Source organism: Acinetobacter sp. PK01 (assembly GCF_022819285.1).
GTDB classification, from domain to species: domain Bacteria; phylum Pseudomonadota; class Gammaproteobacteria; order Pseudomonadales; family Moraxellaceae; genus Acinetobacter; species Acinetobacter tandoii.
Genome location: NZ_CP094643.1, coordinates 1,038,085 through 1,499,457, shown reverse-complemented (window position 1 = coordinate 1,499,457; position 461,373 = coordinate 1,038,085). Strand labels below are relative to the sequence as shown.

The following is a 461,373-nucleotide window of genomic DNA, read 5'->3' as shown; positions in this document are numbered from 1 at the left end:
ATGATTATTTGCATTCAGAACACCGACTCATTGAGAAATCTGCCAAAGATTTTAACGAATAAGCAAAAAACGCCATGAATTGGCGTTTTTTTATGGGTGAAAGTATTGTATGTTAAATCAACATTTTTTCTTGTATAGGGAAATGTGAATACCTTAAAACAAGTAAAAATTCAAGAAATGAGGCAGGTTTGAATTAACGCTGAACTTAAGTCTAATTTCGACATTTCAAAAACTTAATACACTGTAAAAAGAGTATTCATGAGCGTGATAATACAAACTAAATAGGATTTTATTTGATAATGTCAATATTTATTGCACAGAAAATGCTTACTATTTAGGAATGTGATATTCGTATTCAGAAAAGTATAAATAGGTATACTGGAATCTCTTGTTATAAAAAGTAGCAATATCAGGAAAGACAATGACTGTACGTATTCAAAAGGGTAAGTTAGCGATTGCTAAAGAACTTTACGATTTTATCGAGAATGAAGCTTTACCAGGTTCTGGTTTGGACAGCGAAACATACTGGAAAAACTTTGAGCAAGTCGTTGTTGATCTTAGCCCAAAAAATAAAGCGCTTTTGGCAAAGCGTGAAGATCTTCAGGCTAAAATTGATGAATGGCACCGCAACAACACATTTGAATTAGAAGCTTACAAAGCTTTCCTTAAAGAAATTGGCTACTTGGTACCAGAAGTAGAAGATTTCCAGATCAGCACAGAAAATGTTGATGAAGAAATTGCATTATTGGCAGGACCACAATTGGTTGTGCCTGTGCGTAATGCGCGTTATTGCTTAAATGCGGCAAACGCACGTTGGGGTTCACTCTACGATGCACTTTACGGTTTTGATGTGATCTCTGAAGAAGGTGGCGCTGAAAAAGGTAAAGGTTATAACCCTGTTCGTGGCGATAAAGTTATTGCATTTGCTAAAAATTTCTTAAATGAAACTTTCCCGCTTGCACAAGGTTCACATGCTGACGTAACACGTTATGCAGTGGAAAATAACAAATTAGTTGTAACACTTAAAGATGGTTCTACAACTGGTTTAGCACATGAAGCACAATTCGTTGGCTTTAATGGTGAAGAAGCAAACCCTTCTGAAGTTGTTCTATTGAACAATGGTTTACATGTCATTATTGAAGTTGATGCAACAAGCCCAGTAGGTAAAACTGATGCGGCAGGTGTGAAAGATTTAGTTCTTGAAGCAGCAATTACAACCATTCAGGATTTAGAAGACTCTGTTGCAGCAGTTGATGCTGAAGAGAAAGTAGAAGGCTACCGTAACTGGTTAGGCCTAATGAAAGGTGATTTACAAGAATCAATCGAGAAAAATGGCAAGACCATTACTCGTACATTAAATAAAGACCGAACAATTAAAAACTTGATTGGTGGTACGACAACTTTACATGGTCGCTCGTTAATGCTTCTACGTAACGTCGGGCATTTAATGACGAACCCTGCAATTTTGGTTGATGGTGAGGAAATCTTTGAAGGCATTATGGATGCCTTAGTAACGCCATTACTCAGTGTTGCTGATATTCGTGGTCAAAATGAGAACAAAAACTCTCGTAAAGGCTCAATGTATATCGTTAAACCAAAAATGCATGGTCCAGAAGAAGTTGCATTTGCAGTTGAATTGTTTGAACGTGCAGAACAAGCAATTGGCTTACCAGCGAAGTCTTTAAAAATCGGTATTATGGATGAAGAGCGTCGTACATCAGTTAACTTGAAAAACTGTATTGCGGCTGCAAAAGACCGTACGATCTTTATTAACACTGGCTTTATGGACCGTACAGGTGATGAAATCCATACTTCTATGGAAGCAGCACCAGTTGTTCGTAAAGAAGCAGTAAAAACACAAAAATGGATTGCAGCTTACGAAAATCGTAACGTAGCAATTGGTTTAGAGTGTGGCTTACAAGGTAAAGCGCAAATTGGTAAAGGTATGTGGCCTAAACCAGACAGCATGAAAGATATGTTGGCAACTAAAGCTGCACATCCAAATGCAGGTGCATCATGTGCTTGGGTGCCATCTCCAACAGGTGCGGCACTCCATGCAATGCATTACCATCAAGTGAATGTAAAAGCACGCCAAGATCAATTGAAAGCAGAAGAAATGCTTTCTCTAGATGATTTGTTAACGCCTCCGTTTGCTCCAGAGACTAACTGGTCAGCTGAAGAAATTAACAATGAACTTGAAAATAACTGTCAAGGTATCTTGGGTTATGTAGTTCGTTGGGTCGACTTGGGTGTAGGTTGTTCTAAAGTTCCAGATATCAATAACGTTGGTTTAATGGAAGACCGTGCAACATTGCGTATTTCTTCACAACACGTTGCAAACTGGTTGCGTCACGGTATCGTTACACGCGAGCAAGTTGAAGAAGTGTTGAAGTGCATGGCTAAAATTGTAGATGGTCAAAATGCTGATGATCCGTTGTATACGCCAATGGCAACAGACTTTGATAATAATATCGCTTTCCAAGCTGCTTCTGATTTAATCTTCAAGGGTGGTGTTCAGCCTTCAGGTTACACTGAGCCATTGTTACATGCTGCACGTTTGAAACTTAAAGGTTATACAGGTGATTAATTTCGATTAGTTGCGTGAATTTGACAAAGACCTTTCAATTTTGAAAGGTCTTTGTTTTTATAAGAGAAAAAATTTAACAACAAAAAGAATAAGGTTGTATTTAGATAAGTATAAGAATTGAGATTCAATAGAATGATTTATTCCGTATGACGGTGATGAAGCCCGCTATGATTATGTCTATAATATTGAAGTTGCAGATTCTAATAGTTATTTTGTGACTGAAATGAGAATTCTAGTTCATTGTGATATGAAAGAAAGCATCTATCGGATTCAATAAATGTGTGCCAATTTTAAACCTCTAACCTTGTCGCAACTACAGCAATTGGGCTTGCCACAAATTCCATTTGAATATCTGGAAGAGGTTTATCCTAGTTATAAAACTCCGTTATTGTTTAAATCTGAACATGGATTGGAATGGCGAGAAGTGTTATTTGGTTTAGTGCCGAAATGGGCTGAAGATGCCAGTGCCTCTAAGCGTACTTATAATGCTAGACATGAGACTATTTTTGAAAAGCCAAGCTTTCAAGATGCGGTTTATAAATGTAAGTTTGGTGTTATTCCAGTCACTGAGTTTTATGAAAGTAAATATATTGAAAATAAACCGCAACGATGGGGTGTGAGGCGTAAAGATGGTAAAGCCTTCTTTATTGCTGCAATTTATGAAATTTGTAAAATCAATAACGAATTCATTCGTTCTGCAGCAATGCTGACGATGAATGCAATAGACCACCCTATGATGAAAGAGTTTCATGAACCTGGTGATGTAAAACGATCAGTTGTCATCATTCCACATGAGTATCTTGATCATTGGCTAAGCTTAAAACAGCCACATCAAATGACTCAATTTATGCAGGGATTCCCAGTTGAGGAGTTTGAATGTTCACATGTGCCTAAAGCAAAAATAGAGAAAATAACAGCTCAGTTGAACATGTTTGATCTTTTCTAAATATAAAAAAAGGGTTTCATTTGGAAACCCTTTTTTATGGTTTATAAATTAACGGTTAAGATTGTTAAAAATATGTTTTAAGCTGTCCATCATTTTTTCAATCTGTAAGGGTGTTAAACCTTCAAAGGATTGTTCGAGTACAGCACTAGTCAAATCATTGATTTTATGTGTCATTTCATTGCCCTTTTCGGTAAGAACAACACGTGTTATACGAGCATCATCTTCACATGAATAGGTGTTAACGAGCCCTTCGTCTTTAAGACGATAAACAATCTTTGTCGTTGTAGACATTTTCGATACGACCATATCGGAAAGATCGGATACGCTAGCATTTGGTTTAGATTTTAAAGCAAGTAAAATGCGACGACGAGAATTATCTAATCCGTATTTTTTTAGGACTTGATCGACCTTTTGCACATGTTGCGAATAAACCTGAGTGATCCAAAAAAAAGGAAAATTCTCTAGAGTAAAGTCGTCAGCGGTAGGTAAAAACTTCGCATACTTTTTAGTCATATGGGATTCCAAATATTTATTTTTATATTGCTTAATATTATGTGAAATATGACACGTTAAGCAATATAATTGTGATGAAATGTTCAAAATTCGATTTGTGTATTTGCAGTGACTTGATGGCGAGTCTATACCCGAGGAAATTTAAATGACTGCTCTAGTGCTAAATGAGCATCGTTTTGATGCAAATTAAGAATGCGCATTAAGGGGAGATAAAAGGTCAATCCTGTTCCTTCTGTCATAGCAACCAATCCTGTAAATAAATCTGAGTTAAGTAGGTAATTCATTTACCATACATATTGAGTAATAAATAATTTGATAGATATTCCATTTAATTTTTTCATTTTAGTATAAAAACTTCTTTTGAAAACTGGCTTTGTTTACAAAACATTTCTGTTATTTGAAGCATTAATTTAAGAAAAATTAATATTTAAATACTAAATAATCAATAAAAAGAATAATTTAATTCATTAGAAATCCTTACACAAGCAGTATGAGACTATTTGTGACTACTCAGTTTTCTTTTTTTGTTACAATCAACTCTGTCAATGTATTTGAATTGTATCTGATGATAATATTTTAATCTTTCTTGACAATAATATCTAGTAAGTTGATTTTGTAAAAAAATTAAAAAAAATAATTACAATGTAAGAAGAGTATGCATAATAAAACTATCTATTGTTAAAAAGAGGTTTTACATGGATCCGTCGCCGTGCAGGTCTAGCTTATTAAAATTTTGCCTTGAGTTAATCGAGGTGCGTCAATAATGGAATTCTTATTAGATCCAGGAATTTGGGTTGGCTTACTTACCCTAATTGTCTTAGAAATTGTTTTAGGTATTGATAACCTAGTCTTTATTGCCATTTTGGCAGATAAACTTCCACCAGAACAGCGTGATAAAGCGCGTATTATTGGTCTTTCACTCGCATTGATTATGCGATTGGGGTTGTTATCCGTTATCTCTTGGTTGGTTACTTTAACCAAACCGCTCATTCAAATTGCTGATTTATCTTTCTCGGGGCGTGATTTAATCTTGCTCTTCGGTGGTCTGTTCTTGGTCTATAAAGCCGTGACCGAGTTACACGAGAAAATGGAAGGTAAACCCGAAATTAAATCAATATCTTCAGTGGTGTATGCAAGTTTCTGGGCAGTCGTTGCTCAAATTATTGTGCTTGACGCGGTCTTTTCTCTGGATTCTGTCATTACAGCCATTGGTATGGTAGATAATATCTACGTGATGATGGCGGCAGTAACAATTGCAGTTATTGTAATGTTGTTTGCCTCTAAACCACTCACTAGCTTTGTAAACCGTCACCCTACAGTCGTCATTCTGTGTTTAAGTTTCCTATTGTTGATTGGTATTAGCTTAATTGCGGAAGGATTTGGTTTCCATATTCCGAAAGGTTATATTTATTCGGGTATTGGTGTGGCTATTTTAATTGAGGCCTTCAATCAATATTCAAAACGCAATGTGGCGAAACATGAATCTAAGATTCCATTGCGTCATCGTACTGCTGATTCCATCTTGAAATTAATGGGTGGAAAAGTAGAACCTTCTCATATGGATGCTGAGCAAATTGAAGCTCAGGAAGCCTTTGCAGATGAAGAGCGTTACATGATTGGCGGGGTCTTAACTCTGGCAGAACGTTCTGTTGCTTCTATTATGACACCTCGAAATCAGATTTCATGGGTCGATTTAAATGATACTCCTGAAAAAATTCGAGAGCAGGTACTTGCAGTACCGCACAGTTTATTTCCAGTCTGTCGTGGTAGCTTGGATAAAGTTATCAGTGTAGTGCGTGCGAAAGAACTGCTTGATGTGCTAGATGATGGTGAAGAGGCGTTAAAATCATTGATTAAACGTCAACGTCCAATTTTTATCTTTGAAAAGATGAAAGTGATTGATGCCATTAATACCTTAAGGACATCGAAAGGTTCATTGGTTCTGGTCACTGATGAATTTGCTAATGTTAAAGGGTTAATATCTCCACTGGATGTTTTTGAAGCAATTGCAGGTGAATTCCCTGATGCTGATGAACAGTTGGACTTGGTCAAAATTAATGATCAAACATGGAAGGCTTCGGGCATGTTGGATTTATATCAGCTTGAGCTTGAACTTGGTGTTTTTGATTTAGTCGAAGATGATGCAGGCTACATGAGTGTGGCTGGTCTGATTCTGGATAAGACGCAAGGCGAAGTTCGAGTTGGAACTCAGCTTGATTATCAAGGTGTCCATTTTGAAGTTACTGAATTAGATGAAAATCGCATAAAATTCGTGACAATCATTTATCGCCATTAAGTTATGTAATGATGAAAACGCCCGAATAATCGGGCGTTTTTTTGAAATAAAAAGCCATCAAGCTGGATTGGAGATGAAATACAACTTGATGGGAAAAACTAGATGTAAAGTTGTTGTTCGATTAAATCCCAAATATTGCGATGTGATTTACGGAACATTTGCATATGACCAATGCTTTTGTGTTGAAATTGTTTTGGCTTAAGTTCAATCATATTTGTTTCAGCATTCGGATAAAGATTGAGAAGGGCTTGAACATTCGCCTGAGTTGCAATTTCATCGTCTGATGCCCAAATTGCAGTAATTGGGCAGGTAATTTTGCTGTGATAATCAGGGAGCAGTTGTTTCTTGACAGCATGCATTACATAGCTTTGTGTCCCACAAAACTGAGCCCATTGTTTTGCGACATTTTTAGGTAAATTTTCGCCCATTCCAATCATTTTAGTAGCACCATATCCTTTGAATTTACTCGAAATTGGGAAAATGACATGGAACATAATCGGTGCAAGGAACTTGGTTTTACCTTTTAAGCCGCGAACATGACCTGTTGATCCTGCAACAGCAATAATTTTTGCGACTTTATTATAATTTGGTGAAATACCTAGAAGCTGACCACCAGCGCTATGGCCAAGTAGAATAATTTTTTCGGCTTGTGTTTGTTCTAGTAGACAATCAATCGCTGCTGTAATATCTAATTGCCCCCAATCGACAATGTCTGCTTCAGATTGGTGCAGTGGGCCGTATAATGAAGCGCCAATTCCTCTAAAGTCAAAGCACATGACTGTATGCCCAAGCTTATTTAACCATTCAGCATAAGAGTGGTAGAACTCTTTCACAATGCCAGTTGCTGGGCAAATGAGAATAGGGAAAGGTTTGTCGGAATTTATTTGATTTTGATAGAGTTTGGCACTTAATTTATAGCCATCGGCACATTGTATTTGAATAGATAGTGGTTGAGTATTCATGAGCGTCTTGTCGTTGCTGTTTTAAACATACTTTATCTAAGTTCTAAAAAGAAACTTGCTAAAAGTATGACTTTGAAGTCAGAAAATTCATATTTAAGAAGGATAAGGAGGAGTGGTGTTTGATCATTTTTCAATTGCTATGAAATTGGCAATTCTTTTTAGTGGTGTGTATTTGTGGTTGGGTATGTTAACAGGGGTTTGGAAGTATTGGCAGATTAGACGTTCGATTCAAGCAAGAGCACATTATTATGTGGATATCGCGCATAGAAGTAGTTTGTTATATGCATCTGCAACTTTGATTTTAGCTGTGCTTGCTGAATTTTCAATTTGGTCTGAAACGTGGAATCTGATTTTTGTAATGATCAATTTGGTTTTCTTTAGTGCATCAATATTGAGTTATGCATTGCATGGTTATTTAAAAGACACAACCAATCAATTTAAAGTACCACATCAATTGGGTAATAAGGTTTTACCAAGAACGATGATGACTTTGGCAATGGTTTTACTGGTGGTAGGTGAGCTGTTTGCGACGGGAATGTTGATAATAGGTACTGGGCTTAATTTATTTTAATTATTTATATATTTTTTAAAGATGGATGAATAATCATCCATCTGTTCAATCAAAATTCTTAGATTTTTTCTGGGCACGGACTTTTTGATCAATTACAGCCCAACTATAGAATGCTGCAGAGACGAACAGAGCGTACGCGAAATATTCAGCTTTCAGGTGACCTTGAATCAGTCCATGAAAAAGCAAAGTAAGCATAAGGGCCACGGTCGTACTTAAGTACGTGACCATATTCTTGTTTGCCTTTAGAGCGTTAATGAAGACTTGCTTGTTGAAATGTAATGATAACATCTCCATCCCTCCTAATGAATTTGACCTAAACCTAGCGTTTCGGTCGGATTGGTTACTAATGTTGTACTGTGAATTAAAGGGTATTTCAATAGCTAATACCGTTATTTTTTCATAAAATTTTTACTAGTATTGCAATTTGGATGGTGGATTGTTTAATTTATGAATAGTTCATATTTTGTTGAGTAATAATTACCTGTACATATTGTTTTGATCAAATATGTTATCAATATGATATTGATAACCTTAACACTTAGCCTACTTCTATATTTGAAAAAGCTTAATAGTGCTTAAGTCGTATAAAGCAAAAATTAGACCAAAAAGTTCAATTTGGCAAAAGAGATTAACTCGAAGGGATATTTAGGCATGCAGGGCATGGTATTGCATGACTGCGAAAAGTAAACAATAAAAGTTGATTTGGGTAAAACCGACGTTTATTGGTCACATATAAAATCTAATTTGGGTAAAATTGGATTTTAATTACAAATTGAAAACTTATTTTCTAAATTTGTCGCAGATTAGAGCAATAACCAAGACCAGCAAAGATGGGATTAACCATGCAAGATTTTGTTCATTTAGGGGTAAGTGTTGAACAAACTCTGGTAAAAACGAATTGAGTTCAGCTGCTTTTAGACCTTCTAAAATTCCAAAGACAAAAGCAATTGCCGTTACTGGTGCAATTACTGCTGGAGGATTTTTCCAGAATTTTGCAAAGAAACTGAGCATGATCACTACAATTGCAGGGGGATAAATTGCACATAGCACAGGCACAGATACCGCAATGAGTTTGGTTAAACCTAAATTAGAGATCAGAAGCGAAAAACCAACCAAAACAAATACAAAAATCTTATAAGGAATTTGAGTCAGTTCTGAAAAGTATTCAGCACATGCACAGGTTAGGCCAATTGCAGTAACCATACATGCAAGGAAAATCATCCCTGTAAGGAAGATGGAACCTAAATCGCCAAAAGCATGTTGCACATATGCATGCAAAATAACAGCGCCATTTGCTGCATTTGGTGCGACTTCATGACTTCCAAGTCCAAGTTTAAACAAACTGAGATAAACCAGCGTTAAGCCAATACCAGAAATAATACCTGCGATAACCGCGTATTTTGTCACTAACTTTTTGTCAGTCACACCACGTGAGTGAATCGCATGAATAATGACGATACCAAATACTAAGGCACCTAGCGTATCCATAGTGAGATAGCCATTGACAAAACCTTCAGATACAGGGCTGCTTGCATAATTGTTGATAGCAGGAGGGATGTAACCCGCTGGAATTAAGAATGCTGCGATACCAAGTACGGCTAATGAAACGATTTTGATCGGTGCAAGGAAGTGACCTACAGTATCCAATAATTTGTTTGGATAAAGTGAAACCAGCGTCACAATTGCAAAATAGATAATGCTGTAAATTAGCAAACTATTTGGCGAAGTACCAAAATATGAAGAAAAACCAATTTCATAAGAAACTGTTGCTGTGCGTGGTGTAGCAAAGAGTGGACCTACAGCCAAATAACAGACAACAGTTAAGATTAAACTGGCAACTTTACCTAGAGGTGAGCTAAGTAGTTGAATTGAACCTTCAACACGTGAAAGTGCAATGATGGTAATAACAGGTAAACCCACTGCAGTAACTAAAAATCCGGCAGCGGCTAACCAAACATGTTCACCCGCTTGTTGGGCAACAATAGGAGGAAAGATAATATTGCCTGCCCCAATGAACAGAGCAAAGGTCATGAAACCCAAGGCAATAATATCTCTAGTACGAAGATTCGTCATGTTGAGAGATGCATTGACTAAAAACAGGCGATTCTAGTAGAAAAATAAGGACTTGGGAAAATTTTTTATATGTAATATGAATTTTTTTTATACAATATTTCTGTAGTTTAACTAATGGTTGAATTATATGGCTGAAAATTGATAAAAAATTATTAAAGAGTCTATTTAGAAATTTATAAAAAATTTAGCGGGTAGAAACATTGTCTGTTATTTTTCTGCGGTTATTTTAAGATCGTTGCAGTTGTTGTGGTTGCTTAGATTACTCGCAACATTTTTAAATGAAAAGGATTATAATGCCTGCATCATTTAAGAGGGTGAGAATATGCTAGCTTCTTCAGTCGTGATTAAAACTGAGCAAGATATTGAAAAACTGCGCGTGTCAGGGCGTTTAGCGGCACAAGTTTTGGCAATGATTGGCGAGCATGTTAAGCCTGGGGTCAGTACTGAATATCTGGATGATATTTGTCACGACTACATTGTAAATACCTTAAATGTGATTCCTGCAAATATTGGTTATTACGGTTATACCAAAACCACGTGTATTTCACCAAATGAAGTGGTTTGTCATGGTATTCCTTCGGCTACTCGTATTCTACAAGATGGGGATATTATTAATATTGACGTTGCGATTATCAAAGATGGTTACTTTGGTGACACCAGTCGTATGTATTACGTGGGCAGTATCAAGCCAGAAGCAAAAAAATTGGTCGATACGACTTATGAAGCCATGCTAGCAGGAATTCAAGCAGTTAAACCTGATGCAACATTAGGTGATATTGGCTTTGCGATTCAGTCTGTTGCACAGCGGGAAGGTTTTAGCGTTGTTAAAGATTATTGTGGTCATGGTATTGGCAAAGTTTATCATGAGCAGCCAAGCGTCTTACATTATGGGAAACCAGGCCTAGGCTTGAAGCTTAAAACAGGCATGGTATTTACTATTGAACCAATGATAAATATTGGTCGTGGTAGCGTAAAAGAGCTTCAAGATGGTTGGACTGTTGTGACGACTGATAAGTCGCTGTCCGCCCAATGGGAACATATGGTAGTAGTCACAGATACAGGGTTTGAATTATTGACACCTTGGCCAGAAGGGACAGGGGATTATCCAGAAATTAAGTGTCAATCAAATTAAATCGAATTTAGACTTAAGTCTAAGTTGCTCATTTATTCATCTTTATTAATAGCTAATTTCGATCAAAACTTACATTGAGCTAGATCTTTTCAGCTTTGTGTGATTATTAAGTAAAAATATTAATCGTTTTTTTGTCTTTGATTGAATAAGGGGCTGTATATAAAATGCATCCCAAGATTCTCGCTATAGTTTCTTATTTCAAGCTTATCCTCCTCGGATAAGCTTTTTTTTATCCTTACTTATGTTTATGTGCTAAATGTTCAACTAGGTAATCAATAAAAACCCGAACCGCAGGAAGTTGTCCTCTGCGAGATGGGTAGACGGCATGGAAAATACCATGAGGTGCTTTCCAGTCAGGTAAGACGCGGACCAATTCACCTGTTTTGATATAGTCCTGAGCAATCGAGTCTGGCAATAAGGCAATACCGCAGTTCTGCCGAGCTAGCTGTGCCAGCATCATTAAATCAGAACCCATGACAACAGGATTTACCTTAATTTTTTTCTGATGATTTTGATTGTCATGAACAATAATCTGTTGATCAAGATGTTCATCAACCATACTTAGTATATGGTGATGAGCCAAATCTTCAGGTTGTTTCAGTTCACCAAATTCATTTAAATAGGCTTGACTGGCAAAGAGATGTTGTTCGATTAATTCAAATTTTCTTAAAATTAGGCTTGGATCATCATCAAGATTTGATCGGACACGTAGAGCTAAGTCGATCCCTTCATTAATCACATCCACACGACGATTACTCACCAAAAGTTGAACTTTAATCTCAGGGTATTTTTTTAAAAAACCAGGAAGAATTTTGGTCATTTCGTTTTGGGCAATCGAAACAGGTAAGCTGACTTTAATGACACCACGTGGTTCAACGCTTAAATGATCGACTAAATCATGAGCAGCTTGTGCGGCATTCATCATGACTTGGGCATGGCGATAGACATTCATGCCAATTTCAGTTACTGCAAAATGACGTGAGCTGCGTTGAATAAGGCGTACACCAAGACGTTCTTCTAAATTATAGACACGACGGCTCAGTTTGGACTTGGGGATGTCGGTCGCCCGTTCTGCTGCACTAAAGCCCCCATGTTCTACAACTAAAGCAAAGCAATAAAAATCATCAAGGTCGGATAACATTTATAATTCCATTTATGCAACAATTTCTAAAATTTAGTGTGAATGTTGCATATTGTCAATTTTAAATCCTGTGTCTTTTCATGTAATTTTGCTGTTGAATCTATTAGACTGCACAGAATAGATTACAGTTGATAAAAGATGTACCAGCAAATTATTGAAATACATTCAGCAGAAGAGAATATTCGTTGCCCTATATGCCAACATGCTGTTGTAGATTGGACGGAAGAACAATATATCCAGCCATGTGAACATACATTATTTATTGCAATGGATTTGGGCTTTGAATTTGTCTCGGATCGTTTTGAAGAAAAAATGTCACGTTCTGTAGATCAAATTCATGATGATGAAGCGGCAAATGTATTTCAAGAAATCCTCAATGTTGAGTTTAATGATGCCATTTTGGTGCGTTCAGAATTGGGGGTAGAGAATATGTATCGTTATACTGGTTTTGCAACATAGTGATAAAATAAAAACAGCTCCTAATGGAGCTGTTTTTATTTAAGGATTAGCCTTCAATTTCTTCTTCAATGTCATCATCGGCTGTATCCATACCAAGTTCTTTCAGTTTACGCGTCAGAGTATTTCGTCCCCAACCTAAAAGCTCAGCAGCATGGCGTTTGCGACCACGCGTTTGCTGTAGTGCAGCATTGATGAGTGTGCGTTCAAACATCGGTGTAGCAATGTCAAGAATCTTCATTTCGCCATTTTTGAGTTTCTGAATAGCCCATTGACCGAGTAACTCATCCCAGTGGTGTAATGAGATACGGTCAAAATGTAGAGTTGCCGCATGTTCTGATGCTTTCTCAATTGGAATTTGTTTTAGCTCAGATGGAAGATCTTCTGGATAAACTTCACGACCTGTAATCATGACCGTAAGCCAGCGGCAGGTATTTTCCAATTGGCGTACATTACCTGGCCAAGGAAGTTGCTGCATATATTCCTGTGTCTCAGGACGTAGAATTTTTGGACTAACGCCAAGTTCTTTGCCTGCACGTGCAAGGAAATGCTGTGCCAGCATAGGAATATCTTCGCTACGATGCGCCAGTTTAGGAATATGAATGCGGATCACGTTAAGACGGTGATACAAGTCTTCACGGAAGCGGCCTTCATTGACTAATTTTTCAAGGTCTTGGTGGGTTGCGGCCACAATACGGACATCGACCTTAACAGGGATATGGCCGCCAACGCGATAGAACTCACCATCCGCCAAGACGCGTAATAGACGAGTTTGAGTTTCAAAAGGCATGTCCCCAATTTCATCGAGGAACAATGTACCGCCATTGGCTTGTTCAAAACGACCTTGACGTTGCGTATTGGCGCCAGTAAACGCGCCTTTTTCATGGCCAAAAAGTTCAGTTTCGATTAAATCTTTTGGAATTGCAGCCATATTTAAGGCAATAAATGGCTTACTACTACGCGGTGAGTGGCGATGTAGCGCATGTGCAACTAATTCTTTACCTGTGCCAGATTCACCATTAATCAATACAGTGATGTGTGATTGTGATAAACGACCAATCGCACGGAAGACTTCCTGCATGGCAGGAGATTCGCCAATAATTTCTGTAGATTGAATAGGTGATGCTATTTTTGCAGATTCTTGTTGTTGTAACTTGGTGATATGCAAGATTGCTCGATTGACCAGTGCTAATGCTTCGTCAATATCAAAAGGTTTTGGTAAATATTCAAAAGCACCAGTCTGATAACTAGACACTGCCGATTCAAGATCGGAGTGCGCGGTCATAATAATGACGGGTAGGTCTGGGTAATTGTTCTTAACTTTAGCTAAAAAAGTCAGACCATCAATTCCCGGCATGCGAATGTCGGTAAGAATTACATCAGGTGCATCAGTCGCCAGTTGATCTAAAGCAGATTGTGCTTCTTCAAAGCTAGTAACATCAAAACCTTCTTCTTTGAATGTTTTTTCAAGTACCCATCGCATGGCGCGATCATCATCAATTACCCATATTTTATTTCGCGACATGGTTAGACTCCCAAGGTAAATATAAGCTAAATACTGTTTTTCCAGGAATAGATTGGCATTCAATCATTCCGTTATGTTGGTGCATAATGTTTTGTGCAATGCTTAGGCCGAGACCAGTACCTTTGGCACGACCGGTCACAAGTGGGTAGAACACAGATTCCAAAATTTCCTCAGGAACGCCTGGTCCATTATCTTCAATATCAACACGAACCGCAGAGCGATTCAGTACACCATTAATGGTGACAAGACGTTGAATTCGAGTTCTTAAGACCAGTTCTGGTTGATGTTCGGTAAAGAAATCTTTGTTTTCCATCATGGCTTGTACTGCGTTCACGCTAATGTTTAGCATGACTTGAATCAATTGATCACGATCTGCTTTAACTTCAGGTAAGGATAAATCGTAATCACGTGTGATCTTGATTTTTTTCTTGGTCTGGTTGGCAATCAGAGATCGAACGCGTTCTAAAGGCTCATGTACATTGACTGGTTCATAGCTTGGTAATTGGCGAGAACCCAACATGGTGTCGGCAAGATTGCGCAAACGATCAACTTCACTGATGATAATGTCAGTGAACTCTGAGTATTCTGGATTATTTAAACTGCGAGCTAAAAGCTGTGTAGCACCGCGAATCCCACCTAAAGGGTTTTTAATTTCATGGGCTACCCCACGAATTAATTGACGAGCTACTTGATGTTGTTGAATCAGATTTTCTTCTTTGGAGATTTTCAGCATCCGATCAATCGGATTAAGTTCAATGAGCAGTAAAGGGTGGTAGGGTTTACCTGCATTGAGTTGTGAAACGGTATAATCTACATGAATGTCTTTAAAGTTGACGTTAATTGTAGCTTCACGACGAGTATAAGGCTGACCAGTTGCTAAAGTGTTAAATAATGCTTCTTCTGTATTAAATTCATCATTTGGCATATGGAGCAAATTTAGGACAGGTTGCCCATTTGCTCGTAATAAACTCATATCAAACAAAGATTCACATGATGAGTTTAAGTAAAAAATATTAAGTTTACTGTCGACAAGCAAAATCGCGGTGGTCAAATTGTCCACCAAAACGCGATAGTCGATAGTATGTGGTTGATCCATTAGCGAAGGTATCCTGTGTTAAAATGGCGCAATGGCATCTTCAAAAAGCAATTAATAGTCCAATATTGGAACGCAATTGATGCAGATTAAGCAAAATGCACGCCAACTTTAAATTCAGGGTGTCAAAGTTGAGCCTTTATTAAAAAAATGCGCCGAAATTGGACTTTATTAAAATTGTAGGCCGAAGATATTAAGTAATTAACTTTTAAAATGTATCAAAATGGTGCAAATGTAAATATATAAGACAAACAGTGGATTAATTTTGGTGCATTACATAAAGAGTCGGCTTCCCACCTATTTTTATCAATCGAAAAGTCTTACAATACGCGCATTCTAGTGGAGCGCAGATTCATGAAGTCCCCCAAAGTCGGTTTTGTTTCTTTAGGTTGTCCTAAGGCATTGGTAGATTCTGAACGAATTTTAACTCAGTTAAAGACTGAAGGTTATGATGTGGCATCAGATTATGATGGTGCCGATTTGGTTGTTGTTAATACCTGTGGTTTTATTGAATCTGCAGTACAAGAATCATTGGATGCGATTGGCGAAGCAATGAGTGCCAATGGTAAAGTTATTGTGACAGGCTGTTTAGGCAAAGACGAAGATAAAATTCGTGAAATGCACCCAAATGTCTTAAAAGTCACAGGCGCGGCAGCTTATCAGGATGTCATGGAAGCAGTACATGAATATGTACCAGCACCGCCAAAGCACAATCCATTTATTGATTTAGTGCCAGAGCAAGGCATTCGTTTAACCCCGAAACATTATGCTTATTTAAAAATATCGGAAGGATGTAACCATCGTTGTACCTTCTGTATCATTCCAAGTATGCGCGGTGATTTGGTATCACGCCCAGTTGGTTCTGTACTTGACGAAGCGGCTGCATTAAAACGTGCAGGCGTAAAAGAAGTATTGGTGATTTCTCAAGACACCTCTGCTTATGGTGTAGATACCAAATATAAACTGGATTTCTGGAATGGTCAGCCAGTTAAAACCAAATTTTATGACATGTGTGAAGCCTTAGGTCAATTAGGGATCTGGGTTCGTTTGCACTATGTTTACCCATATCCGCATGTAGATGCTGTTATTGATTTAATGGCTCAGGGTAAAATCTTACCGTACTTAGATATTCCTTTTCAGCATGCCAGTCCGCGCATCTTAAAATTGATGAAGCGACCAGCCCATAGTGAAAACACATTAGAGCGCCTGAAATTGTGGCGTGAAAAATGTCCTGAATTGGTGATTCGTTCAACATTTGTGGTCGGTTTCCCAGGCGAAACTGAAGAAGATTTCCAAATGTTGCTGGATTGGTTGAAAGAAGCGAAGTTAGACCGTGTGGGTTGCTTTACTTATTCACCAGTCGAAGGTGCTACGGCTAACGATTTGCCAGATCACGTACCTGAAGAAATTAAGCAAGAGCGTTATGAACGTTTTATGGAAGTTCAGCAGGAAATTTCAGCAGCTAAGCTACAAAAGCGTATTGGTCAGGTCATGATGGTCTTGGTTGATGATCTTGAAGAAGAATTTCCTGTTGCAGTAGCTCGTTCATATGCGGATGCACCTGAAATTGATGGGAATGTCTTTGTTGAAGATATCGACAAGAATCTGATTAAAGCAGGCGATTTGCTTGAAGTAGAAATTACTGATGCAGATGAATACGATTTGTTTGCGAAGTTGATTCGAGTGAAATCGGCTTAAGTAAATCCATATATAGAAAAATAGAAATTAAGTTAATTTGGAGTTTGGAATGTCAGATTCAAAGAATCCACGCTATTCACGCATCTTGCTAAAGCTTTCAGGTGAGGCGCTTGCGGGCAACAAGGACATGGGTATTGATGCGCAAGTATTAGACCAAATGTCTTTATCTATTGCACATTTGGTTGGCCTTGGTGTGCAGGTGGGTATTGTTGTTGGTGGTGGTAACTTATACCGTGGTAGTCAACTACAGAAAGATGGTTTGGTTGGCCGAGTAACGGGTGACCAAATGGGTATGTTGGCAACTGTTATGAATGGTTTGGCTATGCGCGATGCATTGGTACGCCGTAACATTAAAACACGTTTAATGTCAGCATTGCCAATTGGTACTGTGGTGGAATCATATTCTAGCCGTGATGCAATTCGTCACCTGACTCAAGGTGAGGTATGTGTATTCGTTGCAGGTACTGGTAACCCATTCTTTACAACAGATACTGCAGCATGTTTGCGTGGTATTGAAATTGAAGCTAGCCTCATCTTAAAAGCCACTAAAGTTGATGGTGTTTATAATAAAGACCCAAGCAAATTTGATGATGCAGTGAAATACGACAATTTAACATTCGATCAAGTGTTGGATGAAAAGTTGGGTGTCATGGATTTAACTGCAATCTGTTTGTGTCGTGACCATCATGTACCGCTTCAAGTATTTGATATGAACAAGTCTGGTGCGTTGCTTTCAGTGGTTATGGGTGAAAAAGAAGGGACTCACGTTACGAACTAATGTACGTGAGCCTGAAAGCTCTTTATACTACACGCTATTTTAGTAATGACATCTTTTAGAATTAAGTAAGGAAGATCATATGATTAACGATCTTAAAAAAGACGCAGAAGACCGTATGAACAAGTCACTTGACTCGTTGGAACATGGTTTTGCAAAGGTTCGTACTGGACGAGCGCATCCATCCATTCTGAACGGTGTAATGGTTCCTTACTATGGCTCTGATGTGCCTTTAAATCAGGTTGCCAACGTTGGTGTTGAGGATTCTCGTACACTTTTAGTTCAACCTTTTGAACGTTCAATGGTTGCGGCAATTGATAAAGCAATTCGCGAATCAGATTTAGGTTTGAATCCTATTACAGCAGATGCGATTCGTGTGCCAATGGCAGCATTGACAGAAGAAACACGTCGTGACATGCAGAAAGTTGCACGTAATGAAGCTGAAAATGCAAAAGTAGCAATTCGTAACATTCGTCGTGATGTGTTGGGTGATATCAAAGCATTGTTGAAAGAAAAAGAAATTTCTGAAGATGATGAGCGCCGTGCGGGTGAAGATATCCAAAAAATCACTGATAAGTTCGTTGCTGAAGTTGAAAAGCGTTTGGCTGCAAAAGAAGCTGAATTGATGAAGGTCTAAAATTAATGACCACATCTGAAGACACTACACATCTTCCAAAACATGTTGCCATCATTATGGATGGCAACAATCGTTTTGCCAAAAAAATGCAGATGCAAAAGGGTGCGGGACACCGTAAAGGTAAAAATGTCCTTGATCCAATTGTTGAGCATTGTCGAAAAAGAAAGATTCAAGCATTAACCGTTTTTGCATTTTCAAGCGAAAATTGGAACAGACCTCAGTATGAGGTGGATTTGCTGATGAATTTGTTGGAAGAAACAATTCATGAGCAAATCCCGCGCATGGAAAAATTTGAAATCGCTTTAAGATTTATCGGTGACCGTTCTCGTTTGTCTCCGCATTTACGTGAGTTAATGTTGCATGCTGAGCAAAGGACTGCTAAGTTCACTCAAATGACTTTAACCATTGCGGTAAGTTATGGTGGCATGTGGGATATGGCACAAGCTGCGCAACAAATTGCTCAGGAAGTCAAAGCTGGTAAGCTGGAAGTGAATCAAATTAATGCCGAGCTTATGGGGCAGTATATTAGTTTGTCGGATTTACCAGCTGTTGATTTACTGATTCGTACAGGCGGTGATTATCGACTGTCGAATTTCTTGCTTTGGCAAGCCGCGTATGCAGAATTATATTTTACTGAAACTTTGTGGCCTGAATTTGGTGTGCAAGAGTTTGATCATGCACTTGAGGTTTTTGCAGGGCGTGAACGTCGTTTTGGTAAAACATCTGAGCAAATTCAACAAGATAAATTTGAGAATTAATAAATGTTAGAGCGGATTATTACCGCCTTGGTATTGGTGGCAGTTGTACTTAGTTGTATGTTTGCTACTCAATCTCAGTATCCAATGTTGATGCTGATGATTGTTGCCGCTGGGGTTGCTGGTTATGAGTGGTTTAAGCTCATGCCGAGAAAAACAAATCATATTATTAAGCCTTTTGCATGGTGCTACGGTATTGTTACTGCTGCATTGGCAACTTTGGCTTTGTATTTTAAAGATATTGCACTTTTATTATGGTGTGCATCCATTTTATCTTGGTTAGTCAGTGTTTATTGGGTAAAAAATTATCCAGAATACGATGGTTGGTATAATAACAGTCTCTATTTTTCAGGATTTATTTTAGTTTCTGCTGCCGTAACAGCAATTTTCGCGCTATGGGTGAGTTCTCCATGGTGGTTAATGTATCTGTTCTTGTTGGTTTGGGGAGCAGACAGTGGTGCATACTTTGTTGGGCGTAAATTGGGTAAGAAAAAACTTGCGCCAGATGTAAGTCCAAATAAATCCGTTGAAGGGTTGTATGGTGGCATTTTAACCTCAATGTTGATTGTAATTGTTGTTGAAGTTTTATATCTAGACTTAACGTTAGCGCAACATATTTTGTTCCTGATTCTCTCTATAGTCACTGTGTTTAGTTCAGTCTTGGGAGACTTGTTTGAGTCCATGATTAAACGCCGAGCGGGAATTAAGGATTCTGGTCGAATCTTACCTGGGCATGGCGGTGTATTAGACCGTATTGATTCTTTGCTTTCTGCAGCGCCAATATTTGCTGCGGGGATGTATGTGTTAAAACTAATTGGCGTAGATTTGTAAATGTCACAAGCAGTTTGTATCTTAGGTGTAACGGGTTCTATTGGGCAAAGTACCTTAAAAATACTGCAACAGCATCCTGAAGATTATTCTGTTTTTGCAATAACGGCATACAGTCGAATTCAAGAATTGGTGCAGATTTGCAAACAGTATCGCCCCAAAATTGTGGTTATTCCATCTGCCAAAGAGCGAGAGTTACGACAAAGCTTTGCGCAAGAAAATATTAATGATATCGAAATTTTATTTGATGAAGCGGGCTTAGAAGCAGTTGCTCGTCATCCCGATGTCGATGTGGTGATGGCTGCAATTGTCGGAGCGGCGGGCCTATTGCCAACTTTGGCCGCGGTTAAAGCGGGTAAGCGAGTACTGCTTGCCAATAAAGAAGCCTTGGTCATGTCTGGTGATTTGATGATGCAGGCTGCTCGGGAGCATCAAGCCTTATTATTGCCCGTAGACTCTGAGCACAATGCAATTTTCCAATGTCTACCTGAACAATATTTGAATGTAGAACGTAATGGTCAGCCTAAACTGGGTGTTTCGCGTGTTTTATTAACAGCATCTGGTGGGCCATTTCTTCATCATTCTCTAGAAGAGTTGAAAAGTGTTACACCTGAACAGGCCTGTAAGCACCCTAACTGGTCTATGGGGCAGAAGATTTCTGTTGATTCTGCGACTTTGATGAATAAGGGGCTTGAATTAATCGAAGCGTGTCATCTTTTTGCAATTTCAGAACATTTTGTAACAATTGTTGTTCATCCACAGAGTATTATTCACTCCATGGTGCAATATGTTGATGGTTCAACTTTGGCGCAAATGGGGAATCCGGATATGTGTACTCCAATTGCTCATGCTTTAGCTTGGCCTAAGCGTATTAATACCCATGTTCCAGCTTTGGATTTATTCGTAAACCATCAGCTTGATTTTCAAGAGCCAGATACAACGCGCTTTCCTGCTTTAACCTTGGCTCGCCAATCTATCCAAGCGGGTGGCTTGGCTCCTACAGTTTTAAATGCAGCAAATGAAATAGCGGTGGCATCTTTCTTGCAAAAACAGATTGGTTTTACCGATATTCCTGTGGTGGTTGAACATACGTTGAATCAAGTTGAAAATGGTTCTGCGGATTCAATAGATTTAATCTTACAAGTGGACTCAACTGCCAGATCTATTGCTCAGCAGTTTGTAAGCAGTAAAGGAAGCTAAAATGAATGCCTTGTTTATTATTGTTGCAGCAATTTTATTGCTCGGGCCTCTTATCGCGATTCATGAGTTCGGACATTATTTTGTAGCACGTAAACTCGGCGTTAAAGTTTTGGTTTATTCGATTGGCTTTGGGCCAACTGTGTTGAAATGGACATCTAAGAAGTCAGGTATTCAATATCAATTGTCTGCTTTGCCTTTAGGTGGCTATGTCAAAATGTTGGATGAGCGTGAAGGTAATGTGGCGGAAGCTGATTTACCTTATGCATTTAACCGTCAACATCCATGGAAGCGTATTGCGATTGTAGCCGCAGGACCGCTGATCAATCTTATTTTTGCAGTGTTATTATTTTGGGTGCTATTTTTACCTGCACAAGAACAATTAAATACACGTGTGGGTAAGGTCTTGGTGAATTCACCTGCCGCAACTGCCCAAATGCAGGTCGGTGACAAGATTACAGCTGTTGATGGCGCTAAAACCTCAACTTGGGAGCAATTGAATTTTGCTTTGGTTGATCGTGCTGGCGAATCGGGGGTCATTCAGATTGAAGCAGATCGAAATGGTCAAGCAAAGTCTTTTGAGCTTCCTATTCAGAATTTCTTAAAAGATCAAAATCAATCGCCATTGGATAGTTTGGGCTTTATTCCATATCGCCCGTATATTCCTGCAACCGTCATGAAGTTAAGTGAAGATGGTGCAGCGATTCGACAGGGAATGAAAGCGGGTGATCAGATAGTTGCAATTGATGGCGTAAAAATGAAAGATTGGTTTGATGTTGTTGAGGTAGTTCAAGCCTCACCTGAAAAACTACTCAAAATTGATGTATTAAGACAAAATCAGTTGGTGCATTTAGAAGTGATGCCTCAAGGTAAGCGAGACAACATGGGTAACGTGTCTGGTGTGCTTGGTGTGCAAAACAATCCTGGTCAAGTGGTCATTCCTGAGGAATATAAGCAAACGATTCAATATGGCCCTGTAGAAGCATTTGGAAAAGCGCTTGATAAGACAGGGCAAATCAGTACCATGATTTTGAACTCTATCGTTAAGATGGTTCGTGGTTTAATTGGTTTGGAAAACTTATCGGGTCCAATTACGATTGCAAAAGTCGCTGGACAAAGTGCTGAAATGGGATGGCAAACGTTTATTTCTTTTATGGCATTGATGAGTGTTAGTTTAGGAATATTAAACTTATTGCCGATTCCTATGTTGGATGGTGGGCATTTAGTGTACTACTTTGTGGAATTGATTCGTGGTAAACCTGTTTCTGAACAAATACAATTGGTTGGTTTAAAAATTGGTATGGTACTGCTGGGTAGCATGATGCTCCTTGCATTATTTAATGACTTTATGCGTTTATAACAACGTCGCTTTGAAATTAACATCGGAAAAGACTGGCATGCAGCACACACATTTATTTATGCCTTTGGCACTGGTTAGTGCTATGGCAGCAGTACAACAAGTATATGCAGCGGATGAATTTATTGTCCGTGATATAAAAATTGATGGACTCGTTCGTTTAACTCCTGCCAATGTGTATACCATGTTGCCAGTACATAGTGGTGATCGTGTTGATGATCAGGCTATTTCGAATTCAATTCGTGCATTGTATGCTTCAGGCATGTTTGATGACATTAAGGCATCGAAAGAAGGCGATACGCTTGTATTTAAAGTGATTGAGCGTCCGCTTATATCTAAAGTTGAGCTGAAAGGCAATAAACTTATTCCCAAAGAAGCTTTGGAAGAAGGCTTGAAAAAAATGGGTTTGGCTGAAGGTGAAGTGTTAAAAAAATCAACACTTCAAACAGTTGAGTCTGAATTAGAGCAACAATATGTTCAGCAAGGTCGTTATGATGCTGATGTAAAAGTGACAACTACAGCAAAACCCAATAACCGTGTAGATTTATTACTCGAGTTTAATGAGGGTAAGGCTGCTAAAGTTGTCGATATTAATGTTATTGGAAACACCGTTTTCAGCGATAGTGATATTCAACAAGCTTTTGCTGTAAAAGAAAGCAGTTGGAGTTCAATTGTTTCACGTAATGACCGTTATGCACGTGAAAAAATGGCTGCAAGCTTAGAGGCGTTACGTGCTTTATATTTAAATGCAGGTTATATCAACTTTGATATTACTAATTCTAGCTTGAACTTAAGTGAAGACAAAAAGCGAATTTTTATTGAGGTTTCTGTCAATGAAGGTCAGCAATTTAAGTTTGGTGAATCTAAATTCTTAGGAGATGCATTATATAAGCCTGAAGAATTGAAGGCGATGCAGATTTATAAGGATGGCTCGACTTATTCACAAGAAAAAGTAAATGCTGTAAAGCAATTGTTGTTACGTAAATACGGTAATGCAGGTTATTACTATGCGGAAGTGAATGTTGTTCCGCAAATTAATAATGAAACACGACAAGTCGATCTAAATTACTATATCAATCCAGGTCAGCAAGTGACTGTACGTCGTATTAATTTCACAGGTAATACCAAAACTTCTGATGAGGTATTACGTCGTGAAATGCGTCAAATGGAAGGTGCTTTAGCAAGTAACGAAAAAATTGATTTGTCTAAAGTGCGTTTAGAGCGTACTGGCTATTTTAAAACGGTTGATATTAAACCGACGCGTATTCCAAGTATGCCTGATCAGGTCGATTTGAATGTGAGTGTTGAAGAACAACATTCAGGTACAAGTACCTTGGCAGTGGGTTATTCACAAAGTGGTGGTGTTACATTCCAAGCTGGATTAAGCCAAACCAACTTTATGGGGACGGGTAATAGTGTTGCAATCGATTTGTCTCGTTCAGAAACTCAAGACTACTACAATCTCAGTGTAACCGACCCATACTTCACCATTGATGGTGTGCGTCGTGGCTACAACATGTACTACCGTAAAACCAAATTAAATAGTGACTATAACGTTAACAACTATGTGACGGATAGTTTTGGTGGGGGTATCAATTTTGGTTATCCAATTGATGAAAACCAAAGCGTTAGTGCGGGTTTAAATATTGATCAAACTGATGTAACGACAGGTCCTTATGTGTCGACTTATGTGCGTGACTATTTAAAAGCACATGGTGGTAAAGTCAAAAATACAGCAACTTACTGTACTGTTGATCAGGTATTAGATCCAGATACAAACACTTATGTTTGTCCTGATGGTAAAACCTCTGATCCATATGAATCTGAATTTACAGGTGATTTCCTTACATACAACCTAACACTCGGTTGGTCATACAATACACTGAACCGTCCAGTGTTCCCTACAACGGGTCAGTCTCACCGCGTCAATGCTGAAATTGCATTACCGGGTAGTGATGTTGAGTACCAAAAAATTACTTACGATGCACAGGCATTTTTGCCGTTAGGTAAGGACTTTGTTCTGCGTGGTTATGGTAAGTTGGGTTACGGTAATGACTTACCTTTCTATAAAAACTTTTATGCAGGTGGCTATGGATCGGTACGTGGTTATGACAACAGTACTCTAGGGCCAAAGTATGATGGTGTTTACTATAGTGAAACGAAGCAAAAAGACCCATCACCAGAAGAAGTGGGTGGTAATGCTCTAGTTCAATTTGGTACTGAGTTGGCTTTACCTTTACCATTTAAAGGTGATTGGACACGCCAAGTCCGCCCAGTATTGTTTGCTGAAGGTGCACAAGTCTTTGATACTCAATGTGATGTGTTTAGTACAGAAGCTGCAAAGAAAACATGTAAAGATGAATATGGTTTTGACTTAGGTAATATGCGTTATAGCGTGGGTGTAGGCTTTACCTGGATTACCATGATTGGTCCATTGTCGTTAAGTTATGCCTTCCCGCTAAATGACAAACAAGGCGATGAAACTAAAGAGCTTCAATTTGAAATCGGTCGTACTTTCTAAGTACGATCTTTCTAAAACCAAAGACAATATACAATAAGGCTTAATAAATGCGTAAAATAATCAAGGCATTGGCTTTTACTAGCATTTCACTCAGTTCGATGGTCCATGCTGCAGGCTATGGGGTGGTAGACCTAGAGCAGGTAGTAGAAAATAGTACTTATCTCAAAGCACAGAATGCAACGCTTCAACAGTCAATTAAGCCGCAAACCACTCGTTTAGAGCAGTTAGGTAAAGAGCTTGAGGCAATGAAACAAAAGGCTCAGACAAGTAAGCTTTCTGAGGCTGAAATGCAGAAAATGAGTGCGGAATACCAAACTAAGCTAAACGAGCTAAATGGTATTCAACAAGGTCTGCAAGGTAAAGTTCAAGCGTCTTTGCAAGTAATGAACAAGACATTGGATTCTCGTATTAAGCAAGTTGCTGAGCAACTGCGTAAAGAAGGTAGTTTAGATGTAGTGTTGAACAAAAACTCTGCACTTGCCTATGACGCTAAGTACGATTTAACTGATAAAATGATTCAAAAGGTTAATGCAATTAAGTAATCAATGAATCTTAACAAAAAAAGTTTAGAAGACCTTGCTCGTCTTGTTCAAGGCGAGTGTATAGGTCAATCCAATCTTGTTATTCAAGGTTTGGCGAGCCTCGATGCAGCATCTGCACAAAATATTTCCTTTGTGACAGATGAAAAGTATTTAGATAAGGCGCTTGCATCAAAAGCGGGTGCTCTTATTGTCACTCAGGCTTTACAAGAAAAATTGCATAGCCATCAAAACTTTATTCTTGTTCCCAATCCATATCTTGCTTTTGCAATTCTCACTCATGTGTTTGAGAAAAAGCATTATGATGTTGGTATAGAAAGTACTGCACAGATTCATCCTTCAGCAATTATTTCAGATTCGGCTTATATTGGTCATTACGTTGTGATTGGTGCACATTGCGTGGTTGGTGATAACACTGTAATTCAACCGCATGTACGCATTGATGATGATGTGGAAATTGGTAAAGATGGATTTATTGATTCGCATGTGACATTAACAGGCGCATGTAAAATTGGTGATCGTGTGCGTATCCATGCCAATACAGTGATTGGTGGAGAGGGTTTTGGTTTTGCACCTTATCAAGGTAAATGGCATCGTATTGCTCAATTAGGTTCCGTTCAAATTGGAAATGATGTTCGAATTGGTTCAAATTGTAGTGTCGATCGCGGTGCTTTGGATGATACCATTTTGGAACATGGTGTTAAGATTGATAACCTTGTGCAAATCGCACATAACGTTAAAATTGGTGAAAATACTGCAATTGCCGCAAAGAGTGGAATTGCAGGTAGTACAACAATTGGCAAAAACTGTATCCTTGCAGGTGGTTGTGGGGTAGTTGGACACATTTCAATTGCTGATAATGTGACAATTACAGGAATGTCAATGGTCACAAATAATATTTACGAAGCGGGAAGTTATTCTGGTGGTACGGGATTATTTGAAACACCGCAATGGAAGCGTACAGTTGTAAGGCTTCGACAATTAGCAGATGTGCCATTGACCCAATTAGTCAAACGACTTGATCATATGCAGACTCAAATTGAGTCCCTTGAATCAACTTTTAAATTGCGTAAATAGAAATATGATGACTGAGTCGACTTTACTATCATTTACGAAACCAGAATTGCCAATGCATATTCAGCAAATTCGTGAATATTTACCACACCGTTATCCATTCTTATTGGTTGATCGCATTGTTGATGTAACTGATAATGGGATTGTGGGTTATAAAAACGTTTCAATTAATGAAGAGTTCTTGCAAGGACATTTCCCGAATTACCCAATTATGCCTGGTGTATTAATTGTTGAAGCCTTGGCTCAAGTTTCAGGTATTTTGGGCTTTATTATGAACAATGAGAAACCAAGTGAAGGTTCTTTGTTCCTTTTTGCAGGTGCAGAGAAGGTAAGATTTAAAAAACAAGTGGTTGCGGGTGACCAACTTGTATTAAAATCTGAGCTGATTATGCAAAAACGTGGTATTTACAAATATAATTGTATTGCCACTGTTGACGGCGTAGTTGCGACAACCGCGGAAATTATGGTTTATCATCAGAAAGTATAGAGCAGGCATGAGCAATAACGAATTCATTCATCCAACCGCTATTATTGACTCATCAGCAGTAATTGCTCCAGATGTACAAATTGGGCCCTATTGTATTATTGGTCCACAGGTCACAATTGGAGCTGGTACAAAACTTCACTCACATGTTGTAGTTGGAGGTTACACGCGTATTGGTAAAAACAATGAAATTTTCCAGTTCGCGAGTATTGGCGAAGTATGTCAAGACCTAAAATATCAAGGTGAAGAAACCTGGTTGGAAATTGGTGATCACAACTCAATTCGTGAACATTGCAGTTTACATCGTGGTACTGTGCAAGACCAAAGCTTGACCAAAATTGGTAGTCATAACTTATTGATGGTAAATACCCATATTGCACACGATTGCATGGTAGGTGATCATAATATTTTTGCTAATAATGTAGGGGTAGCGGGTCACGTTCATATTGGTGATTACGTTATTGTTGGTGGAAACTCAGGTATCCATCAGTTCTGTAAACTTGCTTCATTTAGCATGATCGGCGGTGCATCTTTAATTCTGAAAGACGTGCCTGCTTATGTAATGGCTTCTGGTAATCCTGCACATGCTTTTGCAATGAATGTGGAAGGCATGCGCCGCAAAGGTTGGTCTAAAGAGGTTATTCAAGGCTTGCGTACAGCGTTTAAACTTATTTATAAAGAAGGTTTAACGACAGTTGAAGCTATTGAGCGTATCCGTCAGGAGATTTTACCTACGGTGGCTGAAGCTCAATTGTTAATTGATTCTCTGGAACAGTCTGAACGCGGTATTGTGCGTTAATTGATTGTAAAAAAAAGACACCTTAAGGTGTCTTTTTTTTACTTTTTGAAATAGCCTGCTTCTTCGCTTTTTGGATATTGTTTTAAGAGCTTTGCTTTGTATTGAGTTGCCAAAGCTGTATTACGGTCAACATCTTTGGCTATGCTATACAGTTGATAAAGTGCTCGTGAAGCTTTGGAAGATTGAGGGTACTGGTTGACTACAATATTATAATTTCGCTTGGCTTCGGTATAGTTAGTAGGTTCTATGGCTAAGTTGAATTCTGCTAACCAAAAATATGCATTACTAATATAAATGCTATTGGGATGGTTTTTGATAAAGTTTTGCATTGGAGCAATCGCTTTTTTCGCACCACCTTGTTTATATGCATCTAGTGCGACTGTGTAAGCGGCTTTTTCCAAATCTGGGGTTTGTTGTTGAGTGTTTGCTGTAGTTGTTGTATCTATGTTTGTAGCTTTAGTTGAGTTAGTTGCTACGGGTGCGGGATTACTTACATTATTTACTGCTGGAGCAGTGGTTGATGTGGTGGTGCTGGGAGAAGTATCTTGTTGATTATCCTCCGTTTGGGTGGCACTGTCAGGATCAACCTTTTGCTGTAATAATTCTAAACGTTGATCTAGGTCGGTATAGCGGTTGTTTAGATCATTTTTAAGTTGCTCAATCGTATTTTCTTGTTCTTCAATACGCCCACGCAGACTTCTAATATCATTTTCAAGTTGCTGATTTTTCTGCATCAGTTGCCAATTGATGTTGGTTGGTACACTGGCCTCTGCAACAGGGGTATTGGTTGAAGTTGAGCCATAGTTAGAACCAGAATCGTTTTGACTTAAACCGCGAGTTTCAATTGGGACGTTGGCAAAAATAGAACTGGTGCTGAGTAAGGTAAGTGCATAAATTGCATGCTTATATTGCATCATAAAAACATATCCATTTTGTATTACTTGCTTAAAGCCTTGAGTTTGTGTGGCTTTATTCATTTCATCTTGAACACATTTAAAATGTTCAAGTAGAGAAAAGCAATAAGTGTTTACAATCTTGTCGTATGTTTAAGGTAAACTTATCCTGCATGTCGAAGAAAAATGTCATAAATTAGTATTTTTGTATTTTAAATAATCAAATGAATAGCTTAGCTATATTAATTTAGATTAAAGGCTTGCAACTTGAGTAAAAATCTCTATACTCTGTTCTTGCAATGGTAGCCCTGCCGGTTACTTCGCAATTGCACTCTGCGAACCCCGCCAGGACCGGAAGGTAGCAACGGTAGTAGAATTGTGATGTGCCGAAGCTTTGCTGGTAGGGTTGCCACCATTTAATTTTATAGCATTTTATTATAATTATTCTTCATCTTCTTTTTTGTTAATTGCTTTCATAATCACGTCCATATCAAATCCTCTATATTGTAGAAAACGTATCTGTTTTGCTTTGAGTTTTGGATCTTTTTCGACAGTATTGCCAAATTTTTTGATTTTGAGTTGATAAGCTTGTTCAACCCAGTCGATTGCCTTTAGTTCTTCTTGAATCAGTTCACTATTAATTTTCTTATTTTTCAACGCTAATTTAATACGTTGCGGCCCTTTGCCTTTTCTTTTTTGGCTTGATAGCACAATGTCTGCTACGCGCTGATCACTTTGATAGTTCTGCTCGGACAATTCATTTACAAGATTTATGACTTCCTCACGACTTGCTGCGTAGGCTGCAAGCTTTTCAATCAGTTCGGCTTTGGAAAACTCTTTACGAGTGAGTACAGCAAAGGCGTAAGAACGTAAGCGTGAGCCTGTCAGCCCTATATTTTGGGAAGATACTGCTTCTATGCTGGCATCACTGTAATCCGTTGTATCGGGTAGTGATGACTGCTCAGGCTCAGAAGTTCCAAACTCTTGTTTTAGGCTCTGATAGTCAAGTAATTTGGGAAATTTAGATTGGCTCATAATTTTATAATCTAGATTGAAAAACGCCCCGAAGGGCGTTTAAGTGTAACAGGTATATTTCCAAGAGGCAGACGCTTTAAGCATCGAGCAAGAGGTCAGATTCATCCTCTTCTTCTTTCTCTTCTACAACACCACCCGTTGTTAATAATTGGTCACGGATAATGCGTTCCACTTCTTGCGCCAATTGTGGATTTTCTTCAAGGTGACGAATGACATTGTTTTTACCTTGACCAATTTTGTTCCCTTGATAAGAATACCAAGCACCTGCTTTTTGAATGATGTCTTGTTGAACAGCAAGATCAACCAATTCACCTAGTTGGTTAACGCCCTTACCATAAAGAATCTGGAAAAGAGCTTCTTTAAATGGAGGCGCCATTTTATTTTTAACTACTTTAACTTTAGTTTCTGAACCTATAATTTCGTCACCTTCTTTAACTTGGCCAACACGGCGAATGTCAAGGCGAACAGAAGCATAGAATTTTAATGCGTTACCACCAGTTGTCGTTTCAGGACTACCAAACATCACACCAATTTTCATACGAATTTGGTTAATGAAGATCACCATACAGTTCGAACGTTTGGCATTACCTGTAATTTTACGTAAGGCTTGGCTCATTAAGCGCGCTTGTAGCCCCATGTGTGAATCACCCATTTCACCTTCGATTTCAGCGCGTGGTGTAAGTGCTGCAACAGAGTCGACTACGATTAAGTCAATTGCACCAGAACGTACTAGCATGTCTGCAATTTCGAGTGCTTGCTCACCATGGTCTGGTTGAGAAACTAAGAGGTTGTCAATATCAACACCAAGCTTGCGAGCATATTGTGGATCAAGTGCATGTTCAGCATCGATAAAGGCACATGTACCACCTGCTTTTTGACATTGTGCAATTGCTTGCAATGTCATGGTGGTTTTACCTGAAGATTCTGGACCGTAAATTTCAACAATACGACCCTTTGGTAAGCCACCAATACCTAGTGCGATATCGAGTGTCAATGATCCTGTTGAAACGGCTTCAACAGCTTGCACTGTATTGTCACCAAGGCGCATAACTGTATTTTTACCAAACTGTTTTTCAATTTGGCTTAGGGCAGCATTGAGTGCCTTACTTTTATTCTCATCCATCTTACAACCTCAAAACTTTGTCACTTTACTTTTAACCTAAAGTGGATGTCTTACATTACAAGCGTTTTCCACTTCAGTATAGTGACAGAATTATTTCTGTTATTCTATGCCTGTTGTATCTTGTGCGACACAACATGACGCGACTAATTTAATCATCATTATATGACCAATGTTGGTCAAATTGCTGATCATTTTCTTGTTTAAATCTACTGATTTGTCGACGATCTTTTTTCGAAGGTCGATGATCAGGTCGAGCAAGATTATGCAATTTTCTTTGCGATGCAAGCAATTCTCTTTTTGCTAAACTGACTTCAGTTTCTTCATATAATTGCTGAGCAATAGGAGCAGGGCCACGCATATTAGAAATAGCTTTAATAATCACAGTTTTTTTCTCGAAACCTTGTTGGATGGTAAGTTCCATGCCTACACGGACTTCTTTAGAAACTTTGACGCGTTCTCCATCGAAATGGACTTTGCCGCCTTCAATTGCAGACTTAGCAATGCTTCGAGTTTTAAAAAAACGTGCAGCCCATAGCCATTTGTCGATACGTACAGTTTCGACAGGAAGATTTTGCTCTGCTTTAGGCATATTGCTTTTGTTCCTCAGCTTGTTCAAGTAAAGGGATTAGGTCTGTGAGTCTATCAATCATTGGGAAATTGGAATTCTCACGTACTAACCCTGTAGATGAGGGCTGTTGGATCGTAATCAAATGCTGTAGTCCAAATTTTTGTGCACCCAATAAAACTTTTTCAGTGTCATCAATAAAATAAGTTTGCTGCGCATCAAAAGGATGCAATTGGTGTAACTTTTCCCAGAATGCAGTAAATTCTTTGGCGTGCCCTAGAGTTTCACTGCTCACAATCACATCGAAATATTGCTCAATACCTGTTTGCTTAAGTTTAAACTCTAGACTGGCACAGTCTGCATTAGTGGCTAACCAACATGGATAATGATTGGCCTTTAGATATTCTAATAATTCAATACAGCCTTCACGGCGGCTTACTTTATGTTGCTGCTTTTTTTGTAATGCAAGCACATCAAAGCCGACTTTAGTCGACCAAAAATGTGAAGAATACCAGTTTAAAGTGTGGCTATGTTCTTGATAGAATTGGAATAGGACTTCTTTACTTTGTTCGATCGAACATTGATGCACTTCAGCATACTGAATGGGCACAAGCTGATTCCAAATCAGGTCATCATAAGCAAGATCGAGTAAGGTTCCATCCATGTCAAAAATGACTGGAGGTTTTTGAGAAAAGTTCGACATATATAAGGTGATCTATGTTTAACACAACAACAGCACCGCAAGACGCAATGATCTTGCAGCTTGTGCCCATTGTGACACAAGCGTGCGAAATTTTGCGAGAAGAATATCAACGCTATTGTGCTGGTGAGCAGTTTGATATCACCCAAAAGCATGATGATTCACCTGTCACTCAGGCAGATTTCAGAGTGAATCAATATATTACAGAAGCTTTGGCACAGCAATATTCAGATATCCCTTTGCTATCAGAAGAAGGTGAGTATGATCAACGCCAGCAATGGCATCAGTTTTGGTTGCTCGATCCCTTAGATGGTACTAAAGAGTTTTTGCATAAACGTCCTGAGTTCACGATCAATTTAAGTCTGGTTGAAGGTGTGCATACGGTTTTTGCAGTATTGGCAATTCCTGCTGAGCAGGTGATGTACTTTTGCCCTAGGCAAGGGATGCCATTGAAGTTAAATCTCAACAGTCAGCGGTGGTCTGTATATGAATTGGAACAGGCAATAACTACACCTGTGCATATAGGTTTAAGTCAAAGTACACAGCATAAGTCTGAATACACGGCATATTTAGATGTACTGAAAGATCTGGCTGCCTATGATGTATTTAAAGCAGGTAGTGCCTATAAGTTTTGTATGATCTTGGAACATAAGGTGGATATTTACCCACGCTTTCATCCAACCAGCGAATGGGATACTAGTGCGGGACAATGTTTAATTGAGCGAATTGGTGGTGGATTGGTTGATTTTAAAGGGCGACCATTTGTCTATAACCAACGAGAGACTCTATTGAATGGTGGTTTTATTGCTTATCGGAATGCAGAGATGAAAGAACTCGCATTACAAGCACTTTCGGCAATGCAGAGTAAGCATTGAGCAAAAAAATTAAAATGTTATAGTGTAAGCTCGACGGAAGAATGATGGTCTTATGGCATTAGAACGACTCCCACATAGTATGCTAAAAGCAATCGATTTATTGCCAGATACACATACTCCAGTCACATTATTTACACGGCATTCCATTCGCGAAATGGTGAGCGGGCAAGGCTTGGCTGGTTATGATTTGCAGCTAACACCGCAAGGGCGTGATTTGGCGCTAGCATGGGGCGGACATTTAATTGCTCAAACAGGTCGAATTATTCAACATTGTATATCGAGTCCTATTCAACGTTGTGTGGATACGGCTGCTTTAATGATTCAAGGGGCAGATTCTATCAGCCTACAAAATAATACACATCATATTGAAATAGTGCAGCAAGGACTTTTGGTTGAACCAGGAAGTTTTGTACTTGATATTAAACAGGCGGGTCCTTATTTTCGGGAACAGGGTGCTTTAGGTTTTATCAACAGCTTTGTAAATAATGCTTTACCGGGAATGAAACACCCGATACGAGGTGTGGTTGATGTACTTGAATTAATTTATAACACGCATCCCCAACATCATAATGGGCTTAGCCTAGCTGTGAGCCACGATACCATCATTGCAGCAATTATTGCTGTAATTTCAGGTCGAAATGTTATTACTCAAGAAGACTGGCCACAAATGATGGAAGGCTTATTTGTTTGGTTTGAGGGAGATGAATTTTTAGATTCAAAACTAAAATGGATTTGGCGTGGTGAATTACATGAGTTGAATATTCGACAGTTCAATCAGCATCATTAAAAGAACCAAATTAACCTAAATTTTAAAATATCTGCTAGATCAGATATGTCTTTCATTACTCTCATTTTTTGTATTTTATAAAAGTATAATATATTATTTAAAATAAAATCATGTTTTTAAATGATTTAATTTACATTTGGTTTTTAGAATTTATAACAATTGGGGATTTTTGTGAAAAATGTGATGAATTACCATTCGCATGTTTTGAGTGTGTGTATTGCCTGTATATTATTGTCAGCATGTGGCGGTGGAGGAGGAGACTCCACTGGAGGAGGCTCTAAAAATCCAGATTCATCTGTTGATACTGCACCGAGTGCGCCTGTATATCCTGAGCCAACAAAAGATGTATTGGATGAGGAGACGTTGGGTTTTTATGATTATGATGCAACTTCTGCAACTTCTGCAACTTCTGCAACTTCTGCAACTTCTGCAACTTCTGCAACGCGAGTAATTCGTTCTAATTTGACAGGTTCATTTCAGGGTATGGTTCAATTTGCGCAAGCGCATGTGGTTGATCCGAGTGGTAATGAAGCTAAAAAAATGCCCCGACTTACCTCTGAACGTGAGGCATTATTGTTGCTTACCCCTACTGGTGCAATGGGTGATATACAGAGCTTAGAGCTTGAAATATATCAGGATGGTTTATTTGTACGAAAAGTTAAGCTGGATGATCCATCACAAATACCACTTTCAGATCAGAGTAATCAAGATCAACGACCACAGGTACTTTACAGTAAGCGAGCTTGGTCAGCTAAGTTAAATTGGAATGAAGTAAAACCTGGCCTGAAACTCAAATTTGTTGATGGGTCAGGTCGTGTGGGAGAGTTGCAGGAAACTCAAATTGACTTTGCTGCACCCGGTGTATTGGTATTGAATAATATCCGTTTAGGTCTGCTTACAGATCCACCTGTTTCTACAGGGCATTATATGTTGCTTGAACCTGAAAAGGCGGGCACGGATTATTTTCAAACCATTCCTGCCTCAGAAATGATTGTCGCAAAATATGATGACATGAAGCTAAATCGAGTCATGGTCGCGAATGGAACCATTTATGACATTAGTAGCGCGGTAGAGGGTGGTGTATATTCTGGTGATATGCGCGAAAATGTTGCGAAATCGACTTTTAGTGTTGGTATTAATTTGGCTAACTGGGGCGTGACGAGTGCTTCAATGGCAAGTCAGGAACAACCTCAACTCACTGAAAGTGTGATTGTGCATCATGCACGTGGTCAATATACCAATGGTATTCAAAACCACGGTTTGAGTGGCGGTAATGGTATGTTGACGCTAATTGATTCGATTGGTAATGAGTTTAGCCATGAAATTGGACATCATTATGGTTTGGGACATTATCCTGGCGCTGTTGAGACAAAAGATCAGCCAACCAATTACTTCTGGTCCGCACACCATGCAGACAGTGGATGGGGGTATATTTCTTTCCGTAATAAAATGCGCGGTAATCTTAATTGGAAATCGACCACTTTAGGTGATGGTAGTAATGGTGTTCCTAATTTCTTAAAGCTTTATCCATATAGTTGGGACGCGATGGCGGGTGGGTACACTGCAAGTTCAATTTCGCAGTTTACGCATTATACAGGCTACAGTACTTCTATTAAAATTCAGCCTCATTTTAATCGAGAGATGTGGGATCCGAGCTCACCAACAGGCTATACAAAGTGGAATGCAACAACCCGTAAAATGGAAGTTGTGCAACCCCGTGTTCCTAGCTCATCAAAAGTTTGGTATAACCGAACAGATGGTAATTATCTGAAACCTCGTTTATTCGGTGTTCCTGTATATACAATTTTAGGTGGATATGACCCTGAAAATCAGGTGGGTTTATTGTATCCAGCGGCACGAAGTAACTGGGGTAATGTATTTGATTTACCTGAAGCAAATACGGCAGTAACTCAAGCAGCGTGTTGGCTCAATATTCGTTCGGTAAGTGGTAATAAGACTGTTGGATTGGCGCCGAATCGCATGGATTCGACGAATAGTCCTGCAAATAAATTACACGTCAATTTGGCAATTTCTGATCAGCCCCAGCACGTCGATTTGTATTGTAAAAAAGCCAATCAGGCTGAAAAATTGCTTTCTAGTATTGATATTCCAACCTATGCTGAAGCGATGAAGCCTGTGGTGAAAATTGGTCGTGAAAATGGCTATGATGCTTTACGTAAAATTGAATTACCAAATTTAGAGCAAGAATTACTGGCTCAAAATGGCAAACCAATCGTAGCTTTATCTGCCCAAACTAAATTACTGTACGATTCTTATCGAACCAACCAAGAAGGGTTATCTGCCACTGCTCAGCAAGTACTTGCACAATATTCAGACCAACAGCAAAAAATCTACCGTTTAAACCGTTGGATGAATGTGTATGCACAGGATTTAGCTGCAAATAATGTAGCAGCTAAATCTGCTTTGGCTTTATTTATTCAGCAGTTAGGTTTAGAAACGGACTCTTTACTGAATCAACAAAGTACTTTACTGAATAGAACCAATTGCTTGAAAGTGGAGAAAACAACTTCGGGGCAATATAATCCTTATATTAGTGGTCCAACGGGGTGTACGGGTGATGACTCGGAGAAATGGATTTTAGATGGTTTGGGGCGTATTCATAGTAAATGGGCTGTGGATCAATGTTTAACCAGTAATGGAAGTGGTGGAAAAATTACACTTACTACGTGCTCAACGCAATTAAGCAGCCAAGTCTGGATTATGGCAGCAGATACTCAGTCTATTCGTCAAGGCAATCAGTGTTTTGATTTGAATCGTGGATATTTGGTTGATAATCGTGCTGATTTAATCCGTTATTCTTGTACAAATGGCGCGAATCAGAAGTGGAGTATGTTGACTCCAAATAATAATTTAATTTTATCGTATTTAAAGCCTAAAAACTTAGCTGTACTGGTAAATTAAAGTTTGCGCTCCTTCACTGATGTGGGGGAGTGTATTTGATATCTTGTTAGAATTTATAGGTTGAATTATAAAGCTATAGATGTAAAAAAAGCCCAGATGGGCTTTTTTTAATACAACAAATTAGTTAGCTAACGCTTTAACTTGTGCATTTAAGCGGCTCTTATGACGAGCTGCTTTGTTTTTATGGATGATACCTTTATCAGCCATACGGTCAATTACAGGAACAGCTTTTTTGTAAGCTTCTGTAGCAACTGCATGGTCACCAGCAGCGATAGCAGCTACTGTGCGTTTGATGTAGGTACGAACCATAGAACGCAAGCTTGCGTTGTGTTTACGTGCTTTAACGTTTTGACGAGCACGTTTTTTTGCTTGAGCAGAGTTTGCCACTCGTGCACTCCTTGAATTAGATTGGTCTGGGCGGGCTGAAATTCATACTGAAAACCAACATCAGTAGAACTATCACCAGCCCGTAAACAAGTGCCATATTTTGATTAAACACGACTACGAAGTCAAGTCTTGACATGCTTTGACAACATTTTAGATGCAGAAAAATGTTAAAGAAAACGTTAGATTACTCATAAAACATGGAGAACGGTCAAAAAATGATAAATTCGATTCAAAATGCAATTGTGATTGGTGCAACAGGTCTTGTAGGTCGGGCCTTAATAAAACAATTAAATGAATTAAGCAGTTGTGAACAAATTACGGCAGTGGTACGACATTACGATGTTGAGTTAAGTCAGTTGGAAAAAGTCCATCAATTTGTACTGGAAGATTTCTTGTTACTGAATGATGAGGATGTGCATGGTCATAGTCATGCATTTAGTTGTTTAGGATCAACTTTAAAAAAAGCAGGCTCAAAAGCGCAGTTTTATAATATTGATTATGAAATAAATGCACATTTTGCAGATTTATTTGATGGATTAGAAGTACATTACTTGTTGGTGAGTGCACTTGGTGCCAATCCGAAGTCACCAATTTTTTATAATCGCGTTAAAGGTGAGTTAGAACAGCATATTCGTGAATTGGGTTTAGCGAAGACTTCAATACTACAACCTTCTTTATTGTTGGGTGAGCGATCAGAACAACGTTTGTTAGAAAGTGCTACTCAGCGTTTATACCAAAAGATGTCACATTTGGTACTAGATTCTTTTAAATATAAGCCAGTGACAGCAGAACAAGTGGCTCATACTATGGTCGTGGCTGCTCAACATCAGACTGAAAAGTTTGAAATTTATGATAATTTACGCATACAAAAAGCCAAATAAATGGAGAATGATGTGACAACAGTTCTTTTTGTAACTTGTGATTTATTAGACGATAACCCTGAAAAAGAACTTCAGGTGGTTACTCCATCGATGGACGGTAAATTTTTTAAAAGCTATGGGGCGCGCAAAAGTTTTGGTGGTCAGGTGGTGACGGTCAAATGTTTTGAAGATAACTCGCGAGTCAAAGAGCTTTTAGCGACTGAAGGTGCTGGTAAGGTGCTCGTTGTAGATGGGGGAGCTTCAATGCGCTGTGCCTTGATGGGAGATCTGATTGCTGAGTCAGCAGTTAAAAATCATTGGAATGGCGTGATTATTTATGGATGTGTCCGTGATGTGGATGCCATTGCAGAGTTGGATTTGGGTGTACATGCATTGGCTGCAATTCCACAAAAAAGTAATCGTAAAGGCATAGGCGAAACGGATATTCCACTCTATTTTGGTGGGGTAAGTATTCAATCTGGCGATTACATTTATGCCGATAATAATGGCATTGTGGTGGCTAAAGAACCATTGGTCGCACTATAAGATCATTAAAAATAAGGACAAAATATGGTGAATCATCAAATAAAAGTTGTTCAAGCTTTGGCTTCATCATTTGTGGAAGGTGGTCGAGGAGTCTCTGGTACAGCTTTTCCAAAGCAACCAGAGAAATCATTGAAACTCTATGAATTTGAAGGTTCTCCATTTTGTCGCCGTGTGCGTGAAGTTTTAACTTTATTAAATTTGGATTATGAAGTTTATCCATGTCCAAAAGGTGGAACAAAATATCGTCAAATCGTAAAGCAATTAGGTGGAAAAAAACAATTTCCTTTCTTCATTGATGATAATACTTCAACGCAGATGTATGAGTCCCAAGACATTATTCATCATCTCTTTGAACATTATGGGCAAACAGGGAAAACACCGAAAAAATTTGCGCATTATCCCAAAATCCCTATTATGGCACTTGCTGGAACCATTATTAATGGCGCGCGTGGTGTTTGGGTGGATCAACGTATTGTCAACCGTGAAGCACCGCAGCAGTTGCTTGAATTATGGGGATTTGAGGCGAGCCCATTTACCCGTGTCGTTCGAAGTGTGTTAACGGAATTAGAGCTGCCATTTATATTTCATAATGTGGCAAAAGAGCGCTGGCAAGATATGGGACCTGCTGTATTACGCTTAAAGCCAGGAAAGTATATCCCAATCAAAGAGGGTAAACGTGAAAAGGTAATGCTGTTGATGGGACGTGATATTCAAGTGCCATATTTAGTTGACCCAAATACACAAGTAAGGATGTTTGAATCGGCAAAAATCGTCAACTACCTTAAAAAGCAATATGGTGCTTAGAATCCTAGGTATAAAAACTTGAACTCGGATTAGATCATGGATAATTGCTTAATCCGAATGGTTAGTTTAATTGGTCAATAGCTTGAATAATTGTTGCATGCCTTCGGTTGCGGTTTGTGTAATAAGCTGATATTGCGGAGGCAGGGTTTGTTGATGCGCTTTGGGGTCAATATAATATGCTTTACAGTGTGGTGGAATTTCATGGATTAATCCTGCAACAGGATATACCTCTAAACTTGAACCGATCACAATAAAAATATCTGCGTGTTGTACAATTTTTTGTGCCTCGTCATAAGCAGGTACCGCTTCGCCAAACCAGACCACATGCGGTCGCAGTGCGTAGCCTAAAGGGCAACGATCTGTTTCTAAATTAAGTTCCCAGCCTTCTATAGGGTAAAACTCAGTTGCATATTCGGCATGGGGGCCAGAACTCTTGGCGAAGCGAATATTGCCATGTAAATGCAATACATTGTCATTACCTGCACGTTCATGCAGATCATCAATATTTTGTGTAATGACATTGAGATGATAGTGCTGCTGTAATTGGGCAATCAGTTGATGAGCACGATTCGGCTGAGCGTGTAAAATATGTTTACGTCGTTGGTTATAAAAATCTTGAACCAATTGTGGATTTCTGGCCCAAGCTTCAGGTGTTGCGACATCTTCAATGTTGTAATTTTCCCAGAGTCCGTCGTGATTACGAAAGGTTTGAATGCCACTTTCGGCACTCATACCTGCACCTGAAAATATCACTAAGTTTTGCATGATTTCCTCATTGTTTACTTATTCTTGGGCTTAGGTATCAACTGAAGTGAAGTTTGAAATCATTTTTACTTCATGTTGAATCCAGTCGACAAACTTGCTCAAAATAGTTGATGGCGCTTGACTAGAATGCACCAAATAATATGCACGATTACTCGGTAATGGACTGCTACTAGCAATCACCAAGGTTTGATTTTTTAGTTCTTGTTCAATCAGCATTTGCGGAATTAAAGCAACGCCCATCGAATGTGATGCCGCTACAGCGAGCATGGAAAACAGCTCATGTCGTTGTCCTTCGTCGGCTTTAGGGTGGTCGATTTGATGTGCTTGAAACCATTCCTGCCAAATAGTAGGTCGTGTGGTTTGCTGTAATAAAGGAAGTTGCGTAATTTGCTCTGGGTTTAAATGATAGCTATATGGGGTGAGTTTTTCTGCATTTGGGAAATGTTTCAAAATAAGTGAAGGTGAGCAAACAGCGATAACATCTTCATGCATTAAAAAATGGGCTTGGATGCTTGGCCAGTGTTCAATCTGTTGCTCTGTACCTGCATAAATGGCTGCATCGAACATATGCTCATTAAATAGAAAAGGCTTCGTACTGGTTTCCAAATGAATGGTAATTTCAGGATAACGCATATTAAAACCATGGAGTTTCGGTAATAACCAACGAGTAGCAAAGGTAGGTACAACACCGAGTTTTAGTGTCCCTCCTAAACCTTTATGTGCCATGACTTCTTGTGTGGATTTTTCTAAACCGAGTAAATAGGGTTTTATCGCCGCATAATATTGTGTACCCGCAATGGTCAGTTCCATACCATGTCGTGTTCGTGTAAATAACTGAATATCTAAAAATTCTTCCAATTGCTGAATTTGACGTGATACTGCACTTTGGGTCATAGATAGTTCTAAAGCTGCATGTGTGTAACTGGCATGTTTAGCAGCCGATTCAAAGCAGAGTAAGCTCTGCATAGAGGGAATTTTTCTTCTCATTAGCGTTGTCATTCAGTCATTAGGATATTTCAAAAGTGCATAAAGCATCTGGATTGAATCATAAGAACATACTTTAGAAATGTCATTTTTAGCAACTTATTGTTTTTTTAATGTGAAAAAAATAAACAAGATATGCGTTTAAAGCATATCTGCATGCGAATTAATCGTTTGAATTATTTTGTGTGCAGGCATAGCATCATTATAAATAACAAGACCTAGCAGAGGATGCGTAATGAACCAAATGGTGAATACAAAAGCGGCACGTGTACAATTTGATTGGAAAGATCCATTTTTAATTGAGCAGCAACTCACAGAAGAAGAGCGCATGATTCGTGATACGGCATATGCCTATTGTCAGGAACAATTAATGCCACGTGTATTGGAGCAGTTCCGTTATGAACGAACTGATGCGGGTATTTTCCGTGAAATGGGAGAACTGGGCTTATTGGGGCCAACGATTTCTGAACAATATGGCGGCGCAGGTTTAAATTATGTGAGTTATGGCTTAATTGCACGTGAAATTGAACGTGTAGATTCAGGCTACCGCTCTATGGCGAGTGTACAAAGTTCTTTGGTGATGGTGCCAATTCAAGAATTTGGTACAGAGCAGCAAAAACAACAATATTTACCAAAACTCGCATCAGGTGAGTACATCGGTTGCTTCGGTTTAACTGAGCCAGACCATGGTTCAGACCCAGGAAGTATGATTACACGTGCTAAAAAAGTAGCAGGTGGTTATCGCTTATCTGGTGCGAAAATGTGGATTACCAATAGCCCAATTGCAGATGTATTTGTGGTGTGGGCAAAAGAAGTATCTGAAGAAGGACATGTGGGTGACATTCGTGGCTTTATTTTAGAAAAAGGCTGGGAAGGGCTTTCGGCACCTGCGATTCATGGCAAAGTGGGTTTACGTGCATCAATCACAGGTGAAATTGTGATGGATAACGTTTTTGTTCCAGAAGAAAATGCATTTCCTGAAATTCGTGGTTTGAAAGGTCCATTTACCTGCCTAAATAGCGCACGCTATGGTATCGCTTGGGGCGCGATGGGTGCAGCAGAATTCTGTTGGCATACTGCGCATCAATATACAATGGATCGTAAACAGTTTGGTCGTCCTTTAGCAGCAAACCAACTTATTCAGAAAAAACTTGCTGATATGCAAACTGAAATTGCTTTAGGGTTACAAGTTGCTTTGCGTTTTGGACGTATGAAAGATGAAGGGATTGCATCGGTTGAAGGAACCTCTCTAATCAAACGTAACAACTGTGGTAAAGCTTTAGATATTGCCCGTTTAGCCCGTGACATGATGGGGGGAAATGGGATTAGTGATGAGTTTGGTGTCGCACGACATTTGGTCAATTTAGAAGTGGTGAACACCTATGAAGGCACCCATGACGTACATGCACTAATTCTTGGCCGTGCACAGACGGGTATTGCTGCATTCTAATTTAAAAAAATCATTTTGATTAAAATCAGGGTGCTCGAAAGAGCATCTTGAGGGCAAATGCATCTTTGAAAATCAAAAGTAAAACGAAGATGTAAGTTTGAGGAGCAAATAATGGGTGCGTTAAAGGGAATTCGGGTTTTGGATCTTAGCCGAGTATTGGCGGGCCCATGGTGTGGGCAAATTTTGGCAGATCTCGGTGCTGAAGTCATTAAAATTGAGCGTCCACAATGTGGTGATGATACTCGCATGTGGGGGCCGCCGTGGATGCTTGATGCTCACGGTGAACAGACTCGTGAGTCAGGTTATTACCAGTCGGCCAATAGAAATAAATATTCAGTCGCGATTGATATTACACGCTCAGAGGGACAGGCTATTCTGCATGAAATGGTCAAAACGGCAGATGTCGTGATCGAAAACTATAAAGCGGGTTCATTACAGAAATATGGTCTGGATTATGAAACTCTAAGTGATATTAATCCGAATCTGGTTTATTGCTCGATCACAGGTTTTGGACAAACAGGACCACGTGCGGCTGAACCAGGCTATGACTTTATCATTCAGGGTATGTCAGGACTGATGAGTATTACGGGTGAAGAGGAAGATTCAGGGTGTGGTGCACAGAAAGTAGGTGTCGCTGTGGTCGATATTCAAACAGGACTATATGCCACGATTGCCATTCAGGCTGCACTATTGGCTCGTCATCAGATTGGACGAGGGCAACATATTGATTTGTCATTACTGGATGTTCAGGTGGCAGGTTTAGCCAATCAAGGTATGAATTATCTCACTACGGGTGTATCTCCAAAGCGTATGGGAAATAGTCATCCGAATATTGTTCCATATCAAACTTTTAGCGCGAAAGATAAAGAATTTATTGTCGCTTGTGGTAACGATAAGCAGTTTAAAGATTTCTGTATTGCGATTGGTTATACCTCGCTATTGGAAGATGGGCGTTTTAATCGAAATCAGGATCGAGTACGCTACCGTGAAGTACTTATTGAATTATTATCTGCTCATTTTGTACAGCAAAATGCAGAGTCGTGGGTGAGTGCAATTCATGCATTTAAAGTACCTGTTGGGCTTATTAATTCTGTTGCCGAAGCTCTGCAAGAACCCCAAATTCAACATCGGGAAATGGTGGTGAATATACAACATCCACTTAATCCAGAGTTCCAGATGATTGGTTCGCCTATAAAATTGTCTGAAACACCTGTTGAATATCATCATGCACCGCCACAATTGGGAGAACATACCATGTTTGTATTGTCTCAATTTAAAGCGGAACATGAATTACAACTGTTAAAAGGAATGGGTGTAATTGATGGTAAAATAGCCTAAGCAAATTAATTATTAAAAATATGACTTAGAAGGGCATTTAATTTTGTTTGAGATCAAAAAAGTTTAACCAAGGCTTTCTTTGATTTGAATCGATGAGTTTGATGCTCTTTATAAAATAAAGTTCATCCTCATCACCAGGCCCGACAATGCGTCCAGCATTAATTTCATAAGACAAATCAACTACAGCTTGGCGACCTTTGAATTGGTTTTTGAGTTTCTCACCCAGTGAGTCTTGATCAAACTCAAACCAATCACCACATTGCTGGCTACAATAGGCGTGATATTCTTTTCCTTGCTGATCTTTTAAACCAAGTCCGAGATCATCTACGCCACCCCCATAAATGATGGTGTAGGTTTCGAATTGTGAATTTGCAAAAGCAGACATACTTGAAAGCATAAGAATACAGTTGAAAAAATATTTTTTCATTTTTACAAATTCTAGGGGTTATGAAGTTAGTGGACGGTATTTAAACAAACATTTTAGACAAAGAAAAGCCTCAACAATGTGAGGCCTTTGAGGACGGTATTCTTATACAAGAAACTGTTTTAAAGCTTCATTAAACGCCGTTGGCTGTTCCACATTAGAAATATGTGACGCATCAATTTCGACCAACTGACTCTTGGGAATTTGACTCTGCATAAACTCAGCATCCGCCACCGTTGTCACAGGATCTTGCCGTCCTACAACAATCAATACGGGCACCGTAATTGTCTTTAATTGCTCCCGAACATCCGCTTTAGCCAAAGCTTCACAACAACTCGCATAACCTTCTGGGCTGCCAGCGCCTAAGTCGTTTGAAAGCGTTGCAACCGTTGCCGCGTTGCTTTGGATAAAGGGAACTGTAAACCATCGCGAAGCTGCACTGTCCGCGATAGATTGTAAACCTTGAGATCTGACCAAAGCCGCCCGATCCAGCCAAGCCTGCTCCTGACCAATTTTAGCCGCCGTATTACACACCACCACATGGCTAAAACGCTCAGGATAATGAATAGCCAACCATTGACCGGTTAAGCCCCCCATAGAAATCCCACAAAATGCAGCTTTTGAAATCTTTAAATGATCCAGCAAATGAATCACATCTTCACCCAATTGTTGCAGGCTATAAGGACCTTGCGGGGTAGACGAAGCACCATGACCACGCGTGTCATAACACACCACAAAGAACTGCTCTTTTAAAGCATTAAACTGCTGTTGCCACATGCCATAATTGGTCCCCAAAGAATTGGAAAATACCAAAGCAGGATTGGTGGCATCACCAAAAGTTGCGTAATTGATGGTTGCATCATTTGAAATAAATGTTGGCATAAAATCCCTCCCGACCTCCCTTTAAAAAAGGGAGGGGAAATATCTTAAATAGTTATGATTTGTTAAACGCGCTGAATAATCATTGCAATGCCTTGACCGACACCAATACACATCGAACATAAGGCATAAGTACCACCCGTTTGTTCTAATTGGTTTAAGGCTGTGGTGACTAAACGTGCACCTGAAGCACCCAACGGATGACCAATCGCAATCGCACCACCATTTGGATTCACTTGTGTCGTATCGTCTGCCAGACCTAAATCACGGGTAACCGCCAGTGCCTGTGCCGCAAAGGCTTCATTCAGCTCAATCACATCCATCTGCTCGATGCTGAGATTAGCTTGTTTCAGCAATTTCTTAATCGCTGGTGCTGGAGCAAAGCCCATAATGCGCGGTTCAACCCCCACAGCCGTAGATGCAATAATCTTGGCACGTGGTTTAAGTTGGTATTGCTCGACGGCTTGTTCCGAAGCAATCAGTACAGCAGCCGCACCGTCATTGATGCCTGACGCGTTTCCCGCTGTGACGGTGCCTTCTGCTGTGACGACTGGCTTCAGTTTCGCCAAACCTGCTAATGTGGTCGATGCACGAGGATGTTCATCGGTATCCACCACAATCGGATCACCCTTACGCTGAGGAATACTTACAGGGACGATCTCATGTTTAAAAAAGCCTTGAGCTTGCGCGGTTGCTGTGCGCTGTTGACTCGTCAAGGCAAACTGGTCTTGATCTGCACGATCAATCTTAAATTGTTGTGCCACATTCTCTGCAGTCTGTGGCATGGTCTCTACACCATACATGGCTTTCAGCTTCGGATTGATAAAACGCCATCCCATGGTGGTGTCTTCAATCTTCTGGCTACGACCATAAGCCGTTTCTGATTTACCCATCACAAACGGAGCACGCGACATGCTTTCCACACCACCCGCAATGATCAGGTTTGCTTCACCCGCTTTAATGGCACGGGCTGCAATCGCAATCGCATCTAAAGATGAACCACATAAACGGTTAATCGTCGTTGCTGGAACTTCGACAGGTAAACCTGCAAGTAGTGCTGACATACGCCCCACATTACGGTTGTCTTCACCCGCTTGGTTGGCACAGCCGTAAATCACATCATCAACTTGTTTCCAGTCCACGCTTGGATTACGTTGCATTAAGGCCTGAATCGGCACAGCACCCAAGTCATCTGCACGGACTGGTGCGAGTCCACCGGCATAACGGCCGAATGGGGTACGGATGGCATCGATAATATAAGCGTCTTTCATTTTTAATCTTGTCCTTTGAATCCCCCTTAGTCCCCCTTTAAAAAGGGGGAAACGCTTCCCTTTTTAAAGGGAAGTCGGGAGGGATTAATTATCCTTGTGTCGCATCCACCAACGGAGCACCCGTCATCGCCTGCAATTCTGCAAAGCTTAGACCGTCGACTTTCTCGATCACTTTTAAGCCTTCCGCAGTGACATCAATCACACACAGATCGGTATAAATACGGTCAACACACTTTTGTCCTGTGGCGGGGTAAGTCAACTCAGCCACAATCTTCGGTTCACCGTTCTTGGTGACATGATCGGTGGTGATAAACACTTTTTTAGCGCCTACCGCCAAATCCATCGCTCCACCTACTGATGGAATTGCATCGGGTGCGCCAGTATGCCAGTTGGCTAAGTCACCATTGGCTGCGACTTGAAACGCACCGAGAACCGCAATATCCAAATGCCCACCACGCATCATGGCAAACGAATCCCCATGATGGAAAAAGGCACCGCCTTGTAACATGGTCACATATTCTTTACCGGCATTGATCAGCTCAGGATCTTCTTCCCCTGCAGCTGGCGGTGGACCAAAAGCCAATAAGCCATTTTCAGAATGCAGGAAGATCTCTTTGTCATTCGGTAAGTAGCTGGCAATCTTGGTGGGTAAGCCAATGCCTAAATTGACATAAGCCCCATCCGGAATATCTTGGGCCACACGTTCAGCAATCTGGTTGCGGTTGAGTTTTTGATAGCTCATGATGTTCTCCCGATTACACAGCCACAGGTTCAGGCTGAACCTGTACCACATGTTGAACGAAGATGCCTGGGGTGATGATGTGTTCTGGGTCCAAAGCACCGAGTTCCACCACTTCAGACACTTGGGCAATGGTCACATTGGCTGCCATGGCCATGATTGGGCCAAAGTTACGTGCCGATTTACGGTAGACCAGATTGCCCCAACGGTCGCCTTGCTGGGCTTTAATCAAAGCGAAGTCGGCTTTGATCGGGTATTCCAGTACATAATCTTTACCGTCGATGTGACGGGTTTCTTTGCCTTCAGCCAATAAAGTCCCGAAGCCTGTAGGGGTGAAGACTGCACCGAGTCCCATGCCCGCAGCTTGAATGCGACAGGCCAAATTGCCTTGAGGCACCAGTTCCAGTTCGATTTTGCCTGCACGATAGAGTTCATCGAAGACCCAAGAGTCGGACTGACGCGGGAATGAGCAGATGACTTTTTTGACGGCGCCGGCTTTCAGCAGTTTCGCCAGACCATAGTCGCCATTGCCTGCGTTGTTGCTGACAATGGTGAGGTCTTTACGTCCAAGCTTGATCAGCCCGTCAATGAGTTCAGCAGGTTGTCCTGCTGTACCAAAACCACCAATCATGATGGTTGAGCCGTCTTGTATCTGGGAGAGCGCTTCCGTTAAGGTCGCTGCACTTTTATCTATCATAATATTTCCTAGACCCTATATAGGTCGGACTAACTTTTACTCGATTGAGTGGATGAAATAGTGGTAGGTTCAGTAGGGCGTTTGGTTAAAATGACATGTGCGAATAAACCAATCACAATGCCCCAAAAAACGGAACTTAGGCCTAAAAAATGCATTCCTGAAGCTGTAGCTAAAAAGGTAATGAGTGCGGAATCCCGTTGAGGCTCATCCCTCATAGCAACAGCGATATTGGTTGAAATCGCGCCCAATAAGGCCAATCCAGCCAGTGCTGCAACAAGCTCTTTTGGCAGTAAGCTGAAGAGCAGAACGATACTGCCTGCAAACAGCCCACCTAAAATATAAAAGATACCGTTGGCAACCCCTGCGATGTAGCGTTTTTCCTTTAACTCATGTGCATCTTTACCCATACAAAGCGCAGCGGTAATCGATGCCAAAACGATGGTAATGCCACCGACACAAGCGACAGCCAATGACGCAATACTGGTGGACGTGATAATTGGCTTGGCAGGTATGTCATAACCGCTTAGTTTCATGATGGCCATGCCCGGTAAAAACTGTCCCGTCAGACTGACTAAAATCAAAGGTAGGGCAAGGTTTAAGGTGGAATGCCAAGTCCATTCTGGAGTGATCAACTGAGGTATGGCAAGTTGGAAATCTAAACTCACAGCATTCATTTCACCAAGCCCAAAGCTCAATGCAACACCAGAAAGCAGCACCCAAAGCATGCTATAGCGTGGAGAAATTCGTTTTGCGACTAAAAAGACAAACAACATGCTAAATACAATAATCGGCATACTATTGGTTGCGCTAAATAACCCTAAACCAAACTGAAATAAGATCCCTGCCATCATGCCTGCGGCAACCGACTGAGGAATCCATTTCAACAATTTATCGAAATAACCACTCATACCAATAAGGAAAATCACCACAGCAGAGGTGATGTAGGCAGCAACCGCTTCATTCAGGCTAATATTCGGGAACAGGGTGACCAATAAAGCCGTACCCGGTGCAGACCATGCCGTAATCACAGGGACTTTAAATTTAATGGAAAGGAAGATCCCTGCCACGGCTGCCCCAATCGAAATGCCCCAAATCCATGAAATCATCATGGTTGGGGAAACCTGAGCTTGTTGCGCAGCCTGAAAGAAGATAATAAGTGGGCCTGAATAGGAAATCAGCACTGCCAAAAATCCTGCGACAGTGGCTGAAATAGACCAATCTTCTTTCAAAGTTTTAAACAGGGTAGCCATTCATTTGCCTCCATGCAGACATGATCCTGTATATAAAGTTTTGTGACGATCAATTAGCCTTGATCGCCACCGCCTACAGGAACCACTGTACCTGTCATATATGACGAATCATCTGAAGCAAGGAATACAATTGCATTCACTTGTTCCTGAATCGTGCCATAACGGTTCATAAAACTACGATCAATGGTTTGATCGACCACTTGTTGCATCCATGCTTTTTCATTTTCAGAAAGAGGGTTTGCATTTCGTGGTACTTTACGTGGCGGTGCTTCTGTTCCACCTGTAGCAACTGCATTTACTCGGATGCCATCTTTGGCATGTTCAAATGCCAGTGATGCGGTGAGGGCATTGACACCGCCTTTGGATGCTGAATAGGGCACGCGGTTAATGCCGCGAGTTGCTATAGAGGATACATTTACAATCGTACCGTGCTGATTTTTAATCATTTCAGGTAAAACAGCGCGACAACACCACAGCGTTGGGAACAATGAGCGATTGACTTCTTTGATGATTTCTTCTTCAGAAAATTCTTCAAAGGGTTTCATCCAAATTGCACCACCGACATTATTGATGAGTACATCAACACGGCCATAGACTTCAAGTGCTTTTGCTACAACGGCTTGTGCGCCTGCGAAAGTTTCAAGATTGGCTTTGACTGTTATAGCATCACCTTGAAGTTCTTCAATCTCTGCTAATGTTTCATCTACATAGTCAGATAAATCAGCTAAGACAACTTGCGCACCTTCTTCAGCCACTTGGAGTGCAACCCCACGACCAATGCCTTGAGCAGCACCAGTCACAATCACGACTTTGTTTAAGAATCTTTGATTTGACGCCATTTTTTGAACTCACTTATCATCCAATATAAAGATGAATTTTAAAATTTATACAATTTGGCATGCCTGCATCCTAATAACTGGACATCAGTTACTGGATTAACCTTCGGTTAGATTTACTTTCCTTTTGGGAAAAGTAAGCAGAACCATTGTCATTTGCAGAACTCGTCGAAACCTACGACTTGATATCTTCCTCGCAGAAAAAGCATTTTTACCAAGTGGTCTGGCCTCGAACAATTGCAAATGACATTTCCGCGTATCATCTTTTCTATAACTTAAATATTAGGTGATGTATTAGTTTGCAGAGAATTTTTCAAATAGGAAGTTTGCAGGTTTTACACCTTCACTATCTAACCAACTGCGAACAGCATCGACCATAGGAACAGGGCCACATAGGTAGACATCGACATCGCCACCATTGAGCCATTCATTTTCAATGTGTCCAGTCACATAGCCTTTGCGCTCATGTGCTGAGTCTGGGCTTGCAACCACGGTACGATATTCAAACCATGGAAGTTTGGCTTGAAGTGCATCAAGTTGTTCTAAAGCAACTAAATCAAAATCATTGGTTACACCAAACACTAAACGTACAGGGTGCTCTGAGCCTTTTTCTTCTAACACTTGAAGCATGGACATAAATGGCGCAATTCCCGTTCCGCCAGCAAGCATGACGACAGGGCGAACTACATTACGTAAGTAGAAACTGCCAAATGGACCTGTAAAGGTCATTTTATCGCCTGCTTTGGCGCTATTACTTAAAAAGCTACTCATTTTTCCATTAGGTACGTTGCGCACCACAAAACCTGTTAAACGGTTGCCTGGTTTAGAACTAAATGAATATGAACGTGTTTCTGTGGTATCTGGAATGCCAACATTGACATATTGACCAGCAAGGAAGTGAATATCAGGTTGACCTTCGTCAAGTTGAATATCAAAAGTGATGGTTGAGTCTGATAAGTTTTCCACAGCAACTAAAGTGCCTTGGTATTGGTGAATCTCGGTTTTACATACTTCAGATGATGCTTGAATTTGGAATACAGCATCGGATGTTGGGCGGCATTGGCAAGCTAGAATATAGCCTTGCTCAGCTTCTTCTGGGGTGAGTGCATCTTCAATGTAGGTTTCTTCAGGCATGTCATAACTTCCCGATTCACAGAAAGCTCGGCATGTTCCACAGGCACCATCGCGACAATCTAAAGGAATATTGATTTTTTGACGGTAAGCCGCATCAGACAAAGTTTCGCCCTGAGCGACGCTAATAAAACGGGTAACACCATCTTCAAATTGAAGTGCAATATTGTGGTTTGACATGGCTAGAATCCTACTAAAAACTTTGAAACTTGACCTTCAGTCAACATTCCATTTGACTGAAGGGATGACGCTTAAATCAGAGGTGGTAAATATCAATGACTTGATTGATATAGTCATTTTTCAGGACCACGTATTTGCTTAAAATCTGTGGTTGCGCGCCTGAAAAATCGATTTCATAACGTGACATGCCGAAATAGCTATAGTTGGTTTTGTAACGGAAACTTAAGGTGTTCCAGTTAAAACGAACTGTTACTTTGTCACCGTCACGTGCCATTACTTCAATATTGCTGATGTTGTGGCTGGTACGGGTATCTGGCATGGTTGCAGAAGAGCGTTCAGTTTTAATACGGAACACACGGTCTTCAAGACCTTGACGGTCTGGGTAATAAATCAGCGAAATTTCAGACTGAGGATCTTCAGTTAAACGGTCATCATCATCCCAAGCAGGCATCCAAAAAGAAGCAGATGGGGCATAACAATTTAACCAGTCATCCCATTGCTCATCATCTAGAAAACGTGCTTCTTGATAAAGAAACTGCGCAATCTGTTCGAGAGAGCTGCGTTCTAAAGTGGCAGTGGCATTCATGCGATCTCTCCTTGTTCATTCACGAGTGCTTTTTCTGAGGCAATGGCATGTTTCATCGTTTCTAGCCAATATTGATGTTGAGCGAGGTACAGACCTTCATCTTCGGTTTTAATGCCGCTGAGTTTTGGTTTTAACCCAATTTCATTGGCAGCGTCATCAGGGCCTTGAATCCAGTGTTTCGAGCCACGGCACATGTCATTCCATTCCAGTTCAATCCCTGCATAACCTGCTTGGCAAGCACGGAATTCTTCAAGATCATCGGGTGTTGCCATGCCTGAAGCATTAAAGAAATCTTCATATTGACGAATACGGCGAGTACGTGCTTCTGGTGCTTCACCTTTCGGGGCGATACAGTAAATGGTCACTTCAGTTTTGTTGACTGCCAGTGGGCGTAAGACACGAATTTGTGAACCAAACTGATCCATCAAATATACATTTGGATATAAGCAAAGATTACGTGAGCGCTCGATCATCCATTTCGACATTGGCGCACCGAATTTCTCGGTATATTCCTCTGCTTTAGGGTAGTTCGGACGGTCTTCAGGGTTTGCCCATTGTGTCCAGAGCAACATGTGTCCATTGTCAAAACCGTAAGAGCCACCGCCTTGTTTACCCCACGAACCTGCGCTCATGGCACGGATGTTGTCACCCGCTTCTTTCTCTTTACGCTGTTGGGTTGTGGCTGCATAGTTCCAGTGTACGGCAGACACGTGATACCCATCGGCACCATTTTCAGCCGTCAGTTTCCAGTTGCCTTCGTAAGTGTAGGTTGATGAACCACGTAAAACTTCCAGACCTTGCTCAGACTGATCGACAATCATGTCAATGATTTTGGTAGTTTCACCTAAAAATTCTTCCAGTGAAGGTACGTCAGGATTTAAGCTACCAAACAAGAAGCCTTTGTAGTTTTCAAAACGTGCTACTTTTTTCAGATCATGTGAACCTTCTTGATTAAAGCAATCTGAATAACCAGCTTCACTTGGATCTTTTACTTTCAGGAGTTTACCTGAGTTATTAAACGTCCAACCGTGGAATGGGCAGGTGTAAGTTGCCTTGTTGCCACGTTTATGGCGGCAAAGTTGTGCACCACGATGTGAACAGGCATTGATCATGGCATTGAGTTCACCATTACGGTTACGCGCAATAATGATTGGCTGGCGTCCCATATACGTGGTGTAGAAGTCATTATTATTTGGAATTTGGCTTTCATGTGCCAAGTACACCCAGTTACCTTCAAAAATGTATTTCATTTCAAGGTCAAATAAGGCTTGATCAGTAAATACTGAGCGATGCAGTTTAAATTCGCCAGTTTCAAAATCGTCAACAAGCAATTCATCAATACGATCGAGGTGACTGGTGTTAATTACAGGAATACGAGGCATGTCCGTTCTCCGAGGTTCCAAATGTGGGGAACACTCCGAAATGACAGTTGATTTAGATGTCATTTCGGTTCCTAAAATATGGGTTAAGCGCTAGCGCGACGACGATCTACTTCAGTTGAAGGAGCGCCTTGCTGTTCTTTTACTAACTCAATATTGAATGTGATGTGCTTGAACGGTTGATTTAAACCGCGACGAGCAATTTCAGCTTCATCGGTCACATCTACAGCAGTAGCGACTAAACCATCACGGGTTGCAAAGGCAAAGTCATCCCAAAGGTATTGGTCACCTTCAATGTTGAACTGAGTAGTGAGCTTGCGATAACCAGGAGCAGAGACAAAGTAATGTACATGTGAAGGGCGGTTACCATGACGACCTAGCTTATTTAACACCGCTTGAGTCGTACCATCAGGTGGGCAACCGTAGCCTACAGGCATGGTGGTCTGTGCCACATATTTGCCATCAGCATCCGTTAAAATACTACGACGTAAGTTAAAGTCAGATTGTGATTTATCGAAGAATGAGTAGTTGCCTAAGCTGTTGGCATGCCAAACTTCAACTTTGGCACCTTCAATAATGTTGCCATCAGTATCAGTTACTGTACCTTCAATAAACAAAGTTGGAATTTTGTCAGTTTCAGAACCATCATCCATGCGGGCAAAACCTGTCGATTCAGGTGCACCTGCAACATAGAGTGGACCTTCAATGGTACGTGGCGTACCACCTGTAATGCCTGCTTTAGCATCGGCTTCATCGGCACGAAGGTCTAAATAATGTTCTAAGCCTAACCCCGCTGCGAGTAGACCTAATTCATTGGCTTGACCTGCATCGGTAAAATATTCCAGACCTTTCCAAAGTTCAGTTTGACTGATGTCGAGGTCTTCAATGGCTTGGAACAGATCGCCCACTAAGCGCACAACAATTTGTTGTACACGTGCATCGACAGGACCAGTTGCAGTGTCGACGTTCATTTCTTTTACGAGGGCATCAATTTGTTGGCGGTTCATACTGTCGCTCCTTAAGTATGTTTGAGTGGCTGGCGCATGTTTGATCTCATCAAAACACTTAGCGGGCCACATTCCTTGTGAATACAGATTTTTTTTACACGTTGGGAAGCTGTCTTCCCATTATTCCTTTGCTTAACGATCATCTTCACGAATAGAAGAGGGATGTCGATTCAGTGGCATCACTTCAATATTCATGTAGGGATAAAGCGGTAAACCCTGCAACAGGTTATGCAACTCTTCATTGCTCTCGACATCAAAAATACTGATGTTGGAGTATTGACCTGTAATACGCCAAATGTGGCGCCATTTGCCTTGCTGTTGCAGTTCTTGTGAATATGCCTTTTCAACCGCTTTAATTTCATTTGCCTGTTCTGCTGGCATATCCTGCGGTAGGTTTACATCCATTCTTACGTGGTAAAGCATGTAGAATTCCTTTAATTACTGACGACGCATACGGTCAATTTTGTCTTCATCAATTTCAATACCCAGTCCAGCTGTGGTCGGTAACATCAGCTCGAAGTTTTGATATTGCAGCGGAGTTTTTAAAATTTCTTCGGTCAGCAACAGTGGACCAAACAGTTCGGTGCCATACGCTAAATTGTGAAAAGTAGAAAAGACTTGCGCCGATGCCATAGTGCCAATTGGACCTTCAAGCATGGTGCCACCGTAAAGGTCAATTCCTGCCAGTTTGGCAATTTTTCCAACTTCACTGGCTTCAACCAAGCCGCCTGATTGCGCGATTTTGACTGCAAAGACTGAAGCTCCATTACGCTTTGCTAAGCGATAGGCACTGTCTGGACCCATTAGCGATTCATCAGCCATGATGGCAATATCAAAGCGACGGGTAAGACGTTGCATAGCATCAATGTTGTCGATAGCACAGGGTTGTTCAATTAAATCAACACCACCATCTTGTAACTGTTGAATGCCTTTAACTGCTTCAAGTTCTGACCAAGCACGATTTACATCTACGCGAATAGAAACATCCGAGCCTAGAGCTTGCTTGATGGCTAAAACATGCTCTACATCTTCTTCCACACGACGCGAACCAATTTTTAACTTGAAGGTATTGTGGCGTTTGCTGGCAATCATCTGCTGTGCTTCAGCAATATCTTTTTCTGTATTGCCAGAAGCCAATACCCAAAGTACTGGGACACTATGCCTTAACCGACCACCAAGTACTTCACTGATGGGTAGACCTAAGCGTTGTGCTTGAATGTCAAATAGAGCGGTTTGAATGGCATTTTTAGCAAAACGGTTGCCATTGATATTGCGTTTGATTGTTTGTATGGTTTGTGCGACATTCAAACCAGATAATGACTTGAGTAATGGCGCAAAATAAGTTTCGATATTGGTTTTGACGCTTTCTGGACTTTCTTCGCCATAGCCTAAGCCACCAATTGTGGTTGCTTCGCCCCAGCCAGTAAAGCCATCTTCTGTGGTGACTTTAACCAGAACCAAGGTCTGAGTTTGCATTGTTGCAACCGCCATTTTATGTGGGCGGATCGTCGGTATTTCTACAAGCAACGTTTCAATCGATTTATACATCTTTCGGCTTCGCTATCTTGATTTGTCTAATTCATGTGATATACCTTAAAAGAATGAACTAAACCTGTCGAAGATCATTTTTGCATTTTTTTATATTTAAAAGGTATGAAGTCTTATGGAACTTAGACACCTACGCTATTTTGTAGCGGTTGTAGAGGAACAAAGTTTTACCAAAGCAGCAGAAAAACTGTTTATAGCCCAGCCTCCGCTAAGTCGGCAGATTCAAAACCTTGAAGCTGAGTTGGGAATTCAGTTGTTTGAGCGTGGTAGTCGGCCTTTACAGACCACGCCAGCAGGTCAATTCTTCTATCAGCATGCGGTTAAACTTTTGTCTAATGCTGAAGAAGTGAAGTCGATGACTAAGCGTGTAGGTATGGTCGAACGTACCGTAACCATGGGATTTGTTGGATCATTGCTCTATGGTTTGTTGCCAAGAATTGTGTATTTATTCCGTCAGCAGCAACCACAGCTTAAAATTGAACTGATCGAAATGAGCACTAAAGACCAAATTCAGGCGCTTAAAGAAGGGCGAATTGATGTTGGTTTTGGGCGGTTAAGAATTTCGGATCCTGCAATTCGTCGTGTGTTATTGCGTGAAGAACCTTTGATGGTTGCGGCTCACAGCAGTCATCCTTTAGCATCGCAAAAACAAGGGGTATATCTTGCAGATTTAGTTGAAGAAAGTTTGTTCTTATATCCAAGTCATCCTAAACCTAATTTCTCGACCCAAGTCCGTAGCCTATTTTCAGAGTACGGTTTAGAGCCACGTAGTTTGCGAGAAGTCCGTGAAATTCAATTGGCACTGGGCTTAGTGGCAGCAGGGGAAGGAATTTGCATTGTGCCTGAAAGTGCTTGTAGTATTCAGTTTCCTCACTTGAACTACATCCCTTTGTTGGATGATGCCGCAGTTAGTCCAATCTTCCTCGCTATTCGTAGTATGGATGAAAGTGAAGATATCCGCTCGCTATTTGATTGCATTTATCAAGTTTATGATCTTGAAGCAATTAAATATGATCGAGCGGTGCTTTAATTAAACTAAAGTTTTGTTATTCGGACTGATTCAAAAGAAAGCGGGAAATTTCTCGCTGAAATTTGAAAGGTTCATTAATCAAAATAGCGTGGCCTGAGCGTTCAAAAATAACTTGCTTGGCATTTTTAACACTATTCGCGATAATTTTTTGCCCTTGGGATGGATAAAGTATCGAATTTTCCCCAATGAAAAAAGTTGTGGGACAGCTCAATTCTGTTAAAGATTCTCGGTAATCTTCATTGTGATAGAGATAGTTATTGATATACCACGCTAAATAATCGAGACGGTGTAAGGGTAAGAGATGCTTTTGTAATTTATCGTATTTTAAGGCGGTGTTCCATAAGATGGGACTTAAGCGATGACCATTTTGTAATGATACGAATTTACTCCATATTTTAATAAATTCTTGACGTGAAGCTGGGTCAAGATCTTCTAGACTTTTAATAGGAGGTAAGGCCGAGAAAAACAGTGAAATTTCAGCTAAGAGTTTTTTAAAATTTGAGTGTTGTTGACTGAGTAAACCATACGGCCAACGGCTATCTACTGTAATTTTGGGTGCTTGATCAATATGTAAATAACAATTGATCGATTGTTTAAAATTTCCATATTTCATGCCATGCATGGCTATTGTTGCGCCCATTGAGAACGCAATAACAGTGAAGTCAGGATACTTTAATTGTTGGATTAATGCCTCTAAATCACGCCAATGACTAGAAATAGCATCTATTTCAGGTATACGGCAGTGTTTTGAACGACCAAATCCGCGCCAATCTGGAATAATGAATTTAAATTGGTTACTGTTTTGAATTAAAAAAGGTAGCCATTGCCAACTTTGCATGCCTAAACCTGAGAGGACTAAAACAGGTTTGCCCTGACCAAATTCACGAACGTACAATTGTTCTTGATCGGGCATTTGATAGTAAGGCATGGTAATTTCTCTATTTCTTAAGATTGCTCAAATTTTTTCAGGCCTGTAATCATGGTTTCAAGCCATTCAATCCAGCCCACTTCTAAGTTAATGCCTAACTGTAAAATCATTTTATGAATATATAAAGTGCGATTTTCATTTTCTGTAGATGAGAAGTCTTTGGCAAAAATTTGTTGATAAATTTTCAATTTTTCTTGATGCAACATCAAGTGTCTTTCTAACTCAGGCAATACAGTAGCCTGACCGACTTGTGCTTCTGCTCTTAAACGTACCATCAGTTCTTCACGCAGTTGAGCGGGCGGGCTTTGCTTGACCATCCAGTCAGCCAATTCAGTTCGACCCATTTGCTCCACTTGATAGGTTTTTTTTCGGCTATTGGAACTTTCATCTTCAATGGTTGAAATCCAGCCTTTTTGCTGCATGGCACTGAGTTCACGGTAAATTTGCTGATGCGTCGCATTCCAAAAGAAACCCATAGAACGGTCAAAACGCCGTGCCAGTTCAATCCCTGTACTTGGTTTTTCCATCAGACTGGTCAACAGAACATGTGCTAAAGACATAAGTTAGCATCAAAAAAAATAAGGTACAGATATTATGCAACATGTTGCATAGATTTCAAAATTGGATTATAAATTAGTGCAACAAGTTGCATAAAAGCAAAATTTAGCCAGCACATTGCAAGCCATGGAGGTCTCATGTCCAATTATCCACATTTACTCGCCCCATTAGATTTAGGATTTACTACACTTAAAAACCGTGTACTTATGGGTTCTATGCACGTTGGTCTTGAAGAAGCGCCAGGTGGTTATGACCGTATGGCAGCATTTTATGCAGAGCGGGCAAAAGGCGGTGTTGGATTGATTGTGACGGGCGGTATTTCACCCAATGATCATGGTTTGACTTTTAAAGGTGGTTCTAAGCTCGATACTCGTGAAGAAGCAGAACACCATAAAGTCATTACGCAGGCAGTTCATGATGCGGGCGGTAAAATTGCTCTGCAAATTCTGCACACTGGTCGTTATTCATACCAAAAAGATATTGTTGCACCATCTGCAATTCAAGCACCGATTAATCCAAGCCGTCCTAAGGAATTAAGTTCTGCTGAAGTTCAGCAAACGATTGATGATTTCGTAAACTGTGCCAAGCTTTCGCAATACGCTGGTTATGATGGTGTAGAAATCATGGGTTCAGAAGGTTATTTAATCAATGAGTTTATTGCTGCCAGAACCAACCATCGTGATGATGAATGGGGCGGTAGTTATGAAAAACGGATTCGTTTCCCAATTGAAATTGTAAGACGTACCCGCGAAGCAGTCGGTGAAAACTTCATTATTATTTACCGTTTATCTATGTTGGATTTGGTTGAAGGTGGTTCGAGCTTAGAGGAAGTTATTCACTTAGCTAAAGAAATTGAAAAAGCGGGGGCAACCATTATCAATACAGGTATTGGCTGGCATGAAGCGCGTATTCCGACTATTGCGACTAAAGTGCCTCGTGCGGCATTCACTTGGGTGACTAAAAAATTAAAAGGTAGCGTAAACATACCTTTGGTTACTTCTAACCGTATTAACACACCTGAAATGGCAGAGTATGTTTTGGCATCTGGTGATGCTGACATCGTATCGATGGCTCGACCAATGTTGGCTGACCCTGAGTTTGTACTTAAAGCTGAACAAGGGCGTAGTGATGAAATTAATACCTGTATTGGTTGTAACCAAGCTTGTTTAGATCACATTTTCTCGATGAAAATTGCAACATGTTTAGTGAATCCACGTGCATGTTATGAAACAGAGTTAATCTTTAAAGAAGCTGGTCAAGCAAAAAATATTGCGGTGATTGGTGCAGGTCCTGCGGGTCTAAGTTTTGCAACTTATGCAGCAGAACGTGGTCATAATGTCACTATTTTTGAAGCGGCGAATCAAATTGGTGGTCAGTTCAATATTGCGAAAACTGTACCAGGTAAAGAAGAATTTTATGAAACCTTACGCTACTTCAAGCGTAAAATTGAATTGTTACAACCGAAGATTAAGCTGCAATTGAACCATAAAGCGACTTATGAAGAACTCAGCCAAGCCAATTTTGATGACATTGTGGTCGCTACAGGTGTAACGCCACGTGAGTTGAGCTTTGAAGGGATCGATCATCCAAAAGTGTTGAGCTACATCGAAGTATTAAGAGAGCGTAAGCCAGTGGGTCAACGCGTCGCGGTGATTGGTGCGGGTGGTATTGGTTTTGATACGGCTGAATACTTGAGCCACGAAGGTGAAAGTGGCAGTTTAAATCCACAGAAATTCTATGATGAATGGGGTATTGATACGCATTACAACGATGTGGGTGGTCTAAAACAACCACAAGTAGAAGCTTCTGAGCGTGAAATCTTCTTATTACAGCGTAAACCGACATCTGTGGGTGCAGGTTTGGGTAAAACCACAGGCTGGATTCACCGTACAGGATTGAAAAACCGTGATGTACAGATGATTGCGGGCGCAAGCTATGAAAAAGTTGATGACCAAGGTCTGCACATCATTGTGAATGATAAATCAATGATTCTAGATGTAGACAATGTGGTGATTTGTGCAGGGCAAGAACCTTTCACTGCAATGTTCGATCAATTAAAAGCTGATGGTAAAGCCGTACACTTAATTGGTGGTGCAAAAGAGGCAGGTGAATTGGATGCGAAACGTGCAATTCGTCAAGGTGCTGAGCTTGCAGCAGTCATTTAAAACCAAAGGGACCTATGGGTCCCTTTTTCATTAATCAAAGAGAAAACAACAATGCAATTAAAACAAACCCAAGATGGATTACATAAATGGCACCACATGGTTGCAACACGTGACATGGACTATTTAAATGAATTGTTAGCAGACAATGTGGTCTTCAGATCTCCTGTTGCTTTTCATCCTTATGAAGGTAAAGCCGTGGTGCAGTTTATTCTGAGCAATGTGATTCAGGTGTTCGAAAACTTCACCTATCATCGTGAATTTCTGACAGAAAATGCTCAATCTGTTGTTTTAGAGTTTTCGGCAAATGTCGGGGACAAAAAGTTGAAGGGGATCGATATGATTCAATTCAATGAACAAGGTCAAATTGTTGATTTTGAAGTGATGATCCGACCAAAAAGTGGTTTGGAGGCATTGGCTGCTGAAATGGGACAGCGTATTAAGCAGTTTCAGCCCGCTTAATTTAGACTTCTTCACGCAATTACGGAGATGAAACAGATGTGGTTAAAACTTTCGACTTTAGCTTTATTGCCTGTGTTGGTGTTCCAAGGAGTAAAAGTTCGCAAGAATACACCACGTCTTTTAGAAGCCAGTGGTGATCGTGAGGGAATAATTGGTCAAGGGCAGCCATTATCCTTATTAATTTTAGGAGACTCGGCTGCAGCAGGAGTTGGAGTAGAATCACAAAGTGAGGCTTTGTCTGGCGCGATTCTTCAAGTATTACAAGATGAATATCAGATTCTCTGGAAACTACATGCAAAGACTGGCGATACAACGGATCAAGTCATTCGGGCAACGCAGCATTTAGCACCCCAGCAGTATGATGTGGTGGTGACATCGGTCGGTGTGAATGATGTCACCAAATTGACTTCAGTCAAATCTTGGTTGAAGCAACAACAGCATTTATTTGAGGAAATACAGAATCGGTTTCAGCCGAAATTGATTATTGTTACAGGTGTCCCGCCTATGCAGCATTTTCCTGCATTGCCGAATCCATTGGCATGGTTACTGGGACAATATGCAACTGCAATGAATCAACAATTACAGCAATATTTAGCGCAGAACAATCGGTTTAAGTTTCTACATTTTGATATGCATGCTTTTCAAACAATGAATTTGCCGATGGCAAGCGATGGTTTTCATCCAAGTAAAGAAATTTATGCCATTTGGGGTCAGCAGATCGCCACATTAGTACAGCAATCTTTTACTCATCATCAATAATGGTAAATCGATATGAGAATATCTACTTTAAATAAAATTAAAGTTCTAGGTTCGGAATGGATTGATTCGGTTATCGGTGCTGAACAACCAAAACTGTACTATAGCCCACAAGGGCAAAGTAAAAAGGTGCTAGAAAAGTTACCTCAGCTTCAACAGAAATATCGCCCAACCCCGTGGTTATCAAACTCACATGCACATTTATTATATTTTGATGTGATTAAGAAGCGAACCATTCAACTTGAATATGATCGAATTGATCAGTTGACCATGCAAGATGGTGGTGTGACTGCGGTGGCGTGGTATGGTCTAGCTTTACCTCCAGAAACCCCGACGATCATCATTTTGCATACGATTACGGGCAATTTAGCCAGTATGAGAGAGTTGGTTCGAGATCTGCATCAATATACGGGCTGGCGCATTGCTTTGTGTTTACGCCGTGGGCATGCAGATTTACCTTTACCTGTACCGAAAATGAGTTTGTTTGGTTTTACTTCCGATTTACGGGAGCAAGTCGCCTATATTCAGCAACAATTTCCAGATTCACCTTTATATGCCGTAGGTTCATCTGCGGGTACAGGATTATTGGTTCGTTATTTAGGTGAACAAAGGCTTGATACTCCTTTTAAAGCCGCTTTCGCATTATGTCCTGGCTATAACACTGAACTTGGCTTTGTAAACATTCATCCTTTTTATAGTAAGGTCATGACTAAAAAGTTATTCAAGACTTTTATCCAGCCTTATTTAACAACTTGGGAACCTGTGACTTCATTGTCGAAGGTATTGGCGGTCAAAACACTGGCCGAATTTGAGAAAAGTTATTTTGAATTGGCTGGTTATCCAGACTATGCCAGTTATACCCAAGCCATTAATCCTATTCATGTATTTGAAAATATTAAAATACCTTTGATGGTTTTAAATTCTGAGGATGACCCAGTTTGCCATATCAAAAACTTTTATCCTTATAAATCAGTGATTGAAAGAATGGAAAATGTTATTGTTGTGACGACAAAAAAGGGCAGTCACTGTGGTTTTTATGAAGGGATTACGCAAACCCGATCATGGGCTGCAAAATTAATGGCAGATTATTTAAAATTGCATGCAGATTAAAGTCCTGATGGCTTTTTATTGAGCATTAAAAAAACCAGTTCATTTGAACTGGTTTTTTTAATAAATTTTAAATTATTTATTGTCTAATGCAGGAGTTGCAGCAGCAATTGCAGCAGCGACAGCATCATCTTCTGACTGAGCAGCAGTATTTGGTTTCGGCTGTTGTACAGCTTGAGCTGGTTTCTCTTCAGCTTTAGGTGCTTCAACTACTTGAGGAGTAGCTGGTTTAGGTGCTTCTTCACGACGAATTTCAGTCGTAGTATTTGGAGTTTGCTCACGCACAACTTCAACTTGGGTCGGGATTACAACTTCAGCTTCAGGTTTAGATGCTTCTAAAGGTTGGAACTGCGCTTGTTCAGTTGGTTCAGATGCAGCTTGAGCTGTTTCAGTTTGCTCATCCTTAGGCTCTTCTTTTTTCACACAGGCTGTAAGTAATAAACCCATTGCAAGGGCACCACAAATTAAAAATTTCTTATTCATAATTGCACAAAATAAAGCATAAATAGAGTGCGCGTAGTATAGCAGCAAAATTACAGATGAAAAATCCTGAGATTCCCCACTAAATTTTTATCGGAAATGCTGATAGAATAGCCAATTGTTTATTGATCTATGAATTGCTGCTAATTGACTTTGCTTTCTAGGTGCAGAGTAAAGTAAAATCGCACAACATTGTAGGCCGATTTAGGCTCCATTGTACGAGAAACTTAATGACCCATTTTATTTTCGTTACTGGTGGTGTAGTTTCATCACTAGGTAAAGGTATTTCAGCTGCTTCAGTTGCTGCACTTTTAGAAGCCCGTGGTTTAAAAGTCACCATGGTCAAAATGGATCCATACATTAATGTCGATCCAGGGACGATGAGCCCATTCCAGCATGGTGAAGTTTTTGTCACAGAGGATGGTGCTGAGACTGACTTGGATTTGGGTTATTACGAACGTTTCTTACGTCGTGCGAAAATGACCAAACTCAATAACTTTACTTCTGGTCGTGTTTATCAAGACGTACTCAATAAAGAGCGTCGTGGTGATTACTTAGGTGGTACTGTTCAAGTAATTCCACACATTACAGACAATATTAAAGAACGTGTTCTTCGCGCTGGCGAAGGTTATGACGTTGCCATCGTAGAAATCGGTGGAACTGTAGGTGACATTGAATCTCTCCCATTCATGGAATCTGTACGTCAGTTAATGGTTGAATTAGGCCACAAACGCACAATGCTGATGCATTTAACGTTGTTGCCATATATCAAATCTGCGGCTGAGTTAAAAACCAAACCGACTCAACACTCTGTAAAAGAGCTGTTATCTATTGGTATTCAACCAGATATCTTAATCTGCCGTACTGAATACGATGTAGATGCGGATACGACACGCAAAATTGCATTATTCACCAACGTAGAAGCGCGTGCGGTTGTGGTGTGTAAAGATGCGAAAACGATTTATCAAATTCCTCGCACATTCTATGAGCAAGATGTTGATGATTTAATTTGTGAACGTTTTGGTTTTAATAATTTACCAGAAGCCGATCTTTCAGATTGGGACAATGTAGTAGAAGCATTGTTAAACCCTGAATACACAGTTCGTGTTGCAATGGTGGGTAAATATGTTGAACTTCCAGATGCGTATAAATCTGTAAACGAAGCTTTATTACACGCTGGTATTCAAAATCGCGTTAAAGTTCAAATCGATTATGTGAATGCTGAAGACCTTGAAAGTCAAGACGTAGCAACTGCATTGAAAGATGCTGATGCGATTCTTGTGCCAGGTGGTTTTGGTGAACGTGGTACTGAAGGCAAAATGAAAGCAATTCAGTATGCGCGTGAAAACAATGTGCCATTCCTTGGTATTTGTTTAGGTATGCAGTTGGCTGTAATTGAGTTTGCTCGTAACGTTGCAGGTATTGCAGATGCGACTTCTACAGAGTTCAATCGTTCAACTAAATCACCATTGATTGGTTTGATTACTGAATGGTTAGATGAGCGTGGTGAAGTCCAACAGCGTAGCCTAGAGTCTGACCTTGGCGGCACAATGCGTTTAGGTGCACAAAAATCAGAACTGGTTGAAGGCACAAAAACACGTGAAGTGTATGGCAAAGCTGAGATTGTAGAGCGTCACCGTCACCGTTATGAAATGAACAATCGTTTCATTCCAGTACTTGAAGAAGCGGGGATGAAAATTTCTGGCTATTCACCTGTACAGCACTTAGTAGAAACAGTTGAAATTCCTCAACATCCTTGGTTTATTGCTGTACAATTCCACCCAGAATTTACAAGTTCTCCACGTGATGGTCATCCATTATTTGCAGGTTTTATTGGTGCAGCGAAAGCAAAACATCAAAAAGCTTAAGAATAAGGTAGGTCTAGGACTAAACTAGGAAAGTTTAAATGTCACAATTAAAACCACAAGAAATTGTACGTTTAGGCGATATACAAATGGCAAACCACTTGCCATTTGTACTATTCGGCGGCATGAACGTATTAGAGTCAAAAGATTTAGCTTTTGAAATTGCAGAAACTTATGTTGATATTTGCAAGCGCTTAGACATTCCGTATGTGTTTAAGGCAAGTTTCGATAAAGCGAATCGTTCGAGCTTAAATTCATTCCGTGGTCCTGGTTTGGAAAAAGGAATTGAATGGTTGGCAGACATTAAAAAGCACTTTAATGTGCCAATCATCACCGATGTGCATGAGCCGTATCAAGCTGCGCCAGTGGCTGAAGTTGCAGATATCATTCAGTTGCCTGCTTTCTTAAGTCGTCAAACTGACTTGGTTGAAGCAATGGCAAAAACCGATGCCATCATTAACATTAAAAAAGCACAATTCCTTGCTCCACACGAAATGCGTCATATTTTGCATAAGTGTCTAGAAGCTGGAAATGACAAGCTTATTCTATGTGAGCGCGGTTCTGCATTTGGCTATAACAACCTTGTTGTAGACATGTTGGGCTTCGACATCATGAAAGAAATGAATGTACCTGTATTCTTTGATGTGACGCATGCATTGCAAACGCCTGGTGGTCGTGCAGATTCAGCGGGCGGTCGCCGTGCGCAAATCACAACACTTGCTCGTGCAGGTATGGCAACAGGCCTGGCTGGTTTGTTCTTGGAAGCACATCCAGATCCTGAAAAAGCCAAATGTGATGGCCCATGTGCATTACGTATGGCCCAACTTGAGCCGTTCTTAGCACAGCTAAAAGAATTAGATACCTTGGTAAAAGGTTTCGCAAAATTAGATACTCATTGATGCTTTCTAAGGCATCTCGTTATTAATCAACTGAGGAATTATTCATGAGCCAAATCGTTGACATTCGTGCACGTGAAATTTTGGACTCTCGTGGTAACCCAACCATCGAAGCAGACGTTATCCTAGAATCTGGTGTTGTAGGTCGTGCATGTGCACCTTCTGGTGCTTCAACTGGTTCTCGTGAAGCTTTAGAACTTCGTGATGGCGACAAAGCACGCTATTTGGGTAAAGGTGTTAAAAATGCGGTTAACAACGTAAACACTTTAATCCGTGATGCTTTAGTGGGTAAATCAGTATTTGAGCAAAAAGACATCGATAACACGATGATTGCGCTTGATGGCACTGAAAATAAAGAAAAACTAGGTGCTAACGCAACTCTAGCTGTTTCTTTAGCTGCTGCACGTGCTGCTGCGACTGAAAAGAAAATTCCTCTTTTCCAATACATCGCAGACTTACGTGGTCAAACGACTTTGAGCATGCCTGTACCAATGATGAACATCATCAATGGTGGTTCACATGCAGACAATAACGTTGATATTCAAGAGTTCATGATTGAGCCAGTTGGCTTCACTTCATTCGCTGAAGCATTACGTGCGGGCGCTGAAATCTTCCATTCTCTAAAATCAGTTTTAAACAAAAAAGGTTTAAACACTGCTGTTGGTGATGAAGGTGGTTTTGCACCGAACTTGCGTTCAAACGAAGAAGCAATTACCGTAATTCTTGAAGCTATTGGTCAAACTGGTTACAAAGCTGGTTCTGATATTATGCTTGCGCTTGACTGTGCATCTTCAGAATTCTACAAAAATGGTCAATATATCCTTGCAGGTGAAGGCAATAAAGCATTCACAAGCAACCAATTCTCTGACTATTTAGCAGGTCTTGTAAACCAATATCCAATTATCTCAATTGAAGATGGTTTGGATGAGTCTGACTGGGAAGGTTGGTCTTACTTAACGTCTATCCTTGGTGATAAAATCCAATTGGTGGGTGACGATTTATTCGTAACGAATCCTAAGATTTTACAACGTGGTATTGACCAGAAAGTAGGTAACTCTATTCTGATCAAGTACAACCAAATCGGTACATTGACTGAAACTCTTGATGCAATTTACCTTGCGAAAGCAAATGGCTACTCAACTGTAATCTCTCACCGTTCTGGTGAAACTGAAGATTCTACAATTGCGGATCTTGCAGTAGGTACAGCGGCTGGTCAAATCAAGACAGGTTCACTTTGCCGTTCTGACCGTGTTGCAAAATATAACCAATTGCTTCGTATTGAAGAGTTGACTAATGCAATCTATCGCGGTAAAGCTGAGTTCAAAGGTTTGAACTAAGCGATTGAATGCTATTTATGTTAAATGTATTTGACTCCGTTGCGAGTAAATTACTATTGGGCCTTGCGATCGTACTGATCGCAGGGTTTCAGTACTTATTTTGGTTTGGTGAAGGTGGTTATCATGATCATCAGCAACTGACTCAAAAAATCCAACAACAAACAGAAATTAATGATGAGCTTAAAGAGCGTAATCGCGTTCTTGCAGCTGAAGTTTATGATTTAAAAAATGGTGTTGAAGCCATAGAAGAACATGCTCGTTTAGATTTAGGTTTGGTTAAACCGCGTGAAACGTTTGTTCAAATGAGTACCATCAGTACACAATATAAACCTATTTATATTGATCCTAATGCTAAAGCAGATTTGCGCACCAATGAAGATGACAATGCCATCCCACCAGAGCCAGTTAATGAGCAATAAGCTTTGGGTGGTGATTCCTGCAGCAGGTTCTGGACGTCGTTTTTCTCAGTCGGAATTAAAACAATATCAATTGCTTGATCACAAAACTGTATTAGAGCATACAGTGGAGAGATTAAACGGTTTAGCACTAGCAGGTTATGTACTTGTTGTTGCACAAGATGACAATATAATTTCAACCTTGGCTTTAGCTGCTCCTGAGAAATCACATTTTTGTATTGGCGGTAACGAGCGAGTTGACTCTGTATTAAATGCATTAACTTATCTCACGCAAATTGCGGATAAAGATGATTGGGTATTGGTGCATGATGCAGCGCGTCCTTGTGTCACTTTGCCTGTGTTAAATACATTGGTTCATAAAGCGATTGAAACAGATCAAGCTGCTATTCTTGCTATTCCAGTCCGCGATACTTTAAAGCGGGTTGAAACTGAAGCGATCATCAGCCGGACAGTGAGTCGTGATTTATTATGGCAAGCTCAAACTCCGCAAATGGCTAAACTGGGTGTATTAAAACAAGCAATTGAACTGGCTTTACAAGATCAGCAAGTGATTACAGATGAAGCAAGTGCGCTTGAATATGCAGGACATCCTGTGCAAGTGGTTCATGGGCGCTCGGATAATATCAAAATTACCTATCCAGATGATTTGCAGTTGGCGCGTTTGATTATCCAATCGCAAAGTTAATTTAAAAAACTTCTGCGCTTGCAGTGAATGTTTACGAAATAATTTTCCTGAACGTGGAATTAAGCATTCACTCTATCGCAGTTTAAATTTATACTCTGCTCACTTTTAGCTGTATTGCCTCATCAGATGATACCTTCTCAACAGTATCGTTTCTTACGCCAATCCTTACGTGATGGTCGAAGTATTAAAGACGATTCCTCCAAATGGCACCGTTTACATCTTGATCCTTGGTTGTTGGGATTGTTGGTTGTAAATTCTATTATTGGTTTAATGGCGGTTTATAGTGCCACTGCTGAAGATATGGGAATGGTACTGCGTCAGGCCACCAGTTTTGGTGTGGGTTTTATTCTGTTATTTCTTTGTGCACAAATTCCACCGAAGGTTTATCAGGCGACCAGTCCATATTTCTATCTGATTTCAATTGTGTTGTTGGTTTTGGTACTTGTGATAGGTGATACTCGTTTAGGTGCTAAGCGTTGGTTGACTGTACCAGGTATCGGTAGTATGCAACCCAGTGAGTTTATGAAGTTTGCCATGCCGTTAATGATGGCATGGTATTTTGCGAGAAAGCCATTTCCACCCAAATTGATTCATATTTTGGGGGCACTGGTCATCATGTTTGTGCCATTTGTATTGGTGGCTTTGCAGCCCGATTTATCCATTGGTTTGATTATTCCAGGGATTTTTGTACTGTTTTTAAGTGGTATGTCTTGGAGACTCATTCTAGGGGCTTTAACGGCGTTGGCTATTGCTGCACCCGTGTTATGGATGTATGTTTTACAGGCTTACCAAAAGAAGCGAGTATTAACGTTATTTGATCCAGAATCTGATGCGCTAGGTGCGGGCTGGAATATTATTCAGTCGAAAATTGCGATTGGTTCTGGTGGATTAATGGGTAAGGGGTATTTGGAAGGTACTCAATCTCATTTGGGTTATTTACCTGAACATCATACCGACTTTATTTTATCGACCTATTCAGAAGAGTTCGGATTTTTAGGTGTGATGTTCCTATTTGCGCTTTATGCAGCCATTATTTTCCGCTGTATGATGATTGGTCTAAACTCCTTCCATAACTATGGTCGTTTGTTGGCGAGTGCAATTGGTCTGACCTTCTTTTTCTTTGTTTTTTTAAACTCTGGCATGATCAGTGGTATTTTACCTGTAACAGGGGATCCCTTGCCTTTAATGAGTTATGGAGGTACAGCGGTAATTGCACTGTTGGCTGGCATGGGAATAGTTATGTCAGTGCATACGCACCGTTAAAAAGCATTAGCCCCAATCGGGGCTTTTTTTATACTTTGAAACATTATTTTTTCATTTACTACATCAAAATTCTCAAAAATAATAATCTTATAAACACATGAATTTAAAGGTAAATAATCTAGACTATGCTAATTTGGTATAATAAAGCATTTAATTTGTGTATTTTGCACTCGTAAATGGTATATATATTGCTCATATTATAATAAGCAATTATTGCAGGAGAGAAGCACAGTATGTGCTCGCCGAAGGAGCAACGACCCCGGAAACTCTCAGGCAGAAGGACTGTAATAATTTCAAAATCTGGAGAGAAGTGCATAAACATAACAAAGGCACTCACCGAAGGGGATGGTTATATGTTCAATATGATCGAAGCTCTCAGGTACCAATGACAGATGGGGCACAACACAAGGAATGCATGCATTTCCAAGGAGTGCTTTATGCCACATATTATTGTTATTGGCTCTGGAATTACTGGGGTAACTTCAGCCTACGAATTGTCACAACTGGGCTACGACGTAACCGTCATCGATAAACATCTTTATCCTGCAATGGAAACTTCATTTGCCAATGGTGGTCAGCTTTCGGCATGCAATGCAGAAGTTTGGAATCAAAAATCGACTGTATTGAAGGGCATTAAATGGATGTCTCGCAAAGATGCTCCGTTGTTGTTAAACCCATCTTTTGATGTGCATAAATATGCATGGTTAGTCGAATTTTTGGGCAATATTAAATACTATAAAGAAAATACCCGTGATACGGTGAAATTAGCACTGATCGCACGGAAACGTTTATTTGATATTGCTGAACAGGAACAAATTCAGTTTGATTTGGAAAAACGAGGCATTTTACATTTTTATCATAATCAGGCTGATTATGAAGTGGCAACACGAGTAAATGAATTACTTTGTACAGGTGGTTTAGAGCGCCATGCAGTCACACCTGAAGAAATTAAACAGATTGAGCCAAGTTTGACGGGTGACTACTATGGTGGTTTTTATTGTCCTGGTGATGCAACGGGAGATATCCATAAATTTACCAATGGACTAGCCAAAGCGACAGAAAAATATGGAGTAAAATATCGTTTTGGCTTAGAAGTGACAGATGTACAGCACCATGAAAAAGGGGTAACAGTGGTCTGTAAAGCCAGTACTGAAAATATGCATTCAGTAGAACAGACATCAGAATATTTTGACGCCGATGCTGTGGTGGTTTGTGGTGGTGTAGGTAGCTATCAATTGGCACATTTACTGGGTGATAAAGTGAATGTTTATCCTGTAAAAGGCTATTCAATAACCATTAACCTAAATGATGAGCAAAGCGTACAACATGCGCCATGGGTGAGCTTGCTCGATGAAAGTGCCAAGATTGTTACATCACGTTTAGGAGCTAGCCGCTTAAGAATTGCAGGTACCGCAGAGTTTAATGGGTATAACCGTGATATTCGTTCCGATCGAATTCAGCCTTTGGTGGATTGGGCGAATAAAAACTTCGATATCTCCACGCAGAGTGTCGTACCTTGGGCGGGTTTACGCCCCATGATGCCGAATATGATGCCAATTGTGTGTCGCGGTCGACGTGAGCGAGTATTTTATAATACAGGACATGGGCATTTAGGTTGGACCTTGTCTGCTGCTACCGCAGTGATGATTAGTCAGGAGATTGCTTCAGCTTATCCAGCTTAATATCAGCAAAAAAAGGCACAGAATTTTCTGTGCCTTTTTTTATTCCGTGAAGTTGTATAGATTAATCATATAGGCGATAAACACCAGTAAATCGCTCACAACCTTTTTGTTGGGTTTTGACAGTTAAAATTGCTTTGTAATAATCAAATTGATATTTACAGTCATGTTCATTGTCGACAATATTTTGTTTTTTCTCTGGGGTCGTATAAGCCAAGAAAGGAATCGTTTGAGTTTCTTTCTTGTTGTTTGGGTTACGGTAGGCAACCCCTTCAATTTTAATACTGTCTTTACCAAGCTGATGAACTTGTAGATGAATCGGTTGTTGCGCAAGTTTACCATTTTCAAATTTTAAATAATGTTGGGTCAAACTCTGATTCAACGAAGTATAAAAATTTAAATCATCGGTACGAAGCTCAAATTGTTGTTTAAAACAAGATTCAGACTTACATTGTTGTGTGCGTTTCAGCCATACACTATGGGTATCATCTAATAATCGTAATGGTGCATCACTGATTAAAAATGCGGTCAGATATTGATTTTTGAGTTTTTGCCGTTGCTGTTCGAAACTACTAGAACACATTGTTTTAATTGCAGCGGTGTCAGTTTTACTACAATCAATTTCTTGAGCGTAACTCAGGTTAGTGTACATGCAACCGATACCAATGAAAAATGCTATAGTTTTAAGGAATTTAATGTCTGTATTCAACAACATGATGGCTTATACTTTCACAACACTGTGCTAGTGTAACTATAGCGAAGTCGAAACACTGAATACAAGATTTCAAGCATTTATTTCTGAGGGAGCGTAACTTAATGGTCGCACATATTCGAATTGGTCAGGGAATGGATGTACACGCTTTTGAAGAAGGCGAATTTGTTACTTTGGCTGGCGTTAAAATTCCGCATACACACGGTTTAAAAGCTCATTCCGATGGTGATGTAGTACTACATGCGTTATGTGATGCATTATTGGGCGCACTTGCACTGGGCGATATTGGTCAGCATTTTCCAGATACAGATCCTGAATTTAAAGGCGCAGACAGTCGAGTGCTATTAAAACATGTGTACCAATTAATTTTAGATCGTGGTTATGTATTGAATAATGCTGATATGACAGTAGCCTGTGAGCGTCCAAAATTAGCAAAGTATAATTTAGAGATGCGACAATCAATTGCGGATGTGCTGAATGTGGATGTTACTCAAATTAGTATTAAAGCAACAACCACAGAAAAACTAGGTTTTACGGGTCGTCAGGAAGGTATTTTGGCAACCGCTACAGTTTTGATTAGCCATCAAGCAAAATGATTTACACTCATCAGTGACTGTTGTAACTCTTTGGTAGCTTTACGACCTTGAAGTTGTAAGGCTACAGCATGAATTAGTCCTGTCCACGTCTCATTTGGTTCCCAAACGGCATGTAGCAAATCTTGAGCGCTGGCGATATCTATGTCCATATAATACTGGCGATAAAGATAGATTAGGCTACTGACACGAAGGTTATGAGCACAATGAACCCAAACCATCTGCTCTTGAACCAAATGATGCAACATGTCTAAAACTAAGAGACATTGTTCATCTGAAGGTGTGTCCCAAAGAATAGGAATATGAACATAATTCAACCCTAGTTCTAAGCAAATACGGTCTTCATTCTGAAGATGGTTTTCAGCATCGTTTAGTGCCAGATTGATTACAGTTGTTACACCATATTCTTTGATGTGTTTTAACTGTTCAATTGTCGGTTGCCCAGAACTGAATAAATGTTCATGCACGAACTGGAAATGGTCAATGTGGCTTAAGGCGTTTTCAAGTTGATTCATAACGGTAACTTTTCATTGGCATTAAACAAAACGCCATCCTAGGGGATGGCGCTTGGATGCTTAGCGATTTGGTAATACATCTTTCAAAGCGTTGTGCATTTCTAGCAATACTTTCTCTGTTGTATCCCAGTCAATACAGCCATCTGTAACTGACTTACCATATTCTAAATCACATAGGTTGTCAGGAATATCTTGACGACCGCCTTTTAAATGGCTTTCAACCATAATACCGACAATCGATTTGTTTCCATCTAAAATTTGTTCAGTAATATTTTTTAGAACAAGAGGTTGCAAGAATGGGTCTTTATTAGAGTTGGCATGACTTGTATCAATCATGATTTTGGTACTGACTTTGGCTTTTGCTAATGCATTTTCAGCTTCTGCCACTGAGCCTGCATCATAGTTAGGTTTACCATTACCGCCACGTAAAACCACATGTGCATATGGGTTGCCGCTGGTGCGAATCACAGAAACTTGACCAAGTTCATTCAAACCTAAGAAACTATGCCCGTGTTTAACCGATTGCATCGCATTAGTTGCAACAGTTAAGCCGCCATCCGTGCCATTTTTGAAACCAACAGGGGAAGATAAACCTGAAGACATTTCACGGTGAGTTTGGCTTTCAGTTGTACGTGCGCCAATCGCAGACCAAGAAATTAAATCTTGATAATATTGTGGTGAGTTCGGGTCAAGCGCTTCAGTGGCACAAGGTAAACCTTTTTCATTCAATTCCAACAGCAATTGACGACCGATACGTAGACCTTTTTCAATATTGAACGAGTCGTTCATATCTGGGTCGTTAATTAAACCTTTCCAACCTACTGTAGTACGCGGTTTTTCGAAATACACACGCATTACGATATAAAGTGTATCTTTAACTTTTTCGCTGAGTACTTTTAGGCGATCTGCATAATCATGAGCAGCAACTGTATCGTGAATAGAACAAGGACCAATTACGACAAAAAGACGCTTATCTTTACCATCTAAAATATTGCGAATCGTTTCACGACCTTTAAGTACGGTTTGATATGCATTTCCAGTTAATGGCAATTCTTTTTTTAGTTCTGCTGGAGTTACTAAAGGCTGAATGCTTTTCACATTTAAGTCGTCAATGTCTGATTGAGTAATAGGGGTTGGCTGTTGTGTATTCATTGCTGTCACTAGATCGATCATACAAGAGTTTTTTAGTTGATTGAATATAGCACGATTTAATTAGCCTTTTGCTATACAAAAGACTAATAAAACCGTGAAAAAAACAGATTATCCCAATAGATAGTTTAAACGCTGTGTGATTTTTCTACAGTATAAACCATTGCAGTGGTCGGTTTTTGAACAGGTTTCGCTTTTACAGGATGAATCATAAAATTCACACCTAGGGCAAAAAGTGTGATCCCCAAGATTTTACGAATAATTTTTTCGGGTAATCGAGAACTAATCAATGTCCCGATAATGATGGCAGGAATTGAGCCGACCAATAACCAACCTAAAAGTTGGAAATCGACATTACCTGAGCTCATGTGACCAAGACCAGCCACGAGCGTGAGTAGAACAGCATGTACTACATCAGAACCAATGATGCGAATCATAGGTAAATTAGGGAACATGATGACCAATGCCATGATACCAAACGCGCCTGCACCTACAGAGGATAAAGTAACAAATACACCAAGCACCACACCCATGATAATGATATAAGCACGTTTATCTTTTGCTCGGAAGTTTACTTTTTCCAAGTCTTCGGTCATATCTAATTGTTCATCTTTGCGGAATTTATTGAAAAAGCGTTCAATATGCCCACGGAAAATAATAGATACACCAGTTAAGGTCAGCATAAAGCCTAAGACCATTGTCAGAACAGCTTTATAGTGTGTGGACTGACTTAAATAATTATCAAGCACCCAATGTGTGGCAAAAGAGGCTGGAATACTTCCTATTGCGAGCCAAAGGACGATGGGCCAGACAATATTCATTTTTTTGGCATGGACCATCGAACCGCAAAACTTAGAAATCGATGCATACAATAGATCGGTTCCAATTGCGATGTGAGGCTCAATTTTAAACAGGCTAATCAGAATAGGGGTCATGAGAGAACCACCGCCTACACCCGTAATACCCACACAAAACCCAACCAAAACGCCTGCAAGAATATATTCAAGAGAACCAAACATGTATAGAAGCCAAATATGATAAACCATGCATATGTTATGACTTTTTGAGATAAGTGTTTGTCTTGATAAATGATTTGCTTATGCAAAAAAACGCTAAAGCAATCTTTAGCGTTATATGAAATGATGTAAATTTTAGCTTCTTTTCTTTACCGAACTCTTTTTTAAGTCATTGATACACATAATTAAAAGAAGGGATACTGGGCTGGCAAAAATCCACCAACTGACAAATCCAATTGAGATTCCATAATGATCAATTAAAATGGCAGCAGCACTAAAGAATAGAAGATAAGCTAAACAGCGACTAATGAATGGATATTGCGTCAAAACATGTAGCGAGGATTGCTTGGTTTTCATAATCTGCTTGCTACTAAGCAAGTGCAAAACCCACAAACCTAGAAAGATAAAAGCAAAGCTAAACATAATCATCATGACGTTTTTACCTCTGGTGTTGAAGTGAGTTTCTTGATGATTTTTTGTTTAGCTGTTGTTTGAATCGGATGAATATTCTTAAAAATAAAATAGCTTAAAATAGCGAGTAAAATAAAAAATAGATCTACACGGAAAAAAGCCCAGTAGCTCTTAAGACTATCAATATACTGGTGCTGAATTAAGTAAAATAAATCAAAAACAGGTAGACATGCAGCCAAGATAATTAAGCAGATCAATTGAGACCGCCACAGCCATTGTTTTGGCGTGAAAAATGCTGCGACCAAACTTAAGCCCCAGAATATAAAGAAATTGTAAATTTCATAATTGGGCATATCAGCGGTGATAAAGACCAAACGATTGGTATAGAAATAACCCATCATTGCGAAGGGTAAACCCACAAAAGTCGCTACATTCAGTCGGTCGACAAGATAATGACCCCAGTGAAACTGCTGTGTTTTATTTTGGAGTTGTCGTTTTAGACTCCATAACAATAGTCCCGATGCAATCATGCAACAACCTAACAGCCCTGAAAAAAATAAGGCCAGACGTAACAAGGGTTGAGCAAAGGTCGCCATATGTAAGCCATACACACCAAAGCTTAAGGTGGCAACAGCACTATCATTCCGTGTTGCGGCTGTCATCAATGCATCGTGCCCACGTAAAGTAATTTGGGGTTGATTGCCCGTAATACTATGATCTTGTAGCTGTGTAAACGTGTATAAAGCTTGATTTGTATTTGGATTTTGTACCGAAATGGAACGCAATTCTTGTTTGCCCCAATGCTGTTCCACTTTTTGCAGTAATTCTGACATTTGCAAATTAGCCTGAGGTGTTATTGATGTGTTTTGCGTTACGACATTGGTTCGGATTTCAGTAAAATACTGATATGGATTTTCAGGATAAAGCGCTTTCATACCCCACGGAAGATACAAATAAAAGAAAATTGCTAAACCCGTAAAGGTAATCATCAAGAAAAAAGGCAGTGCAATCACAGAGGATACATTATGAAAATCAAGCCAAGAACGCTGTGATTTAAAGGTTCGAAGAGTAAAGAAATCAGTGAAAATCTTTTTATGGGTAATAATGCCTGAAATTAGGGCAATCAGCATAATAAAAGCAGCGATAGAAACGGCAACTCGTCCGATATCAACTGGTAGACCAAAAAGTTGGTAATGGAAGTGATAGAAAAAGTCGCCACCTTCAGTAGCTGAAAGGCTCAATTCTTTTCCTGTAGTTGCATCTAGAGTTTTACTTTCATAGCCGCCATCTGCTTTTTGCCAATAAATATTATTGACAGGTGATTCGGCTGAGGCAATACCTATAAACCATGATTTTGCGTCGGGTGCATGATTTTGCAAATAGTTTGTCGCCGATAGAATGGCGATTTGTTGTTGAATTTCATATTTTGCCAGTTGGGGTTGCATCCATAAGTTAATTTCGTGGCGATAATACGATGCTGTTCCCATTAGGAATATTGCGAATATGACCCATCCGAGCAATAACCCTGTCCAAGAATGTAACCATGCCATCGATTGACGAATACTTTTATGCATGAGTTAACCCATTCCAAGAAATAAGACAAAAAGAACAGCACAAGATGCCGTGCTCATGAGAGTGAGCTTCATCAGTGATTGAATGCAGAAACTGGTAATCACAAAGAAAACATAAAAAAGAAGACTGATGAAAGCCGCTAAAAAGATTGATTCTGCTTTGGGTAAACTCAGATGAAACAGATGTGTTAAGGCTAAACTGAGTAAAGCGGTACAAATAAAACCGAGTATGAAGGCTATAATAAAACGATACAGCACTTGAATACGGTAGGTCAGAGAAAGAGGTAATGCTTTACTCATAAAATGAATCACTATGGAAATGCAAAAAACCAAGCCTGATGGTTCAGGCTTGGCGGGTTCATTAATACTTAAATTTTACAGACACTGTATAGTTTGCTGGCTCGCCATAAAATGCTTGACCATTAGGGAAGCTATTTAAATACTTCTTATCGGTAATATTATTACCGTTAACCTGTAGGCTGACATGTTTGTTGACGTCATAGCTTGCCATTAAGTTGATTAGGGCATAATCATCCTGAGTGATGGTGCTGTTTAAATTTGAGTCATAGAGTTTAATATTATCTTGCCATTGAAAACCAGCACCAACTTTTAATTTAGGTAAAGCAGGCATTGTATATGTCGCTAGTAGGTTAATTGTCTGATTTGGATTGTAGGTTCTGGCGGCACCACCATTTTTCAGATCTTTCAGGCTGAATTGTGTATATCCAAATGCCAGATTTATGTTATCGGTTAATTGACCAGATAGACCAAGCTCAACACCTTGGGAGCGTAGGTCACTGCTTTGTACCTTACGATTTAATGGATTGCCATCAGAGTTGCGCAGAGGATAGTTATTTTGCTCTGTTCTAAATACAGCAAGTGAGCCAGTTAATTTATCGTCTAACCATGAGCTTTTAAAACCAGCTTCATAGCTTTCACCTTCGACTGGTTTGAGTGCTTGCCCCGTGGTTTCTTCTATACCCGTTTGTGGTCTGAAAATAGATGTATAGCTCATGTAACCCGTATATTCTGGTGTGAAATTATAAGTTAATCCTGCATATGGGGAGAACTTACTTTCATCATAGTTCATGGCAGAGCCATAACTTATGCCTTTACTCGAGGCCTCAACATAATTGCCACCTAAAATGAATTTTAAATTATCGGTTAAATGTAGACGTGTGGCTGCATAGAAAGAGTTGATATCTTGTTTATAGTCGGCTGCATCAGAAAATGCAGACCATGTGACTGATTTGGGTGTCCAGCTTGCCCAATTGGTTGTGTATTGTGTTGTATATGAAACACCATTATAAACACTAGTTACATTGTTGATATTACTGTCATTAATAAAGCCGCTAGATTGCTGATCATTCTGTTTAGATTGAATGCGGCTGTATCCGAAAGTAGCTTCGTGTTCTCGATTAAATAAGTCGTAACTTCCTTCAAAATTTAGGTCGGCAAGATGTTGACGTAGATGTTCTTTACCACCCCATGCTGTGAGGGAAACTCCTGAACCATCGGCTTGTGGATTGCCGTAATAATAGAGTAAACGGCTATTATGTTCTAAATCATTGTAGTTATAGGTAAGTTTAGCAGCCCATTTATCTCCAAGTTTTTGTTTTAACTCTACAAAGGCATTTTGAGCAGTATTGTCCCAATGTGCCCAGTCTGGGTTTGGATTGTATTTTTGGTCATAAGACAGTTGTTGACCATTTGCTCCAAGTAAAGGTAAAGCTCCCCAGTTGTTTGCATTAGGTTTATTCTGATTTTGGCTATAACCAACAGTTAACAAGGTCGTATCTGTCAGATCCGCTTCAATTACTCCTGCAAAACCATTTTTTTCAGAAGAATACCGATCTAAATAAGAATCCCGCGTTTGTTCATAGCCCATTAATCGGCCACGAACGCGTCCATCTTGAGTAAGAGACCCTGAAATATCTGCTTCATAACGTTCAGTATTCCATGAACCATAGCTCATTCCTGCATTGGCTTGAAACTCTTTGGTTGGGCGTTTACGAATATTGTTAATTGTCGCGCTAGGGTCACCAAAGGCATTGGAAAGGGCATCGGCGCCTTTAATCACTTCAACTCGATCATAGAAGAAAGTATCAGGATTGGTATTGTTATAGTTCCAGTTAGAAAGAGGAAAGCCAACACTGTCAGTAAGAATATTAGAGATTTCAAACCCACGTGCCATATAAGTAGTTCGTTCAGTTTCCTGATTAAGAACCGTCACCCCTGGCGTATTTTTTAATACTTCGCGTGTTGAATTTAAGCCGAAATCATCAATTTGCTGACGTGTCACCACATTTACGGTTTGTGGTGTTTCCTGTGTATCAATATTCAGTTTGGTTGCACTACTGCTTTTTTTAACGTTATAGGCCTTGGTTTGCTCGGAGTTTTGATTGGTTGTTACATCGGCTTGTAACTGAATAGTAGACAGGGTTGCAACATCATCTTGGGCAAAACTAAGATTGATATGAGCAATGGTAAGAGCAAGTAGGGAATACTTAAATAACGCGGGCGACTTTGACATGATAATTGATAGTGTAAATGATTCGCATTAAGTTTATTTTTAAATTTAATGATGTTCAATTGTGTAACTATTGTAAATCTAGATGAATTAAAAAGACTTCATGGTCAAATTAGATTTAGAAAGTGGTGTAGTTTTACGCTTTAGCCATTTTCCTAAATTTTTCAAATGCACTGCCTATGCTAGAATATTGAGACGTTTAACTTTGAACAGAGCATAAAGTCTTGAACAACAAAAAATTAAAAATAGGCATCGTCGTCGGTGAAGTTTCTGGTGATACTTTAGGTGCTAAATTAATTCGCAGTTTTCGTGAGCAAGGAATTGATGCTGAGTTTGAAGGAATTGGCGGCCCACAAATGATTGCGGAAGGCTTTCAAAGTGACTATCCGATGGATATTTTATCGGTGATGGGGATTGTTGAGGTCTTAAAAGACATTAAAAAATTATTTGCAGTACGTGATGGTCTGGTTGAAAAATGGACAAAACAACCCGTAGATATCTTTATCGGTATAGATGCACCTGATTTTAATTTGCGCTTATCGAAAAGTTTGAAACAAAAACAGTTACCGATTAAAACCGTACAATATGTCAGCCCTTCGGTTTGGGCATGGCGACAAGGACGTGTGCATGGAATTAAGGCAAGTATTGACTTGGTGCTGTGTTTATTTCCGTTCGAGAAAGCATTTTTTAAAAAATTCGATGTACCAGCAGCTTTTGTTGGTCATCCATTAGCAAGTCAACTGCCTTTAAAAAATGATTTGGTCGAAGCTAAGCAAGAACTTGGTTTGGCAACGAATCATAAGCATATTGCGTTATTACCAGGCAGTCGCCGTGGAGAGGTTGAACGCTTAGGTCCATTGGTACTCAAAGCGGGAGAAATTCTGAGCCAAAAATACCCTGACTACGAATTTCTGATTCCAGCGATTAATGATGCACGTAAACATCAAATTGAACATTTACTGCAACATTATTCTGATGCTTTCCGCGCTAAAGTGCATTTATTAGAAAATACAGACACGGAGTCTAAAATTGGTCGTCAGGTGATGAATGCAGCTAATATTGTGGCTTTGGCTTCAGGCACCGCAACTTTGGAAGCGATGCTGTTACACCGTCCGATGGTGACTTTTTATAAACTCAATTCTTTAACTTATTTCATTGCAAAATTACTGATTAAGATTCCTTATTATTCTTTGCCTAACATTATTGCAGGGAAAAAAGTGATTCAGGAGTTGATTCAGAATGATGCAACACCAGAGAATTTGGCACATGAAATCGAAAAACTGATGAATATTGAAGTGGCGCAAATTCAGGTTATGCAGCATATTACCATGCATAAACAGCTACTTTCGGGCAATAGTGAAGATCCCGTACAAGCCATTTTAAGTTTGCTGTAACGTACGCCGTATTTATGCTATTGCATAAATTGTTGGCGATATTGAGTAGGTGTGAGATCAAATTGCTTTTTAAAGGTTTGACTGAACGCTGTTTCGGACGCATAGCCCACCAAATGGGCAATTTGTTGAATCGTGTATTGTCCTTGTCTTAGGTATTGTGATGCAATGCGTAGCCGATGTTGCTGCAAATAGGCAAGAGGCGTTTCACCCACAATTTGACTAAATAATTGAGCAAATTTAGAACGGGACATACAGCATTGTTCTGCGAGGGTTTCTACCGTCCAAGCGCGTTGCGGTTGCCCGTGAATGGCTGCTAAGGCATTGGATAATTCTGGATGAGAGAGAGCCGCTAACCAGTTTTTGCTATCACTCAGTTGTAAAATGTAATCTCGAACGCATTCAATAAAAAATATACTCACTAAATGATCTAAAATTTTGTCACGACCTGGCTGGACTTGTAGCGTTTCTACCGCTAAAAACTGTAAGCCAATCTGTAACCATTCAGGAATCGTTTGTCCATTCATTTGATGCAGATGAATAGAGTGGGGTAAGGCATTTAACAATGGTCGTGCCATGATACTGTCCATATGGCAGCGGATTGCTAAGATGACAGTCTGTTTTTCTTCACCCGTGCCAAATTCAATACTTTTTTCACCAGTTTCATCGAAACGATGGGTAATATTTAATGTATCAACCAAAGGGTTTGGCGTATTAAAGGCGGTATGGCTTTGACCCGAAGGGATTAAAATTAAATCGCCCGCACGTGCTTGAACTTGTGTAGTTGCATCTAATTGAATGATGGCATGACCTGTGACCATAGCATAAGCCACCATCGCACTCTGGTCTTGATATTGAAAACACCAGTCTCCTTGCGCTTTCAAATAAAGGTATTCCGATTTGTTCAGATGAATATCATCAAAAATTTTACTTAGTGCATCCATGTCTTTTCATTCTTTCTTATCTGCTGAAATATACAACGATCAGCAGTTTGTCATATGTGTTTGTAGGTCATTGTTTATCAAATTAAGCCAAAGACGATTACATAGTTTTTATGGACGGTTACTACTGTAGCTTGAGGACGAATTAAGAAAATATATACATAACAAGAAAAGAAGGAAAGGTTTGCAAATGAATGCAACAGTCAAAGTAACAGAACAGGATTCGATTTTGCTTCCAGTTAAAGCGGGGATGGCTTTAGATAAAAAACGTTATTTATGGGCAATCAGTCCCGCTTTACCTGTGATTGGTATGGGAATTTTAGCAGGCTATCAGTTTGCACCACGTCCATTAAAAAAGGCATTTGCTTTAGGTGGCCCCTTATTGCTTCATGTCATTATTCCTACAATTGATGCATTAATTGGTAAAGATCAAAACAACCCATCTGCTGAAGATGTGAAATTACTAGAACAAGATCCTTATTATGCGCGTTTGGTAAAAACTTTTATTCCACTTCAATATGCAGCCAATGTTTATGCGTGTTATTTGGTGGGACGTAAAGAGACGTCTTTATTGGACAAAATTTTACTCGGTGTTTCTATGGGAGCAATTAATGGTATTGCAATCAATACAGCCCATGAATTAAGCCATAAGTCGGATCGCTTGGATCATATTCTGTCACATTTGGCCTTGGTCCCGACAGGCTATAACCATTTTCGTATTGAGCACCCATATGGGCATCATAAGCGTGCGGCAACACCAGAAGACCCTGCATCCTCGCGTATGGGGGAAACTTTTTATGAGTTTTTACCTAGAACCGTGATTGGCTCGTTTAAATCTGCAATTGAAATTGAAAGTAATCGTTTGAAGCGTAAAGGCAAGACGTTTTGGTCTAAGGATAATGAGTTATTACAAGGCTGGGGAATGAGTGCCACATTTCATGCCAGCATGATTAAAATGTTTGGTGCAGGTATTACGCCATATTTACTCACACAATCTTTATATGGCATTAGCTTGTTTGAAATTATTAACTATATTGAGCACTATGGTTTGTTGCGCCAGAAAGACGAAAATAGCAAATATGAGCGAACCATGCCTGAGCATAGTTGGAATAACAATAACATTGTGACCAATTTGTTCCTATATCAATTGCAACGTCATTCAGATCATCATGCTTATCCAACACGACCATTCCAAGCTCTGCGACACTTCGATGAAGCACCAGAGTTACCAAGTGGCTATGCGAGTATGCTTTTACCTGCGATGATCCCGCCATTATGGTTCAAAATGATGGATAAGCGTGTATTTAAACATTATGGCGGTGACTTAAATAAAGCCAATATTCACCCTAAGCGTAGAGCACAGATCTTTAAGAAATTTGGTGTAATAGATAAATTACTGAACTCATCATGATTTATACACCATTTAAAATTGAGTAAGCAATGACATCAATTCAGTAGGATTGATGTCATTTTTGTGCGTATTTTAAAGGGTTTTTTCCATCCAGATTTCACAGGCATGGCTATGACCTGTATGACCTTTGGGTGCGGATAAGTGTTGAAAGCCCAACTTTTCATAAAGTTTTACAGCTTGCCATAAAGATTCGGTGGTTTCCAAATAACAGGAACGATAGCCTCGTGCCAAAGCAAATTTAAAACATTGTTCTAAGATTTGTTTGGCAAAACCTAAACCACGAATTTCAGGTAAAAAGTACATCTTTTGAATTTCAAGTGTTTCATGATCACCCATAAGCGGCGAAAGCCCACCACCACCTAAAATTTGACCTTGTGCATTTTCAATCACCCAATACTGTGCATTGGGCTGACTATAGACTTGATATAAATTGTCTAAAATAGGGTCTGCAACAGCAAAGCCAGATTCAGGTGCAAGGCCAAATTCTTTAGACACTTCACGAATAATTTGGGCAATTGCGGGATTATCTTGTTCTTGGAGCGTACGAATTTGAAACATTAGATAAGTAAAGTATTTAAATGATGGATTGTTATAGCAAATAATCCATCATTTGTAAGGGCATTTTTAAGCGGATAGTACTTACTTTAATTCACTTGAATTTTTACCCAGTTCACGCCGTGCAATAATCAATTGCTGGATTTGCTGCGTACCTTCAAAAATGTCTAAGATTTTAGAATCACGTGCCCATTTCTCTAAAAGCTCGGTTTCGCTATAACCGACAGAAGCTGCAAGTTCCACACACTTTAATGTAATATCATTGCCAACACGACCTGCTTTGGCTTTTGCGATAGAAGCCTCTTTAGAGTTTGGTTTTTTATTGTCTGCCATCCACGTAGCTTTTAACATGAGCAGACGTGCGGCTTCCCATTCTGCTTCCATTTTATAAATCTGCGCTGCTAGGTTGGAACATTGCAAATAAGGGGTGGCATAGTTTGAATCAAGTTGATCCTGAAAAATTTCTTTGATGCGTTCTAAAGAGGCTTTGGCACATCCAATAGCCATTGCAGCGACCAAAGGACGCGTGTTATCAAAAGTTTCCATCACCCCAGCAAAGCCTTTTGCGACATCAATTTCGGCATTGCCGAGTAAGTTTTCCGCAGGGACACGACATTGGTCAAAACGAATCACGGCAGTATCAGATGCTTTAATTCCGAGTTTGTGTTCCAGTCGTTCAACTGTCATACCTGCTGTACCTTTTGGGACTACAAAAGATTTGATGGCAGCACGACCAAGTTTTTTATCCAGTGTCGCCCAGACCACAACAGAATCGGCACGTTCGCCAGAAGTCACAAATATTTTTTCACCATTTAAGATGTAGTCGTCACCATCTTTAGTGGCTGTGGTGCGAATAGCAGCAGAGTCAGAACCACAATTGGGTTCGGTGATTGCCATTGCAGCCCATGTGCCTTTGAAGCGCTCCAATTGTTCATCGTTCGCAACGGCAGCAATCGCTGAATTGCCAAGTCCCTGACGTGGCATAGACAGTAACAGCCCTGTATCGCCATAACACATTTCGATAATGCCCAATGCTGTAGACATATTGACGCCATTTTTATTGCTGTCATCTTGTGAACCGCGTTTTCCTACCGCAGCTCCAGCGTTAATGCCTTCACCGCCGTCATTCATGCCATCGAGTAAGGATGCGAGCATATCCAGTTCTTTTGGGTAGGCATGTTCGGCTTTGTCGTATTTGCGTGAAATTGGACGTAATACATTTAATGCAACTTCATGGGCTTGGTCGAGTAAGATTTTAAATTTTTTAGGGTTTTGTAAGTTCATAATCGATACCTTTATTTTATTCTTTTAAGCGTGTAAACCTGAATGTAAGATCGCCGTAGCACGTAAATCACGGTACCAACGTTCTACGGGATGTTCTTTTGTGAAACCATGTCCACCTAAAATTTGCACGCCGTCTGTACCAATTTTCATTGATTTTTCAGCGCAAAGTAGACGAGCAAGATACGCTTCACGATGATAAGGTTTACCTGCTTCTGCCAAACTTGCAGCATTCAACACCAACATACGCATGGCATCAATTTCAATCGCCATATCTGCAATCATAAAAGCCACGCTTTGACGATGAGAAATCGGTTCACCAAAAGCTGTTCGTTCATTTGCATAGCGAATACAGTATTGTTTAACTGCTTCACAAGTGCCTACGGCCATGGCACACCACATAAGATTTCCTAGATCTATAAAAGCTGTGTAATCAAAGTCATCATCTCCTAAGCGTTCAGCTGGAGTTTGATTAAACTGTAAAGTCATGGTTTCCGTGGCTTTTAAACCCATTGCAGGATTTTTCTGAGCACGAATAGAAGTATCACGTTTCACCACAAATACATCTGGTCGACCTTGAAATTCAGCAGTTACAAGAAATACATCGGCGGTTTCACCCAGCATTACCAATGTTTTTTCACCACTTAAATAAATTTGACCATCATTGTTGAGGGCTTTGGTTTTAAGCTGCATTGGATTGAATGCAGGTGTATTTTCTTGGACAGCAAAGCTGGCTATGACTTCACTATCTTCAGCAAATGCAGATAAATAACGTTCTTGTATCTGTTCGGAACCCCATTGTGTTATGGCATTAATTACACTAAACGTTGAGAGCATTCCTGCTGTTAGGCTGAAATCGCCTTTGGCCAAGTGTTCTGCAATTAAGATATGACTGATGATGTCTTTTTCAGTGGCAACACCCCCAAAAGATTCAGGTAATGCATAATAATTTAAGCCTAATTCATCAACGTGTGCCCAGAGTTGCTGAGGGAATTGTTCTTGATGGTCGGCTTGATGGGCAAGTGGGTAGAGAACTTCTGTCGCAAACTGACTCATGGCATCGCAGGTCATCTGCTGTTCCGCGGTTAAGCTGAGGTCGAACAGAGATTTTTGCTGACTAGGTAGGCGTTGTTTAGCATAAGGCTCCGCACCATTAAAAACCTTTTGTGTTTTGCTTAGGGCTTTAAAACTGGTTTTAGAGCCTTGATATAATGATTTTTCTAAGAATTTTCTGAGCTTAAGTTGATCCAGAACGTCGCTTCCAGCAATTTTTGTAATCAGCGATAAACCTAATCCTTGTGCCTTATTGACCATATTTGTCATTATTTTTCGTTCCATATGAGCATAATTGCTATTTTTATGCTGACATGACGTTATATAAAAAACTATGTCATTGTTGACATACTCAATTGTCAAAGATAAACGGTAATCTAATAACAGGATTTGGATTAATGTACTGATTTATATTATGAATATTTATGGTTGAATTGTCGAAATGAGGTGTGTATTGACTAGAATGACAAAGTTGCCATTCTAGTCCGAGTAAATTAAATAAAAGATTTAATCATGTCGCGGACATTGGTTTTGGCATCAATTACGGTCATAAAGGTATATGCCCCGATAAATTTGCGACTAATAAACATAAATTCTTTTGGTGGAACACTGAAATAACGGGAAGCCATTGATTTAGACGCTTGTTGCATCACTCGGCTATGTAACAGACTTTTTTTCCAGTCGTAGCGGTAATGCTCATCCATCACACCAGCAGGCAAATCTTTGTTATTGGCAGGGCAGCTAAATGCTTCGGTTGCCAATAAGAAAACTTTCGCCATATCGGGTTTAATACTTTGCGGGATTGAGTCAAAAAACTCATATCCAGTCATTGCATTTACCATTGCTTGTGGATCATGCAGATAACCTGCATGAATAAGATTGCGAGCCACACTGAGTAAGTGTTGATCGAATTGACGAATGGCACCAAAGTCGAGTAAAACAATTTGGTCAGGTTGTTGCTCTCCATCTCCTAAGCGAACTAAATAGTTGCCAAAATTAGGATCGGTTTGCATTTCACCCCATTCAAAAATCTCACGTACCGCAATTTCTAAAGAAGCTTCACCTAAAAGATTACGACGATTTTGTGGTAAGGAAAGCATCACGGGGCTGTTAATCGGCACACCACGTTCAAATGTCATGCATAGAATTTGGTCAGTACAAAATTCATCAATAATTTCAGGCACGATGTAACGCGGATCATCTTTCAGTCGTTCAGCAAAACGTCTAGTGGTTGCCGCTTCAATGTCGTAACTTACTTCACGATGCATCATTTCGCGCACTTCATCAAACCACTGATCAAATTCTCGGGTTTGTGGCACCATGCGCGTCAATTTGAGCATGTTTTTAAACAAGCTCATATCGGAATCAATTGCATCAGCAACCCCTGGATATTGAATTTTCAATACCAGTTCTAATCCGTCCGATTTACGTGTTGCACGATGGACTTGTGCCAATGAAGCTGTACCAAGTGGCTCATGATCAATGGTCAGTTCATGAATTTTATCACCCAGTTGTTGCTCTAAATGCTGCTTAATCGCAGGCCACGCCAGTGCAACGGTTTGGTTGTTCAGGGTGTTTAGAGCTTGAGTAATTTCTTCTGGCAAGAAATGTTCGCCATATAAAGCCATCATTTGTCCAATCTTTACAATCGAACCTTTTAGTTTGCCAATTTCAGCAACTAAATAGTTCGCTTGCTCTTTCATGGCTTGTTTACGTTTTTTTTCTTTTTCAGCTTCACTAGAGAACATTGATGTCGCATTGGATGCCGCCCAACGAGTTCCCGCCAGTAAGGATGCTTTTGCAATAGATAAGCGACGATCCATAGAGGAGGTTTTAAGTTGTTTGAGCTTATCATTCTGATCTGACATTCAATGCAATCCTTAATCAGCAATTCACAGAAAAGTTAATTGTAACGGATATTAACGTGTCTTCACGTATTAAAAAAGTTCAACTTGCTGAATGACGCGGTTTTTTTAGAACTGTATCTAAATTTATGCAGAATCAGAGCATTCTGTTTACATATGAAATTTTATTTTCAGTGCTTCTTTGTTCGAGAGTTGTACCTTATGGTTTTGGATATAGGTTGTAATCATGTTTTGCACGCTAATGTGAGTAAAACCATGTGCATAACCTTTAACAATCACAATACTGGGTAGGCTGAAAAATAAATATTTAGCGTCATCTAGAGTAGGGCTATTAAAAACCTGATGTTCTGAGAGTTGTTGCATTAAAAATAATTTTTCAGAAAGAATATCGGGCGATTCATTGCTCCAATAGTTTTGGCGCATCGCCATAAGATTGTTGTGTTTATAGCTCATATCAAGAAAAGGAGTAAATAATGAGCTATTTATAAGTCTCTAAAGTCTCTAATTCAAGTTGCTTTTGGCGAGAACGATTAAAGTTTTGTATCTGTTTATTAAGGGGCAAGTTTGGATATTAAATCTATCCAGTAGTCTTATATAGATTGAATTTTAATGAAATTGCAGGTGATTGAAAAATGGAATGAAATAGAGAAGAAACACAGTTAAGCATTATAAAATCAGGCAAAACAAGGTATCATAAGCCGTTTTTTATGATTTTGACCTTGGAGACGCCTTAAGTGGATCGACCGACTATTAGCCCTGAACATTTACAGGAAGCCGCTGAAACCCTCACTACTATTCGTGATTTTATCCGTTTTGGGGTAACAGCATTACGTCAATACGATGCACACTTAGGTCAAGGTACAGAAGACTTTTTTGCTGAAAGCTCAGCATTAGTATTACAGACGTTATCTTTAGACTGGAACGCAGATTCTGAAATTTTAGATGCAAAATTATTAGCAAGTGAAAAAGCAGAATTCCTACAATTGCTTGAACGCCGTATTAATGAAAAAGTACCCACTTCATATCTATTGAATTTGGCGTATTTCTTTAATAAGCCATTTTATGTGGATGAGCGTGTACTTATTCCGCGTTCGCCAATTGCTGAACTCATTGAAAACCGTTTTGCACCTTATTGTTTAGATGAAAATGGTGAAATGCGTGCAGCGGACAATAATCTTCCTATCAATACTCAGCCTAAAACACCGCAACGCATTTTAGATATGTGTACTGGTTCAGGTTGTATCGCCATTGCTTTGGCTTATGCATTCCCAGATTCGGAAGTGGATGCTACAGATATTTCAAAAGAAGCATTAGAAGTTGCTTCTATTAATGCTGAACATCACGATAAGCAATATCAAGTTGCGTTATTAGAGTCAGATTTGTTCGCTAAAATTCCTGCTGAAAATCAGTATGACTTAATTGTATCGAACCCACCGTATGTGGATGCGGAAGACATGGCAGATTTACCAGATGAATTCCGCCATGAACCAGAGTTGGCTTTGGCTGCTGGACAAGATGGTCTTGATTTAGTGCGTAAAATGTTGGCACAAGCCGCAGACTACTTAACAGAAGATGGTTTAATTGTTATCGAAGTTGGAAATTCTGAATGGGCGATGAAACAAAACTTCAATACCATCGATTTCCATTGGTTGAAATTCCAAAAGGGTGGTTCAGGCATCTTTGCTTTAACAGCTGCACAATGTCGCCAATTCCGTGATTTATTCATTCAATCTGTTCAAGCATAAGGAGTTGTGAACATGGCAGGTAATAGTATTGGACAACTCTTCCGTGTAACGACCTGTGGTGAATCTCATGGTGTAGGCTTGATGGCAATTGTGGATGGCGTTCCACCAGGGCTTGAGCTTTCTGCTGAAGATTTGCAAAAAGATTTAGATCGTCGTAAACCAGGAACCTCGAAATTTGCCACGCAACGTAAAGAACCTGATGAAGTTGAAATTATTTCAGGGGTTTTTGAAGGTAAAACTACAGGTACACCGATTGGTTTATTAATCCGCAATACAGATCAAAAATCTAAGGATTATGGCAATATCGCGCAGACTTTCCGTCCAGGACATGCGGACTACACTTACACACAAAAGTACGGTTTCCGTGACTATCGTGGTGGTGGTCGTTCTAGCGCGCGTGAAACAGCGATGCGTGTTGCTGCGGGAGCTATTGCGAAGAAATACCTTGCAGAAAAATTTGGAATTTTAATCCGTGGTCATGTGACTCAAATTGGTACTGAAAAAGCAGAAAAGTTAGATTGGAATGAAGTTCCAAATAATCCATTTTTCTGTGGCGATGTCGATGCAGTGTCACGTTTTGAAGCCTTAGTTACTTCATTGCGTGAGCAAGGTACAAGCTGTGGTGCAAAATTAGAGATTTTGGCTGAAAATGTTCCTGTGGGTTGGGGTGAGCCAGTATTTGATCGTTTAGATGCGGATATTGCCCATGCCATGATGTCAATTAACGCTGTGAAAGGGGTTGAAATTGGCGATGGTTTTGCAGTTGCTGAACAGTTTGGGCATGAAACACGTGACGAATTAACCACAGATGGTTTCTTGGCAAATCATGCAGGTGGTATTCTTGGCGGTATTTCCAGCGGTCAAACCATTCGAGTTGCGATTGCGCTTAAACCTACTGCAAGTATTACCACACCTGGTAAAACCATTAATATTGATCGTGAAAACACAGATGTTTTGACCAAAGGTCGTCACGATCCATGTGTGGGTGTGCGTGCGACACCAATTGCAGAAGCCATGTTTGCGATTGTGCTGATGGATCATTTCATGCGTCACCGTGCACAGAATGCCGATGTAATCGCACCATTTGCACCGATTGAACCAAAATAATTTGCATCAAAAAAACCAGTTCACATGAACTGGTTTTTTATTTAATTTTAAATAGCCTAATCATAGAAAGTAATTATAAATTCCAGAAATAGATCGCTTGCTATAAAACAATTTCTCACACCAAAATCTTGAAAATATTTAAGGCTGGATTCATGCAATCATTAAAGTTTCGTAAAGCGGAATTGACCGATTTAGACCGTCTATTACATTTAATTAATTTAGCTTATCGCGAAAATCCTATCCAGAGCTGGACCAATGAAGCAGATTATGTGTCGGGGCAAAGAATTAATAAACTGCAATTACAACAGGCTTTGATGGATGATAATTATCATCTATATGTTGCTGAAGTTGAAGATGTTATCTCTACAACATCCTTAATAGGATGTATTGGCTTGGCGTTTAATGAGGAAGAAGTGGAAATAGGGACTTTTTGTGTAGATCCTGTCTTTCAAAATACGGGTGTGGGCAAGATGATTTTATCATTCGCTGAAACGCAGGCTTTGCTAATACAACCTAATCTTAGATTGTATATGATGTATGTACTTGATATTCGTTCTGAGCTTATCGCTTATTATCAGCGTCGGGGCTATAGTTTAACTCAGGTGCGGAAGCCATATCCGATTGATGCTAACGTCGGAACGCCATTATTAAATATTGAATTACAACAATTAATTAAGCATGTCAGTTAATGTTTTAGTTCATAAAAAAGCCCTCATCATAATGAGGGCTTTTTTATTAGGCAAGGAACCAAGTGTAATATCCCCATAACATCAGGGGCCAAGCAATGAAAGGGCTAAATAACCACTTCCAGAGCCAAAAGCGAGGGATAAATCCTACGCCGTAAATGAAACCACCTGAAATACCAATCATGATAAACATCATGGCGCGGTGACTATATTCACCATTGGCATCTAACATTGCACTTGGGTGGATCAACAAGACCGCTGCGAGAGGCAATGCCAACAAAAAGGACACTGCCATTACAAACTTATTTGGTTTTTTTGGCTGTTCTGTTGTCATTGCTACGTCAGTCATGCTTTATTCCTCATCTAAATCTTGATGATGCTCGATATATAGGGCACTGAGAACACCAGCAAAGCATGCCATCAAAATACCGAGAATCCATGTAAAATACCACATAATTTATTCTCCTTAGCATCGCCTTAGTACAGGCTATGTGAATTCTCTTGAATATGTTTTTTGGTAATAACGCCCCACATTTTGTAGTAGCACCAAGTGGTGTAGCACAAAATAAGTGGTACAAAAATACATGCAGCAATCGTCATCACAGTAAGCGTAGTTTGACTTGAAACAGCGTCCCACATGGTCAAGCTTGCAATAGGATTGATACTTGACGGCATGAGGAATGGGAACAAAGCAAAACCTGCTGTTAAAATTGCACCTACAACCGCTAAACTTGAACCTAAGAAGCTAAAACCCGCTTTGTTTTTGCCTGCTGCAAGTACCACAATCAAACCACCTAAGATCCCTGTAATTGGGGCAATCATGGTGATTGGATAAGTTGAGTAGTTGTTCATCCAACCATGATTGGCATTGGTAATGACTTCTTTTGCTAATGGGTTTGCTGCACCATTGGTGTCAAATGGAGTGACTAAGGTATAACCTTCGATTCCGCCAAAATACAACCAAGCGCCAGCACCCAAGAAACAGATAAGGTAAACAATGCCCATCAATTGTGTCGCTTTAGCAGAGCGCTTTCTTAAATCACCATCTGTACGTAGCATAAGCCATGCACCACCATGTGCGCAAAGCATAGATAAACTTACAATACCGCAAACCAAAGCAAATGGATTGAGTAGCGCAAAGAAGCTGCCTGTGTAGGTCGAACGTACAGTCTCATCAAGGGTAAAGGGTACACCCAAGAACATATTGCCAAAGGCCACACCGAAGACTAGAGCAGGTACGGCACCACCGATACATAATCCCCAATCCCACGATGTACGCCATTTGGTATTTTCGAGTTTAGATCGATAGTCAAAACCTACTGGCCGTAGAAATAAGGCAAATAGAACCAGCAATAAGGCCCAGTACATGCCAGAGAAGGCTGTCGCATACACCATAGGCCAAGCAGCAAATAAAGCACCGCCCGCTGTAATAAACCAAACTTGGTTGCCGTCCCAGTGCGGAGCAATCGTATTGATTGCTGCGCGTCGCTCTTCATCTGTTTTACCTACAAATGGCATGATTGCCATAGAGCCCATATCGAAGCCATCGGTGAGGGCAAAACCAATCAGCAAGACACCGACTAAAACCCACCAGATAATTTTGAGTAATTCATATTCGATCATGCTTGAGTCTCCTCATTGCGAGCTGCTTCAAGTTTTTCAAAATGGTATTTACCTGTGTGAAGCGAACTTGGACCAAGACGGGAGAATTTGATCATTAAATACATTTCAATAATCAAAAGTACAGTATAGAACGCAGCTAAAGCAGCGATAGAACCCCATACATCACCAGTGCTTAAGCTAGATGCTGACAAGTGTGTAGGTAGTACTTCACCAATCGTCCATGGTTGACGACCAACTTCAGCAACGTACCAACCTGTTTGTGCAGCAACCCACGGAAGTGGTAAAGCTAAAAGAGCAAACTTGAGTAACCATGGTTTGTTTTCGGCATTGCGTTTTGCTACTGCAAAAGTGGCTAAAACAAATAGTAATAACATTAAGAAACCAGATGCTACCATTGCACGGAATGCCCAGAACAAACTTGGTACATGTGGAATAGTATCTAACGCGGCAGATTTGATTTGATCCTCAGACGCATCTACAACATTCGGTGTATATTTTTTCAAAAGTAGACCGTAGCCTAAATCTTTTTGAGATTGCTCAAAAGCAGCTTTAAGTTCAGGAGATGTGTCACCTGCACGAAGCTTTTCAAGTTGAGAATATGCAACCATACCATTGCGAATACGATTCTCGTGTTGAACTAAGAGGTCTTTAATGCCTGTTACCTCTTTGGTTGTCGAGCGTGTTGCAATAATACCCATGACATACGGAACTTTAATTGCATAGTCTGTGGTCATGGTTTCTTTATTTGGAATACCAAACAGCGTAAATGGTGCAGGTGCAGGGTGTGTATCCCATTCTGCTTCAATTGCGGCAAGTTTGGTTTTTTGAACATCACCTAACTCATAACCAGACTCATCTCCGAGTAAAATTACAGAAAGTGTTGATGCTAAGCCAAAAATTGCTGCAATCGCAAATGAACGACGTGCAAATGGAATATCACGCTTTTTAAGTAGGTAATAACTTGAAATTGCCAATACAAAGATAGCGCCAGTTACATAACCTGCTGAAACGGTGTGTACAAACTTAACCTGTGCAACTGGGTTGAAAATGAGTGCGCCAAAATCGACCAATTCCATACGCATGGTTTCGTAGTTGAACTTAGAACCAACAGGGTTTTGCATCCAGCCGTTAGCAACAAGAATCCACAGGGCTGACATATTAGAACCTAGAGCAACCAACCACGTCACACCTAAATGCTGAACTTTGGAAAGTCGATCCCAACCAAAGAAGAATAAGCCAATAAAGGTAGATTCTAAGAAGAAAGCCATGAGACCTTCAATTGCCAGTGGTGCACCAAAGATATCGCCTACATAGTGTGAGTAGTACGCCCAGTTTGTACCAAACTGGAATTCCATCGTTAACCCTGTTGTTACCCCGAGTGCAAAGTTAATACCGAAGAGTTTCCCCCAGAATTTGGTCATATCTTTATAGATTTCTTTACCAGAAATGACGTAAGTCGTTTCCATAATGGCAAGAATAAAAGCTAAACCAAGAGTTAGTGGAACAAAAATAAAGTGATACATCGCGGTCATTGCAAATTGAAACCGCGAAAGATCGACCACGCTTTCAGAAATCATCAACGTGTCTCCTTGATTTGGGATGGACTGCCAGCAATACGCTCAGCAACTTGATTGTCAAAGTTTTTGGGAATAGTCGGTGCATCAAACCAGATGTGTTTAATCGTGAGTAGGATAACGACCTTAATTATTAATATGATCGTTATTTCACGGACTAGGCGTTGATTAAAATCTTTTGGAACTAAGCTCATGGGAATAAGCCTGTTTTGAAACATGATTAATATTATTAAACAATTTCATACAAAAAATAAATAGGAAATACAATTAAAATAGAAATATATTATTAATTTGATATAAATCAATATTTTATGAATAACAGTGTATTATTTTTATTCTAATTTATATGGTTTATTTCAGACTAAAACAGTTGTAATTTAATTAAATTAAATCTGACTAAAATGCTTATATTTCAAAAATATTAAAACAAAGTATTTTGGTCTATTTTATAATTGACCAATTATTAAACTGTACTAAATGAGTTGGATTAGAATTTAGTTTTATTAACTAATTCTCGTTGATATTGATCACTGATTAATAAATATACACCTAATTGGGTGGGATGAGGAAGATTTATTTATTTTTCTAAAAAATAAAAATATAGGTGTATCTATGTCGTAGAGTGTTGGATTGGATTGGATTGGATTGGATTGGATTGGATTGGATTGGATTGGATTGGATTGGATTGGATTGGATTGGATTGGATTGGATTGGATTGTGAGCAAAATTACTACATTCTAGTAAATCAGCGATGAATGTATCAATAAAGATAATTTAACCGCTCGATATCATTTAGATTGGTTGGTGGTGAATCAAAGTTCCGAAATTTATTTCTGCATCTCATTTGAGAAAAGTTCATTTGATTTTGAAATTTTTTTGGCGATGTAATGTGAGTGTTTCATTCGAATTAAAATAATTTGAGATTGAAACTCCAACTCGCCAAATTCTGGTTCTACTTGTATGTAGTGTAATTGACCATATTCATCTCTAACGCGAGCTTGAGCGGAAAAACCCGGGCGAGCATTACCACTTGAAATCGTTGCGAGTCTACCTAACAAATTAGACTGGAGCTGCATTTGCGTAGGTTTAATCACCTGATCCAGACAGTGAATCATAAATACAGTAAAGAATATCGCAATAATTAATGCGGGAAGAATAACGTAATATGCGGGTAAAAAATGCTCTTGCTGTGCGAAATAGCTAAACTGAAGGAAATAGCCTGAAAAGCTAAAATTCATTAACAGGAAGACTAAAATTAAGATTTTAGAAAACTTTACGTTGAGTAAGGGGGCTTCTGCGAGTTTTTGTGGGATAACACGCTTAAAAAATTGGCTTGGTCGGATATGTAGAAAATAACCAATGGTTTCTACCAAGCTGAGTAATACAAGGGCCAATAAACTTAAATGAAACGGCATTAAATTTATATCGTGTATTAACTCAAGCATGGCAAATTCCATAGGTTATTCAGGCAAGTAGATTCCGCCATCAGAATGCACAGTTATCTCGACCTTTTCAAGTGACTGACCTAAACAAGGACCAGAGATACATTCGCCAGTTTCTACGGTAAAGAGTGCACCATGAGTCGAGCATTCAATATATTCTTGGTCACGGTCAAGGAACTGATTTTCTAGAAATTCAAGTTCTACTTGTAAGTGTGGGCAAACATTTTGATAGGCAAAAAAAGCGCCATCTCGCTGTGTAATAAAAATCGTATCACCATTTGGCGTTTCAAAAGCACGTGCTTCACGCTCTGGAATGTCTTCGGTCACACAAAGTTTATGCATTAGGCACATTCCTTCTTTTGAAAGTTTGTTAGCAATTGTGCATAGTCTTGATTTGCAAGACGTGGACCAAACTGTGAAACCACTTCACTGGAAATCAAGATCGCAAGTTCAGCCGCAGTCTGTAAATTATCACCTGTGTTCAGCGCATATAGGAATGAACCAGCGAATGCATCGCCAGCACCATTGGCATCAACCGCAGTCACAGCACGACCAGATACACGAATGGTTTCTTGTTCAGATGAAATAATCGCACCTTCTGCGCTTAATGTAATTACAACGTATTTACTATGTAGCTTCAATTTAGCCAATGCATCTTCAACTGTGGTGGTTTCGGTATACATCATAGCTTCTTGTTGATTACAGAAGAGTAAATCTACGCCATCATCTAACAATTCATTTAAACCTTCACGCGCATATTGCACCATGGCTGGATCAGACAGCGTTAATGCAATTTTGACTCCATGAGCACGTGCAATTTCACGGGCTTGTTTAACTGCTGCACGTGCTGTAGCGCTGGTAGATAAATAACCTTCGATATAGAGCCACTGTGCAGTTTTTAATGGCTCAAAATCAATTTGTTCTGCAGAAAGTTCTGCGGTAATGCCTAGGTAGGTTTGCATAGTACGTTCTGAGTCAGGACTGACCAAGACCATGCAAGTTCCTGTTACACCTTCACTGACTGATTTAGCCGTTGTTTGAATACCAGCCTCATTTAGGCCGTCTAAATAAATTTTACCTAATGCATCATTACCTACGCGGCAACCATAAAATGCTGTACCGCCAAGTGCACTAAACGCTACGGTTGTATTGGCAGCAGAACCACCTGAAGCCTGACCTTTATATACTTCGGACTGTTTAAGTTGAGTATATAAATTTGCTTGTTGATCACCATCGGTGAGTTGCATGGTTCCTTTTTGCAGGTTGTGTTGCGTAAGAAATTCATCAGAAACTTTAAATTCTTGGTCAATCAGCGCATTACCAATTGCAAAAAGATCAACAGAGGTCATGTCGTTCAATCACATCTAAAATAAAACACTAAGTTTACACCAATGCTCAGGATTGCAGAAGTTTTGTGAATAAAATTCAAGATTGTACCTAATTGATTGTGTTTTATTGTTTAATAGGCAAAACCAGTGTTAGGTAATAGATAGAAAATGGAACTCATCATTAAAGAAGCTGAACAATTACCTGCTCAAATTGAGACTTTACTCAAGTTGGCAAATAAGGAAGGAGTGAATGTTGTTCAGCGTCTCATTGACGAATATGTAAGTGGCCAAAATCAGTTTAAAGACGAAGGTGAGTTTTTATTAATTGCATACGATGGTGATAAGTTAATTGGTTGTGGTGGTTTAAACCAGCAACGCGAAGAAGAAGGACAAAGAAGTCGAATTGGACGAGTGCGACGTTTTTACGTACATCCCAAATATAGACGTCATGGAGTAGGAAAAGACTTGTTGGCATATTTAGAAAATAAAGCCAAGCCTAATTTTTCAGCGCTCTGCTTACAAACAGATACACGTTTGGCAGCAGATTTCTATCAAAAACAGAACTATGTTTGGGTCGAAAATAATCCAAGCTATAATTATTTTAAATATTTAATTTAGTTTTCAGTTATTTACTTGATTAGATACGATGCGCAGTGTGTTACTGTGTATGGTTCTAGACCTGAATAAAATACTCGGGTTTATACGTGAATTATGGCTCAAACTAAAGCTATAATCATTTCAGTTTTATTTAAAAGATTATTAGGAGCGCACATGACTGTAGATGTGACTGAAACTATTTCTCAAACTGTACATCCAGCGTTTCAGTTGATTCGTCAACACCATGTTGAAGCCTTAGATATTTTAGTGACTGAATACCAGCATAAAGTGACTGGTGCGGTACATTATCATCTTGCGACTAATCATGATGAAAATGTGTTCTTGGTGGCTTTTCGTACTCAGCCCATGGATTCAAAAGGTGAAGCGCATATTTTAGAGCATACTGCATTGTGTGGTTCAGAAAAATTCCCAGTGCGTGATCCATTCTTCTTAATGATTCGTCGCTCATTAAATACTTTTATGAATGCCTTTACTGCTGCGGATTGGACAGCATATCCATTTGCCACACAGAATAAAAAAGATTTCCAGAATTTGCTTGAAGTGTATTTAGATGCAGTATTTGCAGCCAATCTGAATCCATTAGATTTTGCGCAAGAAGGTATTCGTATTGAGCTTGAAAATGGTGAGCCAGTATATAAAGGTGTGGTTTTTAATGAAATGAAAGGGGCTATGAGCTCACCCTCAGATCAGTTATATCATCAGTTAGCACATCACTTATTCCCTGAAACCACCTATCACTATAATTCAGGTGGCGACCCTAAAGATATTCCAGATTTAACTTACGATGAGTTAGTAAGTTTCTACAAGTCACACTACCATCCAAGTAATGCCGTTTTCATGACCTTTGGTAATGAATCTGCTTACAACTTACAAGAACAATTTGAAACTCTGGCATTGGCGAAGTTTTCAAAAGGTGAAACGCTCTTTTCTAAAGAAGAGCGTCGTTTGACTGCACCACTTGAAGTGACTGAAACTTATGCAGTGGACGCAGAAGATTTAAAAGACAAGACTTACCACATTATTTCGTGGTTATTGCCTAAAGCCAGTGAGATCAAACTGCGCTTAGGAATGCGCCTTGTAGAAGGTGTATTGTTGGAAGATTCAGCTTCTCCGCTACGCCATTATTTAGAGACTTGCGGTTATGCGCAGTCTACAGGCCCAATTATGGGTGTAGATGACTCTAACTATGAAATGACCTTCTACTGTGGCGTACAAGGTTCAAACCCTGAGCATGCAGCAGAGTTTAAAGCAGGTGTATTTAAAGTTTTAGAAGATGTGGCTTCGAAACCTGTCGATCAAAACATGGTCGATGCGATTTTACATCAAATTGAATTACATCAACGTGAAATCAATGGTGATGGCATGCCGTATGGTCTAAGCCTCATTTTAAATGGTTTAGGTAGTGTTATTCACCACAGTGATCCAATCACGGTGTGGGATGTAGACTCAGCGATTGCTGCAGTGAAAGAAGAACTGAAAGATCCAATGTGGTTATCAAACTTAATCAAAACACATTTGATTGATAACCCTCATCGTGTGCAAATGATCTTAGTGCCTGATGCAAACAAATCTGCGGTGGAAGCGGCGGCAGAAAAAGCACGTTTAGCAGCCATAGGCGCCCAACTGACAGATGCTGAAAAAGCAGAAATTCAGGCGCAAACTGAAGCATTGAAAGTTCGTCAGGATACACCAGACGATCTTAACCTTCTGCCAAAAGTAGGTTTAGAAGATGTACCTGCGGAACTACAAATTGTACAAGGGCAATTGCGTGAGATTATCTCAAACCGTATTGACTATCCGTTAAACCTTTATCATGCGGGTACGAATGGTATTTACTACAATCAGGTGCTGATTGAAATTCCGCAAGATGTAGTGCAATCACCATACTTTAACTTGTTATCTATTTTGATGGGTGAAGTTGGTGCGGGTCAGTATGACTATCTTCAACTACAACAAGTGCAAACTGCGGTGAGTGGTGGTTTGGGGATGGGGGCATCTTTACGCTCTAAAGTCGATGATAAACACAAGATTAGTGCCTGGTTAACTTTGACCACTAAATCGTTGGTGAGTAATTTTGACAGTATTGCTTTGTTAAAGTTGGCGTTTGAACAACTCCGCTTTGATGAGAAAGATCGAATCATTGAGTTATTACAGCAACGTAAAACGCGTTGGGCATCGCGTCTTTCGGGTTCAGGGCATAGTTATGCTATGCAAATTGCGGGACGTAACCACAGCGCTTTAGCGCAACGTGACTATCATAATACAGGCTTAGGTGCATTAAATTGGTTAGGCGATTTGGTCGGTCGAATTGAAAAAGATGCAGCAGCTTATGATGATTTAATCAATGAATTAAAAGCGATTCATTTGAAACTTTTACAAGCACCAAAACAGTTCTTACTAGTCTGTGAAGAACATCAGTCAGACCGTTTGGTTGAAGAAGTGCAAAATGTTTGGGACAAGTTAGATGTTCCTCAGCATAGCGTTGCGCTTAAAGCTGTTGAACAGGTCAATAACCATGCAAATGAAGCATGGTTAATTCAAGCCAATGTACAGTTCTGTGCATCTGCATACCCAGCGGTAGATGTTGCACACGCTGATGCAGCGCCACTCATGGTATTGGCAGCATATTTACGTAATGGTTTCTTACATAGCGCAATCCGTGAAAAAGGTGGAGCTTACGGTGGGGGTGCAAGTTATGACGGTAACGCTTGTTCTTTCCGTTTCTATAGCTACCGTGACCCACGCTTAGCAGAAACATTTAATGATTTTGAAGCCAGTGTGGCTTGGTTGTTGAATACTGAGCAACAACCGCATCAGTTGGAAGAGGCTATTTTAGGTCTGATTGCTTCAATGGATAAACCTGGCTCACCAGCGGGCGAAGCTATTACTGCGTGTTATTCATTATTACATGCACGTACACCTGCATTCCGTAAGCAATTACGTGAACGTTTATTGACTGTGACATTAGATGACTTGAAGCGTGTAGCGGAACAATATTTGCTTAATCAAGAAGCCAATAAAGCTGTTGTGGCTCCGATGGCGAAAAAAGATGAATTGTTAGCATTAGGCTTCCAAATTCATCAAGTGAATTAATACAATAAGAAAAGGGGTGTGTTTATGGCGTTCAAATCATTTGAACGTGGTGTGCTATCGCTGAGTGTTATTATGCTCAGCTCAGCATATACTGCTGCCTATGCGCAAGATCCAGTAGAAAAAATTTCACCTGCGAGCCCAGAAGCTTGTGTAGGTTTGGAGTCTAACGCAGATCGATTAGCTTGTTATGATGCTGTATTTAAGGTGCCTGCAACTGAAGTAAAACCAAAGGTTGCGGAGCCTGTTTTAGTCAAGCAAGCTGCAGTGAAACAGGAACCACAAAGCTCGGAAAAACAAGGCAGCAGTTTTAGCAATTTATTTGCACTGGAAGGGCCTAAAATCGACCCAAATCAATCTTTGCTAGATAAACGCTGGGAACTATCTCCGGACAGTAAATTAGGCACATGGAATATTCGTGCTTACAAGCCTGTATATTTGCTGCCTGTGTTTTGGTCAAGCAAGAAAAATGAATTTCCAGATAGTCCAAACCCGCGTAATACCGTGGATGAAGACCAAAATTTAAAATCGACTGAGGCGAAATTTCAAATTTCACTCAAGACCAAAGCTGTAGAAAATTTATTGGGTGATAATGGTGATCTTTGGGTGGGATACACGCAGTCTTCGCGTTGGCAAGTTTATAACGAAGATGAGTCGCGTCCATTTCGTGAAACCAATTATGAGCCTGAAGCGAGTTTAATGTTTCGCACCAATTATGAAATTTTGGGTTTGAATGCACGTTTATTTGGAATTACTTTAAACCACCAGTCTAATGGTCGTTCAGATCCTCTGTCGCGTAGTTGGAACAGAGCAATTTTAAATTTAGGTTTTGAGCGCGACAACTTTGCTTTGATGATTCGTCCTTGGTATCGTTTTGATGAAAATGCTAAAGATGATAACAATCCAGATATCAAAGATTATGTGGGACGGGGTGATATCACAGCATTCTACCGTAAAGATGATCATGATTTTTCTTTAATGTTACGTCACTCTTTAAAAGGCGGAGATGATTCGCACGGTGCAGTTCAATTTGATTGGTCTTTTCCAATTCATGGCAAATTGCGTGGTCAATTCCAGTTGTTTGATGGTTATGGTGAAAGTTTGATTGATTATAATCATCGTGCAACCTATGTTGGTTTAGGGGTATCGTTACTGAATTGGTACTGATACTTTTTTGAGTAAGTTTTAAAAGCCTGAAATTTTAATTTCAGGCTTTTTTAGTTGGAGTGATTTCTATTTTTTTTTTGCTGCGTTGAGTCCTTTATTTGTCAGTATTCAGTGTTGTAAATTACGCTGTACTCACTCATTGAAAAAGAGTTTGTAATCACTTTAAATTTGACATTATTTGAGCTTCGCTCATGGTTTATCCGGACAGAATAAAATTGAATGCCATTTAAATTTTCAAACATTTTTTCTTTTGAGTAACGAGGCATCCTGAATCCTTCAACCGATCTGAATATCCGTAGGTGGATGTTTTAAACGTGTTTTCTTTGGCGTGGCAATCATATACGCCAAAGTAAGTGGGCCCAGTCGACCAGCAAACATCAACACCATTAATGTAATTTGACTTGCAGGTTGTAAGTCGGAAGTAATACCACGTGATAGACCAACGGTACAGGCTGCTGATACAGCCTCAAAGAGTAAATCGAGAAAATGGTGTTTGGGCTCTAAGAGCAATAAGGTCAAAAAACCCATAAATACCAACATGGCAGTAATAGACACTACAGCCATTGCTTTAAATGAAGTATTTTGCGGTATCGAAAAATTAAAAATACGTATTTCATCGGCACGGCGTAAAAAGCTCACTACGCTTAAAGTGACGACAATAAAGGTGCCGACTTTAATACCGCCCGCCGTACTTAAAGAACCTCCACCAATAAACATCAGTACCATAGTGACCAGTGCGGATGCATCGGTCATGTCGCCCACATTCAAACTGTTAAATCCAGACGAGCGAGGGACTGTCGCATGAAACCATGCATTAATAGCTTGTTCCATCGTACTCATAGGGGCAAGTGTAAGCGGATTATTGGCTTCTAATAGCCAAAATACTATAAAGGCAAATAGATTCAGCCCAGTGATTGTTAATAAAATCAGTTTGCTATTTGGGCTGAGTTTTTTCCAGCTTCTTTGCTGTTTAATGTCCATTAAGACCAAAAAACCAATCCCACCAATGATATACAGCATGCTAATAGTAAATGTAATGAAATATTGGCTGGAAAAGTCCATTAAGCTATTCGGAAATAAAGAAAATCCACCATTATTAAAGGCAGAAACACTATAAAAAGCAGCATAAAAAAAGGCTTTTAAAAAGTCATATTCTTGCATCCACGCAATGGTGAGAATACATGTGCCGATGGCTTCAAAAAATAATGAATACAACAAAACGGCTTTAATAGTATGAGAGACTTTGGATAAGCTGGTATGTCCAATAGTCTCCTGTGCCATAATTTGCTGTTTTAATCCAATTTTATTTGAAAGGCTCATCACGGCTAAAATAGCGAAAGTCATAAAACCTAAACCGCCGCATTGCAGTAATAGCATAATGACGACTTTGCCAAATACTGTATAAGCCTCACCAACATTCACTGCAGACAGGCCTGTAATGGTCACTGCTGAAGTTGCGGTAAATAGCGCATGAATCCATGACAAGTCACCATGATGGGCAATAGGTAGTTTGAGTAGTAAAGTCCCCATTAGAATAAAACTTAAAAAACCAAGTGCTAATAAGCTTGGAGGACTTAAGTTGACCGTATTTTTTGGTTTTTTTCGTATTGTTTTCATATTATTTAAAACGATTCGATAATTTTCGTAATTGTTCCAGATGACCCTCAACGACAATAATATCACCACGCTGTAATACTAAATTTGGGTCTACCTGATATAAAAGATCTTTGCCGCGCTTATGTAAGATGACATTAACTTCAGGATTATATTCACAAATTGTCTGAAAACGAGTGCCATGTAAATTGTCTTTAACTTCAATTTTTACCATATAGCGATCATCTTCCAGAGACATGTAGCGACTGACCATTGGATAACTGAGCGACTGTGCAACACGTACACCCATATCCTCTTCTGGATGAATAATTTTATCAATGCCTAAATGGCTTAGGATCATATGGTGAGATTTTGATTTTGCTTTTACCCAAATTTTTTCGATGCCCAGATTTTTGAGATGTAAAACACAAAGAATACTGGCTTCAATATCTTCACCGATGGCTACTACAACAGCATCACAGTTTTGAATATTTAATTCATTGAGTACGTGTTCATCTGTTGCATCTGCAATTACAGCATGAGTGAGGACATCAGAAATGTTTTCTACATACTTTTTATTGCTGTCGATACCCAGTACATCATGCTTTAACTCAACCAATTCAGTTGCAACAGTTGCACCAAAACTTCCTAAACCAATCACTGCAAATTGGGCCATGTTAGGTCCTTATCTTGTTAGGTGTATTATTATTTACACATTTGAATTTCATAATGTCTAATCATAGCGTTAATTGATGCTTGAAATGAAGTTTTGCTGTATCGACTGTGCATTTAGTAAAAGCAAAATGACTAAAATAATTAGGGTTTTAACATGAATGAAAAGAAAATTTATAAGCAGTTAACAAAATGGTTTCCTGAGTTGAAGCAGAATCCATTGCCTAAAAAAAAGCATCGCGCAAAAGCGGAGTACTTTTTAACTTGGTTAAATTCTCAGGAGAGTGAACAAGCTGTTGAATATATGATGGGACTGAATATTCATCAATATTTGGAAAATGGACTGGCAGAACATCCTTTTTTTCAGCACATGACCACTGAAATTGAAATGGTACAAGCACAAATACAATCACGTGCAGATCCAATTTTAAAACACTATGAGCAATTTGAGCATGTGATTGGGCGTTTTTATCGGGTACAAGATCAAATTTTAGAAATCATTTTGGACGAAATTTATAAATTTCTAAAATTGCAGAATTTCGCACTATTGTTGCTTTGGGGTAAAGAGCATTATTGGTTGGCCGTGCCGAATCAACCCAAAAAAATTGAAGTATTTTGTGAGTTATTTAATCGGCAATTCGATGAGGCGGGTTTGAAAGTAGAAAAATATCAACCTTCAGAAATGTCTTGGTCTATTTGAATGACAAACAGAGCCATAAAGACTCTGTTTGTATGGAGCGATTGATTATTTTAAGAAGCGCTGGTAACCCAGATTGTTGGTAATTTCCACATATGGATAAGTAATGCTTTCTAGTGTTTCAATTAAACCATCTGGGTTTTGTTTGGCATCGCTGGCTTCTAAACCGACCAAAACACGACCTTCGGCAGCACCGTGGTTACGATAGTGGAAGAGGGTAATGTTATGAGTTGGCCCTAAACGCTCAAGGAACGTTAGTAATGCACCTGGACGCTCTGGGAACTCGACACGGAATAAACGCTCGTTTTCTAAGTCTGCATGACCACCGACCAAGTAGCGAATGTGTAGTTTTGCAACTTCATCATCAGAAAGGTCGTCTACATCATATTGAGTCTTCAGTAATTCATGAATGTCATGACGCTCTTTTTCACCATTTTTTAGGCTAATGCCTACAAAAACTTGTGCGGCAGATGCATTGCTTGCACGATAGTTAAACTCGGTGATGTTACGACCTTGTAGTGCACGACAGAATTTGAGGAAAGAACCTTTTTCTTCTGGAATCGTTACTGCAAAAATCGCTTCTTTGTGTTCACCAAGTTCGGTGCGCTCTGCGATATAGCGTAAGCGGTCAAAGTTCATGTTTGCACCGCAAACAATTGACACCATGTTTTTACCGTGAATATTGTGTTCTTCAACGTATTTTTTAATACCTGCTAAAGCCATCGCACCAGAAGGTTCGACAATGCTACGACATTCGTCATAAGTATCTTTAATGGCTGCACAAATTTCGTCAGTGTTTACTAGAACGACTTCACGCTCAACAATAGGCCCAGAGTTGTCCGATTTTTGCAATTGTAAGACTTCAAATGGCTTTTCACCAATTTGTGCAACGGCTGTACCATCGGCAAATAGACCAACTTGAGGCAGAATCACACGCTCATTGGCTTCAAATGCTGCTTTTAAACAAGCCGATTCGTCATATTCAACAGGAATAATTTTGACATGCGGCGCAACATCGCCTAAATAAGCTGCGATACCTGCGATTAGACCGCCGCCACCAACAGCAACGAATACATATTCGACATCACGCCATTGACGTAAAATTTCATTGGCAATGGTGCCTTGACCCGCCATGACCAGTTCATCGTCATAAGGGGGAATAAACGTCATACCTTCATCTTTGGCACATTGAATCGCATATTTATTGGCAACATCGAATGAATCACCATGTAGAACGACTTCACCACCCAAGCGTTTGACTGCTTGTACTTTAATGTCAGGTGTCGTTTTTGGCATGACAATAATGGCGCGAATACCTAACTTTTGACCAGATAAAGCCACGCCTTGAGCATGGTTACCTGCTGAAGCAGTAATAACGCCACGTTCCAACTGAGATTTCGGTAATTGACTAATACGGTTATACGCACCGCGTAGTTTGAAAGAAAAGACAGGTTGTAAGTCTTCGCGTTTAAAGCGAATGTTGTTGTTTAGCTTTTCACTAATTCGTGGCGCTGCTTCGAGTGGGGTTTCGATTGCAACGTCATACACCGTTGCTTGTAAAATTTGTCGAACCAAACGAGACAGCATGTTAATTTTCCATCTAACAGTTTAAAATAGGCGCTTATTGTAACAAACCCCTACACATTTGCGTTTTAAAATTGCGCAAAACGTGAAAAAAAGTTGAGTGATGTCATGAGTCTATATGCAACCCAAGATGAGAAAAAACAAGCAGCAGCGAAAGCAGCTTTAAAACACTTACCAAAAGGCGGCATCTTAGGGGTGGGTACAGGCAGTACCGTTAATTTTTTAATTGAACTTTTACCAGAGCTTCAACTTGAAGCAGCAGTTGCAAGTTCAGAAGCAACCGCAGAACGTCTAAAGAAACTCGGCATTGAAGTGGTTGATATGAATCATGTCGGCGGTTTAGATGCTTATGTTGATGGTGCAGACGAAATTGACCGTCATATGCATATGATTAAAGGCGGCGGTGCTGCTTTAACTCGTGAAAAGATTGTGGCATCAATTGCCAAGAAATTTGTGTGTATTGTTGATGATTCGAAATGGGTTGAACAATTGGGTCGTGAGTTCCCATTACCTGTAGAAGTGATTCCAATGGCGCGTTCGGCTGTAGCACGTAAAATCGTGAGCTTGGGCGGTGACCCAGTTTACCGTGAAGGTGTAGTGACAGATAACGGCAATGTTATTTTAGATGTTTATAACTTAAATATTCTGAATGCACTCGAACTTGAAAAGACTATCAATAACATTCCGGGTGTAGTGTGTAACGGTATTTTTGCGTTGAATAAAGCGGATATCGCTGTAGTTGCAACAGACAACGGCATTGAAGAACGTACTGCTGTTTAAAAAATCCTCCCTGACCCTCCTTTGAAAAAGGAGGGTAGTTTCTCTATTTGAGCTAACAATTTAAGTCATGTTTTAACTTTTAGCTTAAAGTGAAGACTGAATAATCTAAATAAAATTTCAAAATAAATGACCCATACACTGCCAGAAATTCAGATCACCCATCATGCACGCGCAACACGTTTAAGATTACGTGTAGAGCCAACACAAATTCGTTTAACTGTTCCAAAGGTTTGTACAAAAAAACAGATTCAGGCTTTTTTACAGCAGTCTGAGCAATGGATGATTGAGACTTGGCAGAAACAGCAAAAAAAATCAGGACAGCTTGACCGAAGCCTGCCGATACAATTGAACCTATTTAATCTAGAGCAACCTTTACCAGTAATTTATAAAACACAAAAGCAATCTTTTATTTTTGATGAACAAAAGCATCAGCTTTGGGTGAGTGATCGACAACCAGAACAATATCTCAAAGCATTTGTGATTGCGTATGCTAAGCAGCATTTACCACATTTTTTAAAACAAGTCAGTGATGAGATTGGTTTGGGGTATTTGGCTTGTAATATTCGACAAGCAAAAACTCGTTGGGGGAGTTGTAGTGCAAAGCATGACATTATGTTGAATAGTGGTTTAGTATTGTTTCCTAGGGAAATTACGCGCTATGTGTGTGTGCATGAATTGGCACATACGGTTTACTTTGATCATAGTGTACATTTTTGGGCAAAAGTGGCTGAATATGATCCAAATTTTAAGTCGCATCGTCATACATTAAAAAATACAGCATTGCCGTTTTGGTGGTTCTCTTCTTGAAAAAGCTAAATTTTATGATGTGATTAATCTGATAGATTTGAGTTTGAATGAGTAAATAAATCATCTACACTGCGATTACTTTTAGTACAAGCTTTTAGTCTTGGGCGTGAATTTTACAGATACCCATTATTTTATATTAATTGTTCCTGCTTGCCTGATCTTAATGGGAAGCTTGTTTTTAATATGCCATTATTTTTATCAGGCTCCAAAATACTTATTTTGGCTAGGCCTAGGTTATATCGTGCCTTCTTTTTCATTGGCAGCACAAAGTTTTATGTCTAATTCAGAGCTGGCTCTGTCTGCACCTTTACTGGGAGGGATGTATTTATTTGGCGCTTGGGCAAGTGCCTATGCAATGGCATTAAGAAAAAAAGGCCATGCGCATTCATATTGGTGTTTGGGGTTAATTGCGATAGCTCTATTGTTGCTGAGCTATTTTTCATACGTAGATAATCAATTATGGATCAGGATGTTGATTCTTAATTCCACTATTGCAACAGTAGAGTCATTGGTTTTGTTTTCGATATTTAAAAACTATCAAAACATTGATATATTTAATAAAATTGTAGATTTTTCTTATTTTTTTATTGTAATTTATACTTTTACACGTAGTTTAATTATTTATCTATTTTTGAGTGATATTGAAGCTGACATGCTGGTCACCTCCGTTTGGTGGTTAATTATACTTGCTGCAAGTATTTTTTTAAGCATGTGGTTTGCGATTGTTCTGTTAGGGACTTTGGTGCGAGATATTATTCATAAGTTGAATGATGAGCGTCAGAAAGACCCATTAACCAATTTATTAAACCGACGTGGTTTTTATGAAAAAGCCAAGTCAGTACTTTCATATACATCTCAAGACACCCATTTTTTACTGATGTGTGATATTGATCATTTTAAGCAAATCAATGATCAATATGGTCATTTGATTGGTGATAGCATTTTGCAACAGGTTGGTGAAATTATTCGGGAAAGTGTTCGAGGTCAAGATTTGGTTGGGCGTTTTGGTGGTGAAGAATTTATTTTACTTCTAAAAGTAAAAAACCAATATCAGGCTTATGCAATTGCCGAACGTATTCGCATCGCTATAGAAACTAAGCGGTTGTCAGTGAGCAAAATATCGGTCACAGCCAGTTTTGGTTTAGCACAGATCGTTGAGCAAGATTTTATACGTGCGATTGGTGCTGCTGATCAATTACTGTATTCCGCGAAGCAATCTGGACGAAATTGTATTGGTTTGGATTGTACCCAGATGATTTCTACTGCATTGAATTAAAGTGTTAACAACACTAAAACATATAAAATCCAAGCAAAACAGTTTAGAAAGCCTCAACTTCCTGTCATACTACGCAGTTACAAAATGGCTGCTTTTGAATAGGGGTAAAGCGCGTGATTTCAGTAGGTATTGTTGGTGGAACAGGTTATACAGGTGTTGAATTATTGCGCCTATTGCTTCGACATCCAAATGTACAAGTAAATGTACTGACATCACGTACCGAAGATGGCCGCCGTGTCGATGATATGTTCCCAAGTTTACGCGGACATACAGATCTTAAATACTCAGACTTAAATATCGAACAATTAAAACAATGTGATGTAGTTTTTTTTGCAACACCGCATGGCGTAGCGATGAAACATGCGGAAGAACTGGTCGCAGCAAATACTAAAGTGATTGATTTAGCCGCTGACTTTCGTTTGCAAAATTTGGTGCAATTTGAAAAATGGTATGGCATGCAACATGCTTGCCCTGAACTACTTAAAGATTCGGTCTACGGTTTATCAGAACTAAACCGTGACAAAATTAAGCAGGCAAATGTGATTGGTAACCCTGGTTGCTACCCAACAACGGTGCAACTGGGTTTGGCACCATTGTTTAAGCACAGTGACACATTGGTTAAACCTGAGAGTATTATTATTGATGCGAAATCAGGTGTTTCAGGTGCTGGGCGTAAAGCAAGCATGGGTATGATTTACACTGAAAACGCTGATAACTTTAAAGCTTATGGCGTCGCAGGACATCGTCACCATCCTGAAATTGTAGAAGCCTTAGAAAATATTTCAGGTCAAACAGGTGTTTTTGATCAGATCTTGTTTGTTCCGCATTTAGTACCCATGATTCGTGGCATGCTCAGCACTATTTATGTGGATTTGACTGATGCAGGTGCTGAGTTCGATTTGCAAGCATGGTATGAGCAATTCTATGCAAATGAAAGTTTTGTAGACGTGATGCCTGAAAATAGTTCACCTGAGACCCGCTCAGTGCGTGGAGCCAATCAATTGCGCATTGCTCTATATAAACCACAACCTAAAAAATTAGTGGTTTTGGTTGCGCAAGATAACTTGGTTAAAGGTGCTGCTGGTCAGGCTGTTCAAAATATGAACTTAATGTTCGGTTTTGATGAAACAGCAGGTCTAGAAGGCATTGGTTTATTGCCATAAAACTTATTAAATACCTTCACACACATTTAAATTTAGATTTAAATGTGTGTTTTGAATAATTCAAAATAAGAGATGACGATGCAGAATACTGACTCGAACACTACGTCACAATCGAATGAACCTGTCAAAAAGCCTTTTCTTGAAACCAATTTACCTTTGGTGATTGGTGCTGCCGTTTTGGTGCTCGGAAGTGGGTTTATTGGCTATTCGGTCGGACATCGGCAGGGTTTAACAGTGGTTGGTTATGATGCAGATGCCGAACAACTGGTTGAAGTTGTGCAAAAGCAAAAACAAACGCTTGAAGGCTTAAACAAAAGCATGAATACCGCAGTACAAGAGCGTGATGTTGCGGTCAGTAATTCAAATGATTTATTCACCGCACTCAATCAGGCGAAAGACAGTGAAACTCAGGCTAGAAGTTTAAGTGCACTATATCGGGAAATATTACGTCAACGTGGTGGTTTAAGCCTTACTGTACAAAATTTAAGTATTAAGCCTTTACCTGAAAATGCTTTTGAATATCAGCTAGATTTAGTACAAGTCAGCCCAAGTAAACGTAATACTTCTGGGGAAGTAGCCTTACATCTTATTCAAGGCACTGAAGTTTTGGTTGTTCCAATGGAAGATAAAAACTTTAACTTTGATGAATATGAGCGTTTGACTGGACGTTGGACAATGCCTAAAGGCTTTACCCCGCAATTTGTAGAAGTTCGTTTAACTGGAACGAATACACCTGTAATTAAACGCTTTAGTTGGGCGAAAGGAAATGCAGTTGAGTCACCATCTGCCAATATCTCTGAAATCCCTCAAGCTGAAGCGAATGCTCAATAGTTGTAAATGATCATATGCGAAATTCGAAACGCCCAATTTGTCTAAACGACATTAAAAGTAGTTTTTATCAGTCTGGTTTAGTGGACTGGCATTTTAATCCGCGTTTAGTGGATGAACCTCAGCACGATGAGCATGGGGATGTTGCTGTACAAACTGCGCCACCCGAATTAAAGCGTCCATCTTTGTATGCTGTCGTTTTAATGAACGATGATTACACCCCAATGGACTTTGTAATTGAAATTTTACAACAATACTTTGCAATGAATCTTGACCAAGCCACTCAAGTAATGTTAACAGTACATTACGAAGGTAAAGGTATTGCAGGCGTATATCCAAGAGACATCGCGGAAACCAAAGCGAACCAAGTCAATAATTACGCTCGATCTCAAGGTCATCCACTACTTTGTCAGATTGAGCCAAAAGATTAAGGGGGTTACATGCTCAGTCGTCAATTAGAAGTATCATTACGTTTGGCTGTAAGCATGGCTCGTCAAAAGAGACATGAGTTCTTAACAGTTGAGCATTTATTATTGGCATTACTGGACAATGACTCTGCTGTGAATGCATTAAAAGCATGTGGCGCAGATATCATCGTCTTACGGAAAGAATTAGAAGAATACGTAGAACAACATACTCCTAAACTTGGTGAAAACAGCGATCAGGCGCCGCATCCAACTGAAAGTTTTGATCGTATTCTGCAACGTGCCATTTTCCACGTACAATCGAGTGGTGGTGACCGCACTGTAGAAGGGGCAGATATTTTAGTTGCAATGTATTCCGAACGGGATTCATTTGCAGTTTATTTATTAAAACGCCATCAAATTAACCGTTTAACCTTAACGCAATACTTGTCGCATGGTACGCGTAAAGATGAAGTGCAAGTCGAAGAAGAAGCCGAAGAGTTGGATGGGGAGTCCGCATCTTCAGCCAATGCTGGTCCATTAGAGCTTTACACGACCAACCTGAATCATGAAGCACAAAAAGGTAAAACCGACCCACTGATTGGTCGTGAAAAAGAAATTGAACGTGCGGCACAAATTTTATGCCGTCGCCGTAAAAATAATCCATTATTGGTGGGCGATCCAGGTGTGGGCAAGACTTCGATTGCGGAAGGTTTAGCTTGGCTTATTGTTAATGGTAAGGCACCAAAGCCGCTTGCAAATGCTGAAATTTTTAGTCTGGACATTGGTGCATTAGTGGCTGGTACTAAGTACCGTGGAGATTTCGAAAAACGGCTAAAACAATTGTTAAATGCGTTGAAGAAAAGACCTGAGGCTGTCTTATTTATTGATGAAATTCATATGATTATTGGTGCTGGCTCAAGTATGGGGAGCACAATGGATGCATCGAATTTGATCAAACCAGCTTTGGCGAATGGATCGTTGCGTTGCATTGGTTCAACCACATTCCAAGAATATCGCCAAGTGTTTGAAAAAGATCATGCACTGTCACGTCGTTTCCAAAAAATCGATGTTAATGAGCCATCCATTTCTGAAACGATTGATATTTTACGTGGTTTAAAATCTAAATTTGAAGATTTCCACCACGTGAAATATGACGATAAAGCACTGGTTTCAGCGGTAGAGCTGTCTGCGAAATTTATCAATGATCGCTTCTTACCAGACAAAGCGATTGATGTAATTGATGAAGCAGGCGCACAGCGTCGTTTGAAAGCAGAACAAGATGAAAGCTTGATTACTGTTGAAAATATTGAAGATATTGTTTCCAAGATAGCCCGTATTCCACCAAAAACAGTATCGAAAGATGATAAAACAGTTCTGGAAAATCTTGAACGTGATTTAAAACGTGTGGTATTTGGTCAAGATGAAGCAATTGATGCATTGTCTTCTGCCATTAAGTTGTCACGCGCGGGTTTAAAATCTCCAGACAAACCTGTCGGAAGCTTTGTTTTTGCAGGCCCTACAGGGGTCGGTAAGACAGAAGTTACCAAACAGTTGGCGAAGTTGCTCGGTGTTGAACTGGTTCGTTTCGATATGTCTGAATATATGGAACGTCATGCAGTTTCACGTTTGATTGGTGCGCCTCCAGGCTATGTAGGATTTGATCAAGGTGGCTTATTAACCGATGCGATCCATAAGAATCCGCACTGTGTATTGTTACTTGATGAAATTGAGAAAGCACATCCAGATGTCTTTAATTTGTTATTACAAATTATGGATCATGGTTCTTTAACTGATAATAATGGTCGTAAATCAGATTTCCGCAATGTGATCTTGGTTTTAACCACGAATATTGGTGCAGAAAGCATTTCTCGTGTCAGTATTGGTTTTATGGAACAAGACAATAGTCGTGATAATCAGGAAGCGATGAAACGAGCATTCTCTCCAGAATTCCGTAACCGTCTGGATGGTGTGATTCAATTCAAAGCACTCCCTACGACTGTTATTGAGAGTGTGGTAGATAAATTTTTAACTGAGCTGCAAGCGCAACTCGATGATAAGAAAGTCATGCTTGAAGTCGATCAAAGTGCACGTGAGTGGATGGCTGAACATGGTTATGACCGCCTCATGGGTGCTCGACCAATGCAAAGATTGATTCAAGAGCATTTGAAAAAACCACTTGCTGAAATGATTTTATTCGGTGAGCTGGCAGAACATGGTGGTAACGTAGCAGTTTCTGTGAAAATGGAAAATGGTGAAGCTGTTGGTTTGAAACTTGAAGTGTTTGAAGATCAAACTGCTGAACCTGCTTAATTTACTTTTTTGAAAATAACCCGTGTTTACACGGGTTATTTTTTGCTCATTTTTTAGTAGCACTCTATTTATAGTTTTCTGACGGTGACAAATATCTCTATGGATATGCCATTAATCAAAATTTTGACCACAGTTTTCTTATTTGTCCTTACAGCAATTGCTGAGATTTTAGGTTGCTATTTTCCATATTTAATTTTAAATCAAGGGCGTTCTTATTGGTTGTGGATCCCAACGGCACTTAGTCTGGCTATTTTTGTGTGGTTACTGACTTTACATCCCGCAGCTTCTGGTCGGATTTATGCTGCTTATGGAGGAATCTATATTTTCACTGCACTTATGTGGTTACGATACGTCGATCAAGTTATGCTATCAAGATGGGATGTATTGGGTGGGATAATTGTATTGGCTGGGGCAGCAATTATTATTATGCAGCCCCAAGGACTCATTCGTTAAAGTCTGTTATTCAAAATTACAGTCTGAGTTCTTTAAAGTAAGATTATAATTTTTTTGTTCTGAAGTGAGTTTAATTTGAACTTGATATGGATTTACTCTTTGGAATTGATGTTCGAAAAATTTAGGACAACTATGCACTAATGTTTTTTTCATCATTTCATGAACTTGATCATCACCAATGTCTTGGGCGAATTGTTTAAAGTCTGGCGAAGTAATTAGCCCTGATATTTCCATGCGATTTGCATATAAGCGCATTTTTTCAATCACGATGTTTTGATCAAGTTGATAGGGCATCGTACGAGAATCTTCATCACTAATATAATCTAAGATTTCATTCAGTGCAGTTGAATTTTTAACTGTGTAATTTGTATCGACGATCTTTTTCTTTAATAAATATTGATCTAAATCTGTAGGTTGTGCCAAAGCAAACATGGTGAAAGTCGTGGTGAATACACCAAGAATAATAGTTTTTAATTGCATATGTTTAATCACTTATAGACATTATGGTTTTGATTATATCGTCGCCTAAATAAAAAAAGCACCCAGAGGTGCTTTTTTTAGATGGATTTCTTAGTCTTTTTTAAGATTTTCATTTATAAGAAATTCAACCAATGCCTTTTGAGCATGTAAGCGATTTTCAGCTTCATCCCAGACTACAGCATTTAAATGGTCTAACATGGTTTCAGAAATTTCTTCACCACGATGAGCAGGTAAGCAATGCATAAATAGACAGTCTGGGTGAGCAAGATTCATTAAGCGTTCATTGACTTGGTAATCAGCAAAAGCTTTTTCACGGATTTTTTGCTCTTCTTCTTGGCCCATGCTTGCCCAGACATCGGTTACGATCAAGTCAGCATTGACTGCTGCATCTTCTGCTGAGTCAACTAATTCAACACAGTGAGCAAACTCAGACAAGAATTTTTCTTGTGGTTCATAACCTTTTGGTGCTGCAATTTTTAGTTTAAAACCCCACATATGTGCAGCTTCAATATAAGAATTACACATGTTATTACCATCACCAATCCAAGCGACGGTTTTACCTTCGATTGAACCACGATGTTCAAGAAAAGTCTGCATGTCAGCAAGTAATTGGCATGGATGATGGTCATCTGTCAAAGCATTAATTACAGGGACTTTTGAATAAGAAGCAAAACGTTCAACAATATCGTGCCCAAAAGTTCGGATCATCACGATATCTAACATGCTTGAAATAACACGTGCTGAATCTTCAATAGGTTCACCACGGCCAAGCTGAGTATCACGTGGAGATAAGAATATTGCGCTACCACCAAATTGGCTCATGCCTGCTTCAAACGACACGCGTGTTCGGGTGCTCGATTTTTCAAAAATCATGCCCATAACTTTACCAACAAAAGGTTGAAAAATTTCGTTGTCGTGCTGTTTTCGTTTCAATTCGATTGCACGATGCAAAATTTGATTGAGTTCTAAAGTTGATAAATCGCGTAAAGTAAGAAAGTGACGTAGAGCCATGGTTACTCCACAATAATTGCTGTTTCAAGTACAACAATTAGTTGTTGGTTGGTTAAAAGAAAAGACTAACAGTTATATACTAAAAATGTTAGGAAATGCAAAAAAACTAGACTTTTTGATGACCTTCTAAGAAGCGATCGACACAATAATGAATATATTTTAAGTTTTCGTGCTCATTTTCCTGCACATAGATATTCATGAGCACTTGCCATTCTAAATTGCGCACGATGCCAAAAAAGAGTTGAGCAGAATATTCAGGTTCTTCACATGTAATGAGCCCAAGTTCATTGGCTTTGGTTAATATACAAGCAATCGCATTTTGAATATGCTTTGGACCCTGTTCATGGATATGTTGAGCAAGCTGCTTACTACGCTGGGTTTGTTCCATGATAAGACGAAAAAAAGAAGCATTTTCAGGTAAGACGAGATGGATTTGTAAATTCAGTAAAGTCTGGATGAGGTAGTTGCGTAAGTCATCTTTCTCAATATTGAAGGGCATACAAATATCTTTAAAAAATTGCTCACGACGATAGTCACAGATTGCAGTAAATAGACCTTCTTTATTCCCGAAATATTTGTAGATAGAGGCTTTGGAGCCACCAGCATGATTGACGATGTCATCTAATGAAACAGCATCATAGCCATGTTTTAAGAACAAGTCGTTTGCACTCAATAAAAGCGCAAGACAACGCTCATGACCACGTTTGGTATGTGGCACGTCGCGTGCAATAGGTTCTAAATCTGCTATATCATGCATGTTTCTGAAAAGTATCTTTAAAAATCACTTGAAATTATAGCAAAAGTTTGTACAAATTTATTTAATCCATAGTATTTATATGTATTTCTGCTGTTATGAGATTAATTAATAACACTATATTTATCTATTGTTGTAATGCATTCACTTTTAGATTGGATCAATCATAACATGGAGTAATGTTTCTCCATGTTATTTAAGGTGTTGTGGCTTAGTGACTTAAGCTTATTGTGCAATAACTTTAACTAAAATGGTTTGGCTTTCTTCAAAGTCATCTTGAATTTGTTTGCGCTGCAACTCTTTACTTTTCACTTTAAAATCTCGATTTTGAAAGTGAATAAGTAGTGGGATTTGATCAAAATATTGACCATCGACATCTAATTCTTCTTCAAACAGTGGTGTGCCAAGTTGGTAATCTTTACTTTTTAAAACCACATATTTGACGGTTGTTTTCATTGTAATCTCTACCTTTCTTTCTATGCTTTATTTTTAGTTGTATCAGTTTTTAAGCATAGAATAAACCGTTATGCTTAGGGTTTGACTACGAATTGGACAAATAACACTTAAATAAGCTCATGAGGCATTATGGGGAAATTATGCTCAAGCAATGTTGTAATGAATTAGAGCGGCAGCAGCTCAAAATAGCATTCATAGAAAGTGCCAGTTCTGGTTTTTTGTGCAGCCAATTTTCGATTTATAAACATAGTGGTGCAGAAATATTATTGGGTGGTTTGGTTTGTTACGATCCAAGCATTAAGCTACAAGTGTTGCATCTTGATCCAAAATTAATTGAACAGTATACAGCGGAGTCTGCAGAAGTCACGCAGGCATTGGCAAAGACCGGACAGAAACTATTTACACATGCTGATGTGATTGTCGCGTGTACAGGTTTGTTAAAACCTGGTGGAAGTGCAACAGCAGAAAAGCCAGAAGGAACTTTTTTTATAACCATCCTATTTGCTGGAAAATTATATGATTACCGTTATTTGATTACAGGCACACCATTACAAAGGTTAAATGAACTAACAGAAAAAGTTGCTACGTCGGTTTTGTTATTAATTACGACAGACTGAAAATTATCTCATGAATAAAAAAGAGTGTGATGTTTGATTAATAATGTTTCTTTTTTGTCTATAATTGTCAAAAAATGTCACACTTTTGGGTTGTAAATGTAGTTTAAACATGTCTAAATAGAACTACCTCTTAAGAAATGGGGGTGGGGTATGAAAGCTTTAGAATTATTAATAACGTCATCGTCGGTTGTGATGTTGATGATAGTAGTTTATGCCTTTGGGCAAATGATGCATTAACGACTTTGAAAATATCATCTTATTTTTAAAAGTTAGATAAACCCTAGTTTTATAACTAGGGTTTATGCTGTGAGCGATGAAAATGAATGCTTTTCTTTAGCTCCACCAATAACGCAAAATATGAAAAAAAATCGGCGCTGAGAAGCAGATTGAATCTATACGGTCTAACATGCCACCATGACCATGAATTAACTGCCCCCAGTCTTTGACACCTCGGTCTCTTTTGATCGCCGACATGACCAGACCGCCAAAGAAGCCAAAGATACACACAATTAAACCAATGAGAGCTGCCTGCCAATAACTAAATGGTGTTAGCCATTTCATCAGAATGCCGAGACAGGTTGCCAGAAAAATACCGCCTAAAAGCCCTTCAATGGTTTTAGATGGTGAAAGTATCGGTGCAACTTTATGTTTTCCAAATAGTTTTCCGCAGACATATTGCAGTACATCAGAGGCTTGTACAACAATAATCAGCCAGATGGCCAGCCAGATTTTTTCACCTTGAAAGCCAGGTAATTTTAAATTGATGAGGGCTGGTACGTGCGAAATACAAAACACACAAACCATGAGTCCCCATTGAATTTTGGCACTTCGTTCTAAGAAATGTTTGGTATCTTCCTGTTTTAAACTAGCGATTGGGATTAACAGAAAAACATACAATGGAATAAAAATGGAATATAGACCGTACCAATCGATATAGACCAAATAATATTGATAAGGAATAACGAAATAGAAAGCGATTAATAGTGGAAAATAATCACCACGTCGGGTCGGCAATAAGCTAATAAATTCTCTCAGGGCAAAAAGTGAGATAATTGCAAAAAGTAAAATAAAAGTAACTTTTCCCATTAATATCGCTGTAGCAAGCACAATGAGCATGACCCACCAAGCATTGATACGTGCGTTTAAATTATCAATGACAGGTGAAATTTGCTGAGCAGTCCGTTTCTTTAAGATCCAACCAACGGTTGAAGCAAAGACCAATATTCCAGTAAAAATTGCAAAGAGCAAATAGGTTTGCTGTAAGTTGGTTGCTGTCATTGGAACTCAACCTCTTTCAATTCTAATAATGCTTTCTGTGCTTGTAATAAGAAGTCATTTTTATCTGTATGGGCTGTGAATGTTAATGGAGCACCAAAAATCACAGTCGATAATAATGGGAGCGGCACCAGTGCACCTTTAGGCATAACACGTTTAAGATTCGAAATCCAAACAGGAATAACTTCAACATCTGGAAATTGTTGACTTAAATGATAAAGCCCGCTTTTAAAGGGTAATAGTTCGACATCATCATTTAAGTTACGCGTTCCTTCGGGGAAGAAAATAATAGAGTCACCTTGCTGAAGTACTTTTTTAATCGGTTCAAGTGGGTCTGATTGACCATTATGGCTTCTTTGAATCGTCACCCCTGTAAAGGTGTCATGAATCAGAAAGCGTCGAAAGCCATCTTTCAGCCAATAATCTGATGCGGCTATAGGGCGGGTTTTGCGGCGTATAGGCGTTGGTAGTGAAGACCATAATAATATAAAGTCAATATGACTATTATGATTGGCATAGTAGATTCGCTGCTTGGTAGCAGGCTTGCAACCAACCCATCGACTACGTGCACCTGTTAACAGTCGTGCACTACGACGGGTTAAAAAAGCAATAAAACGTGCCAGTGACTGAGAAAGAAAATGGGCTTTATGATCGGTTTCAGTTGAGGAAGAATTTGTACTTTGCATAACGTCACCGAGTTTTATTTTTGTTGTAATAAAAATATCATGAGCGATATTAAAACGATATATTGGCATAAGATCAGAAATACATGAAGCTTAAATAAGCGCATACAGCCTTGAATACGAATATCCCAGCTACGCTGACATTTTTCAGTAGGAATGAGTCCTAACTCGAGTAAACTCTGGTCAAGTATTTGCGTTTTCTGAACGATGGATTGTGCATCTTCAATCTGCTCTGAGTTAGTCCCGATCAAACTTAACAGCTCCGCATCGAACTTAATTCGAATACTAAGATAATGTTGGAGTAGGCATAAAACAAAAATAACGATGAGCGAGAGATAGACACCAATCGACTGCCAAGCGTAAAAAAAATAGCAAAGCACGGAAAGCGTAAATGCGATGTAACCTGCATTACGAAGGCCATCTGTATTTTGTAGTAACTTGGCGACAATCAGTAATTTCATGCCTTGACCTGCTGTAAATATTGTTTTTGATAGATCTCTATCGCTGCGAGTTGCTGGGCATTCAGTACAATCCAAGGTCGAGCCTGACGAATGATTTGAATGGCATCATCAACTTGATGGGCATGCCCAGTTTGGAGCAACCATGCAGCAAGTATACTGCTACTGCGTGAATATCCTAAGGCACAAAAAATCAGAACTTTCGTATTATCGTATTGTGAAGACAGCAATTGATTCAATGCTTGTACGGCAAGATTTAGCTGTTGTGCTTGTAAGGGAATGAGATCAAGACTTAGATATTGCTGATAATCATATGGTGGTTTTAAAGGCAGTTCTGCACAACAATCAAATAAACCATCATACTGCTGCATGTTTTGAGTTGAAGGAATTCTGCCTAGAAAAATCTGAGTGTTTTCATTGGTCAGAATTAAAGAATCGTTGGGATGTGTTCTGGTCCAGATACGGCTATTGAGTTTTGCGAAAAGAAAATAAGGTGCAAATAAAACCCACGCTGCAATGCTCATGGTGCCATTGGGTTGTTTCTGAAAAAAATGTGGACGATTCAGGCTATAAGCGCAAGCAACCAAGAATAAACTGCTTGCGGGGTAAGCCAACCAGAGCATCCATCCTTTAAAAAACAGAGCTAAAAATGTGAGAAGGAGTGCGGCAATAAGATAATAACTAGCTAATTTAAAATGCTTTAAAGTTCGTTGCTGTACTTTTTGTGTTTGTAATGGAGATGATGCATAGAACGGAAATAACCACAAACAGAATGCACCAACCCAAATGCCAGTCGGGATATCAATAAAATGATGCTGCCATGTGGTTAGTACCGATACACCAATGAGAAAACTCCAAAGATCGACAAACCAGCGATAAGAGGAAGGTACATGTCGACGATAAAAATCCCACAAGATCATTAATAGGACAATATGTAAGGATGGGGCTTGATTAAATGGTTTATCAAAACCCATGAGAATATCAAACCAAACACCAAAGAAGCCTTGTAGTTCGGGGCGCTCAAAACTGAATTTCAGTGGAAATAATAAAAAACAGCCAATAGAAATCAGTTGTGCGCTGAAAAGTCGAAACACATGCTGTTTGAGTTCAAATTTATTCCAGCACAGCAGCAGTGAAAGTCCATAAAATAAGTCGATTGACCAATAAGGAACAATTGTCCATGGCCATAGCGGAATATATTTTTCCCAAGTGAACACAATGCTTGGAACATAATTTAGCCCCGCAGCATAATGATTGGCAAAGCCGTAACTTAAAAAGAAAAAAGGGGCAAGAAATAACAGGCAGAGTATTCCCCATTTCCATGTACCTGCCTGATGTATGAGTGTCTGCATAGAATGTTACGGCTCGATCTTTTGCGCGACAGAAACCGTAAAAATGCCGAACTCATCAATAAATTGATCAATTTTCTTAAATCCAGCTTGTTCGACTAAAGCATCCATCTCCGCTTGTGAACGTAAGCGCATGACCCATGCTTCACCTTGACGATGTGAAGTGAGTGCGCGGGCAATAAACTCTTGCTGTGGATGCCAAATTTGTCCCGTATAAATCAGATAGCCATCTTTGAGCATGGCTTTATATAGTCCAGTTAGAGATTGACGTAATAAATCATTATCACTAAACAACTCATAGAGTCCTGAAACAACAGCTAAGGTTGCTTTGGGTTTAATGTTTGCGAGAGATGCTGTATCAAAGGCATCGGCTTGAACAAAAGTTGCAATTTCGTTTAGGCCTCTTTCTTGAATGAGTGCTTGTCCAGCTTTAACATTGAGTTCGCTATAATCACGTAGCAGAATAGATTCTGGTTGTCTAGGTAATTGTGCAACTGCATCTAAAATATAACGCCCATGTCCAGCCGCAATATCTAAGATACGAACTGGTTTACGTTTTTTAGCCAACAATGCGGCATATTTTTCCAGTAGGGATTCAATATTTTGTTTACGGACTCGAATGCCACGCCAGCCAATCGCATTTAAATACTGTTGATCAATGACTTTACCTAGTAAATTCTGGCTTTCTGGTTGATTACGATAGACAAAGTCTAGGGTACTGCCTGAGTCGTAACCTGTTTGTTCACCAATTTTAAGGCCTCTAGAAAACTGACTACCAAATTTGAGTTGACGTTGAGCCAAATCCCAAAACAGTTTTTTAAGCGATGTTTTTGGGAGTGGTTGACTAAATTGTTCAGCAGTTGAGCAACTTGCGCCAATTTTATCGGCATTTAAAACGTCTGGCGTATCGTAAGGATGCGCAAAACATTGTTGAATAAAGCGACGGACTTTTTTAACGGCAATCTCGCGGTTTTGTTCTCCTAAAGTATCGTGAAAAAAGCCTTCTAAAAGATGAAATTCTTTATTTGGATGCGCCAAACGTTCATAAAAATCTCGTTGCGGTTTCTGCTGCACCACAAAGTCAGCACCTGAACATAGGACTTGAGTGGGGACATAGATATTTTGAGCATCTTTAACCAATCGTTCGGCAGCATCATACAGACCAAGTAACATGCGTACAGAAATCGCTCTGGCAATTTTAGGGTCATGATCATACTGCTGGGCACGGTCTAAATCATGCGTCAGCATTTTGGCTTTGACATAACTTTGGATAAAGAAATTGCCGCGTAATTTATTCAGTAACGTTAAACCTTGTTTAGCAAAGGGTACATACAATTTAATATCAAAGGCAGGTGATGCTAAACATAAGGCACGAATTTTAGGTGCATAGTCATGTACCCATGTCGCTGCCAATACAGCGCCAACACTTTGAGCAACAATTGCAATATTTTCAGGTGGAATCGCATAGGTCTGTTCGATATGCTGAACAAAATATTGAATGTCTTTCACACAAGCCGAAAAACTGGGTGCATCGCCACGTTCACCAGGTGATTCACCATGACCGCGTGCATCCCATGCAAAAAAATCAAAATCAGGCAGGTCTAACTCTTCCACCAAATGCTCCATTCGACCCGAATGTTCATGCCCACGATGAAACATCACAATGGCTTTTTTCTCTGGGTTATGAGACGAAGCCCAATGTTGATAGAACAAGGATGTACCATCATGGCTGGTGAAATGTTGCTGACTATTGTTATAAGGCATTCTTTATTGTCCTAATGATCAATTAATTTGAAGTCTTTTCAATTGCATTACGTATACGGTTATAGATCGTAATCACGAGTAAAAGGGTAATAATAGCTAATAAGCCATTACTTATTAATTCTTGTAGCTTAAAAGTGATATGTGCTGAAAAATATTGGCTGAGTACGTAAAAGACGGCTAACACACTAAACCAGAATGCACGGTCGCTCTTTCCCATAGGGCCATCATAACGGCGCTCTTGCCCAATCACAGGGGCCATGACTCCTGCGTATTCACTGAGGATGGCTAAGAATACAACGCATAATAACAATGTTGGAGATATGCAACTCAATACTATAAAGCACAAATATAGCGCCGTGTCTGAAATCACATCACACAATTCATTTAGATAAGCACCTAATTGTGATTGTTGATTAAATTCGCGTGCCAACATGCCATCAATCGCATTAAATGCCATCCGTATAAGCATCCAGATTGGAACAAGTAAAAAAAATGCGGCATTTGCCATCGGTTGCGCGTGGAATGTGTAAGCCAAGAAACTTGCGATCAGCAAAGAAATCAACATTGCAAACAAAGTTACCTGATTTGCAGTAATACCATGTTGATATAAGCGACGAACAAAAGGTCGTAAAAAATTCTGAAAAGCTGGTTTAAGCTGATAAATAGAAGGCATTGGCTTTTTTAAGTATCGTATTTTGCTTGAATTGTACCCATTTCAGGAAGTTGAATTCAAGCTAGATGAATTTCGAAACTAATAGCCTAAGTGGAATTCACATTTTAATTATGAAATGCCTATAATTACGCGGTTTATTTCAATTGTAGAAGCAAGATGACGCCAGCCTGCAAATTATTAAAAAGCAAAAAAGTTGACTTTTCTATTCATGAATATGAGCATGATGCCAATGCGAAAAGTTTTGGTTTAGAAGCAGCAGAAAAGCTGAGCTTAAAAGTAGAGGAAGTGTTTAAAACACTTTTAGTCACCGATGATAAGAGCTATTACGTTGCAATTTTACCTGTACATCATTTACTAAACTTAAAAAAAGTGGCAACAGCAGTCGGGGCAAAAAAACTGCATATGGCCGATCCTAAAGATGCCGAGCGTTTAACAGGCTATTTGGTTGGAGGCATTAGTCCAATTGGACAAAAGAAAAGACTTAAAACTGTAATTGATAAAAGTGCTCAAACCCTGACCAAGATTTACGTGAGTGGTGGAAAACGTGGATTGGATATTGGTTTAGCGCCACAAGACCTGAGTGAAGTTTTAGGTGCTATTTTTGCAGATGTTGTTGATGAATAATCATACATTAAAGGGAGATGTAAATATTATTTAATGATCTGATTTGTTTAGATAAAGTCAGAATGATAATATGCGCGACCTTAATCAGTAGCGAACAGGGATGAAGTAAGATGGGGAAATTTTGGATTATAGCAACGCTATGCATGAGTCTTTTGCCTTTATGGGGGTGTTCTGTAGCACCTGTAACAGCGCCACCACCACCAGTTGCCATGATACCTATTCATGATTCAGATGTTATGACTCGACAATTTACGACATCACTGGCCGATTTAACTCCAGTTGCGCATAGTACCCGACCTTCCGCCGTGATCTTTTTTAATAAAGGTGTGAATGCAGAAAAATTTAACAAAGCGCTGTGTAAGGGATTTGTACAATTAGAAACAGCTCAAGATGTTGAATCCAATCAAGGCGTCGCTATTGAGAATCAAGTTGTAACCAAAGTTCCTGTAACAACGGATTTGTCACAAAATACTCGTGATTGCGATTTAATTTTAAGAGTATATGACTATAATCTTGCGGAAAGTGAATTGGTTAAGCTTAATCCTAAGTTGCTCTATTCAACGGGTCCTTTTATCGCCGTATACAATCCTAACTCTTCTCAGATAGATCAGATTATTGATTTAAGAGGCACTTCTACTACCGATTTGGAAAAATTCGGAAGAAATTGGAGTTCTATATTTACTCAGGCAGCTCAGCAATATGAGCAGGCGAATTCAAACATAGCAAATTCAGATGAAGCCAAAGAATTTAATATTTGGTTGTTCGTTCGAGATTTATTTCAAGCTTCGGTATGTGCTACAGATCCAAATTTGATCTACATTTTTAATGAGCCTGCTGGAAAAATAGCAGATATTGTTTGTAAAGGGACGAAATCATAAGTTTTTAAAAGCACTGTAGCCCATCATCAGATGGGCTTTTTTGTGCGGTTTGCTTCGTATGTCAAGATCGCGTAGTATGTAAGTCCAAAGTTGGATACGCTTTGATATCCATTCTACATGCTTTGCTGATGTAAATATTATAAGTTCATAGGCACAATGCCGCTTTATAGAATAAACTCCAAACTCCCCGAATGGTCTTATTTATGAAATACTTTTTGTTTGCAAAGGCTCAATATATGAGTAATTAAATTGATTTTTTTAAATGGCTGGACGACAGCAAGAGCCATAAATGGCGATGAAATACGTGTGAAAATTATCCCTCTCAAGCGCAAACAAAGTAATTTATCTGGTGTGAGCTGGGTCGAAGTGGGTAAACAGGTTGAATTTGAGTCTGGCGAAAAATGCGCTCTTAATCTCGATGGCAAATCGTTTTATACTGAGTTGAACAAGCTTTACAAGTTAAAGAGTTAAATCAGCTATCATTTCGTCAATAAAACGTATATATTTATACATACTAGAAGAATAATTTTATTGTGTTTACTGATTTTATTGTGTTGTTGATTTTCATCCTTCATTGTATTAAAGGTTTATGTTAAATAAATTATTTTCTATTCTCAGCTTAATCTTATAGGAAATATCTTATGTCTAATTTAACGACTGGTACTGTAAAGTGGTTCAACGAAACTAAAGGTTTTGGTTTTATCGCTGCTGACAATGGTGAAGATGTATTCGCACATTTCAGCGAAATTCAAACCAACGGTTTTAAAACTTTGCAAGAAGGTCAACGAGTACAATTCACTGTAACTGCAGGGAAAAAAGGTGCTCAAGCTAGCGGCATCACAGCAATCTAAGTCTGACTTGATTGTTTTTTGTCAAAAAAGCTCGCATTAAGCGGGCTTTTTTATTGTCTAATTCATAGGTAAAACTCAACTGTTTTAATGCAAATATAGTGAATTATTAATGAATACGTTATTTATTTAAAATAAAGTTTGCTTTATCACGCATTAGGGCGTATAAAGTCAACTCGTTGATGCGGGATGGAGCAGTCTGGTAGCTCGTCGGGCTCATAACCCGAAGGTCGTTGGTTCAAATCCAGCTCCCGCTACCAACGAGAAAAGATTCAAAGTTTATAGCCCAGTCTTCCTAGATTGGGTTTTTTTATGCCTATTTGATTTGGACTTTGGGTGAGATATCCGAAAATACATGCATGATTAATATTGGGTTGAAAAAGAAAACCATAAAAGAAAGCATATGGTCATGCTTTGAGTGTTCGAAAAATAATCATTATTTCGTCACTTATTAATCATTAAGTTGTTTAACATTGAGCTATACCATCTATGTTTGGTTTTTTCAACTGGTTATTTGATGGGAATTCAGGTACAAGTAAGCAAGGCATATAGTAGAACAATAGAGGATAAATACGTGGATGATTTAAGTTTAGCAATTTTAGACCAAACCTTAGATAAGTACGAAGCGAAAGGCAAAAAAATTAAGAAAATTCGGATTGGATATAAGCTCTATGCAAAATTTATGGCAGATCAAAAGTTTGCTGACGAAGTCATTAATTCAGCGCTAGACCCTGATAAGCGCTCCTATCGCGGTGTTAGAGTTAAAATTACACATGATGATGAAGAGTTAACATTTTTAATGAAAAACTAAATTTAGAGTTAGTCTTTAAGTATTTAACCTACCTTATTTTTGGGGTAGGTTTTTTATTTTCAGTGTTTTAAAAATCCCAAGATGCATACTTTGATTACATAAGATTACCTAGATCTAAACAAATAAAACAAAAAATAAGGAATTGTTGGTTATTGTGAGTAAATTTTAATCAAAATTATTTCATATCGTGTCATTTTTACTCAGCTATTGTGTTTTTGATTAGGCTAAAAGCTGTACATAACAATAATTTGAGGAGCATAAATGCTGAAATTTCATGATGATGTGATACTGGGTGCAATTTTTGATATGGATGGAACAATGTTTGATACTGAACGTCTTCGGTTTCAAACATTGAAACAGGCATCTCAAGAACTGATTGGGCAATCATTTTCCAATGAATATTTAATGGCATGTTTAGGCTTAAGTGCCAAAACGGCACAAGCTTTGGCACAGGAAACTTATGGAGCAGATATTCCTTATGCTGAAATCCGTAAACGTGCCGATGAATTGGAGTTGGAATCTGTACGAAGCTGTGGCGTTCCTATTAAAAAAGGATTGGTTCAAGTTTTGGAACGCTTAAGAAAGTCAGGTTTGCGTATGGCAGTTGCAACGTCTAGTCGCCGTGCGATTGCTGAAGAATATCTGATTAATGCCAATGTGTATAAATTCTTTGATGTCGTGGTGTGTGGTGATGAGGTGGAGAAAGGTAAGCCTCATCCTGAAATTTTTCTGACGGCAGCGGAAAAGCTGAATCTTAACCCTGAACATTGTTTAATGTTTGAAGATTCGGAAAATGGCGTGACTTCAGCATTTGAAGCCAAAGGTATTACGGTTTTATTGAAAGATATTAAACCCGCAAATGCCAATATGCGAGCCAAAGCGAATTATTATTATCAGTGTATGTATGACTGTTTGGCAGATTTAGATGGTTTTACCGCAAAACAGGATTTGCCACAGTTGCAAGAGCCCTTTCCGCAAACGTTGAATCAATTGACTGTGGGTATTCATGGCTTTGGGGCAATTGGTGGTGGTTATTTGGCACAAATCTTGTCGCATTGGGATGGCTACACGCGACCTAAGCGTATCTTAGCTTCGACGCGCAATGCTTTGTTTCGTGAGGCGGTAAACGCTTTTGGTGGTTACTGCATTCGCTATGGACAAATCTCCTATGATGAGTCAATTCAAAATATGACTGTGATTGATGCAGATGATGAAGCACAAATGTCGGACATGTATGTTGAATCTAGTTTGATTGCTGTGTGTTTACCTGAAAATGCCTTAGTACATGAAGTAAAGATGATTGCTAAAGGATTGTATGAGCGCCATACACATCAAGCAGGTCAAGCTAAAGAACCGCTGACCTTTTTGATTATCTTGAACAAGGTCAACGCCAAACAACTTTTCCTTGATTATTTACGACAAGCCTTAAATGAATTAACCAGTGTGGCTATTACCGAGCAGATTCTACAACAACATTATTTTTGCGATACCGTAGTCAACCGTATGGTGTCGAAGCTAAGTCAGAAAAATCTATATCGTCAACTGAAAATTAAATACAACATTTTTAAACAGTTTCAGGAAGAAGTCGAAACTGAAAATACAGATCTAGATGAAAGTCTTCAGTTGGATTCGACCCAAGAGCATCAAGCTGCTGTGTATATTGAAGATTTGCGCCGTAATTTCCAACCGAGTCATATTTTACAGAGTATGGATTTAATTCTGTTTCATGCAGAGTTGGATATGCCAATTTATGTGGAAAACCAAAGCCCTTTACTGAGTAAAATGCGACAAATGGTTTTGGTCGATGATATTTCCGAGATTCAGTTGATTAAGAACCGTATGTGGAATGGAACCCATGCCATGATGGCGTGGTATGCCAGCCTATTGGGGCATGAGACGATCGGTATCGCCATGGGGGATGTACAGCTACAGCAGTTTAGTCAGCAACTCTTAGCACAAGTTAAGCAAGGTTTATTGCTGCAACTACCGCATTGGGAAGCAGACTTAAACCGTTTGGCACAAAGTTTTATCGACTCTTGTAAATTTGCCTTTAAAGACCCTTGTTCAAGGGTAGCGCGAGATCCTTTACGCAAACTGGAGTCAGGCGAACGGGTTTTATCTTCTATTCGGCAGAAAATCTTGAGTGGACAAGCATATGACCAATTGATTGCGGGTGCAGTATTGGGTTATGGCTATGCCATTTTGCATGATCAGATAGCTATAGATGATGTGATGAGTACGATGCAAAATGAAGTAGAAAAGATGTTACTTAGCACTCCACAGCAACAAGCGTTACTGATGCAATTAAAGCATGGTTTAGCAGATCTACTTCAGCATCCCGATCAGTTTGATCCTAAACGAATTTCAATTCATTTAAGTGATACATCTGCTGTTTGTGCATAATTTGAATCATTTTCAGTACAAGTTGAATATTTATAAACTTTGCCTTGCATGAGTCTGGCAAAGAACGTGTTTTAATATCACTTTGCAGTTTAAAGTGATATTAAACGTGTTTTTAGATCACATTCATCATGTTGTTCCCACGATTCACCGTGATTATCCAGAATGGCATCATGGTCGGGAGCTCTATGCACTGTGGTATATTGAAATTCAAAATCCAGACTTGATTTTGTATCTTAATCAAGTTCAAGATTATTTCTCCGAATATCTATTATTTCCCAATACACGTCAATTTCATATCACATTGTTTATTTGTGGTTTTTTAGCACAAGATCAAGCCATTTTTGATGATGACTTCACGCAACAGCAATTCCAACGACAATATGCAGAGTTGAAGTTAAGCCGATTAGAAAAATTTAAACTGAAAATAGGTGCTCTGAATAGTTTCAGTAGCGCCTTATATCTAGAGGTTATCGATACTGACTTGGCTTTAGAAAAAATCAGAGCGCAATGTGCCCAGTTTAGTGATGAAGTTGCGGCATTAAGCTATTGCCCGCATATTACCGTGGGTCTATATAGCGCTGCGTATCCCAGCCAAAGTATTTTAGACAAAATGGCTGCATTTCCTGCTCAGCAGTTTGAAATTGACATTAGCCAGATCAAGTTTGGTTATTATCATGCCCAAGTCTTACAAGGTCCTTTACATACTCTACAGAACATTTCATTAGGTGACGTATGTTGCAACTCATATTAGGGGGTGCTCGTTCAGGTAAAAGTCGTTTGGCTGAACAAATTGCACAAGATTCGGGGCTTAAGGTTCACTACGTGGCAACCGCTCAGGCTTTAGATGTTGAAATGCAGCAACGGATTCAACATCATCAATCGCAACGACCATCACATTGGCAACTCAGCGAAGAGCCGCTGTATTTGGCCGATTGTTTGCAGCGTATAGATGCGCCAGAACAGCTGATTTTGGTAGATTGTCTGACCTTGTGGATGACCAATCTCTTATTGGCGGATAATCAAAACTTATTGGCACATCAGCTGCAAAAATTACTCGACGTTTTACCGACCTTATCTTCCACAATTATTCTTGTGAGTAATGAAACAGGTTTAGGCGTGGTGCCTATGGGAGAGTTAAGCCGTAAGTTTGTGGATGAATCTGGGCGACTTCATCAACAACTGGCTCAACTTGCCGATAAGGTGCAGTTTTGTGTAGCGGGATTATCAATGCAATTAAAAGGAGACAAATCATGAGCTGGTGGTTAGAGGCGTGTCAACAACCGAATGATGCAGCGAAACAACGTGCAGAAGCGCGCCAATTACAACTCACCAAGCCTACTGGTTCTTTGTCTGAGTTAGAACATATCGCAATTTTATTGGCAAGTTTGCAGAATAAAGATCAACCCGATATTCAAGCGCCGTGGATTAGTATTTTTGCTGGCGATCATGGGGTGATGGAAGAGAATATTTCGGCTTATCCTCAAGCGGTGACCCGTCAAATGTTAATGAATTTCACCACGGGTGGTGCCTGTATTAGTGTCATTGCCAAGGAATATGCGGCGACTTTACAAGTGATTGACTGTGGTACGGTGGGAGATAATTATCAATATCCACACGTAGAAACCCATTGTATTGCTCCAGGCACAGCCAATTTTGTCAAACAGCCCGCAATGACTGAAGCACAATGTAGTGCAGCCATGAATTTGGGTAAGCAAAGTGTCGAACGTGCCGTAAAGGAAAAAGCCTCTATTTATGTTGCGGGTGAAATGGGCATTGGCAATACCTGTTCGGCTTCTGCTCTGGCTTGTATGTTACTCAATGAAGTGGCAGAACAACTTACAGGGGTTGGCACAGGCATTCGTGCAGAGCAATTAGCACATAAAAAACAAGTGATTGACCGTGCAGTAGCATTACACCGTGATGATGTTCAGCAAGATGCTTTCAAAGCCTTATGCGCTGTCGGTGGTTTAGAAATTGCCGCGATGGTCGGTGCATATATTCGTTGTGCGCAATTAGGTCTACCAATGGTTGTTGATGGCTTTATTAGTACGGCTGCTGCACTGGTTGCAGTCAAACTGAATTCTGCGGTACGTGAATGGATGCTGTTCGGACATCAGTCTGCCGAGTATGGGCATCAACGCTTATTGCAAGAGTTAAACGCAGAACCAATTTTAAAACTGAATTTACGCTTGGGTGAAGCCAGTGGTGCAGGTGCAGCACTTGGGATTATTAAATTGGCATGTCATTTACATAATCAAATGGCCACATTTGCAGAAGCCGCCGTGATTGGTGAGAAAATTTAGGAAATCTGCTATGTATTTAAAGATTGATCTACTACGACATGGCGAAAGTGAACTGAGTCATACCCTACGTGGTTCACTGGATGATGCGCTGACGGCTCAAGGTTGGCAACAGATGCTCTGTAGTATCGATCAATCGCAAACGCAGTCTCTATCTCAGTCTCTGCACTGGGATGTGGTCTTTTCCTCACCCTTACAGCGTTGTCGTATATTTGCGGAACACATCGTGAAAGAGCAGGATATACCGTTAATTTTAGATGAAAGTCTGCAAGAAATGCATTTTGGCGATTGGGAGGGACAGTCAATCCAACAGCTATATGAACAATTTCCTGAAACTTTGGCAGACTTCTGGCAAAAACCAACGCAGACTACACTTCCTAATGCGGAAACTATGCATCAGTTTCATCTCCGAATCAGTACAGCGATGTCGAACATACAGCAGCTGATGCAGCTCAATGGTTGGCAATCGGCATTGGTGATTACACATGGCGGGGTCATTAAATTATTAAAGTGTATGGTGTTACAGCAACCTTTGGATGATGTGTTGAAAATGACGGCTGAATTGGGACAGCTCAGTTCTTTTCGCTGGGATACGCTTACACAGACTTTAGCTTTGCAGGAGTTAACATGACTCCATTTCTGATTGCTTTACAGTTCTTGACTACGTTACGAATTCAACTTAAAGAAATGCCGACGGCTCAGCAGAATGCAAATTCGATTTTATTCTATCCTTTAGTGGGGCTGATTATCGGGCTGATCTTATATGTCGTGGCGCTGTTGTTGTCTGGATTGCCTATAGTTCTACTCTCAAGTTTAATTCTGATGCTTTGGATTTGGTTAACAGGAGGTTTACATCTCGATGGTTTGGCGGATACTGCTGATGCATGGGTCGGAGGCTTTGGAGACAAGGAGCGCACACTACGTATTATGAAAGACCCGAGTTGTGGGCCAATTGGGGTTTTAAGTTTAATTATTGTCTGCGTATTAAAATGGGCTGCCTTATATGTATTGCTAGAGCAGAAAGCAGCACTGGCTTTATTACTTTTTCCCGCGCTTGGGCGAACTATCCCTTTGGCACTCTTTGTGAGTACACCGTATGTGCGTTCCAATGGATTAGGTTCGAGTATTGCAGCACATTTGCATAAGCGCCGTGTCTATTGGGTCATTGGCTTGAGTCTAAGCCTTGTTATGTATTTCTTAGGCTTAGGTCTGCTTACAGCACTGGCATGGGTTTTAACATTTATCCATCTACGGACTAAGTTCCTGCAACGTCTAGGAGGCATTACAGGAGATACCATTGGTGCCAGTATAGAGCTGAGCGAAACAGTTTGTTTACTGGCGTTCGTCATTGGTCTGAGTTATCTACCGATAGATACACTGTTTTAAGGATTCTTGATCCAAAAATTAGCCTAAGCAACGTAATACCAGATGAATTAAGCTCGGGCCGAGGATCACCATAAATACACCTGCTAAAATCATAGTTAGGGAAGCAATTACACCTTCTTCATGATGACGCATGAATGCTTTACTGGTACCAAAGCCGTGTGCTGCATTGCCTAGCGAAGCGCCTTGTGCAAAGGCAGAGTTTAGTTTTAACAGTAGTAAAACAGTATCTCCCAAAAGTACGCCTGCAATCCCTGTAATCATTGTAAATAAAATCACCAGTTCAACTGAGCCGCCAATATGCGCGGTGAGTTCCATGGCAAAAGGGGTAGAGATAGAGCGTGACATGAGGCTATAAGTGGTTTGGCTGTCAAAATGAAACAGTTTTGCTAAATAAAAGGCACTTATTACACCAGCACTCATTCCAATCACAATACCCAGACTAATTGAAAACAGATGTTCGCGAATCAGTTGACGATATTCATAGATAGGGATGGCAAAGGCGATGGTTGCAGGTCCAAGCATCCAAACAATCCAGTGATTATCGGTCATATAGGTGTCATAGGAGATATGGAATCCCAGTAAGATTAAAATCAGCACAAAAGGAACGAGCATGGCAGGGGACAGCAACATATAGGGATAACGACGATAGAGTTTTTTCGCCAAAACGTACCCGATAATGGTTGTAATGAAACAAAATAGCGCCGTGAAGTTCATGAGTGTGCTTCCAATTTGGCTTTATGATGATTATGTTTTTGCTGAAGTTTACGTTCTAACTTAAAACCAAAATGAACACTGTATGCGGTCATTACCATAACGCAGACGGTTCCAAGTACAACTGCGAGAATGAGCTGCCAACCTTGTGTGATAAAGAGTTGTTTATATTTGACTAAGCCCACGACACAGGGAATAAACATCAACACCAATTCGGCAAGAATGAAATCTGCCCCTGATTTAATCCACACCAATTTCATGATGCCTGACATCAGGGCAAATAGAAGCAGAATGAGTCCAATCACGCCCGCAGAAATTGGAAGATGAAAAAATTGCTGAATAAAGGAACCGATCCACCAGAGTCCAATTAAAAATAGCAATTGAGCGGTGACTTTTAGGAGATTGTGAATTTTTGATGCATAAGGAGAGGACATGATACAAACAGGTTTAAACAACATGAAGGTATTTTAAAATTGACCTGTTGCATGAATTATGAATAATAAAATAATAATTATGCAAATATGGAATATTGGGTGTGGATATTAAAAGTCTACAAGTTTTTGTCACTCTTGTTGAAACGCAAAGTTTCACTCTAGCCGCTGAACAGCTAAATTTAACCCAACCGACCATTAGTAAAGCGATGCGCAGTCTAGAAGAACAATTAGGCGTTATGCTGTTGCATAAAGGGGAGGCAGGACGCAAACGCGGCGTAGCTTTGACCTATGTGGGCCAACAAGTGTATGAACATGCTTTAATTATTTTGAATGAACAGCGACGTATTTTTGATACGGTGACACAAGTCAGAGGTTTAAAGAAAGGTAAGCTGACGATTGGTCTACCACCTTTGGCAGCCATGATGCTAAGTACCGTGATTGCCAAATTTCATAGTCAATATCCGCATATCGAGTTGAACTTTTTGGAAGTCGGGGCGACAGGTATTGAGGAGGCTATTTTGCGTAAAGAGGTTGATGCTGGGGTGGTGATGGGAGAGCTAAAACCTTTACTGAGTGGATTTGAAATTATCAACTCACCGATTTGTCTACTGGCAAAGAAAAGCTCACATTGGCGTAAAAAACAAGAAATTAAACTGATTGAACTCAAGGAGGAATCTTTTTTACTGTACGCCAATACATTTACGCTAAATAACGTCATTATTCAGGCTGCACAATCTGTAGGTTTTAAACCCAAAGTGGCATGTCGGAGTAGTCAATGGGATTTTATTGCTAAGCTGGTGGAATCGAATGTGGGAATTGCATTATTGCCACAAGCCTATTGTGAGCGACTAAATAGTGAAGAGTTTCATATTGCTTTACTGACAGAGCCGAAGATCAATTGGAACTTAAAAATGGCATGGAACAGTACTGTTGCGATGACACCAGCAACACGCGCTTGGTTAAACATTATTGAAAATAATCTAGAAAGCATTCATTTTTAGTTGAAGAAAACGATATCAATGATGTCCCAAGCTAGAATCCGTATGTTTATTGGTTAAAATGATTCTAGGGAATGTACGTCAAAGATTATTCATTATCACCTCAAGCGAATTTGCAAGGTGGGTTTGCATAAAATTTATACAAAATTGCTCTTGAATAATTTATAAATAAACATATTATAAAAACATATATTGTTTTAAGTGGAACGCAGAAAATGCATGACTATCTAACCGCTTTTATCGGTGGGACACTGCTGGGTGTATCCGCCGTGGGTTATCTGTGGGTCAATGGTCGTATTGCAGGAATTAGCGGCCTAATTTCACAAGTCCTTAGCCCTAAAACCTTGTTGAGTACACCTGCACTTTGGTTCTTATTAGGCTTAATGATTGTGCCATTTGCCTACGGGGCATTTACACAACCACAGATTCAAATTGAGAGTTCACCGTTCATTATGATTTTAGCGGGTTTACTGGTTGGTTTTGGTACGCGACTCGGTTCTGGATGTACCAGTGGCCATGGTATTTGTGGGATTAGCCGTTTATCGAAACGGTCAATTATTGCAACGTTAACATTTATGCTTACGGGTGCTGCGACTGTATTTGTAATGCGTCACATATTAGGAGCATGAACATGAAAAATATATTTGCCTTTATTTTTGGCGGTTTATTTGCCACAGGTTTAATGTTCTCAGGCATGGCTAATCCAGAAAAAATACTGAATTTTCTTGATATTTTTGGTAGCTGGGATGCAAGTCTGGCATTTGTGATGATGGGTGCGATTGCTGTAGCATTTATTCCATTTCAAATCTTATCCAAACAGAAAGCACCTAAAACGGTGTTTAAAGAACCAATTGAGCTACCTAAGAATACACAGATTGACACTCGATTAGTTCTTGGAAGTGCTATTTTCGGTATTGGTTGGGGCTTAGCAGGTATTTGTCCTGGACCAAGTCTTACTTTAATTGGTTTAGGGCACTATCAAGCGCTTTATTTTATTTTTGCTATGATCATTGGTGTATTTATATTCAATAAAACGATGGGAGCTAAATCATGTTGATAAAACCAATCGTTAAGGCTTTTTTTGATAAAGAAACTAACACTTTTAGCTATGTGGTCACAGACCCGAACAGTCGCCAATCTGCGATTATCGATAGTGTGCTGAATTATGATGCTGCATCAGCAACGACTCACACAACTTCGGCTGATGAGATGATTGATTATATTCAGCAAAATAGCCTAAGCATAAATTGGATTTTAGAAACACATGTACATGCAGATCATTTAACAGCTTCACAATATTTAAAACAGAAGGTGGGGGGAGTGGTTGCGATTAGTGAGAAAATTGCGGTTGTGCAGGAAACATTTAGCGCAATTTATAACCTTGAACCCAAATATTTTAATGCGACAAGCTCATTTGATTATTTATTTAAAGATGGTGAACATTTTAAAATTGGTGAAATAAATGCATATAACATTCCAACACCAGGACATACGCCAGCTTGCCTAAGCTACGTGATTGGTGATGCTGTATTCGTCGGTGACACGCTATTTATGCCTGATTATGGTACAGCACGCTGTGATTTTCCTAAAGGTAGCGCAGCGACATTATTTGATTCAGTGCAAAAGCTGTTTGCTTTAGATGGTGATATGCGAGTGTTCTTGTGCCACGACTATTTACCTGAAGATCGTGATCACTTTGTTTATGAAAGCAGTATTGCTGAACAAAAAAAGCATAATATTCATATCAATGAAAGCATTAAAAAAGAAGATTTTGTTCAGATGCGAAATCAACGCGACGCAACTCTAGCCATGCCTAAATTGATTTTACCTGCTATACAAATCAATATGCAGGCTGGACAATTCCCTGAACCTGAAGAAAACGGCATTCGTTATTTGAAAATTCCATTTAATTTTTTCAAACCTAGCATATAAACATGAGATAAATTTAGAAAAATCAGGATAATACATTACTATTATCTCTGATTTTTGGTATTTTTATAAATAGCCTAAGCAAATTTATTGATTCTTAAAAACTAAAAAGCCACTATATATAAAAATACATGATAGAAGCACTATGATCCTTAATCATCAAATACAGAAATCAGAAAACCCAAGCGAACTAGAGCCTGTTTTACTTATTCATGGGTTATTTGGCAGTTTGAGTAACCTTGGTATGCTAGCGCGGGCTTTTGATCAACGTACTGTAATACAGCTAGATGTGCGTAATCATGGGTTATCTGAACATAGTGAACAGATGAACTATGATTTGATGGCGCAGGATGTATTAGAGACTTTGGATTATCTACAGATTCAAAAATTTTCCCTTATTGGACACTCCATGGGCGGAAAAATAGGCATGAAAGTAGCAGAGAAGGCCGAAAATCGTCTGGTACGCCTCATTGTGTTAGATATTGCACCATTTGCTTATCAAGAAAATCATCACGAACAAATTTTTAAAGCATTATTTGCTGTACAAGAAGCTGCACCAGCATCAAGATTACAAGCTACTGAAATCATGAAGAAATTTATTCAAGAAGATATGGTGATTCAGTTTTTATTGAAATCATTTGCACAAGGCAAATGGCGTTTTAATTTAAATGCCATTTTTGCGCATTATGCAGAGATATTATCTTGGCAAGAGATAAAGCCTTATACAAAGCCGGTGTTATTTTTACGTGGTGGGTTATCTCCATACATTCATAAGCCTGAACATTTTGATGCTATTAAGGAACAGTTTCCTGTTGCTGAAATAAAAGAGGTTTTAAATGCGGGACATTGGCTACACGCTGAAAAAACAGATGAAGTATTATTAGAGATCTCTAACTTTTTAAAATAATAAGATGATGTTCTACGGCGACTTTGTTTGTGCAAGGTCGCGTAACTCTGTGTTTGTATGGGAAGATTACATTGATTTCGTATAATGTATATTATGTTAAATAACATATCAAAGACTGTAGCCTACACAACGCAGTTGTTGCCACAGCTCAGCATCATGAATCTGCAAAATTATATTCATGATGCTGAGTACGTGAATGAACATAATATTCGTTATGCCGAAATCCTTTGACTCATGTATCTATAACCATGAATAAAATAACTCTCCAAAGTTCTACAAACATTTTCTGCATGATTTATTTTGTCGTATTATAGTTTTACAACAACTCTACCTCGAATTTTTCCATCTAAAATTTCATTTGAAATATTTAAAGCATCTGTTAACTGAATTTCAGTTGTTACTGTTTCTAATTTTGTTTGATCTAATTTTGTAGCTAAACGTTCCCATGCTTCTTTTCTTAATTCAATTGGTGCCATCATGCTATCAATTCCATATAACGTAATCCCTCTCAAAATAAATGGAGCAACTGTCGCTGGAAAATCCATTCCACCTGCCAAACCACACGCAGCAACTGCACCACGATATTTTGTACTAGCACATGCATTGACTAAAGTATGGCTTCCAACAGTATCAATCACGCCAGCCCAAATTTCTTTGTTTAATGGCTTTCCTGGCGAAGATAATTCAATACGATCAATAATTTCACTCGCACCTAAATAGGTTAAATATTCCGACTCTTGGGGACGACCAGTTGAAGCTGTGATCTCATAACCAAGATGGTTCAAAATAATAATCGCAATACTACCAACACCACCATTTGCACCTGTTACTAAAATTTTCCCATCACTTGGTTTAATACCATGTTTTTGTAAAGCTATGACACACAACATTGCGGTATAACCTGCTGTACCAATAACCATCGTATCTTTAAAAGAAAAAGCAGAAGGTTTTTGTATGAGCCAATCGCCTGAAACAGTAACTTGCTCAGCTAATCCCCCAGAATATTTTTCGCCAACACCCCAACCATTTAATAAAACTTCATCTCCTTGTTTCCATGCTGGATGTTTTGATTCAATCACAACACCTGAAAAATCTATACCCGGTGTTAACGGAAAACTACGAACTACTGGAGAGCGCCCAGTAATGGCTAAAGCATCTTTATAGTTCAAAGTTGAATATTTGACTTCAACTCTAACCTCGCCTTCTTCTAAAGGCTTTGATGCAATCTCAGTAATTTTTGATGTGTAACCTGCATCATCTTTAGTAATTACTATACCTTTGTACATAGAACTTCCTCTCTATTTAATTGGACTACTTGTCTAGAATTAATTAAAAAATAAATGCAGACATCTGCATTTATTTTTTAATTAATTTTTTAAGTGATTTTGTTGTTCTACAGCTAAAGTAAACAAGCGATAAAATGCATCTAAAGGACTTGTTGATTTGACCAAACGTGCTCTTAGAACTGCACCTTCCCATCCAATCCAAAACTGATAAGCAGCTTCATCACAATCAGTTACGTTATATTGTGAATTTGACTGATGTAGGCAATCAGAAACTACTTTCTCCCATACTTTAAAAATACTTTCAATTCGGGCGATGATCTCCGGTGGCAAATACGAAACTTCTTGTCCTAAGTTACCTAAAATACAACCTCGTTTAAAATCATATTTTTGCAGTTTTTCACCCGCATCTTTTACAAAATTTTGCAGCCTTTCTAATGGTGAAAGATTAGTTTGACTTAAAAAATAATTCAATCGCTTCACAAAATAAAGCTCATAAGCATCTAGAACTTCTAAAATAAAAGCCTCTTTATTTGCAAAATAATGGTAGAAAGACCCTTTAGGAACTTGGACTGATTTCATGAGATCGTCTAAGCTCATAGCATTCATTCCACGTTCGGTCAGTAACTCGATACCTCGGCGGATTAACACTTCTTTAGTGTCTGCATAGTTACAACCATGTTTGGTTGGTCGACCACGTGGTCTTTTGGGTAAGGGAGAATAATTCATAAAATAAAAATAGACTGTGTGACTAGAAATATCAATAATAAAATTATTTGATTGAAAATTTTATCTAAACGGCATCTATTTCTTTTCTGGGAGAACTTAGCCTTTTATATAAATGTACTTAAAAATTCTATGAGTTCATGAACTCATTTTTGAAAAGCTGTAATTTTCTATGTTAATTACGTTTAAATTCCAACGCTCCCATTTTCTAACTTGCTCAGGTTATAATAATGGCCTCCAAAATATGGTTGATCTATTATGAACGCCTCCAATGACTCTCTACACGGCAAAAAACTTGCTGACATTTTGGATGAATTATTGGATTACTACGGTGGCTTTGAAGGCTTAAGTCGTAAAATTGAAATTAGATGTTTTTGTATAGATCCAAGTGTTAAATCATCATTGCGATTCTTGCGTACCACACCATGGGCACGTGAAAAAGTAGAAAACTTATATTTGTATGTCTTACGCCAAAAAGCCAAACAGAAATCGTAGCTATCAAAACCCAACCTCAGCATAATATTTTATACCAAATACTAAGCTACACTTATTAAATAGCCATCGATTTTGTAGACACCTGTTAGTTAGTGGTGGTAGTCCACCGCTCTCCTAGACAAATTTAGTCTATTCTTAAGACTTTTTAGTAGGAAACTATGTATTCATAGCTAGGTTCATGAACCAAAAGCTCAGCATCATGAATCTACAAAATTATATTCATGATGCCGAGTACGTGAACGTGAATGAACACAATATTCGTTATGCCAAATCCTTCGCTATCTCATGCGCTAGATATGATAGTTTAATTTGAGTTTCCTCTCAGAACACGTTTAACCTTTTGTTTAAAATCCTGTTTAGCCCAAGGTTCATTAATTGACATCAATAGTGTGCCTTTAAGGGCATCATTAATAATATTAGGATTTTTTTCTATCCAATTTAATGCTAAGTTTGGCCAATATATACTTACACTTTGTGTTAGAGAAAAATTTAATATCTCTAATTTATTATCATTATTTAAAAGATCAAAATCATCATTTTGATCTTGCTTCTCAAGCATTAATAACCCATTTCTAGCATCTGTTAAATTATTTTCCATACTACTCACTTTTATACTATTTAGACCAACTCTCATGCACTAATTTAATACCTTTAGTGGACATAGACTCTTTAAACTCATATTTATGATATTAAGCAAACTTTAAAGGATAAGGTGAATAAATGATCCCCCTCACCCCAACCCCATCAAAAAATACTCAAGCAACCTCTCCCGTTCATCTGGTTTGTTCGGGTCTAAAAGCTGAACCATTGCCCCGTCTATCACAAACAAAAACATGTGCGCATCTTGTTTTAAAGCATTCGAATTAGTCGTTAAAAGCAAATTATAGATTTCATTCATCAGCCAGTTTCGGTAGTCAATTACAAGCTGATACGCCTTTGGATATGTTTTCGATATTTCAAAAATAGCTTTAAACGGTAAATGGTAAAGTCCTTCAAAGTTGGCATGTAAAAAGAAAATTTTGCGAAGTTTTTCAGCCATAGATAATTCTTTATCAACGTAAATAATCGAAATTACTGCATGTTTAAGACCATCTTTTTGAAAAGTTAAACTCATTTCAATAAGACGTTCTTTTGAGTGAAAGGAATTATAAAATGTCGCTTTGGGGATTTTTGCAGCTTCAATAATTTGGTCTAATCCGACATTGTGAAAGCCATATTTATTAAAAAGAAACCTTGAAGTATGAAGCACACTTAAAGCACGAAATGAGAGAATTAAATTTGTCATGGTTTTACCGTTATAAAATAAATTCTTGTTGTATATAAAAGAGATATAAAAGCCTTTTACTTTTTTTAAGGTGAAAAAAAGGCATAGCAAAGCCGTAAAGACTGTGCCTAACACATCTCAAGTTTTATTGTTGATCTAAGTTTTTTAGTAATAACAAATGAAAGCCTGAACAGCCGAACGGCGGTCAAAACTTTGTAAAAAGTTTAAGTTGTGTCGTTATAGTGTACTTTGGCCATGGTTGCCAAAAAAATATGAATGTGCAAAGTCAACTCCTTATATTTGGAGTTCTGCCAGAGCATAAGAGGTTTATGGTGGCAGAACGAAAGAGGGTTGACAGACTAGTCACTCAACTAGCACACCCGAAGGTGTCCCTCTCCCGTCCTACCGCAACGGGAGGGAACGAGATATACACGCAAAACTATCCCTCAGAAGGAATAGTTCTGATATGTGAGTGAAACGGTCTGTCAAAACCGACTGGCAATGTGGCCAGCATATAAATGTTAATCTTCAATATTTATGGTGTCAATGTAGGACTGACTAGAAAATATTTAAATAGTTGTTATTTTTCATTTAATTACATATTTAAGGGTATCTATTAATCATCCTCCGAATTAAAACAAAAACCCCGCCATAGCGAGGTTTTTGAGGTTTAATATTAGTTAAGCTTCAACTTGAGTGTTTTGAGTAAACTTTTCTTTATCAACTTTCAACACGTAGCGGGTATTACGTCCACCACCTTCAAGTTTATGCAGTACATCTCCTTCCAGAAGTTCGGTTAGGTGACGTGTTGCTGTAGCTTTACTTACTCCAGTGACCTTTTGATACTGTGAAGCATTAATGCCTAGAGGGAAATCATTCTCTTCGCCATTGAGTAAACGATTTAAAACTTTATTCTGGGCTTCATTGAATTCGATATGAGAATAAGAGCTCCAAAATTTCGCTTTTGCAATCGTTCGATCAAGTCGTAGTAAAGACCTATCTATACTTTTCTCTAAAGTATCTAAGAACCAGACCAACCACTCATTAATCGTATAGGTATTATTCTGGCATTTCTCAAGAACTTCATAATAACTACTACGATTTTCATGGATGGCCACGGACATGGCGTATAAACGGATACTTTGGTGATCCATTTGGGCTAATGCTAAATCTGTAATGACACGAGTGATACGACCATTACCATCTTCAAATGGATGTAATGTCACAAACCAGAAATGAGCAAGTGCAGCTCGCAGTAACGGATCAAGCATTACATCTTCTCTGGAACTATTGAACCATTCTATAAATTCATTCATTAGTCCCTGTAAATGCTCTCCACCCTCTGGTGCTTCAAAGTAAACCTTCGTTGTAGTGCCATAAGGAGAACCACCAACAACCTGCATTGGTGCCTCATTATCACGGATCTCTCCTACTTTGATTTTTTGGGCAGCATAATCGAAGCGTTCTATGGTTTGAAAAAGCCAGTTATGCCATTGTAACAAGCGCTCCATGGTTAATGGCGCATTATGATTGCTCACTGCATCCATCATGATATTGGCTAAGCCTTCAGTTTTATCTTGAATTGGTGCAGGATTTTCTTCTGTTACCCCTAAACGCCGAGCTAATGAGGATTTGAGTGAACGAACATTCAACTTCTCATCTTCAATGAGTGAGGATGCGACTAGGTTTGTGAGCAGTGTATCTAATGGTAATGCCTCAGCATCTGGTGATGCTTTGCTCTCTCCGACCAATTGACCTATCTTCTTATGAATTAAACGCAGTTTTACCGTAACGAGTGCTTCATCCCATTTAAATTTAGTCCAGTTTGCTTTTTGCCATACCCATTTTTTCATAAGCATTCCCCTACTGCATAAGCCGATTGTAACACCTATTCGGCTCATTTTGTGAGCTTATTAGTTGAATTATTCAGCTCATTTTATGATTTGTGACCTGATAAAAACGATACTATGAGCCGAATAAATGGCTTAAACAGCTCATATAGTGAGCCAAATATATGGGTTATTCGGCTCATTTACTTCTTTTTAGCCAAAAGGCACAGTTATGTAAGTTAAAAACGCAGTAATAGGTTGGTATTATGATTTTTTGATTGCTATCAATGAGTAATAATTATTCTAAAAAATACTATAAAAACACTTTTGTGAATATTTTTGCTCATTTGAACAAGGCAGAGTTACTTACGGCGAACTTAACGATTCAAAATAAAAAGATGCAATAGACGTTGCATCTATTGCATCTTGGTTTTGCTAAATGGTTTAGCAAGCCATTAGGGGTGAACAATAATTTTTACAGCAGACTCATTATTATGAATCAGCGTTTCAAAGCCTTTAGACACCAGATCATCTAATGCAATACGTTGGGTAATAAAAGGTTCTAGATTAATCTTACCTTGCTCGACTAAACGGATGGTTTCCTGATGGTCATTGACATAAGCAATCGTGCCACGAATATCTAGCTCTTTCATCACTACGCTATGTACATTAATTGTGGCAGGATGGCTCCAAATAGAGACGATAACGACTACGCCAGTTGGTTTGATTGCTGCAACGAGTGTATCCATAACTTTATTGACACTACTACATTCAAAAGCGACATCTACACCACGACCTTCAGTAATTTTCATTACTTCATCAACCACATCAACCTGAGATGGGTCGAGTACATAATCGGCAACACCAGACTCTATCGCTTTTTCTTTACGTTTTGCACTCAGTTCAGTAATGATGACCGTAAGACCTTTGGCCTTTAAAATGGCTGATAAAAGTAGGCCTATTGGGCCTGCTCCACCAACCAGTGCAATATCGCCAGCTTTTGCACCACTTCTGACATAGGCATGATGACCAACAGATAAAGGTTCTATCAACGCTGCTTGGTCTAAGGGAATATCATTTGAAATAGGATGTACCCAACGTCGTTGAACCGCAATTTTTTCAGAAAGACCGCCACCACGTCCGCCTAAACCAATAAAATTCATATTTTTTGATAAATGATACTTATCATTCGGGCCAGTCGGCACATCATCAGCAATAATGTAGGGTTCAACTACGACATGTTGCCCAATTTGGATATCATCTACACCCTCACCAACTGCATAAACCACACCTGAAAATTCATGTCCCATTGTTACAGGTGCAGATTCTCCCGAAATTGGATGTGGATGACCACAAGGTGGAATAAAAATAGGGCCTTCCATGAATTCATGTAAATCTGTACCACAAATACCGCACCATGCAACTTGAATTCCAACTGTGCCTGGAAGTACTTTCGGTTCAGGAATATCTTCAATCCGAATATCCCCTCGGTCATAAAAACGAGCTGCTTTCATTATGTATTCCTTATATTATTTATATTAACGGTAAACCATTCCACCATCTGTCAAAATAGACTGACCTGTAATGTAGTTTGCATCCTCACTGGCTAAAAAAGCAACTAATGCAGCCGCGTCATTTGGTGTTTCAGCACGTCCTAAAGCAATACCATCTACATATTTTTTATACGTTTGACCAATTGGTGCACCTGTAATTTCAGAGAAACGCTGATCTATTTCGATCCACATGTCTGTACCTACAACACCCGGACAATAGCTATTTACAGTAATTTTAGCACTGGCATATTCTTTAGCCGCTGCTTGCGTCAATGCACGAACTGCAAATTTAGTTGCCGAATACACACCGAGTAAAGCAAAACCTTCATGACCTGCGATTGAGCACGCATTAATAATTTTTCCAGCCTGTTGACGTTGTTTAAATTTATTTGCTGCGGCTTGAATCCCCCAAAGCACGCCACCAACATTGATGTTCATAATTTGGTTAAATTCACTCGGTGTTACTTCTGCCAAAGCTTTAACTTGTGCAATACCTGCATTATTGATCATGATATCAAAACCATTAAGTGTCGATTCGGCATGATTGATTGCATGACTGACTTGTATTGGATCTGAAATATCTGCAATAAATGTGGTGGCTTTTACGCCAAAGGCTTTAACTTCTTTTTGAACAGCATTTAATTTTTCTTGATGAAGATCGACCAAGGCAATATGAACCCCTTCTTGCGCTAAACGTAAGGCAATACCGCGTCCAATGCCTTGTGCCGCACCCGTAATTAATGCAACTTTATTGTTTAAACCTCTAGGCATGTTGCGACTCCTTAAATATGAATTGCACGTTGCATCGCCGACAGTACCGACTCATGCATCGCCTCAGACAAAGTAGGATGAGGGAAAATGACCTGCGCTAAGCTTTCATCCGTCGCTTCTAGGTATTTTGCGATGGCAAAACCTTGTATGTGTTCGGTGACTTCATGTCCGACCATGTGAGCACCCAACAATTCACCCGTTTCCTGACTAAAAATGGTTTTAACAAATCCTGCGCTATCGCCCAAAGCCAATGCTTTACCATTGGCTTGTAAAGGGAACTTACCCACATTGATATTCAAGCCCGCAGCTTTCGCTTTCTGTTCTGTCAAACCAATACTGGCAACTTGAGGATGAGTAAAAATACAGCCCGGAATTTGTGTACGATCTAAAGCATGTACATGACTTAGACCTGCAATTTTCTCCACACAAAGAATGGCTTCATGACTGGCTTTGTGTGCTAAACACGGCGCGCCTGCAACATCGCCAATTGCATAAACGCCCACAACATTGGTTTTGCACCATGAGTCGACTTTAATAAAATCATTCTCAAATTCGATACCCAAAGCTTCTAGTCCCAGATTTTCAGTATTTGGTTTCACTCCAATAGCCGAAAGTACCTTTTCAACGCTAATGATTTGCACACCTGTGGCAGTTTCAATATGACAATGTACTTGAGCTTGATCAGTTTCTATTTTTTTTACGGTCGCTTCGGTTAAAACCTGCATACCCTGTTGTTCAAATTGCTTTTGTACATACTTCGCAACTTCAATGTCTTCGCTAGGGAGAATCTGCTTTGCGATATCAACCAAGGTGACTTGGCAGCCTAAGTCTTGGTATAGGCTTGCAAACTCACTGCCTATAGCACCCGAACCAATGACCAGTAAAGATTTTGGTAATTGTTCTGGAACTAAAGCCTCTTTGTAACTCCAGACCTGATGGCCATCTACAGCAATATGAGGCAAATTGGCTGCACGTGCACCTGTTGCGACAATAATATGCGGTGCAGAAATCTGCTGTTTTTGACCATTCGCATCTGTAAGCTCTAATCGTTCTTTGGCAACAAATTGAGCTATTGCATTTAAAACAGTGATTTGATTTTTTTTCAATAATTGACCGATACCTTGCACCAGTTGCTCAGAAACCTGTCTACTATGATGGACCAGTTTTTGAATGTCAAAATCAATCGCGTTAAGCGTAAAACCAAACTGTCCTGCATGTTTGAACTGCTGCGCAAGCGCAGCCCCGCTCAATAATGCCTTGGTTGGAATACATCCCCAATTCAGACAGACTCCGCCTAAGTGTTGTTTTTCAACGATTGCCGTTTTTAATCCCAGTTGCGCTGCGCGAATCGCAGCGACATAGCCTCCAGGACCAGCACCAATAACCACAAGATCAAATCGTGTATCTGACATGGCTATTCCTCCTACACCAAAATTAATGCAGGATTTTCGACAAACTGCTTCAATGCCGATAAGAATTGAGCACCCAACGCACCATCAATGACACGATGATCACAAGATAAAGTCGCTGTCACCATTTCACGAACAACAATCTCATCATTTTCGACGACAGCACGTTTTTCTGCTGTACCTAAGGCCAGAATCGCACCTTGAGGAGGGTTAATAATGGCATCAAACTGTTGAATACCCAGCATCCCCAAATTGGAAATACTAAAACTACCGCCTTGAAACTCGTCAGGTGCTAATTTTCCAGTTTTGGCACGTGTCGCCAGATCACGCATATCATTGGAAATTTGCGTCAAAGATTTACGGTTCGCTGCTTTAATAATTGGTGTGATCAGTCCGTTTTCGATGGCCACAGCAACCGAAATATCAGCTTGTTCAAACTGTAGAATTTGCTGATTTTCTTCATCAAACTGAACGTTAACCTGCGGAACTTTGATCAGTGCGGCAGCAGCAGCTTTAATCAGCATATCGTTGATAGACAGCTTAACTTGCGGCACCGTATTGTTAATTTGCTGGCGCAAAGCCTGAACCGATTCAACATTTAGGTCTATTGTTAAGCGAAAATGTGGTGCATTACGTTTTGCTGCTTGTAGCCGTGAAGCGATTGCTTTACGCATAGCATTCATAGCCACAGTGGTAAATTTTGCTGACTCTGTTGGATGCGCATGATCAGCATGTTGAGCTTGTACAGGGTTTTCACGTTGATATACAGCTTCAACATCTTCCTTACAGACTCGTCCACGTGAACCCGATGCACGACAATCATGCAAATTAATGCCCCATTGTTTTGCCAAACGGCGAGCAACAGGTGTTGCTAGAACATCACTATCATCTGCTTTAGATTTCGCGGCTTTCGTACTGGCTTGATGACGCACATCTGGCCAAGAACCACCAGCAGCTTGAACTGCGGCCTGAACATCTTGAACACTAATACGACCTTCACGTCCAGAACCAGTAATCTGAGAAAAGTTTACATTATGCTTTTCAGCCAATTTCAAGGCATGTGGCGTTGCAAAAATATCATCGCTTTGTTGGTAGCCTTGTAACGCAGCTGGAATTAAATAGCCATTATGAGGCAGCGCTTTGGATTCATTACTCACCGTGTTTTGTTTAGGAGTAGCCTGTACTTTGGTTTCAGCTTGAGCCATAGCTACTTTTTCAGGAACCGCAGCTACTGCTTTATTTTCAGTTACAGCAGGTGTTCCACCTAAGGACTGTGCAAATGCTTCAACTTCTGCATCGGAAACTTGAGCGTCTGCACAAATTGCAATGACTCCTCCTACGACCAGCGTGTCACCATCTTTAGCAATAATTTTTCGTAGCAAGCCATCGAAAGGCGCTTCCAGAACATTGACGATTTTTGTGGTTTCAATTTCACAAATTTCCTGTCCTTTACTAAATTGCGTACCTTCCTGAATCAGCCATTGGGCAATTGTGCCCTCTTCCATGGACAAACCCCATTTTGGGATTTCTAAGGTTTTAATTTCGCTCATCCTAAGCCTCCAACGTCTTACGTACAGCCTGTTCGATGCGTTCTACACTTGGTAGCCATTCTTTTTCTAATACTGGCGAAAATGGTACGGGTGAGTGTGGTGGAGTGACTAACTCGATTGGTGCTTTAAGATAATGAAAGCCTTTCTGGGCAATGAGTGCAGCTACATCATGTCCGAAACCGCAACGCGCTGCAGATTCATCTACAATCACTACACGACCTGTTGAAGCCACTGACTCTAAAATGCCATCTTCGTCTAGTGGAGAAATGGTTCGAGGGTCAACCACTTCAACCGAAATACCTTCTTTTGCGAGCTTGTCAGCAACTTCATTGGCACGATGCACCATCAGGCTTAAGGCAATAATGGTGATATCTGTACCTTCACGGGTGTAATTTGCGACACCAAAAGGAATAGTGTAGGCCTCATCTGGCACTTCGCCCTTAATGTCATATAACAACTTGTGTTCACAAAAGACCACTGGGTCATCATCTCGAATGGCTTGAATCAACAGACCTTTCACATCATAGGCACTCGAAGGCACCACCACTTTTAAGCCTGGCACTGAGGCAAACACGTTATATGGCGACTGGGAGTGTTGTGCTGCTGCGGAAAAACCTGCACCAATCATACCACGTACAACGAGTGGCGCTTTGGCTTTGCCACCAAACATATAGCGGAATTTAGCAGCTTGGTTATACAACATGTCATAACACACGCCGTAAAAATCCATAAACATTAAATCAGCCACAGGTCTTAAACCCGTTGCAGCAGCACCTGCCGCCATACCAATAATCGCAGATTCTGTAATTGGAGTATCAATGACTCGTTCAGAACCAAATTCAGTCCATAAACCTTTGGTTACACCAAGTACACCGCCAAAACCTTCCAGTTTATTGTCATCGGTATTTTTGCCACCATGCCCACCACGAACATCTTCACCAACCACAATGACACTTGGGTCTCGGCGCATTTCTAATTCAATTGCTTCTTTAATTGCGTTTCGATAACTTTTATTTGGCATTTTTCTACTATTCCTTTAGTAAGAGACGTAAACATCAGTAAGTAACTGAGAGACTTCTGGGTACTTAGCTGCGCGTGCTTTTGCAACGGCATCGTCTACATTGGCTTTAGACTGGGCATCAATCGCATCCAGTTTGGCTTCGTCAATTTTGCCTTTGACTTTTTCACGGAATATTTTCAATGGGTCTTTATGTTCTTTGACATAATCCAGTTCCTCTTTAGAACGGATAAGCCCCGGATCACCTTCAAAATGTCCATAAAAACGGTTGGTTACTGTTTCAATCACACTTGGACCTTCGCCACGGCGGGCACGTTCAATGGCTTTTTGTGCAACTTCATACACAGCAAAAAAGTCTGTTCCATCTACTTTTTCAGCAGGTAAGCCAAAACCTGCTGCTCGACCTGCAATGTCTTTACTGCCTACTGCATAATCATGTGCAGTACCTTCACCAAAACCGTTATTTTCAAAAACAAAAATGACAGGAAGCTTTAACACCACAGCCATATTAATGGCTTCAAAAGTTAAGCCCTGATTTGACCCGCCATCACCGGTAAATGACAGACCAATACCACCATTCTTGAGTGTTTTGGCACTTAAAGCAGCACCAATCGCTAAAGGTGGACCACCACCCACAATACCGTTTGCACCAAGCATGCCTTTATCTAAGTCTGCAATGTGCATTGAGCCACCTTTACCACGACACAAACCATCATCTTTGCCAAAAATTTCTAGCATCATGGCGTGAATGTCACAGCCCTTAGCAATACAGTGTCCGTGACCACGATGTGTTGATGTAATGAAGTCCTTATCTGTTAAATTTTCACAAATCCCTACTGCAACAGCTTCCTCACCGCTATAGAGATGGATGAAACCAGGGATATCACCTGTATTGTTTTCATCGTGAAGTCGATCCTCAAATTCACGAATGTCGCGCATTCTTTTGTATGCTGCTAGCAATTGCTCTTCCGTTAATTGCATATATTTGTTCCTTATTCACTACGCTTAAAAGAAAAACCAAAATTGAATAATTGGATTTTTAAATCGTATATTTATATAAGAATATTTTTATTTAATTTCATATTAGACTAAAAAAATATAATGCATAAAAAGATGAGATAAATATTAAAAACAGAAGGTTATGAAATTAAAAATTTTTGTAAAATTTTACAATAGTTCAATAACATACAAAAACAAACCTTTAACCAACCTTTGTTTTATATGATAAGTTTTTTGCCCTGTTTTAATATTGTTAATGCATTTAAAGTAGCTTATTTAATATCAGGGTCTATATTAATTATTTTAAACGACGGAGTGTTTGAAATGGATTTAAATAACACGGTATTAACAGGAAAGAAGTTACGTGGCGCTGAAAAAATGGCGCGTATTCCAATTAAAGTTGTTCCAACGGAAACGACACCGAAAAAGCCAGAATGGATTCGGACTAAAATTAGTCAACCTGAGGAAGTCCAAATCATTAAGGATTTATTAAGGCAACAAAAACTACATACGGTTTGCGAAGAAGCAGCTTGTCCTAACTTGCCGCAATGTTTCGGCAGTGGAACAGCAACATTTATGATTATGGGAGATATCTGTACTCGACGCTGTCCATTCTGCGATGTCGCTCATGGTCGTCCTAATATCCTAGATATTAATGAGCCAAAGCATCTGGCTGAAACAGTCAAGAATTTAAACTTAAAGTATGTCGTGATTACTTCGGTTGATCGAGACGACTTAAAAGATGGTGGCGCACAGCATTTTGCCGATTGCATTCGAGAAATTCGTGAGATTAGCCCAAATACTTTGATTGAAATTTTGGTTCCTGATTTTCGTGGTCGTGCAGATATTGCCCTGAAGATTCTGAGCCAAAACCCACCCGATGTTTTTAATCATAATATTGAAACCGTTCCACGTCTGTATAAAGCCATGCGACCAGGCTCTAACTACCAGCATTCATTGGATTTGCTCAAAAAATTTAAACACTACTGTCCTGACATCCCAACCAAATGTGGTTTGATGGTCGGTTTAGGTGAAGTTGAGGCTGAGGTTATTGTGTTATTGAATGATTTGAAAGATTACCACGTTGACTATGTCACTATCGGTCAATACTTACAGCCATCTAAGTCTCATGCGCCAATTCATCGTTTTGTTACGTTGCAAGAGTTTAAGCACTATCAAACACATGGAGAGCGCTTAGCGTTTAAAAATATTTGGAGTGCGCCATTGGTACGATCAAGTTATTTTGCCGATCGTCAGTATCATGGTGAGGCTGTGCCTAACCCTTACATGAGCGAATGAATTTTTATCCTATTTACGTTTATTAACATTTCAGATGGAAATAGTCATTTTCAGCTCATACGAACACTTTTAAAGTAACTCAAGGACTGGTAAAGCCAAAAGATATGATTTAACCAAGCAAAGATAAAAGCATTTAAAATCGAAGCAAGAAGAAATGACGTAAATGACTATAAATTTGGAAGCTCATTTCTAAAGTTTAAAAATATTACAGTCTCATCATAAAGGAATATGATATGAACCTGTTCAATACACCATCTGTAAAAAAGCTGCAAACAACCCATTTAATTAATCAAACTACTGTGCATGCTGCCCCTGTTTTAGCATTGCCTCAAGACGATCAAACGTCTTTATTTCGCCGCTCTATTCAACATAATTATGCAGATTTACTCAAAATAGCGGATGATTCAGATATGGCGATTGGTCTTACAGATCATCACGGGACTCTCTTATGGACATGGAGTAGTTCAGCCATGCTTTCTTCTGCTGAACAAGTTCATTTTATTGAGGGCGGACATTGGTCTACACAGGCAGTTGGAACCAATGCGATTGGTATGACGTTAAACAGCCAAATATCAAGTTGCGTCTATTCTCATGAAAATCAAATGGACAGTGTTCGTGATTGGGTCTGTTATGCCGCACCGATTTGGGACCCGACATCAGGACAATTTCACGGCATTATTAACCTTTCTACAAAATACAAAAAACATACGCCTTTAGGGCTGCTCGCAGTTGAACGCTGTGCAGATTTAATACAGCGTGCCATAAAATTTGAGCAGCAAAATTTTTTATACATTAAAGCGCTAGGTTCACCTTGGGTTCAATTTAATGGGCAAACTTTAAACTTGACTCACCGTCAAATTGAAATACTTTGCATTTTAGCTTTGCATCCCTATGGTATTGGTTTAGAAGAGTTACACTATGCCGTTTATGGTGAACGTAGTGTCAGTCTAAAAACCTTAAAGGCTGAGCTTTCACAATTGCGTACTCTACTACCACACTGTATTGAAGCTCGTATTTATAGACTGACCTGTGAGGTTCAATGTGATTTTTTACGTGCTGAACAATCATTAAATGCGAATCTTATTGCCAGTACATTTTCGTTATATAAAGGGAGCTTTTTATCTAAATCAGAAAGCCCTTTATTGAGTACTTGGAGACATTGTTTTGATGCCCGTTTAAGCCAAATGATTTATCAAATAAAAGATATCGATCAATTATTGCGAATTATTGGTCAAACTCACGATCGTATTGATGCAATACAACGCTTATTAGAGCTATTACCACAAGATAGCGCCCACCGTAGCTATTTTTTAAATCTGATTTAAATCTAATCTATGGCTTTAATGCCAAAGCGTCATTGTATAAGTTTTTATTATGTAGCAGATAGAAAAGGAAGCATGGTGTCCATACTTCCTTTTATGTGCAACTAAAGGCAGCCAATCAGGCTTTTGGTCATGTACTTATTCTAAAGCCCAGTTTATTCTTGCGAGAAGCTAGACTTCTTACTGATGATGACTTTTTAGGTTGAGAATCATTTTTTATTTTCTGGATACACCTTTTATTTATATAAATTTTTACCCTTTGAAGAAAAGAAAGAGTTCGCTGAATTTAAATGATATTACACAGAAACACTAAATTTTAGATGATTGTATTTTAAGCTTAATGAGATCTTATCCAATAACGTAATAATATGTTCTTCAATAGTGTACATTCCAAAACTAAAGCGTACCGTATGTTCCGCGAGTTCTTCAGTAAGCCCTAAAGCATTTAACACATGTGATGGCGTTGCGTGGTGAGAATTACAGGCAGACCCGCTTGAAACAGCAGCAACTTGTTTAATTGCAGATAAAATAGAGTCTGCTCGCTCTCCTAAGAAACTGATATTCAAGTAATTGGCAACATGTTCGGTAGGATGGCCATTCAATTTTACAGGAGTTAACGCTTCTAAACGAGTTAAAAATTTATTTCTTAACTTTTGAATACGCAGTTGTTCTTCATCTAAGTTTATTTTAGCCAGTCTGCAAGCTTCTCCCATTCCAACGATTTGATGTGTGGCTAAAGTTCCCGAACGTAAACCCTGTTCATGTCCACCGCCGTGAATTTGCGTCTTGATTTGTTTTTGTACTTCATGACGCACATATAAGGCACCTATACCTTTAGGTCCATATATTTTATGTGCAGATAGACTGAGTAAATCAATATGCATCGCCTGAACATCAATCTCTGTCTTTCCTGCGGCTTGGGCGGCATCGACATGGAATAAAACCTGATGCTGATGTGCAATATGACCAATCGCTTGAATATCGGTTAACGTCCCAATTTCGTTATTCACCATCATGAGCGAAATTAAAACCGTATTGGGCTGAATGGCCTGTTCTACCTGTTCTGGACGAATCACACCTGTACCCAACTCAGGTTGTAGATAAGTGACCTGAAAACCGAGACTTTCTAACTCGGCACAGGTATCTAGCACAGCTTTATGTTCTATTTTACTGGTAATAATGTGTTTATTTTGATTTTTATAACGATCTAAAGTGCCTTTGATTGCAAGGTTATTTGACTCTGTCGCACCAGAAGTCCAAATAATTTCTTGAGGATTGGCATGGATTAAATCAGCCACATGCTGTCTAGATGTGATGATATGCTTGGCAGCATCCCAACCATAATGATGGGACTGAGAAGCAGGATTTCCGAAATCGCCGTCTACAGACAAACATCGAATAATCGCTTGCGTAATTTCAGGAAGAATAGGTGTTGTTGCTGCATAATCTAAATAAATTAATCTACTCATTTTAATCACTATTAAAAATAAATTTAAAATGATTATAAAGGATGAAATTTATTCTATTTATATGGATTTAATCATACCTTATCAACAAAATTAAACTTATAAAAAAATCGTTAGTTTTATCATTCACCAACGATTTTAATATATAAAACTAAAATATATATCATTAAAAAATAAGACGCAAATTTATAAAACCCGAGATAAAAAGTTTTGGGTACGTTCTTCTTTTGGTTGTTCTAAAACCTGTTGAACCGTTCCTTGTTCAACAATTCGCCCTTGATCCATAAACACCACATGATCGGCAACTTCTCGTGCAAAAGCAATTTCATGCGTCACAATCACCATGGTTTTGCCTAATTGAGCTAAGCTTTTGATTACATTCAAAACTTCCCCAACCAGTTCAGGGTCTAAGGCTGACGTTGGCTCATCAAATAAAATTACTTTGGGGTCTAGTGCTAAAGCTCTGGCAATCGCAACGCGTTGCTGCTGACCACCAGAAAGTTGTTTAGGCCATGCTTCAACTTTATCCCTCAGCCCAACTAAACCCAATAATTGATTGGCTTTTAAAATGGCTTGATCTTTGCTGAGTTTTTTATGGGCTAAGGGTGCCTCAATAATATTTTGCAAAACATTTAAATGTGGAAACAGATTAAAATTCTGAAAAACATAACCCACCGATTTACGTTGCTTTAAAATATCTCGTTCTTTTAACTCATAGAGTTTATCGCCTTTTTTACGATAGCCAATAAACTCATCATCAATTTGAATAAACCCTTCATCTACACGCTCTAAATGATTTATCGTTCGTAATAAAGTGGATTTACCCGACCCTGAAGGGCCAATAATTACCGTGACAGAGCCCGCTGGAATATCAAGGCTAATATCGTGTAAAGCCGCATGTCCTGCATAATTTTTAAATACATGGCTCACTTGAATATGACCATTTGCAGGAGATATTGATTGATTAATTATCATAGCTTGCTCCTATACGTGGCTGAGTTGTGTGTGGCTGTGCCTTCTTGAAAAAAGCAAAACTATTAATGGCTGATTTCCGCTCGCCTTTTGCTAATATTTTTTCGATATACCATTGCACGATGGAAAATACGCTGGTCACAATCACATACCAAACGGCAGCGACCATCAACAATGGAATCACTTCTTGGTTGCGGTTATAAATCATTTGTACTGTGTAAAAGAGTTCAGGCATTGCCAAAACATATACAATCGATGTGCCCTTTGATAAACCCACACATTCGTTGATAATTGCGGGGATAATACTGCGAATGGATTGCGGTAAAATAATGCGCGTCGTACGGCGCCACCATGACAGACCTAATGCTGCCGCAGCTTCGAATTGACCATGATCGACAGACAAAATCCCACCTCGAATAACTTCGGCCGTATAAGCACTTTGTACTATCACCAAACCGACTAAAGCTGTTGAGAACTGATCCAGAGCATTAATGGTTTTAAACTGAACAAAGACTGTGTCGGTAAAAGGCACACCAACATTGATATATTCATATAGATAAGAAAAGTTATAGAGAATAATCAACACTAACAGCAGTGGTAATGATCTGAACATCCAGATATACACCCATGCCAGTGAGCGAATTAGCCAAGATGATGACAGTCTCATCATCGCCACAATGGTGCCCAAAATTAAACTAAACACGATTGACCAAAAGGTCAGTTTCAGCGTCATCATCAAACCCTGAAGAATCGCAGGGTTAAAGAACCACTGTCTAAAAACAGGCCAGCCCCAGTTTTGATTGGAAAATATCGATTCCGTGACCACAGCAATAATTAATATCGAAAATGCGACACCAATGTAGCGCAGTGGATGACGTGCTGGAACGATTTTATAGTGTTCTAAACTCATGCGACCTCCTTTTGCAGTAAAGTCTTTCTAAAAGGAAGTCCACCGTATAAAGGCGCACCAATGTATCGATCAAAATTAAAATCTGGAGTGAGTTCAAACTGGGGTTCATAGCCTAGACTCAAATACAATTTCACTGCTGGAATTTGTTTAAACCCTGTAGTGAGAAAGATTTTGCGATACCCCGCAGCAAGCGCACTTCGTTCAAGTTCTTTGACTATTTTTGCAGCCAATCCTTGTTTACGTAAGTCTCGATGTGACCAAATCCGTTTCAGCTCTGCAGTTTCTGCGTCATAGCGTTTATACGCCCCCATTGCAATGACTTCATCATCACGTTTAAGCACAACAAACAACCCATGCGGGGGTAAAAAATCTTCCGCGCCTTCATAGCGTTCCCGATGTGTGGCTTTTTTACGTTCATCAATCACTTGTGCATCTTGACGCGCAAAAAAATCACCATAGATTTCTTCATATTCAGCAAATAACTGATCAAGCAAAGGTTGTGCTTCGGGTACATCGACTGGCATTTGGATAAATTTTTCTTGCATAATGACCTCTTATTTATCCTGAATCAGTGGGTTAATCACTGATTGTGGAATTCCTTCATTTTGTAAATTCCAACGTGTTAAAGCTTGGGTATATTTGCCATTCGCAATGACACCGTTTATAGATGTTTGAATGGCATTCACTAGCCCAGTCCCTTTTTTGACGGCAACTGCAACAGACCACGTCCCATTTAAGGTGCCCACTGCTTTAATATTGGCACCATTGGCTTGTTGCCATACGCCCATCACATTGGGTATGAGGTAAGCATCGACACGACCAGACTGCAACGCCAAAGCTGCTGCTGCACCGTCTTCCAAATAAATCGGCTGCGCTGGATCCAGCCCTTTTTGTCGATTATTTTCAATCCATTTCAACAATAACCGTTCTTGATTGGTGCCTGAACCGACCACAATTTTGAGTCCCGCGATATCATCTGGCGTTTTAATCGTTTGAATTTTGCTGTCTTTAGGCACATAAAAAGCCAACATGTCTTGACGATAAGTCGCAAAGTCGTATTTCTGTTTACGCTGTTCTGTGACGGCAATATTACTAAGCACGGCATCGAATTCCCCCGATGCTAAACCGAGTGGCCAGTGTTCCCATGAGGTTGGAATCACTTGAAGTTTTAGACCTAAGCTGTCAGCAATTAACTGTGCAATATCAATTTCACTACCAATACGGGTCTGGTTATCTTCTGCCAAAACATGGAGAGGTGGAAAACTGTTGGTTCCCACCGCAACCGTGAAATAACCCTCATTTACAAACTTAAAACCTTGAGGCAATTGAGCAATTGCCTCCGCATTTTGAGTACTGTGAATAGCCACCATGTTATTTTTTAAGGTCTGTTGCTCTTGTTCAGTAAACTCAGTTTTCAAACGATTTTCTTGCGTATGAGTTGCTTTCTCATTGTTGTAGCAACCCGTCAGGCCTAAAGCTGCCAGTGTCAGACTAAAAAATGCGACAGTCTGAGCTTTGTACATGTTAGTCTCCCAAGCCTGGAGGGTTAATTGCAGAATGTTGAATCGCTTCTGCCTGAGTCCCCCAACGTGCTAAGACTTTTTGATACTCGCCTGTTTGAATCACTCCATTTAAAGCGGTTTGTACTGCATCAACTAAGCCACTGCCTTTTTTCAGCGTGACTCCCAATTCGGCAGGTCGTGTTCCACCTCCGAGTGCTGTCCCAGCCAGACGGATTTTTGCACCATTTGCCGCTTGCCATGCGTAAGCAACATTCGGACCAAATAAAGCATCAACCCGCCCAGACTGGAGGGCCAAACTTGCAGATGCGCCATCATCGTAATAAAGTGCCTGCCCAGGCGGCAGTCCTTTCTTTTTATTGTCTTCAATCCAGTCCAACAGTACTTTTTCCTGATTGGTACCAGAACCGACAATCACTTTTAAACCTGAAATATCATCGGGACCTTTGATGGCTTTGATTTTACTTTTCTCTGCGACATAAAAAGCCAATACGTCTTGACGATAAGTCGCAAAGTCAAATTTCTCCTTGCGTTCTTTGGTGACGGTAACATTGGCAATGGCTGCATCATATTTGCCACTAAGGACACCGAGCGGCCAGTCTTCCCATGAGGTGCGAACCAGTTTCAGTTTTAAGCCCAAACTGTCTGCAATCAAACGGGCAATATCAATTTCAGTTCCAATATAGGTTTGATTATCAGGCCCCAATACACTTAAAGGTGGCGCTCCTGAAATCGCAGCAACGGTAAAATAACCCGCATTTACAAACTTAAAATCTTTTGGAATTTTTTGACTGGCTTCCGCATTGTGAGCAACATGAATCGGCGTCATATTCTCTTTCAACTTTGCAAGCTCACGGCTATAGAAATCGGTTTTATCGGTCGACTTTGTAGACTCGTCTGTTGAGTTAGCCGTTTGAGTAGATGCCTGTTCTTTACTGCATCCAACCAGAGAAATGCCTAGAAGTAGTGCTAAACCAATCGTCAAAGGTGTTTTATTCAACCGCATGAAGGTGTTCCTTTTCTGATTGTTCAAATTGATTTTCTGGTCGCTTCAAACCAAAACTAGCGCGTAAAGTAGTGCCTGGATATTCGGTACGATATAGCCCGCGTTGTTGCAGCAATGGCACAACTTTTTCAACAAAAGTATCTAAAGTTTTTGGTGTTGCACCCGCAATAATGAAGCCATCTGCTGCCTCTTCTTTTACCCACAGTTCTAACTGATCTGCAACTTCTTCTACCGTTCCAGCAAAAGGCGGACGTGGAGTTGCTGCTTGTAGTGCAACCTGACGTAAAGTTAAATTTTCTGCTTTGGCCTTACGTTTAATTTCATCAGTACCACTTTTAAAGCTGTTTTCACCCAGTGTGCCCAGTTCTGGAAAAGGTGCATCGAGTTCATATTGAGAAAAATCATGATGTTCAAAGAAACGTCCTAAATAATTCAGTGCGTCATCGATCGTGACTAATGCGGCTGTTTCAAGATATTGACGTTCTACGTCTTCAGCAGAATCTCCGATCAAAACCCCAATGCCTTGGAAAATGAGCAAATCATCTGCATCACGACCATTCTTAATCACTTGCTGTTTCACATCTAAGTAAAATGCTTGTGCTTCTTCGAGCGTGGCTTGATGGGTAAAAATGGCATCGGCATGTTTCGCGGCTAATGCACGACCTGCACCTGATGCTCCTGCTTGGAATAGAATCGGACGGTCTTGTGGCGAACGCTCTACATTGAGTGGACCTGCCACTTCAAAATGTTTACCTTTATGGTTCAAGGTATGTAATTTACTGCGTTCAAAAAATTGTCCTGTTTCTTTATTGCGAACAAAAGCGCCTTCACCCCACGAGTCCCAAAGCCCTTTTGCGACTTGCAAATATTCATCTGCAATTTCATAGCGTTGGCTGTGCTCAGGATGCTGTTTACGGGTATGATTTTTTGCAGTGCCTTCAAGTGGTGTGGTCACCACATTCCATCCTGCACGCCCACCACTTAAATGATCCAGACTGGCAAACTGACGCGCAATCGTAAATGGCTCACTATATGAGGTCGACACTGTACCTACTAAACCAATATTTTGAGTCACACTGGCTAGGGCTGAAAGCAACGTAATCGGCTCAAAACGGTTGAGAAAATGGGGAATCGATTTTTCATTGATATATAAACCATCAGCCACAAAGACAAAATCAAATTTTGCCCGTTCAGCTTGAAGCGCTACGTTTTTGGCAAACTCAAAATTAATACTGGCATCGACCACCGCTTCAGGATGGCGCCATGCAGACATATTTCCGTTTGCACCGTGTAAAATAGTTCCAAGGCGAATTTGTTTGTGATTACTCATGTTAGACCTCTGCATTTTTATGAATAGACTCAAGTGCTTGTGTTGCTAAGGCAGCAAAGTATTGAGCAGCTGGATAAATTAAAGATTCATTGGGTTGATATTGGGGATGGTGCAAACCGAAGGAACTGGCACTGCCGATACTGACAAAGGCACCGGGGATGTGTTCTAAATAGGCGCCAAAATCTTCACCGATCAAATAAAGCGGTGCCTCTTGCACCTCATAACCTTGTGCACGTGCAACGGTTTGGCTCAGTTCAGCCCATGTTGCAGTGTTGATTAATGCCGCGGGGCCATTGTCCCAATCCACTGCAATGTCGACTGAGTGGGCAAGTGCAATACCTTGTGCAATTTGTTTAAGTTTTTCTTCAACAGCTAGACGCACCTCAAGAGAATGGGTTCTTACCGTGCCCTCTAAGTGAGCTTCTTCTGGCAGGATGTTCCAACTTGTGCCCGCATGTACTTGGGTAATACTAACTACACAGGTGTCTAAATTATTTATGCTACGACTGGCAATAGTTTGCACAGCACTAATCAACTGCGCCGCCACAACGATTGGATCTTTGGTTTCATGCGGACGCCCTGCGTGACCGCCCTTGCCTTTAATCACAATTTTGAATCGGTCGACGTTGGCATAAAATGCACCAGAGCGCGTTGCAAAAGTGCCTAGAGCTAACTCAGGAACATTGTGAAAACCGAAAATGGCGGATACATCTTTTAAGGCTCCACTCTTCAGTACTTCATAAGCACCACTATAAGTTTCTTCAGCGGGCTGAAAAATAACGCGTACCGTGCCTTTTAATTCAGACGCTTGCGCTTTAAGTAAAATCGCAGCGCCTAAAATGGTCGAGCTATGTAAATCATGACCACAAGCGTGCATTATTCCGTCTTGAGTCGAGCGAAAGTCTTGCTCAATTTCTTCATGAATGGGTAACGCATCGATGTCTGCTCGAATAGCCACAATTGGATAACCAGTGCCAATATCTGCAATCAGTCCTGTTTTTAAACCCCAAGTTGAAGTTTCAATGCCATATTCAGACAACCATTGTTTTAACTTATCCGTGGTTTGAAATTCTTGCCCTGATAATTCTGGATGACGATGTAATTCATGTCTCCAACTCAGTAACTGCTGTTCCAGTAATGGTCTATTTGACATCAGTTTCTCCAACTCAAGCTGCAAGCACAGCGTGCTGTGCCAGTAGTGTTAGAGATTTCAGACGCTTTGCATGATCTAACAGTGGCGATTCAACAATAAATTCATGGATTCCATGTTGTTGATGCAAAGCGTATAACTGCTGATGAACATCATCGACTGTACCTTTGATAATATTTAACTGCTCTTTTTTAAGGCTTTTAATTGCAGATTGAGCTTGTCTCGAAAACTCTTCTCCACTTTGTTCATTTGGAATTTTTACTCGTTGACCATTATCAAGTTCTAACGTCCACACCGAAAGCCCTGCTGCCAGTTCTTCGGCTTGATCACGGCTATCAGCCACAATAATTTGTGCCGCAACAATCGCTCTTTTTCCTGATGAATAGTGTGAGTAAGTCTGTAAAGCATCTTGAAGTAGCTTGGCATCGCCATTTAAATGTGCAGCAAATACAAAGTTCCAGCCCAAATCTGCTGCGAGTCGAGCACTTTCAATACTCGCACCCAACAAAAACTTTTCTGCGACCTGATCTGGTGTTGGAGTTGCAGCGACTTGATCTGGCTGATTACGATCAAATTTAGAATGTAAATAATGATCTAATGCTTGTAGCTGCGCCTTAAAGTCGCCCTTTTGTGTTTGATCTAAACCAAGCTGTAATGCTTGAGTTGAGACAGGGAAACCACCAGGTGCTTTGCCAACGCCTAAATCCACTCGATTGTTTGCTAGACCTGCCAGTACATTAAAATTCTCTGCAACTTTATAAGGGCTGTAGTGCTGCAACATTACCCCACCAGAGCCAATTCGAATGGTTTTAGTCTGAGCCAACAGCCATGCAATTAAGATTTCAGGCGATGGACTTGATAGCAATGCTGTGGAATGGTGCTCAGCCACCCAGTAACGATAAAACCCTAAGGCTTCTGCTGTTTGAGCAATTTGCAATGCATTTTTAAATGACTGTTCTGCGCTAATCCCTTCGGCTCTTGGACATTTATCCAGTATGCTTAATTTATAATTCAGCCCCATTTTCTATTTTCCAAAAGATATAAAGTTGGAACCTATTAAACGGATTTAGCTTTTAAAAATTAAATATTAAATAAACTTAAAGTTATATAAAAAAGTGAAAATATGATTTTTATAAAGAGATTGAAGTGTTATTAAAAATAAAGAAAACCTTATTAAAATTTCAATGTAAATATATTTAATCAAAACTGATATTCAAATGATTATTTAATATTTAACAATAAAAAAACAATCGATATATTGACTACCAGAGTCGAAATACTCATCGGATTATTGTTTTAAGTAAAACTCTCTAAATTACATCATCATTGGAAAATATAATGTGGCAAACCAATCTAATACTGGCTCAGCGCGAAAAGCTGGTTTTTAAAATATCCCCTCTTCATCAATCCATTTTCTTTGCTTTAACTTGTGGAATTACAGGTTCTATTTATGCGCAAGATGTGAATAAAAATGCACCTACATCTTCTGAAAAAGAAGATGTTCAGCAACTAGAAAGTGTCGTTGTGGTGGGAAATCGTGGAGGTATACGCACCGTTACTGAAAGCCCAGCACCTGTGGATGTAATTAGTGGTGAACAGTTGCTCAAACAAGGTAATACCCTTGCGCTAAGAGACATTTTGGCAAAAGTGATTCCATCTTTCAGTGTTGCTACCGTACCTAGTCAACCTGATGGTTATGGGGCTGTTGCCCGTTCTGCAGGTTTACGTGGTTTGGGTGGTGGTCATACCCTCGTGTTGGTGAATGGAAAACGTCGTCATGTCGGTGCTTTAGCCATTAACAAATACGGTTTTGGTGAAGGCTACCAAGCAGCAGATTTAGACCTCATCCCGATTGGTGCTATTGCACGTGTTGAGGTTTTACGTGATGGTGCTGCGGCGCAGTATGGTTCCGATGCGATTGCTGGGGTGATCAACATTGTACTCAAATCTGCTGATAATGGCGGCAATATTAGTACCACCTATGGTGGACGAGAACACTATGATGGAACTGGTCGAAATGGAGAAACTTTTCAACTGAATGCCAATGCTGGTGCACCTTTGGGTCAAGACGGTTTTATCAATTTTGGTTTTGACCTGAAAAATCAGGATGCTACCACCCGTGCTGGCCCTGTTTCAGGCAGAATCTACTCTAAAGTAAATGGTCAAGATGACCCACGCGAAGCCACAATAGATCGTAATTTAAATAAATTGGGGCTGCCTTCGGTTGAACAGTTTAATGTTTCTGCAAATGCTGAACTTCCTTTAAGTAAAGCTGCAACTTTGTATAGCTACACCACCGCAGGTTGGCGTGATGCTTCTACAGGAGCTTCCTATCGTCGTCCGAACTCTAGATCGGGTATTGTTGAAACCTTCCCGAATGGTACGACACCAGATGTCATTTTAAATGAAACAGATGTTCAAACTGTTTGGGGGCTAAAGGGCGATAATGTACTTGGATGGGCATGGGATGCGAGTAGTTCTTATGGTAAAAATACACAAGATCACTCTACACGAAACAACCTCAATCCATCTCTTGGCCCCTCTAGCCCAACTTCATTTGGTCTACAAAAATATGATGCTTATCAATGGGTCAGCAACCTTGATCTGAAGAAAACCTTCGATATTGGTTTTGGAGCAAACCCACTGAGTGTTGCATGGGGACTAGACTATCGTAAAGAAGGTTGGGCATCTAAAGCCACTGATCCTTTAGCCTATAAAAATGGCGGTTATATTATTCCTACAGGTGATAATGCAGGTTTACCTGCAACCGTTGGAACTTTTGGAGCACGAGTCTTATTACCTGAAGATGAAGCTGATATTAGTCGGACTAACACTGCTGCCTATTTAGATTTAGGGTTAGATGTAACCAAAAACTGGTTTGTGGGTTTAGCAGGTCGTTTCGAACATTATGATGATAGTTCTGGTGATACATTCAACGGAAAAATTAACAGCCGTTATGAATTCACACCTGAACTTGCAATCCGAGGAACCGTAAGTACAGGCTTTATTGCACCGTCGCTATACCAACAAGGATTTGCTAGTACGGGCATTGTAAGCACGGTAAACAATGGCGTCCGCTCAGATGTATATAGTAAATCTGTACGTACTGATTCAGCATTAGGAAAAGCTTTAGGTGCAGAGGCACTTGATCCTACCGAATCGACTAACTTTTCTCTGGGTTTAACTTATAGCCCATTCAAGAATTTCAACCTTGCAGTTGATGCTTATCGTATTGAATTAAAAGACCGTATTGCTTCAACAGCAGGTCTTACTGGTAGTGGTATTAACAACATTTTGGCAGCCAACGGCTTTTCTAACGTTAATTACGTGACTTACTATGCCAACTTATTTGATACAGAAACCAACGGTGTTGATGTTGTTGCAGACTATACACAACAACTGAATAAATATGGACGTATCCGCTGGAGTTTAGGCTTCAACTGGAATGAAACCGATATTACAGCAATTGCGGATAATCCAAGCCAGTTAGACGGTATCAATATTGATCGTATCACCCGTCGTACCAAAGGCATGATTACCGATGCAGATCCGAAAACAAAATTCACCTTAGCAGCAAATTGGCAGTATGCAAAAGTAGATTTGAATACCCGTTTATCTCGTTATGGTAGTTACATTGCACGCAGTGAAACAGCCGCCACAGATCAAACCTTTGATGCTAAATGGATTGTTGATTTAGATGCAACCTACCATCTTACAGACAGTCTTTCATTGACTTTAGGCGCGGACAACTTATTTAACACCTACCCTGAAAAATCCAACATTGTCGATGGTTTGGGTGAGAATTATTATGCACAGCTTTCGCCTTTTGGACTCTATGGTGGCTATTACTATGGTCGTGTCAATTATCGCTTCTAAAAATATTTAAACCAAATGCTTTGGTGAAATTTCAATATCGTTTAAGTCTTTCTGATGGTTCAGAATCGATGATTATTTAAATACTGAATTTCACCAAAGGACTGTTTCACACACATTCAAAATTTTTGAGAAAATATATGAGCATTACTATTTGGGGCAGACCCAATTCTTTAAATGTCCACAAAGTACTTTGGCTAGCAGCCGAACTTGGACTTCAATTTGAACATATTCCTGCGGGACAACAGTATGGTGTGGTTGATACTGCCGAGTTTTTGGCGCTCAATCCAAATGGTCTGATTCCTGTCATTCAAGATGGTGACACGGTTTTATGGGAATCAAATACCATTTTGCGGTATCTCACTGAGGTATATGGAAAAAATACATTATGGCTTGAAGACCCTAAACTACGCTTTAGCGCAGAAAAATGGATTGACTGGTATACTACGACCGTCCTGCCAGTGTTTGGAATTGTGTTTTTTAATCTGGTTCGTCAGCCTGAAGATAAAAGAGATTTGGCTGCGGTTAAAGTTGCAGCAGAAAAACTAGAAAAAATATTGGATGTTGCCAATAGCGAGCTGGCTAAACAGCCCTATCTGTCTGGTTCAAATTTTGGGGTTGCCGATATTCCGTTGGCTTTAGCCCTCAATCACTGGTTCAATTTAGATGTTGAACGCAAGCATGATCATACGCACTTAAAAGCATGGATCGAACGCATCCGAGCACGGGAGCACTTTTTAAAAGTGGCTAATATTCTTTAGTTAAGCATTATTGCTCTATTTTTAAAAATTTTAGCTTTAAATAGCATAAGGCTGTTCTATCTATGAACGGTCTTATTGCATATAAATTGATTTATTTAGTAGAGATATTAAAAATAGATGCAGAGAGAAAATAAATACAAATAAAATAGATATCTTGAATATAAAATAAATTATCTTTAATTATTATAAGTCGCTATATTTGATTAATCTATTATCACTTTTTATAAAAATACTAATCTAAAAAAGTTTGTTTTCTATTTTTAAAAAATAACTCATTATGTTTTTAATGTTTTATTTAGCTAAATTAATTTTCTTATTTGTAAGTTAATGGGGAAATTCAAATCTGAAGAATTTTTTCATATTCAAAATTAAGCCGATTTAACTTAAGAAATAAAGAAGATTCTGCAATACAAATTAAATCTTATTGAATGGTGCATTACTGATATGAGTGAAGTCAGTCGAAGTCCTTATAAAAAGGCAATTTTGTTTGAACAACTTCAAAATGTTCAGTCCAATGTATTTCATGCTGTCGATCCATTTGTTGCCAATCTGGTAAGTCCGATTACAGCAGAAAAACCTGTTCAAACCAACAAAATTTTTTGGGCAATTGCTGCTGTTCTGGCGTTACATTACGGCATCTTTTATCTTGCAAAGCATCTTCCTACTCCACCTTTGATTGTAAAAAAACCAGAACCTATCGCGGTTGTAATTGAAAAACCCAAGGAAGAGCCGCCTAAGGTGATTGAACCAAAACTCAAGCAGGAAATACAAAAGCCGATTATTCCACCTGTTTCCGCAAAACCTCAGCCTGTCCAAAAACAAGTGGTTGAAAAGTCCGTGCAGAAACCTGTAGTACAAAAATCAATTGAGCAGCCTAGACCCGTTGCTAAATCCGTTACGCAACCAGTACCGCAGGCTGAACCTACAGAAAACGTCACACCGACCCAGAAAGTTGCTGAACTTGCGACTAAGCCCGCACAAGAAAACTTACCTGTGACAGCAGCCAAAGGTTATGCCGGTTATCTGAGCAATCCTGCCCCTGAATACCCAGAAGTGGCGTTAGACCGTGGTTGGGAAGGCGTTGTGATGTTGCGTGTAAAAGTCTCACCCGCAGGCAGCCCTTTAGAAATCAACCTGAAAAATAGTAGCGGCAAAAAAGCACTGGATGATGCTGCTCTAAAAACTGTGAAGCGCTGGAAATTTTCACCGGCACTGCGTGGCAACACGCCAGTAGAAGGTTGGGTCGATGTTCCGATTCACTTCAAATTACCCAATTAAACTGTAAAATTTTATCTTAGGAAAATTCGATATGTCTGATATTAATACGATTATTCATGATGCAACCATTTGGTTATTGATCGGTTTTTCGATCGTAACCTGGGTTTTAATTGTGGTGAAAGCTATACAAACCTCAAAAGCTACCAAAGAGAGTAAACTTTTTGTCGATAGTTTTTGGTCAGCCCAGAACTTGGCAGATGCAATTGGTCAGTCTGAAGATGCTCAGGGACCTACAGCACGTATTGCTCAAACAGGTTTTAAAACCTTAACTGAAGCCAATGAAAAAACCCATCAAGATTTACAACAAACATGGAGTCGTCAAGATTTATTAGAGCGACACTTACGCAAGCAAATTTTTACTGAACGCCGTCAACTCGAAAAAGGTTCTGCCATCCTCGCAAGCATTGGGAATAATGCCCCATTTATTGGTTTATTTGGAACGGTGTTTGGGATTATTCATGCCTTACAAGCAATCGCCCAATCTGGCAGTGCCAGTATGGATGTGGTTGCAGGTCCAATTGGTCAAGCACTGGTTGCAACAGGTATTGGTATTGCTGTGGCTGTGCCTGCTGTACTTGCCTATAACTATTTTGTCCGTAAAGTGAAAAGTATTGGCGCAGATTTAGACGACTTTGCAACAGACTTTGTCAGCCTCACTCAAAAGGTTGGTTTCCAACTCCCTGCCAAAACTCAAACTACACATATTGCAGCAAAAACAGTTACGGCTCAGCAGTTGACATCTCAAGACAAGGAGGCTTTGGCTTAAATGGCGATTTCAACTTCTCAAGATGATGATGTGGTCAGTGACATCAACATTACTCCGCTCGTCGATGTCATGTTAGTGCTATTGATCGTGTTTATTGTGACAGCACCTTTGTTAACCAACAGCGTGAAGGTCAACTTACCGAAAGCTGCTCCAACACAATCGACAGATCAAAACAAAGCACTGGTGATTAGTGTAAAACCAGATGGTGCAATCTTCTTAGACAAAGCCCCTGTCAGTCTCGAAAATTTTGAGCAAGAAATCACACAGCGTAAAAATGCCAACAGCAAGTTAGCATTAAACTTAAATGCCGATGAAACCGTTCCTTATGGCACGGTGGCTAAACTTTTAGCCAGTATAGAACGCGTCGGCGTAGAGAAATTATCAGTGATTACTGAACCGAAATGATCGATTATTCATTTGAAGTCTACACATAGACAACATTTCGAGCTGTAATAATAAAAAAGCACCATCAGGTGCTTTTTTATTTATTCAATGTAATCCAACTACTATGCTGAGAGACTTAGCGACTCACACGTTGAATTGCCTCATCATAAGTCGCACTTGGTTTATATTGGTTTGCTAATTGGTAATGCTGTTTGGCTTGAGCATAGTCCTGATTATTTTCATAAATTTTACCAATGTTGTAATGTGAGTATGCTCTGGTATTATCATTAGATGCTAAGGCAATCGCCTTTTGATTTGCCCATAAAGCCTCAGATGAACGATTCAACTTTTGATAAGCAACGGCAAGATTACTATAGGTTTGTCCAACGTTTGGATTGTAATCAATAGATTGTTGATAAATCAGTGCAGCTTGTTCAAATTGATTGTTTTTATAGGCTTTATCCGCTTTCAAATTTAGCGCTTTGGCCCGTGCCTGTGCATTAGCTGAAACAGGAACGTATTGAACTTGAGTTGCTTGGCTTTGATAACTCGACACAGTTGAGCCAACTTGGTTCGCTCCAACAGTTGTCCCTGAAATACGATTAATATCTTGGATTTCGCCCTCAGGACTAATGCGAAACACAGTCCATAAATTCCCTGTCAGTCCTGTAGGAATATAATAAGAACGTATCAATGACTCACCTGCATAAACCATAACTTTGGCTTGGCTATTCGACAGGTTCGTAGTATTAGGTTGAGTATGATCTGAATAATCATGGACCGAATAAACATAATATTGTCCGTCTAAACGTTTATCGATGGTTACTGTTTCAGGACCATAAGAGTCTGTATCATCAACATCCAAATTGGCATCTTGCCCTTGTTTATTGTCCCAATATACATGTTGATTTCTATAGCTTAAATGCGAGTCTAAATCTAAGGGACTCTGCCCCCAGTTCAAAACGATTCGCATACTGTTTAAGTCTTTTAATACAGGACTTAAGGCATAGGTCATACCCTCACAAGGACATTTTGCAACCAGTGTTGAATAGCCTGATTTTTTGATAATCAATAAATTGTCTGCACCATTCGTACTGCTACTGTTCACCGTTGCACGTCCGTCTACATTGGTTGAAGCTGATGCAGACTGTTCACCATTTTTTTGTAAAATGACTTGTGCATTAGCAATATTTTGATCTTTTACCGTTGCACTTAAAACATGAATATTAGTGGTATCTGCATAGCCCAAAGCAGGGATGCTTAAACCAAGTATAGAAGAATAAAGTAGATGTTTTTTCATTGTTTATCTCTTATTAAGTTGCATATTACATTTTAAAGTCTTATCAACACTACGACTCAAACATTAAATCATGCGGTACATTTATTGCGTATGCTATGGCTAAGGATAGATACCACCAGGTTGTTTTCAACATAGATTACACGATGAACATTTAACAAGCTAATGAAGATATTTTCGACACTCATGCAATTTGGAAAGTTTGAAAGCTTTACTCATGTAACGAATCACTCTCTATTTTGATCAAGCAGGTTGTATAATTAACCACAGGTTATGATTTATTTAATTCTAATATGAAGAATACGTTTTCTGACAATAAGCAAGTTAAAGTAGTTTCGAATTTTCACGAACTCGTGAATGCACATTTTCAAGGCGAAATGAATGCGCTTTGCTGGTCCAGAAATTTGCTTGGAGATTTCCAAGAAATCGTCGCTAAGCTTGAATTAAAAGAGAATATTACAGAGGTTTCTGCGGATCATCTTTTGGCGTTACAGCTTTCAGAATTAGGTAATTTAGCGCGAGAAACAATCTTAAATGATATACAACTATTGACGGATTACGGCGCATCTCCTTCGCTTAACTTACTAAAAAGTTATGAACGGGACGAAGAGTTTGATTTTATTTCAACAGATGTATATTCATATCATGTCGATCGTTCGCCTATCGCAACAGATACTTTTTTATGTACCTATCATGGTGCTGCAAGTGAAATTTTACCCAATCATCAGGTTGTACAAAAAGTGTTGATTCCTGAAATTAGAACAAAGCTCAAAGAACTGCATGATGGCCCAGAAGCCGAATTTGAAGCTTTTCTCGAAGACTATTTTTTTGATCTGCATTATCAGCCTAAACCGAATGTAAAACCTGTAAATTTAGGCTCAGGACATCTTTGGCGTTTAGCGGTAGACCATCCAACACAACAGGTTTTACCCTGTGTTCATAGAGCACCTGTTGAAAAAGATGGTGAATATAGACTGCTTTTGATTTGCTGAATCCTTAGCACTGACTCTGCACAGAATGCCTTAGTGGTTGATCTAACGATAGATGGCTAAAAAGACAGCTCTTTTCATGAACAATCAGTATTTGAACATACAGAAAGTTGCATTCAAATTGCGTCATATATTTTTATAAGCTCTCTCACTAAAAACCCCGCTGTTTTTTTCGAAACGTACTTGGCGAACTACCAACATGGAGTTTAAAAGAACGTGAAAAGTTAGAAGCTGAGGCATAATCCAGTTCTTCCGCAATCTCAAAAATACTTTTACTGGTATGACTTAGCATTTGTTGAGCTTTTTCCATTGAGACATCAGTCTTAATTTGTTGATAGCTTATATTTTTTAACTTTAAATGCCTTTGTAAGGTTTTACTGGAGATATTTAAAAGCTGAGCACATTCTTTCATACTAATAGTTTCAGTCGAGCTCATAAAAAGATGTTTCAACCATAAAACCAAATCCATATTATTTTTTATTTCATAGATTTGTTCTTGGCATTTGAGTTCTATCGCCCTGCGCGTTCCTTCATCGGCTAAATGCAAGGATTGTTGAAGTAAGGGTTTAGTTAAGCGAACTCTAAAACTGGGTTGTTTTAAAGTATTAAAATGAAATTTGACCTTAGATAACGTTGAATGTGTAAGGGTTCATTAATGGACATAAAAATATCATAGGCAAGTAGCCTGTCTTCAACTAACTCCTGAATAGAGCAATGTAAAGCAACAGCGATTGCCTCCAAATGAAAATTTAGAGAAAGCGTATCCATGTTATAGACTGGTTCACAGACCAATTCCATAGACTGATCTTCATGATAAAAATAGCTAAATTTGAAACTAGGAATAATTAGGGTGAAATACTTGGAAATATAGATCAAAGCTTGTTCCAAATTATTACTGGTAAGAATGGCATATCCAACTAAATTATGTGAACTGACCTTGAGCGAACGACCTATTTCAAATGCCAAATCATAATTTTTAGGGTATTTAAGGCAAAATGAAACAAATTGACTGACTTGTTCTTGGGTAATTTTTAAATCAGGTGAAGTCAGATATTTTTTTAAATCTACGTGAATACTAGAAAGCACCGATTCTGTTGATATATTTCTTTCTTCAAGAATATTCAGAATCTTAAAATAGTAACGGGCTGGTATGTTCGGAATGTGATTTTGCATAGTCTTATCTTTCTACAAGGCAGCAAATAGGAGCCATTTGCTACTGATTTGACATTAAATTTCTACCATTTCGAAATCAGACTTTGAAACACCACAGTCAGGACACGTCCAACTTTCAGGAATATCTTCCCAAGCAGTTCCTGCTGCAATTCCCTCTTCTGGTATACCATGAGCTTGATCATAGATCCATCCACAAACAATGCATTGATAACGTTTCATGAAACTGTGACCTCTTGTGTGGCATCTGTGAAGTCATCTGCATATTTTTCTAAAATCTTTTTTTGTTCAGGTGCATATACATTTATTTTGTGAATATCACCCTGATAAAATTGAATTACCTGTTTATCCATAATACTAAACCAAAATGGTGGAATAAAGACTTGTAAAAATAAGCTGGCATAGCCAGATGACAGTTGCGGCACATTCTCATAATGACGTAGCGCCTGATAACTTCGAGTTGGATAGGCATGATGATCGGAATGACGCTGTAATTGATACAATAATATATTGCTGAATAGATTATTGTTATTCCAGCTATGAACTGGCATGGTGCGCTCATAACGTCCATTTTCTAATTTTTGACGTTTTAGACCATAATGTTCCATATAATTCACTGCTTCAAAAAGTGTAATCCCATATAAAGCTTGAGTAATTTGAGTCGGCATGATGTTTTTGCCAAAAAATTTTAACATCAATGCATGATAAGTGGCGGACATTGCCCAGCCTTGAAGCAACTCATTATGAATCGACCAAAAAGGAAGCCCTTTACGTTCTAAGCGTCGTTTTTCGATATGAATTGCCGATTTAAAACTACCTTTAACTGTTCTTGGCCAGAATTTCCAGAAGCTTTCACCAAATTTAGAAGATGCTGGATCTTCAGGCGTAGCAACACGGAGGTGATGACCATAAGGATGCTCAATTCGAAAGTGGTTATAGCCTGTAGGGGCTAGGCACAAATGAGATAAATAATGTTGTAATTTACCTGACTTATGGCTGAGTTCATGGGCAGTATTAATCGCTACACCATTGACGACACCCAGTGTCAGACCAATTAAAATACGATCGCTTGTGGGTGTACTTTCTTTACTGGCAATATAATTTCCATAGATATTGGCAATGTATTGCAACGGAATGTATAGGTTAACAATTTTGGCGTAATACGGGTCTGCTTCTAATTCAGCAATGGCCTCTTCGGGTGGGTTTTCAGGGTCTTGTCCGATGTATTTATCCAATACAGGAATTAAACCATGTAAAACCAAGGGGCCTGCAGCAGCAAAGAGCTTTTTCGTTTTTTTAGGTCCAAATTGATAACCAAGCAATGCAACATTGGCAATATTTGGAATTACTAAACCAAGTATCCATAATTTTCTTTTTTTGTCTTTAAATTTAGGGGCTTCTGCAGTAAGTTTTGTAATAGCATTCATTTAACAACCTCATCAAATATGACTTTGAGTTGTATAATGATTGTTGATTATGACCCGATTTAGGATGCTTTAAAGGACATAATCTATTCTTTAGTGGACATTTAACATTGTAGTAAAGCTGAAATTTGAACGTTGGAAATGATGTCTGCAGTCCATCAATAATTTTATGAAAATAAAAATGCTTTACAATTTTCAAGCATTATCAGTCTTAAGTGGTGTTTCAGTTTCTGAATAATAAATATTCATCAGACGTTTCGCATTATCCTCACAACTCATATCTTGTGGTTTATTTTGAATTGTTTCAATCAGTTGTATGAGATTCTGTTTATTTTCTAACAACATTTTCTGCATTTTGGTGATTCCTTTGACTTTTTCACTCAGGGTTCCAATCAATTTCTCATGATCCCAATTTGAAATGTTTGCAGGAATTAAAGATTTAATTTCTTCAAAGGTAAAACCCACTTGCTGTGCTTGTTTAATCAGGTTGAGTTGTCTGAGGTCATCTTCAGAATATTTACGGTAGCCGTTTGCTAGTCTTTTGGCTTTTGGCAAGGGAAATAAAACTGATTTTAGTCATTTAGATTTTTTCAGCTAATACATCTCCATAATATATACAGACTATATAATTAGACATTTAAAGCGAAAACCTCGGCTGTATTTTGCTGTTCAAGCAAGCTATGAATCGTAAAGTTATTATTCTCTTTTTTCTGTTCACATGTAAACTCAGATTTTTGATTCAAAGATAAAGTACATCCACTTAATAATGGGCATTCAGCAAATAACGCAGCAACCCAATCGACAAACACACGTACCTTAGGCGATAAATGCCGATTCTGTAAATAAACCACAGAAATAGGTAAAGGTTCAGGTAACGATTGATGTAGAACTTCCTTGAGTGCACCAGACTCCAGATGTTTTGCAACCATGAAGTAAGGACATTGAATTAAACCAAAGCCTTGAAGTGCCAGCTCAATATACGAGTCACCATCATTGACAGAAACTGGTCCATTAACTGAAATACTTTGAATTTCACCATCTACCACAAAATTCCAGTCAATATTACGGCCTGTACGACTGTTGAAATATTGCACGACCTGATGCTGCTTTAAATCTTCAATTGTTTCTGGTGTACCGTGTTCAGCGAAATATTTTGGCGATGCAACCGTCACAAACTGAACCGTACCAATACGGCGCGCCACTAAACTAGAATCTTTAAGTTGACCAATCCGAATCACGCAATCGACGGCATCCTGAACTAAATCTACAGGACGGTCATTCATACCAATGACTAAATCAATATCAGGATATTTCGTATGAAAATCACATAGCATAGGGATTAAAATCATACGCCCTATCGAAGCTTTAACATCAATTCGTAAACGGCCACGTGGTCCACGCTCAGTGTCATGGAAGTGAGACTCAATGTCCTCAACATCAGCCAGAATTTGTACACTGCGCTCATAATATACAGCACCATCAGGAGTCAAACTAAGCTTGCGCGTGGTTCGATTCAATAAGCGAATTTGTAAATGTTTTTCTAATCCCTGAATCGTCGTAGTCACTGAAGCACGAGGTAGTCCTAAGCTATCTGCTGCCAAACTAAAACTGTTGGTTTCGACTACTTTATTAAACACTTTCATGGCATGAAAAAGATCCACGCATTGCTCCTAAGACAGTAACATTTGAAATTCAGTATTCGATTGTTATGAATTTTCGAATAGTGTTATCAAATTTAATATATTTATTCGTAATTCACAAACATTTAAGCTCCGATTTCTTCCCCTCACCTGTTTCTCCCATCCGATATGTATTTATCGTCAAACAGGTATACGAATAAAAATAGGAGCTTTTCATGTCAATTTCCCGCAAACAGTTCACGCTGTCTGCAGTGCTTGTCGCTATTTTAGCTACGGGGGGTAGTTTTATGTTTTTACATAAAAATGCCGATGCTAAAGCTACACAAGATACAAATGCACAAGCTGCTGTGACCGTCGATGTTGCAAATGTTGTGAGCCAAACCATTACCGATTGGCAAGAATATTCTGGTCGCCTAGAAGCGATTGACCAAGTGGATGTCCGACCGCAAATTTCAGGCAAACTCATCGCTGTTCATTTCAAAGATGGCAGTCTGGTCAAAAAAGGTGATTTACTTTTTACGATTGACCCACGACCATTTCAAGCAGAGCTGAATCGTGCCAAGGCACAACTGGCTGCGGCCGAAGCCCAAGTGACTTATTCCACAAGTAATTTATCTCGCAATCGACGTTTGATTGAAAGCAATGCTGTCGCTCACCAAGAGCTTGAACAAGCAGAAAATGAAGCACGCACTGCAAGTGCCAATGTTCAAGCCGCCAGAGCTGCTGTCGAATCAGCACGTTTAAATCTTGAATATACCCGCATTACTGCACCTGTCAGTGGTCGTATCTCTCGTGCCGAAATAACGGCTGGAAACGTGGTATCTGCGGGTAATGGTGCACAGGTTTTAACCAGTATTGTGTCAGTTGCCCGTTTATACGCATCTTTTGATGTCGATGAACAAACTTATCTGAAATATTTGAGCGATCAAAATAATGCCGCTCAGATTCCTGTATCTATGGGACTTGCTAATGAAGAAGGTTTTTCACATACAGGTGTAATTAGTTCATTTGACAATAATTTAAATACCACATCGGGAACGATTCGTGTCCGAGCTACTTTTGACAACCCTAAAGGGTCTCTTCTGCCAGGTTTGTATGCTCGCATTCGACTGGGAGGTGGGCAGCCTCGTGCCGCAATTTTGATTAGTCCAACCGCAATTGGGGTCGATCAAGATAAACGCTTTGTCGTGGTTGTAAATAGTAAAAACCAAACCATGTACCGCGAAGTAAAACTGGGCACAGTTCAAAATGGCTTGCAAATTGTTGAGAGCGGACTACAAGCAGGTGAACGGATTGTCGTGAATGGTTTACAGCGCATTCGACCTGGGGATCCTGTTACACCGCATCAAGTCATCATGCCAAATAGTCAAGTTTCAACTGCGCAACAACCTCAGCCAACTGAAAACACAGCTAATTCGGCAGCGGGTTAATCTCATATGAACATCTCTAAATTTTTTATTGATCGGCCGATCTTTGCAGGTGTGTTATCAATCCTGATTGTATTGGCAGGGATATTGTCAGTTTTTAAACTGCCTATTTCTGAATATCCAGAAGTTGTTCCACCTTCTGTGGTTGTGCGTGCACAGTATCCAGGTGCAAACCCTAAAGTGATTGCTGAAACCGTGGCTTCTCCGCTTGAAGAATCGATCAACGGCGTTGAAGACATGTTGTATATGCAATCTCAAGCCAATAGCGATGGTAATTTAACCGTTACTGTGAACTTTAAACTTGGGGTGGATCCAGATAAAGCACAACAACTGGTACAAAATCGGGTATCACAGGCTTTGCCACGTTTACCCGAAGATGTTCAGCGTTTAGGGGTGACGACCCTGAAAAGCTCTTCCAACTTAACCATGGTGGTGCATTTAACTTCGCCAGATAATCGTTACGACATGACCTACTTACGCAACTATGCGGTGCTGAATGTCAAAGACCGTTTAGCACGTTTGCAAGGTGTGGGTGAAGTCGGTTTATTTGGTTCTGGGGATTATTCTATGCGGATCTGGCTCGATCCACAGAAAATCTCTGCGCGTAATTTAACGGCAAGTGAAATTGTCAGTGCCATTCGTGAGCAAAATATTCAGGTTGCCGCAGGAACCATCGGTGCATCTCCAAGTAATGCTCCGCTTCAGCTTTCGGTAAATGCACAAGGTCGTTTAAGTACAGAGCAAGAATTCTCCGATATCATTTTAAAAACAGATCCAGACGGTGCGGTAACTCGTTTGGGTGATGTTGCCCGTGTTGAGCTTGCAGCATCGCAATACGGTTTGCGTTCATTACTTGATAATAAACAAGCGGTTGCCATTCCAATTTTCCAAGCACCGGGTGCGAATGCACTGCAAGTGTCTGAGCAAGTCCGTGACACCATGCAGGAATTGTCTAAAGATTTTCCTTCATCGGTGAAGTATGAAATTGTTTACGATCCAACTCAGTTCGTTCGCGCAAGTATTAAAGCGGTTGTCAGTACTTTGCTAGAAGCAATTGCACTGGTTGTCGTGGTGGTAATTTTATTCCTGCAAACATGGCGTGCTTCGATTATTCCTTTACTTGCAGTGCCTGTGTCTATTATTGGTACATTTGCATTAATGCTAGCCTTTGGCTATTCCATTAATGCACTTTCGCTGTTCGGGATGGTCCTTGCTATTGGTATTGTGGTCGATGATGCGATTGTGGTGGTGGAAAATGTCGAGCGGAATATTGAAGCTAGACTCAGTCCAAGGGATGCAACCTACCGTGCCATGCGTGAAGTAAGTGGACCGATTATTGCCATTGCATTAACGCTGTGTGCAGTATTTGTCCCGCTAGCCTTTATGACAGGTTTAACAGGTCAATTTTATAAACAGTTTGCCATGACCATTGCGATTTCAACGGTCATTTCGGCATTTAACTCACTTACGTTATCCCCTGCTTTAGCTGCAATCTTGCTGAAAGGTCATGATGCTAAGCCCGATGCTTTAACACGAGGCATGAACCGAGTCTTTGGGCGATTTTTTAAGGCATTTAACCGCCTATTCTCACGAGCGTCGGATCAATATGGTCGTGGTGTAAGTCGGGTGATTTCGCATAAAACCTCAGCGATGGGCGTTTATGCCATTCTACTTGGTTTAACTATTGGTATTTCCTATATTGTGCCCGGCGGATTCGTTCCTGCTCAGGACAAACAGTATCTGATTAGTTTTGCTCAATTACCGAATGGTGCCTCTTTAGACCGTACTGAAGCCGTCATTCGAAAAATGAGTGATGCTGCGTTAAAACAACCTGGTGTTGAAAGTGCAATTGCCTTTCCCGGCTTATCGATTAATGGTTTTACCAACAGTTCAAGTGCAGGCATTGTTTTTGTCACACTAAAACCTTTTGAAGAGCGTAAAAGCAAAGAACTTTCAGCCAATGCGATTGCGGGTGCTTTAAACCAAAAATATGCTGCCATACAAGAAGCCTATATTGCTGTTTTCCCACCGCCACCAGTAATGGGACTCGGCACAGTGGGTGGTTTCAAAATGCAGCTTGAAGACCGCGGAGCATTGGGTTATTCCGCATTAAATGATGCTGCGCAGAACTTTATGAAAGCAGCACAAGCTGCACCCGAACTTGGTCCAATGTTTTCAAGCTATCAAATAAATGTACCGCAGTTAAACGTAGATCTCGATCGTGTTAAAGCCAAGCAACAAGGTGTTGCTGTTACAGATGTATTTAACACCATGCAAATTTATCTGGGCTCACAATATGTGAATGACTTTAACCGTTTTGGACGTGTTTATCAGGTACGTGCACAAGCTGATGCACCATTTCGTGCAAATCCAGAGAATATTTTGCAATTAAAAACCCGCAACAGTGCTGGGCAAATGGTGCCTTTATCTTCTCTGGTGAATGTCACACAAACTTATGGTCCAGAAATGGCCGTACGTTATAACGGATATACTGCGGCGGATATTAATGGTGGCCCTGCTGCTGGCTATTCATCTAGTCAGGCAGAAGCCGCCGCAGAACGGATTGCCGCACAAACCTTACCACGTGGAATTAAATTCGAATGGACAGATTTAACCTACCAGAAAATTCTGGCAGGCAACGCTGGGCTATGGGTCTTCCCGATTAGTGTATTGTTGGTCTTTTTGGTATTGGCTGCGCAGTATGAAAGTTTAACTCTACCACTGGCTGTGATTCTTATTGTACCGATGGGGATTTTAGCTGCGCTTACAGGGGTGTGGCTGACTAATGGCGATAACAATATCTTCACGCAAATCGGCTTAATGGTATTGGTGGGACTGGCCTGCAAAAACGCAATTTTGATTGTGGAATTTGCTAGAGAACTTGAAATGCAAGGCATGACCGCATTTAAAGCAGCAGTTGAAGCGAGCCGTTTACGTTTACGTCCAATTCTAATGACTTCAATTGCATTCATTATGGGTGTTGTTCCCCTTGTGACTTCTACAGGTGCGGGTGCAGAAATGCGTCATGCAATGGGCGTTGCCGTATTCTCAGGCATGATCGGAGTTACCTTCTTTGGCTTATTCCTGACCCCTGCCTTCTATGTACTCATTCGGACTTTAAACCGTGGACATAAACTGCATTCAGCCAGTCCGCATGAAGCTCCAATCAATCCAAATCACTCATAAGGACGATATGATCATGCCTAAAAAACAGATCTGGTTATTGTCCTCGCTCATGGGAAGCCTGCTGCTCGCAGGCTGCTCACTGGCACCACAATATGAACCAGAAAGGGTTGTCATTCCATTGCAATTTAAAGAAGCCAACCCCTTGCAAGAAAATGAAAACTGGAAAATAGCACAACCGAGTGATGCAGCTTCCAGAGGTGAATGGTGGCTTATTTTTCAAGATGCTCAACTGAATGCACTTGAGCAGCAAGCCATTCGTGAAAACCAAAACTTAAAAGCAATTGCTGCAAATGTTCAAGCATCACGTGCTTTGAAATCTGCGGCAAAGGCTGAACAATTGCCGAGTATAGGTGCGGGTTTTGGTCCAACCCGACAAAAACTTTCACCTGCATCTCAGGGGCTTGATGCGAATGCTAATACCTCTGCCCAGACGTTATGGCGTGCCCAGACAAATGTGTCTTATGAGTTAGACTTATTTGGTCGTATTGCCAGTAGTGTCAATGCGGCAACAGCAGATGTGCAGCAACAAGAAGCCTTATATCACTCTGCACTTTTAGCTTTACAAGCCGATGTTGCGCAAAATTATTTCCAGATCCGCCAACTCGATACGGAACAAATCATTTATGAACGAATGATTAAATTACTGACTGAATCACGCGATTTAATGCAAACTCGTTTTAAAAATGGTGCAGTCAGTGAAATGGATGTATTTCGTGCACAAACGGAATTGTCTACAGCACAGACTGGTTTATTGAGTCTTATGCGCCAACGAGCAAATATAGAACATGCGCTTGCCGTGTTATTAGGCAAAACGCCTGCGGAGTTTAATTTGGCGCAGCAAAGCTTAACGATCAATACCATTCAAGTACCTGCGGGTTTACCTTCTATTCTTCTTGAAAGGCGTCCTGATGTCGCCGCTGCTGAACGTGCTATGGCGGCGGATAATGCCCGAATTGGTATTGCACGTGCAGCTTTTTTCCCACGACTTAGTCTTACAGGAGCACTGGGTTATGAGTCTTCAACGCTTGGAGATTTAGCCCAATGGTCGAGTCGCACTTTCTTGCTGGGACCTATCGCAGGGACAATTTTATCCTTACCTTTGTTTGATGGTGGTCAACGCAAAGCAGGCGTCGCACAGGCCAGAGCTGCCTATGAAGAAAGCGTTGCCAATTATCGACAAACTGTACTGAATGCATTTCGTGAGGTTGAAAATGGGCTAACGGATCAACGTATTCTGGATCAACAAATGAATACTCAGACTCAAGCCCTGATTGCTTCACGTCATGCCAATAAACTTTTACATCTGCGCTATCGTGAAGGTGCAGTGAGTTATCTAGAGGTTATAGATTCTGACCGTACTGTTCTTCAGCAAGAGCAATTGGCTATACAACTTAAAGGTAGCAGAATAATTGCAAGTGTGGACTTAATTCGAGCATTAGGGGGCGGTTTGACAACTCAGGATCAAACCTAAGTTTTACCGCAGTAACCGATCAGGCTTATGGGTATGAATGGGTAATATGCTCATTCATACCTAAGCTATTCAAATTGCACCACCATAAATTTTCATATTGAAGCGCAAATCCATTTTATCGCACTGCTGCAAAACAAAATCTTGGTCTGGAAACATGCTTAATATTTTTCTTAATAACTTTAATGACAAGTTTAGATTATAAAAAAAAGTCCGTATCACTCTGAATTTTTGGCGAAATATGCTGCTCAACCCACGTTAACCATGCTCTTGTTTTAGCATCAATAAAATGACGCGATGGTATTAAGGTATAAACACCAATATCAGGTGATCTCCAATCTGCCAAAATCCGACGTAATCGCCCAGTACGTACCGCTTCAATTACAGTAAAGGTCGGAAGCAATGCAATCCCCATGTCTTGTTGTACCATGTCCAATAACAGTTCTGGTGTATCTGCAATCAAAGGTCCCGTAATATCAATTTGATACGAGCAACTTTTTTCACTGATAAGATGCCATTGCGGTGTAATTGAGGGATTTACCAATCTTAAACATGCATGTTTTTGTAAATCATCTAATGATTTTGGCTCACCATATTTTTCTAAATAGGTTGGTGATGCACAAAGTAATGAAAATATTGTCCCAATTTGACGAGCAACAAAGCGTGAATCAGCCAAAGATTCCGCGAGATATAAACTAACGTCAATTCCTTTACCTAAAAGGTCTGGTACATTCTGTGAAGTACGATATTCCACTGTCAGTTCTGGATAGGTTTGACAGAACTCCGCCATCGTCGGAGATACATAATGATGACCAAAACTGGCCATACTCAACACACGTAACCGTCCCTGAGGTTTAGTTGCCCTTCCCATTGCTTGAGTTTCGGCTTCATCCACCATTGCGAGTACATGACGACATTGCTCTGCATAAGTTGCACCAATATCGGTCAACGCGTGCTGCCTCGTGGTTCGTTGTAGTAATTTTGTTCCTAAACGCCCTTCTAATTCGCTAATGAGTCGCGACACTTGCGCTGTTGTCAGTTCCATCTGATCTGCGGCGGCTGTAAAGCTTCCACTATCAATGACTTTCAGGAAAGCTTGCATTGCATGGAGTAATCCACCATCAAGATTTTTGCGCATAACGTAAATATCTTTTGCTTAATTACGCATTGTTGCACCAGTCTGGATCAATCACAATGACATTAATGTACATAGATTGAGCAGTTTTTCGTGTTCTGAATAAACTAATCAATCTTTTTCCGAGTATGTCATTTACTCCAAATATTCAACGGGATGTTGAGAAAATAAAGTAGCTCGAACTACAAAATTCCAAGGAGAAATAAATGAATATAGCGACAAAATTTACTCCAAATAAGATTCCTACAAAGGATGTATCACTTGATGATAAATATTTAAGTGATGACGGTACTGCTTACATGACAGGTATTCAGGCAATGGTGCGTTTACCACTTGCGCAAACACGGCGGGATACTTTAAACGGTTATCATACTGCTGGTTTTATTTCAGGTTATCGAGGTTCCCCTGTCGGAAACTATGATAATTTTCTCTGGCAAGTTGAAGGCATACTCAAAGACCATCATGTGGTTTTTCAACCTGGCGTAAATGAAGATCTCGCTGCTACTGCAATTTGGGGTACCCAACAAGCAAACCTCACAGGTCAAGGTAAATATGATGGCGTGACTGCTTGGTGGTATGGTAAAGGTCCAGGTGTAGATCGTTCTGGAGATGTTTTCCGTCATGCCAATCTTGCAGGAACATCAGAGTTAGGCGGTGTGGTTGCCTTCTTTGGTGATGATCATTCTTGTAAATCATCAACTGTGCCGCACCAGTCAGAACACGTGATGATTGGCTGTGGCATTCCAATTTTTTATCCAACGTCCATACAACAAATTCTTGATTTAGGTGTTCATGCCATCGGAATGTCACGCTTTGCTGGGGTATGGACTTCAATGAAACTGGTCAGTGAAATTGTTGAAACCTCTGCTTCTGTTCATGTTGATTTAGATCGCGTTACTCCCGTATTACCCCAAAATATGCAAATGCCAGAAGATGGTGTCAACATACGTTGGCCAGATCATGGCATTCAACAAGAAGAGCGTCTTTATAAATATCGTTTACCCGCTGTATTGGCTTATGCCCGTGAAAATGAACTGAATCAGGTGACGTGGCATTGTCCTGATGCACGTATTGGTATTGTTGCAAGTGGTAAAGGTTATTTAGATACCATCGAAGCCTTACGTATTTTAGGTATTGAAGGTGAAACAGCCGAGCAACTTGGTCTTCGAGTGTATCAAGTTGCTTTAATTTGGCCCTTGGAACCACAAGGTCTACATGAATTTGCTGAAGGTTTAGAAGAACTGATTGTTGTAGAGGAAAAACGCCCAATTCTGGAAGCACAAATTAAAGATGAACTCTATGCACTTCCAGATGGAAAACGCCCTCGTATCATCGGTAAAGCCTGTGATGGTAAAGGTGAATGGAGTACATCGATTGATGAAGCCCCTTTGATTGGTCATTATGAGTTCCAACCTGAACCTATTGCAAAAATGTTGGCAGCTCGGTTCTTAAAATTAGATATTCCAGAAAGCTTAAAAACGCACATTCAGAATAAAGTTGAGCTATTGCAAAAAGCAGAGCAAGCGTCACAGCTTGTTTTAGATATCGCAGAACGCAAACCTTTCTTTTGTAGTGGCTGCCCTCACAACTCATCAACTAAGCTACCCGAAGGTAGTCGTGCACTGGGCGGGATCGGTTGTCATTATATTGCCGTGTTACAGAATCATGGAACAGAAACATTCTCACAAATGGGCGGCGAAGGCGTAAGTTGGGCTGGTGCTTCCCATTTCACCAATGAAAAGCATATTTTTGCCAATCTAGGCGATGGAACGTATTTCCATTCAGGCTATCTGGCTATCCGCCAAGCGATTGCTGCAAAACTTAATATGACCTACAAAATTCTCTATAACGATGCAGTGGCAATGACGGGTGGACAGCATGTCGATGGTCATCTTAGCGTGGCACAACTAACACGACAACTTGATGCAGAAGGCATCACAAAACAAGTGATCGTCACAGATGAACCTGAATTGATTCATGCTGAAGAAGGTATAGCGTCTCATGTTGAGATTTACCATAGAAATGAATTAGATGATGTTCAGCGCAAATTACGTGAAATTTCTGGTGTTACAGCATTAATTTATGTTCAAACCTGTGCCAGTGAAAAACGCCGTCGTCGTAAACGTAATGCTTATCCAGATGTTGCAGAGCGAGTTTTTATTAATAGTGAGATTTGTGAAGGTTGTGGGGACTGTTCTAAAAAGTCCAATTGTTTATCTATCGAACCTATTGAAACGGCGTTAGGAACAAAACGTCAAATCAATCAAAGTAGTTGTAACAAAGACTTCTCATGTGTCGAAGGTTTCTGTCCAAGTTTTGTGACCGTACATACCCGCGACATAAAACGCCCAGAAGTCTTTAAAGGTATAGAAGCTGGCTGGCCAGAAAAGCCAATCATCCCAGAGTTAGATCAACAACCCATCCGCATTATGGTTGGTGGTATTGGTGGTACAGGCGTAGTGACCGCAGGTGCTTTACTTGGTATGGCTGCACATTTGGAGAATAAAGCTGCACGTATCATGGATATGGCAGGACTTGCTCAAAAAGGTGGTACAGTTTATTCCTACATACAGCTTGCGACAGAAGATGATCAAATCTCTGCAACCAAAATTCCTGCGGGTCAATGTGATATTTTAATCGGTGCAGATGCCATTGTTGCAGGAAGTAATGCAGCACTTTCACGTTTAAAAGCGGATGCTGTTGTCATCGTGAATGAAGATGCTTCCCCTACTTCTGCTTTCCTTGAGTCGCGTGACTGGTATGCACCAATTACGGATTTAATTCAGCGACTTCGTGGTCGGACGACACAAGGCAAACTTATATCTTTACCTGTAACACGTATTGCCACACAAGTACTAGGTGATGCAATCTTTGCAAATCAGATTTTACTTGGCATGGCTTGGCAAGCAGGTCAGATTCCGTTGAAACGTGAAAGTATTGAAAAGGCAATTCACCTAAATGGTACAGCTACTGAAAAAAACCTTGAGGCTTTCCGCATTGGTTGCCATTTGATTAGCAATCCTGACTTGATAAAACATATTATTGCAACGATACCAACGACCCGTAAACCAACCACGTTGGCTGAACTTGTTGAAGATCGTTCTGCGCGTCTGGTCGAGTATTGGAATCAAGATTATGCAACGCAGTATCGAAATCTTGCTGAACAAGCTGCCAAAGTATTGCCTGAAGAACTCGCAGAAACAATTGCGACACAGCTCTATAGAGTCATGGCCTATAAAGATGAATATGAAGTTGCACGCTTACTCACAGGAAAAAGCTTTAAACAATCAATTGAAGCACAGTTTGGTCAAGGGTTACGTTTAACCTATCACTTAGCTCCTCCTGCTTTTGGTGCTCATGGCGCTATACGCAAACGTGCTTTCGGCTATTGGATGCGTATTCCAATGATGATTCTTGGTCGACTACAGTGGCTTAGAGAAACATTCCTTGATCCATTTGCTTTACAGCAAGAACGTCAAAAAGAACATGCGTGGCGTGATCGTTATATCGCATTTGTCAAAGCGATTAGTTCTGCACCTGAAAAATATGACTTATCTGTGGCAGAGAAAATTGCTCAATTACCAGCAGATGTACGTGGTTTTGGCCATGTCAAAATGCAAGCAATGGAAGCCGCAATACAACATTGGGATCAACTTTCATTGAGTCTTCGTAAAGCTGATCAATAAAAGGAATAAGTGTTTATCAACAAGTAGCTGATACAGGGTCAAACTTAGCTTATATTCATACTAAGCTTATATTGATCAAGTTCAGCTACTTTATATTTATGATCTAACAGCGAGCATAAATACAATGTAGAGGTTCTCTAAATAATCACGACTTAGCTGCGAGGAAATTTAAGAAATCTTCTCAAATACATTCGTCAGGTTTATAAGCTATAACGGTTTTAAACAAATAATTTATATGAATAAGATATTGGAAGTTATAGATAAATTTAAAAATTATTGATGAACTAGCCCCTCGGTGAGCAAAAGTTAAATACCCTAAACGAGGCTCTAGCTTACATAACTCAAATAAATGTAAATACGCTAAAGAAAAAAATCCCCTAGCGACCTGTTGAGCACTTTTATCATTATCTACATCTTTTCCATAGCGAACATTGATGTCATTTTTGAACTGTATAAACATCGGCTATGGTTTTCGTATTCGCTGATGTACTAGTTCAAATGAAAACTTAGGGTTTGACCATCATCAGGAATATAGACGCGATCTTTTTCCCCAATTTCGGCAACAATATTTTGAATATCAGCTCTTTTCACTGGGCAGTGATTTAACGCCTCAAAATGATTCGCAATCACATGCTTTGGGGAAAGTTGGATAAATTTTCTGACTTCACTTTCAGTCATTAAGATGGGTTTCCCAACATCCATTTGTGCTTCGCCTGCTGCCACAACAGTAATATCTGGATTAAACTGAAAAATCGCAGTTTTAACATCCTCAGTGAGCACGGTATCACCACTGATATAAATTGATGGTTCATTCGGTAGATCTAGGAAAAAGCCACAACCATTCGCCATAAATTTACTGATCCAACCATGCCCATGCTTAGCAGGGACAGCAACGAGCCGACCACCCAAAAACTGGATTTCTTTCCAATGCTCAATTCCAGCCTGAACATTTAGACCCAGATTTTTCAGGTAAGGTGCATCATGACTAAACGTATATACAGGAATTTGTTTATCCGCTAAAAACTTCTCTCCAGTTCGATCTAAATGATCGGTATGCTGGAATGCTCTGATATTGAAGGTTTGGCTGTGAGTAATAAAACAATGCGTGACTTTATCTAAAAGTTCCGCTGCATTGTCGGGAAGTTCAACCAACGGATTTTTCTCAGCCTTAAATTTCACATAGGAAAATGCAGGGAGAGAACCTTTTTTACCTAACATTGGGTCAATAAGAATGAAATTATTCCCAGTTTCAATGATAAAAGTAGCACTACGTAAATGATGAATGTTCATTGTAAAGTCTGTCAATTTTATTGCTATAAAGTAGAAATATGACCTTACAATGACTTTATCAAATGGTGCAATAACGCTTTTGGGTTATATTTTGCTAAATTAAACAAAAACTGACTTTGTCCATGTGAAGTGAACTCATGTCAAAGTTGATAAGATCTGTCCTCGCTCTCAACGGATACCCAATTTGAATCCACTAAATGCAGTTTGAGTGAGGAATTTCATTGGACACAGAGGAATGGTCCACCTCGATTTGGCCACTCCATAATTAATAATCTGGAGTGGTTTTATTGTGAAAGCATATAGGTATATTTATGATATTTAACTAGATCATTAATTTTTTTCTAAAGTTAAATATTGGACAGTGCCGTAATATGTTCAAAAAAGCTAGTTTCCTTGCCAGCAGCATTAACATGGTTGAAATAGTCATACCAACCACTCGCTTTAATACCAGCAAGTAACACATCACGAATTTCTTCGTTAGGGAAATGCCAAATTCCTAAAAATTGATGCTCGCTACTTTGATCAATATTAGAGTCAATTTGTGTGAGTGTTAATGCTTTAACACCAAGATCCGATAATTTGCCCATTGCAGCTCCAACATTATTTAAATATTGGGTACGCTCATCTAATGATAATGCTTTCCAAGCTGAATTAGGGGTATAGAGTTCGATCAAATACTGATTCATAATTATTCCTTGTGATGAAGATTATTGGAAACCTTTGTTAATAATTGGGTTAACTGTTTGTGCTCTTGTGTAGATAAATTCCCAAATATTTTTGCAATCCAACGGCTATGCTGATCAAATACATTTTTAGCCATAGACTCCCCTTTCAAAGTAAGTCTAACTTTGAGAGCACGGCGGTCTTCTGTATCAGCATGTCGTTCTACCAACCCTTCACGCTCTAAACCATCAAGTAGACCTGTAACTGTTGATCGGGTGATACCTGCTTGCTCAGCTAAAGTCTTCGGTGCTATTTCTTGATTTGCTGCATCAAGTAAAAATAACAAAATAAACCGTCCTTCTGATAAGCCATGGACAGAAAGTTGGTCTGCACAATCTTTATCTATATGTGAAGCAAGAGAAAGTGTCAAAAAGCACAGCTCAATACTTTTAATATCAGGAAGTTGACGTTTATTTGCTTCACTTAGAAGCACTTGGTATTTTTTATCAAGAGGCATTTAGTTAGTCGCAAAATAGTAAGTCGGCTAACTATATTGATATCTATGTAATATTGTCAATATTAGATTTGAGTTAAACAAAAATTAATTTAATAGGTCTTTTCGACATAATACAAAACCTACATGCCTCTGAATCGCTAGGAAAAACATGAGATATGATTCTCCTAACCCCCATAAACAATAGGTTTTATACCATTCTCTTATCTAAAGTTTGAGTTCATATTTAATTTTTGCACAGACCTTTAAAGTCGAATCCACTTCATTTTCATTCAGATTGAGTTTGCATTTAGTATCGTGGAAGATTTTCGCAACAGGATCTTTTAAATTCTGACCAGATTCAGTTAATGAAATATATTTTCGACGACGGTCGAGCGTGTCCACTGATACAACAACAAAACCCGCTTTTTCAAGTCGTTTTATGATTGGGGTAAGTGAACCAAGATCAAACAGTGTTTGTTCACTCAATTCGCTAGATGACAAGTGATTTTGATTCCAAAGAGCAGCCAACACCAAAAGTTGAGGATATGTTATTCCAAGTTCAGATAATGGTTTGGTGTAGTTTCGCATCATAGCATTCGTCGTCGAATACAGTGTAAAACAGAGCATTTTGTCAAAATTAAATGTATCTAGCATCGAACTCATCTGTTATGTCCTGAAAAAATTAAAAACGATGAACAGCCTCAATTAACACGGACACCGAATCTGGGTTTGTTTCCTTTGAAATTCCATGCCCTAAGTTAAACACAAAACCTGTATCATCTTTTTGTTTTCCATAAAAAGATGTCATGACTTTATTCACTTCGTTTTGAATTACAGAATCATGGGCAAGTAATACTGCGGGGTCGAGATTACCCTGCAAGGCAACTTTAGAACTCACTCGCTGACGTGCTAAATCCAGATCAGTCATCCAGTCGAGTCCTAAAGCATTAGCTCCACATCCTGCCATTTCTTCAAGCCATTGACCACCTCCTTTTGTAAAGACAATTGAAGGAACTGAACGCTCACCTAACTGTTTTTTTAAACTATCTAAAATAAAGGTAATGTACCTGAGAGAAAATTCTTGATAAGCAGCTCGACTTAGTAACCCTCCCCACGTATCAAAAATCATGATGGCCTGTGCGCCAGCCTCCACCTGACATTTAAGATGCTGTACAACGGCTTTGGCATTTTTTTCTAGTAATTGATGTAAGATTTTCGGGTTGCTATAAAGCACACTTTTTATCGTTATAAAATCTTTTGAACCCTGTCCCTCAACCATGTAACAGGCCAATGTCCACGGACTACCAGAAAAACCAATCAGTGGAACTTGACCATTGAGCTCATGACGGCATTGGCTGACTGTTTGATATACGTAAGATAAAGATTCTTGGGAAGGAATCTCTAAATTATTGATTGCTTGTTCAGAACGTATAGGGTTTTTGAATTTAGGTCCATGATTTTCTTCAAAATATAAACCTAAACCCATTGCATCAGGAATAGTCAAAATATCAGAAAATACAATTGCTGCATCTAAATCATAACGTCGAATAGGCTGCAAAGTTACTTCAGTTGCATAGTCAGGTGTTTTCATTAAATTAATGAAATTTCCTGCCATTTTACGTACTGCTCGATATTCAGGAAGATAGCGCCCAGCTTGGCGCATCATCCAGATTGGTGTTCGATCTACGGGTTGTTTTTGTAATGCTCTAATAAAGTTAGTATTTTTAAGCGGTGCAAAATTTGTCATTTGAGACTCTAATTATATAGATAAGGATTTAGCTAATTCGGTTATGATTCGCAGCATTTTTCATTTCTGAAATAGCTTCTTGATAATTAGAAGTATTGAAAATCGCCGTTCCAGCTACGAATGTATCTGCGCCCCATTTAGCAATTTCAGCGATATTGCCCGCATTCACGCCACCGTCCACTTCAAGACGAATATTTCGACCACTTGAATCGATTAACTTTCGTGCCTCAGCAATTTTTGGAAGAACACCAGGTATAAATTTTTGTCCGCCAAATCCTGGATTTACCGACATAAGGAGCATTAAATCGATTTTATCCATAAGGTACTTGCATGAATCAAGCGAAGTAGCTGGGTTGAACACCAAACCAGCTTTGCATCCTAAGTCTTTAATGAGCTGAATTGAACGATCTAAATGAACAGTGGCATCAGGGTGAATAGAGATATAGTTTGCACCAGCTTTTGCAAAATCAACGATCAAGGAATCCACGGGTGAAGCCATTAAATGCACATCGATCGGTGCTTGAATTCCTTCAGATCTAAGTGCAGAACAAACTTGGGCCCCCATGGTTAAGTTGGGAACATAGTGATTGTCCATAATATCAAGGTGAATCATATCTGCACCAGAATCTAATACCGACTTCACTTCTTCACCTAAACGGGCGAAATTTGCTGCTAGAATTGAGGGAGCAATCCAAATGTCATTCATATAAAGAGCCTAACTATAAAAATTATTATCAATGATTTGCAAAAGAGGATTTGATATCCAAAATCATCTCGTGACTTAAGTTTTCTAAATGTAAGTGATGACCACCTTCGTACCAGCTTACTTTTGCATTTTTTCCTAAATATTTTGATTTTGAATGAAATTTATCACCAACAAATAAACCGCTTGTTCCAAGCAGAATAGTCAAAGGACAATCAATTTGGTTTAGAAAGCGACCAGCTTGTTCATCAGTTAACTGAATTGGTTCAGGTATAGTAAGTCGAGGATCATGGCGCCACCGATAGCCTGATTCGACTGCTCGAAGATCACGTTCTGCAAGACGTCTGGCACTGTCTAAAGAGATAAATCCACCAACTACTTTCTGGCGGGTTTTCACTGCAACTTCCATACTTGAAAACAGAGGTTGGTTCTTTTCTGAAAAACCGTTGAGTTTGGTCAAATGTGCCATTTCAGAGAGTCGAAGTGATGTTTTCAAATGCCGTACGACATCTTCAGCCGAGACGGTAAAAGGAGCTCCCATACCATCAATGAAAACTATGCGTTTTATTCCTTTACTAATGGTATTTAAAATTGATGCAACACCCGTACCCATTGAATGAGCCAAAATAGAATAACTGTTCCACCCCATTTTTCTGACAAAGATAGATAAATCAATTGCATAATCCCATAAGTAATATGCGTGATTTGACTTTCTATGATCTGATTTGCCGTGTCCAGCTAGGTCAGGAGCCACAACATAGTAGTGATCTAAGTAGGGAGCTATTCGTGAGAATGATGCACAATTGTCCAACCACCCATGTATTGCTAGAATTGGGGGATTTTTTTCATCCCCCCAAGTTTTCACTGCTAAGTCCAAGCCATTCACATTCATCGTGAATTCACGCTCTATAGCAGGTAAAACTTTAAAAGTTAAGCTCATCATATTCATATCGTTTTCTGTTTAAATTAAGTCTCGACGAATTAAATAACTTTTAAACAGCGACATCTGATCTTGAGGTTGTTTCGGCAGCTAATTCGCTCTCAATAATTTGTTTTAAGTGGATTAAATCAAATTTACCGTTTGGAGTGCGGGGAAACGAATTCAAGAATCTGATCGTATTGGGAACTTGATGAGGTTCCAAATCATTTCTGCATTTTCCTAATAGCTCAAGCTCGTTAATATTTTCATTATCAGCTATTTGAATAAAAGCATGTAAGGTGCCACCTAAGTTCTCATCTTCAATGCCAACGACAGCAGCCGATTCAATGTTAGGCAAACTATAGAAATAATTTTCAATTTCAACAGGGCTAACTTTCATACCACGAGATTTGATAACGTGATCTGTGCGACCACGGAAGTACAAGTAACCATCTTCATCAATAAGGCCTAAATCGCCAGTATGTAAGACATATTCATTAGGCAAAGGTCCTGGTTTGAGTTTTTCTTGAGTCGCTTTAGTATCGCGCCAGTACCCTGCCATAACAGTTGCACCACGTATCACAAGTTCGCCGATTTGGTTTGGCTTATTAATTTTGTTTCCATGAGAATCCACTAACCACATTTCTGTATTGGGAATTGCGATACCAACACTATCAGGTTTCTTGTCTATTTGGTCTGGTGGGAGATATGTGCAGCGCTTACACTCCGTTAACCCATACATAGAGAATATTTCTGCGTTCGGAAAGAGTAATTTCATCTGCTGGATGTGATGAGATTTCAGTGCTGCACCAGTGTTTGTTACTATTCGGACATCAGGAAAGATAACGCCTGATCGATGTGAATACTCATAGAGAAGTGATAGCATCGTAGGAACAAATGGAATGACCGTTATCTTATGCTGTTTTATTTTTTTAATTAAAAATAACGGCCATGTAAGTTCCTGTTCGAGAAATAACGTTGCACCTTTACTCATAGACATAATCATTTGGTAAAGACCATAGTCAAACGATAATGGCAGTGAACAAAGAATATGATCTGATTCTTGATAACCTAGATAAGTATTCAATGAATCTAATGCTGCACACATGTTTCTATGTGTCAGCATTACACCTTTGGGTGTTCCAGTTGAGCCAGACGTATAAACAATGGCTGCTAAATCAATGTCGAGAATATTATTATTCAGATATTCTACTTCATTGTAAGAAGTTGCTAGCTCCCATGAATCTACATCAGGATTCACTACTGAATTGGTAACAACAACACTTTTAAATAGAATACTTTTAGATGCTACAGATACATCTTGAAACTTTTGATCATTTGTGATCAAAATGGAAGCCTGAGAATTATCGATAATATAATTTAATTTATCGGCGGTTGTGTCTAAGCCTACATTACATACAACATAGCCCGCTTTCAGTACGCCCCAAAAAGCAATAATAGTTTCTACTTTATTTCCTAAACAAAGTACTACTCTATCACCACGATGAAGACCCTGAGCTTGTAAATAGCCACTTAAGCGCGAAGACAACTCATCAATCTTGCCGTAAGAATGGGAGATTCCATTCTCTACAACTGCTACCTTTTCGGCATATTGTTGTGCGACATAAGGTAAAGTGTGATGCAGTAAAACATTACACATTTGCATGACACTGCTCCTTCATCTCAACTTGATTAAAGCGGTTTTTTTCAACTTCGATATAAGATGCAAGTGTTTCAATTGTATTGAAATGCTTCGGTTCTATCGTTTCTGGATTAACAAAGAAATGTTCGATTTGATCCTCTAAAGCGACCAATACTTCTACAGAAGAAAGTGAATCAATCCCCAAATCATCACGAAGATGAGAGTTCGCAAGAATAGTTTTGTCTTGAGGTAATTTTAGAATTTTACTAACAATAGTGGCAACGATACGCTGTGTGTCATCTGTAATGACTTCATTATGCTTTTCTTCAGTAATGACTTTGTTTTGTCCTAGCAGTTGCTCTAATGAAATATCGGTGTGCATCGAAATAATATCTTCAACTGTATCTCTATAACGTACTAAATTTAGATTTCCATTTGAGTACAGAACTTCTGCTGGATAGCCATGACCGTGAAATAATGTTGGGGAAGCCGTAGCCCCATAAGCACCAGATGATAAGACTGCAAGAAGATCGCCAGATTTTAATTTTTCAAGTTTTATATCTTTTGCTAATAAGTCGTCAGGATTACATAATGGTCCAGAAACATGGTAGGTTTCAATTTCATCTGATTTTTGATCAGTAACTTTAATAATCTCAAAATTTCGTTTTAAAACCTGACCAGAACCTACAGCTGCTGAATGGCAGTTTGTTCCACCATCGGTTACGGCGAAATTTTTGCCATGGTTTTGCTTGATATTATCAACAGTCACTAACAGAGCCGCACTTTTACCAGCAATGAAACGTCCTGACTCCATAATGATGCGAGTTTTAGGATGTTTCTTGTGAAAGTCATTGAATAAAGGATGTAATAATCTTGTTAATTCTTTGATGTCTAGATCTTTTTCATTTTCATAATACTTAATACCTAGACCACCACCAACATCAACCATCATCATGTCTAATCCATACAGACGTGAAATAGTTTCAAATAGCTCCAAAACATATTTTGAATTGTCGTAGATAGACTGTGCATCTAAAATTTTCGTTCCATTATAAACATGGAGTCCTTTTAGATGAATGTTAGGAAGTTTTGCGTAACTCCCCATTTTTTTTACGGCCGTTTCTTCTTCAATACCAAAATGTGTTGGTCTCCCCCCCATTTTCCATGGAGAACCAGATGCTGAGAAATTCGGATTAATACGTATTGCTACTGGCGCTAAAACCCCCATTTTTGAAGCTAAATCTGATAATTTTTCGAGTTCTTCTTCAGATTCAACAACAATAGCAAAAATATTTAATTCTAAAGCGCGTCTATGTTCTTCTTCTTTTTTCATTGGCCCCAAGAAAATTATATTTTGAGGGTTCACACCCGCTTTTATTGCAATTTCTAGTTCAGTTAAAGAACATACTTCGGTGTTCCCACCGTAAGACTTGATTAATTTAACAACCGATAAGTTAGGATTAACTTTGAGAGCATAAAAAATATCAACACATTCTGGTAATGCATTTCTTAGTTCTTGAAAGCTGCTTTTCAACTGGCTTTCATCATAAATATACGTCGGTGTCCCAAAATTTTTCTTTACTTTCAATAAAGTATCTGGAGATATATTCATTTCTAAAAATTCCAATAATTTGTACTTATATAATTCGGGCACAATTCTACAAAAGAAATACTTTGCGCGCAAAGTATTTCTTTTGGTAATTGCAACTAAAATAGCTTTATGCTTGTTGTGTGAAGTTTAATCAAAATTGTCGGATTAGGATTTTTTTTAATTTATAAGGTCTATAATTAATGCACGAAAGATTTATCGCTGAAATTCATGTGGAAGCATAAGTTTTACTGTAATCTTTTTTTAAGGAATTTTTCACATCTTAATGTTGTTAAGTCAAAATTTTTGTCATATGGCTTAAATTAAGTCATTATCTTGAGATTTGAGGCATCTTTCTGTAACCACGTTTGAATGTATTCAGCATAAACTGATAGTTTTTCATAGATATACTCTGCATAAAACATATCTTCAATCAGTCTGGATGCTTGTTCCAAGCTATAACTTCTATTCGCGCAGAGTAATTGTGCATTTGGTTTTGAAAATTTTTCACATATTCCTATATAAGTTTCATCTTTACGTTTAAATAGTAACTTATGCTTGTTAAGTTCAGTGCAATCTGTGATTTGGTCATATGGGGCAATTTGAATAATGGGATAGTAATGAAACTTGGATGGTTTTAGGTGGCGCAGGATTATTTGCTGCCTTCCCTTTAGTTTATTCAACCGTATTATCTGCACTGTATCAGCCGATTATTCTGATGGTCGTAGCTTTGATTATTAGAGGTGTAGTGTTTGAGTTTCGCTTTAAAGCACATCGCACTAAATACCTCTGGGATTTGGCTTTTAGTGGTGGTTATTTTTTTCTCAAGTTTCTTTCAAGGTGTCATTTTAAGAGCTTATATTCAAGGCATTGAAACTCAGAATGATATTTATAGTTACTATAGTTACGATGCCGAATCTTTTCTATTTCAGTCCAGTCCCTGTTTTTGTTTTGATTTTATCGGGATTGATTTTTAAAGCATGTGCTCAACGAAAAGACATTCAACCGTTTGTTTTTACACTCGGTTTAGTCTTCCTCACATTTACAGGCTTTGTCATTAGTTTATGGCCGAATATTATTCCTCCTTCTGTATCTATCTGGCAATCAGCGGCACCTGAATCCAGTATGAAATTTGCGTTGGTGGGTACCGTCATTCTAATTCCAATTATTCTGATTTACACCTTTTTGTCCTATTGGGTATTTCGTGACAAAGTACGTATAGGTGATGAAGGCTATCATTAATGGAGATAACGACGATGCAAAATCCGATGCAAAAATTGCAAAATCGATTGAGTCCGACTGCTTGGTTCATTCTATTATGGTTTTTGGGTTTCTTATCGCTTAGCTTAATTGCTGGATTCTTTAGACTTTTGTTAAGCTTTGCATATTAATAATCAACCTCCTACTTTAAACTGTGGATAGCTGTATTAAGGCTGCTATCCATTTCTTAGATGAGCATAATTCTTTATGTATAAATCAGAACAACTTGCACTAAGTCTAAAACATCTGATTGAAACAGGAACTTGGAAGCTACACGAAAAACTTCCTTCATTACGCCAACAAGCGGAAACATCAGGATTTAGTCTGATTACCGTTATGAACGCGTATCAAGAACTTGAAGCACAAGGACTCATCTACTCAAAAGAAAAATTAGGTTATTTCGTTGCTGACAATCCATTACAGACTGCTTTGGCCAAAAAGGTTGTACTGAATGAAAAAATAGAAATCAACTCTTTAGTTTTTAGATATTTAAAATCAATTCAATCTGAAAAAATTGTACCTTTGGGAAGTGCATTTCCAAATAGCCAGTTGCTTTATTCTCCTAAGCTGATGCAAACCTTAGCACAACAGGCAAAACACCGTATTAGCTATGAGCAAACGCCGAGTTTACCACCTGGTAATTATGAATTAAGAAAACAGATAGCTCAACGCTATTGTATGCAAGGTATTCCTACAGATCCTTCAGACATTGTCATTACTTCTGGTGGCTTAGATGCTTTAAATCTTTCCCTCAAAGCCATGACTCAAGCAGGCGATTATATTCTTCTACAAGAAACTATTTTCTATGGTGCATGGCAAGCTGCTGAAAATTTGGGTTTAAAAGTTATTACCTTTCCAGAGCATCCCGAACATGGCCTAGATTTAGAAGCTTTCAAAAAGGCCATTACAAGCTACCCTATTAAAGTTTGTTTGCTTATGCTGAATAGCCACAATCCAATTGGATTTACGGTAAATGAAGACATCAAATTTGAATTGGCAAAGCTCTTACATGAACATGAAATTTATTTAATCGAAGATGATGTTTACGAAGAACTTTATTATGATCAAAAAAAACCACTTTCTATGAAATATTATGATCAACAAAATTTAGTGCTGCATTGTTCTTCTTTTTCTAAAACATTGGGTGCAGGCTTTCGTGTAGGTTGGGTCTATGCGGGAAAATTCTCTGAACATATACAGCATGTGCAACTTATGAGCACCATCTCGGTAAACTCTTTTATTCAAAATGCACTGGCAGATTATCTAACACATCGCCATTATGAAAAACATTTAAAGAATTTGAGAAATACGCTTAAGCGATTAAAAAATCAATATTATCAATATTTAATAAAGAAATTACCCGAAGATTGTCAGGTCAGTTATTATCCTTCAGGTTATTTTCTTTGGATTACCCTACCACAACATATTGATAGCAGTCGCATTTATGAACAAATGATTCTGAATGATATTGGTGTCGCCCCAAGTATCCTTTTTTATCGGAAAAATAAAAAGCAGAACCACATCCGTATCAACTGTTCTTTCGAAATGAACGATGAAATGATCAATAAGATAGACCTTTTGATTGCTCAGATTTCAGAGCGATAGTTCAGTCTTGATCAAAATAATCAGGTTTTGCGACTTTTTACCTAGGTGCACTTTAGATTTGAAACCTATTCAGCTACCGAGTATTAAACTTGATCTTCAAATACAAGGACATCTCAGGTTAAAAAATATTCCCAAATAATAAAACCGATAAAGAACCCGAGAAACGAATATAAGGTAATGATAAAGAATACAAACCAAGCTTTATTTTTTTTAAGTAAAAAATTCATAGTGAATACCTTGCTGTCCTAACTTAGTTATTATTTTACTGCCCATAAAATTTAACAATAGGTACAGTTCGCGTCGAAATCAATATAACAGACAGCACGTATATATCATTAAAAATAATAGCTTTAGCTTGTTGTTGCCTTTCAGAAAATCATTTATAAAATGCGTTATATTTCCCGAACAGAAATATCCGTGATTTGATCAGAGTCTCGATAATGAGATTTTAAAAGTAGCACCAATTCCTTTGCCCTTTTTTCCGTATAGTGACAATTACCATCATTTAAGCTAGCCAACCACTCTGGAAGCGAACCCAGTATGGTTTGCTTACATTCGCGAGTGCCATAATACACGTCTCTGCCCGATTGCTTAGCAATAATGATAAAATTTGACATAAGGAATATCCTAAGTCACGGAATCAATTTTAAGAAGTTATTTTGAATAACATCCTGAGTTTTTTCTTCAACACGTGTAGTGATTCACTCTTAATTTTATTGATGTGTTTATCATTTTTGTTACATTTAGTGATAAAAAACCACTATATCAATTTAACAACTTTACGTACATAAAAGAAGCCTATTTTGAATGTGAATCTTGTTTAAGTCCTTTACTAGAACTGCATGCTCTTGAATAGATGATGATTAAATTCGATACGGAGAAACCTCGGCCATCTTAACAGTGAGTGCACAGATGGAATTAAGCTATTTATACTTTGTAGTTACGCAGAAAAAGCTTAAATAACATAAATTTGTTCTATACATTTCACTTAGATTGATACAAATTTGAGAAGATCATCATCCATTACACAGAAGAACTGAATATTATGGAATAGAAGATTCGGCGTTATGTGGTCAATCAAAAAAAAACCTCATCTTTTTCTAAATCAACAATTTATATTATATTTGATATTAAGTTTCTTAAGGATGAAATATGCCAAATAATTCATACAGTTCAGGGATAATTTGTCCCAACGAAGCATGTAAAGGAAAAATATTCATTTCCCTACAAGATTTATTGAATAAAAAATCTATCTAATGCCCTCATTGTTTATTGGAATGAACCCTATACAGCCAGCAATCTGGTGACGATATTGAGTGTGCAATGAAAATAAAGAGTGGTTTAACTTAGAACTTCAATCTCAAAGAAAAAGCAGTCTTAGTTTTTAAGTCTATGTTAAAATTAGAGTAAATCTATGACAAATAGGTCCAGCTATGGAAACAATTATTATTACATTCATCATGGCGATCATTCTTGTGCTACTTATCTTTTTCTATAATAAAAAAAAGTGAAAACGTTTAGCACTCACCTTTTAACCTTATTAGAAATCTATGATAATAAAAAGAAAAACATCGCCTAGGCGATGTTTTTTCAACAATACAATCATTAATAAAATCATTTTGATTGCTTAGGATGCATTTTGATCATTTGGAATGAGCGGTTGCGCCAAAATGCTCTCGTGCTCTTCAACTTTATTGCCTTCAGTTTTTGCAATTACAGCCGTCGCAACACTGTTACCAATAATATTGGTTGCGGTACGCCCCATATCTAGGAAATGATCAACTGCAAGAATCAGTAAAATACCTGCTTCTGGTAGTTTAAACATCGCTAATGTCGCAGCAATAACCACTAATGATGCACGAGATACACCTGCAATCCCTTTACTGGTGATCATCAAGGTTAAAAGCATTAAAATTTGCTGGGATAGGCTTAATTCAATGTTATAAGCTTGTGCAATGAATAACACTGCAAAAGACATATAAATCATTGATCCATCTAAATTAAATGAATAACCTAATGGTAGTACAAAACTGGTAATACGTTTAGGTACACCAAATTTTTCTAAGGCAATCATAAGCTTTGGATAAGCCGATTCACTACTTGCAGTGGCAAAACCTAAAACGGCTGGTTCTCGAACTGTTTTGAGTAAACGAAAAACGTCCTTTTTGAGAAAAATGTAGCCTACAGTAATGATGATTGCCCAAAGAATGAGTAAACTTGCATAAAACTCGCCAATAAAAACACTATAGTCGAGAATAATTTTTGGACCTTTTAAGGTAATTGCGGATGCAATTGCCGCGAATACAGCGATTGGTGAAAACGTCATGACATAGTCTGTAATACGGAACATGACACGGCATAATTCATCAATAATTTTTGCAATCACTGTACCTTCATCTTGCTGATGATGTACATACGCAAGTGCTGAACCGAAGAAAATAGAGAACACCAAAATTTGTAGAATTTCGTTATTCGCCATGGCTTCAGCAAAACTTTTCGGGAAAATATGTGTAATGAATGTTTGTAAGCTTAGATTTGTTGCACTTACGCCTACATCAACTGGTGCCGTTGGAATTGGGAGATTCATACCCACGCCAGGTTGAAATAAATTGGCTAAGCCCATGCCTAAAAGTAGAGAGATAAGTGAAGCGCCAATGAACCAACTCATTGCTTTAAGTGTGATTGAACCTAAAGATGATGATTTACCCATTGAGATGAGGCCAGACACAATCGTGGCAAATACCAATGGAGCGATAATCATTTTAATTAATCTTAAGAATACATCTGTAAGAATCTTAAGATATGAAGCAATGTTTTCAGTCTGAGTAGTGCTCAAATTACTATGAAAAAGCCAACCAATTAATATTCCAGAGACCATAGCAACTAGAATAAACTTTAATAGTTTCTTCTGATTCATATAAAATTTCCTTTTAATACCCTAAAATCTATAGAAACATCTTATTGTTTTATAAGATGTTCTGATTTCCTTCCTACTACGTCAAATATCCATTTGACTTAGGGGTGTTTGGCTGAAACTAAACAATATCAATACAAATTAACAATGCAAAAAAGTATTTATCTATGCAAAAAATGCATAGTGATTGTTAAGTATTTATATAAAATGCCAATGACTGTTTGAATTAAAGAAACTTAAATATGGAATATGTTTGTTGAAATCAAACATTACAGTGGAATTGACAGAACTAGGATTTGGTTAATGATAAGTAAAACTCTCCAATCATGCGGCTTGGCACTTACTCTCCTTGCATCATCTATGTCGCTTTATGCAAAAAACAATGTTGTTGTTGTTGCTACGGGCGGTACTATTGCTGGCGCGGGTGCAAGTTCAACGAATAGTGCAACATATAGTGCTGCAAAAGTACCTGTTGATGCGCTAATTAAAGCAGTCCCTCAAGTAAATGACTTGGCTAATGTTACGGGTATTCAGGCACTTCAAGTTGCATCTGAAAGTATTACAGACAAGGAATTGTTGTCTTTAGCCCGTCAAGTAAATGATCTAGTCAAGAAACCTTCAGTGAATGGCGTAGTGATTACTCATGGTACAGACACCATGGAAGAAACGGCATTCTTTCTTAATTTAGTTGTTCATACAGACAAGCCAATCGTATTGGTAGGTTCTATGCGCCCATCTACTGCTCTATCGGCAGATGGTCCTTTAAATCTGTATAGTGCTGTTGCGCTTGCTTCATCTAATGAAGCAAAAAACAAAGGCGTAATGGTACTAATGAATGATTCGATTTTTGCAGCACGTGATGTTACAAAAGGAATCAACATTCATACCAATGCCTTTGTAAGTCAATGGGGAGCTTTAGGAACTTTGGTTGAAGGTAAACCTTACTGGTTCAGAAGTTCTGTAAAAAAACATACCAATAATTCTGAATTTAATATTGAAAAAATTCAGGGTGATGCATTACCAAGCGTACAAATTGTGTATGGTTCTGACAATATGATGCCTGATGCATACCAAGCTTTTGCTAAAGCTGGCGTGAAAGCGATTATTCATGCAGGTACAGGTAATGGTTCAATGGCAAATTACCTAGTTCCTGAAGTAAGAAAATTACATGATGAACAAGGTATTCAAATTGTACGTTCATCACGTGTTGCGCAAGGGTTTGTTCTTCGTAATGCCGAACAACCTGATGATAAATATGGTTGGATTGCAGCACATGATTTGAATCCACAAAAAGCACGTCTTTTAATGGCTTTAGCGTTAACTAAGACCAATGATGCAAAAGAAATTCAAAACATGTTCTGGAACTACTAAGCGTTAAATTAACGTTATTGATCTAAAACATTAAAGGCAGATTCAGCAAAAAATAGTTGAATCTGCCTTTTAGTTTTCATACTTTCAATCAATATATTTTTTTCTAAAAAACTTTTTTGTGATGTTTTTTTGTTATTTCCTCGATATTTTTGGTATCTATAAACTATATTATTTTTTAAGTTTGTAATATTTTGCCAATCGCCACTCAGCAAAATAACTTGAATCTTATTCACCCTGCTCTATTAAGACTGAAAATCTCACTCTGACTTAGAATTTATCCTTATGAATATCACTGACAATCTGAAGAATTTACCCTATTCACAGCATTAATTCGTCCATTGTATGTAACTGTAGCAATACAACTATAATTACTGGCATTCCACCAATAATTGGTCTTCGAGCTATAATCTGCTGAGCGACTAGTAAGCAGATAGTTGTATCGATGAAAGACAGATTTTGCCGCATTTGCTTTTGTTTCTTCTAGGTTTTTGATTTCTGGAGGCATTTGTATACTTTCATTTTTTTTATTACTGGCACGTTCATATTGAGTTAAAGCGGAAAACGATGCGATGGATAATGCAGCATTAGAGAAAGTTGAGGGGTCTGTTGCATACTGATCTAATGGATTAGTTTCATTTTCTCCAGAGCTAGCCGTAGTACTCGCCAAGTCCGAATGTTCAGACAAGGTTTCTGCTTGTGCTATAGAAAAAAATGGGCCAATGAAACATAAAATACAAATTGTTTTCTGAATATTGTTCATTTTATGACTCCCCGTATCCGTGAGAAGATTATTGTTATAGAAATACTCTAAGCCTTTTTTTTCAAAAAAAAAAGAGCTGGAATGGTTTTAAATAAAACAAATCTTATTGAATTTTATCCTTATTTTTGGACGACTTTATTCTAATCAGTACTTTATCAAAAACCAGAATTTGTCCATTTTAAAAAACAGCTAGAAGCATAGGTTCTAGCTGTTTAAGCCTATCGTTTTAAAGAAATGTTTTAAACGTAATCGACTTTACTTTGATCCAATAGATTCAGCTTTAATATTTTTTTCTTTTTATAGCGATAACCGATAAAGAGACCCACAAACCAAATTGGAGAAAGTACAAGTGCAATTAAAGTATCATGATCAAATGCTAAAATGACAATCGTGAATACCAAGAACAGCATAGTAAACCATGCCATGAATAGACCACCTGGCATTTTATAGTTTGATTTAAGATGTAATTCGGGATCTTTTTTACGATATGCAATATAAGAAAGTACAATCAACATAAATGTAAAAATACATAAAATTGAAGTCAATGCAGAAATAATCGTAAATGCAGTCATAACATTTGGCACAATAAATAGAATTGATGTTCCAAGCGTTACGCATAGCATAGAGAAAACTAAGCCACGAATCGGAACTTTACGTTTTGACAATTTGCTAAAGCTTTTAGGCGCATCATTTTCTAAAGATAAACCATATAACATGCGACTGGTCGCAAAAATACCACTGTTGGCAGAAGAAAGAGCCGATGTTGCAACAACAAAGTTAATTAGGCCCGCGGCAATAGGTAAACCGACATGGGTAAACATTTCAACGTATGGGCTTTTTTCTGGTGAAACTTGTGCCCAAGATGTCACGGCAATAATACAAACCAATGAACCTACATAAAACAGTAAAATTCTTAACGGAATAGAGTTAATCGCTTTAGGTAGAGATTTGTGCGGGTCTTTGGTTTCAGCAGCCGTGGTTCCGACCAATTCAATACCAACAAAGGCAAAAATGGCAATTTGGAAGCCTGCCAAGAAACCAGTTAAGCCATATGGAAACATCGAACCACTTTCTAGTAAATGTGAGAAAGATGCTGTGACACCATTTGGTGAAACATAGTGCGTACTAATTAAATAAAGCCCCGCAACAATAAATAAAATAATCGCAACAATTTTAATCAGAGAGAACCAAAACTCTAATTCACCAAACATCCTTACCGCAACAAAATTTAATATGGTCAAAATGGCAAGTGAAGCAAAAGCGGGTATCCATACAGGCATATCTGGATACCAAAATTGCATATATCCACCTATGACAATAACATCTGCAATTGCGGTAATAATCCAGTTACACCAATATGACCAACCTAGAAAAAAACCTGCCCATGGTCCTAAATACGCGGTCGCAAAATCGGCAAAGGTTTTAAAATTAGTATTGGCCAGCAATAGCTCTCCCATTGCACGCATAACAAAGAAAAAGAAAAAGCCAATAATTAAATATGTCAGAATAATTGAAGTACCTGAAACACTCAGTGTTTTACCAGAACCCATAAATAATCCTGTACCGATTGCACCACCAATCGCAATCATCTGGATATGACGATTTGTCAATGAGCGTTGCAATTTTTCTTCATCTTGTTCAGTCATGTGTTGACTACCAAGAAGGTCTCCTTCTAGAAATTGCTTTCCCTTGTTCTTACTCATGTAATATTTACTCCAATTTATAACAACCGTTACAAATCCTTTAATAACGACTTAGCCCACATAATGAATAAACTTATTTATTTAAATCCACTATTCAATTAATCAAAATAATTAGGAATAAAATCCATTTATTCTGATTTCTTAAGTCTTGCTTTGCAGCTTCTAATTAAATGGATGACTTAAATAAAGCTTATTTAAAAATCAATAATCACCCCAAAAACTGAAAATAAATATTTAACCAATAATCAGTTTGAATTTGGTTCAGTACTATATTTAACCCAATAAAATTTCTGCTGGATCATACAGCACGCTTTAGACTTTTTTGTTTAATTACACTTTGTTTTTGTTTAATTTAAAACCATTTGTTTGCTTTAAAATATACGTTTAGTTAAAAAATATACGAGCAAATGGTTGCAATTATCCATTAGTCTAGTGTGCATTATTTTAAAAATTGATGGTTTAAAATAAAAAACCATCAATTCAATTGCGGATTTTCTGAGTATTTAAAAAACCTGATATTGATAAAAAAATATCAGGTGAAAGCTTATCGGCTAAAATAACTTAGTCACTTTCTAATGAAGCTATAGGCCACGCACAATAATCAATAGAAAGCACTATTGCAGACTGGATCTGTCTTAATCCATTCAGCACTAAGCCCATTCAGCCACTGCCCTTGTATAAATTATTTGCCCTGAATCATGCTTTATGTTCCTTCGGATTTAAGGACAACACACGAACCACATCACCCTGAGTTACTTTGAGTTGCTCAGCCTGCGTTTGTGTTAGCTGTATAGTTTTATGTTCAGGATCATGCTGAACTAAAATGCCACGGTAGTCTTGGTAATGATCATTTGAAATTAAGTAGGGTTCAGCTTCATCCAAAGTTGCTGTGTCAACAATTTCAACAGGAAGAACAGTACTTTCTTTAATTGAACGTAAGTTCTCTACATCGGCTTCTAAAGTCGCACCACCATCGAAAATATCGACATAACCTTGGAAACGTAAACCTTCACCCAACAGTAATTTGTATGCAGGTAAAGTATTTGGATGGACTTTACCAATCACTTCTTGGGCTGCCGCAGGTAACATATCGACATATAAAGGATAGCGTGGCATCAGTTCTGCAATAAAAGACTTCTGCCCTGTACCGCTAAGATAATCTGCCTTTCTAAATTCCATATCGAAAAACTTATGTCCGACTGCATCCCAGAACGGAGAATTCCCGACTTCGTCCGAATAGCCGCGCATTTCAGCAACGATGCGTTTTTCAAAAATATTTCTGAAGGCGGCAATAAACAAGAAACGGATTTTCGAAAGAAATTTTCCATTCATTTCTTTACGATAATCCGGATCGAGGAACAACGTACATAATTCACTACAGGTAGTATGGTCATTGCTTAAAAACAAAGTTTGATGTGACTTATACACATTGAGTGTTTTTGAAGAATGTACTTGAGTGCCCACATGGAAGTTGTACCAAGGTTCACTTAAGCCCAGCGCAACTTCAATCCCACAGAGCCCAACTACCTTGTTAATGCGGGTATCTTCTAAAACAAAGAAATAGCCTTGATCTGCTTTGCTCAGTTTGCCACGCACGGTGTCGCAAGCGCGTTTCAGTTTTGCCGCCAAAATTTCCAAGTTAGGCTGTAATGAAGTAAGCCCATAACCTGCTTTTTCAGCAAGTTGATAGATGTCATTGATATCATCTTCTCGGATATAACGAATAATCATCATTTATGCACACTCCTTCAATTCGTGCGAAAATTTTTCAAGAGCTTGCTCAAAACGGCTTAACCCTTCATCGATATCTTCAAATGGAATAATCAGTGAAGGTGTAAAACGAACAACATTTGGACCTGCAACCAGTGCCAGTAAGCCTTGCTCACCTGCTAAATTGACAATATTTTTGGCTTGACCTGCATGCTCAGCTTTAAGCACACAGCCGATCAGTAAGCCTTGACCACGGATTTGCTCAAATACATTAAATTTGGCATTAATCTTATTTAGACCAGTGACAAAATAATCAAATCGTTGTTGAACACCCTCTAAAACTTCTGGTGTATTGATAAATTCGAATACCGCATTTGCCACTGCACAAGCCAATGGGTTGCCGCCATAAGTTGTGCCATGATCACCCACTGCATACATATTGGCGTATTGATTTGTGGTAATCATCGCGCCGATTGGGAAGCCCCCCCCTAAAGCTTTAGCAGTGGTTAGAATGTCAGGAGTAACACCTGTATTCATATAAGCATAGAGTGAGCCAGTACGCCCAACACCTGTTTGGACTTCATCAAAAATAAGCACTGCACCATGTTCATCACAGAGTTGGCGCAAGCCTTTTAAAAACTCAAGATCAGCAGGAAGTACGCCGCCTTCACCTTGAATAGGCTCAACAATAACGGCACAAGTATTTTCATTGATCACGGCTTTTGCCTGCTCTAAATCATTAAATGCAGTATGTTGAATACCTTCTGGTAGCGGTGCGAAATCTTGAGAATACTTTGGCTGACCACCAGCAGTCACAGTGAATAAAGTACGGCCGTGAAATGCATTCTTAAACGCAACAATTTGATTTTTATTTGCGTGACCACTGAGCAAACCAACTTTTCGTGCAAGTTTTAAAGCAGCTTCATTTGCTTCTGCGCCTGAATTACAGAAAAAAACTTTGTCTGCAAACGTGTTCTCAACGAGCTGCTTTGCTAAACGAAGAACAGGCTCATTGGTATAACCATTGCCAATGTGCCAAAGTTGAGTCGCCTGTTCCGTTAAGGCCTGAACTGCAACTGGATGTGCATGACCTAATGCATTTACTGCAATACCGCCTGCAAAATCAATATATTGCTTGTCGTTTTGATCCCAAACATGAGAGCCTTGACCACGAACTAAGATAAAATTTGCTGGGGCAAAAACTGGAACCATCCAATCATTAAAGTTTTGACGTGTCACTGCTAAGTTATTCATTTTGCTATTTTCTCCTATAGGTTTTAAATTCGCTTTATCTTTAGTGGCTTAGAAATAGGTCTGGATATTCATTCATGCGGCTGTGTGATGTGCCCTAATTCCGTGTAGCAATAGCCGTTATAGGAAACAGAAAATAATGAAGACGGCTTGAGACCGTGTGAAATTTTGGATTGAGGAGAAGAACCTACAATCGCGTTGCCAGTATGATTTTCTTTGTTAGTCATCTATTTTCCCTTAACGACCTAAGCTTCCATCTGCGCTTAAAACCCTTTAGCGAGACTTTAGATCTCTAACTGAATTTAAGTTTGATATAAAACCGAATCATCAGCAGGCTTAGCGCATTTTTCTATTATTAAGGATCAAAATGACTTAAAAAATTTGTAGTTTTTTCTAAAATGAATTATTTTTTTCCAAATTGACAATTGCAGGAAGCAAAATGAGCGAAATAGATCAAATCATTCTCGGTTTGCTAAAAGAAAATGCTCGAATGTCTGTTACAGATTTGGCAGAAAAAACTGGGGTATCTCGTCCAACTATCAAGAGTAGAATTGACTATATGGAGTCCTCTGGCATCATTACAGGATATACTGTTCGATACCGCCCAGATGTAGATAAAAATATTATTCGTGCTTGGATGAGTATCATGGTGGAAGGTACTAAAGCCAGATCGGTCATTAGTGAATTACGTTTAGATTCAGCCGTTGAGCGCTTGCATAAAACCAATGGGAAATGGGATATTTTGGTTGAAATTCAAGCAGATTCGCTAGAGAGCTTTGATAAAGTCTTAGAAAGAATTCGATGCATTTCTGGTATTTATAATAGTGAAACAAGTATCTTGCTCTCGACTTTTAAAACCTAATCTTAATAAAACTTAATTTGGATATTCTAGTGATCAAAATGCAGAAAAACACTAAATATAGATAAAATTTAGGTTTTATTTGTTTTTTATAAACTAAAATTTCTCTACTTTGATCAGTTGTTTATTAAGTATTTTAAACAATCAAATAGTGCTCTTAATTGAAGTTTTCTTAGCATTAAAACAACCTTTTGGGGTGAATGAAGAATACGGTATTTAAAATACTTTAGAAAATGAAAAGTAATGTTAGGATGTAAGCGAAATAATCTTATGAGTTACAAGGAAATATAAGTATGACAGTATCACAATTAGAGTTTTATCAAGCCAAGTTAAATTATGAAATGGACTCATGGGATTTGTTTGAAGCCTTAAATCAAGGACACAAGATTATTGTCGTTGATGGCCGCAGTGCTATAGCCTATCAACATGAGCACATTCCAAATGCAATTAATATTCCGCATCGAAGTATTACGCAGGAGACATTAGCTCATTTGGATCAAACTGTGTTGTATGTCACTTATTGTGATGGTATAGGCTGTAATGCCTCGACCAAAACGGCGCTCAAAATGTCGACTCTAGGCTTTCAGGTTAAAGAATTAATTGGCGGCCTAGATTGGTGGAAACGAGATGGCTACCAAACAATGGGTGATAATGCACATGCTGGAACGAGTATCGATTGTGGTTGTGCAGGTTAAATTATTCAGAAGAAACTGTACTGCACTACAGTGCAGCTTCTTCCAACTTCTAGTATTTTTGACTTAATCTTATATATTTCAAATGCTTAAATTTTGCTGTGTGAGTCTTTAGATTGGTTGATTGCACTGATATGCTTTATGAAGAAAACTAAATTTTAAAATAATAAAATAGCTATAAAATGAATAAGGCATTGAAATTTTTATTTACATAAGAATAAATAGTATTGCTCTAAAAAACTTTATTGATGCACTCAAGCTAAGGATAGCGAGTATGGATTTGAAGACGCACGGTAAAACCCATCATCTCTTTTCTTCACATGCGATTCTGATTATCACTTTTGCCCAGCTTTTTGGCACATCATTATGGTTTAGTGCAAATAGTGCAGCAGCCAATTTAATTCAAGAATGGCACATTACTGTTGCGGATATTGGTTGGTTGACCAATGCTGTACAAGCAGGTTTTATCCTTGGAACCTTTTTGATTGCCTTTACGGGTTTTGCAGATCGTTTTAAAGCAAGTGTTATTTTTACTGGTGCAGCACTGTTGGGTGCATTTTTTAATTTATGTTTTGCATGGCTAGCGCAGGGTTTAATCGATGGCATGATCTATCGCTTTTGCGTGGGTCTGTGTTTGGCTGGCATTTACCCCATTGGGATGAAATTGATTGTGCAATGGGCACCTCATCGAGCGGGAGCTATTTTAGCACTTTTGGTTGCCATGCTTACATTAGGTACAGCATTGCCGCATGCTCTGAATGGCTTATCGGCCAATTTAAATTGGCATTATGTCATTACTTTTTCATCTATTTTGGCTTTAGTTGCCGCATTGCTTATTTTTAAATTGGGTGATGACCAATCTGCGCAGGTCGTTAAAAAAAGAATATCGACTGAAAATGCATTCCAAGTCTTTAAAATCAAAAAATTTAAAGCCTCCGCTCTCGGATATTTTGGTCACATGTGGGAGTTATATGCTTTTTGGACCATTTTGCCTCTTTTTATTGCTCATTCTGGCATTTTAAAACCCCTCGGCTTATCGAATGTGCCATTGGCTACATTTTTAATTATGGCATGTGGTGCTGTTGGCTGTCTTTTAGGTGGATATTGGTCAAAGACATATGGTAGTGATCGCGTTGCAATGGGTGCTTTATTTCTCTCTGGCCTATCTTGCCTGATTTTTGCATTTGCTTGGCGTTATTTACCTGCGTGGTCCTTGCTGATCGTTCTAATTGTATGGAGTGCATCTGTAATTGCAGATTCACCACAATTTTCTGCATTGGCTTCCGTTGCATGCCCACCAGAAAAACTGGGTGCAGCACTCTCTATTCAGAATTCTATTGGCTTTGCGATAACCATCGTATCGATTGCATCTACGACCTATGCTTTTGATCAGGTAGGTTTAGATTCTGCCTGGATTCTTTTATTGGGTCCTGTTTTGGGTATCTTGGGCTTTTATAGGACGATGTCAAAAACTGAATGAAGTTTTGTTCTTGGTAAATTGATTTTTGACTAAGCTGTTGATTTATATTAGTTAGTTGTATGAGTCAAATCGATGTGTGATAGCTTATTCATATTCAATATAAATAAGCTATCTTCTAAAAAGACTAGAAGAAAATCGTATTAAAATTTAAAGCTATAATCCAGATTAATACGCGTTTCATTTGTGGAATGGAAGGTCATATTGGTTGGCATATCATTTCGATAATGAGAAAAACGCGTTCTAAGTCCCAAGCCTTTTAAACTCCCTTCAGGTATGCGATAACCGAGCTCAAACTCTAAGGATTCTTCTTCAAAACATCGGTCGCCATATGTTAATAAATCAATGTCATCCCCTTTGGCATAACGCGTCATAAAGCGCAGACCATTAAGTGAAGTTTCACCCAGACGAACATTTTTAAAATCATAGTCATAACGCAAAGAAACCACTTTTTCATCTTTATTGGAGTAGTCCGAACTCATAAAATCAAGCACAACTGGACTTTCCGCACCCGATAAAAATGGCAGACCTGTATCACCAAAAGACTGCATATAGCCAATCGATAGTGTATGCCCCTGTGTATTTAAGCCAAACAATCCGCCTAAGTGACGATTATCTACAGTGCCTATTTTCTCGCTTCCCGTATCATTACTGTTAAAGAAGCGAACATCGGTTAAAAAATTGTACTGATCTGAAATAGGATACTTACCTACAATACCTACAAATTGTTGCTGATAAATGTCCTGTAATTCAGCATGATACATACGAATACGATAAGCATCACTGAGTTGGTAAACTCCTCCAAGGGTATAGAACTGATTCGTGGTTGCAGCCCGATCAAAGCGATGGTTGATATTATCAATACCGACGTCAGTGTAGTGAATAGAATCTCTTTGACGGACTTTATCGACATAAAACCCTTCCAATTGCAGCTTAGGAATTTCTGTAGAAACGAATCTTACACCACGATAAGTTTGCGGGAATAATCTTGCTGGTGAAGAAAAAATTGTCGGAAGTTGCGGAACCAGATCTCCCACAAAAAGTTCATTTTTACTCAATCGTACTTTGCCAGTTACGCCAATTTTTCCATAATAATCATCTCTTGAATTGTCCGAATTGAGAGCCAATAAGCCTGTTCGTGCATAATCATCTGCATGACTTCCCAATAAATTAAAACCAGCCATTGCAAGGACATCTACACCAAATCCTATGGTTCCATCGGTATAACCCGATTGTCCTTTAAATATAAGACCCTGCGCCCAATCTCGAGCAGCAGTGTAAGGATAAGGATCTTTTTTATAATCCCGATCAAAATAGAAATTTCGCAAGGTGATTTCGGCCTGACTATCTGCAATGAACTGCGCATGTGCCATGTTGACAAAAATTGGGCACAAGCAGATCCCCATCCAGAAAGATGTCTTTTTCATTTTTATCTCAGCTTTTAATTTTTAAACAGATACTTAGGTCGATGTGTTGAGTGAATAATTTTGAGTTTTTTGATGTCGATACACAGCTTTACCTAAGATTAAAATCAAGAAAATTGCTAAGATAAATACAATGCCGTAGTACGCATAAAGATGCTGTGGTGTCATACCTTGATCTAAAAATAGACCTGCAATGGTTGGAGATAAAATGGCTCCAATGCGCCCAAACCCAATTGCATAACCTACACCACGACTTCTAATATCTGCCTCATAAATGGTCGGTGAGATTGAATAAAGTCCAGCAACACAGCCATTAATGAGTGTGCCCAGTAATAAACCGACCAATAATGCAATGCTGACTTGCGATGAAACGGCAACAAATAAGAATATACAGAGCGCTGTTAGGCCTAAAAATAAGCTGAGCGCATAGAAAATTTTAATTCGTGAAGCTAAAAGCCCAATAATTGCTGCACCAAAAATACCACCGATACTAATTAAAATTCCTGTACTGACACCTTGATCTGGCGACATGCCCATTGCAATTAAAATTTTAGGCGTCCAACTCATCACAAAGTAAAAACCAAACATGACCAAGAAAAAGGCAAACCATAAACACAAGGTTTGAAACCCCTGATGACCACGAAATAATTTCGCTATATCACTGCCCTTTTGCTGTTCGATTTGAGCATACTCTGGTAGCTCCTGTAAATGCTGCAACTGCATACGTTGTAAAATCGTATTGGTATTTTCTAAGGCACGTGCAGGTTTTTTTGCCAATAAATAATCAAGTGATTCAGGTAATAACCACAAAGCAAAGGCAAACATGATCAATGTTGTCATACCGCCTGCTAAAAAAACTGAACGCCAACCTAGATGTTCAATTAAGAAGAACGTTAATACGCCACCTAAAGTTGCGCCAATACCGTAACCTGTAGACATCAAGCTGACTGCCAAACTTTTCCAACGCACGTTTGCATATTCACTTGCCAGAACGATACTACTCGCCAGAATCCCACCAACGCCAACACCTGTAATAAAACGTAAAATAGCCAACATCATGTGATTTTGAACCAATGCACATGCAGACATACTTAATCCAGAAACAATCAAACAAATTAGAATTAAGAAGCGGCGGCCAATTTTATCTGCTAAAGGTGCTAAGAAAATAGAACCTGCTGCCATGCCAAATAGGCCTGCACTGAGTAATATCCCGATTTGTGCGCCAGACAACGCCCATTCTGCGGATACTGAAGGTGCTGTGAATGCCATCACCATAACGTCAAAGCCATCAATGACATTCAGAAATATACAAATCAGAATCACGAACCATTGATAACGGCTCATTTTATTGTGGTTGATTTCGTCTAAAACGTTTCTTTGCATTGTGTATCTCCCAATTAGGAACGGAAATACACACGACCATGTAGGAACACAACATTGGGTGATTATGCATATCCATATCCATAATTGCCTTGAAGGGATAATTAAGAATTAAAGTGATCTGATGTACAGATCATTTTTATGAAGCATCCTGCTTATTGGTATTTTGCAAAATGGGATCCAAAAATACAAGATAATTGATATAAATTTATTCAAAAAATAAAAAATGTAAATTAAGCTATTAAAATAATTCATATTTTTAATTATGGTTAATTTTTTTAAATTAATATGGATCCAATTAATAAAATAGCTTATGCTTTCCAATAGCACAATTTACAGCCAAGTAAAGTGCTCTACGAAAAAAAATTTAGTTGCATGATGCACTAAAAAAGAACTTCAAAGGACTGTCTTATGACACTTAAAAAACTAAGCCAATTATCTTTTGGCTTAATCCTCTCAAGTACCATCATTGTGCCTAGCTACGCAGCGAACCAAATCAAAGCTCCGCCAAACATCATGATTATTCTGGCTGATGATTTAGGTTTTTCTGATATTAGTGCCTATGGGAGTGAAATTAAGACCCCGCACATCGACAGCCTACTCACTCAAGGGAAAATGCTGTTTAACTTCCATGCATCTTCCATGTGTTCACCCACACGTGCACAACTCATGACAGGAGCTGACAACCATTTAGTTGGCTTAGGTGCAATGTATGAGACCTCTAAACGCCAAGAAAAATTGGTCGGTGCGGACAGTCTTCGTGCATTATTAAAAATTGATGGTTATTCTGGGCACCTAACCCAAAATGCCTATACACTTGCAGAAATGCTCAAGCAAAAAGATTACTATACCTTTATGGTGGGCAAATGGCATTTGGGTTTTGAAGCCAACCAAAACCCTAAAGCACGTGGTTTCGATCAATCTTACGCTTTATTAGATGGCTTCGATCTACACTTCAAAGAGCAACCTAAGAATTACCCACGCAACACCCAATATACTGAAAATGGTCAGAAAGTATCTTTGCCAGATCACTACTACTCCACAGATTTCTTTACCCAAAAAGCGGTTGAATATCTGGATAAAAATACACAAAACAAGCCATTTTTTGCCTATTTAGCTTACACCGCACCGCATTGGCCAATTCAAGCTCCAGCACCTTATCGAGATATGTATAAAGGAAAATATGACCAAGGTTATGATGCGATTCGAAAAGCCAGATTTGAACGCCAAAAGAAACTTGGACTTATTCCTGTCAATGCCGTATTTCCTGAACAACGTGGTAATTAAGCTTTATCGACAAAAGGTTGGGATCAACTCACATCTGCTGAACGTAAATATGAAGCGCGTAAAATGGAAGTTTATGCAGGCATGGTCACCCAGCTTGATGATCGTGTTGGCGATGTCATTCAGTACTTAAAAAAGCATAATCAATATGACAACACCGTGATTGTATTTATGTCTGATAATGGTGCTGAAGGCGGTGATCATAATTTCCCGATGGGAGAAGCTGACAATAGCCTTCAGAATATTGGCAATGCAACGTCTTATGTTTACATGGGACCACGCTGGGCGGAAGTCAGCAGCACCCCTTTTACCTACTGGAAGTCGGCTGCGGCAGAAGGTGGCGTACGCGTACCCTTCCTCGTCAAGTACCCAAGCCATCTTTCCAAAGACCATGGTATCAACAACAATTTTGGTACGGTTCGCGATATTTTCCCGACACTCATGGAATTGGCGGGTATTCAACACAACCAGTTATACACTGCGGACAGCAAAAAAATTCAACCTTCGGGCTATAGTTTAATTCCTGCTTTTAAGAATAATGCTGCACGCATTCGCCCAGTAAACTACTATGAGTTTAAAGAACTCCATGGTAGTCGCTATGCAAAAAATGATGAATGGAAGCTGGTTGAAAACTCTCCTTCAAAATTTAATGGTCATGGTTGGGAGTTGTATCATCTTAAACAAGATTTCAATGAACAGCACAATGTTGCTGTACAACACCCAGAAGTTGTCAAAATTTTAAATGACAAATATCTGTCCTATGCAGATAAAAATGGTGTCGTTGATTTTGAGCAATACAACAAGAAGTAAGGAATAAATAATGATGAAGCGTATTATTTTGTCTTCATCATTCATCCTACTCAGTGCTTGCCAAGACAGCTCCAAAGCCACCCAACCAGCATCTATTGCAGATTTAGGCGACCGCACCAAGTGCGCAGCGTATTCAGGCTTGCCGCAAGGTTGGCCTAATCAAAAAGATGCTGGAATGGTGAAGCTCCCCGCTGGAAGCATACAACTTGGCACCACTCACGGATACGATGATGAACGACCATTCAACCAAACCAGCAATCAGGTTCCTTCATTTTTAATTGATGCTACTGAAGTCACCAATGCTCAGTTCGCTGAGTTTGTAAAACAGACTGGCTATATCACCGATGCAGAAAAGCAGCATGGTGCCGCGATGTTTGTTCAACCCACGCAGCCAGTTGCTGAACTTGGCTGGTGGAAATTTGAACCTGAGGCAAACTGGAAACATCCTTGGGGACTTAAAAGCCGCAAGCAACCTGAACCCAACGAACCTGTCAGAATGGTCACTTGGAACGATGCCTATGCTTATGCCAACTGGTTAGGACATGATTTACCGACAGAACTTGAGTGGGAATATGCAGCCAAAGGATTTCAGCAAAACTCCGACCTAGGACCAACCCACCATGGTCATATCACTGCCAACTATTGGCAAGGTGAATTCCCTTATCAAAACAATCAGGATGATGGTTTTGCTGAGGTTTCCCCTGTAGGGTGTTTTGACAAAAATCCATTTGGGTTATACGACCTGATTGGCAATGTCTGGGAATGGACGCAAACCCCATACACTGGACCACGAGACCATCATATGGGAGATCCTGAGCAATATCGGATCAACCACAGGGATGTCTTGAAATACACCATTAAAGGTGGATCTTACCTATGTGCATCAAACTATTGTGCACGTTACCGTGCTGCCGCGAGGCACCCACAAGAACTCGACTTAGCCACCAGTCATGTTAGTTTTAGGACAGTTAAACGTTTTTAAATGGAATTAAAATGAAACATATTTTTATGAATGGGATCTTATTCTCAGGGATATCTATTGCCTGTTGTTCAGCACAAAGTGCTGAATCTTACACCTTTAAAAATGATCTGGTTTTAAAAACGTTTAGTTTTGACCGAGACTACAAAGACAGCAATAGCAAAGACTCTAGCAGCCTGAGTCAAGGTTTCATTTATCGTGGTGACTGGGCTATGAAAATTGATCAAGTACAGCTTCATCTCATGCCAAGCTTGCAATATGCCTATCGCCTTAGCTCAGATCAGCACACCAGTGATTTGGTGCTACCTTTTGATCCTGTGAACAAATCACAAGCCCAGGACTATATCAAGTATGGTCTAGGTGCTGGAATTGAATATCAAAATACGCGATTTAATTTTGGTGAGCTTACGCCAGATGACCCTCTCACCCCGCAAGTGGACACTCATCAATTAAGAGTAAATTACCAAGGTGCAGAGCTTAAATATAAATATCAAAATCAGAATTTTGATATTGGTTTAATTAATCGTTACTCCCCTCGAAATGAAGAGGATTACCGCAAGTTAGCCATTTCCAAACAAGAGTCTGATGGCTTATATTTTTTACGCTGGGATGGTAAAACCAGCAAATACTCATGGAAGTTTTATGATGGTTATTTGCAAGACATAATCAACCAGAGCTATTTTGCGCTAGATTACAATTGGACTTCGCAACAAACCACCAAACTACGCTTGTTCCGACATGATGATGTAGGATCAGCCAAAATTGGGGAATATGACAATACCTCACTCGGTGTCATGCACTTTATGAAGCATGGCAATTTACAGGCTGGTATTGGCTATCAAGAGAATTACGGCAAAGATGGCATTCCTAAACTTGATGGTATGCCTATTCCGCATATGGTGAACTGGACGCTAGGTGCCTTTACCAAAGCTGATGAAAAATCCTACCATTTTGTCGCCTCATACAATCTTCAGGATTACATCAAAGGGCTAAAAATCACCTACAAATATATTTATGGTGATTCATTTCAAACCAATAATCAGGATAATTTTGAACAAGAAAGTGATGTCTTGGTTCAATATGACTTAAATCACTGGGTCAAAAACCTTAAATTCCTGTTCCTGAATATCAATTACGATATTAAAAATGGCGAAAGCTTAGATGAGCAGCGTTTTATGCTGCATTACACCCTGAAATTTTAATAAAGCCAATCCCTCCAAAAATCTGCGAAATGTGGATTTTTGGATCCATTAAGATTATTTAAGTGTGCTTTAAAAATATCTAATAAACTATAAAACCATTAATATCTTAGTATTAGACTAAATATTCTCATAATGTGTAAATTTATATCAAAGCATCAATTGACCATATAATAAAAATACTATAAATTGGATCCAATAACTGACAAGGAGTCATTACAATGTTCATAAAAAATGCATGGTATGTTGCATGCCGTCCTGAAGAAATCCAAGACAAGCCACTCGGTCGTACTATCTGCGGCGAAAAAATTGTGTTTTATCGTGGTAAAGAAAATAAAGTGGTTGCTGTCGAGGACTTTTGCCCACATCGTGGCGCACCACTTTCACTCGGCTATGTTGAAGATGGAAATTTGGTCTGCGGTTATCATGGACTGGTCATGGGCTGCGAAGGAAAAACCATTGCTATGCCTGCACAACGTGTACAGGGATTTCCTTGTAATAAAGCCTATGCTGTGGTGGAAAAAATGGGCTTTGTCTGGGTCTGGCCGGGTGAGAAAAATCTTGCAGATGAATCCAAACTTCCTGAACTAGAATGGGCCGATCATCCAGAATGGAGTTATGGCGGAGGCTTATTTCACATTCATTGTGACTATCGCCTGATGATTGATAACCTCATGGACTTAACCCATGAAACCTATGTTCACTCTAGCAGCATTGGTCAAAAAGAAATTGATGAATCACTGCCAATCACCAAAGTTGATGGCGATCATGTCATTACCGAACGTTATATGGATAATGTGATTGCCCCTCCTTTTTGGCAAATGGCACTTCGAGGCAATAATCTCGCAGATGATGTACCTGTAGATCGTTGGCAGCGTTGTCATTTCTTCGCCCCAAGTAATGTGCATATTGAAGTAGGTGTTGCACATGCAGGTCATAGTGGCTATGACGCCCCTAAAGACAAAAAGGTGTCTTCAATCGTGGTGGATTTTATTACGCCTGAAACAGAAACCTCTCATTGGTATTTCTGGGGCATGGCACGCAACTTCCAGCCTGAAAATATCGAACTCACAGATCAAATTCGTGAAGGACAAGGCAAAATCTTTACGGAAGATTTGGAAATGTTGGAGCAACAACAACAAAACATTCTCAATAATCCGCAGCGCAAACTGCTGATGCTTAATATTGATGCGGGCGGAGTTCAATCACGCAAAATTATTGAGCGCCTATTGAGTGAAGAAAGACAGGCTGCAACCCCAATTGAAGTGGTCAAATTTCCAAATATTCATGTGATTTAAGGATAAAAACATGGACGTGATTATCAATAAGATTCATCAACTCACCCCTTCCATTCGTGCATTTGAACTGGTTTCCAGCTCAGGCTCGGCTTTGCCGCGCTTTGAGGCAGGTTCGCATATTGATGTCCATCTTAAAAATGGACTTACACGACAATATTCACTTTCTAATTGTTCGAGTGAAAACAATCGCTATGTGATTGGGGTGTTACACGATGAAAATTCACGTGGAGGTTCACGCTGCATACATAATGACTATCAAGAAGGTGATGTATTAAGTATTGGGCAGCCTCGTAATTTATTTGTATTGCATCGCAATACAAAAAAAGCTGTATTGTTTGCAGGGGGAATTGGAATTACCCCTATTCTTTCAATGGCTTATCGTTTAAAAGCACAGAATATTCCATTTGAGTTGCATTATTTCGTACGTAGCCATGAAATGATCGCCTTTTATGGCAATTTAACCCAACACTTTGCAGAGCAGATTCATTTTCACATTCAAAATCGGGTTGATACTGAATGTAATATGGCAAACGTATTACAACAACCCGATGTGAGTAAACATTTGTATGTCTGCGGGCCAACAGGCTTTATGCAATTTGTGATGCAGTCAGCTGAAACAGCAGGTTGGCAACCAGAACAACTGCATCAAGAGCATTTTGTTGCACAACAAAGCAAGCAGGAAAACGATGAAGCATTTACTTTGGAAATTGCTGGCACAGGAAAGCGAATTGAAATTCATGCAGAACAGACCGTAACTCAAGCCTTGTTAGAACATGGTTTTGATGTGCCTGTATCTTGCGAACAAGGTATTTGCGGTACTTGTATTACCCGTGTTGTTTCAGGGGTTCCAGATCATCGGGATGTATTTATGACTGACGAAGAACGTGCCTTGAATAATCAGTTCACACCTTGCTGCTCTCGCGCTAAATCCAAACATTTGGTAATTGAGCTATAGGAATACTCATTTTACTCCTGCCCAAATTCATTGAGCAGGAGTTTTTCATTACACTTCAGTCAATATTTTTTTTACGGTTTCACCGAGTAAAGCGACACTGCTATGTTCTCGCATTAAAGTTTCGGCACGACCTGACTGGTGCTGAAGTAAAGCTTCATAAATAGAGCAATGCTGCAAATGTGCGTAGTGTAAGCGACGATATTCAGATAAGGCTCGTGATTCATCGTAAGTAATGGCTTGAACGGAAGCCATAGGCAATTGATTGTTTTTTGCCAAGGCTTGAATAAGTGCAATATTTTGCGCACCTTGAATAATCGTGTCATGAAAAATCACATTAAATTCATGATAACGCTCTAATTCTGCATCACCGAATTCGGTATGTTCTGCAAAAAGCTGTTCAATTTGTTCTATACAGTTCTTGAGAGTTTGTTGCTGTACGTCCGATAAACCTTGCTCAGCTAAAGTTTTGGCTGCTAAGCCTTCGAGTACGCCGCGAACTTCCAAAGCATCATTGACCAATTCATTTGAAATTTCACGAACGGTATAACCACGGGTTGGGTTCTTAATCAACAGCCCTTCTTGTTCTAAAAGCCGAAAAGCTATACGCACAGGCTGACGGGATACCCCAAGCAACTCTGCTGTTGGAATTTCTGCAATTCGACTACCGCCTTCAAGTTCACCTGCGATAATCATTTTTCTTAATTTAATTAATACTTGTTGCCCTGAAGACATCCTAGCCACACTTGTTCAAATATTTCAAAGTCATGCTAACAAGTTCAATCCTCAAGTGACAATACATTTTGAATAGAGAAAAGGTCTACATGATATGCATTGGGATATTAAAGCTTAATTCTGACTTACTCTGAAAGTGTTTCAACTTGAGATTGTTTTAAGTTATTGACCATAATATCCAAATTATTACGAATTAAATAAGCCAAATTCATATCAACGCCTTGCAACATTTTACTTTCCAATGCTTCAACCACCGCATTGCACTCGGCCAATTTAGCCAAACCAGTTTCTGTTACTGTAAGCAAAATACGACGACCATGGGTTGGATCTGGCGTTTTCTCAATCCATTGTTGTTGCAATAAATCTTGCAAAATTTTATTGGCCGACTGTGGCTTAATAAATGAACGTTCTGCAAGCTTGGCATTCGACAAATTATTTTTAGAGGCTAAAACAGATAAGGCGGTGAACTGAGGCAAAGTGATGTCTAAATCTTTTAAATGTTCTGTTAAATATTTACTAATTACCCGATCTATACGTGCGATGGTATAGCTTAAGCGAGGACCATCTTCTATTTTTTTATCAACGATATTTGAACGCATCATAATTTTCATCACAAAAGCTAAAACTAAAAAGAGTATGAGAGTGGACTCTCATACTTCCTTGGACTTAACGAGCTGTCGTACTTTGTATTAACTGTACAGGCTGTTTAGGCTTTCTGACAAGCATCAAAGCAGAAATCGCTGCGATCAGAATAACTGGAATACTTGAACCAATCACAATCGTAGCACTTTGCCCCAATGATAGTAAAAAACCAGCAAGTAATGGACCCGCAAAAGACCCAATTCGACCAACAGCTACGGCTGCACCTACACCTGTGCCTCGCATTTCTGCTGGATAATAAATGGCAGCAAGTCCATATAATGCAGACTGTCCACCGACAATAAATAACCCACAACCCACTGCTGAGAGTGCTAGTACTGCTACGGTTGGAGAAAAAGACAGACAACACAAGGATACCAAAATGCCGAGATAAATAAATTTAATCACGAAACTCATACGCATTTTGTCTAACATCATACCCATTAAAATTGAGCCAAAAACACCACCAATGTTATAGCCCATTTGCACATAATTGGCTTGCAGTTTGGTCAAACCTTGAGCACCCATCAATAGCGGCAGCCAATTCAGCAAGAAGTACAGCACCACCAACGTACAGAAAAAACTGATCCAAATTTGAATCGTCGACATTCTTCTTTCTTTAGCAAATAACACTTCAAAAAAAGGCGTTGCCGATTGAGTTTTATGGGTTATGTAATCCGATGATTCAGGTAGATATTTCATCAATAGTGGGATTAATAGAATAGGTGCGATTCCTCCCACATAAAAGATATGACGCCATTCTGCATCGCCAGCCAAAAGCATCGCAACCACAGAAGTGAGTAAGCCACCACATGGAATTCCACTGTACATAATACTGACGGCGGTACCTTTACGGTCAGATGAAACTGCCTCAGATGCCAAAGTAATCATCATTGGTAAGGCGCCACCCATTCCGAGTCCAGTCAAAAAACGAATGACTAACAGGAGTTCATAATTAGCTGCAAAAGCAGTCACTAATGACATGACTCCAAAAAGCAATATACTAAAAATTAATACTTTTTTACGACCAATAATATCCGAAAGCCGTCCACCGACAATTGCACCTGGTAATGTTCCGATAATTGCAGCACTGAAGGCCCAAGCCATTTGAGCATTATCCAACATAAATTCTGCACGCATACGTGGGGCGGCAACTCCCATAGATTGAAGATCGAAACCCTCAAAAATTGCGATTGCAAAGCATAAAAGCAATGTGAGTTTGGCCCTTCCTGAGGGGTGATGCACTTTATCCATAATTAAATCCTTGTTTTGATATTTCCATGACATCTTGTTGTTTTGTGTTGTTCATCGAACACCTGTAAAATATCAGTTAGACTGATTTAAAAATCAACACAAAATTTTATTTATTTTATATAAAAATATTTTTATTTATATTTTTCAGTAATATAAAAAAATTAAAGAAAATTTTTCAAAAAACACTTGAATGTAAGTTTAACTGATATTATGTTGAATAAAGAACAAACAAACTGTCATTCAAGGAGTAAGCACATGACATATGAAAAGCGTTGGGAAACCGTTGATGTTAAAGTTCAAAATGGAATTGCTTGGGTAACATTCAACCGCCCAGAAAAGAAAAATGCCATGAGTCCAACATTGAATCGTGAAATGATTGATGTATTGGAAACTATCGAACTGGATCAAGAGGCTCGCGTGGTAGTTCTTACAGGTGCTGGAGATTCATGGACTGCGGGCATGGATTTGAAAGAATATTTCCGTGAAGTAGATAGTCAACCAGAAATTGTACAAGAGCGTATTCGCCGTGATTCTTGTCGCTGGCAGTGGCAATTATTGCGTATGTATTCAAAACCAACCATCGCTATGGTTAATGGATGGTGTTTCGGTGGCGGCTTCTCGCCGTTAGTGGCTTGTGATCTGGCTATTGCAGCAGACGAAGCAACCTTTGGGTTATCTGAAATTAACTGGGGAATTCCACCGGGCAACTTAGTAAGCAAAGCAATGGCAGATACTGTTGGACACCGTACCTCGCTGTATTACATTATGACGGGCAAGACTTTTAGTGGAAAAGAAGCTGAAAATATGGGCTTGGTCAATAAAAGTGTGCCTTTGGCTCAACTTAAAGCAGAAGTCACTGAACTTGCCAATATTTTACTAGAGAAAAACCCTGTGGTATTGCGTACTGCCAAAAATGGCTTTAAACGCTGTCGCGAACTCACTTGGGATCAAAATGAAGATTATTTATATGCCAAGTTAGATCAATGTAACCATCGCGATACCGAAGGCGGACGCCAAGAAGGTCTGAAACAATTCCTAGATGAAAAATCAATTAAACCAGGTTTACAAAGCTACAAGCGTACTGGCTAATTTCTGTTTTTTTTAAATGGTTAAGTAAGGATACAACCCATGCATAATGTACAGTTAAAACAAGATGAATCTGTAGAGACATCAAACAGCCATACGGTGCAATTGCTCATTCACGGGCAATCTGTCGATGCATCGAATCAGGCAATATTTGAACGGATCAGTCCGATTGATGGTCAAGTCGCCAGTATTGCGGCGGCTGCGACATTAGCCGATGTTGATTTAGCAATAGCATCTGCGGAAAAGGCTTTTCCTATTTGGTCGAAACTTTCTCCTACTGAACGTCGCTTACGTTTACTCAAAGCAGCGGACTTGATGGATGCAAGAACAGATCAATTTATTCAAATTGGGATGCGTGAAACAGGTTCAACTGCGACATGGTATGGGTTTAATGTCCACCTTGCTGCCAACATGTTGCGTGAAGCAGCAGCCATGACCACACAAATGGATGGCAGTCTTATTCCGTCCGATGTGCCGGGAAATATGGCAATGGGGATCCGTGTTCCGTGTGGCGTTGTAGTTGGCATAGCGCCTTGGAATGCTCCTGTAATTTTACCGACTCGTGCATTAGCAATGCCACTGGCCTGTGGTAATACTGTGGTACTCAAAGCATCTGAAGCTTGCCCTGCAACACAGCGTTTAATTGGTCAAGTGTTGCATGAAGCAGGACTTGGCGATGGTGTGGTAAATGTCATTACTCATGCTGCTGAAGACGCACCACAAATTGTGGAACGCTTGATCTCGCACCCTGCGGTCAAACGAATTAATTTTACTGGCTCTACCAAAGTCGGAAAAATTATTGCAGAAACCGCTGCCAAATACTTAAAACCTGTTCTACTCGAACTTGGTGGAAAAGCGCCTGTAGTGGTGTTGAATGAAGCTGATGTTGATGAGGCTGTCAATGCAGTTGCATTTGGTGCTTTTTTCAACCAAGGGCAAATCTGTATGTCTACCGAACGTGTACTCGTTCAAGATGGGATTGCAGATCAATTTATTGAAAAATTGATTGAAAAGACCCGTACCATTCATGCAGGAAATCCAGCATTTAAAGGGCATGCTCTTGGTGTATTGGAAAGCCAGCGCGCTGCAAATCGCATTCGACATTTACTTGAGGATGCGCAAAGTAAAGGGGCAAATTTACCGCTCGGCATTCAAATACAAGACACCACCATGCAACCAACTTTGGTTTTAAATATTCAACCCGAAATGCTGCTATATCGTGAAGAATCTTTTGGCCCTGTTTGCACGGTACAACGCTTTAACAGTGTTGAAGAAGGCATTGCCCTTGCCAATGACAGTGAGTTTGGTTTATCTGCTGCCGTGTTTAGTCAAAATATTGCACAAGCACTGGATGTTGCAAAACAAATTGACTCGGGTATTTGCCATATTAATGGTGCAACTGTACATGATGAAGCACAAATGCCTTTTGGTGGAACCAAAGCCAGTGGATACGGACGCTTTGGCAGTAAGGCTTCGATTGCAGAATTTACAGAATTGCGTTGGATAACCATACAAACACAACCGCGTCATTATCCAATTTAGTAATTGGATTTGACCTTAATATTCAATAAGAATGCATGAAGCAAAAATATAAAGCGCAGTGATGCGCTTTCCATGGAGTGAAAAACAATGCAAATGAATGCCACTCAATCACAAGATCGCGAACGACTGGTAAAACTTGGGCGTCATGATATTGATTACGTCTACAAAGATCAGGTTTTGTATCTGCATCCGAAAGAACAACTAAACAGCTATCCGCAAAAATTGACTGATCGCCTGATTCATTTTGCACAAACCAAACCAGAGCATATTTTTGCGGCAAAACGGAATACTCAAGGTGAGTGGGTCAAACTCAGTTATGCTGACACCTTGCAACGTGCATGGCATATTGCCCAAGCCTTACATAATCGCAATTTGAGTGAGCAGCGCCCTTTGCTTATTTTATCGGGCAATGATCTTGAGCATTTAACGCTGTCGATGGCTGCGATGTTGGCTGGTGTTCCATTTTCTGCCATATCCCCTGCTTATTCACTGATTTCACAAGATTTTGGCAAACTCAAACATGTTTTCGATGTACTTACTCCAGGTATGGTTTATGCCAATGATGGTCAGGCTTTTGCCAAAGCCATTCAAAGTTGTGCCCAAACGGAGATCGAAGTTGTTACCAATAAAGGGATTCTAGGTGAACATAGTTGCACTTCATTTCAATCACTTTTAGATACGCCTGTCATGAATGTGCAGGAGCATTATCAACGTTTAGACGAACATCAAATCGCCAAATTTTTGTTTACTTCTGGTTCGACTAAACTGCCAAAAGCTGTTCCAACTACACATTTGATGTTAAGTGTAAATCAGCAAATGTTATTACAAACTTTCCCTGAGTTCGAAGAAACACCGCCAGTCTTGCTTGATTGGTTGTCTTGGCATCATACCTTTGGCGGTAGCCACAATGTCGGGATCGCCTTATATAATGGCGGCACTATCTATATCGATGATGGTAAACCTGTTGCAGGCAAGTTCGATGAGACGATTCGAAACTTAAAAGAAATTTCACCCACAGTTTATTTAAACGTACCCAAAGGTTGGGAAGAACTCACCGATGCACTGGAAAAAGATGCTGAACTGCGTGATCGCTTCTTTGCCAAAGTGAAAATTCTATTCTTTGCAGGTGCTGCTTTATCCGAAGCAGGTTGGAATCGATTAGACCGAATTGCACAGCAACATTGCGGTGAAAAAATCCGCATTATGAGTGGACTTGGCATGACCGAGACAGCCCCCTCTTGTGCCTTTACCACAGGCCCGCGTGTTATGGCAGGCTTTATTGGCTACCCTGCACCAGGTTGTGAAATCAAATTGGTTCCATATGGCGACAAACTTGAATTTTGTGTCCGTGGCAAACATGTCATGAAAGGTTATTGGCGCTTAAATGAAGATCAGCAAAGTATCGTTTTTGATGATGAAGGCTTTTTTCATACTGGCGATGCGGTACGTTTGGTCGATGAACAAGATCCAACTCAAGGCTTAATGTACGATGGACGTATTGCAGAAGACTTTAAACTCAATACAGGTACGTTTGTAAATGTCGGGACGATACGCAATAAGGTTTTAATTCAAGGCAATCTACTGATTCAAGATGTCTGTATTACGGGGTCTAACCTAAACGCGATTGGTTTTTTAATTTTTCCAAAACTGGATGCCTGTGCCGATTATGCAGGGCTGTCTTTATCAGAACATCGCGCTGAAGAAATTTTGAAACATCCGAAAGTTCAGCAATGGTTCCGTCAATTTTTAATGCACTACAACAAAGATGCAACAGGAAGTTCCAATCGCGTTTCTATGCTATATCTGCAAACTGAACCACCACAATTGGATGCAGGTGAAGTTACCGATAAAGGTAATCTCAATCAAGGCAATATCATTAAGCGTCGTGCCGAGAAAATTGAAGAGTTGTATCAAAAACAGACCGATAATTCGCTGATTATTCGAGTCCCAACTTTAAACAACTAAATCACTGAAATAACAGTAAAAAAGCTCAATTTATTTTGGGCTTTACCCTTACTTTTGCCAAAAAAAGGTTAAGTATGCAACAAGATACTGAATTTGAACTGTTTCGCGATAACTATCGCCGCTTTCTAAAAGAATTTGTCGCTCCACATTATGAGCAATGGGAAGAAGATGGTCTGATTCCGAGACAATTATGGAACCAGCTAGGTGAAAACGGCTTTTTATGTATTGATGTGCCTGAAGAATATGGCGGTTATGGCGCCCCCATTCACTATTCTCTGATGCTGGTACAGGAAACTGCACAAGCAGGTTTTACCTCCTTGGCTGTTGCAATTGGTGGACAAAATGAACTGGTTTCTCCATATATCCAAAACTTAGGCAGTGAAGAACAAAAGCAATATTGGCTACCCAAAATGGTTACTGGCGAAGTCGTCACTGCGATAGCCATGACTGAAGCCAATGCAGGATCGGACTTACAAGCCATTCGTACACAAGCTATTTTGAATCAAGACCATTATCTGGTGGATGGTTCAAAAACTTTTATTTCCAATGGGATACATGCCGACCTCATTGTCTTGGTGGCAAAAACTAATCCCGAAGCTCGAGCAAAGGGCATTTCCTTGTTATTGGTTGATGCTGCATTAGAAGGTGTTGAAAAAGGGCGATCTTTGAAAAAAATTGGACTCCATGCCCAAGACACCGCTGAGTTATTTTTTGATCAGGTCAAAGTACCTAAGAATCAAAGACTGGGAGAAGAAGGTCAAGGTTTTGCCTACCTCATGCAGGAGTTGCCCCGTGAACGTTTAAGTATTTCTATGATGGCATTGGGTTCAATTTTAGGTGCGATTGAGCTCACCAGTGATTATGTTCAGCAACGAAAAGCCTTTGGTCAACCTTTAAGTCACATGCAAAACACGCGTTTTGTGTTGGCCAATACGCAAATTAAAGCCAAAGCAGCTCAGGCCTTTGTCGATCAATGTGCGGAACAATATAGTCGAGATGCGTTAAGCGTCAGCCATGTTGCTGCCTTGAAATGCTTTATTACCGATACCCAATGCGATGTGATTGATCAATTACTACAACTGTTTGGTGGCTATGGCTACATGCAGGAATACCCAATTTCACGTTTCTTTGTCGATGCTCGTGTGCAAAAAATTTACGGCGGCACCAATGAAATTATGAAAGAAATTGTCGCGCGGGAAATGCTCGGAAAATAATTCGTTTAAACAACAAATGAAGAACAGACCTTGGTTTGAGGTCTGCATGTAAAACAACAATGATATTTCAGGAAGAAATGCAATGCAGTCTAAATTATGGATGTACTCTACCCTTATGCTCTCCAGTTCAGTATTTGCTGGTAACTTTATTGATAACAGCACAGTCGATTTAACCACACGAAATTTTTATTTTGATCGTGATTATCAAGAGCAGTCTAAATACCCAGCCGCTAAAGATTGGACACAAGGATTTATTCTAAAAGCCAATTCAGGCTATACCGAAGGAACAATTGGTTTTGGGATAGATATTTTAGCGACGGCTGGGTTGAAATTGGATGCTAGTGCTGACTATGCAGGAACAGGAAATTTACCACGAGATACTGTGACCAATGAACCTGCTTCCAGTTATGGGGAAATTGGAGTCACAGGTAAAGCTAAAATCAGTAAAACTGAATTAAAGGTTGGAACACTTCGACCAATGAACCCTGTACTGGTTGCCTCACCTGCCCGTTTATTACCACAAACCTATCGAGGCATTTCCTTAGAATCGAAAGATATCCCAAATCTGGATTTCCAATCGGCGTATATTGATCAGGTCAATCATCGTGATTCAACTAACTGGGAAAATCTGCGCATTTCAGCAGTCAATGGTCGCTTTAAAAGTGCCGATACCGACCAACTGTATTATCTAGGTGGTCATTATCAGCTTATTCCAAGTACCAAACTGACCAGCTTTTATATGGATGTGCAAGACCTATATAACCAGTCCATGTTTGGCATTACCTATAACCACAAATTCAATGACGGCAATAATTTTAGCTCACAATTACGCTATTACCGCAGCCGAGAAGATGGGCAAGCTAAAGCAGGCTTAGTGGATAATGACCTGATTCATGGTTATTTTGAACTGAAACATCAAAATCACAAATTTATTTTGGCGACTTTCCACCATAGTGGTGATACCGCATTTCCATATTTAACAGGTGGTGAAACAGGTTTGCTGATCGATACTTGGCCTGCGGAATTTTTGAATCCCAAAGAGCATGTGTATAGCTTACGTTATGAATATGACTTCAAAAACTATGTACCGGGCTTACGCTTTATGACCCGTTACACCACTGGTGACAATATTTATGCACCAAAACTAGGTGGAACCGATTTAAAAGAACATGAAACCGATTTTGACATTGGTTATACCGTACAAAATGGACCATTAAAAAATCTAGGTTTACGTGCCCGCTACGCCATGTATGACAACAATATGCTCTCTACTGCCAACATCAAACCGTCCAACGAAACACGCATTAACATCGACTACACATGGAAATTTAAATAATGCCTACAGAGGTTCTGCTGCTGCCAGAACCTTTTTTTGTGAGAGAAATTTGATGAAAAAAATACTCGGTCTTTGCTTTGGTCTGAGCCTATTCAGCCAGAGCTATGCTGAAACGCAATATCAGCCGCCAGCACCTCATTTAGAACCACTGGCTCAATTTAGCGTGGATTTGAATGCGCCTGTTTGGGAGCTTGGAGCTACTAGCGATAGTGGCAAACGTCGAATAATTCCAATTATAGGTGGCACCTTCCAAGGGAAACAACTCAAAGGGCGTATTTTAAATAATGGAGCAGATTGGCAAATTGTGGACAGTCAAGGACTTGCCATTATTGATACTCGATACCTACTTGAAACTGAAGATGGCGCTTTAATTTATTTACAAACCAAAGGTTACAGACATGGCTCAAAAGAAGTGCTGCAACAACTGGCGCAAGGTAAAGATGTCGACCCGAACAAATACTATTTCAAAATTACCATGCAATTTGAAACTAGTTCGCCGAAATATGCGTGGCTGAATCAAACTGTTGCCGTTGGGAGTGCCATGCGTTTAGGCAAAGCCGTAATTTATGACGCTTACACGCTGCAATAAGCATCGAAGCTTTATCTATCTTTTCGTCATTATTCGAGAAACGGATCTTTCATTATGACACCAAGCACTTTAACAAACCTTCCCCCCATTCATCATCTTCTGGGAGGTCACAATATCCAATGGAATGCTGACCAGACTGAACTAGAAATTAGTTATGTCGCGCTGGACAGCTTTACCAATCCGCGAGGCAGTGTAGAAGGTGGCATGGTCTGTGCCATGCTAGATGATGTGATGGGGCTGTTTGCTTATCTTGCCAATAATCAAACTCCAGCAACCACCATTAACTTAACTATGGATTTTTTACGTCCCTGCCAAGTGGGAACTGTACTCACCAAATGCCGCTTTACCAAACAAGGCAAAGCCATTCTGAGCCTTGAAAGCGAAGGATGGCAAAACCAAAAAATGATTGCGCGAAGTACCGCCAATTTCATGGTTCTCCAATCTTAACCTTCAACATTGATTGATATGGAATTTCAATAATGCAAAAAACCTTAAAACAAAAAAAGTGGCTGAAGCAACTGAGCTATCTGATGTTATGCACTACCCTTTCTGCTTGTGGTGATAATGACAGCTCAAATACGCCACAAGCGACAGTATCAATTCCGCAAGTGACGCCTGCTGTGGGCACCAATTTAAAAGGTGCTTGTACAGATTTAAATGGCTTTCACTATGCAAACACCAGTATCACTTCAGCAACTTTACAAGAAGCGGGCAGCCTCAAGGTTGCGGGGCAAGACATCGCTGCACATTGCTTAATTACAGGCTACATGTATCCACGCGTCAGTCCCGTAGATGGTCAAACCTATCAAATTGGTTTTGAAATGCGCTTACCTCTAGATTGGAATGGTCGTTTCCTTTATCAGGGGAATGGTGGTACAGATGGCAATATTGCGACAGCAACGGGGCAAGTGGGCAGCGGTGGCCCATTGGCCAATGCCCTGCATGATGGCTTTGCTGTTATTTCATCTGATGCGGGACACAATGCAGCCCAAAACCCATTGTTTGGCTTAGACCCACAAGCTCGAATTGACTATGGGTATGGCGCAATCACTAAACTCACGCCAATGGCGAAAAATCTGATTCAAGCCGCTTATGGAAAATTGCCAGATCGTTCTTATGCAGGTGGAACTTCAAACGGTGGTCGACATGCCATGATGGCGGCAACACGTCTAGCAGATCAGTATGATGGTATTCTTGCCAGTACACCGGGTTTCCATTTACCACGTGCTGCGGCAGCACAGCTTTACACGGCACAACAATTACGCCGAGTAGTCACTAATGAAAATGATTTAAGTACGGCCCTCACCCTATCTGAACGGAAAGTGCTGGCGCAATCTATTTTAAATCAATGTGATGGACTTGATGGTATTACGGATGGTTTAGTCCAAGACGTTGAAGCCTGTCGTACGGCATTTGATATTCACCGCGATGTTCCAGTATGTTCTAGCACACGAGATGGAAGTTGTTTATCTACAGATCAAATTGATGTGCTTGCCAATATCTATCAGGGTCCTGTCAATGCAACAGGTGAAGCATTATATGCCACACAACCGTTTGATCCGGGGCTGATCGGCAGTAATTGGGCCAGTTGGAAATTTGATTCGTCTGTTGGTACGGCACGTGACCCAGTTGCAGTCGGAATAATTTTTCAGGTTCCACCAAATCCAGACGTTATGCTCAATTCTCGCCAATTTGCCTTCAACTTTAATTTTGATACAGACTACGCAAAATTATCTGCCACCAATGAAACCTACCCAGAAAGTGCCATGTCTTTTATGATTCCACCTGATGAGTTGAATTTGGATAAACTCCTTGCACGTGGCGGTAAAATGATTGTAGTTCAGGGCACTGCTGACGGTGTATTTTCTGTAGATGACACCCAGAACTGGTACGATAAATTGCTGCAAAAATATCAAAGTAATGCCTCTGGCAATGCTCCAAGTTTTGTCCGTTTTTTCCGTGTTCCAGGCATGAATCACTCTCGTGGTGGTATCGCAACCGATCAGTTTGATGCACTCACAGCCTTGGTCAATTGGGTGGAATATGGTCAGGCGCCAGATCGAATCATTGCTGGAGCACGGGGTGAAGGCAATGCCAGTGGGCAAGTGAATACTGAATTACCTACCGATTGGTCGGCCACTCGTACACGCCCACTTTGCCCATATCCTTTAATCGCACGTTATAACGGTCAGGGAGACAGTGAGCAAGCCGAGAATTTTAGCTGTAAATTGTAATCAAAAATAAGTGTTTAGAAACAAAGAAAGAGCTAAAAATTAGCCCTTTCTTTGTTTGAGTCTGGTTAAGGCTATGTATAATTGAATGGCTCTAAAACCATCCTCAAACAAGACTTCTCCCCGAACGTTCGATTTTGTCGGTATAAAGTCAAAAGTTTTAGAAGAGTTTAGGCTGTTGACTGTATCTATCAAAAGACTTGCATGGAAAGATTAGCAGTTTTAATCCTCATACCTCATTGTATTTTAAAGATTTGAATTTTAATATCGTAATTTCAACAGCCTTAACATATGGTTATGCTTTATTGATGATTAGAACTCAATCCCTAAAATTAACCGTATTGCGATTGCACCCAGTAACACGCCCATAACTTTTTCTAAAATAGAATTATATTTCAGAAAGCCTGATCTGATTCTAGGCTGCGTAAAAATCAAACTGACTGCAATAAACCACAGCGTATTCACCAGACACATCCATCCACCATACAGGATCTGTATGTATAACGGCGTTGTTGTGCTGACTATACTGGTGAAAATGGCCAAGAAAAAAATGGTCGCCTTCGGGTTCAGTGCATTGGTCCAAAAACCTGTCATGAATGCCTGATGATAAGATATCGTCCTGTGTTCAGAGGTAACAACCGTGCTAATTTCAATTGGACTCGACCCTCCTTTCAAACAATTCCAGCCTAAATAGAGTAAATATAAGGCACCAATGATTTGAAAAAGACTCATGAAAATATGATTTTGAGACAGAACAAAACCAACGCCCATAAGGGTATAAAACACATGAACAGAAATGCCACAACCAATTCCTACTGCGGTTATACAGCCGATTCGATAACCGTGTTGGGTACTTTGCCGCACACTAATAATGAAATCGGGACCTGGAATAATGACTGCAAGAAAATGTATGAGGGCTAGCGTAAGAAACTCATGGTAATAGACATTCATCCTGAAATACCCTTAGCTAAGGCATAATGTACGGTGAGTTTGCCTTTCTTTATTTCCATTTTAATAATTTTGACGTTACCAACTTCCGATAAAGATAGAACATGCGTTCCACCACAAGGATAGGCATTCAATTCACCAAACTGAATTTCACGAAATCCATTCTCATTAAGGGTAATCTTTGCTGCTAAATCTGCATCGATAAAGGCTTGTAGACGAGTTTCTAAATACATAGAATCCACAGGTTCACTGTTTTGGGTCGCCAAAAACTGTACTTTTGAATTATTTGGCCAGTGTTGTGCTTTGATTGGTTGCCAACCATAACTTTCAACAATATGTCCAATCAAATGTCCTGCACTGTGCAAACGATTGTGGAGTCGACGGGCTTGAATATCAACTTTTGCATATACTCGACCTAATGCTACAGCACTTTTACATAGATGAATAATCGTGCCATTTTCAATTGCGACATGGACAACTTCACTCTCTGCAATATATCCAGTATCACTCGGTTGTCCCCCACCTTGAGGATGAAATGGCGTGTTTTCTAATTTAATTTCAAATTGACCATTTTCCAGTAAAGTACAAGCCACAACTTCGACGAAACTTTCAGTAACACCAGATAAATAAAGATGTTTAATCATGAAATAATAACCATATCTAAATATGAAAAAATTGTATAACTTTGTCTATGGGGTGATAATCTAGAAAATTATCAAATAACTTTTGCTTCATGAGCACAAATCAAAATTTAAACTTACTGAATGAAATGGTGACATTTGTAAAAGTGGTAGAAACAGGTAGTTTTTCTGAAACAGCCCGTCAGTTTGGAACAACACCTTCCGCAATCAGTCGAGCAATTTCACGCTTAGAAAAAGCATTAGGGACCCGACTACTACAAAGAACCACTCGTAAGTTACGTATAAGTGAAAGTGGACAAGCTGTATACGAGCGTTGCCTAGATATGGTGAATGCAGCTCAAGCCGTAATGGAAAGTTCGGAAAAATTTCACTCAGAACCTCAAGGTCAAATTCGAATGAGTGTGCCTAAGGCCGTTGGGCATTATTTAATTCACCCCTATTTACCTGAATTTTTGAAACTTTATCCTAAAATTGATATTCAACTACTATTAGAAGATCGTTATGTTGATTTAATTGAAGATCAAGTCGACCTAGCTATTCGTATTACGGAGAAGCCACATGATGGTTTGATGGGCCGTAAACTTTTAGAAATAGATCATGTAATTTGTGCAACGCCTGAGTATTTATCAAGGTTTGGTACACCTCAGCATCCACACGATTTGAAAGAACATCAGTGTATCTTTTTGGGTGAGCAAGCAATAGATTCAAAATGGAAATTTCAACAAGGGAACAAAAACCTTTCAGTCCATGTCAAAGGTCGCTACGCGGCGAATCATACAGGAGTACGACTTGATGCAGCCTTACAGCACCTTGGAATTGCCAGTTTACCGTTCTTTGTAGCAAATAAGGCAATGAAAAATAAGCAGTTAATTCAAGTTTTGCCAAACTGGTATTTTAAAACCTACTATAGTGGCGAAGCATGGTTGTTGTACCCAGCGACAAAACATTTGCCACCAAAACTAAAAGTATTGATTGAATTTCTGGCACAAAAATTGGCACAAGAACCGACATTGTTAAGACCAGATTGATAAAAAAATACGCAAAAGGTTGTATGCTGAAGCAATGAAGGAAGGTGCTTTAAATATGAGCAGAACCAGTAAATGTAAGAACAATTTTTGTTATTTATATTAGAAAAATAATATTGGCATTGTATAAATTTAATAGATGAAAATATTATTTATACAATGCCTAATTCATATTAATTAGTTAAAGTATTCCATATATAGTCCATACGTTGAGAATATATAACTTTACTGCGAATAAGATAAACATCTTGGAAAAAATGATAACCATCTAAGACGCGTAATTTATTTTCAGCAATTTCTTCTTCTACTAATAATTTAGGCAACCAAGCAACGCCTAGTCCTTGTAAAACCAAAGCTTTTAAATCTCCAGCATTATCTGTTTCATATAAAATTCGATAATCTAATTTATCTTCAATTTCACGATCGACACATTTTCTTAAATAAGCCTGCTTACTATAAGACAGCAATGGAAAATTTTGATCTAAACTGTATTTCTCATATTTATCGCGTGCAGATGCAACAGGAAGAATTTCCATTTTCACAATTTTATGAAATGCAAAAATTGCATGGTCTAACTGTTTTAGAGTTTCTTCATCACAATAGCAAATTAAAAAATCACATGAACCTTCTTTCAACAGTCGCATGCCCTGTTTCATATTGGCTGCAATAATTTCAAGCTGTAGATCTTTAATATCTGTATATAAATTGTGAATAAAATTAGGGAAAAACTGTGTAATTAACGAATGGGACACGGCAAACTTGATAGAAAGCTCATTGTTCCTAATATTTTTTTCCAGATACTTTATTGTTGTATCCAATTGATTTTGTATGTTTTTTGCAGATGACAGCAGGATTTGACCAGCATCTGTAAAGTCTACATTCTTGCTATAGCGTTTTAAAATTTGAAAGCCTAAAGCATCTTCAATGGCTTGAATTCTGCGTGTAAAGGCAGATTGTGTTACATGTCTGAGTTCGGCCGCTTTTGAGATAGATTTTTCTTGTTCTAAAGCAAGTAAATCTTCAATCCAACGAATTTCCAATGACATTTGCGCTGTCCATAATCTAAGCGATATTGATAATTATACAGTGTTATGCAAAAAATGCATGGATAAATATTTTTTTACATTAGTCAGGCTGGGTGTTCTAGTTCTAAGATAAAATTATTCCCGCTATAGAGCATTTCTAAATGAATATTGAAATTAAATCACGGACTGAAAAAGATTTACTTGGTTTTAAAGAAGTCCCATTCCATTGTTACTACGGTGTACAAACACTTCGTGCATTGGAAAATTTCAATTTAAGTCCGAATAAATTAAGCCATTTCCCAATTTTCATTAAAGCATTGGCAATGGTTAAATCTGCATGTGCAGTTTCAAATTTTAAACTAAATAAATTAGAAGAAAATAAATACAATGCAATTCAACATGCTTGCCAGCAGTTGATGAATGATTTATATCATGATCAATTCCCAATTGATATGATTCAAGGTGGTGCTGGTACTTCAACCAATATGAATGCAAATGAAGTAATTGCAAATATTGGTTTGGAATATATGGGACATGCCAAAGGTGAATATAAATATTTACACCCAAATAATGATGTAAATATGTCACAGTCAACCAATGACGTATACCCTACAGCAATTAAAGTTGGTTTATTATTTTCTTTAGATCAACTTAACACACCATTCCAAAGCTTAATCGATAGCTTCCGTGTAAAATCTGAAGAATTTGCGCATATCTTAAAAATGGGTCGTACTCAGTTACAAGATGCTGTACCAATGACTTTGGGTCAAGAATTTGGCGCTTTTGCTAATACTTTGCAAAATGACTTGAATATGCTTTACAGCATCATGCCGAATGCATTAAGTGTTGTGAACTTAGCGGGTACAGCAATTGGTACAGGTATTAACACTGAAGTTGAATACCGTCTTCACGCAATTGAAGCATTGTCACAAATTACGCAAAAGAACATTTCAAGTTCTCCTGACTTAATTGAAGCGACTTCAGACATGGGCGATTTCGTTCTATTGTCAGGCTTCTTAAAGCGTACGGCGACTAAACTTGCTAAAATTGCCAATGACTTACGTTTATTGTCGAGTGGTCCACGTGCAGGTCTAAATGAAATTCACTTAGAACCACGTCAACCAGGTAGTTCAATCATGCCAGGTAAAGTGAACCCAGTAATTCCTGAAGCAATGAACTTGGCATGTTACCAAATTATTGCAAATGACTTGGCAATTACCCTTTCTGCTGAAGCGGGTCAGTTACAGTTAAATGCAATGGAACCGTTAATCGCATTCAAACTTTTCGAATCAATTGATTTGTTAGGTAAAGCAATGCGTATGTTCCAATTGAAATGTATTGAAAACATCCGTGCGAATGCTGAACATTGCCAACACTTGGTAGATAACTCAATTGGTATTATTACTGTATTGAACCCATACCTTGGCTATGAAACGACGACTCGTATTGCCAAAGAAGCAAACGAATCTGGTCAAAGTATTCTTGCGCTTATTAAAGCTGAAAACTTGCTTTCTGATGAAGTTTTAGCAGAAGTACTTTCAGTACAAAACATGGTACATCCTAAGCAATCTGCATAATATTTTTATGTAATTGCTCAAGAAAAAGGAACTTAGTCATAAGTTCCTTTTTTCTTTGTCTTTCATACTCAATCAATCCGATACAGGAAGAATGTTACATACGATAATTTTTCATTTTGGTTAATGAGTACTCTAAAGAATGAAGAATATAAAATCCTTTCTTCACTTTTACGACAAGCGATTTCGAAACAACCAAGTAGCCAAAGGTAAAGTTATACAAGTCAAAATAATCATTGGAACAAAGTCATATTTTACTTGGGAAAATTCTGCACCTTCTAAATAAACACGTAACACTAAATCAATTCCAAATCGTAATGGATTAATATATGTCGCAATTTCCAATACTTGAGGCATATTTTGAACGGGTGTTAATAAGCCTGAAAGAAGCATCAGCGGCATGATCAGTAAAAAAGTAAAAAACATGGCTTGTTGCATATTGAGTGCAATGGCTGAGATCGATAGCCCTACACCAACAACAGCCACATTAAAACTAAAGAGTCCCAAATATAGCAAGCCAATAGAACCTTGCATTGGAATTTGAAACCAAAACAATATAATAAGAAAAATAATCGTGGATTGAATTAAACCCACAAATATAGGCGGTAATGCTTTACCAATCATGATGTGTACAGGGGTGTATGGGGTGACCAGTAATTGATCGAATGTTCCTTGTTCCCGTTCCCTTGCTACAGATAAAGAGGACAACAATAAAGTTTGCATCATACTTAATCCAGCAATCAAAGATGGCATAATTCCCCAACGAGATTCATGATTCGGGTTATACCAAATTCGAGTTTCAATATTTAGTGGTGCTGTATTCTTTAAGTATTGTTGATTAAACTGTTGCACAGTACTTGCAATGTATGAGCCTGCGGCACCTGCTGTAGAAGAATTCCGCCCATCTACAATGACTTGAATCGGTGATGCTTGCTGTTGAGTCAGCTTTTGTTCAAAATCTTGGGGAATGGTAATGACTGCCAGTGCTTCACGATTGTTAATTACTGACGTAATTTGCTGGCTATTTTCGAGTGTAGCAGTGCGTTGAAAAATACCTGAACCATCTAGTTTTGCAACAAATTCAGTCGCTGTTTGGCTGTGACTTAAATCCAGAATGGCATAATCAACCCGATTTACATCATAAGTTGCGGCATAACCAAACAGCAGTGACTGAATCAGAACTGGTGCAAATAAGACGATTCGGTTTGCAGGGTCGCTAAAAATAATCAAAAACTCTTTTCTGACCAATACAGCCAGATATTGGAACCATGACAATACGCGCTGAATCATGTCGTTATCTCAACTGTTTTTTGAGTGATTTGCAGGCAGCAAACATCAGCACAATCACATATAGCATTAAAATACTGCATTCTTTGAACCAGAGCTTCCAGTCATCTCCACCTAAAAATAGGGTTTTAATTAAGGACATAAAATGAGTGGCTGGTAATATTTGGCTAACAATTTGGATGACAAAAGGCAGATTACGAATATCGAATACAAAACCAGAAAGCATCATTGCGGGCATAAAACTGGCTAATAACGCAATCTGGCTGGCTTGAAACTGGTTTTGTGCAAAACCAGAAATTGTTAAACCGAGCAATAAGGAGACCAATAAATATAGAAAACATGCACTGAGAATTGAAAGCATGGAACTACGCATTGGAACTTCAAATAACAGTGAGGATGCAATTAAGCAGACGACAATATCAATGAGACCAATCACTAAGTAAGGTGTCAATTTGGCAATGACCAATTCTAATGGTCTTACTGGCGTCACAAAAAGTGCTTCTAAAGTTCCTTGTTCACGTTCACGGGCAATTAATAATCCTGTTAAAAAAGCCCCGATTAAGGTGAGTACCAAAACAATTAAACCAGGCACTAAAAACCAAGTGCTATTTGCCGACTCATTAAACCACATACGCTGTTCTATACTCACAGTCGCTTGTGTTGCTGTCGAATTTTGTCGCTCAACTTGTAAATTTAAAGTATTAGAAATTGCGCCCGAAACATAGCTTTGCATACTCGAGGCAATACTGGTCGAGCGTCCGTTGCTTAATAACTGAAGTTTGCCACGACCTTGTAATTGTTCAGCTTCAAAATTGGCTGGAATGACTAAAATAGCATCTACTTCATCATTTTTTATGGCCGTAATGGCTTCGGGCATCGCAAAAAATTGCTGAACAGTTAAATACGGACTTCCCTGCATTCCCGCAACGATTTGTTGCGTTTGAGGAGATGGCTGTTCTATGACGACAGCAACTCGCCCATTACTTAGGTCAAAAGACAAGCCATAGCCAAATAGTAGAATTAAAATAATCGGTAGTAATAGACCAATTGCCAGACTGCTTTTGGCACGTAACAGTTGAATAGCCTCTTTATGTATTAAAGCTTTTAAACGGATGAGAAAAGAAGACTGCATCTAAACACTCTCCTTGGATATGGTATTGACATGACGTGCTTGCTCAACAATTGCAATAAAAGCACTATTCATATCTTTACCTGCATACATTCCTGCTTGAAGTCGGACTTCTTGTGGTGAGCCAAGCGCTAACAATTTACCTGTATCCTGAATGGCGATACGGTCACAATACTCGGCTTCTTCCATAAAATGAGTTGTCACAATAATCGTGATTCCCCGATTTGCAAGCTCTCCAATCGTATGCCAGAAGGTTCGACGTGCGAGTGGATCAATGCCGCTCGTTGGCTCATCTAAAAATAGAATTTCAGGTTCATGTAATAACGCCGCAGCCATAGAAAGCCTTTGTTTGAATCCTGCAGGTAAATTTCCACTGATGGCTTCAGGCTTCAAATGAAACTGAGTCAACATTTTTTCGATTTGTTGTTTTAATTTTTTCCCTGAGAGACCATAAGCACCGCCAAAGAATTTGAGGTTTTCATGTACACTTAAATTTCCATATAAGGCAAATTTTTGTGATACATAACCAATTTTGGCGCGGGCTTGTGCACGAGCCGTACGTAAATTTACTCCCGCGACTTCAAGTGTGCCGCTGCTTGCTGGCAATAGTCCGCATAACATGCGGAAGGTTGTGGTTTTACCTGCACCATTTGGCCCCAACAAACCAAAAATTTCTCCCCGATATACCTCAAAAGACGTACTCGCAACCGCAGTAAAATCCCCAAATTTACGCGTCAAATTTTGGACTGTAATGACCCTTTCATCACCATTATTGGATTGAATTGATTTTAAAATGTCTAATTCATCCACCTTCTCTAATTCATTTTCAATCAGTGTTTCTGTAGAGGATGTTTGTTGTGTTCGATGCAGAATCAACATAAATGCATCTTCAAGTTCAGCGGTTCTGGCTTCAGGTTTTAATTCTTCCGGAAAAAGCTGTTTTGGAAATTCACTATAGGCATCTTGGGTAATAAAACGCACCATTTCGCCCTTGGGTACAGCATCACAATAAAGCTTGGTATTCTCCAATAGCGCTGCTTGAAGCACTCTGGCTTTCATATGTTTCGGTGGTAAAACTTGCCATGTTCTATCCTTGGCATAGGTGCGTAATTGTAGAGGTGTTCCCTGCTGTATTACCTGTCCGTTATACATCACATAGACTTGGTCACAACGCTCGGCTTCATCCATATAGGCTGTGCTAATAATGACATTGAGATTGTCCTCTTGCACCAGTCGTTCAATGATGGTCCATAAGTCACGACGTGAAAGTGGGTCTACGCCAACGCTCGGCTCATCCAATAAAAGCAATTCTGGAGAACGTACTAATGTACAGGCTAAACCCAACTTTTGTTTCATACCGCCAGAAAGTTGTCCTGCCAAACGTTGAGTAAATGCAGTTAAATCGGTAATTTTAAGCAACCGATCAAAACGTTGTTGGCGGTCGTGCTTAGATACACCATGCAAATCTGCATATAAATTTAAGTTTTCGATAATGCTTAAATCTTCATACAGTCCAAACCGTTGCGGCATATAACTGATTCGGTTTTGAATGGCTTGCGCATGTTCAGCAACATTTAACCCTAAAACTTCTAGCACACCAGTTGTAGGCTGATATAAGCCTGCAATTAAACGAAGAAACGTAGTTTTCCCTGCACCATCAGGTCCTACCAAGGCGGTTAGTTCGCCTGCTCTAATTTGCATATTTATATTTTGTAATGCGCAGGTATCTTCTATGTGTTTTTGTTGAGACTTAAACACATGCTTCAAATCTTTTGCCTGAAGAATGTAGCTCTCACTCATCTTATTTTTTCTCTTGGATACTTGATGCAGTGGGTTGTATGTCTACTTTTACGGGTTGCCCCATTTTGAGTTGGTCATTTGGATCTTGTACATACACACGTACTTCATAAACCAAACTGGTTCTGATGTCTTCTGTTTGTACTGTTTTAGGCGTAAATTCAGCAACAGAAGCGATATACCCTATTTTCCCCTGAATAGGTTGATCAGGTATGCTATCGCGATAAATTTGGGCAACATCACCTAAATGAATGCGATTAAGTTGAGCTTCGTTGGCATAAACACGTACCCATTTAGGATTGGTTAGCGCCAGTGTATAAACTGCCTTTTGCGCATTGGTCATATCGCCCACTTCTTGTAAGCGTGTCCGAATGACAGCATCCGTTGGGGAGCGTAAAACGGCTTGCGTCAGCTGATATTGAATTGACTCTAAATTCGCTTTAGTCGCTTGGTATTGAGCTTTAGTTGCTTCACGATCTTCTTTACGTGCACCTTGGAGTAATAAATCTAAGTTGGCTTGACGTTCTTTGACCGATGCTTGAGCCACGTTTTGATTGCTTTGAGCAGCATCTACTTCTTGTTGACTGATGGCTTTTCCTGCACTGCTTGAGTTTAAAGCAAGTAAACGTTGTAGTGCTTTACTGGCTTTGTTCAGTTCTGCTTGTGCAGAGGCAATTTGAGCTTTAGCTTGCACAATCTCTTCTGGTCTGGCGCCTTCGTCTTGGGTCAAAATAGCTTGTTGTTGAATGATTAATTGGGCTTCAGCTTGTTTTTTTTGAATAACTAAAGCGGAAGTATCTAGTTCTGCCAGCGCTTGTCCTTGTTTTACATGATCACCTTCTTGTACTTGAAGGCTTTTGATTCTTCCTGAATTTTCAAAGGCTAAAGATACCTGACGGATATCAACATTACCGTATAAGGTTAGATCATTTTCAGGCTGATGCTTCTTGAAATAAAACCAAGCAATCCCACAACTAAGAATTACGATCATAGCCAAAATCAAGATTACCGCTGTTTTTTTCATTAAGATCAGCCTTTATTTATTATACTCAAACAATAAAGTTTAAATTCAATTTAAATTTAAACTATCATAAAATTAAGATCAAAGAATATACTTTATACCAATATACAATCGAGTAAGCAGATGTCCAGAGCCAGACGCAGTGATGGTGATTTAACCAAGTCAAAGATTCTTGAGGCCGCGGGTCATTTGATCGCCCAATTGGGTTGGGCTAAAACCAGCAACAAGGAAATCGTTAAATTGGCGGAAGTGGATCTTGCGGCAATTAACTATCACTTTGGTGGACGAGATGGCTTGTATCAGGCTGTTCTTAGCGAAGCACATGCACATTATTTAAATGAGCAAGAACTACAAGAAATTGCTGAAATGCAATGTGATCCTGAAGAAAAACTGGGAGTTTTTTTTGAAACACTGGTTATAAAATTAGTGGAGCAAGACGTATGGCGCGGCAAAGTTTTTATTCGTGAGATTTTCTCCCCTTCAGCACATTTATTAAATTTTTTTGGAACAGAAGGTACACGAAAGTTTCAGATAATCCGTCATATTATTAGCCAAATTACCGATTTAGATGAAAATGATCCCACACTATTGCCCTGTATATTTAGTGTCGTTGCACCATGCCTAATGCTGATCATGACTGGCGTTACGGCATCAGGTCCGTTGCAAAATATGCGTTGCATACCAGCCAAGCAGTTGGCTTTACATTTTAAGACCTTTTCTTTGGCGGGTTTAAAAGCGGTTATACATTCCCAAAAGGAAAATTCATCACAATGAGCTAATAACTATTCGATTTAGAAGTTTTTATATGGCACAGTGATTTTTGACAATGTGATCTCATCGATATCATTTGCATACAGTTTTCCACTTTATCTTCATCAAACTCATTCCATAATAAAAGCAGATCAATAAACAGAATAATCAAGGTATATAACAATGAATAATACAAATGGAACTGTGAGTCGTGAAATCCAAGATCATCTTTTATTCATTGGTTTAGATCGTGCCAGTAAACGAAATGCTTTTGATAGCCACATGATCTTGGCATTGTCTCAAGCACTCACTGAATATGAAGCAGATCCGGCTTTAAGATGCGCCATTATTTTTGCACATGGTGATCATTTTACAGCAGGTCTAGATTTGCTTGAACTGCAAGATAAATTGACTCAGGGTGTTTTTAATTTTACTACTGATCAAATTGATCCTTGGGGAGTAACGGGAAAACCCAGAACTAAGCCTGTCGTCGTGGCTGTACAAGGCATCTGTTTTACCGCAGGAATTGAACTGATGTTAAATGCCGATGTTGTGATAGCCAGTGAAGACTGTAAATTTGCACAGATAGAAGTATTACGTGGCATTATGCCTTTTGGTGGAGCTACTGTACGCTTTGTCCAAGCCGCAGGTTGGCAAAAAGCGATGCCATACCTTTTGACTGGGAGAAGTTTTACGGCAGCAACGGCTTTAGATTTAAATCTTATTTCTGAGAAAGTTGAATGCGGTCAACAGCTTGCTCGAGCAACTCAAATTGCTCAGGAGATTTCTACAGCGGCACCCTTAGCGGTAAAAGCCTTACTCTGCTCTGCCCAAGAAGCGCAACAAAAAGGCTCAGCCTATGCCCTACAAAATTTAGCCTCCTATTTACCTGCTTTGTTCCAATCTGAAGATGCACATGAAGGTGTTATGGCCATGCTGGAAAAAAGAACCCCAATGTTTAAAGGCAAATAGAAATTTTTACTTTTCAAACTTTAATGAAATAAAGACAGATACTTTACGCTAGATAAGGTTTAAGTCATAAAATGCCTTTAAAACATCCATCACGCACACAAAAAACATAACAGAAGTTTGAAATTCTTTTCTTCTGTTATAGTTTTTTATTTAAAAAGTGTATCTACAGCAGTCAACAGAACTTCGCCATAATCATTACAAGCCATAATAGAGTGAGTTTTGTGATGAATGATGATCAAGGTTCAAGAAAGCCAGAAAAATATGCGGACAGTTCTATTTCGGATAAAGCCTTCAAACGAATGATTCTTTGGTTTTTCTTATACTGCGCATTTTTTTGTATCTGTGTAATTTTTGTAGTCAATGCTGATTCTGCATTTATGCCTTGATGTCACAGTACAAAATAACTCTAACCCAACCCTACATGAGATTTGCATCAGCAATCGAAATCTTCAAATTTGATGCTGATGCAATACAAATTATGATTTTAAATCAGACTTTTCAAATATTCTCAAAGCCAATTTGGCGTCTTTAGTCCTGTAATTCAATCTGACTCAAGTTCAAATTATGATGTCCTCTGACCGCATAATCAGTTAATATTTTTCAAAATAATTCAATAAATATGAGAAATATATGAGTGCAGAAGCGGATTCTATCAGTCTAATTTCCCCAGTAATCTTGCTAACTGCGGCAGTCATCGCTGTGCCAGTGATCAAACGCTTGGGGCTGAGTTCGGTATTGGGCTATCTAATTGCGGGATTAATTATTGGGCCATTTGGTTTGGCTTTTTTTTATGATTCAGCATCAATTTTACACATCGCTGAACTGGGTATTGTGATGTATCTATTTGTGATTGGGCTAGAAATGCGTCCTTCACATTTATGGAGTTTAAGAAAGGAAATTTTTGGACTCGGAACCTTACAAATTATCGCATGTTCAATTGGGCTGACTGGCGTTGGCTTAGTTTATGGCTATTCTTGGCAAGTGAGTTTTGTGTGTGCTGCGGGTTTTGTTCTCACATCTACTGCCATTGTGATGCAACTTTTGGGCGATCGAGGTGATATTGCACAACCTCGTGGGCAAAAAATTGTCTCTATTCTTTTATTTGAAGATTTGCTGATTGTTCCTTTACTCGCGATTGTTGCATTTATCGCTCCGAATCATGTTGTTGAAAGCACCTCGGTGCGTTTGCAAAATATTGGTATTGGCTTAATTTCAATTGCGGGTTTGATCGCGGCTGGTTATTGGTTACTCAATCCTCTATTCCGTCTATTAGCAGCAGCGAAAGCACGTGAAGTGATGACCGCAGCAGCATTGTTAGTTGTCTTAGGCGCAGCATTGCTCATGCAAATTAGTGGGCTTTCTATGGCAATGGGTGCTTTTCTAGCGGGCGTACTCCTCTCCGAATCAACCTTCCGCCATCAAATTGAAGCCGATATTGAGCCTTTTCGAGGAATTTTACTTGGTTTATTTTTCCTTGGCGTTGGAATGTCCTTAGACCTCAACGTGGTGAGAAATAACTGGCCACTGATTCTCAGTGCCGTCATTGCTTTAATGTTTGTTAAAGCAGTGATGATCTATCTTACCGCTCGTTTAACCAAAAGCCCGCATATCGAAGCACTTGATCGTGCATTATTGATGGCTCAAGGCGGGGAATTTGCTTTTGTGCTGTTCACGGCAGCAATGAGTGCTCAAGTAATCAGCGCTGTCGAACGCTCGAATCTTACCGCTATTGTAGTTTTGTCGATGATTCTTACACCAATTATCGGTATTTTATTTAAACGATATACCCAAAAAACAGCACAAGTTTCATTAGATAATATACGTATTGCAGATGGGCTTTCGGGTAAAGTTTTGATGATTGGTTTTGGTCGTTTTGGGCAAGTCACTAGTCAATTGCTACTCGCGCGCGGTGTTGATGTCACGATTATTGATAATGACATTGACATGATTCAAAACGCGGAACGTTTCGGTTTTACTATTTACTATGGAGATGGTTCCCGTTTAGATATTTTACATGCTTCAGGAGCAGACACCGCTGAAGCCATTGTGGTCTGCGTAGACCACAAAGAAACTACGAATAAAATTATAGAGTTGGTACAACATGAATTTCCCCTAACCAAACTATTGGTACGCTCCTATGACCGTGAACATGCCTTACATTTGGCTAAACAAAATGTCGATTACATGATTCGAGAGACTTTTGAGTCAGCTATGGTATTTGGTGGTGCGATTTTAGAAGAACTTGGCGTTGATCTAAACGAGGTTGAAGAAATTAGTCGCGAAATTCGTGAACGCGATAAAGAACGTTTTGAAACAGAAGTCGCAGCAGATGATGTTTATGCAGGAATTGGCCTACAATACACAGGCCCACGCCCGACAGCACCATTAATCACGCCTAAGCATGCAGGGCAAATTATTAATGAATGCGACACACAACAGTAATCAAAACTATAAAAGTCATAAATAAAAAGAGGTCTGATTAGACCTCTTTTTTATATTTTGAGAAATTTTTATCGCGCTAAAATTTCATGGCACATTTGTCTTAGCCATTGATGGCTGGTCTTATGATGACATGACATATGCCAAAATTGTTTTACGCTATAAGTCGGAAATGAAATAGGCGCATTAAAAATTTGTAAATTACCTCGCGATAAGAGTACTTCACTCAGGTAATAAGGCACGGTGGCAATTGCATCGGACTCTTGCACTACCAAACCCACCCCCAAGTAGCTTGGTAAACGCATGATAATATTCCGTTTTAAATCTAAATTTAACAGCTCATTTTCAATATGATAATGACCAATGCCAGCGTCAATATCTATATGTGACTCTGCCAGATACTGTTCAATAGTTAAATGATTTGGCGTTAAACGAGGATGGTTTTTCGCGGCAATCACCACATAGTATTGTTCAAATAACAATTGTTGATAAAAACCATTTTCCATATGCGGCAAGAAACCAATCGCCAGATCAATTTCTCCATTTGCCATTTGGTAACTAGTTTCAGAGGTAATCGGGCGTACATTCAATCTTACATGGGGCGCATGCTGTTTCAAGTATTGTGAAATCTTTGGCAGCAACACTAAATGTGATACATCTGTCATCGCAATGTTAAATTGCTGATGTGAATTCATTTCATCAAAATCGATGGTGAAATTATTAATTAATTCAATTCGGTTTAAGGCTTCACTCACCAAAGGAAAGAGTTGTTTGGAAAGTTCCGTTGGCATCATTTCATTGCCAATACGTAAAAATAGCGGATCGTTATAATGTTGACGGATTTTATTTAAGCTATTACTGACCGCAGGTTGACTCATGCAGAGTTGTTCTGCAGCAACCGAAACACTTTTAAATTTATACACATAGAAAAAAATGCTGAGAAGTTTACAGTCAAGTTCGAACACTAAAATAGAAATCCTGATTTTATTTCAATAAGCGCATATCATCGCTTTTTTTCATATTTACGCCAATATCAAATTCTATCTTTTTCTGTGATTGTATGTATTTTCTTAATTATTTAAATTAATAACTTCCCCTCACGCATGGTGAGAATCTCCGCCTCTAAGCTTTTTAATTCATCCATATGATGCGTGACATAAATCATCGGTAAATTTAGTTCATCTTTAATGCGTTTAAAAAAAGGTAATATTTGTTGTTTGAGTTGACGATCTAAACCTGTAAGTGGTTCATCTAAAAGTAATAAATTGGGTGACGACAACAATGCACGTCCAATACAAACACGCTGGGCTTCACCCCCTGATAGTTGATGGGCTTTGCGTTGAATCAGATGTTCTAATTCTAATAATTTTACAATTTGTGCAGAGTGAAATTTAATATCTTGAGGATCTTGAAGTTTTTCTGCATATTTTAGGTTTTGTTGAACATTTAAATGTGGGAATAACAACGCTTGTTGAAAGACTAAAGCAACTTGTCGTTGATGGGGTGCTAAGTTGATCTTCCGAGATGAAGCAAATAAAGTTTGAGAACCCAATTGAATATCACCCGATAGCGGATTGAGTAATCCTGCTATGTTCTTGAGCAAGGTGGTTTTACCACTTCCCGATGAACCGACAATGCCTAAAATTGGGTGCTGCATTTCAAGTTGAATATTTAAATTAAAATCAGCTCGTTGATAATGGAATTTACAGATCAACATGACGTTAAACTCCTAATTGCTTTTGATATTTCTGCAAAATCATATAATTGGCAATTAATGCACTAAAGGCCAACAGCATAGAAAGTGCAACTAAGCGCATTGCCATTTCTTCGCCATTGGGTTGTTGTAGAAATGAATAAATTGCAATCGGTATCGTGCGTGTTTCATCTGGAATATTGCCAACAAAAGTAATGGTTGCACCAAACTCACCCAGACTACGGCTAAAACACAAGATGCTCCCAATAATGATGCCGGGAATTGCTAAAGGTAAACTAATACTACAAAACACCCGTATCGGGCTGGCACCTAAAGTTGCCGCTACTTGTTCTAATTGTTGATTAATCAATTGAAAAGACAGACGAATGGGCTGAACCATCAAGGGAAAAGCCACGATCATTGAAGCAAGTACGGCGCCTTTCCAGTTAAAAACCACCTGAATACCGAGTTCATTTAAGTAGCGCCCAATCCAGCCTTGTTGCCCCAATAGAACCAAAAGTAAATAGCCCAAAACTACGGGAGGTAATACCATCGGCATTTGTAAGATGGCTTCTAATACAAATTTAAGCCGAAACTCATAACGTGCTAAAACCCAAGCCAACGCAATAGCAAAGGGTAAACTCAGCAAGGTTGCAAATATCGCGACTTTGGCTGATAAATATAATGCACTGAGTTCCTCTGGGCTTAACATGGATTCAGTCCTATTGTTTTAAAACAAAACCATAACGTTGAAAAATTTGCTTTGCTTTGCTATTCGTCCGCACATATTGTTCAAATAGTTTGGCATCCTGATTTGCTACACCTTGCTGAGTAAGCGCAATGGGATAAATAATCGGATGGTGTGAATTGGCTGGGAAAGTCCCAATAATTTTAACTTTCTGGCTAATGAGTGCATCGGTTTTGTAGACAATTCCAACAGCACATTCCCCGCGTTCAACAAATGCCAAAGCAGCGCGCACGTCGTCTGTTCCTACAATTCGACCTTTTAAAGCATTGAACCAATTCAGTTTAATTAAACTTTGCTTGGCATATTTCCCCGCAGGGACAGATTCCATTTGCCCTGTACACAGGTATCCCTGAAAAGCTCCTGCAAAGTTAAATTGTGGTTTGGCTTGAAACTGAATATTTAATTGACGTGAGCTAATGGCGACCAATTGATTCAATAAAAAAGGATGAACTTGCTTACCGCTAATTTTCTGTTTTTGTACCAGATAATTCATCCAATCTAAATCCGCAGAGAAATAGATATCGCTACTTGCTCCTGCTTCTATTTGTTTGGCTAAGGAGGAAGATGCGCCAAACACAGGCACAATCTTAGTTTTTGGATATTGTGCCTGATACTGTTTGTAAATATCAGTTAAAGCATTGGATAAACTGGCTGCGGCATAGATTTTGATGGTATTGGCATGACTTAAAATGCTCAAACAGCAGGTTGTAACAAGCACTAAAGCAGGTTTAATTTTCATACAATTCCAACCTCTTAATTTAACGATAGTGGTTTGATTACAGAAAAAGCCCTTGTACCGTTGATCCTGCACTTAAAACCTGATTTTCAGGTATTCGAACCAAACAATTTGCGTGCATCAAATTACTCAGCATATGTGATTGCTGTTTTGATAAATTTTCGACCCATAATTGCCCTTGCTCAAAATGAGCAAACATTCTCAGAAAGCGTTCTCTCGAATCACTTTTGATGGATTGCTTTAAGGTTGCGCTAAACCAGTTAGGTAATTGAGTCTGACCTTGTAATGCATTTAATAAGGTTGCAGTATAAATTTGCATGCCGACAAATACCGCAGCGGGATTCCCCGGTAGTCCTAATAAATAACAGGTATCGCCAGATGCACGTTGATATTCTGCAAAGAGCATCGGTTTACCGGGTTTCTGTTTCACTTTCCAAAAGATTTGCTGAAAGCCTTCCGCTAATGCCACAGGTCGCACAAAGTCGTAGTCTCCGACTGAAACCCCACCCGTGGTCAAAATGACATCACACTCTTGTTTGAGTTGTTGAATCAACTGTTGTAGCGTCAGTTCGGTATCTTCGACATGGTAAATGTTGACATTTTGCTGCTGTTGTTCAAACCATGCTTGGATTAATGGGGCATTGGCATCAAAAATTTTACCTGAAGTAAAATCATCTAGTGTTTTTGCGACTTCATCTCCAGTAATGACCACAGCAACTTTGGGAAATTGATAGACCTCAACCTGTTGAACTCCGGCCATCGCCAATGCAGCAATTGCCCCAACACTTAAATGCTGTCCTTGGTTTGCCAGTAGTTGTCCACGACTCAATTCTTCTCCTACATCACGAATATCGGCATGTATTTCTAAGGCGACATTGATTTGAATTTGATCAGGGCTCAATGCTGTGACAATTTCTTGCCGTGCAACGGTTGTTGTACCTTCAGGGATTTTTGCACCTGTGAAAATACGTAGTGCCTGTCCATTTTCAAGTTGCAAGTTTTGATCTTGCCCTGCTCGAATTTCACCAATCAATTCAAACTTGGAATTCTCTAGGATTGGCTGATTGCTGCATAGGGCATAACCATCGACCGCACTTTGACTAAACAAGGGCAAATCAATTTCAGAGTGAATATCTGCTGCTAAGTATCGATTTAATGCCTGTTGCAATGGAATACTTTCACTGGCTAATGCATGAACTCGATCTACAATAGTCGCAAGGGCTTGATCTACACCAATCAACCCTTTTTCAGCACCACAACCTGACATTATTGATACCCTCCGGCATGGGGAATATTTTTTTGGACATCAAATAGATGAATTAATGCAGGTTGAATCGCAATGAGGGATTCTTTCGAACCCTGACGGCTTCCGGGTAAAGTGATCACTAGACTCTGATCGATATAACCTGCAACACCACGGCTAAGCGCTGCATAAGGTGTGCGTTTCTGACCAAAACTACGCGAGGCTTCCATCAACCCCGGAATTTCTCGTTTCATTAAGGGCTGTAAGGTTTCTACTGTAAGATCTTTCGGACCAAGCCCCGTTCCACCCACAGTTAGAATAAGAGGATACTCATTTTTTTGCTGTTCGATTAATGCCAGCAACTGTTCAGGACTGTCTGGAATCACCTGATAAGCAATCTCTTTAAAATTGGCTTCTTGAAGGATCTCCAGCACATTTAAGCCTGCGGTATCTGGCTTTTTGCCTGCGGCAACCGTATCAGAAAGGACAATAATTGAAGCTGGAATGGCATCTTTTAGTGCGCGAGTATAATGAGACTTGCCCCCTTTTTTCTTCGCTAGTTTACATTGGTCTAGGCATAAATCTTCTGGTTCGCAATGTGGTTTGAGCATGTCATAGAGGGTTAATCCCGCTAGACTGACCGCGGTTAAAGCCTCCATTTCTACCCCTGTTGGGCCAATGGTTTCAACCGTTGCGGTAATTAAGACATGCTGCTCAAATAGTTCATATTCCACATCTGCACGATAAATAGGTAAAGGATGACACAAGGGAATCAGCTCATCGGTACGCTTTGCTGCAAGGATTCCTGCGATACGGGCAGTTTTTAGTGCATCACCCTTATCGGTATTGCCATTGCGGAGTAGCTCAATACAATGTGCAGGCGCATACAAAATACCCGTTGCTACTGCGGTTCTATAGCTTTCGGCTTTCATGCCTACATTTTTCATGGTGCTTTCCTATTGCTAAATATTAAATGGCTGCCGTTGCTGTGTGATGGTGTGAACATGATTCATGATGAGCATGTGACTGAACAGGCGTTGTAATGGCAACATAATCCTGATCTTTACGGATACAGCAACCTTCTACATATTGGCTCGAACCATCTGTATAAAACTCTTCTTTCCAGACAGGCACTTCATGCTTAACCCGTTCTACGGCTTCTTCACAGGCTTGGAAGGCTTCTCGACGATGTGCGGCATAAGCCATGGCAATAATTGCAGTATCGCCAATATCTAAAGCACCAATGCGATGAACCACCCGAACATAGGACACTTGATATTTGGCTTGAATTTCTTGCTCAATGGCGCGAATCATTTTTTCAGCAACAGGAGCATAAGCAGTATATTTCAACGCTTTGACCGCTTTACCTTCATGGTGATTACGTACCGTCCCGACAAAGATGCCAATGCCACCACATTCAGGAAAATGTTGAATACCATCAAAATCACTTTGCGTTAATGCGGTGGTTTGAACTCGTGGGAAATTCTTCAGGCTCATCAGACTTAACCTCCTGCTACTGGCGATAACAATATGAGGGTCATTTGATTTTTAATGATGAAATGACGCGGGATAATGTCTTCACCGATTGCACAGGCACAGCGCTCAATCAAGGTTTTAGCTTCAGGATAAAGTGACATGACTTGGCTTAAGGCTGCCCCGATATCACTATTGGGCGGGCTGTAAATCACAAGGTTTGCAGGCAATAATTTTTCAACTGCACCATAAGCTTCAATTTTAATTTGGATGGTTGAATTTGATTGCAACATATTAACCTCCGATCATATGCATACTAATTTTTCTATAGGTTTGCTGTGCCTGAATGGCATGAAACCCCGCTTTTTTGTTCCAGATATAAGATTCAAGTTTCTGCTGTAACAGATTTGCATTTTGTTTCGTCTGAAGTTGCTCAATTTCAGTTTTAAGCGCTAGTCCTTGTGTGGCAAATAGGCAGTTATAAAACTCACCTTGTGCGGTCAACCTTAGACGATCACATTCACCACAAAAAGCATGGGTAATGGTGGAGATAATGCCGATTTGATGCCCATCGACCCAATACTGTCTTGCTGGACTTCTGGACTGCTCTTGGATGGCTTGAACATTAAATTTCGATGCAAGCGTATCCAGTATCTGCTGTTCACTGACCACATGTTCAGCGTTCCAATGTCCATCCCCATCCAAAGGCATAAATTCAATAAACCGTAGTGGAATAGCGAGGTCTTTTGCCCATTGCACCAAGGGAATAATTTGGTCTTCATTTTTCCCTTGTATCAGTACGCTATTGATTTTAATAGGTAAACCGACATCTAAAGCAGCCTGAATGCCTTCCAATACAGTTTGAAGTTGTTTTTGGGTAAGCTGAAAGAACTGTGTTGCATCTAAACTATCTAAACTGACATTTATACTGTCTAGCCCTGCACGTTTTAAATCTTGCGCATATTTTTTTAAGTAGTGACCATTGCTGGTCATCGAAATTTGTTTCAGTCCGATTTTTTTCAGCTTTTGCAGTTCCGCAACAAAATGCACAACCCCTTGACGCATTAAAGGTTCCCCACCCGTAATGCGGATATGCTCAATCCCGTTTTGCACCATAAACTGGCAAAACTGAAACAATGCCTCAAAGCTTAAAATCTGATGTTTCTTCATCCACTCAGGATGTTCAGGCATGCAATAGACGCACTTAAAATTACAGCGATCGGTCACTGAAATTCTGAGTTTACGCTTGCTGCGACCAAATTGATCTATAAATGCAGCACGGGTTTCTACCATAGATACTGTCATGCATGTTATTCCATGTGGAAATGACCCATTGCACAAGGATTGTGCTTATTAACTGATTGCACTTTCATTGTGCTCATAGCTATAAATGACTCAGCAATAAGTGTTCCAACTTTGTGCTATCTCTGGATTTAATTAAGAAATTTTAATTGTTGGTACTGTTGTAGTTCATCGAGTGAGTTAATACTGTGAAAAAATAGATTTTTATGACTAAACCGTGCAACTTGAGGGTGCATTTCAGCAAAACACTTTTTTAAACTGAACTGTTTTAGTTCAATGTCTCGATTTAATTTTTCCAACGCGCTACGTTTTAACAAACAGAAGGGATACAGTGCACGTCCATTTAATTCGACATAAGCCACTTCAGCCTGTGTGTTTTTTACCAGTACAGCATGAAGTTTCTCAAGCACACGAGATGGAATGTAGGTGACATCACAAGGAATAAATAGAACATAGTCCGATGGGACATTTGTCCACGCGCTTTTCATGCCCATCAGTGGACCTAAAAACCCAGATTCCTCATCTTGATAATAGGCAATACTTGGCACTAAGGCGCGGTAAAGTGAATAGTCTCGATGGCTATTCACCCAAATAGAATTCACCTTCTGTTTTAGGGTTTGATGAATTTTTAAAAGCTGGATTTGATCATCAAAAGTTTGTAAAAGTTTATTCATTCCGTTCATACGTCGTGCTTGTCCTCCTGCAAGAATGACAAGATCAGTGGCAGGATAAGCTTTAATCATTCCACATCCTCCGTTTGACAGGCTTTAATTAAGCCGCGAATTTCAGGTAAGCAAGAACCACAATTGCCTCCTGCCTTTAAGCAAGCTGTAACTTGCTTTTCATTGCTGATGTTTTTCTCTTTAATAGTTTCAATAATTCGATTTTTACCCACTTTAAAGCAACTACACACCAATGGGCCTTCATTGTTGTTCATCGAAATAGGTTGACCCGCCAATAACGCTTTACGGTGCATGGCACTTAATCGCTCACGCTTAAATAATCCTGCAACCCAGTCTCGGTCTGGCAGTAAACCACGTGGGGCAATATATAAACTGGCAATCAAAATGCCATCTTTTAAGACGATGCTATGACTGATTTGTGCCGAATGATCGTCAACATTTAACCATTCAAAACTTTCATCTTGAAACGGTAAAAGTTCTTTTAAATGTTTGGTAATATCATCGTATTTACGGCGATCTGCCAGTTCATAACGAACAGCTTTGGCAGTGGTCACTTTGGTCCACCACACACAGGTTTCTATAGAAGCCTTGACCATAGCGGCGTACTCATTGCGAGCATAAAATACGCCCTGCCATTGAGTATAAAATGGTTGCAGCATCACGGGTGTGTGCTTAAATTCTGGCTCACCTGAAATAGCATCCACCACAGGATTGACCACTCGACCAATGCGGGCATCTGAAGCGACTTGATCGTTCCAATGGATGGGGGCAAAAACTTGCCCACGACGGATGCCTTGAGAAATAGCAGTTTTTAAAACACAGCGTCCCCAAGTCGATGAAACTTCGACCAAGTCCCCTTCTTTCAAACCATATTTCAAAGCATCCTGCGCATGAATCTCACAAAATGGTTCTGCGCGATGTGTACTTAAGTTAGCCGATAATCCTGTTCGACTCATGGTATGCCACTGATCACGAATACGACCAGTGTTCAAAGCTAGAGGATATTCACTGGTACAGGCATTTACAGGAGCAATGTTTTCAACAGCAATAAATTTGGCTTTACCATCAGGATGGCTAAATTGCCCATTGGCATAGATATGTCGTACCGTTTCAATGGCTTGCTGTTTATCCCATACTGGCCACTGAATGGGGTTGAGATCATCGTATTCTTGTAAGGTTAAGCCTGTTAAACCTTGTAAATTAAAATAACGAAAGCTCTTTGATTCATCACGTTGTGCTAAGGGGACATTTTCACTGGCTGAAAGTTGTGCATGCTCGTTAAATATTTCGCTGACATTTTCAAAATTAAAACCAGAAAATCCCATTCTTTTTGCCACTTGCGAAACTGTCCACCAGTCTGCTTTGGCCGTTCCCGGTGCATCTAAAAATGCCCGTTGTCTGGAAATACGTCGCTCAGAATTAGTCACCGTGCCATCTTTTTCCCCCCAACCTAAAGCAGGCAGTAAAACATCGGCAAATGCTGTCGTGTCGGTGTTCTGGCAAATATCTGAAACCACCACAAAAGGACATTTTTCTAAGGCACGTTTGACCTGATCTGCATTGGGTAAACTCACCACAGGATTGGTGGCCATAATCCAAAGTGCTTTAATTTTGCCACTTTCAACGGCTTCAAATAAATCAACAGCTTTTAATCCAGCAGATTTAGCAATGACAGGACTTTGCCAAAAGTTTTGTACCAATTGCTGATGTTGAGGGTTATCAATATCTAAATGAGCTGCCAACATATTGGCTAAACCACCTACTTCACGTCCACCCATCGCATTTGGCTGACCTGTCATTGAAAATGGTGCCGCACCAATCTTGCCAATTTTTCCACTGTATAAATGGCAATTGGTAATTGCATTGGCTTTATTCACACCTTGTGAAGACTGATTGACCCCCATTGAAAATAGGGTCATTACTCGTTCAGTCTGTGTAAATTTGGCATAAAATTGTTGTAATTTCTCTAGTGTAATTCCCGTTTGTTTTGCGACATCTTCTGGATTTTGTTCTGCTTGGCTACTGAGCAAAGCAGCTTCAATACCTTGCGTATTTGCATCAATAAAGGCTTGATCTGCACATCCATTTTGATGCAAATACTGCAGGAGTCCATTAAATAGTGCAATATCTTGCCCTGGTAAAATTGGCAAATGTAAATCGGCTTGTTCACAAGTACTGGTAAAACGTGGATCAATCACAACTACAAAAATATCGCGTTCGGCTTTGGCTTGCATAATCCGTTGATACAATACGGGATGACACCATGCCGTATTTGAACCTACCAAAACCACCATATCGGTTTGTTCGAAATCTTGGTAACTAGCAGGAACAATGTCTTCACCAAAAGCCCGTTTATGTGCGGCCACAGCAGACGACATACAGAGGCGAGAATTGGTATCAATATTGGCTGTACCTAAGTAGCCTTTTACGAATTTATTCACCACATAGTAATCTTCGGTCAGTAATTGCCCCGATACATAAAATGCGATGCTTTCAGCCCCATATTGCTCTATACAGCTTTGGAATTGCTGCGCAATTTGATCGAGTGCAGTATCCCAAGTTGTCATCTTTTGCTGTGTATTTCTTCCGAGCATTGGCTGCAATAAACGTGTTTCTAAGCCAAGGGTATCCGCCAAATTACTGCCTTTAATACACAATTTTCCATAGTTAGAGGGATGTGATGCATCCCCCTCTACACTCACAACTTGACCTTGCGCCGTATGTTTAACATGTGCGATTACACCACAACCCACACCACAGTACGGACAGGTGGTTTTTGTGCTCGCTGTAACTGGAGCTGTTGAGTTTTGGAGTTCCACAAATGGAATACTGGTCATACGGTGCTCCCTATTCTTACTTTTAAAACCATGGCAGCAAAAAATGATGCGTGATCTGAATTAACCTACTTTTTTTAATGCAAAATCCCGACCAAAAAGCAGCTTATTGCGAATATTGGAAATTGGGGTTTGATCTGCAATCAGTTCGGCATACCAAGCACCATCTTCTGTATCTCCGAACAAGACGGCTCCAATAACTTTGTCTTGTTGAATGATGATGCGTTTATAAATTTGACGTTTTTCATCATTTAAAATAATGTCTTCAAAATCATCTTTAGGCTCAAAATTCCCTGCCGAAAACACATCGACACCACTGACTTTTAATTGGGTCGGAACCGTTGGAGCTTTAAAGGTCAGACTGCCATGCTCTGCCAAGTGACTCGCGCAAATAAAAGCCTGTCCCCATAAAGGCTCGACTAAACCAAAGGTCTGACTGCGATGTTCAATACATTCACCCACTGCATAAATACTCGGGTCAAAAGTTTGCATGGTGTCATTGACCATGACGCCACGGTTGGTTCTGAGTCCTGCGCTTTGTGCCAAACTGATATTTGGTCTAATGCCGACAGCAAAGACCACCAAATCTGCATCTAACACGCTGCCATCTTTTAAACGTACTTGGCGGACTTGACCATCTGTACCCACTAGCTCTTCAGTATTGGCTTCAGTAATAATTCGAATCCCTTTTTGCTCAATACTATGACGAAGCATTTGACTGGCACGATCATCCAGTTGACGTTCCATAATCCGATTCATTAAATGTAAAACGGTGACATTCATACCACGGCGTTTTAAGCCATAAGCAGCTTCTAAACCGAGTAACCCACCACCAATCACCACAGCATTACGTTTGTTTTCACAATATTCCAACATGATATTGACATCATAAATATCACGGAAACTCACGACACCTTTTAGGTCTGCACCTTTTACTGGCGGCACAAAAGGCTTAGACCCTGTGGCTAAAATGAGTCGGTCATAATCCACCACAATGCCTTTTTGCGTATGTACTTGTTTACGTGGTCGATCTATTTTCACGGCAGGATCATCTGCAATAAAACGCATACCTTTGTCGTGATACCACGCATGTGGGTGCAACATAATGTCTTCAACCGTTTTTTCACCTGATAACACTGGCGACAGCATAATGCGGTTATAGTTTCCCCAAGGTTCCTCACCAATCACGGTAATTTCATAACGATCGGGTGCCATATCCAACAAATCTTCAAGACAGCGCATACCTGCCAAACCATTTCCAACCAAAACCAACTTCATTTTTTCTGAAGAAGGTCCATTATTGGTGATATAGGTTTTTTGCGCTGTTGGACTCACCCAAACACGACCATCCTGAATTTTGGTTGGGAACACCAGTAGTTTTTGATCTTTATTTTCTAAGCAACGACCAGTCGCTAAACTAAAATGCTGCTTATAAATGGGCGATGCAATGACACGTTCACCTTGTAAGTCGCCAATAATACCGCGGCTCATGACATTGGCTTGGCTAAATGGGTCTTTATTGCTCAGTGCATAAACGCGTTTTTCTGTACCGACACGGAACAACGCAATCGCTTGCCCTTCAACCAAAGCCCCTACGCCCGTATTCGGGGTGATGTCATTTAAATCACAGACCTCAACCCAGTTTTGATCTGGAAGCATATTTTTATCATTTAAAATAGTCATTTACGTTCTCCTTATTATGCTTCAACCATTGGAATACGGTCTTCAGCGCGTTCTGCGCTGTTTAATGGGCGAATTTGTCCGCGTTCTTGAGTAAATTGAATATGCGGATCAGCTTGCTGTTCAGCATTGGCATTGATATAGGTTTGGAAACGTTTACGAATTTCAGGATTTTCAACCGCAGTACGCCATTCATCTTGATAAGTCCCAACAATGTGCTGCATACGGCGTTCAAGTTCTGTGGCTAAACCCAGTGAATCCTCAATAATCACGGATTTGAGATAATCCAAACCACCTTCCATGTTGTCGCGCCATACGCTGGTACGTTGTAAACGATCTGCGGTTTGAATGTAGAACATAAAGAAACGGTCGATATAACGAATTAGGGTTTCGGTATCCAAGTCAGATGCGATCAGTTCTGCATGGCGTGGTTTCATGCCACCATTACCACAGACATAGAGATTCCAACCTTTTTCAGTGGCAATCACACCGACATCTTTACCTTGCGCTTCTGCACACTCACGGGTACAGCCAGAAACTGCCATTTTTAATTTATGTGGGGAGCGTAAACCTTTGTAGCGGTTTTCAAGGAAAATGGCTAAACCGACTGAATCATCCACACCATAACGGCACCATGTACTGCCGACACAAGATTTAACCGTACGTAATGATTTGCCGTATGCATGGCCAGACTCAAAACCTGCGGCATTCAACTCTTCCCAAATCAACGGCAGTTGATGCACTTGCGCGCCAAACATATCAACACGTTGTCCGCCTGTGATTTTGGTGTACAGGTTGTATTTTTTTGCAATTTGACCTACAGCAATTAAGCCATCTGGTGTGACTTCACCGCCAGCCATACGTGGTACAACCGAGTAAGAACCATCTTTTTGGATGTTTCCTAAATAGTAGTCGTTACTGTCTTGTAAACCTGCATGACTTGGTTCAAGTACGAAATCATTCCAGCAAGAGGCCAAAATGTTTGCAGCCGTTGGTTTGCAAATATCACAACCTAAACCATGCCCATGCTGGTGAATCAGGTCATCGAAGGTTTTAATTTCATTCACACGAACCAAGTGATAGAGCTCTTGGCGGGAGTATGGGAAGTGTTCACAAATATGGTTATTAACTGTAACCCCTTGGCGTTGTAACTCCGCCTTTAAAACTTGAGTTACTAAAGGAGCACACCCCCCGCAAGCCGTCGCAGCTTTGGTACATTTCTTTAACGCACCCAAAGAGGTCGATCCGTCACTAATGGCTTGACAAATATCGGCTTTCGACACGTTATTACATGAACATATTGTGGCACTGTCTGGCAGTAAATCGACACCGCTGCCGCCTGCTTTAGCGCCTGAGTCGGTAAACCCTGGCATGATGAGACTTTCTGGAACTTCAGGTAACGCCAGACCATTTAACATCATTTGTAGCAAGTCGCTATATTCTTTGGCATCACCCACCAATACAGCACCCAAAAGTTTGGTTTTTTCTGCATTGACCACGATTTTTTTATACACCAATGCATCTTCATCGGCATAGAAATAGCTCAATGAATTTGGAGTCATGGCATGTGCATCACCAACTGATGCGACATCTACACCCATTAACTTCAATTTGGTGCTCATGTCTGCGCCAGCGAAAATGTTGCATTCTTGCTGCATCACATGCTTGGCCGCAATACGTGCCATGTCATAGCCTGGTGCGACTAAGCCAAAAATTTTATTGTTCCAAAGTGCACACTCACCAATGGCATAAATATCTTCATGACTGGTTTGGCAATAATCATTAATGACGATACCGCCACGTTCACCAATGGCTAAACCGCTTGAGCGTGCCAGTTCATCGCGTGGGCGAATACCTGCTGAAAATAAGACGATATCGGTTTCAAGTTCAGAACCATCACCAAATTTCATTACATGAACTGCGGATGAGCCATCTTCAATACATTGTGTGGCTTTTTGGGTATGAACTTTGACCCCGATGTTTTCAATTTTAGTACGGAGTACTTTGCCGCCTAAATCATCAATTTGCACCGCCATTAAGCGTGGCGCAAACTCCACCACATGTGTTTCTAAGTTCAGGTCACGGAGTGCTTTTGCTGCTTCAAGTCCTAATAAGCCACCGCCAATCACCACCCCTGTTTTTGCATTTAAACTTGCAGCTTTAATCGCATCTAAGTCTTCGATGGTACGGTAAACAAAACAGTTTTGACGTTCATTACCCGGAATTGGCGGTACAAAAGCATAGGAACCTGTTGCTAAAATTAATTTGTCATAACTTAATGTTTCACTATGATTGGTGGTTACCAATTTATTTTCTGGATCAATTGCAGTGGCTTTGGTATTTAAACGCAGGTCGATGCCATAGGCATCGGCAAAGTCTGCACGTGCAAGTGATAAATCTTTGGCACTTTTACCAGAAAAGTATTCGGTTAAATGCACACGGTCATACGCTAAACGTGGTTCTTCTGCCAAAATGGTAATTTCTACTTCGTCACCTGCCTGCTCAAGTACACTCTCAATGAACTTGTGCCCGACCATACCGTGACCAATCATAAGTAGTTTCATATTCTTTCTCCTTAAATTTTTTTACTTATGCCATGTTGTTACGATCAAGCACGGCTTGTTCAAATAGACGTTGTTCTTTCTCTTTGTGTTCGACCGAAAAGCGAATCATGAGCACAAAACTTGCTGCTATCACCACCAGTCCACCCAGAACCATGAGGCAAGTTTGAATATCTAAGACACCTTTGAGTAAGAAACCTGCTGCAACCGCACCCACATTGCCACCCGCACCGATAATGCCTGCAACACCTCCTAAGGCATCACGATCAATAAATGGCACCAATGCATAGGTTGCGCCGCAAGCCATGTGGGTAAACAAAGCAAATACTGTCATAGTTAAAATGGCCAATATCGCAGTATTCATTTGTGAGAATACTATTAGGAACAGACCTTCCATCAAAATCATGCAGAACAAGACTTTAGTACGACCATCCAAGCCTTTTTTAGTTGCAACTTTGTCCGAAATAATGCCACCCAGAGCACGAGCAAACAGTGCCAAGAGTCCAAAAATACCCGCAGCCAAACCTGCTTCTTTTAGTCCAAAGCCAAAGTTTTCCACGTAGTACATGGCGACAATGTTATGAATAAAAATTTCGATACCAAAGCATGCGGCATAAGAGCCAAATAGAATCCAGACACGATAGTTACGGGCTGCGTGCATTAAGATGTTTAAGCCACCTTTTTTCTCGCTACCAACTTGAATGCCTTGAGCGCGTAATTCTTTAAAGTTGCCTTGCGGACAATCTTGTGTGTATTTCCAGTACAGTCCGCCCACAATCAGCATCATGATGCCAGGAACAAGCAAGGCAATACGCCAACCCATAGCTTGTTCTACACCGAACATCACTAAAGCTGAAAGTAGAAGTGGCATTAAGGCTTGAGTGGCACCACCACCTGCATTTCCCCAACCCGCAGTAGTGGCATTTGCAGTCCCGACAACATTCGGGGCAAACATAATGCTGGTATGGTATTGAGTGATGACGAAACTTGCGCCAATTGCACCGATGAGCAATCTAAAGAACAGAAAAGATTCATAACTGTTGGCCGATGCAACACCAAATACAGGAATGCTGCCAAGAATAAGTAATGCAGTATAAGTTTTGCGTGGACCGTATTTGTCACACAGTGGACCAACAATCAAGCGAACCAAAATCGTAATTGCAACGGCTGCAATATTAATGTTCGCAATTTGATCTTTAGTCAGATGGAATTCGCCTGCAATCACAGGCATGAGTGGTGCACAGGCAAACCATGCAAAAAAACAGACAAAAAAGGCGAGCCAACTCATGTGGAAGGCCCGCATCGCTGAAGTCTTAAAATTAAAAAGACTTATTGTTGTGGCTTTTTTCTCATATAAATTTGAAGACATAACCCTCTCCTTCCTGAACTGAACGTATATAAATTCCCACTCGGCAGAGTGATCTGCTTTACAGGTCGATCAGAACGGACATCGTTGGCCGTCTTGCAAATTTTTAAGAGTCGTCTTTGACTCATAAGGGATAATGCAATTGCTATGCCAATATTAATACCATTAACTTAAGATACTGTTTTATTGAAATAAATTTATAAATAACTATGTTTTCTTATATTGAAGCTGAAATTATGTTCAATCTCAAGTATTGGATAATTACTAGAAAAACATCGGAATTTGAGCTTCTGCCACTAAATTGCACATTTTGCTTTGTAATGGTGCACAGATAAATTTTAGGATTTGCTTATTTGTATTTTTTTGTATATTTAATCACCAAAATGGTACATTGGCATGTTTATTGCTTGTTAATACTACAAAATAAACATCATTTCTGCCCTGATTAGCAGCCCAATAGCGATAGCTCAAATATGCCAAAGCTTAAAATTGCCCTGATTGATGATGATCAAGATCGTGCCAACTATATAAAAGATTCACTGCTTCAACACGATTTTGACGTGGTGGCCTGCTTAACCATCGATCATTTAAATATGTTCAAATTAGAGCACTTACAGGCTGATGTCATTTTGCTGGATATGGATCATCCACATCGTGACATTATTGAAAGTTGTGTGAGCCAGTTTGATTTACCCACTGTGCTATTTACCCAAAATAGCCAAAAAGACATGATTAAGAGTGCCATTGATGCTGGAATTACGGCTTATATTGTCGATGGAATTGATCCTGCAAAATTAGATAGCATTTTAGAGATATCTATTGAACAGTTCAAAAAGCATAAGAAATTACTGACAGATTTAAAGGAAACCCAGAATAAACTGGCAGATCGTAAAGATGTCGAGAAAGCCAAAGTTCTTTTGATGCAACTGCATCAGCTCACTGAAGACCAAGCATTTCAATTACTCCGTAAAAATGCCATGAGCCATCGAATGACCATGGGAGAAATGGCGCGTCGCCTACTCGATGCGCAAGAATTACTACAAACCAAGTTGAAGGATTAAGCTATGTCTACATTAGAAAAAACACATATTCAACTTGGCTATATTCCATTGCTCGATTGTATTTCTATACTTTGGGCAAAACATTGTGGTTATTTTGATGAACTTGGATTAGATGTCACACTGGTTAAAGAAGCCTCTTGGGCTAGTCTGCGAGACCGTTTGGCTTTTGGATTATTAGATGCAGCACACTGTTTATCAGGTATTTTACCCGCAGCCTCAATCGGTACAGATCATATTGGCATTCCATTTCAAACCCCTTTGGTTTTAAGTGTAAATCGCGCTTATATCAGTTTAAGTCAGAAATTATGTTTTGAGCTGGGCATTACCCATAACGACACCGCAAAGGAAGTCGCGGCTAAAGTTGTGACCGCGATTCAACACGGACAAAATATTCAATTGGCACATGTATTTGCCAATTCCATTCATCATTTTTGTATTCGTGAATGGCTCGCACTGGCAGATGCAGAATTAGCCCAAAGCATTAAACTCAGAATTTTACCGCCACCTTATATGGTAGAAGCCTTAAATAATCAGGTGATTGATGGCTTCTGTGTTGGGGAGCCTTGGAATACTCAAGGTGAAGTTTTAGGACTGAGTCAAATCGTGGCTTCTAGTCAAGATGTCATTCCTGAAATTGCCGATAAAGTATTAGCGGTGACCAAAGAATGGGCTACAGCCCATCCGAATACCTTAAAAGCAATTACTCAAGCCATTCAAAAAGCCCAGCGTGAAATCAAAACCATGCAGAATTTTAGCCAGATTTGGGCATTATTAACTGAATATGAAGTTTTACAATTTGAATGTTCAGATCGTATCCATGTTCAAGAATTTTATAAAATTCAAAATATTATTAGAAATTTCATAGAAGATACAGCCACCCCTAAAGTTGAAGATTTTGAATGGCTGATTCAGCAAATGGAGAAATGGAGCAATGTTCAAGTGAATCATGCTGAGCTTAAAAACTTAAGTCAGCAATGTATCATTCAACTTTAGCTTTTATGGTTTAGATTAGAGTTTTCGTAAGGTTAAGATTTGTTCGCTGCGACCAAAGGGGCCATGTACATCATGCAGGACTGCACTGGTCAAACCAATGCCATCTGTACCATATTGCTGTTCGACGTCTAAACCGAGCCATTGTCCCTGAGGAATGCGATATAGATGAATTTGCAAATCTAAATTTGGAAATGCCCAACCTGCTTGCGGGTCTTGGCGCGGCACAACCCCATTTGCCGTATCCACCATGCCCATCAGTTTGACAAAATCTGATGTGGTTTTACCTTCCACCATATTACATGGGTTGGTTAGCCAAACGAGCCCTTTTCCTGCTCTGCGGGACGTTTCGGCACGGGTTTCAATACTCTGAATATAACCGCCTGGCCAGCACTTCATGCCATCCCAAACAGGCAATTGCTCTGGATGTTGAACTTTTTGATCTTCAAGTCCCGCAACACTATGCGTGTCCTGTGTAAGCATTTTCCATGCACGGGCCACAATACAGGTTTTACCATTGGCTTTCATTTCGCTTTCAATCAGCTCAATGGTTTTTCCACCTCGAACCATACGTGTGCTAATACTAAAATCGCCAAATCCAATTAAACCAAAAATATCAAGACTAATGCGCCCTATTCGCATGTCATCTCTAGGTAAAAATTGTTCCAATTCTGCACAAATTACACCTGTTGCAGGTGCCATATGTTGCTCATGCGGATTCCAAGCGCCTTGAGCATGCAAGTTCGATTGATAATGCGCAGTTACACTTCCATCTGCATGTTGTTCGCGTTGTATTAAACGATAATAAGCAGGCATATTCAGATCCTTATTCTTTTGTGTATTCCTTAATTAAGCTCGTTGTTTCAATGGGCATTATTTCACTGCACAAAATCCGTAATAATTTAGAATTTGACTGTAGGTTTTAACTTTTTTAAATCCAACATTAGATAAGAGTTGCTGCCCCATTCTTGGCGACACCAAGAAAAAATCTTGCTGTAATCGTTCAACCATTTTTTCACTTTGAAGTGTGGTTAAGCCATTATTTTCACAAAGTTGCTTTAGTACAAAAATCTCATGTGCTTCGGTTTCTTTCATTAAGTCATAAGTCAGTAACATTCCATTGGGTTTTAGTTGAGTAAAGATATCTTTAAAGAAGTTTTGCTTTGATTCCAATGGAATAAAATGTGCCACTAGAATGGATAATACCGCATCAAAAGTATGCGTTGTGCCAATGGATTTTGTATCGCCATGAATAAAGCGAATACGGCTTAAAACACCTTGCTTTTCTAGATGCTGCTTTGCCTTACATAACATGACATGCGATGGATCTAGCGCTGTAAAGTTCCAAGTTGGATGCTTTTGCGCCAAATATTGAATTTCATATCCTGTTCCACAGCCCACCACCAAAATGTCTACATGTTCTTGTTCGGCATAATGATGAGTTAAGATGGCATCGACCTGCTGATGCGTTAATTCATAGCCTGGAATAAGCTTGCGGATATGGTCATCGTATCCATCCACCACTTGTTGGTTATTAAAGTCTTTTGCCATATTGCACTCTATTTAATTGTTATGTAGATGATATGAATGTGCTAAATGCTTTTTCATGATTGCGTACTGCTTTCAGATTTTGCTTAAGCCACTGACATTGCATCCAAAGTCAGTTCCGCAATTGATGGTTTTGGCCTCTCAACAGTTAAACCTAATTTTTGAAATAATTGTTGATCTTTGCCCTGTGCGACATTCGGCGTCGTCAGCAGTTTTTCACCCGAGAAAATGGAATTTGCACCAGCCATAAATGCCAATGCTTGATCTGAATCAGATAAAGATTCACGACCTGCGGAAAGACGAATATAGCTTTTTGGCATAATGATACGTGCAACGGCAATGGTACGAATCCATTCAGTCACATCGAGCTTTTCTACATCTGCCAATGGCGTACCTTCAATTGGAACCAACATGTTAATTGGCACTGATTCTGGCTGAATAGGTAATGTTGCTAGTTCAAGTAATAAGCCAATACGATCGGCAGTATCTTCACCCAAACCCACAATACCGCCGCTACACACTTTCATGCCTGCACCACGTACATATTCAAGTGTATTTAAACGATCATCGAAAGTACGGGTACTGATGATATTTGAATAATACTCACGCGAAGTATCAAGGTTGTGGTTATAGTAATCTAAACCTGCATCTTTTAAGCGTTCAGCTTGAGACTGGTTTAACATGCCTAAAGTCATGCAAGTTTCCAAACCTAAAGCTTTTACTTCACGAACCATTTCAAGTACATAAGGCATATCACGCTCATGCGGGTTACGCCATGCAGCACCCATACAGAAACGAGAAGAACCAGACGCTAATGCTTCTTTAGCTTCGCTAATAACCTTTTCTACAGCAATGCGCTTTTCTGCTTCTAGTTTTGAATCATAACGAGCAGATTGAGAGCAGTATTTGCAATCTTCAGGGCATTTGCCAGTTTTTATTGATAATAAAGTGCTGACTTGAATCTGGTTCGCATTAAAATTTTGTCGATGGATTTGTTGTGCTTGAAAAACCAAATCTAAAAAGGGTTGCTGATATAGATTTTGTATTTCTGCGCGAGTCCAATCGTGACGAAGTTCCATCATGATTTCCTTATTCCATTTGAATTATTCAGACTTTTTCGTTTTCTCCCTTTACCCTGAAGTAGAGTAAAGGGAAATTCCAAGTCAGAAGATCACGTTATGCAATATCTTCCATTAAATTCAGCTCTTTACGCATAAATTCTTGAAGTCGGAATTTTTGTGCTTTACCTGATGCGGTCATTGGAAACTCGGTAAAGAAACGTACATAACGTGGTACTTTATTATGTGAAATATGTTCAGCACAGTAACGTCGGATACTTTCTTCTGTCGTTTCATGGTGCTCATGCAAAATGATGCAGGCACATAATTCTTCACCATAACGTGCATCTGGCAGACCAATCACCTGTACATCACTGACATCTGGATGGGTATATAAGAAATCTTCAATTTCTTTCGGGAACAGATTTTCACCACCGCGAATCACTACATCTTTAATGCGACCTTTAATTTTTACAAAGCCGTCATCATCCATTTCAGCAATATCACCCGTATGCATCCAGCGCGCGTTATCAATCACTTCTTGGGTTTTTTCACTATCTTCCCAATAACCCAACATCACTGAATAACCACGAACACAGAGTTCACCGAGTTTGCCACGTGGTACGACTTTTCCTGCTTCATCCACAATTTTGATTTCTAAATGTGGATGTACGCGGCCTACTGTTCCCACACGCTGTTCCACGGTATCAGTGGTCGAGCTTTGTGCACTGACAGGTGCAGTTTCGGTCATGCCATAACAAATCGTAATTTCCGTCATGTGCATTCGCTCCATGACACGTTGCATAATTTCACGCGGACACGGGCTACCTGCCATAATGCCAGTACGTAAACTACTCAAATCAAAGTCGTTGAATTGTTCATGCTCTAAAGTGGCAATAAACATGGTGGGCACACCATAAGCTGCTGTACATTTCTCTTGCTGAATGGCTTTTAAAGTGTCTAATGGGTTAAATACAGCCGATGGATAGACCATGGTTGAACCATGTGTAATACAGGCTAAATTCCCCATTACCATGCCGAAACAGTGAAATAATGGTACTGAAATACACACACGATCTTGTGGAGTCAAATGAATCGCTTCACCCACAAAATAACCATTATTTAAAATGTTATTGTGTGTGAGCATGGTGCCTTTAGGGTTACCTGTGGTTCCCGAAGTAAACTGAATATTAATGGTTTCATCAAACTGCAACTCACTTGCAATCCCTTCTAAATGATCAAGTTGTTTTGCAGTAGGTTGCCCCAAAAGATCTTGAAAACGATGCAGACCTGTATGCACTGCTTCATCAATTTTAATCACGTGTTTTAAATGAGGTAAACGTAGCGCATTTAAGATTTTATCTTCAGCTTCTTGCAGCTCTGGTGCAATTTTGGTTAAAAGCTCTTGATAATTTGTGGTTTTAAATTGCGATGCAATGACTAAACCTTTACAAGAGACCTTATTCAGTACGTATTCTAGCTCGTTACTTTTATACGCGGTGTTTAGATTAACGAGAATAATACCTGCTTTAAATGCAGCGAATTGAGTAATGGTCCATTCCACACAATTGGGGGACCAAATGGCAAGCCGATCGCCTTTTTTGAACCCCAGTTTGAGTAAGCTACAAGCAAAAGCATTCACCTGTGCTTGTAGCTCTTTATAGCTTAACCGTACATTCTGATGCACACTGACCACAGCATCTTGATCTGCATATTGCAGACATGCCTGATCAAATTTTTCACCAATGGTCATGCCCAGTAAAGGTTGACTGCTGGTTCCATACGCATAGCTTAACCGTACCTGTGTCATTTGAATCACTCTCCTTGATTCTTTGTAATTCTGATTCTTACTGTTTTATTTTGATCACAGAGATTACTTTGTACGGATTTCCCTCCTTTGCATATAAGACTATTTAATTACGATCCTGTAATTGCACAGCTTGTACACAAAAGTCTGCAACCTGTTTCACAAAGTAATCTTTGTAGTTTTGATCAAACATCACATTACGAGATGGATTTAAAGGCTCAATTACGACGAAAGTCATACTTCCGACAATGCATAACGCCACCGTATTTAAATCTTCAAAACCGAACTCACCATTGACTTTCCCTTCGGCAAGAATCTCGTTAATCGTTTGTTTAATTAACTGTTTACTGCGAAAACGCTCATGCTCAACAATTGGATCTACAGGTTCGAACATGAGTGAATACGACAGTTGAGGACTGTTGAGTGCCCGCTTAACAAAGGTCGTGACTGCCTTATGTAATTTTTGTTGTGCTGTTAACCCTTCACTGCTCGCAATCGTATTCAGAATATGAATTTCATGCTGAATCGCTTCAGACAACACTTCAATTAAGACTTCACTTTTATTATCAAAATAGCGGTAAACCAAGCCACTAGAAACGCCTGCACGTTCCGCAATCGCTTGAATTTGGGCATCTTTAAATCCCCCTTGAGCAATAAGTTCTCGCGCAGATTGCAAAATCGACTGTCGATTTTGTTCCATTCGCTCTTGCATCAATGTCGATCTTTTATAACTCATAATCTTATTCTCATCCAGATAAAATGAATTGTAAATCATTTTGTGAATTTTAGTTCACTTTTTTAAAAAATAGATGTATTGTAAAACTACAAGCACAACAACAATGCTTATTGGACAACAAATATAACCTCAGGATGAACAGCATGAACGCACACGTTCCATTACAACTTAGTCTACAAACCTTAAGTTTCGGTTTAGATGAAACTTTGATCGCACTGCGTGATTCAGTTGCTGCATTTTGTGCAAAAGAAATTGCACCAATTGCGCAACAAGTGGATCGTGACAATGTATTCCCTGCTCACCTTTGGAAGAAAATGGGTGATATGGGCTTACATGGTTTAACAGTAAGCGAAGAGTATGGTGGTTCTAACCTCGGTTATTTAGCGCATATTATTGTTATGCAAGAAATCTCACGTGCATCTGCCGCTATAGGATTGTCTTACGGAGCACATTCTAACCTATGTGTGAACCAAATTAAGCGAAATGGTAACGAAGAACAGAAACAACGTTATTTGCCTAAACTTATTTCTGGTGAATTTGTAGGTGCATTGGCAATGTCTGAACCGAATGCAGGTTCTGATGTGGTCAGCATGAAATTAAAAGCGGAAGAACAAGGCGATCATTACCTATTAAATGGTTCGAAAATGTGGATTACCAATGGTGGTGATGCCGATGTCTTGGTGGTTTATGCCAAAACCGATTTACAGGCTGGACCTAAAGGTATGACGGCATTCCTGATTGAAAAAGATATGCCTGGATTCAGCCACGGTAACCATCTCGATAAATTGGGGATGCGCGGTTCAAATACGTATCCATTGTTTTTCGACAACGTTAAAGTGCCAAAAGAAAATGTGCTTGGCGGTGTGGGGAATGGCGTAAAAGTGCTCATGAGCGGTCTGGATTATGAACGTGCAGTATTAAGTGCTGGTCCTCTAGGCATTATGGATGCCTGCATGGATACCGTAATTCCTTATATTCATGATCGTAAACAGTTTGGACAAGCGCTTGGTGAGTTCCAGCTCATGCAAGGCAAAATTGCCGATATGTATTCAACTTGGTTAGCTTGTAAAGCACTTGTGTATGCAGTGGGTACTGAATGCGACAAAGCTGAACATAGCCGTAGCTTAAGAAAAGATGCTGCCAGCGCCATTCTTTATGCTGCTGAAAAAGCAACGTGGATGGCAGGTGAAACCATTCAAGCATTGGGCGGCAATGGCTATATCAACGAGTTTGCAGCAGGTCGTTTATGGCGTGATGCAAAACTTTATGAAATTGGTGCAGGAACTTCTGAAATCCGCCGTATGTTAATTGGTCGTGAATTATTTAACGAAACGGCTTAACGCTTCTGGCTCAACTTATACAAGGAAGTTTCTATGAATCAATTACAAACCCAAATGCAAAGTAGTCATGAAGAGTTGAATCTGGTGAAAATGCCAAAACAGAGCAATCAAAACATTACTTTCGCAAGCCAAGGCTCAGATTTAAATCAACTGCAAAGCAAAATTAACAGCCGCAGTAAAGAATTTAAAAACAATCAGGCGACTATGCTGAATTTGGTGCAAGATTTAAAGCAAATCAGCCAAAAAATAGCCTTAGGTGGTGGTGAAAGCGCGCGTCAAAAACATGTTGCCCGAGGCAAATTGTTGGCACGTGACCGTATTGATCAACTGATTGATGCAGGTACAGCTTTCCTTGAAATTGGACAATTGGCTGCACATAAAGTCTATCCTGATGATGTCCCTGCTGCTGGTGTTGTGGCAGGAGTTGGTCAAGTGAATGGTATCACCTGCATGATCGTGGCTAATGATGCAACGGTGAAAGGCGGTACTTATTACCCGCTTACTGTGAAAAAGCACTTACGCGCACAAGAAATTGCAGAACAAAACCACTTGCCTTGCATTTATTTGGTGGATTCGGGCGGTGCGTATTTACCTATGCAAGATGAAGTGTTTCCAGATCGTGATCACTTTGGGCGTATTTTCTATAACCAAGCCCGTATGTCGAGCTTAGGTATCGCTCAAATTGCCGTCGTGATGGGTAGTTGTACCGCAGGTGGTGCTTACGTCCCTGCCATGTCGGATGAAACCATTATTGTTCGTAACCAAGGCACGATTTTCTTGGGTGGACCACCATTAGTAAAAGCTGCTACAGGTGAAGTGGTCAGCAGTGAAGACCTTGGTGGTGGTGACGTGCATACTCGTCTTTCAGGAGTTGCAGACCATTTGGCCGAGAATGATGAACATGCTATTCAGATCGCGCGAAATATTGTGGCGAACTTAAACATCAAACCGAATAAAACAGTCGAAGGAATTGAAGAACCACTTTTCCCTGCTGAAGAGCTGTATGGCATTGTGCCAAGTGATACCCGCAAACCCTTTGATGTACGTGAAATTATTGCCCGTATTGTCGATGGTTCGCGTTTAGACGAATTTAAAGCACGTTTTGGAACAACTTTAATTACGGGCTTTGCCAAAATTTATGGTATGCCTGTCGGAATTATTGCCAATAACGGCATTCTATTCTCTGAGTCAGCACAAAAAGGCGCGCACTTTATCGAGCTCTGTGTACAACGCAATATTCCATTATTGTTTTTACAAAATATCACGGGTTTTATGGTTGGACGTCAGTACGAAAATGAAGGGATTGCTAAACACGGTGCCAAACTGGTGATGGCGGTTGCCACAGCCAATGTGCCTAAACTGACCTTGATTATTGGTGGATCATTTGGGGCTGGAAACTATGGTATGTGTGGTCGTGCTTATTCGCCACGCTTCTTGTGGACTTGGCCAAACTCTCGGATTTCAGTCATGGGTGGCGAACAGGCAGCGAGCGTACTCTCGACCATCAAACGTGATCAAATTGAACAAAAAGGTGAATCTTGGTCTGCCGAAGCAGAAGATCAATTCAAACAACCGATTCGTGATCAATATGAACGCCAAGGTCATCCATATTACTCTTCTGCGCGTTTGTGGGATGACGGTGTAATTGACCCTGCTCAGTCTCGTCAAGTGTTAGGCTTAAGTTTGGCAGCAGCATTAAATGCTCCAATTCAGCCAACCAAGTTCGGCGTGTTCCGCATGTAAGAGGTGAAAAATGGACTATCAATTTTTACAACTCGAACAACAGCAACAAGTGGCAACAGTTTGGATCAATCGCGCTGAACTTCACAATGCGTTCAACACAGCAGTAATTGAAGAATTGCATCACTGCTTTCAACAGTTAAATGGACGAGTCGACATTCGTGTAGTGATTTTAGCGGGCCGTGGCAAAAGCTTCTCCGCAGGTGCTGACTTAAACTGGATGAAACAAGCAGGACAAGCCTCTCAAGCAGACAATGAAGCTGATGCTTTGAAACTGGCGAAAATGCTGCAAAGCTTAGCAACTTTAAAACAGCCAACCATTGCGCGTGTACAAGGTATTGCCTTTGGTGGGGGCATGGGTCTCGCCTCTGCTTGCGATATTTGCGTGGCGAGTACCGAAGCGAAGTTTGCAACCTCAGAAGTGCGTCTAGGTTTAGCCCCTTCTACCATTAGTCCTTATGTAATTCGTGCCATTGGCGCACGTCAGGCTTCACGTTACTTCCTCACAGCAGAACGTATTACGGCTGAGCAAGCATTACAGATCGGTTTAGCGCATGAAGTGACCACACCTGAATTACTTGATGTCAAAGTTGATGAAATTGTACAAGCACTGTTGTTAGGTGGACCTGAAGCACAAGCTGCGTCGAAGCAACTGATTCAAATGGTGAATCAGCAAAGTGTGGATGAAAGCCTACTGCTTAAAACTGCACAACATATTGCCCATGTACGTCAAGGCGAAGAAGCAAAAAATGGACTAAACGCATTCTTAAATAAACATAGCCCAGCTTGGATTAAGGCAACGGCATAACGATAATAAGGACAGAACAATGTTTGAAAAAATTCTAATTGCAAACCGTGGTGAAATTGCCTGTCGTGTTATTCGCACTGCTAAAAAACTCGGCATTGCGACAGTTGCGGTTTATTCAGATGCCGATGCACAATCTCAGCACGTTAAACAAGCAGACGAAGCAATTTATATTGGTGAATCCCCTGCTTCTCAAAGTTATTTACAGATTGATCGTATTATTCAAGCAGCTCTAACGACAGGCGCTCAGGCCATTCACCCTGGCTATGGCTTTTTGTCTGAAAATGACCAGTTTGCAGAAGCTTGTGAAAAAAGCAACATTACCTTTATTGGTCCTCCTGTTGCTGCCATTTTAGCTATGGGTCTAAAAGCGACCTCTAAAGCACTTATGGAAAAAGCGGGTGTGCCCTTAACTCCGGGTTATCATGGCACCAATCAAGATGCAGCTTTCCTAAAACAGCAAGCAGATCAAATTGGTTATCCTGTGTTAATTAAAGCCAGTGCTGGCGGTGGTGGTAAAGGGATGCGTTTGGTTGAACGTGAAGCTGATTTTTTAAGTTCCCTTACATCTTGTAAAAGTGAGGCCAAATCAAGCTTCGCCAATGATGACGTATTGATTGAACGCTATGTGATACAACCACGCCATATTGAAGTGCAAGTTTTTGGTGATACCCACGGTAATTATGTACACCTATTCGAACGTGATTGTTCAGTGCAACGTCGCCACCAAAAAGTGCTGGAAGAAGCACCTGCCCCTTTGATGCCGCAGCATAAACTAGAGGCGATGCGCCAAGCTGCAATTGATGCTGCACGTGCAGTGGATTATGTCGGTGCGGGTACGGTTGAGTTTATTGTAGAACAAGACGGTACAGCATATTTCATGGAAATGAATACTCGTCTACAAGTAGAACACCCTGTAACAGAAATGATTACAGGACAAGACTTAGTCGAGTGGCAATTACGTGTCGCTTATGGTGAGCCATTACCGAAGCAACAACATGAATTACAAATTCTTGGTCATGCAATTGAAGCGCGAGTTTATGCAGAAGAACCTGAAAAAGGCTTCCTTCCTGCGATTGGTCAAATTAGTTATTTACATTATCCAAATCAAAATCAGCATGTCCGTGTGGATAGCGGAATTGTTGAAGGCGATGAAATTACCACGTTCTACGACCCAATGATTGCCAAGTTAATTGTTTGGGGCGAAAACCGTGAAGCAGCATTGGTTCAAATGCACCATGCTTTAGGTCAGTTTCATGTAGAAGGCTTAGGCAATAATATTGCATTCTTGGACCGTATCATTCGCAGTGATTCATTTAAAAATGCCAAACTGGATACTAATCTGATTCAACGTGAAGATGCGTTTTTAATGAATGCGGAAGTTGCTTCATCCGAAACCATTGTATCAGCGGCATTTATTGAACTATTGAAGCGTTTTCATCAGCAGCAAAATGCAAATCCTGTTTGGTCATCATCACCGCTTTGGCGTGTCAATGTGAAGACTAAATACGGCATAAAATTGCAACTGAATCAACAAGCCATTGAGGTGCGCTTTACGGCAATTGATCACGGCTTTATTGCACACTATCAAGGTCAGGAATATCCTATTCAAGGTCAACTGCTAGATGCACATATAGCCCAACTCAATCTGAATGGCAAACAGTCGAAATTGGCCTTTAGTATTGATGCAGACCATTTAACTGTTTTCGAAAATGGGCAAACGCATAAATTTGCTTATATCCGTCCGAGCTATGGCAATGTCGATACTCAACATAGTGAGGGTAATCTGAAAGCGCCAATGCCTGGTGTGATTACCCAAGTCTTGGTTGAAGCCAATGCGCAAGTCAAAAAAGATGACATTTTACTGACGTTAGAAGCCATGAAAATTGAATATGCTATTCGTGCTCCACGCGATGGTGTAATTACTTCGTCCTACTTCCAAGCTGGTGATCAAGTCAAAGCAGGTGATGAACTGGTGGAATTTCAGGCTTTAGCAGAGGAAGTGGCATGACTGAATTTGTGAAAATCGTTGAAGTCGGTCCGCGGGATGGGCTTCAAAACGAGAAAACTCCGCTCACGCTTCAAGATCGTAAACAACTGATTTTGGATTTAATGCAGACGGGACTTAAAGCCATTGAAGTCGGTTCTTGTGTGTCTCCGAAGTGGGTGCCGCAAATGGCATTGAGTGATAAACTTTATGCTCAATTGCCCAAGGACCCGAATGTCCAATTCAGTTTGCTCACGCCGAATATGAAAGGTTTTGAATCTGCTTTGGCTGTTGGTTGTAAAGAGGTTGCGGTGTTTACCGCAGCTTCTGAAAGCTTTACGCAAAAGAACATCAATTGTTCAATTGATGAAAGCTTTGAAAAATTTGCCGACATCCTAAAAGCAGCCAAAGAACATGACATTAAAGTTCGTGGCTATGTGTCTTGCGTGGTCGATTGCCCCTATGAAGGTGCGATTGATCCGAAACAAGTCAGTAAAGTCGTGACGCGTTTATTTGATATGGGCTGTTATGAAGTTTCTTTGGGTGAAACCATTGGGACAGCAACCCCCAACCGTGTCAAAAAGATGTGGGAAGCTTGCTTAAGCGAATTAGATGCCCAATTCATGGCAGGACATTTCCACAACACCTATGGCATGGCGATTGCCAATATTTACCAATCCTTAGAACAAGGCATTCGTGTGTTTGATTCGTCAATTGCAGGATTGGGCGGGTGTCCTTATGCCAAAGGTGCTTCAGGGAATGTCAGCACCGAAGATTTATTGTATTTACTCAATGGCATGGGCTTTGAAACAGGGATTCATGTTGAAGCATTGATGCAAGCCAGCCAAAACATTAGTCAACGTTTAGACCGAAAAAATCCTTCAAATTATGCCAATGCATATTTACAAACGCGTTGTGCTTAACAAAAATAATAAATCAGCCGCTTATTCAGCGGCTGATTTACATTTCATACAGATCAAACCAACTTAATCAGCCGAAATATCTTCAAACAGAACTGAAGATAAATAGCGTTCACCGCTATCAGGTAAAATCACCACAATGTTTTTGCCCGCATTTTCAGGGCGAGCTGCCAATTGTGCTGCTGCTGCCATCGCTGCACCGCTAGAAATACCCACTAAAATTCCTTCTTGTGTCGCAGTTTTACGCGCCCAATCAATCGCATCTTGACTGGTAATAGCTACAACTTCATCCACCAAATCAAGGTCTAAGTTCTTCGGAATGAAGTTTGCCCCAATCCCTTGAATTTTGTGCGGTGCAGGAGTAATTGCTTCACCACGCTTGGTTTGTCCAATAATTGCAGATTCAGCAGGTTCTACTGCAACTGAGTAAATTGGCTGGTTTTTCACTTTTTCAAAGAAACGCGAAATCCCTGAAATGGTACCGCCTGTACCCACACCTGCCACTAAAATATCGACTTGACTATTGGTCGCTGCCCAAATTTCAGGGCCTGTCGTGTCTTCATGAATTTGTGGATTGGCTGGATTTTCAAATTGTTGTGGCAGGAAATAATGTTCAGGTTGTTCAGTCGCTAAACGTACCGCTTCATCAACAGCACCTTTCATTCCTTTAGCTGGTTCAGTCAACACTAAGTTTGCACCTAATGCTTTTAACACTTTACGACGTTCAATACTCATGCTTGCAGGCATGGTTAAAGTAATCTCATAGCCTTTTGCCGCTGCAACAAACGCTAAAGCAATTCCTGTATTACCACTGGTCGGTTCTACAATATGCATACCTGCTTTTAACACGCCACGTTTTTCTGCATCTGCAATCAGTGCCGCACCAATACGACATTTCACTGAAAAAGCAGGGTTTCGGCTTTCAACTTTGGCAAATACATTTGCACCACCTGAAATGACACGATTAATGCGTACTAATGGTGTATTACCAATCGCTTCGGCATTGTTACTATAAACTGCGATACCTAAATTATTTGGTGTTGGAAAGGCTGAATCAGTACTCATGTTATATCCCTAAGTTTATTGACTATTTATAACTGAATCATGATACAACCAATTTTTAGCAAATACAGAATACAGTTGAAAATTTCTGTTGATTTCTCTTTTAACGCATCTACTTCATGATGAAGATTTCGGCATTTCCCTATGCCGTTTTATATTCAGGCTTCTAAAACTGTTTGGTTCCATTGTTCAAGTACGGAAACTGCCGCAGTAAAATCCATCTGCTCGGCTTGTGCTTTAGGAATTTCCTTAAACAGCGCTTGAATACTTTCAAAAATCGGCACGTTTGAATCCTGCTGTTGCGCTAAATCCAAGCCAATACCAATATCCTTTTGCAATAAATTTAGGGCAAAGGTCTTAGGAAAACTACGGTTCAATACCTTTTGCGCCATGATGGAATCAGACACGGTACTTTTACCACTGGAGTGATTGATACAATTCAATGCTGCTGAAACATCAACCTGTCGCTGCTTCAGAATGGTCAGTCCTTCAGCCAAAGCCCACAAATGGGTTGCCATCAGTACATTATTCACGGCTTTCACCGCAAACCCTGAACCACTAGATCCAACATATTCAACCAAACCTGAAAAGGCTGAAATAATCGGTAAAGCACACTGATAGGCTTGCTCATCTCCACCTAACATTACGGTTAAGGTTCCCCGTTCCGCACCAATCGTTTGACCAGACACAGGTGCATCTAGATAGGCAACCTGATTTTGCCCAAGCTGCTGAGATAACTTGCGTGCTGAATCTGGCACACCACTGGTACAGTCAATCCAGATACTGCCTGCTTTTGGCGGATACTGTGCAATTAACTGTTCGACATCCGCACTGGTCGGCAAGCAGGAAAATATAAAATCGGCTTGCACGGCTTGTTCCAAACTCACAGCCTGTGTACCAAACTGCTGTGCATGTAGCTCGGCTTTTTCAGTTGTACGGTTCCAGACATACACGGGTAAACCCAGTTTTGGCAGATGAGAAGCCATATGCCAACCCATCGCACCTAATCCAATAAAAGCAATACTTTGACTCAATTTCTCTCTCCAATCAGGCTCATTAAGAACCTTGTGCAACGCTGCTGTTCGCTTGGCTTTCCACACTTTGAACTTTTGCTACAGTCTCTTCACCACGGTTTAAGAACAGGTTAAGTAGAATTGCTGCAAGTGTTGCGGTACCAATACCACCCAAGTCAAATGATCCGATATGTAAACTGAAGTTTCCTGCACCCATAATTAAACTTACGGCTGCAATAATTAAGGTGCTGTTTTGGGTAAAATCAACTTTGTTATCGACCCAGATTTTTGCTCCAGCGACGGTAATTAAGCCAAATACAACGATAGATGCCCCGCCTAAAAGTGCGACTGGAATGGTACTGATCACCGCACCAAACTTTGGTGATAAGCCAAGTAAAATGGCGAAGATCCCTGCGACTACAAAAATGGTGGTTGAATAAACTTTGGTGACGGCCATTACGCCAATATTTTCTGCATAGGTGGTCATACCTGTACCACCAACCGAAGCGGATAAAGAAGTACACACACCGTCTGCGAAAAATGCGCGGCCCATATACGGCGACAGGTTTTTCCCTGTCATGGCTGAAACTGCTTTGAAATGTCCTAAATTTTCCGCCACTAAAATAATCGCGACAGGTGCAATCAGTAACATGGCATTTGCATTGAATACAGGAGTATGGAAAGTTGGTAAACCAAACCATGCAGCATTACTAATCACTGAGAAATCAATAGGTTTACCCCAACCCATGACATTCGCAAACAAGAAGTACACAAAATAAGCAGAACAAAGTCCAATCAGGAGCAATAAACGTCGCACCATACCGCGAGTAAACACTGCAACAGTACTGATACAGACAATGGTAATCACCGCCATCCACGTATCGAATGTATTGGTAGATACACTTTTAATCGTAATGGGTGCAAGGTTTAAACCAATGATCATCACAATCGCACCTGTAACAATCGGCGGCATCAGCTTTTCGATCCAACCTGTTCCCGTCTTCATCACCACAAGACCAATACCGGTATACACCAGACCGCAGGCGATGGTTCCGCCAAGCGCGAGTGCTAAGTTGGGATTCGAGCCTGCACCTGCGTAACCTGTTGCTGCTGCAACTGCCCCAATAAAGGCGAAACTGGAGCCCAAATAACTTGGCATTCGACCGCCCGTCATCAGGAAGAATAAAATCGTGCCTATCCCTGTAATGAAGATGGTTAAGTTGGGATCAAAACCCATCAGCAACGGTGCAAGTACCGTTGCTCCAAACATGGCAAAAGCATGTTGCAAGCCTAGAACGATACTGCGACCGACAGGAAGATATTCATCAATTTGAACAGGTGTTGTATCTAAATCGCCTTGGTAAGGCTTAAATTTTGGAAACCACGATTGTTTTTCTTGCATGGGTTTCCCCTCCTTCTTATAGGGTTTGTTCTTTAGCACATACGGTGTGGTTCACAATAAGCACGGTTAAAATACATCAACGCATTTAAGCCCTGATTGTGTTGAATGGCTTTGACCTGACAGAACAAAACATCATGACTCCCCACACTCATGCTTTGTACAATTTCACAGTCGAAACTAATCAAGGCATCTTGCAAAACAGGTGCCTGCGTGGTGAGCGTTTCCCACAGTCCTGCTGCAAAGCGTTCTGGCATAGGTGTTTTGCCACCAAAAACATTGGAAAGTGTCATCTGATGTGAAGCTAAGGTATTTACACATAACACTTTATTGGTCTTAAAAGTCTCAAATACAGATGCAGAACGATTGAGGCACACCAATAAGGTCGGTGGTGTATCAGTCACACTACATACGGCAGATGCGGTAAAACCTGCGACACCTGCGGGTCCAGAAGTAGTAATCACATTCACTGCTGCCCCCAGATTTGACATGCCTTCGCGGAATGCTTTCTGATCGACTTCAATATGCGTGGTTTTTTGCGTGTTATAGATTTGTTCTAAACATTCTTCTTTAATCAAACTTTTGAGTAATTCTGCATTCATATTTATTCTCCTTTCGGGGCTGATCTCGCTACTACCTAAGCAGTAGCGACATGGGCAACACTGGCTATTTCAACGAGGGCATCGGGCTTCACCAAACCAGCCTGAATGCAGTAACGTGCAGGCTTGTCCCCTGGAAAATACTCGGCATAGACTTGATTAATCGCCGCATAATCTGCCCAATCTTTGACAAAAATATGGTTAAAGGTCACATCATCCATACTTCCACCTGCTTCTTTCAATACTGATTGAATGGTTTCTAAAATATGTCGTGCTTGAGCAGCCGCATCACCGACATGAACCACATTGTTATTTTCATCAAAAGCCAATGTGCCTGAGACATACACAATATTGTCTGCCTTGGTTGCAGGAACATAGGGTGCTAAAGGTTTTGAGGTTCCTGCTGGAATAATGACTTGTTTCGGCATGGTAATCGCTCCGTATTAGGCAGATTTGGCAAGTGGGTTGGTATTGGGAACAAAAGTGTCGACAAAACTTTGCGTATCTGACACCCAGCCAAAGAAGGTTTTGATGTTGTAGAGGCTTGCAGCTTGAATTTCTGCTGAACCCGCCTGATAACACGCATCTTTTAAGGCTACTCCGAAGTACTCGAGGAAAAAGCCATCTCTTAAGGTCGATTCCACACAGACATTGGTCGCAATACCCACGAAAACCAGATTACGAATACCTCGGGCACGTAACATGCTGTCCAATGCGGTATTAAAGAAACCGCTGTAGCGAGGTTTTTCAATGACAATGTCTTGGGCTAAAGGTTGTAATTCATCAATCAATTCAAAGTCCCAACCGCCTTTCGCCAGTAATTTACCTTGTAGTTCAGGCTGCTTACGCATGGTTTTCAGTGCATTGGATTTATGGAAATTCGGTGAGCCACGTCCTCCAGCTTCTACATATTGATCATCCCAGCCGTTTTTAAAGTAAATCACTTGAATATTGGCTGCATGTGCTGCTGCTACTGCCTTTTTAATGTTCTGTACCACAGGTTGAGTCGTTGAAACATCAAAACCTGCTAAATCCAAATAGCCACCAACGGAGGTATAAGCATTCTGCATATCAATGACGATTAAGGCCGTTTGCTCAGGTGCAAACTGAATATTTTCTGGTTCTGCTTTCAAGGTTTTGCCTTGCCCTGTGGCTTCGGTAAAATCACTGATAACGGTATGTGTATTGACTTGGCTCATGCTGATTTCTCCAAAACTGTTACAGGTGCTTGTTCCGCCAGATCCATCACAACGTGTTGACGGCATTGCATAAGCGGTTGAATTTTTTGACCAAAATCTTCGACGCCCTGAACGAAATCATCAAAAGTTAATAAAATGCCTTCTGTACCTTTAATTTCGCCAATTTCATCCAACATCGCTGCGACTTTTTCATAAGAACCGACCAAGGTGCCCATGTTGATATTGACGGGAGATACGCTCGATGCCATTTGGCGAATATTGGTATCGGTTCCTGAAGTGGTGTCTTTGCCGCCTTGATTCATCAGCCAGTTAATTGCTTCCATGTCTGCGCCATCGTTATAGCTTTGCCATTTCGCCAATGCTTCTTCATCAGTTTCAGCAGCAATCACCATAAACAACACATAAGTTTGAACATCACGTCCAGTTTTATCAGTATGTGCTTTTAGGCGATCATTGATTTCTGCATAAGCGGTTGGTGTGTTTAAACCTTTACCAAAGACAAAGTTGTAATCTGCATATTGCGCAGAAAATGCGAGTCCAGTATCAGATTGACCTGCACAGATAATTTTCATATCCGCTTGTGGAGTTGGGCTGACACGACAATCTTGCATTTCAAAATGTTCACCTTTGAAATCTGACTTGCCTGTTGCCCAAAGTTCACGAAGAATTTGTACATATTCAGATAAATACTCATAGCGTTTGCCAAAATATTCATCTCCTGGCCACATGCCCATTTGCGTATATTCAGGTGCTTGCCAGCCTGTCACGACATTTAAGCCAAAACGACCATTGGAAATAGAGTCGATGGTCGATGCCATACGCGCCACAATTGCTGGTGGCATCACCAAAGTTGCTGCGGTTGCATAAATTTTAATTTTGCTGGTAACTGCAGCTAAGCCTGCCATAAGTGTGAACGTTTCTAAGTTGTGATCCCAAAATTCAGTTTTGCCACCAAAGCCACGCAGTTTGATCATGGACAAGGCAAAATCGAAACCATAATGCTCAGCACGTTGTACAATTTTTTTGTTGAGTTCAAAGCTCGGCATGTACTGTGGCGCATTTTCAGAAAGTAACCAGCCGTTGTTCCCGATTGGGCAAAAAACACCTATTTTCATGTGTTGCATCCTCATTCAATTATGAAATTTCTCAAAATCTATACCCTGTTATTCTTTGGGATATAAATTTTTATATTCTTGATTTTATGATTGCATGGAGTGTGCCAACTTTTTAAATTTATTTAATATCAATAATTTAAAATCATTAATAATTTTATGTATTTTACCAATGGGTAAAATTACTATTTTTTACATGCACTTTTTTTGTGACTCATGATCTAAATTCGTGCACTTTTTTGACCAAATGGAAAAATAACCACAATAAAAAAAGCACTGAGCTAAGCAGTGCCTTTTTGAATTTTTATATCAACCTATAGAATGCTAGAGATGAACCTCGGTTGTTAACTTGCAGCTAATTTTTCAGCAGATTTCTTCACCAATTTTTCTAATAACAATTGATTGAATATTTCAGGTTGTGTAACCGTTACTGCATGCGCACCCTGCGGCAGCACATCTAATTCAGCATATGGAAATAGCTGTTTTAATTGATAACTTTGTTGATACGGTACCAGAAAATCATCTTCAGTCGCGATTAAATACAGTGGAATTTTATTTAAACTTGAAATCGTTTCATCCTCCAGTTCATAACGCATTAAAGCTTTAAGTCGGGTGAAGACATTAAGTAAAGGCGGAAATTGCTCAATTTGCTTATTTTCCTGAATTTCTAGATCTGAAATATGTGCCGAAATCCATGCTGGCGGATATAAGAACAATGCTTGCGCTCGGACATACGCTTCGACACCTACATATTGTAATAACGCGATTCGTGTACTAAAGCACTTGTGTGTATGCGCATCTAACTGTTGCCAGCCATTGATAACCGTAAGTGACAACATAGTTTTTTCAGATTTTTCGAGTAAAACGGCCAATTCCGCGCCAATAAAACCACCCAAAGCATGCCCAATAAAATGGAATTCTTGAATATTCAATATAGATAATAAATCCATGACCTGTTTGGCTAAGTCGGTCATACTGTAGTTTTCATCAAGGATAGCTGCATTTTTATGACAACCTTCTTGGTCATAAATCACCACATGAAAATGTTGTTGCAATGCTTTTATTTGCGGTGTCCAAAACTGTCCATGTCCACCTAAACCTGCCGATAAAATGATATATTCAGCGGATATTTTTTGTGAAGGAAAAACCTGATAATGCATAATGATTGACCTCTTAAGAAAAATGTATTTAATAGAGTTCAGCAAAAAATATGCCCATTTACTTTTTTTCAATAATTCAAACAACGTTTTGATCTTTATTGTCGTATTTTCTAAAGATACGATCTGTTACATGCTTTATGTTCTATTTAGCATCAAAAGCATTTGTATTCTTAGACAAGATTGAACAAAATAATCTCCGAAACATGGTTCATAGGAATAACAATGTCCAATAAAGGTTATCGCCAATTTTATCGTCAACTCACACAGAAAATTCTAAATAAAGTGGTGAGTCCACAAGTATTAGGCACGACCTCTGAACTAGAACAGCAATATTCAGCTTCGTCCAACACTCCTATTTGCTATGTATTACAAGATGCTTCTCTCAGTAATGCTGTATTGATTGATCATGAAGCTCAAAAGAGACAGTTACCTTCAGTCTATCAACCTTTAAAGATTGGAACGGTACAAGAAGAAGATTCCATTTTAGTTTTGAATGAAAAGAACCAACTTAAACAAGGATTACATTATCCTGCGAAACTTATTCATTTAATTGAAGTTCTAGATAAAAACCCAGAATTGGATGTCGATTTGGTGCCTGTGACTATGTTGTGGGGACGTGCACCAGAATACGAAGATTCTTGGTATAAAGCCTTATTTGCTGATGCATGGTCAACACCATCTCCACTCAAACAAGCCATGAATATTTCATTGTATGGTCGTGAAAACTATCTAGAGTTTCATAAGCCACTTTCCTTAAGAAAGTTACTTAATGAAGCAAAGGAAGTGAGTCCAAATTTTTCGCCTGCTCACCACATAATGAAAGAGCTGAATACCAACTTTAATAAATATAAAGAGGCAATTTTAGGGCCAGACTTATCAGACCGTCGTAATGTCATTAATAACCTTTTGATTAGTGATGGCGTTAAACATGCAATTCGGAAAGAAAGTATTGATGAAAATATCAGTCTGTTTGAAGCAGAAAATCGTGCACGTCATTATTTAACTGAAATTGCCTCTGACTTTTCCTATTCCACGTTACGCTTTGGTTATCTTGCTTTAACCAAATTATGGACTCAACTTTACGACGGCATTGAAGTTCATAACTTTGATACCGTACGTGAATTGGCTCAGGACTATGAAATTGTTTATACCCCCTGCCACCGTAGTCATATTGATTACTTGTTACTGTCTTATGTAATTTTTAACCGTGGTTTGATGGTGCCGCACATTGCCGCAGGTATTAACCTGAATTTACCGATTGTCGGTCAATTGTTCCGTGGTGCGGGTGCTTATTTTATTCGCCGTAGCTTTAATGGCAACGAACTGTATACTTCTGTATTTAAAGAATATTTACATAGTCTGCTGATGCGTAATACTCCTTTAGAATATTTTATTGAAGGTGGACGTTCACGTACAGGGTTATTGTTACCAGCCAAAAAAGGCATGTTGTCGATGACCATTCAAAGTCACCTAAAAGGAAATTCCAAACCTATTGTCTTTATTCCAACTTACTTCGGCTATGAAAAACTATTGGAAGGGACTTCATATTTAAATGAACTCAGTGGCAAACCTAAAGAAGCTGAATCACTTTGGGGAATTTTAAGTTCTGCACGCAAAATTGAGAAAGTGTTTGGTCAAGTGTATGTTAACTTCGGCGAACCTGTTTTTCTAAATGATGTATTAAAACAGCAAAATGCTGAAAATATTAAACTAAAAATCAATGATAAACTGCCCGCTTCAGTGGTTAATACTGTTGATCAAACAGCACAATCGATTTTAGAAAATATCAATAAAGCTGTGGTGATAAACCCAATATCTATTATTTCTTTAATTTTATTGAATGCTCCAGAGCATCAATTGACTGAATCAAGTTTAGTTGCAATGCTTGATCAATATCGGAAATTACTGGAACAGAATCGGTATGATGACCGCATGATTATTTCTGAACTTTCTAGTGCAGAAATCATTCAGTACGCATTAAAGTTAAAGCAAGTTGAAATTCATCATCAAAATTCAGAAACGTGGGTTCGTGTTGCCGACAGCCAAAAAATTCTATTGAGCTATTTTAGTAATAATATTCTACATTGCTTTATTTTGCCGTCACTTGTGGCACGTATTATTCAGCATCATGAAAAAATTGAAATTTCTGATTTAATTCAATTGGCACAGTCTTTATATCCATTTATTCAAGAAGAATTTTTCTTAAAATGGCAGCTTGATGATGTCGAAATGCAGATACATGCTATTTTAGCTCATTTTGAGGATGCAGAGTGGATAAAGCGTGATGCTAACCACGTTATGCAATTATCTACTGAAGGCACAGGATTACACACACTTGCTGCCTTATCCGAGCGTAGTTTAAATAACTTTATTGTGATGCAGAGCATAATCTCTCACTATGCAAATACCCAAACATTTTCAGAAAAAGTGTTCGAAAAAATGGCAAAAGCTGCATTGCAGCAGCTAAGCCAAAATCAGGTTATTACTCAAGGTTACTATTTTGATAGTGCAACTTTAAAAGGTTATTTAACGACCTTGAAAAAGCTAGGACTTGCCGAAATTACCCGTGAGCATCTACTACTGGCTCCCGATTTTGTACCCCAAATGCAACATCGTTTAGCATGGTATGCGCAAGATCACCAAGATGCATTTGAACATGCGACGCAATTTAGTGAAAAAGAACTGAAATATTTTTATGACAGTGTAAAGGTTAAAAAAAGCTAAGTTCGGTGTATAACGGCATGTGATCGAAGTCGAATAACATGCCGTTACATGGATCTCTTATAAATAAATCTGATAATTGTTTTCATTAAAAACCATCGACATTGAAATTTTAGCTACATGTAATCTGTACGTTGTACGCTTATAATATCAAACTGATTTTAGTGAGGCGTTCTAATGGAAAATGATTTTGAAATTACATCGATGCGTAATTCCGCTGAGCATGTTGTGAGTATTTTAAAATCACTAGCCAATACTGATCGTTTACTGATTTTGTGTCATTTAGCAAAACAAGAACTGAATGTATCTCAAATTGAACAAATCACACAAATTACCCAACCTACACTTTCTCAACAACTGATGATGTTAAGAAAAAGTGATGTGGTCAGTACACGCCGTGATGGCAAGCAAATTTTTTATTCGATTAAAGATGAAAAATTAGTACAAGTTTTACAGACCTTATATGAACTGTATTGTACCAAGTCTGTATTAAGTTAAATAAAATCATTAATCTATTTCTCATTATTACTGTGATTTCTGTGCATAATATATTCAAATTTGCGCTTTAGATCAGTCTATGTCTAATTCAAAGAAATCATACTCGAAGTATTTTCCAGCTTATATTTGGCTTGCAGATTATAGTTTCGCTAAATTCAAATCTGACCTACTTTCCGCACTCATTATAATCGCAATGTTAGTACCACAAGGTATGGCATATGCAATGCTTGCAGGCTTACCACCAATTATGGGCCTATACGCTAGTATGTTGCCCATGATTGTTTATGCTTTTTTTGGCAGTAGTCCGACACTTTCGATTGGCCCCGTGGCCATTATTTCGATGATGACTTTTGCCACACTGACCCCATTTTTTGAGGTAGGTTCAGAAGCTTATATCCAAGCAGCCTGTTTACTGGCGATAATGGTTGGGACTATTTCTTTTTTATTGGGCATCTTTAAATTCGGATTTCTCATCCAACTGATCAGCCATCCTGTTATTCATAGCTTTATCATTGCCTCTGCGCTACTCATTGCTTTAGGGCAAATCAGGTTCTTACTGGATATTCCGCTGCAATCCAATAACATTCTTGAATTGATCGTTAGCTTTTATCACCATGTAAACCAAACACATTGGGGTACTTTGCTATTTGGCGTGGCAGCTATGCTGTTCTTAATTTATATACCCAAATTGCTCAACTTAAGTCATATCCAACAACGGTTTAAATTTTCAACATTTCTGATTAAAGCAATACCGCTATTTCTCGTTGTTTTTTCAATTGCTTTGGTTTCTGTTTTTCAACTTGAAAGTATTGGAATTAAAACTGTAGGCGAAATTCCATCTGGCTTTCCACCGTTAAGTATTCCAAACTGGAACTGGGATTTAGTGCTGCAACTTCTGCCAGGAGCCAGCATGATTGCCATGATTAGCTTTGTAGAATCACTTTCAATTGCTCAGGCAACAGCTTTGCAGCAACGCAGCGCATTAAATAGCAATCAGGAACTGATTGCTCTTGGACTTTCCAACTTAAGCGCAGGTATAAGCTCTGCTTTTCCAGTGACTGGAAGTTTGTCACGTACCGTCGTAAATGCCGATGCAGGTGCCAAAACACCGATGGCAGGTATTTTATCGTCCTGTTTTATAGTGGTTGTCAGCTTATTCTTTACGGTTTTTTTTAAAAACCTCCCTTTAGCCATTCTTGCTGCAACCATTATAGTGTCAATTTGGAAACTGGTTGATTTGAAACCATTTTTGGAAACATGGCATTACTCTAAAGCAGATGGGATTGCCATGTGGATTACTTTTTTTGCTGTGATTTGCATTGATATTTCTACAGGATTAATTTTAGGGGTTATTTCAACCTTTCTATTAATGCTCTGGCGTATTAGTCGTCCGCATATGGCTGTCATTGGATTGGTGGAAGGTACACAACATTTTCGGAATCAGCAGCGTTATCCTGTCAAAACTGTAGATACAATTCTCTCCCTACGGATTGATGAAGGCTTGAACTTTTTAAATGCCAGTAGTTTTAAAAGCTTCTTTATTAATGCGGTCAGTGAACAGAAACATGTGCAATTTGTAATCGTAAATTGCTCTGGGGTAAGTAGTATTGATTATAGTGCCTTGGAAGTATTAGAAGAATTAGATGCTGAACTGCATAAACTTAATATCGAACTTCATCTTTCTGAAGTTAAAGGTCCTGTAATGGATAAACTGATTCATTCCCGACTGTATGAAAAGTTAGATGGACGAATTCATTTAACCCATTACCAAGCCATTCAGGCTTTAAATCCAGAATTTTTAAGTTCAACTTGAAAAGCTAAGTAAATAATTTCAAAGCTGTTATTACAGATAAAATGCATTAAAAACCGTTTTTTGCAATAAAATTCTGTTTTTTGTCATTTTAAATCAGAAAATATCAACTTTAAAAAGAATAAGTTAGTTTTTATATCAAAATATCTTTTATTCATTTTAAATTTTAGGTATAGAATTGCACACTTAATTTTAACTCTCTGCCCTCGTAATACTGACAAGGCTAACCTATGTTTTCAGCTTTTGCGCGTTTAAGTTTAGTTACGCGAATCCTCATCGCCATTATTTTAGGGATGGTCGTTGCCTTTGTATTCCCTAATGCTGCTCCTTACTTGAGCCTTTTAGGTGACTTATTTATTAAGGCCCTAAAATCCGTTGCGCCTATTTTAGTTTTCGTTTTGGTCATGGCCTCCATCTCCAACTTTAAAGTTGGACATAGTGCAAACCTTCGCCCAATTATGATCTTATATGCGGTGGGTATGTTACTTGCTGCATTTAGTGCAGTGGCTGCGAGCTTGGTTTTTCCGAGTACGTTATTTTTGGACATTCCTGCACAGGGTGAATTACAACCACCAGGAAACTTGGCAGAGATTTTAAAGAATTTACTTTTAAGTTTTATTGCGAACCCAGTTACAGCAATTAGCGAAGCAAACTTTATTGGTATTTTAGCTTGGGCGATCGCACTAGGTGTAGCTTTCCGTCATGCACATGACAGCACCAAAGTGTTTATTGCAGATGCTGCAAACGCAGTAAATCATGTTATCCGTGTTGTAATTAACTTTGCCCCTGTCGGTATTTTTGGTTTAGTCGCAGTTACATTTGCAGATTCAGGTTTAAAAACTTTGTCAGCTTATGCGCAGCTTTTAGCTGTATTGCTTGGAACAATGTTCTTTGTTGCATTGGTAATTAACCCAATTTTAGTTGCTTTAACAACTCGTCAAAACCCTTACCCTCTTGTATTCCAGTGCTTACGTGAAAGTGGAATTACTGCATTCTTTACGCGTAGTTCGGCTGCAAATATTCCCGTCAATCTTGATTTAGCAAAACGCTTAGGAGTAAACGAAGCTACAGCCAGTGTTGCCATTCCTTTGGGGGCGACAGTCAATATGGCAGGTGCATCAGTGACTATTACGGTATTAACTTTAGCAGCAGTCCATACTTTAGGTATTTCTGTAGATTTCACAACTATGATGATTTTATCTGTTGTGGCATCAATCTCAGCATGTGGTGCTTCAGGCGTTGCAGGTGGTTCTTTGTTATTAATTCCAGTTGCATGCGGATTATTTGGTATTACTTCAGATATCGCAATGCAGGTGGTGGCTATTGGTATGGTTATTAGCGTACTACAAGACTCAACAGAAACGGCATTAAACTCGTCTACAGACGTTTTATTTACTGCAGCAGTTGATCGTGCGTCACGTTAATACTATTTTATAAATAATCATTTAGACAACTCTTGGATGGTTGTATCGCGATATGCCATTTCAAACTTTACCACTTTGGATGCAATTTGGGGCATTCTTTCTCGCAACCAATGCGGGCATGATTAATGTCCTAGGGCTGGTGACCGTATTACACCAGTCCGTTTCTCATATGACTGGAAATGTCAGTATGTTGTCGATGGCAATTGTCCATTGGGAACCTGCGTCAATTCTCTATCTTCTTCTCGTCATCCTGTGTTATGTCGCAGGGTCTTGCTATAGTGGACTGATACTGGGAAATGGCAATTTTCAATTGGGACGGCGCTACGGTGTTCCGCTCAGTTTGGTTGCTTTCTTTATTCTGCTGTGTTGGTTACTTTTGCCCTATTTTCCACGTTATGCCTTATTGTGGGCATGTGCTGCTATGGGCGTTCAAAATGCAATGGTCAGCCATTATAAGGGGACAATTATTCGTACCACACACTTATCCGGTGTTTTGACGGATCTCGGACTCGCATTAGGCTATGGACTGAGAGGTTTAAACGTCGGCCGACGGCGAATTATTTTACATTTGCTTATTTTATTTGGCTTTCTACTGGGTGGACTGGTTGCAAGCCTGATTTATCCTTATTTAAAATTAGACGCATATCTCATTCCAGTCGGTTTAAGTTTCTTCTTAAGTCTAGTGTACTGGATCATTTACTTTAAACATCGTCATCATTAACCCTTTTGGAATTTCTTATGGTTAAAAATGCTTTACAGGCACAATTATTAAAAGCGGGTCTGGTAGACAACAAGAAGGCAAAAAAACTGTCTAAACAAGCGGTGCATGAGCAACGTACTGGACAAAATGATGATGCAGAAATCAAAGCAAAAATTGCCCAAGATAAACAAGATAAAATGGCAAAAGACCAAGCTCTTGAACAAGAAAAGAAAAGCATCTTACAAGAGAAAGAATTAAAAGCCGCAATTGTACAAATGATTCAGCAACACAAAATTAAAGATGTTGCTGGTGATGTTGTCTATCAATTTATTGATGAATCAAAAATTAAAAAAGTGTATCTACAGCAGCAAATATATAATGCTTTGGTTTCTGGCAGTTTAGTGATTGCGAAGGATCAGGACAGTTATGCGTACTTGCCTAAAGCACTGGCAGATCGTATTAATGAAAAAATGACAGGCTTCATTATTGTGAACAATTCTGAAAAGAATGAACAAGTAACAGATGAAGAAGATCCATATGCAGCGTATGTGATTCCAGATGATTTAATGTGGTAATCAAAAGGGCGTCATTTAGACGCCCTTTTCAATAATGATAAAAAATATCTTTAGGACTTCATCGTGGCTTTTAACACTGCTGAAGTATTGGAATTGAGCATTTCTACTGATTTTGACGTAAGTGAAGAATTATTCGTCTATGATTGCAAGGGTTGAAATATTCAAGATATTGATTTGAAAATATATTCTAGTGATCGTCACTAAAAAAGAGAATAACTAATATCTATCTTATTCAACGCTTTGAATAAATTCCCATATTTGTTTAATTATTTTAATAAAAATAGACAGCATTCGATCTTTTCAGGGACGGGACCTCGAAGAATATCGAAAAATAATGATATGTTTAAAAATGTTATTCAACTTCAATCAAAAGCTATTAATTTATAAAATATAAATTAATTAAAAAATTGCATTGAGGAAAATTTTGGAGCATTTCACTTTTATTGAACGTATTACAGCGTGGTCAAATCAATATGCTTGGTTAGATATGTTTTTATCATTAAGTCTATTGATATTACTCGCGATTTTAACCAATTTTATTGCGAAAAAAGTTGTTGTTCGCGGTATTCGTAAAGTAATCTCCAAATTAAAGTTTGCCAATCATGATATCGTTACTCAGCATCATGTCATTAGTAGAATTGCCAATATTGTTCCTGCTCTAGTCATCATGAATGGGATTGTGGCCATCCCTCATCTATCTGTGAAAATTATTAGCTTGGTTCAAATGGCAGCTCAAGCTTTTATCTTTCTTACTTTTGCACTTGCAATCGGTGAAAGTTTAAATATCTTTAATGCAATTTATCAGCGTAACCCCAAGTCTAGAAACAAGCCGATTAAAGGCTATTTACAGTTGGTGAAGCTGGTCATATTTGTGGTCTGTGCTTTGATGATTATTGGTACATTCTTGAAAAAAGATGTATTCACCTTGTTGGCTGGTTTTGGTGCTATGGCTGCCGTATTAATGTTGGTGTTCCAAAATACTATTTTGTCATTAGTGGCTTCTGTACAGATTTCATCTTATGACATGGTCCGCATCGGAGATTGGATTGAAATGCCTTCTTTAAATGCGGATGGTGATGTCATTGATATGTCATTACATACAGTCACCGTTCAGAATTTTGACAAGACTTTTACCACCATTCCAACCAATAAACTGGTGACCGACACCTTTAGAAATTGGCGTGGTATGGCGCAGGCAGGTGTTCGTCGCATAAAACGTGCAATCTTTATCGATCAAAGCAGCGTGCACTTTATGGATAAGGAAGAACAACAGAAACTGAAGGAGTTCTTACTCCTAGATCAGTATTTAAATACGAAACAAGAAGAAATAGAAGAATTTAATTTGCAACTCTCAAATCAGGCCATTTATAACCAACGTCGTCTGACCAATTTGGGTACATTTCGTGCCTATGTTGAGTTTTACTTAAAACAACATCCTGGTATCGCACAACATCAAACTATTATGGTGCGTCAATTACAACCAACCAGTGAAGGTCTACCTCTGGAAATTTATAGTTTTGCCAACACTACAGTATGGAAAGATTATGAAGCCATTCAAGCCGATATTTTCGATCATTTAATTGCAATTTTACCTGAGTTCGGTTTAAGAATTTACCAAGCACCGTCTGGTTCTGATATGAAAGTTTTAGCACAACATTCAGTACATACACCGAATGACTACCTGCTAGACCCTACTAAATCGCATATTTAATAGTATATGTCCCCTTGCTTTTTGTAAGGGGATTTTTTAACTCAAATGTATTATTCAAGGAACCAGTAAAAATACTTGATTTAAATTGTTCTGCCCGAAAATTATTCACTGGCTTCGGCATGTTCACAATAATCAAAATATTCTAATTTAAAACTTTCTATAGCTTGCTGCTTTTCGGTATCGTTGAGAAGTATAGGTACATCATAAGCATCTTCTACAATTGCCTCATACAGCTCTCTTGCACCATCTTTATATTCAAGTGCAATACTTTTTTGGACACTAAGAGGCACATCATCTTGTCTTTGCTGCATCACATTCCCTGCGACAATCGCAATTGCTTCGCAAAAGCTGATATTGTCTTGAACAGAGGCAAATAGCGCTCCAGAATACAAACAGCAGCAACACATTATTATTATTTTCATAATGCACCTGTTTTATATGCTTTAGTTGTATTTTAACAAGCAAAACGTGAAGCTGTTGTAATTTCTTGTTGGACCAAAACAAAGTTACAGCCCTTCTTTTTTTCTCCTCAACTTGAACTAACGCTTACTCATTACAAGCTTGATAGCAAATAACAAGAAAATAGTTCCTGTAATTTGATCTAAACGTCGAACAATTTTGGGTTGTTTCAAAAATCCGGAAATTGGCTGCATCATGAAAATAAGTATACTTGACCAAAGTAAACCCAATACAACATGTATCGTAACCAGTCCCATGATCCAGAAAAATGGGGTTACATCGCTAGGAATAAATTGTGGTAAAAAAGTGACATAAAACAGTCCAACCTTAGGATTCAGAATGTTGCAGAAAAAACCTTTAAGAAAATAGTTGGTTGTTTTCTTAATTTCTATTTGATTTTCTAAATGACTGCGTGGCTTTATTAATAACTGTAGTCCTAACCAAGCCAAATAAGCTGCCCCTATCCACTTTAAACAGTTAAAAGCGAGTTCTGAGGTGGCTAATAATGCGCCTAGTCCACATGCAACAATAATCCCCCACACCATACATCCAAAGCTAATTCCTAATGCCGTTTGAAAAGAACTTTGACGGGTTTTAAGCGAAGCTGTGCGAATAATTAACGTGGTATCTAAACCAGGCGTAATCGTTAAAATAATAATCGCTATAGTAAAGGGTATGAGTATTTCAAGCATGTCTAACTCACTTTTTAAGTATGAGTACAATGAATAGTGGATTCATTCCGATTTGGCAAGTTTTTACTTAAGCCTTTAATATAAAAAGTATTGTAATAAAGATAGTATGAACACTTCATTCTACTTTTAAGAATTCGCAAGCAGCTAATCTTACATTCAGACCAAGTATTCCGATCCTGTAATTAATTCTGTAGCAAATGCAGAAATTAATGAATAAGGTCTATCTAAATAGACCTTATTCGATATTTTTTGAAGAGCGGGTAAAGATGAAAAGAAAATTAATGTGTATTTTTTACTTCCCAAACAGAAGTGACTTCAGCACCGTCTATAATAAAATCAACAACGAGACCATCAATCGGTAAATTATTCGGATCATTCCATTGCTCTACAGCAAAATAGAACCATTCACCACATTCATCACGAATCATCCCCAATTGTGTTTGGGAGTCGTATCGTTCTACACTTCCTCTCATATTGTCACCTTTATTATTGATTCAATTATTTAAGTTAACAATTACAGGATTTTAAAGTTATCAATAAACCTGTATCGATAAAAATATTATCATCTTTTTTTCAAAAAATACGACGCTTTGCACATTCTTTTAATAATTTTCGACTGTGTCTGCTATGTTGCAACAAATTTTAATCGAAATCACTTTCGTCTATTTTCAACTCAATTGTCTCATTATTTGACCTGAAAATAGTGTTTATCCGTGACTAAGGTAATTTTGAGTTTTTTATAAAATCTAACGATTGGATTTTCAGTCCCTTTCATGATCTGGTCTGCGAATTTATCATCTTGCATAAGCACCGCGTAAGTTTTATAGCCAAAAACTAACTCGCTTGGTATCTTTCCACTTTGTGTAAATTCATCAATTTGCTTATTTATTTTCTTCACCGATAAATCATTCATTGGGTTTCTAAGTCTCATATTTGTCTTACTTTTTTATAATTTAAATATGTGACAAAAGTGTGAACACCCCCGTGATCTGCACGCTTAGACTTTGTGATGGTGAGTTAGATTGATATGGATTACAATGAATCCCAACAGATTTTAGTTGTTCTCCCGCACGTGAAAATCGCGTTAAATAAAACTTTTCGTCTTCATAATCTGTTATTTTTGACAAGATAGCCCATACTTTTTCTTGCAAAACTGGTAATTATCTTATTGTTTTTTAATTTTAAAATTATGCAACTTTATCAAGAGGTTAATATTAATGCTTAGATGGTTCGAGAAGCGAGTAGATCCCTATCCTAGCAAAGGTTTAAAAGATCCACTGCCTACAACTTTCTTTGCATTTGTCTGGAGTGCATCCAAAGGTGTACGACCTTATTTGCTTATTTTGGTACTTTGTACTGCTGGTGCTGCAAGTTTTGAAGCCCTGTTGTACGCCAAAATTGGCGATTTAGTCAATTGGCTCAGTAAAAGCCAACCCGATACATTCTTGGCAGAACATCGTCAAAACTTAATGTTACTTACCATGATATTACTCGGTAATATCTTTTTTGCGAACTTCCAGTCTATTATCAAACACCAAATTCTGTTTAGTAGCTTTCCAATGCGTCTGCGTTGGAAGTTCCATAATTTATTATTACAACAAAGTCTGGACTTCTTCCACAATGATTTTGCAGGACGACTTTCTGCGAAAGTCATGCAAACAGCCCTTGCTGTACGTGAATTCTGGATGATTTTGGGTGATATGCTGGCTTATGTCCTAATCTACTTCTTTACAGTCAGTATTGTACTCGGCTCAATCTCCCCATTTCTAATTATTCCCCTATTGGTCTGGTTGGCTTTATTCCTACTCGCAGCTTGGTACTTCATTCCTAGACTCAGCAAAATTTCCAATGAACAAGCCGATGCGCGTGCAGTGATGACAGGCCGAGTAACCGATGCCTATACCAATATTCAAACTGTTAAACTGTTTGCTCATGCAGGTCGTGAAAGTGAGTATGCCAAGTCATCAATGCAAGAGTTTATGCGCACGGTCTATAAGCAAATGCGGTTGGGTTCAGGCTATGAAATTAGCATTAACTCGCTCAGTATTGTGCTCTACGTCGGTGTACTTGGCACAGCATTATGGTTGTGGCTAGAAGGTCGTGCAGAGTTGGGCATTATCGCGGCAACGACTGCTATGATTTTAAAACTCAACAGCATTGCTGAATTTATGATGTGGCAAACTTCTGCTTTATTTGAAAATGTCGGCACCATTCAAGATGGTATGAAAACATTAGGGCGTCCGATTAGTATTCAAGACAAACCGAATGCCACCACACTTGAGGTGAAACACGGCGAAATTAAGTTTGAAGATGTCTGCTTTGCCTATAATGAAAAAAATGTCATCGATCACTTTAATTTAACCATACGCCCAGGTGAAAAAATTGGCATTGTTGGTCGCTCCGGTGCTGGAAAATCTACGCTCATTCAATTGTTATTGCATTTTTATACCATCAACCAAGGTCGTATTTTAATCGATGGACAAAATATAGAGGATGTAAGCCAAGATAGCTTACGTAAAAGTATTGCCTTAGTGACACAAGATACATCGCTATTGCATCGTACAGTTGCGGAAAATATTAAATACGGACGCCCAGATGCCAGTGATGCAGAAATGTATGATGCCGTTCGCAAAGCCAAAGCAGAGGATTTCATTCCACAACTGACTGACCTTCGTGGTCGTAAAGGTTATGAGGCTTATGTGGGCGAACGTGGGGTTAAACTTTCGGGTGGACAACGTCAGCGTATTGCTATCGCGCGGGTATTTTTAAAAGATGCTCCTATTTTGATTCTTGATGAAGCGACCAGTGCCTTAGACTCTGAAGTAGAAGCAGCAATTCAGTCCAGTCTGGATGATTTAATGCAAGATAAAACGGTTATTGCAATTGCGCACCGACTTTCTACGATTGCGCAAATGGATCGTTTAATTGTGCTCGATCAGGGGCGAATTGCCGAACAAGGTACACATGATGAATTGGTTGCTTTGAATGGCATTTATGCGCAATTATGGCAACGTCAAACTGGTGGTTTTTTAATTGAACAACATGAACTAAAAAATAAGGATAGTGCTTGATGTTGTATTTGGAAGATCTACATGTAGGGGATCGCTTTATCAGTCGTGCCTATGAAATGACTGTAGATGAAATTAAGCAGTTCGCGCATCAATTTGACCCGCAGCCTTTTCATACCAATGAGATCGAGGCAGCGAATCATCCAATTTTTAAAGGCTTGGCTGCTAGCGGTTGGCATACTTCCGCAGTTACCATGCGACTTTGGACAGAATGCTTTCCTGTAGCATATGGTTTAATTGGTTCCGAAGCACAAGTGCGTTGGCCAAGACCGACTCGCGCAGGCGATCAAATTCATGTCGAGGTGGAAATTACCGAAATTAAACCGTCAAAATCCAAACCTGACCGAGCCATTGTGAGTTACACAACTGAAACGCTCAATCAAAATGATGAAGCGGTATTACTCGGCAATACTAAAATTTTAGTATTTAGTAAGAATTATCAACCTGATCTTTAAAAGACGATGATTCTAAAATCACGTGTGGTTTTAGAATCTGCTTTGTTCAGTTTGTCGAACAATTTATAAGGTGCATGCTACGATTTCATGCCAATATAAAAAACTGATTGATATAACAACATTAAACGTGCAATGGATCGCGCATGAATACTATTTCGTCTAGACAAGACCAAGGAATTCCTGGAGTCTATGGTCTGTTACTTTTAGATGTCGTGTCACGCTGGGGCTATAATGCAGATAGTTTATTTGCCCCATTTCAACTCAATAGTGAGAAATTAGCGGAACCAGATTTTCGAATCTCGACGTCGGTTGCCAATGCATTAATTCAACATGCTTTAACCTTAACTGGCGAATCAACTCTGGGCTATCATTTGGGTACGCAAATGCGTATCTCTATTCATGGTTTTATTGGTTATGCCATTATGACCGCAAATGATATTACCGATGCGCTTGTCCTTGCCAACCGCTTTGTGCAATTACGACTGCCCTTCCTGCAAATCTATTTTTCTACTTTTGCTGAGAAAGCAACTTTGCAGCTTCGGAGTGATGTCAGTATAGAACCCTTACGTTCAGAAATTTGTATTGCATTAACCATTGGCATCATTTCTATGGCCAAGGCTATGACAGGTGTCACTGATTTGGGAGGTGAAATTGATTTTGATTTTCCCCAACCCGAAGGTTTTGAACGCTATATTACCAAGTTCCCAAATCATCAGTTTCGTTTTGATCAACCTCATTTATTGATGAGCTTTGATAAAAAATACCTCGCGTTAAAAATGGTAAATGCTGACCCGATTGCCAGTCAAATTGCAATCAACCAATGTGAAGCTGAGCTTTCGGCTTTAGGTGAGCGAAGACGGCTTTCTATGGCGGTTCGCGACATTTTGACGCATTCAGAGCAGCATTATTTAAGTATTGAAAATGTGGCATATCGCTTACATATGTCAGATAGAACCTTGAAGCGCCAGTTAGCGACTGAAGGAACCTCTTTTTCAACAATTGTTGATGAAGTACGCTACCGTCATGCAACGTCGCTACTCTCCCGAACAGATTACACACTAGAACAAATTGCAGATGAACTGGGTTATAGTGATGTTGCAAATTTCAGCCGTGCTTTTAAGCGTTGGAGTGGACGTAGCCCAAGTAATTGGCGTAAAGATCCGTACCTATAAACCTTTTGTTTTTATGTAAAAACATGTATAAAGCATGACAAAAATAAATGAATACTTTTAAGGAGTGTCATCATGAATCATCCTTCAGATTTAAAATATGCGAGCACGCATGAGTGGGTGAAAATTGAAGGTGATCTTGTTGTAACTGGGATTTCAGACCATGCGCAGGATGCCTTAGGCGATTTAGTTTATGTCGAAATGCCAGAAGTAGGACAACACGTTACTGCAGGTGAACAAGCGGGTGTAGTTGAATCTGTAAAAACAGCTTCTGATATCCATGCCCCTGTTTCTGGGGTTGTCGTAGAAGTGAATACTGCACTAGAAGACGATCCTGACTTTGTAAATGATGCTCCATATGGCAAAGGCTGGATCTACAAAATCAAGCCAAATAATATCGATGATGTAAACACGTTGTTGTCTAGTGCGGACTATGAAGCGGGACTCTAAATGAGCTACGCATCTTAAAAAAATCAGCCTTCGAGCTGATTTTTTTATGGGTTAAGTTGATCGATAATCAAATAATGATAATTTAAATATACATTAAAAACTTTAATAGAAAAAAATCTATCAAAAATATCAATTTACTTTATTTTTCCTCTTTAATTGGTTAATATTAAACCTTATCTTCATGACCTTGGTACGCTCAGGGAATACATAAAAAGTTTAGCTACGTTGTCATGATTCCCTTACTACTTCTGGGTCAATTATGCCTCATTCAGCTTCAATACAGCTCTGGAATAAGTCTTTTATTCTGTGTTTAGCCAATAACTTATTTCTATTTGTTTTTTATTTTGCACAGACCACAATTCTACCAATCTATATTTTGCAAGATTTAAATGGCAGTCTTACTCAAGCTGGGCTCGCCATGACTTTATTTATGGCATCTTCTATTGCGGTACGCCCATTTAGTGGATTGATTATTGAAAAATTTGGTCGTAAAAAAACGTTTTTTGTTTCCGAGTTTTTGTTCTGTTTATTCTCAATTGCCTATATTTTTGCAGATAATTTACAAGTTTTACTCTGGTTACGCTTTTTACATGGAATTTGGTTTAGCATTTTAACTACAGTTACTGTACCTATTGCGAACGAATTCATTCCAGATTCACGCCGTGGAGAAGGTATGGGTTACTTTGTCATGTCAGTCAACTTAGGCATTGTCTTAGGTCCACTCATTGGTTTATCGCTTATTCAGCCATTATCTTATGCTGTTGTAGCAACTATTCTTGCTGCGATTGTATGTCTAGGTTTTGTGTTTTGTTTTCTCATTCCCGTGCAAACTGAGACTTCAACTATGCAAAAGATGCAGAAAAAGCAGTTATCTATTCATGATTTTGTTGAGAAAAAGGCGCTGCCTGTTTCTATTATGGCCATGATGGTTTCATTTGCGTATGCCAGCATTATGTCATTTATCTCAACCTATTCTGCATCAAAAAATTTGCTTGCATATGCCAGCCTATTTTTTATCGTTTTTGCGATTTCGATGATGAGTCTACGACCTTTGACTGGAAAAATTTACGATCGCAAGGGTCCAAGCTATGTTATTTACCCTGCTTTAGTATTGTTTGCAGTAGGTCTTATTCTATTAAGCCAAATCAATAGCTTGATCGGATTTATGCTTGCAGCCATTTTTATTGGAATGGGATTTGGTTCTGTACAACCCTGTTTACAAACACTGGCGATCCAACGCGCTGCGCCTCAACGGATTGGGCACGCAACCTCTACCTTCTTTACTTTTTATGATTTAGGTATTGCATTCGGTTCAATACTGTTAGGTATTCTGATCACAGCACAAGGCTATAGCATGTCTTATATCTTATGTGCGGTTCTCGTTCTACTGAGCCTATTATTTTATAAATTCTTTGTGGTCAAAATAGCATAAAAAATTAAGCCCCTGTTTTCAGGGGCTTTTTTACTATTTACTTTTTATGAATGTAATTGTTTTAATTGCTGTGCAGCTTCTAGCAATAGATGTTCAGTTTGTTCCCAACCAATACAACCATCTGTTACCGATTGACCGTAGATCATATCGCAAGAAATCTTTTGATTCCCTTGAACCAAATGACTCTCCAGCATGACACCACGTACTTGTGTTTCTGCTCGTTCTTTCACAATTTGACGCAGCACATCTGGCTGTAATGCTGGATTCTTGCTGCTATTGCCATGACTACAATCAATCAATAGCGCAGGCAAATTGCCTTTTACTTTCACTTTAATTTTATTGATTTCTTCCGCCTGATAATTCGGACCAGTATTTGAACCACGTAAAATTAAATGCGCAAGTGGATTACCACGAGATTGAAGCACACATGGCAAACCAGACTGACTCATCCCTAAAAATTGATGAGCATGGGATGCCGATTGAATAGCGTCTAACGCAATTTGAATTGAACCATCCGTACCATTTTTGAAACCAATGCTATATGGCATTTGGCTTGCAATTTCACGATGAATTTGAGACTCACTCGTACGTGCTCCAATTGCACCCCAAGCCAATAAATCATCGAAGTAAGCCGTAGCCATTGGGCTTAAGATTTCGCTCGCTATCGGCAAACCCATTTCAATAATGTGTAGATAAAGTTGGCGTGATTGCTCTAGACCCGCTTGTAAATCTGATGATCCATCTAAGTCAGGATCATACATAAAACCTTTCCAACCCACTGTTGTACGCGGCTTTTCAATATAAGCACGCATCACTAGAAAAATTTGATCCGAAACTTGCGCTTGTAAGTGTTGTAATTTTTGCGCGTATTCTAAAGCCGCGACAGGGTCATGAATAGAACAAGGCCCAGTAATGACCAAAAGACGTGGATCTGTACCAGCCAAGATATTTTGAATAGTTTGACGATGTTCGGCAATCTGTGCCGTAAGTGACGCAGAAAGAGGAAGTTGTGTTTTGAGCTGCTGTGGCAAACTCAATAATGTTTCTTGTGAAGTCGGTTGATGTTGTAGTGCAGTATTTAGAGCGTTCATCGGTCTTTCCTTTGGACTGTCTATTCAGTCCGATCTTTTATTTGCGCGTTTTGGATCTATGGGATGATAAGGATTGCGTCATAAACTGACTAAAGTAAAACCAATAACCGTTGCTAAAATATGAAGTGTTAAATGCGTACATGTGAATCTCCTAAAAAATATATAAAAAACAAAGCATAAAAAAACCTGACCGGGGTTGCCGATCAGGTATCAACTGGTGGGCAACCTTTATTTTGCCCAAACGCGTTCAGGCAATTAGCTAAACTGCCAGAAATAAAAATAAGCTTTTGCAATTAAAGGTTGCTTTAACATCTTTGTTTCATCAAAAAAGTATCTTGAATTAAAAAATACGCCTTATTGCTACTTTTGACAACCTTTATTTTTGGAAAAATAGTTATGTCTAGAGCAACTTTTACTTATCAATCAATTAAATGATCTTACTTTTAAATCCATCGCTTGAATTGTTCCTTCCAGCCATTTGGTAATGAGCATTGGCCAAGTCGAACCCAAACACTTACGAACTGTTTGATAAAACTGGCTTCATTGTAGTGTATGCCATACTCAGCGCACAGGGCTTTAACCTTTGGTGCTACTTCTGCATAACGGTTGGCTGGCATATCTGGAAAAAGATGATGCTCAATTTGATGGCTTAAGTTTCCACTTAGAATATGGAGCCATTTCGTACCTGAGAAATTGCTCGAACCTCGAATCTGGCGTAAGTACCACTCCGCTCGAGTTTCATTTTCTGTATTGTCTAACTCAAAAGTTTCAGCATCTTCAGTAAAATGTCCATTAAAAATCACAGCGGATGCCCATAAACTTCGGATCACATTGGCGACCGCATTCCCTGCAAAAACGGGAATGGCATTTGGTCCTGCTAATAAAGGAAAAAATACATAGTCTTTAATGACTTGGCGCTTTACTTTTTTACGTAATTTTATTGCATCTTGCCAGACTTCACGCCATGTTTTGGTTTTATACGCCAATACATCTTCCAGATGTAAATTCTGTACGCCCACATACCATTCAAAAAAAATCATCAATTGGATGGCTAGCGGAATGTTGAGTAAAAATCTTGGCTCCCAAGGTTGGCTTTCACTCACTCGAATGAGTCCATAGCCCACATCATGGTCTTTTCCAACAATATTGGTATAGGTATGGTGCACATAATTGTGAGTATATTTCCAATCATCACCTGTTGCAATGGTATCCCAATCGTAATTTGCACCGTTTAAACTGGGGTCATTTAACCAGTCAAACTGACCATGCATAATGTTATGCCCTAACTCCATATTTTCTACAATTTTGGAAATCCCCAACAACCCAGTTCCCAATAACCAAACAGGTGGTAACCAGCCCGCGACCATTAACATACCGCGTGAAGCAATTTCACTGTAGCGGACAAAATTTCGGATTTTGTAGATATAAGCAGCATCTTGTTCACCTAAACTTTGCATTGTGTCACGGCGAATGACTTCGATTTTTTCTCCAAAAGACTGAATTTCTTCATCTGTAAGATAACGAGATTTAGTATTACTTTGAAAATTAACGGGTTTATTCATTTTATTTGTCCCTACATTAAACTTTTATAAATTTATAACCACTGGGCTAATGGCCTGTGAAATACATAGTTTGATCTGTGTATTACTCTGCTCATCAATTTCACCTGTGAATACATTTCGAACTACCCCCTGTACTTTGGTACAAGAACATGTATTACAAATACCCATACGGCAGCCATGTGCAGGTTTAAGCCCTGCTTTTTCCGCACTTTCTAATAAATTATTTGTCGCTAAAAATTCCTGCTGCGCACGTAGAAAAGTCACAGGTTGTGCTTCTAGTGATTGATCAATCTGGATTTTAAAATATTCCATCTTGAGTAAATGAGAGATGCTTTGATTAACGTAAAGCTGCTGCACACTTTGCATCATGTTGTGTGCACCACAGGCATAACACTCACGGCGCTGATAGTCAGGTACAAGTTGCTGAAGTAGTTGCTCAGTTAAGTGCTGTGAATTTTGTAAAGTATTCAATGGATGGTATTTAAACTGCGGATATTGTGCTGTTAAGGATTCTAGTTCTGTGTGGTAGGCATTATCACGATTAAAATACAATAAATCGATTGGTTGTTCGGTACTTTTCAATGCCTGTTTGACTAAAGCGTAAATTGCAGTAATACCACTTCCAGAGGCAAGAAATAGCATTGCTGTTCCAGAGCATTGATTCAACACAAACTCGCCTTGAGCTTGAGAGATTTCGACGACGGAACCTAATGCTGAATTTGTTAAAACGTTTGAAACAGTGCCTTGTTGTTTTACCGCAATTAATACATCTCCATTGTCGAGGATATCGACTATAGAATAACTGCGCTGTTGTCGAACACCTGCTATTACAACCGTGATCAACAGGCTTTGACCTGACTGAGCTTTCTCTGGTCTAAAATTTTGATTTGGGCGTAACTGTAACTGAATAAAGTCAGCACTTAATACTTTGCGCGCAACAAGCTGAGCTTTGACTCTTTTCCACGCCCAAGTCGGATGCACTTTTTCCGCGATGAAATCGACAAAATCTTCGCGTATCCATTCAGGCTTATATTGCACATGATTTCCCATAATTGTACTCATCTGAATCAATCTATATTTTTATACAACTGTCTTTTATTGCTGCGTTAACAATAGATTTAACTGATTCAGGGCTCTATGTCAGATGAGGACAAAACATATCATTTGGCATTTATTATCATTTTCTGTCTAACAAAATGTCATTTCTTGCCAATTTAGACGTTCAAAATAGCAATATTGATATAGAACAAATAAAAAAGACCAAGCTTTTGCTTGGTCTTTAGTCGTCACTAGGTGAATTTATTCAGAAAAATGTACCACTGAACGGATAGATTTTCCTTCATGCATTAAATCAAAGGCTTCATTAATTTTATCTAAACCCATCGTATGAGTCACAAAAGGTGCCAGTTGAATCTCACCTTTCATTGCATCTTCGACCATGCCTGGTAGTTGTGTACGTCCTTTTACGCCACCAAAAGCTGTACCCATCCATTTACGCCCCGTCACCAATTGGAATGGGCGTGTTGAAATTTCCTGACCAGCACCTGCTACGCCAATAATCACTGATTGTCCCCAACCTCGGTGTGCACATTCCAGTGCTGAACGCATGACGTTGGTGTTACCAATACATTCAAATGAATGATCGACACCCCAACCCGTCATTTCAACAATGACTTGCTGAATTGGTTGTTCGTAGTCTTTAGGATTTAAAAAATCTGTCGCACCAAACTGTTTCGCCAATTCAAATTTGTCAGGATTCATATCTACTACAATAATACGGCCTGCTTTCGCTTGTTTCGCACCTTGTACTACAGCTAAGCCAATACCCCCCAAACCAAATACAGCAACTGTGTCACCTTCTTGTACTTTGGCGGTGTTATGTACTGCACCAATCCCTGTTGTTACACCACAACCCAACAAGCAAACTTGCTCAGGGTTAGCTTCAGGATTAATTTTAGCTAATGATACTTCAGCAACAACGGTGTATTCACTGAAGGTAGAACAGCCCATGTAATGGTAAATTGGTTCGCCGTTATAAGAAAAACGTGTCGTACCATCTGGCATTACACCTTTACCCTGAGTTGCACGGACTGCAACACAAAGATTGGTTTTTCCTGATTTACAGAATAAGCATTCACCGCATTCTGCGGTATACAGTGGAATAACATGATCGCCTGGTTGAACGCTGGTTACGCCTTCACCCACTTCAATCACAATACCTGCACCTTCATGCCCCAATACAGCAGGAAAAACGCCTTCAGGATCATCACCAGATAAAGTAAATGCATCGGTATGGCATACACCCGTATGGGTAATTTTGACCAATACTTCCCCTTTCTTAGGCGGAGCAACGTCAATTTCTACAATTTGAAGTGGTTGTCCTGGCGCAAAGGCTACGGCTGCACGTGATTTCATGCCATGTTCATCCTTATATCAATATTTAACAGATGAACTACAGTAACCGCTTTTTAAACCTTAATACAACCATAACAGCATGATAATATGTATTTATATTGGTAATAATGAATTAGAAAAAATGCAGAAAAATACCAGGTACTTCTCCTTATTATTATGTGCAAGCATGAGTTCACTGACTGCCTGTAGTCTCCCTCAAAACGAAGCCAAAAAACAATCTGCATCAGACTACCACACGGAACATTGGATACAACGCCAAAATATTGATGCCCAACTCAAACAAGGTCTTACAGCCTATTTAGCATTAGATGATGCATTTATGAGTATTGCATCACGTATTTACCTAATACGCGATGCGAAACATACCCTCGATTTGCAATATTATATTTGGGAAAATGACTCATTAGGCCACATGATGCTGGCTGAACTGTTAAAAGCAGCAGACCGCGGTGTTAAAGTCCGCCTTATGATTGATGATCAAAATGGCACCAAATTAGATCCATTACTGAAAAAGTTAGTTGCACACCCAAATTTTGAAATCAGACTCTACAACCCTTATAAATATCGACATTTTAGGGTTATTGATTATGCTTTTCGGTTGAAACAGATCAATCATCGTATGCATAACAAACTCATTATTGCTGATGGTGCCATTGCAGTGACTGGAGGACGTAATATTAGCCGTGAATATTTTGATGCAGGTCAGGATTTTCAATTTACTGACATGGACGTCTTGTTCTTTGGTAATGCAGTGAAATCCGCCAATCAAATTTTCATTCACTTCTGGAATAGTGACCTGAGTTATTCAGTACAACAACTGATTGGGGTCGAATCGGCTGATGATTTGAATCTGCTTCGTAAAAGTTATGCGATGAACGATCATGGAAAAGAACGGTTCATTAACCAACTAGATTTGGCGCAGAAACAAATCATGGCGCAATTGCAGGAACGTCAGGTTGAATGGGTTAAAGCCCAATTCTTGGCTGATTATCCTGAAAAAACGCTTGGCAACATTGCTCAAGATAAATTGCTGTATTCTCAACTCAAACATGCAATGGGTATTCCTAAAGAACATTTGGAATTGGTATCAGCTTATTTTGTGCCCTCTAAAGATGGTGCTGCTTTTCTTGCAGATCTTTCACATCAAAATATTAAAGTTCGTGTTTTAACCAATTCTTTTTTAGCTAATGATGTGGCTTTGGTCCATGCTTTCTATCAAAAATATCGGAAAGAGCTGCTTAAAAATGGCATTCAACTTTATGAGTTTAAACCAGATATTCAACGAAAACAGCGTACTTGGTATGAGGTATTAACAGGTAATGCAATTCCTGCCAAAGGAAAAAGTTCGTCAAGATTACATGCCAAATTTTTTGACGTAGATGGCAAAGTTTTTATTGGTTCATTTAATTTTGACCCTCGTTCAGTGAACTTAAATACTGAGGTTGGATTGGTGGTCGAATCTGAACATTTACAAAACCAAGTCACAAGTGCGATGGATCACTATTTACCGCAAATTGCATACGAACTAAAACTTAATCCTCAAGGTGAAATTATTTGGTTAGAACATCATGAAAATGGGCAAATAACTGAATATCATGTTGATCCGCACACCACAAAGTTTCAACGTTTCACTTTTAAGAGTTTGTCCTACTTACCCATTGAATGGATGATGTAATGACAAAATCATTACATCTCATACATTTTCTCATCAAAAAATTAATTCGGTTGCATTTCATTCTTATTAATCAACATTTTGGGATTTGGTTTTTCATGATCAAAACTAAAACTATCCATCACTTGCGCAATGATCTCAAATATTTGGGGATTCATGCACTGCGCAACATTAAAACGCATTAAATGTTTTGCACCTTCTGATTGGCTAAATGCATGCCCTGGAGCAAGAATTAATCCACGTTTTAGACATCGTCTAGATAATTCTGCTGCATCAATCTCTGAAGGAAGTTTACACCATAAGAAAATTCCAGCTTTGGGAATAAGTACAGGTTCTATATGCAGTTGCCTTAATCGTTGAATACATAACCCCATACTGGTATTGAGTTTCTTTTTTAATGACTCGATATGTTTTAAATACTGACTGTCCATGAGTGCAGAAAATATGATTTCTGCATTCAAATGTCCACTACTAAAATTAGTTGCTATTTTTAAATCAATATATTTTTCAATATCTTGTTGACTAGAAACAATATAACCACAGCGAAGTGAAGCGGTTAAAGTTTTAGAAAAACTACCGATTTGAATCACCCGCCCTAAACCCATAAGTGTGCAATAACGAGGTGCGGGAACATATTCAAACTCTGAAAAAATATCATCTTCTACAATCATTAGATTCGCTTGATCCGCTAATTTGGCAACTTGATAAGCTCGTTGTATAGATAAAGTCGCACCAGTTGGATTATGAATTCCAGAATTGGTTAAATAAAGCTTGGGTTGATATTGTAAGGCTTGTTCGAAACGTTCAATATCAGGACCTTGGGCTGTAAATGGAATTGCAATTGCCTGTAAATGGTGGGCTTGAATCAATGCCTGAAAATTAAAATAGCATGGATCATCGACTAGAATGACATCCCCAGCTTTCAAATGTACACGAAAAATTAGGTCTATAGACTGAGTACCAGAATCTGTAATTAAGATTTGTGAGGGTTCAACTTGTATTTCATATTGATTATTTTTACGGGCAATCCATTGTCTTAAGCCCATATGACCATGCGGTACAGGATATTCTATCAGCATCTTTAAAGATGATTTAGCTGCATGTTTTAGCGCTTTACGTAAACTACTTTCAGGCATCCACTCTGGAGGTAACCAGCCGCAACCAGGTTTTAGCATTTCTTCATTCGCATCCAAAGATTGGCGTGAAATCCATAAAGGATTAATTTCTCGATCATATTGAACATGATGCTCTGTTATTTTCTTCGCTTGCATCTGTCCTTTAACATAAAACCCAGAACCCGCTCTTGCCTCGAGTACCCCCTCTGTAACTAAGCGTGCATATGCTTCCACCACTGTCGAAATTGAAAAATTCATATCCTGCGCTAAACGCCGTACCGAAGGTAAGCGTGCTCCAGCAACAAAACGTTGGTTTGAAATTTGGGATTTGATTTTTTCAATCACAATATCAATTTTGCTGTGTGTATGCATGATGGCTAAATATTCAACTTAATCGATTTCTGACAGTAGGAATTGTATACCAATACAGTTATTTAAAATTGTACTGGATTGTATCTGTTTAGAGCTTCCCATTTGGCATGTAATTGAATCATAGAAAAATGAGATTTAAGCATGAAGCAAAGTAATATGGGTTGGATACATGGCTTTCTAGGTATGGTCATTTTCGCGGGTTCTATGCCTGCTACACGTCTTGCTGTGGTGGGATTCAGTCCAGAATTTCTCACAGGCGCTCGTGCTGTGATAGCTGGTGGACTCGCAATGTTATGCCTTCTATTATTTAAACAACCCTTTCCAACCCTTAAACAAATCAAATCTTTAATTGTAATTGCATTGGGCGTTGTGTTCGGTTTTCCCTTTTTCACAGCACTTGCTTTAGAACACATAACTGCGGCACGTGCTCTTGTTTTCGTGGCATTAGTCCCTTTAGCAACTGCTATTTTTGCCGTGTTACGTGCAGGCGAAAGACCTTCAAGTAAATTTTGGCTTTCTGCAATCATAGGCAGCAGCTTTGTTGCCATATTTATGTGGTTTCAATATCAGCAAAGTTTTCATCTTAGCAGTGATCTATATATGCTTATTGCTGTATTGGTTTGTGGTTTAGGCTATGCCGAAGGTGGACAACTCTCAAAACAGCTCGGTGGTTGGCAAGTCATTTGCTGGGCATTGATTATTGCTTTACCTTTAATGTTGCTGTTATTTGGCATTTATTATCCTAAAAATTGGGCATCAATTCCTGTTACAGCATACGCAGGATTGTTCTATGTTTCCCTTTTTAGCATGCTGATTGGTTTTGTTTTTTGGTACAAAGGTTTGGCATTAGGCGGCGTTGCACGTGTTGGGCAAATTCAACTTTTACAACCTTTTTTGGGGCTCATACTTTGTACTCTAGTACTTCATGAATCTATCGATTTTGCCATGATTTTCGTGTGTTTCGCCGTCATTATATGTGTCTTCTATGCCAAAAAGTATGCCTAAGACTCTAGGCTCTAACTTGAAAGATACATCTATTTAAATTAAACCAATTTTTTGGAAAAGCTGTTCATAGGCTTCAGCTTTTTTCTCTAATGCTAATGGGTACGTGCGCGAAGATGATGGCATTCGAGATAAAGTTAACTCCCGATCTGCAAAAAATGTCTGTGAACTTGTCCCAATTATAGGTTTTTCCGTGCCTTCAGGCATGGATAACATAAGCGTGTCGGTCGCTTTATCCCCTGTAGTGACAATGTTTTGACAAAAAGGAATCTTGGCTAATAAGGTCGTTAGATCGGTCGGAGTTTCTATATGCAAAAATTTATCTGAGGCATTATCTTTTAAACGAACAACTTGATATGCCGTATCAAAAATAGCGATCCCTTTTTCAGTTAAGAAATCACGGATTTGCTGCTCATAAAAATTCTTATTTGGAAGATCTAGAAAATACGCTTTGTCTTGAAAAAAGATAAGACCAAAGATTCGCCACATGTCGTTCTGATAATTCGGATAATAAAAATCCATTTTCCAACGTGTTTTCGGTGGTGGAAAACTGCCCAGCATCAGTAATTTTGCATTTGCTGGTAAAAATGGTTCGAGTGGGTGAGTTTCTATTTTAAATTCAGACATTTAGTTCAATATAAAAAAGAGATTTTTACTCACCAATCTTAGCATAATTGTATGAAATTTATCGAATGAGCTTTTCAGATTTTTGAGTTCTAAAAAATCATTCACAATATTTTCACAACATTCATTTTTTAATTGCTCGGCTAATTGGCTTAAATGACGTTGATTTGAAAAGTAATTTTAACTTGATAGTATCTGTTATTCTTCTGTTTTAGAATGATCAGCATACGCATGAATACTTACTATACCCCTGCTGCATCTGAAATCATGAAGATACCGATAGCTACAAAATAGATTAGAAACTACCGAGTCTTTTATATTGCCATTAATGAAGTAAATCCTATCAAGAGCTCTAACTAATCATTTACGATGAATTATTACTTTTCATCTATCATTTCTAAGGCTCTTTTCACGTCTCCAACTTCTATAAAATCTAGAGTAAACTCATTCATTAACAAGTTGCATAGAAACTTTCTTACTATTATTGACTGAAGGGGGCTAAATAAAATTAATGATTCACGACTAGCTTCTTCCATTAACAATCTAGAAAGCCATCTATCAAAAGCCACTCCTTTAAAATACTCTAGGTTTGAAGCCAAATATAAAATTAAGGCTGGGGTGTAAAATATATATGCTTCAGGTGTAATGAAGTAAAATCCATTTGCATATTTATTCAAATAATCAAAAGGAACCTCTTCCCATGTTTGATAATGATTATAAACACGTTTCCCTTCACTAATTGCTAAAATTAAATCTCTTTTCTCACCATCTAATAAGTCACTGTTTTTTATTTCACTGAGTAAATTACTCTTTGAAAAGTAACCTATACTATTCTTATCATAAGGATGTTGATGTGGATACTTTCTTAAGTAACTCGTATCTGCAAAGTCTTCTTCTAGAAGCGTAAATCTATCTTCTAACTGAACATCATCAAAAGCATCATGCAACTCTTGAATAAAAATTTGGTCTACATGAGATAACTCGTACATTTTACCCTCAATTTCTAGGATCTTATTCTTACTGTAAAACAGTAAATACACTAAATCAGGAGAACCAACAAGAATTTTCATTTCTTCTTAATTCCACTTAAGTTTCAACCTCTAGATTTAATTAATATAAAATTACCCCGAGTGAATGCTTAAATGGATTTTTACCATCTCTATTGTGAGTCAAATAAATAAGCAAAATAGTTATTGTGAGTGCGGTTACTTTCAAATAAGTGAATAAAATTATTTAAAGCAATATATATCAAATTTGGATCTTGGTTCATATTTATACTTTGCTTATTTTCAGCTACTGTAAAAAATGAACCAATTTCACTTTTAACTTTAACAAGTCAAATCAAAATTTCTTAGATACGGTTGGATAAACAAGTACGCGAAGTTCTTTTCGATTCTCATTTAAACCATCAATATCTGATTGGTTGATTTCACTGATCGTTGAATTTACAAGAGACCACACTAATTCTTTTTCTTCTGCTGTAGTCCGAGTTGAACTCCAGTCCATGTTCGAGTTAGTGTAAGTCGAATAAATAGGTCTATCACTGTCCTTCACACGGATAAAAACAGCAGCTATTGTTTGATTATTAGTAATACTTGAATTGTAATTGATTGAAACACTAGCTTTGGCTTTTTCTAACAGTTCACAAACTTCATCATAGTTTTCAAAACTAAACCCATCTTCCTGAATTTGATCAGATAACTCATCATTTGCATGATAGTTAATCGTACATTCTTCAGCAGCAAAAATATTTTGTGCAAGTAATGCGAAAGTAAATCCTAACAAAACCTTTTTCATAAAATTATTCTCAAGTAATAAAAAAAAGCTAATCAAAAGCCACCTCAAAACCCAAAGGATAACTTCAAATATTTAAATGACATATATGAAATTCTAATGAGGTTTTTAGTAAATGTAAGTGACTTTGATTTTAAATTGTGGATTTTAGATCCATATTATTTAAAAATCAATTTTTAACAATTTTACATTTAGACTAGATAATAAATATAATTTAATAAGCACAACGTATGTTGCTGCCAAACTTGGCCGAAAAATTATGCTTTAGTAATTACTAACGACGCTTGTACAGAGCCTGTTACAGATAAGCCATGCTTGCAAGTACATGAAGCCTATGTAAGTAACTTGAACTAATGAGTTTAAGAAGGATGCAATAAAACTGTTTAAAAATTAATCTTGATTTTTTGATAAATCACAATCTAAATTCAAATAAAATGGGCTTTAGTATGAAAAATTTTCCCTACTTTATAATTTCAACATTTACAATTTGTCTATCTTTGCAAGCTTATGCAGACCCAAATTTAGTTTCTAAAGAATATACAATCGATCCTCAAACAAAATTATTTCATAAAAAAATTGTCACTTATACCAGCTTTCACGAGTACCAAGAAAATTTAACCGAAAATGTTAATTACATTATGGATGTAATTGATAAGAAGAATAAATTTGAAACAGAAAAAAGGCTTTTGAGTACTCAAGAAAACTATGACTTGGCCTGTCATTTGAGAGACTTTTCTGAAAAATCACTAAAATATATAAATCAGTATCCTCAATATAAAAAGCAACTTTATAACTATTTTGAAACAATCCAAAATTTCAATACTAGTTTTCAAAATACTATTAAAAAATACAATATTTCATGCTCGAACGGTTATGTTCCCCCACCATTTAGCCCTGAATCAAAATGGAAAGAAATTCCATCAAATGATGACTTTAGTATCACATATGTGGATACAGATTGGCATATTAACTCATTACTTATTCCAGATGCTGACGTTGTTAAAATAAGATCTGTGATAAAGCAAAATCCTGATCTCTATCTTGATGGTGATTACTTAATTTTTTGCAAAACTAAAGAGTACGCTATCACCAAAATTCAAAAATCCACTGATCCTATAAATTCAGAAGATGCCGAACCTAAACTCCCCATAGAAAAACACCCTATGGATGAATTAAGCAAAAGAATCTTTGATTATCAGTGTAAATAAGGGAGGACTACTCTAATTTATTCATTTTTATATCAAGTAAATACCCTTGAGCTGAGGGCCTTCATTTGCTTTATTTGTCAGATTTAGAATTTTCGTTTAAATCACATTTAAATATCTTCGAGAACAACCTATATTCTATATATTTAATTTAATATCAGTAATTTACATAAATTTTCAATCTTTTCATAAGTACACCCACCAATAATCCCCACTACTGACACCTGTTATCAAATTGAACTTTTTCATTGAAGAGTTTAATGTTTTCCTTTAGGCGAACCACCATTAACTGCAACAAAGCAACCCGAGCAGAATTGAGTAAGTTAGGAAGGGCTTAAATTGATGTATTTGATACATTGAAATGCAAGATTTCAGCCCTATCCTCAATAAGATGAATATCAACAAGAATTTGATTTCTAACTTATAAAAAATATCTAAAACTGTAAAATCCATTCACCTCTGACATAGGGATAATTATAATTTGGACCATTGAAAGAGGCACTTTTATTATATCCAGCATTCATACGAAAAAATTGAGATCCATACACTGGACTTTGCAAGTTTAATTCAAAAAGTTGAGTTGACTGACTTGGATCATCATTAATTTTTTCCCGCCCTAGGCCAACTGTTAAGCCTGTAGACCATTTAGCAAAGCGCTGACGCCAACCAACTGCCAACATAGATTCTTCATAGTTCTTTGGATTGAAATACGCACCACCAACATCCTCTTGACGACTATGATAGGTTCGATAGCGTGCTTGAACCGTAAGGCCTAGGTTGAGTGAAGGTTGATAAATCACTTTAATTCGACCATGATCGCGGCGATTATCATCTGAAAAAAATTGTGTTCCAGCCAGACCGACTAGTGTGACATGATCACCTAAGCCCTGATCTAAAGCAGCACCTACGAAGGTGAAATTAATCCCCTGATCCAGAGCAGATTGCGTTTCTACCCAGTCACGATTGGCAAATACTTCTAAGGCAGTTTTATCAAAAAACTGTGTTCGATAGCTACCATCAAGTGTTAACAATGTATGGTTATCCTGCTCGAATAGACCTGCATCTAAAAACCAGCCATTCGCAGTGGCTGAATCTACATCTCTCCCTACAAAGGATATTTTCTGTCCATCTCGATTCCAGTTATCGGCCTTATACTGATAAGCACTAGCACGCACACCTAGATAACTATCGCCACTTTCATATTTAGGAAAAAATTCTGCTGATAGCTTACGAGTTTGAAATCCCTCACTATCATCACTGAAAAAGAATTCTGTTCCGACAGCCCGTCCACTTGTGCCTTTTTTTTCTTCTAATTCATTAGCAAAACAGCCCATGCTAATCATCATTAATAGAGGAATAGTAATACATAAATTTGTTGGTTTTATTTTCATTTCGTTCCCCATGTTTTTCGCGTTCTCAAAATTTCGTCCAAATATCCGAGAATACTCGCAGGTTGTAATAAGAAGCTATATGCAAAAACATATATTAAAAAACCAGTAAAATTCTTACGTACTTTCAGCCCCATTTCATCAAACATCTGTCGTTCAATAAAATAATTTAAGAGACCTAACAATAAAGCCATAGGAAGCAGAACCAACGTCATAATGCCGACAATCCAGTAATAGCCAAAACACGCCAATACTAACCCAGGCAAGAATCCAAAAGTAAAGGCCAGATCTAACCAAGGAAAAAGCAGATTCCAATAAATAAAGAATGTTGAAAGTCGTGGTTTGATTAAAATGGATGGATGTTTAATAAAAGCTTCCATCATGCCTCGTGCCCATCGCTGGCGCTGCTTAATAAAAACTCTGAGTGTGGTGGGCGCATTAGTAAAAAGACAGGCATCCTCACAGTGCCCAACTCTGTACCCTGCATTCAGTAATGACCAAGTGAGTACAATGTCTTCGCCTACGCATTCTGGCCAACCACCAACCTCAATCAATGCAGCACGGTCATAAATAGAGAAAGCACCTTGCGCAACTAAAGTACCTTGATAAAGTGATTGCATGCGCTTGGTTGCTGAAATTCCAAGAAAATAGTCCCATTCTTGAGTTTTAGTCAGCAAATTCTCTCGAGAGTTACGAACCAAAATCTTACCAGCCACAGCGCGAGTATTTGGTGGATCTAAAAGATAGCGTTCAACAATATTAATCAACGCAATACGATGTAAATATGAATCAGCATCAATGGTGACTACAAGGTCATGTTCAACCAATTTAAACCCTTCATTTAAGGCATGTGCTTTACCAGCATTTTTTTCTAAATCAAGAAAAGTAAGCCATGAAAACTGTTCTTGTAAATTTCTAACAATATTCGCTGTCTCATCTTTAGATCCGTCATTAATGACAATGACTTGTAACTTACCAGGATAATTCTGTTGACTGATACTCACCAAAGTATCTTTAATCGAAGCAGCTTCATTATAAGCAGCAATCAGAATACTGATGCCAGGATAAAATGGAAGTGCCTCTCGACGAGGCCTTTTATCCATCATTAAGCTCAAAGCAGCGAATGAGTTCATAAAGCCTGGAATAATAGCAATTCCATAAATCAGAAAAATAGCAGCAAACATACCAATGTGCGTACTAAGATCATGTATCCACGCTTGTGCTATCCATATTGAAAACCAAGTCCAAAGACAAGCACCCATCAAAGCGATACAAAATTTAAAACGTATCGAAAAATAAATTAGAGATATTTCTTTGTCAGTATCAGTACTAATCATTATACTTTTCCATTAATATTTTTATAACTATAATCATACTTAATAACACGACTCAAAAATAAATTTAATAGTTACTAAACTTATGTGAAGTCTTAATTATTGTTATACCAAATGCTTTTAATTTTGTAGATACTTTTTAATCATATCTAATAGCTAAACATCAACCAACACAACAGGATCTAATGACCCAAATGCAGAAATTTAGAAAAAGGCATAAAGGAACACTCTTCACAAACAAGTCAAAATGATATTCACCTTATTCTGTGCAACCAGTACCTAGAAACGGTTAAAACTTCCAGTACTAACTAATCAGTTTTGGTTAGTATGTGACAGAGTCTATGAGGATCATGAGATTCATCTTATTTGAAAGATTTCGGTGAAAACTGTGGAATTGACCAAGCCCATTCTCTTATGAAAACGGATGTTAAAAAGCTCTCGGAAGTAAACCTCTTAGCCAATTGAAACCTTGTTAAATTAAAAATACGGTAGCTTTAATACAAACTGGCTAGCCGAAAAAAGCCCACTTTAAAATCAGTCGGCTTCTCAAAATAAATAAAATGACTTAGAAATATTTCTAAGCTAAAAGGGAATTAGCCCAATTTATTCACAATCCGCAAAGGTAAGACCTTCATCGCTAAGCTCATGGGTAGCCACGGCCACTTTGGAACATATGCTTTGACAGGCGCTTTCTCAATCGCTTCTGCAAGTAAATGCGAACCTGTCTTTTCATCGACTTCAAACGGCAACTTTTTTGCCCCTTCATTCAATTCAGTACGAATATAGCCTGGGAAAATGGTCGAAACTTTAATAGGTGTATCAATCAGTTCGGCACGAATCCCTTCTGCCAAGTGAGCAACAGCAGCTTTACTGGCGGCATAAGTTGAAAGATGTTTTGGTAAGCCACGCATCGCACTCATAGAAGAAATCACCACGAGATGCCCTGAATTTTGTGCACGGAAAATTTCAACGGCCGCTTCACATTGTGCCAATGCAGAAATAAAATTAGTCTCGGCTGTTGCTCGGTTAATCTCAAAATTACCTTTACCAATACGACGACCTTGTCCAACTCCCGCATTTACAATAATTCGATCTAATTTGCCAAAGTCTTGTTGGAAAGCCTTAAACACTTCGAACACTTGATCGTAATTGGTCACATCTAAAGTTTTGGCAATTACCTGAATACCATACAGACTTTCAAGCTCTTGTTTAAGTGCTTCTAGTCGTTCTAGACGTCGCGCACAAATGGCAAGGTTATAACCTTTTTGAGCAAATTCACGCGCCATACCTGCGCCTAAACCTGAACTCGCCCCTGTAATTAAAATGGTTTTTGCCATGAGTCAATCCTTGTTATATCCATGTTAAAAGTTCTGAGTCATCTGCTTTAATAAAATGATGCTCATTTAAACTGAGTAATTGCGGTTCATTTCCAACTAAACGCAAAGTGGTCATACTGGTATTAGTAATCGCCCAATTCAGCGCAAAAGTTCGATTGGGGTTCAGTTCTAGAATCTTTCCTGCCGCTACAGAAATTACACCGCCAGAAGTAAATACAACTGCATAGCGTGGCTTAGTTTGTGCTAACTCATTACACAAATCTTGCAAAGCTGTTTCGACTCGGTCTTTAAATATCGGCCATGACTCTTCATATTCATGATGATATTCACCACCTGTCCAGCGCTTTATTGCCCCTTCAAATATTTTTGCCAGATAGGCACGTGGGTTTACATGCTGCGCGACATCTGATTTCAACAAATGTGGCTCATTGAATCTTGGCTCATACTGAGCAAAAACTTGTTGATGATTGAATTCATTCCATTGTGAATCTGTCACGACTTGGCTATGAGGAAAACATTCCGCCAAAGCCAATTGCGCCGTTTGCTGATGGCGATGCATTGAACCAGCGACCACATACGGTGATTCTTTTAAAATATTTTTGAAATATTGACCTAATCGTTGCGCTTGTAATTCACCTTTCTCCGAAAGTTTGTCATAACTCTCGGCACCGAAAGATGCCTGCCCATGACGAATCAAATAAATGGTGGTCATTTTTCTAAAATTTCCTTAAATTTTTCCATATATTTATGTGCAATTTCATTGGCCTCGAGTTTTTGAATACCAATCAGTTTCAACGCTCGGATATGCAGAGCATGAATGATCACCCAAAAATCTTTAAAGGCTGGATTGTTAGTTTGCTTATGGAAATAGCGATAGTAAATTTGCTGCGCGATAACTGCTAGACGGAAGATGCCAAACACCTCGTAAAAGGTCCAGTTTTTAGGCTGTAATCCTGTTTTCTCTAGGTAATATTCTACGACTTGCTTTCGGGTAAACATGCCTTTCATGTTAGTTGGTTGGCGTCGTGTCGCTTTAAAAATTTTACTGTCAGTTTCTTCTACCCAGTATGCCAATGCTGAACCCAAATCCATGAGCGGATCACCAAGCGTTGCCATTTCCCAATCCAAAACCCCAATCACTTGTGTCGGATCTTCTGGATTTAGAATTACATTATCAAAACGCCAATCATTATGGATCAAACAGGTTGCCGAATCCTCTGGGATATTATCTAAAAGCCATTTACGCACAAACTTGAAGGTCGGAACATTGACCGTGTGTGCTTTTTCAAAACGCTGATCCCAACCTTCGACTTGTCTACGGCAATAACCTTCACCTTTGCCCAACTTTTCCAGTTCTGTGCCTTGATAGGGTACTTGGTGCAATTCGATGAGTTTATCAATCACATTTACACATAACTGATGCACTTGCGCTTCAGAAAAATGTAATTCTGGTGGAAGTTTTGCGCGTGGAATAATACCCGCAATCCGTTTCATGACATAAAAGTCACAACCCAATACAGACTCATCCTGACAAAGCCCGATCATCTCAGGTAATACAGGATAAAACGGGGCCAGATTTTTCTGCACCGTATATTCACGAGCCATATCATGGGCAGATTTTGCTTTAGTACCTTTGGGTGGGCGACGCAGAATCAGATCAGTGTTGTCATATTTGAGTCGATACGTCCAATTTGAAGCGCCACCCGAGTATTGTGTGACTTCAACTTGTCCTTCTAATACAACACCTTGTGACTTGAGCCAATCTTCTACAGCCTGTACATCCAGTTCTTCACCTTCACGTACATTGCTACCTACATCAATTACCGACATACCCGTTATCCCTGATTCTTAGAATATGAATGTTTTACTTAGTTTTACCACAGCTTTATTTTTTACGCGCGCCGTATCCACGTTTTTTCAGTTCAAGTTTGGCAATCATCCCTTTATGCACTTCATCAGGGCCGTCGGCTAAACGCAAACTTCTTGCTTGAGCAAAAAATCCTGTTAATGGTGTGTCTCGAGAAACACCTGCACCACCGTGAATTTGTATTGCCATATCCACCACTTTTTCCAACACACTTGGTGCAACCACTTTAATGGCTGAAATTTCAGTTAAGGCAGCCATGTTGCCTAAAGTATCCATTTTGTATGCAGCATACAAAGTCAGTAAACGTGCTTGATCAATGGCAACTCGAGCTTCTGCAACACGTTCTAAGTTACCACCCAATTTCAGAATTTCTTTTCCAAATGCAGTTCGACTCATTCCACGGTCAATCATCAGTTCTAATGATTTTTCCGCTGCTCCTATACAACGCATACAATGATGAATACGACCAGGCCCTAGACGGCCTTGTGCAATTTCAAAGCCTTGACCCGCACCACCAATAAAGTTAGATACAGGAACACGCACATTATTGAAGCTAATTTCGCCATGGCCATGTGGTGCATCATAATCCCCAAATACGGGTAACATCCGCTCGATGGTTACACCTGCTGAATCAATCGGTACAAGAACCATCGAATGTTGATGATGACGATCTTTAGTTTCATCAGGCGTATGCGCCATAAAAATAATAATTTTGGCATTTGGATCACCTAAACCTGATGACCACCATTTACGTCCATTCAAGACAATTTCATCACCCTCAACCACAGCAGTTGCCTGCATGTTGGTTGCATCACTCGAAGCAACTGCGGGTTCCGTCATACAAAATACTGAACGAATTTTTCCTTCCAATAATGGCGTTAACCATTGCTGTTTTTGTTGATCGCTACCATAGCGCCATAACACTTCCATATTACCGCTGTCTGGGGCATTACAGTTAAATATGGTTGGTGCAACTAAGCTACGACCTGTTAACTCTGCAATATGCGCATATTCTTGTACGGAAAGCCCTGCACCCAATATTGGATCGGGTAAGAACATATTCCATAAACCTGCTGCTTGAGCTTTAGCTTTTAATTGTTCTAATTGCGCTGGCCATTGCCATTGAGTCCAATCCCCATTGGGATTTAAGTGATGTACTTCATTCCAAAATTCAGTTTCTATTGGCTCAATTTCATTTGTAATAAATGTTTTTGTGCGTTCTATATAGTCTTTGGCACGTGCTGAGAGTTCAAACATAGGTTTATCCTGTGAATTTTGTATATTTTCGCTTTACAGTACATTAGCTCGAAAATTAGTATGAATGAAATGATTTTATTTAATCTAATACTATGAGCAATATTCATAATAATGTAGACATGGATTTAGCGACGTTCTACCGTATCGATATCAATCTTTATCCTCTTTTTATTGCTATTTATGAGTTAAAAAGTATTTCAAAATCAGCACATATACTCAATATTACACAATCTGCTGCTAGCCATGCCTTACAACGTTTGCGCTTACAACTGCGAGATGATTTGTTCATTCGCGCTGGTCATAAGATGCTACCTACACCGTTTGCAGAACAATCTTATCCCATCATCAAAAAAGCTTTGCATGCTATTCAAAGTGTTTCACTTCAGAAACAAAGCTTTGAACCCATCATGATTAAAACACTTAAAATTGCTGTCCATGATGAAATTGAACCGATTATTTTCCCACGACTTTTTCAACACTTCCAGCAACTCAATTTAGAGATTCAATTTACAAGTTTTAAATTAGATCGAAAAACCGTTGTTGCGGATTTGGCTGCACAGCAAATTGATTTTGTAATGGATTTAGAACAAAATTTTGGAGAGAAAATTCAATTTCAAGCACTGGTAAATGACCGTTTCGTTGTCTGTACACGACAAGCTCACATGAGCGAAAAGCATTATTTTTCTTCTCCACATATTGGCGTATCTTCCCGCCGTACAGGGTTATTATTAGAAGATATATATTTTCAACGTCAACAATTGAATCGGAACATTTTATTACGTTGCCAGAACTACTCTACTGCTCTCCAAATATTAGAACAAAATGATCAAGCGATTTTAACTCTACCAGAGACAATTTTGTCTCACTTACAAGTCGGCTCATCCTTGAATATTTTTCCTGCCCCTGCTGAATTACCTTATATGAAGATGGGTATGTTTTGGCATAAAGATTTAAATGAAAATTTAAGGCATGCTTTTTTGAGAGAGCAAATTAATTATATTTTTACTTAGGCTATTTAGGGGATACATATAAAATGCTTAGGCTATTTATCTTCTCTAAATTGGCTTATATCGACACTAAATAAAAAAATGGTTTGCATTGCAAACCATTTGAACTGAAAGATTCATCACTTAATAATTTAATCTAGATCTATTTCCATCTATCCAAATCTATTTAATTTATTGATTAGAACCTATACCACTTAAAAGAAGAAATCATAAAACTTATTTTCTCATTCGAATCTAGATTTATTGGAAAACTTTAAATCGTTCGGCATTTTCAATATATGTTTTTTCTTTAGCTTCTGCCTCTATTGAACCAAATACAAGTTGAGCACGTAGTTTCCAATTTTTAGGAATGTCCCATTCATTATGGACTTGCTCATCTACAATTGGATTGTAATGCTGTAAAGAAGCCCCTAGCCCTTCTGTATGCAACGCTGTCCATGTTGCAAATTGAGCCATAGCAGTGGAATGCTCTGCCCAGATTGGGAAGTTTTCTGCATACAAGGCAAAACGAGTTTGTAAATCTTCTACCACGCTCATGTCTTCAAAAAATAGAATTGTGCCCAATCCTGCGGCAAAACTATCCATTTTAGCCGCGGTTTTAGCTGCCGCTACTTCATCAGTTGCGTAAGTCTGTAGTTCTTTTTTCACAAAATTCCAAAACTTTTCATGCTCTGCATTAAATAAAATTACGGCGCGTGAAGACTGTGAATTAAATGAAGATGGACTTTCGCGAATCGTTCGCTGAATTAAATCCGTTAAATATTCAGGTGTTTGTTCTACATTTTTTGCCAATGCATAAATGGTACGGCGTTGTTCAATTAAGTTCAGGAATTCATTTGCCATGTTGCATGCCTTGAATGATGGTTTAATAAAAGGAGAATTCTTAGCATATGGTTTGCTAATATTGAATATTATGCAAAATCAATTCCAAATTTCTTATAAATATTAATAAAAAACATATCTATATTTTTTATATTTGGTAAAAATAGTCTTAAGAGACACTTATACGATATTTAGAATAAAGCTCAAATTTATGAGCCTATCAAATCATTTAGCGAATAAAAAACCATTTAGCCGTTAATGACAAATGGTTTCTTGTTTTAAATCAGGGGTTTTAATAAATCTTAAGCTAGGTTCGCTTGCAATACATTATTTGGAAGGTGGGCTTTCCAGATTTCTCTTAATGTTGGTAAATAGAACTTCTCACCTAGCTCAACTAATTCAGCGTCAATCAAAGCATGAATTTCGTGCATGAATAGATAATCGAGTTCTACTGTTTTTAATTTTGCATGCTTTTGGGCATCAGTTTTGCGCTTTTGTTGTGCACGCTTAACTAATTCATCCGCAAATTTTTTATCCTTAAATTTTGCCAAGGCTGTCAAACGTAGTTCAATCACACCCCAACCACTTAAAAGCAACTTAAATAGTTCAAAATCCTCAGTGTTTGACTCCCATGTCATTTCCTCTAAATTTTCATTTTCAGGCAATACTGGAAGTAACAGCTCCATCACACTTGGAAAAATCTTTTTAAAATTTAGAATAAATTTAACAGGATGCTCGCCTGGGTAATCCTTAAATTGAATACGTTTCTGAACATCTGTCAAATAAATATCTAGCATAGGTCATCATCAGCGGTAAAAATCTAATGCGTATTGTACGCACTTATGCAACAGATAAAAACCGCTGATCTCATTTCGATTTACAGAAGCTTATTTTACGTTCGGCGAAACCATATTTTCTGGTCGAACCACTGCATCAAATTGCTCTTCTGTCACCAATTGCAGCTCAACTGCCACCTGCTTAAGGGTTTTACCTTCTTTATAAGCGGTTTTAGCCACTTTTGCTGCATTCTCATAACCAATTACAGGGTTCAATGCCGTTACTAACATTAATGAATTATGTAGGAAATAATCAATTTTCTCTCGGTTTGGCTCAATTCCGACCGCACAATGCTCATTAAAGCTATTACATGCATCACCCAACAATTGAATAGATTGCAATAAGTTATATGCAATCACAGGCATAAATACATTCAGTTCAAAATTACCTGAAGCACCTGCAACGTTAATCGTTGTATCATTGCCCAAGACCTGTGCAACCACCATGGTCATAGCTTCGCTTTGGGTTGGATTCACTTTACCAGGCATGATACTTGAACCTGGTTCATTTTCAGGGATACGAATTTCACCAAAACCGCAACGTGGGCCACTGGCCAACCAACGAATATCATTCGCAATTTTATTCAGACTTGCTGCCAGTGTTTTTAATGCGCCTGATGCAAACACTGCTGCATCACGCCCAGCGAGTGCTTCAAATTTATTTGGCGCTGTAACAAAAGGAAGTCCGGTAAGCTGAGATAGTTGCTCAGCTGCTTTTTCCGCATAATCAGGATGAGCATTTAACCCTGTTCCGACAGCCGTTCCTCCTAAAGGCAACTCATATAAGCCTGACAATGCCTGATGTAAACGTTTTAAACCATGATCTAGCTGAGATACATAACCACTAAACTCTTGGCCCAAAGTTAACGGCGTTGCATCTTGTAAATGAGTACGCCCAATTTTCACAATATCATGAAATTCTTGTGCTTTAGCATCTAAGGTGTTTCGCAATTGTGTTACTGCGGGAATCAATAGTTCATTAATTTGCAGACTCGCTGCAACATGTATTGCGGTTGGGAATGAATCATTGGTTGATTGTGCACGGTTTACATGGTCATTTGGATGTACAGGTTTTTGTGCACCGAGAGGATTACCTAATTTCTGATTGGCGATATTGGCAATCACTTCATTGCAGTTCATGTTACTTTGCGTACCCGAACCAGTTTGCCAAACGACCAGTGGAAATTGGCTGTCCCACTGTCCCTGAATCACTTCTTCTGCTGCATCGACAATATAGTGTGCTAATTCTTGTGGAATTTGATTCAAATCAGAATTGGTCAATGCAGCAGCTTTTTTTACAAGCCCCATCGCTCGAATCATTGGTCGAGGTAAACGCTCGCCACCAATTTTAAAGTTCTGCAAACTCCGTTGAGTCTGCGCCCCCCACATTGCATCTGCGGGAACTTCAACTTCACCCATGGTGTCATGCTCAATACGTGTATACATGTTTACCTCTATCTTCTTTATCTATCTATGATCTTTTTTACTTATTCAGGTTGAATAGTGTTGTTATTTTAATGTAATGATACGATGGAGTAAACGATAATAATTATCATTTACTCTGGCTTTGATTCATTTAGGTGCGTAGCGTATTCTGGTAAAAACGCCACTCATCTTCCAACATCTGGGTCAAACTACGTTTTGCTTTCCAGCCTAAAAGTTGTTCCGCTTTCTCTGTATTTGCTCCAACCTGATCTAACTCTTGACTAATCAAGTAGTTGGTTTTCATGGTTTTGATTTCAGCCCCTGTTACTTGGGCAATCTGTTGCAATAAACTTTGAATCGAATAATTTTCACCTGTGATATTAAACGCTTCACAAGTATGCTGTTGAGTATATAGCCATTTCAGAGCGGCAATAACCGCATCACAACTATCCAAAACATGTACAAATCCACGCTCTACAGTACCATCCGCAGTTTTTGCCTGTTTATGTAAATCAATATATTCGCGCTGTCGAGCAGCAACTTGCATGGCTAACGGCACAATATTTTTCGGCAACGGTTGTACAAACTCACCTAGAACACCATGTTCAAACGCACCGACTACATTACCCAGTCTTAGAATGGCAATATTCCATTCTTCATCGGTCTTAAAAGTGTCACGTATGATTTCTTCAATCATTTGTTGAGACTTAATATACGGATTGGGGTATGCATAGTTAAATGGCATATCTTCTTTCAGATCCAGACTCGATTCACCATATACCGCCAAACTCGACAAATGAACCAAATGTCGCACGCCTGTTCGTTGCATGGCACGCATTAAACTCATAATACTACTGACATTGTCATTGTAATACTCAAGTGGCTTTAACACCGACTCTTGCAAAGATTTGAACCCAGCCGTATGTACAACAGCATTGACTGTATATTGCTCAAAGACCTTATTCAAAGCAGGCGTGTTGCGAATATCTAGCTTTGCAAATGGAACGTACATCCCAGAGATGTACTCCAGTCTTTCCAAGGTCTGTAGATTGGCATTGGACAAATTATCTACAATAATGACTTCCTGCCCCTGAGCCATTAAGCTAAGAGCGACATGCGAGCCTATAAAGCCTAATCCACCAGTTACTAAAATCATTGTATACTACCTATTTCTTATGAAGTCTGGACGTTCCAAGTTTCGATTGGTACAGCCTTTAAGTGAATTCCATGAGTACATTACTGTTAATTACCTCTGCTCCTACATCTATTCATGCTTGGCATGCACTCGGGCTTGCGCAAGCGTTACATACACAGCAAGAAGCATTCCGTGTTTTCTTTTATCAAGACGGAGTTTCCGTAGCCAACGCCCTGCAATGGGTGCCCGATGACCAACGAAACCTCACGACAGAGTGGCAGAAACTTGGCATTCGCTTACCTGTTTGTGTAAGTGCAGCTTTGGCAAGGGGTATCACAGATGAAGAAAATGCAAAAAGACACAATATTGACCAACATAACTTAGCGTATGGCTTTGAATTGGTCGGTTTAGGTGAACTTGCCGATGCCGTACAATCCACTGAACGTCTAATTCAATTTTAAGTGGTTATTTTTGGCGAATTTGTTGCATTTAAAAGGTAAATTGTGTGAAAACTGTACTCGTGATATTAACCCAAGCCAACCTAACCAGCTTACACGTGCATGAAAGCCTTGCTGCGACTATGGTTTTAGCGACATTCGGCTGTGAAGTCAAGGTTTTACTCGTGAACGCCGCGCTCAGTCTATTACAAGCGGAACAACAGTTTGACAGCGTCAAACATGCCTTTAAACTGGCATCTAATATGGTTGATAGCTTTGAATTTTACGACCTCACCCCAGTTTTGGTCGAAAGTGTGAATCAAGACCACCCTTTTGTGGTTCAGTCCCAACAAGAAATTGAGTTTGTTGAGCTAAATACTGAGTTTTTACAAACTTTTGATCACGTTTTATATTGGTAACGGATGAATATTTTTTATGCTAACAGCTACACTTTATTTAATTCAATCAGATTATTCATCCGCAGAGGCTAAACTCACTCAACTACAATCGCTGTTACATAGCAGTGATAGCGTTGTGTTAATGGGTGATACTGTACTTCATGCTCATCATGCAGCTTTAGCTCCGATTTTACAGTTGTACGTCCTCGATACAGATGCTTCTTTATTAAGCCATCCTGAACCAGCACAATTAAAAGTAATTTCTTATTCTGAATTTGCCGACATTTGCTTAGCACATACACGCTGTATGACCATTAAATAATAGGTTTGGAAATATCATGATGAATCTAGAACTCGATCAAGATGGTCATTTGGTCGATTACACCATCTGGACACCTGAAGTCGCTCAAGAGCTTGCAAATAGTCTTGAGCTTGAATTAACTGACTGGCATTTAAATATTTTGCATGCTGTGCGTCAATTTTACCAGCAATTTGGGCATTCACCTGCAACCCGCCCGCTCATTAAATTTTTAATGAAAAGCGTTAGCCCAGATATTAACAATGCCATGCTGCAAGAGAAATTTAACACGGGTCTTGTTGCCCGACATTTAAGTCGCCTCGCAGGTGTTCCCAAACCAGCCAATTGTTTATAAAAACGAAAGCTTAAGCCTGTTGTATCGGCACAGCAGGTCGAGCTTCAGCATGAAATGGATGGTGACGAAATAGAGGTTTAACCTGACGAGCATGCAGAGGCTCTCCGCACTCAGAACACACGGTAATCGCAGTAAAGACTTTACCGCATTGTTTATGCATAAGCTGCATAGGCTTACCTGTACCATCATCCATCCATTTATCAGCCCATGTCACCATACTCATCAGTACAGGATAAAGCTCCAGACCTTTTTCAGTTAAGCAATACTCGAAACGCTGCTGTCGCTCAGTATAAGGTCTTTTTTCTAGAATTTCATGGTCGACCAGACGCTTTAAACGGTCAGCCAAGACATGCCGAGTGACCCCCAATTGCTGTTGAAAATCATCAAAACGGCGCATACCCATAAACGCATTACGTAAAACCAATAATGTCCATCGATCTCCAATGATCGATAAGGCTCGTGCAATCGAACATGGTTGCTCGCCAATTTCATCCCATTTCATAGATTTCGTTATTCCAACTGTTCTTTTTCAAAAGTATCGGATTGTGGCAATTTTGACAATATTGCGGTCTGAATCTATAGCAGCAATAAAAAAAGCCATGTTATTCACATGGCTATTAAGAGGTACAAACAACAACTAGGGAAGTAGTTGCTGGTTAACGGGCACTCACCCTTTTAACACGGCTATTGTGATCGTATTTAACGTATCATTTCCCGTCATTTTCATGTCATTTCCAGACAAATTTAAGCCATTTGCTTAAACTTCATCCCCTTCTTTCCAGACATCTTCATATTCTTCACGATCAATCATAAAGCGGTAGCCATGCTCCAATGCCAAATATGGCAGAACTTCTGGCAACAATTTATCCAGCTCTTTGACGGACACCGTTTGGAAGAAATCTTCACTGTCGTCATGTTCGCCTGCATAAATAAACCAAGTGACATCTTCCCCTGCTTCTGGCTTGTTACGAATGCCCACAATTGGTTCTTGATTTAAAGACGCGACTGCAACGGCAATCACATCATTTTCATGCACTGCAATATACTTTGAGCCATATTCTTCACATACCAGTTTTTGTTCAGTGATTAAATCCATATCCATTGTGGATACCAAATGTAATGATTGATGTTCCGCAGTTTAGAACCAAGCGCCATTTGTCTCAAGTCATCCCCACACAAAATATACTGTCGCAGGTTGTATTTTTCTGTTAATCTTGATTTTGTAACTTTATCAAGGTGGATTATGAGCGAATCAAACAAAGCCTCTCATGGTGGCAAACGTGCGAATGCAGGACGTAAATCACAATACACTGAAAAAACGGTTGTCATGCGTGTTCCTGAGTCTAAAGTCATGGCTATTAAAGAATGGCTGAAACCTGTACCTGAAGATGACCGTCAAAATAATATTCAACTGAACCCAATTCATTTACAAACTGAATTGGCAATTCCATCTCCACTCGAATCTGTCGCGGCAGGGTTTCCTTCTCCCGCCCAAGACTACATAGAAGATTATATCGACCTAAATAAGTATTTGGTTAAAAACCCAGCCAGCACTTTTATTTTACGCGTGAATTCTTTATCTATGAAAAATGCAGGGATTGATGCAGGAGACCAAATTCTGATTGACCGTAAATTAAATGCAGAACATGGCGATATTGTATTAGCACTCATTAACAACGAATTTACGGTTAAACGCTTTATGCAAGATAAGCATGCAGATAATGGTTTTAAGTTTTGGCTAAAAGCAGAAAACCCCGACTATCCAGACATCTACCCGCGTGGTGAGGAAAATATTGCTATTTGGGGTGTTGTTATCTGCATTTTAAAAAAGCTCAAATAAGTGACTATTATGGACAAGCTTTATCATCAAGAATTATTCGCGCTGATTGACATCAACAACTGTTATGTCAGTTGTGAACGCGTATTTAACCCAAAATTGAATGATAAGCCTGTAGTCGTGCTCAGTAATAACGATGGCTGTGTCATTTCACGTAGCAATGAAGCCAAAGCTCTGAATATTTCTATGGCAGTACCTTGGCATGAAATTGAACGAGATGCGCTAAAAGCTGGTGTACAAGTCCTTTCAAGTAACTATCCACTTTATGCCGATATGTCACGTCGTTTTTTTGATATTTTAGGTGAGCACTTTAATGAGCATGATCTTGAACCCTACTCGATTGATGAATGCTTTATACGGCTCACGAGCTACGCACAACTTTTCGATATCGAACAATATTGTCGAGAACTTGTGAAAAAAATTGCGCAATGGCTTGGTTTACCGTGCTGTATTGGAATTGGTTATTCAAAAACTCAGGCAAAACTTGCAAACCATTTTGCCAAGAAACGAAAGAGCTTTAATCAGGTCTGTTTTTTGCCCACATTGGACTTATGCAGTTTTGAAGGGCTACTGCTCGAAACACCTGTAGAAGAAGTTTGGGGTATTGGACGAAAAATCAGTAAAAAATTACAGCATTATGCAATTCATAATAGCTTTGACTTAACTTTTGCCAATGAACATTACCTCAGTAAAGAGTTTTCTGTCCTGATTGCACGTACAATTCGTGAACTAAAAGGTCAGTCCTGCATTGCATTAGATGATCCGACATTACCAGCAAAAAACATTCTTTCCTCTCGTAGTTTTGCCAAAGCATTGGCACAAAAAGAGGTCATAAAACAAGCAATGATTTTTCATGTCAATCGTGTTCATAAACGCCTGATGCAACAACAACAACTCTGCGCCTGTATCCATGTTTCTTTGTATGAAAAGGTACCTAAGTCACCCCATAAAAAGAGCCATTCACATGCCATAGGCTTACAATATGCTAGTGATGATCTATTAATTTTAAACAAGGCTGCTCTACAGCAAATTGATGTTTTATTTGAAGAAAATAAGAAATATGTGAAAGTTGCTATCATGCTTTCTGCACTACATCCCAAAAGTCAGCATATTGATGATTTGTGGCAACCCATCGACCTGATTCAACAACGCGAAGAACTGATGAAAACTTTGTACAAAATGAAACATCGTTATGGTTCTGATTGCATACAAATTGGTTATCATTCCAACAGCACTGTATGGAAGATGAAACAACTACATCGGTCGCCACGTTACACTACTTGTTGGAATGAAATGTTAACAATTGATGATTCTCTATTCAGCCAAACGACTTGTAAATGAGCTGTTTTGGTCAATTCATGCCTTAAAAGAAAATAACTGCTCTATTGTAAATTTTGTCATTTTTTAACATTGCCAATTGTTAGCAAAGTTCGCAATATATGTCCCAAGTTCTGGCACATACCTTCTACAATAATTCAAAGAAAAAACAAAAGACTTGTAGGATATTATGCCATAATAAGCAAACTTTGCAGACATCTTGCAAAGCAATATTGCAAACTTAAAATTGGAGCGTGCTGAATGAGTTCGACCATTTTGGTCATTCATGGACCGAATTTAAACTTACTAGGAAAACGAGAACCAGAAGTATATGGTCATCTCACCCTAGAGGATATCAATCAGCAACTCATCTCTCAAGCGCAAAAAGCATCAACAACTCTCGATACTTTTCAAAGTAACTGGGAAGGTGCCATTGTCGACCGAATTCATCAAGCGCAACAAGAAGGCGTACAGTTCATCATTATTAACCCAGCAGCACTAACACATACCTCAGTTGCTGTGCGTGATGCCCTTCTTGGCGTAGCAATCCCTTTTATTGAAGTGCATTTGTCAAATGTTCATGCCCGTGAAGCATTTAGACATCACTCTTATCTTTCCGATAAAGCCGTTGGCGTAATTTGCGGTTTGGGTGCTAAAGGCTATGCTACTGCACTCGATTATGCCCTCGAAAAAATTCAACCATCTAAGTAATCATAATCAGGAATACTGTCTCATGGATATTCGTAAAATCAAGAAGCTCATCGATTTGATGATTGAATCTGACTTACAAGCGATCGAAGTTAAAGAAGGTGATCAATCGATTGCATTAACTCGTCGTAGTCCAGTCGTTGCAGCAGGAATTGCGGCAATGCCAGCTCCATCAGCAGAAATTCCATCTGCACCAAAATCTTCACCACGTGGTGCTGTTGAAACTTCACCAATGGTTGGTGTGTTCTATGCTGCGCCAAGCCCAGGTGAAGCACCATTTATTAAGGTAGGTCAAACTGTAACTGCTGGTGAAACACTAGGTATTATCGAAGCAATGAAAATCATGAACCCAATTGAGGCAACTCAAAGCGGCGTGATTGAAGAAATTCTTGTGAAAAACGGTGAAGTGATCCAATTCGGTCAACCTTTATTCCGCTATCGCGCATAACACCACGGGGACTTACAATGTTGCAAAAAGTTCTAATTGCAAACCGAGGTGAAATCGCTTTACGTATCACCCGTGCTTGCAAAACCTTAGGAATTAAAACTGTTGGTATCTATTCAGATGCCGACAAAGACCTAATGCATTTACGTTTTTGTGATGAAGCGGTGTGCATTGGCCCAGGAGCGAGTAGCGAGAGCTATTTAAATATTCCTGCAATTATTACTGCTGCAGAAATTACAGGTGCAGATGCCATTCACCCTGGTTATGGCTTCTTATCTGAAAATGCTGAGTTTGCTGAAATTGTAGAAACCTCTGGTTTTATTTTTATTGGTCCACGTCCTGAGCATATTCGCTTGATGGGGAACAAAGTATCTGCAATTACCGCTATGCGTAAAGCAGGTGTACCAACCGTTCCTGGTTCTGCGAATGCTGTAACACCACAAAATGCCCTTGCTGAAGCAAAAGAAATTGGCTTTCCACTAATTGTGAAAGCAGCTTCAGGTGGTGGTGGTCGTGGTATGCGTATTGTAGAACGTGTAGATACACTACTTGAGTCTGTACAAGCAGCTCAACGTGACGCAGAAATGTGGTTTGGTGATGACACGGTTTACATGGAACGCTTCCTACAAAAGCCACGTCACGTTGAAATCCAAGTTCTGGGTGATGGTAATGGCCATGCAATCCACTTATTTGATCGTGACTGTTCTTTACAACGTCGCCACCAAAAAGTATTGGAAGAAGCGCCTGCACCAAACTTACCAGAACAAGCACGTGCAGACATTTTAGAAGCATGTGTGAATGCATGTAAGATGATGCAATACCGCGGTGCAGGTACATTTGAGTTCTTATTTGAAGATGGTGAATTCTTCTTTATCGAGATGAACACCCGTGTTCAAGTTGAGCATCCTGTTACTGAAATGGTTACAGGGATCGACATTATTGAGCAGCAATTACGTATTGCGGCAGGTCTTGGACTTGAAATTGCTCAAGAAGATGTTGAATGTAAAGGTCACGCGATGGAATGTCGTATTAATGCGGAAGATCCTTCTACATTTATGCCATCTCCAGGTAAAATCGAGCATTTCTATGCTCCAGGTGGTGCGGGTATTCGCCTAGACTCACATATTTATCAGGGTTATAGCATTCCGCCTTACTACGACTCAATGATCGCCAAGCTCATTGCACATGGTAAAGATCGTGAAACATGTATCGCTCGTATGCGTCAAGCCTTAGATGAAATGATCCTGACTGGAATTAAAACCAATATTCCTTTGCATAAAGATCTAATTCTACAAGACAAAAACTTCTGCAAACATGCGATGGATATTCACTATCTAGAAAAGCATTTGTTGAAGCAACTTGAAGGTCAAGCAGAGAAAGCTGCTTCTTAATTATTGCCCCCGTTATAAAAAAGCCAGTCAATAGACTGGCTTTTTTAATTTATGTGATCGTATTTGTCTACATCAAAATATTCTTAGGGCAAAACACGACGCAATGTTGCAAAACATTGACCGGCTTTTTCATTATTACAGAAATTAATGGTCGTCGGATTTTTCCATTGCACAAAATACTGAGAAATTTCACCAGACTGGTCTTGTTTATATCCAGAGCAATCTGCTTCGTTGTTATCATATTTTACCTGTAACATTAATACAGGAAGTTGAGCACCCGTATCTTTCGAAGCCTGATAATCATAGATTCCCGTAGACCATTCTTGACCACTTTTAATGAATACATCGTTATTACTTTTAAAATTATAGTATTCAATACATTTTTTATTGTTAGGAATTTCCATCCCCCACAAACCTACAATTTCAGGTCGAGTCATAATACGAATTGTATTGGCACCACGATCTGCCTCATCTTGAGCATTTTGCGTTGCAGTGGAACTTTCATTTGCCATGCTCATTGCTGAACATAACATCAAGACCACTGTAAGATATGCTTTTTTCATATAGTTAATCAGCCATTGCATCCCTGCAAATACGTTATCATATTTTTAAGCAAAACCATCACTTATAACCATTTCACTACAATCTATTTGTATAAAAAGATGCGCTTTTACCATCTAGTACTAGCACTTTCTTCTTGGAAATCTATAGAATGATTTCCAACAGCTTTTAAAATCAAAGCGAATATTGAGTATACTTTTATTTTCTTCAATTAGTAGAAAATCATAACGCTTAAATTAAGGATGATTATTTGTAAATGCAAATCAGACAACTTATAACTCCTTCAATTCAACAACAATCTTATGCTTTTTTAATAATCGCAACCGTCATTTTTGCTTGCTGTTTAATTGGTATATTTACACGTCCAATCACTTTTTTAGCCTTATTATGGCCTGCTAATCCTGTGTTATTAGGATTATTCTTACGATTTCCAAAACTCAATAACTTTGGCGGTTGGTTGGGTGCCATTATCGCTTATGCTATTGCAGATTTGATTACAGGTAATTCAATTGAACTTACACTTTATTTAACTATATCGAACTTAATTAGTGTCTCCATCCCTTTAATTCTGGTTCATTTCACAAAACTAAATTATCGTGACTATAATAAGGGCTTAAGCTTTCTATATTTATTCGCCATGTGTACTTTGGGTGGTTGTCTGCTAAGTGCTATTTTTGCAGTTCAGACGATCACACACGTACCAAACAGCTTTATGTCTCCTGAACGTTTTTGGACTGAATTTGGGATGTGGTGGACAGGAGAAATTTTTAACTTTGTGACTTTTCTCCCCTTAATTCTTACATTCCCCACAAGAAAAGAAAGTCAACAATGGATTTTTGAACTCTTTACTGAACCACTAAAAACCAGTGATATTCTGCCTTTTATCGCTATCATCATTTCAGTCGCTTTCACACACATATTTTTTGGCCCAGGTTCATTACTTTATCCCTTAGCAGCCTTAATTTGGGCCGCACTAAGTTATAGATTATTTTCTGTTGCATTTATTAATAGTGTCGTCTGCATAGTGACCTATCATAGCTTAACCTACTTTTACTTATCATCTTCATCTAATGCTTTTTTAAGTACGACCATATCTATTCGTATTGGGTTATGTATGCTTGGAATTGCACCTCTCATTCTGTGTGCAATCAGCCAAAATCGTCAGAAACTTTATCGTCAAGTTCTCGACTATGCCAATCATGACAGTTTAACAAATACATTGAATCGACGGTATTTTCTGGAACAAAGTCAATTATTTATTCAAGAGCTCCAGAATAAATCTGTAAGCATTCTCATGATAGATATTGACCACTTTAAGCAAATGAATGACCGATACGGCCATCACGTAGGCGATTTAGTCTTACAACAGTTCGCAAAATTAGTAAAACAAAAAATTGGTTTTGATGACTTATTCGCACGTATTGGCGGTGAAGAATTTACTGTGTTAACGTTGAATACATCACTCGAAGATACAATTCAGTTAGCTGAACGCATTCACCATACCATCGAAACCGCTATTCTAAATATTGAAAATCAGTTTCAAATTCAGATGACCATCAGCATTGGGATTGCACATCAAGCCTTACCTTTATCTGGAACATTGCAACAACTGATTGTTCAAGCAGACCAAGCCCTTTATAGTGCAAAAGCCCAAGGAAGAAATCAGATTATTATTTCAACTAAATGAGTATAAGACAGTAAATCTGGAGTAAAACAATAATGAAGTTTTCGGAATATCAACAGTATGATGGTTTAGGATTAGCTGAACTGGTTGCTAAAAAAGAAGTTCATCCTCATGAATTATTACTTACAGCATTGTTAAGGGCTGCAGAAGTCAATCCCAAGCTCAATGCCATTACCATTCCAATGCATGATTACGCACAAAAACGTTCTCAGCAATCTCTTCAAGGTCCCTTTGCTGGCGTTCCCTTTTTAGTAAAAGATTTATTTCAAGAGTTTAAAGGCTATCCGAGTACCTTTGGTAGCAAAGCATTTAAACGGGCAAATTATATTGCACAAACCAATTCTGAAATTGTTAATCGTTGGGAAAAAGCAGGTATTGTGACGTTTGGTCGAACCAATACACCTGAATTTGGAATAAAAGGCATTACAGAGCCAGAAGCCTGGGGAGCCTGCCGCAATCCATGGAATTTAAAGCACAATAGTGGCGGTTCTTCAGGTGGGTCTGCTTCTGCTGTTGCCGCTAGTATAGTGCCTCTTGCAGGTGCTGGTGACGGTGGCGGCTCAATACGCATTCCAGCTTCTTATTGTGGCTTGTTTGGTCTAAAGCCAAGTCGAGGCCGAACACCATGGGGACCCCATTTAAGTGAAGCTATGCATGGGGCAGCCATGCAACATGTGTTAACTAAATCGGTACGCGATAGTGCAGCCATGCTAGATGCTACACACGGCTCTGAACTCCATTCTCTTTTTTCAATTAAAACACCAGAGCAAAGCTACCTAGAGATTATTCAACACCCACCAAAACAGCTCAAAATTGCCTATAGTGTGACATCTCCAATAGGAACTAAAGTTTCTAGTGAGGCTGAAGCAGCCATTTTACATACTGCAAAGTTACTCGAATCTTTGGGACACATCGTGGTAGAGGCTCAACCGCCTATCAATGGCATGTCGTTAGCGAAAGACTTTATCACCACTTGGTTTAGCCAGTTTGCCTATACCATTCAGGAAACACGATCTCTGTTTAATATTCAAAATGATGATTTTGAACTGGATTCATTAGCTTTGGCTGCATTTGGCGAAACAACAACAGCATTACAATATATTCATAACCTTAATAATTGGGGCCAATATGCAGCACAGATGAATCATTTTTTTGAACAATATGATTTATATCTCATTCCATCAACTGCAACAACCGCACCCAAGAATGGTGAAATTAAAACACCTCTATGGCAAAAACAATTATTGAAAACTCTTCTTAAAATAGGCCAAGCGCATCGACTTGCTGAAGGAAAATTTATTGAAAAAATCATTAAAGAAAATCTGAAGTGGGTACCATTCACCCAATTGGCTAACATTACAGGCTTACCCGCAATGTCCGTTCCACTTTATTGGAACAACAACCAACTTCCTTTAGGCTCGCAATTTGTTGCACCATTCGGACGAGAAGATCGACTTTTACAATTGGCACAACAATTGGAACAGGCCCAACCTTGGGAAAAAAAATATAGTCAAATTAAGATTTAAGCTCAGCTAAATGGTCTTTCTGTACTTTATTGGGCAATCCTGCAACAAAAATTAAGCCCATAAATACAGAAAGTCCAGCAATTATAAAGACATGTTCACCTGAAATTTCAGTCCAGTACTTACCCGCTAATAAACTGCCTGAAGCAACTCCTAATCCCCACATTGTACTGTACAGAGCTTGTCCACGTCCCTGCTGCCCAGACATAAAATTTTCAAAGATAATGCGCATCGCAATCATATGAAAAAGACCAAAACTAAAAGCATGAATCGTTTGAGCAAACAACTGCATCAAAAATATATTCGGGAAAAAGCCGACGATTAACCATCGAATACCCGTGAGTATCAAACACAGACTCACCAAAAAGCGCCACGAGAATTTCTTAAGAAAAATATTAGCAAAAGCAAACATAATAATTTCTGCTATTACACCAATTGCCCATAAAAAACCAATTTCAGTTGTTGAATAGCCGCCCTGTTTAAGATAATTACTATAAAAACTATAAAAAGGTGCATGTGATAGCAACATAATAAATTCAATAATAAAGAAGGATGCGACCACCGGTTTTTTTATAATTGGTAACAGTGGTTCAAGTTTCTTCTGTGATTTAGGTGCACTCTTAGGTTCATGAATAGTAAATGACCATAGAAAAGCTAAAAATGAGATACACAGCAATAGAATGGGTAGCATAGAGATCGGGATTATTTCTAATAATGCCCCTATACAAAATACACCCACGATAAAACCGATAGACCCCCATTTTCGAACTTTGCCATATAACTCAGCCCTTTTATCTCCCAACCAGAATAATGTAACGCCCTCAAATTGCGCTAAAATTGCATTTTGGAAGAAACTAAAAATCAACATCAGCAAAGCAATCGATTGAAAACTATTTGGTATGAGAAAAATTAAGAACCATATACAAGCTTCCATCCAAGTTGCTATTCTAACTAATAACATCCGTTTGCCAGATTTATCAGCCACCCATCCCCATATAAATGGTGCAAAAAAACGAGTAATAATGGCAATAGAAGATAAAATACCAATTTCCTGAAAATTAAAGCCTTGGTCTTGTAAATAAAGACTCCAATACGGCATAAATGTTCCAACAATACAATAGTAAAAAAGATAGAAACCACCTAGTTTAGTCGTCATTGGAAGGGTTAGCATCAGGTCATTTTCTCTAGTATTTACAATAGCTTAAATCTTTTTAAAGTTGTATCCGTTTGTACCTGCAATGCTTAGGTATCAGTTACCAAAGATAGAAAGCACTCAAATCAATGATTATATCCGCTTATATACTACATTGTCCCAATAACAAGCTCTTCTAAAAACAGGTAAACCCTTAAGAGTTAAAGAATATTTATGTGATTTTTGGATATAATTCAAAATTGAATTTTTACGGAATATCTATTGAAATACAATAACTCAACGATACTCCGTGTGCCATAATTAGAAGCTATAATTTCTATCATTACCTAGTTTTGAAAATTGATCTTCCATATCATTAAATGCATCGGTAAAACCATCTAACGAAATTTTGTTCTCAATAAGTTGTTTTTTATTATTCTGAAATCGTGTAAAAGCATAATTTCCACTTTTAAATTGCTTAATCAATTCTGAACCATTTCTAAATAATCCTTCACGCTCTTGAAGGATTCCTTTGTTATCCACATGAATAAAAACTGGATTATCCTTTAAATGTTTTTCACCAATATTTACAATGTATTGATAATTAACATGCAAAATGGAAATAGGTCCTTTACTCATAACACATGCTTTCATATCTTCAAATACTTTGTATTGACATTTTATTTTCCAGCTAGCGCGCCCGAGCAACTTATTCTCGATTAAGTCCATTTCGACATAATTACTTGATTTAGCATTAACTTTTAAAATTAAATTGGAAATTTGATCTTCAGATGCATTAGTGTTACTAGCTATGATAGAGCTTATAATAAAAAAGATAAAAAAAAATTACGCATAATGAAATCCCCAGTACATTTAAAAAAGCTATAATAATCAACATTTTTTTGATATCTATTGCCTAATGTATCATTTTTAAAAAATAAGTGTGTTTTTTTACAAATAAATCTAAATATGTTGCTTATTACTCATTTTTTACTCAAAGTACTTCCAAGTTGCTCTTGTTATGATGTCTGTATTATACAAACTTATAAAATTTGACTACACAGAATAATAAAAAAGCTATATTTTCAAGTATTTTACTGTCTACATTGTGGCTAATTGATCTTAATCACATTAATATAAAACTTCTAAATTCTCTATGAAGTAAATTTAAAAATTAATGTATTTCCTATTAACACATAACTTAAGGAGTTTCTTAAAATAATAATCCCACTCTTTCTATAAAGACTTTATTAATCTTTATCCATCGCATCAATCTATATCTTTTTAAAAAATTCTAAGTTATTTACATATAACTATTAATTCTACAAAAATTAAATTTGTACTTTATATTATTTAGCACTGCACATTCAGAAATGTTTTATATTTTAATCAATAGAATACAAATTAAAATATGAATAAAAAATTATCAAAAAAACCATACAAGGTGGTTTTCAGATTTATTAATAACCAGTAAGCTTCAAACTATTTTTCAATTTTGTGTTTAACGTGTGCAGGAATATTGATGTAATCGCCCGTGGACAACTCACGTTTTGAACCGCCCTCAAATTCTAGTATTGCTTTCCCTTCAACAACCATGACCCATTCATTCTCATCCTGATCATACCAACCTTTATCAGGAGAGCTATGTCCTTTAGAAACAATACGCTCTATTCTTATGGTTAAAGCATGAATAATCTCTTCACTTACTTCTACGCTTAGATCTTTTGGCAGTGAATCGAATATATTAACTGAATTCATTCTTATAGATTCGTCTTATGTAATTTATCCAATTATATCTTATCCATCTATTCATTATTTTCCATATAAAAAAACACCCCCTTCTTATTAGAAGGGGGTGTTTGAATTAATGAGCTGGCGATGACTTACTCTCACATGGGTAACCCCACACTACCATCAGCGCTAAGAGGTTTCACTTCTGAGTTCGGGAAGGGATCAGGTGGTTCACTCTTGCTATTGTCGCCAGCACAACTGTTTATGGATACTTGCTTGGTCTTAAGTTTACATTTCTGTATGTGCCAAGGTTTTTTCCAAATGAGTTATTAACGGATTAGTTAACTGAGTCGAATTTTATGTTCTAGCTTTCACTAAATCAAGTTTTTTGTTTCAGATCAGGGTTAACTGATCTTTTATGAATCGATTATAAGCTTTAAATACAACTGCTTGGGTGTTGTATAGTCAAGCCTCACGAGCAATTAGTATTGGTCAGCTTCACATATCACTATGCTTCCACATCCAACCTATCAACGTCGTAGTCTTCAACGGCTCTTTAGAGGACATAAAGTCCTAGGGAAATCTTATCTTGAGGTAGGCTTCCCGCTTAGATGCTTTCAGCGGTTATCCCTTCCGAACATAGCTACCCGGCGATGCGACTGGCGTCACAACCGGTACACCAGAGGTTCGTCCACTCTGGTCCTCTCGTACTAGGAGCAGATCCTCTCAAATTTCCAGCGCCCACGGTAGATAGGGACCGAACTGTCTCACGACGTTCTAAACCCAGCTCGCGTACCTCTTTAAATGGCGAACAGCCATACCCTTGGGACCTGCTTCAGCCCCAGGATGAGATGAGCCGACATCGAGGTGCCAAACACCGCCGTCGATATGAACTCTTGGGCGGTATCAGCCTGTTATCCCCAGAGTACCTTTTATCCGTTGAGCGATGGCCCTTCCATACAGAACCACCGGATCACTAAGACCTACTTTCGTACCTGCTCGACTTGTGGGTCTCGCAGTTAAGCGCGCTTTTGCCTTTATACTCTACGCGTGATTTCCGACCACGCTGAGCGCACCTTCGTACTCCTCCGTTACTCTTTAGGAGGAGACCGCCCCAGTCAAACTACCCACCAGACATGGTCCTCGTCCCGGATAACGGGACAGAGTTAGAACCTCAACATTACCAGGGTGGTATTTCAAGGACGGCTCCATTGGAACTGGCGTTCCAACTTCAAAGCCTCCCACCTATCCTACACAAGTAAGGTCAAAGTTCAATGTCAAGCTGCAGTAAAGGTTCACGGGGTCTTTCCGTCTAGCCGCGGGTACACTGCATCTTCACAGCGATTTCGATTTCACTGAGCCTCTGCTGGAGACAGCGCCGCCATCATTATGCCATTCGTGCAGGTCGGAACTTACCCGACAAGGAATTTCGCTACCTTAGGACCGTTATAGTTACGGCCGCCGTTTACTGGGGCTTCGATCAAGAGCTTCGCTTACGCTAACCCCATCAATTAACCTTCCAGCACCGGGCAGGCATCACACCCTATACGTCCACTTTCGTGTTTGCAGAGTGCTATGTTTTTAATAAACAGTTGCAGCGGCCTGGTTTCTGTGGCTGCCAATAGCTCAGGGAGCAAGTCCCATCACCGTCAGCAGCGTACCTTCTCCCGAAGTTACGGTACCATTTTGCCTAGTTCCTTCAGCAGAGTTCTCTCAAGCGCTTTGGTCTACTCGACCTGACCACCTGTGTCGGTTTCGGGTACGATTCCTGTGTAACTGAAGCTTAGAGACTTTTCCTGGAAGCATGGTATCAGCCACTTCACTGTACAAGTACAGCTTGCTATCAGTTCTCAGCATAGAGTACCCCGGATTTGCCTAAGATACATGCCTACAACCTTCCACCTGGACAACCAACGCCAGGCTGACTTAACCTTCTCCGTCCTCTCATCGCATTACACAGAAGTATTGGAATATTAACCAATTTCCCATCGACTACGCCTCTCGGCCTCGCCTTAGGGGTCGACTCACCCAGCCCCGATTAACGTTGGACTGGAACCCTTGGTCTTTCAGCGAACGGGTTTTTCACCCGTTTTGTCGTTACTCACGTCAGCATTCGCACTTCTGATACCTCCAGCATACTTCTCAATACACCTTCATCGGCTTACAGAACGCTCCCCTACCACTTGACTAATGTCAAATCCGCAGCTTCGGCACATAGTTTTAGCCCCGTTACATCTTCCGCGCAGGCCGACTCGACTAGTGAGCTATTACGCTTTCTTTAAAGGGTGGCTGCTTCTAAGCCAACCTCCTAGCTGTCTATGCCTTCCCACATCGTTTCCCACTTAACTATGATTTTGGGGCCTTAGCTGGCGGTCTGGATTGTTTTCCTCTTGACTACGGACGTTAGCACCCGCAGTCTGTCTCCCGGATAGTACTCATAGGTATTCGGAGTTTGCATCGGTTTGGTAAGTCGGGATGACCCCCTAGCCGAAACAGTGCTCTACCCCCTATGGTATTCGTCCGAGGCGCTACCTAAATAGCTTTCGGGGAGAACCAGCTATCACCAGGCTTGATTAGCCTTTCACCCCTATCCACAAGTCATCCCCTGGCTTTTCAACGACAGTGGGTTCGGTCCTCCAGTTAGTGTTACCCAACCTTCAACCTGCTCATGGATAGATCGCCTGGTTTCGGGTCTACACCCAGCAACTAAACGCCCTATTAAGACTCGATTTCTCTACGGCTCCCCTATACGGTTAACCTTGCTACTGAATGTAAGTCGCTGACCCATTATACAAAAGGTACGCAGTCACCGAACAAGTCGGCTCCCACTGCTTGTATGCATGCGGTTTCAGGATCTATTTCACTCCCCTCACAGGGGTTCTTTTCGCCTTTCCCTCACGGTACTGGTTCACTATCGGTCAGTCAGGAGTATTTAGCCTTGGAGGATGGTCCCCCCATATTCAGACAAGGTTTCACGTGCCTCGCCCTACTCGACATCATCATGTAAGCCCTTTCGTGTACAGGACTATCACCCACTATGGTTGCACTTCCCAGAGCATTCCACTAAAACTTACATGACTTAATGGGCTTTTCCCCGTTCGCTCGCCGCTACTGAGGGAATCTCAATTGATTTCTTTTCCTAAGGGTACTGAGATGTTTCACTTCCCCTCGTTCGCCTTGCAACACTATGTATTCATGTTGCAATACCTACCTTATAGTAGGTGGGTTCCCCCATTCAGAAATCTCCGGATCAAAGGATATTTGCCGCCTCCCCGGAGCTTATCGCAGGCTATTACGTCTTTCATCGCCTCTGACTGCCAAGGCATCCACCACATGCACTTAATTACTTGACTATACAACCCCAAACAGTCGCTAACACATACAAGTGAGTGTTATCGTTGCAAACTTAATTGCTACTGATTTGTTGTCTGTGCACTTAAGCACTGTACAGCTTCAATCTAAATTCATATACCAAAACGCTTGATTCAGTGTTTTTGCTAGTTCTCAATCAACTTAGATCAAAGAATTACTTCTTCTTTCTTCGTCATTGAGTGAACAATTTATTTCAGACTCAATTTTCTAATCTGTTAATGATTAACTACAGCCTCGTCAGCTTGCAGTAAACTGTGATAAATCACAGAAGTTAACAAGACGCGCATATTACGCTAACTTCTTATTAATTTCTATAATCTAATACTTCGTTTGCTTGTTTCTTAGCTCATTGCAATGCAATGTGATGGTGGAGACTAGGAGAGTCGAACTCCTGACCTCCTGCGTGCAAAGCAGGCGCTCTACCAACTAAGCTAAGTCCCCAGCTTATCAATAAGTCAATGTTTCTGATCTTCCGTACTTCGTCAGTAGTGGTGGGTCTGACAAGACTTGAACTTGTGACCCCACGCTTATCAAGCGTGTGCTCTAACCAACTGAGCTACAGACCCTCAGATACATCGTCATGAAGAACAACTTGTTGTGGATTCTTACCAATCGTCAATCTTTCGTTAAGGAGGTGATCCAGCCGCAGGTTCCCCTACGGCTACCTTGTTACGACTTCACCCCAGTCATCGGCCACACCGTGGTAACCGCCCTCTTTGCAGTTAGGCTAGCTACTTCTGGTGCAACAAACTCCCATGGTGTGACGGGCGGTGTGTACAAGGCCCGGGAACGTATTCACCGCGGCATTCTGATCCGCGATTACTAGCGATTCCGACTTCATGGAGTCGAGTTGCAGACTCCAATCCGGACTACGATCGGCTTTTTGAGATTAGCATCCTATCGCTAGGTAGCAACCCTTTGTACCGACCATTGTAGCACGTGTGTAGCCCTGGTCGTAAGGGCCATGATGACTTGACGTCGTCCCCGCCTTCCTCCAGTTTGTCACTGGCAGTATCCTTAAAGTTCCCACCCGAAGTGCTGGCAAATAAGGAAAAGGGTTGCGCTCGTTGCGGGACTTAACCCAACATCTCACGACACGAGCTGACGACAGCCATGCAGCACCTGTATGTAAGTTCCCGAAGGCACCAATCCATCTCTGGAAAGTTCTTACTATGTCAAGACCAGGTAAGGTTCTTCGCGTTGCATCGAATTAAACCACATGCTCCACCGCTTGTGCGGGCCCCCGTCAATTCATTTGAGTTTTAGTCTTGCGACCGTACTCCCCAGGCGGTCTACTTATCGCGTTAGCTGCGCCACTAAAGCCTCAAAGGCCCCAACGGCTAGTAGACATCGTTTACGGCATGGACTACCAGGGTATCTAATCCTGTTTGCTCCCCATGCTTTCGTACCTCAGCGTCAGTATTAGGCCAGATGGCTGCCTTCGCCATCGGTATTCCTCCAGATCTCTACGCATTTCACCGCTACACCTGGAATTCTACCATCCTCTCCCATACTCTAGCTGACCAGTATCGAATGCAATTCCTAAGTTAAGCTCAGGGATTTCACATCCGACTTAATCAGCCGCCTACGCACGCTTTACGCCCAGTAAATCCGATTAACGCTCGCACCCTCTGTATTACCGCGGCTGCTGGCACAGAGTTAGCCGGTGCTTATTCTGCGAGTAACGTCCACTCATCAAGGGTATTAACCTTAAGAGCCTCCTCCTCGCTTAAAGTGCTTTACAACCAAAAGGCCTTCTTCACACACGCGGCATGGCTGGATCAGGCTTCCGCCCATTGTCCAATATTCCCCACTGCTGCCTCCCGTAGGAGTCTGGGCCGTGTCTCAGTCCCAGTGTGGCGGATCATCCTCTCAGACCCGCTACAGATCGTCGCCTTGGTAGGCCTTTACCCCACCAACTAGCTAATCCGACTTAGGCTCATCTATTAGCGCAAGGTCCGAAGATCCCCTGCTTTCCCCCGTAGGGCGTATGCGGTATTAGCATTCCTTTCGGAATGTTGTCCCCCACTAATAGGCAGATTCCTAAGCATTACTCACCCGTCCGCCGCTAAGCTAAGGTGCAAGCACCCTCGCTCCGCTCGACTTGCATGTGTTAAGCCTGCCGCCAGCGTTCAATCTGAGCCATGATCAAACTCTTCAGTTTAAAATCAATAGTGCTTTATTCTAAACACCAAATCTGGCTCATCAATTTTCTGACATTAATTTCTCAAATAAACTTCGAGTAATTTCTACCATCAATCAATGAAAATAATTTCGATCAATCAATCAGTAAAAATCCACACAAGTTGTTCTTCATAATCTCTTAATGATCTACCCAATACCTCGTCAGTATTAGATGCTGGACTCAATATACTCAACAACTCAGTGCTTCGCACTTCGTTCGTTTCCGTCTATCTCGTCGGTATGGGGTGCATTCTATACGGTTTTATTTTCAGTGCAAGCCAATTTTATAAATAATTATAAAATATGCAACCAAGCGATCAATATTCACCCTAATTGAACATTTATAGCACTAAATTTAAAGTCTGAGTACACTTTCCATAGGTTTTGATACACAAAAAACTTAGTCCATAACAGATGTGCTAAGTTTTTGTGCTGCGATGTGATCTAGTTTGCTTGTGTGGCGAGCCAGCTCATAAATTTTTGACGTTCTGTTTTATCTGCTTTTTTCCATAACTCAATTAATTGTTGATCTACAGCTATAGCATTTGATTTTGCATTCGTAGCAATTTGTTGAGTCGAAGATTGTGGGTTCACAGGTTGTGTATATACAGCTGGTGGCTGATTAGCAGGCTTAGCATTTTTTTGTGTTAAATCTAAAGCCCCTCCAAACATGCTTCGACTTAACCATGGTTTCTGTTCTGTATTCGCACCAGTTTGCTGAACCAATACTTGCTGTTTTTTATCAAAAAGTGCAATTGTCGGTTGCTGTGCGTATTTTTTTGCATCTTCAAACGTTTTTGGAGCATTGATTAAAGCTAATTTATAGGTTTCATTATCCTGAAGGCTTGGTGTTTTCAAAGTAACGACACCTGATTTTACGATATCGTGCTCACCAGACATATGCTCAAAGTATTGAATGTAACGAACACTAATGTCTGAGCTGCCTGCATCTAATTTATAGACGTTACTTTCTGAACGAAATAAACCTGTATTCACTTCTTGATCGTTTACTGCAAGGATCTTGATTTCTTCTGGAGCTGTAATTGTAACCGCTGAAAATACTGAACTACTTACTATTAATGCCGCTGTAGCAAATGTTAAACGTAAAACCATTTTGCCTTCTCTTGATTCATTGTTAAATTTTAGTTGCACTATGCAATTTATAAATGACAATTTTATGACAAAGTCATTTTTGAAATGCAATCGTTTTCTTGAACTTATTTTTATATGCTTTACACAATAGAAGATATTGGCATTTGGTCGAGAAAACGTTTATTTCACTAAATTTCTGTATACGTGATTATTGTTATTGGAACATTTTGTGATACCGCAACCATCAATATAGATAGTTGCGGCTAAAACATTTAGTTAAATGTTTTAAAACGAATATTATCTTCTAGATATGTTTTTTCGCCAGCAGGAGCTTCGATTGAACCTAATACTAATTGGGCGCGTAGTTTCCAATTGCTTGGAATGTCAAAAGTTGCCGCAACTTCAGCATCAACCACTGGGTTATAGTGTTGTAAAGATGCCCCAATGTTATGTTCAGCCAATATTGTCCAAACTGCATATTGGGCGATTGCTGATGAATGCTCCGACCATACTGGAAAGTTATCTGCATAGAGAGCAAATTGCTCTTGCAAGGATTTAACGACATCTTGGTCTTCATAAAAAAGAACCGTAGCGTAACCTGCTGAAAAGCTATCTATTTTTTTACTCGTATTCTCAAAAGCTTCTGCTGGAACCATTTTACGCAAAGTTTCACGTACAATTTCCCAGAACTTATGATGTGATTGACCAAATAAGCTAACAACACGTGAGGTTTGAGAGTTAAATGCAGAAGGACTTTCACGTACAGCATCTTTAATAAGCTGTTCAACTTCCGTTTGTTGCAGATTTACATTTTTTCCGATTGCATAAATTGTACGGCGTTTTTTCATATGCTCTAAGAATGCCATTATTATTTCCTCATTCATTGGTTCGTTAAATAGAGATTTATATCTCAATTGACTTAGGAATATCATAAGTCCTTTGTAAATTATATAAAGACCTATGGTTGTGACAGTCTGTCTTATATTTAGAACGTTCAAAGCATAACAAAATTTGCTTCATTAAAGCCTAAACGGAATTGTCACTCTTTATTTAAAAACTAAAAATTCTGCTTCTTTATTGGTAGCTTCTAGATGTTCAGCATCTTGTTCAACAGAACCAAATACCAATTGAGTTTGCAATTTCCATTTTGTGCTTATTTTTAAGTATTGCATAACCTTGTAATCAATTGATGGGTTGTAATAATTAAAGTTTGCTCCTATTCCTATTTCTGCCAAAGCCATCCAAACCGCATACTGCGCCATTCCTGAACTCTGTTGTGACCACAATGGTAATTCTGCCGAGTTTAAAGGGGAATTCTTTTGCAAGTTTTCAATGACTGTTTGATCTTCAAAGAATAAAACCGTCCCATAAGCCGCACTACATTTTTGAATTTTTGTTACCGTTGCAGAAAATAAATGTTCTGGTATTTGAGTTTTTTGAATCTCTTGTACTAAATTCCAGAAATCCTTATGTGCTTTTGAAAATAAAATAACGATACGTGTAGTTTTCATGTTCAATGCAGATGGACAATTTAGAACCGCTGCCTGAATTAAATCGATTAAGTATGCTTGATCATGTGCTACGCGCTTGCCTAATTGTTGTATACAGCGACGTTGTTGTAATTGTAGTAGATAACTAGACTCTCTTGAATCCGTTTCATTTTTTCTATTAAAAATTAAGTCTGTTGTAATTTCAGTCGTTAGCACTTGGCTAAGTTTATCTAATAGTGCCATTGATTACCCCATAAAACCGAATATACATATTTTTTTTAAGGGTTTTATTTTAACGCTAAATTTTCGGGAAAAAACTATTTATCGTAAATAAACTGTTCTCTTTTAAATCAAATAGATACCCTAAAAAAGACAAACTCCGCATTTTGCGGAGTTTGTGTGAAATACACTACTTTTATTTTTCCGTTTCAAACAATGCAGCTACAAATGATTTTGCAGAGAATGGTCGTAAATCATCAATTTTTTCACCTACACCAATAAAGCGAATTGGAACATGTGTACGACTTGCAATATTAAATAGAACTCCACCTTTTGCCGTTCCATCTAATTTAGTGATCGTAATACCTGTAAGACCAACAGCCTCATCAAACAGTTCTACTTGGTTAATCGCATTCTGGCCCGTTCCTGCGTCGACCACCAACATAATTTCATGTGGCGCTGTAGCATCAATTTTTTGCATAACACGTTTAACTTTCGTCAACTCTTGCATTAAATGGCTTTTGTTATGTAAACGCCCAGCCGTATCAGCAATTAGAACATCTACCCCTTTTGCACGTGCACTTTCAAAAGCATCAAAAATAACAGAGGCACTATCTGCTCCATGACCTTGGGCAACGACAGCGATATTGTTACGCTCCCCCCAAATTTGTAATTGCTCAGTCGCTGCTGCACGGAAAGTATCCCCTGCGGCAAGCATGACTTTCTTACCCTCACCTTGCAAACGCTTAGCCAATTTACCAATAGTGGTGGTTTTACCTACACCATTTACGCCCACAACCAAAATTACAAATGGATTTTTATTTGGATCAATATGTAAGGGCTTAACACGTGGAGCCAACAAACTTACCAATTCTTGCTGTAATGCTTTATACAAAGAATGTGAGTAAATTAAATCACCACGCGCAGTACGCTCTGTTAAATTCGCGATAATTGTTTTGGTCGCATCTACACCAATATCTGCAACTAAAAGCTGCTCTTCAACTTCTTCGAGTAGTTCGTCATCAATTTCTTTACCGCCGATCAAAATATTGACCATACCATCAGCAAAGTTTTTACGGGTTTTGGTTAACCCTTCTTTCATTCGGCTAAAAAAGCCGCCTGTTGGCTTTTCGGTAGTTTGCTCATCAGAATCTTTTTGAACTGGTGTAACAATTTCTTCAGCTTTTGGCGTCTCAATAATAGGCACATTTACCGCAGGTAAACTTGGTAAAGTTACATCATCATCCCCAATATCAGCATCAATCAAAAATTTATTTTGCCCAGTAGATTGTTGTTGCATGCCGAATCCTTTGAAAAGCAGCGTGTTAAAAGTTAATAATTTTAGCATAAAAGATAAGGATTTTCTTTATCTTGCCGTAGCCTGTAAATCAGCTACAAAAAGCTACACCCTTATATTGCATTTATGCGTGATTTTCTTAAAAATGAATTTAAATACCAAGGTCTGTGAGTTCCTTAAGTGTTTGGCAAAAATAATAATAAGCACCTAGAAAAACCGTCTATATTACTAGGTATATTACTTTTTATTTGTCCAATTTATTGCTCTCCTGTTTACGCAAAACCCCAAAACAATCTGACTCATTCAATCTCAAAATATACTTTAGACAATGGCCTGAAAGTAATAATTCGTGAAGACCATCGTTCACCTATGGTCATGACACAAATTTGGTATGCCGTTGGCAGTAGTGATGAATCAGGAAATCAGCTTGGTATTTCACACGCTTTAGAACATATGATGTTTAAAGGCACAACCCGAGTACCTAATGATGAATTTACCCGCCTAAGCCGTCTCTACGGTGGCAGCGTGAACGCAGCAACTTTTACCAACTACACCAATTATTATCAGCTCTACCAAAAAGATTTTTTAGCTTTAGCATTGGAAGTAGAAGCTGATCGGATGAGTAATTTACTGCTCAGACAACAAGATTTTGATACTGAAATTAAAGTCGTCATGGAAGAGCGACGTCAAAGAACCGATGATAATCCACGTGCCCTTGCATCGGAACGGTTTAGATGGATTTCTTATCCAACCAGTCATTATAGACAGCCTGTAATTGGCTATATGAAAAATCTCAACACTTTACAATTAAATGATCTCAAAAAATGGTATGAAGACTGGTACGCTCCCAATAATGCTATTTTAGTTATTGTTGGTGATATAGATACAAAACAAACGCTTCATCAAGTAAAACAATACTTTTCTTCAATTCCAGCAAAGACACTCCCCCAAAGAAATGATGTTCAAGAACATACAAATATTGGCTATCGCTACATGGAGGTTAAACTTCCCGTACAAGTACCAAATCTCTTTTTCGCTTGGAATGTTCACTCCTTAGCCACTGCGCAAAATCCACAAGATGTCTATGCGTTGGTGATGATCAAAAATATATTGGATAGCGGAATAACTTCACGTCTACAAAATAATTTAGTCCGTAAACAGAAGTTAGCAACATCGGTTAGTGTATCTTATGATCCATATAATCGTGGCGATAGTCTGTTTAGTGTTACAGCTCTACCTGTTGAAGGAATTTCACTTGAGGAGATTGAAAAAGCCTTATTGGCTGAAATTGAAAATCTTAAAAACACCCCAGTCTCTAATGATGAACTGAATCGTGTAGTGACACGATATATGGCTGATTTGATTTATAGTCAAGATGATATAGCTGGACAAGCTCGAATGATTGGAACATTGGAAGTAAATGGATTGAGCTATCAATTAATTGATCAATTACAACAACACTATGAATCAGTTACCCCCGAAGATATTCAACGCGTAGCGAATACCTATTTCAACCAAAACAATTTAAGCAACATGCATATTCTCCCTGATCAGAAAAAATAACCAATGGAGAAGAAAATGTGGAAATTTCATTTATGTATTATCAGCTCTTTTTTATGTCCACCTGCTAGTTTTGCCGAGGTTGCACCAAGCACGCAATCAACAAATGAGTTCAAATCAATTACTCAGCTACAAAGCCTCAAAAATATTCAGGAAAACCCACATCAAACCGCACCTTTCGTACATGAATTGAATAATCGCTTTCATGTTCGATCACTGTTTGTAGAATCTCCAACTCTACCCATGGTGGATATTCAACTGACATTTAATGCAGGTTCAGCACGTGACTCGGAAATAGGATCTAATCTTTATGGTTTGTCCAACATGGTGGCACAGCTAATAGATGAAGGAACCAGCAACTATACGGCGGAAGAAATTATTTCTACTTTCGAAAGTGTTGGAGCAAAATTCAGCGTAGCGTCATATCGAGATATGTTTATTATCAAATTAAGAACCTTATCTGACCCAGAAAAGTTACAACCAGCAGTGGCAATGATGCTTGACATGTTGAATCATTCAACCTTTCAGACACCAAGTATCGATTTAATGCTCAGTAATAGAGCAGTGGGGCAAAAACAATTAAAAGAAAATCCAGAGCGTATGAAAAATATTGTTTTTTATCGCACTTTATATGGGAAACACCCTTATGCCGAACCGATTACAGGAACTCAAGCCAGCATTAAACGCATTACGCCTGAAAATTTGATCGAGTTCCGCAAGCAATTTTTAGTACGTAATAATTTGAACATTGCAATTACTGGTCAATTAAATCCAAAAGAAGCATTAAAACTGTCTGAAAAAATAGCCAAGCAATTACCCGCAGGAAACAAGGCTAATGCCCTTCCAACCCCCAATATTCGTACAGATTTTAACATTCGGCATATCCCTTATGCTTCAAGCCAAGCACATATTATTATGGGTGAAATTGGAACGACTCGTGATGATCCTGATTATTTAGCGCTACTACTTGCCAATCGTATATTCGGCACAGGTGGATTCAATTCTATATTAAGCCAAGAACTACGCGTAAAACGCGGACTAACCTATGGTGCTTATAGTAATTTTAGTTTTATGCAAGTCGCTGGTCCTTTTAGCTTAGGCTATTCTACTGAGCAAGAACATTTATTAGAAAGCATTCAAATTGCACATCAAGCCTTAGTCAATTTCATCCATACTCCGATTGATAAACAACAGCTTGAACAAGCAAAATTGGGCATGATACGAGCTTTTCCAAATCACTATAGTAGCAATGCCGCGATTAATGCTCAGTTAGGTGCTATTGGTTTTTATCATTTACCTGCTAATTATTTAGACTACTACACTGAAGAATTAAGTAAAGTTACCGCTACTCAAGTACAAGGTGCTATTCAAAAGCATTTACATCCAGATCGATTAACGATCATTATTTTTAGCAAAAAATTAGATAAATCTGCCTTAGAGCAAATTCTACAAAATAATTTAAATGACAATGAAAAACTCATTCCAAACGAAGCAGCACGACCAAAATTCAACGAAGCGTCTCGTCCGCCAAAGGAGGAAGCTCCTGCGCCTGATTTTTCTCCACATGATACGCCCGCATCAGTTTTAGGTAATGACCAATAGTAATCTGATGCTTATACAAAAGCTGATCTGCCATATCTTGAGTAGAAGGATAATAAGCTTGTCGAGATAACTGCTTGATTTGATGATATTGCTCTGGTGTGACAGGTCTAAATAATGCAAAAGTGGCCAAAAAAAGAATTGCCCCAATAATCAGCAAGACCAAGAAATAATATAAATTCTCTAATTTGAATTGATTTAAAAAATGAATAATTTTTTGCTTTGCGCTATGCATACACTACCTCGAATGAGTAGGTAGAGTAGGTTGACAACAATAGAATCTCAAGTTTATTTGCCCAGTCTTAACCTCAACTGGCTAAAAATGGGCAAATTCTGTCTTAAGCACTGGTAATATTACGGACTACAGCAAAATAAAGGATAAAAGCAATTAACGCTAATGCCAGTACAATGGTAAATACGCCTACACCATGTTCTGCATCTGCAGGATGTAAGTCCTCATCATCAGCAATTCTACGCAGCTCCCCATCATACATTTTATAAAATTCAACTCGCTGTTGCGGCTCTAATGTTCGTGTAAAATCATAAACACGTTTACGTTGAGCTAAACAATATTCCCCCAAATGAATCTCATTATGAAAAACAGCTTCATCTAACTGTTGACGATGATAATGAGCCAATTCAATAATTTTTTCCGCATTGAGTGGCAAATCAAAAGTAAAACCATCTATTGTATTTGTCATATTATTCTCCTTTTAATTACAGTATCCTGTAGTTCCATCTTAATAAAAAAACTTTTTGACTATTGTTTAATCATGTAACTTGAATTTATTTAGACTACCCCCACATCTTATTTGACTTTTCACTTAATCTGTAATATTAGTTTAATAATACTTAGTTAAATTAGTATGAAGACTATAAAAGTCGAGCTGTGCAATCATAATTACAATAAGGAGTTATCTATGATTCAACAAATTTCTCATCATGAGTTAGAACATGTGTATGCTAATGCGGTAAACACAATTCAATCGCAAATGAACTTTTCAGAAGCAGTTTTACAGTTGGAAGATGCTGCCCGTGCAGGTCATGGTAAAGCAGCAATGTTTTTAGCTGAACTTTATTACCAAGGTTTTCGTGTAGAACGTGATTCTCTTAAAGCTCAGTACTGGCAGAAAATGGCCACAATGCAAGCATAATGAAACGTCACTTAGGTGGCGTTTTTTTTGGGCTTTATTTAAAAAAATATTTACTTACGATTTTTCGCAAAGCTTACACTGAAATTTAACATGATATTTTTACAATAACCCATGACTTCACAAAGTTTGTCCAATATGAAACAAATTAGTCAATTACAACCGATCGCGAAAGACTTATTTTTTAAAATTACTGTTCTTAAATCCATGATGTACTGCGGTGTGTTGTGGGGTTTATATAATGAAGGCTGGGCAATCATGTCCGACCAAGATGATTTTATTTTTCCATTCTGGATGAATAGCGCTCAAGCATATAAATACGCAGAGGTACATTGGCCGAGCTATACACCTCGCAAGATTACCCCTACCGATTTTCAAAAATCGTTGCTTCCAACTTTAACTCGACTCAAAGTCATTCCTGCGCTATGTAATTCTTCTAGTCAAAAATTTAAACTCACCACTCAGCAAATGCGACATTTTTTCTTTGCTGATGTGCAATTACAGCCCGCTTAAAGCAAATTAAATTAGGTGTTTACACTTAACACCTAATTTTTTTAATTTTATGCAATTTATGACTGCTTAGGTATTTGCATTTTGCATATTTCAAGTTAAGTTAAAAGTCAAACAATAAACAACATCAGAGATGAATAATATGACTAAAGTTGTACAAGTCCTTCAAGATAAATCCGAACAGTCAGTTTTTACAATTCGTCCAGATTCAACCGTATTTGAAGCCATTACACTTATGGCAGACAAAGGTATTGGTGCTTTAGTGGTAACACAGGACGAAAAAGTCGTTGGTATTATTTCCGAACGTGATTACACGCGTAAAGTTGCATTAATGGAACGCACTTCATTTACAACCAATGTCAGTGAAATTATGACGGCCACTGTATTGACCGTAACAACCAGCACCAGTATAGAAGACTGCCTGGAGTTAATGACTGTTCGCCACCTACGCCACTTGCCTGTGGTTGAGAATGAACGACTGATTGGCTTAATTTCAATTGGTGACTTGGTAAAAGCAGCGATGGCAGATCAGAAAAACTTGATTGAGCAATTGCAGCAATATATCTCTGGCTAATCAAATATCAGCCCATATAGAAAAAAGGTCAGCGCTTGCTGACCTTTTTAAGTGTACGTTTTAATTGAGACCAAGTTTATCTGCAACATAATCAGAATCTTTATCACCACGACCTGATAAATTCACCACAATTTTCACATCTTTAGGTAATTTAGGTGCTTCTCGTAATGCCCATGCGACTGCATGTGAGCTTTCTAGTGCAGGTACAATCCCTTCAACACGCGACAAAGTCATAAACGCATCTAAACACTCTTGATCGGTTGCTGTTGTATATTCAACACGCCCTAAATCTTTAAGAAAGCTGTGTTGTGGTCCTACACCAGGATAGTCCAAACCAGAAGCAATTGAATGTACAGGTAAAGGCTCACCTTGTTCATCTTCCAGCACATAACATGCCATACCATGAATTTGACTTGGTTTACCTAAAGTTAAAGTTGCAGAATGCATTGCTGTATCTAATCCATGACCAGCAGGCTCAACACCCACTAATTTCACCTCAGGATCATTTAAGAATGCAGTAAATGCACCAATTGCATTGGAGCCACCACCTACACAAGCCACAACATAATCAGGACTTTGCCCAAATCGGTCTTGGGCTTGCACTTTAATTTCTTTACCAATAATACTTTGAAAATCACGCACCATTTTCGGAAATGGATGCGGACCAACAACCGAACCAATCGCATAAATATAATTTTTTGGATCGTTTAAATATTCTTCAAAAGCACTGTCTACTGCATCTTTAAGGGTCGCGGTCCCACGTGTGACCGAAACCAGTTTCGCCCCGAGAATCTTCATTTTCACAACATTTGGATGTTCTTTCTCAATATCCACCTGTCCCATATGAATTTCACAAGGAATTCCAACTAAAGCACAGGCTGTCGCCAAAGCCACGCCATGTTGCCCCGCGCCTGTTTCCGCGATGACTTTAGTCTTTCCCATGTACTTAGCAAGTAATGCTTCACCAAGACAATGGTTAATTTTATGAGCACCTGTATGGTTCAAATCTTCACGTTTTAAATAAATTTGCGCGCCGCCCAATTGCTCAGACAAACGTTTCGCGTGAAATAAAGGGCTAGGACGACCTACATAGTTTGCAAATAAGTCCGCCAACTCATTTTGAAATTCTGACGTATGACGAATTTCTTCATATGCCAAGTTAATTTCATCCATTGCTTCTTTAAGATGCGGAGGAATAAACTGACCACCATAAGGCCCAAAGAAACCTTCGGCATTTGGTAAATCTACCCCATTAATTTGATGATTCATCGCTTATCCCCCCTTTATCACATTTATTATTTATCAAATATTTAATACTTACTTAGAAACATAAAATATTTAACGTGCTAAGTATTTGGTTAAATCCTCTACCCCTTTTAAGGTCATCGGATACATATGCTGCTCAAAAATCTGTTTGATTGCACCAATGGTCTGCGTGTAATGCCAATAATTTTCTTCTTCAGGATTTAGCCAAGCCGTTTTATCAAAATGCTGACGTAACCGATGTAGCCACACCTGCCCCGACTCATCATTCATATATTCGACCGAGCCTCCAACCGAATTAAGCTCATAAGGTGCCATACTTGCATCACCAACAACAATTACACGATAGTCTCGCCCATAAGTATTGAATAAATCCCATGTGTTCATGCGTGTATTTGAGCGACGTACATTATCTTTCCAAACATAGTCATACAAACAATTATGGAAATAGAAATACTCGAGTGTTTTAAATTCTGTTTTGGCTGCACTAAATAATTTCTCACATTGTGCAATATGAGAATCCATTGAGCCACCCACATCAAACAACATCAAGACTTTAACGCGGTTACGACGTTCAGGCACCAATTGAACATCTAAAATACCCTGCTTTGCTGTTTCTTTGATGGTGCCATCAATGTCTAGTTCTTCGGCTGCACCTTGGCGAGCAAACTTACGCAAACGGCGTAATGCCAATTGCATTTGACGTGTCCCCAAAATCTGCTCATCATCCAAATTTCGGTATTTGCGCTGTTCCCAAACCTTTACCGCAGACCGCTTTCGACTTGGACCACCAATACGCACACCTTCAGGATGGTCTCCATAAGCACCAAAAGGAGATGTTCCTCCCGTACCAATCATTCGATTGCCACCTTGATGCTTTTTATGTTGTTCGCGTAATCGCTCTTCCAATATTTTCATCAATTCTTCGAGAGAACCTGCTTTTTTAAGTTCTTCACGCTGCTCTGGCGTAAGGTGCTTTTCTAATAATTCTAAATCAAACCAATCTTTGGGTAACTGCTGAACTTGATTGAGTAACTCATCCAAGTCAAATGTTGAAATACCATCGAAATAGTCCTTCATACCCCGATCAAATTTATCGAAGAAACGCTCATCTTTCACCATAATGGTTTTAGCAAGCTGATAAAACTCTTCTTGATCGGCAAATACTAAGCCTGATGCAACCGCCTCATTCAGATCAATGAGCTCTCGTGTAGATACAGGCACACCATATTTGCGTAAGGTATAAAACAAGCGCACAAACATGCGTGTTTCTCCTTTAGCGACGCGACATAAAGGCTAAACGCTCAAGCAACTGCACATCTTGCTCGTTTTTAATTAATGCACCATAAAGTGGTGGAATGGCTTTAGTTTTATCATGGTTACGTAATACATTTTCAGGCATATCATCTGCCATTAACAGGCTTAACCAATCAATCAATTCAGAGGTTGAAGGCAGTTTTTTTAACCCAGGAACCTGACGTAATTTAAAGAAAACTTGAAGTGCTTCATTTACTAATGCTGTTGAAACCTGCGGGAAATGCACATCAATAATTTCACGCATGGTTGCTTCATCTGGAAACTCAATATAATGGAAGAAACAACGACGCAAGAAAGCATCTGGCAATTCTTTTTCATTATTGGATGTAATGATGACGATTGGGCGTTGAGTCGCAGTAATGGTTTCGCCTGTTTCATACACAAAGAAAGACATTTTATCGAGTTCATGCAACAAATCATTAGGAAACTCGATATCCGCCTTGTCAATCTCATCAATCAACAATACGCAGCGTTCTTCACTGGTAAATGCTTCCCACAACTTACCCGGTTTAATGTAGTTCTTAATGTCGTAGACACGGTCATCACCCAACTGGCTATCACGTAACCGCGAAACTGCATCATATTCATACAAACCTTGCTGTGCTTTGGTTGTCGACTTGATGTGCCATGTGATGAGTTTTAAACCTAAGCTTTCTGCAACCTGCTCTGCCAATAAAGTCTTGCCTGTTCCTGGCTCTCCTTTAACCAATAATGGCTTTTGCAATGCACGCGCAGCTTTCACTGCTAGCTTTAAACTATCAGTCGCGATGTACTGACTTGTACCCGAAAATTGTTGAGTATCAACAGACATAAGATAACCTTATTTTTTATTTAAAGTGGTGAACTTTTCTTGTTAACTACAGGAATTCCGCGTTTATCACTGTACTTAGACCAGCAATACCCAACGATCAAACCCAAACCCAGAACACATAAAATTGCAGATAAATTAAACCAAATGAGCGGGTTTTCTTTAGTTAGTATGCCAAACATCAAACCAAAAAATGCAGGCGCAATCGAAGCATTTGTCCCTTCAGAAACCGTTGGCGTTAGCATCAAGGCAAAAATAACCATCCAGCTAATACCGCCAAATGGTTTTGGCAAGCGTTTCGCTATTGCATACCAGCACCATAAAATAATGATGCTACCTAACAAATACACACTCACTGCAATCGTATCTTCAGGAATTGTGTCTAAAATTGAAAGTAAATTATCCATAGTACAACTCCTGAATGAAATTAAGCGCCACGCAAGCCTTCTGGGGCTACAGCATTCGGATTAATTAACCCTTCTGGTGGCATTTGAATGAAGAAACCGTTGGTTTGTATCGAATCCATTACATGCAATACATTTACACGTGCCAATTTGCGTGTCTCAGACAACTCAATATGCATCACGAATGTAGCACGACCAAAAGCAACTCGCAGTGCTTCAGGAACAACGTCTAATGGATTAGATGCTTCTGCATCATTTTCAGAAGGACGAGCAACATAAAGGTACATCTCGTCTTTTTTGCTCGATTTATAGATTGAACAATGCATGTTTAGAACATTACTTAACTTAGAAAATACAGCGCCAAGCATACAACAAAAAATAATCTGATTCAGTAGTGATTATTAACGCAGCAGTCGTCAATTTGTCTAAGTGTCAATTCTTTAAACAAATCTGAGTGACTATTGGGCGACTTGCATTTGTGTAGATAAATATTGCTGATCGTCGTGTAATACTTGAATGAGCGGCCTAGTCAAAAGCTCATAACGCCATCCAAGTAAATAGTTTGGTAAATCCTGCTCATCATGACCCGAGACGACATGCTGATACATAGCATTGAGCCACTTTTTGCGCAATAAGACTTCCTTCGGAACTGCTGTTTCATTGACCACTTTTTGAATGACAGCATCGACCTTATTGCCAATTTCTTTAGATGAATGGCGGATTGGGCGTGCCATACGCAATGGCCATTCTTCTTGAGCAGGTAAAAACTTCAATAAGTCTAAAATGGTTTTCCCATGTTCACGTAGAATGTTTTGACGAATATCTTTGACATTACACAATTGAAAATGATTTTTCGGATTTTTCTCGACCAAATCAATCATGGTCGAATTTTTAAGAATAAAGCTACGCGGCTGATTGAGTGCCTTAACCATTTGCTCACGCCAAACAGCCAATTGCTGTAATTGCATCAGCTCACGGCGTGAATGACGATAATTTCCAATATCTTGATAAAGCAAAGCCAATGGCGTTTCTTGACCAATTTCATAGGTTAGATTTCGACAATCTTCCTGAGCAAAATCTAATAAATACTTTTCTTGTAATTCTGATCTGACTTTTTGTGCCAAAGCCATGATGTACAGTACATCATTCGCAGCATAATTGAGTTGTTCTGGAGACAATGGACGCGCCAACCAATCTGAACGGGTCTGATCTTTATCAATATCCACATTCAACATTTGTTTCAACGCATTTTGATAACTGACTTGCAAGCCATGACCTAAAAATGACATCCCAATTTGGGTATCAAAAACATTACTGAGTGACTTGTCTTTTGCGTAATGATAAATTAAATCAATATCTTCGCCGCAAGCATGAAACACATTCAATTGCGCAGTAAAGATTTTTTTCCAGAATAATGTGAGATCTAAAGTCGTCCCATCTAATAAATAGACTTGATTAGCAACGTTAATTTGGAACACACCAAGCTTTGGCCACAAGGTATCCACTTTAATAAACTCTGTATCAAGCCCATAAATGGAATTTTGATCCATGATGGACAAAAAGTTATTGAAATCTGTTTGGTGCTGAATAAACTGAAACATACTGCCGAGTCTAGGAATAGATTCTCTAAAAAGATATCTTACCTTATATATAACAATTATCTATAAAAATTTTAAATTTCTGTTAAATAATTATTTTAAATTTTAGTACATAAGCTCTATTTATCTGTTTATTGATACTTTTTTTATATTATTAATTTCCTAAAAATATACCGATCGTTAAAATATCTTTCAAAATTTAAAGGACTATTCCTCTAAAATGAACATGAAACAAGTATTTACTTATTTCATGCGCATACGGTTGTGTACAGCCTGACTCAAAGTATGACTATCCACATATTCCAGCTCACCACCTTGTGGTACGCCTTGTGCAATTCTTGTCATATGGACAGGTAAATGCTTACAAGCTTCAACCAAATAATGTGCAGTTGCTTGACCTTCAACGGTTGCGTTGGTTGCAAGAATCACTTCTGTAATTTTGCCATCAGTTAAGCGCTGTACTAAATGAGGAATGCCTATTTCGTCTGGTCCAATACCATCGAGTGGTGACAAATGCCCACCTAAAACATGATATTTGCCTCGGAAACTTCCACTTTGCTCAATGGCCATCACATCCGCAGGAGACTCTACCACACACAAAAGCTGGTCATCACGCTCGTTAGAAAGGCAGATATCACAGACTTCTTCTTCTGTAAGTGAATGACACACACAACATTCATGAATATGATTGGTTGCTTCGGTCAAAGCATGAGCTAAACCTACTGCACCTTCCCGATTTTTCATAATCAGATGCAATGCCATACGTTGTGCAGACTTTGGCCCCACACTCGGTAAAATTCTTAAAGCTTGAACTAATTGTTCAAATCGATCACTAAACACGATTATTCCTATATAAAAATACCTCCCTAAAAAGGGAGGTAAGAAACCACTTAGGATTAGAACATCCCTGCAAGACCTGGTGGTAGACCCATGCCTGAACTTGCACCTTTTAGACGCTCTTCAGAAATTGCTTCTGCCTGACGTGCTGCATCATTCATTGCAGCCGCAATCAAGTCTTCAATCATATCTGGATCGTCTTGTAACAATTCAGGATTAATTTCGATACGTTTCACTACATTACGGCAAGTCATCGTCACTTTAACCAAACCACCGCCCGCTTCCGCATGAACTTCAGTCTGTGCAAGCTCTTCTTTGGCTTTTTTAAGATTAGCTTCCATATCTTTTTGCATGCGTTGTGCTTGCTGCATCAGCATATTAATGTTCATTAAAATCTCCGAACATAAAATTAAAAAATTAAATTAAATTAAATCTAAACCACGTGCGATATCACGAATAATATCATCAATGTCTTCTAAACCGACTGAAACACGGATTAAACTTTCACGAATACCCGCCGCTTCTTTTGCTTCAGGCGAAAGCTTACCATGAGTCGTGGTTGCGGGATGGGTAATTGTTGACTTCACATCACCCAAGTTACCTGTTATTGAAATAAATTGGGTATTATCGATGACTTTCCAAGCCTCTTCACGCCCACCTTTTACTTCAAAAGATACAATACCACCAAAGCCAGTTTGTTGTTTTGCTGCAAGCTTATGCCCCACATGTTCAGGCAAACCTGCATAATAGACTTTTTCAACTTTATCGTGCTGTTTAAGATATTCAGCTAACTTTTGCGCACCTTCAGAGTGTGCCTTCATGCGCAAACTTAAAGTTTCCAAACCTTTGAGGAATACCCACGCATTGAAAGGACTCATTGATGGGCCTGTTGTACGCACATAACCAAAAACCTCCTCAAGAAGTTTATGACTCCCCACGACAGCACCACCCAAGGCACGACCTTGACCATCTAAATACTTTGTTGCTGAATAAACAATTAAGTCGGCACCAAACTGAATTGGGCGCTGTAATACAGGCGTACAGAAGCTATTATCTATCGCAAGTAATGCATTATTTGCATGTGCAATATCTGCCAAGGCCTGAATATCTGCCACTTCTGCCAAAGGATTTGATGGAGACTCCACAAATAAAAGCTTAGTGGTCGGTTTAACCGCATTTTTCCAAGCTGACAAATCCGTTAAATCTACAAAATCGACTGCAACACCAAATTTAGCCACATACTTTTCAAATAATGAAACTGTAGAACCAAAAACAGCGCGGGAACAAATCACGTGATCCCCTGCTTTTAAAAACGACATTGCCACTGCCATAATTGCAGCCATACCCGAACTGGTTGCAACTGCACGCTCAGCACCTTCCAAAGCAGCTAAACGTTTTTCAAACATCGATACAGTTGGATTGGTAAAGCGCGAGTAAATATTTCCTGGTTCTTGTCCAGAAAATTTGGCCGCAGCTTCAGCCGCATTTTCATAAACAAATGATGAGGTTAAAAAAATTGGCTCGCCGTGCTCACCCTCAAAACTACGCGTATGACCAGTACGAATCGCTAATGTATCGAGTTGATATTCAATGTCGTCTTGTTGGCTCATTTCTACGATTCAGTTCTCAGAACTGCCTTTGTGAATAATTGCCAACATTTTGAGCGTCTACGCCATTTCAGGTCAAGGTAAAATATAAAATTATCGTTTAGACTTCGAGCAAATCTTCAGGTAGGCCAATTAAAATGTCCGCGATGACACAACTAAAACAACGGATCGCCAGTCAGAAAGTCCAACTTAAAAACTTATCTACGCGCATCTTCAAGCAACATTCACTCATTTTGTCCGAAAGTACGCCTTTTGAAATTGTGGCACACAATGATTATTCTAAAGTGCGTTATTACCCTGCTGTCTCAAATCGTTATCTCGAACCGCTAGTTTTTGTTGCACCTTTTGCCATTAATATGGCGATATACGATTTGTTTCCTTATCGGTCTTTAGTAAAACATTTTCAAAATCAAGGTTTTGATGTGTATTTAGTGGAATGGAACCACTTTCGTTTCCGTGACCGACATATTCACTTCCTCACCATTATTGATTACGCACTTCCTGACTGTATTAACAAGATACGCAGTCATGCTCAATCTGAGCAAATTTCACTACATGGCTGGAGTATGGCAGGCATTTTTGTTTTACTTTATAGTGCTTTACGACAGCCTAATTTTGTAAAAAACTTAATTATTTTAGGCAGTCCTATTGATAGTTATGCTTCAGGATTCATTGGTAAAGTGAATCAAAATATGTATCGACTGATCCAAAAAAATACAACACTGCATCAATTCTTATTTTCAAGCCATATTCCCAAAAAATTTACTCATACACCAGGGCGCTTAAATTCAATTGGTTTTAAAATTCTGGACCCTAAAGGTTGGTATGCAAGTTATAAAACCCTTTTGAACAACTTAGATGATTTGGAAACCATCAGTGAAAATGCCACGATTAGTCAGTTTCTCAATAATATGATTGACTACCCTGGTGGTATCAACCAAGACATGATTTTTAAAATTTGGCTGAAAAATGAACTAAAATATGGGGTTATTCAACTTGAAGATAAACAAATCAAATTAAATTCAATTACTTCATCCTTATTGATTGGCGCAGGTCAAACCGATCAACTTGTTACAGAAGGAGCAATAAAACCATTATGCGAATTGACAAACAGCCAAGATGTCACGTTTACTCTTATCCCCGGAGGACATTTGGGCTTAATGTCAAATAAGGCAAGCGCTGAACAATTTTGGCCCAAACTCACCTCGTGGCTAGAACAAAGATCGACAAAGATATAAAGGAAAAATCATGATTCATTCAGTTGCTTTTATCGGTTTAGGTGCTATGGGTTATCGTATGGCAGCTCATCTCCCTAAACATTTTGAAACCGTTTTTGTTTGGAATCGTAATTTTTCCAAAGCTGAACAACATGCAGCTGAATATGGAACCCTTGCTGTTTCTTTACAAGATGCAGTTCAGGCAGACATCATTTTTTCTTGCCTTCCAACAAGCCAAGATGTTGAAGCGCTTATTTCTGGATTAGAGTTAAAAGCAGGCAGTATCTGGATTGATTGTACAAGTGGTGTACCAGAGTCTGCTAAAAATCTGTCAGAAGCTTTACAAACACAACAAGTGACTTTCTTAGATGCTCCTGTAAGTGGTCAAACGATTGGCGCTGAAAATGCTACACTGACCGTTATGGTCGGTGGTGATGCAGAAGCGTTCGAAAAAGCTCTCCCTGCCTTGCAAGCGATTGGAAAACTCATTAAGCATGTGGGTAACTCAGGTGCTGGTTTCGCTGTGAAAGCTGTGAATAATATGCTTCTTGCTGTCAATCTTTGCTCAGTTGCCGAAGGCTTGACCACTTTGAAAGCACATGGTGTAAATTTGGGTGAAGCACTAGATTGTATTAATGCCTCTAGTGGTAAAAGTGGTGTGACTGAAACCGTATTACCGCAACGCGTCTTAAACCGTAGCTTCCCGCTTACCTTTGCTTTACCATTGTTAGCAAAGGATACTGGAATAGCATTAGATTTGGTCCGTGATGCTAAACTTTCAGCACCTGTAATTGCATTGACACAAAGTCTCATACAAGCAGCAAGTGATCTTTCACCTGCAGAAAGTGATTTTTCTAGTGCAGTAAAATTATATGAATCTTGGAGCAAAATTACATTGGAATGATTTGGTTTTTTATAATCAAAAGTTTATTTCAAATTTAATAAAAAAACCCCTACTTAATATAGTGGGGGTTTTTATTTTAATAATTTTAACAAAATCAGACATAACCCAATTGGCTAATACCGCAATCTTTTAATCAAATAATTTTGACCAATTGGTCGCCAGATGCTGTTCATTCTTTTCTACCACAACTCCAGAGGATGTAATTCTCATATTTTCAGCCGTGATAACCAATTCTGGTACAGTTTTGTTAAATTCAAAAACAAATTGATACTTATCATTTCCTAGATCTTTAACTTCGTAATCAATTATGTAAAATTGCCCGCAACTTAAATCATTCGTAATACTGAATTTATCAATTGAAGCATTTTCAAATGTCACTAAGGCTTTCTCAAGCGAATATTGCTCCAATTCACAATCAAAATCAGAGAAGATATGGACATATAAAATAACATCGAATTTCCATAATTCTGGATTCCAATCAAGTAAGAATTCATACAATCTGGCATCATGTAAAGCCCCAAGATATTTATAAAAATTTTCAATCATGTCATTCCCCATAACAAATTCAAAAAAGTCCAACATAACGTTGAACTAGAGACAATAACAATTAAAGTTAAATGAGTTAAATTTTTATTATCAATTTAACTTTATAAAATTATTGATATATATAACTTTTGCCTATCATGTTAAGCAAAAGTACGCTAGAGTAATTTATTGCCATTGAAGATGACAAATTAAACCCAATATTGTAATAAGGTATTAAACATATACTGTTACAAACCGTGAGGAAACTCTTATGAGTAAGTTGCTTATTGCTTGTCTTGCTGGTCTATCTACCCTTATTGGTGCAAATACTTTGGCTGCTACGCCAGAGCAAGAGTGTCAAAAACTCAAGAATGATCATGATGTCATCTATGCATCTAAAGGTTTCTGTTTTAAAGACCCTGAAGCAAAAGCAAAGTTTGGTAATGACAATTGCTATACTACCAAACCTAAATTTTCAGACAAAGAGCAGCAACGTCTTGATGAAATCAAAGCTCGTCAGAAAGAATTAAATTGTAAATAACCACCAAGCTTCTCCTTAAATGGAGACTGTTAAAGGAATAATTATGGCTTACGATGATCAAAATATTTTTGCAAGAATTCTTCGTGGAGAGCTTCCTGCAATTAAAGTCTATGAAGATGATCAGGTTCTTGCTTTTATGGATATCATGCCGCAAGCTGAAGGCCACACCCTAGTCATTCCTAAAACTCCAGCTATAAGCTTACTTGATTTACCTGCCGAAGCTGCCGCCTATACCATTCAGGTCACACAAAAAATTGCACGTGCAATAGAAAAAGCATTGGGTGTAGATGGCATTATCTTAATGCAATTAAGTGGAGCACCTGCTGGACAAACTGTTCCGCATGTCCATTTCCATCTCATTCCGACCAATGTGCATCATTTAGGTAAGCACGCTGCACAAATGGGTGATCAAGAAAAGATTAAAGCTCAAGCTGAAAAAATTAAAGCTGCTTTAGAATCTTAACTTGATAACCTACACAGTCAATGGAGCCATTCGGCTCCATTTTTCATTTAAGAGAAAAAATAAAACAAAAACTGAGTGTTATCCAATCACATCACGTCATCAAACTGTCATTTAGTTTTCACTTTGCTGTCACAAAGTTTACAGATACTGCATAGCAAGTTGGTGAGCTATGTAACGAATTGTACAGAAGCGAGCTAAAAATAAGAGTTTGTAGGCACTTGCCATAAAAATCGTGTTTTGGAGAAATCTCAATGAAAAAATTGCTACTTGCTGCAGCAGTGACAACTTTAAGCTTAAACGCAGCACAGGCAGCGCCAACATTGTACGGTAAACTAAACGTATCGATCGACAATGTTGATAACAAAAGTTTTGATGGCAAGAGTGATGTAACTGAAATCAACTCTAATGCTTCTCGCTTTGGTATTAAAGGTGAAGAAAAGCTAACAGAAAAATTATCTGCAATCTATTTAGCTGAATGGGCAATTGCAACTGATGGTTCTGGTTCAGATACAGACCTCAGTGCGCGTAACCGCTTCATTGGTTTAAAAAGTGATGGTATTGGTGCACTAAAAGTAGGTAAATTTGACTCTTACTTCAAAACAGCTGCTGGTAACAATCAAGATATCTTCAACGACCACACAATTTTAGATATTACCAATACCATGTATGGTGAAGAGCGCTCAAACAACGTCGTTGGTTTTGAATCTGACCCTAAATTACTTGCTGGCTTATCATTCAATGTAATGTTCCAACAAGGTGAAAGTTCTTCTAGCGTAGTAGCGGGAACAACTGGCAATAATGATAAACGTGATGGCTTTGGTGATGCTGTTTCAGCTTCATTAAACTATGAAAATAAAGATTTAGGTCTAGCCCTAGCAGTTGCTGGTAACTCTGGCATTCAAGGTAAATACAATGCATATAGCTTAAAAGATATTTACTCTGATGCTTACCGCGTAACAGGTTCTTATGACTTCGCTTCAATTGGTGTGAAAGGTCTGGTACTTGGCGGTTTGTGGCAACATGCTGAACCAAAAGACGACTTAACTGCTTATGACACTGGTAAAAAAGATACAAACGGTCAAGCGATTCTAGCTAACTACAAAGGTCTAGAAGAAGATTCGTGGATTGCTGCTGTTACTTACAAAATTGGTAACACTCCTTTTGCTGTAAAAGGACAATACCAATCAGCAAAAACTGCACGTGATGGTCATGATGATCGTACTATTGACCAGTATGGCATCGGTTTAGACTACAAAATTAACAAGCAAGCACGTTTCTACGGCATCGTAGCACAACAAAAACGTGATTGGTTAAGTGATGACGACAAGCGCACTGTGATTGGTACAGGTATGGAATACAATTTCTAATCCTCACCAATTTTATAAAAAACACGCTTAGGCGTGTTTTTTTTATTTGGGATTAAACCAATTCACCCAAGAACTTGTGCCGCGTAATTCTATAGGCACTGTGTCAATTAAGCGTTCTTTTAATATCGCTATTTGGTTAGTCTGCTCTGCCAAACGCGCTTTAACCGAGTGAATACATTCGCGATCTCCAAATTCACACCGGTCTAAAGTAGTTCCACCACAAGGACCATTCGCTAAGCCTTTGGGACAAGTTTCAGGGCAAATATATAAGGTGTCCGCTAGACGACATTGACCACAACTTTCACAGCCTACCACACCATGTTTAGACATGTATTCAGACTTCATAAGCAATTTATTGGCAAATTGCCCCGACCAAAGCTTAGGATTAAAAAATTTACGCCCTAGACTCCTCGCAATCTTGGAATCAAACATTGAATCATGCATAAACTGCATACTTTTATACTTGAGCGTTTGCTCTGAAGACACTTTCTTTTGAAATACATCAGGTTTAGGCTTAAGCTCATCACCCGATTTCAATTGATGCAGTTCACTCCAAATCTGCATGCATTGCTCAAAACTAAAATCCTGAAAACGCTCAAGCGCCTGTTCTAATTTTTTTTGCTCTTCGGCCTTATGACAGGCAGATAAATGCACTCCAGCAAATCCCCAATATCGGCAAATTAAAATCTGCAAAGCACAACGTGCGTAAACATTTTGTTCTGCAATGGCTGCATCTATACTTTGCTCGTGTTTAAGCAACTGTAAAAGATGCGGAGTCAAAACAATACCTGCAACTTTATGCTTAACCATGAATTCGGCTCGCGCCGCTGTTAATGGCATGACGCAGGCAAATAAATCCAAACATGAGGGCAGTTTATCTAAATAATGCTTAGCTTCTTTTAACGCGTCCAAATCAAAGCCTAACTGCGTGACAACATAGTTTGCACCAGCCTGTACTTTCTTATCTAATTTAAAATATTGAGCATCGTGCTCCGCTTTTGTATATTTAAATGGATTCAGCGCCACCCCAACTTTTATTTGAGGCGCAAGCTTTTTGGCCTGCATTACAGCATTTACAGATTCTAAATAACGCGTTCGTGGCAAATTTACATCTTGACCATCTTGATGATGCTTTAACTTATCACCTGTCAGTAACAATACATTAGAATATCCTTGTTCCTGTATCGCCCGAATAAATTCATTAAAATCCGCTATGTCTCGCCCTTTCCCAGAAAAATGTAAAATTTTTGGAATCTCAGCAGCATAATTTTGGGCAATTGCTAATGGCTCTGGATCATCATCACTACGTACACGATCAGCAATCGTCATGGTCACTGGATAGCCAGCTATGCACGACGGCACAAGTTGTGCGTGCTTAGTCGGCAAGTATTCAAGAAAAATAGAAAAAGGCTGATTTTGCAAGGAATCAGTAAGTAAAGGCATCATATCAGGAAGATGTGTGACAAATGTCAAAAAAGAAAGCAGCTTATTATAAAAGATGAAAATGCTCATTGGCAAAATAAATAATGAGCTTGTTCAAACTTAAAAAAGCACAAACTCATTTTTACAATTATTCCCCAAACGGAAAAATCACCAGCGAAATTTATTCCAGTTCTCAGGATTCGCCCAGTATTTAGAGTTAAACCAATCTGGGACATGTTTGTAGTTTAAAATGTTGAATTGCCAGATTGCCAAATCATTACCCTGTGCTGACTTTTCAATAAGTTGGGTAAAACCAAGTGAGCGCATTAATTTATTATCTTGCTCTGTCGTGACCACAACCAACTTTTTCGCCATTAAATCACGTAGCTTCACTAAAAATTGTGCCTTGGTCACATCTGATAAGCCACTCATCTCTGTGTTATCCAACACAACAAAACCCAAATCATACCGCTGAGTAAAAGGCAGACTTAGCAACTCAGTTACGTTAAAATAAGCCCAACGAATTGATTGATTCTGGTCATATTGTTCTAAATTTTGGCCAATACACAATGCAGTTTGAATAGGCTGTTCCTGAGATAAATCGTCTAACATAGAAGTGATGACATTCTGTTCAGCCATAACTGCATCCTTAATATTGAGTGAGCTTTTCATGGAACTACAAGGCATTTGTCATAAAATGCAAGCAGGTCTCAAAGACCTTAGTGTAACTGATCAACAGACTCGCAAGGCAAATGTTGAATATAAATTTATCTTAGATCGCGCAGAAATTGAGCTTCCATTCAGTTTAGGTCAAGAAATTGAGTTGGAGTGGACTGGAAATATTTACTGTGTTTCTTGTGGCAGTAAAACACCGAAGTCTTATTCTCAAGGGCATTGTTTTAAATGTTTTAAAACCAAAGCATCTTGCGACATGTGCATTATGAAACCAGAAACCTGCCATTATCATTTAGGTACATGCCGTGAAGATAGTTTCGCGCATGAAGTATGTTTTCAACCGCATATCGTTTATTTGGCTAATTCCAGTGCATTGAAAGTCGGAATTACCCGTCTTGGACAAATGCCTACACGTTGGTTAGACCAAGGTGCTACTCAGGCTCTTCCAATTATGAAAGTGGGTTCTCGTCGCTTATCGGGTCAACTCGAAATCATGTTTGGGACTCAAGTTGCTGATAAAACTGACTGGCGCAAACTTCTTAAAGGTGAAGCTGAACCTATCAACTTACTTGAAGTACGTGAACAACTGATAGAAGAATTTGCACCTAAAATTCAAACTATTCGTGATGAATTTAGCCAAAATCTTGAATTTAACGAAAGCGTTGAACTTCTGGAAAATGAACAACCTCGTGAGTTCATTTATCCTGTCGAACATTACCCTGAAAAGATTAAGTCACACAATCTAGATAAGACTCCGATCATCCGAGGGAAATTACAGGGTATTAAAGGTCAATACTTACTGCTCGATACAGGTGTGATTAACATTCGTAAATATACAGGCTATGAAATTATTCTTCGGGCTGAATAATCTTATAAGCATAAAAAAACCAGCCTAGGCTGGTTTTTTTATTACTGTCGTCTATTTAATTTTCGCTTGGCTCTTTAAATATTGAGTGTAGTCATCAAGTTCTTGCTGACCACGAAGTTGTTGATAAAGCTTTGTCAATTCTGCCAACTGTTCTGGTGTCAGAGCATTTGCAGCAGTTTTGTTCACATTAGAAATCGCAACCACAACAAACTCATTTGGTAACGACGCTGTTGTTACTGACCACATGCCTGCTTTAGGTGCTGGAACACTGAATGCCGCACGTTCAATCTGGCGTTTTAAACCTTGTGAGCGCGTAAACACACCCGCATCTTCAAAACTTAATTGATTTTTAGCAATTACTGTTGCAGCTGGTTGAGTTTTAAATTCATCCAATGCTTTTTGAATTTTTGCTTTAGCAGCAGCCGTAGCTTTCAACTCAATCAATTTTGCTTTCACGCGCGCGCTTGCTTCAGCCAGTGTTTGTTCACCAGCCGCATGATAATCACGTACTTTTACCCAAACAACATCGCCATTAGCTAATTGGATGTTACTTGAAGCATTACGGTCACCACTTTTCACATCATCATTAAATAGTTTAGCTTTTACATTTGCTTCGCTTAAAACTGGATGCTGCATGCCTAAAGTTAAACCTTTAATTGATTGAACCTGCACTCCTTTAACTTCTTGAGCTACAGTATCGAGCGCATCACTACCCACTACCATTTCATTCAAGTTATTTACAGTATCAGAGAATGCATTTGCCGTTTTCGCTTTTTGTACTTCAGCAATTAAACGTGGTTTTTCAGCTTCAAAAGATGGCAACTTAATTGCTGGCGCTTCAGCAGAAATAATGTGATAACCGTATTGGGTTTTCACTGGCGCTGAAACCTGACCTGATTTTAAAGACGCAACAGCTTTATCAAATGCATCTCCAAATACACCTTTATCATAGGCTGCAAGAACCCCACCTTTTGATTTTGAGTCAGTGTCATCAGAATACTTTTGAGCAGCATCAGCAAAACTCATACCTGCTTTAATTTGTGCAGCCACACTATCAGCTAATTTCTTCGCATCAGCATCTGAGCGCGAATCAGCCGTAATAAGAATATGCTTCACTGAAGGCTTAACTGTAGACTTTTGAGATTCAACAAATTTTGCATAAGCTTGTTGCAATTCTGCATCCGTAACCTGAGTATTTACCGCAGGTAAATTCGCTGGGCTAAGCACCACAAAATCGACATCAACACTTGCAACTTGTCTAAATGCATTTTTATGCTTGTTATAATAATCAGAAACTTCTTGCTGACTAACTTGAATGCCTTTTTTATAATCGTCAAGTTTGATACTTGCCAAATGAATAGTACGTTGCTCAGTTTGCAAATTCGCAATTTGCTGAATATCAACCTTACTTACCAAGGCATAATCCATCACCATTAACGACATCATCTTCAAAGCATGATCTTGACGTAAATTTTCAATCCATGCCTGGCTTGTTAAACCCACTGATTTTAAATAATTCGCATAAAGCGCTTCAGAAAACTTGCCGTTTTCTTGCAAGCTTGGTTGTTGTGCAATCATTTGCTCAATTTGAGCATCGCTCAATGAAATGCCTAATTTTTCTGCTTGTTGTAATAATAAGTTACGTGCAATCAATGACTCTAAAGCTTTATCTTTAATAAAAGACTGATTCAACAAAGTTTCATCACCATTTACATAAGATAAGTACTGCTGACTATACGACTTCGTCGCGTTTTCCAGCTCTTTATTGCTAATTTCTTGCCCATTCACTGTTTTTGCAGTGTCCTTAGAACTACCACTACTAAAATATCCTTCAATACCTACAAGTGCTAAAGGGGTCAAAAACAAAATGAGCAAAACTTTGCCCAACCAGCCCTTAATAACTTTACGAAAAGATTCCATAAGTATTCCAATATTTTATTTGTGCCGCATTTTACCCGAAAACCTGATATGAATGAATGCGTTTAGACATCAAATCAGCATTATTAATAAAAAACGCGCCAAGGAGGCGCGTTTGGTAAATCGTTAAAAGATTAAGCTACAGAATCTTTTAAACCTTTACCTGCTTTAAAGCTAGGAACTTTGCTAGCTTTAATTTCAAGAGTCGCACCAGTTTGTGGGTTACGACCAGTACGAGCAGCACGTTCTTTCACATTGAAAGTACCGAAGCCAACAAGTGTAACTGTATCACCAGATTTAAGTGCTTCTGTGATTGAAGCAATTGTCGCGTCTAAGGCTTTACCTGCGTCAGTCTTAGACAATCCCCCTTTTTCTGCAATTGCATCAATTAATTCTGATTTATTCATGAAGATGAAGTCCTCTAATATCGTTTATTTAAGGTTCAAGGATATAGTTTAAATTACCATAACGCCTTTATAGCAATGCTTTAGGGGAGAACGCAATACTCCTCTTGAGCTTTTCTACAAATTTAATCGCAAATTTACTTGGAAAAAATAGCAAACTTCCGAAATCTGTCATTTTTTATCAATTTTTGCTTTCAGTTGTTCATTTTCTATAATCAAAGCATCAACCTTACTATGTAATTGTAAAATCAAACTTTCCAAATGTTGAATATCTTTTACGGTAACCAGACCGATCCGATTTAAAGAATGATGCACACTGTGATCAATCAGCTTCTCCACTTTGTCTTTAGTATCAACGACTGACTCTTTAGCTTTCTCTGAAACTTTTTCGACCGTTTGGTCAGCAATTTCCGTTGTTTTGGACTCAAGCTCTTCACCAACTTTAACCAAAGAGTCAAATAGCTTATTTCCCTCTTCTTCCGCTCTTGAAAAAGCCCCCAAACCTGCCAGCCAAATCTGTTTGGTATATTTTCTAAAATCCAGCCCAGCTTTTGATCGATGACGGATACGCTCTCTTTGCATATCATCCAATGCGGAAACTCCATCTTCATTATTCTCTGTTTTTGTCGTTTTATTCATTCGAGCTACTCCAGCTTATTTTCTGTCCCATTCACACAACAACCGTATAAATAAACTCATAATAGCAAACTTAACACTTGATCGATTTGCAAAACTGTTCTACAAAGCAGGTTTAATATGCAATTAATTTCAGTCCTCAAACACATACAATGAGATAGGACAATTTGTTTACCCGCAAGGATTAGGTTTTATGAGCGATTCGCAACAAAGACAAAATCAACCACATTTGTTGCTGACAACATCCATGATTGTTTTAGAAACGATTTTTACTTTTATTGTTAAACGCGATCCTGTTGTTGCATTACAAGCTAAAAAATTTATTGAACAGAAAGTTGCGATCAAAATTAATAGCTATGTTCCCTATTTCGACTTTTATGTGCAATTTAATGAGCATGGCATCCTATTTGATACCAAAGCACCTGAGAAACCTGTAGATCTTGACGTCAGAACCACACTTATGGATCTCGTCAAAATTTTTGTCTTTGCAAATCGACGCAGTATTAAAACGATGCGTATAGATGGCGATATTGTACTAAAAGATGAGTTTCGTGATTTGGTGTTGCTTTTTAGTGCCCCTAAAGTACTTGCTGACTGGAAACAGTGGTTCCTACGACCTGTTGATGATGAAAAGAATATTACCTCCTCCAATAAACGTGTTGCACCACTTTTAGAGAAAATTGACCAACAACGCTCTAAAATAAATTCGCTTCAAGTCGAGGTAAAACAATATAAAAATCGCATCCGCCGCCTAGAACAAAAGCAAAAGCGTATTAATGCTGCCTTTTTTGTAACCACAGTACTTCTTATTACTTTATTTGTGTATAATGTTTGGCTTTCATAAATTACTATTTTTACTATTAATTAAAACAAAATAAATGGTCTTAAAAAAACTTGACTATTTTAGTCAGGATTCATAGAATCTACACATCTAGTCTAAACATGTGTATCGAATCATGCGCTTAACAACTCGCGGTCGCTACGCGGTGACTGCTCTACTTGATCTAGCTTTGCAGCCTACTGAACAAACGATCACTCTGGCCGAAATTGCAGCTCGCCAAACTATTTCCGTTGCGTATCTTGAACAACTTTTTGCCAAGCTAAAACGTCATGGATTAGTTTCTAGCGTTCGTGGTGCGAATGGTGGATATCACCTTGCTCGTAGCGCTGAAGACATCACTGTGTTAGAAATTATTGAAGCTGTAAATGAAACTGTAGATGCAACACGTTGTGACCATAAAGGCAACTGTCAAAATGGTGCAATGTGTTTAACACATGATTTATGGCAAGAACTCTCTCACCACATTGCCGATTATCTCGCTAAAATCACACTTGCTGATCTTGTAGCCCGCGACAACGTACAAACCGTTGCAATTCGTCAAAATACAGCATCATTTGATTCAGCCCTTTTATCGGTTACAGGTAGTATTTGAAATGAAACGTCCGATTTATCTTGATTATGCAGCAACCACTCCTGTAGACCCTCAAGTTGCAGAACGCATGATGGAATGTTTAACTTTCGAAGGTACTTTTGGCAACCCAGCTTCTCGCTCACATGCATATGGTTGGCAAGCTGAAGAGAAAGTTGAATACGCACGCGAACAAGTTGCGAATTTAATTAAAGCAGATCCACGTGAAATCGTGTGGACTTCTGGTGCAACTGAGTCTGACAACCTAGCATTAAAAGGTGTAGCTCAATTTTATGCTTCTAAAGGTAAGCATATCATTACCAGTAAAATCGAACATAAAGCAATTTTAGATACTTGCCGCGAATTAGAGTCGGAAGGTTTTGAAATTACTTACCTTGAGCCTTTACCACAAACAGGTTTAATTACCCCTGAAATGGTTCAAGCTGCAATTCGTCCAGATACTATTCTTGTTTCACTCATGATGGTAAACAACGAAATTGGCACTGTAACTGATGTTGCTGCAATCGGTGAAATTACTCGCGCCAACAAAATTTTCTTCCATGTCGATGCTGCGCAAGCTGCTGGTAAAGTTGAAATTGATCTTTCCACTTTAAAAGTAGACTTAATGAGTTTCTCTGCTCACAAAATCTATGGGCCTAAAGGCATTGGCGCGTTGTTTGTTCGTCGTAGCCCTCGTGTACGCTTAAAAGCACAAATGCACGGTGGTGGTCATGAGCGTGGTATGCGTTCTGGTACTTTACCAACACACCAAATCGTAGGTATGGGTGAAGCATTTGAACTAGCAGGTAAAAACTTGACTGCTGAACAAACTCGCTTACGCGCACTACGTGACAAACTTTGGAATGGTTTACAAGATCTTGAGCAAGTATTCCTTAATGGTCACCCAACTCAAAACGTTGCAAACTATCTCAATGTCAGCTTCAACTTTGTTGAAGGTGAATCATTAATGATGTCCCTCAAAGATGCTGCCGTTTCTTCTGGTTCGGCATGTACATCTGCAACTTTAGAACCATCTTATGTACTTCGTGCATTAGGTCTTTCTGATGAGTTGGCTCACAGTTCAATTCGTTTCAGCTTTGGTAAATACACCACAGAAGAAGACATTGATCATGTGTTAAGCGTGACCCGAGCAGCTGTTGATAAGTTACGTGAACTTTCTCCGCTTTGGGATATGTATAAAGAAGGTATTGACCTTTCTACAGTCGAATGGGCTGAACACTAATTCTCTGCTTTCAATGAGATCATTTCGCATGATCTCATTGATTAAACCGAATTTACCCCCATATTAATATTAACGCTGACCCCGAGGTTTGGAGAAGCATCATGGCATATAGTGAAAAAGTAATTGATCATTACGAAAACCCTCGTAATGTAGGTGTTTTAGATAAAAACGCTGAAAATGTTGGTACTGGTATGGTTGGCGCGCCAGCTTGTGGTGACGTTATGCGTCTTCAAATCCAAGTTAACGACGAAGGTGTAATTGAAGAAGCTCGCTTTAAAACTTATGGTTGCGGCTCTGCAATTGCATCAAGTTCGTTAGTGACTGAGTGGTTAAAAGGCAAAACCTTAGACCAAGCACAAGCTATTAAAAACATTGATATCGCAACTGAGCTTGCACTTCCACCAGTGAAAGTTCACTGCTCTGTACTTGCAGAAGATGCAATTAAAGCTGCTGTTGAAGACTATCGCAACAAGCAGACTAAAGCTTAATTGTTTCAAAATCAGTGAAAGAATAACGGAGTTTTCATGATCAATTTAACTGAAAATGCTGCAACTCATATCAGCAATTACTTAAAGAATCGCGGTAAGGGTGAAGGTATTCGCGTTGGCGTGAAAACTTCTGGCTGTTCAGGCTTAGCATATGTACTCGAATTCGTTGACGAAGTTGATGCACATGATGAAATGTTTGTACAGTTCGGTGTTAAAGTCTTTGTAGATCCAAAAAGTTTAGTCTATCTCGATGGTATGGAAATGGACTATGTGAAAAATGGTCTCAACGAAGGCTTCGAGTTTAACAACCCGAATAAAAAAGGTGAATGTGGTTGCGGTGAATCTTTCACTGTTTAATAGCCCTATTGCCTTTCTTTTTTAAAACAGTGTCTTTACACTGTTTTAATTCTATTTATTTACATGAAATTATTGCGGATTCCATCTTCCATGAATCATTTTGAGTTGTTTAACCTTCCAGTAGCGCTCGATATTGATTTAGCAAGTTTAAAAAGCGAATTTTTAAAACTGCAGCAACAATATCACCCTGATAAAGCTGAAGATAAAGATCAAGCCTTGATTAAATCAAGCGAAATCAATCAAGCATTTAAAGTTTTATCTCATGTCGATAGCCGTGCTGGTTATTTGTTAGCTCTCAAAAAACAAGATCATCATTTAGATCAATCAATTAATGATTTTGAATTCCTTCAATCTGCGCTAGAAATACGTGAACAGCTTGATGAAGCATCTTCGACCGAAGATCTTATCTCGCTTAAAAAAGAAGTTTCGCAATGGATTGACGGCTTAGTTCGCGAGTTCAAAATCGATTATACTGATGAAGATTGGGCTGAAGCACGTGACACGGTCAGAAAATTACGTTTCTTTCAAAAAGTCATGCTCGATATCGACAAAGCTGAAGATCGTTTCTTGGATGATGATAGTTTCGATCTTGATGATGATTTCTAATTTTTTAAATTTTGCTGCTCAAAGGATGTAACGCATGGCACTCTTGCAAATTGCAGAACCGGGGCAATCAAGTGCACCTCATGAACACCGTATCGCGATTGGAATTGATTTAGGCACAACCCACTCTTTAGTCGCAACTGTACTTTCAGGAAAAGCCAAAGTTCTTAACGATGAACAAGGTCGAGTGTTACTTCCTTCAATCGTTCATTACGCTCCACATCAAGCCCATTATGGTGACGATGCAAAACCTTTTATTACCACAGATCCTAAAAATACTATAGTTTCTGTTAAACGGTTTATGGGACGTTCTAAAGCTGACATTAAATTTCAACACCCCTACACACTTGTGGGTGAAGATCATCAAATGCCTGCATTTGAAACTGCACAAGGTCGCAAAACACCTGTTGAAATTTCTGCTGAAATTTTAAAACAACTGAAAGACCGTGCTGAAGAAAGTCTTAAAAATCCAGTTAATGGTGCTGTTATCACGGTTCCTGCTTATTTTGATGAAGCTCAACGCCAAGCAACACGTGATGCTGCTCAACTTGCAGGCTTAAATGTTCTTCGTTTATTGAATGAACCAACAGCTGCGGCGGTTGCTTATGGTTTGGACCAAGAAAGCAATTTAGAAACAGATCGTAACTATGTAATCTATGATCTAGGTGGTGGTACATTTGACGTTTCTATCCTTCGTTTTTCGCAAGGTGTATTCGAAGTTCTAGCAACTGGTGGACACACAGCATTAGGTGGTGATGATCTTGATCGTCTGATTGTGAAATGGGCAAAAAAACAATTAAACATCGAACTTCTTGATGATGCTGAATATGCGCATTTCGTTGTCGCTGCTCGCAAGGCAAAAGAAGCATTATCTGATGTTAATGAAGTTGAGCTCAAACTTCTTGATCAATCATTACAGCTTGACCGCCCTACTTTTGAATCGATTATTCAAATTGCACTTGATAAAACCATCAGTGTCTGTAAACGCGTTATGCGTGATGCTAAATTAGAACTTGATGACATTCAAAATGTAGTTTTAGTGGGTGGCTCTACACGGTCTTACGTTGTACAAAAAGCGGTTCAAACTGTATTCAACCAAGAACCGCTATGTACCATCAATCCAGATGAAGTAGTCGCAATTGGTGCATCTATTACCGCCAATCAATTAATTGGCAATTCGACTGATGGCTCATTGCTTTTAGACGTTACCCCTCTTTCTCTTGGCTTAGAAACCATGGGTGGCTTAGTTGAACGCCTAATTTCTCGAAATACTGCTATTCCTGTTGCACGTCGTCAAGAATTCACTACATATCAAGATGGTCAAACAGCCATGTTAATTCATGTGGTACAGGGCGAACGCGATCTAGTTGAACATTGTCGTAGCCTAGGTCGTTTTGTGCTACACGGCATCCCACCGATGACTGCAGGACAAGCTCGCATTGAAGTGACCTTCCAAGTCGATGCTGATGGTTTACTCACAGTGGCTGCAAAAGAAACCACATCTGGTGTACACGCGCAAATTGATATCAAGCCATCTTACGGTTTATCTGAAGCAGATACCGAACGACTATTACTTGATGGTTTTAAATATGCCGAAGAAGACAAAAATCTTCGTCATCTTCAAGAAACCAAAGTTGAAGCACAGCGTGAACTTGAAGCACTAGAGCAAGCCCTAAAAGTTGATACCCATCTTTTAAGCACTGAACAGCTTGACCAGCTAAATACAGCTAAGACTCAACTAGAGACTCAGCTAAAAAGTGATGATATCAAAGCTATTGAACAATCAATCGAACAGCTTAAAATACACAGTGATAATTTTGCCGCATTACGTATGAATCAACATATTGATGCCGCATTAAAAGGCACTAAACTCGAAGACTGGTCAAACTCAAACTAATTAAGGTAAAGATTATGCCACGTATTAAAGTACTTCCACATGCGCAATTCTGCCCAGAAGGTGCTGAGTTTGAAGTAGAGCAAAATGCAAACTTATGTGAAAGCCTATTAAAAAACAACATCAAAATTGAACATGCATGTGACATGTCTTGTGCATGTACGACTTGCCATGTGATTGTACGCAAAGGTTTTGATAGTCTCGAAGAAATGAATGATGTTGAAGCTGATCTGTTGGATCGTGCTTGGGGATTAGAACCTGATTCACGTCTTTCATGCCAAGTTGAAATTGTAGATGAAGATTTAGAAATTGAAATTCCTAAATACACCATCAACCACGCATCAGAAAATCATTAATCTATTCCCGTGTAAAAAACCACGCTAATGCGTGGTTTTTTATTGTTCAATTTCTTACTTATAGAAAATCACATCAATTTAGGATTAACTTGATTTAATGAATATGCGTATTTTCAATAGGCTGAATGACTTCGTCTTCAAGTTTTAACTTCACAATACCCTGGGAGTTGGTTAATTTTTGCTGAGTTTGGATGCGCTTAATCATTTTATCTAACACTGTGATCAACTCTGGATACTCAAAGTTTTGTACTTCATCTAAGTTCAGCAATAAGTGAAAACCTTTATATTCATAATCAAACCAACGCTGATAATCTGTTTTTTGAGAAGTATACTTTTCCATCACCTGCCAAGTACGAACAGGCCCCTGAATTCCCTTCAAGTAAATTGGTGATTTAGGCGCACATAAATAGTCATTTTTAATCAGATTATAAGTATCATCCGAAATTAAAATTTCATCGACTGCTGCCGCACTTTGTAAGCGAGCTGCCAAGTTCGCATCACGCCCCACAATTGTATAAGCCATACGATGTGCAGCACCATAATTCCCAACGTGGCAATATCCCGTACTAATTCCCATGCGGATATGTAATGGCGGATAACCCATTTTAATCCAACGCTCACGAAGCAACTTCATTTGCTGGCGCATGACCATCGCCATTTCTACACAGGTTTTCGCATCTTGCTCAACACCTTGCGTATTAGGATCACCAAAGAAAATTAAAATAGCATCACCCATAAATTTATCAACAGTACCTTCATATTGCTTAGCAATTTCGGTCATGTGACTTAAATAATCATTGAGTAAGTAGGCAAGATCATCTGGAATTAATGTTTCAGACAGCTCGGTAAAACCTTGAATATCGGAAAAAAAAACTGTCATTTTTTTACGTTTATATTCAATTTTGGCTTCCGACTCTCCTTTCATAATCGATTGCCAAAGCTGTAGTGGTGCATAACGACTGAGTTGGTTTGCGAACTCCATATAGCGGTTCATCTGATTATAATAATATTCACGTTTGGTATGGATATAGCGAATGCGACGGGTTTGATAAATAATTCCAACGCCAAAATAGGTGATTAAACATAAAAATGAAAGAACTGTCAGTTCTGACGATGTATGTTCGAAATACTCACCGAAACCGAAAATAAAAATATTACTAAAGTAAAAAACAGCTACACCAAATACACAAGTGAGCATGGCAGAGAAAAAAGAGACTTTTGTATTTATAGATGAAAATAAAATTGCAAAAATTGCAGTAAAAGTCAGCACCAAACTTAAATGCACTGCCGACAACATAATTGCTATGACTACAACATCAATCGCAAATAATGTATTTCGTTTAGCATGGTAACCAAACTTAAATTCCAACCAATTCGAAAGTTTAGGAAGAATTAATGCCACAACTCCAAGCAGAATTGGGACATAAATTTGATACTTGGTTTCTGGGGATGTGTAGTGATAAACAACTAAAAGTAGAGATAGCATTGCATATCCCATCACACGATGAAGATATTCAAAATGCTTAGGGTCTCTATCTATCCAATTGCTTAATGATAGCACTACCTACTCCAGAACCCGAATCTAATCACAATTCATCCATAAACAAATGATTTCTGGGATCAATCCATGCGCCAGTCAAATGGCATATCGCCTTGACCACGTAGAGCAAGCATTAATGTTTGACGCATGTGCGCAAGAACTTCATTGGTATATGGAACTGCTGGTGTGCCCCAAACTGGTTTAGGCCAAGCCACGTCATTTTGATAACGAACAACATGATGGAAATGTAACTGAGGAACCATGTTACCCAATGCTGCAACATTCATTTTATCAGCGCGGAATACACGTGAAAGTTGACTAGATAACCAACTTGATTCCCTCAAGAACTGCTCTTGATCTGCTTGACTTAATTCATAAAGCTCAGTTACTCCAGGTACACGTGGAATAAGAATAAGCCAAGGAAACTGCATATCATTCATTAAACGACATGTAGAAAGCGGAAAATCGCCTACAAAAAACGTATCTTGAGCAAGTTGTGGATGCAAACTAAACATATCTTTATAAATGATGGAAAATTAGAATGATGGTTAATACTATCACATCAAACTAGAGCTGAGTATTCTATAAAAGGTGTTTCATTACAAATAAAGTGCTATTTTATATGATATTGATCACATTTAACACTTTAATAATTTTTCCAAATAAATCAATTGTTTCTTTGGCTATCCTTCTAATCTTACTTTTAGAAAGTCAAGCCAAAGAAGTGTTGCCTATCAACTAATTTAACTCTTTAAGCAAACTCTCAAGTAACTCATTAATAAATTGGATTCTTTTTTGAAAATCTTCCAACATCACCATGACTTTTAAGCGCTGCCCGCCTTCCATACGGAAGAAGGTTGGATGTTTTTGCATCATACTAATGATAGTCATCGCCTGGACGGGAGTATCTTGCGAAAACTCGATATAGCCACCATTGGTATTGATATCAATTTTAGTAATCCCTAAATGTTCAGCCTTAAGACGCAGTTGATGTACAGCAAAAAGCTGCTTTACAGGTTGCGGTGGAATACCAAAACGATCAATCAATTCCATACGAATATTATCGAGTTTCTCTTGCTGATCTGTATTACTAATGCGCTTATAAAAAAGAAGTCGTTGATGCACATCTCCCAAATAATCATCTGGAATTAATGCAGGCATATGCAAATTGATCTCAGCCGTTAACGACAATGGTGCGTCAAAGTTTGGTGTCTTACCTTTCTGAATTGCTTTGGTCGCCTTTTCAAGCATTTCCATATACAAACTATAACCAATTGCTTGCATAGAGCCACTTTGCTGCTCGCCGAGGAGTTCACCCGCACCGCGAATTTCAAGGTCTTCAGTTGCCAACATGAAACCAGCACCTAATGTTGCAGCACGCTGAATAGCATCGAGTCGTTTTTCTGCATCACCTTTAAGTCCTTTAATAGAAGGCACTAACAAATAGGCATAGGCTTGGTGATGCGAACGCCCTACTCGTCCACGCAATTGATGTAACTGCGCTAAGCCCAATTTATCGGCTCGTTCAATTAAAATTGTATTGGCATTTGGGACATCAATCCCTGTTTCAATAATGGTTGAACAAACCAATACATTGTATTCTTTATGGTAGAACTGCTGCATGACTTGCTCAAGTTCGCGCTCTCGCATTTGTCCATGTGCAACCGCAACCCGTGCCTCCGGCACAAGCTCACGGATACTTTCTGCTGCTCTTTCGATGGTTTCCACTTCATTATGCAAGAAATAAACTTGCCCACCACGAAGCAGTTCACGCAAAATCGCCTCTTTTACCGATTCTGATGTATGTTCTTGTACAAAAGTTTTCACAGCTAAACGACGTGCAGGAGGTGTCGCAATAATCGATAAATCACGCATTCCGCTAAATGCCATATTCAAAGTCCGCGGAATTGGCGTTGCTGTAAGTGTCAGCATGTCCACATCGGCACGCATCGCTTTGATTCGCTCTTTGTCACGTACACCAAAACGATGTTCTTCATCTACAATCATTAAACCGAGATTCTTAAATTGGACATTCTCTTGCAGAATCTTATGGGTACCCACCACAATATCAACTTTACCTTCGGCTAGATCTTCAATAATTTTGAGGTGAGTTTTGCTAGAACCAAAACGCGACAATACTTCTATACGAATTGGCCAATCTGCGAAACGATCTTTAAATGATTCATAATGCTGTTGCGCCAATAAAGTGGTTGGCACCAATACAGCAACCTGTTTATTGTTTTGAACTGCTAAAAAAGCCGCACGCATGGCAACTTCAGTTTTACCAAACCCAACATCACCACAGACCAAACGATCCATCGGCTTGGCCAATTGCATATCATGCAGCGTTGCTTCAATTGCATTGGCTTGATCTAAAGTTTCTTCATATGCAAATCCGCTGGCAAATTGCATATATAAGCTTTGATCCAACTCAAAACTGATGCCTGGTTTAGATTGTCGACGCGCCTGTATATGCAATAACTCTGCTGCCACATCATGAATTTGCTCTAAAGCTTTTCGTTTTGCTTTATTCCAAGCATCTGTACCCAGTTTATGTAATGGGGCTAAATCAGGATCCCCACCACTATATCTGCTGATTAAATGTAAATTCGTGACAGGAACATAAACTTTGGCTGCATCAGCATAATCAAGTTGCAAAAACTCATGCTCTTGATCATCAATACTTAATGTGACTAAACCTGCATAACGTCCAACCCCGTAATCAATATGCACCACTGGCGCGCCAATACTCAGCTCAGTCAGACTTTTAATCAGAAACTCTTCTGAAACTTCCTGCTGACGCTTACGGCGGCGCTGTACTACGCGATGCTCATAGAGTTGATTTTCTGAAATTACACTTAACTGCCCTCGAACAACCAACCCTCGATCAAGTGGTGCGCTGGTAATTGCAATTGCTTGTAAAGATTGCTGAAAATCAGCAAAGCTTTCGACACTTGGAATATCACCTAAAAAAGGCCGCAAAGCATCTTTTAAAGTTTCGCGTCGACCTGCACTTTCCGCAACAAGTAATACTGGATGATTAACTGCATCTAAATATTGCTTTACAGCAGCAAAAGGCTTTTCTTGCTTAGGATCAACCGCTAACCGTGGTGGAGTTTCCGTATCTAAATTGATTGCTCCAGCGCGCTCTTCTACAGCTTCAGTTGATGCAATAACACGAGCAAATTTATTTAATTGTTCTAAAACAACATTAGGTGAGAGAAATAGCTCTTCTGGTGGCAAGATCGGATGATCAACGTTATGACGACGGTCTTCATAACGACGTGAAACTTCTTTCCAGAAGCTCGATATCCCATCATCCAATCCATTATCTGTAATGACAATGCCATTCTGTGGTAAATACGCCATAAGCGTACTTTGACCTTGCATCAAAGACTTATCGAAAAAAAGTGGCAAATAAAACTCTATGCCTGGCGAAGCAATCCCTTCAAGTACATCTTGATAAATTGGATTTTTTTTCGGATTTGCTGTTGGAAAACTTTCAGCATAACGATCTCTAAATAAAGAACGTGCTTCTTTTAATGGAAATTCTTTTGCAGGGAGTACACTAAATTTTTCTAGATTTTGCGTGGTACGTTGGGTTTCAGGATCAAAAAATTTTAAACTTTCGATTTCATCATCAAAAAGATCGATACGTATCGGTGAATTTTGCCCAGATGCAAAAATATCCATAATACTGCCACGCACGGCAAATTCACCATGGTCATATACTGTATCAACCAGATGATAGCCTGCCTGAATCAATCGCAATTTTTGCTTTTCAATATCAAATTTTTGTCCAACTTGAATATCGAAATGTTCTCCCAACACCCAAGAGGTCGGTGCAACGCGCTGTGCCAAAGTTGAGGCTGAAACCAATAACACCCCTTGTTGCGGCATATTAGATAAAATTGCCAAACGCTCTGAAACAATATCTTGATGAGGAGATAAACGGTCATAAGGTAAGATTTCCCAATCAGGGAAAATGGTTGGCTTTAGTCCATAAAACTCAAGTTCACTTTCTAACTGAGCTAAATGCTGACTATTTCGTGCAACGAGGATAAAAAGTTGCTGATGTTGTTTTGAGATTTCTTTAAATAATAGTGCTGCAGCTGAACCTTGTAGTTGTCCGATCCAGCGTTTGTCACCTACTTTCAACTTAGAGAGATTGAGTTGAGCAATTTCTTGTTGGAACATGTAGATCGCTTTTTAGAGATAAGTCACTTAGTTACAATCTTATCACGCAGCTAAAAGCACATAAAATTTTTATGCAGCTATATAGTGACTAAATCTAACTCACCGAGTACGCCCCTTATACGACTAGATGGATAAATGGCATGCTTGGATGTATAGGTTTTACTTTCTAGATTCTAATTTTATTTCTCTCGAATAAAATTGCGATAGTAATCGTTCAGTTTTTTTACAATGCTTTTAAATTGGAGTAAGTTTTCTTCCGTATTGCCTAAACGTACGACAAATTTCTGTTGTGTAATTTCCAAATCAATTTTTTCATTAATTAACATAGCCGCATAGTAAAGTGCTTTCAAATCATCAAACTTATTTAAGCGACGATTGGAAAAATACTCTAAGCGCTCTGATAGAGCTTGATTTAGAACAATACCATCTACAATATACCCCTGTTGTGGATTGAACTGAATCGCATGTTCATGCAGATAAGCCTCTTCCTCTTTTACTCTAGAACTTTTAAATACATCTTTCAGCTTATTTAGCATCTCAGCACATCTCTCCAACATTTTGAATGACTATTATATAGTGCAAATACCTCTTATCTCTTGCCCAACAGGACATTTGATATTCACTTTTATAAATTGACACCAGCAACTCTAAAAAAGTGCCATACAAATATTGCGTTCAAACTAGGTTTTTATTTTTATAAATGAAAACTAGATAGATAATTTTCTTCATCGTTTTCTTTGTGACATTAAAGCCAAGTGATCACAAAAATTTAATAAAATAATTATACAAATGTAGAATATAGAAGATTAGAATCCAACCTTGCAGAATTTAATTGAAAAATATAGCAATATCTAAAATGCTCTAAAAATTCTAATTTTCAAATTTCATGACTTCATTGCGCTAAAAGCAAGAGTCAATTAAAGCTATCCAACTAATATTTCTCACAAATAAAGCATAATCTGATTGTTATTTTATGTAACAAAATCATTATTTTGATGAAATTCCATCTTTATAGGTTAAATTATCATCAAATATAGTGAATAATCATCTTTTTAACGCATCCATTCTTTTAAAAAGACCATTTTACATATGCTTAGTACAATTTTTTGTCATTTTTAGTTTTGTAACCAAAATTACATTTCGCTACACAAAATGACTATAAACACCCTAGAAATGTAACAGTAAGTAATTTTGCTTTTATGATTGAATCACCTCCTCGCTATTGCAGCTCAAAAAATCATCTTGGATTGATGGTTTTAGGACAAAGGATGGGCATATGAGTCAAGTGAACCCTACATTAATCACCTTTATTTTTTACATTATCGCAATGGTCGGTATTGGCCTATATGCCTATAAGGCAACTTCAGATTTCTCTGACTACATTTTGGGTGGACGTAGTCTTGGAAGCGTTGTAACTGCACTTTCAGCAGGTGCATCGGACATGAGTGGCTGGTTACTCATGGGTTTACCAGGAGCAATTTATCTTTCTGGTCTCTCTGAAGCGTGGATTGCTATTGGTTTAATTATCGGTGCATGGCTAAACTGGCTTTTAGTCGCTGGACGTTTACGTGTTCACACTGAATTTCAAAATAATGCGCTTACATTACCAGATTATTTCACTGGTCGTTTTGGCGACAAAAAACGTGTGTTACGTATTATTTCCGCTTTCGTAATTTTAATCTTCTTTGCTATTTACTGTGCCTCAGGTATGGTTGCTGGCGCACGCTTATTCGAAAGTTTATTTGGATGGGACTACTCTACTGCCCTTTGGATTGGTGCACTCGCAACAATTTCATATGTATGTATTGGTGGGTTCCTTGCTGTAAGTTGGACTGACACATTCCAAGCAGGCTTAATGATTTTTGCCTTACTGTTAATGCCAGTGATTACTTACCTTGCAATTGATGATCATAGTCAACAATTCGGTGTACTGCTCGAAACTGCTCGTCCACAAGCAATGAATATGCTTGAAGGTTTAAGTACTGTTGCTATTTTATCTTCAATGGCATGGGGCTTAGGCTATTTCGGTCAACCCCACATTTTAGTCCGCTTTATGGCGGCTGATTCTGCAAAAACTATCCCTGCTGCTCGTCGCATTGGTATGGCATGGATGATTTTATGCTTAGGTGGCGCAGTTGGTGCTGGTTTTGTTGGTATTGCTTACTTCCAGCAACACCCTGAATTTGCAGCAGCAGTAACACAAAACCCTGAAACTGTTTTCATGGAATTAAATAAAATCTTATTTAACCCATGGGTAGCAGGGATCATTCTTGCTGCAATTCTTTCAGCAGTGATGAGTACTTTAAGCTGTCAGCTTTTGGTATGTTCTAGTACTTTAACAGAAGATTTATACAAAGCGTTCATCCGTAAAAATGCTTCTCAAAACGAGTTGGTTTGGATTGGTCGTTTAATGGTAATCAGCATTTCAATCCTTGCGATTGTGCTTGCTCAAAATCCTGATAGTAAAGTTTTAGGCTTAGTAGCTTATGCTTGGGCTGGTTTTGGTGCTGCGTTTGGTCCATTAATCATCTTGTCATTGTTCTGGAAACGCATGACACTCAACGGTGCAATCGTAGGTATTCTTGTAGGTGCAGTAACCGTAATCGTATGGAAAAATACGATGGGCGACACTGGTATTTATGAAATCATCCCTGGCTTCATCTTGTCATTCGTCAGTATTGTCGTGGTGAGCTTACTTGGTAAAGAACCTGAGAAAGATGTTGTAGAACGTTTTGAACAAGCGGATGCATTCTATAAACGCGAAATGGCTGAATTGAAGAATAAATAATTCTTCGTACAGTTAAAAAATAAAGGGGCTAAACGCCCCTTTATTTTTATCTACTCTTTTTAACTTTCAGGTTCAACTTCGCACTTTCTTTAATAACTTCCATAACAGGATAACTTCGAGTTTCTTTAATTCCTGGCAGTTGCCACAGCACCTGACCTGAAATTTTACGAAACTCTTCCATACTGGCGCAGCGAATCTTCACAACAAAATCAAATCCACCACTAGTCATATGACATTCAACAATTTCTGGATACTGCATGACTGCCTCACAGAACTCATCTAATACATTCGGTGTAGTTTTATCGAGTAAAATCTCTACAAAGACCACAAAATTTGAATTCAACATCGCAGCATTTAACTTGGCTTCATAGCCAAGAATAAATCCATCTTTACTGAGCTTCTGTACCCTTGCAAGCACAGCCGTAGGAGATAGATTCACCTCTTCAGCCAATTTAATATTCGATATTCGTCCATCGTTTTGCAGAATATCTAAAATTTTAATATCCGTTCGATCAAGCGATAAAATTTGGCTAGACATCTGAATTAATCTCTAAAAATAAGGGAAACAATAGTGAGTTATTCGGGTTTATTTCTGTGATCATTAATTATATACGGCAATTTGCTTAACTCAATCTTTTCAGTCACAGGAAGTTGGCATGAATACGATCACCTCCCCAATTGATGGAACAAAGCCTCATCAAGACTATATTACGCTTTTCAAAGAAAAGACCGCTTACGAAACAGAAATTAACACTGCTTGGCGCCGTGCCGAATCTGAATGTGTTGAGAATCTACTTGAGCATAGCAAAATTTCAGATGAATTGAATACACGTATTCAGGACTTAGCTTTTAACCTTGCACATACTTTACGTGAGCGTAAAAGTTCTGCAGGTAAAGCTGGTATCGTACAAGGTTTATTACAAGAGTTCTCTTTATCTTCGCAAGAAGGTATTGCACTCATGTGTCTTGCTGAAGCGTTATTACGTATTCCTGATACTGCCACACGTGATTTATTAATCCGTGACAAAATTAATCAAGGTAATTGGAAAGACCACGTTGGTCAAAGCAACCTGATGTTCGTTAACGCCGCTGCATGGGGCTTAATGTTAACAGGTATGCTCATGGAAACACCTAAGCAAGCTAGCCTTTCTAGTATGCTTACAGGCTTAATTGCACGTAGTGGTCGTGGCATCATTCGCAAGGCCGTTGACGTTGCTATGCGTATGATGGGCGAACAGTTTGTTACTGGCGAAACCATCAAAGAAGCGTTAAGTAATGCTGAACGTCTTGAAGATAAAGGTTTCCGTTATTCATACGATATGTTGGGTGAAGCAGCGTTAACTGATCACGATGCTGAGCGTTATTATGATGACTACACCAATGCGATTCATGCGATTGGTCAAGCATCTAAAGACAAAGATGTTTATAGCGGCCCTGGTATCTCTATCAAGCTTTCTGCATTACATCCGCGTTACCAACGTTCTCAAACTGAACGTGTACACAAAGAACTTTATAGCAAAGTTCTTGAACTCGCGCGTTTGGCAAAAGGCTATAACATTGGCTTAAACATCGATGCTGAAGAATCTGAGCGTTTAGAACTTTCTCTAGAGCTTTTAGAGCGTCTTTGCTTTGAGCCTGAATTGGCAGATTGGAAAGGTATCGGCTTTGTTATTCAAGCGTACCAAAAACGTTGCTTCTACGTTGTAGATTATATTGTTGACCTTGCTAAACGCAGCAACAAGCGTCTGATGATCCGTTTGGTGAAAGGTGCATACTGGGATAGCGAAATCAAGAAAGCACAAATTGAAGGTATGACGGACTACCCTGTATTTACCCGTAAAGTACATACAGACTTGTCTTATATCGCATGTGCAAGAAAATTATTGGCTGCACCAGAGCAAATTTACCCTCAGTTTGCGACGCATAATGCTCAAACTGTAGCGACAATTTACCAATTGGCAGATCCTGCGAAATATTACGTTGGTCAATACGAATTCCAATGCTTACACGGCATGGGTGAACCTTTATACGAACAAGTAGTTGGTCCAAAATCTGAAAACAAATTGGATATTCCTTGCCGTATTTATGCACCAGTAGGTACGCATGAAACATTATTGGCTTACTTAGTTCGTCGTTTACTCGAAAATGGTGCAAACACCTCATTTGTAAACCGTATTGCTGATAAGAGCTTGGAGATTCAAGACCTGATCGAAAACCCTCGTGAAGCGATCTTAACTTCTGCCAAACAAGAAAAAGGCGTTGGCTTAAAACACCCTGCTATTCCGCTACCACAGAATTTATATGGTGCATTACGTCAAAACTCTTCAGGCGTAGACTTAGCCAATGACAGCGAATTGTTAAACTTGGACAAAACAGTTCAAAGCCTGATGTCACAGCAATGGTCTGCTGAATCAATGGGTCCTGGTTTAGCTGAAATTGCTGCGGCTGCAGAAGTTGATGTAATCAATCCTGCTGTACACTCTGACAAAGTCGGTAGCGTAAAAGAAGCATCTGCTGAACACGTAAACCTAGCATTAACGAATGCTGCAAATGCACAAGCAGCTTGGGTAAATACACCGAAAAATGAGCGTGCTGCATGTTTAAACCGTGCTGCCGACATTATGGAAAGCCGTATCCAAGAATTGATGGTGTTGTTATGCCGTGAAAGTGGTAAAACTTATGCCAATGCGATTGCTGAAGTTCGTGAAGCGGTCGATTTCTTACGTTACTACGCTGCACAATGCACAAACTTGGCTACAAATGCTCAAATTGAGTCATTAGGCACAGTATTGTGTATTAGCCCATGGAACTTCCCATTAGCAATCTTCAGTGGTCAGATTTCTGCTGCACTTGTTGCGGGTAACACTGTTATTGCAAAACCAGCTGAACAGACACCACTCATTGCATCTTTAGCTATCCAAATGCTTTGGGAAGCTGGCGTACCTCAAGCTGTTGTACAGTTAATCCCTGGTCGTGGTGAAACTGTTGGTGCACAATTAAGTGCTGACCCACGTATTCAAGGCATTATGTTCACAGGTTCGACTGAAGTTGCGAAAATTCTTCAGAAAACTGTTGCGAAACGCTTAGGTACAAATGGTCAACCTATTCCGTTAATTGCGGAAACAGGTGGTCAAAATGCCATGATCGTGGATTCATCAGCATTAACTGAACAAGTGATTCTCGATGTTGTGAACTCGGCTTATGACAGTGCTGGCCAACGTTGTTCTGCACTTCGTATCCTTTGCGTACAAGAAGACAATTCTGAAAGCGTGATTCGCATGTTGAAAGGTGCAATGCAACAGCTCAATGTAGGTAACCCTGCATTATTAAAAACTGACATCGGTCCAGTTATTGATGCTGAAGCACAAACCAATATCCAAAACCACATCCAAAAAATGCGTGGTAAAGGCTATGCGGTGCACCAGTTCATGCGTAACGAGGCTGCTGAAACAAGCTTGAATCAAGGTACATTCATCCCACCAACGTTAATTGAATTACCAAACTTAAACGACCTTGAGCGCGAAGTGTTTGGTCCAGTATTACACATCATCCGTTACCAACAAGGTAATGTGAAATCTGTAGTGGATCAGATCAATGCGAAAGGCTACGGCTTAACTATGGGTCTACATACACGTATTGATGAAACCATCAACACTGTGATTAGCACTTCTGAAGTGGGTAACTTGTATATTAACCGCAACATCGTTGGTGCTGTTGTTGGCGTACAACCTTTCGGTGGTGAAGGCTTGTCTGGTACCGGCCCTAAAGCAGGTGGTCCACTTTACTTGTACCGTTTAATGCAAGAATGCAGCGCGAAACAGTTAAGTACCCCATTTGCAGTAGGTAAAGTATTACAAGCTGCACCAAAGAATGAAGTGTACGAACAATTCAGCGCTTGGGTGAAAAAGCAGTTCCCACAAGTGAAATTGCCTCAAGTTCCTGCGCTTGCTTCTGGTCAAGTGTATGAATTAAATGGTCCTACAGGTGAAAGCAACCAATATACAATTGTTGCTCGTCACTGCGTATTGTCTCTTGCAGAGCAAGAACAAGACCAATTGGTTCAATTGAACGCAATTTTTGCTGTAGGCAGCAAAGCGGCTGTACTTGCTGACAATGTATTCGCATTGAAGCACATGTCAACGATGCCTAAAATGGTGGCTGAACAATTCAAAGTGATCCAAAGCATTGCAACAGGTGATTTTGATGCAGTTCTACACCATGGTACAACGACTCAAGTGCTTGAATTGCAAACTGCAATCGCACAGCGTTCAGGTGCTATTGTGGGTATTACCCATTTACAACCTGCCGAACAAGACATTCCAGTTGAGCGTCTTGTGATTGAACGTGCAATCAGTATTAACACTGCTGCTGCGGGTGGTAATGCCAGCTTAATGACCTTGAACTAAGGTTTAAAAGCATCCTGTTCAAGGGTTATCTTTCCCTTACCAAGCCATTACTGGTTTAATGGCTTGGTTTCTTTTTATTTGAGAAAAGCATATTTTCTCGGTATTCATCCAACTATTCTCTAGTTCTTTAGATTTTCATTCGAAGTTGCTGAATTCGCTTAGTCTTCTTCAGTAAACTTTGTTACCATCCCTATTTTCTACGTTTTATAATTTTTGACTGCATATGACTTCATCTTATCAGCAACAACTTGATGCCAAAGTTGAACGTATTTCTGCGCAATTTGCCGAATTCAATCCCCCTTCACTTTCTGTATTTGCATCTCCAGAACAACATTTTCGTATGCGTGCAGAATTTCGTATTTGGCATACTGATGACGACATGTTCTATGCCATGTTTGAACGCGATGAACAACAACAAAAACAAGTGATTCGTATCGATGAGTTTCCGATTGCTGATACCAGTATTAATCAACTGATGCCTGTGCTTTTGGCAGAACTGAAAAGTCACGATGCACTATCAAAACGACTATTTGAAGTTCATTTTTTAGCGACTCTAAAAGGTGAAATGCTTGTTTCACTGATTTATCGCTGCCCACTTGACGAACAGTGGCAAGCATTAGCCAAACAGCTTGCTGAAAAACTAAATGTTAAAATTATTGGTCGTAGCCGTGGTCAAAAGATTGTGCTGTCTGATGAGTTTGTGGTGGAAGAACTACAAGTTTTTGGGCGCAAATATCAGTACAAACAAATCGAAAGTAGTTTTACCCAGCCGAATGCTCAAGTCTGCCAAAAGATGTTGGAATGGGCTTGCGATGCAGCAGAGCAATCTTCAAAAGACTTATTAGAACTTTACTGTGGTAATGGTAACTTTACCTTGCCACTGTCTACTCGCTTTAATCGTGTATTGGCGACAGAGTTAGCAAAATCATCTGTCTACGCAGCTCAATGGAATATTGAACAAAATAATATTGATAACATTCAAGTAGCGCGACTTTCTGCTGAAGAGTTTACCCAAGCCTACAATGGTGAACGTGAATTTAGACGCTTACAAGAAGCACAAATTGAGATCAGCAGTTATGATTTTGACACGGTGTTTGTGGATCCACCACGTGCGGGTATTGATGATGAAACGCTGAAACTGTTACAGCGCTTTGAACGTATCATTTATATTTCTTGTAATCCAGATACCTTACATGACAATTTAAAACTACTTACGCAAACGCACAAAGTTACACGTTTTGCTTTATTCGATCAGTTCCCGTATACCCACCATGTTGAATCTGGTGTGTTACTGGAAAAATTGTAAGAATTATTTAATCATCTCCTTTACGTCCTCAAGTTATTTAAAACAATAACTTGAGGATTTTTATTTGAAATAAAGTAGTTAATTTCACCGTACATTTTGACCTGTCATAAAACCGTTAAATCTTGCCATTATGATTGAAATTTTGCGTGTTCAACTGCTGCTTTTATCACTTAGATCATCTTGCATTATTTATAGAATTGGCTATATTTCGTTCTATGTTATTCATGAATGAAGGCTCTATGAGTTTTTGGCAAAAATTGTTTGCTGCACCGCAGCAGTTGAATGAGCATAAAAATCAAATCGCGTGTGTCGAGAACGATTGCTCATGCAAAACAGATGAACAACTGTTAAAGGCTCTTGCTCAAGCCACAGATGACGATGTCATCATTGGCATCAAACGTGTTCTAGCCTCTCGAGGTTACAGCCGCAAAGAGCTAAACGAAATCACCCATTCACCATTACAGTGATGCCAATTTCGTCATTAAGAAGCATTGGAACAACCAATGCTTTTTTATTGCCTTTTCTCTACTCACACTCCTGATCTTCAATATACGCCAACATCGGTCCAAACGGACTACTCTGAATATTGATATCCTTCTCAGCCAGATACATCGCTGAAATGGAGCCATCTAGATATAAAGCTTGCTCTAACTTGAGCTCATTTTGCATAAAGCTCGCTAGAGCATAAAAATTTACAGCTTGCTCAGTCAGCACAAAATATAGCACTTGATCTTTTATCCCCACGGCGTTACGTATTTTCAGAGATGAACTTTCTGCTATGAAAATTGGATTGATTAGTTGATTAGACACCAGCATCGGCCCTGACTGCGTTGCATAATCCGCTTTAAATTTACCTTTCACATATTGAGAAGTGCTTAAAATAACAGCCTGTTTACTGTTCCAAGCCAAAATACCATTCGGCTGTAAATAGAAATTTCCCCATCCAAGGTGCTGGTTCAGTGGAAAGAGCTTTTTCTTATTTTCAATATATAAACCTACAGGATGGAACGTGTAATGAAACATGCCCGCATTCATTGCAAATAGCATTTTCTCACATGTGTTTAATTGTGTCGGGATTTGGCTAAAGTAATTTACTGGTGTTTGATCGTTCTGTTTATTTAACAATAAACGAAGCTTGGATAAATCATGGACTTCAACTACGGTATAGTTAAGATCATTATATTGCCTCGTATAGCTAGTCACTTGAGCAAATTGAGACATAGACATTAGGCTACTGATCAGCATAGTGATCAATTGCAGAACCTGTCTCAATGTTATTGTCATGTGAACTATTACACTTTCATCACTTCTCTTCTATTTTATTGCTTTTTGTAGCATTCATATGCAACTATTCACTTATCTTCATTATTCCAAGTAAACTACATGCTAATATAATGCTTAAGTTTATTCGTTTAGTGTAGCGATGCATCAACAGAAAAAACCGTTTCATATTGGGGCACATTTGGTGGTAAAACACTTCGCCTACTCTCATCATGGGATTTATATTGGGCGTGGACGTGTTATCCATTATTCAGGTTTTGCCCATTTCTTCAAAAAAAGACCGATTGAAACCACCACTCTGGCAGAATTCTGTCATGGTAAAAAAATTGATGTTGTGCATTACCAACATTCTAAATATTCGGGTCGCAAAGTCGTACGCCGTATGCGCTCACGTATGAAAGAAAACCACTATCACCTGATTATGAACAATTGTGAACATCTTTGCACTTGGGCAATTACAGGTGTGGAAAGCAGTCCACAAGTGGTTCGTATGATGAATCGTTTAACGACTATCGGTTATGTAAGCTCAATTATGAGCTATATGAATGGGATGTTGCTCACTATTACCACCACTTGCTTTGCACTTGCGCTATATATTAAAAAGAAACTGCGTGATAAAGCAAAAATGCAAAGACAGACTTATTTATTCTTCAAAGATCAAGAACATAAAAATCGTTAAGTTGATGTTTAAAAGTACCATTTTCTCCTTTTAAGCGATCCATCATATTTAACTCACTTTGCAATCTCTATTTCAAAAAACATTAGACATTAAAAAAGCCCCTCAACTCACGGTTCAGGGGCTTTCACATTTCAAATCAGGTTTTATTTACCTGGTTTAAAACTGTCTTTTAAATCTAAAATACGGTTAAACACTGGCTTTTCAGCTGAATGGTCATAACGATCTGCTACAAAATAACCTTCACGTTCAAATTGGAAACGTTGTTCAGGCTCTGCTTGTGCCAAAGCGGGTTCAATCACAGCTTGTACCACTTGCAATGATTCTGGGTTTAGATTCGCCAAGAAATCATCGGTTGCATCTGGTGCAGATTCGGTGAATAAACGGTCATAAATACGTACTTCAGCAGGAACACCTTTGCTTGCAGATACCCAGTGAATTACACCTTTCACTTTACGACCTTCAGGATTTTTCCCTAAAGTTTCAGGATCAATTGAACATTTTAGTTCAACCACTTCACCGTTTTCATCCTTAATGATTTCATCACATTTAATGACATAAGCATGACGTAAACGCACTTCACCTTCAGGGACTAAACGCTTGAAGCCTTTTGGTGGAATTTCTTCAAAATCTTTACGATCAATATAGATTTCAGAAGTCAAAGGAATAACACGCTCGCCCATATCTACATTTGGATGACGTGCATGAACCAAGTCCAAAGCTTCAGGTAAATTCGTTAAAGTGACTTTCAATGGATTTAAGACGGCCATACCACGACCAGCAGCATTTTCTAGCGATTGACGGATACAGAATTCAAGCATTGCCACATCAACAATACCATCAGTCTTAGACACGCCCACACGCTTGCAGAAATCACGTAAACCTTCAGGTGTAAAACCACGACGGCGCATACCGACAACCGTTGGCATACGTGGATCATCCCATCCATTTACATAACCACCTTCAACCAATTTACGCAATTTACGCTTTGAAGTGATGGTGTAATCAATGTTTAAACGGCTAGATTCGTACTGACGTGGTACTGTTGCTGAATGAACTTTATCAATCACCCAGTCATAGAATGGACGGTGGTCTTGGAATTCCAAAGTACATAAAGAGTGCGTAATGCCTTCAATTGCATCAGACAATGGATGAGCATAGTCATACATTGGATACATTTTCCATTTGTCGCCCGTTTGATGGTGCTCGGAATGCAATACGCGGTAAAGAATTGGATCACGCATGTGTACATTTGGAGATGCCATGTCAATTTTGGCACGTAATACCGCTTCGCCTTCTTTCATTTCACCATTACGCATTTTTTCAAAGCTTTCTAGGTTCTCTGCAACTGTTGCATCACGGTAAGGTGAATTCTTCCCAGGCTCAACAAAGTTACCACGGTTTAATTTAATTTCTTCAGGTGATTGCAAATCCACATAAGCATCACCTTGTTCAATCAATTGCACTGCCCATGCATATAATTGATCAAAATAACCCGACGCATAACGTGGTTCATCTTTCCATTCGAAACCTAACCATTTTACATCGTTGGCAATACCATCAACATATTCTTGTTCTTCAGCATCGGGGTTTGTATCGTCAAAACGAAGATTACAATAACCATTAAATTCCTGTGCAATACCAAAATTTAGGCAAATTGCTTTTACATGACCAATATGCAAATAGCCATTTGGCTCTGGTGGGAAACGCGTTACAACGGTTTGTGTACGCCCAGAAGATAAATCGTCAGTAATGACCTGACGTACAAAATCCAAGCCAGGCTGTTGTTCTTGCTGCGCAGCATCGACAGAGGCATGATTACTTGGTGTCGGGTTATTTGGCAGAGATGCAACAACATCATTTGGCTTCATAGTAGATAGATCACTTCTAAAAATAAAAAACAGGATATTTTAAACGCAATTTCAGTATTTTTAACAAAGAAATGTACGTTTTTACTTGCCTTGTAGTTTACAGTTTGCTTATGCTTCTCTCAACCAAAAACCCATGGCTTTTATGTCCATGTTAAGGAGATTACACAATGAGTTTTCCTCAAGTCGAATTAAACACCAATAAAGGTCGTATTGTTCTTGAGCTTAACGCTGAAAAAGCACCTAAAACAGTTGCTAACTTTTTAGAATATGTTCGTGACGGTTTCTATGACGGCGTAATTTTCCACCGTGTGATTGATGGTTTCATGATCCAAGGTGGCGGCATGGATGAAAACTTCAAAGAAAAAGCAACTCGTGATTCAATTGAGAACGAAGCAGACAACGGTTTGAGCAATGACGTAGGTACTATCGCAATGGCGCGTACCCAAGCTCCTCACTCTGCATCTGCACAGTTCTTTATTAACGTGAAAAACAACTCTTTCCTTAACCACACTGGTAAAACAGCGCAAGGTTGGGGCTATGCAGTATTTGGTAAAGTTACTGATGGTATGGATGTAGTAGAAGCAATTAAAGGCGTTCGTACTGGCAACCGTGGTTACCACGCAGACGTTCCTTTAGAAAACGTTGTAATTGAATCTGCAAAAATCATTTCTGAGTAATTAATCTCCCTAAATCCCTCTTTAAAAAGAGGGACTTCCTCCCTGAGTAAAGGGAGGTTAGGAGGGATTATTTAAAGGATAAAAGCGTGACCTATCTGTTTATATCAGATTTACATTTGTCACCCGATCACCCTCGACTTGTTCGAGGGTTTTTCGCTTTGCTTAAAGAATATCAATTTAAGCAAACTCAGCTCTATATTTTAGGTGATTGGTTCAATGCTTGGATTGGTGATGACTATACTGCACCATGGTTAGATGAACTCGTTGCTGCATTACAACAGTTTAATGCCGCAGGTAATCAGATTTATTTCCAAGTGGGTAATCGTGATTTCGCCTTAGGTCAAAAATTTCTGGATCAGTTTAATGGCATTTTATTGCCTGACGACTATGTCCTAAACATCAATCAACACAAGCTCCGCCTAGAACATGGTGATGCACTTTGTACCGATGATGTCGGTTATCAACGTTTTAAAAAAGTGATTCGCAATCCTATCATCCTTGGGTTCTTACGGAAAACCCCTTTAAGTTTCCGCACCAAGCTCGCCAACGGTTTCCGTAAAAAAAGTTACGCTGCGCAGCAGTTTAAAAGTTATGAAGTGATGGATGTCAATCAACAAGCCGTTACCCAAGCTTTAGCGGATGTAGATATTCTCATTCATGGACACACCCATCGTGCAGCCATTCATGAACAAAACGGTAAAAAGCGCATTGTGCTCGGTGATTGGAAAGAAGATTCAGCGCAAATTTTGTTTGTTGATCCAAAACAACAGGACTTAATATTAAAATTAAGTACGTTTAACTACTAAGTATTTAAAACTCTTGTTTTTCGCTGGCTTACCTGTTCAGGGTTAATAACCACCTTCTACTCGCTTTTCCTCACTGCCCTTTTTATACTTCGCCAACAATGTTCTTAATCCATTCATCAAGACACTGGTATCTACGCCTACAGCGACAAACTCTGTTCCTAATTCTATGTATTTCTGCGTGACTTCATCTGTAGTGGATAAGATGCCTGCGGCTTTTCCTGCGGCACGAATCTTTTGGATGGCTGCTATGACAGCTTTCTGTACGTCAGGATGGTTCGGATCACCTTGATAACCCATCGTCGCAGATAAATCGACTGCTCCAATGAATACTCCATCAATCCCTTCAATTTTAAGAATTTCATCTAAATGATTTAAGCCTTGCACTGACTCAATTTGAATCAATAAACAAATTTGTTCATGCGCGTGTGCATAATAATCAGGAATACTGTTCCAACGCGTTGCACGCGCCAATGCTGCACCGACACCACGAATCCCTTCTGGTGGATAACGTACCGCTTTTACCATAAGCTCTGCCTGCTCAACCGTTTCTACCATTGGAATCAATAAGGTTTGTACCCCAATATCCAATAACTGTTTAATTAATTGAACACTACCAATGGGTGGACGTACCACCGCTTGTGAAGGATATGCTGCCATGCTTTGCAGTTGTGATAATGTCGTTCTTAAATCACTCGGGGCATGTTCACCATCAATCAGTAACCAGTCATAGCCCGCATTTGCAATCAGTTCAGTTGCATACGCATCTGCCAAACCAACCCAAAGCCCTATTTGTTGTAGCTTTTTTAAATTTTGCTTAAAGTAATTAATCGTGTCAGTCATCATGTTCAACGGTCATAAACGCACTTACTAAAAACAGTAAAGCCTTCTTCACACCTAAATACCAATATTGATTTTCTATTTGATCATTGCATTCACCACTTAATCTTGCAGAATCCCCTCCAATCTCATAATTGAACAATCTTTGATAGATCATTCGTATACGCTGCTTGAATGTATAACTCTAAACGATTAATGTGAATTTTCAGCTAATGACAGCATCCATTTGACCTCGGAGAAATTTTCATGGATCTTTTGAACATTTCAAAAACTCGTTATACCACTAAGGCTTACGACCCTTCCAAGAAAATTCCACAAGAGCAATTTGAACGCCTACTGGAAATTTTACGCCTAACACCTTCTTCAATTAATATTCAGCCTTGGCATTTCTTTATTGCAGATAACCATGCAGCCAAAGAACGCATTGCCAAGGCTTTGGTGGGTAAATATGCCTACAATGCACCAAAAGTATTAGATTCATCACATACCATTTTATTTTGCACCAAAGCAGATATTACTGAAGAACATTTAGAAAATTTATTGGCGCAAGATGATGTCAGTGGTCGCTTCAAAGACGCTACTGCAAAACAAGGTCAAAAGGACAGTCGTACAGGTTATGTCGATTATTACCGTAATGAAAAAGGTGATATTCAACGTTGGGCAGAGAATCAAACCTTTATCGCGTTGGGACAAATCCTGCTTGCAGCAGGGATTGAGCATATTGATGCCACCCCTATTGGTGGTTTTGATGAGGATTTATTAACTGAAGAGTTGCAACTTACAGAAAAAGGCTTAATTCCCTCTGTGCTACTAACACTGGGCTATCGCAGTGAGACAGATTTTAACGCCAAGCTACCAAAGTCTCGTCTAAAGAAGGAAGAAGTATTCACTAAGCTGTAAAATTTACTTGTAATAATCAGGGACAATTCATTTGTCCCTTTTTCTCTAAAGGAAAGGAACAAATCTTGCTTAATTAAGATATGAGTTTTACCTAAGCAGAGGTTCGTGATGTCTTTATTTATTCAACTTCCAATTAAATTTGAATGTAAACATTGTCAAGTTACCTATTTTCATCTCTGTACACAGTCTATGCTACATGAACCACACTGCCCTCAGTGTCATCATACTGGCTTCCTTATGGGTGCTGCGGAGAAAAAAGACTTACTTCTCTACTCAATAACGTCGGCTGTTAAATTTATCAAACAATCATGGCATAGGCTAAAAAAAGTACACTCATAATTCCTAAGCCCAACCCTAGACTGGTGCTGGTTTTAAGTTTTTCCTTAAAGAAAATAAGCCCACTCAAAACACCCAATAACACCACCAAAATATTCATCCCTGCAAATACAATTGCAGGACTATCTTTAAGTAATATGTGTGCTTTAACGTATAGTGCGATATTGGCAAAATTAACTACACCCAAACATAATCCCAAAAAAATGTTTGTAGATGAACCAATCTGCTTTGTAGTTAATACGACATATAAAAGTGAAAAGATAAAGGCACATATAAACATTAAGTTTAAAGCCACAGAGAACTGCACACCCAAACCTGTCGTGTATTTCAGCAAGATATCCACCAAGGCATACCCCACCCAAACACTTACTAAATAAAACATACCTGAGGAACCAGCACTCGCTTGAGTATGACTGCTGCGATGTGAATAAATAATACATAACACTGCTGTAATACCTAAACCAATCCCAATAAGTTTGAGTACGCCAAACTGCTCATTAAAAATAAAATAAGCAGCACCCAACGACAAAACCACTGATAAACGCTGTGCGACTTCAGTTTTGACAATGCCCACAGTTTGTAATGATTTAGATAAAGATAAAAACACACTCGGTAATAACAAGCCTAGGCTGAGAATAAGCCACCATGGTGTATTGCTTGGAGAAACATGGCTCAAATCAGGCTTAAACCAATAGAAACATAAAAGACTTGCAATCGCATAATTCCAGCAAATCATCTGCATAGGATTTAAGCCTTTAGCCTTAGAAACTTTAAGCAGTATTGAGACTAAAACGCTGCAAAGTGCTGCTGCAAGGATCAGTTCCATTAGACATTTACCCCATCTGTTCGTCAGTCATATAAAAAGCCCACATAAATTATGTGGGCTTCTATTTATAAATAATTTGTGGAGCGATTATTTATAACGTTCAACCATTTTCTCTAAAGAAATTGGACGAATCTTGTCAGCGTTGCCCGCAGTACCAAATGCTTCATAACGGTCGATACAAATTTGTTTCATTGCATCAACAGTTTTTGCGAAGAATTTACGAGGATCGAATTCACTTGGTTGTTCTGCCATCATACGGCGCATTGCACCCGTAGATGCTAAACGCAAATCTGTATCAATGTTGATTTTACGTACACCATGTTTGATTGCTTCAACCAATTGCTCAACAGGAACACCGTAAGTTTCTTTGATGTCTCCACCATACTGGTTAATTACAGCCAACCATTCTTGTGGCACAGAGCTTGAACCGTGCATTACAAGATGCGTATTTGGAAGTGCCGCATGAATTTCTTTAATACGGTCAATTGCCAAAATATCGCCTGTAGGTGGACGCGTAAATTTGTACGCACCATGTGAAGTACCAACCGCAATAGCAAGTGCATCGACATTGGTATCTGCAACAAACTGACGTGCTTCTTCAACTGAAGTTAACAGCTGAGAATGATCAAGAACACCTTCTGCTCCCACACCATCTTCTTCACCCGCCATACCTGTTTCAAGGCTACCTAAACAACCGATTTCACCTTCAACAGAAACACCGCACGCATGCGCCATTTGTACTGTACGACGTGTTACATCAACGTTATATTCATACGTGGTTGGTGTTTTACCGTCTGCGCCCAATGAACCATCCATCATTACTGATGAGAAGCCCAATTGAATTGAACGTTGGCATACATCTGGATCTGTACCGTGATCTTGATGCATCACCACTGGAATATGTGGCCATTCTTCAATTGCAGCCAAAATAAGGTGACGTAAGAATGGAGCACCTGCATATTTACGCGCACCCGCTGATGCTTGTACGATAACAGGTGAATTTGTCGCATCTGCTGCAAGCATGATTGCACGCATTTGTTCTAAGTTGTTTACGTTGAATGCTGGTACGCCGTAAGCATGTTCGCCGGCGTGATCCAAGAGCTGGCGCAATGAAATAAGAGCCATAATGTCCTCCCAGGTAATGCGACATATTCTACATGCTGAAAGGTTTCAATTCAGCAATAAATAACACTATTTAAAAAAAATCCCTGCAATTGCAGGGACCTTCTAAGAAAATACGATAATTTATTGAGCAGTCGCCTGTGAAGCATCTGCTTCTGTAGCAGGAGTCGCCGCATCGGCATCTGCATTGGCTACTTCAGCAGGAACATCTGTATTTTTTTCGTCCATAACTGGCTTATCTAATGAATCGATTGCAGCTTGTTGCTCTGGAGTAACTTTTTCTTCTACTGCTGCATCTGTTTTCGGTGCTTCATCTTTTTTGGCACAAGCCGTTAGAGCCAATGGTGCGATTAATAAAGCAGCAAGTGTTAATTTTAGGTTCATCACATTATTCCTACAACAGGTGATTTAATAGGCGTGATTTTATTTCAGAGATATGACAGTTTGATGACCTAAAGATGAATGCAATAAAAAAGGCTGACCTCAGTCAACCTTTTCTTTCATTTCATCTGATTCGATGAATTATTTTTTTCAAGCACGCTCTAGAAGAACAGCAACTGCTGGAAGTGTTTTACCTTCAACAAATTCAAGGAAAGCTCCACCACCCGTTGAGATATAACCAATTTTATCAGCAACTTCGTATTTATCAATTGCAGCTAAAGTGTCACCACCACCTGCAATAGAGAAACCTTCAGATTCTGCAATCGCTAAAGAAAGCGTTTTAGTGCCTTCACCGAATTGATCAACTTCAAATACGCCTACTGGACCATTCCAAAGAATAGTTTTTGAAGTTTTTAAAATTTCTGCAAACGCTTGTGCTGTTTCTGGACCAACATCCAAAATCATGTCGTTATCAGCCACATCTTCAACTTTTTTCACAACAGCTTTTGCAGCAGCCAATGAACCCAAGAAATCATCAAAATTGATTTCGCTAGCATCAGCAACCACAACATCTGTTGGAAGTGGTACAGATACTTTTGCAGCAATTGCTTTAGCAGTGTCGATTAAATCATTTTCACACAATGATTTACCTACGTTATAACCTGCCGCCGCCAGGAATGTATTGGCAATACCACCACCCACGATCAATTGATCACAGATATCTGACAATGAAGTTAAAACATCAAGTTTAGTCGATACCTTAGAACCTGCAACAATAGCAACCATTGGTTTTTCAGGGGTTTGTAGTGCACGACCCAATGCATCAAGTTCAGCTGCAAGAAGTGGGCCCGCAGCTGCAACAGGTGCTAAACGGGCAACACCTTCTGTTGATGCTTCTGCACGGTGCGCAGTACCAAATGCATCCATCACGAATACATCACAAAGTGCAGCATATTTTTGTGCTAGTTCTGGGTTGTTTTTCTTTTCACCGTGATTAAAACGGCAGTTTTCTAAAAGCACCACTTGACCCGCTTGAACGTCAACACCATCAAGGTAGTCCGTCACTAACTGAACGTCTTGGCCTAGAGCTTCGGTTAAGTATGCTGCAACTGGAGCTAATGATTGTTCAGCTTTTGGCTCCCCTTCTACAGGACGACCAAGATGTGAATACACCATGACTGCTGCGCCTTTATCTAATGCAGCTCTGATTGTCGGTAATGCAGCACGTAAACGTGCATCACTGGTAATCACACCATTTTTAACAGGAACGTTTAAGTCTTCACGAATAAGAACTCGTTTACCTGCTAAATCAAGGTCAGTCATACGCTGAAAATTCATGTATAGCTCTCTGAATATATAAAATCGGCACGATTTTAAATGATTATACAGAAAAAGGTTAGCTTCTTTTGTATAAAAGCTGCCGAAAGCGTTAGTTTTGATTATGATATTGAAAAGCCACAAATTGATTCACTGTTATGTCATTTCATCCAGATCCTAAAATTAACCGCTTAAATGTATTTGGCGAACCCTTAGCCAGTTGTTGTTTTGACCCGATTACGGGTTATTTTCGCAATGGATTTTGCCATACTGCAACGACCGATTTAGGGCAGCACACCCTGTGTGCGCAAATGACTTCTGAGTTTCTAAATTTTTCACAGAAAGTTGGCAATGACTTAATCACCCCTTTACCTGAAGTTGGTTTTCCTGGTTTACAACCAGGCGATTTTTGGTGTATTTGTGTGACACGTTGGGTGGAAGCTTATCAGGCAGGTCAAGCTCCTCCTGTTAAAATCCATGCCTGCCATCAAGCCGTTCTTTCTTATGTTCCACTGAATGTATTAATGGATTATGCCATCTGATGAATACCCAAATCATTCTGGCTTCAAGCAGTCAGACGCGCAAAGATTTAATGGATCGCTTAAAGATTCAATATGATTGTGTTGTACCAGAGATTGATGAATCACCACGTGGTGAATTACATGCAGATGATTTGGCTCATCGTTTAGCCTTTGAAAAAGCCAACACCATTGCACAAAAATTTCCAGACGCCATTGTGATTGGTTCAGACCAAGTGGCTTGGCGTGAAGGTGCCCCTGATATTTTTATTGGTAAACCACTCTCGGAAGATAAAGCCATTCGTCAGTTACAGGCTAACTCTGACAAAATTGTCTATTTTAGTACCGCGCTTAGTGTGCAACAGCAGTCAACTGGCTTTGAGCAAACTCTTGTAGAACACTACAAAGTAAAATTTAGAAAACTAAGTTTGGCAGAGATTGAACGTTATGTCGCTATAGACCAACCGCTACATTGTGCGGGTAGCTTTAAATGTGAGAGTTTGGGCATTAGTTTATTCGAACAAATGATTGGACACGATCAAACAACTCTCATGGGTCTGCCAATGATCCAACTGTGCCAAATTCTTCGTCAATTAAATATTTTAGTTCCTTAATTTAGGCTGTAATTTATGTCCCAACCTTTAGACATTTTAGGCGGCATCACCGCTGAACAGTTTCTTCGCGAATACTGGCAAAAGAAACCTTTACTTGTACGTAATGCTTTACCTGAAATCATCAACATCTTAGAACCCAATGATGTGATGGAACTGGCTTTAGAAGAGCATGTGACAGCGCGTTTAATTAAGCAAAAAGATAAAGACCCGAATCAGTGGACAGTAAAATCTTCACCTTTAATCAAGGGTGATTTCCAAAAGATGCCAAAACTTTGGACCTTACTGGTTCAAGCCGTCGATCATTACTCTTTTGATTTGGCTGAATTATGGAAAAAGTTTCCATTTATTCCACAATGGCGCCGCGATGACATCATGGTGTCCTATGCGCCTAAAGGCGGTTCAGTTGGAAAGCACTTTGACTTTTATGATGTGTTCCTTGTGCAAGGCTATGGGCATCGTCGTTGGCAGCTTGGACAAATATGTGATGCCAATACCGAATTTGTTGCAGGTCAACCATTAAAATTATTGCCTGAAATGCAGGTTGATTTTGATGACGTACTCGCACCTGGAGATTTACTCTATGTCCCACCGGGACTATCACATTATGGTGTTGCAGAAGATGACTGCCTCACCTTCTCATTTGGTTTCCGCATGCCAAATATGACAGATTTGATGGATCGTGTTAGTGACAAGTTTGCTGATAACACTTTTTTAAAAAATCCATTGCTTGATATTCAAAGACAACAAGCCAATCCTATTGGGCAAATCACCAAATCAGAATTAGATTATTTAAAAACCTTGTTACTCGAACGATTACAGAATTCATCTGAACTGGATAATGCCATTATCAGTTTAATGTCAGAGCCAAAATATCCTGACAATATTCCTGAACCTGATGAAATCGAAGCAGATGACTTGCGTGAAATTTTAGATACTGGTTATGAGATTTTGCTTGAACCTGCGTCACGTTTATTGTACGCCGAACAAGACCAAGAATTATTATTCTGGGCAAATGGCGAGCAAATTTGTATTTCTGAAGATTCTAGCAATCTGTTAAAACAAATTGCAGATGGGCAAGTATTGGCATTTGATCAACGCTTTAATCATGACGAAGTTTTGGCTGACTTTGCTCAACTGATGAATGATTCAATTCTAATGTTACTTCCACCAGCTGAAGAATAAGTTAAAGTTACAAAGGCATTCAATTTCGTTTTGAATGCCTTTTCTAATTATTTCTCTTCTCTAATTTCTAATAGTGCTTGAACCACAGTTCTACCTTTTTCAGAGCTGACCTGTAACTCTGCCCCGACACGTTCCAAACGCATTTTCATACTTCGAATTCCAATGCTCATCCCATTTTGAAAATTACTTTTCACATCAAAACCAACGCCATCATCCTCAATGGTTAAAATCAGTTGGCGTTCATACGGAAATACCATAGAAACAAAGACATGTTTCGCCTGACTATGTTTCACAATATTGGTTAGACTTTCTTCCAAAACCCGAATAAGGGTTAAACACTGTAAAGCATTCGGCACATAGCCCCAATTTTGTGGAAAAGACCATTTAGACTCGATGTCCAATTCATCCATGAGCTGACTAAAACGATGACGAACTGGTGCCACCCACAATACTGGATTCCCAGGCACGCGTGATTCAAGACTTGACCCACTATCAATGATTTGCCTTAAATCATCCCGCAACAACTTTAAAATAGATAAAAATTGTTGATTCGTCATATTGTGTTCCGCCTGATCGACAATAATCATGGAACGTACCAAAGATGAACCTAACCCATCATGTAAATCATGCGAAAGCTGAATTCGTTCTTGTAAACGAACATTTTCCAATTCCAACTTATGTTTTTCATTCACACTGGCATATAAATCTTGACTGACCTGATGTACTTTTTCTTCTAGTCTTTGATTAAATTTTTCTACACGGCGTGTATTTCTGGCCAATTTCACCCCTAAAATAAGCACGACAAAGACCGTAATAATTGGTGAGGTATAAGGAGAAAGTGGTTTGATATTTTTATGCAAATTTGAACCTAAAAGTAAGCTATCAAATAAGGCACAAATTAAAATACCAGTAAGACATAGCAATAAAAATATATACTCTCTTTTCTTAGCTTTAATTGTAATATAAGCCAAATAAAAATAAGTCGATAAAAATAATAAAATATAAAGGATAAAAATCTTAATAAAAACTGGTGTGATCCATTGTAGTGGTGTAAAGAAAATAATAATTAATACAATAAACGTGAGACCCCAAATACAGCGCTCTACGCGTGGAAACTCAATACGAATAAATCGAAGCAGATACGTACAAAAACACACCATATAAAGAATAAAAAAACTGAGATTGGCTTGTGCAGAAATCACGTTATTCGGAAATGGTTTTGTTTCTGTCATTAAAATATTTGAAATAAATAAAACCCAAAGTATGCAACTTAGTGCAAACCATGCAAAGGTTGTTTCTGAACGCCTAAAAATCCATATCGAAAAGCATAAAAGACCTAATACCAATGAAATGATGATATTGATTTCAAATAATGTTCGTCTATTCCAAATCTGTTGCTGATATTGAGCATCAGCAGCTTGTACATTATGGAAAGAAATCGCTCCTAATCCTGCTTTTTGAAAAGCATAACCATTTGCATAAATTAAAAACTCATTCTCTCCTGCTTTAATACTGGATGGTGTTAATACCCAATACCTTGGCATATTCCAGCTTTTTGATAAGGGTTCAATTAAATTTTTATCACGCCAAAGTACGTTACGATTAAAATAAACCGTACCCGCAGAATTAATATATTCAATTGAAAATGCAAAAGATTCACTAATTGTTCCCGATGAACAATCAGGTTTCCAAAGTATTTTATACCAAGCACCACCATTATAATTTGGTTCATGGATAGCCCAGTTATCAGGCAACTCTACTTCTTTCCAACCCGATGTAGGAATATGATGAATCGAATTTGTTTTTACAAATTGAATAGGTTGTACTTGAATCGTACAATATGGGTCTATGGAATAATAAGTTGATGCTGCGTAAGTCTGCATATGAATGCAAACCAATGCAAACATACCAAAAATCCGCAGAATCAGTCTGGTCATATAATCCCTAAAGTTCTTGCTGCACTTACAGCTTTTGTCCTTTTTGAAACGGAAAGTTTCCGATAAATATGCTTAATATGACTTTCTACCGTATAGCGCGAAACAAATAATTGCTCAGAGATTTCCCGATTACTTAAACCTTGTGCCACCAAATCCAAAATTTCCTTTTCACGATTGGTCAATGCTTCCATATCGGATGGTAACGCTTCCCGATGTTCACTTTTATCTTGTGAATTTTCTTGTACCGCAATTTGACTTAAAATCTCACGTGCAATAAAAGGATCAATAGGTGCACCGCCACGCAAAATACTACGGATTGCTAACAAAACTTCAGAATCATCACGCTCTTTTAAAACATAGCCTGTCGCCCCAGCTTTAATTGCAGAAAACAAACTTGACTGTGTACTCCAAGCAGAAATCACCAGAATTAAGGCACTTGAATCTCTTTCACGTAATTTTTCAATAAACTCCACGCCATTCCCATCAGGTAAACCCAAGTCGACCAACGCCAATGAAATTGGAATTTCCTCTATTTTTTCAAATGCTTCCTTAAGATTAAAGACAAAGTGTAATGTCTCATTTTCATATCCCAGTTCAGTTAGAATTCTTCTTAGACGGTTTTGTATAATTGGTTCATCTTCCAGAATAATGACTGGCACTGGCAATATTGTTTCATCATTGCTCATGTAACACCCCATTTTTGGTATGCACTATACTCAGATTTTTAAGATGACTCATATCCCTATAATTTGGGTAAATTGAAGTTTTCTCCTTAGATTTAATCCTTATTCTTCTAAGATACACTCATCGTTTACTTTTTACACAAAAAAACTGCCCAGTCGCATAAATTAAATGAAAATAAACATGATTGTTATGTAAACCACTCGACTTTTTAAATGATTTATTGAAGGCCCCCTAACACAAATCGTTACTTGTACTCATCTGCAAATCTTGGCATTGTGAAATCAAATCAACATCAGGCACAAGGATGAATTATAAGTATGCCGAATCCTGCACAAATTGTACGCCATAAATTACTGAACACTTTTTTCTCGCGTCATTCTGTTTGGTTCACTTTTATTTTTATCGCACTTAGCATCACTTGGTTTAGACTCAATTATGCTCCTCATTATATTTATTATTTTCTCTCCGATACGACCCTCAACGTATTGTGGTTGGTGAGTACTGTCCTAAGCATTGTCGGGTTATATGATTTATTACAAAATCGACACTCAATTTTAAAAAACTACCCAATCATGGGACATTTCCGCTTCTTATTTGAAGAGTTCCGACCAGAAATTCGACAATACTTCATTGAATCCGATGAAGATGCTTTACCTTTTTCAAGAATGCAACGCAGCTTAGTCTATCAACGCGCTAAGAATGAAAACTCAGATAAACCTTTTGGTTCCATCATCGACGTGTATCAACAAGACTATCGCTTTATGACGCACTCCATTCAACCCTGCCCTCCTGCCGACCCATCTACATTCCGCATTCAAATCGGGAGTTCACAATGTACTCAACCCTATAATGCTTCTATTATGAATATTTCTGCCATGAGCTTTGGTAGTTTAAGCGCTAATGCCATTCGTGCATTAAACAAAGGAGCACAATTGGGCAACTTTTACCACGATACTGGTGAAGGTAGTCTCAGTCCTTATCACTTAGAATATGGCGGTGATATTGTCTGGGAACTTGGTAGTGGATACTTTGGTTGTCGTACGGAAGATGGCACTTTCGATCCAGTAAAGTTCGCACAGCAGGCTATTCTTCCCCAAATTAAAATGATTGAGATTAAGCTGTCACAAGGTGCTAAACCAGGGCACGGTGGTATTCTTCCTAAAGATAAAATCTCTGCGGAAATTGCGCAAATCCGTGGTATTCCACGTGATCGTGATTGTATTTCACCTTCTAAACACTCGGCCTTCAATACCCCTATTGAAATGCTACAGTTTATTCAAAAATTGCGCGAACTCTCTGGTGGCAAACCTGTCGGTTTCAAACTATGTATCGGTCAACCTTGGCAGTTTATGGGGATAGTCAAAGCGATGCTGCATACGCAAATACTCCCTGACTTTATAGTAGTCGATGGTTCCGAAGGTGGTACTGGTGCTGCACCGATTGAATTGATCAATCATATGGGAACGCCGCTCCGTGAAGGCGTACTATTTGTACACAATACCTTAGTTGGTGCTGGATTAAGAAAGCAGATCAAAATTGGCGCCAGTGGGAAAATCATCAGTGCTTTTGATATTGCAAGTACAATGGCAATTGGTGCCGATTGGGTTAATTCAGCACGTGGCTTTATGTTCGCAATTGGCTGTATTCAAGCACAGAGCTGTCATACCAACCAGTGCCCCGTCGGTGTTGCAACCCAAGATCAAGACCGCCAAAAGGCAATACATGTGCCTACAAAAGCCGAACGTGTTTTCCATTTCCACAAAAATACTCTACACGCCCTATCCGAAATGATTGCTGCGGCAGGTCTACGCCACCCTTCTGATATTAAAGCCCACCATTTAGCACAACGTATTAATGATCGTGAAATTAAAAACTATGCTCAACTACATTTTTGGTTAAAAGAGGGTGAACTTCTAAACTGCGAAAATAAAGATCAGGAAAACTTTTATTTCCGTATGTGGAATATGGCAAAAAAAGAATATTTCTAATGATAAATGGACTCGGCTAAGCTTTTAACCGAGTCCATTTTAAACATGAATTTCAAAAAATAATTTTAATAATACTCGCCTGTGCTATGCGCATGTAAAAAAGCAGGGATTAGACCTGTTAAAGCGGCACGAATATCAGCTCGTTCATTAATTAATTGATGAGAACCTTCTTCCAACATCAACAAAGTCTGTAGTCGAAATTTTTGACGAATAAACTCAATGTTATAGCGCCAGTCTACGGTTTGGTCTAATGCACCTTGAGCCAACCAAACTGGTATACGACAAGAAGGTCGCTCTTCCATCTGTTGCATCCACTTCGACATTGCCAAAATCCAGTCCATACCCATCATACGAGGTTGCAAAGGATCTTTTAAACGAACAAAGCGTAAAAATTCAGGATTATGATTATTACGACGGAAATGTCTCGGAACTTGACGCTTAATGCGACGAATAATGCCCAAACCGACAGAGTTGTGCCACCAAGCCGATTTTGCAGGTCGAATTAAAGGTGACAACAGTAACACACGCTCCACATAAGGATTTTCACGGCGCTCGGCAAACTCAAGTAAATGATGCATCAGGATTGCACCACCCGTACTTTGTCCAATTCCCAACCAAGGCTTAGGAAGCTGCGAAGCATTTTTCACATATTGATATACCGCATGTAGCACACGCTGATAATGATCAAAATCTTGAATACTTGCGGGTGAACCATCGCTTAATCCATGACCTGGAAGATCATACGTAAGCACACTAAAACCTTGTTCAAGCAGTTCACGGATAATTGGCTGATAAATTCCACTGTGCTCTAAATAGCCATGCAAAAGGAATACTGTTCCTTTTATTACAACCTTTCCTTCTGCATTCGCTTTAGGTTGAAACACTTGCACATGCAACTTAAACAAAGGCATTTGCACAAAACCTTGCCAATGCTCACAATCCAGCAGATGTAACCCATACAACTTACGATATGCTTGTAATTCTACAGATGGTGAAAAAGCATGATTCAAATTTAATGGACTTAAAACCTGTGGTGTCGTGTCCCGATTAGGTACAGGTAAATCTAATTGTTTCAGAATATTCGGATTTAAGAATGGAATTTCAGGCATTAAGGTACCTCTCGGCAATCACTAGAGCCGAATAACATGTCGCGAATAGTCGCTAACATTTCATAATTTGCACGGCGGCTATGATCATAGTTTTGTTGGCTAGGCTGCCAAGCTGTTAATTGCGTCGGCATTGGTGCTTCAATAGGTACAGTTTCAATGCCATTTAAAGCAAATAAACGGCGTGTTCTAGGCATATGATATTGATCTGTAATTAGAATCACGGTCGGTGCTCCCCCTTTCTTTTGTAATAATAGCGAGCTAAAGCGTGAATTTTCACACGTATTCATACTTCTATTTTCTAACAGCTTGGCATCTACACCGCGCTCTTTTAACCAAGTCTGCATAAAAGGTGCTTCTACACCACTAAGCACAATGGGTAAGTTATACTGCTTCTCGACTTCTAAAGTTTTCTCCAGTCTTAATTTTGTATAGTCATTCACGACAATATCTTTTCTATTTTTGTCCAAGGTTAAACCACCACCCAACACCACAATCGCATAAGGTTGTGATAAAGTCCCTTTAGGTGTTTCATTTTGTTCTTTAATTTGGGCAATATCTTTTTGAATTTGCTGTGCATCAACACTTTCAACTACAGGTTCGATTTTATGTGTCTGTAGAAAATCCAGATATTTTTCCATCAAGGCTTTATTTTCTTTACTATCTAACTCTAGTAAGTCTTTTACATTTTGAGTTGGATCTTCAGGTGCTGATGCGGCTTGCTTTGGATCTGCCAAAAGAGGAACTTGAGGACGTTCTTCCTCTTCGTTTTGTTCTTGCTGCTCTTTATTAATTAAATCTTGCAAGGCTTTATAACGTGCTTGAATTTGCGGTAAATTTTCAGAATTATTTTGCTGAATTTCTTGTTCCATCAATTTAAGATACGCTTGACGTGCAATCCATAAATTAGAGCCTGGTTCAAGATTCTCAGCTTCACTCAACGCTGCCATTTTTTGACTTTTCGCAGCAACTTCATTCACCTCTACAGGAACAAAGGTATTTAATGCTTTGACGACCAATTTTGAATAAAATGGCGAATAGATAAAAATCACCAGACAGCCTAAAAGTACAAAAAGCAAAGCTGCGATTTGTACAATACGAACCATCCAATGTGTTTTAGCCATTCATTATTCCACGTGTGATTGAATTAAACCAACTGCATTAAAAAGAACAGGTTCTGGCTCTAGACGAATATTGAATTTATTTAGCACATCTTGTTGAACTGCACGATAGGTTGCCTGAACATCCAATAAAGTAGCATCTTCATAATTCACCAAAACCAACGCCTGTTTTGCAAACATACCAACCATGCCCAAACGCTTACCCTTCCAACCGGCCTGATCAATTAACCAGCCTGCAGCAATTTTAATCTGACCATCTGCTTGAGGGTAATGGGGCAATTGAGGGAATTTCGTATTTATTTGGTCAAAAGATTGTGCAGAGATCACAGGATTTTTAAAGAAACTGCCCGCATTCGGATATTCTTTCGGGTCTGGTAATTTACTTTGACGAATTTGAATAACCTGATTTTGTAGATTTTCTGCACTCAAATCTTCACCCACGGCTTGTTTTAAATCACCGTAGCTTAGCTTTAAATTTGCATGTTTAAGAAGCTGAAAAATCACTTGAGTGATGACATAACGCTCAGGTTGATCTTTAAAAATACTGTGTCGATAAGCAAATTGACAATCTGATGCAAGAATTTCAGTAAATTGCTGTGTTACGCGGTCATAAACCCGCACAGCCTGAATAAACTCACCAACTTCTACACCGTAAGCACCAATGTTTTGTACAGGTGATGCCCCGACTAAACCAGGAATTAAAGCTAAATTTTGCAGACCATATAAATGCTGTTCAGTCGTCCATAACACAAAATCATGCCAAACTTGACCCGCACCAACCGCGAGCGTCTTGGTCTGAGCATCTTCATTTAAAGTTTCAATCCCTTGAATATCCATATGGATAACCAAAGCATGAATATGTTCAGGCAAAAGCATATTGCTCCCACCAGATAGAATTAACACATTGAGCTGCTGCTGTTCTGCATAAGACAAGGCTTCCAACAACATGTGTTCAGTTTCAATTTTTACATAGTGTGATGCAACCGAACCCAAATTTAAGGTGTTAAAAGGCTGAAGTTGAACGTTATTTTGAATATGCATGCTAAAACCCGAACTAGCCTTTCAGCTGTTGTTGAAGTACCTGAACCCAAGCAAAACTACTTGATTCACATTGATCAAGTACACGCTCAAACCCATCATCGCCACCATAATAAGGGTCTGGCACCGCTTGTTGAAGGAATTTTTGATCATGCTGACTCATCAGGGCAATCTTTGCACGAAGCATCCGCTGCCCAAGAACTGATTGAGCCTGTTGCATTAAAATTTGAATATCATCTAAGTTCTCATAATCCATTGCCAAAATCAGATCAAACTCAACGAAGTCTTGAATCTTGAGCTGACGCGCACGCAATGCAGATAAATCATACCCTCGTTTTATGGCATGTTTTTGGCTTCTTAAATCAGGCGCCTTATTCGGATGATAATTGCTGGTTCCAGCAGAATCGACCTCAATATTCAGTTGATGTGCATCACAGTAATGTCTAAATACCACTTCTGCTGTGGGTGAACGGCAGATATTTCCCAGACAGACACATAACACCTTGTAGGGCGTTTGCGATGACATAAGCACCTCAATAGAACGTTTATTTTGCAATGTCTTATGTTAAGTTATTTGGAGGTTGAATCCCACTAAAACTGTATAACAAAAACACGTAAATATTGATAAAGCATGAAGGAATTGCCAATGTATGACTTTCAGTTTCAAACTGTTTCCCGAATTATTTCAGGCCTCGGCTCAATTCAAGAACTCACAACGGTCTTGACTGAGCAAAGTAGTAAAAAAGTGTTGTTGGTGACAGATAACGGTATGCTACAACAGCAGTTACATCACCCTATTTTAGAAATTTTAGAACATCTGTCATTAGCACATGTGATTTATGCCGATGTCATTGCTGATCCACCCGAACACGTTGTCAATTCAGCCGTAGAATTTGCAAAACAAGAAAAAATTGATACGGTGATTGGCTTTGGTGGAGGCAGCTCTTTAGATGTTGCAAAACTCATTGCAATTTTAGCCCATCCAGACCAGTCGCAAAAGTTAGCTGAACTCTATGGAATCAACAATGCAAAATCTCCTCGATTACCCTTAATTCTCATTCCGACGACTGCGGGTACAGGTTCTGAAGTCACGCCAATTTCCATTGTGACTACAGGTGAAACCACTAAAATGGGCATTGTCTCATCTGTACTGTATGCTGATGTAGCCATTTTAGATGCAACTTTTACCCAAAATTTACCCGCGCATATTACGGCAGCAACAGGTATTGATGCCATGGTTCATGCCATCGAAGCATATACTTCAAAAATTAAAAAAAATCTGTATGCCGATATGTTAGCCAAACAAGCATTAAGACTACTCAATCAAAATTTAAAGCTGGTATTAGAAGATGGTTCGAATCTTCAAGCACGGCAAAATATGCTGAATGGTTCGATGTTTGCAGGTCAGGCATTTGCCAATGCCCCTGTAGGTGCAGTACATGCATTGGCCTATCCTTTGGGTGGACATTTTCACATTTCGCATGGCCACAGTAATGCCTTGGTTTTAACTGAAGTCTTGAAGTTTAATGCACCGAATGCCAAGCATTTATATGCAGAACTAATGACATGGATAGATCCTTATAGCAATGGTTGCACTGATGGATTATGTGATTTATTTATTGATCATATGCAAAATCATTTAGACCGAAGTGGTTTGACTTTAAAGCTCAATGCACTGAATGTACCAAAGACTGCCCTTTCAACACTGGCACAGGATGCCATGTTACAAACCAGACTATTACAAAATAACCCGCGCGATCTAAACTTGAATGATGCTGAACAAATTTATCATGCAATTTACGCTTAATTCATCACTTAGCAAAGGACATGCAAAAAATGAAACCCCAAGCCAAACTTAGAGAAAACTATCCTTTTATTTTTCCCATACAAACACGTTGGTCAGACAATGATATTTACGGACATGTAAATAATGTCAATTATTATAGTTTCTTTGATAGCGCAGCGAATGCGCTGCTGATTAAAAAAGCTCATTTTGATATTCACCGCTCAACAATTATTGGCTTAGTGGTGAGTTCATCTTGTCAATTTTTACAAGAGCTTTGTTACCCCGAAGTGATTGAAGTCGGTGTGGCAATCAAACGTATGGGCAATAGTTCTTTAGAATATGACTTGGCCATCTTTAAAGCCAATCAAAATACAGCTGCGGCACAGGGACAGTTTATTCATGTTTTTGTAGATCGAGAGCAGCGCAAAAGTACACCGATTCCCATGAACATGCGTCAGGCTCTACAAGCTTTTATGCAAGTCAAGCCTGAACCTAAGCTCATCTAAGAGTTATTTCAATTGAATGTTATGTAATTCAGCATCAAAACTTTGGATTAAATCACGTACTACGGGTTCAGTTTGTAACAATTCCTCTGCCCGCTGATAAGCTTGCTCTTTACGTTGGTGCTGTAAAATATAAGGTGTGGTATCTGTAACCGCACCATATTCAATTTTGAACAGCGTATTTGGCCACTGTTTTTTCAGCGCTTGTTCCAAAGAATGCTGTGATTGACCCAATAATTGCTGATATTGCTCTGGAATATGAAACACAGATTCCGCATCAATTTTCCCTGTCATTACACCATGTTGTGCTAACTCTTGCACAGCAGGCGATAATTCACTATGCCTGAACCAGAACTCCCACTTACCAAGCGTCCACTCACCTTCCAAAACTTGTTCTTGTACACGCAAAATATCTTGCGGCATAAGCTTTGCAGTTTCTATATTCGAAGCAGTTGGTGTTAGCAGAGATTCTATTTCAGGCTCAGGTTGCTCAATAAGTGTCTGAACCGCTGAATCTGTTTCGACTTCATCAACCGCCAAATTCAAGAGTGTATCTTGAGCTTTATCACCATCTGTGAAACCTGAATCGGCTGATAATGAATCATTTTCATCAGATGGTTCAACTTGACGTTCTACTTTTTCTTCTACAGCAATTGGTGCAATTTCTTCAAATAAGAAATCATCACTACTTACTTCAGATGGAGCTTCGTATGATGTATCAGTATCTTCATCAAGGTCGAATAAAACATCTTCACTCTCAGGATCAAACACGATTTGATCTGAATGACTGGTTAGATTAGCCGTTTCTTCAACCTGCTCTGGAATTTCTGGTAATGCAGGCTCATCTTGTAGATTTGTCTCAACAGCAAGGTTTTCGACAGGTGGTGTAACTTCCGCTATCGCTTGAATTTGCTCTTGCGGAGCTGCAACTACCGTATTGATATTGCTGACAGCTTGTTCAGTAGCTAACACTGGTGCCGACTGAATTTGTGTAGTAGGCGTTGAAACCAAGACTTCATTTGGTTGCAAAGGTCTAAATGCCAACAAACGCAATACGCACATTTCAAAACCTTGCTCTTGCGTCACCGCAAGTTGCAAATCTGCACGCCCTTTACACGCAATCTGGTAATAAAGTTGTAAATCTTGATCTGCGATGAGCTGAGAAAGCTGGGAAATCTTTTGATTAATTTCGGCACTATATTTCAAGCTTAGATCAGGTAAATATTGCAGCAATGCTAATTCATGCAAAGTTGAAATCAACTGATCTAAAACCAGAGAAACATCTAAAGCTTGCTGTCTAAATTGCAGCAATAATTGACTCACACGCGCTTTCTGATTTTGATGAATCGCCATCAATAAATCATAAATGATCGTACGATCAATCAAGCCTAACATCTCTTTTACATCTTGATGCTGAATCGCACCTTGACCATAGGCAATCGCTTGGTCAGTTAAAGAGAGTGCATCACGCAGCGAACCTTGTGCAGACTCAGCAATTTGCCAGATTGCATCTTGCTGAGCTGAAATCTGTTCTTTTTCCAGAATTTTTGTCAAATGCTCGGTAATTTCATCGACCGCTAGAGGACGTAAGGTAAATTGTAAGCAACGCGAAATCACCGTAATTGGGAGCTTTTGCGGATCGGTTGTTGCAAATAGAAATTTCACATGCTCAGGTGGTTCTTCTAAGGTTTTAAGCAAGGCATTAAATGAGTGTGTAGAGAGCATGTGTACTTCATCAATCAAGTACACTTTATAGCGTCCCTGAGTTGGAGCATACGGTACGTTATCTAAAAGTTCTCGCGTATCTTCTACTTTGGTTCGTGACGCCGCATCAATTTCAATCAGATCGATAAAACGACCTTCATTCACCGCTTTACACGTGGCACAGACTTCACACGGCTTCGCTGTTACACCTGTTTCGCAGTTTAAGCATTTCGCAAGAATACGTGCAATTGTGGTTTTACCCACGCCACGTGTACCTGTAAATAAATACGCATGGTGTAAACGCCCACGTTCCAATGCACTACTGAGTGCACGCGAGACATGGTTTTGCCCCACTAATTCATTAAAATTACGGGGACGATATTTACGCGCAAGTACTTGATACATGTATGCTCCTTTTCACAGGTCTAAGCATACTGTTTTTTTGCACAAGAGTGAATGAAGATCTCAATCAGTGGAACTAATTCGATCGATTTCGTCAAATTTAACCATTTTAGCATTAGATTCCTCTAGGACTTTTTGATTTAGCGGTTTTCCAAGATAACGATAAAGTTTATTTGTATTTCAAAAATGATTTAATCACTTACAAATTGTCTTTTTGAAATACGTTCCGATACTGTTCCTTCATCCGTACCTATTTGTACCCCTACCCCTCGTACCTTATACCCAGTTTGCGTAAATTCTTGAGCTACATAATGGTCTGATGTACTTTTATAAAATTTTGTACTCAGCCCCCATAGCTCACCAAGCCCTTGCCACAAGCCGTCACCTTGTGCATATTCAATTGAGTAGTCTCCAATTGGCAACATTAATTTTTCGCTACTTCCTCTTGGAACTTGTACAATGGCTATAATTGCATTGTTTAATTTATTCCTAACAATAAATACAGCATCTTTCTTGTTTGATGCCTTCAAATGAACCGGTCCTAGAACTGAACCATCATCTGAATAACGAAGCATTACTTTCGCTAAAAATGGCTGAGCATTTTTTTGCAATTCCGCTCTGCGCCTTTCGTCATCGTTTTCAATATTTTCCAATGCATTAGGCTGATCGTTATTTCCAACAGGAGAATATGAATTCTGAAGTACCGCAGAGTGGTTAATATTTTTATCAGTGAAAAAGATATAAAGACTTCCTACAATCACTGCAGCAATAATAAAACCTAAAAATTGTGAACCTAATTTGTTATTTTTATTAAAACTCATTATATGCTCTTTCTTTCAATTAAATATAATTTAATCAATACATTATAAATCAAAAAAAGCAATTCCTCCACTACTCATACTTTCGTCACAAAGGTATAAGTTATCTCTATCTTAAAACCAGCCTTTATGTCCTGTTAGAATTTTATCAGCACAGCGCAAAGTTTCTTGCGTTAAGCCCCACAAACGATAATCCCCAGTAATGGACGCCGTTACAAAATTATGTGTGTAAGCAAAACTTAATTGCCGCGCTGGATCACACCAAGCACCTGAGCCATTAAAACCCAAGTGTCCGAAACCTTGTGGGACATGTTTCCCTAAAGTCAGGACACGGTGATATCCCAAACGCCAATGCATTGGAATCGGCATAATTCGGTCACGATGCTGATATTGAATTTGCGACATGCGTTGAAATACTTCAGGTTTAATCAATTGTTGCTGTTGCCATATCCCCCCTTGTGCCAACATGGCATAAATTTTTGCCAAACTTTCGGCAGAGAAAACACCATTCGCAGCTGGAATTACAGCTTGTAGACCTTGTTCACTAAAAAAACTAAAGTTCTTCATACCTTTAGGAATCATAGCATCTTGAAAATCTTGCGGATTTTGACCTGACCATGTTGCAACACGATCCATTAAAGTCATTTTCTTGGCTGTATTTTTTCTTTTTGAAGAATCAGAACTTGAGCTTTTAGAGTTCGCTGTGAGGAATGGTCGTGCAACCCGATCAAGTTCTGATGTTGGCACACCAAAATAAGCATCTTGTATATGAAGAGGTTGTAACAAATATTGTTGCATTAAATGAGATAAACTTTGCCCTGTAGCTTTTTCCAGAACACCGCCCACTAACCAGCCAAAAGTTAAAGGCTGATACGCTGCATCTTCACCAACAACAAAGCGCGGTTTGGCCTCAGCAATCCGATTTAACATAAGCTCCCAATCGGCCATTTGCGCTGCGTCTTGAACCAAATTGCGAATATCAAATAAGCCACTTTGGTGGCTTAAAATGTCTGCCAAGCAAATATTAGATTTACCATTTTGTGCAAATTCAGGCCAATACTTTGCAATTGGTTGATCATAATCAAGTAACCCGCGACTCACTAAAATATGAGCTAAGGTTGCCAAAACACCTTTGCCTGTTGAGTAACAGACCGACAAGGTGTTCTTTTCCCATTGTTCTGTCGCTGATTTTTTCCCTATACAAATATCAACAACCTTTTCTCCTTGAAAATACACGCAAAGTGCAGCCCCACCTTGATGCATTCGCGGATGCTGTAAGCGACTGAACTGTTTCGCCAAATCTTCAAAATTTTCAGTGACATCACCATGATATTGATTTGGACTCGCTGATAAATATGCTTTTAGTTCTTTCATCTTACATCCTTATAATTTTTTAATTATTGATACATACATAAGTAAAAAAGCCCAAATCCTTAAAATTTGGGCTTTTATTCAGCGCTATTAGCGTGCGGTAATATGACCTGTCACATGTGGTTTTTTATTCTTACTATTTTGTATCATAAAATCGATATCCTTACCTACCTGCGCAGTGAGGAACTCAACTTTAGAAGGCAAATACATAGGTAATTTAAACCAAACATCAGCCTCATAGCTGTCGGGTAAAGTTAAATTGGCTAAGGCTTTTGCTTTGCTCCACATACCATGTGCAATCGCTTGTTTGAAACCAAATGCTTTTGCCGTGATGGCATGAATGTGAATTAAATTAAAATCACCAGAAGTTAAGGCATAACGACGACCCGTATTTTCTGAAACTGTCCACTCTGCCTGAAGCGTATAATTTGGGCGAGTTTCTTCTTTTGCTTTAGTAGCCGCTTTTGTTTCAGTTTTTTGACGTGCAAGATAAGTCGTCACCCCTTGCATCACGACTTCATTGCCCACTTTTGCGGTGGTAATAAAATCAAACTGCACGCCTTTATCGTGCGGCTTTAATTCACCAAACTGGCAAGATAGACTTAAGCTTTCATTTACACCAATTTTACGGCTTTGAGAAACTTGGTTACGAATATGTACCAAACCTAAAATTGCAAAAGGAAATGCCTCTTGCGTCATCATATGCATTTGTAAACTTTGCGACAAAACAGCTAAATAAATCGCTGGAATATAACCATTATTTTTAAAACCACATACTTCGTTATAGGCTTTTAGATGTTTTGGATCAACTTTGAAAGAATCCACCACATATTCAACTTGCGGTAGAACTTTTTCGCCTTTAGGCTTTTTAAAGATGAGTCCCTGCACGACTTTCGGATAAGCCAAATAAGGTTTCGGAAGTTGAGAAAAATGGCGCGTATTCATGTTGAACCTATGTGAAGTTTTTATTTCAATATTTTTTGAAAGCTTCTTCTCCTTCAGGGAGAAGGTTAGGATGAAGGAAGAATTCCATTCCCTTTATTGGCTTTCCCTCTCCTTAAAGAAGAGGGAAAATTCTAAACTTTTATAATTAAGCACCTAATAAACTTTGTCCGCAAACACGAACAACGTTACCATTTAAGCCCGTCGAAGCCGTTGAAGCAAATAAAGCAATGGTTTCTGCAACATCAACAGGTAAACCGCCTTGACTCATCGAGTTCATACGACGGCCTGCTTCACGGATAGCAAAAGGAATTGCTGCTGTCATTTGTGTTTCAATAAAGCCTGGTGCAACTGCATTAATGGTTATACCATTTTTTAAAATCGGTGCAGTAAATTTCACCACTCCAATAACACCTGCTTTCGATGCAGCATAGTTGGTTTGACCTAAGTTCCCAGCAATACCTGAAATTGAAGATACACAGATAATACGACCATTGGCATTTAAACCATCATGTTCAAGTAAATAATCATTGACACGTTCAATCGCAGACAAATTGATGTTGATAACCAAATCCCAAAGTTCTGGCTTCATATTGGCCAAAGTCTTGTCACGGGTAATACCTGCATTGTGCACAATAATATCAACACCGCCCTGTGCTACAGCAGCTTCTTTAATTTTCTGACCTGCATCTGCTGCGGTAATATCAATCGCTAAAGTCGAACCACCAATTTCACTCGCAACACGATCCAAGTCAGCTTGCTGTTGTGGTACGTCTAAACAAATGACATGTGCGCCATCACGTGATAACACATGTGCAATTGCCTCACCAATACCACGGCTCGCACCTGTGACTACAGCAGTTTTACCTGCAAGTGGTTTCACCCAATCTACATCAATTACATCTGCTTTAGATACACGAATGACTTGTCCTGAAACATAAGCAGAACGTGGCGATAAAGCAAAACGTAACGTAGACTCTAAATTCGCTTCCGCGCCTTCATCTACATAGACCAATTGTGCAGCAATACCTTTTTTGAATTCTTTGCCTACAGATTTAACAAAACCTTCTAAAGCGCGTTGAGCAATGGCTTGCTTTACTGTTTTAGCCGTTTCAGGTGTTGTACCAACGACAATGACACGACCCGAAGCCAAAATCTGGCGTGCGACAGGGTTGAAGAAATTATAAAGCTCTTTGAGCTGTTCAGAATTTTGAATACCAGACGCATCAAAAACGACGGCTTTGAACTTCGACTCACGATCACCATCGTTAAATGCATTCAGTTTTAAACCTTGGGTTGCAGCAACTTGTTGTAATTCTGCATTGTTGCCTGCATAGCTGTTTGCGTGAATATTCGCCAAAACCTGAGAAATTGCACCAGATAATGTGCCTGCTGGTGCTGCACCAACCAAAACTGCACCTTTAATTACAGGCGTCGCAGAGTCAAAACGATCTAAAAAAGTGGGTGCTGGCAAACCTAAATTTTTAATGACAAATTTACCAATTGGAGATTTTGCGAATGCTTGGTATTGGTCAGTCATGTTTATTATCTCTCAAAACGAATTAAATTTATTTGATGGCTTTTAAACTACTGTTTAACTTCAATATCATGTCAAAGACGTAGATTTCAATAGACCCATCAGTTTCCGTTGAATCATACTTGAGTTAATCTAGTGATGACTTGACCTGAATGTATTCTGCAATGTCATTGTAGTCAATTCGAGCTATGCTGTATTGTGTTAATGTACACCTCAAGAATACTGTAACATGCTTGGAAAAGCCTTATGAGCAAAACAACTCAAGATAATCCAGCAGTCGATCATTCTGTGGCAGAAACTGTGTCAAATACATCAAAAGCACGTACTCGTACACGCAAAACAACTGACACAGCTTCTACGTCTGCAACCCCAACGACTAAAACAACACGTACACGTGCAACTTCTTCGCCTCGCAAAAAAGCAGCACCTAGTACAACTAAAACTGAATCTACAACTCAAACTTCTGTCCAACAGGAAAAAATTATGAGTCAAAATACTCCTCGCCGCGTTGCAATTATTGGTGGTAACCGTATTCCATTCGCTCGTTCGAATGGTGCTTATTTCACAGCATCAAACATGGATATGTTTACTGCAGCATTAAATGGTCTTGTTGAACGTTATAATCTTCAAGGTCAGCGCCTAGGTGAAGTAGTCGCAGGCGCAGTGTTAAAACATAGTCGTGACTTCAATATGACTCGTGAGTGTGTGCTAGATACTGCTTTAGCACCTGAAACTCCTGCTTATGATTTGCAACAAGCATGTGGAACAGGCTTACAAGCAGCGTTCCAAGTGGCGAATAAAATTGCCTTGGGACAAATTGAAGTGGGTATTGCTGGTGGCGTAGATACCACTTCAGATGCGCCAATTGCTTTTGGTGATGGTTTACGTAAGGCATTGCTTGAGCTCAATATCGCAAAAACAGGTAAAGACCGTTTAAAAGCATTAACCAAAATTAACCTGAAAGATTTGATGGATGCCCCTAAAAATGGTGAACCACGTACTGGTCTATCAATGGGTGATCATCAGGCGATTACAGCATTGGAATGGGGTATTTCGCGTGAAGCACAGGATGAACTTGCAGCCTCTTCACATCAAAAAATGGCGAAGGCTTATGAAGAAGGTTTCTTTGATGACCTGATCACACCATTTTTAGGTTTAGAACGTGATAACAACTTACGTGCTGATTCTACAGTTGAGAAACTGGCTAAACTTAAGCCTGCTTTTGGTAAAGGTGATGCACGCACCATGACTGCGGGTAACTCTACCCCATTAACCGATGGTGCATCTTGTGTGTTACTTGCCTCTGAAGAATGGGCAAAAGCAAATGGTTATGAAGTACTAGCTTATTTAACCTTTACTGAAACTGCTGCGGTAGACTTCATTGGCAAGAATGGACCAAAAGAAGGCTTATTAATGGCCCCTGCTTACGCAGTTCCTCGTATGCTTGAACGTGCTGGTATTACTCTGCAAGATTTTGACTATTACGAAATTCATGAAGCCTTTGCTTCACAAGTGCTTTCAACTTTAAAAGCTTGGGAAGATCCACAATTCTGTAAAGATCGCTTAGGCTTAGCTGCACCATTAGGTTCAATTGACCGTAACAAACTCAATGTTAAAGGTTCTTCTTTGGCAGCAGGTCACCCATTTGCGGCAACAGGTGGACGTATTTTAGCAACGGCTGCAAAACTTCTTAACCAAAAAGGCTCTGGTCGCGTACTCATCTCGATTTGTGCGGCGGGTGGTCAAGGTGTAACGGCAATTGTTGAAAAATAATTGACTTACCCCCTCTAAAAAAGCACTTCTACGGAAGTGCTTTTTTTCCCTCTGAGACTTCAATTAACTCTCAACTTCATGATCTATTTGTAGCAAACTCAATGATCTTTAGATTGTTTAAGGAATGAAACCATCCAAAAGAGAAAACGAACCAATAAGATACAGGTAATCACTGCGACAATGATCAAGGCTGAATATTCGTCATGTTGGACTACCGCTTGCCAGAACAGATGCAACCAATGCGAAACTTGCAAACCAACACTTACAATAACAAATGCCCAAATAAAACAAGCCAATAGATTGATTGCCATATAACGCAAAACTGGGTATTGCTTAATCCCAATGATCATAGGAATAACTGTTCTTAAGCCCCAAGCAAAACGCATCAATAAAATACTTAAGGTTGGATAGTTTTCAATTAATACACTGGCTTTTTGAAATCTCAGTTTTAATTTTGGGTGCTGATCAATAAAGTCATATCCATACCGTTTCCCAATTTGGTAATACAACTGATCACCAATAAAACCACCAATCATTGCAGAAACAATCAACAGCCAAAAATTGAGAACATGCTGATGTACGGCATAAGCACCGAGCATGAGTATCGTTTCACCTTCGAAAAAAGAACCAATGACGACGGCAAAATAACCGTAATGTTGTAATAAGTAAGTCCAATCCATCTGCATACTCTTTTTATCGTTATTAGGATCTCTTTATTTAAAAATTAAAGCCGAGATACCACTCGAACTTTTAAAGATTATAGGATAGATCATTTAAACAACTAAAACCGCATTTGAGATATGATTACCAAGCTATTTAATCTAGCTGAGATCTGACTTCAAATGCATCAACTATTATCCATCGTCAAACAATTGAAATAATACAATTTTTTTATTTTTGCAATGAGTTTACTGTTAAGCGATTCAGCATCCATACATAAAAAAAGCCACTTATTTGTGGCTTTTTTACTTCTTATGACTGCTGAACAGGAGAATACCCTAATCGCATTTCAATATGGTCATAACACCATTGGAAAATAAAGGTATATACCAAAATACACATGGTCAAACTCAGATCCAATAATATGGCTTGCCAGATGGTCATGTCCATTGCATACGCTACCATTGGAATAGTGGCTAACATCAAACCACCTTCAAATCCAATCGCATGCATAATACGAACGCCAACAGTACGTTGCAATTTACGGCGTTGCTCAAACTTTTCAAAAAAATGATTAAAAATCATGTTCCAAAATACGGAAGTGATTGCCATAGCTATTCCTAGGCTTCCCGTCACTTCCATGGGCATGTTAAAAATAAAACTTAATGCGATGGCAATGATGACCAACAGGATGATCTCATAGCTTAACGCATGAACAATCCTTCTCTTGGAAATCAACATTTAAAAATACTCTTTGTCTTAGATGTTTGCTATTTTATGTTTATGATATTGATTAATCGAGTTAGATTCTTTCAATATTTTTGAAAGGTTCACCATGAAACTTTTTTTAGTAACTTAAGCAAAATATACGCCAATGAATATAAACCAAGATCAACTGATTATTTTCCAAACCGTCATTGAAACTGGTTCTTTTTCAGCAGCCGCAAGAAAGCTGGGTAAAGTTCCCTCTGCGATTAGCATGTCTATTGCGAATCTTGAAATTGATCTAGATCTTACGCTTTTCAGCCGTCAAGGTCGTGAACCAATTGCAACTGCACAAGCCATGACTTTATATGAGAAGACTCAACAGCTTCTCATTGAAATGAATCAATGGAAACAACATGCCTTTGCCTTAGCTGGAGGCCTAGAGTCGAATTTAAATATTGTGGTAGTTTCTGAATTACTCCATACGCATTGGACGGACTACATTCTGCTACTCGAGCAACGTTTTCCTGAACTTCAAATCAACATTTTTTCGGCACCTCAAGAAGATGCATTACAAATGCTGCTCGATCAATCTGCACAATTAGCATTAATGTTTGAGCGAGAACAATTACAAAGTGGTGAACAATTTGTAGAGCTCAAACGAGAAACGCTTATTGCAGTCGCATCAAAACAACATCCTCTCGCTCAACATGAAAAAATAAGCTACGAACAATTACTGCAAAGTCGACAAATCGTTGTGGCCAGTCGTGACCGAAGTTTAAAGCCTGAATTACTTTTTTCTAAAAATTATTGGCGTACTGATAATCATCACTCATCATGTGCCATGATTTTACAAAATCTAGGCTGGGGTGTACTCCCTTATGAAATGCTCAATGAAAATCCAGCATTGCAACAACAATTAAAAATCCTGAATTTCCAAGATTTCTCACCCAAATTTGAATATTCGGTTGATTTAGTCTGGAGCCGTGAAAGTCAGCTTGGTGCGGCAGCTCGGTTTTTGATTGAACATATTCGAAACAACAAAAAAAATACGAATTAAATGTGCTCGAAGCCCTGATTTTGCTTGGGCTAAGCAAAGTTTGTGGTATAACTAAATGACGGATATAACTTTTAAGAAATAGATTTCAATGACACAAAATGCGTTAAACCAATTAAAAAAGATGACAACCATCGTTGCTGATAGTAGTGACTTAGCGGCAATTGAAAAATTTCGTCCGCTCGATGCAACGACCAATCCTTCTTTAATCACAGCAGCAGCCAATCAACCAGAAAATAAAGTTTTAATTGAAGCTGCGTATGATCAAGCAAAGCAAGAAGGCTATACTTCTGATGAATTGATTGAACGTACCATTGATATTCTGACTGTAAAATTTGGGGTAGAAATTCTTAAACTGATTGAAGGCCGTGTTTCAACCGAAGTGGATGCTTCATTATCTTATGACACCGAAGCAACCATCGCCAAAGCCAAATCGCTTTTAGCACTTTATAAAGCTTATGGTATCGATCAAAACAGAATTCTGATTAAAATTGCTTCAACTTGGGAGGGCATTCAAGCTGCTCGAGCACTTGAAGCTGAAGGTATTCACTGTAACCTCACCCTTCTGTTTGGTTTACATCAAGCTCAAGCTTGCGCTGATGCTAAAGTGACTTTAATTTCTCCATTTGTAGGTCGTATTCTGGACTGGTACAAAAAAGCTGAAAATGTAGAAAGCTATCCTATTGATAAAGATCCGGGTGTGGTCTCTGTGAAACAAATTTATCAATACTACAAGCAACACCAGATTAAGACTGAAATTATGGGAGCAAGCTTCCGTAGCATCGATCAAGTCCTTGGTTTAGCAGGTTGTGATTTGTTAACAGTATCTCCTAATTTATTGGCTGAATTAGAACTTGATACCCGTGAAGTACAACTTCAGCTCGACCCAAACCAAATTACAAGCAGTTCCGAACAAGCAGTCATTCTTGATAAAGCGACGTTTAAAGACCATTTAGAACATGATCTAATGGCCTTCCAATTGCTACAAGGCGGTATTGATGGCTTTATTAAAGCACGTGAACAACTTAATACCTTATTACGACAATCATTCGGTTTGGATGCTGAAATTCAAGCTTAAAAATTCTGCACCATAAGTGCGCAAACTTTAAGCTCATTTTGTTACAATAGCAAAATGAGCTTTTTATAATGAGTATATTGTGTTTGGCATTACGGATCTCAGTACCTATATTATTGGAACAATTTTAATTGTTATTCTTCCAGGTCCAAATTCGTTATATGTCATGTCCATTGCATCACGTTTTGGAATACGTATAGGCTATCTTGCTGCTTTAGGCGTTTTTACTGGCGATCTCATTCTGATACTTTGTACCATCTTTGGTGCTGCTTCTTTATTACATAGTTTCCCATGGCTGTTTATTATTCTAAAAGTAGTTGGTGCAGCTTATTTATCCTATTTGGGTAGCCGACTTATCATTGCAAGTATACGAACTTGGAAAGGAACTACTGCTCAGGCTTTAGAGGGTTCCAATACTCAGCTCACCTATAAAGAGGCTCAGCCCTATCGTACCGCTTTGACCATTAGTATTCTGAATCCTAAAGCGATTTTGTTTTATCTGTCTTTCTTCGTTCAATTTGTCGATCCGAACTATGCATACCCAGCGATTAGCTTTACCCTGATGTCTGTTATTTTACAGATCATTAGTATGCTTTATTTAAGTATTCTGATTTTCTCTGGCGTACGTTTTGCAGCATTTTTCAACCAGCGTTATCGCCTCACTTCAGTTGCTGTAGCAATCGTTGGATTTGCTTTTTTAGGCTTTGGCATGAAATTGGCATTTTCAACACTGTAGTTGAAGAAATTTCAATAATGATCTTTAAAACGTGAAATATCGTTTAATTTTAAGATATTTACTTTTCCCCAATATAGCTTAAGCGTATGATGCAAGACCTATATTTAAACTTTTGGTCAAAATAGAATAAGTACGGATACATGCAAAAACTCATTCAAGATTTTTCTATTCCCGCAGTCTTCGCTGGTTTCATTACATTTTTAATTGGGATCAGTGTATCTGCGGTGTTGGTCATTCAAGCAGCTCAAATTTTAGGTGCAAGTACCGAACAAATTACCTCATGGTTTTGGGCTTTAGGGCTTGGTATTGGTCTGGTGGGCATGTTTCTATCATGGAAACTAAAATACCCAGTGTCGACTGCGTGGTCTACCGCTGGTCTAGCGCTCATCATTGCCACAGGCAGTGGTTATAGCTTAAATGAAGCCATCGGTGCTTTTCTGGTTTGTGGTTTGATTACTGCGGTTTTAGGTTATTTAGGCATTTTTGAAAAAATTCTAACGCTTATTCCACAAAGTCTAACCAGCGCAATGTTAGCAGGTGTCTTATTAAAATTCGGCATCGAACTTTTTGCCAGCCTTAAAACTGATTGGGAATTTATTCTATCCTTATTAGCCGTTTATATCGTTGCAAAAAAACTTACACCTCGCTATAGCATCGTATTAACAGTGATCGCGGCGATTGCCTTGTGCCCCGTGTTTTTGGACTTCCATCCCCCCACAGTTTCATGGAGTATGGCTCAACCCGTCTGGATGACACCTGACTTTACTTGGTCTGCGATTTTAGGTCTTGCACTTCCCCTATTTGTCATTAACATGGCCTCGCAATATTTACCTGGCATTGCCATGATTAAAAGTTATGGCTATCAACCTCATGTCAATCAATTAATTGGTGGCACTGGACTCATTCAAACCGTATTAGCACCTTTTGGTTGTTATAGTGTCAATATTGCAGCCATTAGTGCCGCAGTGAGCTTAGACGATCAAGTACATCCAGACCCAAGCAAGCGTTATATTGCAGGAATTAGTTGTGGTTTTTTCTATGTCTTAATGGGGTTATTTGCAGCAACCCTCACTAGCCTTTTAATGTCTTTTCCACATATTTTTATTGTGGCCTTAGCTGGAATTGCACTATTTGGAACCATTAGCCACAACATAGCACTGGCTTTTCATGATGTTTCTGATCGTGAAGCTGCATTGATGACTTTTTTATTTAGTGCTTCAGGCGTTCAGTTTTTTGGCATTGGTTCTGCATTTTGGGGGCTACTATTTGGTTTTGCCGTTGCATTTATTATGAAATTGAACATCAAAAAATAAGCTCTGTCTAATAAAAAAAGCATACATATTTTGTATGCTTTTTTTATATTATTTCGTATCAATGCCCAATTGAGTTTGAGAAAACATTCATAACAATTACTCCACCCACAATCATGCCGATTCCAATTAAAGCAGGTAAATCCAAAGTTTGTTTAAATACAAAAAAACCGACTAAAGCCGTCAATACAATACCAACACCACCCCAAATTGCGTAAGCAATTCCCAAAGGAATAGTTTTGATTACTTGCGATAACAAATAAAAAGAAACGACATAAAACACGACGACCAATAAACTAGGTCCTAATTTTGTAAAACCCTCAGATTTCACTAAAAATGCCGAACCCGTGACTTCAGAAACAATTGCCAAAGCCAACATGGCATAAGCTAACAGTAGGACATTCATGCTTGTGTTACTTCACCAAATTTTCTGGATGCAGATTAACAGTTCATAGATACGGATTATAGAGTTTTTCTACGATGAGGCATCCAAATTACTGAATTGTTCTATAAAAGAAATGGTTTGATCAAAAGTTTGCTGACTGGCTTTTAACCCCATAAAAAATTGATACTCATGAACTAATGGCTCTTTACTTTCAGGATAAAACACAGCAGTTGCAGGTATTTCATGCTGCTTTAATGCGGCAACGAAAGGAACAGATTGAGTCGCTGTTAAAAAGTCCTTATGACCTCCACTAATAAATACTGGAGGATAATTTGCAGTTAGATGCTTTATTGGCGATATTTCATTTAAGAAAGCGCCATCGTCCTTACGCTCCCCTGTGTATGCCTTAACGAGGCTATAAATACCCCATTCTATAATTTTATGCTCATCAGGTGCTGTCGTCACAAAAGAGGCTATATCGTAAATACCGCAATGCAGAATTAATCCTTTCAACTGTTGCGGTTGGATTGCAGGTACAAAATTTGATTCTCGGGCAAATTGAGGATTTGTAAGCAACGCTGCGTAGTGACTTGCTAAATTAGCACCTGCTGAATCACCTGCCATATAAAGTTGATTGGCATCAATCTGATAGTCCTCAGCATGCTTACTAATAAACTTAAGTGCCCGATTTATTTGCAATAACTGATTAGGATAAATCACTTGAGGGGCAAATTGGTACTCGACTGATACAATATTAAAACCTTGTGCAGCAAGCAACTTAAAGTATCCACGAGCATTTTCTTTTGAACCAGAAATCCATCCCCCACCATGAATCCAGATAATTGTCGGTCTTAAACCCAGTTCTTCAATATTTTCAGGTTGATATAGATCGAGTCCTAATTTTGGATCTTTTAGATACTCAATATTTGAATAGATCAACACATTTTTAGGTGCATGTTTATCCAACATTCTTTTCTGTATTTCTGTGGCCGTATTAAAACTTCGTGCAATAACTTTGCTACTTTTTTGAGTATTTTGGCATGCCGTTAACAACACCAAAATACAGCTTAAAATGATAAAAATTGTCTTTTTATACATGAGCAATTCCACAGTTTTTAAATATTTTCATAATGATGTGTTTTAAAGAATCTTTTTCAGCAAGCGTATTTTAGCGAAAAAATAATACTCGATCATAAAAAATGAAAAAAACCATTCCATTTTGATTAAGCCTTTCCTGATAAATCTGATAAAAACACTCAACTTACTAGCTTTTAGAAAGCCTTGAGAAAGATTAAAAATCTCTAATTAATTGAATGAATTTACGCTGTTTTTTCATTTTATAAATTGATCACAATCCGACTATGTGCTATCTATAAATAAGTAGCAATAATGATAAACAACAGGAGTAAATCCGATGTCTTACCAACATATTTTAGTTCCAGTAGACGGCTCTGCAATTTCATTTTCCGCAGTTAAACAAGCCGCGATTATTGCGAAAGCATTTGGCAGCGAATTGACTTTGATTAGCCTTGTTGCAGAAGATCCTTTTACAGAAGTCGACTTTTATTATTCTTCTGCCATTATGAAAGAATACTTTGTACAAGCTTATGCCAATGCTGAAAAAGCCCTAAAAGAAGCCATTGTTTTTGCTCAAGCAGAAGGTGTTGAGCCAACAACACAAATCATTAAAGGACAAGTTTCTGCTGAAGGTGTAGTTCAAGCTGCTGAAGAGAAAAAATCTGATTTAATTGTGATGGGTTCACATGGTCGCAAAGGCTTCCAAAAGTTTTTACTTGGTAGTTTTGCACAAGATGTACTTCGTGGTACGCATCTGCCTGTTTTAATTGTAAAAGAATAAGCCAATAAATCGAGCACCTACTTTTAGGTGGGTGCTTATAGAAGTATCTTTTAAGGATACTTTTAAATTTTACAAATGCAGAAAGCTAAGTTTTTTATAATCATAATCGAAGGTGTGCACCCATGACTTATCAACATATTTTAGTACCTGTCGATGAATCTCCAATTTCATATACCGCTGTTGAGCAAGCACTTTCTTTAGCAAAACTCCTGAATTGTCGCGTAACGGTTATGTGTGTCGTGGCTGTCGACCCTTTTGTCGGCGTCGACTTTTACAAAGTTGCTCCAGCAATTACCGATTATTTCATGCAAGCAGAAGAAAATGCCCAAAAGCGTTTGGCAGATATTAAACAATCCTTCATTCGAGATGAGATAGAGGTTGACACTAAAGTAATTCGTGGCGTTTCCGCCGCAGAAGGCATTATCCAAATTGCAGATGAAGTTAGTGCTGACTTAATTATTATGGGTTCACATGGTCGTACTGGTTTCAAAAAGATGATGCTCGGTAGTGTTGCACAGGCCGTACTTACTCAATCCCCTATTCCAGTTCTTGTTGTAAAAGTCTAAAGTTAAAAAATCCCTCGACGTCGAGGGATTTTTTATATATCTATTCAGCAAAATTCAGAACTTACGTATTAAAAACAGCCTTATTTTTTAATTTGAATTGCACGTGCCATTACATCTTCAGGCACTTGATCTGTAAATACCACTGCTAAGGCTTTGTCATTTTTAGGCATTTTTTCAGTATTATTAGCTTCTAATACTGCGTTAATATCCTCTGGTGTGAAGCTGTACATAGCACCTGTCGCTGGATCTACTGCCAACAAACCAATTAGCCCACCAAAAATAATATTACCAAAATACCAGCCACTAACTGTGCCTTTTACTGTCACGGTTTTCGGTGTAAACCCATCTTTACTAAAAGTAATTTGATATTCTTCTGGTTTGAAATAACCAGCACCTTTTTTCAAGCTTACTGTAGTAGGTGTTTGCCCAACATGTACACTTTGCCCTGCGCGGTTTTTAATTTCAATTTTGGCTGAATCTGGAACGCTGGTAAACGTTAGCGTTTGAGTCGACCCCTTAATAATACTTGCACAACCTGTCATCAGCATTGTTGCAGAAATCATAGAGGCAACTAATAATTTATTCATTTTTATTACTCTTTTAAAGAAATCTGGCGAAATGTAACAGAAAGTTAACAAATTATGAAGAAAATATGTAGAAGAAGTATTTAATTGATCATTTTTTATGACAAAATTATCTAAATGTCTTTTTCAATTATTTTCAGAAGAAAAAAGTTCAAGTAAATAAATATCTTATATTGCTACATTTATTCAGTGTTTCTATTTTTAATTTTAATGAAACCAATAAAAAGGCTATTTCCCATTGCTGAAAAATAGCCTGAACCAGCTTAAACTCTAGAATTTTTTATCAGATGCTCAGCATACTGTTTAAAGTTTCCACCACATTTTTAGATTTCACTTGTGGCTTTAAGGCTTCTAAAGATGCCAATACATGTGAACGTTGGGGTTCGGCTAAAGTATACCAACGAGATAAAACCTGTAATAAACGTGAACCTAAAATTGGATTCTTTTCATCTAAATACTTGGCCAAATCTACAAAATGGTCAACACCAAAGCTCCAAGTATTTACAGGGTTGCTATTTAAACCACCACTCACAGCACGAATTCGGTTTGGTACTCCCAAATCATAATCTGGATGATTAATCAAAGTTTGAATACTTTCTGCAGTTGCACTCGGATTTGACGCTTGCACTGTAAACCACTGGTCAAGAGAAAGTGCTTCATCTTTGAAGCGCGTATAAAAGTCTTGGAGAGCAGTTGAAGCTTGTGGTGCATCATTCCAGACTAAAACACGTAAAGCCCCTAAACGCTCAGACATATTGGTCGTACTGGTATATTGACGGTAAGCCAAATCAAATGCTTCCGTATCACCTTGTCGTGCCAACATCATCAACATGATATTTTTCAATGCCCGAACGCCCATGGCCTGTGAAAAATCTTTCTGCAAATCAGGATCTAAAGCTAAGTATATTTCTTTACAGAATTGACCTAATTCACATGCCAAGGTGTTTAATAATGCATTACGCTTTTCTTGAATTACCTCAGGATTATAGTTTTCATCAATACGACTACCCAAATAACCTTCGCTCGGAACATCAAACAAACGTGAAGCCAGTAAAGGATCTTTTTCGACAAGTGCAGGCAACGTATTTTTAATGGCTTGAACATAAATTGCTGCATCATGATCATTCAATAAAACGCGCTCTAACAAGGTTTGTGTTGCCTGCCATTGGTTAAAGCCGTTGGTTTCATACTGAATCAGGAACGCCAATTCTTCATCTGAATAGTTAAATTCAAGATTGACTGGTGCAGAGAAATTACGAAGCAAAGACACGACAGGTTTAGCTGTTACATTTGTAAAGATAATGCTCGCTAGTTCTTGATCGAACAAATACACACCATCTTTGACGCTATTTTCAAATAATGCATCAGATTGCAGCGTGTATTGTTCACCTGTTTCCGCATTGAATAATGCCAGAGCCACAGGAATTGGAACTGCTTTTAAGTTCGGATATTTCGCATGGGCTTTAAGGCTTTGTTTAAAACTCAAACGATAGGTTTGTGCCGCAGTATCATACTCACCTATCGCTTCAAGTTTTGGCGTGCCTGGTTGATTATACCAAGTCAAAAAATTTGACAAATCAACACCTGAACCCGCAGTTAATGCAGCAACCCAATCTTCAACTGTTACAGCTTGACCATCGTGACGGCGGAAATATTCATCTGTGCCTTTACGGAATTTTTCTTTTCCTAATAAGGTCGCCATCATGCGGTTAATTTCAGCCCCTTTCTCATATACAGTAGCTGTGTAAAAGTTATTAATTTCTACAAAATGGTCAGGACGCGGTGGATGAGACAATGGGCCCGAATCTTCTGGGAATTGATGTGCTTTAAGTACAGCGACATCATCAATCCGTTGCACGGCTGCCGATTGCAAATCTTCCGAAAAAGATTGATCACGAAAAACTGTTAAGCCTTCTTTTAGACATAATTGGAACCAGTCACGGCAAGTAATACGGTTACCTGTCCAGTTATGGAAGTATTCATGCGCTATGACCGACTGCACACGCATAATTGCAGCGTCTGTTGTGTATTCTTCATCAGCCAGTACACATGAAGTATTAAAGATATTTAAACCTTTATTTTCCATTGCGCCCATATTGAAAGCACTGGTGGCAACAATCATATAATTGTCTAGATCATATGGACGACCGTAGTGTTCTTCATCCCAACGCATCGAATGTTTTAAGGCTTCCATCGCAATATGGCATTTTGGAATATCTTTTTCTTCAGCATAAATTTCCAAAGCCACATCACGTCCTTCAGAAGTCGTGTATCGATCTTTTAAAACAGCTAAATCACCAATCACACAAGCAAAAAGATAGCTTGGTTTTTTGGTTGGATCTTGCCAAATCGCAAAATGGCGGTCTTCGCCAACCGAACCTGTTTCAAGCAAATTACCATTGGCCAGAAGCACTGGATATTTTTTATCGGCCTCTACACGCGTCGTAAATACTCCTAAAACATCAGGACGGTCTGGATAGAATGTAATTTTACGGAAACCTTCTGGTTCATTTTGTGTTACATACAAATCTGATGCTGCTTGGTATAAGCCTTCAAGCTGCGTATTTGATTCGGGATGAATGATCACTGATGTTTCTAAGATGACTTCATTTGGTGCATTATGGATAACAAGTTGCTCACTATCTAAAGTGTAATTGCTCACATTTAAAACCTGACCATTTAAGCTTATAGACTTCAGCTCTAAATCACGCCCCAATAAGACCAAATCACCGTCAGTCTGGCGTTTCATGACCAAATTGGCATCCACTTGAGTATGTTCTGCATACACCTGAATATCTAAATTGATCGAATCAACCAGAAATACAGGTTTTTGATAGTCTTTTAAATATACAGTTTGATCTGCTTCTACCACTGGGTTTGCCGCAATGTTCATATCATTTCCTATTTGTCTTTTTAGCATTGACTTTTGCATTGCGTAAAATCATTCATCACAGTACAAGTATCTTTGCCCTTGTTTATCATTCAATATGGGTGTTTATTTTCCGCATTTCAATCACGATTGCGCATAATTTTAAGGAGATGTATTTTATTTATACGCTTTATTCCTCCTCTACGAGTATGTCGGCTAAAAATGAAAATACAACACCTGATTTACGGCATCATCTTGTCAAGTTTTGCATCCATTGCAATTGCCGCGCCAACTCTTCAATACATGGAATGTCTTGCAGCGGATCAACAACATCATTTTGTTTTGGTTGCCCCAGCCCAAAATGCGCAAACAATAAAACTGATGTATTTTCCTTATTTAAAGCCCATTTCTTTGCATTATATAAAAACTGAAAATATTGAAATGGCAGAAGATCGTCCTTATGAACAGCACCTTTTTTTTAACGAACGTAATTACGGACGCAATACAGGGCAATATGAAATTATTCTGCAAGGTGCACGCATTTATGCAGTGATTTATAGCGCGAAGCAATCTGGTGCTATAACAACTTATCAAAATTATCTAGCAGATGAACAAAAACAAAAAGTGAATCAGACACTCATAGCCCATAAATTACAGTGTATTTAGCGCATACCTCTCTATTTCAGTTACACACCGTTTCGTATCACTTGTGCGAGTGACATTTTTATGAATTATCTTTCAAACTGACTACAATTTGTGCACGTTTTTTGCTTGTAAATAGATGTGCAAAGCGCACTATAAAATGAGCAAAATAAAAACGAGGTGCAAAATGTATATCAAAGAACATTTGATTCGTACGGAAAATATCAAAATCATGCAAACCTTGCACGCGGCAGGGATTGATCACAAAGTGATTGCTACATTTATGTGTTGTGAAGGTATTGCAATACAAGCACAAGAGGTTAGCACCGTTTTAAATCAATATGATGCTTTAGGAAGCAAAAAAATTCCTTCCAAAAAAGTGAAAGCTTTAATTTATGCCAAACAACTCGGAGAAGATGACGAAACACTGCCTTGCCCTGCAGCCTATTAAATTCTTTCTAACTGCTACCGAATAAAGAGCTACTCGAAGCAGTAGCTCTTTTTATTTGCAAAACATCAGCAAAGCTTTGCACAAATGCTTAACAGTTCAACTCTTAACAACACCTAAACGGTGTATAATCTTAAGCACTGATTCAATTATTCGATGACTAACCATGCTGCTCCAAATTCTGCAAAAACAACTGGATGAAAGCACAACTTGTCCGCTTTGTCAGGCAGCAATGTATTGGGTAGAAGCCGAACAATATGATCAAGATGTGCAATTCCATGAATGTAGTCACTGTGCGCATCGGGTATTTCAGTCGGATAAATTCACGTGTCACTGTGACAGTTGTGCTTCAAAACGTAAAAAATTACTTCAAGAAACGCGACTGCAAGAACAACGTAAACTCAAGAAAAAAGAGATTGTAGAGCTAGAACTGCGCCAACTTAGCTTTCTACACAAACTGTTTTTACTCAGTATTCTGGATAATCAGATTCAGGAATATTCAGCACATGACGAATTTATTCATTGGGAAAAAATTAAATATCAACCCATTACCCCCAATTATTATTTTCAAAGTACCTTGCTCAAGCAACTTTTAAAAGACCAAATTTTAATTGCCAAAGACTTTGCAGAAGAAGCGCATGAATATTATGTCAATGTCCGTCTAGAAGGTTATACAGAGCCAAGTTTATTCAGTATTACCCAACAACTCAGACATTGGTTTTACGAAAATTTAAAACTCGGCATCCCATTTAAAGATGCTGAAGAAGTTAAAAACACCCTGTATTTGATCTTATATCAAGAAATCGTCCAGTTCATGCAATATTACTGCAAATCTTGGGGGGTTCAAATTGCGGGAAATCAGAGCTTTCAAACTTTTTGTTATCGTTTAATGGATACTCTCGCGGTAGGTCAGATTTATTATCTCATCCAAACTGCATTGGAATATTTATATGAACAAAAAGCACTAAAGCCACGCAATGAGAACTTCATCAATACCAACTTACTCAAAAAAACTGTTCAGCAGTATCGGGAACGATCTCTCACAGAAAAATGGGAAACATCTACACTTCCTCGTTTACCCACTATGCCGCTCAGTAAAATGAGTGAAATCCTATTTTTTAAATTTCTCGGTTATGATGAACGGATTTTCTTTCAACCTGTCTGGCGTTCGTGGAAGAAAATTGAACCGCGTTTAAATTTCTATTCAGTCAAACGCTGTATGTATTGTGGTTCCAACGACTTAGCCGTTGACTATGATGCCGAAGAATACGTATCTTTATTTTGTCGACATTGTAAGCATCAGGACCACTATTTCACACAGTGAATGGTGAACATCATGTCTACACTTTCAAACCAGCCAATATTTGACCTTCAGGATAATCTAGTGGATCAAACTGCACCATTACTACAGAAAATTGTTGAAGCGCATACCCAACTCCGTGCAACTCAACCTCTAGTGCAATGTATTACCAATAGTGTCGCTGCCAATTATGTAGCCAACGTACTACTTGCCTGTGGTGCTTCGCCCGCTATGATTGATAACCCATTCGAAGCAGAAAATTTCACTCGGATTAGTAGCGCACTCAGTATTAATTTAGGTACACCAACAACGGAACAAATGCAAGCAATGCAAATTTCTGCCAATACAGCACAGCAAGCTTCCGTTCCTTGGGTACTTGACCCTGTGGGTTATGGCAATATTTTATCTTGGCGCTCAGAAATGACCAATGAGCTGTTGCAATATCAACCCTCTGTAATCCGAGGGAATGCTTCGGAAATGAGTGGATTAGCAGGCAATCAAGTGACAGGTAAAGGGGTAGATAGCACGCTAGATAGTGCAGAAGTTTATATACAAGCTTGGACTTTGTTAGACCATGCTGAGTGTATTGCAATTTCAGGTGAATCTGACTTTATTCTCTCTAAAGAATTAAACAGCGTCATTCAAGTCAATGGCGGTTGCTTTCTACAACCAAGGGTGACTGCAACAGGTTGTGCGCTTGGTGCTTTAATTGCAGCTTATTGTGCTGTAACCGATGTTACAATTGCCACTTTGTCCGCACATGTACATTTTGCTGTCGCAGGACAATTAGCATACCAAACAGCACAAACTGTAGGTTCATTTAATGTGGCTTTCTTAGATGCACTTGATAGCCTTACAGCTGATCAAATCAGTGAGTATGCAAATTTCAGCATCATTCACAGGTAAAAAACAGATGTGAGCATAAGTAGAATATGCTCACATCTATTAACTCGCTGCGCGTTCTATCGCATTTAAAATTGCGGCTTCGGTTAACATTTTAGTATTCAATTTACTGACACACATCATCCCCATCCCATCAAAAAAATCTGGTGTGTGCTGCATGAAGAAATCAATATGCTGATTCGCCTGATCATGCATATGAATCGACTCATCTAAAGTCGTTTCTGGAATTACTCTTGGATGCACATAAATATCTTCACGACGTTTTTGTACATCTGGTTTACGTACCGCAACCAATTTAAGTACGTCCAGATAATCCTGTGGCGTATCTACATCTGTTCTCGGGTAAAAATTTTGTGCACACGATGCAAGCAAGGCATAGGCTTTCGGCTGCATCATCGTCACGACAAACCATAATGGAATCAGCGGATGTTTAATGCTGTGCTGTACAGCGACTTTAATCACTGAATTCACAGTTTTATTGCCACGTTGATAATTCGGTAAGAATGACCCACGTGAATTCACCACAAAAATATTCTTATCTCGAATAGTCAGTTTTAATATCAGAATACTGTTATACCCAATTAAACGAACACCATCAAAATACTCTACAACTTGTACAGAGATCGCATCTGAATCATGCATAAAATCATGCAATTCTTGCTTACAGGTATCTGGAAAAATAATACGGTCAAATGCTAAAAGTTGTTCTAGATATTGGTTCTGATGTTCAGGTAATAGCTTCTTATAATCTGTTATTGTTTCGGAAATATTCATAACTCCGTCCGAGTTGAATAGACCTGATCATTCTAATACGAGATGATTCTGTCCGACATCCCCTAAACTAGGTACTTAAGGCTCATATGCTTTATTAAAGGGTGATTATTCATATTTTAAATCAATAGATTACAGAATTGTGTATTCAGCAAAATCAATAAGATGCAAGTAAAATACAACTTTAACCCAATGAGTCTAAATCTTTTAAATTTTAATAAAATAACCCATAAAAAATTTAAGCATTTTTATCAATCATTTTTTAGTTTTAGATCATTTTCACTGATTGTTTGAATATCTGATGGCATCGTAAGTTATAAAAACGAACCATTAGCACCTTTAAGTCACCCTTCCCTAAAGGTGCTAATGGTTCAATTATCACCTTTAACCCATTCAGTGATAATTTATATCTCTAGTCTAATCATTAACTTGCACAAATGTTTACTGTATTTGAAGGAATTTATTTAAATTTCAGCATAAGAATGAAGTATATTTATATTTTAAAGAAGATTCTTCTGTGGAGTAAGTTTTGAGCAGCACAGAATACATGCTAGATAAAATTGATCGAAAGATTTTATCTGCTTTAAGACAAAATGGCAGATTGACCGTCGCACAACTCGCAGATGAAGTAGGACTTTCCTCCTCTCCGTGTTGGACACGCTTAAAACGTTTAGAAACTCTAAAAATTATTGATGGCTATACAGCCAACATCAATCCGAAGGCAATTGGCATTAATGAATTATTTTTCATCGAAATCACCTTAGAACGACATGATGATGAAATTTTGGAGCAATTCAGCCAAACCTTAGCAGATATTCCTGAAGTGATTGAAGCGCATTTAGTGACGGGTGATTATGATTATTTAGTCAAAGTAGCAGTGAAAAATGCTGAACACTATGAACGGTTTTTAAGAAAAAAACTCTATTCAATTAAAGGTATACGTCATACGCGCTCTACTTTTGCCTTACGCCCGCTTAAGTCTGCCACCACATCTGATTTAATGTTGATTGAATAATCGAAAACTCTTTTACTGCAATTTATGTAGATCTATGTTTTAATAGGCGCAGTATGAGATGAGCCTTATATGAGTATAGAAATATCTATACGACTAGCCCTGCGAAAGCAGGGCTTTTTATTGTCTATTTGAAACGATAAATTCATAGTAAATGTATATAACAACTATAAAGAAAAAATGAATTGAGTAGCATCATGGTGTTATTGACGTCAAAGACTGATTAGGCAAAATTAAAATCAATCTTTTATTGGGAATATGTTACTCACACTAGACTTCAACATAATCAATGTTCATTATTTATTCACATAATAACTATATTTTTGGAGTGCACTTCAATGGGGTTTAAACTCATACCAACCATAATTTCAGTATCACTTACCCTTATTATTTGGTTTTTCATCCCAGTCCCACACGATGTCTCTGCAAATGCTTGGCTTCTATTTGCCATGTTCATCGGGGTGATTGCTGCCATTATTGGTAAAGCCATGCCAATTGGGGCAATTTCAATTATTGCTATTGCACTTGTTGCGATTACCCGAGTAACCAACGATAACCCAAGTGATGCCATCAAGGACGCATTAAGTGGTTTTGCCAATCCACTGATCTGGTTAATTGGTATCTCCATCATGATCTCAAAAGGATTACAAAAAACAGGCTTAGGTGCTCGACTTGGATATTACTTTATTGCAGTTTGGGGCAAAAGAACCATCGGTATTGGCTACAGTCTCGCGTTATCTGAACTCATCCTTGCCCCAGTGACCCCAAGTAATACTGCTCGTGGTGGCGGAATTATCCATCCCATTGTACGCTCTATTGCAACGAGTTTTGACTCCGACCCTGAAAAAGGTACAGAAGGAAAAATTGGTAAATATTTGGCTTTGGTCAATTATCACTCAAACCCCATCACTTCGGCGATGTTTATTACCGCTACCGCACCGAATCCATTAGTTGTTGAGCTTGTAGCAAAAGCCACCAATAGCCAGATTCAGCTGAGTTGGACGACATGGGCATTAGCCATGGTGTTACCCGGTATTGTGGCTTTGGCGTTAATGCCAATTGCACTTTACTTTATGTACCCGCCTGAAATTAAAAAAACACCCAATGCCGCTCAGTTTGCCAAAGAGCGTTTAAAGGAAATGGGCCCCGTTACCTTACACGAAATGATCATGCTTGCTGTGTTTGGAATTTTACTCTTACTCTGGGCGGGTATTCCCGCAATGCTGTTGGGTGATATGTGGACATTAGACCCCACCACAACCGCATTTATTGGTTTATCTCTTTTATTACTTAGTGGTGTTTTGACTTGGGATGATGTCTTAACTCAAAAAAGTGCATGGGATACCGTAACATGGTTCGCTGCACTGGTGATGATGGCCACCTTTTTAAATAAGCTTGGCTTAATCGCTTGGTTTTCTGATGTTTTACAAACGAGCATTGGGCAGCTTGGCTTAACCTGGGTTCCAGCTTCCATGCTTTTACTATTTGCTTATATGTACGCCCATTACATTTTTGCCAGTACTACTGCACATATTACCGCTATGTTTTCAGCATTCTACATTGCAGGTATCGCATTAGGTGCTCCTCCAATGTTCTTTGCACTGATTATGGCAGCAGCATCAAGCATTATGATGACACTGACCCATTATGCGACGGGTACATCCCCTATTATTTATGGTTCGGGTTATACAACACTTGGTGAATGGTGGAAAGCAGGTTTTGCCATGAGCATTATTAATATGGTTATTTTTATAGTCTTAGGTGGAATTTGGTGGAAGATGTTGGGTTATTGGTAAGATAATTCAGTATTAAAAAGCCCCATCAAGGGGCTTTTTAACGTCTGTATTTTCAAGAGACTAAGCTACAACTCTATTTATTGGATTTACACTAATCAGGTTCATTAATCAGGCTTAATATCATAAACCCAATTTCGCGCCTGTTTGTCTGTGGCCGTTTCACAGACATAGTAGTCATGATCCCATGAGTCTTGGTGGAAAATTTCCATTTTTCGGTAAGTGACTTGTTTGCCATTTTCGACACATACAAAGCTGTCACCTTGGTCTTTTACGGCAGAACCGTTAAGAAATCCACCAATACAGAGGAAGCGGGATTGTTTAGGCATTTGCTTAGATCTACTTTTAATCTTACTAAATAATGAGGTAATTAAACGATTTATTAGCTAAACTGTATATATTTTTATTGCATTCTCTTTATCTAAAAAAACAACTTACCTAATATCAATATTACTTCGATTCTAGTCGTAGGCTACGGTTTCTTAATGACTGTATCACTCACATTCTGGTATTTGAAAGTCATTTTTAGATGCAATTTCTTTGAAAATCTTGAAGGTTTCAACAGGATTTTGTCTACATGCCGACTTAAACCATTTTAATGACTCAGCTTGGTTCTTTTCAACACCTAACCCACCATAATAGAGTGAAGCTAAGCCAATTTTAGACTTATAATCCCCTCTACCTGCCGCCTTTAAAAACCAATTATATGCTTTAACATAATCAGGGTTTTGAATATTGCTTTTAAGATATATCATTGCAATCCTTGATTGATATTTCAATACTTCTTTTTCTGCTAGCAATAGTGTTGGTTGCTCAGCCAAAATCATATTATCTAAATCGATATAATAATAGTCTGCTAAACTCTCGATATCTTTTTGTTGCCCTTTTTCAGCTAAATCTATGAGAATTTCTTCAACTTTTTTTTCATTTCTTGGTACTTCTTTTAAATAATACATTCTCAACAAATTACGCTGAGAGTCTTCAACTTTTCGGTCAGCTGCAATCGAAAACCATTTGGCAGCCTCAGGATAATTAACAGCAACACCTTCACCTTTATAATAGATTAGTCCTAAATTATGATTTGCAGAACGATGCCCTAATGCCGATGCCCGTTTATATAATTCAATAGCTCCCTTTAAATCTTTTTCAACTCCATACATACCATTTTGCTTTAGTACAGCCAAATCATAGAGCCCTTGCTTGTTATTGTTTTTTGCCTTTTCTAACGTACCAGCCAGATCAAAAGATATTTGTTCTTCCGCATGTATAACTGTTATAAAGCTAATAACCATCATAGCAATGCTAAGTATATTTTTCACAGACTTCATTTTTCTTCATTTAAAAATTAGGTAGAGTAGACCGATTAGCCTCAATATATAAGTGACTATATAAAATAATGACTGATTCTAAATAAAATTACTTAGTATTTATTTTAAATAATAAGGGCTGATTAATCAGCCCTTATTTTTAACTCATTAAAACTTAATTATCAATTAATTAAGTTAACTGAGCAGCAGCAATTTTCTTAGTATCTACCTTATCCGCAGCATTTGTATATTCGCCCATTTGGTCGAAATTCAAATATTTGTAGATGTCAGCAGACATACTGTCAATTTGAGCTGCATATTGTTGGTATTCTTCTGGAGTTGGTAATTTACCAAGTACAGCAGCAACAGATGCAAGCTCAGCAGACGCCAAGTAAACGTTAGAACCTTGACCTAAACGGTTAGGGAAGTTACGTGTAGAAGTCGATACAACCGTTGTGTTCGGCGCAACACGTGCTTGGTTACCCATACATAATGAACAACCAGGCATTTCAGTACGTGCACCAGCACGGCCATAAGTGTTATAGAAGCCTTCTTCCATTAACTGGTGTTCGTCCATACGTGTTGGTGGAGCCAACCATAAACGAGTTGTTAATGAACCGCTTGGTACTTTCTCAAGTAACTGACCAGCAGCACGGAAGTGACCAATGTTCGTCATACAAGAACCGATGAATACTTCATCAATTTTGTCGCCTTGAACGTCAGAAAGAAGTTTTGCATCATCTGGATCGTTCGGGCAGCAAAGGATAGGTTCTTTGATGTCAGCAAGGTCGATTTCATACACTTTCGTGTATTCAGCATCAGCATCAGCTTTAAGAAGTGATGGGTTAGCCAACCATTTTTCCATGTTTTCAACACGGCGAGCCATCGTACGCGCATCGCCATAGCCTTGTGAAATCATCCACTTAAGCATTGTGATGTTAGAACGTAGGTACTCAGCAACTTTCTCTTCAGAAAGTGTGATTGCACAACCAGCAGCAGAACGTTCAGCAGAAGCGTCAGAAAGTTCGAATGCTTGTTCAACAGTCAAATCAGTTTCCATTTCTGACAAGTCGATTTCTAAGATACGACCAGAGAAGATATTTTTCTTACCTTTTTTCTCAACAGTAAGATCGCCTTCCTTGATTGCATAGTAAGGGATTGCATGTACAAGGTCACGTAAAGTGATACCAGGCTGCATTTTACCTTTAAACTTCACAAGAACTGACTCTGGCATGTCAAGTGGCATAACACCAGTTGCTGCAGCGAACGCTACAAGGCCAGAACCTGCTGGGAATGAAATACCAATTGGGAAACGAGTATGCGAGTCACCACCAGTACCTACTGTATCTGGAAGAAGCATACGGTTTAACCAAGAGTGGATAATACCGTCACCTGGACGTAAAGAAACACCACCACGGTTCATGATGAAGTCAGGAAGCGTATGTTGCATTTGTACGTCAACTGGCTTTGGATAAGCAGCAGTGTGACAGAAAGACTGCATAACTAGGTCAGCAGAGAAGCCCAAGCAAGCTAAGTCTTTTAACTCGTCACGAGTCATAGGACCAGTTGTATCTTGAGAACCCACTGTAGTCATCTTAGGTTCACAGTAAGTACCAGGAATTACACCTTGACCTTCTGGAAGACCACATGCACGACCAACCATCTTCTGAGCTAAAGTGAAACCTTTACCAGTTGCAGCAGGTTGTACAGGAGTACGGAATAAAGTAGATGGAGCAAGACCTAAAGCTTCACGCGCTTTAGCAGTCAAACCACGACCCACGATCAAGTTAATACGGCCGCCGGCACGTACTTCGTCTAGAAGAACTGGAGTTTTAAGTTCAGATTCAGCAATTTGTTCGCCGTTTTTGAACGCAGTTACTTTAGCCGCTGAGTGATCTATTTTAAGAACAATTTCGTCACCCATGTTCATGTTCGCAACGTCAATCTCTACAGGTAACGCACCAGCGTCTTCCATAGTGTTGAAGAAAATCGGAGCGATTTTAGAACCTAAGCAGTAACCACCGTCTTTTTTGTTCGGAATGTGCGCGATTTCGTCACCGAAGAACCAAAGTACAGAGTTAGTTGCAGACTTACGAGAAGAACCTGTACCAACAACGTCACCCACGTAAGCAACTTGGTTGCCTTTAGCGATGAGTTCTTTAATTTGGTTAAGTGGGCCAACTTCACCAGGAACTTCTGGGTTGATTCCATCACGTACGTTTTTCAACATCGCATTCGCGTGTAATGGGATATCTGGACGGCTCCAAGCGTCTTGAGCTGGAGACAAGTCATCAGTGTTTGTTTCACCAGTTACTTTGAATACAGTAAGTTTAATTTCTTCTGGAACATCTTTACGGCTAGTGAACCATTCAGCATCAGCCCAAGATTGAAGAACTGCTTTCGCATTTTCGTTACCCGCTTTCGCTTTGTCAGCAACGTCATGGAATGCATCAAATACAAGAAGAGTTTTCTTTAATGCTTCAGCAGCTAAGCTAGCCAATTCTGCATTGTCTAAAAGCTCAACTAGAGGTGCTACGTTATAACCACCAAGCATAGTACCTAGTAAGTAAACCGCACGTTCTTTAGAAACTAGTGGAGAAGTCGCTTCGCCCTTAGCCAAAGCAGCTAAGAAAGCAGCTTTAACGTATGCAGCTTGGTCAACACCCGCTGGAACACGGTTTTCTAGTAAATCAACTAAAAATGCTTCTTCGCCAGCTGGTGGGTTTTTTAATAATTCAACTAATTCAGCTGTTTGAGCATCATCAAGTGGCTTCGGTGGGACTCCGAGTGCGGCACGTTCTGCAACGTGTTGGCGGTAAGCTTCTAGCACGGTGTTATTCCTCTTTTTTAAAAAATTATTTACGCATTCCTGCTTTAAACAAAGCTACGCAAATAATATGGACTGCTTGATTTTACTAAAATTCCAGTTAAAAGTTAATGCGCTACAAGTGTTTCTTCGTGATGCCCATTATTTTCTAACTAAATGATGCTCATATCAATTGCATATAAAAACAGCAATATAGTCAGATCATTTGGGCTTTTTTCACATTAACTTTGAACTGCCATTCAAAAACAAAAAAGGCAACCTATGTTGCCTTTTTTTACTACAGATAAATATTCAACCTTAGTGGACAGTCGTGTCCTTTAAATATTCAGCCAATCCTGATTCATCACCTTCAAATTTGATCTGAATTTCATCTTCATGCAACATCATGTGTTGCGCACTGGCAAAAGAGATTTTTACAGCATAGAGCTTCAGATCCGTGTCTATTGAGTGTTGTATATAAACTCTATCGCCAAGACTCAGCACATAATGACTCCCAGATATGATCATACAATGTGTTTCGTCCTGTAAAAGTAAATCAGCTTGATTTAAATATCCAGCTACTTCCATATCTCACTCCTTCTGCTTGTTATTGTTCTGTCTTTATTATTGTTTAAAAATGGACTGTTTTCTATATCTACAACCCTATCAAATCATATATTTAAAATATGCTTAGGCTATTTCAATGACCTTAAATATCAAATCATTCCACTTAAAAATCTAGTAAATAAAAGCCTTATGTATCTTTCCACAAGGCTTTTATTTAAATTTTAACCGTAATGAGCAAGTTAGAACTGCTTATACTCTGGCAATTTATCGTGTGGGGTGACCAAACATTTCTCAGTAATTTGCGTCTTAATTTGCTCACGTGCTGCATCTTTATCTTGTTTAATTTGCGTTTCAGGCATTGCGTACACTTGTTCAATAATGTCCAGAATGAATTTTTTGGTAAATTCATCATCAATTTTGTTGGCGTGCTCAATCGCCTTATTTTTTTCAATAGCACTTTGACGATCAAGCATAATTGAACGTGCAGCATTCCCCATACTGGTACAGTAGCCGTGCCATTGTTCTTCAGGAGTTAATGGCTTCTTTTCAGAACATCCTGCTAATGCTGCCACAATAGCTAAAAAATAATTTTTTTTCATGCATACTCTCCAATTTTGCGCACTATGATAGTCAAACTTTTTGAAATGATGAACCATTACTGGCTTTGAATATTAAAAAAGCCCTAATTAGGGCTTTTTTACTCGATCAATTAACCGCAATTTGCTTGAACTACTTTATTATCTTTAGGATTAATAGTTACAGTTACCCGGTCCTCGCGATAATCCATCGTCACAGGTTGACCTGGCTGTACTAAGCGCACAGTTTGGGCATTGGTTTTTTGTTTAATTTGCGCCTCAGTCAAGCCACTCTGCCCAACCAAAGTTGCTGCTTGTTCAGGTACACATTTTGCCTGATTCTCACGGAAAAATTGCCATTCTTCTACAATTTGCCCATTCAGTAAATGACAATACCCAACCTCACCATTGGCTTCTTTTCTAATTTCCAATTTACCATCTTGTTCAACACAAAAAGTGCTTGCTGGATTCGCCATCCCAATGTTCGTTTTTCCAGTTTCTGTCTTTTGCACTGTACTACAACCCGACAGAATCACCATGATCAACCCAAACATCATATTTTTTTTCATAAAGGATATTTCTTTAAATAAAAGATTAACATAGCAAAGATATTGAAAATAAACTGTGCGAGTTTTGCAAAATATCAATTAAAAAAAAGCCCATCAATCGAAGGACTTTTTACTTAAGACTTATTTTATATGCCAACTTTAATTCACTGAATGAATATCAAGTTCTTCATTTTTCGCTAAAACTACCGAAGCTAAAATTGGGACACCCAAAATAAAAGGTACCGCAAAAATCCAAAAAATCACGGTATAGTGCGGATTAAAGAGAAATTTAATAGCTATTGCCGCCAAGATTAAAACTGAAAATAAAATCGCTGCAAAACGCAGTACAAATTTGATTGGCATGGTGATTATCGCTCAAAATTAGCAAGTCCAATTACTATACACCTACTTTTCATATGGTTTAATTGGTTTTAGGTATCTAGTGGCTGTTATCTATAGGTTTTCTTGATCCAGGCAAACCACCTTAAGTACGATGGAAATACTTTTTCGAAGCTCATTAAAATATAAAGATCATAGTGGAAGCTATATTTTTAAAAATAATGCCCTAAAGATACTCTTTCGAGGTTCTGTTCTTAACTTTAACTTATTAACCCAAATTTGAAGATGCTGAGTTCTAAAATGATCCACATAGTAAATGAAACAGCCTATAAAGCAGTAAACCTAGGATTTAATATATTCAAAAATTAAAATCATGTGGAAATATAAGAAAAGCATACATAAAATGCCCACGTAATCTTTTCATCAACATCATTATGCAATTTTTTCCAATTGATGCCTTATATCTTTTTCTAGTCCTAGTTTTGTGTATCGGGCTTGCCGCTATTCTCTTAAAAAGAGCTCAATTTTTACCGAGTGAAATCATTCAGCGTGCTTCTCCACTGGACGGTTTACGTGGGATTCTTGCTCTTTCTGTACTTGCTCATCATTTCTACATCACTTATGTATGGAAAACTGTGGGTGAATGGAAAAAACCTGAATTTATTTTAATCAATAATTTCGGAGGAACTGCCGTTTCGCTCTTCTTCCTCATTACTGGTTATCTTTTTATTAATAAAATGATGCAAGTGGATATCAATTGGAAGCAACTTTATCTATCTCGAATAAAGCGGATCTACCCTCTTTATATAGCAGCTTTCATCTTCATTTTTGTTATTACTTTACTTAATGTTGAGATCAATAGTGCTATTTTTGGGGCTTTATTGAAATGGGTCAGTGACTGGCTTCTTTTCAAGGGTGGAAGCTTTGAAGGATTTGAAAGTGGTCTCATCATAGCAGGTGTAAGTTGGACATTGGCGTATGAATGGAAGTTTTACTTTAGTCTTCCAATTATTTATTGTGTTTATCACAAAAAAATTCCCTTAACTTTGTCCATTATCATTATTGCAGCCTTATTTTTCTATATTTTAAAGGAAAAGTCTCACTATTATTATGCCCTATTTGTTCTTTCTATCCCCGCAATTAAACTGAAGCAACAATTTAAAAAATTTATGTGTGAGTCCCCTCATACAACCAATGTAATTGTAATAACATTAAGTTTGTTTTCTTTATTCTTTACAGATCCTTATACATTTTCACAAATGATTCCTCTAGCGATCATTTTTGGATTTATTGCAAATGGTTATAATTTCTTTGGTGTACTCTATCACAATGGTTTACGGATACTTGGAGAAGTTAGCTATAGTATCTATCTTATTCATGGTGCCGTTTTGTACTTTTTCTTTTCTATTCTAAATGTTATAGACTTCAATAATATTTCTTTGCACTCCTATTATCTTTTATTTCCAATTATCTTCAGTTTTGTTGTGTTGTTATCAATTTTTACATACAAATTTATTGAGAGTCCCTTCCTAAGAAAAAAAGCAACACGATCTAAAGTTGATCATTCATTAGTTATAAATAAGTAGATAACAATGGTCACTTTTCGAGTGATCATTTTATTGAGAAATAATTTTGATAGACTCCATTCAAACATACTTTTATTATCATAATTCAGCGAAGTTATAATATATTTTTTGCATAAATCATAAGTTACCAAAATCGCATATAAGATATTTTCACATCATAGATTCCAATACTGAACTAAAAGTATCTATAATCTTTTGAAAATAGATAACTAGTCCCCTCATTTTAATACTATATTAAAATGGGAAATTTTTTTAATAATAAATCTACTCTACATAAAAAAGCTCGATCCTAAATCGAGCATTATTTTATCTATAAGATTTAAAAATTTTTCCCACGTAACTTTCTTAACAATGATTTGAAAAAGAAAGGGAGGATAGATGTTTTTTTTGCTTGGCTGAATAAATCTAAAAACGATTTCTGATCTAACAGCATTTGCTTTACAAGCTCATACTTATTCATTCTGTCTTCAATAAGTTTAATAATGATTGGATCTACCTGCGCTGTTTTACTATCTATAAGTCTTTGGGATAATACTGGAAGCATAATGTTCACTTCTCTTATCTGCATTTTTTTACGAAGTTCAGAGTCGGCTTTAGCTTTATTATCATACTTTCCGGACTCGGATATACCCACACCTAAACGATACTTCACAAGGGGTTTATTTATATAAACCAGTCCTTTCAGTATTGAACTACGATATGCAAGCACTAAATCTTCATAAGCTTTAAGCTCGGTAATCTCACCAAATTTTTCAAATAAGCTTTTATGCCAAGCATGTGAAGCACCACAAATTAAAGCTGAACTAACAGCACATTTTTCTACAGCTCTACCATGCTTTTCTACTGGTGGAAGACTAACCTTGCCAAGTTCACCAGAGGGTGACATTTCCAGAACATCTGAGTAAATCGATGTAGGCTGATTCGTTGACTTGCAATAAGCAGTGACAATTTCAGTAACCCTATTCGGCTCAGAAATATCATCTCCTGCGGCTGCAACTAATAACTCTCCAGCAGCTAATTTGTTCGCTAGGTTAATGTGCGGAATTAATCCAATGTTATGCTCATTTTTATTAAGTTTTACCTTATGCGGCCCCGAATATTGCTCTGCAACTTCAGTCATTATCTTAAAAGTATCATCACTTGAACAATCATCAGAAAAAATAATTTCTAATGGTGAATAGTCTTGCGCTAGGATGCTTTCACAAGCTTGTTTAATATATTCGGCTTGATTATAAGCAAATAAAAAAACTGTTACCGAGGGCGCTTTTCTCACAAACTCTTGATTAGTGCTATTCATGAGAACCCTTTTAATACACCAATAATATAAGAAACTGATTCCTCACTTAGATGAGGACCAATTGGCAAGCTCAATATTTCATTAGAAACGTTTTCAGTTAGTAGAAGCTTACCCTTCAAATGTGATAATTCAGTCTCATAAGCACACTGAGCATGTGGTGGGATAGGGTAATGAATCAGACTTTGAATACCATGCGCTTGTAAATAGTCTTGTAACTTGTCTCTCTGTTTAGATCTAATTACAAATAAGTGCCACGCAGAATTTGCCTCTGGGATAATCTCAGGAAGAATAAAATTTGTACCCGAAAGTCCTAAAAAGTACATTTCGGCAATTTTTTGTCGACGCGCATTCCATTGATTCAAATGTTTTAATTTCACACCTAAAATAGCCGCTTGAATTGGATCTAGGCGACTGTTATACCCTTTCTCAATATTTATATATTTTTGTGCAGAGCCATAATTTCGAAGAGTACGTAATTGGTCAGCAAGAACTTTATCATTAGTTGTAATTGCACCACCATCACCTAAAGCACCCAAATTCTTACCTGGATAAAAACTCCATGCTACAGCATGACCATGACCACCAATTTTTTTCCCCTTATAGGTAGAACCATGTGCTTGAGCAGCATCTTCTAAAACTTTTAAACCATATTTTTCAGCAATTTCTAAAATTGGATCTAAATCAACAGGCTGCCCATATAAGTGCACAGGAATAATGACTTTTGTTTTATCTGTAATTGCTGATTCAATTAATTCAGGATTAATGTTGTAAGTTAACTCGTTGAATTCTACTGGAACTGGTATAGCACCACACTGACTAACTGCTAATAAAGTTGCAATATAAGTGTTAGATGGAACAATTACCTCATCCCCCTGAGTTACACCCATTGCTCTTAATGAGAGCGTCAATGCATCAAGGCCATTAGCGACACCAATACAATAGTTTGCTCCACAATATTCTGCAAAATCTTTCTCAAACTGCTCGACTTCAGGGCCTAAAACATAATAGCCACTATTTGTCACTCTTAAAATTGCTTCATCAATTTCTGCTTTTAATTCTAAATATGCAGCTTTTAAATCTAAAAATGGAATATTCATGTTTCGTCACTAGGCTTTGAAATTTTAAGAATTTTTGCAGGATTTCCTACAACAGTAGCATATTCAGGCACATCTTTAGTTACGACAGCTCCTGCCCCAACAACGGCATAAGCTCCTATTACAATTCCTGGCAAAATTGTGGCACCACCACCAATTGAGACATTATTGTGAACTAGTGTATCTAACTGCTCATAATGTTTATTACCGCTAATTGGATATCTATCATTTGTAAAAGTCACATTAGGACCAATAAAAACGTCATTACCAATCGTTAGACCATCCCATAATTGAACGCCCGATTTTACTGTAACGTTATCGCCAATTACCACTCGATTTTCAATTAAACAATGAGAGCAAATATTACAATTTCGACCAATTATGGCTTGCGGTAGTATTACAGCAAATTGCCAAATTCTTGTCCCGTCACCAATTGCTTTACTCTGAACATCAGATAAAGGATGAATAAAGTAGTTCACTATTGGCACTCTTTTATAAAGTCTTCATAATTACGAATATAATCACTTTCATCGTAGAGCTCACTTGCCAGCACCATAAGCACGCAGTTTTCTGAAAAAGCGAACATTTCACGCCAAATTAAGCCTTCCAAATATAAACCTTGATTGGGTGAGTCTAATAATACGGTGGTTTTTTCTTTCCCATTGTCGATTAAAATTTGACACGATCCATTCACACAAACTAAAACTTGTTTTAAGTTTCTATGAGCATGAAATCCTCTTTTAACATCCGTCTTCGTGTCAAAAATGTAATAGACTCGTTGAATATCAAAAGGGATGCTTATATTTCTTTCAAGTGAAATCAATGACCCTCTATCATCTCCTTTCACATTAAAATCAATGAGCTGAACGGCTCGAGAAAAATTTTTCATATATAATTCATAATTAAATAATGTAGCCAATTATACAATTTACCTGTTTACTGTCTAATAAAACATACTCTAAATAGTTCAAAATTTTAGCATTAATTCAAATTTAAGGCATAAATTAATTTTCAACTAGTTATCACCTAGCACTAGCTTTGTGTTATACATAACCTTTTTCCCATTTGGGCTTTCCATGAAAACCTCTTCTTCTAACGACACCGAATCAACCGTTTTGGGTTGGAAATTTATTGTTATTGTTGGAATTATCACAACCATCTTTTTTTCTTTTCTATATTTAGCGATGTCAAGCGATCCAGACTATATGCCTAACCGCGAACCAAAAGTCGCCCAAAAACCAACAAACACTGCAGAACATTCAACAACCGGATCTCAACATCCAACTCATAACGGCGGAGATAGTTCCCAATAAATACGATAACAATAGACCTGTTAAGTGTCATTTCAGACTAAATCTACAAGTTAAACCTTTGTATTTTTAATCTGAAATTACTTAACAGTCTACGATCAGCATTCCTTAACACTGGTTAAATCCCAAACAACACGATCATAAATAATATGCTACAAAAGAATATGATTTCCGTGACTTAGAAACGCCAGTTATAGAAGAAATCTACAGCGCGATCAACAGACTGACTTGCTTCCAAATATAATTTTTGATTGATTTGATAGCGTAACGTTAATTTGTTTACTGGCGTAAACACCCCAACTCCATAACGAATATACAGATCTGGTGTGATATATCCCGTTACACTCACTTGAGTATCATCCCCCGTACCTTGAGCATCTAATGCTAGTCCACTTAAACCAAAGGATTGCCCCAATTGATTGGTAAAGGCACGTGTTCCCCCTAAACCCATACTAATTCCTGCTGCCGCGATGGTGTTATTTACATCTGACTTAAATGTTTCAGTCTGATTAATATTATTTGCACCCTCATCGATACGCCCTGTAATCAATGCATTCATGGCTTCTTGTTCAGTCAAACTACCATCATTGTAAACTTGAATATTTGGATTACTTGCAGTACCCGTAACACGTACTCCAACGATGGTTCCTTGTATGATTTTATTGGTATCGACATCCAAAGTTGGATTTGACAAAGGGCCATTGAAACGTGCAATTGCACGATTTAAATCAAGACTTTGTCCATAGGCCTCGATTTTAACTTTCTGACTTACGCCTATCGCACCATTCGCACGCATGGCTGTTTCAAGGCCGCGTTGTGATAAATATAAGCGCCCAGCCAATGGAATCCGACTATTAAAACCTTGGAATACAACTTGTTTGCCTAAATTAATCATCACATCTGCCTTAATATCCCAAGGACGTGCTGACTTTAAGATTGCCAACTGATCTTGACCTTCTTGTACAATTCGAACATCAGAAGAGACATCTACCACTGGGGCAGAAGATTCAGGCATCGAAATTAAAGCACGTGGTACGTCAACCTCACCTTTTAATACTAATTTTTTCTGAAAAGGCATAACATCCAGACTAAAATCAGGTGTAACAAGTGCAGTGATCAGTGGAGCTTGGCGAATTAATAGATTATTGCCTTTTAAATGTAATTGAATACGTGGCTCATTTTTCCAGTCTACATTTCCTGTAAGTAAACCAACCCCCTGACCACTGTTAAATGCTCCATTAATAATGGCATGGTCATCACGAATGGAAGAGTAGACTTGTACATTAGTCAAATTAACTGGTAGCGAAATCATACTGATTACGCCATCTTTCAAACGCATTTCACCCGTTAAGCGTGGTGCCATAAGTTCACCACCCACTTTCCCCGCAAAAGAAAGCGTTCCACTTAATGTACGTATATCTTTTATAAATGGCTTGAAGACTTTCAATTGCACTTCATTAAACGCAATCTCACCTTGTATAGGTTTATTCGGTTTGAAAGGATCAATAATTACATTGGTATAACCCGTACCAATTTCTGGAGCTTTTACATCTAAACGAAGCTGCAAGCCTTGTGTAACACTTTTTGCATTCACCGAAATTTCATCATATCTCAATGAAGATGCCGTATCTTGAGGATCCTCAGCAGCAATCCCTATAATGCCTTGACGCGATACCATTCGCGCATCGATTTTAGGTTTACTACCTTGTGCCCAAGCTGCTTTCGCATAACCATTAGCCTTTCCTGTAATTGCTAAACCTTCTGGCATAAATGCAGCAAAGTCATTTAAGTCAAGGTTCTTAGTCAGAAAAGAAATATTACCTTTGGCTTTACTAATTCGAATGGGTTGATCGAAACACAACTCACTTTGCTGACTTGCCCAACAATGTGCTCCTACAAATAATTCTGTCGTATTTTGATTGAATACCACCGAAGCATTCTGAC

Annotated in this window: 434 protein-coding genes, 3 tRNA genes, 3 rRNA genes, 1 other RNA gene, 2 pseudogenes and 1 riboswitch (2 of these 444 cut by a window edge); of the genes and pseudogenes, 196 read left to right on the top strand and 247 right to left on the bottom strand. The window is 39.1% G+C overall.

Annotated features, from left to right (window positions below):
- From zapE to MP622_RS07165, 3 genes are all read left to right on the top strand, one after another.
- On the top strand, positions 1-62 hold the final stretch of the coding sequence (gene zapE, locus MP622_RS07175) for a cell division protein ZapE (RefSeq protein WP_016167700.1). 1,087 nt of this gene lie to the left of the window's left edge; the window shows 62 of its 1,149 coding nt (coding positions 1,088-1,149); its start codon lies beyond the left edge, outside the window; it ends in the stop codon at positions 60-62.
- A gap of 359 nt (positions 63-421) precedes the next feature.
- On the top strand, positions 422-2,587 hold the full coding sequence (locus tag MP622_RS07170) for a malate synthase G (RefSeq protein WP_243793240.1): 2,166 nt from the start codon (positions 422-424) through the stop codon (positions 2,585-2,587).
- Between the two features lie 277 nt (positions 2,588-2,864).
- Positions 2,865-3,533 (top strand): SOS response-associated peptidase family protein, encoded by a 669-nt coding sequence (locus MP622_RS07165; protein ID WP_104442212.1) that lies wholly within the window; start codon positions 2,865-2,867, stop codon positions 3,531-3,533.
- Between the two features lie 48 nt (positions 3,534-3,581).
- Here MP622_RS07165 and MP622_RS07160 read toward each other — a convergent pair whose 3' ends face one another.
- Positions 3,582-4,046, bottom strand: coding sequence for a MarR family winged helix-turn-helix transcriptional regulator (locus MP622_RS07160; protein WP_016167703.1), 465 nt, complete (start codon positions 4,044-4,046; stop codon positions 3,582-3,584).
- Positions 4,047-4,809: 763 nt separating this feature from the next.
- Between MP622_RS07160 and MP622_RS07155 the strand changes: the two genes are divergently transcribed.
- Positions 4,810-6,342: a transporter associated domain-containing protein gene (locus tag MP622_RS07155; RefSeq protein WP_044740020.1), complete on the top strand. Its 1,533-nt coding sequence runs from the start codon at positions 4,810-4,812 to the stop codon at positions 6,340-6,342.
- 98 nt (positions 6,343-6,440) lie between these two features.
- On the opposite strand, the gene MP622_RS07150 is transcribed toward MP622_RS07155, so the two are convergent.
- On the bottom strand, positions 6,441-7,304 hold the full coding sequence (locus MP622_RS07150; protein WP_243793239.1) for an alpha/beta fold hydrolase: 864 nt from the start codon (positions 7,302-7,304) through the stop codon (positions 6,441-6,443).
- A gap of 139 nt (positions 7,305-7,443) precedes the next feature.
- Here MP622_RS07150 and MP622_RS07145 point away from each other — a divergent pair, with 139 nt between their 5' ends.
- Positions 7,444-7,875, top strand: coding sequence for a hypothetical protein (locus MP622_RS07145; protein WP_044740053.1), 432 nt, complete (start codon positions 7,444-7,446; stop codon positions 7,873-7,875).
- 45 nt (positions 7,876-7,920) lie between these two features.
- On the opposite strand, the gene MP622_RS07140 is transcribed toward MP622_RS07145, so the two are convergent.
- Both MP622_RS07140 and brnQ read right to left on the bottom strand, forming a co-directional pair.
- A complete protein-coding gene (locus MP622_RS07140) occupies positions 7,921-8,163 on the bottom strand; it encodes a hypothetical protein (protein WP_016167708.1) in 243 nt (80 codons plus the stop codon).
- A gap of 492 nt (positions 8,164-8,655) precedes the next feature.
- Positions 8,656-9,948, bottom strand: coding sequence for a branched-chain amino acid transport system II carrier protein (gene brnQ / locus MP622_RS07135; protein ID WP_016167709.1), 1,293 nt, complete (start codon positions 9,946-9,948; stop codon positions 8,656-8,658).
- Between the two features lie 322 nt (positions 9,949-10,270).
- Between brnQ and map the strand changes: the two genes are divergently transcribed.
- Positions 10,271-11,080, top strand: coding sequence for a type I methionyl aminopeptidase (map, locus tag MP622_RS07130; protein WP_044740018.1), 810 nt, complete (start codon positions 10,271-10,273; stop codon positions 11,078-11,080).
- A gap of 235 nt (positions 11,081-11,315) precedes the next feature.
- On the opposite strand, the gene MP622_RS07125 is transcribed toward map, so the two are convergent.
- Positions 11,316-12,221: a LysR family transcriptional regulator gene (locus MP622_RS07125; RefSeq protein ID WP_016167711.1), complete on the bottom strand. Its 906-nt coding sequence runs from the start codon at positions 12,219-12,221 to the stop codon at positions 11,316-11,318.
- 138 nt (positions 12,222-12,359) lie between these two features.
- On the opposite strand from MP622_RS07125, the gene MP622_RS07120 reads away from it, so the two are divergent.
- The gene (locus MP622_RS07120; RefSeq protein WP_044740016.1) at positions 12,360-12,680 is read left to right on the top strand and encodes a hypothetical protein; all 321 of its coding nucleotides are present in this window, start codon (positions 12,360-12,362) and stop codon (positions 12,678-12,680) included.
- A 46-nt stretch (positions 12,681-12,726) separates the two neighbouring features.
- Here MP622_RS07120 and glnG read toward each other — a convergent pair whose 3' ends face one another.
- Together glnG and glnL are read right to left on the bottom strand one after the other, a co-directional pair.
- On the bottom strand, positions 12,727-14,202 hold the full coding sequence (gene glnG, locus MP622_RS07115; protein ID WP_104442210.1) for a nitrogen regulation protein NR(I): 1,476 nt from the start codon (positions 14,200-14,202) through the stop codon (positions 12,727-12,729).
- On the bottom strand, positions 14,189-15,298 hold the full coding sequence (glnL, locus tag MP622_RS07110; protein ID WP_016167714.1) for a nitrogen regulation protein NR(II): 1,110 nt from the start codon (positions 15,296-15,298) through the stop codon (positions 14,189-14,191). The genes glnG and glnL overlap by 14 nt, the downstream gene beginning before the upstream one ends.
- A gap of 351 nt (positions 15,299-15,649) precedes the next feature.
- On the opposite strand from glnL, the gene rimO reads away from it, so the two are divergent.
- From rimO to lpxA, 12 genes are all read left to right on the top strand, one after another.
- Positions 15,650-16,993 (top strand): 30S ribosomal protein S12 methylthiotransferase RimO, encoded by a 1,344-nt coding sequence (gene rimO, locus MP622_RS07105; protein WP_044740015.1) that lies wholly within the window; start codon positions 15,650-15,652, stop codon positions 16,991-16,993.
- 49 nt (positions 16,994-17,042) lie between these two features.
- A complete protein-coding gene (gene pyrH, locus MP622_RS07100) occupies positions 17,043-17,771 on the top strand; it encodes a UMP kinase (protein WP_016167716.1) in 729 nt (242 codons plus the stop codon).
- 79 nt (positions 17,772-17,850) lie between these two features.
- Positions 17,851-18,405 carry a ribosome recycling factor gene (gene frr / locus MP622_RS07095; RefSeq protein ID WP_016167717.1) on the top strand — a complete coding sequence of 185 codons (555 nt, stop codon included), beginning with the start codon at positions 17,851-17,853 and terminating at the stop codon, positions 18,403-18,405.
- A gap of 5 nt (positions 18,406-18,410) precedes the next feature.
- A complete protein-coding gene (gene uppS, locus MP622_RS07090) occupies positions 18,411-19,163 on the top strand; it encodes a polyprenyl diphosphate synthase (protein ID WP_044740014.1) in 753 nt (250 codons plus the stop codon).
- A 3-nt stretch (positions 19,164-19,166) separates the two neighbouring features.
- Entirely contained in the window at positions 19,167-19,991 is an 825-nt protein-coding gene (locus tag MP622_RS07085) for a phosphatidate cytidylyltransferase (protein WP_016167719.1), read from the top strand.
- Positions 19,992-21,188, top strand: coding sequence for a 1-deoxy-D-xylulose-5-phosphate reductoisomerase (gene ispC / locus MP622_RS07080; protein ID WP_104442209.1), 1,197 nt, complete (start codon positions 19,992-19,994; stop codon positions 21,186-21,188).
- Position 21,189: 1 nt separating this feature from the next.
- Positions 21,190-22,545 (top strand): RIP metalloprotease RseP, encoded by a 1,356-nt coding sequence (rseP, locus tag MP622_RS07075; RefSeq protein ID WP_104442208.1) that lies wholly within the window; start codon positions 21,190-21,192, stop codon positions 22,543-22,545.
- A gap of 37 nt (positions 22,546-22,582) precedes the next feature.
- Positions 22,583-25,063 (top strand): outer membrane protein assembly factor BamA, encoded by a 2,481-nt coding sequence (gene bamA / locus MP622_RS07070; protein ID WP_044740052.1) that lies wholly within the window; start codon positions 22,583-22,585, stop codon positions 25,061-25,063.
- Positions 25,064-25,110: 47 nt separating this feature from the next.
- Positions 25,111-25,605: an OmpH family outer membrane protein gene (locus MP622_RS07065; RefSeq protein WP_243793237.1), complete on the top strand. Its 495-nt coding sequence runs from the start codon at positions 25,111-25,113 to the stop codon at positions 25,603-25,605.
- A gap of 3 nt (positions 25,606-25,608) precedes the next feature.
- Positions 25,609-26,679, top strand: a complete 1,071-nt coding sequence (lpxD, locus tag MP622_RS07060; protein ID WP_044740010.1) for a UDP-3-O-(3-hydroxymyristoyl)glucosamine N-acyltransferase — start codon at positions 25,609-25,611, stop codon at positions 26,677-26,679.
- Between the two features lie 7 nt (positions 26,680-26,686).
- Positions 26,687-27,163, top strand: coding sequence for a 3-hydroxyacyl-ACP dehydratase FabZ (gene fabZ / locus MP622_RS07055; RefSeq protein WP_104442206.1), 477 nt, complete (start codon positions 26,687-26,689; stop codon positions 27,161-27,163).
- Positions 27,164-27,170: 7 nt separating this feature from the next.
- Complete coding sequence (gene lpxA, locus MP622_RS07050) at positions 27,171-27,959, top strand: acyl-ACP--UDP-N-acetylglucosamine O-acyltransferase (RefSeq protein WP_016167726.1); 789 nt, start codon at positions 27,171-27,173, stop codon at positions 27,957-27,959.
- 38 nt (positions 27,960-27,997) lie between these two features.
- Here the strand turns inward: lpxA and MP622_RS07045 are convergent, their stop codons facing one another.
- Positions 27,998-28,876, bottom strand: a complete 879-nt coding sequence (locus MP622_RS07045; RefSeq protein WP_044740051.1) for a YbgF trimerization domain-containing protein — start codon at positions 28,874-28,876, stop codon at positions 27,998-28,000.
- A 285-nt stretch (positions 28,877-29,161) separates the two neighbouring features.
- On the opposite strand from MP622_RS07045, the gene ffs reads away from it, so the two are divergent.
- Positions 29,162-29,258: signal recognition particle sRNA small type (gene ffs / locus MP622_RS07040), an RNA gene on the top strand.
- Positions 29,259-29,293: 35 nt separating this feature from the next.
- Here ffs and MP622_RS07035 read toward each other — a convergent pair.
- The 4 genes from MP622_RS07035 to MP622_RS07020 all read right to left on the bottom strand — a co-directional run bounded on the left by MP622_RS07035 (position 29,294) and on the right by MP622_RS07020 (position 32,278).
- The gene (locus MP622_RS07035; protein ID WP_044740009.1) at positions 29,294-29,887 is read right to left on the bottom strand and encodes a regulatory protein RecX; all 594 of its coding nucleotides are present in this window, start codon (positions 29,885-29,887) and stop codon (positions 29,294-29,296) included.
- Between the two features lie 76 nt (positions 29,888-29,963).
- Positions 29,964-31,010 carry a recombinase RecA gene (gene recA, locus MP622_RS07030; protein ID WP_243793235.1) on the bottom strand — a complete coding sequence of 349 codons (1,047 nt, stop codon included), beginning with the start codon at positions 31,008-31,010 and terminating at the stop codon, positions 29,964-29,966.
- 148 nt (positions 31,011-31,158) lie between these two features.
- Entirely contained in the window at positions 31,159-31,599 is a 441-nt protein-coding gene (locus MP622_RS07025; RefSeq protein ID WP_016167730.1) for a S4 domain-containing protein, read from the bottom strand.
- A complete protein-coding gene (locus tag MP622_RS07020; protein ID WP_044740007.1) occupies positions 31,592-32,278 on the bottom strand; it encodes an HAD-IA family hydrolase in 687 nt (228 codons plus the stop codon). Before MP622_RS07020 ends, MP622_RS07025 begins: the two co-directional genes overlap by 8 nt.
- 14 nt (positions 32,279-32,292) lie before the next feature.
- On the opposite strand from MP622_RS07020, the gene MP622_RS07015 reads away from it, so the two are divergent.
- The 3 genes from MP622_RS07015 (at position 32,293) to MP622_RS07005 (ending at position 36,859) form a co-directional block, all read left to right on the top strand.
- A complete protein-coding gene (locus MP622_RS07015; RefSeq protein WP_044740006.1) occupies positions 32,293-33,150 on the top strand; it encodes a 3'(2'),5'-bisphosphate nucleotidase CysQ in 858 nt (285 codons plus the stop codon).
- 52 nt (positions 33,151-33,202) lie between these two features.
- Positions 33,203-33,937: a phosphoglycerate mutase family protein gene (locus tag MP622_RS07010; protein ID WP_104442205.1), complete on the top strand. Its 735-nt coding sequence runs from the start codon at positions 33,203-33,205 to the stop codon at positions 33,935-33,937.
- Positions 33,938-34,120: 183 nt separating this feature from the next.
- Complete coding sequence (locus tag MP622_RS07005; RefSeq protein WP_243793226.1) at positions 34,121-36,859, top strand: M66 family metalloprotease; 2,739 nt, start codon at positions 34,121-34,123, stop codon at positions 36,857-36,859.
- Positions 36,860-36,979: 120 nt separating this feature from the next.
- On the opposite strand, the gene rpsT is transcribed toward MP622_RS07005, so the two are convergent.
- Positions 36,980-37,246 (bottom strand): 30S ribosomal protein S20, encoded by a 267-nt coding sequence (gene rpsT, locus MP622_RS07000; RefSeq protein ID WP_016167735.1) that lies wholly within the window; start codon positions 37,244-37,246, stop codon positions 36,980-36,982.
- A gap of 215 nt (positions 37,247-37,461) precedes the next feature.
- Between rpsT and MP622_RS06995 the strand changes: the two genes are divergently transcribed.
- From MP622_RS06995 to MP622_RS06985, 3 genes are read left to right on the top strand one after another with little or no spacing between them, the layout of a single operon-like run.
- Positions 37,462-38,127 (top strand): nucleoside-diphosphate sugar epimerase, encoded by a 666-nt coding sequence (locus MP622_RS06995; RefSeq protein ID WP_243793225.1) that lies wholly within the window; start codon positions 37,462-37,464, stop codon positions 38,125-38,127.
- 12 nt (positions 38,128-38,139) lie between these two features.
- Positions 38,140-38,652: a ribonuclease E activity regulator RraA gene (gene rraA / locus MP622_RS06990; RefSeq protein ID WP_243793223.1), complete on the top strand. Its 513-nt coding sequence runs from the start codon at positions 38,140-38,142 to the stop codon at positions 38,650-38,652.
- Positions 38,653-38,676: 24 nt separating this feature from the next.
- Complete coding sequence (locus MP622_RS06985) at positions 38,677-39,456, top strand: glutathione S-transferase N-terminal domain-containing protein (RefSeq protein ID WP_243793222.1); 780 nt, start codon at positions 38,677-38,679, stop codon at positions 39,454-39,456.
- A gap of 66 nt (positions 39,457-39,522) precedes the next feature.
- Here the strand turns inward: MP622_RS06985 and MP622_RS06980 are convergent, their stop codons facing one another.
- On the bottom strand, positions 39,523-40,221 hold the full coding sequence (locus MP622_RS06980; protein ID WP_243793219.1) for a Sir2 family NAD-dependent protein deacetylase: 699 nt from the start codon (positions 40,219-40,221) through the stop codon (positions 39,523-39,525).
- A 30-nt stretch (positions 40,222-40,251) separates the two neighbouring features.
- Entirely contained in the window at positions 40,252-41,208 is a 957-nt protein-coding gene (locus MP622_RS06975) for a LysR substrate-binding domain-containing protein (protein WP_243793217.1), read from the bottom strand.
- Positions 41,209-41,440: 232 nt separating this feature from the next.
- On the opposite strand from MP622_RS06975, the gene MP622_RS06970 reads away from it, so the two are divergent.
- Both MP622_RS06970 and MP622_RS06965 read left to right on the top strand, forming a co-directional pair.
- Positions 41,441-42,655, top strand: a complete 1,215-nt coding sequence (locus tag MP622_RS06970) for an acyl-CoA dehydrogenase (protein ID WP_243793215.1) — start codon at positions 41,441-41,443, stop codon at positions 42,653-42,655.
- Between the two features lie 111 nt (positions 42,656-42,766).
- The gene (locus MP622_RS06965) at positions 42,767-43,993 is read left to right on the top strand and encodes a CaiB/BaiF CoA-transferase family protein (protein ID WP_243793213.1); all 1,227 of its coding nucleotides are present in this window, start codon (positions 42,767-42,769) and stop codon (positions 43,991-43,993) included.
- Positions 43,994-44,030: 37 nt separating this feature from the next.
- Here MP622_RS06965 and MP622_RS06960 read toward each other — a convergent pair whose 3' ends face one another.
- The 13 genes from MP622_RS06960 to MP622_RS06900 form a co-directional block, all read right to left on the bottom strand.
- On the bottom strand, positions 44,031-44,420 hold the full coding sequence (locus MP622_RS06960; RefSeq protein ID WP_042069079.1) for a hypothetical protein: 390 nt from the start codon (positions 44,418-44,420) through the stop codon (positions 44,031-44,033).
- Between the two features lie 102 nt (positions 44,421-44,522).
- Complete coding sequence (pcaD, locus tag MP622_RS06955; RefSeq protein ID WP_243793211.1) at positions 44,523-45,299, bottom strand: 3-oxoadipate enol-lactonase; 777 nt, start codon at positions 45,297-45,299, stop codon at positions 44,523-44,525.
- 62 nt (positions 45,300-45,361) lie between these two features.
- Positions 45,362-46,567 carry a 3-oxoadipyl-CoA thiolase gene (pcaF, locus tag MP622_RS06950; RefSeq protein ID WP_243793209.1) on the bottom strand — a complete coding sequence of 402 codons (1,206 nt, stop codon included), beginning with the start codon at positions 46,565-46,567 and terminating at the stop codon, positions 45,362-45,364.
- Between the two features lie 88 nt (positions 46,568-46,655).
- Positions 46,656-47,309, bottom strand: coding sequence for a 3-oxoacid CoA-transferase subunit B (locus MP622_RS06945; RefSeq protein ID WP_016166463.1), 654 nt, complete (start codon positions 47,307-47,309; stop codon positions 46,656-46,658).
- A 13-nt stretch (positions 47,310-47,322) separates the two neighbouring features.
- Positions 47,323-48,003: a 3-oxoacid CoA-transferase subunit A gene (locus MP622_RS06940; RefSeq protein ID WP_104442200.1), complete on the bottom strand. Its 681-nt coding sequence runs from the start codon at positions 48,001-48,003 to the stop codon at positions 47,323-47,325.
- A 29-nt stretch (positions 48,004-48,032) separates the two neighbouring features.
- The gene (benE, locus tag MP622_RS06935) at positions 48,033-49,253 is read right to left on the bottom strand and encodes a benzoate/H(+) symporter BenE (protein WP_243793205.1); all 1,221 of its coding nucleotides are present in this window, start codon (positions 49,251-49,253) and stop codon (positions 48,033-48,035) included.
- A gap of 53 nt (positions 49,254-49,306) precedes the next feature.
- Positions 49,307-50,092, bottom strand: coding sequence for a benzoate diol dehydrogenase BenD (gene benD, locus MP622_RS06930; protein ID WP_243793199.1), 786 nt, complete (start codon positions 50,090-50,092; stop codon positions 49,307-49,309).
- A gap of 291 nt (positions 50,093-50,383) precedes the next feature.
- Entirely contained in the window at positions 50,384-51,400 is a 1,017-nt protein-coding gene (gene benC / locus MP622_RS06925) for a benzoate 1,2-dioxygenase electron transfer component BenC (RefSeq protein ID WP_016167750.1), read from the bottom strand.
- Positions 51,401-51,476: 76 nt separating this feature from the next.
- Entirely contained in the window at positions 51,477-51,986 is a 510-nt protein-coding gene (benB, locus tag MP622_RS06920) for a benzoate 1,2-dioxygenase small subunit (protein WP_044738435.1), read from the bottom strand.
- Positions 51,983-53,368 carry a benzoate 1,2-dioxygenase large subunit gene (gene benA, locus MP622_RS06915; RefSeq protein WP_016167752.1) on the bottom strand — a complete coding sequence of 462 codons (1,386 nt, stop codon included), beginning with the start codon at positions 53,366-53,368 and terminating at the stop codon, positions 51,983-51,985. Before benA ends, benB begins: the two co-directional genes overlap by 4 nt.
- 83 nt (positions 53,369-53,451) lie before the next feature.
- Positions 53,452-54,372, bottom strand: a complete 921-nt coding sequence (catA, locus tag MP622_RS06910; RefSeq protein ID WP_016167753.1) for a catechol 1,2-dioxygenase — start codon at positions 54,370-54,372, stop codon at positions 53,452-53,454.
- 132 nt (positions 54,373-54,504) lie between these two features.
- Complete coding sequence (catC, locus tag MP622_RS06905; RefSeq protein WP_044738437.1) at positions 54,505-54,795, bottom strand: muconolactone Delta-isomerase; 291 nt, start codon at positions 54,793-54,795, stop codon at positions 54,505-54,507.
- Between the two features lie 15 nt (positions 54,796-54,810).
- Positions 54,811-55,920 carry a muconate/chloromuconate family cycloisomerase gene (locus MP622_RS06900; protein WP_243793198.1) on the bottom strand — a complete coding sequence of 370 codons (1,110 nt, stop codon included), beginning with the start codon at positions 55,918-55,920 and terminating at the stop codon, positions 54,811-54,813.
- A 115-nt stretch (positions 55,921-56,035) separates the two neighbouring features.
- Here MP622_RS06900 and MP622_RS06895 point away from each other — a divergent pair, with 115 nt between their 5' ends.
- Entirely contained in the window at positions 56,036-56,950 is a 915-nt protein-coding gene (locus MP622_RS06895) for a LysR family transcriptional regulator (protein WP_016167756.1), read from the top strand.
- Positions 56,951-56,966: 16 nt separating this feature from the next.
- Here the strand turns inward: MP622_RS06895 and MP622_RS06890 are convergent, their stop codons facing one another.
- Positions 56,967-57,878 carry an alpha/beta hydrolase gene (locus tag MP622_RS06890; protein ID WP_016167757.1) on the bottom strand — a complete coding sequence of 304 codons (912 nt, stop codon included), beginning with the start codon at positions 57,876-57,878 and terminating at the stop codon, positions 56,967-56,969.
- Between the two features lie 17 nt (positions 57,879-57,895).
- A complete protein-coding gene (locus MP622_RS06885; protein ID WP_016167758.1) occupies positions 57,896-58,438 on the bottom strand; it encodes a PadR family transcriptional regulator in 543 nt (180 codons plus the stop codon).
- A 135-nt stretch (positions 58,439-58,573) separates the two neighbouring features.
- On the opposite strand from MP622_RS06885, the gene MP622_RS06880 reads away from it, so the two are divergent.
- From MP622_RS06880 to MP622_RS06865, 4 genes are read left to right on the top strand one after another with little or no spacing between them, the layout of a single operon-like run.
- Positions 58,574-60,601, top strand: a complete 2,028-nt coding sequence (locus tag MP622_RS06880) for an NADPH-dependent 2,4-dienoyl-CoA reductase (RefSeq protein WP_243793197.1) — start codon at positions 58,574-58,576, stop codon at positions 60,599-60,601.
- Between the two features lie 51 nt (positions 60,602-60,652).
- On the top strand, positions 60,653-61,060 hold the full coding sequence (locus MP622_RS06875) for a nuclear transport factor 2 family protein (RefSeq protein WP_243793196.1): 408 nt from the start codon (positions 60,653-60,655) through the stop codon (positions 61,058-61,060).
- A gap of 36 nt (positions 61,061-61,096) precedes the next feature.
- The gene (locus tag MP622_RS06870; protein WP_243793195.1) at positions 61,097-61,819 is read left to right on the top strand and encodes an SGNH/GDSL hydrolase family protein; all 723 of its coding nucleotides are present in this window, start codon (positions 61,097-61,099) and stop codon (positions 61,817-61,819) included.
- Positions 61,820-61,831: 12 nt separating this feature from the next.
- Positions 61,832-62,926, top strand: a complete 1,095-nt coding sequence (locus tag MP622_RS06865) for an alpha/beta fold hydrolase (protein WP_243793194.1) — start codon at positions 61,832-61,834, stop codon at positions 62,924-62,926.
- A gap of 72 nt (positions 62,927-62,998) precedes the next feature.
- Here the strand turns inward: MP622_RS06865 and MP622_RS06860 are convergent, their stop codons facing one another.
- On the bottom strand, positions 62,999-63,406 hold the full coding sequence (locus tag MP622_RS06860) for an internalin (protein ID WP_243793193.1): 408 nt from the start codon (positions 63,404-63,406) through the stop codon (positions 62,999-63,001).
- A gap of 227 nt (positions 63,407-63,633) precedes the next feature.
- Here MP622_RS06860 and MP622_RS06855 point away from each other — a divergent pair, with 227 nt between their 5' ends.
- The 7 genes from MP622_RS06855 to MP622_RS06825 all read left to right on the top strand — a co-directional run bounded on the left by MP622_RS06855 (position 63,634) and on the right by MP622_RS06825 (position 71,547).
- The gene (locus MP622_RS06855) at positions 63,634-65,271 is read left to right on the top strand and encodes a CTP synthase (protein WP_016167764.1); all 1,638 of its coding nucleotides are present in this window, start codon (positions 63,634-63,636) and stop codon (positions 65,269-65,271) included.
- Between the two features lie 38 nt (positions 65,272-65,309).
- Positions 65,310-66,167 (top strand): 3-deoxy-8-phosphooctulonate synthase, encoded by an 858-nt coding sequence (gene kdsA / locus MP622_RS06850; protein ID WP_016167765.1) that lies wholly within the window; start codon positions 65,310-65,312, stop codon positions 66,165-66,167.
- A 44-nt stretch (positions 66,168-66,211) separates the two neighbouring features.
- A complete protein-coding gene (gene eno / locus MP622_RS06845) occupies positions 66,212-67,501 on the top strand; it encodes a phosphopyruvate hydratase (RefSeq protein ID WP_016167766.1) in 1,290 nt (429 codons plus the stop codon).
- 17 nt (positions 67,502-67,518) lie between these two features.
- The gene (ftsB, locus tag MP622_RS06840) at positions 67,519-67,920 is read left to right on the top strand and encodes a cell division protein FtsB (protein WP_026441130.1); all 402 of its coding nucleotides are present in this window, start codon (positions 67,519-67,521) and stop codon (positions 67,918-67,920) included.
- The gene (gene ispD / locus MP622_RS06835) at positions 67,910-68,602 is read left to right on the top strand and encodes a 2-C-methyl-D-erythritol 4-phosphate cytidylyltransferase (RefSeq protein ID WP_243793192.1); all 693 of its coding nucleotides are present in this window, start codon (positions 67,910-67,912) and stop codon (positions 68,600-68,602) included. Before ftsB ends, ispD begins: the two co-directional genes overlap by 11 nt.
- Before the next feature lie 126 nt (positions 68,603-68,728).
- A complete protein-coding gene (gene rodA / locus MP622_RS06830; RefSeq protein ID WP_243793190.1) occupies positions 68,729-69,865 on the top strand; it encodes a rod shape-determining protein RodA in 1,137 nt (378 codons plus the stop codon).
- A gap of 206 nt (positions 69,866-70,071) precedes the next feature.
- Positions 70,072-70,160, top strand: a riboswitch (glycine riboswitch).
- A 142-nt stretch (positions 70,161-70,302) separates the two neighbouring features.
- Positions 70,303-71,547 (top strand): D-amino acid dehydrogenase, encoded by a 1,245-nt coding sequence (locus MP622_RS06825; protein ID WP_243793186.1) that lies wholly within the window; start codon positions 70,303-70,305, stop codon positions 71,545-71,547.
- Between the two features lie 61 nt (positions 71,548-71,608).
- Here MP622_RS06825 and MP622_RS06820 read toward each other — a convergent pair whose 3' ends face one another.
- Positions 71,609-72,259, bottom strand: a complete 651-nt coding sequence (locus MP622_RS06820; protein ID WP_243793185.1) for a hypothetical protein — start codon at positions 72,257-72,259, stop codon at positions 71,609-71,611.
- Between the two features lie 101 nt (positions 72,260-72,360).
- On the opposite strand from MP622_RS06820, the gene ispF reads away from it, so the two are divergent.
- Positions 72,361-72,852, top strand: coding sequence for a 2-C-methyl-D-erythritol 2,4-cyclodiphosphate synthase (gene ispF / locus MP622_RS06815; protein ID WP_016167772.1), 492 nt, complete (start codon positions 72,361-72,363; stop codon positions 72,850-72,852).
- On the opposite strand, the gene MP622_RS06810 is transcribed toward ispF, so the two are convergent.
- From MP622_RS06810 to MP622_RS06780, 7 genes are all read right to left on the bottom strand, one after another.
- Positions 72,840-73,364, bottom strand: coding sequence for a protein tyrosine phosphatase family protein (locus tag MP622_RS06810; protein ID WP_044738452.1), 525 nt, complete (start codon positions 73,362-73,364; stop codon positions 72,840-72,842). The genes ispF and MP622_RS06810 overlap by 13 nt on opposite strands.
- 60 nt (positions 73,365-73,424) lie before the next feature.
- Positions 73,425-74,516, bottom strand: a complete 1,092-nt coding sequence (locus tag MP622_RS06805) for a 3-deoxy-7-phosphoheptulonate synthase (RefSeq protein ID WP_042069147.1) — start codon at positions 74,514-74,516, stop codon at positions 73,425-73,427.
- 125 nt (positions 74,517-74,641) lie between these two features.
- Entirely contained in the window at positions 74,642-75,532 is an 891-nt protein-coding gene (locus tag MP622_RS06800) for a sulfite exporter TauE/SafE family protein (RefSeq protein ID WP_243793182.1), read from the bottom strand.
- A gap of 132 nt (positions 75,533-75,664) precedes the next feature.
- Positions 75,665-75,961, bottom strand: a complete 297-nt coding sequence (locus MP622_RS06795) for a DUF1634 domain-containing protein (RefSeq protein ID WP_243793181.1) — start codon at positions 75,959-75,961, stop codon at positions 75,665-75,667.
- A complete protein-coding gene (locus MP622_RS06790) occupies positions 75,958-77,514 on the bottom strand; it encodes a PepSY-associated TM helix domain-containing protein (protein ID WP_243793180.1) in 1,557 nt (518 codons plus the stop codon). The genes MP622_RS06795 and MP622_RS06790 overlap by 4 nt, the downstream gene beginning before the upstream one ends.
- A 3-nt stretch (positions 77,515-77,517) precedes the next feature.
- Complete coding sequence (locus MP622_RS06785; RefSeq protein WP_243793179.1) at positions 77,518-77,811, bottom strand: hypothetical protein; 294 nt, start codon at positions 77,809-77,811, stop codon at positions 77,518-77,520.
- Between the two features lie 61 nt (positions 77,812-77,872).
- Positions 77,873-80,044 carry a TonB-dependent siderophore receptor gene (locus tag MP622_RS06780; RefSeq protein ID WP_243793178.1) on the bottom strand — a complete coding sequence of 724 codons (2,172 nt, stop codon included), beginning with the start codon at positions 80,042-80,044 and terminating at the stop codon, positions 77,873-77,875.
- 221 nt (positions 80,045-80,265) lie between these two features.
- Between MP622_RS06780 and lpxB the strand changes: the two genes are divergently transcribed.
- Positions 80,266-81,435 carry a lipid-A-disaccharide synthase gene (lpxB, locus tag MP622_RS06775; protein WP_243793176.1) on the top strand — a complete coding sequence of 390 codons (1,170 nt, stop codon included), beginning with the start codon at positions 80,266-80,268 and terminating at the stop codon, positions 81,433-81,435.
- Positions 81,436-81,452: 17 nt separating this feature from the next.
- On the opposite strand, the gene MP622_RS06770 is transcribed toward lpxB, so the two are convergent.
- On the bottom strand, positions 81,453-82,376 hold the full coding sequence (locus MP622_RS06770) for an AraC family transcriptional regulator (protein WP_104442182.1): 924 nt from the start codon (positions 82,374-82,376) through the stop codon (positions 81,453-81,455).
- Positions 82,377-82,563: 187 nt separating this feature from the next.
- On the opposite strand from MP622_RS06770, the gene MP622_RS06765 reads away from it, so the two are divergent.
- Positions 82,564-83,784, top strand: coding sequence for an alkane 1-monooxygenase (locus MP622_RS06765; RefSeq protein ID WP_243793174.1), 1,221 nt, complete (start codon positions 82,564-82,566; stop codon positions 83,782-83,784).
- A gap of 72 nt (positions 83,785-83,856) precedes the next feature.
- Here the strand turns inward: MP622_RS06765 and MP622_RS06760 are convergent, their stop codons facing one another.
- From MP622_RS06760 to MP622_RS06740, 5 genes are all read right to left on the bottom strand, one after another.
- Positions 83,857-84,342, bottom strand: a complete 486-nt coding sequence (locus MP622_RS06760) for a GNAT family N-acetyltransferase (RefSeq protein ID WP_243793165.1) — start codon at positions 84,340-84,342, stop codon at positions 83,857-83,859.
- 81 nt (positions 84,343-84,423) lie between these two features.
- Positions 84,424-85,623, bottom strand: coding sequence for an acyl-CoA dehydrogenase family protein (locus MP622_RS06755; RefSeq protein ID WP_243793164.1), 1,200 nt, complete (start codon positions 85,621-85,623; stop codon positions 84,424-84,426).
- Between the two features lie 24 nt (positions 85,624-85,647).
- The gene (locus MP622_RS06750) at positions 85,648-86,934 is read right to left on the bottom strand and encodes an acyl-CoA dehydrogenase family protein (protein ID WP_243793481.1); all 1,287 of its coding nucleotides are present in this window, start codon (positions 86,932-86,934) and stop codon (positions 85,648-85,650) included.
- Between the two features lie 233 nt (positions 86,935-87,167).
- Positions 87,168-88,541, bottom strand: a complete 1,374-nt coding sequence (locus MP622_RS06745) for an AarF/ABC1/UbiB kinase family protein (protein WP_243793162.1) — start codon at positions 88,539-88,541, stop codon at positions 87,168-87,170.
- 147 nt (positions 88,542-88,688) lie between these two features.
- Positions 88,689-88,991: a hypothetical protein gene (locus tag MP622_RS06740; protein WP_151504598.1), complete on the bottom strand. Its 303-nt coding sequence runs from the start codon at positions 88,989-88,991 to the stop codon at positions 88,689-88,691.
- 281 nt (positions 88,992-89,272) lie between these two features.
- Here MP622_RS06740 and prmB point away from each other — a divergent pair, with 281 nt between their 5' ends.
- The 3 genes from prmB (at position 89,273) to MP622_RS06725 (ending at position 92,079) form a co-directional block, all read left to right on the top strand.
- Entirely contained in the window at positions 89,273-90,283 is a 1,011-nt protein-coding gene (gene prmB, locus MP622_RS06735; RefSeq protein WP_243793161.1) for a 50S ribosomal protein L3 N(5)-glutamine methyltransferase, read from the top strand.
- A 12-nt stretch (positions 90,284-90,295) separates the two neighbouring features.
- Positions 90,296-91,390, top strand: coding sequence for a chorismate synthase (gene aroC / locus MP622_RS06730; protein ID WP_044738464.1), 1,095 nt, complete (start codon positions 90,296-90,298; stop codon positions 91,388-91,390).
- 152 nt (positions 91,391-91,542) lie between these two features.
- Positions 91,543-92,079, top strand: a complete 537-nt coding sequence (locus MP622_RS06725; RefSeq protein WP_243793159.1) for a GNAT family N-acetyltransferase — start codon at positions 91,543-91,545, stop codon at positions 92,077-92,079.
- 46 nt (positions 92,080-92,125) lie between these two features.
- On the opposite strand, the gene MP622_RS06720 is transcribed toward MP622_RS06725, so the two are convergent.
- From MP622_RS06720 to MP622_RS06685, 8 genes are all read right to left on the bottom strand, one after another.
- The gene (locus tag MP622_RS06720) at positions 92,126-92,425 is read right to left on the bottom strand and encodes a cyd operon YbgE family protein (RefSeq protein WP_016167791.1); all 300 of its coding nucleotides are present in this window, start codon (positions 92,423-92,425) and stop codon (positions 92,126-92,128) included.
- 3 nt (positions 92,426-92,428) lie between these two features.
- Positions 92,429-92,530 (bottom strand): cytochrome bd-I oxidase subunit CydX, encoded by a 102-nt coding sequence (gene cydX, locus MP622_RS06715; protein ID WP_206258358.1) that lies wholly within the window; start codon positions 92,528-92,530, stop codon positions 92,429-92,431.
- Positions 92,531-92,553: 23 nt separating this feature from the next.
- Positions 92,554-93,699, bottom strand: a complete 1,146-nt coding sequence (cydB, locus tag MP622_RS06710) for a cytochrome d ubiquinol oxidase subunit II (protein ID WP_016167792.1) — start codon at positions 93,697-93,699, stop codon at positions 92,554-92,556.
- Positions 93,696-95,276 carry a cytochrome ubiquinol oxidase subunit I gene (locus MP622_RS06705; protein ID WP_016167793.1) on the bottom strand — a complete coding sequence of 527 codons (1,581 nt, stop codon included), beginning with the start codon at positions 95,274-95,276 and terminating at the stop codon, positions 93,696-93,698. The genes cydB and MP622_RS06705 overlap by 4 nt, the downstream gene beginning before the upstream one ends.
- Positions 95,276-95,467 (bottom strand): cytochrome oxidase putative small subunit CydP, encoded by a 192-nt coding sequence (gene cydP, locus MP622_RS06700; protein ID WP_016167794.1) that lies wholly within the window; start codon positions 95,465-95,467, stop codon positions 95,276-95,278. Before cydP ends, MP622_RS06705 begins: the two co-directional genes overlap by 1 nt.
- Before the next feature lie 633 nt (positions 95,468-96,100).
- Positions 96,101-96,718 (bottom strand): OB-fold-containig protein, encoded by a 618-nt coding sequence (locus tag MP622_RS06695; protein ID WP_243793157.1) that lies wholly within the window; start codon positions 96,716-96,718, stop codon positions 96,101-96,103.
- Positions 96,719-96,733: 15 nt separating this feature from the next.
- Positions 96,734-97,042, bottom strand: coding sequence for a Rieske (2Fe-2S) protein (locus MP622_RS06690; protein WP_165492958.1), 309 nt, complete (start codon positions 97,040-97,042; stop codon positions 96,734-96,736).
- 14 nt (positions 97,043-97,056) lie between these two features.
- Positions 97,057-98,064, bottom strand: a complete 1,008-nt coding sequence (locus MP622_RS06685; RefSeq protein WP_243793154.1) for an adenosine kinase — start codon at positions 98,062-98,064, stop codon at positions 97,057-97,059.
- Between the two features lie 147 nt (positions 98,065-98,211).
- Between MP622_RS06685 and MP622_RS06680 the strand changes: the two genes are divergently transcribed.
- The 3 genes from MP622_RS06680 to MP622_RS06670 all read left to right on the top strand — a co-directional run bounded on the left by MP622_RS06680 (position 98,212) and on the right by MP622_RS06670 (position 102,918).
- A complete protein-coding gene (locus tag MP622_RS06680; protein WP_243793153.1) occupies positions 98,212-98,661 on the top strand; it encodes a GNAT family N-acetyltransferase in 450 nt (149 codons plus the stop codon).
- Positions 98,662-98,814: 153 nt separating this feature from the next.
- On the top strand, positions 98,815-101,754 hold the full coding sequence (locus MP622_RS06675; protein WP_243793152.1) for an insulinase family protein: 2,940 nt from the start codon (positions 98,815-98,817) through the stop codon (positions 101,752-101,754).
- Positions 101,755-101,778: 24 nt separating this feature from the next.
- Complete coding sequence (locus MP622_RS06670) at positions 101,779-102,918, top strand: phospholipase A (protein WP_243793150.1); 1,140 nt, start codon at positions 101,779-101,781, stop codon at positions 102,916-102,918.
- A 276-nt stretch (positions 102,919-103,194) separates the two neighbouring features.
- Here the strand turns inward: MP622_RS06670 and MP622_RS06665 are convergent, their stop codons facing one another.
- On the bottom strand, positions 103,195-104,535 hold the full coding sequence (locus MP622_RS06665) for a potassium transporter TrkG (protein WP_243793149.1): 1,341 nt from the start codon (positions 104,533-104,535) through the stop codon (positions 103,195-103,197).
- Between the two features lies 1 nt (position 104,536).
- On the bottom strand, positions 104,537-105,187 hold the full coding sequence (locus MP622_RS06660; protein WP_243793144.1) for a TrkA family potassium uptake protein: 651 nt from the start codon (positions 105,185-105,187) through the stop codon (positions 104,537-104,539).
- 153 nt (positions 105,188-105,340) lie between these two features.
- Between MP622_RS06660 and MP622_RS06655 the strand changes: the two genes are divergently transcribed.
- On the top strand, positions 105,341-105,883 hold the full coding sequence (locus MP622_RS06655; protein WP_016167803.1) for a hypothetical protein: 543 nt from the start codon (positions 105,341-105,343) through the stop codon (positions 105,881-105,883).
- Positions 105,884-105,928: 45 nt separating this feature from the next.
- Here the strand turns inward: MP622_RS06655 and ilvA are convergent, their stop codons facing one another.
- On the bottom strand, positions 105,929-107,467 hold the full coding sequence (ilvA, locus tag MP622_RS06650; RefSeq protein ID WP_016167804.1) for a threonine ammonia-lyase, biosynthetic: 1,539 nt from the start codon (positions 107,465-107,467) through the stop codon (positions 105,929-105,931).
- Between the two features lie 105 nt (positions 107,468-107,572).
- On the opposite strand from ilvA, the gene rpiA reads away from it, so the two are divergent.
- From rpiA to MP622_RS06610, 8 genes are all read left to right on the top strand, one after another.
- On the top strand, positions 107,573-108,244 hold the full coding sequence (rpiA, locus tag MP622_RS06645) for a ribose-5-phosphate isomerase RpiA (RefSeq protein WP_044738473.1): 672 nt from the start codon (positions 107,573-107,575) through the stop codon (positions 108,242-108,244).
- Positions 108,245-108,370: 126 nt separating this feature from the next.
- Positions 108,371-109,051: a SprT family zinc-dependent metalloprotease gene (locus MP622_RS06640; protein ID WP_243793143.1), complete on the top strand. Its 681-nt coding sequence runs from the start codon at positions 108,371-108,373 to the stop codon at positions 109,049-109,051.
- Between the two features lie 163 nt (positions 109,052-109,214).
- On the top strand, positions 109,215-110,327 hold the full coding sequence (locus MP622_RS06635; protein ID WP_243793479.1) for a GGDEF domain-containing protein: 1,113 nt from the start codon (positions 109,215-109,217) through the stop codon (positions 110,325-110,327).
- A gap of 113 nt (positions 110,328-110,440) precedes the next feature.
- A complete protein-coding gene (gene argC / locus MP622_RS06630; protein WP_243793142.1) occupies positions 110,441-111,490 on the top strand; it encodes an N-acetyl-gamma-glutamyl-phosphate reductase in 1,050 nt (349 codons plus the stop codon).
- Positions 111,491-111,568: 78 nt separating this feature from the next.
- Complete coding sequence (locus MP622_RS06625) at positions 111,569-112,321, top strand: DUF6776 family protein (protein WP_016167809.1); 753 nt, start codon at positions 111,569-111,571, stop codon at positions 112,319-112,321.
- A gap of 14 nt (positions 112,322-112,335) precedes the next feature.
- The gene (gene clpS, locus MP622_RS06620; RefSeq protein WP_016167810.1) at positions 112,336-112,749 is read left to right on the top strand and encodes an ATP-dependent Clp protease adapter ClpS; all 414 of its coding nucleotides are present in this window, start codon (positions 112,336-112,338) and stop codon (positions 112,747-112,749) included.
- Between the two features lie 9 nt (positions 112,750-112,758).
- Positions 112,759-115,035 (top strand): ATP-dependent Clp protease ATP-binding subunit ClpA, encoded by a 2,277-nt coding sequence (clpA, locus tag MP622_RS06615; RefSeq protein ID WP_016167811.1) that lies wholly within the window; start codon positions 112,759-112,761, stop codon positions 115,033-115,035.
- Between the two features lie 99 nt (positions 115,036-115,134).
- A complete protein-coding gene (locus tag MP622_RS06610; protein WP_243793141.1) occupies positions 115,135-115,488 on the top strand; it encodes a YnfA family protein in 354 nt (117 codons plus the stop codon).
- A 6-nt stretch (positions 115,489-115,494) separates the two neighbouring features.
- On the opposite strand, the gene MP622_RS06605 is transcribed toward MP622_RS06610, so the two are convergent.
- The 4 genes from MP622_RS06605 to MP622_RS06590 form a co-directional block, all read right to left on the bottom strand.
- Positions 115,495-115,968 (bottom strand): hypothetical protein, encoded by a 474-nt coding sequence (locus MP622_RS06605; RefSeq protein WP_016167813.1) that lies wholly within the window; start codon positions 115,966-115,968, stop codon positions 115,495-115,497.
- 90 nt (positions 115,969-116,058) lie between these two features.
- Positions 116,059-116,979, bottom strand: coding sequence for an ornithine carbamoyltransferase (gene argF, locus MP622_RS06600; protein WP_016167814.1), 921 nt, complete (start codon positions 116,977-116,979; stop codon positions 116,059-116,061).
- Between the two features lie 106 nt (positions 116,980-117,085).
- Positions 117,086-117,736, bottom strand: a complete 651-nt coding sequence (locus tag MP622_RS06595) for a TetR/AcrR family transcriptional regulator (RefSeq protein ID WP_243793138.1) — start codon at positions 117,734-117,736, stop codon at positions 117,086-117,088.
- Positions 117,737-117,958: 222 nt separating this feature from the next.
- Positions 117,959-118,189, bottom strand: a complete 231-nt coding sequence (locus tag MP622_RS06590; RefSeq protein WP_243793136.1) for a hypothetical protein — start codon at positions 118,187-118,189, stop codon at positions 117,959-117,961.
- A 140-nt stretch (positions 118,190-118,329) separates the two neighbouring features.
- On the opposite strand from MP622_RS06590, the gene MP622_RS06585 reads away from it, so the two are divergent.
- Positions 118,330-118,806 (top strand): CinA family protein, encoded by a 477-nt coding sequence (locus MP622_RS06585; RefSeq protein WP_035302324.1) that lies wholly within the window; start codon positions 118,330-118,332, stop codon positions 118,804-118,806.
- Between the two features lie 333 nt (positions 118,807-119,139).
- Here the strand turns inward: MP622_RS06585 and MP622_RS06580 are convergent, their stop codons facing one another.
- From MP622_RS06580 to MP622_RS06555, 6 genes are read right to left on the bottom strand one after another with little or no spacing between them, the layout of a single operon-like run.
- Positions 119,140-120,084: a phosphatidate cytidylyltransferase gene (locus MP622_RS06580; RefSeq protein ID WP_044738482.1), complete on the bottom strand. Its 945-nt coding sequence runs from the start codon at positions 120,082-120,084 to the stop codon at positions 119,140-119,142.
- Entirely contained in the window at positions 120,081-120,767 is a 687-nt protein-coding gene (locus MP622_RS06575) for a lysophospholipid acyltransferase family protein (protein WP_104442171.1), read from the bottom strand. The genes MP622_RS06580 and MP622_RS06575 overlap by 4 nt, the downstream gene beginning before the upstream one ends.
- 14 nt (positions 120,768-120,781) lie before the next feature.
- A complete protein-coding gene (locus tag MP622_RS06570) occupies positions 120,782-121,225 on the bottom strand; it encodes a hypothetical protein (protein WP_243793135.1) in 444 nt (147 codons plus the stop codon).
- Positions 121,222-122,574 carry a phosphatase PAP2/dual specificity phosphatase family protein gene (locus tag MP622_RS06565; protein ID WP_243793126.1) on the bottom strand — a complete coding sequence of 451 codons (1,353 nt, stop codon included), beginning with the start codon at positions 122,572-122,574 and terminating at the stop codon, positions 121,222-121,224. Before MP622_RS06565 ends, MP622_RS06570 begins: the two co-directional genes overlap by 4 nt.
- A gap of 6 nt (positions 122,575-122,580) precedes the next feature.
- Complete coding sequence (locus MP622_RS06560) at positions 122,581-124,335, bottom strand: bifunctional alpha/beta hydrolase/class I SAM-dependent methyltransferase (protein ID WP_243793124.1); 1,755 nt, start codon at positions 124,333-124,335, stop codon at positions 122,581-122,583.
- A gap of 22 nt (positions 124,336-124,357) precedes the next feature.
- Positions 124,358-125,008, bottom strand: a complete 651-nt coding sequence (locus MP622_RS06555; RefSeq protein WP_151504615.1) for a CDP-alcohol phosphatidyltransferase family protein — start codon at positions 125,006-125,008, stop codon at positions 124,358-124,360.
- Positions 125,009-125,164: 156 nt separating this feature from the next.
- Between MP622_RS06555 and ybaK the strand changes: the two genes are divergently transcribed.
- The 12 genes from ybaK (at position 125,165) to MP622_RS06495 (ending at position 134,258) form a co-directional block, all read left to right on the top strand.
- Entirely contained in the window at positions 125,165-125,632 is a 468-nt protein-coding gene (gene ybaK / locus MP622_RS06550; protein WP_044738488.1) for a Cys-tRNA(Pro) deacylase, read from the top strand.
- 110 nt (positions 125,633-125,742) lie between these two features.
- Entirely contained in the window at positions 125,743-126,510 is a 768-nt protein-coding gene (locus MP622_RS06545; protein WP_104442167.1) for a hypothetical protein, read from the top strand.
- Positions 126,511-126,759: 249 nt separating this feature from the next.
- A complete protein-coding gene (locus MP622_RS06540; RefSeq protein WP_104442166.1) occupies positions 126,760-126,981 on the top strand; it encodes a transposase in 222 nt (73 codons plus the stop codon).
- A gap of 170 nt (positions 126,982-127,151) precedes the next feature.
- Positions 127,152-127,361 (top strand): cold-shock protein, encoded by a 210-nt coding sequence (locus MP622_RS06535; RefSeq protein ID WP_016167826.1) that lies wholly within the window; start codon positions 127,152-127,154, stop codon positions 127,359-127,361.
- Positions 127,362-127,541: 180 nt separating this feature from the next.
- Positions 127,542-127,618: transfer RNA gene (locus MP622_RS06530), tRNA-Met, on the top strand.
- A 314-nt stretch (positions 127,619-127,932) separates the two neighbouring features.
- Positions 127,933-128,169 carry a hypothetical protein gene (locus MP622_RS06525; protein WP_243793123.1) on the top strand — a complete coding sequence of 79 codons (237 nt, stop codon included), beginning with the start codon at positions 127,933-127,935 and terminating at the stop codon, positions 128,167-128,169.
- Positions 128,170-128,430: 261 nt separating this feature from the next.
- Positions 128,431-130,572, top strand: a complete 2,142-nt coding sequence (locus MP622_RS06520; protein ID WP_243793122.1) for an HAD-IA family hydrolase — start codon at positions 128,431-128,433, stop codon at positions 130,570-130,572.
- Between the two features lie 106 nt (positions 130,573-130,678).
- Complete coding sequence (locus tag MP622_RS06515; protein ID WP_243793121.1) at positions 130,679-131,323, top strand: 2'-5' RNA ligase family protein; 645 nt, start codon at positions 130,679-130,681, stop codon at positions 131,321-131,323.
- Positions 131,305-131,826, top strand: a complete 522-nt coding sequence (cobU, locus tag MP622_RS06510) for a bifunctional adenosylcobinamide kinase/adenosylcobinamide-phosphate guanylyltransferase (RefSeq protein WP_243793117.1) — start codon at positions 131,305-131,307, stop codon at positions 131,824-131,826. Before MP622_RS06515 ends, cobU begins: the two co-directional genes overlap by 19 nt.
- Positions 131,823-132,875 carry a nicotinate-nucleotide--dimethylbenzimidazole phosphoribosyltransferase gene (gene cobT / locus MP622_RS06505; protein WP_243793116.1) on the top strand — a complete coding sequence of 351 codons (1,053 nt, stop codon included), beginning with the start codon at positions 131,823-131,825 and terminating at the stop codon, positions 132,873-132,875. The genes cobU and cobT overlap by 4 nt, the downstream gene beginning before the upstream one ends.
- 10 nt (positions 132,876-132,885) lie before the next feature.
- A complete protein-coding gene (locus MP622_RS06500) occupies positions 132,886-133,503 on the top strand; it encodes a histidine phosphatase family protein (protein ID WP_243793115.1) in 618 nt (205 codons plus the stop codon).
- Complete coding sequence (locus MP622_RS06495) at positions 133,500-134,258, top strand: adenosylcobinamide-GDP ribazoletransferase (RefSeq protein ID WP_243793114.1); 759 nt, start codon at positions 133,500-133,502, stop codon at positions 134,256-134,258. The genes MP622_RS06500 and MP622_RS06495 overlap by 4 nt, the downstream gene beginning before the upstream one ends.
- A gap of 18 nt (positions 134,259-134,276) precedes the next feature.
- Here the strand turns inward: MP622_RS06495 and MP622_RS06490 are convergent, their stop codons facing one another.
- Together MP622_RS06490 and MP622_RS06485 are read right to left on the bottom strand one after the other, a co-directional pair.
- On the bottom strand, positions 134,277-134,972 hold the full coding sequence (locus MP622_RS06490; protein WP_104442163.1) for an LrgB family protein: 696 nt from the start codon (positions 134,970-134,972) through the stop codon (positions 134,277-134,279).
- Entirely contained in the window at positions 134,969-135,403 is a 435-nt protein-coding gene (locus MP622_RS06485; protein ID WP_243793113.1) for a CidA/LrgA family protein, read from the bottom strand. The genes MP622_RS06490 and MP622_RS06485 overlap by 4 nt, the downstream gene beginning before the upstream one ends.
- A 101-nt stretch (positions 135,404-135,504) precedes the next feature.
- Between MP622_RS06485 and MP622_RS06480 the strand changes: the two genes are divergently transcribed.
- The 5 genes from MP622_RS06480 (at position 135,505) to MP622_RS06460 (ending at position 139,237) form a co-directional block, all read left to right on the top strand.
- The gene (locus MP622_RS06480; RefSeq protein WP_243793110.1) at positions 135,505-136,404 is read left to right on the top strand and encodes a LysR family transcriptional regulator; all 900 of its coding nucleotides are present in this window, start codon (positions 135,505-135,507) and stop codon (positions 136,402-136,404) included.
- A 212-nt stretch (positions 136,405-136,616) separates the two neighbouring features.
- The gene (locus MP622_RS06475) at positions 136,617-137,030 is read left to right on the top strand and encodes a YeeE/YedE thiosulfate transporter family protein (protein WP_243793109.1); all 414 of its coding nucleotides are present in this window, start codon (positions 136,617-136,619) and stop codon (positions 137,028-137,030) included.
- A gap of 2 nt (positions 137,031-137,032) precedes the next feature.
- Positions 137,033-137,458, top strand: a complete 426-nt coding sequence (locus MP622_RS06470) for a YeeE/YedE family protein (RefSeq protein WP_016167918.1) — start codon at positions 137,033-137,035, stop codon at positions 137,456-137,458.
- Positions 137,455-138,333 (top strand): MBL fold metallo-hydrolase, encoded by an 879-nt coding sequence (locus MP622_RS06465; RefSeq protein WP_243793477.1) that lies wholly within the window; start codon positions 137,455-137,457, stop codon positions 138,331-138,333. Before MP622_RS06470 ends, MP622_RS06465 begins: the two co-directional genes overlap by 4 nt.
- A gap of 142 nt (positions 138,334-138,475) precedes the next feature.
- Entirely contained in the window at positions 138,476-139,237 is a 762-nt protein-coding gene (locus MP622_RS06460) for an alpha/beta fold hydrolase (RefSeq protein WP_243793108.1), read from the top strand.
- Between the two features lie 308 nt (positions 139,238-139,545).
- On the opposite strand, the gene MP622_RS06455 is transcribed toward MP622_RS06460, so the two are convergent.
- On the bottom strand, positions 139,546-140,523 hold the full coding sequence (locus MP622_RS06455; protein WP_243793106.1) for an MDR family oxidoreductase: 978 nt from the start codon (positions 140,521-140,523) through the stop codon (positions 139,546-139,548).
- An 81-nt stretch (positions 140,524-140,604) separates the two neighbouring features.
- Complete coding sequence (locus tag MP622_RS06450) at positions 140,605-141,249, bottom strand: TetR/AcrR family transcriptional regulator (RefSeq protein ID WP_044740659.1); 645 nt, start codon at positions 141,247-141,249, stop codon at positions 140,605-140,607.
- A gap of 255 nt (positions 141,250-141,504) precedes the next feature.
- Here MP622_RS06450 and MP622_RS06445 point away from each other — a divergent pair, with 255 nt between their 5' ends.
- Complete coding sequence (locus MP622_RS06445; protein ID WP_044740660.1) at positions 141,505-141,741, top strand: VF530 family protein; 237 nt, start codon at positions 141,505-141,507, stop codon at positions 141,739-141,741.
- A 304-nt stretch (positions 141,742-142,045) separates the two neighbouring features.
- On the opposite strand, the gene MP622_RS06440 is transcribed toward MP622_RS06445, so the two are convergent.
- The 9 genes from MP622_RS06440 to MP622_RS06400 all read right to left on the bottom strand — a co-directional run bounded on the left by MP622_RS06440 (position 142,046) and on the right by MP622_RS06400 (position 152,116).
- Positions 142,046-142,339 carry a hypothetical protein gene (locus MP622_RS06440; protein ID WP_243793105.1) on the bottom strand — a complete coding sequence of 98 codons (294 nt, stop codon included), beginning with the start codon at positions 142,337-142,339 and terminating at the stop codon, positions 142,046-142,048.
- A 132-nt stretch (positions 142,340-142,471) separates the two neighbouring features.
- Entirely contained in the window at positions 142,472-143,026 is a 555-nt protein-coding gene (locus tag MP622_RS06435; RefSeq protein ID WP_044740661.1) for a TetR/AcrR family transcriptional regulator, read from the bottom strand.
- 659 nt (positions 143,027-143,685) lie between these two features.
- Positions 143,686-144,858: a Fic family protein gene (locus MP622_RS06430; protein ID WP_151504629.1), complete on the bottom strand. Its 1,173-nt coding sequence runs from the start codon at positions 144,856-144,858 to the stop codon at positions 143,686-143,688.
- Positions 144,859-145,289: 431 nt separating this feature from the next.
- A complete protein-coding gene (locus tag MP622_RS06425) occupies positions 145,290-146,348 on the bottom strand; it encodes a 2,3-butanediol dehydrogenase (protein ID WP_243793104.1) in 1,059 nt (352 codons plus the stop codon).
- 24 nt (positions 146,349-146,372) lie between these two features.
- The gene (locus tag MP622_RS06420) at positions 146,373-147,158 is read right to left on the bottom strand and encodes an acetoin reductase (RefSeq protein WP_243793101.1); all 786 of its coding nucleotides are present in this window, start codon (positions 147,156-147,158) and stop codon (positions 146,373-146,375) included.
- Between the two features lie 11 nt (positions 147,159-147,169).
- The gene (gene lpdA / locus MP622_RS06415) at positions 147,170-148,570 is read right to left on the bottom strand and encodes a dihydrolipoyl dehydrogenase (protein ID WP_243793100.1); all 1,401 of its coding nucleotides are present in this window, start codon (positions 148,568-148,570) and stop codon (positions 147,170-147,172) included.
- An 11-nt stretch (positions 148,571-148,581) separates the two neighbouring features.
- A complete protein-coding gene (locus tag MP622_RS06410) occupies positions 148,582-150,117 on the bottom strand; it encodes a 2-oxo acid dehydrogenase subunit E2 (protein WP_243793099.1) in 1,536 nt (511 codons plus the stop codon).
- Position 150,118: 1 nt separating this feature from the next.
- Positions 150,119-151,138, bottom strand: a complete 1,020-nt coding sequence (locus MP622_RS06405) for an alpha-ketoacid dehydrogenase subunit beta (RefSeq protein ID WP_004979604.1) — start codon at positions 151,136-151,138, stop codon at positions 150,119-150,121.
- A gap of 15 nt (positions 151,139-151,153) precedes the next feature.
- Positions 151,154-152,116: a thiamine pyrophosphate-dependent dehydrogenase E1 component subunit alpha gene (locus MP622_RS06400; RefSeq protein ID WP_044740668.1), complete on the bottom strand. Its 963-nt coding sequence runs from the start codon at positions 152,114-152,116 to the stop codon at positions 151,154-151,156.
- A gap of 342 nt (positions 152,117-152,458) precedes the next feature.
- On the opposite strand from MP622_RS06400, the gene lipA reads away from it, so the two are divergent.
- Both lipA and MP622_RS06390 read left to right on the top strand, forming a co-directional pair.
- On the top strand, positions 152,459-153,433 hold the full coding sequence (lipA, locus tag MP622_RS06395) for a lipoyl synthase (RefSeq protein ID WP_104442145.1): 975 nt from the start codon (positions 152,459-152,461) through the stop codon (positions 153,431-153,433).
- Positions 153,434-153,666: 233 nt separating this feature from the next.
- A complete protein-coding gene (locus MP622_RS06390; protein WP_243793097.1) occupies positions 153,667-154,758 on the top strand; it encodes a helix-turn-helix domain-containing protein in 1,092 nt (363 codons plus the stop codon).
- A gap of 293 nt (positions 154,759-155,051) precedes the next feature.
- On the opposite strand, the gene MP622_RS06385 is transcribed toward MP622_RS06390, so the two are convergent.
- From MP622_RS06385 to MP622_RS06345, 9 genes are all read right to left on the bottom strand, one after another.
- Entirely contained in the window at positions 155,052-156,224 is a 1,173-nt protein-coding gene (locus tag MP622_RS06385) for an aminotransferase class V-fold PLP-dependent enzyme (RefSeq protein WP_347881058.1), read from the bottom strand.
- A gap of 183 nt (positions 156,225-156,407) precedes the next feature.
- Positions 156,408-157,196 carry an amino acid ABC transporter ATP-binding protein gene (locus MP622_RS06380; protein ID WP_243793096.1) on the bottom strand — a complete coding sequence of 263 codons (789 nt, stop codon included), beginning with the start codon at positions 157,194-157,196 and terminating at the stop codon, positions 156,408-156,410.
- Positions 157,186-158,103 (bottom strand): amino acid ABC transporter permease, encoded by a 918-nt coding sequence (locus MP622_RS06375; RefSeq protein ID WP_243793094.1) that lies wholly within the window; start codon positions 158,101-158,103, stop codon positions 157,186-157,188. The genes MP622_RS06380 and MP622_RS06375 overlap by 11 nt, the downstream gene beginning before the upstream one ends.
- The gene (locus tag MP622_RS06370; RefSeq protein ID WP_243793093.1) at positions 158,100-158,648 is read right to left on the bottom strand and encodes a GNAT family N-acetyltransferase; all 549 of its coding nucleotides are present in this window, start codon (positions 158,646-158,648) and stop codon (positions 158,100-158,102) included. The genes MP622_RS06375 and MP622_RS06370 overlap by 4 nt, the downstream gene beginning before the upstream one ends.
- A 9-nt stretch (positions 158,649-158,657) precedes the next feature.
- Positions 158,658-159,626 carry an ABC transporter substrate-binding protein gene (locus MP622_RS06365; RefSeq protein ID WP_243793091.1) on the bottom strand — a complete coding sequence of 323 codons (969 nt, stop codon included), beginning with the start codon at positions 159,624-159,626 and terminating at the stop codon, positions 158,658-158,660.
- 1 nt (position 159,627) lies between these two features.
- Positions 159,628-160,629, bottom strand: coding sequence for an ABC transporter substrate-binding protein (locus MP622_RS06360; protein WP_016167947.1), 1,002 nt, complete (start codon positions 160,627-160,629; stop codon positions 159,628-159,630).
- Positions 160,616-161,959 (bottom strand): LLM class flavin-dependent oxidoreductase, encoded by a 1,344-nt coding sequence (locus MP622_RS06355; RefSeq protein WP_243793090.1) that lies wholly within the window; start codon positions 161,957-161,959, stop codon positions 160,616-160,618. Before MP622_RS06355 ends, MP622_RS06360 begins: the two co-directional genes overlap by 14 nt.
- Before the next feature lies 1 nt (position 161,960).
- Entirely contained in the window at positions 161,961-163,112 is a 1,152-nt protein-coding gene (locus MP622_RS06350; RefSeq protein WP_243793088.1) for an amidohydrolase, read from the bottom strand.
- Between the two features lie 13 nt (positions 163,113-163,125).
- The gene (locus MP622_RS06345; protein WP_243793086.1) at positions 163,126-164,130 is read right to left on the bottom strand and encodes an MsnO8 family LLM class oxidoreductase; all 1,005 of its coding nucleotides are present in this window, start codon (positions 164,128-164,130) and stop codon (positions 163,126-163,128) included.
- A gap of 317 nt (positions 164,131-164,447) precedes the next feature.
- On the opposite strand from MP622_RS06345, the gene MP622_RS06340 reads away from it, so the two are divergent.
- The 5 genes from MP622_RS06340 (at position 164,448) to MP622_RS06320 (ending at position 170,192) form a co-directional block, all read left to right on the top strand.
- Positions 164,448-166,985, top strand: a complete 2,538-nt coding sequence (locus MP622_RS06340; RefSeq protein WP_243793084.1) for a TonB-dependent receptor — start codon at positions 164,448-164,450, stop codon at positions 166,983-166,985.
- A gap of 137 nt (positions 166,986-167,122) precedes the next feature.
- Positions 167,123-167,743: a glutathione S-transferase family protein gene (locus MP622_RS06335; protein WP_104442139.1), complete on the top strand. Its 621-nt coding sequence runs from the start codon at positions 167,123-167,125 to the stop codon at positions 167,741-167,743.
- 444 nt (positions 167,744-168,187) lie between these two features.
- Positions 168,188-169,021 carry an energy transducer TonB gene (locus tag MP622_RS06330; protein ID WP_243793079.1) on the top strand — a complete coding sequence of 278 codons (834 nt, stop codon included), beginning with the start codon at positions 168,188-168,190 and terminating at the stop codon, positions 169,019-169,021.
- Between the two features lie 31 nt (positions 169,022-169,052).
- Positions 169,053-169,787: a MotA/TolQ/ExbB proton channel family protein gene (locus MP622_RS06325; protein WP_044740680.1), complete on the top strand. Its 735-nt coding sequence runs from the start codon at positions 169,053-169,055 to the stop codon at positions 169,785-169,787.
- Positions 169,788-170,192 carry a biopolymer transporter ExbD gene (locus tag MP622_RS06320; protein WP_044740681.1) on the top strand — a complete coding sequence of 135 codons (405 nt, stop codon included), beginning with the start codon at positions 169,788-169,790 and terminating at the stop codon, positions 170,190-170,192.
- Positions 170,193-170,307: 115 nt separating this feature from the next.
- On the opposite strand, the gene MP622_RS06315 is transcribed toward MP622_RS06320, so the two are convergent.
- Positions 170,308-171,471: a hypothetical protein gene (locus MP622_RS06315; RefSeq protein WP_243793078.1), complete on the bottom strand. Its 1,164-nt coding sequence runs from the start codon at positions 171,469-171,471 to the stop codon at positions 170,308-170,310.
- Positions 171,472-171,761: 290 nt separating this feature from the next.
- Here MP622_RS06315 and MP622_RS06310 point away from each other — a divergent pair, with 290 nt between their 5' ends.
- Positions 171,762-172,460 (top strand): DUF1826 domain-containing protein, encoded by a 699-nt coding sequence (locus tag MP622_RS06310; protein ID WP_044740683.1) that lies wholly within the window; start codon positions 171,762-171,764, stop codon positions 172,458-172,460.
- 148 nt (positions 172,461-172,608) lie between these two features.
- Here MP622_RS06310 and MP622_RS06305 read toward each other — a convergent pair whose 3' ends face one another.
- From MP622_RS06305 to MP622_RS06280, 6 genes are all read right to left on the bottom strand, one after another.
- Complete coding sequence (locus MP622_RS06305; RefSeq protein ID WP_243793077.1) at positions 172,609-173,004, bottom strand: helix-turn-helix transcriptional regulator; 396 nt, start codon at positions 173,002-173,004, stop codon at positions 172,609-172,611.
- A 50-nt stretch (positions 173,005-173,054) separates the two neighbouring features.
- Positions 173,055-173,630, bottom strand: a complete 576-nt coding sequence (locus tag MP622_RS06300) for an AraC family transcriptional regulator ligand-binding domain-containing protein (RefSeq protein WP_243793076.1) — start codon at positions 173,628-173,630, stop codon at positions 173,055-173,057.
- A gap of 54 nt (positions 173,631-173,684) precedes the next feature.
- Positions 173,685-173,849 carry a rubredoxin gene (locus tag MP622_RS06295; protein WP_044740685.1) on the bottom strand — a complete coding sequence of 55 codons (165 nt, stop codon included), beginning with the start codon at positions 173,847-173,849 and terminating at the stop codon, positions 173,685-173,687.
- Entirely contained in the window at positions 173,846-175,054 is a 1,209-nt protein-coding gene (locus tag MP622_RS06290; RefSeq protein WP_243793075.1) for an alkane 1-monooxygenase, read from the bottom strand. Before MP622_RS06290 ends, MP622_RS06295 begins: the two co-directional genes overlap by 4 nt.
- A 192-nt stretch (positions 175,055-175,246) precedes the next feature.
- Complete coding sequence (locus MP622_RS06285) at positions 175,247-175,606, bottom strand: MerR family transcriptional regulator (RefSeq protein ID WP_243793071.1); 360 nt, start codon at positions 175,604-175,606, stop codon at positions 175,247-175,249.
- A 74-nt stretch (positions 175,607-175,680) separates the two neighbouring features.
- On the bottom strand, positions 175,681-176,712 hold the full coding sequence (locus MP622_RS06280; RefSeq protein ID WP_243793069.1) for a LysR family transcriptional regulator: 1,032 nt from the start codon (positions 176,710-176,712) through the stop codon (positions 175,681-175,683).
- Between the two features lie 194 nt (positions 176,713-176,906).
- Here MP622_RS06280 and MP622_RS06275 point away from each other — a divergent pair, with 194 nt between their 5' ends.
- The 3 genes from MP622_RS06275 to MP622_RS06265 are packed head-to-tail and all read left to right on the top strand — an operon-like array spanning position 176,907 to position 182,775.
- Positions 176,907-178,121: an efflux RND transporter periplasmic adaptor subunit gene (locus MP622_RS06275; RefSeq protein WP_243793067.1), complete on the top strand. Its 1,215-nt coding sequence runs from the start codon at positions 176,907-176,909 to the stop codon at positions 178,119-178,121.
- Between the two features lie 6 nt (positions 178,122-178,127).
- Entirely contained in the window at positions 178,128-181,304 is a 3,177-nt protein-coding gene (locus MP622_RS06270; RefSeq protein ID WP_243793065.1) for an efflux RND transporter permease subunit, read from the top strand.
- A gap of 7 nt (positions 181,305-181,311) precedes the next feature.
- Positions 181,312-182,775: an efflux transporter outer membrane subunit gene (locus tag MP622_RS06265; protein WP_243793063.1), complete on the top strand. Its 1,464-nt coding sequence runs from the start codon at positions 181,312-181,314 to the stop codon at positions 182,773-182,775.
- A 196-nt stretch (positions 182,776-182,971) separates the two neighbouring features.
- Here MP622_RS06265 and MP622_RS06260 read toward each other — a convergent pair whose 3' ends face one another.
- Positions 182,972-183,910: a LysR family transcriptional regulator gene (locus MP622_RS06260; RefSeq protein WP_243793055.1), complete on the bottom strand. Its 939-nt coding sequence runs from the start codon at positions 183,908-183,910 to the stop codon at positions 182,972-182,974.
- A gap of 203 nt (positions 183,911-184,113) precedes the next feature.
- On the opposite strand from MP622_RS06260, the gene MP622_RS06255 reads away from it, so the two are divergent.
- Positions 184,114-187,593: an indolepyruvate ferredoxin oxidoreductase family protein gene (locus tag MP622_RS06255; RefSeq protein WP_243793053.1), complete on the top strand. Its 3,480-nt coding sequence runs from the start codon at positions 184,114-184,116 to the stop codon at positions 187,591-187,593.
- Between the two features lie 489 nt (positions 187,594-188,082).
- On the opposite strand, the gene MP622_RS06250 is transcribed toward MP622_RS06255, so the two are convergent.
- The 9 genes from MP622_RS06250 to lysA form a co-directional block, all read right to left on the bottom strand.
- Positions 188,083-188,883, bottom strand: coding sequence for an MBL fold metallo-hydrolase (locus MP622_RS06250; RefSeq protein WP_243793051.1), 801 nt, complete (start codon positions 188,881-188,883; stop codon positions 188,083-188,085).
- A 347-nt stretch (positions 188,884-189,230) separates the two neighbouring features.
- On the bottom strand, positions 189,231-189,569 hold the full coding sequence (locus MP622_RS06245; protein WP_243793049.1) for a DUF6616 family protein: 339 nt from the start codon (positions 189,567-189,569) through the stop codon (positions 189,231-189,233).
- Between the two features lie 2 nt (positions 189,570-189,571).
- Complete coding sequence (locus MP622_RS06240) at positions 189,572-190,063, bottom strand: MarR family transcriptional regulator (protein ID WP_151504656.1); 492 nt, start codon at positions 190,061-190,063, stop codon at positions 189,572-189,574.
- A 204-nt stretch (positions 190,064-190,267) separates the two neighbouring features.
- Positions 190,268-190,705 (bottom strand): MarR family transcriptional regulator, encoded by a 438-nt coding sequence (locus MP622_RS06235; protein WP_151504657.1) that lies wholly within the window; start codon positions 190,703-190,705, stop codon positions 190,268-190,270.
- 19 nt (positions 190,706-190,724) lie between these two features.
- On the bottom strand, positions 190,725-191,789 hold the full coding sequence (gene hemE, locus MP622_RS06230) for a uroporphyrinogen decarboxylase (protein ID WP_243793047.1): 1,065 nt from the start codon (positions 191,787-191,789) through the stop codon (positions 190,725-190,727).
- A gap of 28 nt (positions 191,790-191,817) precedes the next feature.
- The gene (rpe, locus tag MP622_RS06225) at positions 191,818-192,495 is read right to left on the bottom strand and encodes a ribulose-phosphate 3-epimerase (protein WP_104442127.1); all 678 of its coding nucleotides are present in this window, start codon (positions 192,493-192,495) and stop codon (positions 191,818-191,820) included.
- Between the two features lie 28 nt (positions 192,496-192,523).
- Positions 192,524-193,441, bottom strand: coding sequence for an alpha/beta hydrolase (locus MP622_RS06220; protein ID WP_243793045.1), 918 nt, complete (start codon positions 193,439-193,441; stop codon positions 192,524-192,526).
- Between the two features lie 43 nt (positions 193,442-193,484).
- Positions 193,485-195,077, bottom strand: coding sequence for a class I adenylate-forming enzyme family protein (locus MP622_RS06215; RefSeq protein ID WP_243793044.1), 1,593 nt, complete (start codon positions 195,075-195,077; stop codon positions 193,485-193,487).
- Positions 195,064-196,665 (bottom strand): diaminopimelate decarboxylase, encoded by a 1,602-nt coding sequence (gene lysA / locus MP622_RS06210; RefSeq protein ID WP_243793043.1) that lies wholly within the window; start codon positions 196,663-196,665, stop codon positions 195,064-195,066. The genes MP622_RS06215 and lysA overlap by 14 nt, the downstream gene beginning before the upstream one ends.
- A 586-nt stretch (positions 196,666-197,251) precedes the next feature.
- Here lysA and MP622_RS06205 point away from each other — a divergent pair.
- From MP622_RS06205 to MP622_RS06195, 3 genes and pseudogenes are all read left to right on the top strand, one after another.
- Positions 197,252-197,883 (top strand): annotated as a pseudogene (locus tag MP622_RS06205) (cytochrome d ubiquinol oxidase subunit II); the annotation flags it as partial.
- A 26-nt stretch (positions 197,884-197,909) separates the two neighbouring features.
- On the top strand, positions 197,910-198,032 hold the full coding sequence (locus MP622_RS06200) for a DUF2474 domain-containing protein (RefSeq protein ID WP_104442124.1): 123 nt from the start codon (positions 197,910-197,912) through the stop codon (positions 198,030-198,032).
- Between the two features lie 76 nt (positions 198,033-198,108).
- On the top strand, positions 198,109-199,506 hold the full coding sequence (locus MP622_RS06195) for a PLP-dependent aminotransferase family protein (protein WP_243793041.1): 1,398 nt from the start codon (positions 198,109-198,111) through the stop codon (positions 199,504-199,506).
- A 113-nt stretch (positions 199,507-199,619) separates the two neighbouring features.
- Here the strand turns inward: MP622_RS06195 and MP622_RS06190 are convergent, their stop codons facing one another.
- From MP622_RS06190 to MP622_RS06180, 3 genes are all read right to left on the bottom strand, one after another.
- Positions 199,620-199,733 carry a hypothetical protein gene (locus MP622_RS06190; protein ID WP_016167976.1) on the bottom strand — a complete coding sequence of 38 codons (114 nt, stop codon included), beginning with the start codon at positions 199,731-199,733 and terminating at the stop codon, positions 199,620-199,622.
- Between the two features lie 165 nt (positions 199,734-199,898).
- Positions 199,899-200,123, bottom strand: coding sequence for a hypothetical protein (locus tag MP622_RS06185; RefSeq protein WP_151504664.1), 225 nt, complete (start codon positions 200,121-200,123; stop codon positions 199,899-199,901).
- A gap of 1,010 nt (positions 200,124-201,133) precedes the next feature.
- Positions 201,134-202,423, bottom strand: a complete 1,290-nt coding sequence (locus MP622_RS06180; protein ID WP_243793039.1) for a dicarboxylate/amino acid:cation symporter — start codon at positions 202,421-202,423, stop codon at positions 201,134-201,136.
- 300 nt (positions 202,424-202,723) lie between these two features.
- Between MP622_RS06180 and MP622_RS06175 the strand changes: the two genes are divergently transcribed.
- Positions 202,724-203,791, top strand: coding sequence for an asparaginase (locus MP622_RS06175; RefSeq protein WP_016167979.1), 1,068 nt, complete (start codon positions 202,724-202,726; stop codon positions 203,789-203,791).
- 14 nt (positions 203,792-203,805) lie between these two features.
- Here MP622_RS06175 and MP622_RS06170 read toward each other — a convergent pair whose 3' ends face one another.
- The 5 genes from MP622_RS06170 to MP622_RS06150 form a co-directional block, all read right to left on the bottom strand.
- Positions 203,806-204,024, bottom strand: coding sequence for a hypothetical protein (locus tag MP622_RS06170; protein ID WP_243793038.1), 219 nt, complete (start codon positions 204,022-204,024; stop codon positions 203,806-203,808).
- A 56-nt stretch (positions 204,025-204,080) separates the two neighbouring features.
- Complete coding sequence (locus MP622_RS06165) at positions 204,081-204,551, bottom strand: hypothetical protein (RefSeq protein WP_243793036.1); 471 nt, start codon at positions 204,549-204,551, stop codon at positions 204,081-204,083.
- A gap of 239 nt (positions 204,552-204,790) precedes the next feature.
- On the bottom strand, positions 204,791-206,254 hold the full coding sequence (locus MP622_RS06160; protein ID WP_016167981.1) for an amino acid permease: 1,464 nt from the start codon (positions 206,252-206,254) through the stop codon (positions 204,791-204,793).
- 696 nt (positions 206,255-206,950) lie between these two features.
- A complete protein-coding gene (gene astA, locus MP622_RS06155; protein WP_243793032.1) occupies positions 206,951-207,988 on the bottom strand; it encodes an arginine N-succinyltransferase in 1,038 nt (345 codons plus the stop codon).
- Entirely contained in the window at positions 207,989-209,218 is a 1,230-nt protein-coding gene (locus tag MP622_RS06150) for an aspartate aminotransferase family protein (RefSeq protein ID WP_044740705.1), read from the bottom strand.
- Positions 209,219-209,654: 436 nt separating this feature from the next.
- Between MP622_RS06150 and MP622_RS06145 the strand changes: the two genes are divergently transcribed.
- From MP622_RS06145 to MP622_RS06135, 3 genes are all read left to right on the top strand, one after another.
- The gene (locus MP622_RS06145; RefSeq protein ID WP_044740706.1) at positions 209,655-210,077 is read left to right on the top strand and encodes an Lrp/AsnC family transcriptional regulator; all 423 of its coding nucleotides are present in this window, start codon (positions 209,655-209,657) and stop codon (positions 210,075-210,077) included.
- A 290-nt stretch (positions 210,078-210,367) separates the two neighbouring features.
- Positions 210,368-210,769 carry a rhodanese-like domain-containing protein gene (locus MP622_RS06140; RefSeq protein WP_104442119.1) on the top strand — a complete coding sequence of 134 codons (402 nt, stop codon included), beginning with the start codon at positions 210,368-210,370 and terminating at the stop codon, positions 210,767-210,769.
- A 271-nt stretch (positions 210,770-211,040) separates the two neighbouring features.
- Complete coding sequence (locus MP622_RS06135; RefSeq protein ID WP_044740708.1) at positions 211,041-212,246, top strand: MFS transporter; 1,206 nt, start codon at positions 211,041-211,043, stop codon at positions 212,244-212,246.
- A 140-nt stretch (positions 212,247-212,386) separates the two neighbouring features.
- On the opposite strand, the gene MP622_RS06130 is transcribed toward MP622_RS06135, so the two are convergent.
- Both MP622_RS06130 and MP622_RS06125 read right to left on the bottom strand, forming a co-directional pair.
- Complete coding sequence (locus MP622_RS06130) at positions 212,387-213,670, bottom strand: OprD family outer membrane porin (RefSeq protein ID WP_243793031.1); 1,284 nt, start codon at positions 213,668-213,670, stop codon at positions 212,387-212,389.
- Positions 213,671-213,703: 33 nt separating this feature from the next.
- Positions 213,704-215,050 carry an MFS transporter gene (locus MP622_RS06125; protein ID WP_243793030.1) on the bottom strand — a complete coding sequence of 449 codons (1,347 nt, stop codon included), beginning with the start codon at positions 215,048-215,050 and terminating at the stop codon, positions 213,704-213,706.
- A 408-nt stretch (positions 215,051-215,458) separates the two neighbouring features.
- On the opposite strand from MP622_RS06125, the pseudogene MP622_RS06120 reads away from it, so the two are divergent.
- From MP622_RS06120 to MP622_RS06100, 5 genes and pseudogenes are all read left to right on the top strand, one after another.
- A pseudogene (locus MP622_RS06120) lies at positions 215,459-217,141 on the top strand (arylsulfatase).
- A 28-nt stretch (positions 217,142-217,169) separates the two neighbouring features.
- The gene (locus tag MP622_RS06115) at positions 217,170-218,123 is read left to right on the top strand and encodes a formylglycine-generating enzyme family protein (protein WP_243793475.1); all 954 of its coding nucleotides are present in this window, start codon (positions 217,170-217,172) and stop codon (positions 218,121-218,123) included.
- Between the two features lie 11 nt (positions 218,124-218,134).
- Positions 218,135-219,322, top strand: coding sequence for an OprD family outer membrane porin (locus MP622_RS06110; protein WP_243793029.1), 1,188 nt, complete (start codon positions 218,135-218,137; stop codon positions 219,320-219,322).
- A 218-nt stretch (positions 219,323-219,540) separates the two neighbouring features.
- Positions 219,541-220,617, top strand: coding sequence for an aromatic ring-hydroxylating dioxygenase subunit alpha (locus MP622_RS06105; protein ID WP_243793028.1), 1,077 nt, complete (start codon positions 219,541-219,543; stop codon positions 220,615-220,617).
- A gap of 10 nt (positions 220,618-220,627) precedes the next feature.
- Positions 220,628-221,572 (top strand): PDR/VanB family oxidoreductase, encoded by a 945-nt coding sequence (locus tag MP622_RS06100; RefSeq protein ID WP_243793027.1) that lies wholly within the window; start codon positions 220,628-220,630, stop codon positions 221,570-221,572.
- 48 nt (positions 221,573-221,620) lie between these two features.
- Here the strand turns inward: MP622_RS06100 and MP622_RS06095 are convergent, their stop codons facing one another.
- The 3 genes from MP622_RS06095 to mhpT form a co-directional block, all read right to left on the bottom strand.
- Positions 221,621-222,304 (bottom strand): GntR family transcriptional regulator, encoded by a 684-nt coding sequence (locus MP622_RS06095; protein ID WP_243793026.1) that lies wholly within the window; start codon positions 222,302-222,304, stop codon positions 221,621-221,623.
- Between the two features lie 125 nt (positions 222,305-222,429).
- Positions 222,430-222,906 (bottom strand): MarR family transcriptional regulator, encoded by a 477-nt coding sequence (locus tag MP622_RS06090; RefSeq protein ID WP_151504677.1) that lies wholly within the window; start codon positions 222,904-222,906, stop codon positions 222,430-222,432.
- A gap of 64 nt (positions 222,907-222,970) precedes the next feature.
- Positions 222,971-224,197, bottom strand: coding sequence for a 3-(3-hydroxy-phenyl)propionate transporter MhpT (mhpT, locus tag MP622_RS06085; RefSeq protein WP_243793025.1), 1,227 nt, complete (start codon positions 224,195-224,197; stop codon positions 222,971-222,973).
- Positions 224,198-224,452: 255 nt separating this feature from the next.
- On the opposite strand from mhpT, the gene MP622_RS06080 reads away from it, so the two are divergent.
- The 8 genes from MP622_RS06080 to MP622_RS06045 all read left to right on the top strand — a co-directional run bounded on the left by MP622_RS06080 (position 224,453) and on the right by MP622_RS06045 (position 234,163).
- Complete coding sequence (locus MP622_RS06080) at positions 224,453-225,286, top strand: p-hydroxycinnamoyl CoA hydratase/lyase (RefSeq protein ID WP_243793024.1); 834 nt, start codon at positions 224,453-224,455, stop codon at positions 225,284-225,286.
- Positions 225,287-225,325: 39 nt separating this feature from the next.
- Positions 225,326-226,825 (top strand): aldehyde dehydrogenase, encoded by a 1,500-nt coding sequence (locus MP622_RS06075; protein ID WP_243793023.1) that lies wholly within the window; start codon positions 225,326-225,328, stop codon positions 226,823-226,825.
- 87 nt (positions 226,826-226,912) lie between these two features.
- Entirely contained in the window at positions 226,913-228,790 is a 1,878-nt protein-coding gene (locus MP622_RS06070; protein WP_243793017.1) for a feruloyl-CoA synthase, read from the top strand.
- Between the two features lie 74 nt (positions 228,791-228,864).
- Positions 228,865-230,004, top strand: a complete 1,140-nt coding sequence (locus MP622_RS06065; RefSeq protein ID WP_151504682.1) for an acyl-CoA dehydrogenase family protein — start codon at positions 228,865-228,867, stop codon at positions 230,002-230,004.
- Between the two features lie 82 nt (positions 230,005-230,086).
- Positions 230,087-231,340: an OprD family porin gene (locus tag MP622_RS06060; protein WP_243793016.1), complete on the top strand. Its 1,254-nt coding sequence runs from the start codon at positions 230,087-230,089 to the stop codon at positions 231,338-231,340.
- A gap of 52 nt (positions 231,341-231,392) precedes the next feature.
- Positions 231,393-231,929, top strand: coding sequence for a DUF3237 domain-containing protein (locus MP622_RS06055; protein WP_151504683.1), 537 nt, complete (start codon positions 231,393-231,395; stop codon positions 231,927-231,929).
- A gap of 54 nt (positions 231,930-231,983) precedes the next feature.
- Positions 231,984-232,376 carry a PaaI family thioesterase gene (locus tag MP622_RS06050; RefSeq protein WP_243793014.1) on the top strand — a complete coding sequence of 131 codons (393 nt, stop codon included), beginning with the start codon at positions 231,984-231,986 and terminating at the stop codon, positions 232,374-232,376.
- 83 nt (positions 232,377-232,459) lie between these two features.
- Positions 232,460-234,163, top strand: coding sequence for a tannase/feruloyl esterase family alpha/beta hydrolase (locus MP622_RS06045; RefSeq protein WP_243793473.1), 1,704 nt, complete (start codon positions 232,460-232,462; stop codon positions 234,161-234,163).
- Between the two features lie 309 nt (positions 234,164-234,472).
- Here the strand turns inward: MP622_RS06045 and MP622_RS06040 are convergent, their stop codons facing one another.
- Both MP622_RS06040 and MP622_RS06035 read right to left on the bottom strand, forming a co-directional pair.
- Positions 234,473-235,111 (bottom strand): LysE family translocator, encoded by a 639-nt coding sequence (locus tag MP622_RS06040; RefSeq protein ID WP_243793013.1) that lies wholly within the window; start codon positions 235,109-235,111, stop codon positions 234,473-234,475.
- Positions 235,108-235,752: an alanyl-tRNA editing protein gene (locus tag MP622_RS06035; protein WP_243793011.1), complete on the bottom strand. Its 645-nt coding sequence runs from the start codon at positions 235,750-235,752 to the stop codon at positions 235,108-235,110. Before MP622_RS06035 ends, MP622_RS06040 begins: the two co-directional genes overlap by 4 nt.
- A gap of 89 nt (positions 235,753-235,841) precedes the next feature.
- On the opposite strand from MP622_RS06035, the gene MP622_RS06030 reads away from it, so the two are divergent.
- Positions 235,842-236,777, top strand: a complete 936-nt coding sequence (locus tag MP622_RS06030; RefSeq protein ID WP_243793009.1) for a LysR family transcriptional regulator — start codon at positions 235,842-235,844, stop codon at positions 236,775-236,777.
- A gap of 170 nt (positions 236,778-236,947) precedes the next feature.
- Here MP622_RS06030 and MP622_RS06025 read toward each other — a convergent pair whose 3' ends face one another.
- The gene (locus MP622_RS06025) at positions 236,948-237,820 is read right to left on the bottom strand and encodes a LysR substrate-binding domain-containing protein (RefSeq protein WP_104442109.1); all 873 of its coding nucleotides are present in this window, start codon (positions 237,818-237,820) and stop codon (positions 236,948-236,950) included.
- Positions 237,821-237,960: 140 nt separating this feature from the next.
- Between MP622_RS06025 and MP622_RS06020 the strand changes: the two genes are divergently transcribed.
- A complete protein-coding gene (locus MP622_RS06020) occupies positions 237,961-239,376 on the top strand; it encodes an aspartate ammonia-lyase (RefSeq protein WP_151504688.1) in 1,416 nt (471 codons plus the stop codon).
- Between the two features lie 168 nt (positions 239,377-239,544).
- Here MP622_RS06020 and MP622_RS06015 read toward each other — a convergent pair whose 3' ends face one another.
- The 4 genes from MP622_RS06015 to MP622_RS06000 are packed head-to-tail and all read right to left on the bottom strand — an operon-like array spanning position 239,545 to position 244,610.
- Positions 239,545-240,663 (bottom strand): ABC transporter permease, encoded by a 1,119-nt coding sequence (locus MP622_RS06015; protein WP_243793007.1) that lies wholly within the window; start codon positions 240,661-240,663, stop codon positions 239,545-239,547.
- 4 nt (positions 240,664-240,667) lie between these two features.
- Positions 240,668-241,792 carry an ABC transporter permease gene (locus tag MP622_RS06010; protein WP_243793005.1) on the bottom strand — a complete coding sequence of 375 codons (1,125 nt, stop codon included), beginning with the start codon at positions 241,790-241,792 and terminating at the stop codon, positions 240,668-240,670.
- A complete protein-coding gene (locus tag MP622_RS06005; RefSeq protein ID WP_243793003.1) occupies positions 241,793-243,589 on the bottom strand; it encodes an ATP-binding cassette domain-containing protein in 1,797 nt (598 codons plus the stop codon).
- A gap of 1 nt (position 243,590) precedes the next feature.
- Positions 243,591-244,610 (bottom strand): HlyD family efflux transporter periplasmic adaptor subunit, encoded by a 1,020-nt coding sequence (locus tag MP622_RS06000; RefSeq protein ID WP_044740730.1) that lies wholly within the window; start codon positions 244,608-244,610, stop codon positions 243,591-243,593.
- Positions 244,611-244,730: 120 nt separating this feature from the next.
- On the opposite strand from MP622_RS06000, the gene MP622_RS05995 reads away from it, so the two are divergent.
- The 3 genes from MP622_RS05995 to MP622_RS05985 all read left to right on the top strand — a co-directional run bounded on the left by MP622_RS05995 (position 244,731) and on the right by MP622_RS05985 (position 248,771).
- Positions 244,731-245,381 carry a CerR family C-terminal domain-containing protein gene (locus tag MP622_RS05995; protein ID WP_243793001.1) on the top strand — a complete coding sequence of 217 codons (651 nt, stop codon included), beginning with the start codon at positions 244,731-244,733 and terminating at the stop codon, positions 245,379-245,381.
- A gap of 159 nt (positions 245,382-245,540) precedes the next feature.
- Complete coding sequence (locus MP622_RS05990) at positions 245,541-246,329, top strand: crotonase/enoyl-CoA hydratase family protein (RefSeq protein ID WP_243792999.1); 789 nt, start codon at positions 245,541-245,543, stop codon at positions 246,327-246,329.
- 630 nt (positions 246,330-246,959) lie between these two features.
- Entirely contained in the window at positions 246,960-248,771 is a 1,812-nt protein-coding gene (locus MP622_RS05985; protein WP_243792997.1) for a monovalent cation:proton antiporter-2 (CPA2) family protein, read from the top strand.
- A gap of 68 nt (positions 248,772-248,839) precedes the next feature.
- Here the strand turns inward: MP622_RS05985 and MP622_RS05980 are convergent, their stop codons facing one another.
- The 14 genes from MP622_RS05980 to MP622_RS05915 form a co-directional block, all read right to left on the bottom strand.
- On the bottom strand, positions 248,840-249,733 hold the full coding sequence (locus MP622_RS05980) for a LysR substrate-binding domain-containing protein (protein ID WP_016168010.1): 894 nt from the start codon (positions 249,731-249,733) through the stop codon (positions 248,840-248,842).
- A 113-nt stretch (positions 249,734-249,846) separates the two neighbouring features.
- Entirely contained in the window at positions 249,847-250,485 is a 639-nt protein-coding gene (locus MP622_RS05975) for an ATP-binding cassette domain-containing protein (protein ID WP_243792995.1), read from the bottom strand.
- Positions 250,486-250,489: 4 nt separating this feature from the next.
- The gene (gene modB / locus MP622_RS05970) at positions 250,490-251,173 is read right to left on the bottom strand and encodes a molybdate ABC transporter permease subunit (RefSeq protein WP_243792994.1); all 684 of its coding nucleotides are present in this window, start codon (positions 251,171-251,173) and stop codon (positions 250,490-250,492) included.
- Between the two features lie 10 nt (positions 251,174-251,183).
- Complete coding sequence (gene modA, locus MP622_RS05965; RefSeq protein WP_243792992.1) at positions 251,184-251,948, bottom strand: molybdate ABC transporter substrate-binding protein; 765 nt, start codon at positions 251,946-251,948, stop codon at positions 251,184-251,186.
- Between the two features lie 37 nt (positions 251,949-251,985).
- Positions 251,986-253,212, bottom strand: coding sequence for a molybdopterin molybdotransferase MoeA (locus MP622_RS05960; RefSeq protein WP_243792990.1), 1,227 nt, complete (start codon positions 253,210-253,212; stop codon positions 251,986-251,988).
- The gene (gene moaCB / locus MP622_RS05955) at positions 253,212-254,135 is read right to left on the bottom strand and encodes a bifunctional molybdenum cofactor biosynthesis protein MoaC/MoaB (RefSeq protein ID WP_243792988.1); all 924 of its coding nucleotides are present in this window, start codon (positions 254,133-254,135) and stop codon (positions 253,212-253,214) included. Before moaCB ends, MP622_RS05960 begins: the two co-directional genes overlap by 1 nt.
- Before the next feature lie 22 nt (positions 254,136-254,157).
- On the bottom strand, positions 254,158-254,685 hold the full coding sequence (locus tag MP622_RS05950; RefSeq protein WP_243792986.1) for a molybdenum cofactor biosynthesis protein MoaE: 528 nt from the start codon (positions 254,683-254,685) through the stop codon (positions 254,158-254,160).
- Positions 254,686-254,690: 5 nt separating this feature from the next.
- On the bottom strand, positions 254,691-254,954 hold the full coding sequence (locus MP622_RS05945; RefSeq protein WP_243792984.1) for a MoaD/ThiS family protein: 264 nt from the start codon (positions 254,952-254,954) through the stop codon (positions 254,691-254,693).
- A 1-nt stretch (position 254,955) separates the two neighbouring features.
- Entirely contained in the window at positions 254,956-255,966 is a 1,011-nt protein-coding gene (gene moaA / locus MP622_RS05940; RefSeq protein ID WP_243792983.1) for a GTP 3',8-cyclase MoaA, read from the bottom strand.
- Between the two features lie 128 nt (positions 255,967-256,094).
- Positions 256,095-256,706, bottom strand: a complete 612-nt coding sequence (locus tag MP622_RS05935) for an NTP transferase domain-containing protein (RefSeq protein WP_243792982.1) — start codon at positions 256,704-256,706, stop codon at positions 256,095-256,097.
- Positions 256,703-259,483, bottom strand: coding sequence for a nitrate reductase (locus MP622_RS05930; protein ID WP_243792981.1), 2,781 nt, complete (start codon positions 259,481-259,483; stop codon positions 256,703-256,705). Before MP622_RS05930 ends, MP622_RS05935 begins: the two co-directional genes overlap by 4 nt.
- A 60-nt stretch (positions 259,484-259,543) precedes the next feature.
- Positions 259,544-261,163, bottom strand: coding sequence for a nitrite reductase small subunit NirD (nirD, locus tag MP622_RS05925; RefSeq protein ID WP_243792980.1), 1,620 nt, complete (start codon positions 261,161-261,163; stop codon positions 259,544-259,546).
- A 14-nt stretch (positions 261,164-261,177) separates the two neighbouring features.
- A complete protein-coding gene (nirB, locus tag MP622_RS05920) occupies positions 261,178-263,724 on the bottom strand; it encodes a nitrite reductase large subunit NirB (RefSeq protein WP_243792979.1) in 2,547 nt (848 codons plus the stop codon).
- A gap of 25 nt (positions 263,725-263,749) precedes the next feature.
- Positions 263,750-265,090, bottom strand: coding sequence for an MFS transporter (locus MP622_RS05915; RefSeq protein ID WP_243792977.1), 1,341 nt, complete (start codon positions 265,088-265,090; stop codon positions 263,750-263,752).
- Positions 265,091-265,560: 470 nt separating this feature from the next.
- Here MP622_RS05915 and MP622_RS05910 point away from each other — a divergent pair, with 470 nt between their 5' ends.
- On the top strand, positions 265,561-266,148 hold the full coding sequence (locus MP622_RS05910) for an ANTAR domain-containing protein (protein ID WP_016168024.1): 588 nt from the start codon (positions 265,561-265,563) through the stop codon (positions 266,146-266,148).
- Between the two features lie 3 nt (positions 266,149-266,151).
- Positions 266,152-267,141, top strand: a complete 990-nt coding sequence (locus MP622_RS05905; RefSeq protein WP_243792975.1) for an ABC transporter substrate-binding protein — start codon at positions 266,152-266,154, stop codon at positions 267,139-267,141.
- A gap of 15 nt (positions 267,142-267,156) precedes the next feature.
- Here MP622_RS05905 and MP622_RS05900 read toward each other — a convergent pair whose 3' ends face one another.
- From MP622_RS05900 to MP622_RS05880, 5 genes are all read right to left on the bottom strand, one after another.
- Entirely contained in the window at positions 267,157-267,954 is a 798-nt protein-coding gene (locus tag MP622_RS05900) for a thioesterase family protein (RefSeq protein WP_243792971.1), read from the bottom strand.
- A gap of 57 nt (positions 267,955-268,011) precedes the next feature.
- Positions 268,012-268,689, bottom strand: coding sequence for a class I SAM-dependent methyltransferase (locus MP622_RS05895; RefSeq protein ID WP_243792970.1), 678 nt, complete (start codon positions 268,687-268,689; stop codon positions 268,012-268,014).
- An 83-nt stretch (positions 268,690-268,772) separates the two neighbouring features.
- On the bottom strand, positions 268,773-269,765 hold the full coding sequence (gene bioB / locus MP622_RS05890) for a biotin synthase BioB (RefSeq protein WP_243792969.1): 993 nt from the start codon (positions 269,763-269,765) through the stop codon (positions 268,773-268,775).
- A 97-nt stretch (positions 269,766-269,862) separates the two neighbouring features.
- Complete coding sequence (locus MP622_RS05885; protein ID WP_243792967.1) at positions 269,863-271,554, bottom strand: AMP-binding protein; 1,692 nt, start codon at positions 271,552-271,554, stop codon at positions 269,863-269,865.
- A 103-nt stretch (positions 271,555-271,657) separates the two neighbouring features.
- Positions 271,658-272,287 carry a TetR/AcrR family transcriptional regulator gene (locus MP622_RS05880; protein WP_016168030.1) on the bottom strand — a complete coding sequence of 210 codons (630 nt, stop codon included), beginning with the start codon at positions 272,285-272,287 and terminating at the stop codon, positions 271,658-271,660.
- A 143-nt stretch (positions 272,288-272,430) separates the two neighbouring features.
- Between MP622_RS05880 and MP622_RS05875 the strand changes: the two genes are divergently transcribed.
- From MP622_RS05875 to MP622_RS05855, 5 genes are all read left to right on the top strand, one after another.
- On the top strand, positions 272,431-273,627 hold the full coding sequence (locus MP622_RS05875; RefSeq protein ID WP_243792966.1) for an isovaleryl-CoA dehydrogenase: 1,197 nt from the start codon (positions 272,431-272,433) through the stop codon (positions 273,625-273,627).
- A 90-nt stretch (positions 273,628-273,717) separates the two neighbouring features.
- Complete coding sequence (locus tag MP622_RS05870) at positions 273,718-275,370, top strand: carboxyl transferase domain-containing protein (protein ID WP_243793472.1); 1,653 nt, start codon at positions 273,718-273,720, stop codon at positions 275,368-275,370.
- A gap of 10 nt (positions 275,371-275,380) precedes the next feature.
- Positions 275,381-276,175 (top strand): enoyl-CoA hydratase-related protein, encoded by a 795-nt coding sequence (locus tag MP622_RS05865; RefSeq protein WP_243792965.1) that lies wholly within the window; start codon positions 275,381-275,383, stop codon positions 276,173-276,175.
- Positions 276,176-276,194: 19 nt separating this feature from the next.
- Positions 276,195-278,183 (top strand): acetyl/propionyl/methylcrotonyl-CoA carboxylase subunit alpha, encoded by a 1,989-nt coding sequence (locus MP622_RS05860; protein ID WP_243792964.1) that lies wholly within the window; start codon positions 276,195-276,197, stop codon positions 278,181-278,183.
- A complete protein-coding gene (locus MP622_RS05855; RefSeq protein WP_243792962.1) occupies positions 278,180-279,082 on the top strand; it encodes a hydroxymethylglutaryl-CoA lyase in 903 nt (300 codons plus the stop codon). Before MP622_RS05860 ends, MP622_RS05855 begins: the two co-directional genes overlap by 4 nt.
- Positions 279,083-279,145: 63 nt before the next feature.
- Here MP622_RS05855 and cysK read toward each other — a convergent pair whose 3' ends face one another.
- From cysK to rutD, 8 genes are all read right to left on the bottom strand, one after another.
- Complete coding sequence (cysK, locus tag MP622_RS05850; protein WP_243792961.1) at positions 279,146-280,144, bottom strand: cysteine synthase A; 999 nt, start codon at positions 280,142-280,144, stop codon at positions 279,146-279,148.
- A 155-nt stretch (positions 280,145-280,299) separates the two neighbouring features.
- Positions 280,300-281,139 (bottom strand): NAD(P)-dependent oxidoreductase, encoded by an 840-nt coding sequence (locus MP622_RS05845; protein WP_243793471.1) that lies wholly within the window; start codon positions 281,137-281,139, stop codon positions 280,300-280,302.
- 58 nt (positions 281,140-281,197) lie between these two features.
- Complete coding sequence (gene rutG / locus MP622_RS05840; protein ID WP_243792959.1) at positions 281,198-282,556, bottom strand: pyrimidine utilization transport protein G; 1,359 nt, start codon at positions 282,554-282,556, stop codon at positions 281,198-281,200.
- A gap of 32 nt (positions 282,557-282,588) precedes the next feature.
- Positions 282,589-283,155, bottom strand: coding sequence for an NADH-dependent FMN reductase RutF (gene rutF / locus MP622_RS05835; RefSeq protein ID WP_151504719.1), 567 nt, complete (start codon positions 283,153-283,155; stop codon positions 282,589-282,591).
- A 35-nt stretch (positions 283,156-283,190) separates the two neighbouring features.
- Entirely contained in the window at positions 283,191-283,580 is a 390-nt protein-coding gene (gene rutC / locus MP622_RS05830; protein ID WP_100240835.1) for a pyrimidine utilization protein C, read from the bottom strand.
- 15 nt (positions 283,581-283,595) lie between these two features.
- Positions 283,596-284,351: a pyrimidine utilization protein B gene (gene rutB / locus MP622_RS05825; protein WP_243792957.1), complete on the bottom strand. Its 756-nt coding sequence runs from the start codon at positions 284,349-284,351 to the stop codon at positions 283,596-283,598.
- Positions 284,348-285,466 (bottom strand): pyrimidine utilization protein A, encoded by a 1,119-nt coding sequence (gene rutA / locus MP622_RS05820; protein WP_243792956.1) that lies wholly within the window; start codon positions 285,464-285,466, stop codon positions 284,348-284,350. Before rutA ends, rutB begins: the two co-directional genes overlap by 4 nt.
- A 341-nt stretch (positions 285,467-285,807) precedes the next feature.
- Positions 285,808-286,623: a pyrimidine utilization protein D gene (gene rutD / locus MP622_RS05815; RefSeq protein ID WP_243792954.1), complete on the bottom strand. Its 816-nt coding sequence runs from the start codon at positions 286,621-286,623 to the stop codon at positions 285,808-285,810.
- Between the two features lie 222 nt (positions 286,624-286,845).
- Between rutD and plsB the strand changes: the two genes are divergently transcribed.
- The 7 genes from plsB (at position 286,846) to MP622_RS05780 (ending at position 296,062) form a co-directional block, all read left to right on the top strand.
- Positions 286,846-289,347: a glycerol-3-phosphate 1-O-acyltransferase PlsB gene (plsB, locus tag MP622_RS05810; RefSeq protein ID WP_243792953.1), complete on the top strand. Its 2,502-nt coding sequence runs from the start codon at positions 286,846-286,848 to the stop codon at positions 289,345-289,347.
- 174 nt (positions 289,348-289,521) lie between these two features.
- A complete protein-coding gene (locus tag MP622_RS05805) occupies positions 289,522-289,842 on the top strand; it encodes a metalloregulator ArsR/SmtB family transcription factor (protein WP_016168045.1) in 321 nt (106 codons plus the stop codon).
- A gap of 79 nt (positions 289,843-289,921) precedes the next feature.
- Complete coding sequence (gene sulP / locus MP622_RS05800) at positions 289,922-291,655, top strand: sulfate permease (RefSeq protein WP_243792952.1); 1,734 nt, start codon at positions 289,922-289,924, stop codon at positions 291,653-291,655.
- A gap of 227 nt (positions 291,656-291,882) precedes the next feature.
- On the top strand, positions 291,883-293,076 hold the full coding sequence (sstT, locus tag MP622_RS05795; RefSeq protein WP_016168047.1) for a serine/threonine transporter SstT: 1,194 nt from the start codon (positions 291,883-291,885) through the stop codon (positions 293,074-293,076).
- Positions 293,077-293,128: 52 nt separating this feature from the next.
- A complete protein-coding gene (locus tag MP622_RS05790) occupies positions 293,129-293,797 on the top strand; it encodes a YoaK family protein (RefSeq protein WP_016168048.1) in 669 nt (222 codons plus the stop codon).
- 17 nt (positions 293,798-293,814) lie between these two features.
- Positions 293,815-294,351, top strand: coding sequence for a DUF2058 domain-containing protein (locus tag MP622_RS05785; RefSeq protein ID WP_151504726.1), 537 nt, complete (start codon positions 293,815-293,817; stop codon positions 294,349-294,351).
- A 424-nt stretch (positions 294,352-294,775) separates the two neighbouring features.
- Positions 294,776-296,062: a mechanosensitive ion channel domain-containing protein gene (locus tag MP622_RS05780; protein WP_243792951.1), complete on the top strand. Its 1,287-nt coding sequence runs from the start codon at positions 294,776-294,778 to the stop codon at positions 296,060-296,062.
- Between the two features lie 101 nt (positions 296,063-296,163).
- On the opposite strand, the gene MP622_RS05775 is transcribed toward MP622_RS05780, so the two are convergent.
- The 4 genes from MP622_RS05775 to MP622_RS05760 all read right to left on the bottom strand — a co-directional run bounded on the left by MP622_RS05775 (position 296,164) and on the right by MP622_RS05760 (position 298,126).
- On the bottom strand, positions 296,164-296,484 hold the full coding sequence (locus MP622_RS05775; protein ID WP_243792950.1) for a hypothetical protein: 321 nt from the start codon (positions 296,482-296,484) through the stop codon (positions 296,164-296,166).
- Positions 296,485-296,601: 117 nt separating this feature from the next.
- The gene (locus tag MP622_RS05770; protein WP_243792949.1) at positions 296,602-297,213 is read right to left on the bottom strand and encodes a LysE family translocator; all 612 of its coding nucleotides are present in this window, start codon (positions 297,211-297,213) and stop codon (positions 296,602-296,604) included.
- Positions 297,214-297,491: 278 nt separating this feature from the next.
- Complete coding sequence (locus tag MP622_RS05765; protein WP_016168054.1) at positions 297,492-297,686, bottom strand: hypothetical protein; 195 nt, start codon at positions 297,684-297,686, stop codon at positions 297,492-297,494.
- 212 nt (positions 297,687-297,898) lie between these two features.
- The gene (locus tag MP622_RS05760; protein WP_016168055.1) at positions 297,899-298,126 is read right to left on the bottom strand and encodes a hypothetical protein; all 228 of its coding nucleotides are present in this window, start codon (positions 298,124-298,126) and stop codon (positions 297,899-297,901) included.
- Positions 298,127-298,430: 304 nt separating this feature from the next.
- Between MP622_RS05760 and MP622_RS05755 the strand changes: the two genes are divergently transcribed.
- From MP622_RS05755 to MP622_RS05735, 5 genes are all read left to right on the top strand, one after another.
- Positions 298,431-300,284, top strand: a complete 1,854-nt coding sequence (locus MP622_RS05755; protein ID WP_104442085.1) for an ABC transporter ATP-binding protein — start codon at positions 298,431-298,433, stop codon at positions 300,282-300,284.
- Entirely contained in the window at positions 300,284-300,736 is a 453-nt protein-coding gene (locus MP622_RS05750) for a MaoC family dehydratase (protein ID WP_243792947.1), read from the top strand. Before MP622_RS05755 ends, MP622_RS05750 begins: the two co-directional genes overlap by 1 nt.
- A 143-nt stretch (positions 300,737-300,879) precedes the next feature.
- Entirely contained in the window at positions 300,880-301,908 is a 1,029-nt protein-coding gene (locus MP622_RS05745) for an AraC family transcriptional regulator (protein WP_243792945.1), read from the top strand.
- A 72-nt stretch (positions 301,909-301,980) separates the two neighbouring features.
- Positions 301,981-302,355: a glycine cleavage system protein GcvH gene (gene gcvH, locus MP622_RS05740; RefSeq protein WP_016168059.1), complete on the top strand. Its 375-nt coding sequence runs from the start codon at positions 301,981-301,983 to the stop codon at positions 302,353-302,355.
- Positions 302,356-302,614: 259 nt separating this feature from the next.
- Entirely contained in the window at positions 302,615-303,787 is a 1,173-nt protein-coding gene (locus MP622_RS05735) for an MFS transporter (protein WP_104442083.1), read from the top strand.
- Positions 303,788-303,831: 44 nt separating this feature from the next.
- Here the strand turns inward: MP622_RS05735 and MP622_RS05730 are convergent, their stop codons facing one another.
- The 4 genes from MP622_RS05730 to MP622_RS05715 form a co-directional block, all read right to left on the bottom strand.
- Positions 303,832-304,878 carry a 3-deoxy-7-phosphoheptulonate synthase gene (locus MP622_RS05730; RefSeq protein WP_243792943.1) on the bottom strand — a complete coding sequence of 349 codons (1,047 nt, stop codon included), beginning with the start codon at positions 304,876-304,878 and terminating at the stop codon, positions 303,832-303,834.
- Positions 304,879-305,321: 443 nt separating this feature from the next.
- Positions 305,322-306,440 carry an acyl-CoA desaturase gene (locus tag MP622_RS05725; RefSeq protein ID WP_243792942.1) on the bottom strand — a complete coding sequence of 373 codons (1,119 nt, stop codon included), beginning with the start codon at positions 306,438-306,440 and terminating at the stop codon, positions 305,322-305,324.
- Between the two features lie 24 nt (positions 306,441-306,464).
- The gene (locus MP622_RS05720) at positions 306,465-307,490 is read right to left on the bottom strand and encodes an iron-sulfur cluster-binding domain-containing protein (RefSeq protein ID WP_243792940.1); all 1,026 of its coding nucleotides are present in this window, start codon (positions 307,488-307,490) and stop codon (positions 306,465-306,467) included.
- Between the two features lie 249 nt (positions 307,491-307,739).
- Positions 307,740-308,855 (bottom strand): S-(hydroxymethyl)glutathione dehydrogenase/class III alcohol dehydrogenase, encoded by a 1,116-nt coding sequence (locus tag MP622_RS05715; RefSeq protein WP_016168064.1) that lies wholly within the window; start codon positions 308,853-308,855, stop codon positions 307,740-307,742.
- Positions 308,856-309,021: 166 nt separating this feature from the next.
- Between MP622_RS05715 and MP622_RS05710 the strand changes: the two genes are divergently transcribed.
- On the top strand, positions 309,022-310,530 hold the full coding sequence (locus MP622_RS05710) for a phospholipase D family protein (protein ID WP_243792938.1): 1,509 nt from the start codon (positions 309,022-309,024) through the stop codon (positions 310,528-310,530).
- A gap of 41 nt (positions 310,531-310,571) precedes the next feature.
- Here the strand turns inward: MP622_RS05710 and MP622_RS05705 are convergent, their stop codons facing one another.
- The gene (locus MP622_RS05705) at positions 310,572-312,014 is read right to left on the bottom strand and encodes a PLP-dependent aminotransferase family protein (RefSeq protein WP_243792936.1); all 1,443 of its coding nucleotides are present in this window, start codon (positions 312,012-312,014) and stop codon (positions 310,572-310,574) included.
- A 141-nt stretch (positions 312,015-312,155) separates the two neighbouring features.
- Here MP622_RS05705 and MP622_RS05700 point away from each other — a divergent pair, with 141 nt between their 5' ends.
- Positions 312,156-313,019, top strand: coding sequence for a DMT family transporter (locus MP622_RS05700; RefSeq protein ID WP_243792935.1), 864 nt, complete (start codon positions 312,156-312,158; stop codon positions 313,017-313,019).
- A 33-nt stretch (positions 313,020-313,052) separates the two neighbouring features.
- Here MP622_RS05700 and MP622_RS05695 read toward each other — a convergent pair whose 3' ends face one another.
- The 3 genes from MP622_RS05695 to MP622_RS05685 all read right to left on the bottom strand — a co-directional run bounded on the left by MP622_RS05695 (position 313,053) and on the right by MP622_RS05685 (position 315,437).
- The gene (locus tag MP622_RS05695) at positions 313,053-313,643 is read right to left on the bottom strand and encodes a uracil-DNA glycosylase family protein (protein WP_243792934.1); all 591 of its coding nucleotides are present in this window, start codon (positions 313,641-313,643) and stop codon (positions 313,053-313,055) included.
- Between the two features lie 374 nt (positions 313,644-314,017).
- Positions 314,018-314,710, bottom strand: coding sequence for a hypothetical protein (locus tag MP622_RS05690; RefSeq protein ID WP_243792932.1), 693 nt, complete (start codon positions 314,708-314,710; stop codon positions 314,018-314,020).
- Positions 314,711-314,981: 271 nt separating this feature from the next.
- A complete protein-coding gene (locus MP622_RS05685; protein WP_243792931.1) occupies positions 314,982-315,437 on the bottom strand; it encodes a hypothetical protein in 456 nt (151 codons plus the stop codon).
- Between the two features lie 443 nt (positions 315,438-315,880).
- On the opposite strand from MP622_RS05685, the gene MP622_RS05680 reads away from it, so the two are divergent.
- Positions 315,881-316,642: a hypothetical protein gene (locus tag MP622_RS05680; protein WP_243792929.1), complete on the top strand. Its 762-nt coding sequence runs from the start codon at positions 315,881-315,883 to the stop codon at positions 316,640-316,642.
- Between the two features lie 431 nt (positions 316,643-317,073).
- Here MP622_RS05680 and MP622_RS05675 read toward each other — a convergent pair whose 3' ends face one another.
- The 6 genes from MP622_RS05675 to MP622_RS05650 all read right to left on the bottom strand — a co-directional run bounded on the left by MP622_RS05675 (position 317,074) and on the right by MP622_RS05650 (position 323,822).
- Complete coding sequence (locus MP622_RS05675) at positions 317,074-318,030, bottom strand: hypothetical protein (RefSeq protein ID WP_151505427.1); 957 nt, start codon at positions 318,028-318,030, stop codon at positions 317,074-317,076.
- The gene (locus tag MP622_RS05670) at positions 318,027-319,211 is read right to left on the bottom strand and encodes a glycosyltransferase family 2 protein (protein WP_081401279.1); all 1,185 of its coding nucleotides are present in this window, start codon (positions 319,209-319,211) and stop codon (positions 318,027-318,029) included. Before MP622_RS05670 ends, MP622_RS05675 begins: the two co-directional genes overlap by 4 nt.
- 743 nt (positions 319,212-319,954) lie before the next feature.
- Positions 319,955-320,698 carry an SDR family oxidoreductase gene (locus tag MP622_RS05665; RefSeq protein WP_243792927.1) on the bottom strand — a complete coding sequence of 248 codons (744 nt, stop codon included), beginning with the start codon at positions 320,696-320,698 and terminating at the stop codon, positions 319,955-319,957.
- A 13-nt stretch (positions 320,699-320,711) separates the two neighbouring features.
- Positions 320,712-321,410, bottom strand: coding sequence for a histidine phosphatase family protein (locus tag MP622_RS05660; protein ID WP_044737862.1), 699 nt, complete (start codon positions 321,408-321,410; stop codon positions 320,712-320,714).
- On the bottom strand, positions 321,407-322,528 hold the full coding sequence (locus tag MP622_RS05655; RefSeq protein WP_104442070.1) for a phosphotransferase family protein: 1,122 nt from the start codon (positions 322,526-322,528) through the stop codon (positions 321,407-321,409). The genes MP622_RS05660 and MP622_RS05655 overlap by 4 nt, the downstream gene beginning before the upstream one ends.
- Positions 322,529-322,583: 55 nt before the next feature.
- Positions 322,584-323,822, bottom strand: coding sequence for an acyl-CoA dehydrogenase family protein (locus MP622_RS05650; protein WP_243792926.1), 1,239 nt, complete (start codon positions 323,820-323,822; stop codon positions 322,584-322,586).
- A gap of 92 nt (positions 323,823-323,914) precedes the next feature.
- On the opposite strand from MP622_RS05650, the gene MP622_RS05645 reads away from it, so the two are divergent.
- Positions 323,915-324,832 carry a LysR family transcriptional regulator gene (locus MP622_RS05645; RefSeq protein WP_044737865.1) on the top strand — a complete coding sequence of 306 codons (918 nt, stop codon included), beginning with the start codon at positions 323,915-323,917 and terminating at the stop codon, positions 324,830-324,832.
- Between the two features lie 237 nt (positions 324,833-325,069).
- Here MP622_RS05645 and MP622_RS05640 read toward each other — a convergent pair whose 3' ends face one another.
- The 4 genes from MP622_RS05640 to galE form a co-directional block, all read right to left on the bottom strand.
- Positions 325,070-325,672 carry a nitroreductase family protein gene (locus MP622_RS05640; protein WP_151505422.1) on the bottom strand — a complete coding sequence of 201 codons (603 nt, stop codon included), beginning with the start codon at positions 325,670-325,672 and terminating at the stop codon, positions 325,070-325,072.
- Between the two features lie 281 nt (positions 325,673-325,953).
- Entirely contained in the window at positions 325,954-326,448 is a 495-nt protein-coding gene (locus tag MP622_RS05635; protein ID WP_151505421.1) for a hypothetical protein, read from the bottom strand.
- Positions 326,449-326,538: 90 nt separating this feature from the next.
- Positions 326,539-327,933 (bottom strand): class II fumarate hydratase, encoded by a 1,395-nt coding sequence (fumC, locus tag MP622_RS05630; RefSeq protein WP_016167906.1) that lies wholly within the window; start codon positions 327,931-327,933, stop codon positions 326,539-326,541.
- A gap of 130 nt (positions 327,934-328,063) precedes the next feature.
- Positions 328,064-329,068: a UDP-glucose 4-epimerase GalE gene (galE, locus tag MP622_RS05625; protein WP_243792925.1), complete on the bottom strand. Its 1,005-nt coding sequence runs from the start codon at positions 329,066-329,068 to the stop codon at positions 328,064-328,066.
- Positions 329,069-329,139: 71 nt separating this feature from the next.
- On the opposite strand from galE, the gene tusD reads away from it, so the two are divergent.
- The 4 genes from tusD to MP622_RS05605 are packed head-to-tail and all read left to right on the top strand — an operon-like array spanning position 329,140 to position 330,535.
- The gene (tusD, locus tag MP622_RS05620) at positions 329,140-329,508 is read left to right on the top strand and encodes a sulfurtransferase complex subunit TusD (RefSeq protein WP_243792923.1); all 369 of its coding nucleotides are present in this window, start codon (positions 329,140-329,142) and stop codon (positions 329,506-329,508) included.
- A 44-nt stretch (positions 329,509-329,552) separates the two neighbouring features.
- Positions 329,553-329,903, top strand: a complete 351-nt coding sequence (locus MP622_RS05615) for a hypothetical protein (protein ID WP_016167903.1) — start codon at positions 329,553-329,555, stop codon at positions 329,901-329,903.
- Positions 329,904-329,919: 16 nt separating this feature from the next.
- A complete protein-coding gene (locus tag MP622_RS05610; RefSeq protein ID WP_104442069.1) occupies positions 329,920-330,204 on the top strand; it encodes a DsrH/TusB family sulfur metabolism protein in 285 nt (94 codons plus the stop codon).
- Positions 330,205-330,223: 19 nt separating this feature from the next.
- Positions 330,224-330,535, top strand: a complete 312-nt coding sequence (locus MP622_RS05605; RefSeq protein WP_044737871.1) for a TusE/DsrC/DsvC family sulfur relay protein — start codon at positions 330,224-330,226, stop codon at positions 330,533-330,535.
- Positions 330,536-330,545: 10 nt separating this feature from the next.
- On the opposite strand, the gene MP622_RS05600 is transcribed toward MP622_RS05605, so the two are convergent.
- On the bottom strand, positions 330,546-331,037 hold the full coding sequence (locus MP622_RS05600; RefSeq protein WP_243792913.1) for a helix-turn-helix domain-containing protein: 492 nt from the start codon (positions 331,035-331,037) through the stop codon (positions 330,546-330,548).
- A gap of 255 nt (positions 331,038-331,292) precedes the next feature.
- Positions 331,293-331,637: a hypothetical protein gene (locus tag MP622_RS05595; protein ID WP_016167899.1), complete on the bottom strand. Its 345-nt coding sequence runs from the start codon at positions 331,635-331,637 to the stop codon at positions 331,293-331,295.
- Positions 331,638-331,778: 141 nt separating this feature from the next.
- On the opposite strand from MP622_RS05595, the gene umuD reads away from it, so the two are divergent.
- The 5 genes from umuD to accC all read left to right on the top strand — a co-directional run bounded on the left by umuD (position 331,779) and on the right by accC (position 336,233).
- Positions 331,779-332,375 (top strand): translesion error-prone DNA polymerase V autoproteolytic subunit, encoded by a 597-nt coding sequence (gene umuD / locus MP622_RS05590; protein WP_044737873.1) that lies wholly within the window; start codon positions 331,779-331,781, stop codon positions 332,373-332,375.
- A 9-nt stretch (positions 332,376-332,384) separates the two neighbouring features.
- Positions 332,385-333,713, top strand: a complete 1,329-nt coding sequence (locus tag MP622_RS05585) for a Y-family DNA polymerase (protein ID WP_243792912.1) — start codon at positions 332,385-332,387, stop codon at positions 333,711-333,713.
- A 237-nt stretch (positions 333,714-333,950) separates the two neighbouring features.
- A complete protein-coding gene (gene aroQ, locus MP622_RS05580; protein ID WP_044737875.1) occupies positions 333,951-334,400 on the top strand; it encodes a type II 3-dehydroquinate dehydratase in 450 nt (149 codons plus the stop codon).
- 22 nt (positions 334,401-334,422) lie between these two features.
- Positions 334,423-334,845, top strand: a complete 423-nt coding sequence (accB, locus tag MP622_RS05575) for an acetyl-CoA carboxylase biotin carboxyl carrier protein (RefSeq protein ID WP_016167895.1) — start codon at positions 334,423-334,425, stop codon at positions 334,843-334,845.
- Positions 334,846-334,862: 17 nt separating this feature from the next.
- Positions 334,863-336,233, top strand: a complete 1,371-nt coding sequence (accC, locus tag MP622_RS05570) for an acetyl-CoA carboxylase biotin carboxylase subunit (protein ID WP_100240878.1) — start codon at positions 334,863-334,865, stop codon at positions 336,231-336,233.
- Positions 336,234-336,316: 83 nt separating this feature from the next.
- On the opposite strand, the gene MP622_RS05565 is transcribed toward accC, so the two are convergent.
- Complete coding sequence (locus MP622_RS05565) at positions 336,317-336,796, bottom strand: hypothetical protein (protein WP_044737913.1); 480 nt, start codon at positions 336,794-336,796, stop codon at positions 336,317-336,319.
- A gap of 254 nt (positions 336,797-337,050) precedes the next feature.
- On the opposite strand from MP622_RS05565, the gene MP622_RS05560 reads away from it, so the two are divergent.
- A complete protein-coding gene (locus MP622_RS05560; protein ID WP_243792910.1) occupies positions 337,051-338,481 on the top strand; it encodes a GGDEF domain-containing protein in 1,431 nt (476 codons plus the stop codon).
- A 32-nt stretch (positions 338,482-338,513) separates the two neighbouring features.
- Positions 338,514-340,004 (top strand): amidase family protein, encoded by a 1,491-nt coding sequence (locus MP622_RS05555; RefSeq protein WP_044737878.1) that lies wholly within the window; start codon positions 338,514-338,516, stop codon positions 340,002-340,004.
- On the opposite strand, the gene MP622_RS05550 is transcribed toward MP622_RS05555, so the two are convergent.
- From MP622_RS05550 to ftsY, 12 genes are all read right to left on the bottom strand, one after another.
- Complete coding sequence (locus tag MP622_RS05550) at positions 339,994-341,172, bottom strand: MFS transporter (protein WP_243792909.1); 1,179 nt, start codon at positions 341,170-341,172, stop codon at positions 339,994-339,996. The two genes, MP622_RS05555 and MP622_RS05550, sit on opposite strands and share 11 nt — an antisense overlap.
- Positions 341,173-341,454: 282 nt before the next feature.
- Positions 341,455-341,772: an invasion associated locus B family protein gene (locus MP622_RS05545; RefSeq protein WP_228155312.1), complete on the bottom strand. Its 318-nt coding sequence runs from the start codon at positions 341,770-341,772 to the stop codon at positions 341,455-341,457.
- A gap of 843 nt (positions 341,773-342,615) precedes the next feature.
- Positions 342,616-342,891, bottom strand: a complete 276-nt coding sequence (locus MP622_RS05540; protein ID WP_243792906.1) for a cupin domain-containing protein — start codon at positions 342,889-342,891, stop codon at positions 342,616-342,618.
- Between the two features lie 112 nt (positions 342,892-343,003).
- A 5S ribosomal RNA gene (gene rrf, locus MP622_RS05535) occupies positions 343,004-343,118 on the bottom strand.
- Positions 343,119-343,325: 207 nt separating this feature from the next.
- Positions 343,326-346,217, bottom strand: a 23S ribosomal RNA gene (locus MP622_RS05530).
- Between the two features lie 384 nt (positions 346,218-346,601).
- A tRNA-Ala gene (locus MP622_RS05525) sits at positions 346,602-346,677 on the bottom strand.
- A gap of 48 nt (positions 346,678-346,725) precedes the next feature.
- Positions 346,726-346,802, bottom strand: a tRNA-Ile gene (locus tag MP622_RS05520).
- Between the two features lie 61 nt (positions 346,803-346,863).
- Positions 346,864-348,400 (bottom strand): 16S ribosomal RNA (locus MP622_RS05515).
- Together the 16S, 23S and 5S rRNA genes with 2 tRNA genes alongside form the textbook arrangement of a ribosomal RNA operon.
- 464 nt (positions 348,401-348,864) lie before the next feature.
- Entirely contained in the window at positions 348,865-349,533 is a 669-nt protein-coding gene (locus MP622_RS05510; RefSeq protein WP_243793470.1) for a DUF2057 family protein, read from the bottom strand.
- Positions 349,534-349,784: 251 nt separating this feature from the next.
- The gene (locus tag MP622_RS05505) at positions 349,785-350,378 is read right to left on the bottom strand and encodes a nitroreductase family protein (RefSeq protein WP_243792905.1); all 594 of its coding nucleotides are present in this window, start codon (positions 350,376-350,378) and stop codon (positions 349,785-349,787) included.
- A 180-nt stretch (positions 350,379-350,558) separates the two neighbouring features.
- On the bottom strand, positions 350,559-351,245 hold the full coding sequence (locus MP622_RS05500) for a nitroreductase family protein (protein WP_243792903.1): 687 nt from the start codon (positions 351,243-351,245) through the stop codon (positions 350,559-350,561).
- Between the two features lie 172 nt (positions 351,246-351,417).
- Positions 351,418-352,521, bottom strand: a complete 1,104-nt coding sequence (gene ftsY / locus MP622_RS05495) for a signal recognition particle-docking protein FtsY (protein WP_243792901.1) — start codon at positions 352,519-352,521, stop codon at positions 351,418-351,420.
- 291 nt (positions 352,522-352,812) lie between these two features.
- On the opposite strand from ftsY, the gene MP622_RS05490 reads away from it, so the two are divergent.
- Both MP622_RS05490 and MP622_RS05485 read left to right on the top strand, forming a co-directional pair.
- Positions 352,813-354,081: a pitrilysin family protein gene (locus MP622_RS05490; RefSeq protein WP_243793469.1), complete on the top strand. Its 1,269-nt coding sequence runs from the start codon at positions 352,813-352,815 to the stop codon at positions 354,079-354,081.
- A gap of 15 nt (positions 354,082-354,096) precedes the next feature.
- Positions 354,097-355,680, top strand: a complete 1,584-nt coding sequence (locus MP622_RS05485) for a pitrilysin family protein (RefSeq protein WP_243792899.1) — start codon at positions 354,097-354,099, stop codon at positions 355,678-355,680.
- A gap of 335 nt (positions 355,681-356,015) precedes the next feature.
- Here MP622_RS05485 and MP622_RS05480 read toward each other — a convergent pair whose 3' ends face one another.
- Entirely contained in the window at positions 356,016-356,378 is a 363-nt protein-coding gene (locus MP622_RS05480; RefSeq protein ID WP_016166269.1) for a hypothetical protein, read from the bottom strand.
- Between the two features lie 219 nt (positions 356,379-356,597).
- Between MP622_RS05480 and MP622_RS05475 the strand changes: the two genes are divergently transcribed.
- From MP622_RS05475 to MP622_RS05465, 3 genes are all read left to right on the top strand, one after another.
- A complete protein-coding gene (locus MP622_RS05475) occupies positions 356,598-356,831 on the top strand; it encodes a hypothetical protein (protein WP_016166270.1) in 234 nt (77 codons plus the stop codon).
- 135 nt (positions 356,832-356,966) lie between these two features.
- Positions 356,967-357,341: a DUF2750 domain-containing protein gene (locus tag MP622_RS05470; RefSeq protein WP_035302455.1), complete on the top strand. Its 375-nt coding sequence runs from the start codon at positions 356,967-356,969 to the stop codon at positions 357,339-357,341.
- A gap of 139 nt (positions 357,342-357,480) precedes the next feature.
- A complete protein-coding gene (locus tag MP622_RS05465; protein ID WP_016166273.1) occupies positions 357,481-357,912 on the top strand; it encodes a CBS domain-containing protein in 432 nt (143 codons plus the stop codon).
- 60 nt (positions 357,913-357,972) lie between these two features.
- Here MP622_RS05465 and trpB read toward each other — a convergent pair whose 3' ends face one another.
- The 9 genes from trpB to MP622_RS05420 form a co-directional block, all read right to left on the bottom strand.
- The gene (gene trpB / locus MP622_RS05460) at positions 357,973-359,181 is read right to left on the bottom strand and encodes a tryptophan synthase subunit beta (protein ID WP_016166274.1); all 1,209 of its coding nucleotides are present in this window, start codon (positions 359,179-359,181) and stop codon (positions 357,973-357,975) included.
- 69 nt (positions 359,182-359,250) lie between these two features.
- Complete coding sequence (locus tag MP622_RS05455; protein WP_243792897.1) at positions 359,251-360,438, bottom strand: VWA domain-containing protein; 1,188 nt, start codon at positions 360,436-360,438, stop codon at positions 359,251-359,253.
- Between the two features lie 13 nt (positions 360,439-360,451).
- Positions 360,452-361,303, bottom strand: a complete 852-nt coding sequence (locus tag MP622_RS05450) for a MoxR family ATPase (protein ID WP_243792896.1) — start codon at positions 361,301-361,303, stop codon at positions 360,452-360,454.
- Between the two features lie 20 nt (positions 361,304-361,323).
- Positions 361,324-361,707: a hypothetical protein gene (locus MP622_RS05445; RefSeq protein ID WP_151505168.1), complete on the bottom strand. Its 384-nt coding sequence runs from the start codon at positions 361,705-361,707 to the stop codon at positions 361,324-361,326.
- Between the two features lie 20 nt (positions 361,708-361,727).
- Positions 361,728-362,030: a YcgL domain-containing protein gene (locus tag MP622_RS05440; RefSeq protein ID WP_026441167.1), complete on the bottom strand. Its 303-nt coding sequence runs from the start codon at positions 362,028-362,030 to the stop codon at positions 361,728-361,730.
- 132 nt (positions 362,031-362,162) lie between these two features.
- On the bottom strand, positions 362,163-363,305 hold the full coding sequence (locus MP622_RS05435; RefSeq protein ID WP_243792894.1) for an HRDC domain-containing protein: 1,143 nt from the start codon (positions 363,303-363,305) through the stop codon (positions 362,163-362,165).
- A gap of 240 nt (positions 363,306-363,545) precedes the next feature.
- The gene (gene recR, locus MP622_RS05430) at positions 363,546-364,142 is read right to left on the bottom strand and encodes a recombination mediator RecR (protein WP_044740453.1); all 597 of its coding nucleotides are present in this window, start codon (positions 364,140-364,142) and stop codon (positions 363,546-363,548) included.
- A 56-nt stretch (positions 364,143-364,198) separates the two neighbouring features.
- Positions 364,199-364,528, bottom strand: coding sequence for a YbaB/EbfC family nucleoid-associated protein (locus tag MP622_RS05425; RefSeq protein ID WP_243792892.1), 330 nt, complete (start codon positions 364,526-364,528; stop codon positions 364,199-364,201).
- Between the two features lie 33 nt (positions 364,529-364,561).
- Positions 364,562-365,749 carry an O-succinylhomoserine sulfhydrylase gene (locus tag MP622_RS05420; protein WP_243792890.1) on the bottom strand — a complete coding sequence of 396 codons (1,188 nt, stop codon included), beginning with the start codon at positions 365,747-365,749 and terminating at the stop codon, positions 364,562-364,564.
- A 143-nt stretch (positions 365,750-365,892) separates the two neighbouring features.
- On the opposite strand from MP622_RS05420, the gene MP622_RS05415 reads away from it, so the two are divergent.
- Positions 365,893-366,984 (top strand): alpha/beta fold hydrolase, encoded by a 1,092-nt coding sequence (locus MP622_RS05415; protein WP_243793468.1) that lies wholly within the window; start codon positions 365,893-365,895, stop codon positions 366,982-366,984.
- A gap of 10 nt (positions 366,985-366,994) precedes the next feature.
- Positions 366,995-367,867: an NAD(P)-dependent oxidoreductase gene (locus MP622_RS05410; protein ID WP_243792889.1), complete on the top strand. Its 873-nt coding sequence runs from the start codon at positions 366,995-366,997 to the stop codon at positions 367,865-367,867.
- A 129-nt stretch (positions 367,868-367,996) separates the two neighbouring features.
- Here the strand turns inward: MP622_RS05410 and MP622_RS05405 are convergent, their stop codons facing one another.
- Complete coding sequence (locus MP622_RS05405; protein ID WP_243792887.1) at positions 367,997-368,413, bottom strand: hypothetical protein; 417 nt, start codon at positions 368,411-368,413, stop codon at positions 367,997-367,999.
- Between the two features lie 250 nt (positions 368,414-368,663).
- Between MP622_RS05405 and MP622_RS05400 the strand changes: the two genes are divergently transcribed.
- From MP622_RS05400 to MP622_RS05390, 3 genes are all read left to right on the top strand, one after another.
- Positions 368,664-368,933: a YARHG domain-containing protein gene (locus MP622_RS05400; protein ID WP_016166286.1), complete on the top strand. Its 270-nt coding sequence runs from the start codon at positions 368,664-368,666 to the stop codon at positions 368,931-368,933.
- A 43-nt stretch (positions 368,934-368,976) separates the two neighbouring features.
- Entirely contained in the window at positions 368,977-369,396 is a 420-nt protein-coding gene (locus tag MP622_RS05395) for an HIT family protein (RefSeq protein WP_104442057.1), read from the top strand.
- Positions 369,397-369,647: 251 nt separating this feature from the next.
- Entirely contained in the window at positions 369,648-370,763 is a 1,116-nt protein-coding gene (locus MP622_RS05390) for a porin (RefSeq protein ID WP_104442056.1), read from the top strand.
- Positions 370,764-370,805: 42 nt separating this feature from the next.
- Here MP622_RS05390 and MP622_RS05385 read toward each other — a convergent pair whose 3' ends face one another.
- Together MP622_RS05385 and MP622_RS05380 are read right to left on the bottom strand one after the other, a co-directional pair.
- Entirely contained in the window at positions 370,806-372,206 is a 1,401-nt protein-coding gene (locus MP622_RS05385; RefSeq protein ID WP_243793467.1) for a methylenetetrahydrofolate reductase C-terminal domain-containing protein, read from the bottom strand.
- Positions 372,207-372,353: 147 nt separating this feature from the next.
- On the bottom strand, positions 372,354-372,824 hold the full coding sequence (locus tag MP622_RS05380; protein WP_243792886.1) for a DUF6231 family protein: 471 nt from the start codon (positions 372,822-372,824) through the stop codon (positions 372,354-372,356).
- 31 nt (positions 372,825-372,855) lie between these two features.
- Here MP622_RS05380 and MP622_RS05375 point away from each other — a divergent pair, with 31 nt between their 5' ends.
- Complete coding sequence (locus MP622_RS05375) at positions 372,856-373,728, top strand: DUF2797 domain-containing protein (RefSeq protein ID WP_104442054.1); 873 nt, start codon at positions 372,856-372,858, stop codon at positions 373,726-373,728.
- Positions 373,729-373,779: 51 nt separating this feature from the next.
- On the opposite strand, the gene MP622_RS05370 is transcribed toward MP622_RS05375, so the two are convergent.
- The 3 genes from MP622_RS05370 to MP622_RS05360 form a co-directional block, all read right to left on the bottom strand.
- Complete coding sequence (locus MP622_RS05370; RefSeq protein ID WP_243792885.1) at positions 373,780-375,648, bottom strand: SurA N-terminal domain-containing protein; 1,869 nt, start codon at positions 375,646-375,648, stop codon at positions 373,780-373,782.
- 131 nt (positions 375,649-375,779) lie between these two features.
- Positions 375,780-376,052 (bottom strand): HU family DNA-binding protein, encoded by a 273-nt coding sequence (locus MP622_RS05365; protein ID WP_004697018.1) that lies wholly within the window; start codon positions 376,050-376,052, stop codon positions 375,780-375,782.
- Between the two features lie 168 nt (positions 376,053-376,220).
- Entirely contained in the window at positions 376,221-376,631 is a 411-nt protein-coding gene (locus tag MP622_RS05360; RefSeq protein WP_243793466.1) for a phasin family protein, read from the bottom strand.
- A 247-nt stretch (positions 376,632-376,878) separates the two neighbouring features.
- On the opposite strand from MP622_RS05360, the gene MP622_RS05355 reads away from it, so the two are divergent.
- The 8 genes from MP622_RS05355 (at position 376,879) to fdx (ending at position 383,035) form a co-directional block, all read left to right on the top strand.
- Complete coding sequence (locus MP622_RS05355) at positions 376,879-377,529, top strand: hypothetical protein (protein ID WP_243792884.1); 651 nt, start codon at positions 376,879-376,881, stop codon at positions 377,527-377,529.
- Positions 377,530-377,641: 112 nt separating this feature from the next.
- Entirely contained in the window at positions 377,642-378,118 is a 477-nt protein-coding gene (locus MP622_RS05350; protein WP_016166295.1) for an Rrf2 family transcriptional regulator, read from the top strand.
- A 1-nt stretch (position 378,119) separates the two neighbouring features.
- Positions 378,120-379,337 carry an IscS subfamily cysteine desulfurase gene (locus MP622_RS05345; protein WP_016166296.1) on the top strand — a complete coding sequence of 406 codons (1,218 nt, stop codon included), beginning with the start codon at positions 378,120-378,122 and terminating at the stop codon, positions 379,335-379,337.
- 101 nt (positions 379,338-379,438) lie between these two features.
- Complete coding sequence (gene iscU, locus MP622_RS05340) at positions 379,439-379,825, top strand: Fe-S cluster assembly scaffold IscU (RefSeq protein ID WP_016166297.1); 387 nt, start codon at positions 379,439-379,441, stop codon at positions 379,823-379,825.
- Between the two features lie 36 nt (positions 379,826-379,861).
- Positions 379,862-380,182, top strand: coding sequence for an iron-sulfur cluster assembly protein IscA (iscA, locus tag MP622_RS05335; RefSeq protein ID WP_016166298.1), 321 nt, complete (start codon positions 379,862-379,864; stop codon positions 380,180-380,182).
- A 90-nt stretch (positions 380,183-380,272) separates the two neighbouring features.
- Positions 380,273-380,788 carry a Fe-S protein assembly co-chaperone HscB gene (hscB, locus tag MP622_RS05330; protein WP_016166299.1) on the top strand — a complete coding sequence of 172 codons (516 nt, stop codon included), beginning with the start codon at positions 380,273-380,275 and terminating at the stop codon, positions 380,786-380,788.
- Positions 380,789-380,822: 34 nt separating this feature from the next.
- Complete coding sequence (gene hscA / locus MP622_RS05325) at positions 380,823-382,682, top strand: Fe-S protein assembly chaperone HscA (protein WP_243792881.1); 1,860 nt, start codon at positions 380,823-380,825, stop codon at positions 382,680-382,682.
- Between the two features lie 14 nt (positions 382,683-382,696).
- Entirely contained in the window at positions 382,697-383,035 is a 339-nt protein-coding gene (gene fdx, locus MP622_RS05320) for an ISC system 2Fe-2S type ferredoxin (RefSeq protein ID WP_151505178.1), read from the top strand.
- 94 nt (positions 383,036-383,129) lie between these two features.
- Here the strand turns inward: fdx and MP622_RS05315 are convergent, their stop codons facing one another.
- The 4 genes from MP622_RS05315 to MP622_RS05300 all read right to left on the bottom strand — a co-directional run bounded on the left by MP622_RS05315 (position 383,130) and on the right by MP622_RS05300 (position 389,308).
- Positions 383,130-384,533 (bottom strand): adenylate/guanylate cyclase domain-containing protein, encoded by a 1,404-nt coding sequence (locus MP622_RS05315; RefSeq protein WP_243793465.1) that lies wholly within the window; start codon positions 384,531-384,533, stop codon positions 383,130-383,132.
- Positions 384,534-384,655: 122 nt separating this feature from the next.
- Entirely contained in the window at positions 384,656-385,090 is a 435-nt protein-coding gene (locus MP622_RS05310) for an HIT family protein (protein ID WP_044740445.1), read from the bottom strand.
- 223 nt (positions 385,091-385,313) lie between these two features.
- Positions 385,314-388,772 (bottom strand): transcription-repair coupling factor, encoded by a 3,459-nt coding sequence (gene mfd, locus MP622_RS05305; RefSeq protein ID WP_243792879.1) that lies wholly within the window; start codon positions 388,770-388,772, stop codon positions 385,314-385,316.
- Between the two features lie 179 nt (positions 388,773-388,951).
- Complete coding sequence (locus tag MP622_RS05300; protein ID WP_243792875.1) at positions 388,952-389,308, bottom strand: hypothetical protein; 357 nt, start codon at positions 389,306-389,308, stop codon at positions 388,952-388,954.
- Between the two features lie 740 nt (positions 389,309-390,048).
- On the opposite strand from MP622_RS05300, the gene putP reads away from it, so the two are divergent.
- Positions 390,049-391,560, top strand: a complete 1,512-nt coding sequence (gene putP / locus MP622_RS05295) for a sodium/proline symporter PutP (RefSeq protein ID WP_243792873.1) — start codon at positions 390,049-390,051, stop codon at positions 391,558-391,560.
- 46 nt (positions 391,561-391,606) lie between these two features.
- On the opposite strand, the gene MP622_RS05290 is transcribed toward putP, so the two are convergent.
- Positions 391,607-392,098: an Lrp/AsnC ligand binding domain-containing protein gene (locus MP622_RS05290; RefSeq protein ID WP_016166307.1), complete on the bottom strand. Its 492-nt coding sequence runs from the start codon at positions 392,096-392,098 to the stop codon at positions 391,607-391,609.
- 118 nt (positions 392,099-392,216) lie between these two features.
- Here MP622_RS05290 and putA point away from each other — a divergent pair, with 118 nt between their 5' ends.
- From putA to MP622_RS05275, 3 genes are all read left to right on the top strand, one after another.
- On the top strand, positions 392,217-395,966 hold the full coding sequence (putA, locus tag MP622_RS05285; protein ID WP_243792871.1) for a trifunctional transcriptional regulator/proline dehydrogenase/L-glutamate gamma-semialdehyde dehydrogenase: 3,750 nt from the start codon (positions 392,217-392,219) through the stop codon (positions 395,964-395,966).
- A gap of 223 nt (positions 395,967-396,189) precedes the next feature.
- Positions 396,190-397,272 (top strand): tRNA (uridine(54)-C5)-methyltransferase TrmA, encoded by a 1,083-nt coding sequence (trmA, locus tag MP622_RS05280; RefSeq protein WP_151505181.1) that lies wholly within the window; start codon positions 396,190-396,192, stop codon positions 397,270-397,272.
- Between the two features lie 239 nt (positions 397,273-397,511).
- Positions 397,512-397,739, top strand: coding sequence for a hypothetical protein (locus tag MP622_RS05275; RefSeq protein WP_044740439.1), 228 nt, complete (start codon positions 397,512-397,514; stop codon positions 397,737-397,739).
- A gap of 58 nt (positions 397,740-397,797) precedes the next feature.
- On the opposite strand, the gene MP622_RS05270 is transcribed toward MP622_RS05275, so the two are convergent.
- A complete protein-coding gene (locus MP622_RS05270; RefSeq protein WP_171492442.1) occupies positions 397,798-398,499 on the bottom strand; it encodes a phosphodiester glycosidase family protein in 702 nt (233 codons plus the stop codon).
- A 196-nt stretch (positions 398,500-398,695) separates the two neighbouring features.
- Between MP622_RS05270 and MP622_RS05265 the strand changes: the two genes are divergently transcribed.
- Positions 398,696-399,232 (top strand): lecithin retinol acyltransferase family protein, encoded by a 537-nt coding sequence (locus MP622_RS05265; RefSeq protein WP_016166312.1) that lies wholly within the window; start codon positions 398,696-398,698, stop codon positions 399,230-399,232.
- A gap of 143 nt (positions 399,233-399,375) precedes the next feature.
- On the opposite strand, the gene MP622_RS05260 is transcribed toward MP622_RS05265, so the two are convergent.
- Positions 399,376-401,100, bottom strand: a complete 1,725-nt coding sequence (locus MP622_RS05260; RefSeq protein WP_243792869.1) for a glutamine--tRNA ligase/YqeY domain fusion protein — start codon at positions 401,098-401,100, stop codon at positions 399,376-399,378.
- Between the two features lie 167 nt (positions 401,101-401,267).
- On the opposite strand from MP622_RS05260, the gene MP622_RS05255 reads away from it, so the two are divergent.
- Both MP622_RS05255 and MP622_RS05250 read left to right on the top strand, forming a co-directional pair.
- Positions 401,268-401,777, top strand: a complete 510-nt coding sequence (locus MP622_RS05255; RefSeq protein WP_016166314.1) for a peptidylprolyl isomerase — start codon at positions 401,268-401,270, stop codon at positions 401,775-401,777.
- Positions 401,778-401,863: 86 nt separating this feature from the next.
- Positions 401,864-402,583 carry a UDP-2,3-diacylglucosamine diphosphatase gene (locus tag MP622_RS05250; protein ID WP_243792868.1) on the top strand — a complete coding sequence of 240 codons (720 nt, stop codon included), beginning with the start codon at positions 401,864-401,866 and terminating at the stop codon, positions 402,581-402,583.
- Between the two features lie 42 nt (positions 402,584-402,625).
- Here the strand turns inward: MP622_RS05250 and hpaI are convergent, their stop codons facing one another.
- Positions 402,626-403,423: a 4-hydroxy-2-oxoheptanedioate aldolase gene (gene hpaI, locus MP622_RS05245; RefSeq protein ID WP_243793464.1), complete on the bottom strand. Its 798-nt coding sequence runs from the start codon at positions 403,421-403,423 to the stop codon at positions 402,626-402,628.
- A 243-nt stretch (positions 403,424-403,666) separates the two neighbouring features.
- Between hpaI and nfsB the strand changes: the two genes are divergently transcribed.
- Positions 403,667-404,320, top strand: coding sequence for an oxygen-insensitive NAD(P)H nitroreductase (nfsB, locus tag MP622_RS05240; protein ID WP_243792867.1), 654 nt, complete (start codon positions 403,667-403,669; stop codon positions 404,318-404,320).
- 298 nt (positions 404,321-404,618) lie between these two features.
- On the opposite strand, the gene MP622_RS05235 is transcribed toward nfsB, so the two are convergent.
- From MP622_RS05235 to MP622_RS05220, 4 genes are all read right to left on the bottom strand, one after another.
- Positions 404,619-405,482 (bottom strand): DMT family transporter, encoded by an 864-nt coding sequence (locus tag MP622_RS05235; RefSeq protein ID WP_243792865.1) that lies wholly within the window; start codon positions 405,480-405,482, stop codon positions 404,619-404,621.
- Between the two features lie 87 nt (positions 405,483-405,569).
- The gene (gene fba / locus MP622_RS05230; protein WP_016166323.1) at positions 405,570-406,607 is read right to left on the bottom strand and encodes a class II fructose-bisphosphate aldolase; all 1,038 of its coding nucleotides are present in this window, start codon (positions 406,605-406,607) and stop codon (positions 405,570-405,572) included.
- A 120-nt stretch (positions 406,608-406,727) separates the two neighbouring features.
- Positions 406,728-406,988: a hypothetical protein gene (locus MP622_RS05225; protein WP_151505185.1), complete on the bottom strand. Its 261-nt coding sequence runs from the start codon at positions 406,986-406,988 to the stop codon at positions 406,728-406,730.
- 147 nt (positions 406,989-407,135) lie between these two features.
- Positions 407,136-408,323 carry a phosphoglycerate kinase gene (locus MP622_RS05220; protein ID WP_243792862.1) on the bottom strand — a complete coding sequence of 396 codons (1,188 nt, stop codon included), beginning with the start codon at positions 408,321-408,323 and terminating at the stop codon, positions 407,136-407,138.
- Between the two features lie 137 nt (positions 408,324-408,460).
- On the opposite strand from MP622_RS05220, the gene MP622_RS05215 reads away from it, so the two are divergent.
- The 3 genes from MP622_RS05215 to MP622_RS05205 are packed head-to-tail and all read left to right on the top strand — an operon-like array spanning position 408,461 to position 410,616.
- Entirely contained in the window at positions 408,461-408,844 is a 384-nt protein-coding gene (locus tag MP622_RS05215) for a DUF2237 domain-containing protein (protein ID WP_016166326.1), read from the top strand.
- Positions 408,844-409,434, top strand: coding sequence for a Maf family protein (locus tag MP622_RS05210; protein ID WP_044740431.1), 591 nt, complete (start codon positions 408,844-408,846; stop codon positions 409,432-409,434). Before MP622_RS05215 ends, MP622_RS05210 begins: the two co-directional genes overlap by 1 nt.
- 15 nt (positions 409,435-409,449) lie before the next feature.
- The gene (locus MP622_RS05205; RefSeq protein ID WP_243792860.1) at positions 409,450-410,616 is read left to right on the top strand and encodes a cupin domain-containing protein; all 1,167 of its coding nucleotides are present in this window, start codon (positions 409,450-409,452) and stop codon (positions 410,614-410,616) included.
- 47 nt (positions 410,617-410,663) lie between these two features.
- On the opposite strand, the gene MP622_RS05200 is transcribed toward MP622_RS05205, so the two are convergent.
- Together MP622_RS05200 and MP622_RS05195 are read right to left on the bottom strand one after the other, a co-directional pair.
- On the bottom strand, positions 410,664-412,553 hold the full coding sequence (locus MP622_RS05200) for a 7TM diverse intracellular signaling domain-containing protein (protein ID WP_243792859.1): 1,890 nt from the start codon (positions 412,551-412,553) through the stop codon (positions 410,664-410,666).
- Complete coding sequence (locus MP622_RS05195) at positions 412,550-413,239, bottom strand: response regulator transcription factor (RefSeq protein WP_243792858.1); 690 nt, start codon at positions 413,237-413,239, stop codon at positions 412,550-412,552. Before MP622_RS05195 ends, MP622_RS05200 begins: the two co-directional genes overlap by 4 nt.
- 315 nt (positions 413,240-413,554) lie before the next feature.
- Between MP622_RS05195 and MP622_RS05190 the strand changes: the two genes are divergently transcribed.
- A complete protein-coding gene (locus MP622_RS05190; RefSeq protein ID WP_243792857.1) occupies positions 413,555-415,225 on the top strand; it encodes an FMN-binding glutamate synthase family protein in 1,671 nt (556 codons plus the stop codon).
- Positions 415,226-415,290: 65 nt separating this feature from the next.
- On the opposite strand, the gene MP622_RS05185 is transcribed toward MP622_RS05190, so the two are convergent.
- The 4 genes from MP622_RS05185 to MP622_RS05170 are packed head-to-tail and all read right to left on the bottom strand — an operon-like array spanning position 415,291 to position 419,016.
- Positions 415,291-416,334: an alpha/beta hydrolase gene (locus tag MP622_RS05185; RefSeq protein WP_016166332.1), complete on the bottom strand. Its 1,044-nt coding sequence runs from the start codon at positions 416,332-416,334 to the stop codon at positions 415,291-415,293.
- The gene (locus MP622_RS05180; RefSeq protein WP_044740427.1) at positions 416,334-417,455 is read right to left on the bottom strand and encodes a YdcF family protein; all 1,122 of its coding nucleotides are present in this window, start codon (positions 417,453-417,455) and stop codon (positions 416,334-416,336) included. Before MP622_RS05180 ends, MP622_RS05185 begins: the two co-directional genes overlap by 1 nt.
- 3 nt (positions 417,456-417,458) lie before the next feature.
- Entirely contained in the window at positions 417,459-418,493 is a 1,035-nt protein-coding gene (gene murB / locus MP622_RS05175) for a UDP-N-acetylmuramate dehydrogenase (RefSeq protein ID WP_243792855.1), read from the bottom strand.
- Between the two features lie 13 nt (positions 418,494-418,506).
- Positions 418,507-419,016, bottom strand: a complete 510-nt coding sequence (locus MP622_RS05170) for a low molecular weight protein-tyrosine-phosphatase (RefSeq protein WP_243792853.1) — start codon at positions 419,014-419,016, stop codon at positions 418,507-418,509.
- Positions 419,017-419,136: 120 nt separating this feature from the next.
- Between MP622_RS05170 and MP622_RS05165 the strand changes: the two genes are divergently transcribed.
- Both MP622_RS05165 and MP622_RS05160 read left to right on the top strand, forming a co-directional pair.
- Complete coding sequence (locus tag MP622_RS05165; RefSeq protein WP_243792852.1) at positions 419,137-420,297, top strand: iron-containing alcohol dehydrogenase; 1,161 nt, start codon at positions 419,137-419,139, stop codon at positions 420,295-420,297.
- A gap of 29 nt (positions 420,298-420,326) precedes the next feature.
- Positions 420,327-420,782 (top strand): thioesterase family protein, encoded by a 456-nt coding sequence (locus tag MP622_RS05160; RefSeq protein ID WP_243793459.1) that lies wholly within the window; start codon positions 420,327-420,329, stop codon positions 420,780-420,782.
- A gap of 3 nt (positions 420,783-420,785) precedes the next feature.
- Here MP622_RS05160 and dnaX read toward each other — a convergent pair whose 3' ends face one another.
- The 5 genes from dnaX to MP622_RS05135 all read right to left on the bottom strand — a co-directional run bounded on the left by dnaX (position 420,786) and on the right by MP622_RS05135 (position 427,556).
- Positions 420,786-422,888: a DNA polymerase III subunit gamma/tau gene (gene dnaX / locus MP622_RS05155; RefSeq protein WP_243792851.1), complete on the bottom strand. Its 2,103-nt coding sequence runs from the start codon at positions 422,886-422,888 to the stop codon at positions 420,786-420,788.
- Positions 422,889-423,076: 188 nt separating this feature from the next.
- Complete coding sequence (locus tag MP622_RS05150; protein WP_243792845.1) at positions 423,077-423,706, bottom strand: hypothetical protein; 630 nt, start codon at positions 423,704-423,706, stop codon at positions 423,077-423,079.
- Between the two features lie 111 nt (positions 423,707-423,817).
- A complete protein-coding gene (locus MP622_RS05145) occupies positions 423,818-425,077 on the bottom strand; it encodes a serine hydrolase domain-containing protein (protein ID WP_243792844.1) in 1,260 nt (419 codons plus the stop codon).
- Positions 425,078-425,164: 87 nt separating this feature from the next.
- Positions 425,165-426,019, bottom strand: a complete 855-nt coding sequence (locus MP622_RS05140) for a MaoC/PaaZ C-terminal domain-containing protein (RefSeq protein WP_243792843.1) — start codon at positions 426,017-426,019, stop codon at positions 425,165-425,167.
- A 145-nt stretch (positions 426,020-426,164) separates the two neighbouring features.
- Positions 426,165-427,556: a 3-oxoacyl-ACP reductase gene (locus tag MP622_RS05135; protein ID WP_243792841.1), complete on the bottom strand. Its 1,392-nt coding sequence runs from the start codon at positions 427,554-427,556 to the stop codon at positions 426,165-426,167.
- Between the two features lie 243 nt (positions 427,557-427,799).
- On the opposite strand from MP622_RS05135, the gene MP622_RS05130 reads away from it, so the two are divergent.
- Positions 427,800-429,326 carry an acetyl-CoA C-acetyltransferase gene (locus tag MP622_RS05130; protein ID WP_243792840.1) on the top strand — a complete coding sequence of 509 codons (1,527 nt, stop codon included), beginning with the start codon at positions 427,800-427,802 and terminating at the stop codon, positions 429,324-429,326.
- 98 nt (positions 429,327-429,424) lie between these two features.
- Here the strand turns inward: MP622_RS05130 and MP622_RS05125 are convergent, their stop codons facing one another.
- Both MP622_RS05125 and aceI read right to left on the bottom strand, forming a co-directional pair.
- The gene (locus MP622_RS05125) at positions 429,425-430,006 is read right to left on the bottom strand and encodes a DedA family protein (protein ID WP_243792838.1); all 582 of its coding nucleotides are present in this window, start codon (positions 430,004-430,006) and stop codon (positions 429,425-429,427) included.
- A 292-nt stretch (positions 430,007-430,298) separates the two neighbouring features.
- Complete coding sequence (gene aceI / locus MP622_RS05120) at positions 430,299-430,727, bottom strand: chlorhexidine efflux PACE transporter AceI (protein ID WP_044740417.1); 429 nt, start codon at positions 430,725-430,727, stop codon at positions 430,299-430,301.
- 133 nt (positions 430,728-430,860) lie between these two features.
- Between aceI and MP622_RS05115 the strand changes: the two genes are divergently transcribed.
- The 4 genes from MP622_RS05115 (at position 430,861) to MP622_RS05100 (ending at position 434,872) form a co-directional block, all read left to right on the top strand.
- A complete protein-coding gene (locus MP622_RS05115; RefSeq protein ID WP_151504944.1) occupies positions 430,861-431,751 on the top strand; it encodes a LysR family transcriptional regulator in 891 nt (296 codons plus the stop codon).
- 88 nt (positions 431,752-431,839) lie between these two features.
- Complete coding sequence (gene tal / locus MP622_RS05110; protein WP_044740416.1) at positions 431,840-432,826, top strand: transaldolase; 987 nt, start codon at positions 431,840-431,842, stop codon at positions 432,824-432,826.
- A 79-nt stretch (positions 432,827-432,905) separates the two neighbouring features.
- Entirely contained in the window at positions 432,906-433,559 is a 654-nt protein-coding gene (leuE, locus tag MP622_RS05105) for a leucine efflux protein LeuE (protein WP_243792837.1), read from the top strand.
- Positions 433,560-433,699: 140 nt separating this feature from the next.
- Positions 433,700-434,872, top strand: a complete 1,173-nt coding sequence (locus MP622_RS05100; RefSeq protein ID WP_243792836.1) for a benzoate/H(+) symporter BenE family transporter — start codon at positions 433,700-433,702, stop codon at positions 434,870-434,872.
- Between the two features lie 58 nt (positions 434,873-434,930).
- Here MP622_RS05100 and MP622_RS05095 read toward each other — a convergent pair whose 3' ends face one another.
- A complete protein-coding gene (locus MP622_RS05095) occupies positions 434,931-435,275 on the bottom strand; it encodes an SMR family transporter (protein WP_016166349.1) in 345 nt (114 codons plus the stop codon).
- Between the two features lie 69 nt (positions 435,276-435,344).
- Positions 435,345-436,352 (bottom strand): alpha/beta hydrolase, encoded by a 1,008-nt coding sequence (locus MP622_RS05090; protein WP_243792834.1) that lies wholly within the window; start codon positions 436,350-436,352, stop codon positions 435,345-435,347.
- Between the two features lie 316 nt (positions 436,353-436,668).
- Here MP622_RS05090 and MP622_RS05085 point away from each other — a divergent pair, with 316 nt between their 5' ends.
- Both MP622_RS05085 and MP622_RS05080 read left to right on the top strand, forming a co-directional pair.
- Positions 436,669-437,112 (top strand): universal stress protein, encoded by a 444-nt coding sequence (locus MP622_RS05085; RefSeq protein WP_016166351.1) that lies wholly within the window; start codon positions 436,669-436,671, stop codon positions 437,110-437,112.
- A 122-nt stretch (positions 437,113-437,234) separates the two neighbouring features.
- Positions 437,235-437,678 (top strand): universal stress protein, encoded by a 444-nt coding sequence (locus MP622_RS05080; RefSeq protein WP_016166352.1) that lies wholly within the window; start codon positions 437,235-437,237, stop codon positions 437,676-437,678.
- Positions 437,679-437,758: 80 nt separating this feature from the next.
- Here MP622_RS05080 and MP622_RS05075 read toward each other — a convergent pair whose 3' ends face one another.
- The gene (locus MP622_RS05075) at positions 437,759-438,265 is read right to left on the bottom strand and encodes a hypothetical protein (protein WP_243792833.1); all 507 of its coding nucleotides are present in this window, start codon (positions 438,263-438,265) and stop codon (positions 437,759-437,761) included.
- Between the two features lie 280 nt (positions 438,266-438,545).
- Positions 438,546-441,155, bottom strand: a complete 2,610-nt coding sequence (pepN, locus tag MP622_RS05070; protein WP_243792832.1) for an aminopeptidase N — start codon at positions 441,153-441,155, stop codon at positions 438,546-438,548.
- 198 nt (positions 441,156-441,353) lie between these two features.
- Here pepN and MP622_RS05065 point away from each other — a divergent pair, with 198 nt between their 5' ends.
- From MP622_RS05065 to thiM, 4 genes are all read left to right on the top strand, one after another.
- Positions 441,354-441,797, top strand: coding sequence for a hypothetical protein (locus MP622_RS05065; protein WP_243792831.1), 444 nt, complete (start codon positions 441,354-441,356; stop codon positions 441,795-441,797).
- A gap of 163 nt (positions 441,798-441,960) precedes the next feature.
- Positions 441,961-442,224: a hypothetical protein gene (locus MP622_RS05060; protein ID WP_016166355.1), complete on the top strand. Its 264-nt coding sequence runs from the start codon at positions 441,961-441,963 to the stop codon at positions 442,222-442,224.
- A 163-nt stretch (positions 442,225-442,387) separates the two neighbouring features.
- Positions 442,388-443,545 (top strand): hypothetical protein, encoded by a 1,158-nt coding sequence (locus MP622_RS05055; protein WP_243792830.1) that lies wholly within the window; start codon positions 442,388-442,390, stop codon positions 443,543-443,545.
- A gap of 60 nt (positions 443,546-443,605) precedes the next feature.
- Positions 443,606-444,427, top strand: a complete 822-nt coding sequence (gene thiM, locus MP622_RS05050) for a hydroxyethylthiazole kinase (RefSeq protein WP_228155371.1) — start codon at positions 443,606-443,608, stop codon at positions 444,425-444,427.
- Between the two features lie 39 nt (positions 444,428-444,466).
- Here thiM and MP622_RS05045 read toward each other — a convergent pair whose 3' ends face one another.
- Positions 444,467-445,198 carry a hypothetical protein gene (locus tag MP622_RS05045; protein WP_016166358.1) on the bottom strand — a complete coding sequence of 244 codons (732 nt, stop codon included), beginning with the start codon at positions 445,196-445,198 and terminating at the stop codon, positions 444,467-444,469.
- Between the two features lie 526 nt (positions 445,199-445,724).
- On the opposite strand from MP622_RS05045, the gene MP622_RS05040 reads away from it, so the two are divergent.
- Positions 445,725-446,210, top strand: coding sequence for an Lrp/AsnC family transcriptional regulator (locus MP622_RS05040; RefSeq protein ID WP_151504952.1), 486 nt, complete (start codon positions 445,725-445,727; stop codon positions 446,208-446,210).
- A gap of 335 nt (positions 446,211-446,545) precedes the next feature.
- On the top strand, positions 446,546-448,003 hold the full coding sequence (locus MP622_RS05035) for a DASS family sodium-coupled anion symporter (RefSeq protein WP_016166360.1): 1,458 nt from the start codon (positions 446,546-446,548) through the stop codon (positions 448,001-448,003).
- A 104-nt stretch (positions 448,004-448,107) separates the two neighbouring features.
- Here the strand turns inward: MP622_RS05035 and MP622_RS05030 are convergent, their stop codons facing one another.
- The 7 genes from MP622_RS05030 to MP622_RS05000 form a co-directional block, all read right to left on the bottom strand.
- Positions 448,108-448,329, bottom strand: coding sequence for a hypothetical protein (locus MP622_RS05030; RefSeq protein WP_016166361.1), 222 nt, complete (start codon positions 448,327-448,329; stop codon positions 448,108-448,110).
- Positions 448,330-448,494: 165 nt separating this feature from the next.
- Positions 448,495-449,328 (bottom strand): tetratricopeptide repeat protein, encoded by an 834-nt coding sequence (locus MP622_RS05025; RefSeq protein WP_243792829.1) that lies wholly within the window; start codon positions 449,326-449,328, stop codon positions 448,495-448,497.
- A 169-nt stretch (positions 449,329-449,497) separates the two neighbouring features.
- Positions 449,498-452,137, bottom strand: coding sequence for a bifunctional aconitate hydratase 2/2-methylisocitrate dehydratase (locus MP622_RS05020; protein WP_044740404.1), 2,640 nt, complete (start codon positions 452,135-452,137; stop codon positions 449,498-449,500).
- Positions 452,138-452,431: 294 nt separating this feature from the next.
- A complete protein-coding gene (locus MP622_RS05015) occupies positions 452,432-452,701 on the bottom strand; it encodes a hypothetical protein (protein ID WP_243792828.1) in 270 nt (89 codons plus the stop codon).
- Between the two features lie 218 nt (positions 452,702-452,919).
- Complete coding sequence (locus MP622_RS05010) at positions 452,920-453,279, bottom strand: hypothetical protein (protein ID WP_243792827.1); 360 nt, start codon at positions 453,277-453,279, stop codon at positions 452,920-452,922.
- 110 nt (positions 453,280-453,389) lie between these two features.
- Positions 453,390-453,824, bottom strand: coding sequence for an I78 family peptidase inhibitor (locus MP622_RS05005; protein ID WP_243792826.1), 435 nt, complete (start codon positions 453,822-453,824; stop codon positions 453,390-453,392).
- A gap of 138 nt (positions 453,825-453,962) precedes the next feature.
- Entirely contained in the window at positions 453,963-454,166 is a 204-nt protein-coding gene (locus MP622_RS05000) for a hypothetical protein (protein ID WP_016166367.1), read from the bottom strand.
- 410 nt (positions 454,167-454,576) lie between these two features.
- Here MP622_RS05000 and MP622_RS04995 point away from each other — a divergent pair, with 410 nt between their 5' ends.
- A complete protein-coding gene (locus MP622_RS04995) occupies positions 454,577-455,728 on the top strand; it encodes an acyltransferase (RefSeq protein ID WP_243792824.1) in 1,152 nt (383 codons plus the stop codon).
- Between the two features lie 319 nt (positions 455,729-456,047).
- Here the strand turns inward: MP622_RS04995 and MP622_RS04990 are convergent, their stop codons facing one another.
- Genes MP622_RS04990 through MP622_RS04970 form a run of 4 tightly spaced genes read right to left on the bottom strand, consistent with a single transcriptional unit; the run spans position 456,048 to position 459,008 of the window.
- On the bottom strand, positions 456,048-457,025 hold the full coding sequence (locus MP622_RS04990; protein ID WP_243792823.1) for a glycosyltransferase: 978 nt from the start codon (positions 457,023-457,025) through the stop codon (positions 456,048-456,050).
- Positions 457,022-458,122 carry a DegT/DnrJ/EryC1/StrS family aminotransferase gene (locus MP622_RS04985; protein WP_243792821.1) on the bottom strand — a complete coding sequence of 367 codons (1,101 nt, stop codon included), beginning with the start codon at positions 458,120-458,122 and terminating at the stop codon, positions 457,022-457,024. Before MP622_RS04985 ends, MP622_RS04990 begins: the two co-directional genes overlap by 4 nt.
- Complete coding sequence (locus MP622_RS17385; RefSeq protein ID WP_016166371.1) at positions 458,119-458,598, bottom strand: acyltransferase; 480 nt, start codon at positions 458,596-458,598, stop codon at positions 458,119-458,121. Before MP622_RS17385 ends, MP622_RS04985 begins: the two co-directional genes overlap by 4 nt.
- Positions 458,598-459,008 (bottom strand): FdtA/QdtA family cupin domain-containing protein, encoded by a 411-nt coding sequence (locus MP622_RS04970; RefSeq protein WP_016166372.1) that lies wholly within the window; start codon positions 459,006-459,008, stop codon positions 458,598-458,600. The genes MP622_RS17385 and MP622_RS04970 overlap by 1 nt, the downstream gene beginning before the upstream one ends.
- A gap of 187 nt (positions 459,009-459,195) precedes the next feature.
- Here MP622_RS04970 and MP622_RS04965 point away from each other — a divergent pair, with 187 nt between their 5' ends.
- Entirely contained in the window at positions 459,196-459,432 is a 237-nt protein-coding gene (locus tag MP622_RS04965) for a hypothetical protein (RefSeq protein ID WP_016166373.1), read from the top strand.
- Between the two features lie 175 nt (positions 459,433-459,607).
- Here the strand turns inward: MP622_RS04965 and MP622_RS04960 are convergent, their stop codons facing one another.
- Positions 459,608-461,373 carry the 3' end of a translocation/assembly module TamB domain-containing protein gene (locus MP622_RS04960; protein ID WP_243792820.1) on the bottom strand. 2,755 nt of this gene lie beyond the right edge of the window, so the window shows 1,766 of its 4,521 coding nt (coding positions 2,756-4,521); the start codon falls outside the window, past its right edge — the gene reads right to left on this strand; it ends in the stop codon at positions 459,608-459,610.

What these genes read in the sequence shown, in the direction of transcription:
- MP622_RS07170 (WP_243793240.1), top strand. Translation starts at nt 422, where the DNA reads ATGACTGTACGTATTCAAAAGGGTAAGTTAGCGATTGCTAAAGAACTT.
- MP622_RS07165 (WP_104442212.1), top strand. Translation starts at nt 2,865, where the DNA reads ATGTGTGCCAATTTTAAACCTCTAACCTTGTCGCAACTACAGCAATTG.
- MP622_RS07160 (WP_016167703.1), bottom strand. Translation starts at nt 4,046, where the DNA reads ATGACTAAAAAGTATGCGAAGTTTTTACCTACCGCTGACGACTTTACT.
- MP622_RS07155 (WP_044740020.1), top strand. Translation starts at nt 4,810, where the DNA reads ATGGAATTCTTATTAGATCCAGGAATTTGGGTTGGCTTACTTACCCTA.
- MP622_RS07150 (WP_243793239.1), bottom strand. Translation starts at nt 7,304, where the DNA reads ATGAATACTCAACCACTATCTATTCAAATACAATGTGCCGATGGCTAT.
- MP622_RS07145 (WP_044740053.1), top strand. Translation starts at nt 7,444, where the DNA reads ATGAAATTGGCAATTCTTTTTAGTGGTGTGTATTTGTGGTTGGGTATG.
- MP622_RS07140 (WP_016167708.1), bottom strand. Translation starts at nt 8,163, where the DNA reads ATGTTATCATTACATTTCAACAAGCAAGTCTTCATTAACGCTCTAAAG.
- brnQ (WP_016167709.1), bottom strand. Translation starts at nt 9,948, where the DNA reads ATGACGAATCTTCGTACTAGAGATATTATTGCCTTGGGTTTCATGACC.
- map (WP_044740018.1), top strand. Translation starts at nt 10,271, where the DNA reads ATGCTAGCTTCTTCAGTCGTGATTAAAACTGAGCAAGATATTGAAAAA.
- MP622_RS07125 (WP_016167711.1), bottom strand. Translation starts at nt 12,221, where the DNA reads ATGTTATCCGACCTTGATGATTTTTATTGCTTTGCTTTAGTTGTAGAA.
- MP622_RS07120 (WP_044740016.1), top strand. Translation starts at nt 12,360, where the DNA reads ATGTACCAGCAAATTATTGAAATACATTCAGCAGAAGAGAATATTCGT.
- glnG (WP_104442210.1), bottom strand. Translation starts at nt 14,202, where the DNA reads ATGTCGCGAAATAAAATATGGGTAATTGATGATGATCGCGCCATGCGA.
- glnL (WP_016167714.1), bottom strand. Translation starts at nt 15,298, where the DNA reads ATGGATCAACCACATACTATCGACTATCGCGTTTTGGTGGACAATTTG.
- rimO (WP_044740015.1), top strand. Translation starts at nt 15,650, where the DNA reads ATGAAGTCCCCCAAAGTCGGTTTTGTTTCTTTAGGTTGTCCTAAGGCA.
- pyrH (WP_016167716.1), top strand. Translation starts at nt 17,043, where the DNA reads ATGTCAGATTCAAAGAATCCACGCTATTCACGCATCTTGCTAAAGCTT.
- frr (WP_016167717.1), top strand. Translation starts at nt 17,851, where the DNA reads ATGATTAACGATCTTAAAAAAGACGCAGAAGACCGTATGAACAAGTCA.
- uppS (WP_044740014.1), top strand. Translation starts at nt 18,411, where the DNA reads ATGACCACATCTGAAGACACTACACATCTTCCAAAACATGTTGCCATC.
- MP622_RS07085 (WP_016167719.1), top strand. Translation starts at nt 19,167, where the DNA reads ATGTTAGAGCGGATTATTACCGCCTTGGTATTGGTGGCAGTTGTACTT.
- ispC (WP_104442209.1), top strand. Translation starts at nt 19,992, where the DNA reads ATGTCACAAGCAGTTTGTATCTTAGGTGTAACGGGTTCTATTGGGCAA.
- rseP (WP_104442208.1), top strand. Translation starts at nt 21,190, where the DNA reads ATGAATGCCTTGTTTATTATTGTTGCAGCAATTTTATTGCTCGGGCCT.
- bamA (WP_044740052.1), top strand. Translation starts at nt 22,583, where the DNA reads ATGCAGCACACACATTTATTTATGCCTTTGGCACTGGTTAGTGCTATG.
- MP622_RS07065 (WP_243793237.1), top strand. Translation starts at nt 25,111, where the DNA reads ATGCGTAAAATAATCAAGGCATTGGCTTTTACTAGCATTTCACTCAGT.
- lpxD (WP_044740010.1), top strand. Translation starts at nt 25,609, where the DNA reads ATGAATCTTAACAAAAAAAGTTTAGAAGACCTTGCTCGTCTTGTTCAA.
- fabZ (WP_104442206.1), top strand. Translation starts at nt 26,687, where the DNA reads ATGACTGAGTCGACTTTACTATCATTTACGAAACCAGAATTGCCAATG.
- lpxA (WP_016167726.1), top strand. Translation starts at nt 27,171, where the DNA reads ATGAGCAATAACGAATTCATTCATCCAACCGCTATTATTGACTCATCA.
- MP622_RS07045 (WP_044740051.1), bottom strand. Translation starts at nt 28,876, where the DNA reads ATGATGCAATATAAGCATGCAATTTATGCACTTACCTTACTCAGCACC.
- MP622_RS07035 (WP_044740009.1), bottom strand. Translation starts at nt 29,887, where the DNA reads ATGAGCCAATCTAAATTTCCCAAATTACTTGACTATCAGAGCCTAAAA.
- recA (WP_243793235.1), bottom strand. Translation starts at nt 31,010, where the DNA reads ATGGATGAGAATAAAAGTAAGGCACTCAATGCTGCCCTAAGCCAAATT.
- MP622_RS07025 (WP_016167730.1), bottom strand. Translation starts at nt 31,599, where the DNA reads ATGCCTAAAGCAGAGCAAAATCTTCCTGTCGAAACTGTACGTATCGAC.
- MP622_RS07020 (WP_044740007.1), bottom strand. Translation starts at nt 32,278, where the DNA reads ATGTCGAACTTTTCTCAAAAACCTCCAGTCATTTTTGACATGGATGGA.
- MP622_RS07015 (WP_044740006.1), top strand. Translation starts at nt 32,293, where the DNA reads ATGTTTAACACAACAACAGCACCGCAAGACGCAATGATCTTGCAGCTT.
- MP622_RS07010 (WP_104442205.1), top strand. Translation starts at nt 33,203, where the DNA reads ATGGCATTAGAACGACTCCCACATAGTATGCTAAAAGCAATCGATTTA.
- MP622_RS07005 (WP_243793226.1), top strand. Translation starts at nt 34,121, where the DNA reads ATGAATTACCATTCGCATGTTTTGAGTGTGTGTATTGCCTGTATATTA.
- MP622_RS06995 (WP_243793225.1), top strand. Translation starts at nt 37,462, where the DNA reads ATGATAAATTCGATTCAAAATGCAATTGTGATTGGTGCAACAGGTCTT.
- MP622_RS06985 (WP_243793222.1), top strand. Translation starts at nt 38,677, where the DNA reads ATGGTGAATCATCAAATAAAAGTTGTTCAAGCTTTGGCTTCATCATTT.
- MP622_RS06980 (WP_243793219.1), bottom strand. Translation starts at nt 40,221, where the DNA reads ATGCAAAACTTAGTGATATTTTCAGGTGCAGGTATGAGTGCCGAAAGT.
- MP622_RS06975 (WP_243793217.1), bottom strand. Translation starts at nt 41,208, where the DNA reads ATGAGAAGAAAAATTCCCTCTATGCAGAGCTTACTCTGCTTTGAATCG.
- MP622_RS06970 (WP_243793215.1), top strand. Translation starts at nt 41,441, where the DNA reads ATGAACCAAATGGTGAATACAAAAGCGGCACGTGTACAATTTGATTGG.
- MP622_RS06965 (WP_243793213.1), top strand. Translation starts at nt 42,767, where the DNA reads ATGGGTGCGTTAAAGGGAATTCGGGTTTTGGATCTTAGCCGAGTATTG.
- MP622_RS06960 (WP_042069079.1), bottom strand. Translation starts at nt 44,420, where the DNA reads ATGAAAAAATATTTTTTCAACTGTATTCTTATGCTTTCAAGTATGTCT.
- pcaD (WP_243793211.1), bottom strand. Translation starts at nt 45,299, where the DNA reads ATGCCAACATTTATTTCAAATGATGCAACCATCAATTACGCAACTTTT.
- pcaF (WP_243793209.1), bottom strand. Translation starts at nt 46,567, where the DNA reads ATGAAAGACGCTTATATTATCGATGCCATCCGTACCCCATTCGGCCGT.
- MP622_RS06945 (WP_016166463.1), bottom strand. Translation starts at nt 47,309, where the DNA reads ATGAGCTATCAAAAACTCAACCGCAACCAGATTGCTGAACGTGTGGCC.
- MP622_RS06940 (WP_104442200.1), bottom strand. Translation starts at nt 48,003, where the DNA reads ATGATAGATAAAAGTGCAGCGACCTTAACGGAAGCGCTCTCCCAGATA.
- benE (WP_243793205.1), bottom strand. Translation starts at nt 49,253, where the DNA reads ATGGCTACCCTGTTTAAAACTTTGAAAGAAGATTGGTCTATTTCAGCC.
- benD (WP_243793199.1), bottom strand. Translation starts at nt 50,092, where the DNA reads ATGGCGTCAAATCAAAGATTCTTAAACAAAGTCGTGATTGTGACTGGT.
- benC (WP_016167750.1), bottom strand. Translation starts at nt 51,400, where the DNA reads ATGTCAAACCACAATATTGCACTTCAATTTGAAGATGGTGTTACCCGT.
- benB (WP_044738435.1), bottom strand. Translation starts at nt 51,986, where the DNA reads ATGAATGCCACTGCCACTTTAGAACGCAGCTCTCTCGAACAGATTGCG.
- benA (WP_016167752.1), bottom strand. Translation starts at nt 53,368, where the DNA reads ATGCCTCGTATTCCTGTAATTAACACCAGTCACCTCGATCGTATTGAT.
- catA (WP_016167753.1), bottom strand. Translation starts at nt 54,372, where the DNA reads ATGAACCGCCAACAAATTGATGCCCTCGTAAAAGAAATGAACGTCGAC.
- catC (WP_044738437.1), bottom strand. Translation starts at nt 54,795, where the DNA reads ATGCTTTACCACGTAAGAATGGATGTAAACCTACCGCAGGATATGCCA.
- MP622_RS06900 (WP_243793198.1), bottom strand. Translation starts at nt 55,920, where the DNA reads ATGTATAAATCGATTGAAACGTTGCTTGTAGAAATACCGACGATCCGC.
- MP622_RS06895 (WP_016167756.1), top strand. Translation starts at nt 56,036, where the DNA reads ATGGAACTTAGACACCTACGCTATTTTGTAGCGGTTGTAGAGGAACAA.
- MP622_RS06890 (WP_016167757.1), bottom strand. Translation starts at nt 57,878, where the DNA reads ATGCCTTACTATCAAATGCCCGATCAAGAACAATTGTACGTTCGTGAA.
- MP622_RS06885 (WP_016167758.1), bottom strand. Translation starts at nt 58,438, where the DNA reads ATGTCTTTAGCACATGTTCTGTTGACCAGTCTGATGGAAAAACCAAGT.
- MP622_RS06880 (WP_243793197.1), top strand. Translation starts at nt 58,574, where the DNA reads ATGTCCAATTATCCACATTTACTCGCCCCATTAGATTTAGGATTTACT.
- MP622_RS06875 (WP_243793196.1), top strand. Translation starts at nt 60,653, where the DNA reads ATGCAATTAAAACAAACCCAAGATGGATTACATAAATGGCACCACATG.
- MP622_RS06870 (WP_243793195.1), top strand. Translation starts at nt 61,097, where the DNA reads ATGTGGTTAAAACTTTCGACTTTAGCTTTATTGCCTGTGTTGGTGTTC.
- MP622_RS06865 (WP_243793194.1), top strand. Translation starts at nt 61,832, where the DNA reads ATGAGAATATCTACTTTAAATAAAATTAAAGTTCTAGGTTCGGAATGG.
- MP622_RS06860 (WP_243793193.1), bottom strand. Translation starts at nt 63,406, where the DNA reads ATGAATAAGAAATTTTTAATTTGTGGTGCCCTTGCAATGGGTTTATTA.
- MP622_RS06855 (WP_016167764.1), top strand. Translation starts at nt 63,634, where the DNA reads ATGACCCATTTTATTTTCGTTACTGGTGGTGTAGTTTCATCACTAGGT.
- kdsA (WP_016167765.1), top strand. Translation starts at nt 65,310, where the DNA reads ATGTCACAATTAAAACCACAAGAAATTGTACGTTTAGGCGATATACAA.
- eno (WP_016167766.1), top strand. Translation starts at nt 66,212, where the DNA reads ATGAGCCAAATCGTTGACATTCGTGCACGTGAAATTTTGGACTCTCGT.
- ftsB (WP_026441130.1), top strand. Translation starts at nt 67,519, where the DNA reads ATGTTAAATGTATTTGACTCCGTTGCGAGTAAATTACTATTGGGCCTT.
- ispD (WP_243793192.1), top strand. Translation starts at nt 67,910, where the DNA reads ATGAGCAATAAGCTTTGGGTGGTGATTCCTGCAGCAGGTTCTGGACGT.
- rodA (WP_243793190.1), top strand. Translation starts at nt 68,729, where the DNA reads ATGATACCTTCTCAACAGTATCGTTTCTTACGCCAATCCTTACGTGAT.
- MP622_RS06825 (WP_243793186.1), top strand. Translation starts at nt 70,303, where the DNA reads ATGCCACATATTATTGTTATTGGCTCTGGAATTACTGGGGTAACTTCA.
- MP622_RS06820 (WP_243793185.1), bottom strand. Translation starts at nt 72,259, where the DNA reads ATGTTGTTGAATACAGACATTAAATTCCTTAAAACTATAGCATTTTTC.
- ispF (WP_016167772.1), top strand. Translation starts at nt 72,361, where the DNA reads ATGGTCGCACATATTCGAATTGGTCAGGGAATGGATGTACACGCTTTT.
- MP622_RS06810 (WP_044738452.1), bottom strand. Translation starts at nt 73,364, where the DNA reads ATGAATCAACTTGAAAACGCCTTAAGCCACATTGACCATTTCCAGTTC.
- MP622_RS06805 (WP_042069147.1), bottom strand. Translation starts at nt 74,516, where the DNA reads ATGAATACACAACAGCCAACCCCTATTACTCAATCAGACATTGACGAC.
- MP622_RS06800 (WP_243793182.1), bottom strand. Translation starts at nt 75,532, where the DNA reads ATGTTTGGTTCTCTTGAATATATTCTTGCAGGCGTTTTGGTTGGGTTT.
- MP622_RS06795 (WP_243793181.1), bottom strand. Translation starts at nt 75,961, where the DNA reads ATGATGATTATGTTTAGCTTTGCTTTTATCTTTCTAGGTTTGTGGGTT.
- MP622_RS06790 (WP_243793180.1), bottom strand. Translation starts at nt 77,514, where the DNA reads ATGCATAAAAGTATTCGTCAATCGATGGCATGGTTACATTCTTGGACA.
- MP622_RS06785 (WP_243793179.1), bottom strand. Translation starts at nt 77,811, where the DNA reads ATGAGTAAAGCATTACCTCTTTCTCTGACCTACCGTATTCAAGTGCTG.
- MP622_RS06780 (WP_243793178.1), bottom strand. Translation starts at nt 80,044, where the DNA reads ATGTCAAAGTCGCCCGCGTTATTTAAGTATTCCCTACTTGCTCTTACC.
- MP622_RS06770 (WP_104442182.1), bottom strand. Translation starts at nt 82,376, where the DNA reads ATGGATGCACTAAGTAAAATTTTTGATGATATTCATCTGAACAAATCG.
- MP622_RS06765 (WP_243793174.1), top strand. Translation starts at nt 82,564, where the DNA reads ATGAATGCAACAGTCAAAGTAACAGAACAGGATTCGATTTTGCTTCCA.
- MP622_RS06760 (WP_243793165.1), bottom strand. Translation starts at nt 84,342, where the DNA reads ATGTTTCAAATTCGTACGCTCCAAGAACAAGATAATCCCGCAATTGCC.
- MP622_RS06755 (WP_243793164.1), bottom strand. Translation starts at nt 85,623, where the DNA reads ATGAACTTACAAAACCCTAAAAAATTTAAAATCTTACTCGACCAAGCC.
- MP622_RS06750 (WP_243793481.1), bottom strand. Translation starts at nt 86,934, where the DNA reads ATGGTCAATAAGGCACAAGGATTAGGTTTATCGCTGATTACAAAAATT.
- MP622_RS06745 (WP_243793162.1), bottom strand. Translation starts at nt 88,541, where the DNA reads ATGTCAGATCAGAATGATAAGCTCAAACAACTTAAAACCTCCTCTATG.
- MP622_RS06740 (WP_151504598.1), bottom strand. Translation starts at nt 88,991, where the DNA reads ATGAGCTATAAACACAACAATCTTATGGCGATGCGCCAAAACTATTGG.
- aroC (WP_044738464.1), top strand. Translation starts at nt 90,296, where the DNA reads ATGGCAGGTAATAGTATTGGACAACTCTTCCGTGTAACGACCTGTGGT.
- MP622_RS06725 (WP_243793159.1), top strand. Translation starts at nt 91,543, where the DNA reads ATGCAATCATTAAAGTTTCGTAAAGCGGAATTGACCGATTTAGACCGT.
- MP622_RS06720 (WP_016167791.1), bottom strand. Translation starts at nt 92,425, where the DNA reads ATGACTGACGTAGCAATGACAACAGAACAGCCAAAAAAACCAAATAAG.
- cydX (WP_206258358.1), bottom strand. Translation starts at nt 92,530, where the DNA reads ATGTGGTATTTTACATGGATTCTCGGTATTTTGATGGCATGCTTTGCT.
- cydB (WP_016167792.1), bottom strand. Translation starts at nt 93,699, where the DNA reads ATGATCGAATATGAATTACTCAAAATTATCTGGTGGGTTTTAGTCGGT.
- MP622_RS06705 (WP_016167793.1), bottom strand. Translation starts at nt 95,276, where the DNA reads ATGATTTCTGAAAGCGTGGTCGATCTTTCGCGGTTTCAATTTGCAATG.
- cydP (WP_016167794.1), bottom strand. Translation starts at nt 95,467, where the DNA reads ATGAGCTTAGTTCCAAAAGATTTTAATCAACGCCTAGTCCGTGAAATA.
- MP622_RS06695 (WP_243793157.1), bottom strand. Translation starts at nt 96,718, where the DNA reads ATGCTTGAGTTAATACACGATATAAATTTAATGCCGTTTCATTTAAGT.
- MP622_RS06685 (WP_243793154.1), bottom strand. Translation starts at nt 98,064, where the DNA reads ATGACCTCTGTTGATCTTTTTGCAATTGGTAATGCGCTGATTGACCAA.
- MP622_RS06680 (WP_243793153.1), top strand. Translation starts at nt 98,212, where the DNA reads ATGGAACTCATCATTAAAGAAGCTGAACAATTACCTGCTCAAATTGAG.
- MP622_RS06675 (WP_243793152.1), top strand. Translation starts at nt 98,815, where the DNA reads ATGACTGTAGATGTGACTGAAACTATTTCTCAAACTGTACATCCAGCG.
- MP622_RS06670 (WP_243793150.1), top strand. Translation starts at nt 101,779, where the DNA reads ATGGCGTTCAAATCATTTGAACGTGGTGTGCTATCGCTGAGTGTTATT.
- MP622_RS06665 (WP_243793149.1), bottom strand. Translation starts at nt 104,535, where the DNA reads ATGAAAACAATACGAAAAAAACCAAAAAATACGGTCAACTTAAGTCCT.
- MP622_RS06660 (WP_243793144.1), bottom strand. Translation starts at nt 105,187, where the DNA reads ATGGCCCAATTTGCAGTGATTGGTTTAGGAAGTTTTGGTGCAACTGTT.
- MP622_RS06655 (WP_016167803.1), top strand. Translation starts at nt 105,341, where the DNA reads ATGAATGAAAAGAAAATTTATAAGCAGTTAACAAAATGGTTTCCTGAG.
- ilvA (WP_016167804.1), bottom strand. Translation starts at nt 107,467, where the DNA reads ATGCTGTCTCGTTTGGTTCGACAAATTTTACAAGCAACGGTGTATGAC.
- rpiA (WP_044738473.1), top strand. Translation starts at nt 107,573, where the DNA reads ATGAGTCTATATGCAACCCAAGATGAGAAAAAACAAGCAGCAGCGAAA.
- MP622_RS06640 (WP_243793143.1), top strand. Translation starts at nt 108,371, where the DNA reads ATGACCCATACACTGCCAGAAATTCAGATCACCCATCATGCACGCGCA.
- MP622_RS06635 (WP_243793479.1), top strand. Translation starts at nt 109,215, where the DNA reads ATGGGAAGCTTGTTTTTAATATGCCATTATTTTTATCAGGCTCCAAAA.
- MP622_RS06625 (WP_016167809.1), top strand. Translation starts at nt 111,569, where the DNA reads ATGCAGAATACTGACTCGAACACTACGTCACAATCGAATGAACCTGTC.
- clpS (WP_016167810.1), top strand. Translation starts at nt 112,336, where the DNA reads ATGCGAAATTCGAAACGCCCAATTTGTCTAAACGACATTAAAAGTAGT.
- clpA (WP_016167811.1), top strand. Translation starts at nt 112,759, where the DNA reads ATGCTCAGTCGTCAATTAGAAGTATCATTACGTTTGGCTGTAAGCATG.
- MP622_RS06610 (WP_243793141.1), top strand. Translation starts at nt 115,135, where the DNA reads ATGGATATGCCATTAATCAAAATTTTGACCACAGTTTTCTTATTTGTC.
- MP622_RS06605 (WP_016167813.1), bottom strand. Translation starts at nt 115,968, where the DNA reads ATGCAATTAAAAACTATTATTCTTGGTGTATTCACCACGACTTTCACC.
- argF (WP_016167814.1), bottom strand. Translation starts at nt 116,979, where the DNA reads ATGGCTCTACGTCACTTTCTTACTTTACGCGATTTATCAACTTTAGAA.
- MP622_RS06595 (WP_243793138.1), bottom strand. Translation starts at nt 117,736, where the DNA reads ATGCATGATATAGCAGATTTAGAACCTATTGCACGCGACGTGCCACAT.
- MP622_RS06590 (WP_243793136.1), bottom strand. Translation starts at nt 118,189, where the DNA reads ATGAAAACAACCGTCAAATATGTGGTTTTAAAAAGTAAAGATTACCAA.
- MP622_RS06585 (WP_035302324.1), top strand. Translation starts at nt 118,330, where the DNA reads ATGCTCAAGCAATGTTGTAATGAATTAGAGCGGCAGCAGCTCAAAATA.
- MP622_RS06580 (WP_044738482.1), bottom strand. Translation starts at nt 120,084, where the DNA reads ATGACAGCAACCAACTTACAGCAAACCTATTTGCTCTTTGCAATTTTT.
- MP622_RS06575 (WP_104442171.1), bottom strand. Translation starts at nt 120,767, where the DNA reads ATGCAAAGTACAAATTCTTCCTCAACTGAAACCGATCATAAAGCCCAT.
- MP622_RS06570 (WP_243793135.1), bottom strand. Translation starts at nt 121,225, where the DNA reads ATGAAATTACTGATTGTCGCCAAGTTACTACAAAATACAGATGGCCTT.
- MP622_RS06565 (WP_243793126.1), bottom strand. Translation starts at nt 122,574, where the DNA reads ATGCAGACACTCATACATCAGGCAGGTACATGGAAATGGGGAATACTC.
- MP622_RS06560 (WP_243793124.1), bottom strand. Translation starts at nt 124,335, where the DNA reads ATGCCTTATAACAATAGTCAGCAACATTTCACCAGCCATGATGGTACA.
- MP622_RS06555 (WP_151504615.1), bottom strand. Translation starts at nt 125,008, where the DNA reads ATGCCTTCTATTTATCAGCTTAAACCAGCTTTTCAGAATTTTTTACGA.
- ybaK (WP_044738488.1), top strand. Translation starts at nt 125,165, where the DNA reads ATGACGCCAGCCTGCAAATTATTAAAAAGCAAAAAAGTTGACTTTTCT.
- MP622_RS06545 (WP_104442167.1), top strand. Translation starts at nt 125,743, where the DNA reads ATGGGGAAATTTTGGATTATAGCAACGCTATGCATGAGTCTTTTGCCT.
- MP622_RS06535 (WP_016167826.1), top strand. Translation starts at nt 127,152, where the DNA reads ATGTCTAATTTAACGACTGGTACTGTAAAGTGGTTCAACGAAACTAAA.
- MP622_RS06520 (WP_243793122.1), top strand. Translation starts at nt 128,431, where the DNA reads ATGCTGAAATTTCATGATGATGTGATACTGGGTGCAATTTTTGATATG.
- cobU (WP_243793117.1), top strand. Translation starts at nt 131,305, where the DNA reads ATGTTGCAACTCATATTAGGGGGTGCTCGTTCAGGTAAAAGTCGTTTG.
- cobT (WP_243793116.1), top strand. Translation starts at nt 131,823, where the DNA reads ATGAGCTGGTGGTTAGAGGCGTGTCAACAACCGAATGATGCAGCGAAA.
- MP622_RS06500 (WP_243793115.1), top strand. Translation starts at nt 132,886, where the DNA reads ATGTATTTAAAGATTGATCTACTACGACATGGCGAAAGTGAACTGAGT.
- MP622_RS06495 (WP_243793114.1), top strand. Translation starts at nt 133,500, where the DNA reads ATGACTCCATTTCTGATTGCTTTACAGTTCTTGACTACGTTACGAATT.
- MP622_RS06490 (WP_104442163.1), bottom strand. Translation starts at nt 134,972, where the DNA reads ATGAACTTCACGGCGCTATTTTGTTTCATTACAACCATTATCGGGTAC.
- MP622_RS06485 (WP_243793113.1), bottom strand. Translation starts at nt 135,403, where the DNA reads ATGTCCTCTCCTTATGCATCAAAAATTCACAATCTCCTAAAAGTCACC.
- MP622_RS06475 (WP_243793109.1), top strand. Translation starts at nt 136,617, where the DNA reads ATGCATGACTATCTAACCGCTTTTATCGGTGGGACACTGCTGGGTGTA.
- MP622_RS06470 (WP_016167918.1), top strand. Translation starts at nt 137,033, where the DNA reads ATGAAAAATATATTTGCCTTTATTTTTGGCGGTTTATTTGCCACAGGT.
- MP622_RS06460 (WP_243793108.1), top strand. Translation starts at nt 138,476, where the DNA reads ATGATCCTTAATCATCAAATACAGAAATCAGAAAACCCAAGCGAACTA.
- MP622_RS06455 (WP_243793106.1), bottom strand. Translation starts at nt 140,523, where the DNA reads ATGTACAAAGGTATAGTAATTACTAAAGATGATGCAGGTTACACATCA.
- MP622_RS06450 (WP_044740659.1), bottom strand. Translation starts at nt 141,249, where the DNA reads ATGAATTATTCTCCCTTACCCAAAAGACCACGTGGTCGACCAACCAAA.
- MP622_RS06445 (WP_044740660.1), top strand. Translation starts at nt 141,505, where the DNA reads ATGAACGCCTCCAATGACTCTCTACACGGCAAAAAACTTGCTGACATT.
- MP622_RS06440 (WP_243793105.1), bottom strand. Translation starts at nt 142,339, where the DNA reads ATGGAAAATAATTTAACAGATGCTAGAAATGGGTTATTAATGCTTGAG.
- MP622_RS06435 (WP_044740661.1), bottom strand. Translation starts at nt 143,026, where the DNA reads ATGACAAATTTAATTCTCTCATTTCGTGCTTTAAGTGTGCTTCATACT.
- MP622_RS06430 (WP_151504629.1), bottom strand. Translation starts at nt 144,858, where the DNA reads ATGAAAAAATGGGTATGGCAAAAAGCAAACTGGACTAAATTTAAATGG.
- MP622_RS06425 (WP_243793104.1), bottom strand. Translation starts at nt 146,348, where the DNA reads ATGAAAGCAGCTCGTTTTTATGACCGAGGGGATATTCGGATTGAAGAT.
- MP622_RS06420 (WP_243793101.1), bottom strand. Translation starts at nt 147,158, where the DNA reads ATGCCTAGAGGTTTAAACAATAAAGTTGCATTAATTACGGGTGCGGCA.
- lpdA (WP_243793100.1), bottom strand. Translation starts at nt 148,570, where the DNA reads ATGTCAGATACACGATTTGATCTTGTGGTTATTGGTGCTGGTCCTGGA.
- MP622_RS06410 (WP_243793099.1), bottom strand. Translation starts at nt 150,117, where the DNA reads ATGAGCGAAATTAAAACCTTAGAAATCCCAAAATGGGGTTTGTCCATG.
- MP622_RS06405 (WP_004979604.1), bottom strand. Translation starts at nt 151,138, where the DNA reads ATGCCAAATAAAAGTTATCGAAACGCAATTAAAGAAGCAATTGAATTA.
- MP622_RS06400 (WP_044740668.1), bottom strand. Translation starts at nt 152,116, where the DNA reads ATGCAATTAACGGAAGAGCAATTGCTAGCAGCATACAAAAGAATGCGC.
- lipA (WP_104442145.1), top strand. Translation starts at nt 152,459, where the DNA reads ATGGATTTAAATAACACGGTATTAACAGGAAAGAAGTTACGTGGCGCT.
- MP622_RS06390 (WP_243793097.1), top strand. Translation starts at nt 153,667, where the DNA reads ATGAACCTGTTCAATACACCATCTGTAAAAAAGCTGCAAACAACCCAT.
- MP622_RS06385 (WP_347881058.1), bottom strand. Translation starts at nt 156,224, where the DNA reads ATGAGTAGATTAATTTATTTAGATTATGCAGCAACAACACCTATTCTT.
- MP622_RS06380 (WP_243793096.1), bottom strand. Translation starts at nt 157,196, where the DNA reads ATGATAATTAATCAATCAATATCTCCTGCAAATGGTCATATTCAAGTG.
- MP622_RS06375 (WP_243793094.1), bottom strand. Translation starts at nt 158,103, where the DNA reads ATGAGTTTAGAACACTATAAAATCGTTCCAGCACGTCATCCACTGCGC.
- MP622_RS06370 (WP_243793093.1), bottom strand. Translation starts at nt 158,648, where the DNA reads ATGCAAGAAAAATTTATCCAAATGCCAGTCGATGTACCCGAAGCACAA.
- MP622_RS06365 (WP_243793091.1), bottom strand. Translation starts at nt 159,626, where the DNA reads ATGTACAAAGCTCAGACTGTCGCATTTTTTAGTCTGACACTGGCAGCT.
- MP622_RS06360 (WP_016167947.1), bottom strand. Translation starts at nt 160,629, where the DNA reads ATGCGGTTGAATAAAACACCTTTGACGATTGGTTTAGCACTACTTCTA.
- MP622_RS06355 (WP_243793090.1), bottom strand. Translation starts at nt 161,959, where the DNA reads ATGAGTAATCACAAACAAATTCGCCTTGGAACTATTTTACACGGTGCA.
- MP622_RS06350 (WP_243793088.1), bottom strand. Translation starts at nt 163,112, where the DNA reads ATGTCAAATAGACCATTACTGGAACAGCAGTTACTGAGTTGGAGACAT.
- MP622_RS06345 (WP_243793086.1), bottom strand. Translation starts at nt 164,130, where the DNA reads ATGGGGCTGAATTATAAATTAAGCATACTGGATAAATGTCCAAGAGCC.
- MP622_RS06340 (WP_243793084.1), top strand. Translation starts at nt 164,448, where the DNA reads ATGTGGCAAACCAATCTAATACTGGCTCAGCGCGAAAAGCTGGTTTTT.
- MP622_RS06335 (WP_104442139.1), top strand. Translation starts at nt 167,123, where the DNA reads ATGAGCATTACTATTTGGGGCAGACCCAATTCTTTAAATGTCCACAAA.
- MP622_RS06330 (WP_243793079.1), top strand. Translation starts at nt 168,188, where the DNA reads ATGAGTGAAGTCAGTCGAAGTCCTTATAAAAAGGCAATTTTGTTTGAA.
- MP622_RS06325 (WP_044740680.1), top strand. Translation starts at nt 169,053, where the DNA reads ATGTCTGATATTAATACGATTATTCATGATGCAACCATTTGGTTATTG.
- MP622_RS06320 (WP_044740681.1), top strand. Translation starts at nt 169,788, where the DNA reads ATGGCGATTTCAACTTCTCAAGATGATGATGTGGTCAGTGACATCAAC.
- MP622_RS06315 (WP_243793078.1), bottom strand. Translation starts at nt 171,471, where the DNA reads ATGAAAAAACATCTACTTTATTCTTCTATACTTGGTTTAAGCATCCCT.
- MP622_RS06310 (WP_044740683.1), top strand. Translation starts at nt 171,762, where the DNA reads ATGAAGAATACGTTTTCTGACAATAAGCAAGTTAAAGTAGTTTCGAAT.
- MP622_RS06300 (WP_243793076.1), bottom strand. Translation starts at nt 173,630, where the DNA reads ATGCAAAATCACATTCCGAACATACCAGCCCGTTACTATTTTAAGATT.
- MP622_RS06295 (WP_044740685.1), bottom strand. Translation starts at nt 173,849, where the DNA reads ATGAAACGTTATCAATGCATTGTTTGTGGATGGATCTATGATCAAGCT.
- MP622_RS06290 (WP_243793075.1), bottom strand. Translation starts at nt 175,054, where the DNA reads ATGAATGCTATTACAAAACTTACTGCAGAAGCCCCTAAATTTAAAGAC.
- MP622_RS06275 (WP_243793067.1), top strand. Translation starts at nt 176,907, where the DNA reads ATGTCAATTTCCCGCAAACAGTTCACGCTGTCTGCAGTGCTTGTCGCT.
- MP622_RS06270 (WP_243793065.1), top strand. Translation starts at nt 178,128, where the DNA reads ATGAACATCTCTAAATTTTTTATTGATCGGCCGATCTTTGCAGGTGTG.
- MP622_RS06265 (WP_243793063.1), top strand. Translation starts at nt 181,312, where the DNA reads ATGATCATGCCTAAAAAACAGATCTGGTTATTGTCCTCGCTCATGGGA.
- MP622_RS06260 (WP_243793055.1), bottom strand. Translation starts at nt 183,910, where the DNA reads ATGCGCAAAAATCTTGATGGTGGATTACTCCATGCAATGCAAGCTTTC.
- MP622_RS06255 (WP_243793053.1), top strand. Translation starts at nt 184,114, where the DNA reads ATGAATATAGCGACAAAATTTACTCCAAATAAGATTCCTACAAAGGAT.
- MP622_RS06250 (WP_243793051.1), bottom strand. Translation starts at nt 188,883, where the DNA reads ATGAACATTCATCATTTACGTAGTGCTACTTTTATCATTGAAACTGGG.
- MP622_RS06245 (WP_243793049.1), bottom strand. Translation starts at nt 189,569, where the DNA reads ATGAATCAGTATTTGATCGAACTCTATACCCCTAATTCAGCTTGGAAA.
- MP622_RS06240 (WP_151504656.1), bottom strand. Translation starts at nt 190,063, where the DNA reads ATGCCTCTTGATAAAAAATACCAAGTGCTTCTAAGTGAAGCAAATAAA.
- MP622_RS06235 (WP_151504657.1), bottom strand. Translation starts at nt 190,705, where the DNA reads ATGAGTTCGATGCTAGATACATTTAATTTTGACAAAATGCTCTGTTTT.
- hemE (WP_243793047.1), bottom strand. Translation starts at nt 191,789, where the DNA reads ATGACAAATTTTGCACCGCTTAAAAATACTAACTTTATTAGAGCATTA.
- rpe (WP_104442127.1), bottom strand. Translation starts at nt 192,495, where the DNA reads ATGAATGACATTTGGATTGCTCCCTCAATTCTAGCAGCAAATTTCGCC.
- MP622_RS06220 (WP_243793045.1), bottom strand. Translation starts at nt 193,441, where the DNA reads ATGAATATGATGAGCTTAACTTTTAAAGTTTTACCTGCTATAGAGCGT.
- MP622_RS06215 (WP_243793044.1), bottom strand. Translation starts at nt 195,077, where the DNA reads ATGCAAATGTGTAATGTTTTACTGCATCACACTTTACCTTATGTCGCA.
- lysA (WP_243793043.1), bottom strand. Translation starts at nt 196,665, where the DNA reads ATGAATATATCTCCAGATACTTTATTGAAAGTAAAGAAAAATTTTGGG.
- MP622_RS06200 (WP_104442124.1), top strand. Translation starts at nt 197,910, where the DNA reads ATGCAAAAATTGCAAAATCGATTGAGTCCGACTGCTTGGTTCATTCTA.
- MP622_RS06195 (WP_243793041.1), top strand. Translation starts at nt 198,109, where the DNA reads ATGTATAAATCAGAACAACTTGCACTAAGTCTAAAACATCTGATTGAA.
- MP622_RS06190 (WP_016167976.1), bottom strand. Translation starts at nt 199,733, where the DNA reads ATGAATTTTTTACTTAAAAAAAATAAAGCTTGGTTTGTATTCTTTATC.
- MP622_RS06185 (WP_151504664.1), bottom strand. Translation starts at nt 200,123, where the DNA reads ATGTCAAATTTTATCATTATTGCTAAGCAATCGGGCAGAGACGTGTAT.
- MP622_RS06180 (WP_243793039.1), bottom strand. Translation starts at nt 202,423, where the DNA reads ATGAATCAGAAGAAACTATTAAAGTTTATTCTAGTTGCTATGGTCTCT.
- MP622_RS06175 (WP_016167979.1), top strand. Translation starts at nt 202,724, where the DNA reads ATGATAAGTAAAACTCTCCAATCATGCGGCTTGGCACTTACTCTCCTT.
- MP622_RS06165 (WP_243793036.1), bottom strand. Translation starts at nt 204,551, where the DNA reads ATGAACAATATTCAGAAAACAATTTGTATTTTATGTTTCATTGGCCCA.
- MP622_RS06160 (WP_016167981.1), bottom strand. Translation starts at nt 206,254, where the DNA reads ATGAGTAAGAACAAGGGAAAGCAATTTCTAGAAGGAGACCTTCTTGGT.
- astA (WP_243793032.1), bottom strand. Translation starts at nt 207,988, where the DNA reads ATGATGATTATTCGTTATATCCGAGAAGATGATATCAATGACATCTAT.
- MP622_RS06150 (WP_044740705.1), bottom strand. Translation starts at nt 209,218, where the DNA reads ATGAATAACTTAGCAGTGACACGTCAAAACTTTAATGATTGGATGGTT.
- MP622_RS06145 (WP_044740706.1), top strand. Translation starts at nt 209,655, where the DNA reads ATGAGCGAAATAGATCAAATCATTCTCGGTTTGCTAAAAGAAAATGCT.
- MP622_RS06140 (WP_104442119.1), top strand. Translation starts at nt 210,368, where the DNA reads ATGACAGTATCACAATTAGAGTTTTATCAAGCCAAGTTAAATTATGAA.
- MP622_RS06135 (WP_044740708.1), top strand. Translation starts at nt 211,041, where the DNA reads ATGGATTTGAAGACGCACGGTAAAACCCATCATCTCTTTTCTTCACAT.
- MP622_RS06130 (WP_243793031.1), bottom strand. Translation starts at nt 213,670, where the DNA reads ATGAAAAAGACATCTTTCTGGATGGGGATCTGCTTGTGCCCAATTTTT.
- MP622_RS06125 (WP_243793030.1), bottom strand. Translation starts at nt 215,050, where the DNA reads ATGCAAAGAAACGTTTTAGACGAAATCAACCACAATAAAATGAGCCGT.
- MP622_RS06110 (WP_243793029.1), top strand. Translation starts at nt 218,135, where the DNA reads ATGAAACATATTTTTATGAATGGGATCTTATTCTCAGGGATATCTATT.
- MP622_RS06105 (WP_243793028.1), top strand. Translation starts at nt 219,541, where the DNA reads ATGTTCATAAAAAATGCATGGTATGTTGCATGCCGTCCTGAAGAAATC.
- MP622_RS06100 (WP_243793027.1), top strand. Translation starts at nt 220,628, where the DNA reads ATGGACGTGATTATCAATAAGATTCATCAACTCACCCCTTCCATTCGT.
- MP622_RS06095 (WP_243793026.1), bottom strand. Translation starts at nt 222,304, where the DNA reads ATGTCTTCAGGGCAACAAGTATTAATTAAATTAAGAAAAATGATTATC.
- MP622_RS06090 (WP_151504677.1), bottom strand. Translation starts at nt 222,906, where the DNA reads ATGATGCGTTCAAATATCGTTGATAAAAAAATAGAAGATGGTCCTCGC.
- mhpT (WP_243793025.1), bottom strand. Translation starts at nt 224,197, where the DNA reads ATGGATAAAGTGCATCACCCCTCAGGAAGGGCCAAACTCACATTGCTT.
- MP622_RS06080 (WP_243793024.1), top strand. Translation starts at nt 224,453, where the DNA reads ATGACATATGAAAAGCGTTGGGAAACCGTTGATGTTAAAGTTCAAAAT.
- MP622_RS06075 (WP_243793023.1), top strand. Translation starts at nt 225,326, where the DNA reads ATGCATAATGTACAGTTAAAACAAGATGAATCTGTAGAGACATCAAAC.
- MP622_RS06070 (WP_243793017.1), top strand. Translation starts at nt 226,913, where the DNA reads ATGCAAATGAATGCCACTCAATCACAAGATCGCGAACGACTGGTAAAA.
- MP622_RS06065 (WP_151504682.1), top strand. Translation starts at nt 228,865, where the DNA reads ATGCAACAAGATACTGAATTTGAACTGTTTCGCGATAACTATCGCCGC.
- MP622_RS06060 (WP_243793016.1), top strand. Translation starts at nt 230,087, where the DNA reads ATGCAGTCTAAATTATGGATGTACTCTACCCTTATGCTCTCCAGTTCA.
- MP622_RS06055 (WP_151504683.1), top strand. Translation starts at nt 231,393, where the DNA reads ATGAAAAAAATACTCGGTCTTTGCTTTGGTCTGAGCCTATTCAGCCAG.
- MP622_RS06050 (WP_243793014.1), top strand. Translation starts at nt 231,984, where the DNA reads ATGACACCAAGCACTTTAACAAACCTTCCCCCCATTCATCATCTTCTG.
- MP622_RS06045 (WP_243793473.1), top strand. Translation starts at nt 232,460, where the DNA reads ATGTTATGCACTACCCTTTCTGCTTGTGGTGATAATGACAGCTCAAAT.
- MP622_RS06040 (WP_243793013.1), bottom strand. Translation starts at nt 235,111, where the DNA reads ATGAATGTCTATTACCATGAGTTTCTTACGCTAGCCCTCATACATTTT.
- MP622_RS06035 (WP_243793011.1), bottom strand. Translation starts at nt 235,752, where the DNA reads ATGATTAAACATCTTTATTTATCTGGTGTTACTGAAAGTTTCGTCGAA.
- MP622_RS06030 (WP_243793009.1), top strand. Translation starts at nt 235,842, where the DNA reads ATGAGCACAAATCAAAATTTAAACTTACTGAATGAAATGGTGACATTT.
- MP622_RS06025 (WP_104442109.1), bottom strand. Translation starts at nt 237,820, where the DNA reads ATGTCATTGGAAATTCGTTGGATTGAAGATTTACTTGCTTTAGAACAA.
- MP622_RS06020 (WP_151504688.1), top strand. Translation starts at nt 237,961, where the DNA reads ATGAATATTGAAATTAAATCACGGACTGAAAAAGATTTACTTGGTTTT.
- MP622_RS06015 (WP_243793007.1), bottom strand. Translation starts at nt 240,663, where the DNA reads ATGATTCAGCGCGTATTGTCATGGTTCCAATATCTGGCTGTATTGGTC.
- MP622_RS06010 (WP_243793005.1), bottom strand. Translation starts at nt 241,792, where the DNA reads ATGCAGTCTTCTTTTCTCATCCGTTTAAAAGCTTTAATACATAAAGAG.
- MP622_RS06005 (WP_243793003.1), bottom strand. Translation starts at nt 243,589, where the DNA reads ATGAGTGAGAGCTACATTCTTCAGGCAAAAGATTTGAAGCATGTGTTT.
- MP622_RS06000 (WP_044740730.1), bottom strand. Translation starts at nt 244,610, where the DNA reads ATGAAAAAAACAGCGGTAATCTTGATTTTGGCTATGATCGTAATTCTT.
- MP622_RS05995 (WP_243793001.1), top strand. Translation starts at nt 244,731, where the DNA reads ATGTCCAGAGCCAGACGCAGTGATGGTGATTTAACCAAGTCAAAGATT.
- MP622_RS05990 (WP_243792999.1), top strand. Translation starts at nt 245,541, where the DNA reads ATGAATAATACAAATGGAACTGTGAGTCGTGAAATCCAAGATCATCTT.
- MP622_RS05985 (WP_243792997.1), top strand. Translation starts at nt 246,960, where the DNA reads ATGAGTGCAGAAGCGGATTCTATCAGTCTAATTTCCCCAGTAATCTTG.
- MP622_RS05975 (WP_243792995.1), bottom strand. Translation starts at nt 250,485, where the DNA reads ATGTTGATCTGTAAATTCCATTATCAACGAGCTGATTTTAATTTAAAT.
- modB (WP_243792994.1), bottom strand. Translation starts at nt 251,173, where the DNA reads ATGTTAAGCCCAGAGGAACTCAGTGCATTATATTTATCAGCCAAAGTC.
- modA (WP_243792992.1), bottom strand. Translation starts at nt 251,948, where the DNA reads ATGAAAATTAAACCTGCTTTAGTGCTTGTTACAACCTGCTGTTTGAGC.
- MP622_RS05960 (WP_243792990.1), bottom strand. Translation starts at nt 253,212, where the DNA reads ATGTCAGGTTGTGGTGCTGAAAAAGGGTTGATTGGTGTAGATCAAGCC.
- moaCB (WP_243792988.1), bottom strand. Translation starts at nt 254,135, where the DNA reads ATGAAAAATGTAGGCATGAAAGCCGAAAGCTATAGAACCGCAGTAGCA.
- MP622_RS05950 (WP_243792986.1), bottom strand. Translation starts at nt 254,685, where the DNA reads ATGAGCCTGAAGAATTTCCCACGAGTTCAAACCACCGCATTAACGCAA.
- MP622_RS05945 (WP_243792984.1), bottom strand. Translation starts at nt 254,954, where the DNA reads ATGTTGCAATCAAATTCAACCATCCAAATTAAAATTGAAGCTTATGGT.
- moaA (WP_243792983.1), bottom strand. Translation starts at nt 255,966, where the DNA reads ATGACAGTATCTATGGTAGAAACCCGTGCTGCATTTATAGATCAATTT.
- MP622_RS05935 (WP_243792982.1), bottom strand. Translation starts at nt 256,706, where the DNA reads ATGATTAAAGCTTATCCTGCCACTGATCTTGTCATTCTTGCAGGAGGA.
- MP622_RS05930 (WP_243792981.1), bottom strand. Translation starts at nt 259,483, where the DNA reads ATGACCAGTATTCCATTTGTGGAACTCCAAAACTCAACAGCTCCAGTT.
- nirD (WP_243792980.1), bottom strand. Translation starts at nt 261,163, where the DNA reads ATGACTATTTTAAATGATAAAAATATGCTTCCAGATCAAAACTGGGTT.
- nirB (WP_243792979.1), bottom strand. Translation starts at nt 263,724, where the DNA reads ATGAAACTACTTATGATTGGTCACGGTATGGTCGGGCACAAGTTCATT.
- MP622_RS05915 (WP_243792977.1), bottom strand. Translation starts at nt 265,090, where the DNA reads ATGTCTTCAAATTTATATGAGAAAAAAGCCACAACAATAAGTCTTTTT.
- MP622_RS05910 (WP_016168024.1), top strand. Translation starts at nt 265,561, where the DNA reads ATGCCAAAGCTTAAAATTGCCCTGATTGATGATGATCAAGATCGTGCC.
- MP622_RS05905 (WP_243792975.1), top strand. Translation starts at nt 266,152, where the DNA reads ATGTCTACATTAGAAAAAACACATATTCAACTTGGCTATATTCCATTG.
- MP622_RS05900 (WP_243792971.1), bottom strand. Translation starts at nt 267,954, where the DNA reads ATGCCTGCTTATTATCGTTTAATACAACGCGAACAACATGCAGATGGA.
- MP622_RS05895 (WP_243792970.1), bottom strand. Translation starts at nt 268,689, where the DNA reads ATGGCAAAAGACTTTAATAACCAACAAGTGGTGGATGGATACGATGAC.
- bioB (WP_243792969.1), bottom strand. Translation starts at nt 269,765, where the DNA reads ATGGAACTTCGTCACGATTGGACTCGCGCAGAAATACAAAATCTATAT.
- MP622_RS05885 (WP_243792967.1), bottom strand. Translation starts at nt 271,554, where the DNA reads ATGACACAGGTACGGTTAAGCTATGCGTATGGAACCAGCAGTCAACCT.
- MP622_RS05880 (WP_016168030.1), bottom strand. Translation starts at nt 272,287, where the DNA reads ATGAGTTATAAAAGATCGACATTGATGCAAGAGCGAATGGAACAAAAT.
- MP622_RS05875 (WP_243792966.1), top strand. Translation starts at nt 272,431, where the DNA reads ATGAACGCACACGTTCCATTACAACTTAGTCTACAAACCTTAAGTTTC.
- MP622_RS05870 (WP_243793472.1), top strand. Translation starts at nt 273,718, where the DNA reads ATGCCAAAACAGAGCAATCAAAACATTACTTTCGCAAGCCAAGGCTCA.
- MP622_RS05865 (WP_243792965.1), top strand. Translation starts at nt 275,381, where the DNA reads ATGGACTATCAATTTTTACAACTCGAACAACAGCAACAAGTGGCAACA.
- MP622_RS05860 (WP_243792964.1), top strand. Translation starts at nt 276,195, where the DNA reads ATGTTTGAAAAAATTCTAATTGCAAACCGTGGTGAAATTGCCTGTCGT.
- MP622_RS05855 (WP_243792962.1), top strand. Translation starts at nt 278,180, where the DNA reads ATGACTGAATTTGTGAAAATCGTTGAAGTCGGTCCGCGGGATGGGCTT.
- cysK (WP_243792961.1), bottom strand. Translation starts at nt 280,144, where the DNA reads ATGAGTACTGATTCAGCCTTTCCAACACCAAATAATTTAGGTATCGCA.
- MP622_RS05845 (WP_243793471.1), bottom strand. Translation starts at nt 281,139, where the DNA reads ATGGGTTGGCATATGGCTTCTCATCTGCCAAAACTGGGTTTACCCGTG.
- rutG (WP_243792959.1), bottom strand. Translation starts at nt 282,556, where the DNA reads ATGCAAGAAAAACAATCGTGGTTTCCAAAATTTAAGCCTTACCAAGGC.
- rutF (WP_151504719.1), bottom strand. Translation starts at nt 283,155, where the DNA reads ATGAATGCAGAATTACTCAAAAGTTTGATTAAAGAAGAATGTTTAGAA.
- rutC (WP_100240835.1), bottom strand. Translation starts at nt 283,580, where the DNA reads ATGCCGAAACAAGTCATTATTCCAGCAGGAACCTCAAAACCTTTAGCA.
- rutB (WP_243792957.1), bottom strand. Translation starts at nt 284,351, where the DNA reads ATGAGCCAAGTCAATACACATACCGTTATCAGTGATTTTACCGAAGCC.
- rutA (WP_243792956.1), bottom strand. Translation starts at nt 285,466, where the DNA reads ATGAAAATAGGTGTTTTTTGCCCAATCGGGAACAACGGCTGGTTACTT.
- rutD (WP_243792954.1), bottom strand. Translation starts at nt 286,623, where the DNA reads ATGCATTATCAGGTTTTTCCTTCACAAAAAATATCCGCTGAATATATC.
- plsB (WP_243792953.1), top strand. Translation starts at nt 286,846, where the DNA reads ATGTCCAATAAAGGTTATCGCCAATTTTATCGTCAACTCACACAGAAA.
- MP622_RS05805 (WP_016168045.1), top strand. Translation starts at nt 289,522, where the DNA reads ATGGAAAATGATTTTGAAATTACATCGATGCGTAATTCCGCTGAGCAT.
- sulP (WP_243792952.1), top strand. Translation starts at nt 289,922, where the DNA reads ATGTCTAATTCAAAGAAATCATACTCGAAGTATTTTCCAGCTTATATT.
- sstT (WP_016168047.1), top strand. Translation starts at nt 291,883, where the DNA reads ATGTTTTCAGCTTTTGCGCGTTTAAGTTTAGTTACGCGAATCCTCATC.
- MP622_RS05790 (WP_016168048.1), top strand. Translation starts at nt 293,129, where the DNA reads ATGCCATTTCAAACTTTACCACTTTGGATGCAATTTGGGGCATTCTTT.
- MP622_RS05785 (WP_151504726.1), top strand. Translation starts at nt 293,815, where the DNA reads ATGGTTAAAAATGCTTTACAGGCACAATTATTAAAAGCGGGTCTGGTA.
- MP622_RS05775 (WP_243792950.1), bottom strand. Translation starts at nt 296,484, where the DNA reads ATGAAAATAATAATAATGTGTTGCTGCTGTTTGTATTCTGGAGCGCTA.
- MP622_RS05770 (WP_243792949.1), bottom strand. Translation starts at nt 297,213, where the DNA reads ATGCTTGAAATACTCATACCCTTTACTATAGCGATTATTATTTTAACG.
- MP622_RS05765 (WP_016168054.1), bottom strand. Translation starts at nt 297,686, where the DNA reads ATGAGAGGAAGTGTAGAACGATACGACTCCCAAACACAATTGGGGATG.
- MP622_RS05760 (WP_016168055.1), bottom strand. Translation starts at nt 298,126, where the DNA reads ATGAATGATTTATCGGTGAAGAAAATAAATAAGCAAATTGATGAATTT.
- MP622_RS05755 (WP_104442085.1), top strand. Translation starts at nt 298,431, where the DNA reads ATGCTTAGATGGTTCGAGAAGCGAGTAGATCCCTATCCTAGCAAAGGT.
- MP622_RS05750 (WP_243792947.1), top strand. Translation starts at nt 300,284, where the DNA reads ATGTTGTATTTGGAAGATCTACATGTAGGGGATCGCTTTATCAGTCGT.
- MP622_RS05745 (WP_243792945.1), top strand. Translation starts at nt 300,880, where the DNA reads ATGAATACTATTTCGTCTAGACAAGACCAAGGAATTCCTGGAGTCTAT.
- gcvH (WP_016168059.1), top strand. Translation starts at nt 301,981, where the DNA reads ATGAATCATCCTTCAGATTTAAAATATGCGAGCACGCATGAGTGGGTG.
- MP622_RS05735 (WP_104442083.1), top strand. Translation starts at nt 302,615, where the DNA reads ATGCCTCATTCAGCTTCAATACAGCTCTGGAATAAGTCTTTTATTCTG.
- MP622_RS05730 (WP_243792943.1), bottom strand. Translation starts at nt 304,878, where the DNA reads ATGAACGCTCTAAATACTGCACTACAACATCAACCGACTTCACAAGAA.
- MP622_RS05725 (WP_243792942.1), bottom strand. Translation starts at nt 306,440, where the DNA reads ATGAATAAACCCGTTAATTTTCAAAGTAATACTAAATCTCGTTATCTT.
- MP622_RS05720 (WP_243792940.1), bottom strand. Translation starts at nt 307,490, where the DNA reads ATGGGAAATCATGTGCAATATAAGCCTGAATGGATACGCGAAGATTTT.
- MP622_RS05715 (WP_016168064.1), bottom strand. Translation starts at nt 308,855, where the DNA reads ATGAAATCACGTGCAGCCGTAGCCTTTGCGCCAGGACAACCACTTCAA.
- MP622_RS05710 (WP_243792938.1), top strand. Translation starts at nt 309,022, where the DNA reads ATGAGTTCACTGACTGCCTGTAGTCTCCCTCAAAACGAAGCCAAAAAA.
- MP622_RS05705 (WP_243792936.1), bottom strand. Translation starts at nt 312,014, where the DNA reads ATGCATACACACAGCAAAATTGATATTGTGATTGAAAAAATCAAATCC.
- MP622_RS05700 (WP_243792935.1), top strand. Translation starts at nt 312,156, where the DNA reads ATGAAGCAAAGTAATATGGGTTGGATACATGGCTTTCTAGGTATGGTC.
- MP622_RS05695 (WP_243792934.1), bottom strand. Translation starts at nt 313,643, where the DNA reads ATGTCTGAATTTAAAATAGAAACTCACCCACTCGAACCATTTTTACCA.
- MP622_RS05690 (WP_243792932.1), bottom strand. Translation starts at nt 314,710, where the DNA reads ATGAAAATTCTTGTTGGTTCTCCTGATTTAGTGTATTTACTGTTTTAC.
- MP622_RS05685 (WP_243792931.1), bottom strand. Translation starts at nt 315,437, where the DNA reads ATGAAAAAGGTTTTGTTAGGATTTACTTTCGCATTACTTGCACAAAAT.
- MP622_RS05680 (WP_243792929.1), top strand. Translation starts at nt 315,881, where the DNA reads ATGAAAAATTTTCCCTACTTTATAATTTCAACATTTACAATTTGTCTA.
- MP622_RS05675 (WP_151505427.1), bottom strand. Translation starts at nt 318,030, where the DNA reads ATGAAAATAAAACCAACAAATTTATGTATTACTATTCCTCTATTAATG.
- MP622_RS05670 (WP_081401279.1), bottom strand. Translation starts at nt 319,211, where the DNA reads ATGTTTGCTGCTATTTTTCTGATTTATGGAATTGCTATTATTCCAGGC.
- MP622_RS05665 (WP_243792927.1), bottom strand. Translation starts at nt 320,698, where the DNA reads ATGGCAAAAACCATTTTAATTACAGGGGCGAGTTCAGGTTTAGGCGCA.
- MP622_RS05660 (WP_044737862.1), bottom strand. Translation starts at nt 321,410, where the DNA reads ATGACCACCATTTATTTGATTCGTCATGGGCAGGCATCTTTCGGTGCC.
- MP622_RS05655 (WP_104442070.1), bottom strand. Translation starts at nt 322,528, where the DNA reads ATGTCGGTAATTGATGTAGGTAGCAATGTACGTGAAGGTGAAGAACTG.
- MP622_RS05650 (WP_243792926.1), bottom strand. Translation starts at nt 323,822, where the DNA reads ATGTTTGAACTCTCAGCACGTGCCAAAGACTATATAGAACGCACAAAA.
- MP622_RS05645 (WP_044737865.1), top strand. Translation starts at nt 323,915, where the DNA reads ATGAGCAATATTCATAATAATGTAGACATGGATTTAGCGACGTTCTAC.
- MP622_RS05640 (WP_151505422.1), bottom strand. Translation starts at nt 325,672, where the DNA reads ATGGCAAATGAATTCCTGAACTTAATTGAACAACGCCGTACCATTTAT.
- MP622_RS05635 (WP_151505421.1), bottom strand. Translation starts at nt 326,448, where the DNA reads ATGCTAGATATTTATTTGACAGATGTTCAGAAACGTATTCAATTTAAG.
- fumC (WP_016167906.1), bottom strand. Translation starts at nt 327,933, where the DNA reads ATGTATACACGTATTGAGCATGACACCATGGGTGAAGTTGAAGTTCCC.
- galE (WP_243792925.1), bottom strand. Translation starts at nt 329,068, where the DNA reads ATGATTTTAGTAACTGGTGGATTAGGCTTTATAGGCTCGCATGTCGCT.
- tusD (WP_243792923.1), top strand. Translation starts at nt 329,140, where the DNA reads ATGAGTACATTACTGTTAATTACCTCTGCTCCTACATCTATTCATGCT.
- MP622_RS05610 (WP_104442069.1), top strand. Translation starts at nt 329,920, where the DNA reads ATGCTAACAGCTACACTTTATTTAATTCAATCAGATTATTCATCCGCA.
- MP622_RS05605 (WP_044737871.1), top strand. Translation starts at nt 330,224, where the DNA reads ATGAATCTAGAACTCGATCAAGATGGTCATTTGGTCGATTACACCATC.
- MP622_RS05600 (WP_243792913.1), bottom strand. Translation starts at nt 331,037, where the DNA reads ATGAAATGGGATGAAATTGGCGAGCAACCATGTTCGATTGCACGAGCC.
- MP622_RS05595 (WP_016167899.1), bottom strand. Translation starts at nt 331,637, where the DNA reads ATGGATATGGATTTAATCACTGAACAAAAACTGGTATGTGAAGAATAT.
- umuD (WP_044737873.1), top strand. Translation starts at nt 331,779, where the DNA reads ATGAGCGAATCAAACAAAGCCTCTCATGGTGGCAAACGTGCGAATGCA.
- MP622_RS05585 (WP_243792912.1), top strand. Translation starts at nt 332,385, where the DNA reads ATGGACAAGCTTTATCATCAAGAATTATTCGCGCTGATTGACATCAAC.
- aroQ (WP_044737875.1), top strand. Translation starts at nt 333,951, where the DNA reads ATGAGTTCGACCATTTTGGTCATTCATGGACCGAATTTAAACTTACTA.
- accB (WP_016167895.1), top strand. Translation starts at nt 334,423, where the DNA reads ATGGATATTCGTAAAATCAAGAAGCTCATCGATTTGATGATTGAATCT.
- accC (WP_100240878.1), top strand. Translation starts at nt 334,863, where the DNA reads ATGTTGCAAAAAGTTCTAATTGCAAACCGAGGTGAAATCGCTTTACGT.
- MP622_RS05565 (WP_044737913.1), bottom strand. Translation starts at nt 336,796, where the DNA reads ATGAAAAAAGCATATCTTACAGTGGTCTTGATGTTATGTTCAGCAATG.
- MP622_RS05560 (WP_243792910.1), top strand. Translation starts at nt 337,051, where the DNA reads ATGCAAATCAGACAACTTATAACTCCTTCAATTCAACAACAATCTTAT.
- MP622_RS05555 (WP_044737878.1), top strand. Translation starts at nt 338,514, where the DNA reads ATGAAGTTTTCGGAATATCAACAGTATGATGGTTTAGGATTAGCTGAA.
- MP622_RS05550 (WP_243792909.1), bottom strand. Translation starts at nt 341,172, where the DNA reads ATGCTAACCCTTCCAATGACGACTAAACTAGGTGGTTTCTATCTTTTT.
- MP622_RS05545 (WP_228155312.1), bottom strand. Translation starts at nt 341,772, where the DNA reads ATGAGTAAAGGACCTATTTCCATTTTGCATGTTAATTATCAATACATT.
- MP622_RS05540 (WP_243792906.1), bottom strand. Translation starts at nt 342,891, where the DNA reads ATGAATTCAGTTAATATATTCGATTCACTGCCAAAAGATCTAAGCGTA.
- MP622_RS05510 (WP_243793470.1), bottom strand. Translation starts at nt 349,533, where the DNA reads ATGGTTTTACGTTTAACATTTGCTACAGCGGCATTAATAGTAAGTAGT.
- MP622_RS05505 (WP_243792905.1), bottom strand. Translation starts at nt 350,378, where the DNA reads ATGGCATTCTTAGAGCATATGAAAAAACGCCGTACAATTTATGCAATC.
- MP622_RS05500 (WP_243792903.1), bottom strand. Translation starts at nt 351,245, where the DNA reads ATGGCACTATTAGATAAACTTAGCCAAGTGCTAACGACTGAAATTACA.
- ftsY (WP_243792901.1), bottom strand. Translation starts at nt 352,521, where the DNA reads ATGCAACAACAATCTACTGGGCAAAATAAATTTTTGATTGATGCTGAT.
- MP622_RS05485 (WP_243792899.1), top strand. Translation starts at nt 354,097, where the DNA reads ATGTGGAAATTTCATTTATGTATTATCAGCTCTTTTTTATGTCCACCT.
- MP622_RS05480 (WP_016166269.1), bottom strand. Translation starts at nt 356,378, where the DNA reads ATGACAAATACAATAGATGGTTTTACTTTTGATTTGCCACTCAATGCG.
- MP622_RS05475 (WP_016166270.1), top strand. Translation starts at nt 356,598, where the DNA reads ATGATTCAACAAATTTCTCATCATGAGTTAGAACATGTGTATGCTAAT.
- MP622_RS05470 (WP_035302455.1), top strand. Translation starts at nt 356,967, where the DNA reads ATGAAACAAATTAGTCAATTACAACCGATCGCGAAAGACTTATTTTTT.
- MP622_RS05465 (WP_016166273.1), top strand. Translation starts at nt 357,481, where the DNA reads ATGACTAAAGTTGTACAAGTCCTTCAAGATAAATCCGAACAGTCAGTT.
- trpB (WP_016166274.1), bottom strand. Translation starts at nt 359,181, where the DNA reads ATGAATCATCAAATTAATGGGGTAGATTTACCAAATGCCGAAGGTTTC.
- MP622_RS05455 (WP_243792897.1), bottom strand. Translation starts at nt 360,438, where the DNA reads ATGTTTGTGCGCTTGTTTTATACCTTACGCAAATATGGTGTGCCTGTA.
- MP622_RS05450 (WP_243792896.1), bottom strand. Translation starts at nt 361,303, where the DNA reads ATGTCTGTTGATACTCAACAATTTTCGGGTACAAGTCAGTACATCGCG.
- MP622_RS05445 (WP_151505168.1), bottom strand. Translation starts at nt 361,707, where the DNA reads ATGGATAATTTACTTTCAATTTTAGACACAATTCCTGAAGATACGATT.
- MP622_RS05440 (WP_026441167.1), bottom strand. Translation starts at nt 362,030, where the DNA reads ATGCATTGTTCAATCTATAAATCGAGCAAAAAAGACGAGATGTACCTT.
- MP622_RS05435 (WP_243792894.1), bottom strand. Translation starts at nt 363,305, where the DNA reads ATGTTTCAGTTTATTCAGCACCAAACAGATTTCAATAACTTTTTGTCC.
- MP622_RS05425 (WP_243792892.1), bottom strand. Translation starts at nt 364,528, where the DNA reads ATGAACATTAATATGCTGATGCAGCAAGCACAACGCATGCAAAAAGAT.
- MP622_RS05420 (WP_243792890.1), bottom strand. Translation starts at nt 365,749, where the DNA reads ATGAGCCAACAAGACGACATTGAATATCAACTCGATACATTAGCGATT.
- MP622_RS05415 (WP_243793468.1), top strand. Translation starts at nt 365,893, where the DNA reads ATGACACAACTAAAACAACGGATCGCCAGTCAGAAAGTCCAACTTAAA.
- MP622_RS05410 (WP_243792889.1), top strand. Translation starts at nt 366,995, where the DNA reads ATGATTCATTCAGTTGCTTTTATCGGTTTAGGTGCTATGGGTTATCGT.
- MP622_RS05405 (WP_243792887.1), bottom strand. Translation starts at nt 368,413, where the DNA reads ATGATTGAAAATTTTTATAAATATCTTGGGGCTTTACATGATGCCAGA.
- MP622_RS05400 (WP_016166286.1), top strand. Translation starts at nt 368,664, where the DNA reads ATGAGTAAGTTGCTTATTGCTTGTCTTGCTGGTCTATCTACCCTTATT.
- MP622_RS05395 (WP_104442057.1), top strand. Translation starts at nt 368,977, where the DNA reads ATGGCTTACGATGATCAAAATATTTTTGCAAGAATTCTTCGTGGAGAG.
- MP622_RS05390 (WP_104442056.1), top strand. Translation starts at nt 369,648, where the DNA reads ATGAAAAAATTGCTACTTGCTGCAGCAGTGACAACTTTAAGCTTAAAC.
- MP622_RS05385 (WP_243793467.1), bottom strand. Translation starts at nt 372,206, where the DNA reads ATGCCTTTACTTACTGATTCCTTGCAAAATCAGCCTTTTTCTATTTTT.
- MP622_RS05380 (WP_243792886.1), bottom strand. Translation starts at nt 372,824, where the DNA reads ATGGCTGAACAGAATGTCATCACTTCTATGTTAGACGATTTATCTCAG.
- MP622_RS05375 (WP_104442054.1), top strand. Translation starts at nt 372,856, where the DNA reads ATGGAACTACAAGGCATTTGTCATAAAATGCAAGCAGGTCTCAAAGAC.
- MP622_RS05370 (WP_243792885.1), bottom strand. Translation starts at nt 375,648, where the DNA reads ATGGAATCTTTTCGTAAAGTTATTAAGGGCTGGTTGGGCAAAGTTTTG.
- MP622_RS05365 (WP_004697018.1), bottom strand. Translation starts at nt 376,052, where the DNA reads ATGAATAAATCAGAATTAATTGATGCAATTGCAGAAAAAGGGGGATTG.
- MP622_RS05360 (WP_243793466.1), bottom strand. Translation starts at nt 376,631, where the DNA reads ATGCAAAGAGAGCGTATCCGTCATCGATCAAAAGCTGGGCTGGATTTT.
- MP622_RS05355 (WP_243792884.1), top strand. Translation starts at nt 376,879, where the DNA reads ATGAGCGATTCGCAACAAAGACAAAATCAACCACATTTGTTGCTGACA.
- MP622_RS05350 (WP_016166295.1), top strand. Translation starts at nt 377,642, where the DNA reads ATGCGCTTAACAACTCGCGGTCGCTACGCGGTGACTGCTCTACTTGAT.
- MP622_RS05345 (WP_016166296.1), top strand. Translation starts at nt 378,120, where the DNA reads ATGAAACGTCCGATTTATCTTGATTATGCAGCAACCACTCCTGTAGAC.
- iscU (WP_016166297.1), top strand. Translation starts at nt 379,439, where the DNA reads ATGGCATATAGTGAAAAAGTAATTGATCATTACGAAAACCCTCGTAAT.
- iscA (WP_016166298.1), top strand. Translation starts at nt 379,862, where the DNA reads ATGATCAATTTAACTGAAAATGCTGCAACTCATATCAGCAATTACTTA.
- hscB (WP_016166299.1), top strand. Translation starts at nt 380,273, where the DNA reads ATGAATCATTTTGAGTTGTTTAACCTTCCAGTAGCGCTCGATATTGAT.
- hscA (WP_243792881.1), top strand. Translation starts at nt 380,823, where the DNA reads ATGGCACTCTTGCAAATTGCAGAACCGGGGCAATCAAGTGCACCTCAT.
- fdx (WP_151505178.1), top strand. Translation starts at nt 382,697, where the DNA reads ATGCCACGTATTAAAGTACTTCCACATGCGCAATTCTGCCCAGAAGGT.
- MP622_RS05315 (WP_243793465.1), bottom strand. Translation starts at nt 384,533, where the DNA reads ATGGGATATGCAATGCTATCTCTACTTTTAGTTGTTTATCACTACACA.
- MP622_RS05310 (WP_044740445.1), bottom strand. Translation starts at nt 385,090, where the DNA reads ATGTTTAGTTTGCATCCACAACTTGCTCAAGATACGTTTTTTGTAGGC.
- mfd (WP_243792879.1), bottom strand. Translation starts at nt 388,772, where the DNA reads ATGTTCCAACAAGAAATTGCTCAACTCAATCTCTCTAAGTTGAAAGTA.
- MP622_RS05300 (WP_243792875.1), bottom strand. Translation starts at nt 389,308, where the DNA reads ATGCTAAATAAGCTGAAAGATGTATTTAAAAGTTCTAGAGTAAAAGAG.
- putP (WP_243792873.1), top strand. Translation starts at nt 390,049, where the DNA reads ATGAGTCAAGTGAACCCTACATTAATCACCTTTATTTTTTACATTATC.
- MP622_RS05290 (WP_016166307.1), bottom strand. Translation starts at nt 392,098, where the DNA reads ATGTCTAGCCAAATTTTATCGCTTGATCGAACGGATATTAAAATTTTA.
- putA (WP_243792871.1), top strand. Translation starts at nt 392,217, where the DNA reads ATGAATACGATCACCTCCCCAATTGATGGAACAAAGCCTCATCAAGAC.
- trmA (WP_151505181.1), top strand. Translation starts at nt 396,190, where the DNA reads ATGACTTCATCTTATCAGCAACAACTTGATGCCAAAGTTGAACGTATT.
- MP622_RS05275 (WP_044740439.1), top strand. Translation starts at nt 397,512, where the DNA reads ATGAGTTTTTGGCAAAAATTGTTTGCTGCACCGCAGCAGTTGAATGAG.
- MP622_RS05270 (WP_171492442.1), bottom strand. Translation starts at nt 398,499, where the DNA reads ATGTCTATGTCTCAATTTGCTCAAGTGACTAGCTATACGAGGCAATAT.
- MP622_RS05265 (WP_016166312.1), top strand. Translation starts at nt 398,696, where the DNA reads ATGCATCAACAGAAAAAACCGTTTCATATTGGGGCACATTTGGTGGTA.
- MP622_RS05260 (WP_243792869.1), bottom strand. Translation starts at nt 401,100, where the DNA reads ATGAAGCCAAATGATGTTGTTGCATCTCTGCCAAATAACCCGACACCA.
- MP622_RS05255 (WP_016166314.1), top strand. Translation starts at nt 401,268, where the DNA reads ATGAGTTTTCCTCAAGTCGAATTAAACACCAATAAAGGTCGTATTGTT.
- hpaI (WP_243793464.1), bottom strand. Translation starts at nt 403,423, where the DNA reads ATGACTGACACGATTAATTACTTTAAGCAAAATTTAAAAAAGCTACAA.
- nfsB (WP_243792867.1), top strand. Translation starts at nt 403,667, where the DNA reads ATGGATCTTTTGAACATTTCAAAAACTCGTTATACCACTAAGGCTTAC.
- MP622_RS05235 (WP_243792865.1), bottom strand. Translation starts at nt 405,482, where the DNA reads ATGGAACTGATCCTTGCAGCAGCACTTTGCAGCGTTTTAGTCTCAATA.
- fba (WP_016166323.1), bottom strand. Translation starts at nt 406,607, where the DNA reads ATGGCTCTTATTTCATTGCGCCAGCTCTTGGATCACGCCGGCGAACAT.
- MP622_RS05225 (WP_151505185.1), bottom strand. Translation starts at nt 406,988, where the DNA reads ATGAACCTAAAATTAACACTTGCTGCTTTATTAATCGCACCATTGGCT.
- MP622_RS05220 (WP_243792862.1), bottom strand. Translation starts at nt 408,323, where the DNA reads ATGAATTTTCAGCGTATGACTGACCTTGATTTAGCAGGTAAACGAGTT.
- MP622_RS05215 (WP_016166326.1), top strand. Translation starts at nt 408,461, where the DNA reads ATGTCATTTCATCCAGATCCTAAAATTAACCGCTTAAATGTATTTGGC.
- MP622_RS05210 (WP_044740431.1), top strand. Translation starts at nt 408,844, where the DNA reads ATGAATACCCAAATCATTCTGGCTTCAAGCAGTCAGACGCGCAAAGAT.
- MP622_RS05205 (WP_243792860.1), top strand. Translation starts at nt 409,450, where the DNA reads ATGTCCCAACCTTTAGACATTTTAGGCGGCATCACCGCTGAACAGTTT.
- MP622_RS05200 (WP_243792859.1), bottom strand. Translation starts at nt 412,553, where the DNA reads ATGACCAGACTGATTCTGCGGATTTTTGGTATGTTTGCATTGGTTTGC.
- MP622_RS05195 (WP_243792858.1), bottom strand. Translation starts at nt 413,239, where the DNA reads ATGAGCAATGATGAAACAATATTGCCAGTGCCAGTCATTATTCTGGAA.
- MP622_RS05190 (WP_243792857.1), top strand. Translation starts at nt 413,555, where the DNA reads ATGCCGAATCCTGCACAAATTGTACGCCATAAATTACTGAACACTTTT.
- MP622_RS05185 (WP_016166332.1), bottom strand. Translation starts at nt 416,334, where the DNA reads ATGCCTGAAATTCCATTCTTAAATCCGAATATTCTGAAACAATTAGAT.
- MP622_RS05180 (WP_044740427.1), bottom strand. Translation starts at nt 417,455, where the DNA reads ATGGCTAAAACACATTGGATGGTTCGTATTGTACAAATCGCAGCTTTG.
- murB (WP_243792855.1), bottom strand. Translation starts at nt 418,493, where the DNA reads ATGCATATTCAAAATAACGTTCAACTTCAGCCTTTTAACACCTTAAAT.
- MP622_RS05170 (WP_243792853.1), bottom strand. Translation starts at nt 419,016, where the DNA reads ATGTCATCGCAAACGCCCTACAAGGTGTTATGTGTCTGTCTGGGAAAT.
- MP622_RS05165 (WP_243792852.1), top strand. Translation starts at nt 419,137, where the DNA reads ATGTATGACTTTCAGTTTCAAACTGTTTCCCGAATTATTTCAGGCCTC.
- MP622_RS05160 (WP_243793459.1), top strand. Translation starts at nt 420,327, where the DNA reads ATGAAACCCCAAGCCAAACTTAGAGAAAACTATCCTTTTATTTTTCCC.
- dnaX (WP_243792851.1), bottom strand. Translation starts at nt 422,888, where the DNA reads ATGTATCAAGTACTTGCGCGTAAATATCGTCCCCGTAATTTTAATGAA.
- MP622_RS05150 (WP_243792845.1), bottom strand. Translation starts at nt 423,706, where the DNA reads ATGAGTTTTAATAAAAATAACAAATTAGGTTCACAATTTTTAGGTTTT.
- MP622_RS05145 (WP_243792844.1), bottom strand. Translation starts at nt 425,077, where the DNA reads ATGAAAGAACTAAAAGCATATTTATCAGCGAGTCCAAATCAATATCAT.
- MP622_RS05140 (WP_243792843.1), bottom strand. Translation starts at nt 426,019, where the DNA reads ATGAATACGCGCCATTTTTCTCAACTTCCGAAACCTTATTTGGCTTAT.
- MP622_RS05135 (WP_243792841.1), bottom strand. Translation starts at nt 427,556, where the DNA reads ATGACTGACCAATACCAAGCATTCGCAAAATCTCCAATTGGTAAATTT.
- MP622_RS05130 (WP_243792840.1), top strand. Translation starts at nt 427,800, where the DNA reads ATGAGCAAAACAACTCAAGATAATCCAGCAGTCGATCATTCTGTGGCA.
- MP622_RS05125 (WP_243792838.1), bottom strand. Translation starts at nt 430,006, where the DNA reads ATGGATTGGACTTACTTATTACAACATTACGGTTATTTTGCCGTCGTC.
- aceI (WP_044740417.1), bottom strand. Translation starts at nt 430,727, where the DNA reads ATGTTGATTTCCAAGAGAAGGATTGTTCATGCGTTAAGCTATGAGATC.
- MP622_RS05115 (WP_151504944.1), top strand. Translation starts at nt 430,861, where the DNA reads ATGAATATAAACCAAGATCAACTGATTATTTTCCAAACCGTCATTGAA.
- tal (WP_044740416.1), top strand. Translation starts at nt 431,840, where the DNA reads ATGACACAAAATGCGTTAAACCAATTAAAAAAGATGACAACCATCGTT.
- MP622_RS05100 (WP_243792836.1), top strand. Translation starts at nt 433,700, where the DNA reads ATGCAAAAACTCATTCAAGATTTTTCTATTCCCGCAGTCTTCGCTGGT.
- MP622_RS05095 (WP_016166349.1), bottom strand. Translation starts at nt 435,275, where the DNA reads ATGAATGTCCTACTGTTAGCTTATGCCATGTTGGCTTTGGCAATTGTT.
- MP622_RS05090 (WP_243792834.1), bottom strand. Translation starts at nt 436,352, where the DNA reads ATGTATAAAAAGACAATTTTTATCATTTTAAGCTGTATTTTGGTGTTG.
- MP622_RS05085 (WP_016166351.1), top strand. Translation starts at nt 436,669, where the DNA reads ATGTCTTACCAACATATTTTAGTTCCAGTAGACGGCTCTGCAATTTCA.
- MP622_RS05080 (WP_016166352.1), top strand. Translation starts at nt 437,235, where the DNA reads ATGACTTATCAACATATTTTAGTACCTGTCGATGAATCTCCAATTTCA.
- MP622_RS05075 (WP_243792833.1), bottom strand. Translation starts at nt 438,265, where the DNA reads ATGAATAAATTATTAGTTGCCTCTATGATTTCTGCAACAATGCTGATG.
- pepN (WP_243792832.1), bottom strand. Translation starts at nt 441,155, where the DNA reads ATGAACATTGCGGCAAACCCAGTGGTAGAAGCAGATCAAACTGTATAT.
- MP622_RS05065 (WP_243792831.1), top strand. Translation starts at nt 441,354, where the DNA reads ATGAAAATACAACACCTGATTTACGGCATCATCTTGTCAAGTTTTGCA.
- MP622_RS05060 (WP_016166355.1), top strand. Translation starts at nt 441,961, where the DNA reads ATGTATATCAAAGAACATTTGATTCGTACGGAAAATATCAAAATCATG.
- MP622_RS05055 (WP_243792830.1), top strand. Translation starts at nt 442,388, where the DNA reads ATGCTGCTCCAAATTCTGCAAAAACAACTGGATGAAAGCACAACTTGT.
- MP622_RS05045 (WP_016166358.1), bottom strand. Translation starts at nt 445,198, where the DNA reads ATGAATATTTCCGAAACAATAACAGATTATAAGAAGCTATTACCTGAA.
- MP622_RS05035 (WP_016166360.1), top strand. Translation starts at nt 446,546, where the DNA reads ATGGGGTTTAAACTCATACCAACCATAATTTCAGTATCACTTACCCTT.
- MP622_RS05030 (WP_016166361.1), bottom strand. Translation starts at nt 448,329, where the DNA reads ATGCCTAAACAATCCCGCTTCCTCTGTATTGGTGGATTTCTTAACGGT.
- MP622_RS05025 (WP_243792829.1), bottom strand. Translation starts at nt 449,328, where the DNA reads ATGAAGTCTGTGAAAAATATACTTAGCATTGCTATGATGGTTATTAGC.
- MP622_RS05015 (WP_243792828.1), bottom strand. Translation starts at nt 452,701, where the DNA reads ATGGAAGTAGCTGGATATTTAAATCAAGCTGATTTACTTTTACAGGAC.
- MP622_RS05010 (WP_243792827.1), bottom strand. Translation starts at nt 453,279, where the DNA reads ATGAAAAAAAATTATTTTTTAGCTATTGTGGCAGCATTAGCAGGATGT.
- MP622_RS05005 (WP_243792826.1), bottom strand. Translation starts at nt 453,824, where the DNA reads ATGAAAAAAAATATGATGTTTGGGTTGATCATGGTGATTCTGTCGGGT.
- MP622_RS05000 (WP_016166367.1), bottom strand. Translation starts at nt 454,166, where the DNA reads ATGCCAATCAAATTTGTACTGCGTTTTGCAGCGATTTTATTTTCAGTT.
- MP622_RS04995 (WP_243792824.1), top strand. Translation starts at nt 454,577, where the DNA reads ATGCAATTTTTTCCAATTGATGCCTTATATCTTTTTCTAGTCCTAGTT.
- MP622_RS04990 (WP_243792823.1), bottom strand. Translation starts at nt 457,025, where the DNA reads ATGAATAGCACTAATCAAGAGTTTGTGAGAAAAGCGCCCTCGGTAACA.
- MP622_RS04985 (WP_243792821.1), bottom strand. Translation starts at nt 458,122, where the DNA reads ATGAATATTCCATTTTTAGATTTAAAAGCTGCATATTTAGAATTAAAA.
- MP622_RS04970 (WP_016166372.1), bottom strand. Translation starts at nt 459,008, where the DNA reads ATGAAAAATTTTTCTCGAGCCGTTCAGCTCATTGATTTTAATGTGAAA.
- MP622_RS04965 (WP_016166373.1), top strand. Translation starts at nt 459,196, where the DNA reads ATGAAAACCTCTTCTTCTAACGACACCGAATCAACCGTTTTGGGTTGG.